At 55.6% G+C, this 450,661-nt stretch carries 457 protein-coding genes, 3 tRNA genes, 4 pseudogenes and 1 riboswitch; of the genes and pseudogenes, 254 read left to right on the top strand and 210 right to left on the bottom strand.

The annotated features are described in order from the left end of the window. The first annotated feature begins 1,013 nt into the window (after window positions 1-1,013). From rplJ to rpoC, 4 genes are all read left to right on the top strand, one after another. Window positions 1,014-1,532 carry a 50S ribosomal protein L10 gene (gene rplJ / locus ACR0KN_RS07135; RefSeq protein ID WP_010441181.1) on the top strand — a complete coding sequence of 173 codons (519 nt, stop codon included), beginning with the start codon at window positions 1,014-1,016 and terminating at the stop codon, window positions 1,530-1,532. 79 nt (window positions 1,533-1,611) lie between these two features. Continuing rightward, window positions 1,612-1,986, top strand: coding sequence for a 50S ribosomal protein L7/L12 (gene rplL, locus ACR0KN_RS07130; RefSeq protein WP_010441182.1), 375 nt, complete (start codon window positions 1,612-1,614; stop codon window positions 1,984-1,986). A gap of 250 nt (window positions 1,987-2,236) precedes the next feature. Next, on the top strand, window positions 2,237-6,373 hold the full coding sequence (gene rpoB / locus ACR0KN_RS07125; RefSeq protein WP_480652409.1) for a DNA-directed RNA polymerase subunit beta: 4,137 nt from the start codon (window positions 2,237-2,239) through the stop codon (window positions 6,371-6,373). A 50-nt stretch (window positions 6,374-6,423) separates the two neighbouring features. Next, window positions 6,424-10,665 (top strand): DNA-directed RNA polymerase subunit beta', encoded by a 4,242-nt coding sequence (rpoC, locus tag ACR0KN_RS07120; RefSeq protein WP_480652408.1) that lies wholly within the window; start codon window positions 6,424-6,426, stop codon window positions 10,663-10,665. A gap of 54 nt (window positions 10,666-10,719) precedes the next feature. On the opposite strand, the gene fosX is transcribed toward rpoC, so the two are convergent. Further along, on the bottom strand, window positions 10,720-11,124 hold the full coding sequence (gene fosX / locus ACR0KN_RS07115) for a FosX/FosE/FosI family fosfomycin resistance hydrolase (RefSeq protein WP_480652406.1): 405 nt from the start codon (window positions 11,122-11,124) through the stop codon (window positions 10,720-10,722). A 171-nt stretch (window positions 11,125-11,295) separates the two neighbouring features. Here fosX and ACR0KN_RS07110 point away from each other — a divergent pair, with 171 nt between their 5' ends. After that, window positions 11,296-12,165, top strand: coding sequence for a DMT family transporter (locus ACR0KN_RS07110; protein ID WP_480652404.1), 870 nt, complete (start codon window positions 11,296-11,298; stop codon window positions 12,163-12,165). Here ACR0KN_RS07110 and ACR0KN_RS07105 read toward each other — a convergent pair. Continuing rightward, window positions 12,150-12,965 carry a putative rhamnosyl transferase gene (locus ACR0KN_RS07105; RefSeq protein WP_480652402.1) on the bottom strand — a complete coding sequence of 272 codons (816 nt, stop codon included), beginning with the start codon at window positions 12,963-12,965 and terminating at the stop codon, window positions 12,150-12,152. The two genes, ACR0KN_RS07110 and ACR0KN_RS07105, sit on opposite strands and share 16 nt — an antisense overlap. Window positions 12,966-13,362: 397 nt before the next feature. On the opposite strand from ACR0KN_RS07105, the gene rpsL reads away from it, so the two are divergent. The 11 genes and pseudogenes from rpsL to ACR0KN_RS07050 all read left to right on the top strand — a co-directional run. Then, window positions 13,363-13,734: a 30S ribosomal protein S12 gene (rpsL, locus tag ACR0KN_RS07100; protein ID WP_005621086.1), complete on the top strand. Its 372-nt coding sequence runs from the start codon at window positions 13,363-13,365 to the stop codon at window positions 13,732-13,734. A gap of 15 nt (window positions 13,735-13,749) precedes the next feature. Then, window positions 13,750-14,220, top strand: a complete 471-nt coding sequence (rpsG, locus tag ACR0KN_RS07095) for a 30S ribosomal protein S7 (RefSeq protein ID WP_010441203.1) — start codon at window positions 13,750-13,752, stop codon at window positions 14,218-14,220. Between the two features lie 18 nt (window positions 14,221-14,238). Continuing rightward, the gene (fusA, locus tag ACR0KN_RS07090) at window positions 14,239-16,356 is read left to right on the top strand and encodes an elongation factor G (protein ID WP_480652400.1); all 2,118 of its coding nucleotides are present in this window, start codon (window positions 14,239-14,241) and stop codon (window positions 16,354-16,356) included. 60 nt (window positions 16,357-16,416) lie between these two features. Next, window positions 16,417-17,592, top strand: coding sequence for an elongation factor Tu (gene tuf / locus ACR0KN_RS07085; protein ID WP_010441214.1), 1,176 nt, complete (start codon window positions 16,417-16,419; stop codon window positions 17,590-17,592). A gap of 240 nt (window positions 17,593-17,832) precedes the next feature. Continuing rightward, window positions 17,833-19,560 (top strand): amidohydrolase, encoded by a 1,728-nt coding sequence (locus tag ACR0KN_RS07080; protein ID WP_480652398.1) that lies wholly within the window; start codon window positions 17,833-17,835, stop codon window positions 19,558-19,560. 175 nt (window positions 19,561-19,735) lie between these two features. After that, window positions 19,736-20,050, top strand: a complete 315-nt coding sequence (gene rpsJ, locus ACR0KN_RS07075) for a 30S ribosomal protein S10 (protein WP_008756422.1) — start codon at window positions 19,736-19,738, stop codon at window positions 20,048-20,050. Between the two features lie 18 nt (window positions 20,051-20,068). Beyond that, window positions 20,069-20,794 carry a 50S ribosomal protein L3 gene (gene rplC, locus ACR0KN_RS07070; protein ID WP_039538255.1) on the top strand — a complete coding sequence of 242 codons (726 nt, stop codon included), beginning with the start codon at window positions 20,069-20,071 and terminating at the stop codon, window positions 20,792-20,794. Then, window positions 20,791-21,408, top strand: coding sequence for a 50S ribosomal protein L4 (rplD, locus tag ACR0KN_RS07065; protein WP_010437039.1), 618 nt, complete (start codon window positions 20,791-20,793; stop codon window positions 21,406-21,408). The genes rplC and rplD overlap by 4 nt, the downstream gene beginning before the upstream one ends. Next, entirely contained in the window at window positions 21,405-21,701 is a 297-nt protein-coding gene (locus ACR0KN_RS07060; protein WP_010437040.1) for a 50S ribosomal protein L23, read from the top strand. The genes rplD and ACR0KN_RS07060 overlap by 4 nt, the downstream gene beginning before the upstream one ends. Window positions 21,702-21,869: 168 nt before the next feature. Beyond that, window positions 21,870-22,904 carry a fatty acid desaturase gene (locus ACR0KN_RS07055; protein WP_170781612.1) on the top strand — a complete coding sequence of 345 codons (1,035 nt, stop codon included), beginning with the start codon at window positions 21,870-21,872 and terminating at the stop codon, window positions 22,902-22,904. A gap of 25 nt (window positions 22,905-22,929) precedes the next feature. After that, window positions 22,930-23,004: pseudogene (locus ACR0KN_RS07050) on the top strand (50S ribosomal protein L23); the annotation flags it as partial. A gap of 97 nt (window positions 23,005-23,101) precedes the next feature. Here ACR0KN_RS07050 and ACR0KN_RS07045 read toward each other — a convergent pair. Continuing rightward, window positions 23,102-23,497 (bottom strand): MarR family winged helix-turn-helix transcriptional regulator, encoded by a 396-nt coding sequence (locus tag ACR0KN_RS07045; protein ID WP_480652395.1) that lies wholly within the window; start codon window positions 23,495-23,497, stop codon window positions 23,102-23,104. 149 nt (window positions 23,498-23,646) lie between these two features. Here ACR0KN_RS07045 and ACR0KN_RS07040 point away from each other — a divergent pair, with 149 nt between their 5' ends. The 41 genes from ACR0KN_RS07040 to ACR0KN_RS06840 all read left to right on the top strand — a co-directional run bounded on the left by ACR0KN_RS07040 (window position 23,647) and on the right by ACR0KN_RS06840 (window position 55,311). Then, a complete protein-coding gene (locus ACR0KN_RS07040) occupies window positions 23,647-24,228 on the top strand; it encodes a YceI family protein (protein WP_480652393.1) in 582 nt (193 codons plus the stop codon). A gap of 84 nt (window positions 24,229-24,312) precedes the next feature. Next, window positions 24,313-24,945: a hypothetical protein gene (locus tag ACR0KN_RS07035; RefSeq protein WP_480652391.1), complete on the top strand. Its 633-nt coding sequence runs from the start codon at window positions 24,313-24,315 to the stop codon at window positions 24,943-24,945. 132 nt (window positions 24,946-25,077) lie between these two features. After that, on the top strand, window positions 25,078-26,169 hold the full coding sequence (locus ACR0KN_RS07030; RefSeq protein WP_480652389.1) for an acyltransferase family protein: 1,092 nt from the start codon (window positions 25,078-25,080) through the stop codon (window positions 26,167-26,169). Window positions 26,170-26,414: 245 nt separating this feature from the next. Further along, entirely contained in the window at window positions 26,415-27,257 is an 843-nt protein-coding gene (gene rplB / locus ACR0KN_RS07025) for a 50S ribosomal protein L2 (RefSeq protein WP_008757664.1), read from the top strand. Between the two features lie 3 nt (window positions 27,258-27,260). Further along, complete coding sequence (gene rpsS / locus ACR0KN_RS07020; RefSeq protein ID WP_010437056.1) at window positions 27,261-27,539, top strand: 30S ribosomal protein S19; 279 nt, start codon at window positions 27,261-27,263, stop codon at window positions 27,537-27,539. A gap of 3 nt (window positions 27,540-27,542) precedes the next feature. Further along, complete coding sequence (gene rplV, locus ACR0KN_RS07015) at window positions 27,543-27,923, top strand: 50S ribosomal protein L22 (protein WP_008756532.1); 381 nt, start codon at window positions 27,543-27,545, stop codon at window positions 27,921-27,923. Beyond that, window positions 27,923-28,633, top strand: a complete 711-nt coding sequence (rpsC, locus tag ACR0KN_RS07010; protein WP_010437060.1) for a 30S ribosomal protein S3 — start codon at window positions 27,923-27,925, stop codon at window positions 28,631-28,633. The genes rplV and rpsC overlap by 1 nt, the downstream gene beginning before the upstream one ends. A gap of 12 nt (window positions 28,634-28,645) precedes the next feature. Then, complete coding sequence (gene rplP, locus ACR0KN_RS07005; RefSeq protein ID WP_010437070.1) at window positions 28,646-29,059, top strand: 50S ribosomal protein L16; 414 nt, start codon at window positions 28,646-28,648, stop codon at window positions 29,057-29,059. A 159-nt stretch (window positions 29,060-29,218) separates the two neighbouring features. Next, complete coding sequence (locus ACR0KN_RS07000) at window positions 29,219-29,767, top strand: amino acid synthesis family protein (protein WP_480652386.1); 549 nt, start codon at window positions 29,219-29,221, stop codon at window positions 29,765-29,767. A 40-nt stretch (window positions 29,768-29,807) separates the two neighbouring features. After that, window positions 29,808-30,428 carry a 2OG-Fe(II) oxygenase family protein gene (locus ACR0KN_RS06995; RefSeq protein WP_480652384.1) on the top strand — a complete coding sequence of 207 codons (621 nt, stop codon included), beginning with the start codon at window positions 29,808-29,810 and terminating at the stop codon, window positions 30,426-30,428. A 430-nt stretch (window positions 30,429-30,858) separates the two neighbouring features. Next, window positions 30,859-31,065: a 50S ribosomal protein L29 gene (gene rpmC / locus ACR0KN_RS06990; RefSeq protein ID WP_010437082.1), complete on the top strand. Its 207-nt coding sequence runs from the start codon at window positions 30,859-30,861 to the stop codon at window positions 31,063-31,065. Between the two features lie 4 nt (window positions 31,066-31,069). Further along, the gene (gene rpsQ / locus ACR0KN_RS06985; RefSeq protein ID WP_170775925.1) at window positions 31,070-31,300 is read left to right on the top strand and encodes a 30S ribosomal protein S17; all 231 of its coding nucleotides are present in this window, start codon (window positions 31,070-31,072) and stop codon (window positions 31,298-31,300) included. A gap of 76 nt (window positions 31,301-31,376) precedes the next feature. Beyond that, on the top strand, window positions 31,377-31,745 hold the full coding sequence (gene rplN, locus ACR0KN_RS06980; RefSeq protein WP_008757934.1) for a 50S ribosomal protein L14: 369 nt from the start codon (window positions 31,377-31,379) through the stop codon (window positions 31,743-31,745). A gap of 2 nt (window positions 31,746-31,747) precedes the next feature. Next, window positions 31,748-32,059 (top strand): 50S ribosomal protein L24, encoded by a 312-nt coding sequence (gene rplX / locus ACR0KN_RS06975; RefSeq protein WP_010437096.1) that lies wholly within the window; start codon window positions 31,748-31,750, stop codon window positions 32,057-32,059. Beyond that, entirely contained in the window at window positions 32,052-32,612 is a 561-nt protein-coding gene (rplE, locus tag ACR0KN_RS06970) for a 50S ribosomal protein L5 (protein WP_170544316.1), read from the top strand. Before rplX ends, rplE begins: the two co-directional genes overlap by 8 nt. A 19-nt stretch (window positions 32,613-32,631) precedes the next feature. Then, the gene (rpsN, locus tag ACR0KN_RS06965) at window positions 32,632-32,937 is read left to right on the top strand and encodes a 30S ribosomal protein S14 (RefSeq protein WP_010437098.1); all 306 of its coding nucleotides are present in this window, start codon (window positions 32,632-32,634) and stop codon (window positions 32,935-32,937) included. 13 nt (window positions 32,938-32,950) lie between these two features. Beyond that, window positions 32,951-33,343, top strand: coding sequence for a 30S ribosomal protein S8 (gene rpsH / locus ACR0KN_RS06960; RefSeq protein ID WP_010437099.1), 393 nt, complete (start codon window positions 32,951-32,953; stop codon window positions 33,341-33,343). Window positions 33,344-33,355: 12 nt separating this feature from the next. Next, a complete protein-coding gene (gene rplF, locus ACR0KN_RS06955) occupies window positions 33,356-33,889 on the top strand; it encodes a 50S ribosomal protein L6 (protein ID WP_010437101.1) in 534 nt (177 codons plus the stop codon). Between the two features lie 11 nt (window positions 33,890-33,900). Continuing rightward, window positions 33,901-34,260: a 50S ribosomal protein L18 gene (gene rplR / locus ACR0KN_RS06950; RefSeq protein WP_010437103.1), complete on the top strand. Its 360-nt coding sequence runs from the start codon at window positions 33,901-33,903 to the stop codon at window positions 34,258-34,260. 117 nt (window positions 34,261-34,377) lie between these two features. Further along, on the top strand, window positions 34,378-34,947 hold the full coding sequence (gene rpsE, locus ACR0KN_RS06945) for a 30S ribosomal protein S5 (RefSeq protein WP_010437107.1): 570 nt from the start codon (window positions 34,378-34,380) through the stop codon (window positions 34,945-34,947). A gap of 12 nt (window positions 34,948-34,959) precedes the next feature. Beyond that, window positions 34,960-35,148 (top strand): 50S ribosomal protein L30, encoded by a 189-nt coding sequence (gene rpmD / locus ACR0KN_RS06940; protein ID WP_008757946.1) that lies wholly within the window; start codon window positions 34,960-34,962, stop codon window positions 35,146-35,148. A 174-nt stretch (window positions 35,149-35,322) separates the two neighbouring features. Beyond that, complete coding sequence (locus tag ACR0KN_RS06935) at window positions 35,323-36,828, top strand: ArnT family glycosyltransferase (RefSeq protein WP_480652381.1); 1,506 nt, start codon at window positions 35,323-35,325, stop codon at window positions 36,826-36,828. 506 nt (window positions 36,829-37,334) lie between these two features. Beyond that, on the top strand, window positions 37,335-37,823 hold the full coding sequence (locus ACR0KN_RS06930) for a hypothetical protein (protein ID WP_170478247.1): 489 nt from the start codon (window positions 37,335-37,337) through the stop codon (window positions 37,821-37,823). 1 nt (window position 37,824) lies between these two features. Beyond that, window positions 37,825-39,156 carry a TadE/TadG family type IV pilus assembly protein gene (locus ACR0KN_RS06925; protein ID WP_480652379.1) on the top strand — a complete coding sequence of 444 codons (1,332 nt, stop codon included), beginning with the start codon at window positions 37,825-37,827 and terminating at the stop codon, window positions 39,154-39,156. Window positions 39,157-39,522: 366 nt separating this feature from the next. Next, a complete protein-coding gene (locus ACR0KN_RS06920; RefSeq protein WP_480652377.1) occupies window positions 39,523-39,738 on the top strand; it encodes a DUF1127 domain-containing protein in 216 nt (71 codons plus the stop codon). Between the two features lie 200 nt (window positions 39,739-39,938). Continuing rightward, complete coding sequence (gene rplO, locus ACR0KN_RS06915; protein ID WP_010437119.1) at window positions 39,939-40,412, top strand: 50S ribosomal protein L15; 474 nt, start codon at window positions 39,939-39,941, stop codon at window positions 40,410-40,412. A 109-nt stretch (window positions 40,413-40,521) separates the two neighbouring features. Beyond that, window positions 40,522-41,886, top strand: a complete 1,365-nt coding sequence (secY, locus tag ACR0KN_RS06910) for a preprotein translocase subunit SecY (RefSeq protein WP_010437121.1) — start codon at window positions 40,522-40,524, stop codon at window positions 41,884-41,886. Continuing rightward, window positions 41,883-42,527 carry an adenylate kinase gene (locus ACR0KN_RS06905; RefSeq protein WP_480652374.1) on the top strand — a complete coding sequence of 215 codons (645 nt, stop codon included), beginning with the start codon at window positions 41,883-41,885 and terminating at the stop codon, window positions 42,525-42,527. The genes secY and ACR0KN_RS06905 overlap by 4 nt, the downstream gene beginning before the upstream one ends. A 200-nt stretch (window positions 42,528-42,727) precedes the next feature. Continuing rightward, a complete protein-coding gene (gene rpsM, locus ACR0KN_RS06900; RefSeq protein WP_008757392.1) occupies window positions 42,728-43,096 on the top strand; it encodes a 30S ribosomal protein S13 in 369 nt (122 codons plus the stop codon). 15 nt (window positions 43,097-43,111) lie between these two features. Further along, window positions 43,112-43,501, top strand: a complete 390-nt coding sequence (rpsK, locus tag ACR0KN_RS06895; RefSeq protein WP_010437126.1) for a 30S ribosomal protein S11 — start codon at window positions 43,112-43,114, stop codon at window positions 43,499-43,501. Window positions 43,502-43,616: 115 nt separating this feature from the next. Then, window positions 43,617-44,633: a DNA-directed RNA polymerase subunit alpha gene (locus ACR0KN_RS06890; RefSeq protein ID WP_010437127.1), complete on the top strand. Its 1,017-nt coding sequence runs from the start codon at window positions 43,617-43,619 to the stop codon at window positions 44,631-44,633. 130 nt (window positions 44,634-44,763) lie between these two features. After that, window positions 44,764-45,183, top strand: coding sequence for a 50S ribosomal protein L17 (rplQ, locus tag ACR0KN_RS06885; protein WP_010437128.1), 420 nt, complete (start codon window positions 44,764-44,766; stop codon window positions 45,181-45,183). A gap of 207 nt (window positions 45,184-45,390) precedes the next feature. Beyond that, on the top strand, window positions 45,391-46,776 hold the full coding sequence (locus ACR0KN_RS06880) for a trypsin-like peptidase domain-containing protein (RefSeq protein WP_480652371.1): 1,386 nt from the start codon (window positions 45,391-45,393) through the stop codon (window positions 46,774-46,776). A 3-nt stretch (window positions 46,777-46,779) separates the two neighbouring features. After that, window positions 46,780-48,093, top strand: coding sequence for a replication-associated recombination protein A (locus ACR0KN_RS06875; protein WP_480652369.1), 1,314 nt, complete (start codon window positions 46,780-46,782; stop codon window positions 48,091-48,093). A gap of 104 nt (window positions 48,094-48,197) precedes the next feature. Then, window positions 48,198-49,241 (top strand): RluA family pseudouridine synthase, encoded by a 1,044-nt coding sequence (locus tag ACR0KN_RS06870; protein WP_170478221.1) that lies wholly within the window; start codon window positions 48,198-48,200, stop codon window positions 49,239-49,241. After that, complete coding sequence (locus ACR0KN_RS06865) at window positions 49,238-49,909, top strand: HAD-IA family hydrolase (RefSeq protein WP_480652367.1); 672 nt, start codon at window positions 49,238-49,240, stop codon at window positions 49,907-49,909. Before ACR0KN_RS06870 ends, ACR0KN_RS06865 begins: the two co-directional genes overlap by 4 nt. A 5-nt stretch (window positions 49,910-49,914) precedes the next feature. Next, a complete protein-coding gene (locus tag ACR0KN_RS06860; RefSeq protein WP_480652365.1) occupies window positions 49,915-50,622 on the top strand; it encodes an ATP12 family chaperone protein in 708 nt (235 codons plus the stop codon). Between the two features lie 207 nt (window positions 50,623-50,829). Further along, complete coding sequence (locus ACR0KN_RS06855; RefSeq protein WP_010437135.1) at window positions 50,830-51,849, top strand: amino acid ABC transporter substrate-binding protein; 1,020 nt, start codon at window positions 50,830-50,832, stop codon at window positions 51,847-51,849. Window positions 51,850-51,972: 123 nt separating this feature from the next. Further along, entirely contained in the window at window positions 51,973-53,205 is a 1,233-nt protein-coding gene (locus tag ACR0KN_RS06850) for an amino acid ABC transporter permease (RefSeq protein WP_170478212.1), read from the top strand. A gap of 3 nt (window positions 53,206-53,208) precedes the next feature. Beyond that, window positions 53,209-54,507, top strand: a complete 1,299-nt coding sequence (locus ACR0KN_RS06845) for an amino acid ABC transporter permease (protein ID WP_170544300.1) — start codon at window positions 53,209-53,211, stop codon at window positions 54,505-54,507. A gap of 12 nt (window positions 54,508-54,519) precedes the next feature. Then, window positions 54,520-55,311, top strand: a complete 792-nt coding sequence (locus ACR0KN_RS06840) for an amino acid ABC transporter ATP-binding protein (protein ID WP_420586084.1) — start codon at window positions 54,520-54,522, stop codon at window positions 55,309-55,311. Between the two features lie 44 nt (window positions 55,312-55,355). Here ACR0KN_RS06840 and ACR0KN_RS06835 read toward each other — a convergent pair whose 3' ends face one another. The 12 genes from ACR0KN_RS06835 to rpmH form a co-directional block, all read right to left on the bottom strand. Then, window positions 55,356-55,853, bottom strand: coding sequence for a SixA phosphatase family protein (locus ACR0KN_RS06835; protein ID WP_480652362.1), 498 nt, complete (start codon window positions 55,851-55,853; stop codon window positions 55,356-55,358). Beyond that, window positions 55,850-56,503: a ferredoxin gene (locus ACR0KN_RS06830; RefSeq protein ID WP_480652360.1), complete on the bottom strand. Its 654-nt coding sequence runs from the start codon at window positions 56,501-56,503 to the stop codon at window positions 55,850-55,852. Before ACR0KN_RS06830 ends, ACR0KN_RS06835 begins: the two co-directional genes overlap by 4 nt. Continuing rightward, window positions 56,500-57,294 (bottom strand): sterol desaturase family protein, encoded by a 795-nt coding sequence (locus ACR0KN_RS06825; protein ID WP_480652358.1) that lies wholly within the window; start codon window positions 57,292-57,294, stop codon window positions 56,500-56,502. The genes ACR0KN_RS06830 and ACR0KN_RS06825 overlap by 4 nt, the downstream gene beginning before the upstream one ends. Before the next feature lie 57 nt (window positions 57,295-57,351). Beyond that, window positions 57,352-58,215 carry an acetylglutamate kinase gene (gene argB / locus ACR0KN_RS06820; protein WP_480652356.1) on the bottom strand — a complete coding sequence of 288 codons (864 nt, stop codon included), beginning with the start codon at window positions 58,213-58,215 and terminating at the stop codon, window positions 57,352-57,354. 60 nt (window positions 58,216-58,275) lie between these two features. Continuing rightward, a complete protein-coding gene (gene yihA / locus ACR0KN_RS06815) occupies window positions 58,276-58,929 on the bottom strand; it encodes a ribosome biogenesis GTP-binding protein YihA/YsxC (RefSeq protein WP_480652354.1) in 654 nt (217 codons plus the stop codon). Then, window positions 58,926-59,663 (bottom strand): MOSC domain-containing protein, encoded by a 738-nt coding sequence (locus ACR0KN_RS06810; RefSeq protein ID WP_319546266.1) that lies wholly within the window; start codon window positions 59,661-59,663, stop codon window positions 58,926-58,928. Before ACR0KN_RS06810 ends, yihA begins: the two co-directional genes overlap by 4 nt. After that, on the bottom strand, window positions 59,660-61,483 hold the full coding sequence (gene yidC, locus ACR0KN_RS06805) for a membrane protein insertase YidC (protein ID WP_480652352.1): 1,824 nt from the start codon (window positions 61,481-61,483) through the stop codon (window positions 59,660-59,662). Before yidC ends, ACR0KN_RS06810 begins: the two co-directional genes overlap by 4 nt. 126 nt (window positions 61,484-61,609) lie before the next feature. Beyond that, window positions 61,610-63,151, bottom strand: a complete 1,542-nt coding sequence (locus tag ACR0KN_RS06800) for an EAL domain-containing protein (RefSeq protein WP_480652350.1) — start codon at window positions 63,149-63,151, stop codon at window positions 61,610-61,612. Window positions 63,152-63,221: 70 nt separating this feature from the next. Continuing rightward, window positions 63,222-64,106 (bottom strand): tRNA 2-thiocytidine(32) synthetase TtcA, encoded by an 885-nt coding sequence (ttcA, locus tag ACR0KN_RS06795; RefSeq protein WP_480652348.1) that lies wholly within the window; start codon window positions 64,104-64,106, stop codon window positions 63,222-63,224. A 44-nt stretch (window positions 64,107-64,150) separates the two neighbouring features. After that, a complete protein-coding gene (gene yidD, locus ACR0KN_RS06790; protein ID WP_010437166.1) occupies window positions 64,151-64,378 on the bottom strand; it encodes a membrane protein insertion efficiency factor YidD in 228 nt (75 codons plus the stop codon). Further along, window positions 64,375-64,797 carry a ribonuclease P protein component gene (gene rnpA, locus ACR0KN_RS06785; RefSeq protein WP_170478182.1) on the bottom strand — a complete coding sequence of 141 codons (423 nt, stop codon included), beginning with the start codon at window positions 64,795-64,797 and terminating at the stop codon, window positions 64,375-64,377. The genes yidD and rnpA overlap by 4 nt, the downstream gene beginning before the upstream one ends. 25 nt (window positions 64,798-64,822) lie before the next feature. Then, complete coding sequence (rpmH, locus tag ACR0KN_RS06780; protein WP_005980833.1) at window positions 64,823-64,957, bottom strand: 50S ribosomal protein L34; 135 nt, start codon at window positions 64,955-64,957, stop codon at window positions 64,823-64,825. 297 nt (window positions 64,958-65,254) lie between these two features. On the opposite strand from rpmH, the gene ACR0KN_RS06775 reads away from it, so the two are divergent. From ACR0KN_RS06775 to ACR0KN_RS06760, 4 genes are all read left to right on the top strand, one after another. Then, entirely contained in the window at window positions 65,255-65,986 is a 732-nt protein-coding gene (locus ACR0KN_RS06775) for a TVP38/TMEM64 family protein (protein ID WP_480652345.1), read from the top strand. A 3-nt stretch (window positions 65,987-65,989) separates the two neighbouring features. Continuing rightward, window positions 65,990-67,408, top strand: a complete 1,419-nt coding sequence (locus tag ACR0KN_RS06770; RefSeq protein ID WP_480652343.1) for a dihydrolipoyl dehydrogenase family protein — start codon at window positions 65,990-65,992, stop codon at window positions 67,406-67,408. A gap of 18 nt (window positions 67,409-67,426) precedes the next feature. Then, entirely contained in the window at window positions 67,427-68,809 is a 1,383-nt protein-coding gene (locus tag ACR0KN_RS06765) for a sensor histidine kinase (RefSeq protein ID WP_260024326.1), read from the top strand. A 64-nt stretch (window positions 68,810-68,873) separates the two neighbouring features. Continuing rightward, window positions 68,874-68,950, top strand: a tRNA-Arg gene (locus tag ACR0KN_RS06760). 143 nt (window positions 68,951-69,093) lie between these two features. Here the strand turns inward: ACR0KN_RS06760 and ACR0KN_RS06755 are convergent. Continuing rightward, complete coding sequence (locus tag ACR0KN_RS06755; RefSeq protein WP_480652341.1) at window positions 69,094-69,381, bottom strand: hypothetical protein; 288 nt, start codon at window positions 69,379-69,381, stop codon at window positions 69,094-69,096. Window positions 69,382-69,665: 284 nt separating this feature from the next. On the opposite strand from ACR0KN_RS06755, the gene ACR0KN_RS06750 reads away from it, so the two are divergent. Further along, window positions 69,666-71,870, top strand: coding sequence for an adenylate/guanylate cyclase domain-containing protein (locus ACR0KN_RS06750; RefSeq protein WP_170773756.1), 2,205 nt, complete (start codon window positions 69,666-69,668; stop codon window positions 71,868-71,870). A 19-nt stretch (window positions 71,871-71,889) separates the two neighbouring features. Here the strand turns inward: ACR0KN_RS06750 and ACR0KN_RS06745 are convergent, their stop codons facing one another. The 9 genes from ACR0KN_RS06745 to ACR0KN_RS06705 all read right to left on the bottom strand — a co-directional run bounded on the left by ACR0KN_RS06745 (window position 71,890) and on the right by ACR0KN_RS06705 (window position 79,261). After that, entirely contained in the window at window positions 71,890-72,369 is a 480-nt protein-coding gene (locus tag ACR0KN_RS06745) for a YHS domain-containing (seleno)protein (RefSeq protein WP_170752043.1), read from the bottom strand. Window positions 72,370-72,383: 14 nt separating this feature from the next. Continuing rightward, window positions 72,384-72,977, bottom strand: coding sequence for an ankyrin repeat domain-containing protein (locus ACR0KN_RS06740; protein WP_480652339.1), 594 nt, complete (start codon window positions 72,975-72,977; stop codon window positions 72,384-72,386). Window positions 72,978-73,457: 480 nt separating this feature from the next. Beyond that, on the bottom strand, window positions 73,458-74,567 hold the full coding sequence (locus tag ACR0KN_RS06735) for an HlyD family secretion protein (RefSeq protein ID WP_480652337.1): 1,110 nt from the start codon (window positions 74,565-74,567) through the stop codon (window positions 73,458-73,460). Window positions 74,568-74,792: 225 nt separating this feature from the next. Then, window positions 74,793-75,278, bottom strand: coding sequence for a RidA family protein (locus ACR0KN_RS06730; RefSeq protein WP_480652335.1), 486 nt, complete (start codon window positions 75,276-75,278; stop codon window positions 74,793-74,795). A 366-nt stretch (window positions 75,279-75,644) separates the two neighbouring features. After that, window positions 75,645-76,163 carry a hypothetical protein gene (locus ACR0KN_RS06725; protein WP_480652333.1) on the bottom strand — a complete coding sequence of 173 codons (519 nt, stop codon included), beginning with the start codon at window positions 76,161-76,163 and terminating at the stop codon, window positions 75,645-75,647. A 37-nt stretch (window positions 76,164-76,200) separates the two neighbouring features. Further along, window positions 76,201-76,545, bottom strand: a complete 345-nt coding sequence (locus ACR0KN_RS06720) for a hypothetical protein (protein ID WP_170478607.1) — start codon at window positions 76,543-76,545, stop codon at window positions 76,201-76,203. 220 nt (window positions 76,546-76,765) lie between these two features. Further along, complete coding sequence (locus ACR0KN_RS06715; RefSeq protein WP_480652331.1) at window positions 76,766-77,905, bottom strand: alpha/beta hydrolase; 1,140 nt, start codon at window positions 77,903-77,905, stop codon at window positions 76,766-76,768. A 422-nt stretch (window positions 77,906-78,327) separates the two neighbouring features. Further along, a complete protein-coding gene (locus ACR0KN_RS06710) occupies window positions 78,328-78,798 on the bottom strand; it encodes a hypothetical protein (protein WP_480652329.1) in 471 nt (156 codons plus the stop codon). After that, window positions 78,791-79,261, bottom strand: a complete 471-nt coding sequence (locus ACR0KN_RS06705) for a DUF5681 domain-containing protein (protein WP_480652327.1) — start codon at window positions 79,259-79,261, stop codon at window positions 78,791-78,793. Before ACR0KN_RS06705 ends, ACR0KN_RS06710 begins: the two co-directional genes overlap by 8 nt. 834 nt (window positions 79,262-80,095) lie before the next feature. Between ACR0KN_RS06705 and ACR0KN_RS06700 the strand changes: the two genes are divergently transcribed. The 5 genes and pseudogenes from ACR0KN_RS06700 to ACR0KN_RS06680 all read left to right on the top strand — a co-directional run. Then, window positions 80,096-81,085 carry an AraC family transcriptional regulator gene (locus tag ACR0KN_RS06700; protein ID WP_480652325.1) on the top strand — a complete coding sequence of 330 codons (990 nt, stop codon included), beginning with the start codon at window positions 80,096-80,098 and terminating at the stop codon, window positions 81,083-81,085. A 93-nt stretch (window positions 81,086-81,178) separates the two neighbouring features. Further along, window positions 81,179-83,041: a cation:proton antiporter domain-containing protein gene (locus ACR0KN_RS06695; protein WP_480652323.1), complete on the top strand. Its 1,863-nt coding sequence runs from the start codon at window positions 81,179-81,181 to the stop codon at window positions 83,039-83,041. A gap of 104 nt (window positions 83,042-83,145) precedes the next feature. Continuing rightward, on the top strand, window positions 83,146-84,741 hold the full coding sequence (locus tag ACR0KN_RS06690) for an aldehyde dehydrogenase family protein (protein WP_480652321.1): 1,596 nt from the start codon (window positions 83,146-83,148) through the stop codon (window positions 84,739-84,741). Between the two features lie 128 nt (window positions 84,742-84,869). Beyond that, window positions 84,870-85,697 carry an SDR family oxidoreductase gene (locus tag ACR0KN_RS06685; protein ID WP_480652319.1) on the top strand — a complete coding sequence of 276 codons (828 nt, stop codon included), beginning with the start codon at window positions 84,870-84,872 and terminating at the stop codon, window positions 85,695-85,697. Between the two features lie 337 nt (window positions 85,698-86,034). Continuing rightward, a pseudogene (locus ACR0KN_RS06680) lies at window positions 86,035-86,448 on the top strand (integrase core domain-containing protein); the annotation flags it as partial. A gap of 93 nt (window positions 86,449-86,541) precedes the next feature. On the opposite strand, the gene ACR0KN_RS06675 reads toward ACR0KN_RS06680, so the two are convergent. After that, entirely contained in the window at window positions 86,542-87,465 is a 924-nt protein-coding gene (locus ACR0KN_RS06675) for a LysR family transcriptional regulator (protein ID WP_480652317.1), read from the bottom strand. A gap of 98 nt (window positions 87,466-87,563) precedes the next feature. Between ACR0KN_RS06675 and ACR0KN_RS06670 the strand changes: the two genes are divergently transcribed. From ACR0KN_RS06670 to ACR0KN_RS06650, 5 genes are read left to right on the top strand one after another with little or no spacing between them, the layout of a single operon-like run. Next, on the top strand, window positions 87,564-88,757 hold the full coding sequence (locus ACR0KN_RS06670; RefSeq protein WP_480652423.1) for a CaiB/BaiF CoA transferase family protein: 1,194 nt from the start codon (window positions 87,564-87,566) through the stop codon (window positions 88,755-88,757). Then, complete coding sequence (locus ACR0KN_RS06665; protein WP_480652315.1) at window positions 88,754-89,698, top strand: hydroxymethylglutaryl-CoA lyase; 945 nt, start codon at window positions 88,754-88,756, stop codon at window positions 89,696-89,698. The genes ACR0KN_RS06670 and ACR0KN_RS06665 overlap by 4 nt, the downstream gene beginning before the upstream one ends. A gap of 28 nt (window positions 89,699-89,726) precedes the next feature. Further along, window positions 89,727-90,725: a TRAP transporter substrate-binding protein DctP gene (gene dctP, locus ACR0KN_RS06660; RefSeq protein ID WP_480652313.1), complete on the top strand. Its 999-nt coding sequence runs from the start codon at window positions 89,727-89,729 to the stop codon at window positions 90,723-90,725. A 1-nt stretch (window position 90,726) separates the two neighbouring features. Next, complete coding sequence (locus ACR0KN_RS06655) at window positions 90,727-91,257, top strand: TRAP transporter small permease (RefSeq protein WP_037320495.1); 531 nt, start codon at window positions 90,727-90,729, stop codon at window positions 91,255-91,257. Beyond that, window positions 91,257-92,540: a TRAP transporter large permease gene (locus ACR0KN_RS06650; protein ID WP_480652311.1), complete on the top strand. Its 1,284-nt coding sequence runs from the start codon at window positions 91,257-91,259 to the stop codon at window positions 92,538-92,540. Before ACR0KN_RS06655 ends, ACR0KN_RS06650 begins: the two co-directional genes overlap by 1 nt. Window positions 92,541-92,795: 255 nt before the next feature. On the opposite strand, the gene ACR0KN_RS06645 is transcribed toward ACR0KN_RS06650, so the two are convergent. The 6 genes from ACR0KN_RS06645 to ACR0KN_RS06620 all read right to left on the bottom strand — a co-directional run bounded on the left by ACR0KN_RS06645 (window position 92,796) and on the right by ACR0KN_RS06620 (window position 98,937). Next, window positions 92,796-93,605, bottom strand: a complete 810-nt coding sequence (locus ACR0KN_RS06645; protein ID WP_480652309.1) for an NAD-dependent epimerase/dehydratase family protein — start codon at window positions 93,603-93,605, stop codon at window positions 92,796-92,798. Then, window positions 93,593-94,495, bottom strand: a complete 903-nt coding sequence (locus ACR0KN_RS06640; RefSeq protein WP_010437234.1) for a hypothetical protein — start codon at window positions 94,493-94,495, stop codon at window positions 93,593-93,595. Before ACR0KN_RS06640 ends, ACR0KN_RS06645 begins: the two co-directional genes overlap by 13 nt. Before the next feature lie 52 nt (window positions 94,496-94,547). Next, window positions 94,548-95,543 carry a substrate-binding domain-containing protein gene (locus ACR0KN_RS06635; protein WP_480652307.1) on the bottom strand — a complete coding sequence of 332 codons (996 nt, stop codon included), beginning with the start codon at window positions 95,541-95,543 and terminating at the stop codon, window positions 94,548-94,550. Window positions 95,544-95,599: 56 nt separating this feature from the next. After that, complete coding sequence (locus ACR0KN_RS06630) at window positions 95,600-96,586, bottom strand: ABC transporter permease (RefSeq protein ID WP_174818509.1); 987 nt, start codon at window positions 96,584-96,586, stop codon at window positions 95,600-95,602. A gap of 2 nt (window positions 96,587-96,588) precedes the next feature. Next, window positions 96,589-98,154: a sugar ABC transporter ATP-binding protein gene (locus tag ACR0KN_RS06625; protein ID WP_170588290.1), complete on the bottom strand. Its 1,566-nt coding sequence runs from the start codon at window positions 98,152-98,154 to the stop codon at window positions 96,589-96,591. A 135-nt stretch (window positions 98,155-98,289) separates the two neighbouring features. Beyond that, window positions 98,290-98,937, bottom strand: coding sequence for a GntR family transcriptional regulator (locus ACR0KN_RS06620; protein ID WP_480566314.1), 648 nt, complete (start codon window positions 98,935-98,937; stop codon window positions 98,290-98,292). A gap of 130 nt (window positions 98,938-99,067) precedes the next feature. Here ACR0KN_RS06620 and ACR0KN_RS06615 point away from each other — a divergent pair, with 130 nt between their 5' ends. The 13 genes from ACR0KN_RS06615 to ACR0KN_RS06555 all read left to right on the top strand — a co-directional run bounded on the left by ACR0KN_RS06615 (window position 99,068) and on the right by ACR0KN_RS06555 (window position 109,781). Beyond that, complete coding sequence (locus tag ACR0KN_RS06615; protein WP_480652305.1) at window positions 99,068-99,937, top strand: SMP-30/gluconolactonase/LRE family protein; 870 nt, start codon at window positions 99,068-99,070, stop codon at window positions 99,935-99,937. A gap of 26 nt (window positions 99,938-99,963) precedes the next feature. Then, on the top strand, window positions 99,964-100,998 hold the full coding sequence (locus ACR0KN_RS06610; protein WP_010437249.1) for a sugar ABC transporter substrate-binding protein: 1,035 nt from the start codon (window positions 99,964-99,966) through the stop codon (window positions 100,996-100,998). Between the two features lie 84 nt (window positions 100,999-101,082). Beyond that, entirely contained in the window at window positions 101,083-102,606 is a 1,524-nt protein-coding gene (locus ACR0KN_RS06605) for a sugar ABC transporter ATP-binding protein (RefSeq protein WP_480652303.1), read from the top strand. After that, window positions 102,603-103,604: an ABC transporter permease gene (locus ACR0KN_RS06600; RefSeq protein WP_480652301.1), complete on the top strand. Its 1,002-nt coding sequence runs from the start codon at window positions 102,603-102,605 to the stop codon at window positions 103,602-103,604. Before ACR0KN_RS06605 ends, ACR0KN_RS06600 begins: the two co-directional genes overlap by 4 nt. A gap of 1 nt (window position 103,605) precedes the next feature. Beyond that, window positions 103,606-104,394, top strand: a complete 789-nt coding sequence (locus tag ACR0KN_RS06595) for an SDR family NAD(P)-dependent oxidoreductase (RefSeq protein WP_010437253.1) — start codon at window positions 103,606-103,608, stop codon at window positions 104,392-104,394. A 22-nt stretch (window positions 104,395-104,416) separates the two neighbouring features. Continuing rightward, entirely contained in the window at window positions 104,417-104,911 is a 495-nt protein-coding gene (locus ACR0KN_RS06590) for a lactoylglutathione lyase family protein (protein ID WP_010437254.1), read from the top strand. Continuing rightward, window positions 104,904-105,935: a C-terminal binding protein gene (locus ACR0KN_RS06585; RefSeq protein WP_480652298.1), complete on the top strand. Its 1,032-nt coding sequence runs from the start codon at window positions 104,904-104,906 to the stop codon at window positions 105,933-105,935. Before ACR0KN_RS06590 ends, ACR0KN_RS06585 begins: the two co-directional genes overlap by 8 nt. Window positions 105,936-105,947: 12 nt before the next feature. Further along, window positions 105,948-106,637: an RraA family protein gene (locus ACR0KN_RS06580; protein WP_108861947.1), complete on the top strand. Its 690-nt coding sequence runs from the start codon at window positions 105,948-105,950 to the stop codon at window positions 106,635-106,637. Beyond that, window positions 106,618-107,538 (top strand): 2-dehydro-3-deoxygalactonokinase, encoded by a 921-nt coding sequence (locus tag ACR0KN_RS06575; protein ID WP_480652296.1) that lies wholly within the window; start codon window positions 106,618-106,620, stop codon window positions 107,536-107,538. The genes ACR0KN_RS06580 and ACR0KN_RS06575 overlap by 20 nt, the downstream gene beginning before the upstream one ends. Next, a complete protein-coding gene (locus tag ACR0KN_RS06570; RefSeq protein ID WP_480652294.1) occupies window positions 107,535-108,161 on the top strand; it encodes a 2-dehydro-3-deoxy-6-phosphogalactonate aldolase in 627 nt (208 codons plus the stop codon). The genes ACR0KN_RS06575 and ACR0KN_RS06570 overlap by 4 nt, the downstream gene beginning before the upstream one ends. Next, window positions 108,158-108,859, top strand: a complete 702-nt coding sequence (locus ACR0KN_RS06565; RefSeq protein WP_170456438.1) for an SDR family oxidoreductase — start codon at window positions 108,158-108,160, stop codon at window positions 108,857-108,859. Before ACR0KN_RS06570 ends, ACR0KN_RS06565 begins: the two co-directional genes overlap by 4 nt. Before the next feature lie 9 nt (window positions 108,860-108,868). Next, complete coding sequence (locus tag ACR0KN_RS06560; RefSeq protein WP_010437260.1) at window positions 108,869-109,387, top strand: 2,4'-dihydroxyacetophenone dioxygenase family protein; 519 nt, start codon at window positions 108,869-108,871, stop codon at window positions 109,385-109,387. Continuing rightward, window positions 109,368-109,781: a methylglyoxal synthase gene (locus tag ACR0KN_RS06555; protein WP_170663087.1), complete on the top strand. Its 414-nt coding sequence runs from the start codon at window positions 109,368-109,370 to the stop codon at window positions 109,779-109,781. The genes ACR0KN_RS06560 and ACR0KN_RS06555 overlap by 20 nt, the downstream gene beginning before the upstream one ends. Window positions 109,782-109,805: 24 nt before the next feature. On the opposite strand, the gene ACR0KN_RS06550 is transcribed toward ACR0KN_RS06555, so the two are convergent. The 3 genes from ACR0KN_RS06550 to ACR0KN_RS06540 all read right to left on the bottom strand — a co-directional run bounded on the left by ACR0KN_RS06550 (window position 109,806) and on the right by ACR0KN_RS06540 (window position 111,777). Beyond that, on the bottom strand, window positions 109,806-110,897 hold the full coding sequence (locus ACR0KN_RS06550) for an alpha-hydroxy acid oxidase (protein ID WP_480652292.1): 1,092 nt from the start codon (window positions 110,895-110,897) through the stop codon (window positions 109,806-109,808). After that, window positions 110,812-111,414: a hypothetical protein gene (locus tag ACR0KN_RS06545; RefSeq protein WP_480652290.1), complete on the bottom strand. Its 603-nt coding sequence runs from the start codon at window positions 111,412-111,414 to the stop codon at window positions 110,812-110,814. The genes ACR0KN_RS06550 and ACR0KN_RS06545 overlap by 86 nt, the downstream gene beginning before the upstream one ends. A gap of 153 nt (window positions 111,415-111,567) precedes the next feature. Beyond that, window positions 111,568-111,777, bottom strand: coding sequence for an adenylate/guanylate cyclase domain-containing protein (locus ACR0KN_RS06540; RefSeq protein WP_480652288.1), 210 nt, complete (start codon window positions 111,775-111,777; stop codon window positions 111,568-111,570). Window positions 111,778-112,437: 660 nt separating this feature from the next. Here ACR0KN_RS06540 and ACR0KN_RS06535 point away from each other — a divergent pair. The 9 genes and pseudogenes from ACR0KN_RS06535 to mgrA all read left to right on the top strand — a co-directional run bounded on the left by ACR0KN_RS06535 (window position 112,438) and on the right by mgrA (window position 123,129). Beyond that, window positions 112,438-112,797, top strand: a complete 360-nt coding sequence (locus tag ACR0KN_RS06535) for a group I truncated hemoglobin (RefSeq protein WP_480652286.1) — start codon at window positions 112,438-112,440, stop codon at window positions 112,795-112,797. Window positions 112,798-113,852: 1,055 nt separating this feature from the next. Next, window positions 113,853-114,638 (top strand): annotated as a pseudogene (locus tag ACR0KN_RS06530) (IS3 family transposase); the annotation flags it as partial. A 343-nt stretch (window positions 114,639-114,981) separates the two neighbouring features. Continuing rightward, the gene (locus ACR0KN_RS06525; RefSeq protein ID WP_480652284.1) at window positions 114,982-116,079 is read left to right on the top strand and encodes an efflux RND transporter periplasmic adaptor subunit; all 1,098 of its coding nucleotides are present in this window, start codon (window positions 114,982-114,984) and stop codon (window positions 116,077-116,079) included. Continuing rightward, the gene (locus tag ACR0KN_RS06520) at window positions 116,079-119,171 is read left to right on the top strand and encodes an efflux RND transporter permease subunit (protein ID WP_480652282.1); all 3,093 of its coding nucleotides are present in this window, start codon (window positions 116,079-116,081) and stop codon (window positions 119,169-119,171) included. Before ACR0KN_RS06525 ends, ACR0KN_RS06520 begins: the two co-directional genes overlap by 1 nt. Before the next feature lie 80 nt (window positions 119,172-119,251). Next, the gene (locus ACR0KN_RS06515; RefSeq protein WP_170425586.1) at window positions 119,252-119,422 is read left to right on the top strand and encodes a hypothetical protein; all 171 of its coding nucleotides are present in this window, start codon (window positions 119,252-119,254) and stop codon (window positions 119,420-119,422) included. 428 nt (window positions 119,423-119,850) lie between these two features. Then, the gene (locus ACR0KN_RS06510) at window positions 119,851-120,654 is read left to right on the top strand and encodes an alpha/beta hydrolase family protein (protein ID WP_480652280.1); all 804 of its coding nucleotides are present in this window, start codon (window positions 119,851-119,853) and stop codon (window positions 120,652-120,654) included. 264 nt (window positions 120,655-120,918) lie between these two features. After that, window positions 120,919-121,188, top strand: coding sequence for an HlyU family transcriptional regulator (locus tag ACR0KN_RS06505; protein ID WP_480652278.1), 270 nt, complete (start codon window positions 120,919-120,921; stop codon window positions 121,186-121,188). A 223-nt stretch (window positions 121,189-121,411) separates the two neighbouring features. Then, complete coding sequence (locus ACR0KN_RS06500) at window positions 121,412-121,936, top strand: cysteine dioxygenase family protein (RefSeq protein ID WP_480652276.1); 525 nt, start codon at window positions 121,412-121,414, stop codon at window positions 121,934-121,936. 125 nt (window positions 121,937-122,061) lie between these two features. After that, window positions 122,062-123,129 (top strand): L-glyceraldehyde 3-phosphate reductase, encoded by a 1,068-nt coding sequence (mgrA, locus tag ACR0KN_RS06495; RefSeq protein ID WP_480652421.1) that lies wholly within the window; start codon window positions 122,062-122,064, stop codon window positions 123,127-123,129. 201 nt (window positions 123,130-123,330) lie between these two features. Here the strand turns inward: mgrA and ACR0KN_RS06490 are convergent, their stop codons facing one another. Continuing rightward, complete coding sequence (locus ACR0KN_RS06490) at window positions 123,331-123,525, bottom strand: DUF1059 domain-containing protein (RefSeq protein ID WP_171621227.1); 195 nt, start codon at window positions 123,523-123,525, stop codon at window positions 123,331-123,333. A gap of 31 nt (window positions 123,526-123,556) precedes the next feature. Then, window positions 123,557-123,967, bottom strand: coding sequence for a GFA family protein (locus ACR0KN_RS06485; protein WP_480652274.1), 411 nt, complete (start codon window positions 123,965-123,967; stop codon window positions 123,557-123,559). A gap of 159 nt (window positions 123,968-124,126) precedes the next feature. On the opposite strand from ACR0KN_RS06485, the gene ACR0KN_RS06480 reads away from it, so the two are divergent. After that, window positions 124,127-125,023: a LysR family transcriptional regulator gene (locus tag ACR0KN_RS06480; protein WP_480652272.1), complete on the top strand. Its 897-nt coding sequence runs from the start codon at window positions 124,127-124,129 to the stop codon at window positions 125,021-125,023. 242 nt (window positions 125,024-125,265) lie between these two features. Here the strand turns inward: ACR0KN_RS06480 and ACR0KN_RS06475 are convergent, their stop codons facing one another. From ACR0KN_RS06475 to ACR0KN_RS06465, 3 genes are read right to left on the bottom strand one after another with little or no spacing between them, the layout of a single operon-like run. Then, the gene (locus ACR0KN_RS06475) at window positions 125,266-125,730 is read right to left on the bottom strand and encodes a CoA-binding protein (protein ID WP_480652270.1); all 465 of its coding nucleotides are present in this window, start codon (window positions 125,728-125,730) and stop codon (window positions 125,266-125,268) included. Window positions 125,731-125,733: 3 nt separating this feature from the next. Next, a complete protein-coding gene (locus ACR0KN_RS06470) occupies window positions 125,734-126,099 on the bottom strand; it encodes a 2Fe-2S iron-sulfur cluster-binding protein (protein ID WP_480652268.1) in 366 nt (121 codons plus the stop codon). Further along, a complete protein-coding gene (locus ACR0KN_RS06465) occupies window positions 126,096-127,451 on the bottom strand; it encodes a selenium-binding family protein (RefSeq protein WP_480652266.1) in 1,356 nt (451 codons plus the stop codon). Before ACR0KN_RS06465 ends, ACR0KN_RS06470 begins: the two co-directional genes overlap by 4 nt. Before the next feature lie 70 nt (window positions 127,452-127,521). On the opposite strand from ACR0KN_RS06465, the gene ACR0KN_RS06460 reads away from it, so the two are divergent. The 3 genes from ACR0KN_RS06460 (at window position 127,522) to ACR0KN_RS06450 (ending at window position 129,452) form a co-directional block, all read left to right on the top strand. Continuing rightward, window positions 127,522-128,283 (top strand): IclR family transcriptional regulator, encoded by a 762-nt coding sequence (locus ACR0KN_RS06460; protein ID WP_480652264.1) that lies wholly within the window; start codon window positions 127,522-127,524, stop codon window positions 128,281-128,283. A 96-nt stretch (window positions 128,284-128,379) separates the two neighbouring features. Beyond that, window positions 128,380-128,733, top strand: a complete 354-nt coding sequence (locus ACR0KN_RS06455) for a putative quinol monooxygenase (RefSeq protein WP_010437910.1) — start codon at window positions 128,380-128,382, stop codon at window positions 128,731-128,733. Window positions 128,734-129,239: 506 nt separating this feature from the next. Next, on the top strand, window positions 129,240-129,452 hold the full coding sequence (locus ACR0KN_RS06450; protein WP_480652262.1) for a hypothetical protein: 213 nt from the start codon (window positions 129,240-129,242) through the stop codon (window positions 129,450-129,452). A 173-nt stretch (window positions 129,453-129,625) separates the two neighbouring features. Here ACR0KN_RS06450 and ACR0KN_RS06445 read toward each other — a convergent pair whose 3' ends face one another. From ACR0KN_RS06445 to ACR0KN_RS06435, 3 genes are all read right to left on the bottom strand, one after another. Then, on the bottom strand, window positions 129,626-130,033 hold the full coding sequence (locus ACR0KN_RS06445) for a (R)-mandelonitrile lyase (RefSeq protein WP_170475476.1): 408 nt from the start codon (window positions 130,031-130,033) through the stop codon (window positions 129,626-129,628). A gap of 251 nt (window positions 130,034-130,284) precedes the next feature. Beyond that, window positions 130,285-131,283, bottom strand: a complete 999-nt coding sequence (locus ACR0KN_RS06440) for a helix-turn-helix domain-containing protein (RefSeq protein ID WP_480652260.1) — start codon at window positions 131,281-131,283, stop codon at window positions 130,285-130,287. Next, a complete protein-coding gene (locus ACR0KN_RS06435; RefSeq protein ID WP_480652258.1) occupies window positions 131,280-131,513 on the bottom strand; it encodes a hypothetical protein in 234 nt (77 codons plus the stop codon). Before ACR0KN_RS06435 ends, ACR0KN_RS06440 begins: the two co-directional genes overlap by 4 nt. A 1-nt stretch (window position 131,514) precedes the next feature. Between ACR0KN_RS06435 and ACR0KN_RS06430 the strand changes: the two genes are divergently transcribed. The 3 genes from ACR0KN_RS06430 (at window position 131,515) to ACR0KN_RS06420 (ending at window position 134,680) form a co-directional block, all read left to right on the top strand. Next, complete coding sequence (locus ACR0KN_RS06430) at window positions 131,515-132,576, top strand: aspartate/glutamate racemase family protein (RefSeq protein ID WP_480652256.1); 1,062 nt, start codon at window positions 131,515-131,517, stop codon at window positions 132,574-132,576. Between the two features lie 61 nt (window positions 132,577-132,637). Continuing rightward, window positions 132,638-133,948, top strand: coding sequence for a carbohydrate porin (locus tag ACR0KN_RS06425; protein ID WP_480652254.1), 1,311 nt, complete (start codon window positions 132,638-132,640; stop codon window positions 133,946-133,948). 459 nt (window positions 133,949-134,407) lie between these two features. Beyond that, a complete protein-coding gene (locus ACR0KN_RS06420) occupies window positions 134,408-134,680 on the top strand; it encodes a YHYH protein (protein WP_480652252.1) in 273 nt (90 codons plus the stop codon). Between the two features lie 541 nt (window positions 134,681-135,221). Here ACR0KN_RS06420 and yghX read toward each other — a convergent pair. From yghX to ACR0KN_RS06395, 5 genes are all read right to left on the bottom strand, one after another. Next, window positions 135,222-136,109 carry a YghX family hydrolase gene (yghX, locus tag ACR0KN_RS06415; protein WP_480652250.1) on the bottom strand — a complete coding sequence of 296 codons (888 nt, stop codon included), beginning with the start codon at window positions 136,107-136,109 and terminating at the stop codon, window positions 135,222-135,224. Between the two features lie 89 nt (window positions 136,110-136,198). Beyond that, window positions 136,199-137,722 carry a malonate--CoA ligase gene (locus ACR0KN_RS06410; protein WP_480652248.1) on the bottom strand — a complete coding sequence of 508 codons (1,524 nt, stop codon included), beginning with the start codon at window positions 137,720-137,722 and terminating at the stop codon, window positions 136,199-136,201. Next, window positions 137,719-139,017, bottom strand: coding sequence for a malonyl-CoA decarboxylase (locus ACR0KN_RS06405; protein WP_480652246.1), 1,299 nt, complete (start codon window positions 139,015-139,017; stop codon window positions 137,719-137,721). The genes ACR0KN_RS06410 and ACR0KN_RS06405 overlap by 4 nt, the downstream gene beginning before the upstream one ends. A 1-nt stretch (window position 139,018) precedes the next feature. Further along, window positions 139,019-139,675 carry a GntR family transcriptional regulator gene (locus tag ACR0KN_RS06400; RefSeq protein ID WP_480652244.1) on the bottom strand — a complete coding sequence of 219 codons (657 nt, stop codon included), beginning with the start codon at window positions 139,673-139,675 and terminating at the stop codon, window positions 139,019-139,021. Between the two features lie 51 nt (window positions 139,676-139,726). After that, window positions 139,727-140,113: a YciI family protein gene (locus tag ACR0KN_RS06395; protein ID WP_170475494.1), complete on the bottom strand. Its 387-nt coding sequence runs from the start codon at window positions 140,111-140,113 to the stop codon at window positions 139,727-139,729. A gap of 84 nt (window positions 140,114-140,197) precedes the next feature. Here ACR0KN_RS06395 and ACR0KN_RS06390 point away from each other — a divergent pair, with 84 nt between their 5' ends. The 10 genes from ACR0KN_RS06390 to ACR0KN_RS06345 are packed head-to-tail and all read left to right on the top strand — an operon-like array spanning window position 140,198 to window position 148,411. Then, window positions 140,198-141,082: a fumarylacetoacetate hydrolase family protein gene (locus tag ACR0KN_RS06390; RefSeq protein WP_480652242.1), complete on the top strand. Its 885-nt coding sequence runs from the start codon at window positions 140,198-140,200 to the stop codon at window positions 141,080-141,082. Then, window positions 141,079-141,744, top strand: a complete 666-nt coding sequence (locus ACR0KN_RS06385) for a malonic semialdehyde reductase (RefSeq protein ID WP_480652240.1) — start codon at window positions 141,079-141,081, stop codon at window positions 141,742-141,744. The genes ACR0KN_RS06390 and ACR0KN_RS06385 overlap by 4 nt, the downstream gene beginning before the upstream one ends. Window positions 141,745-141,762: 18 nt before the next feature. After that, window positions 141,763-142,218, top strand: a complete 456-nt coding sequence (locus ACR0KN_RS06380) for an OsmC family protein (protein ID WP_480610145.1) — start codon at window positions 141,763-141,765, stop codon at window positions 142,216-142,218. Window positions 142,219-142,251: 33 nt separating this feature from the next. Continuing rightward, on the top strand, window positions 142,252-143,325 hold the full coding sequence (locus ACR0KN_RS06375) for a C4-dicarboxylate TRAP transporter substrate-binding protein (RefSeq protein ID WP_170542704.1): 1,074 nt from the start codon (window positions 142,252-142,254) through the stop codon (window positions 143,323-143,325). A 30-nt stretch (window positions 143,326-143,355) separates the two neighbouring features. Continuing rightward, the gene (locus tag ACR0KN_RS06370) at window positions 143,356-143,907 is read left to right on the top strand and encodes a TRAP transporter small permease subunit (protein WP_480610125.1); all 552 of its coding nucleotides are present in this window, start codon (window positions 143,356-143,358) and stop codon (window positions 143,905-143,907) included. Further along, window positions 143,904-145,208 (top strand): TRAP transporter large permease, encoded by a 1,305-nt coding sequence (locus tag ACR0KN_RS06365; RefSeq protein WP_480652237.1) that lies wholly within the window; start codon window positions 143,904-143,906, stop codon window positions 145,206-145,208. The genes ACR0KN_RS06370 and ACR0KN_RS06365 overlap by 4 nt, the downstream gene beginning before the upstream one ends. A 10-nt stretch (window positions 145,209-145,218) precedes the next feature. Then, window positions 145,219-146,085, top strand: a complete 867-nt coding sequence (locus ACR0KN_RS06360; RefSeq protein ID WP_480652235.1) for a dioxygenase family protein — start codon at window positions 145,219-145,221, stop codon at window positions 146,083-146,085. A 21-nt stretch (window positions 146,086-146,106) separates the two neighbouring features. Then, window positions 146,107-146,913: an amidohydrolase family protein gene (locus tag ACR0KN_RS06355; RefSeq protein ID WP_480652233.1), complete on the top strand. Its 807-nt coding sequence runs from the start codon at window positions 146,107-146,109 to the stop codon at window positions 146,911-146,913. After that, the gene (locus tag ACR0KN_RS06350) at window positions 146,910-147,287 is read left to right on the top strand and encodes a hypothetical protein (RefSeq protein ID WP_170475509.1); all 378 of its coding nucleotides are present in this window, start codon (window positions 146,910-146,912) and stop codon (window positions 147,285-147,287) included. Before ACR0KN_RS06355 ends, ACR0KN_RS06350 begins: the two co-directional genes overlap by 4 nt. Then, entirely contained in the window at window positions 147,284-148,411 is a 1,128-nt protein-coding gene (locus tag ACR0KN_RS06345) for a cytochrome-c peroxidase (RefSeq protein ID WP_480652231.1), read from the top strand. The genes ACR0KN_RS06350 and ACR0KN_RS06345 overlap by 4 nt, the downstream gene beginning before the upstream one ends. Before the next feature lie 556 nt (window positions 148,412-148,967). On the opposite strand, the gene ACR0KN_RS06340 is transcribed toward ACR0KN_RS06345, so the two are convergent. The 4 genes from ACR0KN_RS06340 to gntH form a co-directional block, all read right to left on the bottom strand. Then, window positions 148,968-150,227: a HupE/UreJ family protein gene (locus ACR0KN_RS06340; RefSeq protein WP_480652229.1), complete on the bottom strand. Its 1,260-nt coding sequence runs from the start codon at window positions 150,225-150,227 to the stop codon at window positions 148,968-148,970. Window positions 150,228-150,231: 4 nt separating this feature from the next. Further along, window positions 150,232-152,001: a hypothetical protein gene (locus ACR0KN_RS06335; protein WP_480652227.1), complete on the bottom strand. Its 1,770-nt coding sequence runs from the start codon at window positions 151,999-152,001 to the stop codon at window positions 150,232-150,234. Beyond that, window positions 151,952-152,761 carry a hypothetical protein gene (locus ACR0KN_RS06330; RefSeq protein WP_480610116.1) on the bottom strand — a complete coding sequence of 270 codons (810 nt, stop codon included), beginning with the start codon at window positions 152,759-152,761 and terminating at the stop codon, window positions 151,952-151,954. The genes ACR0KN_RS06335 and ACR0KN_RS06330 overlap by 50 nt, the downstream gene beginning before the upstream one ends. 64 nt (window positions 152,762-152,825) lie before the next feature. Further along, window positions 152,826-154,160: a guanitoxin biosynthesis MBL fold metallo-hydrolase GntH gene (gntH, locus tag ACR0KN_RS06325; protein WP_480652225.1), complete on the bottom strand. Its 1,335-nt coding sequence runs from the start codon at window positions 154,158-154,160 to the stop codon at window positions 152,826-152,828. Between the two features lie 164 nt (window positions 154,161-154,324). Between gntH and ACR0KN_RS06320 the strand changes: the two genes are divergently transcribed. Next, complete coding sequence (locus ACR0KN_RS06320; protein ID WP_480652223.1) at window positions 154,325-155,659, top strand: tetratricopeptide repeat protein; 1,335 nt, start codon at window positions 154,325-154,327, stop codon at window positions 155,657-155,659. Between the two features lie 323 nt (window positions 155,660-155,982). On the opposite strand, the gene ACR0KN_RS06315 is transcribed toward ACR0KN_RS06320, so the two are convergent. Then, entirely contained in the window at window positions 155,983-156,930 is a 948-nt protein-coding gene (locus ACR0KN_RS06315) for a DMT family transporter (RefSeq protein WP_480652221.1), read from the bottom strand. Window positions 156,931-157,274: 344 nt separating this feature from the next. On the opposite strand from ACR0KN_RS06315, the gene ACR0KN_RS06310 reads away from it, so the two are divergent. Together ACR0KN_RS06310 and ACR0KN_RS06305 are read left to right on the top strand one after the other, a co-directional pair. After that, window positions 157,275-157,427, top strand: a complete 153-nt coding sequence (locus ACR0KN_RS06310) for a hypothetical protein (RefSeq protein ID WP_480652219.1) — start codon at window positions 157,275-157,277, stop codon at window positions 157,425-157,427. A gap of 96 nt (window positions 157,428-157,523) precedes the next feature. Further along, entirely contained in the window at window positions 157,524-158,492 is a 969-nt protein-coding gene (locus ACR0KN_RS06305; RefSeq protein WP_480652217.1) for a DUF3179 domain-containing protein, read from the top strand. A gap of 183 nt (window positions 158,493-158,675) precedes the next feature. Here the strand turns inward: ACR0KN_RS06305 and ACR0KN_RS06300 are convergent, their stop codons facing one another. Further along, window positions 158,676-159,005, bottom strand: coding sequence for a hypothetical protein (locus ACR0KN_RS06300; RefSeq protein WP_480652215.1), 330 nt, complete (start codon window positions 159,003-159,005; stop codon window positions 158,676-158,678). A 227-nt stretch (window positions 159,006-159,232) separates the two neighbouring features. Here ACR0KN_RS06300 and ACR0KN_RS06295 point away from each other — a divergent pair, with 227 nt between their 5' ends. From ACR0KN_RS06295 to ACR0KN_RS06285, 3 genes are read left to right on the top strand one after another with little or no spacing between them, the layout of a single operon-like run. Further along, window positions 159,233-160,540, top strand: coding sequence for a hypothetical protein (locus ACR0KN_RS06295; RefSeq protein ID WP_319545631.1), 1,308 nt, complete (start codon window positions 159,233-159,235; stop codon window positions 160,538-160,540). Then, complete coding sequence (locus ACR0KN_RS06290; protein WP_480652213.1) at window positions 160,497-161,681, top strand: cytochrome-c peroxidase; 1,185 nt, start codon at window positions 160,497-160,499, stop codon at window positions 161,679-161,681. Before ACR0KN_RS06295 ends, ACR0KN_RS06290 begins: the two co-directional genes overlap by 44 nt. Next, window positions 161,678-162,418, top strand: a complete 741-nt coding sequence (locus ACR0KN_RS06285) for an MbnP family protein (protein ID WP_480652211.1) — start codon at window positions 161,678-161,680, stop codon at window positions 162,416-162,418. The genes ACR0KN_RS06290 and ACR0KN_RS06285 overlap by 4 nt, the downstream gene beginning before the upstream one ends. 203 nt (window positions 162,419-162,621) lie before the next feature. Here ACR0KN_RS06285 and ACR0KN_RS06280 read toward each other — a convergent pair whose 3' ends face one another. After that, the gene (locus ACR0KN_RS06280; protein WP_480652209.1) at window positions 162,622-164,007 is read right to left on the bottom strand and encodes a mechanosensitive ion channel family protein; all 1,386 of its coding nucleotides are present in this window, start codon (window positions 164,005-164,007) and stop codon (window positions 162,622-162,624) included. 119 nt (window positions 164,008-164,126) lie between these two features. Then, on the bottom strand, window positions 164,127-164,408 hold the full coding sequence (locus tag ACR0KN_RS06275) for a glycine zipper domain-containing protein (protein WP_170475532.1): 282 nt from the start codon (window positions 164,406-164,408) through the stop codon (window positions 164,127-164,129). A gap of 285 nt (window positions 164,409-164,693) precedes the next feature. Here ACR0KN_RS06275 and ACR0KN_RS06270 point away from each other — a divergent pair, with 285 nt between their 5' ends. After that, window positions 164,694-165,692, top strand: a complete 999-nt coding sequence (locus ACR0KN_RS06270) for a lipoprotein N-acyltransferase Lnb domain-containing protein (protein WP_480652419.1) — start codon at window positions 164,694-164,696, stop codon at window positions 165,690-165,692. Window positions 165,693-165,753: 61 nt separating this feature from the next. Further along, window positions 165,754-166,872 (top strand): alpha/beta hydrolase, encoded by a 1,119-nt coding sequence (locus ACR0KN_RS06265; protein ID WP_480652206.1) that lies wholly within the window; start codon window positions 165,754-165,756, stop codon window positions 166,870-166,872. 375 nt (window positions 166,873-167,247) lie between these two features. Here the strand turns inward: ACR0KN_RS06265 and ACR0KN_RS06260 are convergent, their stop codons facing one another. Continuing rightward, window positions 167,248-167,370 carry a hypothetical protein gene (locus tag ACR0KN_RS06260; protein WP_480618108.1) on the bottom strand — a complete coding sequence of 41 codons (123 nt, stop codon included), beginning with the start codon at window positions 167,368-167,370 and terminating at the stop codon, window positions 167,248-167,250. A gap of 214 nt (window positions 167,371-167,584) precedes the next feature. Then, complete coding sequence (locus tag ACR0KN_RS06255) at window positions 167,585-167,800, bottom strand: hypothetical protein (RefSeq protein ID WP_480652204.1); 216 nt, start codon at window positions 167,798-167,800, stop codon at window positions 167,585-167,587. 746 nt (window positions 167,801-168,546) lie between these two features. Here ACR0KN_RS06255 and ACR0KN_RS06250 point away from each other — a divergent pair. Continuing rightward, on the top strand, window positions 168,547-169,296 hold the full coding sequence (locus tag ACR0KN_RS06250) for a DUF6629 family protein (protein ID WP_480652202.1): 750 nt from the start codon (window positions 168,547-168,549) through the stop codon (window positions 169,294-169,296). Window positions 169,297-169,601: 305 nt separating this feature from the next. On the opposite strand, the gene ACR0KN_RS06245 is transcribed toward ACR0KN_RS06250, so the two are convergent. Then, the gene (locus ACR0KN_RS06245) at window positions 169,602-170,183 is read right to left on the bottom strand and encodes a TetR/AcrR family transcriptional regulator (protein WP_480652200.1); all 582 of its coding nucleotides are present in this window, start codon (window positions 170,181-170,183) and stop codon (window positions 169,602-169,604) included. Between the two features lie 124 nt (window positions 170,184-170,307). On the opposite strand from ACR0KN_RS06245, the gene ACR0KN_RS06240 reads away from it, so the two are divergent. The 7 genes from ACR0KN_RS06240 (at window position 170,308) to ACR0KN_RS06210 (ending at window position 174,270) form a co-directional block, all read left to right on the top strand. Next, a complete protein-coding gene (locus ACR0KN_RS06240; RefSeq protein WP_480652198.1) occupies window positions 170,308-170,898 on the top strand; it encodes a YceI family protein in 591 nt (196 codons plus the stop codon). Between the two features lie 65 nt (window positions 170,899-170,963). Further along, complete coding sequence (locus ACR0KN_RS06235) at window positions 170,964-171,503, top strand: luciferase domain-containing protein (protein ID WP_480652196.1); 540 nt, start codon at window positions 170,964-170,966, stop codon at window positions 171,501-171,503. 209 nt (window positions 171,504-171,712) lie between these two features. Next, on the top strand, window positions 171,713-172,048 hold the full coding sequence (locus ACR0KN_RS06230) for a hypothetical protein (RefSeq protein ID WP_480652194.1): 336 nt from the start codon (window positions 171,713-171,715) through the stop codon (window positions 172,046-172,048). A gap of 58 nt (window positions 172,049-172,106) precedes the next feature. After that, window positions 172,107-172,574, top strand: a complete 468-nt coding sequence (locus ACR0KN_RS06225) for a DUF411 domain-containing protein (protein ID WP_480652192.1) — start codon at window positions 172,107-172,109, stop codon at window positions 172,572-172,574. Then, a complete protein-coding gene (locus ACR0KN_RS06220; RefSeq protein ID WP_480652191.1) occupies window positions 172,574-173,038 on the top strand; it encodes a c-type cytochrome in 465 nt (154 codons plus the stop codon). The genes ACR0KN_RS06225 and ACR0KN_RS06220 overlap by 1 nt, the downstream gene beginning before the upstream one ends. A 12-nt stretch (window positions 173,039-173,050) precedes the next feature. Next, window positions 173,051-173,395 (top strand): copper resistance CopC family protein, encoded by a 345-nt coding sequence (locus ACR0KN_RS06215; RefSeq protein WP_260023800.1) that lies wholly within the window; start codon window positions 173,051-173,053, stop codon window positions 173,393-173,395. Beyond that, window positions 173,392-174,270: a CopD family protein gene (locus ACR0KN_RS06210; RefSeq protein ID WP_480652189.1), complete on the top strand. Its 879-nt coding sequence runs from the start codon at window positions 173,392-173,394 to the stop codon at window positions 174,268-174,270. The genes ACR0KN_RS06215 and ACR0KN_RS06210 overlap by 4 nt, the downstream gene beginning before the upstream one ends. A gap of 774 nt (window positions 174,271-175,044) precedes the next feature. Here the strand turns inward: ACR0KN_RS06210 and ACR0KN_RS06205 are convergent. Then, window positions 175,045-177,696 (bottom strand): AsmA family protein, encoded by a 2,652-nt coding sequence (locus ACR0KN_RS06205; protein WP_480652187.1) that lies wholly within the window; start codon window positions 177,694-177,696, stop codon window positions 175,045-175,047. Window positions 177,697-178,645: 949 nt separating this feature from the next. Here ACR0KN_RS06205 and ACR0KN_RS06200 point away from each other — a divergent pair. Continuing rightward, window positions 178,646-180,688: an amidohydrolase gene (locus ACR0KN_RS06200; RefSeq protein ID WP_480652185.1), complete on the top strand. Its 2,043-nt coding sequence runs from the start codon at window positions 178,646-178,648 to the stop codon at window positions 180,686-180,688. Between the two features lie 321 nt (window positions 180,689-181,009). Here the strand turns inward: ACR0KN_RS06200 and ACR0KN_RS06195 are convergent, their stop codons facing one another. The 10 genes from ACR0KN_RS06195 to ACR0KN_RS06150 all read right to left on the bottom strand — a co-directional run bounded on the left by ACR0KN_RS06195 (window position 181,010) and on the right by ACR0KN_RS06150 (window position 188,449). Then, window positions 181,010-182,272, bottom strand: a complete 1,263-nt coding sequence (locus tag ACR0KN_RS06195) for an alpha/beta fold hydrolase (protein WP_480652183.1) — start codon at window positions 182,270-182,272, stop codon at window positions 181,010-181,012. A 741-nt stretch (window positions 182,273-183,013) separates the two neighbouring features. Continuing rightward, window positions 183,014-183,643 (bottom strand): urease accessory protein UreG, encoded by a 630-nt coding sequence (ureG, locus tag ACR0KN_RS06190; protein WP_480652181.1) that lies wholly within the window; start codon window positions 183,641-183,643, stop codon window positions 183,014-183,016. Next, window positions 183,640-184,293, bottom strand: a complete 654-nt coding sequence (locus tag ACR0KN_RS06185; protein ID WP_480652179.1) for an urease accessory protein UreF — start codon at window positions 184,291-184,293, stop codon at window positions 183,640-183,642. Before ACR0KN_RS06185 ends, ureG begins: the two co-directional genes overlap by 4 nt. Further along, the gene (ureE, locus tag ACR0KN_RS06180) at window positions 184,277-184,729 is read right to left on the bottom strand and encodes an urease accessory protein UreE (RefSeq protein WP_480652177.1); all 453 of its coding nucleotides are present in this window, start codon (window positions 184,727-184,729) and stop codon (window positions 184,277-184,279) included. The genes ACR0KN_RS06185 and ureE overlap by 17 nt, the downstream gene beginning before the upstream one ends. Window positions 184,730-184,757: 28 nt before the next feature. After that, the gene (locus ACR0KN_RS06175; protein WP_170475573.1) at window positions 184,758-184,982 is read right to left on the bottom strand and encodes a hypothetical protein; all 225 of its coding nucleotides are present in this window, start codon (window positions 184,980-184,982) and stop codon (window positions 184,758-184,760) included. A 121-nt stretch (window positions 184,983-185,103) separates the two neighbouring features. Further along, window positions 185,104-186,864: an urease subunit alpha gene (gene ureC, locus ACR0KN_RS06170; protein WP_480652175.1), complete on the bottom strand. Its 1,761-nt coding sequence runs from the start codon at window positions 186,862-186,864 to the stop codon at window positions 185,104-185,106. Next, complete coding sequence (locus tag ACR0KN_RS06165) at window positions 186,839-187,171, bottom strand: urease subunit beta (RefSeq protein WP_010437454.1); 333 nt, start codon at window positions 187,169-187,171, stop codon at window positions 186,839-186,841. The genes ureC and ACR0KN_RS06165 overlap by 26 nt, the downstream gene beginning before the upstream one ends. Then, window positions 187,168-187,329 carry a hypothetical protein gene (locus ACR0KN_RS06160; RefSeq protein ID WP_010437456.1) on the bottom strand — a complete coding sequence of 54 codons (162 nt, stop codon included), beginning with the start codon at window positions 187,327-187,329 and terminating at the stop codon, window positions 187,168-187,170. The genes ACR0KN_RS06165 and ACR0KN_RS06160 overlap by 4 nt, the downstream gene beginning before the upstream one ends. A gap of 18 nt (window positions 187,330-187,347) precedes the next feature. Further along, window positions 187,348-187,650, bottom strand: coding sequence for an urease subunit gamma (locus tag ACR0KN_RS06155; protein WP_010437457.1), 303 nt, complete (start codon window positions 187,648-187,650; stop codon window positions 187,348-187,350). A 1-nt stretch (window position 187,651) separates the two neighbouring features. Continuing rightward, entirely contained in the window at window positions 187,652-188,449 is a 798-nt protein-coding gene (locus ACR0KN_RS06150) for an urease accessory protein UreD (RefSeq protein ID WP_480652172.1), read from the bottom strand. 414 nt (window positions 188,450-188,863) lie between these two features. On the opposite strand from ACR0KN_RS06150, the gene urtA reads away from it, so the two are divergent. The 6 genes from urtA to ACR0KN_RS06120 all read left to right on the top strand — a co-directional run bounded on the left by urtA (window position 188,864) and on the right by ACR0KN_RS06120 (window position 195,176). Further along, window positions 188,864-190,144, top strand: coding sequence for an urea ABC transporter substrate-binding protein (gene urtA, locus ACR0KN_RS06145; RefSeq protein ID WP_480652170.1), 1,281 nt, complete (start codon window positions 188,864-188,866; stop codon window positions 190,142-190,144). 61 nt (window positions 190,145-190,205) lie between these two features. Then, a complete protein-coding gene (urtB, locus tag ACR0KN_RS06140) occupies window positions 190,206-192,158 on the top strand; it encodes an urea ABC transporter permease subunit UrtB (RefSeq protein ID WP_480652168.1) in 1,953 nt (650 codons plus the stop codon). Window positions 192,159-192,161: 3 nt separating this feature from the next. Then, a complete protein-coding gene (gene urtC, locus ACR0KN_RS06135; protein ID WP_480652166.1) occupies window positions 192,162-193,391 on the top strand; it encodes an urea ABC transporter permease subunit UrtC in 1,230 nt (409 codons plus the stop codon). After that, a complete protein-coding gene (urtD, locus tag ACR0KN_RS06130) occupies window positions 193,388-194,128 on the top strand; it encodes an urea ABC transporter ATP-binding protein UrtD (RefSeq protein ID WP_480652164.1) in 741 nt (246 codons plus the stop codon). Before urtC ends, urtD begins: the two co-directional genes overlap by 4 nt. 3 nt (window positions 194,129-194,131) lie before the next feature. Next, a complete protein-coding gene (urtE, locus tag ACR0KN_RS06125; protein WP_480652162.1) occupies window positions 194,132-194,827 on the top strand; it encodes an urea ABC transporter ATP-binding subunit UrtE in 696 nt (231 codons plus the stop codon). A gap of 211 nt (window positions 194,828-195,038) precedes the next feature. After that, window positions 195,039-195,176 carry a hypothetical protein gene (locus ACR0KN_RS06120; RefSeq protein ID WP_480652160.1) on the top strand — a complete coding sequence of 46 codons (138 nt, stop codon included), beginning with the start codon at window positions 195,039-195,041 and terminating at the stop codon, window positions 195,174-195,176. A 94-nt stretch (window positions 195,177-195,270) separates the two neighbouring features. Here ACR0KN_RS06120 and ACR0KN_RS06115 read toward each other — a convergent pair whose 3' ends face one another. After that, window positions 195,271-196,866, bottom strand: a complete 1,596-nt coding sequence (locus tag ACR0KN_RS06115) for a GMC family oxidoreductase (RefSeq protein WP_480652158.1) — start codon at window positions 196,864-196,866, stop codon at window positions 195,271-195,273. Window positions 196,867-196,975: 109 nt separating this feature from the next. Between ACR0KN_RS06115 and ACR0KN_RS06110 the strand changes: the two genes are divergently transcribed. The 4 genes from ACR0KN_RS06110 to ACR0KN_RS06095 all read left to right on the top strand — a co-directional run bounded on the left by ACR0KN_RS06110 (window position 196,976) and on the right by ACR0KN_RS06095 (window position 201,094). After that, a complete protein-coding gene (locus tag ACR0KN_RS06110; protein ID WP_480652156.1) occupies window positions 196,976-198,214 on the top strand; it encodes a TRAP transporter substrate-binding protein in 1,239 nt (412 codons plus the stop codon). A gap of 65 nt (window positions 198,215-198,279) precedes the next feature. Then, window positions 198,280-198,945 (top strand): TRAP transporter small permease, encoded by a 666-nt coding sequence (locus ACR0KN_RS06105; RefSeq protein ID WP_319546399.1) that lies wholly within the window; start codon window positions 198,280-198,282, stop codon window positions 198,943-198,945. After that, window positions 198,945-200,303, top strand: a complete 1,359-nt coding sequence (locus tag ACR0KN_RS06100; RefSeq protein ID WP_170542806.1) for a TRAP transporter large permease — start codon at window positions 198,945-198,947, stop codon at window positions 200,301-200,303. Before ACR0KN_RS06105 ends, ACR0KN_RS06100 begins: the two co-directional genes overlap by 1 nt. A gap of 11 nt (window positions 200,304-200,314) precedes the next feature. Beyond that, complete coding sequence (locus ACR0KN_RS06095) at window positions 200,315-201,094, top strand: IclR family transcriptional regulator (protein ID WP_480652154.1); 780 nt, start codon at window positions 200,315-200,317, stop codon at window positions 201,092-201,094. A gap of 715 nt (window positions 201,095-201,809) precedes the next feature. Here ACR0KN_RS06095 and ACR0KN_RS06090 read toward each other — a convergent pair. Next, window positions 201,810-203,015, bottom strand: a complete 1,206-nt coding sequence (locus ACR0KN_RS06090; RefSeq protein ID WP_480652152.1) for a hypothetical protein — start codon at window positions 203,013-203,015, stop codon at window positions 201,810-201,812. A gap of 527 nt (window positions 203,016-203,542) precedes the next feature. Between ACR0KN_RS06090 and ACR0KN_RS06085 the strand changes: the two genes are divergently transcribed. The 12 genes from ACR0KN_RS06085 to ACR0KN_RS06030 all read left to right on the top strand — a co-directional run bounded on the left by ACR0KN_RS06085 (window position 203,543) and on the right by ACR0KN_RS06030 (window position 220,690). Beyond that, complete coding sequence (locus ACR0KN_RS06085; RefSeq protein ID WP_480652151.1) at window positions 203,543-204,868, top strand: GTPase-associated system all-helical protein GASH; 1,326 nt, start codon at window positions 203,543-203,545, stop codon at window positions 204,866-204,868. 2 nt (window positions 204,869-204,870) lie between these two features. Next, the gene (locus ACR0KN_RS06080) at window positions 204,871-205,839 is read left to right on the top strand and encodes a TRAFAC clade GTPase domain-containing protein (protein WP_480652149.1); all 969 of its coding nucleotides are present in this window, start codon (window positions 204,871-204,873) and stop codon (window positions 205,837-205,839) included. Continuing rightward, entirely contained in the window at window positions 205,743-206,666 is a 924-nt protein-coding gene (locus ACR0KN_RS06075) for a TRAFAC clade GTPase domain-containing protein (protein WP_480652147.1), read from the top strand. The genes ACR0KN_RS06080 and ACR0KN_RS06075 overlap by 97 nt, the downstream gene beginning before the upstream one ends. Window positions 206,667-206,684: 18 nt before the next feature. Beyond that, window positions 206,685-209,195, top strand: coding sequence for a GAP1-N1 domain-containing protein (locus tag ACR0KN_RS06070; RefSeq protein ID WP_480652145.1), 2,511 nt, complete (start codon window positions 206,685-206,687; stop codon window positions 209,193-209,195). Beyond that, window positions 209,192-210,259 carry a caspase family protein gene (locus tag ACR0KN_RS06065; RefSeq protein WP_480652143.1) on the top strand — a complete coding sequence of 356 codons (1,068 nt, stop codon included), beginning with the start codon at window positions 209,192-209,194 and terminating at the stop codon, window positions 210,257-210,259. Before ACR0KN_RS06070 ends, ACR0KN_RS06065 begins: the two co-directional genes overlap by 4 nt. A 663-nt stretch (window positions 210,260-210,922) precedes the next feature. Continuing rightward, the gene (locus tag ACR0KN_RS06060) at window positions 210,923-211,363 is read left to right on the top strand and encodes a thermonuclease family protein (protein ID WP_480652141.1); all 441 of its coding nucleotides are present in this window, start codon (window positions 210,923-210,925) and stop codon (window positions 211,361-211,363) included. A gap of 294 nt (window positions 211,364-211,657) precedes the next feature. After that, window positions 211,658-213,151: a hypothetical protein gene (locus ACR0KN_RS06055; protein ID WP_480652139.1), complete on the top strand. Its 1,494-nt coding sequence runs from the start codon at window positions 211,658-211,660 to the stop codon at window positions 213,149-213,151. Then, the gene (locus ACR0KN_RS06050; RefSeq protein ID WP_480652137.1) at window positions 213,151-213,984 is read left to right on the top strand and encodes a hypothetical protein; all 834 of its coding nucleotides are present in this window, start codon (window positions 213,151-213,153) and stop codon (window positions 213,982-213,984) included. Before ACR0KN_RS06055 ends, ACR0KN_RS06050 begins: the two co-directional genes overlap by 1 nt. A gap of 67 nt (window positions 213,985-214,051) precedes the next feature. Further along, window positions 214,052-215,101: a hypothetical protein gene (locus ACR0KN_RS06045; protein WP_480652135.1), complete on the top strand. Its 1,050-nt coding sequence runs from the start codon at window positions 214,052-214,054 to the stop codon at window positions 215,099-215,101. Window positions 215,102-215,160: 59 nt separating this feature from the next. Then, window positions 215,161-216,609 (top strand): GmrSD restriction endonuclease domain-containing protein, encoded by a 1,449-nt coding sequence (locus ACR0KN_RS06040; RefSeq protein WP_480652133.1) that lies wholly within the window; start codon window positions 215,161-215,163, stop codon window positions 216,607-216,609. A gap of 295 nt (window positions 216,610-216,904) precedes the next feature. Further along, window positions 216,905-219,172: a hypothetical protein gene (locus ACR0KN_RS06035; protein ID WP_480652131.1), complete on the top strand. Its 2,268-nt coding sequence runs from the start codon at window positions 216,905-216,907 to the stop codon at window positions 219,170-219,172. Between the two features lie 3 nt (window positions 219,173-219,175). After that, entirely contained in the window at window positions 219,176-220,690 is a 1,515-nt protein-coding gene (locus ACR0KN_RS06030; protein WP_480652129.1) for a hypothetical protein, read from the top strand. A gap of 397 nt (window positions 220,691-221,087) precedes the next feature. On the opposite strand, the gene ACR0KN_RS06025 is transcribed toward ACR0KN_RS06030, so the two are convergent. The 20 genes from ACR0KN_RS06025 to ACR0KN_RS05930 form a co-directional block, all read right to left on the bottom strand. Next, window positions 221,088-221,516 carry an EcoRII N-terminal effector-binding domain-containing protein gene (locus ACR0KN_RS06025; RefSeq protein ID WP_480652127.1) on the bottom strand — a complete coding sequence of 143 codons (429 nt, stop codon included), beginning with the start codon at window positions 221,514-221,516 and terminating at the stop codon, window positions 221,088-221,090. Further along, window positions 221,509-223,344, bottom strand: a complete 1,836-nt coding sequence (locus tag ACR0KN_RS06020; protein WP_480652126.1) for a DEAD/DEAH box helicase — start codon at window positions 223,342-223,344, stop codon at window positions 221,509-221,511. The genes ACR0KN_RS06025 and ACR0KN_RS06020 overlap by 8 nt, the downstream gene beginning before the upstream one ends. Next, window positions 223,331-223,936, bottom strand: coding sequence for an HNH endonuclease (locus ACR0KN_RS06015; RefSeq protein WP_480652124.1), 606 nt, complete (start codon window positions 223,934-223,936; stop codon window positions 223,331-223,333). Before ACR0KN_RS06015 ends, ACR0KN_RS06020 begins: the two co-directional genes overlap by 14 nt. 217 nt (window positions 223,937-224,153) lie before the next feature. Then, window positions 224,154-225,797, bottom strand: coding sequence for an ATP-binding protein (locus ACR0KN_RS06010; protein ID WP_480652122.1), 1,644 nt, complete (start codon window positions 225,795-225,797; stop codon window positions 224,154-224,156). A 78-nt stretch (window positions 225,798-225,875) separates the two neighbouring features. Further along, window positions 225,876-226,334 (bottom strand): very short patch repair endonuclease, encoded by a 459-nt coding sequence (locus tag ACR0KN_RS06005; protein WP_480499527.1) that lies wholly within the window; start codon window positions 226,332-226,334, stop codon window positions 225,876-225,878. Then, a complete protein-coding gene (gene dcm, locus ACR0KN_RS06000) occupies window positions 226,327-227,553 on the bottom strand; it encodes a DNA (cytosine-5-)-methyltransferase (RefSeq protein ID WP_480652120.1) in 1,227 nt (408 codons plus the stop codon). Before dcm ends, ACR0KN_RS06005 begins: the two co-directional genes overlap by 8 nt. Before the next feature lie 539 nt (window positions 227,554-228,092). Beyond that, the gene (locus ACR0KN_RS05995) at window positions 228,093-230,096 is read right to left on the bottom strand and encodes an AAA family ATPase (protein ID WP_480652118.1); all 2,004 of its coding nucleotides are present in this window, start codon (window positions 230,094-230,096) and stop codon (window positions 228,093-228,095) included. 148 nt (window positions 230,097-230,244) lie between these two features. Then, complete coding sequence (locus ACR0KN_RS05990; protein ID WP_480652116.1) at window positions 230,245-230,553, bottom strand: hypothetical protein; 309 nt, start codon at window positions 230,551-230,553, stop codon at window positions 230,245-230,247. Next, on the bottom strand, window positions 230,550-230,741 hold the full coding sequence (locus tag ACR0KN_RS05985) for a helix-turn-helix transcriptional regulator (RefSeq protein ID WP_480652417.1): 192 nt from the start codon (window positions 230,739-230,741) through the stop codon (window positions 230,550-230,552). Before ACR0KN_RS05985 ends, ACR0KN_RS05990 begins: the two co-directional genes overlap by 4 nt. A 175-nt stretch (window positions 230,742-230,916) precedes the next feature. Further along, entirely contained in the window at window positions 230,917-231,672 is a 756-nt protein-coding gene (locus tag ACR0KN_RS05980; protein WP_480652114.1) for a hypothetical protein, read from the bottom strand. 1 nt (window position 231,673) lies between these two features. Next, window positions 231,674-232,873 carry a tyrosine-type recombinase/integrase gene (locus ACR0KN_RS05975; protein ID WP_480652112.1) on the bottom strand — a complete coding sequence of 400 codons (1,200 nt, stop codon included), beginning with the start codon at window positions 232,871-232,873 and terminating at the stop codon, window positions 231,674-231,676. 165 nt (window positions 232,874-233,038) lie between these two features. Beyond that, window positions 233,039-233,113 (bottom strand) — tRNA-Phe (locus ACR0KN_RS05970). A 79-nt stretch (window positions 233,114-233,192) separates the two neighbouring features. After that, on the bottom strand, window positions 233,193-233,375 hold the full coding sequence (locus ACR0KN_RS05965; protein ID WP_480652110.1) for a DNA gyrase inhibitor YacG: 183 nt from the start codon (window positions 233,373-233,375) through the stop codon (window positions 233,193-233,195). Then, a complete protein-coding gene (locus ACR0KN_RS05960) occupies window positions 233,372-234,394 on the bottom strand; it encodes a ribonuclease E/G (RefSeq protein WP_480652108.1) in 1,023 nt (340 codons plus the stop codon). The genes ACR0KN_RS05965 and ACR0KN_RS05960 overlap by 4 nt, the downstream gene beginning before the upstream one ends. Beyond that, a complete protein-coding gene (locus ACR0KN_RS05955; RefSeq protein ID WP_480652106.1) occupies window positions 234,391-234,969 on the bottom strand; it encodes a Maf family protein in 579 nt (192 codons plus the stop codon). Before ACR0KN_RS05955 ends, ACR0KN_RS05960 begins: the two co-directional genes overlap by 4 nt. A gap of 10 nt (window positions 234,970-234,979) precedes the next feature. Continuing rightward, complete coding sequence (gene infA, locus ACR0KN_RS05950) at window positions 234,980-235,198, bottom strand: translation initiation factor IF-1 (protein WP_005978431.1); 219 nt, start codon at window positions 235,196-235,198, stop codon at window positions 234,980-234,982. Window positions 235,199-235,288: 90 nt separating this feature from the next. Beyond that, window positions 235,289-236,164 (bottom strand): carbon-nitrogen hydrolase family protein, encoded by an 876-nt coding sequence (locus tag ACR0KN_RS05945; RefSeq protein ID WP_480652104.1) that lies wholly within the window; start codon window positions 236,162-236,164, stop codon window positions 235,289-235,291. Window positions 236,165-236,456: 292 nt separating this feature from the next. Beyond that, complete coding sequence (locus tag ACR0KN_RS05940; protein ID WP_170542909.1) at window positions 236,457-236,801, bottom strand: DUF427 domain-containing protein; 345 nt, start codon at window positions 236,799-236,801, stop codon at window positions 236,457-236,459. Between the two features lie 63 nt (window positions 236,802-236,864). Beyond that, entirely contained in the window at window positions 236,865-238,655 is a 1,791-nt protein-coding gene (locus tag ACR0KN_RS05935; RefSeq protein ID WP_480652102.1) for an aminopeptidase P family protein, read from the bottom strand. 71 nt (window positions 238,656-238,726) lie between these two features. Next, window positions 238,727-239,899 (bottom strand): alpha/beta hydrolase, encoded by a 1,173-nt coding sequence (locus ACR0KN_RS05930; RefSeq protein WP_480652100.1) that lies wholly within the window; start codon window positions 239,897-239,899, stop codon window positions 238,727-238,729. A 139-nt stretch (window positions 239,900-240,038) separates the two neighbouring features. Between ACR0KN_RS05930 and ACR0KN_RS05925 the strand changes: the two genes are divergently transcribed. Then, window positions 240,039-240,200, top strand: a complete 162-nt coding sequence (locus ACR0KN_RS05925; protein WP_480652098.1) for a hypothetical protein — start codon at window positions 240,039-240,041, stop codon at window positions 240,198-240,200. Here the strand turns inward: ACR0KN_RS05925 and cobT are convergent. From cobT to ACR0KN_RS05845, 16 genes are all read right to left on the bottom strand, one after another. Continuing rightward, window positions 240,197-242,074 carry a cobaltochelatase subunit CobT gene (gene cobT, locus ACR0KN_RS05920; protein WP_480652096.1) on the bottom strand — a complete coding sequence of 626 codons (1,878 nt, stop codon included), beginning with the start codon at window positions 242,072-242,074 and terminating at the stop codon, window positions 240,197-240,199. The two genes, ACR0KN_RS05925 and cobT, sit on opposite strands and share 4 nt — an antisense overlap. Beyond that, window positions 242,071-242,772: an aspartate/glutamate racemase family protein gene (locus tag ACR0KN_RS05915; protein ID WP_480652094.1), complete on the bottom strand. Its 702-nt coding sequence runs from the start codon at window positions 242,770-242,772 to the stop codon at window positions 242,071-242,073. The genes cobT and ACR0KN_RS05915 overlap by 4 nt, the downstream gene beginning before the upstream one ends. A gap of 13 nt (window positions 242,773-242,785) precedes the next feature. After that, on the bottom strand, window positions 242,786-243,772 hold the full coding sequence (gene cobS, locus ACR0KN_RS05910; protein WP_010437533.1) for a cobaltochelatase subunit CobS: 987 nt from the start codon (window positions 243,770-243,772) through the stop codon (window positions 242,786-242,788). A 145-nt stretch (window positions 243,773-243,917) separates the two neighbouring features. Beyond that, window positions 243,918-247,265, bottom strand: a complete 3,348-nt coding sequence (locus tag ACR0KN_RS05905) for an error-prone DNA polymerase (protein ID WP_480652092.1) — start codon at window positions 247,263-247,265, stop codon at window positions 243,918-243,920. After that, complete coding sequence (locus ACR0KN_RS05900) at window positions 247,262-248,737, bottom strand: Y-family DNA polymerase (RefSeq protein WP_480652090.1); 1,476 nt, start codon at window positions 248,735-248,737, stop codon at window positions 247,262-247,264. The genes ACR0KN_RS05905 and ACR0KN_RS05900 overlap by 4 nt, the downstream gene beginning before the upstream one ends. Before the next feature lie 101 nt (window positions 248,738-248,838). After that, window positions 248,839-249,570: an amino acid ABC transporter ATP-binding protein gene (locus ACR0KN_RS05895; protein ID WP_480652088.1), complete on the bottom strand. Its 732-nt coding sequence runs from the start codon at window positions 249,568-249,570 to the stop codon at window positions 248,839-248,841. Beyond that, entirely contained in the window at window positions 249,570-250,403 is an 834-nt protein-coding gene (locus tag ACR0KN_RS05890) for an amino acid ABC transporter permease (RefSeq protein ID WP_010437538.1), read from the bottom strand. The genes ACR0KN_RS05895 and ACR0KN_RS05890 overlap by 1 nt, the downstream gene beginning before the upstream one ends. Before the next feature lies 1 nt (window position 250,404). Beyond that, window positions 250,405-251,220, bottom strand: a complete 816-nt coding sequence (locus tag ACR0KN_RS05885) for an ABC transporter substrate-binding protein (protein ID WP_319546412.1) — start codon at window positions 251,218-251,220, stop codon at window positions 250,405-250,407. Window positions 251,221-251,449: 229 nt separating this feature from the next. Then, the gene (thiD, locus tag ACR0KN_RS05880; RefSeq protein WP_480652415.1) at window positions 251,450-252,169 is read right to left on the bottom strand and encodes a bifunctional hydroxymethylpyrimidine kinase/phosphomethylpyrimidine kinase; all 720 of its coding nucleotides are present in this window, start codon (window positions 252,167-252,169) and stop codon (window positions 251,450-251,452) included. Between the two features lie 8 nt (window positions 252,170-252,177). Beyond that, the gene (locus ACR0KN_RS05875) at window positions 252,178-253,143 is read right to left on the bottom strand and encodes a ThiF family adenylyltransferase (RefSeq protein WP_480652085.1); all 966 of its coding nucleotides are present in this window, start codon (window positions 253,141-253,143) and stop codon (window positions 252,178-252,180) included. Continuing rightward, the gene (locus tag ACR0KN_RS05870) at window positions 253,140-253,733 is read right to left on the bottom strand and encodes a thiamine phosphate synthase (protein WP_480652083.1); all 594 of its coding nucleotides are present in this window, start codon (window positions 253,731-253,733) and stop codon (window positions 253,140-253,142) included. The genes ACR0KN_RS05875 and ACR0KN_RS05870 overlap by 4 nt, the downstream gene beginning before the upstream one ends. Further along, complete coding sequence (locus ACR0KN_RS05865) at window positions 253,733-254,500, bottom strand: thiazole synthase (protein ID WP_480652081.1); 768 nt, start codon at window positions 254,498-254,500, stop codon at window positions 253,733-253,735. The genes ACR0KN_RS05870 and ACR0KN_RS05865 overlap by 1 nt, the downstream gene beginning before the upstream one ends. Before the next feature lies 1 nt (window position 254,501). Beyond that, complete coding sequence (gene thiS, locus ACR0KN_RS05860; RefSeq protein ID WP_480652079.1) at window positions 254,502-254,699, bottom strand: sulfur carrier protein ThiS; 198 nt, start codon at window positions 254,697-254,699, stop codon at window positions 254,502-254,504. Then, window positions 254,668-255,636: an FAD-dependent oxidoreductase gene (locus ACR0KN_RS05855; RefSeq protein WP_480652077.1), complete on the bottom strand. Its 969-nt coding sequence runs from the start codon at window positions 255,634-255,636 to the stop codon at window positions 254,668-254,670. Before ACR0KN_RS05855 ends, thiS begins: the two co-directional genes overlap by 32 nt. Continuing rightward, window positions 255,633-257,432: a phosphomethylpyrimidine synthase ThiC gene (gene thiC, locus ACR0KN_RS05850; RefSeq protein WP_480652075.1), complete on the bottom strand. Its 1,800-nt coding sequence runs from the start codon at window positions 257,430-257,432 to the stop codon at window positions 255,633-255,635. The genes ACR0KN_RS05855 and thiC overlap by 4 nt, the downstream gene beginning before the upstream one ends. A gap of 101 nt (window positions 257,433-257,533) precedes the next feature. Further along, a riboswitch (TPP riboswitch) is annotated at window positions 257,534-257,654 on the bottom strand. A 294-nt stretch (window positions 257,655-257,948) separates the two neighbouring features. Then, the gene (locus ACR0KN_RS05845; protein ID WP_480652073.1) at window positions 257,949-259,340 is read right to left on the bottom strand and encodes an aminotransferase family protein; all 1,392 of its coding nucleotides are present in this window, start codon (window positions 259,338-259,340) and stop codon (window positions 257,949-257,951) included. 220 nt (window positions 259,341-259,560) lie between these two features. Between ACR0KN_RS05845 and ACR0KN_RS05840 the strand changes: the two genes are divergently transcribed. Continuing rightward, a complete protein-coding gene (locus ACR0KN_RS05840) occupies window positions 259,561-261,189 on the top strand; it encodes an acyl-CoA synthetase (RefSeq protein ID WP_480652071.1) in 1,629 nt (542 codons plus the stop codon). Here the strand turns inward: ACR0KN_RS05840 and ACR0KN_RS05835 are convergent. The 9 genes from ACR0KN_RS05835 to hmgA form a co-directional block, all read right to left on the bottom strand. Further along, window positions 261,186-261,518: a DOPA 4,5-dioxygenase family protein gene (locus tag ACR0KN_RS05835; RefSeq protein WP_170475707.1), complete on the bottom strand. Its 333-nt coding sequence runs from the start codon at window positions 261,516-261,518 to the stop codon at window positions 261,186-261,188. The two genes, ACR0KN_RS05840 and ACR0KN_RS05835, sit on opposite strands and share 4 nt — an antisense overlap. A gap of 88 nt (window positions 261,519-261,606) precedes the next feature. After that, window positions 261,607-262,245, bottom strand: coding sequence for a maleylacetoacetate isomerase (maiA, locus tag ACR0KN_RS05830; RefSeq protein ID WP_480652069.1), 639 nt, complete (start codon window positions 262,243-262,245; stop codon window positions 261,607-261,609). Between the two features lie 7 nt (window positions 262,246-262,252). Beyond that, window positions 262,253-262,795: a VOC family protein gene (locus ACR0KN_RS05825; RefSeq protein ID WP_010437557.1), complete on the bottom strand. Its 543-nt coding sequence runs from the start codon at window positions 262,793-262,795 to the stop codon at window positions 262,253-262,255. Window positions 262,796-262,800: 5 nt separating this feature from the next. Further along, window positions 262,801-262,998 carry a DUF2783 domain-containing protein gene (locus ACR0KN_RS05820; protein WP_480652067.1) on the bottom strand — a complete coding sequence of 66 codons (198 nt, stop codon included), beginning with the start codon at window positions 262,996-262,998 and terminating at the stop codon, window positions 262,801-262,803. Window positions 262,999-263,003: 5 nt separating this feature from the next. Then, window positions 263,004-264,614 (bottom strand): FAD-dependent oxidoreductase, encoded by a 1,611-nt coding sequence (locus ACR0KN_RS05815; RefSeq protein WP_480652065.1) that lies wholly within the window; start codon window positions 264,612-264,614, stop codon window positions 263,004-263,006. Between the two features lie 134 nt (window positions 264,615-264,748). Then, entirely contained in the window at window positions 264,749-265,699 is a 951-nt protein-coding gene (locus ACR0KN_RS05810; protein ID WP_480652063.1) for an MBL fold metallo-hydrolase, read from the bottom strand. Between the two features lie 3 nt (window positions 265,700-265,702). After that, complete coding sequence (locus tag ACR0KN_RS05805; protein WP_480652061.1) at window positions 265,703-266,059, bottom strand: VOC family protein; 357 nt, start codon at window positions 266,057-266,059, stop codon at window positions 265,703-265,705. A 3-nt stretch (window positions 266,060-266,062) separates the two neighbouring features. Continuing rightward, complete coding sequence (fahA, locus tag ACR0KN_RS05800; RefSeq protein WP_480652059.1) at window positions 266,063-267,319, bottom strand: fumarylacetoacetase; 1,257 nt, start codon at window positions 267,317-267,319, stop codon at window positions 266,063-266,065. A 66-nt stretch (window positions 267,320-267,385) separates the two neighbouring features. Then, window positions 267,386-268,741, bottom strand: coding sequence for a homogentisate 1,2-dioxygenase (hmgA, locus tag ACR0KN_RS05795; RefSeq protein ID WP_170475725.1), 1,356 nt, complete (start codon window positions 268,739-268,741; stop codon window positions 267,386-267,388). 58 nt (window positions 268,742-268,799) lie between these two features. Between hmgA and ACR0KN_RS05790 the strand changes: the two genes are divergently transcribed. The 3 genes from ACR0KN_RS05790 to ACR0KN_RS05780 all read left to right on the top strand — a co-directional run bounded on the left by ACR0KN_RS05790 (window position 268,800) and on the right by ACR0KN_RS05780 (window position 271,458). Then, on the top strand, window positions 268,800-269,252 hold the full coding sequence (locus tag ACR0KN_RS05790; protein WP_170475727.1) for a MarR family winged helix-turn-helix transcriptional regulator: 453 nt from the start codon (window positions 268,800-268,802) through the stop codon (window positions 269,250-269,252). 62 nt (window positions 269,253-269,314) lie between these two features. Further along, window positions 269,315-270,550, top strand: coding sequence for an adenylate/guanylate cyclase domain-containing protein (locus ACR0KN_RS05785; protein ID WP_480652057.1), 1,236 nt, complete (start codon window positions 269,315-269,317; stop codon window positions 270,548-270,550). Window positions 270,551-270,744: 194 nt separating this feature from the next. Beyond that, a complete protein-coding gene (locus ACR0KN_RS05780) occupies window positions 270,745-271,458 on the top strand; it encodes a DNA/RNA non-specific endonuclease (RefSeq protein ID WP_480652055.1) in 714 nt (237 codons plus the stop codon). Here ACR0KN_RS05780 and ACR0KN_RS05775 read toward each other — a convergent pair. After that, a complete protein-coding gene (locus tag ACR0KN_RS05775) occupies window positions 271,455-272,264 on the bottom strand; it encodes a division plane positioning ATPase MipZ (RefSeq protein WP_010437571.1) in 810 nt (269 codons plus the stop codon). The genes ACR0KN_RS05780 and ACR0KN_RS05775 overlap by 4 nt on opposite strands. Before the next feature lie 217 nt (window positions 272,265-272,481). Between ACR0KN_RS05775 and ACR0KN_RS05770 the strand changes: the two genes are divergently transcribed. The 3 genes from ACR0KN_RS05770 to ACR0KN_RS05760 all read left to right on the top strand — a co-directional run bounded on the left by ACR0KN_RS05770 (window position 272,482) and on the right by ACR0KN_RS05760 (window position 277,268). Further along, window positions 272,482-273,369 carry an AEC family transporter gene (locus ACR0KN_RS05770; protein ID WP_480652053.1) on the top strand — a complete coding sequence of 296 codons (888 nt, stop codon included), beginning with the start codon at window positions 272,482-272,484 and terminating at the stop codon, window positions 273,367-273,369. A 129-nt stretch (window positions 273,370-273,498) separates the two neighbouring features. Further along, complete coding sequence (locus ACR0KN_RS05765) at window positions 273,499-275,085, top strand: MFS transporter (protein ID WP_480652051.1); 1,587 nt, start codon at window positions 273,499-273,501, stop codon at window positions 275,083-275,085. 770 nt (window positions 275,086-275,855) lie between these two features. Further along, the gene (locus ACR0KN_RS05760) at window positions 275,856-277,268 is read left to right on the top strand and encodes a cellulase family glycosylhydrolase (protein WP_480652049.1); all 1,413 of its coding nucleotides are present in this window, start codon (window positions 275,856-275,858) and stop codon (window positions 277,266-277,268) included. A gap of 47 nt (window positions 277,269-277,315) precedes the next feature. Here ACR0KN_RS05760 and rpmE read toward each other — a convergent pair whose 3' ends face one another. The 3 genes from rpmE to ACR0KN_RS05745 all read right to left on the bottom strand — a co-directional run bounded on the left by rpmE (window position 277,316) and on the right by ACR0KN_RS05745 (window position 278,268). Beyond that, window positions 277,316-277,537, bottom strand: coding sequence for a 50S ribosomal protein L31 (gene rpmE, locus ACR0KN_RS05755; RefSeq protein WP_039541571.1), 222 nt, complete (start codon window positions 277,535-277,537; stop codon window positions 277,316-277,318). Window positions 277,538-277,548: 11 nt separating this feature from the next. Beyond that, window positions 277,549-277,932, bottom strand: coding sequence for a 50S ribosomal protein L19 (rplS, locus tag ACR0KN_RS05750; RefSeq protein ID WP_010437578.1), 384 nt, complete (start codon window positions 277,930-277,932; stop codon window positions 277,549-277,551). A gap of 162 nt (window positions 277,933-278,094) precedes the next feature. Further along, complete coding sequence (locus ACR0KN_RS05745) at window positions 278,095-278,268, bottom strand: hypothetical protein (protein WP_170475739.1); 174 nt, start codon at window positions 278,266-278,268, stop codon at window positions 278,095-278,097. 45 nt (window positions 278,269-278,313) lie between these two features. Here ACR0KN_RS05745 and ACR0KN_RS05740 point away from each other — a divergent pair, with 45 nt between their 5' ends. Beyond that, a complete protein-coding gene (locus ACR0KN_RS05740; RefSeq protein WP_480652046.1) occupies window positions 278,314-279,114 on the top strand; it encodes a glycoside hydrolase family 25 protein in 801 nt (266 codons plus the stop codon). Between the two features lie 2 nt (window positions 279,115-279,116). On the opposite strand, the gene trmD is transcribed toward ACR0KN_RS05740, so the two are convergent. The 12 genes from trmD to ACR0KN_RS05680 all read right to left on the bottom strand — a co-directional run bounded on the left by trmD (window position 279,117) and on the right by ACR0KN_RS05680 (window position 286,575). Then, on the bottom strand, window positions 279,117-279,920 hold the full coding sequence (trmD, locus tag ACR0KN_RS05735) for a tRNA (guanosine(37)-N1)-methyltransferase TrmD (RefSeq protein WP_480652044.1): 804 nt from the start codon (window positions 279,918-279,920) through the stop codon (window positions 279,117-279,119). Beyond that, on the bottom strand, window positions 279,917-280,732 hold the full coding sequence (locus ACR0KN_RS05730; RefSeq protein ID WP_480652043.1) for a hypothetical protein: 816 nt from the start codon (window positions 280,730-280,732) through the stop codon (window positions 279,917-279,919). The genes trmD and ACR0KN_RS05730 overlap by 4 nt, the downstream gene beginning before the upstream one ends. Continuing rightward, window positions 280,732-281,235, bottom strand: a complete 504-nt coding sequence (rimM, locus tag ACR0KN_RS05725; RefSeq protein WP_480652041.1) for a ribosome maturation factor RimM — start codon at window positions 281,233-281,235, stop codon at window positions 280,732-280,734. The genes ACR0KN_RS05730 and rimM overlap by 1 nt, the downstream gene beginning before the upstream one ends. Beyond that, entirely contained in the window at window positions 281,228-281,374 is a 147-nt protein-coding gene (locus ACR0KN_RS05720) for a hypothetical protein (protein WP_010437588.1), read from the bottom strand. The genes rimM and ACR0KN_RS05720 overlap by 8 nt, the downstream gene beginning before the upstream one ends. A 2-nt stretch (window positions 281,375-281,376) precedes the next feature. Beyond that, window positions 281,377-282,012, bottom strand: a complete 636-nt coding sequence (gene bluB, locus ACR0KN_RS05715) for a 5,6-dimethylbenzimidazole synthase (RefSeq protein ID WP_480652039.1) — start codon at window positions 282,010-282,012, stop codon at window positions 281,377-281,379. A gap of 12 nt (window positions 282,013-282,024) precedes the next feature. Beyond that, the gene (rpsP, locus tag ACR0KN_RS05710) at window positions 282,025-282,414 is read right to left on the bottom strand and encodes a 30S ribosomal protein S16 (protein WP_170694628.1); all 390 of its coding nucleotides are present in this window, start codon (window positions 282,412-282,414) and stop codon (window positions 282,025-282,027) included. A 42-nt stretch (window positions 282,415-282,456) separates the two neighbouring features. After that, complete coding sequence (locus ACR0KN_RS05705; protein ID WP_170392662.1) at window positions 282,457-282,753, bottom strand: chorismate mutase; 297 nt, start codon at window positions 282,751-282,753, stop codon at window positions 282,457-282,459. Next, window positions 282,750-283,289, bottom strand: coding sequence for a GNAT family N-acetyltransferase (locus ACR0KN_RS05700; protein WP_480652037.1), 540 nt, complete (start codon window positions 283,287-283,289; stop codon window positions 282,750-282,752). The genes ACR0KN_RS05705 and ACR0KN_RS05700 overlap by 4 nt, the downstream gene beginning before the upstream one ends. After that, the gene (locus tag ACR0KN_RS05695) at window positions 283,286-283,837 is read right to left on the bottom strand and encodes a GNAT family N-acetyltransferase (protein WP_480652035.1); all 552 of its coding nucleotides are present in this window, start codon (window positions 283,835-283,837) and stop codon (window positions 283,286-283,288) included. The genes ACR0KN_RS05700 and ACR0KN_RS05695 overlap by 4 nt, the downstream gene beginning before the upstream one ends. Then, window positions 283,834-284,346, bottom strand: a complete 513-nt coding sequence (locus ACR0KN_RS05690) for a GNAT family N-acetyltransferase (protein ID WP_480652033.1) — start codon at window positions 284,344-284,346, stop codon at window positions 283,834-283,836. The genes ACR0KN_RS05695 and ACR0KN_RS05690 overlap by 4 nt, the downstream gene beginning before the upstream one ends. Window positions 284,347-284,387: 41 nt before the next feature. Beyond that, entirely contained in the window at window positions 284,388-285,896 is a 1,509-nt protein-coding gene (gene ffh, locus ACR0KN_RS05685; RefSeq protein ID WP_480652031.1) for a signal recognition particle protein, read from the bottom strand. A gap of 160 nt (window positions 285,897-286,056) precedes the next feature. Then, window positions 286,057-286,575 (bottom strand): hypothetical protein, encoded by a 519-nt coding sequence (locus ACR0KN_RS05680; protein ID WP_480457297.1) that lies wholly within the window; start codon window positions 286,573-286,575, stop codon window positions 286,057-286,059. Window positions 286,576-286,664: 89 nt separating this feature from the next. Here ACR0KN_RS05680 and ACR0KN_RS05675 point away from each other — a divergent pair, with 89 nt between their 5' ends. Beyond that, window positions 286,665-287,195, top strand: a complete 531-nt coding sequence (locus tag ACR0KN_RS05675) for a prolyl-tRNA synthetase associated domain-containing protein (RefSeq protein ID WP_480652029.1) — start codon at window positions 286,665-286,667, stop codon at window positions 287,193-287,195. Here the strand turns inward: ACR0KN_RS05675 and ACR0KN_RS05670 are convergent, their stop codons facing one another. Both ACR0KN_RS05670 and ACR0KN_RS05665 read right to left on the bottom strand, forming a co-directional pair. Beyond that, on the bottom strand, window positions 287,196-287,936 hold the full coding sequence (locus ACR0KN_RS05670; RefSeq protein WP_480652027.1) for an aspartate/glutamate racemase family protein: 741 nt from the start codon (window positions 287,934-287,936) through the stop codon (window positions 287,196-287,198). 64 nt (window positions 287,937-288,000) lie between these two features. After that, window positions 288,001-288,582 carry an NAD(P)H-dependent oxidoreductase gene (locus ACR0KN_RS05665; protein ID WP_170542998.1) on the bottom strand — a complete coding sequence of 194 codons (582 nt, stop codon included), beginning with the start codon at window positions 288,580-288,582 and terminating at the stop codon, window positions 288,001-288,003. Between the two features lie 119 nt (window positions 288,583-288,701). Here ACR0KN_RS05665 and ACR0KN_RS05660 point away from each other — a divergent pair, with 119 nt between their 5' ends. From ACR0KN_RS05660 to ACR0KN_RS05645, 4 genes are all read left to right on the top strand, one after another. Next, complete coding sequence (locus tag ACR0KN_RS05660) at window positions 288,702-289,580, top strand: LysR family transcriptional regulator (RefSeq protein WP_260024630.1); 879 nt, start codon at window positions 288,702-288,704, stop codon at window positions 289,578-289,580. Next, window positions 289,577-290,488, top strand: coding sequence for a DMT family transporter (locus tag ACR0KN_RS05655; RefSeq protein WP_480652025.1), 912 nt, complete (start codon window positions 289,577-289,579; stop codon window positions 290,486-290,488). Before ACR0KN_RS05660 ends, ACR0KN_RS05655 begins: the two co-directional genes overlap by 4 nt. A 69-nt stretch (window positions 290,489-290,557) precedes the next feature. Continuing rightward, window positions 290,558-290,836: a hypothetical protein gene (locus ACR0KN_RS05650; protein ID WP_480652023.1), complete on the top strand. Its 279-nt coding sequence runs from the start codon at window positions 290,558-290,560 to the stop codon at window positions 290,834-290,836. Between the two features lie 84 nt (window positions 290,837-290,920). Beyond that, the gene (locus ACR0KN_RS05645) at window positions 290,921-291,334 is read left to right on the top strand and encodes a universal stress protein (RefSeq protein ID WP_480652021.1); all 414 of its coding nucleotides are present in this window, start codon (window positions 290,921-290,923) and stop codon (window positions 291,332-291,334) included. A gap of 3 nt (window positions 291,335-291,337) precedes the next feature. On the opposite strand, the gene ACR0KN_RS05640 is transcribed toward ACR0KN_RS05645, so the two are convergent. After that, complete coding sequence (locus tag ACR0KN_RS05640) at window positions 291,338-291,670, bottom strand: ArsR/SmtB family transcription factor (protein ID WP_010437612.1); 333 nt, start codon at window positions 291,668-291,670, stop codon at window positions 291,338-291,340. Between the two features lie 81 nt (window positions 291,671-291,751). Here ACR0KN_RS05640 and ACR0KN_RS05635 point away from each other — a divergent pair, with 81 nt between their 5' ends. From ACR0KN_RS05635 to ACR0KN_RS05610, 6 genes are all read left to right on the top strand, one after another. Further along, window positions 291,752-292,663, top strand: a complete 912-nt coding sequence (locus tag ACR0KN_RS05635) for a DMT family transporter (RefSeq protein WP_480652019.1) — start codon at window positions 291,752-291,754, stop codon at window positions 292,661-292,663. Between the two features lie 184 nt (window positions 292,664-292,847). Beyond that, window positions 292,848-293,180 carry an AtpZ/AtpI family protein gene (locus ACR0KN_RS05630; protein ID WP_480652017.1) on the top strand — a complete coding sequence of 111 codons (333 nt, stop codon included), beginning with the start codon at window positions 292,848-292,850 and terminating at the stop codon, window positions 293,178-293,180. A gap of 2 nt (window positions 293,181-293,182) precedes the next feature. After that, the gene (locus ACR0KN_RS05625; protein WP_010437618.1) at window positions 293,183-293,941 is read left to right on the top strand and encodes a F0F1 ATP synthase subunit A; all 759 of its coding nucleotides are present in this window, start codon (window positions 293,183-293,185) and stop codon (window positions 293,939-293,941) included. A 48-nt stretch (window positions 293,942-293,989) separates the two neighbouring features. After that, entirely contained in the window at window positions 293,990-294,214 is a 225-nt protein-coding gene (locus ACR0KN_RS05620; RefSeq protein ID WP_005981269.1) for a F0F1 ATP synthase subunit C, read from the top strand. An 86-nt stretch (window positions 294,215-294,300) separates the two neighbouring features. Then, complete coding sequence (locus tag ACR0KN_RS05615; RefSeq protein WP_170475781.1) at window positions 294,301-294,852, top strand: F0F1 ATP synthase subunit B'; 552 nt, start codon at window positions 294,301-294,303, stop codon at window positions 294,850-294,852. A 5-nt stretch (window positions 294,853-294,857) separates the two neighbouring features. Continuing rightward, on the top strand, window positions 294,858-295,418 hold the full coding sequence (locus tag ACR0KN_RS05610) for a F0F1 ATP synthase subunit B (RefSeq protein ID WP_170475783.1): 561 nt from the start codon (window positions 294,858-294,860) through the stop codon (window positions 295,416-295,418). A gap of 18 nt (window positions 295,419-295,436) precedes the next feature. Here the strand turns inward: ACR0KN_RS05610 and ACR0KN_RS05605 are convergent, their stop codons facing one another. After that, complete coding sequence (locus ACR0KN_RS05605) at window positions 295,437-295,973, bottom strand: metal-dependent hydrolase (RefSeq protein WP_480608812.1); 537 nt, start codon at window positions 295,971-295,973, stop codon at window positions 295,437-295,439. Further along, window positions 295,973-296,743 (bottom strand): FadR/GntR family transcriptional regulator, encoded by a 771-nt coding sequence (locus tag ACR0KN_RS05600; protein ID WP_480652014.1) that lies wholly within the window; start codon window positions 296,741-296,743, stop codon window positions 295,973-295,975. Before ACR0KN_RS05600 ends, ACR0KN_RS05605 begins: the two co-directional genes overlap by 1 nt. Before the next feature lie 151 nt (window positions 296,744-296,894). On the opposite strand from ACR0KN_RS05600, the gene ACR0KN_RS05595 reads away from it, so the two are divergent. The 5 genes from ACR0KN_RS05595 to ACR0KN_RS05575 all read left to right on the top strand — a co-directional run bounded on the left by ACR0KN_RS05595 (window position 296,895) and on the right by ACR0KN_RS05575 (window position 303,459). Then, window positions 296,895-298,088 carry an aminotransferase-like domain-containing protein gene (locus ACR0KN_RS05595; RefSeq protein WP_480652012.1) on the top strand — a complete coding sequence of 398 codons (1,194 nt, stop codon included), beginning with the start codon at window positions 296,895-296,897 and terminating at the stop codon, window positions 298,086-298,088. 44 nt (window positions 298,089-298,132) lie between these two features. After that, window positions 298,133-298,528 (top strand): hypothetical protein, encoded by a 396-nt coding sequence (locus ACR0KN_RS05590; RefSeq protein WP_480652011.1) that lies wholly within the window; start codon window positions 298,133-298,135, stop codon window positions 298,526-298,528. A 141-nt stretch (window positions 298,529-298,669) separates the two neighbouring features. Further along, a complete protein-coding gene (locus tag ACR0KN_RS05585; protein ID WP_480652009.1) occupies window positions 298,670-302,125 on the top strand; it encodes a chromosome segregation SMC family protein in 3,456 nt (1,151 codons plus the stop codon). A 54-nt stretch (window positions 302,126-302,179) separates the two neighbouring features. Next, window positions 302,180-302,530, top strand: coding sequence for a hypothetical protein (locus ACR0KN_RS05580; RefSeq protein WP_480652007.1), 351 nt, complete (start codon window positions 302,180-302,182; stop codon window positions 302,528-302,530). A 131-nt stretch (window positions 302,531-302,661) separates the two neighbouring features. Next, window positions 302,662-303,459 carry a class II glutamine amidotransferase gene (locus ACR0KN_RS05575; protein ID WP_480652005.1) on the top strand — a complete coding sequence of 266 codons (798 nt, stop codon included), beginning with the start codon at window positions 302,662-302,664 and terminating at the stop codon, window positions 303,457-303,459. A 10-nt stretch (window positions 303,460-303,469) separates the two neighbouring features. Here the strand turns inward: ACR0KN_RS05575 and ACR0KN_RS05570 are convergent, their stop codons facing one another. From ACR0KN_RS05570 to cobD, 3 genes are read right to left on the bottom strand one after another with little or no spacing between them, the layout of a single operon-like run. Next, a complete protein-coding gene (locus tag ACR0KN_RS05570) occupies window positions 303,470-304,633 on the bottom strand; it encodes a lytic murein transglycosylase (protein ID WP_480652003.1) in 1,164 nt (387 codons plus the stop codon). Between the two features lie 12 nt (window positions 304,634-304,645). After that, a complete protein-coding gene (gene cbiB / locus ACR0KN_RS05565) occupies window positions 304,646-305,566 on the bottom strand; it encodes an adenosylcobinamide-phosphate synthase CbiB (protein WP_480652001.1) in 921 nt (306 codons plus the stop codon). Continuing rightward, entirely contained in the window at window positions 305,563-306,528 is a 966-nt protein-coding gene (gene cobD / locus ACR0KN_RS05560) for a threonine-phosphate decarboxylase CobD (RefSeq protein ID WP_480651999.1), read from the bottom strand. Before cobD ends, cbiB begins: the two co-directional genes overlap by 4 nt. A gap of 181 nt (window positions 306,529-306,709) precedes the next feature. Here cobD and ACR0KN_RS05555 point away from each other — a divergent pair, with 181 nt between their 5' ends. Then, window positions 306,710-307,072, top strand: coding sequence for a response regulator transcription factor (locus tag ACR0KN_RS05555; protein ID WP_008756687.1), 363 nt, complete (start codon window positions 306,710-306,712; stop codon window positions 307,070-307,072). On the opposite strand, the gene ACR0KN_RS05550 is transcribed toward ACR0KN_RS05555, so the two are convergent. Continuing rightward, window positions 307,054-308,043 (bottom strand): glutathione S-transferase family protein, encoded by a 990-nt coding sequence (locus tag ACR0KN_RS05550; RefSeq protein ID WP_480651997.1) that lies wholly within the window; start codon window positions 308,041-308,043, stop codon window positions 307,054-307,056. The two genes, ACR0KN_RS05555 and ACR0KN_RS05550, sit on opposite strands and share 19 nt — an antisense overlap. A 209-nt stretch (window positions 308,044-308,252) precedes the next feature. Between ACR0KN_RS05550 and ACR0KN_RS05545 the strand changes: the two genes are divergently transcribed. Further along, entirely contained in the window at window positions 308,253-308,606 is a 354-nt protein-coding gene (locus ACR0KN_RS05545) for a hypothetical protein (RefSeq protein WP_480651995.1), read from the top strand. 91 nt (window positions 308,607-308,697) lie between these two features. On the opposite strand, the gene ACR0KN_RS05540 is transcribed toward ACR0KN_RS05545, so the two are convergent. Both ACR0KN_RS05540 and ACR0KN_RS05535 read right to left on the bottom strand, forming a co-directional pair. Beyond that, window positions 308,698-309,396, bottom strand: a complete 699-nt coding sequence (locus ACR0KN_RS05540) for a fumarylacetoacetate hydrolase family protein (protein WP_480651993.1) — start codon at window positions 309,394-309,396, stop codon at window positions 308,698-308,700. A gap of 30 nt (window positions 309,397-309,426) precedes the next feature. Continuing rightward, window positions 309,427-310,599, bottom strand: coding sequence for a MalY/PatB family protein (locus ACR0KN_RS05535; RefSeq protein ID WP_480652413.1), 1,173 nt, complete (start codon window positions 310,597-310,599; stop codon window positions 309,427-309,429). 94 nt (window positions 310,600-310,693) lie between these two features. On the opposite strand from ACR0KN_RS05535, the gene def (ACR0KN_RS05530) reads away from it, so the two are divergent. Genes def (ACR0KN_RS05530) through speB (ACR0KN_RS05505) form a run of 6 tightly spaced genes read left to right on the top strand, consistent with a single transcriptional unit; the run spans window position 310,694 to window position 314,025 of the window. Further along, entirely contained in the window at window positions 310,694-311,212 is a 519-nt protein-coding gene (gene def, locus ACR0KN_RS05530; protein ID WP_170392632.1) for a peptide deformylase, read from the top strand. Beyond that, window positions 311,209-311,703, top strand: a complete 495-nt coding sequence (gene def, locus ACR0KN_RS05525; RefSeq protein WP_480651991.1) for a peptide deformylase — start codon at window positions 311,209-311,211, stop codon at window positions 311,701-311,703. The genes def (ACR0KN_RS05530) and def (ACR0KN_RS05525) overlap by 4 nt, the downstream gene beginning before the upstream one ends. 42 nt (window positions 311,704-311,745) lie before the next feature. After that, window positions 311,746-312,660 carry a methionyl-tRNA formyltransferase gene (fmt, locus tag ACR0KN_RS05520; protein ID WP_480651989.1) on the top strand — a complete coding sequence of 305 codons (915 nt, stop codon included), beginning with the start codon at window positions 311,746-311,748 and terminating at the stop codon, window positions 312,658-312,660. 6 nt (window positions 312,661-312,666) lie between these two features. Then, complete coding sequence (locus ACR0KN_RS05515; RefSeq protein ID WP_170475814.1) at window positions 312,667-312,903, top strand: hypothetical protein; 237 nt, start codon at window positions 312,667-312,669, stop codon at window positions 312,901-312,903. Between the two features lies 1 nt (window position 312,904). After that, window positions 312,905-313,141, top strand: coding sequence for a GlsB/YeaQ/YmgE family stress response membrane protein (locus ACR0KN_RS05510; RefSeq protein ID WP_170475816.1), 237 nt, complete (start codon window positions 312,905-312,907; stop codon window positions 313,139-313,141). 29 nt (window positions 313,142-313,170) lie between these two features. Then, complete coding sequence (gene speB / locus ACR0KN_RS05505) at window positions 313,171-314,025, top strand: agmatinase (protein WP_480651987.1); 855 nt, start codon at window positions 313,171-313,173, stop codon at window positions 314,023-314,025. Here the strand turns inward: speB (ACR0KN_RS05505) and ACR0KN_RS05500 are convergent. The 6 genes from ACR0KN_RS05500 to ACR0KN_RS05475 all read right to left on the bottom strand — a co-directional run bounded on the left by ACR0KN_RS05500 (window position 314,022) and on the right by ACR0KN_RS05475 (window position 318,039). Then, window positions 314,022-314,621, bottom strand: a complete 600-nt coding sequence (locus ACR0KN_RS05500; RefSeq protein ID WP_480651985.1) for a COG3904 family protein — start codon at window positions 314,619-314,621, stop codon at window positions 314,022-314,024. The two genes, speB (ACR0KN_RS05505) and ACR0KN_RS05500, sit on opposite strands and share 4 nt — an antisense overlap. Before the next feature lie 24 nt (window positions 314,622-314,645). After that, window positions 314,646-315,269: a trimeric intracellular cation channel family protein gene (locus ACR0KN_RS05495; protein WP_480651983.1), complete on the bottom strand. Its 624-nt coding sequence runs from the start codon at window positions 315,267-315,269 to the stop codon at window positions 314,646-314,648. Then, window positions 315,266-315,733 carry a ribonuclease HI gene (gene rnhA, locus ACR0KN_RS05490; protein WP_480651981.1) on the bottom strand — a complete coding sequence of 156 codons (468 nt, stop codon included), beginning with the start codon at window positions 315,731-315,733 and terminating at the stop codon, window positions 315,266-315,268. Before rnhA ends, ACR0KN_RS05495 begins: the two co-directional genes overlap by 4 nt. Next, window positions 315,726-316,316 carry a class I SAM-dependent methyltransferase gene (locus ACR0KN_RS05485; RefSeq protein ID WP_480651979.1) on the bottom strand — a complete coding sequence of 197 codons (591 nt, stop codon included), beginning with the start codon at window positions 316,314-316,316 and terminating at the stop codon, window positions 315,726-315,728. Before ACR0KN_RS05485 ends, rnhA begins: the two co-directional genes overlap by 8 nt. Continuing rightward, window positions 316,313-317,263 carry a 4-hydroxy-3-methylbut-2-enyl diphosphate reductase gene (gene ispH / locus ACR0KN_RS05480; RefSeq protein WP_480651977.1) on the bottom strand — a complete coding sequence of 317 codons (951 nt, stop codon included), beginning with the start codon at window positions 317,261-317,263 and terminating at the stop codon, window positions 316,313-316,315. Before ispH ends, ACR0KN_RS05485 begins: the two co-directional genes overlap by 4 nt. A gap of 200 nt (window positions 317,264-317,463) precedes the next feature. Then, window positions 317,464-318,039, bottom strand: coding sequence for a LabA-like NYN domain-containing protein (locus ACR0KN_RS05475; protein WP_010437678.1), 576 nt, complete (start codon window positions 318,037-318,039; stop codon window positions 317,464-317,466). Window positions 318,040-318,164: 125 nt separating this feature from the next. Here ACR0KN_RS05475 and folK point away from each other — a divergent pair, with 125 nt between their 5' ends. The 12 genes from folK (at window position 318,165) to ACR0KN_RS05415 (ending at window position 327,290) form a co-directional block, all read left to right on the top strand. Continuing rightward, complete coding sequence (folK, locus tag ACR0KN_RS05470; protein WP_480651975.1) at window positions 318,165-318,746, top strand: 2-amino-4-hydroxy-6-hydroxymethyldihydropteridine diphosphokinase; 582 nt, start codon at window positions 318,165-318,167, stop codon at window positions 318,744-318,746. A 94-nt stretch (window positions 318,747-318,840) separates the two neighbouring features. Next, entirely contained in the window at window positions 318,841-319,194 is a 354-nt protein-coding gene (gene rpoZ / locus ACR0KN_RS05465; protein WP_010437681.1) for a DNA-directed RNA polymerase subunit omega, read from the top strand. A 26-nt stretch (window positions 319,195-319,220) separates the two neighbouring features. Beyond that, window positions 319,221-321,353, top strand: coding sequence for a RelA/SpoT family protein (locus tag ACR0KN_RS05460; RefSeq protein WP_170771022.1), 2,133 nt, complete (start codon window positions 319,221-319,223; stop codon window positions 321,351-321,353). Between the two features lie 16 nt (window positions 321,354-321,369). Beyond that, on the top strand, window positions 321,370-322,068 hold the full coding sequence (locus tag ACR0KN_RS05455; protein WP_010437684.1) for a DUF2062 domain-containing protein: 699 nt from the start codon (window positions 321,370-321,372) through the stop codon (window positions 322,066-322,068). Beyond that, a complete protein-coding gene (locus ACR0KN_RS05450) occupies window positions 322,061-322,807 on the top strand; it encodes a pyridoxine 5'-phosphate synthase (protein WP_170543051.1) in 747 nt (248 codons plus the stop codon). Before ACR0KN_RS05455 ends, ACR0KN_RS05450 begins: the two co-directional genes overlap by 8 nt. Beyond that, the gene (locus ACR0KN_RS05445) at window positions 322,804-323,427 is read left to right on the top strand and encodes a LysE family translocator (RefSeq protein ID WP_480651972.1); all 624 of its coding nucleotides are present in this window, start codon (window positions 322,804-322,806) and stop codon (window positions 323,425-323,427) included. The genes ACR0KN_RS05450 and ACR0KN_RS05445 overlap by 4 nt, the downstream gene beginning before the upstream one ends. Before the next feature lie 16 nt (window positions 323,428-323,443). Continuing rightward, window positions 323,444-323,770: a Dabb family protein gene (locus ACR0KN_RS05440; protein WP_480651970.1), complete on the top strand. Its 327-nt coding sequence runs from the start codon at window positions 323,444-323,446 to the stop codon at window positions 323,768-323,770. 16 nt (window positions 323,771-323,786) lie between these two features. Further along, entirely contained in the window at window positions 323,787-324,764 is a 978-nt protein-coding gene (locus tag ACR0KN_RS05435) for an NADPH:quinone reductase (RefSeq protein WP_480651968.1), read from the top strand. Window position 324,765: 1 nt separating this feature from the next. Next, window positions 324,766-325,185, top strand: coding sequence for a holo-ACP synthase (acpS, locus tag ACR0KN_RS05430; protein WP_480651967.1), 420 nt, complete (start codon window positions 324,766-324,768; stop codon window positions 325,183-325,185). 59 nt (window positions 325,186-325,244) lie between these two features. Continuing rightward, the gene (lepB, locus tag ACR0KN_RS05425; RefSeq protein WP_170543061.1) at window positions 325,245-326,084 is read left to right on the top strand and encodes a signal peptidase I; all 840 of its coding nucleotides are present in this window, start codon (window positions 325,245-325,247) and stop codon (window positions 326,082-326,084) included. Further along, window positions 326,081-326,758, top strand: coding sequence for a ribonuclease III (gene rnc / locus ACR0KN_RS05420; protein ID WP_480651965.1), 678 nt, complete (start codon window positions 326,081-326,083; stop codon window positions 326,756-326,758). Before lepB ends, rnc begins: the two co-directional genes overlap by 4 nt. A 19-nt stretch (window positions 326,759-326,777) precedes the next feature. Further along, the gene (locus ACR0KN_RS05415; RefSeq protein ID WP_480651963.1) at window positions 326,778-327,290 is read left to right on the top strand and encodes a GNAT family N-acetyltransferase; all 513 of its coding nucleotides are present in this window, start codon (window positions 326,778-326,780) and stop codon (window positions 327,288-327,290) included. Between the two features lie 2 nt (window positions 327,291-327,292). Here ACR0KN_RS05415 and ACR0KN_RS05410 read toward each other — a convergent pair whose 3' ends face one another. Continuing rightward, on the bottom strand, window positions 327,293-328,669 hold the full coding sequence (locus ACR0KN_RS05410) for a multicopper oxidase family protein (protein ID WP_480652411.1): 1,377 nt from the start codon (window positions 328,667-328,669) through the stop codon (window positions 327,293-327,295). Window positions 328,670-328,827: 158 nt separating this feature from the next. On the opposite strand from ACR0KN_RS05410, the gene era reads away from it, so the two are divergent. From era to ACR0KN_RS05395, 3 genes are all read left to right on the top strand, one after another. Then, on the top strand, window positions 328,828-329,736 hold the full coding sequence (gene era, locus ACR0KN_RS05405) for a GTPase Era (protein ID WP_480651961.1): 909 nt from the start codon (window positions 328,828-328,830) through the stop codon (window positions 329,734-329,736). Beyond that, entirely contained in the window at window positions 329,733-330,062 is a 330-nt protein-coding gene (locus ACR0KN_RS05400) for a DUF1491 family protein (RefSeq protein WP_480651959.1), read from the top strand. The genes era and ACR0KN_RS05400 overlap by 4 nt, the downstream gene beginning before the upstream one ends. 111 nt (window positions 330,063-330,173) lie before the next feature. Next, window positions 330,174-330,497 (top strand): SemiSWEET transporter, encoded by a 324-nt coding sequence (locus tag ACR0KN_RS05395; protein WP_170475855.1) that lies wholly within the window; start codon window positions 330,174-330,176, stop codon window positions 330,495-330,497. Window positions 330,498-330,528: 31 nt separating this feature from the next. Here ACR0KN_RS05395 and ACR0KN_RS05390 read toward each other — a convergent pair whose 3' ends face one another. Then, window positions 330,529-330,918, bottom strand: a complete 390-nt coding sequence (locus tag ACR0KN_RS05390) for a VOC family protein (RefSeq protein ID WP_010437704.1) — start codon at window positions 330,916-330,918, stop codon at window positions 330,529-330,531. A 163-nt stretch (window positions 330,919-331,081) separates the two neighbouring features. On the opposite strand from ACR0KN_RS05390, the gene recO reads away from it, so the two are divergent. Then, window positions 331,082-331,807: a DNA repair protein RecO gene (recO, locus tag ACR0KN_RS05385; protein WP_480651957.1), complete on the top strand. Its 726-nt coding sequence runs from the start codon at window positions 331,082-331,084 to the stop codon at window positions 331,805-331,807. Here the strand turns inward: recO and ACR0KN_RS05380 are convergent. The 3 genes from ACR0KN_RS05380 to ACR0KN_RS05370 form a co-directional block, all read right to left on the bottom strand. Further along, the gene (locus ACR0KN_RS05380; RefSeq protein WP_480651955.1) at window positions 331,791-332,180 is read right to left on the bottom strand and encodes an META domain-containing protein; all 390 of its coding nucleotides are present in this window, start codon (window positions 332,178-332,180) and stop codon (window positions 331,791-331,793) included. The two genes, recO and ACR0KN_RS05380, sit on opposite strands and share 17 nt — an antisense overlap. Before the next feature lie 12 nt (window positions 332,181-332,192). Beyond that, window positions 332,193-332,738 carry a hypothetical protein gene (locus ACR0KN_RS05375; protein WP_480651953.1) on the bottom strand — a complete coding sequence of 182 codons (546 nt, stop codon included), beginning with the start codon at window positions 332,736-332,738 and terminating at the stop codon, window positions 332,193-332,195. Between the two features lie 215 nt (window positions 332,739-332,953). Beyond that, the gene (locus tag ACR0KN_RS05370) at window positions 332,954-334,645 is read right to left on the bottom strand and encodes an acyl-CoA dehydrogenase family protein (protein WP_480651951.1); all 1,692 of its coding nucleotides are present in this window, start codon (window positions 334,643-334,645) and stop codon (window positions 332,954-332,956) included. 144 nt (window positions 334,646-334,789) lie between these two features. Between ACR0KN_RS05370 and ACR0KN_RS05365 the strand changes: the two genes are divergently transcribed. Next, the gene (locus tag ACR0KN_RS05365) at window positions 334,790-335,554 is read left to right on the top strand and encodes a sulfite exporter TauE/SafE family protein (RefSeq protein ID WP_170475865.1); all 765 of its coding nucleotides are present in this window, start codon (window positions 334,790-334,792) and stop codon (window positions 335,552-335,554) included. Here the strand turns inward: ACR0KN_RS05365 and ACR0KN_RS05360 are convergent. From ACR0KN_RS05360 to ACR0KN_RS05350, 3 genes are all read right to left on the bottom strand, one after another. Then, entirely contained in the window at window positions 335,551-336,093 is a 543-nt protein-coding gene (locus ACR0KN_RS05360; protein ID WP_480651949.1) for a hypothetical protein, read from the bottom strand. The two genes, ACR0KN_RS05365 and ACR0KN_RS05360, sit on opposite strands and share 4 nt — an antisense overlap. Before the next feature lie 32 nt (window positions 336,094-336,125). After that, entirely contained in the window at window positions 336,126-336,416 is a 291-nt protein-coding gene (locus ACR0KN_RS05355; RefSeq protein ID WP_480651947.1) for a hypothetical protein, read from the bottom strand. Between the two features lie 324 nt (window positions 336,417-336,740). Beyond that, window positions 336,741-338,339 (bottom strand): phosphoenolpyruvate carboxykinase, encoded by a 1,599-nt coding sequence (locus ACR0KN_RS05350; protein ID WP_480651945.1) that lies wholly within the window; start codon window positions 338,337-338,339, stop codon window positions 336,741-336,743. Between the two features lie 344 nt (window positions 338,340-338,683). Between ACR0KN_RS05350 and ACR0KN_RS05345 the strand changes: the two genes are divergently transcribed. The 7 genes from ACR0KN_RS05345 to ACR0KN_RS05315 are packed head-to-tail and all read left to right on the top strand — an operon-like array spanning window position 338,684 to window position 344,092. Continuing rightward, window positions 338,684-339,388, top strand: coding sequence for a response regulator (locus ACR0KN_RS05345; protein ID WP_170475869.1), 705 nt, complete (start codon window positions 338,684-338,686; stop codon window positions 339,386-339,388). Between the two features lie 34 nt (window positions 339,389-339,422). Continuing rightward, a complete protein-coding gene (locus ACR0KN_RS05340; RefSeq protein ID WP_480651943.1) occupies window positions 339,423-341,132 on the top strand; it encodes an ATP-binding protein in 1,710 nt (569 codons plus the stop codon). Between the two features lie 3 nt (window positions 341,133-341,135). After that, window positions 341,136-341,606 carry an HPr kinase/phosphorylase gene (locus ACR0KN_RS05335; protein WP_480651941.1) on the top strand — a complete coding sequence of 157 codons (471 nt, stop codon included), beginning with the start codon at window positions 341,136-341,138 and terminating at the stop codon, window positions 341,604-341,606. Further along, window positions 341,603-342,484 (top strand): RNase adapter RapZ, encoded by an 882-nt coding sequence (gene rapZ, locus ACR0KN_RS05330; RefSeq protein WP_480651939.1) that lies wholly within the window; start codon window positions 341,603-341,605, stop codon window positions 342,482-342,484. Before ACR0KN_RS05335 ends, rapZ begins: the two co-directional genes overlap by 4 nt. Then, window positions 342,481-342,873, top strand: coding sequence for a PTS sugar transporter subunit IIA (locus ACR0KN_RS05325; RefSeq protein ID WP_010437720.1), 393 nt, complete (start codon window positions 342,481-342,483; stop codon window positions 342,871-342,873). Before rapZ ends, ACR0KN_RS05325 begins: the two co-directional genes overlap by 4 nt. 16 nt (window positions 342,874-342,889) lie before the next feature. Continuing rightward, entirely contained in the window at window positions 342,890-343,159 is a 270-nt protein-coding gene (locus ACR0KN_RS05320) for an HPr family phosphocarrier protein (protein WP_010437721.1), read from the top strand. Between the two features lie 42 nt (window positions 343,160-343,201). After that, the gene (locus ACR0KN_RS05315) at window positions 343,202-344,092 is read left to right on the top strand and encodes a lysophospholipid acyltransferase family protein (protein WP_170475877.1); all 891 of its coding nucleotides are present in this window, start codon (window positions 343,202-343,204) and stop codon (window positions 344,090-344,092) included. 79 nt (window positions 344,093-344,171) lie between these two features. Here ACR0KN_RS05315 and ACR0KN_RS05310 read toward each other — a convergent pair whose 3' ends face one another. After that, window positions 344,172-345,047, bottom strand: a complete 876-nt coding sequence (locus tag ACR0KN_RS05310) for a 3-hydroxybutyryl-CoA dehydrogenase (protein WP_480651936.1) — start codon at window positions 345,045-345,047, stop codon at window positions 344,172-344,174. A 91-nt stretch (window positions 345,048-345,138) separates the two neighbouring features. Between ACR0KN_RS05310 and ACR0KN_RS05305 the strand changes: the two genes are divergently transcribed. Further along, a complete protein-coding gene (locus ACR0KN_RS05305; RefSeq protein ID WP_480651934.1) occupies window positions 345,139-346,029 on the top strand; it encodes a DUF6473 family protein in 891 nt (296 codons plus the stop codon). Between the two features lie 59 nt (window positions 346,030-346,088). Here the strand turns inward: ACR0KN_RS05305 and ACR0KN_RS05300 are convergent, their stop codons facing one another. The 6 genes from ACR0KN_RS05300 to ACR0KN_RS05275 form a co-directional block, all read right to left on the bottom strand. Then, a complete protein-coding gene (locus tag ACR0KN_RS05300) occupies window positions 346,089-347,018 on the bottom strand; it encodes an electron transfer flavoprotein subunit alpha/FixB family protein (protein WP_170703669.1) in 930 nt (309 codons plus the stop codon). After that, a complete protein-coding gene (locus ACR0KN_RS05295) occupies window positions 347,018-347,776 on the bottom strand; it encodes an electron transfer flavoprotein subunit beta/FixA family protein (protein WP_010437730.1) in 759 nt (252 codons plus the stop codon). Before ACR0KN_RS05295 ends, ACR0KN_RS05300 begins: the two co-directional genes overlap by 1 nt. A 184-nt stretch (window positions 347,777-347,960) precedes the next feature. After that, window positions 347,961-348,533, bottom strand: coding sequence for a cob(I)yrinic acid a,c-diamide adenosyltransferase (locus ACR0KN_RS05290; protein ID WP_010437732.1), 573 nt, complete (start codon window positions 348,531-348,533; stop codon window positions 347,961-347,963). A 3-nt stretch (window positions 348,534-348,536) separates the two neighbouring features. After that, the gene (locus ACR0KN_RS05285) at window positions 348,537-348,737 is read right to left on the bottom strand and encodes a twin transmembrane helix small protein (RefSeq protein ID WP_010437734.1); all 201 of its coding nucleotides are present in this window, start codon (window positions 348,735-348,737) and stop codon (window positions 348,537-348,539) included. An 80-nt stretch (window positions 348,738-348,817) separates the two neighbouring features. Next, window positions 348,818-349,645, bottom strand: a complete 828-nt coding sequence (locus ACR0KN_RS05280) for an SDR family NAD(P)-dependent oxidoreductase (RefSeq protein WP_170475885.1) — start codon at window positions 349,643-349,645, stop codon at window positions 348,818-348,820. 70 nt (window positions 349,646-349,715) lie between these two features. Then, window positions 349,716-350,333: an SH3 domain-containing protein gene (locus ACR0KN_RS05275; protein WP_480651931.1), complete on the bottom strand. Its 618-nt coding sequence runs from the start codon at window positions 350,331-350,333 to the stop codon at window positions 349,716-349,718. Window positions 350,334-350,534: 201 nt separating this feature from the next. Between ACR0KN_RS05275 and parC the strand changes: the two genes are divergently transcribed. The 4 genes from parC (at window position 350,535) to ACR0KN_RS05255 (ending at window position 355,583) form a co-directional block, all read left to right on the top strand. Then, entirely contained in the window at window positions 350,535-352,883 is a 2,349-nt protein-coding gene (parC, locus tag ACR0KN_RS05270; RefSeq protein ID WP_480651929.1) for a DNA topoisomerase IV subunit A, read from the top strand. Window positions 352,884-352,981: 98 nt separating this feature from the next. Then, a complete protein-coding gene (locus tag ACR0KN_RS05265) occupies window positions 352,982-353,575 on the top strand; it encodes a hypothetical protein (RefSeq protein WP_170475890.1) in 594 nt (197 codons plus the stop codon). A gap of 114 nt (window positions 353,576-353,689) precedes the next feature. Next, window positions 353,690-354,865, top strand: coding sequence for an elongation factor Tu (gene tuf / locus ACR0KN_RS05260; RefSeq protein WP_010441214.1), 1,176 nt, complete (start codon window positions 353,690-353,692; stop codon window positions 354,863-354,865). Window positions 354,866-355,235: 370 nt separating this feature from the next. Then, window positions 355,236-355,583, top strand: coding sequence for a hypothetical protein (locus ACR0KN_RS05255; RefSeq protein WP_480651926.1), 348 nt, complete (start codon window positions 355,236-355,238; stop codon window positions 355,581-355,583). Window positions 355,584-355,732: 149 nt separating this feature from the next. Here ACR0KN_RS05255 and ACR0KN_RS05250 read toward each other — a convergent pair whose 3' ends face one another. Beyond that, window positions 355,733-356,074, bottom strand: coding sequence for a RidA family protein (locus ACR0KN_RS05250; protein WP_480651924.1), 342 nt, complete (start codon window positions 356,072-356,074; stop codon window positions 355,733-355,735). Window positions 356,075-356,444: 370 nt separating this feature from the next. On the opposite strand from ACR0KN_RS05250, the gene ACR0KN_RS05245 reads away from it, so the two are divergent. Then, complete coding sequence (locus tag ACR0KN_RS05245; RefSeq protein WP_010443359.1) at window positions 356,445-356,651, top strand: hypothetical protein; 207 nt, start codon at window positions 356,445-356,447, stop codon at window positions 356,649-356,651. Between the two features lie 66 nt (window positions 356,652-356,717). On the opposite strand, the gene ACR0KN_RS05240 is transcribed toward ACR0KN_RS05245, so the two are convergent. Then, window positions 356,718-357,422 (bottom strand): lysophospholipid acyltransferase family protein, encoded by a 705-nt coding sequence (locus ACR0KN_RS05240; protein ID WP_480651922.1) that lies wholly within the window; start codon window positions 357,420-357,422, stop codon window positions 356,718-356,720. A gap of 132 nt (window positions 357,423-357,554) precedes the next feature. On the opposite strand from ACR0KN_RS05240, the gene ACR0KN_RS05235 reads away from it, so the two are divergent. The 9 genes from ACR0KN_RS05235 (at window position 357,555) to ACR0KN_RS05195 (ending at window position 370,927) form a co-directional block, all read left to right on the top strand. After that, window positions 357,555-357,630: transfer RNA gene (locus tag ACR0KN_RS05235), tRNA-Trp, on the top strand. Between the two features lie 227 nt (window positions 357,631-357,857). Continuing rightward, a complete protein-coding gene (locus ACR0KN_RS05230; RefSeq protein WP_480651920.1) occupies window positions 357,858-361,163 on the top strand; it encodes an adenylate/guanylate cyclase domain-containing protein in 3,306 nt (1,101 codons plus the stop codon). 123 nt (window positions 361,164-361,286) lie between these two features. Further along, entirely contained in the window at window positions 361,287-362,852 is a 1,566-nt protein-coding gene (locus ACR0KN_RS05225; RefSeq protein WP_480651918.1) for an FAD-binding oxidoreductase, read from the top strand. Window positions 362,853-362,891: 39 nt separating this feature from the next. Beyond that, the gene (locus tag ACR0KN_RS05220) at window positions 362,892-364,565 is read left to right on the top strand and encodes a hypothetical protein (RefSeq protein WP_480651916.1); all 1,674 of its coding nucleotides are present in this window, start codon (window positions 362,892-362,894) and stop codon (window positions 364,563-364,565) included. Continuing rightward, a complete protein-coding gene (locus ACR0KN_RS05215; RefSeq protein ID WP_480651914.1) occupies window positions 364,558-366,318 on the top strand; it encodes a ferritin-like domain-containing protein in 1,761 nt (586 codons plus the stop codon). Before ACR0KN_RS05220 ends, ACR0KN_RS05215 begins: the two co-directional genes overlap by 8 nt. Further along, window positions 366,315-367,625: a radical SAM protein gene (locus ACR0KN_RS05210; protein WP_480651912.1), complete on the top strand. Its 1,311-nt coding sequence runs from the start codon at window positions 366,315-366,317 to the stop codon at window positions 367,623-367,625. The genes ACR0KN_RS05215 and ACR0KN_RS05210 overlap by 4 nt, the downstream gene beginning before the upstream one ends. Before the next feature lie 4 nt (window positions 367,626-367,629). Beyond that, window positions 367,630-369,045, top strand: a complete 1,416-nt coding sequence (gene qhpG, locus ACR0KN_RS05205; RefSeq protein ID WP_480651910.1) for a flavin-dependent monooxygenase QhpG — start codon at window positions 367,630-367,632, stop codon at window positions 369,043-369,045. A 72-nt stretch (window positions 369,046-369,117) separates the two neighbouring features. After that, window positions 369,118-370,251: an LPS export ABC transporter permease LptF gene (gene lptF / locus ACR0KN_RS05200; protein ID WP_480651908.1), complete on the top strand. Its 1,134-nt coding sequence runs from the start codon at window positions 369,118-369,120 to the stop codon at window positions 370,249-370,251. A gap of 85 nt (window positions 370,252-370,336) precedes the next feature. Beyond that, entirely contained in the window at window positions 370,337-370,927 is a 591-nt protein-coding gene (locus tag ACR0KN_RS05195) for an HD domain-containing protein (protein WP_480651906.1), read from the top strand. Here ACR0KN_RS05195 and speB (ACR0KN_RS05190) read toward each other — a convergent pair. The 10 genes from speB (ACR0KN_RS05190) to ACR0KN_RS05145 form a co-directional block, all read right to left on the bottom strand. After that, window positions 370,924-371,766, bottom strand: a complete 843-nt coding sequence (gene speB / locus ACR0KN_RS05190; protein WP_480651904.1) for an agmatinase — start codon at window positions 371,764-371,766, stop codon at window positions 370,924-370,926. The genes ACR0KN_RS05195 and speB (ACR0KN_RS05190) overlap by 4 nt on opposite strands. Further along, window positions 371,763-372,932, bottom strand: a complete 1,170-nt coding sequence (gene nspC, locus ACR0KN_RS05185) for a carboxynorspermidine decarboxylase (protein ID WP_480651902.1) — start codon at window positions 372,930-372,932, stop codon at window positions 371,763-371,765. Before nspC ends, speB (ACR0KN_RS05190) begins: the two co-directional genes overlap by 4 nt. A 108-nt stretch (window positions 372,933-373,040) precedes the next feature. Then, complete coding sequence (locus ACR0KN_RS05180; protein ID WP_480651900.1) at window positions 373,041-374,252, bottom strand: saccharopine dehydrogenase family protein; 1,212 nt, start codon at window positions 374,250-374,252, stop codon at window positions 373,041-373,043. 14 nt (window positions 374,253-374,266) lie between these two features. Next, window positions 374,267-376,156 (bottom strand): biosynthetic arginine decarboxylase, encoded by a 1,890-nt coding sequence (speA, locus tag ACR0KN_RS05175; protein WP_480651898.1) that lies wholly within the window; start codon window positions 376,154-376,156, stop codon window positions 374,267-374,269. A gap of 102 nt (window positions 376,157-376,258) precedes the next feature. Next, window positions 376,259-377,344, bottom strand: coding sequence for a DUF1513 domain-containing protein (locus tag ACR0KN_RS05170; RefSeq protein WP_480651896.1), 1,086 nt, complete (start codon window positions 377,342-377,344; stop codon window positions 376,259-376,261). A gap of 3 nt (window positions 377,345-377,347) precedes the next feature. Then, window positions 377,348-378,358 (bottom strand): imelysin family protein, encoded by a 1,011-nt coding sequence (locus ACR0KN_RS05165; protein ID WP_480651894.1) that lies wholly within the window; start codon window positions 378,356-378,358, stop codon window positions 377,348-377,350. A gap of 3 nt (window positions 378,359-378,361) precedes the next feature. Then, entirely contained in the window at window positions 378,362-379,852 is a 1,491-nt protein-coding gene (locus tag ACR0KN_RS05160) for a di-heme oxidoreductase family protein (RefSeq protein WP_480651892.1), read from the bottom strand. 16 nt (window positions 379,853-379,868) lie between these two features. After that, window positions 379,869-380,354 carry a bacterioferritin gene (gene bfr / locus ACR0KN_RS05155; RefSeq protein ID WP_480651890.1) on the bottom strand — a complete coding sequence of 162 codons (486 nt, stop codon included), beginning with the start codon at window positions 380,352-380,354 and terminating at the stop codon, window positions 379,869-379,871. Further along, window positions 380,302-380,595 carry a (2Fe-2S)-binding protein gene (locus tag ACR0KN_RS05150; protein WP_480651888.1) on the bottom strand — a complete coding sequence of 98 codons (294 nt, stop codon included), beginning with the start codon at window positions 380,593-380,595 and terminating at the stop codon, window positions 380,302-380,304. Before ACR0KN_RS05150 ends, bfr begins: the two co-directional genes overlap by 53 nt. A gap of 128 nt (window positions 380,596-380,723) precedes the next feature. Next, window positions 380,724-381,992 (bottom strand): imelysin family protein, encoded by a 1,269-nt coding sequence (locus tag ACR0KN_RS05145; RefSeq protein WP_480651886.1) that lies wholly within the window; start codon window positions 381,990-381,992, stop codon window positions 380,724-380,726. Between the two features lie 272 nt (window positions 381,993-382,264). Between ACR0KN_RS05145 and ACR0KN_RS05140 the strand changes: the two genes are divergently transcribed. Continuing rightward, the gene (locus ACR0KN_RS05140) at window positions 382,265-382,759 is read left to right on the top strand and encodes a ZrgA family zinc uptake protein (protein WP_480651884.1); all 495 of its coding nucleotides are present in this window, start codon (window positions 382,265-382,267) and stop codon (window positions 382,757-382,759) included. A 6-nt stretch (window positions 382,760-382,765) separates the two neighbouring features. Here ACR0KN_RS05140 and ACR0KN_RS05135 read toward each other — a convergent pair whose 3' ends face one another. Together ACR0KN_RS05135 and ACR0KN_RS05130 are read right to left on the bottom strand one after the other, a co-directional pair. Continuing rightward, window positions 382,766-384,076, bottom strand: coding sequence for a GH1 family beta-glucosidase (locus tag ACR0KN_RS05135; protein ID WP_480651882.1), 1,311 nt, complete (start codon window positions 384,074-384,076; stop codon window positions 382,766-382,768). Window position 384,077: 1 nt separating this feature from the next. Beyond that, complete coding sequence (locus ACR0KN_RS05130; protein ID WP_170780697.1) at window positions 384,078-385,109, bottom strand: substrate-binding domain-containing protein; 1,032 nt, start codon at window positions 385,107-385,109, stop codon at window positions 384,078-384,080. A 213-nt stretch (window positions 385,110-385,322) separates the two neighbouring features. On the opposite strand from ACR0KN_RS05130, the gene ACR0KN_RS05125 reads away from it, so the two are divergent. From ACR0KN_RS05125 to ACR0KN_RS05105, 5 genes are all read left to right on the top strand, one after another. Continuing rightward, window positions 385,323-386,678 (top strand): ABC transporter substrate-binding protein, encoded by a 1,356-nt coding sequence (locus tag ACR0KN_RS05125; RefSeq protein ID WP_480651880.1) that lies wholly within the window; start codon window positions 385,323-385,325, stop codon window positions 386,676-386,678. Window positions 386,679-386,743: 65 nt separating this feature from the next. Further along, window positions 386,744-387,751 (top strand): carbohydrate ABC transporter permease, encoded by a 1,008-nt coding sequence (locus ACR0KN_RS05120; protein WP_170476810.1) that lies wholly within the window; start codon window positions 386,744-386,746, stop codon window positions 387,749-387,751. A gap of 12 nt (window positions 387,752-387,763) precedes the next feature. Beyond that, complete coding sequence (locus tag ACR0KN_RS05115; protein ID WP_010443334.1) at window positions 387,764-388,912, top strand: carbohydrate ABC transporter permease; 1,149 nt, start codon at window positions 387,764-387,766, stop codon at window positions 388,910-388,912. Between the two features lie 9 nt (window positions 388,913-388,921). Continuing rightward, window positions 388,922-390,577: an alpha-glucosidase gene (locus tag ACR0KN_RS05110; RefSeq protein WP_480651877.1), complete on the top strand. Its 1,656-nt coding sequence runs from the start codon at window positions 388,922-388,924 to the stop codon at window positions 390,575-390,577. Window positions 390,578-390,580: 3 nt separating this feature from the next. Then, on the top strand, window positions 390,581-391,663 hold the full coding sequence (locus ACR0KN_RS05105; RefSeq protein WP_480651875.1) for an ABC transporter ATP-binding protein: 1,083 nt from the start codon (window positions 390,581-390,583) through the stop codon (window positions 391,661-391,663). A 665-nt stretch (window positions 391,664-392,328) separates the two neighbouring features. Here ACR0KN_RS05105 and ACR0KN_RS05100 read toward each other — a convergent pair. From ACR0KN_RS05100 to ACR0KN_RS05070, 7 genes are all read right to left on the bottom strand, one after another. Beyond that, window positions 392,329-393,840: a mannitol dehydrogenase family protein gene (locus ACR0KN_RS05100; RefSeq protein WP_480651873.1), complete on the bottom strand. Its 1,512-nt coding sequence runs from the start codon at window positions 393,838-393,840 to the stop codon at window positions 392,329-392,331. Further along, window positions 393,840-394,613 (bottom strand): L-iditol 2-dehydrogenase, encoded by a 774-nt coding sequence (locus ACR0KN_RS05095; RefSeq protein ID WP_170543170.1) that lies wholly within the window; start codon window positions 394,611-394,613, stop codon window positions 393,840-393,842. The genes ACR0KN_RS05100 and ACR0KN_RS05095 overlap by 1 nt, the downstream gene beginning before the upstream one ends. Beyond that, complete coding sequence (locus ACR0KN_RS05090) at window positions 394,610-395,614, bottom strand: ABC transporter ATP-binding protein (RefSeq protein ID WP_480651871.1); 1,005 nt, start codon at window positions 395,612-395,614, stop codon at window positions 394,610-394,612. The genes ACR0KN_RS05095 and ACR0KN_RS05090 overlap by 4 nt, the downstream gene beginning before the upstream one ends. Before the next feature lie 12 nt (window positions 395,615-395,626). Continuing rightward, window positions 395,627-396,457 carry a carbohydrate ABC transporter permease gene (locus ACR0KN_RS05085; RefSeq protein WP_480651869.1) on the bottom strand — a complete coding sequence of 277 codons (831 nt, stop codon included), beginning with the start codon at window positions 396,455-396,457 and terminating at the stop codon, window positions 395,627-395,629. A 12-nt stretch (window positions 396,458-396,469) separates the two neighbouring features. Beyond that, entirely contained in the window at window positions 396,470-397,336 is an 867-nt protein-coding gene (locus ACR0KN_RS05080; RefSeq protein WP_010443327.1) for a carbohydrate ABC transporter permease, read from the bottom strand. 107 nt (window positions 397,337-397,443) lie between these two features. Continuing rightward, window positions 397,444-398,748, bottom strand: coding sequence for an ABC transporter substrate-binding protein (locus tag ACR0KN_RS05075; RefSeq protein WP_170775169.1), 1,305 nt, complete (start codon window positions 398,746-398,748; stop codon window positions 397,444-397,446). A gap of 94 nt (window positions 398,749-398,842) precedes the next feature. Continuing rightward, complete coding sequence (locus tag ACR0KN_RS05070; RefSeq protein ID WP_480651866.1) at window positions 398,843-399,868, bottom strand: LacI family DNA-binding transcriptional regulator; 1,026 nt, start codon at window positions 399,866-399,868, stop codon at window positions 398,843-398,845. Between the two features lie 282 nt (window positions 399,869-400,150). Here ACR0KN_RS05070 and ACR0KN_RS05065 point away from each other — a divergent pair, with 282 nt between their 5' ends. Next, window positions 400,151-400,831, top strand: coding sequence for an FGGY family carbohydrate kinase (locus ACR0KN_RS05065; protein WP_480651864.1), 681 nt, complete (start codon window positions 400,151-400,153; stop codon window positions 400,829-400,831). A gap of 296 nt (window positions 400,832-401,127) precedes the next feature. Here the strand turns inward: ACR0KN_RS05065 and ACR0KN_RS05060 are convergent, their stop codons facing one another. Both ACR0KN_RS05060 and ACR0KN_RS05055 read right to left on the bottom strand, forming a co-directional pair. Next, window positions 401,128-401,997: an amidohydrolase family protein gene (locus ACR0KN_RS05060; protein WP_480651862.1), complete on the bottom strand. Its 870-nt coding sequence runs from the start codon at window positions 401,995-401,997 to the stop codon at window positions 401,128-401,130. Then, complete coding sequence (locus ACR0KN_RS05055) at window positions 401,994-403,007, bottom strand: nuclear transport factor 2 family protein (RefSeq protein WP_480651860.1); 1,014 nt, start codon at window positions 403,005-403,007, stop codon at window positions 401,994-401,996. Before ACR0KN_RS05055 ends, ACR0KN_RS05060 begins: the two co-directional genes overlap by 4 nt. Window positions 403,008-403,159: 152 nt before the next feature. Here ACR0KN_RS05055 and ACR0KN_RS05050 point away from each other — a divergent pair, with 152 nt between their 5' ends. The 15 genes from ACR0KN_RS05050 (at window position 403,160) to ACR0KN_RS04980 (ending at window position 417,861) form a co-directional block, all read left to right on the top strand. Further along, window positions 403,160-404,236 carry an ABC transporter ATP-binding protein gene (locus ACR0KN_RS05050; RefSeq protein ID WP_480651858.1) on the top strand — a complete coding sequence of 359 codons (1,077 nt, stop codon included), beginning with the start codon at window positions 403,160-403,162 and terminating at the stop codon, window positions 404,234-404,236. Between the two features lie 48 nt (window positions 404,237-404,284). Next, on the top strand, window positions 404,285-405,496 hold the full coding sequence (locus tag ACR0KN_RS05045; RefSeq protein ID WP_480536426.1) for an ABC transporter substrate-binding protein: 1,212 nt from the start codon (window positions 404,285-404,287) through the stop codon (window positions 405,494-405,496). A gap of 66 nt (window positions 405,497-405,562) precedes the next feature. Next, window positions 405,563-406,585 carry a carbohydrate ABC transporter permease gene (locus tag ACR0KN_RS05040; protein WP_480651856.1) on the top strand — a complete coding sequence of 341 codons (1,023 nt, stop codon included), beginning with the start codon at window positions 405,563-405,565 and terminating at the stop codon, window positions 406,583-406,585. Between the two features lies 1 nt (window position 406,586). Next, a complete protein-coding gene (locus ACR0KN_RS05035) occupies window positions 406,587-407,741 on the top strand; it encodes a carbohydrate ABC transporter permease (protein ID WP_480651854.1) in 1,155 nt (384 codons plus the stop codon). Window positions 407,742-407,869: 128 nt separating this feature from the next. After that, a complete protein-coding gene (locus ACR0KN_RS05030; protein ID WP_480651852.1) occupies window positions 407,870-408,400 on the top strand; it encodes an ester cyclase in 531 nt (176 codons plus the stop codon). An 11-nt stretch (window positions 408,401-408,411) separates the two neighbouring features. Further along, a complete protein-coding gene (gene hisD, locus ACR0KN_RS05025; protein WP_480651850.1) occupies window positions 408,412-409,743 on the top strand; it encodes a histidinol dehydrogenase in 1,332 nt (443 codons plus the stop codon). Continuing rightward, window positions 409,740-410,792, top strand: coding sequence for an ester cyclase (locus ACR0KN_RS05020; protein ID WP_480651848.1), 1,053 nt, complete (start codon window positions 409,740-409,742; stop codon window positions 410,790-410,792). Before hisD ends, ACR0KN_RS05020 begins: the two co-directional genes overlap by 4 nt. Further along, window positions 410,792-411,556 carry an SDR family NAD(P)-dependent oxidoreductase gene (locus ACR0KN_RS05015; protein WP_480651846.1) on the top strand — a complete coding sequence of 255 codons (765 nt, stop codon included), beginning with the start codon at window positions 410,792-410,794 and terminating at the stop codon, window positions 411,554-411,556. The genes ACR0KN_RS05020 and ACR0KN_RS05015 overlap by 1 nt, the downstream gene beginning before the upstream one ends. After that, entirely contained in the window at window positions 411,556-412,599 is a 1,044-nt protein-coding gene (locus ACR0KN_RS05010) for a LacI family DNA-binding transcriptional regulator (RefSeq protein WP_480651844.1), read from the top strand. The genes ACR0KN_RS05015 and ACR0KN_RS05010 overlap by 1 nt, the downstream gene beginning before the upstream one ends. Further along, a complete protein-coding gene (locus ACR0KN_RS05005) occupies window positions 412,596-413,585 on the top strand; it encodes a nuclear transport factor 2 family protein (RefSeq protein WP_480651842.1) in 990 nt (329 codons plus the stop codon). Before ACR0KN_RS05010 ends, ACR0KN_RS05005 begins: the two co-directional genes overlap by 4 nt. A 192-nt stretch (window positions 413,586-413,777) precedes the next feature. After that, a complete protein-coding gene (locus ACR0KN_RS05000; protein WP_480651840.1) occupies window positions 413,778-414,743 on the top strand; it encodes a cupin domain-containing protein in 966 nt (321 codons plus the stop codon). Continuing rightward, window positions 414,740-415,342, top strand: a complete 603-nt coding sequence (locus ACR0KN_RS04995; protein WP_480651838.1) for a class I SAM-dependent methyltransferase — start codon at window positions 414,740-414,742, stop codon at window positions 415,340-415,342. The genes ACR0KN_RS05000 and ACR0KN_RS04995 overlap by 4 nt, the downstream gene beginning before the upstream one ends. 10 nt (window positions 415,343-415,352) lie before the next feature. After that, window positions 415,353-416,477: a cobalamin-independent methionine synthase II family protein gene (locus ACR0KN_RS04990; RefSeq protein ID WP_480651836.1), complete on the top strand. Its 1,125-nt coding sequence runs from the start codon at window positions 415,353-415,355 to the stop codon at window positions 416,475-416,477. After that, entirely contained in the window at window positions 416,474-417,169 is a 696-nt protein-coding gene (locus ACR0KN_RS04985) for an alpha/beta fold hydrolase (protein WP_480651834.1), read from the top strand. The genes ACR0KN_RS04990 and ACR0KN_RS04985 overlap by 4 nt, the downstream gene beginning before the upstream one ends. Next, entirely contained in the window at window positions 417,166-417,861 is a 696-nt protein-coding gene (locus ACR0KN_RS04980; protein WP_480651832.1) for an RraA family protein, read from the top strand. The genes ACR0KN_RS04985 and ACR0KN_RS04980 overlap by 4 nt, the downstream gene beginning before the upstream one ends. 1,074 nt (window positions 417,862-418,935) lie before the next feature. On the opposite strand, the gene ACR0KN_RS04975 is transcribed toward ACR0KN_RS04980, so the two are convergent. The 8 genes from ACR0KN_RS04975 to ACR0KN_RS04940 are packed head-to-tail and all read right to left on the bottom strand — an operon-like array spanning window position 418,936 to window position 426,221. Then, window positions 418,936-419,778: a fumarylacetoacetate hydrolase family protein gene (locus ACR0KN_RS04975; RefSeq protein WP_480651830.1), complete on the bottom strand. Its 843-nt coding sequence runs from the start codon at window positions 419,776-419,778 to the stop codon at window positions 418,936-418,938. A gap of 18 nt (window positions 419,779-419,796) precedes the next feature. Then, window positions 419,797-420,552 (bottom strand): SDR family oxidoreductase, encoded by a 756-nt coding sequence (locus tag ACR0KN_RS04970; protein ID WP_480651828.1) that lies wholly within the window; start codon window positions 420,550-420,552, stop codon window positions 419,797-419,799. Window positions 420,553-420,560: 8 nt separating this feature from the next. Next, window positions 420,561-422,063, bottom strand: coding sequence for an aldehyde dehydrogenase (NADP(+)) (locus ACR0KN_RS04965; protein ID WP_480651826.1), 1,503 nt, complete (start codon window positions 422,061-422,063; stop codon window positions 420,561-420,563). A gap of 12 nt (window positions 422,064-422,075) precedes the next feature. Next, a complete protein-coding gene (locus ACR0KN_RS04960; RefSeq protein ID WP_480651824.1) occupies window positions 422,076-423,188 on the bottom strand; it encodes a fumarylacetoacetate hydrolase family protein in 1,113 nt (370 codons plus the stop codon). After that, the gene (locus ACR0KN_RS04955) at window positions 423,163-424,020 is read right to left on the bottom strand and encodes an amidohydrolase family protein (RefSeq protein ID WP_480651822.1); all 858 of its coding nucleotides are present in this window, start codon (window positions 424,018-424,020) and stop codon (window positions 423,163-423,165) included. Before ACR0KN_RS04955 ends, ACR0KN_RS04960 begins: the two co-directional genes overlap by 26 nt. Next, window positions 424,017-424,445, bottom strand: a complete 429-nt coding sequence (locus ACR0KN_RS04950) for an RbsD/FucU family protein (RefSeq protein ID WP_480651820.1) — start codon at window positions 424,443-424,445, stop codon at window positions 424,017-424,019. Before ACR0KN_RS04950 ends, ACR0KN_RS04955 begins: the two co-directional genes overlap by 4 nt. Then, complete coding sequence (locus tag ACR0KN_RS04945; protein ID WP_480651818.1) at window positions 424,435-425,487, bottom strand: aldo/keto reductase; 1,053 nt, start codon at window positions 425,485-425,487, stop codon at window positions 424,435-424,437. The genes ACR0KN_RS04950 and ACR0KN_RS04945 overlap by 11 nt, the downstream gene beginning before the upstream one ends. Then, the gene (locus ACR0KN_RS04940) at window positions 425,484-426,221 is read right to left on the bottom strand and encodes a GntR family transcriptional regulator (protein ID WP_480651817.1); all 738 of its coding nucleotides are present in this window, start codon (window positions 426,219-426,221) and stop codon (window positions 425,484-425,486) included. Before ACR0KN_RS04940 ends, ACR0KN_RS04945 begins: the two co-directional genes overlap by 4 nt. An 84-nt stretch (window positions 426,222-426,305) precedes the next feature. On the opposite strand from ACR0KN_RS04940, the gene ACR0KN_RS04935 reads away from it, so the two are divergent. The 4 genes from ACR0KN_RS04935 to ACR0KN_RS04920 are packed head-to-tail and all read left to right on the top strand — an operon-like array spanning window position 426,306 to window position 431,424. Then, window positions 426,306-427,859, top strand: a complete 1,554-nt coding sequence (locus ACR0KN_RS04935) for a UxaA family hydrolase (RefSeq protein WP_480651815.1) — start codon at window positions 426,306-426,308, stop codon at window positions 427,857-427,859. A gap of 41 nt (window positions 427,860-427,900) precedes the next feature. Beyond that, the gene (locus ACR0KN_RS04930; protein WP_480651813.1) at window positions 427,901-429,427 is read left to right on the top strand and encodes a sugar ABC transporter ATP-binding protein; all 1,527 of its coding nucleotides are present in this window, start codon (window positions 427,901-427,903) and stop codon (window positions 429,425-429,427) included. Beyond that, complete coding sequence (locus ACR0KN_RS04925) at window positions 429,424-430,431, top strand: ABC transporter permease (protein WP_170394139.1); 1,008 nt, start codon at window positions 429,424-429,426, stop codon at window positions 430,429-430,431. The genes ACR0KN_RS04930 and ACR0KN_RS04925 overlap by 4 nt, the downstream gene beginning before the upstream one ends. Window positions 430,432-430,479: 48 nt before the next feature. Further along, window positions 430,480-431,424 carry an ABC transporter substrate-binding protein gene (locus tag ACR0KN_RS04920; RefSeq protein ID WP_170534597.1) on the top strand — a complete coding sequence of 315 codons (945 nt, stop codon included), beginning with the start codon at window positions 430,480-430,482 and terminating at the stop codon, window positions 431,422-431,424. 64 nt (window positions 431,425-431,488) lie between these two features. Here ACR0KN_RS04920 and ACR0KN_RS04915 read toward each other — a convergent pair whose 3' ends face one another. The 3 genes and pseudogenes from ACR0KN_RS04915 to ACR0KN_RS04905 all read right to left on the bottom strand — a co-directional run. After that, window positions 431,489-431,950 carry a hypothetical protein gene (locus tag ACR0KN_RS04915; RefSeq protein ID WP_480651810.1) on the bottom strand — a complete coding sequence of 154 codons (462 nt, stop codon included), beginning with the start codon at window positions 431,948-431,950 and terminating at the stop codon, window positions 431,489-431,491. 11 nt (window positions 431,951-431,961) lie between these two features. Beyond that, window positions 431,962-433,527, bottom strand: coding sequence for a site-specific integrase (locus ACR0KN_RS04910; RefSeq protein ID WP_480652425.1), 1,566 nt, complete (start codon window positions 433,525-433,527; stop codon window positions 431,962-431,964). 345 nt (window positions 433,528-433,872) lie between these two features. Next, window positions 433,873-434,013, bottom strand: a pseudogene (locus ACR0KN_RS04905) (DUF6538 domain-containing protein); the annotation flags it as partial. Window positions 434,014-434,606: 593 nt separating this feature from the next. On the opposite strand from ACR0KN_RS04905, the gene ACR0KN_RS04900 reads away from it, so the two are divergent. The 3 genes from ACR0KN_RS04900 to terL are packed head-to-tail and all read left to right on the top strand — an operon-like array spanning window position 434,607 to window position 437,870. Further along, window positions 434,607-436,031, top strand: a complete 1,425-nt coding sequence (locus ACR0KN_RS04900; RefSeq protein WP_480651808.1) for a site-specific DNA-methyltransferase — start codon at window positions 434,607-434,609, stop codon at window positions 436,029-436,031. Further along, window positions 436,031-436,453 carry a DUF5681 domain-containing protein gene (locus tag ACR0KN_RS04895; RefSeq protein WP_170614896.1) on the top strand — a complete coding sequence of 141 codons (423 nt, stop codon included), beginning with the start codon at window positions 436,031-436,033 and terminating at the stop codon, window positions 436,451-436,453. The genes ACR0KN_RS04900 and ACR0KN_RS04895 overlap by 1 nt, the downstream gene beginning before the upstream one ends. Continuing rightward, the gene (terL, locus tag ACR0KN_RS04890; RefSeq protein WP_170614895.1) at window positions 436,431-437,870 is read left to right on the top strand and encodes a phage terminase large subunit; all 1,440 of its coding nucleotides are present in this window, start codon (window positions 436,431-436,433) and stop codon (window positions 437,868-437,870) included. Before ACR0KN_RS04895 ends, terL begins: the two co-directional genes overlap by 23 nt. Window positions 437,871-438,626: 756 nt before the next feature. Here terL and cueR read toward each other — a convergent pair. Both cueR and ACR0KN_RS04880 read right to left on the bottom strand, forming a co-directional pair. Then, window positions 438,627-439,013 (bottom strand): Cu(I)-responsive transcriptional regulator, encoded by a 387-nt coding sequence (cueR, locus tag ACR0KN_RS04885; RefSeq protein WP_170474413.1) that lies wholly within the window; start codon window positions 439,011-439,013, stop codon window positions 438,627-438,629. Between the two features lie 15 nt (window positions 439,014-439,028). Continuing rightward, window positions 439,029-441,539: a heavy metal translocating P-type ATPase gene (locus tag ACR0KN_RS04880; RefSeq protein WP_480651805.1), complete on the bottom strand. Its 2,511-nt coding sequence runs from the start codon at window positions 441,537-441,539 to the stop codon at window positions 439,029-439,031. Window positions 441,540-441,631: 92 nt separating this feature from the next. Between ACR0KN_RS04880 and ACR0KN_RS04875 the strand changes: the two genes are divergently transcribed. Further along, window positions 441,632-441,829 (top strand): heavy-metal-associated domain-containing protein, encoded by a 198-nt coding sequence (locus ACR0KN_RS04875; RefSeq protein WP_170417905.1) that lies wholly within the window; start codon window positions 441,632-441,634, stop codon window positions 441,827-441,829. Between the two features lie 37 nt (window positions 441,830-441,866). Here the strand turns inward: ACR0KN_RS04875 and ACR0KN_RS04870 are convergent, their stop codons facing one another. The 7 genes from ACR0KN_RS04870 to ACR0KN_RS04840 all read right to left on the bottom strand — a co-directional run bounded on the left by ACR0KN_RS04870 (window position 441,867) and on the right by ACR0KN_RS04840 (window position 447,468). Beyond that, window positions 441,867-442,595: a DsbA family protein gene (locus ACR0KN_RS04870; RefSeq protein WP_480651803.1), complete on the bottom strand. Its 729-nt coding sequence runs from the start codon at window positions 442,593-442,595 to the stop codon at window positions 441,867-441,869. Between the two features lies 1 nt (window position 442,596). Further along, the gene (locus ACR0KN_RS04865) at window positions 442,597-443,070 is read right to left on the bottom strand and encodes a c-type cytochrome (RefSeq protein ID WP_480651801.1); all 474 of its coding nucleotides are present in this window, start codon (window positions 443,068-443,070) and stop codon (window positions 442,597-442,599) included. Further along, window positions 443,070-444,440 carry a multicopper oxidase family protein gene (locus ACR0KN_RS04860; protein ID WP_480651799.1) on the bottom strand — a complete coding sequence of 457 codons (1,371 nt, stop codon included), beginning with the start codon at window positions 444,438-444,440 and terminating at the stop codon, window positions 443,070-443,072. The genes ACR0KN_RS04865 and ACR0KN_RS04860 overlap by 1 nt, the downstream gene beginning before the upstream one ends. Before the next feature lie 39 nt (window positions 444,441-444,479). Next, window positions 444,480-445,379: a c-type cytochrome gene (locus tag ACR0KN_RS04855; RefSeq protein ID WP_480651797.1), complete on the bottom strand. Its 900-nt coding sequence runs from the start codon at window positions 445,377-445,379 to the stop codon at window positions 444,480-444,482. 9 nt (window positions 445,380-445,388) lie between these two features. Further along, window positions 445,389-445,958, bottom strand: coding sequence for a cytochrome c (locus tag ACR0KN_RS04850; RefSeq protein ID WP_170746289.1), 570 nt, complete (start codon window positions 445,956-445,958; stop codon window positions 445,389-445,391). Between the two features lie 396 nt (window positions 445,959-446,354). After that, window positions 446,355-446,804 carry a c-type cytochrome gene (locus tag ACR0KN_RS04845; protein ID WP_260024788.1) on the bottom strand — a complete coding sequence of 150 codons (450 nt, stop codon included), beginning with the start codon at window positions 446,802-446,804 and terminating at the stop codon, window positions 446,355-446,357. 73 nt (window positions 446,805-446,877) lie between these two features. Further along, window positions 446,878-447,468, bottom strand: a complete 591-nt coding sequence (locus tag ACR0KN_RS04840; RefSeq protein WP_480651794.1) for a L,D-transpeptidase — start codon at window positions 447,466-447,468, stop codon at window positions 446,878-446,880. Window positions 447,469-447,821: 353 nt separating this feature from the next. On the opposite strand from ACR0KN_RS04840, the gene ACR0KN_RS04835 reads away from it, so the two are divergent. Continuing rightward, window positions 447,822-448,094 (top strand): hypothetical protein, encoded by a 273-nt coding sequence (locus tag ACR0KN_RS04835; protein ID WP_170746295.1) that lies wholly within the window; start codon window positions 447,822-447,824, stop codon window positions 448,092-448,094. A gap of 10 nt (window positions 448,095-448,104) precedes the next feature. Here ACR0KN_RS04835 and ACR0KN_RS04830 read toward each other — a convergent pair whose 3' ends face one another. Further along, window positions 448,105-448,764, bottom strand: coding sequence for a L,D-transpeptidase (locus ACR0KN_RS04830; protein ID WP_480651792.1), 660 nt, complete (start codon window positions 448,762-448,764; stop codon window positions 448,105-448,107). Window positions 448,765-449,352: 588 nt separating this feature from the next. Here ACR0KN_RS04830 and ACR0KN_RS04825 point away from each other — a divergent pair. Then, the gene (locus ACR0KN_RS04825; RefSeq protein WP_480651790.1) at window positions 449,353-449,802 is read left to right on the top strand and encodes a DUF411 domain-containing protein; all 450 of its coding nucleotides are present in this window, start codon (window positions 449,353-449,355) and stop codon (window positions 449,800-449,802) included. Between the two features lie 72 nt (window positions 449,803-449,874). On the opposite strand, the gene ACR0KN_RS04820 is transcribed toward ACR0KN_RS04825, so the two are convergent. Further along, the gene (locus tag ACR0KN_RS04820; protein WP_480651788.1) at window positions 449,875-450,177 is read right to left on the bottom strand and encodes a hypothetical protein; all 303 of its coding nucleotides are present in this window, start codon (window positions 450,175-450,177) and stop codon (window positions 449,875-449,877) included. Window positions 450,178-450,661: the final 484 nt, after the last annotated feature.

The raw sequence follows: 450,661 nt of genomic DNA, 5'->3' as shown, positions 1-450,661 counted from the left end.
AGCGTCAGAAAATCTCAGTACAGCCCGTTCAGACTACAATTGATCACACGGTTCAATTGCTTAACCTCTTCACCTCGTCAGGCTCATAACCTGAAGGTCAGAGGTTCAAATCCTACTCCCAAAACCAATCTTCTCGTTCGGAAAACAAATACTTAACTTCGCATAATGCGAAGCTTTTTGCGTTAGGGCCAACACAACTGGAAGCACTGTGGAAGCACGCGGGGCGCAAAAAGCGTGTGGCAGAGTCGCAACAGACATATATCCACCAAACATACTTAAACAGTCGCGAGGAACCCTTACGCCCCCCAACACACACAGACCGGACCCCGTGCTACAAGTTTTCGTCAGAGGCTATCTAGCCACAGTTTCAAAGTAGTAATTTGGTATCGGCAGGATTCTGATCAGTGCGCGGGCGTCAATGATAACGTTCACTTGTCCAGCAGTTACGAACAGATTTGGTGAAGACCAAAAAGACAAAAGAGATCACAGCTGCATTACACGCTGGAAAGCGTGCAATACACCAATTCGAAGCGACAATAGGCGCTACAAACGTCGCAATCGCTTTGTACTTGTGTTTGGTGGGCTGATAAAAGGTAGACAATAGCATCCGGTTACCACAATGGCTCAAAGATCTTTCTCTTGTAGTCGCTTTGGCTGTCCTCGTTATCTACCGTGTATGAGACTTGCACTGAAAGTATGCTTATTTCTGAACGTTCGAAACGCACCCATAGGTGCAATTTAGCTCTTGGAAACCCGGCCTATCTGTCCTAAGTAGACCTGCGGAATAAAGCGTGCGATTCGTCGTGCGCTTTATTTTGTTTCGTCCAAGACGGTGGGTGGTGCCATGCGGCCCCTTAATTCCCTGCCTGAGACGGGTAAGACCAAAGAATTCTGAGGGTCACGATCCTCGGGCGAGTTTTGGCCCATCCCGTAACAACGGACCTGAACGCCGGAGCGAAAGCTGCGGCAAATATGAGCCGGGGTGAGATATCGCCCCTAACTTGGAGAGAACTGTGGATAGAGCCCAGAAAGAGAAAGTGGTCGAGGAACTCGGCCAAATCTTCGAAAGCTCTGGCGTCGTAGTGGTTTCGCACTATGCCGGTCTGACAGTTGCCGAGATGCAGGACCTTCGCGCACGTGCTCGTGACGCGGGTGGTGCCGTGCGTGTTGCCAAGAACAGGCTCGCCAAAATCGCCCTTGAGGGTAAGCCGTGTGAAAGCATGGCCGACCTGCTGACAGGGATGACCGTTCTGACCTATTCCGAGGACCCCGTGGCAGCAGCCAAGGTGGCCGAGGACTTCGCCAAGGATAACAAGAATTTTGAGATCCTCGGCGGTGCTATGGGCGAGAACGCTCTGGACCGCAAAGGCGTCGAAACAGTTTCGAAAATGCCGTCTCGTGAAGAGCTTATTGCTTCGATCGTTGGCTGCATTGGCGCACCTGCTTCGAACATCGCCGGCGCGATTGGCGCACCTGCAAGCAACATCGCAAGCATCCTTTCCACCATCGAAGAGAAGGCGGAAGCTGCGTAAGCGGTTGGCACTGAATGATCTGCGTAGGAAAATATCCCTGACGTTGGAACACACACTGTAAACGGAAAGAGCTGATAAAATGGCTGATCTGAAAGCACTCGCAGAAAGCATCGTGGGTCTGACCCTGCTGGAAGCACAAGAACTGAAAACCATCCTCAAAGACGAATACGGCATCGAGCCTGCAGCTGGCGGCGCCGTAATGGTCGCAGCTGGTGGCGACGCCGGTGGCGCAGCTGAGGAAGAAAAAACCGAATTCGACGTCGTTTTGAAGAACGCCGGCGCTTCGAAAATCAACGTGATCAAAGAAGTTCGCGGCATCACCGGTCTGGGCCTGAAAGAAGCCAAGGAACTGGTCGAAGCTGGCGGCAAGATCAAAGAAGGCGTGTCGAAAGACGAAGCCGAAGAAGTCAAAGGCAAGCTGGAAGCAGCTGGCGCCGAAGTCGAGCTGGCCTAAGCCAACCGACAGGTGCATCGCTGATGCACCGCAAATTTTGGCTGGGCCCGGAGAAATCCGGGTCCAGCCGAACCTGTCTTAGAAAGGGGCCCATTATCTGGGGCGTTTTCTAAGACACGGTTTTCGGATCGGGAGGCCACCTTCGGGACGGTGGCCACGAATTGATCCGGACGTGTCGTCTCGAATGTGCAAGATGCCGGGGCCCGACGGTGTCTTTGCCCGCTGAGAACATCGAAAGGTGACATCTGACATGGCTCAAACGTTCCTTGGCCAGAAACGTCTTCGTAAATATTACGGCAAAATCCGCGAAGTGCTGGAGATGCCAAACCTCATTGAGGTCCAGAAATCTTCTTATGATCTTTTCCTGCGCTCCGGCGATGCAGAACAGCCCACAGACGGCGAAGGCATCAAAGGTGTGTTCCAGTCGGTTTTCCCGATCAAGGATTTCAACGAAACCTCCGTTCTGGAGTTCGTGAAATACGATCTGGAAAAACCTAAATACGACGTCGAAGAGTGCATGCAGCGCGATATGACCTACAGCGCGCCGCTGAAGGTCACCCTGCGTCTGATCGTGTTTGATGTCGATGAGGACACCGGCGCCAAATCGGTCAAAGACATCAAAGAACAGGACGTGTTCATGGGCGACATGCCCCTGATGACACCGAACGGGACGTTCATCGTGAACGGCACCGAGCGTGTGATCGTGTCCCAGATGCACCGCTCCCCCGGTGTGTTCTTCGACCACGACAAGGGCAAGACCCATTCCTCGGGCAAGCTGCTGTTTGCCTGCCGCATCATCCCGTATCGCGGCAGCTGGCTGGACTTTGAGTTCGACGCCAAGGACATCGTGTTCGCCCGTATCGACCGCCGCCGTAAGCTGCCTGTGACAACCCTGCTCTATGCGCTGGGTCTGGATCAGGAAGCGATCATGGACGCGTATTACAACACCGTGTCCTACAAACTGGATAAGAAGAAGGGTTGGGTCACACCGTTCTTCCCCGAGCGCGTGCGCGGCACCCGTCCGACTTACGATCTGGTTGACGCCAAATCTGGTGAAGTGATTGCCGAAGCGGGCAAAAAAGTCACTCCGCGCGCGGTCAAGAAACTGATCGACGAAGGCAGCGTCACCGACCTGCTGGTTCCCTTCGATAACATCGTCGGAAAGTACGTCGCCAAGGACATCATCAACGAAGAAAACGGCGCGATCTATGTCGAAGCCGGTGATGAGCTGACGCTGGAGTACGACAAGGACGGCGACCTGATCGGCGGCACCGTCAAGGACCTGATGGATGCAGGTATCACCGACATCCCGGTTTTGGACATCGACAACGTCAATGTCGGCCCCTACATGCGCAACACCATGGCTCAGGATAAGAACCTGAACCGTGAAAGCGCGCTTATGGACATCTACCGCGTTATGCGCCCGGGCGAGCCGCCCACCGTCGAAGCGGCGTCGGCCCTGTTCGACACCCTGTTCTTCGACAGCGAGCGTTATGACCTGTCCGCCGTTGGTCGCGTGAAGATGAACATGCGTCTGGCTCTGGACGCGCCGGACACCCTGCGCACCCTGCGCCGCGAAGACATCGTGGCCTGCATCAAGGCGCTGGTTGAACTGCGTGACGGCAAAGGCGACGTGGACGATATCGACCACCTCGGCAACCGTCGTGTCCGTTCGGTCGGCGAACTGATGGAAAACCAGTACCGCGTCGGTTTGCTGCGCATGGAGCGTGCGATCAAAGAGCGTATGTCGTCTGTCGAGATCGACACCGTCATGCCGCAAGACCTGATCAACGCGAAACCGGCTGCGGCTGCTGTCCGCGAATTCTTCGGCTCGTCGCAGCTGTCGCAGTTCATGGACCAGACCAACCCGCTGTCGGAAGTCACCCACAAACGCCGTCTCTCGGCGCTTGGTCCCGGTGGTCTGACACGTGAGCGTGCGGGCTTTGAGGTGCGCGACGTGCACCCGACCCACTATGGCCGGATGTGCCCGATTGAAACGCCGGAAGGTCCGAACATCGGTCTGATCAACAGCCTTGCTACCTTTGCCCGCGTGAACAAGTATGGCTTCATCGAAACACCGTATCGCGTTGTTAAAAACGCTGAGGTGACCGATGAGGTTCACTACATGTCCGCGACCGAGGAAATGCGTCACACCGTGGCGCAGGCGAACGCGACGTTGGATGCGGATGGCAAGTTCATCAACGATCTGGTTTCGACCCGTCAGGCCGGTGACTACACGCTTGCCCCGCGCGAGAATGTGGATCTGATCGACGTGTCGCCGAAACAGCTGGTATCAGTAGCTGCATCGCTGATCCCGTTCCTGGAAAATGACGACGCCAACCGCGCTCTGATGGGCTCGAACATGCAACGTCAGGCGGTTCCGCTGCTGCGGGCCGAGGCACCGCTGGTCGGCACCGGGATCGAGGAAAAGGTTGCGATCGACTCAGGCGCTGCGATTCAGGCGAAACGCGCCGGTATCATCGACCAGGTTGATGCCCAGCGTATCGTTATCCGCGCCACCGAAGATCTGGAACTGGGCGACGCTGGCGTTGACATCTATCGTCTGCGCAAATTCCAGCGTTCGAACCAGAACACCTGCATCAACCAGCGTCCGCTGATCAAGGTAGGTGACACCGTCCAGAAGGGCGAGGTTATTGCCGATGGTCCGTCGACCGATATGGGTGAACTGGCCCTTGGTAAGAACGTGGTCGTCGCGTTCATGCCGTGGAACGGTTACAACTACGAAGACTCGATCCTGATTTCGGAACGTATCGCGCGCGATGACGTCTTTACCTCGGTCCATATCGAGGAATTTGAAGTCGCCGCCCGTGACACCAAGCTGGGTCCGGAAGAGATCACTCGCGACATCCCGAACGTCGGTGAAGAAGCGCTGCGCAACCTCGACGAGGCGGGCATCGTTTACATCGGTGCGGATGTTGAGCCGGGCGATATTCTGGTCGGCAAGATCACTCCGAAGGGCGAAAGCCCGATGACCCCGGAAGAAAAGCTGCTGCGCGCCATCTTTGGTGAAAAAGCATCTGACGTTCGCGACACCTCGCTGCGCGTGAAGCCGGGCGATTACGGTACGGTCGTTGAGGTCCGCGTCTTCAACCGTCACGGCGTCGAAAAAGACGAGCGTGCGCTGCAGATCGAGCGTGAGGAAGTCGAACGTCTGGCCCGTGACCGGGACGACGAGTTGGCGATCCTCGACCGCAACATCTATGCGCGTCTGCAGGGTCTGATCCTGGGTAAAACCGCTGTCAAAGGCCCGAAAGGCGTCAAGCCCGGCTCGGTTATCACCGAGGAGCTGCTGGAAACCCTGACCCGTGGTCAGTGGTGGCAGTTGGCACTGGAAGGTGAGCAGGACGCACAGATCGTCGAAGCTCTGAACGAGCAGTACGAAGTGCAAAAGCGTGCTCTGGACGCCCGTTTCGAAGACAAAGTCGAGAAGGTCCGCCGTGGCGACGACCTGCCGCCGGGTGTGATGAAGATGGTCAAAGTCTTCATCGCCGTGAAGCGCAAGCTGCAGCCGGGTGACAAGATGGCCGGTCGTCACGGGAACAAGGGTGTGATCTCCAAGGTTGTTCCGATGGAAGACATGCCGTTCCTCGCCGATGGTACGCCGGTAGACTTCTGTCTGAACCCGCTGGGCGTGCCTTCGCGTATGAACGTTGGTCAGATCCTTGAAACCCACATGGGTTGGGCCGCACGCGGTCTGGGTCTGAATATCGACGACGCTCTGGGTGAATACCGCCGTTCCGGCGATCTGACCCCGGTTCGCGAAGCGATGAAGCTGGCCTATGGCGAAAATGTCTACGAAGAAGGCATCACCGGTCTGGACGAGGATGGCCTGATCGAGGCTGCGGGCAACGTAACCCGCGGTGTTCCGATCGCAACCCCGGTCTTCGACGGTGCCAAAGAGGCTGACGTCAACGACGCGCTGGTGCGTGCAGGCTTCTCGGAAAGCGGTCAGTCGGTTCTGTTCGACGGTCGCACGGGTGAGCAATTTGCACGTCCGGTGACCGTGGGCATCAAGTACCTGCTGAAACTGCACCACCTTGTGGACGACAAGATCCACGCGCGTTCGACCGGGCCGTACAGCCTGGTGACCCAGCAGCCGCTGGGTGGTAAGGCGCAGTTCGGTGGTCAGCGCTTTGGTGAGATGGAAGTCTGGGCTCTGGAAGCTTACGGCGCCGCCTACACCCTGCAGGAGATGCTCACCGTGAAATCGGATGACGTCGCCGGCCGGACCAAGGTCTATGAGTCGATCGTCAAGGGCGAGGATAACTTTGAAGCGGGCGTACCGGAATCGTTCAACGTTCTGGTTAAAGAAGTCCGTGGCCTCGGCCTGAATATGGAACTCCTGGATGCGGAGGTTGAGGAGTGAGGGCGCTGCCCTTTCTCCCGTCCCCCCTTCCGCAAGATTTGAGGTAACAAATGAACCAGGAAATCACCAACAACCCGTTCAACCCGCTGACGCCCCCGAAGGTCTTTGACGAGATCAAGGTCTCGCTGGCGTCGCCCGAGCGGATCCTGTCTTGGTCCTATGGCGAGATCAAGAAACCCGAAACCATCAACTACCGGACGTTCAAGCCCGAGCGTGACGGTCTGTTCTGCGCGCGTATCTTTGGCCCGATCAAAGATTACGAATGCCTGTGCGGCAAATATAAGCGGATGAAATATCGCGGCGTTGTCTGCGAGAAATGCGGTGTGGAAGTCACCCTGCAGAAAGTCCGCCGTGAGCGTATGGGCCACATCGAACTGGCCGCGCCCGTCGCGCATATCTGGTTCCTGAAATCGCTGCCGTCCCGCATCGGCCTGATGCTGGACATGACGCTGCGCGATCTGGAACGTGTTCTGTACTTTGAAAACTATGTCGTTATCGAGCCTGGTCTGACCGACCTGACCTATGGCCAGATGCTGACCGAAGAAGAGTACATGGACGCGCAGGATGCCTATGGCATGGACGCGTTCACCGCGAATATCGGTGCCGAAGCCATCCGAGAGATGCTGGCCCAGATCGATCTGGAAGCCGAAGCCGAGCAGCTGCGCGCTGATCTGGCCGAAGCAACCGGCGAACTGAAGCCCAAGAAGATCATCAAGCGTCTGAAGGTTGTTGAATCCTTCCTCGAGTCGGGTAACCGCCCCGAGTGGATGGTGATGACCGTGATCCCGGTCATTCCGCCGGAACTGCGTCCGCTGGTTCCGCTGGATGGTGGCCGTTTCGCTACTTCGGATCTGAACGATCTGTATCGCCGCGTCATCAACCGGAACAACCGTCTGAAGCGTCTGATCGAGCTGCGCGCGCCTGACATCATCGTCCGCAACGAAAAGCGGATGCTGCAGGAATCTGTGGATGCTCTGTTCGACAACGGCCGTCGTGGCCGCGTGATCACCGGCGCCAACAAGCGCCCGCTGAAATCGCTGTCGGACATGCTGAAAGGTAAGCAGGGTCGCTTCCGTCAGAACCTTTTGGGTAAGCGCGTCGACTTCTCGGGCCGTTCGGTCATTGTGACCGGTCCGGAACTCAAGCTGCACCAGTGTGGCTTGCCCAAGAAGATGGCGTTGGAGCTGTTCAAGCCGTTCATCTACTCGCGCCTTGAAGCCAAGGGTCTGTCTTCGACTGTTAAACAGGCGAAGAAACTGGTCGAGAAAGAGCGTCCCGAGGTGTGGGATATCCTCGACGAGGTGATCCGCGAACACCCTGTCATGCTGAACCGTGCGCCGACGCTGCACCGTCTTGGCATCCAGGCGTTCGAGCCGGTTCTCATCGAAGGGAAAGCGATCCAGCTGCACCCGCTGGTATGTTCGGCCTTTAACGCCGACTTCGACGGTGACCAGATGGCCGTTCACGTGCCGCTGAGCCTTGAGGCCCAGCTGGAAGCCCGTGTTCTGATGATGTCGACGAACAACGTTCTGTCGCCTGCAAACGGCGCACCGATCATCGTTCCGTCGCAGGATATGATCCTGGGTCTGTATTATGTGACCCTGGAACGCGAAGGCATGCCCGGCGAAGGCAAGGTCTTTGGGTCGATCGAAGAAGTTCAGCATGCGCTGGACGCGGGTGAAGTGCATCTGCACTCGAAAATCACCGCGCGGATCACGCAGATCGACGACGAAGGCAACGAAGTTCAGAAGCGCTACGAAACCACTCCGGGCCGGCTGCGTCTGGGTGCGTTGCTGCCGATGAACAACAAGGCACCGTTTGAGCTGGTCAACCGCCTGCTGCGGAAGAAAGAAGTGCAGCAGGTGATCGACACCGTCTACCGTTACTGCGGTCAGAAAGAGTCGGTCATCTTCTGTGACCAGATCATGTCGATGGGCTTCAAAGAAGCGTTCAAGGCGGGCATCTCGTTCGGTAAGGACGACATGGTCATCCCCGATGACAAGTGGGGCATCGTTGATGACACTCGCGGTCAGGTGAAGGACTTTGAACAGCAGTACATGGACGGCCTGATCACTCAGGGCGAAAAGTACAACAAAGTTGTCGATGCCTGGTCGAAGTGTAACGACCGCGTCACCGAGGCGATGATGAGCACCATCTCGGACGTCGCCAAGGCTGAAGACGGGTCGGATCAGGAACCGAACTCGGTCTACATGATGGCCCACTCCGGTGCGCGTGGCTCGGTTACTCAGATGAAACAGCTGGGCGGTATGCGCGGCCTGATGGCCAAGCCGAACGGTGACATCATCGAGACGCCGATCATCTCGAACTTTAAGGAAGGTCTGACCGTTCTCGAGTACTTCAACTCGACCCACGGTGCCCGTAAGGGTCTGTCGGATACCGCTCTGAAGACGGCGAACTCGGGTTACCTGACCCGTCGTCTGGTGGATGTCGCTCAGGACTGCATCGTTCGTGAGATCGACTGTGGTACCGAGCGTGCGATCACTGCCGAAGCCGCCGTGAACGACGGCGAGGTTGTTGCCTCGCTGGCCGAACGCGTGCTGGGCCGTGTAGCTGCGGACGATGTTCTGCGTCCGGGCACGGACGAGGTGATCGTTGCCGCTGGTCAGTTGATTGACGAGCGCATGGCCGACACTATCGATGAAGCCGGTGTTGCATCGATGCGTATCCGCTCGCCTCTGACCTGCGAGTCCGAGGAAGGCGTCTGCGCCACCTGCTACGGTCGTGACCTTGCACGTGGTACCATGGTGAACACAGGTGAGGCTGTCGGTATCATCGCCGCGCAGTCCATCGGTGAGCCCGGTACACAGCTTACCATGCGGACCTTCCACATCGGTGGTGTTGCGCAAGGTGGTCAGCAGTCGTTCCAGGAAGCCAGCCAGGAAGGTGTCGTTTCTTTCGAGAACCCGCAGATTCTGGTCAATGCCGCAGGCGAAAGCCTGGTCATGGGCCGGAACATGAAGCTGGTGATCAGCGACGAACACGGCGAAGAGCGTGCCAGCCACAAGCTGGGCTACGGCTCCAAGCTGTTCGTCAAGGACGGCACAAACGTGGCCCGTGGCGACAAGCTGTACGAATGGGACCCCTACACTCTGCCGATCATCGCCGAGAAGGCCGGTACTGCGAAATATGTCGACCTTGTTTCGGGCATCGCTGTCCGCGATGAGACCGACGATGCAACTGGCATGACACAGAAGATTGTGATCGACTGGCGCGCCGCCCCCAAAGGCAGCGACCTCAAGCCCGAGATCATTCTGGTCGGTGAAGATGGCGAGCCGGTCCGCAACGATGCGGGCAACCCGGTTCACTATCCGATGTCGGTGGATGCGATCCTGTCGGTCGAAGACGGTCAGACCATCGAAGCCGGTGACGTTGTTGCGCGTATCCCGCGTGAAGGTGCCAAGACCAAGGACATCACCGGTGGTCTGCCGCGTGTGGCCGAACTGTTCGAAGCCCGCCGTCCGAAAGATCACGCGATCATCGCAGAAGCCGATGGTTACGTGCGCTTTGGCCGCGACTACAAGAACAAGCGCCGCATCAGCATCGAACCGGCTGACGAGTCGATGGAGACCATCGAGTACATGGTGCCCAAGGGCAAGCACATCCCGGTTGCCGAAGGGGACTTCATCCAGAAGGGTGAATACCTGATGGATGGTAACCCGGCTCCTCATGACATCCTGTCCATTATGGGCGTCGAAGCGCTGGCGGATTACATGATCGACGAAGTGCAGGACGTTTATCGTCTGCAGGGCGTGAAGATCAACGACAAGCACATCGAAGTCATCGTGCGCCAGATGCTGCAGAAGTGGGAGATCCTGGATTCAGGCGACACCACCCTGCTAAAAGGCGAGCATGTCGACAAGCAGGAGTTCGACGCAGCCAACGAGAAAACCATCTCGCGCGGCGGTCGTCCGGCGCAGGGCGAGCCGATCCTCCTGGGGATCACCAAAGCCTCGCTGCAGACGCGTTCGTTCATCTCGGCGGCCTCGTTCCAGGAAACCACTCGCGTTCTGACCGAAGCCTCGGTTCAGGGCAAGAAGGACAAACTGGTTGGCCTGAAAGAGAACGTCATCGTTGGTCGCTTGATCCCCGCCGGTACCGGTGGGGCCACGCAGGCCGTCCGCCACATCGCGCAGTCGCGTGACAACGTGGTGATCGAAGCCCGTCGGGAAGAGGCCGAAGCGGCTGCTGCTCTGGCTGCTCCGACCTTCGACGACGACATGGTCGGTGATGAGTTGGACGTTCTGGTGGAAACACCGGAAAGCCGCGAGTAAGCACCGCAGCATAAAACAAATGAGGCCCTGCAAAATTGCGGGGCCTTCTTTAATTCAGCCCGTGGCGTACCGTTTTAATCGTTCCGCTAGCGTACCGCTGTGCAGTTCAAACATATGGTTGTCGTAATCATAAAAATAGATCGATTGACCTTCGCCGGGTACGCGGGATCGACCCTCCCGGATTTCAAGGCCAAGCGACCGGATGCGTTGCAATCTGTCGTCATACTCATCTACACCCATCTTGAACGCGACGTGATTGTAGGTTTTTTCGGACAGTGGATCGCCCTCCATAATCGCGACCCAAACACCCCCGATATCGAAAAACCGTTCTTTTGAAAGCGAGAAAGTCCGATCGCCGCTATCATAGATTTTTCTGGCATCAAGAATTGTTGTCAGCACCTCTTCCATCTTGTCGAGATCTCGGGTGATGAATGTAATATGGCTCAGGCCCTCAATCACAGTGCACCTCTTCAGTTTGACCGGACTTCAAAATAGCAATGTACCGGTCAAAGTCAGCCTCTAGGTCCATCCTGGCTTCACCCGCGATTGCGGATTATCGATTGCAGAGTTGACAATGGGTTTGCCTGATTGGCCAATGGGCACATTGTATTGTGATCGGACGAAACCAGAATGACACCAAATCTAAGGGGCGCCTTGCTGATGATGGGCAGCATGGCTGCCTTTACTGTCAACGATACGCTCGTGAAGGTGGTGGGGCAGGATATGCCGCTGTTCCAGTTGGTCGCCACACGAGGGGCGTTGGCAACGATTCTCGTGTTCTTTCTTGCACGCCATCTTGGGGCGCTTCATTTGAATTTTTCCCGCCACGATAAGTGGTTGGTTGTGTTTCGATGCCTTGCCGAATTGTCGGCGACATTCTTCTTCCTGACTGCGTTAATGCACATGCCGTTGGCCAATGTAACGGCGGTGTTGCAAGCGTTACCCTTGACTGTGACCCTGGGCGCTGCGTTGTTTTTTCAGGAAAAAATCGGGTGGCGGAGGATTGTCGCGATTGCAATGGGATTTGTTGGAATGTTGCTGATCGTTCGACCCGGCCCGGACGGCTTCAGCATTTACGCCATACATGCTCTGATTGCGGTAGCATCAGTTACGGCCCGTGATCTTATCACGCGACACATGTCCGCAGAAGTGCCATCCATGGTTGTGACGTTGGCAACATCGCTTTCTATCACCTCTGTTGCTGCAATCGTGTCAGTTTTTGAGGGGTGGGTGCCGGTTTCGACCGCATCAGGTGTGATGGTCGCCAGTGCCGCGGTCTTTGTTTTGATGGGGTATCTGTTCAGCGTCATGGTGATGCGCGTGGGCGAGGTCGGATTTATTGCTCCATTCCGCTATTCCAGTCTGCTTTGGGCGCTGGGGCTTGGATGGGCGGTATTTGGCGACTGGCCCGATTCGATTACCCTGTTTGGCGCGGCATTGGTCGTCGGGGCAGGGATGTTCACACTGTTCCGCGAACGATCGCGTCAGGCGGAGGATTGAGGCAAACGCAAGAAACCCGGGTCTATCGCAAAACGTCTGACAAATTCGGTCTCGATCTTAGGTGTTATCGGAGCAAGTTGCGCCTTCTGTTTCCCTGCGCGTGGCGAGTCGTTGGAGTTGTTCAGTGACCTGATCCACATTGGTCGGTCCGGATAGCTGATAATCGGCATGAAACGTCCGATCCGGTTATGGGTGAAGCTTATGATTGTGTGAGTGCATTCGCCCGAGACCAACATGCCCAGTCCAACCCCGAGCAAAGACTTGTAGACCTGCGCGGCGTGCGTACCTGCGGGTCTAAAACTGGCCTGATACCCGTTGTTGAAATCTATCCCGATCGCTTGATTTTTCCTGATCAAACCTGCGCCGTCATCTGCTGCTTCTCGGAGTTTTTCCACGAAATCTATGGAAACGCTGTCGTCATCGTCATGACGGAATTGAAGACAAGGCCGGTCTGGATGCGAGCGCGCGATTTGAAGGATTTGTTTCATGACTTGCCGGTGTTTCTGATCCGGATCGACTGCTCTTTGGATGATCTGAACCTGCTTGATGTCAGTGGTTAGATCTTTGAGGCGGTCGAGCGCCGCCTTCGGAAGACACTCTCCGACGGCGATCAGAAGCTGGAAATCCTCATCGGTCTGTGCGCGAAAGCTGGGCAGGGTTAGGGATTCAAACAGGCGAAACCGCTCTTCCAGACGGGTAGGGTGGTATAAATGGCGGCGCCGCTCTTCAACCGTGTCGTGTTCGATTTGGAAATCGCCGAGGGCAGGGAATGAAAATCGGCACAGGCCAATGACTTGCATGGATCATCCGATAGATAGCGGGGCGCGCCCACTATGCACGCGGTAGGTATAAGCCGCAATGCAGGCGAACAGTGGAATTCCCAGCCCAATCCTGATAAATGGCTGATATCTTGATGTGCCACACGCCTTTGTTGCATGGCTGTTGACACTCGGGCCGACTCCCCCTATTACGCGCGACATCTCGGTACCGGGGGCCGCCCCGTAACCGATTTCAGTAATGAACTGGTCAAGGCCCGGACACTTTTATCGTTCGCGCCCTCTGATAACAAACCGCGACGTTCACCTCGGAATGGGAACGCTCGCGGGTTTTGCGCTTGTGGACGCATAAGTGCAGCGAATTTAACCGCACGCAGCCGCGTGCATGTCATGTGTGTTGCAAAACGGGGAAGAAACCGGAATGCCAACTATTCAACAGCTGATCCGCAAGCCGCGGCAGCCCAAAGTAAAACGCTCGAAGTCCATGCACCTGGAGCAGTGCCCGCAGAAACGCGGCGTCTGCACACGTGTTTATACCACCACACCTAAAAAGCCGAACTCGGCGATGCGTAAGGTTGCCAAAGTGCGCCTGACCAACGGGTTCGAGGTCATCTCGTACATCCCCGGTGAAAGCCACAACCTGCAGGAACACTCGGTTGTTCTGATCCGTGGCGGCCGTGTAAAAGACCTTCCCGGTGTGCGTTACCACATCCTGCGCGGTGTTCTGGATACTCAGGGCGTCAAAGACCGTAAGCAACGTCGTTCGAAATACGGCGCGAAGCGTCCCAAGTAAGAAGGAGAGGCTGATATGTCACGTCGTCACGCCGCCGAAAAACGCGAAGTCCTGCCTGACGCCAAATTTGGCGACAAGGTACTGACCAAATTCATGAACAACTTGATGATCGACGGCAAGAAGTCGGTCGCAGAGCGCATCGTTTACAACGCGTTTGACCGCGTTGAGAACAAGGTAAAGCGCGCTCCTGTCGAAGTGTTCCACGAAGCGCTCGACAACATCAAACCGTCGGTTGAGGTTCGCTCGCGCCGGGTTGGTGGTGCAACCTACCAGGTTCCGGTCGAAGTGCGCCCCGAGCGCCGCGAAGCACTGGCCATCCGCTGGCTGATCACTGCTGCGCGCGGCCGCAACGAAAACACCATGGAAGAGCGCCTTGCAGGCGAGCTGTTGGACGCTGTTCAGTCCCGCGGTACTGCCGTCAAGAAACGCGAAGACACCCACAAGATGGCCGAGGCGAACAAAGCCTTCAGCCATTACCGTTGGTAATCCCAGAGGCTTAGACAAATGTCACGCGAATATCCTCTCGAACTGTACCGTAACTTCGGTATCATGGCGCACATCGACGCAGGTAAGACCACCTGCTCGGAGCGTATCCTGTATTACACTGGCAAGTCCCACAACATCGGTGAGGTGCACGATGGTGCAGCCACCATGGACTGGATGGAGCAGGAGCAGGAACGCGGCATCACCATCACTTCGGCTGCGACCACCACTTTCTGGGAGCGCACCGAGGACGGTCAGACCGCAGAAACCCCGAAGCACCGCCTGAACATCATCGACACTCCCGGCCACGTTGACTTCACCATCGAAGTCGAACGTTCGCTGGCGGTCCTCGACGGTGCCGTCTGCGTTCTGGACGCAAACGCTGGTGTTGAGCCCCAGACCGAAACCGTGTGGCGTCAGGCTGACCGCTACAAGGTTCCGCGTATGGTTTTCGTCAACAAAATGGACAAGATCGGCGCTGACTTCTTCAACTGCGTCAACATGATCGAAGACCGTACCGGCGCACGCGCTGTTCCGGTTGGTATCCCGATCGGTGCCGAGTCCGAACTGGAAGGTCTGATCGACCTGGTCACCATGGAAGAGTGGCTGTGGCAGGGTGAAGATCTGGGCGCAAGCTGGATCAAAGCTCCGATCCGCGACAGCCTAAAAGACATGGCTGACGAATGGCGCGGCAAGATGATCGAAGCGGCCGTCGAAATGGACGACGACGCGATGATGGAATACCTGGAAGGCAATGAGCCCGACGTTCCGACCCTGCGCGCCCTGCTGCGCAAAGGCACCCTGGACATCGCGTTCGTTCCGGTTCTGGGTGGTTCGGCGTTCAAGAACAAAGGCGTTCAGCCGCTGCTCAACGCTGTGATCGACTATCTGCCCAGCCCGCTGGACGTTGTCGATTACATGGGCTTCAAACCCGGCGACGAAGAAGAAGTTCGTGACATCGCCCGTCGTGCCGATGACGACATGGCTTTCTCGGGTCTGGCGTTCAAAATCATGAACGACCCCTTCGTTGGCTCGCTGACCTTCACCCGGATCTATTCGGGCACCATGAACAAGGGTGACTCAATCCTGAACTCGACCAAAGGTAAGAAAGAGCGCATCGGTCGTATGATGATGATGCACTCGAACAACCGGGAAGAGATCGAAGAAGCGTTTGCAGGCGACATCATCGCGCTGGCGGGTCTGAAAGACACCACCACCGGTGACACCCTGTGTGACGCGAAGGATCCGGTGGTTCTGGAAACCATGACCTTCCCCGATCCGGTGATCGAGATCGCGGTTGAGCCCAAAACCAAGGGCGACCAAGAGAAGATGTCCCAGGGTCTGGCGCGTCTGGCTGCCGAAGACCCGTCCTTCCGTGTGGAAACCGACCTGGAATCCGGTCAGACCATCATGAAGGGCATGGGCGAACTTCACCTGGACATCCTGGTTGACCGCCTGAAGCGTGAGTTCAAGGTTGAGGCCAACATCGGTGCACCGCAGGTGGCCTATCGTGAGACCATCGGTCACGAAGTCGAACATACCTACACCCACAAGAAACAGTCGGGTGGTTCGGGTCAGTTCGCCGAAGTGAAGATGATCATCTCGCCGACCGAGCCTGCTGAAGGTTACTCGTTCGAAAGCCGCATCGTTGGTGGCGCGGTACCGAAGGAATACATCCCCGGTGTTGAAAAAGGCATCAACTCGGTCATGGACAGCGGCCCGCTGGCTGGCTTCCCCGTGATCGACTTCAAGGTTGCCCTAATCGACGGTAAGTTCCACGATGTTGACTCGAGCGTTCTGGCGTTCGAAATCGCGGCCCGTATGTGTATGCGTGAAGGCATGCGCAAAGCTGGCGCGAAACTGCTGGAACCGATCATGAAGGTCGAAGTGATCACCCCGGAAGAATATACCGGCGGTATCATCGGCGACCTGACCTCGCGTCGTGGCCAGGTTTCTGGTCAGGAGCCACGCGGCAACGCAATCGCGATCGACGCGTTTGTTCCGCTGGCCAACATGTTCGGCTACATCAACACTCTGCGTTCGATGTCGTCGGGCCGTGCCCAGTTCACCATGCAGTTCGACCACTACGATCCGGTTCCGCAGAACATCTCGGACGAGATCCAGGCGAAATACGCATAAGCGAAGATTTGAGGGAGCTCGGTTAACGGGCTCCCTTCATTACCGAAAAAGGAGGCCATCATGGCAAAGGAAAAGTTTGAGCGTAATAAGCCGCACGTCAACATCGGCACGATTGGCCACGTTGACCACGGCAAGACCACGCTGACCGCAGCAATCACCAAGTATTTCGGTGACTTCAAAGCGTATGACCAGATCGACGGCGCGCCGGAAGAAAAAGCACGTGGCATCACCATCTCGACCGCGCACGTGGAATACGAAACCGACAACCGCCACTACGCGCACGTCGACTGCCCCGGCCACGCCGACTACGTCAAGAACATGATCACCGGTGCGGCGCAGATGGACGGCGCGATCCTGGTTGTGAACGCAGCTGACGGCCCGATGCCGCAGACCCGCGAGCACATCCTGCTGGGCCGCCAGGTTGGCATCCCGAAGATGGTCGTGTTCATGAACAAAGTTGACCAGGTTGACGACGAAGAGCTGCTGGAACTGGTTGAGATGGAAGTTCGCGAACTGCTGTCCAGCTATGAATACCCCGGCGACGATATTCCGATCATCGCAGGTTCGGCTCTGGCCGCAATGGAAGGCAACAACCCGGAAATCGGCGAAGAGAAGATCAAAGAACTGATGGCGGCTGTTGATGACTACATCGACACCCCTGAGCGTGAAGTTGACAAGCCGTTCCTGATGCCGGTCGAAGACGTGTTCTCGATCTCGGGCCGTGGTACTGTTGTGACCGGTCGTGTTGAGCGTGGCGTGATCAACGTTGGCGACGAGATCGAAATCGTCGGCATCCGTGACACTCAGAAAACCACCTGTACTGGTGTTGAAATGTTCCGCAAGCTGCTGGATCGCGGTGAAGCGGGCGACAACATCGGCGCCCTGCTGCGCGGTATCGACCGTGACGGCGTTGAGCGTGGCCAGGTTCTGTGTAAGCCGGGTTCGGTGACACCGCACACCAAGTTCGAAGCCGAAGCCTACATCCTGACCAAGGAAGAAGGCGGTCGTCACACCCCGTTCTTCGCGAACTACCGCCCGCAGTTCTACTTCCGGACCACTGACGTGACCGGCACCGTGACCCTGGCGGCTGGCACCGAGATGGTTATGCCTGGCGACAACGTCGGCTTCACCGTCGAGCTGATCGCGCCGATCGCGATGGAAGACGGCCTGCGTTTCGCCATCCGTGAAGGCGGCCGCACCGTCGGCGCTGGCGTCGTGTCGAAAATCATCGAGTAATTCGCGCGAGCGAATGATCAGATGGAAAGGGCGTCCCTCGGGACGCCCTTTTTCGTTTTTGCCTAAGTCAACAGTAATGCTAACTTCTTTCGTATTGAGACATTGCAATTAGAAAGAGGTCATAAGATGCACTTTTCGGCGCGTTCAGTTTGTCTTGTCGCAGCAGTTGCTTTCTCACCTACTTCAGCATCGTCGCAAGGAATTGCGGATAGGATCTATCTCGGAGGGCCCATTGTTACGATGGACGATACGGCTCCGTCTGCCGAAGCTGTCGCAGTCAAAGATGGGCGCATTCTTGCGGTTGGTCCGCTGTCTGACTTGTCGGCGCATCAGGGCGAGGAAACCGAAACCTATGATCTGGAAGGGCGCGCGATGCTTCCTGGTTTCGTTGATAGCCACGGACATGTCGTCATGGGCGGTTTGCAGGCATTGTCCGCTAACCTTCTTGCGCCACCGGACGGGGATGTCATTGATATCGCAAGTCTGCAATCCACACTGACTGACTGGGCCGAGGAGAATGCGCAGGCCGTTGAACAGGTCAAAATGATCGTTGGCTTCGGTTACGATAATGCTCAATTGAAGGAACTCCGTCACCCGACACGACAGGAGCTGGACATGGTGTCCGAGGACTTGCCCGTTGTCATTATTCATCAGTCTGGGCACCTAGGCGTGGCAAACTCGAAAGCGCTGGAGTTGGCAGGTATCACGGCTGCTTCGGAGCCCCCTCCGGGTGGGGTCATTCAACGCGATGAGGCCGGGGAACCAAATGGGGTTCTGGAAGAATACGCGTTCTTTTCGGTTCTCGTGCCGATGTTGGGGAATTTGGGTGAGGAAGGGCTTGCCGAATTTGCCCGAGCTGGGACCGAACTTTGGGCAAAGTTTGGATATACGACCGGACAAGAAGGCAGATCTTCAGGTGAAATCGTAGAAGTTCTTAAGAAAGTTGCCGCCGAAGACGGGCTTCCTATCGACGTTGTAGCGTTTCCGGATGTTCTCGAGTCGAGGGAGTATATTGGAGCGAACACCTCGACGGATTATGGCAACCGGGTTCGGGTAGGGGGCTGCAAATTGACAATTGACGGTTCGCCGCAGGGTTTCACGGCTTTGCGGGATCGACCCTACTATGATCCGGTTGGAAACTATGCCGCGGGGTACGCAGGGTATGCGGCCATAACGATGGAACAACTCCAGGACGCCGTGAACTGGTGTTACGAGAACGATTTCCAAATCCTTGTGCATTCCAACGGTGAAGGGGCATCAGACATGTTGATTGCTGCGCTCGAAGAGGCGCAGATCAAGTATGGCGACCCTGGCAACCGCCCCGTTCTGGTTCACGGTCAGTTCCTACGAGAGGATCAGGTCGCCAGTTTTAAGCGCCTTGGTGTGTTTCCGTCGCTATTCCCGATGCATACGTTTTATTGGGGCGATTGGCACCGAGATCATACCGTCGGACCGGTCAACGCCGATAACATCTCACCCACAGGTTGGTTGCGTGAACGTGACATGATGTTCGGCACGCATCACGATGCGCCGGTGGCCTTTCCAGACAGCATGCGTGTTCTTGCAGCCACGGTCACGCGCCGTACGCGCTCCGGAGATATCTTGGGACCGCATCAGCGGGTAGATGTCATGACCGCCTTAAAAGCCATGACAATTTGGCCCGCATGGCAGCACTTCGAAGAAGAAGAGAAGGGGTCTATCGAAGTTGGAAAGGTTGCGGATTTTGTGATCTTGTCAAACGATCCCACCTCAGTCGATCCAGAGACTCTAGCCGAGCTCAAAGTACTTGTAACCGTGAAGGGCGACGAGGTTGTCTATGAGGCTGAAGAAGGTGTCAGAGAAGGAAGATTGCGTTTTTCGCCATTTTCCAGTGACCCAGTCGTTGCGCATCTCTTTCTGCACGCGGTTTACCAAGGAATGAAGGTCGAAGATCCATGGCTAACCAATGGCATTTCCAGAGGTGAATAAGAGTGCTTTCTTTGCTGCGTTTGCCTCTTGCCAAAATGCTCAGGTACCTATAGTACGCGCGAGTTGTCTATTGGAACATCAAGGCGGGGTGATTCCCGCCTTTTGGGTTCGATGAGGGTTGGCGATGCGCGTCTGTCCTCCTCTCAACCTCAACGCCTGATAAAAGGCTGTATCTATGCAAAGCCAAAATATCCGTATTCGGCTGAAGGCATTTGACTATCGCGTTCTGGATGCCAGCACGCAAGAGATCGTCAACACTGCCAAGCGGACCGGCGCGAACGTGCGCGGCCCGATCCCGCTGCCGAACAAGATCGAGAAGTTCACGGTTCTCCGTGGCCCTCACGTTGACAAGAAATCCCGCGACCAGTTCGAGATCCGCACCCACAAGCGTCTCTTGGACATCGTTGATCCGACCCCCCAGACCGTTGACGCGCTGATGAAGCTCGACCTCGCTGCTGGTGTGGACGTCGAGATCAAGCTGCAGTCGTAAGATCGGAGGGTATAAATTATGCGCTCTGGTATTATCGCAAAAAAAGTTGGCATGACCCGCCTGTTCATGGAAGACGGCAAGCAGATCCCTGTGACCGTTCTTCACCTGGACAACCTGCAGGTTGTTGCACAGCGCACCGCTGACAAAGACGGCTACACCGCCGTTCAGCTGGGCGCCGGTGCTGCCAAGGCAAAACGCACCTCGAAAGCCATGCGCGGTCACTATGCCGCTGCAAAGGTTGAGCCCAAGCGTAAGCTGGCCGAGTTCCGCGTCTCCGAAGATGGCCTGATCGATGTCGGCGCCGAGATCTCGGCGGAACACTTCCTGGAAGGTCAGAAAGTTGACGTTTCGGGTACCTCGATCGGTAAAGGCTTTGCTGGTGCGATGAAGCGTTGGAACTTTGGTGGTCTGCGCGCCTCGCACGGTGTTTCGATCAGCCACCGTTCGCACGGTTCGACCGGTCAGTGTCAGGACCCGGGCAAGGTGTTCAAAGGCAAGAAGATGGCCGGTCACATGGGTGCTGCCCGTGTAACCACCCAGAACCTGGAAGTTGTCAAAACCGACGCCGACCGGAATCTGGTCTTCATCAAAGGCGCCGTTCCCGGACCGAAATCGGGCTGGGTTACCGTCAAGGACGCCGTCAAGAAGAAAGCACCCGAAGGTCTGCCGTTCCCGGCAGCCGTAAAAGGTGCTGCAACTGAAGCACCTGCGGAAGAAGCTCCCGCGGAAGGTGGTGAAGCATGAAACTTGATGTAATCAAACTGGACGGCGGCAAAGCCGGCAACATCGAGCTGGATGCAGACCTGTTCGGCCTCGAGCCGCGTGCGGACATCCTGCACCGTGTGGTCCGTTGGCAGCGCAACAACGCGCAAGCCGGCACCCACAAGGTGAAGACTCGTTCGGAAACCAGCTACTCGACCAAGAAGATCTATCGCCAGAAAGGCACCGGTGGCGCACGCCATGGTGACCGTAACGCGCCGATCTTCCGTGGTGGTGGTATCTACAAAGGCCCCGTGGTTCGTTCGCATGGTCACGACCTGCCCAAGAAATTCCGCAAGCTTGGCCTGCGCCACGCTCTGTCGGCAAAAGCCAAGGCAGGTGAACTGGTCGTAATCGAGAACGCCGAAGCCGAAGGCAAGACCGCTGCTCTGGCCAAACAGGTTGCAAACCTGGGCTGGAAACGCGCTCTGGTCATCGACGGCGCGACCGTGAACGAAGGGTTCCTGAAAGCGTCCAAGAACATCGAAGGTCTGGATATCCTGCCGTCGATGGGCGCAAACGTCTATGACATCCTCAAGCGTGACACCCTGGTGCTCACCAAAGCGGCTGTCGAAGCACTGGAGGCTCGTCTGAAATGAGCGCGAAGGCAGAACACTACGACGTGATCCGCAAGCCGGTCATCACCGAAAAGTCGACCATGGCGTCCGAAAACGGTGCGGTTGTCTTTGAAGTGGCGATCGACAGCAACAAGCCGCAAATCAAAGAGGCCGTTGAGGCTCTGTTTGGTGTGAAGGTCAAAGCGGTGAACACCACCGTGACCAAAGGCAAGGTCAAGCGGTTCCGCGGCCAGCTGGGCCGTCGCAAAGACGTCAAAAAAGCATATGTGACCCTGGAAGAGGGTAACACCATCGACGTGTCCACCGGTCTCTGATCGAACCCGTCTTTGGAGAGATATGAAGGCCCCCGCGAAAGCGGGGGTTTTTTCTTTAGCAGCGACACAGAAAATTGAGCGCGGAACGATCGTGTTTTGAACAAATCGCTTGCTAAGTCGGGCCGGTAGTCTATCCGGTACCCAACAAACAAAAGATATGGCAGGCGTATGGCAAACTTTTCTCACTCGACCCGGGAAAATCCGGATGTGACCGCGGCGCGGGATTGGGTGTCTACACTTGCCAAATACCGCGAACCGAACCAGTGGCGCAGTTCCTTTGAGCTGGGTGTCAGCATCATCCCTTTCTTTGCGCTTTGGACGCTGTCCTGGATGTCACTTTCGCTCAGCTATTGGCTGGCGTTTGCGATTTCGGCCCTCAATGCAGCCTTCCTGCTGCGGCTGTTTGCGATCCAGCATGATTGCGGGCACGGGGCGTTCTTCAAAAACAGGGCGGTCAGCGACTGGGTCGGGCGGGTGATCGGGGTGTTTACGCTGACACCCTATGATGTCTGGCGTCGTACGCATTCCACGCATCACAACAGCTCGGGCAATCTGGACAAACGCGGCATGGGCGATGTCCATACGCTGACGGTGGCCGAGTATAAGGCGAAGACGCCAATGAACCGGTTCTGGTATCGTGTGTATCGCCATCCCATAACCCTGTTCGGTTTTGGCCCTGGCTATTTGTTCCTGTTTCAGAACCGTCTTCCGCTTGGGCTGACCGGCAGCTTCAGGTTCTGGGTCAGCGCGATGGGCACCAATGTGGTCATTCTGGCTGCTTTGCTGGCTGTTTATTATTTTGGCGGCCTGATGCCGGTCTTGTTGATTTTCCTGCCTTCGACCCTGATTGCCGCAACCGCAGGCGTATGGCTGTTCTACGTCCAGCACCAATTCGAGGACACCCACTGGGATCCCGACAAAGACTGGCAACTGCACGAGGCCGCCCTGCACGGAAGTTCCCACTACATCCTGCCCTCGGTGTTGCAGTGGTTCAGCGCCAATATCGGCATCCACCACGTGCACCATCTGTACAGCCGCATCCCGTTCTACCGCCTGACCGAAGTGCTGCGCGATCATGATGAGTTGGCAAACAGCAACCAGATGACCATCCGAGAAAGCCTCGCCAACGCGCGCCTACATCTGTGGGACGAGCAAAGTCGTCGTCTTTTGTCCTTCGCCGAAGCCCGTGCGCTTTATGGGTGAATGGTAGGTTTCGCGGCTAGTTGAGCGTCGGAAAGACGTTGAGAAAGCATATGTGACCTTGGAAGAGGGTAACACCTTCGACGTGTCCACCAGTCTCTGATCGAACCCGCCTTGGGAGAACGATTAAGTCCCCTGGGAAAGCGAGTTTTTTGTGCCCCAATGTGAGGTGCTAGCCCATACACGCTATCAAATATCCTTCAGTCTGGACTGGATTGATCCCGTTCTGCTTCGATGAATGCTTGCCAGCCATCCACATTACCAAACGCGCGCATTCTTTCGTGCAGCATAGGGCCATACATGGACCACATGCGCTTTCGTAAGTCCCGGCCTTTTTCCGTAACTTTCAGAACTTTTCCACGTCTATCACTATCAGATTCGATGAACTCCACCAATCCCTCTGCCAATAGCCGCTTGCTCAGATGGGACAGGTTCGACTGTTCGAATATGGTATCCTGAGCAAGCTCATACGGACGCAACTGACCCCCGTGCCGTTCAAGCGACCAAAGCACATCATACCATTTCAAAGGTGGAAACCCTGCGTCCTTTAGGGCCGCGCCGATGTCAGACTGGATGCGCCGGGTAGCTCGGTTCATAGCGACCCAGATTTCTGTCTCAAACTCTGTTGACAGATCGTTCTTCACAACTTCGTGTTAGCCTTGTTTCTGATTGCAGTCTTGGTTTGACTTAATTAGATGAAAATTCATCTACATTCCAGTGCCCATCGGATAAAAGGAATACGACCATGACTTTTAAACCTATGATTGCCGCCGCTGCCTTGACCGTTGCCGTGACACCGGCCTTTGCGCAGACCTACAAGACCGATCAGGGGCATACCGAAGTCAGGTTCGGTTGGAGCCACGCAGGTGTCTCGAACCAGCATGGCGAGTTCACCAAAGTAGACGGCGTGCTGGACCTGAATGCCGATGATGTGGAGGCCTCGACGTTGAACGTGACGATTGACACCAACAGCCTGGCTTCGGGGTTTGGTCCTTTGGATGATCACCTTAAGTCGGCTGATTTCTTCGAGGTTGAAACCTATCCCGAGATCTCATTCGTCAGCACCGACATCAAACGGACCGGCGATACGACCGCGGACGTGACCGGAGATCTGACCATCCATGGCGTGACCAAGCCCGTAACCCTGCAGGCCACACTGACCCATCAGGGCGAGCATCCTTTAGGTGGCGCCATCGAGTATTATAAAGGCGATTGGGTTGCTTTCTCGGCGACCGGAGAGATTGATCACACAGAGTTTGGTGTCGGCCCGTTCTCGACTGGACCGATATCCATCATGATCGATACCGAGATGAAGGCGGACGGATGAAATCGTAGCTGGGCCATTGGAAAGACTTCGATTCAGCATAGTTACTGTGGAAGAGGGTAACTCAATCGACGTGAGGACAGGCCTTTGATCCGGCGCTTGCTGCAACTATTCACGGCCTCGGAGGTTCAACCCGCCGGGGCCGACTTCGTTTCTGACCCTGCGACTGTGCGTGTGCAGGTGCTGGAACAGATTCGGGCATTCAGCGCCGAGCCGTATTTTCAGATCGCTGATGAACGGTTTGGGCTGTTATCGGTGTTCGATGACCTGAAATACGACCGGGCGGATGTGGACATGATCTCGCCGGCGATGCGCAAGCATGTGATCGGAAAGCTTGGGCCGCTTGGATTTCGTCAGACCTCTGGCACGGTGTTGGAGCTCGCCGAGGCCGATATGCGCGTGCACATCCCCAAATTCCACGCTCTCGGCGCGTCGCCTTTCGACATCGCGCGCTACACCGAGAAACGCCCGCAGGATTACTGCCTACTAACGCCCACGCAGGTGGCCTGTCAGTACGTGGATCATCTTGAGCTGGACAAGGCTGTGCAGCGGATCGAGGCGTTGATTGCGAAGCACCCGATCAACCTGCTCAAACTGGCGGATTATCTGGAAGGCACACCCAAACACCGCGCCTTTCGCGAGGTATTGGGGCATATCAAACTCAAGCAGAGGATCGCGGTGGAGTCTGAGCCGCTGTGCCGCAGGCGGTCCTTGGGGTGATCGGCGGCACCTTATACTCGAAAGACAGCGACACAAAAATGCCTCTCTTGGATGTTAATAGAGGGCTCAAACCAGTTTCAAAAACTGAAGGTTGATCGATAAGAAAAAAGGCTAAGAACTTGTGGCAGAGCTGTGAAGTCTTCTACCGGTGAGTACTACGTCGGATTGGATCATGTGCGCGCTTTCGCGGCGTTCATGGTTTTTTCCTGGCATTTTTCACATGTCAATGGCGGGCATCTGATGCCCCCAACAGTGGTGCCGTTTTCGCTATTTACCGAAGGTCACGTCGGAGTTGCACTGTTTATGTGTCTCAGCGGGTACCTGTTTGCAAAGCTGCTGGACGGTCGAACTATTGTGTTTTCGGCATTTTTTTGGAACCGTATTATCCGGCTTTTTCCGCTTCTTTTCTGTGTATTCGCGTTCGAAGGCGCAATCCGTTGGCTAAGCGGTCAATCCATGCAACCTTTTTTCGCGACTTTGTTGCAAGGCTTCGTATTGCCTGTTTGGCCGAATGGAGGGTGGTCAATAGCAGTTGAACTGCATTTTTATCTGATCCTCCCCCTGCTTCTCTTCATTTCATCAATTCGGCCACAACTCATTCTGCTAGTAGTGTTAGCTTCCGTTTTGGGACGTTACCTTTATTGGAAAGAGATGGGTGAGGTGCAGTCACTCGCCTATTGGACGATAGTTGGCGGTATTGATCAGTTTGTTTTTGGGATATTCGCCTTTCATTTCAGAGACTGGATGCGCGGCAAACATATGCTTGCCGTAGCGATTGCATCCGCGTTTCTATACTTCAATTTTCAATTTGATGCCTTTGGCGGGTTCTACAAAAATGAAGGATACCCGACGCAAAATCCAATATGGATTTTCTATCCCGCAATCGTCGGCGCCGCATTCGCTTTCCTGATTGCATGGTATGACGGGTCGTTTAAGCCCCGGAGCGTCGGGGTGTCCGGGCTTTTTGCCAAGGTCGGAGCATGTTCCTACTCGATCTATCTGCTTCACGCCTTCTTTGTCTTTGATGTTGCAAAGTATATTGACAAAAACTTGGTTGAGCTGACCGACCCTGTGACGACAACGGGAATATCGTTCTTGGTGTTCTTGGCTTTTGTCCCCATTGCGTATGTCAGCTTTCAAAAAATTGAAATTCCACCGATGGTTTGGAAAGTTCCGTATCAAAAAATACCAAGCGCAAAGTTGGTGGAACGTGACCTAATTTAAGGTGCCCAACCCGCGATCTGACAGCAGGATGCGCAGTGTGACAGGCGTAGCAATGAACTTTTCGATTCCTATAGACACCCACCCCCAACCCTGTTAGATGCTCCAAATCTTACGGCCTCGGATTCGTTCCGGGGCCTCTGATATTTGTAACCGGGGACCTTCGGGGCCCTATACCCTTGGCACCTACGGGGGCCTATCACATAGCAGGGAAACCCCCTGCACTTGCTAAACGGAAGACAGAAAGCATGGCACTCAAGTCGTACAAGCCGACGACGCCGGGCCAGCGCGGGCTGGTGCTGATCGACCGTTCGGAGCTTTGGAAAGGACGTCCGGTCAAGTCTCTCACTGAGGGTTTGACCAAATCGGGCGGCCGGAACAACACCGGACGGATCACTTCACGCCGCCGCGGCGGTGGCGCAAAGCGTCTCTACCGGATCGTTGACTTCAAACGGAACAAATTTGATGTCGCGGCAACCGTCGAGCGGATCGAATATGACCCGAACCGGACCGCATTCATCGCACTGGTAAAATACGAAGACGGCGAGCAGGCATATATCCTGGCTCCGCAGCGTCTGGCTGTTGGTGACAAAGTCGTGGCATCCGCCAAGGCCGACATCAAGCCGGGCAACGCAATGCCGTTCTCGGGCATGCCGATCGGTACCATCGTCCACAACATCGAGATGAAGCCTGGTAAAGGCGGTCAGATCGCACGTGCGGCCGGTACTTACGCTCAGTTCGTTGGTCGCGATGGCGGCTACGCTCAGATCCGTCTGAGCTCGGGCGAGCTTCGCATGGTCCGTCAGGAATGCATGGCCACCGTCGGTGCCGTGTCCAACCCCGACAACTCGAACCAGAACCTCGGTAAAGCCGGTCGTATGCGCCACAAGGGCGTTCGTCCGTCGGTTCGTGGTGTTGCAATGAACCCGATCGATCACCCGCACGGTGGTGGTGAAGGTCGTACCTCGGGTGGCCGTACGCCGGTTACTCCGTGGGGTAAGGACACCAAGGGTAAGCGTACCCGCAACAAGAACAAAGCGTCCCAAAAGCTGATCATCCGCTCGCGGCACGCCAAGAAGAAGGGACGTTAATTCATGTCTCGCTCTGTTTGGAAGGGTCCTTTCGTCGATGCTTACGTGCTGAAAAAAGCCGAAGCAGCGCGCGAGTCGGGCCGCAACGAAGTCATCAAGATTTGGTCGCGTCGTTCCACCATTCTGCCTCAGTTCGTGGGTCTGACCTTTGGTGTGTACAACGGCCATAAGCATATCCCCGTCAACGTCTCGGAAGACATGATCGGTCAGAAGTTCGGTGAGTATTCGCCGACTCGTACCTATTACGGTCACGCCGCAGACAAAAAAGCGAAGCGGAAGTAAGTCATGGGCAAGGAAAAGAACCCCCGCCGCGTGGCCGAAAACGAAGCAATGGCGAAAACGCGAATGCTCCGTACCAGCCCGCAGAAACTGAACCTGGTTGCGCAGATGATCCGCGGCAAGAAAGTTGAGAAGGCTCTGACCGATCTGACTTTCTCGAACAAGCGTGTCGCGCAGGACGTCAAGAAGTGCCTGCAGTCTGCAATCGCCAACGCCGAGAACAACCACAACCTGGATGTCGACGAGCTGATCGTCGCCGAAGCCTGGGTTGGCAAGAATTTGGTCATGAAGCGCGGTCGCCCGCGTGCCCGTGGCCGTTTCGGGAAAATCCTGAAGCCGTTCTCGGAGATCACCATCAAGGTGCGTCAAGTTGAGGAGCAAGCCTAATGGGTCATAAAGTCAATCCGATCGGCATGCGCCTGCAGGTCAACCGCACCTGGGACAGCCGTTGGTACGCAGATACCAAGGACTACGGTGATCTTCTGCTGGAAGATCTGAAAATCCGTGAGTTCATCAACAAAGAGTGCAAGCAGGCCGGTGTTGCCCGTGTGATCATCGAACGTCCGCACAAAAAGTGCCGCGTTACGATCCACACCGCACGTCCGGGTGTCATCATCGGCAAGAAAGGCGCGGACATTGAAGTTCTGCGTAAGAAAATCGCACTGATGACCGACAGCGAACTGCACCTGAACATCGTCGAAGTGCGCAAGCCCGAGCTTGACGCGCAGCTGGTTGCCGAGTCCATCGCTCAGCAGCTGGAGCGCCGCGTCTCGTTCCGCCGCGCGATGAAGCGGTCGGTTCAGAACGCCATGCGCATGGGCGCCCTGGGTATCCGGGTGAACGTCGCTGGTCGTCTGGGCGGCGCTGAAATCGCACGGACCGAGTGGTATCGCGAAGGCCGCGTGCCTCTGCACACCCTGCGTGCCGACATCGATTACGCACATGCCGAAGCGATGACTCCCTACGGGATCATCGGGATCAAGGTCTGGATCTTCAAAGGTGAGATCATGGAGCACGATCCACAGGCACGTGACCGTAAAGCACAGGAACTCCAGGACGGCCCTGCACCTCGTGGTGCTGGTGGCGGTCGTCGCTAAGGAGGGAAAGATATGCTTCAACCAAAGCGTACTAAATTCCGCAAGATGCACAAAGGCCGGATCAAGGGTCTCGCCAAAGGCGGCTCTGATCTGAACTTTGGCACCTACGGCCTGAAAGCTCTTGAGCCTGAGCGTGTAACCGCACGCCAGATCGAAGCTGCCCGTCGTGCCATGACGCGTCACATGAAGCGTCAGGGCCGCGTTTGGATCCGCATCTTCCCCGACACTCCGGTCACGGCCAAGCCGATCGAAGTTCGTATGGGTAAAGGTAAAGGTTCGGTCGACCGCTGGGCCTGCAAAGTCAAGCCTGGTCGCGTGATGTTCGAGATCGACGGCGTCAATGACGACATCGCCCGCGAGGCCCTGCGCCTGGCCGCGATGAAGCTGCCGATCAAGACCCGCGTCGTGATCCGCGAAGACTGGTAAGCGATCCGGGGGCAACTCCGCTCGTCACAAGATCGACCCCCGTCGGGACACCGGCGGGGGTTTTCTTTTGGCTCCACCGCTTTTGATGATGCAGGTCGCGAAAAAAGTCGACCTCAACCCGTGAGGCCCATAGGCTGCCCAATAGGAATGAGGGGGCATATGGTGCAGCTACGCAAAAAGATGTTCGTCAAAGAAGTCATAACCACCGACCAGCTGGGCCAGCCATGTGAGCCGATCAGTCGAGTTGCCGCGTTAGCGGTGATACAGAACCCTCTGGCCGGACGCTTCTCGGATGATCTTTCCGAGCTGTTTGAGATCGGAGTCCTTCTGGGCCCTGACCTTGCGGCTGATGCGCTCTCGCAACTGGACGGTGCGCCGGTGTCATATGGCAAGGCAGCGATCATCGGCATGAACGGCGACCTCGAGCAGGGCGGGGCGGTGATCCACCCCAAGCTCGGCACTCCCATGCGCGCGGCGGTCGGCGGTGGTGAGGCGGTGATCCCCTCGAACGCCAAGCTGGGCGCGCCGGGTTGCGCGATTGATCTGCCGCTGGGGCACAAGGACAATCCGTGGTCGTTCGATCATTTCGACACGATGACTCTAAACGTTCCAGACGCGCCGAAACCGGATGAGATCGTGCTGTGCCTCGCCTATGCCGATGGCGGTCGCCCGATCCCGCGCTGTGGCAAAGGGCCCATCAAAAGCTAAGCGTCTGGTCTTGCCGAAAGGGCTGGGGTATTCCCGGCCCATGGCACAGATTGAATCGCTCTTCGTTACCCGTCTATACCGCGCCGCTTTGTCCGAGTTCGATCCCAAGATCGACCCGGAGGAACTGGAAAGCTCTTGCCTTGTCATCGCCGAGGATGATGAGGCCGGGCAGGAATGGTGCGAGGAAAACGGCTATCCCGGCTACACCAGCTATGCCTCTCTGACCGATCTGCCATGGCGGTTCCCGATCTTCGCCGACCTTGTCACGGCGCTGGACCAGCACGTCGCGGCCTTTGCCAAAGATCTGGAGTTTGATCTGGGGGAGGGTGAGCTGAAGCTGGAGGACCTCTGGATCAACATCCTGCCCGAAGGCGGCATGCATTCCAGCCACTTGCACCCGCACAGCGTGATCTCGGGCACGACTTATGTGGCGATGCCCGAAGGGGCGAGTGCGTTGAAGCTCGAAGATCCGCGTTCTGGCCGTATGATGGCCGCACCGACACGGTTGAAAGGTGGGCGGCGAGATCTGCAGCCGTTCATTTACATGAAACCTCAGGTGGGCGACGTTCTGCTATGGGAAAGCTGGCTGCGCCACGAGGTGCCGATGAACATGGCCGAGGAAGAGCGGATCAGTGTTAGCTTTAACTACAAGTGGGACTAACAGCTGTCTTAAAGAGGCTGTGAATGCTGGCACTCCGGTGTTTTGGGGTGGCTTTTTCGTCCTTTACCTTTTGACCCAGCGTCGCTCTGGTTGGGAGCTGAAAGAAAGCCTGCTTGCAGTTCTGTGACGATCAAATTTGCATTATTTGCCCAGATTCAAAGGTGCAATTTGGGTCCTGATATTTGTTGCTACGTTCTTTGTTTCTTGGACTGCGTTAAATGCGTGTTCGGCGTAGTGGAAATTTGCGCGCAGACTGATTTCTGATTGGCTTCTAAACTTCCTCTTGCCACCCACTCCCTAACCCCCTATAGAGCGGCATCTTGCGATCTCCCGGCCTAGTCGGGCGATTCGTATGTCTATCATTCATCCACCAGGTCAAAGGTGACCCGTATACGGGGCCTTCTGGTGTTTTGAGCAAAGGAAAAAGGCGATGAACGCCCAAGAACTGCGTGACAAGACCCCGGACCAGCTCCGCGAGGAACTGGCCAACCTGAAGAAAGAAAGCTTTAACCTGCGCTTTCAACAGGCAACCGGTCAGCTGGAAAACACTGCTGGTATCAAAGCGGCCCGCCGCAACGCTGCCCGCGTCAAAACCATTCTGAACGAAAAGGCCGCTGCTGCGGCATCCGAGGAGTAATCAGATGCCCAAGCGTATCCTGCAAGGCACCGTGACCAGCGACGCCAACGAACAGACCGTAACCGTTCAGGTAGAGCGCCGCTTTACCCACCCGGTTCTGAAGAAAACCATCCGTAAGTCCAAGAAATACCGGGCTCACGATGAAAAGAACGCCTTCAAGGTCGGTGACTCTGTCCGCATCATCGAATGCGCACCGAAATCGAAGACGAAACGTTGGGAAGTTCTGGAAGCGTAAGCTTCCGGGATTTTTCCATTTGTCGAAACCCTGGGGGATTTAACAAGACCAGCCCCCACAGGTCGGGAGAAACCACATGATCCAGATGCAGACCAATCTGGATGTCGCTGACAACTCCGGCGCACGCCGAGTTCAGTGCATCAAGGTCCTGGGTGGTTCCAAGCGTAAATACGCCTCCGTCGGCGACATCATTGTCGTCTCGGTGAAGGAAGCCATCCCACGCGGCCGCGTAAAGAAAGGTGACGTCCGTAAGGCCGTCGTCGTACGCACCGCCAAAGAAGTTCGTCGCGAAGACGGCACCGCGATCCGTTTCGATCGCAACGCCGCCGTCATCCTGAACAACAACAACGAGCCAGTCGGTACCCGTATCTTTGGCCCCGTTGTTCGCGAACTGCGCGGCAAGAACTTCATGAAAATCATCTCGCTGGCTCCGGAGGTGCTGTAATCATGGCTGCTAAACTCCGCAAAGGCGACAAGGTCGTCGTGCTGGCCGGCAAGGACAAGGGCAAAGAGGGGACTATCACCTCGGTTGACCCGAAAGCCGGTAAAGCTGTTGTCGATGGCATCAACATCGCCATCCGCCACACCCGTCAGTCGCAAACCTCGCAAGGTGGTCGCCTGCCTCAGGCAAACCCGATCGAGCTGTCGAACCTGGCACTGCTGGACAAAAACGGCAAAGCAACCCGCGTTGGCTTCCGCATGGAAGGCGACAAGAAGGTGCGCTTCGCCAAGACCACAGGGGACGTGATCGATGCTTGATACCGCAACCTACACCCCGCGTCTGAAGGCTCAGTACGCCGAAACCATCCGCGCCGCTCTGAAAGAAGAGTTCGGCTATAAGAACGACATGCAGCTGCCCAAGCTGGAAAAAATCGTTCTGAACATCGGTTGTGGTGCTGAGGCCGTCAAAGACTCGAAAAAAGCGAAAGCTGCTGTCGAGGATCTGACTGCGATTGCTGGCCAGAAGGCCGTTGCAACCAAGGCGAAGAAGTCGATCGCGGGTTTCCGCGTCCGTGAAGACATGCCGCTGGGTGCGAAAGTGACCCTGCGCGGCGACCGGATGTACGAATTCCTGGATCGTCTGATCACCATCGCGATGCCTCGCGTTCGTGACTTCCGCGGTGTTAAGCCGTCTTTCGATGGTCGTGGCAACTTTGCCATGGGCATGAAAGAGCACATCGTGTTCCCGGAAATCGACTTCGACAAGGTCGACGAGGTCTGGGGCCTGGATATCGTAATTGCCACCACAGCGAAAACCGACGCTGAAGCAAAGGCATTGTTGAAAGCGTTCAACATGCCGTTCAACGCGTAAGCGCCGGGAGGATTGAGACATGGCTAAGAAAGCAATGATCGAACGCGAAAAGAAGCGCGAACGCCTGGTGGCCAAATATGCCGCAAAGCGTGCCGAGCTGAAAGAAATCGCGAATGACGAGAGCAAGCCGATGGAAGAGCGCTTCAAAGCGCGTCTGAAACTGGCGAAACTGCCGCGCAACAGCTCGGCAACCCGTCTGCACAACCGTTGTCAGCTGACCGGTCGTCCTCACGCTTACTACCGTAAGCTGAAGGTCAGCCGTATCGCGCTGCGCGAGCTGGGTTCTGCTGGTCAGATCCCCGGCATGGTGAAATCGAGCTGGTAAGGGAGACATAGATATGAATGATCCTATCGGCGATATGCTCACCCGTATCCGCAACGCGCAAATGCGCGGCAAGTCCACCGTTTCCACCCCGGCTTCCAAGCTGCGCGGTTGGGTTCTGGACGTGCTGGCGGACGAAGGTTACATTCGTGGCTACGAAGCGACGACCGGTGAAAACGGTCATCCGGCCATCGAAATCAGCCTGAAATACTACGAAGGCACCCCTGTTATTCGCGAACTGAAGCGGGTCTCAAAACCCGGTCGTCGCGTATACATGGGCGTCAATGACATCCCGCAGGTCCGTCAGGGTCTGGGCGTGTCGATTGTCAGCACTCCGAAAGGTGTGATGTCGGACGCAAACGCTCGCTCCAACAATGTTGGCGGCGAAGTGCTCTGCACCGTCTTCTAAGGAGGTCTGTCAATGTCTCGTATTGGTAAGAAACCGGTCGAGCTGCCCAGCGGCGTTTCCGCCTCTGTGTCGGGTCAGACCATCGAAGTGAAAGGTCCGAAAGGCACCCGTAGCTTCACCGCAACCGATGACGTAACGCTGTCGGTCGAAGACAACGTTGTGCAGATCAACCCTCGTGGGATGTCCAAGCGCGCGCGCCAGCAGTGGGGCATGAGCCGCACTATGGTTGCCAATCTTGTTGAAGGCGTGACAAACGGCTTCAAAAAAGAGCTGGAGATCCAGGGTGTTGGTTACCGTGCTCAGATGCAGGGCAACACCCTGAAGCTGAACCTGGGTTACAGCCACGATGTTGATTTCACTGCTCCGGAAGGTGTCACCATCACCGCACCGAAGCAGACCGAGATCGTTGTGGAAGGTATCGACCAGCAGCAGGTGGGCGAAGTCGCGGCCAAAATCCGCGAATGGCGCCGTCCCGAGCCGTACAAAGGCAAGGGCATCCGCTACAAGGGCGAGTTCATCTTCCGCAAGGAAGGCAAGAAGAAGTAAGGACGCAAACAATGGCAAACAGCAAAAGAACCCTGTTTCTGAAGCGCCGCCTGCGCGTTCGGAACAAACTTCGCAAGGTCAACGCGGGTCGCCCGCGTTTGTCCGTACACCGTTCGAACAAGAACATCTCTGTTCAGCTGATCGACGACGTACGTGGCGTGACCCTGGCGTCGGCCTCGACTCTGGAAAAAGATCTGGGTGTTGTTGGCAAGAACAACGTCGAAGCGGCCACCAAAGTGGGCGCGGCCATCGCCGAGCGTGCCAAGAAGGCAGGCGTCGAAGAGGCCTATTTCGATCGTGGTGGCTTCCTGTTCCACGGCAAGGTGAAGGCAGTTGCCGACGCCGCGCGTGAAGGTGGTCTGAAGATCTAAGACCTGCGGGCGGGTTTCGATCCGCCCCGATGATCCGGGGGCCTCGGCGACAGTCGGGGCTCACTTGGATTGAAGAAAAACGGCGCCGTAAGCGCCACATGAGAAAAGGGATGCCAAATGGCAGAACGTGAAAACCGTCGGGGCCGTGGCCGCGACCGTGAAGAAGCACCGGAATTTGCAGATCGTCTGGTCGCAATCAACCGCGTGTCGAAAACCGTAAAAGGTGGTAAGCGCTTTGGCTTCGCCGCTCTGGTGGTTGTCGGCGATCAGAAAGGCCGCGTCGGCTTTGGCAAAGGTAAAGCGAAAGAAGTACCTGAAGCTATCCGTAAGGCGACTGAACAAGCCAAGCGTCAGATGATCCGCGTGCAACTGCGCGAAGGTCGTACCCTGCACCACGACATTGAAGGTCGTCACGGCGCTGGTAAAGTGGTTATGCGTACCGCACCTGAAGGTACTGGTATCATCGCCGGTGGTCCGATGCGTGCTGTGTTCGAAATGCTGGGCGTTAAGGACGTTGTGTCCAAGTCGCTGGGCTCGCAGAACCCGTACAACATGATCCGCGCCACCATCAACGGCCTGCAGAAAGAGCAGAGCCCGCGTTCGGTTGCCGCACGTCGTGGCAAAAAGGTTGCTGACATCCTGCCCAAGCGGGAAGAAGCACCAGCTGCTGCTGAAGCAGAAGCATAAGGAGAGCGACCCATGGCAAAAACCATCGTCGTCAAGCAGATCGGCTCCCCGATCCGCCGCCCCGCCGAACAGCGCGCAACCCTGATCGGCTTGGGCCTGAACAAGATGCACAAAACCCGTGAGCTGGAGGACACTCCTTCGGTCCGCGGCATGGTCAACAAGATCCCGCATCTGGTAGAGATCATCGAAGAACGCGGCTGAGCGCGATTTCTTTGTGGAATAAGAACGCCCCTGACCGGATCGGGGGCGTTTTTTATATTCCGGCCACCTAACCATCGAACTGGTTCTGGGTTTTTCGTATCATCAATCCCATGGGTTGTGCTGAACTGGCGCAGAGACCCGTGAATCCCAAAAGTAACATTGATTTTAAAAAAAATGACGCAGATTGAGCTCAAGAGCAGTAAATTTCAAAACGGGTTTGGCTATGCGGTGCTGGCCTGTATCTGCATCGTCATCACCGCGGCATACTGGCACGCGCAGAACCTCGGCGGCGGGGATCTGTGGCGCTATGACGAGTTTTATACCCATGACCGAACCCTGGGTTTTGCGGCGTTTCAGGACTGGTTTACAGTTTACAGCCTTGGCAAACCCTCACTCGAAAAGCCGCCCCTGCAATATTGGATGTCCGCGGGCCTGATCCAGGCAGGTCTGACCGATCTGATCGCGCTGCGCATACCCTCTCTGATCTTTGCAGCCGGAGCGATGATAGCCACCTCAGCGCTCTCCTATGTTATGTTTCCGCGTCAGGTTTGGCTGATGCCGATCTCGGTGTTGCTGTTGTCCACATCCGATCAATTCTGGCAATATTCAACCTCGGCGATGCTGGATGCGGGTGCGGTTTTTTTTGTAACGCTTGGTGTATTGTCGTTGTTCTTGTCGCTCAAGTACCCACGCTATTGGCCGACTTTCCCGATTACTGTTTTACTGGCCGGTTTGCAGAAGGGTCCGACACCGTTGGGGTTTCTGCTGATCGCTCTGATTGGTGTGGCGCTGACCTCGCGGTTCCATGGGGACAAACTGCGAGACATCGCCCGGAATCGACGTTTTCAGTACTCGGTTCTAGCTGCATTTTTCCTTGGGTTCATCTGGCAGATTTTCCAGCATGCAAAATATTGGGGGCAGGATAGGCTCAGCGGGTCGATCGAGGGTGAGATGATCAACCGCTTCATCCCCGAAAACCTGGAGTTCGTGTCTAGAACCATCTCCGGTTTCGACACGCTGATCCTGTATGACGAGCCCGTGATACGGCTGGCTGGTCTGGCAGGTCTACTGATGATTCCGTTCATCTACAGGACATCGGCCTATTTCGCCATGTCCTCGATCGCGGTCCTGTTTGTTTTGATCATGATCCTTGCCCAAGACAGCGTTTATGACCGCTATACACTCACGATTTTGCCTTTGTTGTGCGTCGGCGCGGCGTGGTTGATCTTCTACATCTGCCAACGCCCTGTGATCGGATGCATTGCAGCGGTTCTGGTTGTTGTTGCACTGGGCGGTCCGCTGCGACCGGTCGAGGTTCTGGCGCAATCGAAGTCGCGGGACTACGGCATGCCTATCGCCGAGATCCTTGGGCAATTAAACGACAGCTTTGAATCTGGTGAGACGGCAATCTTCTGCAGGCTCGAAAATCGGAACTTCCCCCGTGGCGCGGTGCACGTTCATGCGCCCAAGGCCGGACCGGGGCAGCATATCTATCTGCGCAGCGTGGACTCGCTTACACGCGACATGCGCAAATACAAGGGTGGGCGGATACGTGGCCTGTGTCTGAAATCTGAGATCGACCTGCTCAGTCCGCATTTCGAGGGTGTAACAACCGAACCTGTGGGCGGCGGATTTCATATTTGGACGGCTTCCCGTTATCGCCAGGCAATCTCCGAATGATAAGGCATAACGGCCAATACATTCGGCACCTGCGCTGTTTGCCTGTGCACCATCTCTTTGCAGGCCGAGATGCCCTCGGATCGTCTGCCCGTGGCGTGAGTACACCTAATCAGCCTACACACCGAAGCACCGCACACGACTAATACCCATGATGATGACGGTTACATTTCATCGGAACGATAGTTTGATTGACACCTATTCTGTGCACGCCTCGGTCAATTCCTGCCAAGTGGATTGAGTGCGCTCCAAGGTCGCCAGACTAATAATTCACTGGGCGAACCGATAAAAAAAGAGATTTCTCGGAACTTCGATAACCTTAGGAAATCAAGCGTTTTTAGCAGAAAACTTTGATGAACACGGTTAATTGTGCACGAAAAACACTCAATGTTAATTGAATATGAACGGTGTGTTCAAATGGTGTTTAATAGCTTTCGGGCAAACTCTCTCTGCAAGTCAGGGTTGAAAACGATTCGACCAAAGAGTCTTTGTTGAGAAAGGACCGAGAAATGGCTGAAACTGCAAACCAAGGTGCAGTTTGTGAAGTAGCTAGTGTAAAAAGTTGTTCAATGTCAAAACTGCACGAAAAAATATTCTCTAACTCGAAGCGGCGCATGTCGGAATTCTGGAACTGCGAGTCTGGCTCTTTCACTGTAGAGGCTATGATCTGGATTCCGATGTTCTTTTTCTTGATGATTTTCGCCTTAAATGTCTCGATGGTTTTTGTGCAGGAATCATTAATTTTGCGCGTTGTCCAAACGGTATCGAGAGAGCACTCACTGGGTCTTTACCGCGACGATGCAGAAGCAGAACTAGATTTATCGAACCAGCTCTCGCACCTAGGTGCCAATGTCACTGTTGATGTGTCAAAATCGTTCAAGATGGCGACTGCATCAGTGCAAGTTCCAGCAGTTGATCTGATGCCAATGCAGTTTTTACGCAATACATTCAGCGGAGTTGAGATCGACGTAACAAGCAACCATCTCGTGGAGTTTTGAGATGAAACTCTCTGAACATCTCGCCAGTTTTTTCCTGAGTGACGAAGACGGATCGGCCACAATTCTGTCTCTGTACTTTTGCATTATATTGGTGGTCTTGGGGGGGTTAGCGATCGATTTCCAAAAGCGCCAAGCCGATAATCAAAGGCTACAGAACGCGGCGGATTCTTCCGCTCATGCGGCGTTGTTGGCGCGTCAGACCAAGAGTGCCACGGACGCAAGGGCAGAGGGCCTTGCTGTACTGACCAAGATGTTGCCCAGAACAAATATGGATACTGCGGTAAGATCAGCCGATTTCACATTTGGAACTTGGGATTTTGATAAGCGCACTTTTGTATCATCGCCCGTCGCGACCGAAGCCGTGCATGTCTATGCGGGAATGACGCAGGACCGAGGCAATCCAACTCTGAACTTCATTTTGTCTATAATTGGTTTTGACAGCTTTGACGTGGCTAGCGAAGCAATCTATGCGATGAAGCTCAAGCCATGTTCGTATCAAGGTCTCTTGGCTCAAGGGCCCCTTACAGTTGATTCCCAGAACTTCTATGGGCCTGGCTTTTGTATGCATTCCAACCAATATGTCAGTCTGAGGTCGAATAACTATTTCACGCCGGACAACTATGATGCAAATATCATGGGTGCCAAAGTCTCGATGCCTCATGCTGAAGATCTTCGCCTTCCTGATTCAGGCTTTGCGACAAACGCAAACCTTGACAATGCACGGACCGAAGGTTGGTACGATTTTTCCTCACTTAGCCAAATTCCTACAATCATCGACGAATTGAAAACAGGCACCAGTGCGTTTACGCCTTCGACCGTCACCGAAGTGGCGGAGGATACGATTTCTGTAATGGAGATACGCCCTGAAGATATCACTTCCGGAAAGGCCTACAAACATGCATGTTCCGGCGGCACTATTACCTTCAAGTCGGGTACTTATGAGAACTTCTCGATGGTAACCGATTGCAAAATCGAGTTTTCCTCGAACGTTGTGTTGGGGGATGCAACGATTGCCACAACCAACACCTCCGCACAATCTGTCTATTCGCATTCAGGATTACAGATGGGCAAGGATGACGACTGCGCGCCGGGCGGCGAAGCCAGCATTATCAGTATGGGCGGGTTTTATGCCAACGCAAACTTTTCTTCCTATGGTGGAACAGTCTGGACAGAGGGTGACATCTATTTTCATGCCAGAGCCAAGAAGATCGAAGGCATTACCATGAAGTCTTTGGGTTCTATTACCGGCACCTCGGAAGCAGAGATGAGAGTGTGTGATACCACCCCCATTTGGGAAGAATATGCCGAGTATGGGCCGCGTCTCGTAAGATAAAGATACAAGCCCAGGAATGGATCGCAATTAGGATATTCAGTCTGGGCTCAATCACATTTCGACGGGTGCGAATTGTGTACAGTATTTTCGTAACCAAGCCCTGACATTAAGGTCGCAGAACAAAGATGGCAGCTCGCATTGTCTGTAGACGACGGCTAATGCGAACCGGTGCTGTGAGCGCAACAAATGGCAGCCAAATTGCGCAATAAGTATCAAACTCACCCCGCCATTCAGTTTTTGCATACCGGCTAGACCAAAACACGCGTTGTTAGCGGTATCGAGCGCGCCTATCTCCCCCTTGTCCAATGAAGGAACAAATCAAGTGACATCGGGGAATACGCCCCGACATTCGAAAGGAATAATGATATGGCACATACAGCTACACTGACACATGGCGGCTTCAACCTGAGCGCCCGAATTGCTAATTTTATCGAGCGCGTAAAAGAAAACCGCGCCCGAGCGATGGAATACAACCGCACCTATACCGAGCTTCAGCGTCTGACCAACCGCGAACTGGATGATATCGGTATTCGTCGCTGCGATATCGCGGATATCGCGCGCGAGCATGCCTACTGCGGGTAACACCCCAACCACTCACCGTTGAAGAGGCGCCAATATGGCGCCTCTTTTGGTATTGGGGATGTGATTGAACAATACTTGCAACTGAGCGTGCAACGCTGTAGAGCGCTCCGGTGGATTTCCATCCACGAGAATCAAAACCAAGAAATGCCGTGGTTGGCCCATCACGCTTCGGGGGTCACATCCGGCTAAGGAGAAGCGATATGAAACTGCACGAATTGCGCGACAACCCAGGCGCCGCACCGAAACGCACCCGCGTTGGCCGTGGTCCCGGTTCCGGCAAAGGTAAGATGGGTGGCCGTGGTATCAAAGGCCAGAAATCCCGTTCGGGTGTGGCCATCAATGGCTACGAAGGCGGCCAGATGCCGCTGTATCAGCGCCTGCCCAAGCGTGGCTTCAACAAGCCGAACCGCAAGGAATTCGCCGTTATCAATCTGGGCCTGATCCAGAAATTCGTCGACGCCGGCAAGCTGGACGCCAAAGCTGCGATCACCGAGGACGCGCTGGTTGCATCCGGTCTGGTCCGTCGCAAGCTGGACGGTGTCCGCGTTCTGGCCAAAGGCGAGATCAGCGCCAAAGTGAACCTGGAAGTAACCGGTGCTTCGAAAGCTGCTGTTGAGGCGGTTGAGAAAGCGGGCGGCTCACTTACGGTCACAAAAGCGGCTGCGGCAGAGTAAGCGCTTGTGAGCGGGTCAAGACCCGCTTACATAGACCACAGAGTTTTCCAAGACGCCGCCCGAGCCGGAAAACGGTTCCGGGCGGTGTTTTCATCAGAGAGACCGATTTATGGTATCAGCAGCAGAACAAATGGCAGCCAACACAAGCTGGGCTGCCCTTGGTAAAGCCACCGATCTGCGCAACCGCATCCTGTTCACGCTTGCATTGCTGATCGTCTATCGTCTGGGCACCTTCATTCCGGTGCCTGGCATTGACGGTGCAGCCCTGCGCGAGTTCATGGAGCAGGCGGGGCAGGGCATCGGCGGCATGATTTCGATGTTCACCGGCGGGGCGCTGGGGCGGATGGGTATCTTTGCCCTCGGCATCATGCCCTACATTTCGGCCTCGATCATCGTACAGCTGCTGACATCGATGGTTCCCGCGCTTGAGCAACTCAAGAAAGAGGGCGAGCAGGGCCGCAAGAAAATCAACCAATACACCCGTTTCGGCACCGTGGCTCTGGCCACCGTTCAGGCTTATGGTCTGGCCGTTTCGCTGGAATCGGGTGATCTGGCCACTGATCCGGGCCTGTTCTTCCGTATGTCGACTATGATCACTCTGGTCGGCGGCACCATGTTCCTGATGTGGCTGGGTGAGCAGATCACTGCACGCGGCATCGGCAATGGTATCTCTCTGATCATCTTCGTCGGCATTATCGCCGAGGTTCCGGCTGCTCTGGCGCAGTTCTTTGCCAGTGGCCGCAGTGGCGCGATCAGCCCTGCCGTGATCGTTGGTGTAATCATCATGGTCATCGCCGTGATCACCTTTGTGGTGTTCATGGAGCGGGCTCTGCGCAAGATCCACATCCAATACCCGCGCCGTCAGGCCGGTATGAAAGTCTATGAAGGCGGCTCCAGCCATCTGCCGGTCAAAGTGAACCCGGCGGGCGTGATCCCGGCGATCTTTGCAAGCTCGCTGCTGCTGCTCCCGGTGACGATCTCGACTTTCTCGTCGGGCGCCACAAATGGCCCGGTCATGTCGTGGCTGCTGGCGAACTTCGGTCCCGGTCAGCCGCTGTACCTGCTGTTTTTCGCTTCGATGATCGTGTTCTTCGCCTATTTCTACACGTTCAACGTGTCGTTCAAACCGGACGATGTGGCGGACAACCTGAAAAAGCAGAACGGTTTTGTACCGGGTATCCGTCCGGGCAAGAAAACCTCTGAGTATCTGGAATACGTGGTCAACCGCGTGCTGGTGCTGGGTTCGGCCTATCTGGCGGCGGTCTGTCTGTTGCCTGAAATTCTGCGGGGCCAGTTTGCCATCCCGTTCTATTTCGGCGGCACCTCGGTTCTGATTATCGTCTCTGTGACCATGGACACCATCCAACAGGTCCAGAGCCACCTGCTGGCGCATCAATACGAAGGGCTGATTGAAAAGTCCCAACTGCGCGGCAAAGGCAAGAAACGCGGCAGAAAGGGAGCTGCTCGTCGATGAACATCATTCTTCTCGGCCCCCCGGGGGCAGGCAAAGGAACGCAGGCGCGTCACCTGGTTGAAACCCGCGGTATGGTGCAGCTGAGCACCGGAGACATGCTGCGCGAGGCCAAAACCTCGGGCACAGAAATGGGCCAGAAGGTTGCTGCGATCATGGACGCGGGCAAGCTGGTCACCGACGAGATCGTGATCGGCCTGATCGAAGAGAAACTGACCACCGAAAAAGGCGCCGGTTTCATCTTTGACGGCTTCCCTCGGACGCTGGCACAGGCCGATGCCCTATCGGCTCTGCTAACCAAGCTGGGCCAGTCACTGCATACGGTGATCGAGATGCGCGTGGACGATGACGCGCTGGTGGACCGGATCACGGCGCGGTCAACCTGTGGCGGATGTGGTGAGGTCTACAACGACAACACCAAGCCGATTCCTGCGGATGGCAAATGCACCAATTGCGGCAAGGAAAATGACTTCGTCCGTCGTGCCGACGACAACGAAGACAGCCTGCGCACGCGCTTGATGGAATACTACAAGAAGACCTCTCCGCTGATTGGCTATTACTACGCCAAAGGCGATCTGCGCCCGGTGAATGGGCTGGCGGATATCAAGGAAGTCACCGCTTCGATTAAGGCGGTTCTTGGCTGATATAAATATGGGCTTGACGGCACCGCCAAAAGCCCATATCGACCCCCATCCCTAAGGGGAATCAAGATCGCATGGGGGATTCGTCCCAAATGCCCCGACCACCTCGAATAATACTGGACCCTCTGGCGTCACTGCCACGGTCAAGTGTTGTGAAAAAAGGTTCCGGAGTTACGGAACCGCAACAAAAAGGAAAGTGACACGTGGCACGTATTGCCGGCGTAAACATCCCGACTGCAAAGCGGGTACCAATCGCCCTCACATATATCACCGGTATCGGAAACACCTCGGCCAAAGCGATCTGCGAAGCCGTAGGCATTGAAGCGCACCGTCGCGTCAACGAACTGTCCGACGCCGAAGTTCTGGCCATCCGCGAGCACATCGATGCGAACTTCACCGTTGAAGGTGACCTGCGTCGTGAAGTTCAGATGAACGTCAAGCGTCTGATGGACCTGGGCTGCTATCGCGGTCTGCGTCACCGCCGCAACCTGCCGGTTCGCGGTCAGCGTACCCACACCAATGCTCGTACTCGCAAAGGCCCCGCAAAGGCCATTGCCGGTAAGAAGAAATAAGGGAGGGTCTGACCGATGGCACGCGATAAGACTCGCATCAAGCGCAAAGAGCGCAAGAACATCGCATCGGGCGTTGCCCATGTGAACTCGACCTTCAACAACACCAAGATCCTGATCTCGGACGTACAGGGCAACGCCATTTCGTGGTCGTCTGCCGGTACCATGGGCTTCAAAGGATCGCGGAAATCGACACCCTACGCCGCTCAGATGGCTGCAGAAGACGCAGGCAAAAAGGCGCAGGACCATGGCGTCAAGACGCTGGAAGTCGAAGTTCAGGGCCCCGGTTCGGGCCGTGAATCGGCTCTGCGCGCGCTGGCTGCAGTGGGCTTCAACATTACGTCGATCCGCGACGTGACACCGATCGCTCACAACGGCTGCCGTCCGCCGAAGCGTCGTCGCGTCTAAGCGATTTTGAATTAGGCTGGGGCCCGTGTTTTTGCACGGCCCCAGCACGTCATTTTGAACCTCGGGCGTCTGCACCTTGTTGGTCATGGGGCGCGGACAGGAATGGAGGGATTACATGATCCATAAGAATTGGGCAGAATTGATCAAGCCGACCCAGCTTGACGGCAAGCCGGGCAACGACCCCGCGCGTCAGGCAACCCTGGTTGCTGAGCCGCTGGAGCGTGGCTTTGGTCTGACTCTGGGCAACGCGCTGCGTCGCGTTCTGATGAGCTCGCTGCAAGGCGCGGCCATCACCAGCGTTCAGATCGACAACGTCCTGCACGAGTTCTCCTCGGTCGCAGGCGTACGTGAAGACGTCACCGACATCATCCTGAACCTCAAAGGCGTGTCGCTGCGCATGGAAGTTGAAGGCCCCAAGCGCCTGTCGATCAATGCCAAAGGCCCTGCCGTTGTCACTGCGGGCGACATCAGCGAAAGCGCCGGCATCGAGGTTCTGAACCGCGATCACGTCATCTGCCACCTCGACGATGGCGCTGACCTGTTCATGGAACTGACCGTCAACACCGGCAAAGGCTACGTCTCGGCTGAGAAGAACAAGCCCGAAGACGCGCCTATCGGTCTGATCCCGATCGACGCGATCTATTCGCCGGTCAAAAAGGTTGCCTATGACGTTCAGCCGACCCGTGAAGGTCAGGTTCTGGACTATGACAAGCTGACCCTGAAGATCGACACCGACGGTTCGATCACGCCGGAAGACGCGCTGGCCTTCGCCGCACGCATCCTGCAGGATCAGCTGTCAATCTTCGTCAACTTCGACGAGCCGGAATCGGCTGGCCGCCAGGACGAAGACGATGGTCTGGAGTTCAACCCGCTGCTGCTTAAGAAAGTGGACGAGCTGGAACTGTCTGTCCGTTCGGCAAACTGCCTAAAGAACGATAACATCGTTTACATCGGCGATCTGATCCAGAAGACCGAAGCCGAGATGCTGCGCACCCCGAACTTCGGCCGCAAGTCGCTGAACGAGATCAAGGAAGTGCTGTCCGGCATGGGTCTGCACCTCGGCATGGATGTCGAGGACTGGCCGCCCGACAACATCGAAGATCTGGCGAAGAAATTCGAAGACGCGTTCTAAGCGCGTCTTCCCAAATGCCCGGCCCGAATTGGGACTATCCGGGGACCAAATGGGCACTTCCGCCCCAAGGAGAGCCGGTGACACGCATCGCCGGCCAGACAAAGCAAAACGCGAAAGAAGGAACTAGAAAATGCGTCACGCACGTGGTTACCGCCGCCTGAACCGTACTCATGAGCACCGCAAGGCTCTGTTTGCGAACATGGCTGGCTCGCTCATCGAGCATGAGCAGATCAAAACAACTCTGCCCAAGGCAAAAGAACTGCGCCCGATCATCGAAAAGCTGGTCACTCTGGGCAAGCGCGGCGACCTGCACGCCCGTCGTCAGGCCGCTTCGCAGCTGAAAGAAGACAAAGACGTCGCAAAGCTGTTCGAAGTTCTGGGCCCCCGCTACGCCGAGCGTCAGGGCGGCTATGTCCGCATCCTGAAAGCTGGCTTCCGCTACGGTGACATGGCTCCGATGGCGATCATCGAATTCGTTGATCGTGACGTCGATGCCAAAGGCGCAGCTGACAAAGCCCGCGTTGCTGCTGAAGAGGCTGCAGACGAATAATAAATTCTGACCATTTGGTCGGAAATAAACCTCCGCTCGGGCAACCGTGCGGAGGTTTTTCTGTTTTGAGGTTCAGATACGGGAATTATCGGCCACGCCTATGCCTGCAGTGTGTCGACTAAGCTAGTCGCGGTCGCACAGTTCATCGGCTCTTGCATTCATGGCGCGGGCTTCGCATATCTTCGATCATTCCTGATTGGAGGTCACATGATCCGCAGTATTCTAGTGATATGCCTGATGGTGGTGGTTGCGACTGCCTCAGCTGAAACGCGAGTGCCCCAATCACAGGCCGAGATTGGACTGGGTTTTGCCCCGGTAGTTCGGAAAGCTGCCCCGGCAGTGGTAAATATCTATGCCAAGATCATAGGGGAAGGTCGAACCAATTCGCTGTTCTCAGACCCGTTCTTTCAGGACTTCTTTGGTCGGGGGTTTGGGGAGCCCCGTCAACGTATTCAGAACTCGCTCGGATCGGGCGTCGTTTTGTCGGAAGACGGCTATGTCGTGTCCAATTATCACGTGGTTGGGACAGCCACAGAGATACGGGTGGTGACCACGGACCGTCGTGAGTATTCGGCCAAGGTTGTGCTGGGCGATAAGGAAAGCGACATTGCCATCCTGCGGCTGGAGGAGGCGGGCGAGCTACCTTTTCTGCATCTGCGCGACTCCGATCATGTAGAAGTAGGTGAACTGGCGCTTGCGATCGGGAACCCGTTTGGGGTCGGGCAAACTGTGTCTTCAGGGATAATCTCGGGATTGGCGCGGACCGGCACGGCGACGGGTAATGCACGTGGATATTTCATCCAAACCGATGCTGCGATCAATCCCGGTAATTCCGGTGGTGCACTGATCGATGTGAATGGGGATTTGATCGGCATCAATACTTCGATCCTGACCCGGTCAGGAGGGTCAAACGGCATCGGATTTGCAATTCCGGCCAATCTGGTGGCGGAATTTCTACGGCAGGCGCGGGCAGGGAATGCAAGCTTCGTCAGCCCTTGGGCCGGTATGGCCGGTCAGCACATGAGCGCGGATATTGCCGAGTCTTTAGGATTGGTCATCCCGATGGGCGTTGTGGTGTCGGACCTTCATGCGCTTAGTCCGCTGGCCGAAGCGGGCTTGCGGGTAGGCGATGTAGTCACGCATGTGGATGGGGATGAGGTGAATTCTCCAGCCGAGATGAAGTTTCGCATGGTGGTTGCCGGGGTGGGTGGCAAATCCGTGCTGACACGGCTACGGGGTGAGGAGCGTGCTGATATCGAAGTTGCATTGATCCGAGCGCCCGAAACGCCTGCCGCGAACGAGACGACTTTGGGCGAAGATACCGCGCTGCCAGGGCTTACAGTGTCCGGGGTCAATCCGGCGGTCATTGTGCGTCTGGGATTGAAGCTGTCTCAAACAGGTGTTGTTGTCGTCGATCCCGGACAATACGGCGCGCGGGCGGGCTTGCGTGCGGGGGATGTGCTTGAGGTTATAAACGGCGGCAAGATTGACGTGCCAGAGGATGTTGTTCAGGTTCTGACCGACCCGGGACGCCGGGTTCAGGTTCAAATTGAACGCGGTGGGCGGACAATCTCATTGCGGTTCCGGATGTGATCCGTGAGTGATCTGTTTGATACAGGGTCGAGCGAACCCACGGCTTCGCCGCACAGACCGCTAGCAGATCGGTTGCGTCCGCAATCCTTATCCGAGGTGATCGGGCAGGAACAAGTGTTGGGCCAGGATGCTCCGTTGGGAGTGATGCTGGCTTCTGGAAGCCTGTCGAGCCTGATCTTTTGGGGACCACCGGGTGTGGGAAAGACGACGATTGCCCGGTTGCTCGCGCAGGAAACTGATCTGCATTTCGTACAGATTAGTGCTATCTTTACCGGTGTTCCGGATCTGAAGAAGGTGTTCGAAGCCGCCAAGATCCGCCGTCAGAACGGGCAGGGCACTTTGCTGTTCGTTGACGAAATCCATCGCTTCAACAAAGCGCAACAGGACGGGTTTCTGCCGCATATGGAAGACGGCACGATCCTTCTGGTCGGCGCGACCACTGAAAACCCGTCCTTCGAATTGAACGCAGCGGTGCTCAGCCGATCTCAGGTGCTGGTGCTGGAACGTCTCAGCCTCGCTGATCTTGAACGCTTGACCCAACGGGCCGAGAAAGAGCTGGACCGTGCCTTGCCCCTAACCCCTGCGGCGCGCGAAGCGCTGCAGGAAATGGCGGATGGCGACGGGCGCGCGCTGTTGAACCTGATCGAACAGGTTGCCGCCTGGACCGTGGAAACCGCACTGGATTCTGATGCGCTGTCGACGCGTCTGATGCGGCGGGCAGCGAAATACGACAAATCGGGGGACGAGCACTACAACCTTATTTCGGCCCTGCACAAATCTGTGCGTGGATCGGATCCGGACGCAGCGCTCTATTGGTTCGCGCGGATGCTGACAGGGGGTGAAGACCCGCGCTATCTGGCACGCCGGATCACGCGAATGGCGGTCGAGGATATCGGACTGGCCGATCCGCAGGCGCAATCAATCTGTCTTCATAGCTGGGAAACCTACGAACGGCTGGGCTCGCCCGAGGGCGAATTGGCACTGGCACAAGCGTTGGTGTATCTGGCGCTCGCTCCAAAATCGAACGGGGCTTATGTGGGGTACAAGGCAGCGATGCGGTTGGCAAAACAATCGGGCAGTGAACCGCCGCCCAAACATATTCTTAACGCACCGACATCGCTGATGAAGGATCAGGGATATGGGGCAGGTTACGCCTATGACCACGATGCCGAAGATGGGTTCTCGGGTCAGAACTATTTCCCGGATGATATGAAGCGCCCGGTTCTCTATCAGCCGGTCGAGCGCGGTTTTGAGCGAGAACTAAAAAAACGGTTGGAGTACTTTGCCAAACTGAGAACGCAGCGCAATCCGGGCTAGGCTTGACTCTGCACCCGATGCGCGCGACAGACGCGCATGATTTCTAAGGCACTGAAACAAGCACAATCCGGGCGGATCAGCCGCGCGGAAAAAGGGGCAATGGCATGAGCGGCGTACAGGTGATCACCGTAGCTGAGGGCGATGGCGAACAGCGGTTGGATCGTTGGCTGCGCCGGCTGTTTCCCCATGTCAGCCAAGGCCGGATCGAGAAGATGTGTCGCAAGGGTGAGCTGCGCGTTGATGGCGGGCGGGTCAAAGCCGCGACTCGATTAGAGGTCGGGCAGTCCGTGCGTGTGCCCCCGCTACCGGATGCGGACCATAAGCCGGCAGTCGTAAAGCACCGTGTCTCGGACGCCGACGCAAAGATGATCCAGTCTTGCGTGATCTATAAGGACGATCACGTGCTGGCGCTGAACAAACCACATGGGCTGCCGGTGCAGGGCGGAAGCGGTCAGACGCGCCATGTGGACAGCCTGTCAGAAGCGTTGCGCTTTGGGTACGATGAGAACCCGCGCCTTGTGCATCGGTTGGATAAGGACACATCTGGGGTGCTATTGATGGCCCGCACGCGCGAAGCCGCCAAGGGGCTGACCGCAGCGTTCCGGCATCGCAACACCCAAAAGATTTATTGGGCGCTCGTTGCAGGGGTGCCGACGCCTTATCTGGGAGAGATCAAGACCGGTCTGGTCAAGGCTCCGGGGCATGGCAAACAGGGCGAAGGCGAGAAGATGATCGCTGTTCATCCGAGCGAAGTGAACGATACGCCCGGCGCAAAACGCGCGCATACGCTCTATGCCACGCTCTACCGTGTGGCGGGCCGGGCCGCATGGGTTGCAATGGAGCCGGTAACCGGCCGGACACATCAACTGCGTGCGCATATGGCAGCGATCGGCCACCCTATCATCGGAGATGGAAAATACGGTGGCTCGGGACAGGAAAACCTCGGCGATGGTTGGGGGGCTCAGCTGGGCGGCATCATCAGCAAGAAACTTCACCTGCACGCCCGCAGTCTGTCATTTGAGCATCCGGAAACACGAAAACCCATCACGATTACAGCCCCATTGCCAGACCACATGAAACACAGTTGGGATACGCTCGGCTGGACCGAGGATCTGGCATCCGACGATCCGTTCGAGCAGCTGCGATGAGTGCGCCCTTACGGCTGGTTTTGTTCGACGTGGATGGCACGCTTGTCGACAGTCAGGGCGCCATCGTGTCGGCGATGACTGCCAGCTTTCAGGCGCAGTCTTTGCCAGTGCCAAGCCGAAACGCAATCCTGTCCATCGTTGGCTTGTCTCTGCCCCATGCGATGGCACGTCTTGCGTCAGATCAGTCAGATCTGGCGCAGAACGCGCTGGTTGATGGCTACAAACAGGCCTATCACGCGCAACGGTTAGAGCAGGGCGCAGCCAGCTCGCCGCTTTATCCGGGCGCTCGGGAAGTAATTCAGGCACTCCATGAAATGCCCGAGGTGCTGCTGGGGGTTGCGACCGGGAAATCAAAGCGCGGACTGGATGCGCTGTTAGAGGCGCATGGGTTGGAGCAATATTTCATCACTCGGCAGGTGGCCGATCATCACCCGTCAAAACCGCATCCATCGATGATCGAAACCGCGCTGGCTGAAACCGGCGTGGGGGCCGCTCATTCGGTCATGGTAGGCGATACCAGTTTTGACATGGAAATGGCTGTTGCCGCGCAGGTCGCAGGTATCGGAGTAAGCTGGGGATACCATGATCGATTAGCCCTGAGCACTGCTCAATACGTGATCGAGAGCTTCGAAGAATTGCCAGTGACACTGGCCAACATCTGGGACTGAAAAATATGAGCGACTGGAAACCAAAACGCTTCTGGACCTCAGGCGCGGTCGTTGAGATCGACAACGGTTACACGGTTGAGTTGGATGGTCGTCGTGTCAAGACACCGGCAAAAGCTGCGCTGGTCCTTCCCACGCATGCCATGGCGCAGGCCATTGCCGATGAATGGGATGCGCAGGAAAAAGAGGTCGATCCGACCACGATGCCTTTCACCCGTTCGGCCAACGCGGCGATCGACAAGGTGCAGCATCAGCATGGTGAGGTCGCTGATATGTTAGCAGATTATGGCGATTCGGATTTGTTGTGCTATCGGGCGACGCACCCCGAGGCTTTGCAGAACCGGCAGGCAAATGATTGGGACCCTGCTTTGGATTGGGCTGCCGACGCGCTGGGCGCACGATTAATTTCGCGCGTGGGCGTGGTGCATCAACCGCAAGACACAGAAACGCTGCAAACGTTGCGCGACCGGGTGCATGCGCTCAATGCCTTTCAGTTGGCGGCGTTTCACGATCTTGTCAGTCTGTCCGGATCATTGATTCTTGGATTTGCTGCGGCTTTGGATTGGCGAGCGGCAGATGAGATCTGGCATATTTCTCGATTGGATGAGCTGTGGCAGATCGAACAGTGGGGTCATGATGACGAGGCACACGCTGCAGCCGAAGTAAAAAAAGCAGCGTTTTTGCATGCCAAGCGTTTCTTCGACATCTCGATCTGAGACTTTTTGAGCTCGAATCGTGATTTTGCGCCCCTTTTTGCCCAAATTGATCAATCGTTTTCCCTGATCCAGCCCTTGACGTTTGTTGATGAATACGCCCAAACTCGGGCCACTAAAGGGGAGACACCTTTTGGGTAACCTTTCTGGCGCGCATAGTGCCGGATCGAACCGTCCCATAAAGGGATGGAAAATCAGGAAGAGGTAAAAATGAAAAAATCCGTAATCTTGGGCATGGCAACCATTGCCGGCCTGGCTGCTGGCGCAGCTGCGGCGGGGACTGTTGACGATGTCAAAGCACGCGGCAAGCTGAACTGCGGTGTGACCACCGGTCTGGTCGGCTTTGCTGCACCCGACGCGAATGGCGAATGGCAGGGCTTTGACGTCTCACTGTGCCGTGCTGTTGCAGCCGCTGTACTGGGCGATGCAAGCGCTGTTGAATTTGTTCCGACCACCGGCAAGACTCGCTTTACCGCGCTGGCTTCGGGTGAGATCGACATGCTGGCTCGTAACACCACTTGGACATTCAGCCGCGACGTAGACCTGAAGTTCGAATTCGTCGGCGTGAACTACTACGACGGTCAGGGCTTTATGGTTCCCAAAGCGCTGGGCGTAAGCTCGGCCAAGGAACTGGACGGCGCAACCGTGTGCATCCAGACCGGCACCACAACCGAGCTGAACCTGGCGGACTTCTTCCGCTCGAACAACATCAGCTATGAGCCGGTTCCGATCGAAACCAACGCCGAAGCACAGCAGCAGTATCTGGCTGGCGCATGTGACGTTTACACCACCGACGCATCGGGCCTGGCTGCTACTCGCGCCACGTTCGAAAACCCTGGTGACCACGTCCTGCTGCCCGAAATCATCTCGAAAGAGCCTCTGGGCCCGCTGGTCCGTCACGGCGATCACGAGTGGGGCGACGTTGTCCGCTGGACTCTGAACGCTCTGGTTTCGGCTGAAGAGCTGGGCGTGACTTCGGCCAATATCGATGAGCTGAGCGCCGGCGCAGGTGACAACCCGGAAGTGAACCGTCTGCTGGGTACCGAAGGTACTCTGGGCGAAATGCTGGGTCTGGACGCTGACTGGGCCGCCAAGGCGATTAAAGCTGGTGGTAACTATGGCGAAGTCTTCGCCAAGAACATCGGTGAAGAAACTCCGATTGGTCTGGCTCGCGGCCTGAACGCACAGTGGACCGAAGGTGGTTTGCTGTATTCGCCGCCGTTCCGCTAAAATCCATTGGAAAGGGCGCAGGGCAACCTGCGCCCTTTTCTCATCAGAATGCTACGAGTTGCTCAAGAGTGGGGAGAACCCCGCCGACAATGAAGCGCTCGAAAAGCACGGGGATTCCTAAATATGTCAACTATGACTGACCCGCCGAAAGCTGACTTTCGGTTGTCTATGCTCATAAACGACACCCGCTATCGCTCACTGACATTTCAGGTGATTGCGGCCGTCGTTATTGCGCTTTCCATCTGGTATCTTGGCAACAACCTGATCCAGAACCTCAGGGCCGCTGGCCTCAACATTTCCTACACATTTCTGGGCGACCCTTCGGGGTACGACATTAACCAGCGTTTGATTGAATATGACAGCCAGTCTTCGCATGGGCGCGCCGCTATTGTTGGAATTCTCAATACGCTGCTTGTCGCTGTTCTGGCCTGTGTTACCGCCACGGTGTTTGGTGTGATAGCGGGCGTATTGCGCCTGTCGAATAACTGGCTGGTGTCAAAGTTGATGGCCGTCTATGTCGAGATCTTCCGGAACATCCCGGTCCTGATCTGGATCATCATCATCTTCACCATCATGACAGCAGTATTGCCAGGGCCCAGAGCCTTCCGCGGCGATAACCCAACATCCAGCATGTTGTTTGACTTGTTCGCTTTCACCAACCGTGGTGTCTATATCCCGCGTCCGGAATTCGCCAATGGCTTGTTCAGCGCCACAATTCTGAATTGGGTTGTGGTGATCGTGTTTTTGGTCGGTTCTTGGTTTGCGTCTCGCGAAATTGAAAAACGCGCCACGCTGAAGCAGGAACAAACTGGTGAGCGTCCGAAAACCGGCCTTGTGAAACTGGCCGTTTGGCTGGTGCCTTTTGCGCTGCTGATGGCGGTGATGGGTCTGACTTGGAACATTCCCGAGCTGAAGGGCTTTAACTTCAGCGGTGGTATCAAAATCGGTGGCCCGCTGATCGCTTTGTGGTTTGCCTTGTCGATTTATACCGGTGCCTTCATCGCGGAAAACGTTCGCGCGGGTATTCAGGCGATCTCGAAAGGTCAAACCGAAGCTGCAGCTGCACTGGGTTTGCGCCCCGGGCGAATCATGAATCTGGTGATCCTGCCGCAAGCGCTGCGGGTGATCATCCCGCCGCTGATTTCGCAGTATCTTAACATTACCAAGAACTCGTCGCTGGCGATTGCCGTGGGCTATGCGGATATTACCGCAACGTTGGGTGGCATCACGCTGAACCAGACCGGTCGTGCGATCGAGTGTGTTCTGTTGCTGATGCTGTTCTATCTGACCGCTTCGCTGCTAATCTCAATGGTGATGAACGTCTACAACGCATCCGTCAAGTTGAAGGAGCGCTGAGCCATGGCTGATCAAACAACAAACCCGATCGCATTTGTGGCCGATGGCACCATTCCTCCGTCACCACCACCAGCGAACCAGACCGGTATTGTGAAGTGGCTGCGAGAGAATCTTTTCTCAGGCGCAACCAATACAATCCTGACTGTCCTGTCGCTGATGTTGATCTATGTGCTTCTGAAGAACACGTTGCCATGGATCCTGAATGGAGTGTGGAACGCGAACTCGCTTGCGGAATGCCGAGAGATTCTCGCCGGTAAAACAGGTGCGTGTTTCGCGGTTCTGACCGAACGCTGGCCTCAGCTTATCTACGGGTTCAAATATCCCACCGATGCGTATTGGCGGCCTAATCTGGCATTCGTACTGATGCTTGCGGCGGTTGCACCGGTCCTGTTCTTTGACCTACCGCGCAAACTCCTGATCTTTACAGCCCTCTATCCCTTTATTGCCTTCTGGCTGATTTGGGGTGGCACGATCTTAGTTCCCTTCGTAGCGCTACTTGGCTGCGTTGCTGCGGGTGCTGTTTTTCAGAAGCTCGGGAAGAACAGTTTTGCCGCTGGATTCTTCGGGGCCATTATCGTTGCCTTGATCGTCTGGAAGCTTGGCGGTGCGTTGATCCCAGAGGATGCGTCCGAGGGGGCATGGCTTTCCGCTGTTCCCAGCCGCGATCTAGGTGGCTTCATGCTCAACATGATGCTGGGCTTGGCCTGCGTATCGTTGTCTGTCCCGTTAGGAATCGCACTTGCGCTGGGCCGTCAGTCGAACATGCCGCTGATCAAGTGGGTCTGCGTCATCTTCATCGAATTCATCCGTGGTGTGCCTTTGATCACACTGCTGTTTGTGGCTTCGGTGATGTTGTCGTATTTCTTCCCGCCTGACAGCACGGTCGACCTGTTCCTGCGCGTTGTGATCATGATCACCATGTTCTCGGCCGCCTATATCGCCGAGGTGATCCGCGGCGGTCTGGCAGCGCTACCGCGCGGACAGTACGAGGCAGCAGACAGTCTGGGTCTGGACTACCCGCAGGCGATGCGTCTGATCATCCTGCCGCAGGCTCTGAAGATCTCGATCCCCGGTATCGTGAACGTGGCCGTGGGCCTGTTCAAGGACACCACACTGGTTTCGGTCATCTCAATGTTCGATCTGGTGGGCATGATCCGGGGTCCCATCCTGGCGTCGACCGAATGGAACGGCGTCTATTGGGAGCTTCTGGGCTTTGCCGCGCTTCTGTTCTTCGTCGTCTGCTACGGCATCTCTCAATATTCCCAGTGGCTCGAGCGTCGCCTTGCCACGGATCATCATTAAGGAGTTCAACATATGTCTGAACTTGCAATTGACCGCGAAATCGACCGCACCAAGATGCAGGTGAGCGACGAGGTCGCCATCGAAATCAACAGCATGAACAAGTGGTACGGATCCTTCCACGTACTGCGCGATATCAATCTGACCGTCAATCAGGGCGAGCGGATCGTGATCGCGGGGCCGTCCGGGTCGGGTAAGTCCACCCTGATCCGCTGCCTGAACGCGCTGGAAGAGCACCAGCAAGGCACGATTGTCGTGGATGGGACGGAACTTTCGAATGACCTCAAGAACATCGACAAGATCCGGTCCGAAGTTGGCATGGTGTTCCAGCACTTCAACCTGTTCCCGCATCTGACCATTCTGGAAAACTGCACGCTGGCCCCGATCTGGGTACGTAAAACGCCCAAGAAAGAGGCCGAAGAGCGTGCGATGCATTTCCTGGAAAAGGTGAAAATCCCGGATCAGGCGCTGAAATATCCCGGCCAGCTTTCGGGTGGTCAGCAGCAGCGTGTGGCGATTGCCCGCTCGCTCTGCATGATGCCGCGGATCATGTTGTTTGATGAACCGACATCGGCGTTGGACCCCGAGATGATCAAAGAAGTGCTCGACACCATGATCGAACTGGCCGAGGAAGGCATGACCATGCTGTGTGTGACCCACGAGATGGGTTTTGCACGTCAGGTTGCCAACCGTGTGATCTTTATGGACGCAGGCCAGATCGTGGAACAGAACGAACCGGAAGAGTTCTTCAACAACCCTCAGAGCGAACGGACCAAACTGTTCCTAAGCCAAATTCTGGGTCATTGAACCGAGACCAGAAGATCAGAAAGGCGGGGTTTACCCCGCCTTTTTTATTCGAGCAATTCGCGTGGGATTGTAAATCCAACGACTTCACCACTTCCCCAACGAACCGAAGTCCAATCTGGTGCTCTAAAGTGGATGACTGTCGTTGCGCCAGTCGGATAATCGTAGAATCGCGGATGGTTCGGGGCTTGGCGTACTAATCGGTGTGCAAACTCTGCGATACCGGGATTATGGCCTAGCATGAGCACGGTCTTTGCCGAAGCCGACGAAAGCGCCTCAAACATTTGATCGGGCCCGGCAAGGTAGAGGCCGGGGGTAAAGGACAGCTTTGATGCGCTTAGCCCCAACCGGTTCCATGTCTCCCGCGTGCGTTGTGCTGTTGAGCTGATGACTTCATCTGGTAACCAACCATTGCTTTGTAACCAGCGGCCGATCTCAGTAGCCGACTTTCGTCCGCGTTTGTTTATTGGCCGGTCGTGATCTTGGACAAATGGATCTTGCCAACTGGATTTCGCATGGCGGGTCAGAATCAGAGTTCGGGTCATGATGAAAAAAAGGCGTTCATGTGATGCGCCGACTGTTCGGGTTGACGCTCGGCACCTGCGCTGACAGGGCAGGCGCGCCGCGCGATACACCCATCGTTCAGGCAGTCTTGTCCAGCTTCAGTACCCAGATATCCTTTGCAGGCGGCCACATCGTAGAAGCTGTGCGTATTCAGCGCTTCTACCGGACAGGTGGTCGCGCAAGGGGCGGGGCATTCAACACATGGAGATTCCTGTAAGTTGTGCGGGATCATAAATTCCCCAGTGAAATGCAAAGCGCCACGGAATGAAATCATCATTCCCACAGTATCGTGCACCAGTGCCCCTACCGGGCTGCTGAACGTGCGCCCGGAGTTTAGTGCCCAATCAATGAATGGCGCGTAAGGTGGGCCGCCAAATGGATAGTGTGCTGCGGCCGACAGGTCCTGTGCCAGTTTGCCAATAACTCGCTTTGACCATCGGTCTACAGGATCGGGTTGACCATCCTTCCACTCAGGCGATGCAGTCAGAGTGGGCCAGAACGCTCCTGCCGTCCCCAGCAGGATCAATGTGCCGCCGTCCAGTTGTTTGGCTCCCGACACGCGCGGATGTTGTGCACCCATAACTATCAGCCCAACCTGAGTGGCTGCTCGTTCGACATTGGTGTAGGTCATCGACGGCGGAAGGGCAGAGCCAGGCTCCAGCCCAGTTTTGTTGGTCGATCGTCCTGCCATTCCAATCCCACGCTCATTTGTTCGTGCCCGTCCCGAGGTTGTGCGATGTAAGTCCCCAGCATCCGATCCCAGATAGACAGTGCAAAGCCATAATTGCTGTCATGCTCTGTTCGGAATACCGAATGATGTACGCGATGCATATCGGGTGTCACAAGAACCCTACGTACCACAGCGTCAACGGCAAGGGGGAGCTTCAAGTTTGAATGATTGAACAACGCTGTGCCATTAAGAAGGATCTCGAACAGGATCACAGCCAGGGCGCTGGCGCCGAGCAGATAGATTAGCCCGATTTTCAGGATCATGGACAACGCGATTTCAACAGGGTGAAAGCGGACTGCAGTAGTGACGTCCATGTCTCGGTCGGCGTGATGCACACGATGTAGCCGCCAAAGGATTGGCACCTTGTGGGTAATCAGATGCTGTAGCCAGATTGCAAAGTCCAGAATCAGCACACAAAAAATAAGCTCAACCCAACCTGGCCAGGCGAGCCAATTAAAAACGCCCAATCCATTTTTCCCGGCATCAATTGCAGCGCCAACTGCCAATAAGGGCAACCCAATCGCCATAGTCCTGAGCATCAGTGTGTTCAAAACAGTGATTGATAGATTGGTTAGCCACCGATTTTTTCGCGGACAGGTTCGTAAGCGTTTTGGCGCAATTGTCTCTGCCGCCGCAAACACAACAAACAGAGCAAGAAACACGCTCAGACGAAATAGGGGCTCGTTCTCCATACATTCACAATCGGGCATGTTAATGCCCGGTGCAAGATGTCGAAGATCACTATGGCGTTAATCCGGGCGGATCAGGGATCCGGCACCGTGTTCCGTAAACAGTTCGAGCAACACCGCATTTGGCGCGCGCCCGTCCAGTATTACCACTGCCCGAACACCGCTATGAAGCGCGTCCAACGCGGTTTCTGTTTTGGGGATCATTCCACCCGCGATTGTGCCTTCCAGCGTCATCTCACGGATCTGACCGGCTTTCAGTTCGGTCACGACCTCTCCGGCGGCATTCTTGACGCCTGAAACATCAGTGAGCAGCAGAAGGCGATCTGCTTTAAGTGCCGAGGCAATCGCGCCAGCCGCGGTATCGCCGTTGACGTTGAACGTTTCACCATTCTGGCCCGCACCAAGCGGGGCAATCACGGGGATCACGTCATGTGAGAACAGGTCATGCAGAACCTTTGGGTTCATCTTGGACGGTGAGCCCACAAATCCCAGCGATGGATCGGTCTGATCGCAAATCATCAGGTTTGCATCCTTGCCCGACAAACCCACAGCCGAGCCGCCCTGACTGTTGATCGCCTGTACGATACGCTTGTTTACAAGGCCGGACAAAACCATCTCGACCACCTCAACAGTGGCTTTGTCGGTCACACGCTTGCCGCCGACAAATTCCGACTGGATGTCCAGCTTGCCCAGCATGGCGTTGATCATAGGACCGCCGCCATGCACTATGACGGGGTTTACACCGACTTGCCGCATCAGAACAACGTCGCGCGCAAAGCTTTCCATCGCCTCGTCGCTGCCCATGGCGTGTCCACCCAGCTTCATAACAACGATGGCCCCGTCATAGCGCTGCAGGTAGGGCAGGGCGCTGTTCAAGGTGGCTGCGGTGGCGATCCAATCCCGATTCATATCTCTTGTCTTCATGGCTGAGGTCCCTTTGGGCACCCGTGTTAGGGTCTTTGAACGGTGCTGCCAAGAGCCAAGCTATTCCAGATGCGCGATGATCGAGCGCAGGGTGGGAATTCCGTCGCCTTTCTCCGATGATGTTAACACGATCTCGGGGAAGGCTGCGGGGTGTTTGGCAAGCGCACTGCGTACCTGCTGCAGCACTTTCTCGCGGTCGTTGGATTTTACCTTGTCGGCTTTGGTCAGAACGCATTGAAACGTGACAGCGCTGGTGTCCAGCAGCTTCATAATCTCTGCGTCGACCGGCTTTACCCCGTGGCGCGAGTCGATCAGCACAAAGGCGCGGCGCAGGGTTTGACGGCCGCTGAGATATTTTTTCAGCAACCGCTGCCACTTTTCGACGACCTTGACTGGCGCATTGGCGTAACCATATCCCGGCAGGTCAACCAAATAGAGCTCAGGTCCTTGAGTGAAAAAGTTGATCTCTTGTGTGCGGCCCGGCGTGTTTGATGCACGCGCCAGCCCTTTGGTCCCAGTCAGCGCGTTGATTAAGCTGGACTTGCCCACGTTTGAGCGCCCTGCGAAGCAGACTTCCAGCCGGTCAGGTGCGGGCAGGCCGTCCATGGCGACCACGCCTTTGACGAACTCGGATGGTCCGGCAAACAGTTTGCGCCCGGTTTCTGTTGCGAATGCGTCAGGGGATTCGGCCAATGGAAAACGAAGAGCGGTCACAGTACCTGTACCTCGTCGCCGGGGCGGATGCTGCCGCCTTGCAGAACCTCAGCGTAGACCCCGAAATCCTGATGATTCCAATTGCCGAGCGCGCCCAGCGTATCGGCATCGCGTTCACCCGTCTCGGGGTTGGCCGTCGTGGCCAAACAACGCGTTATGCGTTCACGGATGTGAAAGATCACCTCGCCAATTCGTATATTGCGGCCCAGCCAGTCGAATTCCTCCCACAGTGGCAGGCCATCGAACCAGATGTTGCCACGCCAACGTGCAATCGAAAGATCACGGCCCAATTTCTGCTCGACCGCACGGTGCGAGGCCATATTGCATAGGCTGATCGATGGGAAATCGCTATCGGTCATCCCGCGACCGGGAACGCGGATGATGCGGGCCGAGGCGGCCCGGTCTGTCGGCATCAGTGGCCTCACCCAGTCCAGAAATTTGTCTTGTTGCGTGTCGGGCTCAAAACTCAGATCGGGGCGGTTGGGATGGCGCAGCGTGACCGTGTCACCCTGTAGATGCGCTGAGATTGCCATCAACTGAGGCGCCTTCGCGCCGCGGCTAAAATTGTTGCAGGGTACCCATTCCGACCCATCCGCTTTGGATGCCTCATGCGCAACCGCCCAAATACGATCCCCGGGCATGGTCTGCCCGGGGGTCATGGTGATGTGATCAAGGCTTTCGCGCCCGTGACTTTTTATCGGGTGCCGCCACAAAGCGGTTACTGTTCCGCTCATTTGTCATCCGTCTTTGGGGTGCGCTTGAAACCAGACTTGATGTTTCCGAATACGTCAGGTTTGTAGCCTTGACTGCGCATGATCAGATATTGCTGGGTGAATGTGATCGTGTTGTTCGCGATCCAGTACACCACCAGCCCGCTGGCAAAGCTGCCCAGCATGAACATGAACACCCAAGGCATCCAGGCAAAGATCATCGCCTGCGTCGCATCGGTTGGTGCCGGATTCAGCTTTTGCTGCAGCCACATCGAGATACCCAGCAACAGCGGCAGGATGCCGATGAAGATCAGCGCCATGAACGTTTCCGGTTGTGGGCCAGCCCAGGGCAACAGGCCGAACAGGTTCATGATCGAGGTCGGATCCGGCGCGCTGAGGTCCTGGAACGGGCCAAACCAGGGGGCTTGGCGCAGTTCGATGGTGACGAAGATCACCTTGTATAGCGAGAAGAAGATCGGAATCTGCATCAGGATTGGTAAACAGCCAGCGGCCGGGTTTACCTTTTCTTTCTTGTAAAGCTCCATCATGCCTTGCTGCATCTTCTGGCGGTCGTCTCCTGCGGCTTCTTTCAACGCCTCCATCTGCGGCTGCAGTTCCTTCATTTTAGCCATCGAGACGTAGGATTTGAAGGCCAGCGGGAAGAGGATTGCCTTGATGATCAAGGTCAGGCCGATGATGGACCAGCCCATATTGCCGATCAGAGCATTGATGTTGTGCAGCAGCCAGAAGATCGGCTTGGTCAGAAAGAAGAACCAGCCCCAGTCGATGCTGTCGATGAATTTCTGCACGCCTTCAGCCTGATATTCACGAATGGCTTCCCATTCCTTGGCACCGGCGAACAGGCGGGTTGTGACCTCGGCGGTTTCACCTGGGGCGACAGTCAGTGTCGGCAGGACCGTCTCGGTCTGATAAATTTTGCGGCGCGAGTCGTATTTGGCGGCTGCTTTGAAAGCTGACCCGGGTTCGGGGATCAGTGTAGTCATCCAGTAATGGTCGGTGAATCCGATCCATCCATCTTCCTTGACCTGATAGACCTCGGCCTGGGCCCTCTCATTCGGGTCGATATCGAAATCGCGGACATCGCCATAATCGACCTCGGACAGTGTGCCATCCGACATGCCAATCACGCCTTCATGCAAGATGAAGAAATTCTTCAGGCCCGGAAGATCGCCATCTTCGCCAATACCGTGCCGGGCGAGAATGCCATAAGGGGCCATGCCCACCTCGGACTGGGTCGCGTTTTCGACCGATTGGGTCACGGTGAACATGTAATCCTGATCGACCGAGATGATCCGGCGGAAGGTCAGGCCATTGCCATTGTCCCAGGCAAGCGTGATGGGGCTGTCTACACCCAGTTTCTCTCCCTGCTCCAATGTCCATAGCGTATTGGGGCCGGGAACGTCCGCACCTGCCAGGCCTGCGCCTGGGGCCCATCCATAAATGGCGTAATATGCTGATTCCGACCCGACCGGAGACAGCAATTCGACAATGGGCGCTCCTTCTTCGATCGAAACCTTGTAGTCTTTCAAGAACAGCTCATCGATCCGCCCGCCCGACAGGGACAGGCTGCCCTCCAGGCGGGGCGTGTCGATTTGCACCCGAGGGGCTTGTTCCTCTGGCAGAGTCTCTTCGGCGGTTGCGGTTGCTTCACCAACAGTGCTGGTGGCACTGGGTGTCTGCACCTCGTCCCCTTCAAGGGCGGTAATTTCAGCCTCTTCCTGTGTCACCGATGGTTCGGGCGGTGGAAACAGGACGAACCAGACAAGGATCACCAAAAAGCTGAGCGCAGTTGCAAGGATGAGGTTCTTATTCTGATCGTCCATCGGGGACAGCCACCTTGAGCAGTGAAACACACCCGGTGGGTTCAACAGAGTGCAGCCCCAAAGGTCAAGCGGAATCGCCTCATAAATCGCCGCAGTAACGGATTTGGCGCAATGAAATGACCGATTTCATCCCATATTGCCGCCGATCCTGGGCGCGCTTTTAAGCTGATTACGATGGGCAGTGATCCATTGCATCGTCTGTTCGAACGGCATCGGTTTGGCAATTCCGAACCCCTGCACGTGATTGCTGCCCAACTGTGCCATCAATGCGTGCTCACCCGGGGTTTCGACACCTTCCGCAAGAGTCTCAAGATTCAACCTTTCAGCCATCGTTAGAATCGCGCTGACAAGCTGCTGCTGACTAGGATCCTGGTCGGATTTTGCCACAAAGGTCCGGTCGATCTTGATACGCGAAACGTTAAATCGTTTGATTGACGCGATCGAGGCATGACCAGTTCCAAAATCATCCAGATCGATACAACACCCAAGAGTCGCCATGCCTGTCACGTTTCTCGTTATCACGTCATCGGGTCGGCGCGAGAACACGGTTTCCAGAATCTCGACCGCCAATCTGTCTGGTGTCAGTTCAAACTGATCCAGTTCCCACTTCAATCGATCAATCAGGTTGGGATTGCGAAGTTCATCAGACGAGAAATTGATACCTATCCGAGGAATGATCGCATCGGCGCTATCCCAAGTGCGCAGGGCCTCGAAGGCGTGGTGGCGCATGACCTGACCCAACCGCCCCATCAGTTCGGCTTGTTCTGCGAAGGGCAAGAATACCTGAGGGCCAAGCACACCTTTGCCAGGATGCTCCCACCGTGCAAGCGCTTCGAACCCGGTAATATTGCCAGTGTCAGTGGACACTTGAGGCTGGAACCAGGGCCGGATTTCCCCATTGTCCAATGCAGCCTCGAACTCTTTGCGCAAGTTGGCTCGAACCAGAGATCGCCGGCGGGTTGCCGTTGAATAGGCGCGGATTGTCGAAGGCCCGCTTCTCTGGGCCTCGGCAAGGGCAGCCGTGGCGGCCCCTATCCATTCATCAGCTTCAGCCTGGCGCAGATCCGACAGTAGACAAAACCCGATCGAGCAGGACTGATACACGCCAACTCCGTTTAATAAGAGCGGTTCTTCGACGGCGCTTTGCAGGCGGCCTGACATTTGAATGCAGGCTTCGAGATCCAGATGCGGTGAGGGATTAAGACCAATCAAAAACCGATTTTGGTCAATCTGGCAAAAGATGTCATGATTGCGAATGATCGAAAGAACGCGATCGCGGAATTGCTGTTTTGCATGATCGGCTGCGGCCTGCCCGTGCAGATCCAGAAGGTCGGCAAAATCGTCCAGAGCTATAGCGATGCATGCGGCATTCTCGCCTTTGCTACGCGCTGTCTCATTCAAAATCTGCAGTTCGGATTGAAAAACATCATGAGTCACCAGGCCGCTGGGGCGCATTCCCGCGCTATGGGCGGTGTAGGACCGGCTGCCCCATATTCCGGTTGCGGCAAACATAAGCGGCAGGCCAAGCGCCGCCATGAAAAGGGCACGTTCACCACCCAACCAGAACGCTGCCAGACAGATGGCTGGCAAAAAGGCCAGGACCTGTGGTCCGGTCAGGATAACTCGCAACAGATCGAGACATTTATCAACAGAGAGAAATTTCCGCATCGGTTTTACGGCCTTTGGCTTGGGCAAGGATCGCGCAGGCCAACCGTAGGAAATCTATCTGAGTCACTCGTTAACGCAACTTGGGAATTTCCGCCGAATTTTCGTCGTTTTGAATCTGTCCGGTCGAAAGGTTCATAAAATCAAAAAGTTTCGGGTCAAGCAGGTGCGACGGTCTGGCATTTGTCAGCGCCCGGAACATCACCTGACGTCGCCCTGGCGCATTTTTTTCCCACTGGTCCAAAATCTGTTTGACCTGTTGACGTTGCAGCCCGTCCTGGCTGCCGCACAAATCACATGGGATGATGGGATAGTTCATCGCCTTTGCAAATTTCTCGCAATCCGCCTCGGCCACATGGGCGAGGGGGCGATAGACAAACAGATCCCCCCCTTCATTGACCAGTTTGGGCGGCATGGTCGCAAGACGGCCCCCGTGGAACAGATTCATGAAAAAGGTCTCAAGAATATCGTCGCGGTGATGGCCCAGCACGACCGCTGTGCACCCTTCTTCGCGCGCGATGCGATAGAGGTTGCCCCGCCGTAAACGCGAGCAAAGTGCGCAATAGGTGCGGCCCTGGGGAACCTTATCCACCACAATCGAATAAGTATCCTGATATTCGATCCGATGCGGCACTCCCATGCGTTCGAGGAACTCGGGAAGAACAGTGGCCGGGAAACCCGGCTGACCCTGGTCCAAATTGCAGGCCAGCAAATCGACAGGCAGCAGCCCGCGCCATTTTAGTTCGTGGAGCACTGTCAGAAGGGTATAGCTGTCCTTGCCTCCCGACAGACAAACCAACCACCGGGGCGTTTTTCCATCATTGGTACGGTCCACCATCCCGTATTGATCAATGGCCTCACGCGTCTGACGCACAATGCGTTTGCGCAGTTTCTTGAACTCGGTGGTCGAGGGCGCCCCGGCAAAGAGCGGATGGATATCGTCAGCTTCGTCGAACATGGGGCGGGCCTATCGCAGTTGAGTGAACCGGGCAAGGGTGAGCGTTATTCGTCGTCGGGAACCGGATCATATCCATCGCTGCCCCATGGATGGCAGCGTCCAATGCGCCGCGCAGCCAGCCATGTGCCCTTGATGGGGCCATGTTTTTCCAGCGCCTCCAGCGCGTAGGCCGAACAGGTTGGTTGGTACCGGCAATTGAAACCAACCCATGGGCTGAAGATTAGCCGATAGGCCCGGATCGGCAGGGCGAGGATATGGGCAAACAGGGTCATTTGCCGCCATGCACTTTGCGCAGGGCAAAGCGCAGATCATCTTTCAGTGCCTCAAAGGGCCGGGCGGCAGTGACCTCGGCACGGCCAATTAGGACGTAATCCCACCCTTCGCGTCCCTGAATGGGAAGAACTGCCCGCGCGGCCTCGCGCAATCGGCGCTTGGCGCGGTTGCGGGCCACGGCGTTGCCGACTTTCTTGGAACAGGTAAATCCGACGCGAATACCCGTCGCTTCATCCGTGCCGCGTTTTCGCGCTTGCACCATCATCGAGGCGGTGCCATGCCGTTTCGCACGCGCTGCTTTAAGAAAATCAGAGCGATTCTGCAGAACAGTCAAAGTTTCGTGCGCGCAAACGGACGCCGCCGGGGGCTTGACCCTCGGCTGGTTTGTACCATCCTCAGGGGCCTCCGGCGGCGTCATGTTCATAACCTGATCAGTGAGCGGTTTACGCGCTCAGCGATTTGCGGCCACGTGCGCGGCGCGCGTTCAGGATTTTGCGGCCGGCTTTGGTAGCCATGCGCGCGCGGAAACCGTGGCGGCGTTTGCGAACCAGGTTCGAAGGCTGATAGGTGCGTTTCATCGCTCCGTCTCCAATCTATAGCGGTCGGGTGCGGCGCGGATTCGCCTGGCCCTAGTGTTCGAAGCCCGTCCTCTACTGGGTCACGGGAGTTAAGTCAAACCCCTAGGTGGGGGTTTCGCCGCCTTTTGCAACAATTCTGTAACCGGCACCAGCAAAAGGTTTCAAGTCGCAGGTATTATTGCCCGAATTCGTCACATTCCGGGCCATAAACATCAACGCCGCGTGAGGTCCCTGTTGTGCGGGCCCAAGGCATCGCATGTTGGTGCCAGAATGAAACGCACCAAACCGGACACTGTAATGAGTGATACAACTCAGACCCCGCGCAGCGGACCTGCGCGTCATATCCCTTTGCTGGTGATTCTCGTCGTCGCTGCGGTGGGTTTCTTTACCTTGGGCGATTACCTGACGTTTGAGACCTTGCGCGACAACCGCGAGGCGCTTTTGGCGTGGCGGGATGCCAACTATTTGGCGATGGTTGCTGCCTTTATTGGCATTTACATCGTGATCGTGGCCTTCTCATTGCCCGGAGCTGCGGTGGCATCGATGACCGGGGGCTTCCTGTTTGGTCTCTTTGCCGGGACCGTGTTCAATGTTGTTGCAGCTACGATCGGGGCCTCAGCCATCTTCCTTGCAGCACGCTGGGGGTTGGGCGAGTCACTCACGGCGCGGCTGGATTCCTCGGAAGGGACGGTCAAGAAACTGAAAGACGGCCTGCGTGAGAATGAGATCTCGGTTCTCTTCCTGTTGCGCCTGGTGCCTGTGGTGCCGTTCTTCGTGGCCAATCTGGTGCCTGCATTGGTTGGCGTGAAATTTCGGAACTTCCTGATCACGACTGCGCTGGGCATTATCCCAGGCGGCATCGTCTATACTTGGATTGGCGTCGGGCTCGGGGGTGTATTTGACCGGGGTGAGACGCCGGATGTTTCGTTGCTGTGGGAGCCGTTTGTCATTGGGCCCATCATCGGCTTGTGTGTTCTGGCGGCGCTGCCGATTGTTATCAAATCCCTCCGTGGCCGAAAGGACACTTGATTCATGCATGAGTTAAAGACCGATATCCTGGTGATCGGCGCCGGGTCGGGCGGATTGTCTGTGGCGGCCGGGGCCAGCCAGATGGGGGCGGATGTCGTCCTGCTGGAGGGGCACAAGATGGGCGGCGACTGCCTGAACTTTGGCTGCGTTCCCTCCAAGGCCCTGATTGCCAGCGGTAAGGCGGCACATGGGCAAGCACACGCTTCGGCCTTTGGGGTCGCGGACGTGGTGCCGCAGGTCGACTATGCCGCTGCAAAGGATCATGTGCATGACGTGATCGCTCAGATCGAACCGATGGACAGTCAGGAGCGTTTCGAGAGTTTTGGTGTCAAAGTAATCCGGGAATACGGTGGCTTTGTCTCACCAACTCAGGTTCAGGCTGGCGGTCACCTGATCACAGCCCGCCGCGTTGTTGTGGCCACCGGGTCTTCGCCGCTGGTGCCACCATTGCCGGGTCTGGATCAGGTAACCTATTTTACCAATGAGACCATCTTCGACCTGCGCGACAAGCCCGAGCATCTGCTGATCATCGGTGGCGGCCCGATCGGCATGGAGATGGCGCAGGCGCATATCCGTCTGGGCTGTAAGGTTACGGTGATCGAAGGCCTGAAGGCGCTCGGCAAGGACGACCCCGAAGCCGCAACCATCGTGCTGGACACCCTGAAGGCGGAAGGCGTCGCGATTCATGAAAACGCCATGGTGGCTCAGATCAGAGACAATGCGGGCGTCATAGAGGTCGTGACCGAGAATGGAGAGATTCACGCTGGTTCACATTTGTTGCTTGCCGTTGGGCGCAAGGCCAACGTTGATCGCCTAAATCTTGAAGCTGCCGGGATTGAGCGTACTCGCACCGGTATCAAGGTCGACGACTCACTGCGAACTACCAACCGCAAGGTCTATGCTATCGGAGATGTCGCAGGTGGTCTGCAATTTACCCATGTGGCAGGCTATCAGGCGGGGGTTATCATTCGCTCAGCCCTGTTCGGGTTACCGTCAAAGGCGAAGACAGCACATATCCCCTGGGCGACATATACCGACCCGGAACTGGCACAGGTCGGTCTCAGCGAAGCGCAAGCGCGTGCCCAACACGGAGACGCGGTGGAAATTGCCCGTTTCGATTATCACCATAATGACCGGGCGATTTCCGATCGGAAAACGAAAGGCTTTATCAAGGTGATGGTAGTTAAAGGTCGCCCCGTCGGTGCAACAATCGTAGGGCACCAAGCCGGTGAACTGATCAACTTGTGGTCGCTGGCGCTCGCAAATAACCTAAAGATGGGGCAGATCGCTGCCATGGTCTCGCCCTATCCGACGATCGGAGAGCTTAACAAACGGGTGGCGGGTGCCTATTTCACGCCAAGGCTGTTTGAGAATCAAACGGTTAAGAAAGTGGTCAGATTCGTCCAGCGCTGGATTCCCTGACCTAAGGAGGAGCGCAAAGTGAACTCGCTGTCGGGCCGATTTCTGATCCTGACGACGGTCTTCGTGATGTTGGCCGAAGTTCTGATCTTTGTGCCATCGATCGCGCGCTTTCGTGAAGATTTCCTACTGAACCGGCTCGAGCGTGCCCAGATCGCTTCGTTGGCGTTGCTGGCTGATGATATGCTGGCCGACGAGCTTGAGGCAGAACTGCTGGTCAATGCGGGTGTTTACAACGTCGTGCTGCGCCGCGACGAAGTGCGCCAACTCATGCTGTCTTCACCCATCCCGGATCGGATCTCCAAAACCTTCGATCTGCGCGATGCCAGCGCCTGGGTGCTGATCCGCGACGCGACTCTGCGGCTGTTTACACCCGAAAACGAGGTCATTCGCGTTCTAGGTGCGCCAGTCAAGGATGCTGGTCTGCTGATAGAAGTAACAATGGATAGCGACCCGTTGCGAATGGCGATGACGGATTACGGGCTTCGCATTTTGGGCCTGTCCTTTGTGATTTCTATCATTACCGCCTCATTCCTGTTTCTTGCCGTGCGCGTGGTTCTGGTACGCCCGATCAAAAGTGTGGTCGGCTATATGCAACGATACGCCAGCGCACCCGAGGACGCGCGCGGAATTATCTCACCCAATTCCAAGGTGACGGAACTGCGCGAAGCCGAAGAGGCCTTGCAGATGCTTCAAACTGATCTGACACAAGCCTTGAAGCAACGCGAACGCCTGGCGCAATTGGGAGGAGCAGTGGCTAAGGTTAGCCATGATTTGCGCAACATTCTGACTTCGGCCCAGCTGTTTACCGACCGGATTGAGGCGAGTAATGACCCGCTGGTGGCTCGTATGGCGCCAAAACTTGTCAATTCGATCACCCGCGCCGTCTCATTATGCGAAAGCACACTGGCCTTTGGTCGCGCGGAGGAGCCCGCCCCGACACTGACCATGTTGCGCCTGCGAGAGATTGCCGAGGATGTTGCCACCAGCGAGAGGCTCGCGCTGGCGAATGCCTGTGTTGAGATCGTAAATGAAGTGCCCGAAGATCTTGTTGTCCGTGCTGACCCCGAGCAGATTTTCAGGGTCATTATGAACCTCGTACGCAATGCACGACAGGCGCTGTCTACTTCTGGAAAACCGGGTCGCATTTCTGTAAACGCCTCCGAGCAGGAAAAGGATTGGTGTATCGAAATCAGCGATACGGGCCCGGGTCTTCCGCCAAAGGCCCAAGAGAATTTGTTTACACCCTTTCAGGGGGGGGTGCGTAAAGGCGGCTCGGGTTTAGGATTGGCCATCTCGCAAGAGTTGGTGCGTGGCCATGGCGGGGAGTTGTTCCTGAAAACCACCGGACCCGAGGGAACAACCTTTGAAATAAGGCTCCCACGTGGTGATATGACTTTTTGAAGTTTTTTTAAAGAATCGGCTTGCACGCCCGTGGCCTCAGGTCTAAATACCGCCTCACCAACGCGGACCGATAGCTCAGCTGGATAGAGTACTTGACTACGAATCAAGGGGTCGGGGGTTCGAATCCTCCTCGGTCCGCCACTTAATCAAATTAACTCCTTGATTTAAAAATATAAATTCACCATTTGCGCAGTGCGTTCCCACTATAATTCCCACTTGGGAAGTCGGAACGCCTAGGTATAATTTGGAATATTCTTAGCTAAAGAGTGTGCAACACCAATTGTTCAAACACACAAAATTTGAATTTTTTGGAATGTAGTTCCGTCATGGTGCGACATGGCTACATGTGCGACACCAGCTTTCAATTCCTGCTGTAGGTTCAGTTTTCTTAAAACAACCGGTGAACTTAAGTTCACTAAAACCGAGCGATAGGTCTGTAACTGCACTCCATCTTCAAAGGCAGCTTTCGCTAAAAGCGGTCGTTCTTCAAAATCATCACTATGTCTGCATCGCGGACAAAGCCGCCCGATGCTGGCGCAGCGAAAATCAAATCGATTGCTCGACAGTGTCACGGTATCGCCCGCGACGGGGCAGCACGATTTCTCGATATCGGACGTTCAAATCATGCATATAGGTCAAAACTTAATCAGGCCGTTCGCTTCGCTCGGATATAATGTTTCAAATGCGGAGCAAGCTGCCTTATGCTGCTCGGAAACAACTGGCTTGTTGCGCCACCGTACCTTTGAAAGACAAGCACCCGCCCAGCCAAATATTTTTAGCGAGCGCAGTTTCCGTCACGTTTTTTTTAGTGTTAACTTCGCAGTACTGCCCGCATTTTGGAGGAGAGGGGCAAACCTTGGAACGCAGGCTTGCCGCCATATTCGCCGCAGACGTAGTCGGTTTCAGCCGTATGATGGCCGAGGATGAGGTGGGCACTTTCGAACGTTTGACCACGGTGCGCCAAGACATCCTCACCCGTTTGATAGATGAAAAGAACGGGCGGATCGTCAAGCTTATCGGCGACGGACTGCTGGCCGAATTTGCAAGCGTTGTTGATGCCGTCGAGGCTGCGATCCAGATACAGGAGGCGGTTAAGGACAGAAACGACACCATTGATCCCCACCAGCGTATCGAATTGCGGATCGGTATCAACCTGGGAGATCTAATCATCGATGGCGACGACATTTACGGAGACGGTGTTAACATTGCGGCGCGCCTGGAACCCCTAGCTACGCCCGGAGGCATCTGCATCTCGCGCGAGGTTTACGAACACACGCGCGGCAAAGTTAGTAAGCCATTTGAATCTGCGGGTGTCCACCGGGTCAAAAACATACCTGAGCCTCTCACGGTATTTCGGATGGCGGACCCGAATGGCTCGAAATACACTTCACTGTCTCGCTTCAAAGTTCGAGGCGCTGTCACGGCGGTGGCCGTAATCGCGGTTCTTTCAGGTGCCGCTTTTATATTGCGTGATGGCATAGTTGCCCTTTTCGGCGGCGCTGAAAGTGAAATCATCGCGGCAGAGGACGGGCTGCCTTCTCTCGTCGTGTTGCCCTTTGAAAACCTCGGGCTGCCAGACGCGGAACGCTACATCGCAGATGGGCTCACGGACGATCTGATTACAGATTTCTCGAAAGTCGCCGGGCTGATGGTGATCGGCAGCAACACCGCGTTTTCCTATCGGGACCGGACAATCGACAGCAGGGCCATAGGTCGCGAGTTAGGGGTGGGCTATGTTCTCGAAGGCAGCGTGCGCAGAGCGGGAACTCGGCTTTTGGTCAACGCGCGGCTGACAGATGTGAGCAGCGGGCAGACAGTATGGGCCGAGCGGTTGGAGCGAGACGAAGCCGATATTTTCTCCATGGAGGCTGGCCTGATAAACGAGATCATTGATCAACTTGGTGTGGATGTGAGTGTGTCCGAAAAGGAGCGGATCGAACGCCTACCTACAACGAATCTGGAAGCATATGACTTCTTTCTCAGAGCCGAAGAAGCCGCTCGCAGCGGCTTTCGGCCCAAGCTGCGCGAAGCTTTGAGCCTCTATTCGGACGCAACCGCAATCGACCCGACTTTTGCAAGGGCATTCGCGGCACGGGCCCGCACCGAGGCACTGATCATGCGCCGTAACTATGACGATGTGCTGCCCTTTCCGGTCGCCCGGAAACGCGCCTACGAACATGCTGGTCGTGCCTTAGAAATTGATCCCGATGCGGCGATGCCTTTTGCCGTATTAAGCGAGTTGCAGACTGTGGATCGAAGGTATGAGGAAGCGATGCGCTCGGCGCAGCTTTCTGTCGAGAAGGCCCCCGGTGAAGCATCTGCCTATCTTGCGCTGAGCTTTGCGCAAACATTCTACGGACGACATGAAGAGGCGATCGAGAATTTCGAAACGGCTCTGCGTCTCAACCCACTATTGCCGGGCTATGCACGTCAGATCGCAAGCTTGTCCTATATTCTGACAGGGCGTCCCCAACGTGCCGTCGAAATCCTTGAGGAGATAAAAGGCAATTCTCAAGGTATTGAGGACTACTTTAACATCCTCGCTGCCGCCTATGGAGAGGCTGGCCAGACGCAAAAGGCGCAAGCAACTGCAGACGAGGTGGCCGAATTTGCTCCGCATACTTCGGCGCAACTCTACAAAGTCTTGTTTGCGCATTTTCGGAAGCAGGAAGAACTCGATCGGATCATTGATGCAATGTTGACTGCGGGCGTGCAGGAATGGCCCTTCGGCTTTCAACCTGGCGCGCGCGAAAAGCTATCTGCCGACGCGGTTACCGCTCTGATCGATGGAAACGTATGGCAGGGAAACTTCGAAGGCCGCGGACCCGGCTTGATGCAGATTTCAGAGAACGGAAGTATGGCCTTGCGCGCATCCACATTGTTTGTCACTGGATCGGCATTTGTGAAAGATGACACATTGTGCTTGCAACAACCCGGTCTTTCGCTTGGTCGCCCGGCTTGTGGCATGGTCTACAAAAATGCCGAAGAAGAGGTCGGGGCGAGCGCGCCTTACAGCTACATCAACCCGCATATTCTGTTTCACTTTAGGCCTGGCGGATGACCATCATCCGAGGTGCGCGTCAGTTGGAGTAATCCTTGGCTGCCAGCGGCTTGGTCTTCTCCCAATTCGCATCCGCCTTGGCGATCACCGCCTCCCCTTCTGGGTGGTCAAGCATTTCTGCTCCGGTCGGGTCCGATATAAAGTAAAGCTTCCCATCGATGATCCGCCAGGAATTTACTGGGTCGATGTTTTCAGACGCGTTGGCCCCAAGGCCGACACCCAATGTGCAATACCCGCCGTATTGCGGAGCGTATTTGGTTGGGTCAGACTTAAACAGTTCGCGGTTCTCCGCGCTGTTGAAGTGCCATGGCGTGCCAAGCCAATCATATGCGAACTCACTTGACCCCTTTACCGCACGGCTTTCGGTGAAATAGGCAACAGTGTCATAACCCTTGATTGCAACATCGCCGAAAGGCCCAGTGTTGATGGGCTCATCCGCCAGCGCACTCGTGGTCATGCCTGCAATAACCAGCCCGCTCATCAGAAGTCGAATGTTCATTTTTTGACCTTACCTTATGTGCCTGCCTCCAAACACAGGCGGTGAAATTCCGGGCCGAAGGCATCTGGCGGGGGGCATGTGGCTCCGTTCTGCTTCAACAGCCCAACGATATCATAGTGTTTACGGAACATCGTTCGGATTAGAACCGAAAAGCCATCGTTATCGAGTGTCACAATATCCGCACCGTTGTCGAGCAGTAGCTCGATCATCTCGATATGACCCTCGTCGGCCGCCATGAAGATGGGTGACTTTTCGGCCCTGTTGATGCGTCCATTCACGTCTGCGCCTTTAGCGAGAAGCAGCTGCGCTGTCTCAATCTTACCGCCGAAGGCAGCCGCGTGAAGTGGAGTGAAACCGCTGTGGTTACGCGCCATCACGTCAGCCCCTGCTTCGATCAGAGCCGCAGCGGTTTCGGTGTTTCCAGCCAACGAAGCAGCGATCAAGGGCGTAGCCTTGTTCGGCCCCCGCTCATCAACCGAGGTACCGCTTTCCAACAGAGCCTTAACGGTCGCTGTATCACCCTGCTTTGCTGCATCGAACAACTGACCTGCTTGAGCGGGCCCATGTATAAAGAATGCCGTAGTAAAGATGGTAATAATCCAACGCATGGATCTACCTCCCCTGTTTGAAGTCTACAGTGAGCCGCTGTTTCGCGCAACGACGGCTTATCCGCTGCGGTATTGAAGACGAATCCGATCGAGTGGGTTTAGTCCATGCAGCGGCCCCAGAGACAACGAGTGTTTTGTCCGCGATGGAGACGTGGTGCCTCCGAATTTCGCCGCAGCCAGCATGAGTGTTTGGTCTTTGATCTGCGCCGCGGCGCTCCGGTTAACGAGAAGTAATACTGCAACGGCGTGGTCTACTGGTCGAGAAGGTCTGCTTCGGGCTCAAGGCAGTCATCTGAGTCTTTCAGTCAGATGACGGCTTAAGAACGTAAAGCGGTCATTGTTGGTGGTCATTCCGAGAAATTTCGCCCGAAGGTCTGCATTGAACGGCAGCGGACGTTCGCTGAAATCTGCTGAACGTCTGCCAAGCGGACGAAGCCGAACATGAAAAAGGGAATGGTGCAGTTGAACTACGTCCAAAGGCTACAAATAATTCAACTGTTTAGTTACCCAGAACAAAACTTCGGCAAGTACGCCAATTGCGCCTGCTTTTTCAGTCATTACCAATGCTGTTCCAGATGTGCCAAAAGGAAGAACTTCCAAATCGGAAACGTCAGATAACTCGATCAGCACTAGGTAGCTAGAGATACCGGCCAGCTCTCGTATTGAAGGAAGCCCCGCGCGCAGATCAAGTGTCCCCTCGGCGGATCCCACCGGTAAAGCAACAATGATGCCAGAGAGCTCTGTGCCAGGCTGTGTCCGCAGTGCCAACCTAATCTCGTCTCCGATGTTTACGTTTTGGCGACTAGATTGTGGAAGGGAGGCTACAATTGCAAAATCCGACGGATCAATAAATGTTATCGCACCTTGAAACGTAGTGGCGCGGTTTCCTGGCCTAAGTGTTACAGCAGAAACAACGCCATTTCCGGGTGAATGAACCTCTGTCTCTTCAAGACTCCATCTGGCCTGCTCGAGCGCCATTTCCGCTTCCACAACTGCGGCGTCCCGGCCATCAATCGTAGCGGAAATTCGACGCTCTATTCCCTTCTTGCGCGCTTCAGCTGCTCGGATGTTCGCGGTCAATTGATCAATCGTAGCAACGGCTTCTTGGAGTTGAAAGGTTGTCGATGCGCCTCGCTCTTCCAATTGGATGATGTCGTCGCGCCTCTGCTGCCCAAAGAGAAGCTGGGCATTCAAAGACTCGATTTCAGCCTCGGCTGCAGCGAGATCAGTCAGTAACTGGTCAGCCGAAGACTTAGCGGTTTCAAGAGAGGCCTCGAGACGTGACACTTCAGCAGCAAAAACCTCAGGATCAATTTTGAAGAGTAGATCACCTTCATTAACGGATTGATTGGCCTCGACAGCCACCTCGACAACAGTTCCGGATACGTTAGGTGCGATGTTTGTCTCAATTCCTTGAACTGAAACTGGCCCTGTCGGTGTTGTGTGGTTGAGAGCCCCCAAGACCACAAGGGCAATTACTGCAGCGCCACCATAGATAACTGTTTTCCAGAAAGCGTTCCACGGAAGCCATTTGAGTTTAGAAAAAACCAACCAAATCAAGCCGAAATAAAGACTTAAGACGATGAGCATCAACCAACCTCCGGAACCAAGCCAATTCACTATAGCATCAAGGAAACGAAAAAAATCTAGGGATAGACCGTAGCCCGCTCGCTAAACTATGCGATTTTCCGATGCCCACAGTCAGCTCGTCGTCCATACGGGTTAAGAATTTTGATAATCCGCTTTGGGCCCGGTGCGGTCATTCGCTGAAATGCCGCGAGCGACCGCAATGCGGACGAAGATGCCTCAAGCCTTTCAGGCAGAGATCATGACTTCGCCCTCAATTTCCATTGCGAAACCCAGCGGCAGTCCAGACACACCGATAGCGGAACGCGCATGGCGACCGATGTCTGGGCCGAACACCTCAATAATCAAATCGCTAAAGCCATTTACCACAACATGTTGATCCGCGTATCCGGGCGCAGATGTCACCATGCCAAAGACGCGGACCCATCCAACAATTCTTGACAGCTCGCCTATTTCTGCTTTCAGGTTAGCCAGCACCGTTAGTGCCACTTCGCGGGCCTCTGCATATGCTTGATCCGTAGTCATTTCGGCTCCGACAACTCCAAAGGGCCCGGCCAGACTACCATCCATTGCGTTTTTTGGGTGACCTGAGAAAAGTGCACGGTCACCTCTGACATTAACAAATTCGAAGGGTATGTGCGGGCCATCCGGTAACTTGGTAGGCGCAGGCAATTTCAAGCCCAATTCTTCAAGCCTGCTTTCTGGCGTAGACATAGTAAACGCTCCAACTAATACATGACCTGCAAGCTAGACCGAAAGAATAACAATGTCATCTTCGGGGCTCGATGCCGCCATTCGGCAAAATTTAATGAATGCCTGCTGTGCGGACATAGTGTGCATTCAGCGCTCGCTTTTGAGCGACTGCAATGTTGCGAAAGCCGATGACTAGTCTAGCTGCTTTGAGCCAATGGTTTTAGCAGTGAAGTAAGCTGTCAGGTGTTGACAGATATTCGTGTTACTAAATGGCGGCTACATATTACTTGAACTTTATTCGCCGGACAAAAGCGTTGCGATTTTGATGTCTTTGGCTCCATGAATGGTTTGTGCGGAAAGCGACGACGCCTGCTCTGCGTTTTGACACTACTGTTTTGGAATCATGCTCTGGATCTGCGCAGAAATCTCCATGACTGGAACCCCCGCAACTTCTGCGTTTTCGGTCAAATCCCACCGATGCAACGTCGCCTCCAATGCCGCTTCAAAGCTGCCATCTTCCCCGACCTTGCCATTAGAGATACTTGCTTCGCCCAGATCCTCACGCATGACCCACAACTCGGGATTGCTGCCCCCTGTCCGGTAAAACTGCACCTCTTGAACAAGAGCCATCGGCCCCATGCTCAGTACATCCACGGAAACACTGGGCCATCCAGGCATTCCGGCGTCAGAGACGACGTGCCCTTCGACGGACAACATGGTTGGTCCCCCGGCATCCATCCAGAACGCATAGGGCTTGCCGTTCGGCTCTTGCAGCACCTGCATATCCAGTGTCTCGCCCCCTACGGTCACTTTGACTGATCCGAGCGCGCTCCACCCTTCTGAAAGTTCACCGGCTTGGCAAAATGCCGGAATGACTAAAGAAACTGCAAATAAAATAGACCGCATTGTTGCTCCTTAAGTTTCCTAGGGCGGTGCAGCTGACTCAGTTTGCGCAGGTCTTAATTGCATCCCGGTGTGCCGAACCGAAGGCGTTTATCTGGTTGAGAGCCTCGGTCGCGCCGACACCCGCTGCAGTCGCGTGGTTCTTGGTGGCGATGTCCCAGGCATCGACAAGACTGCTTCCTTCGCCTTGTTGCTCGAGCGCCGTCGCGCTGGCAGCGGAGTAGTATGCAAAATCCTTATAGCCAATTTCGTCCTTGAGCGTCTCGGTCGCGCATTCGCAAACACCAGCGTCATTGTACGCCAGACAGACTTCCGTAACCGGATCCGCGTTGACCACCTGCGCGCCAACGCAAAAAAGCCCCAAGAAGAAAACGAACCTTTTCATGTCACTACTTTCTCAAGTGGCTCCACGCTGGACCATACTCGGTTTTCGAGTCAAGGGCGCGCTGTTCCACGAACCAAGACCTAAATTGGCTGAAACGTCATGTCTCCTTCGGGCTCGCTGCCGCCATTCGGCAAAATTTTATGAATGCCTGCTGTGCGGACTGAGCCGACGTTGGTGTTTCGGTTTGTTTCAAGTTTTAGTGTTAGTAAATTTGCTTAGTCTAGGGTTCAGCCACAACTTCCACTGAGGCGTCACCAATAAGATCCCTAAGTTCAGCTGTTGATCGTCTGCCGGATCGCTTACTTGACCGGATTGCTTCACCGGAAATACGAACGACTTCTGGCGAAGAAGCAAACTTAGAATGGCTAGTGCTTCTAGAATCTTTTACCCGGCTAAGATCAATAACGGTTACCCCAGACTTTGCGAGCTCGGCAGCATCTGCAGCGCCAACTCGATCCACTCCGCCGGAGATAAATTTGGAGAAGTTTAGGATCCCATCATCCGAAGAAACAAGAACAAAGATCTTTTGATTATCGTGAGTAATCTTAGAAAGTTGGTTTTCGAAGACAGCCAAATCGATGTCGGGCGCTGCCAAGACTATGTTCCGAATTCTTTTTCTAGGATTAAACTCCCCGGCAATCTCCGCTTGCGAGATAGCTTCCATTGTAAGAAACGCGCCCATTGAAAACGCGAGAATGTCGAATTGTTGAGCTTTTGCTCGCGAAACAATTTCGCCAGCTCTCAAAAAGTCCGATCTAGCCGCAAGCGCACTGTTGATATCGTAAACATATTTTAGGGTTTCGGCGGCAGACGCCCAAGACATTAATACTGGGACGCCGTCGTACTCAGTGTCTTCGACAAATTGGGCCAACCTTAGGATCGCATCACTTAGGGTCGTATTGTAGCCGTGAACAAAAAATAGAACGTTTCGATCCGAAGCGTTGAGCTCGAGAAGTTGTTGGTCAATGCCGGAAACAAAAGCGTTTTCCGATGCATAGACCTTCGGCTCTACAATTGTGAAATGCTTGGCAGGGTTAGGGGGGAGAGAGCTGGTTCTTTCGATATTACCCAATTTGTGATTAGGCGGGATGGTCACCACAACAGAAGCTAGGCCAAGTGAGTCACTGCGTTCTCCGGAATAAAAAACACCCTCTGCCCCTGAGGCCTGTCTAGTTGTGGCAATAAAGACCGTCTGGCGCTTAACCCCAACCACATCGGATGCAGGCTTCTGAGGGTTGTCAACGCCGACAAGTTCGGGAGGCCGACCGCACGAAGCTGCACCAAAAATTAAAATTAACAGAAAACAGAGTGACCTAAATGCGAGCGTAAGGTTTAAATTTCCACTCCAAAGTAGGTTCATTTCCGATGCGCATTCAAATCTGTTTGGCATTGATTGATTTCAGTGTGCCACTCGAGAGTCAATGATCTAAGGAGAACAACGCTCTTTTCCATCTAAACGGTGTATTTTGTGAGAGCGTTCTTTCAGGTTTGGCACATTCGTCTGAACGTGAGCAAATGGTCAGTCACTACTCCAACACGATTGATATCCGGTCCGGGCTCGATGCGGTCATCTGAGTGATTTTGTCAGATGTCCGCTTTACAGTCTTCAGCGGTCAAACGCGGCGTGCGACACGGCGACATGTGCGACACCGACGTAACGCAGCCGGTTTTAAACGACGTCCCTTTCAGAGCCGTAATTTCAAGTCTATTGGTGAACTTTGAATAGCGATTGATTCCCCGAAAATTGACAAATTTTGATAATTGGCGGTGGAATGGTGGGCATCAGGCGCCTCCCAACACTTTGGCTTTTGCTTTAATAATGGCTTCAGAAATGTAGCTACCTCGTTGTTGGAAGTAGCGCTGCCCGTCGGTACTGCTCTTCCAGAACTCAAGCAGCTCGACATGAGTTGTGCCCCGCGCCATCGGTTTTTTGCGTTCGGCTGGGTTATCAGTGAGGTAGGTGGCGATGATCATGTCGTCTTTTAGGATTTCTTCTTCGCCGTCAAAAAGAGCCGGATCGGGATCGCGAACGGGAGGAAATTTAGGCCTATCTCCTATGTTAGGAACGCCTTCAGCCGACAGTCGATCATGAATCGCTTGAAGATTTTCTCTGAATTCTAGGTCCTTCGATGGGTCTGTCCATTTTGCCCATGCTCTGGCTTCCTGACGTTTTACCGCCGCGAGGTACAAATCGCGGGGTATGGCCAGATGTTTTCGATATCGTGCTATCCTGCCTTTAGGGGTATCAGCCACCGAGCAATTCCAGTCTTGATTGCAGCTCATCCAATTCAAGATGAAGTTGTTCTGTCTCGATAGCTTTTCGGGCGGCTTCAATGGAACGCAACAGCGCGTCTGCTTCATCGGTCGTGATCTGACCTGAAGCAACTGCTCCTAGAACAGAATTCACGGCATTCAAAATGTCTTCAGGGCCGTTTATCTTTGGCAGGACGACTTTAACCGGGCGACACTTTCGGGGTGGCAGAATGCGCTCAAGGCACAACCGTATTGCGGTCATGTCACCTGCTTTTGCCAACTCTATCGCTTTTTGCGTAATAGCTTTGGCGTCGCAATCCATCATTGCTTCGGCCGCTAATGTCGCTTTGTTGCGCGCACCTTTGGGTCTTCCCTTGGGATTTCCGCTCTTACCCTTGGGAAACTTTCCGGCTTTTGACGTCACAGCCTGTTTTGCCGCTGTATTTTCAGGGATATCTGACAACGCAACCTCACGCGATGCGAATTTTATGTCAGTATATATTACCTAAAATTTTTTGTCTAATGATTGTAGAATCTAGCGTTAAGACAGGAGCCTTTTCTGGTTGAAGCTGCCCGCGTCATAATTAGTGTGCCATACTGTTGACAAACAAGTTCGACAGGAATGCGCCCTGTTGAACAAATTAAAATTAATTGGGGCGACTTTTGGCAATGGCGGCACTCGATGAGATTAAAAATGGTGCGAGAGTTTCAGGAATTGCTCCCGGTGTATCTGTTGAAATAGTCTCAACAGAATGGATCGGCGACCAGGCAATAAATGTAGTCTTTCGGGCCTCGAACGGGTCAGTCGCCGAGACTACGCTTTATCGTAATGACGAACATCGTCTCCATAGCGGTCACTGGCGGAGTTTAGGTTTTATGCGGTGACCAATCTGACTATCGACAACAGTGTGTCCGGCGAGCGCGACTTAGGTTTTACTATATTTGAAGTCGTGGTTCGTTAAGCGTTGCTCAATGTTGTAAGGAACCGGACGCTTTGTGCGCGCAATGCCCAGCGTTCGATTACACTCCAAAAGCCCGATGTTGAACACTCCATAACTCCATAACCCAAATCGTCAGAGCCGTGCGCACGCATAGGACAATCCTTAGTGAAAATTTATTGGGCTACCGGGTCATTTCCCATGGGCAATCAACCGACCAGACAATCACATTGCGCCAAAATACCATCTGAACGTGCCAATTTTCTTTAGGCCTATGGTCCACTTGAAGTGACGCGTACACTAAGGGGTGACCCAAAACCTTGTTATAGGAGGCTAAAACGCCAAACCGCCTTTACCCCATGGCCAAATACATCGCGCAGGTGGCCAAATTACTAAATATTTCACCCGAGCGGATCGCGCGCCGAGCCCGGCTCACCGCAGATTTGACACGCGACGAGCGTGTCGAGTTGACGCCTTCGCAAGTGTTCGATCTTTGGCGAGCTGTTGAAGCTGAAGCCGATCGCCCCGATTTATCGCTCACTTTGGGCAAACTCTTTGCACACGCGCATTTTACACCTGCGATGTTTGCGTTTTCTTGTTCGCCTGATGTTCGGACCGGCCTTCACCGCTTGTCAGTGTTCAAACCACTGATGGCACCGGTAACCCTGAAAGTCTCCGAGGAAGGTGATTACCTGCATGTCGCAATCGGATCAATAGACCCAAAAATTCAAATCCCGCCGCAAATGGTCTGGTTTGAAGCAATCTTTCTGTTGGAATGCATTCGTTGCCACACCATCAAGCATATCGTTCCGGCGCGCATAGAATTACCACTCATTGAACATCCAGGGGATGAAGTGATTTCATACTTAGGATGCGAACCTGAGAGAGGCGCACAGATTTCTCTGCATCGGCAAGATGCTGATCTACTCTTGGTCACCGAGAACGAGGAAACCTGGCCAGAATTCGAGAGGCAACTTCGATACCGAATGGCAGCACAGGAGCCGGAAGCGGTCTTCGTAACTAGGGTTAAGAACGCCCTACGCGAAATGCTGCCATCAGGAGAAGCAAGTATTGAAGCGATCTGCGAAAGGATGGTCATATCCAAACGCACCCTGCAGCGCCAATTGAGTGAAGAAGGCGAAACTTTCAAGAAGGTTCTCGCATCGACGCGCTTGGAACTGGCAATGCACTATCTGAACGAAGAAGATCTAAGCATCGAAGAAATCTCGTTTTTATTGGCATACCGAGAGCCAAACTCATTCTATCGCGCTTTCCAACGCTGGACGGGCAAGACCCCAGCGGAAGCGAGAGGTGTGTCAAAGGTTGAACTGAATTTTCTAAATAAATGAAGTGGCGGGGTTACAACGAGGACAGCACTGTCATCGGGCTGCGCGCGACACATATCAACCTTTTCTGGGAGTTGGAGTTTGTCGGCTGATTTCATGCTCATCACATTTTCATTGTTCTTTGCCGGTGCGATCGCGGTCCCGCTGGCGACGCGGTTTGGCCTGGGGTCCGTCCTTGGCTATTTGATCGCGGGCATTGCGCTCAGCCCCATACTTGGCGCGATCGGAGCAGACGTCATCGCTCTCCAGCATTTCGCCGAGTTCGGCGTTGTAATGATGCTGTTTTTGATCGGCCTGGAAATGAACCCACGCGAGCTTTGGGCGCTTCGCAATCGAATTTTTGTACTTGGAGGCCTGCAGATCGGTCTGACGACCATGGCCTTTGCCTTGATCGCTCTCGTGCTCGGCCAACCCTGGACCGTCTCGCTCGCTATTGGCTTGGTGCTCGCTCTCTCTTCAACGGCGATTGTCAATCAAACCCTGAAGGAGAAAGGCCTGTCACGCTCCGATGGCGGGCAGTCCAGTTTCTCTGTGCTACTCGCACAAGACATCGCTGTGATCCCAATGCTGGCATTGGTACCGCTTCTCGCCCTGCCGGAACTTACCGAAGCGCTTAGCCACGGTTCGGGCCACGCAAACGATCACGGCGGCTCCGGGTTCAACATCTCTCTGGTTGAACATCTCAGCGGTTGGCAGACCGCCATCGTGACGGTCATGGCCATTGGCGGGGTGATTGTGATCGGACAATATCTCGTCACTCCCCTCTTCCGTTTTGTTGCCAGAGCGCGGCTGCGCGAGCTCTTTGTGAGCACAGCCCTCATGGTGGTGCTTGGTATCGCGCTTCTGATGACAATGGTCGGCCTCTCGCCAGCGCTTGGCACGTTCCTCGCCGGTGTTGTTCTCGCAAGCAGCGAATATCGCCACGAGATTGAAAGCGATATTGATCCGTTTCGCGGGCTGTTCCTGGGTGTGTTCTTCATGACGGTTGGCGCCGGCATGGATTTCGATCTGCTCTTTGGCAGTTTCGGATCCATTATGGGTATGACCTTTGGCCTGATAGCGGTCAAAGCCATAATATTGCTTTCTTTAGCACGGATCTTCAAAATCACAGGCAGCGACCGATGGCTCTTTGGGTTGGGGCTCGCGCAGGCTGGTGAGTTCGGCTTTGTTTTGCTCTCCTTCACCGTCGCAAACGCCGTCATCCCTGTCGGTGTTGCTGACACTTTGTTGTTGGTGGTTGCGCTCTCAATGCTCGCGACGCCGCTGATGTTTATCGTCTATGAGCGCTTGATCGTACCGCGCTATATTTCTGATGAGGACACCAACACTGATGAGATCGAAGACCACGCTGGCATTATCATTGCCGGACATGGGCGCGTCGGTGGGATCGTCAATACGGCATTGCGTGCATCCGGCTATGAAACGACTGTTGTTGATTACAGCAGCCAGCAGTTGGAGATGCTGCGCCTTATCGACCTCAAGGTGTACTATGGAGACGCCACGCGCCACGATCTCTTGAAAGCAGCAGGAATTGACGAGGCCAAGCTTTTGATTGTTGCCATTGATGGCAAGGATCAAACCACTGAGCTCGTCCGCTATGTCTGCGAAACGCATCCGAATGTGCATGTGATTGCCCGGGCCTATGACCGCATTCATGTCTTCGATCTTTGGGATGCGGGGTGCCGCGACATTATTCGCGAAACCTATGACGGCTCGATACGCACAGCGCGTTCTGCTTTGGAGGCTCTGGGCCATAGCAAAGAGGTCGCGGAGCGCATGACGGCAGAGTATGACGCGTTCGAAAGAACCCGTATGTTGGAGACGGCCGAGCTCCACAAGCCAGGCGTTGCCATACATGAGAACGAGGAGATGGTCGCCAAGTATCAGGAGACGCAAAGTGAGTGGGAGGCAGAGCTTCGGGACCGTATCCACAGGGCGAAGACAAATCGAGCAGAGTGATCCGTCCTCTTCGGCAAGTCTAATGGCACCAAATGATATTGTTGGCTTTTTGAGCGCTTGTTAAAAATTTCTGCGAATTCAATCTATTACCTAAGGAACTGCTCATGAAAGCGCAGGACGCATTTGACAGCCTCAATCCGACAGCATGGGCCGAAACCTCGGTCGTGGAACGGCTAGCCCTTATTGTGGTGATTCAGGAGAACATCCTGAAATACTGCGATGAATTGGGTGCCGCCGACGCAGCGATGAAGAATGAACAGGTTGGCGCAGTGGGCGTTTCACACTCGGAAGGAATCGTGACGACCGTCAACGCGATGGGCAATACACTGATGGGGATCCGACATCTCTATGAGTCGCTTGTTAACGGAGGACTGCCAGAGCCAATCGCCATCAAGCAATTGCCGGATGATCGCTCTGAGATCGAGGTGTTTCCGCTTTATAAAAAAGACAAGCTGATTGCGGGCAAAGTAAGAGGGTTCCTCCACGTCGCCGGTGAGCCAAAGCAGGTCAACCCGCTCGACAGGCCTGCCGGCATTATCGCTGTCTCAGGAGCAGGCAACTATAGCTCCTCTATCGAGATGGCGATGGCGCTGTTTTTGGAAAACAAAGCCGTAATCCACAAGCCGCACCAGCTCAACGAGGAATCAGATAGAGTGTGGGCGAAGATTTTCGCCCCGCTTATTGAACGCGGCGCGTTGGCCTTCATCGACGGCGATCAAGGACGCGAAATGTCCGCGCTCCAGGGGCTTCACTCGATTTACTTTACCGGATCAACCGGCGTTGCTCATGCGATCCAGAACGCAGCGAGCGCTCCGCTGGTTTCAGAGTGTGGTGGCAATAACCCGTGCCTTATTGTGCCAGGGAAGTGGACTGACAAGGAAATCGAGCATTGGGCGATCCAACTGGCATCAGTGGGTAAGCTCAATGGTGGTGCGGTTTGTGGACGGCCACAAACGATCATCACATCGAGAAACTGGCCACAGCGCGATCAGTTCATCAATGCGCTGCGAAATGCGATCTCTGAGACAACCTTCGGAACCTCTACCTATTATCCGGGCGTTGCAAAGACCAAGGAAGCGTTCCTCGAAAACCAGCCAACCGCAGAGGTGTTAGAACCCGAAGGCGGCAATCACCCGAACAGTGACTTCGTGTTCATTCCGGGCATCGGTGAAGATGATTTTGCGGTCAGCAATGAAGCCTTCTGCCAAATCTTCAGCGAACTTCCATTGGATACAGAAAGCGACGCTGGCGATTTCCTCACCAAAGCCGTGGACTTTTGCAACAATCGTCTGCTCGGCACGCTTGGCTGCATGATGCTGGTGGACAACGACACGTTCAAAGCGAACGAAGCCGCCGTTCACTTGGCCGTTCACGAACTCGACTATGGCGGTATCGCAGTCAACAATGTGCCACCCAATATCTGGCTCAATGCCTATCTGACTTGGGGCGGTTGTGGCGAGTCGACTGAGGACTTCGTTTCCGGGGTTGGCAATTTCGGCAACGGTCTGAACTTTGAGAACGTCGTGAAATCAGTGATTATCGATGATTTTGGGGCGTCTGCCTTCGCATTCACGAACCGAAAGCAAGTGGACCACATGTTGGTGAACGCGTCCAAGTACTCGGTTGATCAAAGCTGGGGCCGGTTCGCCAAGCTCGCAGGACAAATGGCCTTGGACAGCCTGCACGGCAAAGACTTTTGATGACAGCCCATTGATTTAGTCCGGTGGGCATTGCGCCCACCGGGATGACTAAAAATGGCGCGGTCTTTTGTTTGGCACCGCGCCCTATTTCGCCAATCCGGCGAGGCATACATAGACCATGACAGGAGATGAATATGACACAAACAATTCTAATCACAGGGTGCTCCAGCGGCATCGGGCGCATGACCGCCAAGTTCTTTCAGGAGAAGGGCTGGAACGTTGTCGCAACCGTGCGCTCCAACCCAGAAGATGATGACGAGCTGAACGCGTTAGACAATGTGTTGGTGACCGCTCTCGATGTGACCAACGAAGAGACCATCAAAGGAGCGATGGCTGAAGCGATTGAGCGCTTCGGCAAGATCGATGTGCTTTTGAACAATGCTGGTTACGGCGCATATGGCATATTGGAATCCACGCCCGAAAAAGCGATCCGTATGCAGTTCGACGTGAACGTCATCGGTGCGCTGCTGGTCACGAAAAACGTGCTTCCCTACATGCGGGCAGCAGGTGACGGAACCATCATCACCATCTCTTCCATGGGCGGCAAAATCACCTTCCCGCTTGGCACGCTCTATCACGGTTCAAAATTTGCCGTGGAGGGCATGATGGAATCGCTCTCCTACGAGCTTGAGTCTATAGGAATCAAAGTGAAGCTGATCGAGCCAGGAATGATCAATACCAACTTTGCTGAAACAACTGGATCAATGATTAACTATGACCCGGAGCAGGCTGAGTATGGTCCCTTCATGGACAAAGCGCTCGCCGCTATGCAAGCTGCTGGCTCACAAGGATCTGACCCCATTCTGGTGGCAGAAACGATCATGCAGGCCGCCACAGATGGCAGCGATCAATTGCGCTACATCGCAGGCCCGGATGCCGAGCAGGTAATCGCAGCCCGTAAGGCAATGGATGACGCTGAATACCTTGCTATGATGAAAGGACAACTGGGGCTTTAATTTAATCGTGAGCGGCCACTCCAAACCGCTTTTCCCACCTACTTACAGCGCGCGCCCACAGAGTCCACTATCGATGCTGGACACTTAGATCATTCCCCCAGACGACTTTAGCGGACGTTTGGTGACTTTGCAGCATCGGTTAAAGTGGGCTCATCGCAGGCGTTCTCTGCACGTAGGATCAATGACAGCTATCTGAGGGGTTGAAATGATGGTTCGTTTGGTCCGCAGATAGGGCTCGCGCTCAACCAGAGATCGCTTCAGATAACACCCGTTCAGCGACGTTTGCAGTTTGTTATCGAAGTATCAAACATCAATGGTATCCAAATCTGGCGCTCGTTACAGTAGGGAATGCTTGGCAATCAGGGTCGAGCGGAAACTGAACTCGACCGATGTAATCGACGTTCTGACGGATCTGTTCATACTTCGCGGCGCGCCGAGTTTCATACGTTCTGACAATGGGCCGGAATTTGTCGCCCAGGCTGTCCGAGACTGGATTGCTGCCGTCGGCGCCAAGACGGCTTACATCGAACCCGGCAGCCCATGGGAGAACGGATATTGTGAAAGCTTCAATGGCCGGTTCAGGGACGAGCTACTCAACGGCGAAATCTTCTACAGCTTGCGCGAAGCACAAATCCTGATCGAACAATGGAGAAAACACTACAACACAAAACGACCCCACAGTGCTCTGGGTTACCGCCCGCCAGCGCCCGAAACCATCATCCCGATGGATCACAGGCCGATGATGCACTAACAATCAACTTGGACCAGTCAGTTGAGGCTGCTCACGATCATCGGGATAGGACGTCGCGAAGGGCTGCTTGGAACCCATCACGATTTCATGCGACTAACTCGTTAGCGTCGCTTTCCATTGCGGCGCTTCCACCGCTTCAATCGTCAGCTCAATACAAAGCTGACGCACGGCTTCAAAGGCAAAAGTCGCCGGACGATCACTTAATTCTCCAATAAAGAGCGTGCGATTGAGTTTTGGCTTGATAATCGGACGCGTCGTCAATGTGCCCGCGTCAATGTGTTCTTTCATGATAAACTCGGTACCCACGATGCAACCGATGCCAGACAGAAGGGATCCGCTGATTGCGGAGATCGAGTTTATTTGGAACTGCGCGTTCTCTTCGATCCGCCTGAGTAGGGAAGGGTCGTCCATCACAGCTCGGGTGTACAGGCCTTGGCGAAGAATTATCAACGGTAAGTCCAGCAGTGCCTCAAAACTGATTGCATCGGTTCCACCGATAACATCTGGCCGACCCACCAGAACCAACTCCTCTTCCAAGACCGGTTGGAACCTGAAACGCGCGTCAGGAAGTTGGTTGTAGGTTAGGGTCAAATCGACCTCCGAAGACGCAAGCTGTTGGGCGGTAGCCCCGGAAAAGATCTCAGAAAGATGCAGGCGTAGGTTCGGATAGTCTTGTGAAACACGCTGTACCAGGGGCACGCCAATAGCTTTGACAGCCGAATGCGCGAAGCCAACCGAAATCTCACCCGCGACCTCATTCTCAGTTTCTCGGATATCGGTGCTGGCGGCTTGCATGGATCGCAGGATCGCACGCGCGTGTTCATATAATCGAGCACCAGATGCTGTCGGCCGCACGCCCCTTGGCAATCTCTCAAATAGCTGCGTACCAAGTTCGGCTTCGAGATTGGACAGATGCCTGCTTAATGCAGACACAGCGACCCTTTCCCGATCAGCAGCACGAGCCAACGCGCCTTCCTCAAAGATCGCAGCAAAGTATCGGAGTTGCCTGCTGTCCATGCTTTCTCAATATCAGAAAGCAGCCTTATTAACATTGAAATTTTGCAAAGCATACCGATCGGGTAGCTTTGGTTAACGCAAGTCCAACCGGAGCATACATGGTGTCAGACGATTTCAGGCCTTTGCGGGGCATCCGCGTCGTTGAAATGACCCACATGATTATGGGGCCAAGTTGCGGCCAGGTCCTTGCCTATCTTGGTGCTGACGTGATCAAGGTTGAGCCCCCTGCGGGGGACAAAACCCGGCACCTGACCGGAATGGGGCGGGGGTTCTTCCCAAGTTTCAATCGCGGCAAGCGTTCAATTACCTTAGATCTAAAGTCCGAGGCCGGCACGTCGGCGCTGGATCAGCTTCTGGCAACCGCCGATGTTTTCGTTGAGAACTTCCGCGACCAGTCACTTGCCAAGATGGGATTTGCGCCCTCCGCGTTGCGAGGTAAGTACCCCAATTTGATCATCGCATCCTGCAAGGGTTTCCTGCATGGCCCCTATCAGGACCGAACGGCAATGGACGAGGTCGTTCAGATGATGACCGGAATGGCCTATATGACTGGCCCAACGGGTCGTCCCTTGCGCATTGGCTCTTCTGCAAATGACATCATGGGTGGGGTCTTCGGCGCTCTTGCAGTTCTCGGCGCGTTGTTGGAGCGGCAAGAATCCGGAGAGGGTCGGACGATACGCATTGGCCTGTTCGAGAATTGCCTGATGCTTGTCATGCAACACATGGTGCAATTCGATCTGGACGGACACGAACCGGCCCCTATGCCCGAGCGGGAATTTTCCTGGCCGGTCTACGACATCTTCGACACGCGGGACAATCGTCAGATCTTTGTGGGTGCTGTCACTGAGGGCCATTGGCAAATATTGTGCAAAGCAATCAGCTTAGAGCATTTGCTGGAGGATAACCGGCTTCAGACAAAGATGGACCAGATCGAAGCGCGGAACTGGACACTTCCCCTTTTTGCAGAAGCAATCGGCAAACGCGATTTTCCTGAACTGATCGAGATATTTGAAGCTTCGGGCATTCCCTTTTCGCCTATCAATCGTCCTGCCGATATGTATCAGGATCCACATGTCCTGCGCCCCGGCGGTCTGCAACTCTCACACGACGCTGGTGGGCAGGTGTTCCGGGCTCCGGGTTTGCCCATCGAAGTTGATGGCGGGATTCCACATCCGGTTTCACTCGATGTCGCAGATGTCGGCGATGACACTGACACCGTGCTTTCAGAGCTTGGTCTGTCACCTTCGGAAATATCGGCTGCAAGTGGCGCGGCGGATAGGAATTCAACGTGACTCGCCTGTCAGAAATATACCCACCCGATAGGGTCGTATTGCGGGAAGTCGGATTGCGCGACGGTCTGCAGATGGTCCAAAGATATCCCTCAACGGCAGCGAAGGCCGAATGGTTGCGCCGTGAAAGTGACGCGGGTGTTCGGCACTTTGAGATTGGCTCTTTCCTTCCGGCAAGAGCTATGCCGCAATTCGCTGATGTTCGGGACATCATCGACATTTGCCGCAGCCTTAACGTCCATTCGGCAGCGCTTGCCTTGAATGATCGCGGCGCGACGGACGCGGTTCAAACTCCGGTCGGCGAAATCGTCACAGTGGTCTCGGCGACCGAGGAACATAGCCAGGCAAACACACGTCGTACACGTGAGGAAGCAATTGCTCTGGTTGGTAAAACCGTTGAACTGGCAAGAGGCTCAGAAACCTCACCTTTGGTACAGGTCGGCATCGCCATGGCGTTCGGTTGCTCGATTGCTGGCAAAGTCGACCCGGACGATGTGGTGCGCATCGCGGCCGCATGCGCGGAGGCGGGTGTGGACATGATCGGTCTTGCAGACACAGTCGGATTTGCGGGTCCAGATCAGGTGCAAGACCTTGTTGAACGTGTGAAAAACGAACTGGGCGACGTTGCGCTGAGCATTCACCTGCACGACACAAGGGGAATGGGGATCGCCAATGCGTCTGCCGCCCTCGACGCTGGCATCCGGGTGATCGATGGCTCGCTGGCGGGGCTCGGGGGCTGCCCCTTTGCCCCAGGCGCAACAGGGAACGTGGTATTCGAGGACCTTGTATATCTCTGTGAACGCAAAGGTTTTGCAACCGGCATCGACTTGGAAAAGCTGATGTCTGTGCGAGAGGTCGCCGCGTCTGAAATGCCTGACGAACAACTCTTCGGTGCATTGCCACGCTCCGGAACACCGCGCCAGATCAGCTGGCGCGCCGATTAAACAACAAGATAATAAAGTGGAGGAGAACATGAACATTTTCAGAACTGCAGCGGCCGCGCTATTGGCCGCAACTTCGGTAGGCAGCGCGGCCTATGCCGAGGCAACCGAGATGCGCTGCAGCCACCAGTTGCCACCTGCGCACCATATCGCAAAGGTCATCGACCAATGGGCCGAAGAGATTGAGACCCTGTCGAACGGAGAAATCGACGTTCAAATCTTTGGTGCCAACAGCCTTGTAGGCGCGCGTGAGAACATTGCATCGGTGGCCAAAGGCAACATTGAATGCGCGTTCTCGATCAACCCGCAATGGGGTAAAACCCTGCCGATCATGAACGTGACACTGAAGCCTTATGCCGTCACTGATCCGGAGACGCTTGCCGCTTGGCCGGATAGCGAAGCGGCTGCGTTTCTGGATCAGAAGCTGCTTGAAAAAGGTGTGCAGAACGCGGTCTGGCTGTTCACAACACGGATGACAGCGTTGACGTCGAAGGGATCGCCGCTGGTCAATCCGGAAGATTTCGAAGGTGTGAAGATAAGGGGCCTGAACCCGGTGGCGGATGAGGGGCTTGTCGCAATGGGGGCCGCGCCTTCAGCGATGTCTGGCTCGAAAGTGTACGAAGCGCTCTCAACTGGAGTGATCGATGCGGGCATGACTGATATCGCCGCCGCCTATTCGCGCAAATATTTTGAAGTCCAGGACCACGTGACGGTGGTCCCGCTGTTTAGTGTGTTCTTCCACGGCTACCTTAACCCGGCTTGGTATGATGGTCTGACGGATGCACAGAAGGCCGCAATAGCCGAGGCGGGAGCCAAAGCGGCAGAATGGGCAGTTGCCGCGTCCGAAGAAGCATCTGCCGCTGCACCCGAGCAGCTGGCTGACAATGGCATGAAGGTGCATTTCCAGACGCCTGAGGAAGAAGCTGCCTGGAAAGAGTTAATGGTACCGGCTTTCGACAAATCGTTTGGCGATGCAACCGGTGAGGACGGCGTCAAACTGCTTGAGCTGGTCGGTCAAATTTCGAACTGACATGAAGCAGGATCATGAAATTGACACCTCTGAGGCCTTGCCGGTTTCAGGGGTGGAGCGCGCGGTGCGTCTGGTTACGCTATCTGGGGCAGGTATCGCCGCGTTGCTGGTGCTCGTCGTATTCGGGGTCGTGAGCTACAGCGTCTTCATGCGCTATATCCTTGGCACACCGATCACTTTTTCCGATGAACTCAACGGCTTTATCGTCGTGGCAATGGTTGCCCTCGGAGCGGGAGAGGTCCTTTTGCGCGGCGAACATTTCGGGGTCGACCTGCTGACTGAGCGTGCTGGTCCTCGAACTCAATGGTTGGTCGAGATTTGGGGGATGATAGGTGTGATCCTGGTCGCTGCGGCTATTCTCTACAGCGCGGTGATTATGGTGCAGTTCTCATACGATTTCGGCATCTATTCAGATGGATATCTGAGCGTCCAGATGTGGATTCCGCAAGGCTTTCTACTTATCGGCATGATCATTCTGATCCTTGCGGCGCTTGCTCGCATATTTACGCTTCTGACGGTTCGCCGACTATGATGACGTTTTTGATTTTGGCCGGGCTGATTGTCCTCTTGCTCACCGGGATGCCAATCTTTGCCGGGCTTGGGCTGACGTCGCTGATCATAATGATGCTGACAGAAGGCAACGTGAACAGCGCGGCCGATACGGTTTTTGCCAAACTGAACAACGGCCTTTTGACGGCCATACCGATGTTTGCCTTCATGGCGCACGTGATGATCCGTGCTGGCGTGGTTAAGGATCTTTACGATGCAGCAAATGCGATAGTCGGCCATTTGCGTGGTGGTCTTGGAGTCGCCACGATCCTCTCCTGCACCATTTTCGCAGCCATTTCCGGTTCGTCTGTTGCCACGGCGCTTACTATTGGTTCGACGGCCATCCCGCAGATGAAGCGCTTCAACTACAGCCCGAGCTATTCATACGGTGTGATTGCAGCGGGCGGTACGCTCGGGATTTTAATCCCTCCCTCTGGACCTCTTATTCTCTATGCCATCGTAACCGAGGCTTCGATCGGAGCTCTTTTCCTGGCCGGGTTGGTGCCGGGTATCATGATGGCTGTCATTTTCGCGATCTGGGCGATGGTCAGCGCAGGGTTTGGGGGCGCAGTAGTTTCCCAACCATTTGCAGGCATGGGCGTGATCTGGGCACGTATGAGGCAATCGATCTGGGCCTTGTTGATGCCACCGGTGGTATTGGGCGGGATCTACCTCGGAATTTTTACGGCCACTGAAGCCGCTTCTATTGGTTGCCTATATGCTCTGTTCATCAGCGTAGTGGTTTACCGCAATTTCGGTCTGTACGACCTTTGGGTGACCGCGTTTGAGACAGTGCGCACAACGGCGATGCTGTTCATGATCCTCGCTTCTGCGGCGCTGTTTGGTCACGCCGTAACCATCATTCGCCTGCCCATCGAGATCGTCGAACAAGTGACGGCAATCGGCCTCAGCCCCGCCATGTTCGTCGTAGCCGTTATGCTGCTCATTCTGGTGCTGGGCATGTTTTTGGAGACCATATCGATCATCCTGATTACGACGCCAATCGTTTTTCCTGTCATGCTGGCATTGGGGATCGACCCGATATGGTACGGCATCCTGCTAATGATCAATCTCGAACTGGCGCTGATCACACCTCCTGTCGGGATGAACCTCTTCGTTATCAAAGGTATTGCGAAAGCCCCTTTGTCGGAGGTCATTCGCGGAGCCTTGCCCTATGCCGCGCTAATGCTACTGGGCCTGCTCCTGGTCTTTGCAATCCCACCTTTGTCCACGTGGCTTCCCGAGGCGGCGGGGTTCGGCGGCTAAGAAACGCGATTTGGAAGGCCCTTGGGCACTACCCTCCCACGTCTCAACAGGATAGGACCCCGTGGTTGACACCCGTTCAGCGATGTTCGCAGTTTGTCATCGTATTATCAAACATCCAATGGTTGCGGAATCTGACGTTCGTTATGTCGCTCTCCGTCAACCGCAAATCGGACAACGCTGACCATTTCAGTGCTTGCTTCAAAGCTAGGTTTCGGAAATTGAATGCGAGACGCAACAATGTCCGGGCCTTATACTCTACCAATCTGGAAAACGTGTCGTGAAATAGCTCGGGAGCCGGACTGTAAACAGCCGCTGCAGCATGGATCTCAAGGAAATGCCCACTGTTATTTTTGCGGGGCTTCCATCCTCTGGAGAGTAGCCAATCGCTTGTCGTGTTTCGGTGATGTCCCAGCGCATACCTGGGTTATCTGACATTAGGTTCAGGGCTGCGAAGGAAATGTCCTTGGCATCTATTGCGGCGCGCATTCCGCCTAGAAAGTCCCGATCACTCAACCACATCTCCTGACCCCATCGGCCCATCGCCATATGTGTGCCGGGTTGGTTGTCGTGAGTCCATTGTGTCCAGCCGATGCGCAAGCAGATGACCGACAGTCCGTGATGCTCGGCGAAATAGGCCCCTGTCCGTTCACAGAACAGCTTTGACATGCCGTAGGCGTTTACTGGCCCTGGTGGTGCCGCGCTGTTGAGCACCTCATGCGTGAACCTTTTGTCGCCGTGAACCCAGTTGGAGCTGGCAAGAACCACGCGGCTGACGCCCATGGCTACCGCATGGTGATAGAGAAAAAGCGTTGCATCCATATTGTGTTTGATCGCGGACGCCCAAGTGGCGGAGGGCTCTCGGTCTCCGGCAAGATGCACGATAACGTCCACTCCCTTTAGCAAACTGATCCAACTGCTGTCGTCGGACAGGTCTGCTGTGTGAATGTCGGGATGATCAACGGGACGGATGTCGATGCCAGAGACGGTGTAATCGGAGTCGCTTTCTAGCGCGTTGAAGAGTTTGCGGCCGAGATGCCCGCCTGCGCCTGTAATCAAGACATGCATGACAGGAACTCCTTGTTGTTTGTGAGCCCCAATCGCATTTGGGTTGCATCTTCATCCGTCAAGACGCGGAACGTCTGCCGAAAACTCAGCGTTTCATTCGGTGCGAGCTTGCGTGCCGGGGAGTGCCACTCCGCTTCGCAATAGGCGTAATCGGCTGAATTAAAGACCTCAAACGGATAGTCGTGTGCAAATTGATCGCTCTTTTGAGGTTCTGGTACTGAGCACATCAGCAAAGGGGTATCAGAGCCGCACCGTATCAATGTACGACCGTTGGGGTTCGGTAGCCCGACCTTGAATTCCTGCTGTCTGTTGCAATCCACGACAATGCCGTTGCCGTGCGTAGCTATCATCCCTTCGGCAGAGCCAAAAACAGGATAAAATGCAGGGTCTTCCAATTCGACACCGACCTTGGTGGGTGTGTTAAGCATCATGACTGACCAAATGCCGGTCAGGCGCGAGGAGGTCCCATGGTTGACCACGATGTGTTCTATTTCCCAGCTTTCCGCCGAGGTCAGCGTGATGCGGCGCGACACTGACAAGTGCGAGGTCGGGCATACTGCGCTGGTCATGTCGATACGAGTGCTGCTTCTTGAAGTGATCTGGTAAGCGCCGCTGTCCAACACGGGAAACGGAGCGCCGTTTACCCAGGATGCATCTGGGGCGATCCACGTCTTCTCGCCGCCCCAGAGCGGGAAACCAAATTGTGGAGAGCGTGTGGGCAGATAAGTAAGCCGCGTGTCATCGACCTCCAACCCGTCGAGATCTTTGTTTTGAAATAGGAGGGAGCGCCCCTGGAAATTCACATCCCATAAGCGGCCCCCGATGCCGGGCAGGAGTGTCAGCTGCAGATCGTTTTGCTGCAGGTGAAGAACGCTCCATCTGTCCGACATGTACCCCCTCCTATCGGTTTCCCGGAGCGATAGAATGCACCGGGACAATCCCTTAGGTGTGCTTGAACTGGACGACGTTTTCGGCAGTGATCGGCATAACCCCGGTTTCAACACGCTCTGGCAAAGGATTGATGCCAGCCGCCTTCCAATCGGGCAAGACCTTCAGCGCGTCAGTGTTCTGCCAATGCATCATGTGGAAGGCGAGAAAGATCTCCAGATAGGATTTCTGAGCCACAGCGCCGTGAATTGTGCCGTCTTCGATATAGGGAAGCATATCATCATTTCGGTCCATCGCGACGATCTTGATGTCCTTGCGTCCCGCCTCATTGACTGCAATTGCCGCGCCTTTGCCGCTGTCGCCGTCCGTGCCGCCAATGCCAACAATATCCGGGTTCGCCTGAATTGCCTGAAGGTAGGCTGTCGGCGCATAGGACGGGTCGGCCTTATCGTTGACGACGTCGACGACCTCGATATCCGGGTATTTCTCGGCAAAGATTTGTTTGTACCCTTCGACACGCTCCAATGTGGAAGGGGCAGGGAAAGTGCCGAGGATAACTTTGCCTTTCCCGCCAATCGCTTGCGCGAGCATTTCACCGCCGACACGTCCTGCCTGAACGCCGTTGATACCAAGGAATGTGGACCGGGGACTGTCGGGAATATCGCCAATACAACATGTGACCGGAATGCCCGCCTCGACCGCACGTTCGACGCCGGGAGCCAGAGTGGCCGGATCACCGGGGAAGATAAGGATGCCTGCGGGACGTCTTGCGATCAGTTCATCCAATTGGCGTGCTTGCGCGGCCGTGTCGAAATCCAACGGGCCGGTGAATGTGGCCTTGATGCCCATTAACTCTTCAAGGTCTTCCATCGCATTGCGATAGTCCACCCAGAACGGCACCTGCGTTACGATGGACAGGAACACATACTCTTTGCCGGCCGCTTGTGCTATGGCTTCTTTGGACAGCATGGGCAGTCCGAACGCTGCGGCCAATCCAGCGGTGGTACCCGCTGTCAGCAGCCTGCGCCGATTCACATTCAATTCAGTCATCGTAGTCTCCCTGTTTTGGATCTTTGGTTGTTGTTGGGTTTTGGAAAGCCTATGGATTAGCCCCGTTTGCTTCGGATCAGCATGTCCAAGGCCACCGCTGTAACGAGCACACCGCCGATGACGATCATCTGCCAGTAGATCGATACGGCCAGCATCGTCATAGTGTTGTTGATCAACGCGACAAAAACGACGCCGAGGAAAGCACCGAGAATAGTACCTTCGCCGCCGCGTAGGGATGCGCCACCGATGACCGCAGCCGCCAGAACCTGAAGTTCGATACCGTTGCCTGCCGTGGGCGTACCGCTCATCAGGCGGGAGGCCAGCAATACACCCGCCAAAGCAGCCAGAATACCGGTCAGTGCGTACAGAATGATACGCACGCGTGTGACATGGATGCCTGACAACATCGCGGCCTTTTCATTGGCGCCGATGAAATAGACCTGACGGAAAAAGCGTGTATGGCGGACGGCCAGGTCAAACAGGACGACGAGCAGAATGGTGAACAAGACGATTACCGGAAAGCCGCCTATGTCAGCTTTACCGATCCAGGCAAATGATGCCGGCAGGCTTGAGACAGAGAAACCTTCCGTCAGGACAAGAGCGATGCCTCGCGCAATCGACATCGTGCCGAGGGTTGCGATAAGCGGATTGATCCCGAGGCCGGTCACCAGCAAACCGTTCACTACGCCGACAATTCCACCCAGCACCAATCCGCATACAACAGCGAGCGGAATTGGCATGCCGGTCAAAAGCAGCATGGCTACGACGGTAGAAGACAAGGCCATTACCGACCCGACGGAAAGATCGAACCCGCCAGAGGCAAGCAAGATCGCCATACCGATCACGATGATCGCGGTCGGGGCCATGCCCACGGCCACGGCTCGAAAGTTCGAGAAGCTGAGGAAATAGGGATTAACGTTGGACATCACGATGATGATGGCGGCGATCAGAACGATCAGCGTCAGTTCACGAATATCGACAAAAGCTTGTAGAACACGGCGCAGCAGCGGACGCTTCATGGGCAAGTTGGCTTGAGCGGTCATGGTCACGTCGCGACTCCTGATTGATTGGTTTGGGGTGCGTCCACAATTGGAACGGAATTTCCAGCAGCCATTTGAAGAAGCGTGGTTTCGGTTGCCTCAGCGGCTGCGATGTCTCCCATGAGGCGACCGTCGTGGACGACTAGGATACGGGTCGAGAGAGAGACCAGTTCGGGAAAATCGGATGACACGACGAGGATGGCCATTCCCTCGGCTGCTCGACGCAAAAGTTCCGTGTGGATTTGGAATTTGGCTCCGACATCGACCCCTTTTGTGGGCTCCTCAATGATCAGAAGAGCTGGCGCGCGTTTGAGCCACTTGGCCAACATAATCTTTTGCTGATTGCCCCCTGAGAGATCACCAACAAGTTCGTTAATCCCGCTGGTTTTGACACTGAATGCGTCAATGGCTGTTTGGCTGGCTGCTTTGATCGAGCCCGAACGCATGAACCCAGCAGACGCATGATCGGAAAGACTGGCCGCGATCAGGTTGTCGCTGAGTGATTGTTCCAGAAAGAGGCCTTCAGTCTTGCGTTCCTCGGGAACAAACCCGACCCCAGCACGCATTGCCTGCCGCAAGGACGCAAAGTTAACAGGCTTACCGTGCAGTCTGATCTCCCCGGTCGCGCCATGCATTAACCCGACAATCGATCGAACAATCTCGCTGCGGCGAGCGCCCATCAACCCTGCCATCCCTACAATCTCTCCGGCTTTAATGGAGAAAGAAATGTCTTCGAATTCATCTGGATGGGTTAATTCTTGGACATGCAAAACCTCTTCGCCGTTAACCTTACCTGACCGCGTGACATCACCGGGGTGAGCGCCGCCGATCATCTCGGCGACGACTTGTTCCTGAGAAGTTTCCGAAACCGGTAAAGTGCTGATGTGGCGCCCATCTCGCAAAACGGTAATGCGATCCGAGATCTGGAAAATCTCGGCCATATGGTGGCTGACATAGACGATGCCAATCCCTTTCTTTGTCAGGGACTTTAGGACTTCGAATAGTGCGTCTACTTCGTCGGGTGCCAATGCTGATGTCGGTTCATCCAGCAAAAGGACGCGGGAATTCAACGACAGCGCCTTGGCGATTTCAACAATCTGGCGGGAGCTTATTGGCAAGTTTTCCACGGGTGTTGAGACGTCGATATCCAGACCGAATTCCGCCAGTAACGCCTCCGCACGGCGGCGCAGTTCAGGCCAGTCAACTACGCCAAACCGGGTGGGTACGCGCCCCGCGTAGATGTTTTCCGCAACAGAGAGCGCGCCAGCGAGGCTGAGTTCTTGAAAAACACAGCCGATGCCCAGGGATTGCGCGTGTGATGGGCTTTCGACCCGCTGTTCCTTGCCGTCGCACAGGATACGCCCAGCAGAAGGTTGGTGAAGTCCATAAAACAGGCCGAGACAAGTGGATTTTCCGGCGCCGTTTTCCCCGCATAGCGCGTGAACTTCGCCGGGTCTCAATTCAAAGTCAACGCCATCCAAAACAATGTTCGTGCCGAAGCTCTTGCCAACCCGATCCAGCTGGATCAGTGGCTGTAGCCCCGGTGAGTCAGGTTTCATTGCTGGCGTCATACAAGCTTCCTCCCGCCTTTTGATTGGCATCTGATATCTCAGATGTCAACTGAAAAAGAAAAGACCGTGAGGTGCCCAAAAGAAAGGGGCGGCGCCGTTCTGGCCCGCCCCCGTCACAACGAAGCTACGTTTTTGCTAGGATGCGGTCGCTCCTTCGAGGACGATGGCGGCGCTTTTGTAGGCTTGTCTGGTGCGGTCAATATGCGCTGTGAGAAGAGATTTGATTTTGGCCATGTCACCTTCGCGAACGGCAATAGCGATTTTCGAATGCTCATCGAAGGAGAGCTCAGTATGCTGTGGCAGCTTCGCCAAATGGGTCCGCAATGCGGCAATCTTACCGATGTAGCGTGTATAGCTGGCCGTCAGATAATCGTTACCGGCATGTTCAAAAATCAACTGATGAAATGTGGTATCCAGTGAAAGGTAGCCCTTTTCGTTACCTCGCCTGCGTTCCTTCTCCATGTCCTTCACGACCCGCTGCATGTCGTCGGCAAGACCTTCCGGGTTCCGCAACAACGCAAGTTCAAAGGCGGCAGTTTCGATAGCCTGTCTGAAATCGCAGATCTGAGTCACTTCCGGCTCAGACAGCGAAAAAACACGTGCGCCTTTTTGAGGCTCGATACTGACCAACCCTTCGTCACGTAGTTGAGCGAGTGCTTCGCGGACTGGCGATTTCGATACGCCCAGCTCTTCGGAGATTTTTCGCTCCGACAAAACCTGACCCATTTTAAGGGAGCCATCGATAATACTATTCCGCAAATGTTCCAGTGCGAGTTCACGCAAAGACTTAGGTCTCTCAAGCGCCATCTGAGGATATCTCCAAAAAAAGGTGTTGCCAGATGCAAGATATCTGATACACCAGATTAGGCAAGCTGGTATATCAGATATCAGAATGTACTTAGGAGATCAAAAAGTGCGCGCAGAGTTGGTCGTCGATTGTAAGAATCAGCACGGGGAAGGGATTTTCTGGAATCCCACCGATGGCCTTATCTGGTGGACCGACATTGAAGGCTGTGCGCTTTGGTCATTTGATGCTGCAACGTCAGAAACTGCCTCTCATGAGATGCCGGAGCGCGTGTGTTGCTTCGCGCCGCGCGCGTCTGGCGGTCTGATCGTTGCTTATGCGGATCGGGTTGTATTGTTCGATTCGCCCAATAGCGAGGAAACCCTCGTGGCGCGATTCGAGCCGAACAATCCGGAGACACGGCTGAACGACGGGCGAACCGATCGCCAGGGGCGATTGATTGTTGGAGGCATGAACGAAGTTTCTGGCAAGGCCGACTCGTCGGTCATCTGCGTCGATACAGATTTGAGTGTACAGACGATCATCGAAGGAGTGTCTTGCGCCAATTCGACTTGCTTTGCGTCCGACGGTGAGACGATGTTCTTCGCGGATACCCCGGATCGGGAAATCGTCGCATTTGATTACGACACCCGTAGTGGAACCGTTTCGAACCGTCGGCAGCACGCTTCTTTCAATGATGAACCTGGCTTGCCTGATGGGTCCTGTGTTGATGCCGAAGGGGGTGTCTGGAACGCAGAATGGGAAGGCCATCGCGTTGTTCGCGTCGCACCTGACGGCACGATAGATCGCGTGATCGAGGTGCCGGTCTGGAAGCCCACCTGTTGCGCTTTTGGTGGCCCTGATCTCGACACGTTGTTCATCACGACCTCAAGGCTGATGAGTGACGAAGCAGCTTTAACAAAAGAACCGGAATCCGGCGGCCTCTTTGCTGTGAAACCCGGCGTTCGTGGCGTGATCGACGCGCCATTCAAAGGATAACCAACGAAATTCTGGAGGAGAAAACTATGTTGAAAACGCTTATGACCACTACGCTTGCCGCGGGGTTCGCCACGCTGGCAACGGTCGCTCTGGCGGAAAATTATCCAACACCGGTTCCACTTGAGGACGGGGCACAAGCGCCAATCGATGCAATAGAACCCAAGAACGATACGTTCCGGATCGCGTATATGCCGCCGGCGACCGAGTTCAACTACTACATCGCCATCGGTGAAGGTATCAAAGCGGTTGCTGCTGAGGCCGGGGTCGAAGTCTTCATGCTTGCGCCCCAGTCCGGTGCGGACATCAACGGCCAGATGGGTATGATCCAGGATGTGCTGACGCAGGATGTGGATGCGATCATCTTTGGTACACACGATGAATTTGCTGCCGCACCACTGCTTAAGCAGGCCGTCGACAAGGGCATGGCAGTTTTGATGATCAACTCGGACATCCCGAACTTCCCGACACCCATTCATGGCGTTGTCGGGTACTCTCAGCGGAACGGTACGCATGCTATCGCTGATTGGGCCATTGAGACTTATGGTGATCAACCGTTGAAAGTAGGCATCATCGAAGGGCAGCCTGGCTATCACTCGACCGAGCGGGTGGGCGGCTTCCTCGACGGTATCGAGGGCAACGAAAACTTCGACGTTGTGGTGTCGATTGACGGTAAATGGAACGTTGAAGGCGGCAACACAGCTGGCATGGATATCCTGCAGTCGAACCCCGATCTCGACATGATCTTTGCGGCGAACGACTACATGATCATCGGGGCATCTTTTGCGGCGAAAGCGCTTGGCCGCAGTGACATCGTCCTTTTGGGCAATGATGGCGACACGTCCGGCCTTGAAGAAATTGCGGCTGGCAACATCACGGCAACCGTCAACACCTCACCATTCCTGATGGGTAAGGCGGCTATGCACGCAACCATTGATGCGCTCAACGGGTCCTATCCTGGCGGCTGGATCGAAACGCCCACATCAATTGAAGACAAAGATGGTGCGATCAGCGTGCTGCAAGAGCCAGAAAAGCTCTTCCCGCAGCCGTCCAAAGAGTACTGAGTTTTCTCCCCGCTTCCCGGTGGCGCGTGCGCGTGTTGCCGGGTCGCAAACCAACCGAGTTTCACTTTTGTCGAGGCAATCGCGATGACACCCGCAACGCCCCTTTGGGAGTTTGTCGATATTACCAAGGCCTATCCTGGGGTTTTGGCGAATGACAAGGTCTGCATCCGGCTTATGCCCGGTTCCATTCATGGGCTGCTGGGTGAAAACGGCTGTGGCAAGTCGACTATGATCAAGACACTGTCCGGCGTGCAGCAACCCGATAGCGGTCAAATCCTGCACAATGGCAAGCCGGTCACGATCAGCGACCCGCAGGTGGCACGTGAACTGGGCGTCGCAACAGTTTTTCAGGAATTCTCTATCGTGCCCACCTTGTCGGTTGGCGAAAACATCTTCCTTGGCAATATGCCTCGGTCCCGCTTTGGCGTGATCGACTGGGCCAAGGTCCACAACGAAGCCGCGCGCGTTTTGGCGGAAATGGATGTCGATGTTTCTCCCGAAACAATCACCGGCTCGCTATCGGTAGGCGAGCAACAACTGGTCGAGATCGCGAAAGCCGTCGCGATGGACGCTCGCATGATCATCCTGGATGAGCCGACGGCGGCATTGGGTGAAGATGAAATTGAACGCCTGCACCAGTTACTGCGCAATATGCGTGAACGCGGAACCGCTATTCTCTATGTGTCGCACAGGCTGGATGAGGTTGAACGGATCGTTGATGAAGTGACGATCTTGCGCAACGGCTGTGTTGTGCGAGCGAGTGGCGAGACCAAGATCAACGTCTCTGAGATTGTCAGCGCAATGGTCGGTGAGGACATTGGTGAGCACTATCCCAAGGAGCAGAACGCGACCAAGGATGTTGTGCTGGAAGCGGCAGGTCTGAGCACCAATTCGGGCGTGAAAGATGTATCGTTTTCGTTGCACCAGGGTGAAGTTCTGGGCTTGGGTGGCGTATTGGGCAGTGGCCGCACAGAGATTGCCCGCGCCCTGTTCGGGACAGATGAGCTAACCGCCGGGCAGATATCACTGAACGGCAAACCGGTTCGCTTTCGTCGGGAAATTGATGCGATCCGTGCTGGATTGGCCCTTGTTCCAGAGAATCGAAAGTTTGACGGGTTGTTCTTCAATTTCCGCGCAAGCGGGAACGTCACCGCAGCGTCCCTTGGCGGGCTAAGCCGGTTCGGCGTGTTGAATCTTAAGGCGGAAGAGCAAGCCACCCATGACCTGATCCGCGATCTGGAAATATCGACCCAGGCCGAGGAAAAGACGGTCAACTTCTTGTCTGGTGGTAATCAGCAGAAGATCGTGATTGCCCGTTGGCTGTTCTCAGCCTCTGACATCCTGATCCTTGATGAACCGACGCAAGGGATCGATATCGGCGCCAAGATCGCTGTTTATAAGTTGATTAACAGGCTCACGCGGGCGGGAAAATCGATCATTCTAATCAGTTCAGACCATGATGAGTTGCTTGCGATGAGCGATCGGATTGCCGTCGTGCAGCACGGAACAATAGTTCGCACGGTCGATGCATCCGACCTTACTCATGACGACCTTGTGCGCGCGTCCGCCGACACTCCTCAATCCAAGGCTAAGGAGGCTTTCGCATGAAGCGGATTTTTGACACCCAGTTGATCGGACCATTTGCAGCAATGGTGATCGTCGCACTGATCGTGGCACTTACGACGGAACGCTTCCTGAACCCGGGTAACCTTTCAAACCTGTCCCTACAGGTAAGCATCGTGGCCTTGATCGCAATCGGATCTACTATCGTGATCTTCGCTGCGGGTATCGATCTGAGTTCCGGGTCTATGGTGGCTTTGCTGACCATGATCCTTGCGCAGATGTTGAAATTTGATGGCATTCCACTGGTACTGGCATTGCCACTCATTCTTCTCATGGGCGGATTGCTTGGTCTGTTCATTGGGCTGATAACAGCCTACGGGCGTATCCCGTCTTTCATCACAACATTGGCAGCGTTGATTGCCTTCAGGGGCCTTGCCCTGACCTTCAACAATGGATCGCCGATCTTTTCGCTGGATCCGGCGCTGGAGCCAATATTTTACGGCAAGCTGTTCGGCGTTCCGATGCCTTTCTTCTACCTCGTGTTCTTCTACGTCCTTGCCGCGTTCACTATGAACTTCACGAAACTCGGCCGTGAGATCTATGCCGTGGGTGGCAACCCAGCCGCTGCCGTTCTGACGGGTATCAACGTACGTAAAGTTCAGACGACGACATTTGTCATCGCAGGTTTCATGACTGCGGTTGGTGCGATCCTGATGTCAGCGCGCCTCAACTCTGGTTCGCCCAACTATGGCCAGACGCTGGAACTGCAGGCCATTGCCGCTGCTGTTGTCGGCGGAGCCAGCCTTGCAGGCGGTCGTGGCAACATCCTCGCCACGCTGATGGGGGCGATGACAATCGTTATCGTCCAGAATGGTTTGAACCTGAACGCTGCGCCATCTTCGGTTCAGAACATCGTGCTGGGCCTGATCATTCTGTTGGCCGTCGGTATAGACATGTGGCGCGCGGAAATTTCGGGCTTGATGGGTCGAATGTTCGGTCGCCCTTCATCGCAGCAGTCATCTAACGTAAAGAAGGAGGCCTGAGATGGATCTGGGGCTCAAAGATAAGCTGGTTCTGGTGACTGGCTCAGGTTCCGGCATCGGCAAAGCCACTGCCCGGGTCTATCTTGAAGAAGGCGCGCGGGTCATCGTGCATGGCCTGACCCAGACGGAAGTGTCCGACTGCGTCGACGACCTGTCATCTCTGGGCAAGGTCGAAGGCATTGCGGCCGACCTGACCAAGACCTCAGATGCAGAAACACTGGCGGATTTTGCCCGCGCGCGCGGGGCGGTGGATGTTCTTGTGAATAATGTCGGCATCTTCTCGGTCAAACCGTTCGAGGATCTCACGGATGACGACTGGATGCATTACTTCAACATCAATGTCCTGTCCGCCGTTCGGATGAGCCGAATTTTCCTGCCTGACATGCTTGGCCGGGATAAGGGATCTATCATCAACATGGCCAGCGAAGCGGCAGTGAAACCGCTCCCTCAGATGGTGCATTATTCTGTCACTAAAACTGCCATGTTAGGTCTGACACGCGGCATGGCAGAACTGACAAAGGGCACGAAAGTCCGGGTTAACTCGATCCTGCCTGGTCCGACCTGGACCGAAGGTGTCGAAGCCTATTTTGACGGTCTCGCGGATCAAAAGGGTGAGCCGCTCGATACGATCGTCGACAATTACTTCAAATCAGATGAGCCCACATCGCTCATACAACGCTTTGTCCAACCAGACGAAGTCGCCCGCATGATCGTCACGATCTCAGCAAGCACGGCCTCCAATGGTTCTGCGCACCGGATCGAAGGCGGCATCGTTCGCAACATTCTTTAACTTCTAACTGGAGGAGCCCTACATGGCCGCTCTCACTTTCTCTCACATCGGCATCACAGTTCCCGACCTGGAAAAAGCCGTGGAGTTTTATTCCAAGGCATTCGGCCTCTACGTGCTGATGGAACCAACTGAAATCCTGCATGACGAAAGCGCCATCGGTCAGATGTGCGACGATGTATTTGGGGAAGGTTGGGGAAGCTTCCGCATCGCGCATTTGTCGATGGGCGACGGTGTTGGCATCGAATTGTTTGAGTTCCCGAAGACCGTCGAAGAAGAACGCCCGTTTGAATATTGGCGGCGTGGCTTGTTTCATTTCTGCGTACAGGACGAGGATCTGGAAGGCCGCGTCAAGGTTATCGAAGACCTGGGCGGGCGCCAGCGCATGAGCCAAGTGCGCAAGTATTACCCAGGTGAAAAGCCCTATCGCATGGTCTATATGGAAGACCCTTTTGGCAACATTTTCGAGCTCTACAGCCACTCGTACGAATTGACCTATTCGGCGGGTGCTTATGACTGATCGCGCCGCCTATCCCCCCAGAACGGACAAACCCAAGGTCGTGATCACCGATTACGACTTTGGTGATGTTGCCGTTGAGACGGAAATCCTGGAAGCCGCAGGAGCCGAGGTGATCGCGCTTCAGGCCAAGCGTCAGGAAGACCTGTTCGATGTCGCGCCGCATTGCGCAGCGATGATGAACCAATATGCCCGGATCGGGAAAGAAACGATCACGCGGATGCGAAACTGCGAGGTCATCGCGCGCTATGGCGTAGGCGTGGATATCGTGGATGTCGGCACGGCGACGGAAAAAGGTATCCTCGTCACCAATGTGCAAAACTATTGCACCGAGGAGGTCGCCGATCATGCGATTGCCCTTTGGCTGACCCTGGCGCGCAAGTTGCCTGACTATGATCGGGCCACTCATGCAGGGATCTGGAAATGGCAAAGCGGGCAGCCGGTCTACCGTTTGCGCGGGCGGACGATGGGTGTCGTCTCGCTGGGTAAAATCGGGCAAGCCATCGTGGCGCGGGCGCAATCTTTCGGGGTTACGGTCATCGCCTACGACCCGTATTTGCCAAGAGAAGTCGCGGCAAAGATTGGGGTCGAGCTGGTGAGCAAGCCCGAATTGCTGGCAAGGTCCGACTATATCCTGATGCAGGCACCGATGACGCCGAACACGCATCACTTTTTGTCGGATGCCGAATTCTCGGTCATGAAACCCGGTGCGATACTCGTGAACACCGGACGCGGACCAACGGTCGACAACAAAGCCCTATTCCGGGCGCTGACCGAAGGCCATCTGGCCGCTGCAGGGCTCGACGACCCCGAAGAAGAGCCGGCCAAGCGCGCCAACTGGACGCCTGATGACAACCCGTTGTTCACACTGCCCAACGTCCTCGTAACGCCACATGCGGCCTACTATTCCGAGGAATCCATACACGCAGCGCGGGTCACCGCGGCCACTCAGGTGGCCAAGGTCCTGACAGGGCAAAACCCCGACTATACCGTCAATGCCGACGCATTGGCCGTATCTACCGCATAACAGGAGACAAGAATGCCAGACGTCAGCACGGACCTCAGGGTTTTCAATGATTTTGAAAGAAACCCGGAACTTCTCAAAAAATTCGACAAGGTGTTGGAGGCGTACTCTGCCGCTGCCATTTTTGCGGATGTGCAGTACCGAACAGGCGTGATGGACAGCGCCATCAAACCCGCCTTCCGCGCCAAGGTGACAGGCCAGGCCGTGACGGTTCAGCTTTCAAAAGGCGACCTGGTCGACCCATTGCGAGCGCTTGAAATGGGACAACCCGGGGACGTGATCGTTGTGGACGCAGGTGGAGATCGTCAAACGTCGGTCTGCGGCGGTTTGATGGGTGGTCTGGCCAAGAACCGTGGCATTCGCGGTATGATCGTCGATGGCACCGGGCGCGACACAGATGAGTTGGAAGACATCAACTGGCCAATCTGGACGCGCGCGATCACGCCGCGCGGAACGCACACGATGTTCTCGGAACGTAAAGAAGAACTTTCGATTAATGTGCCCATTGCCTGTGGGGGCGTCGTGGTAAACCCCGGAGATTTCATTGTAGCTGATCTTATGGGCGTCGTCGTGGTTCCACAGGAAATTGCCGAAGAAACCGTGCGCCTTGCTCAAGAGCAAGCTGACCGTGAGGAGGAAACCCGTAAATGGGTGGCCCAAGGCAAAACCGTTGAGGATCTGCTAAATGAATTCGGTCGCATCTGAGCCGGCGCTGATCGGCGTAGATTGGGGCACGTCATCGTTCCGTGCATTTCTAATCGGTGCGGAGGGCGAGGTGATCGATGGGGTCTCGTCGCCTGAAGGCATCATGCAGGTTGCGGGGCAAACCTTTGACGCGGTCCTTGATCGTCTCATCGGCCCTTGGGTTGCCAAGGCTAACCTGCCGATCCTGGCATCTGGCATGATCACCAGCCGCAATGGCTGGGTAGAAACGCAATATGCCGAAATACCGCTGGGTGCTGGCGGTCTTGCGCGAGCATTGGTCCCGCACGAAGCGGCCAACGGAGCGCGTATTCATTTTGTGACGGGTGCTTCGACAGAACATTCTGGAGGACCGGACGTAATGCGTGGCGAGGAGACCCAGATCATCGGGGCATCTTCGCTAGGCTTGAGCGAAGGTATGTTCGTGATGCCGGGAACGCACAGCAAATGGGTTCAGGTTGCGGATGGGAAGATCGTGGATTTCTCAACCTACATGACAGGTGAGATCTTTTCGGCGCTGAAAGAACACACGATCCTTGGCACATTGATGAAGGAGGACGCCTTCAGCGAAGACGCATTCGTGATGGGCGTGAAGGCGGGCCTCAGTGGTGAGTCGAACCTGCTGCACAGCCTGTTTCATGTCCGGACGCTTCCTCTCATGGGCAAAATCCCAAAGGTTGCCACGGCCGACTACTTGTCGAGCTTGTTGATCGGGACCGAGGTTGCTGCCGCGACCGGCGAAGTAAAAGACGTCGGCACGATCACTGTTGTTGGACGCAGCGACTTGTCCGACCGATACGAAATAGCGCTTCGAACTGCTGGTTTCGACAGCCGTCGCGCGCCAGATGATATCGTTGCGAAAGGGCATTTTCTGATTGCTCGCGCTGCGGGGTTGGTTGGATGATTGACCTCACCGCAGCTCTTGCCGAGAACCCGCTGATTGCGATTTTGCGGGGGCTAGCACCAGAAAATGCGCGCCCGGTGTCTGACGTACTCTTCGATGCCGGGTTTCGGATAATCGAAGTGCCACTCAACTCACCGGACCCGCTGGAATCGATTACGCAGATCGTTGCGAAACATGGCGCTCAGACCATCGTCGGCGCTGGCACCGTGTTGACTGTGGATCAGGTCGCGGCGGTTGCTGATGCAGGCGGGCGGATCATCGTGTCGCCCAATATGAATCCGGATGTCGGGCGCGCGGCTGTCGCTCGGGATCTTTATTGGTGTCCAGGAGTCATGACCCCCTCCGAGGCCTTTACGGCGTTGGATATCGGAGCATCGGTCCTCAAATTCTTTCCGGCGGAAATGGTGCCGCCAGCTGCCATTTCTGCCATGCGCGCCGTATTGCCTGCAGACGCAGTCGTCGCTGCGGTAGGGGGCATAACGCCGGATACGATGGCGCCGTATCATGCCGCGGGTGTAGATGGATATGGGCTGGGATCCGCACTGTTCAAACCGAGCTATACATTGGATGATATCGGCAGGCGCGCGCGCGCCTTCACCAGTGTATTGGAGGAACTTGGATGAAACAGGCCCTTGTAACGGGCGGAACGCGAGGGATTGGTGCGGGTGTTGCACGGTCGTTGGCAGACGCAGGTTGGTCCGTCATTGCCGCATCCGCCTCCCAATCCGAATTGGATGCATTCGAGCCTCAGGACGGGTTAAAGGTGCAGCTCTTGGATGTCACCGACCAGACGTCCATCAATGATGTATTCGGCGAACTCACGGGTCTCGATGCCTTGGTGAACTGCGCAGGTATTCTTTTGCGTGGCGAAGAATATGACATCGACGTCTTCGCCAAGGTGCTCGATGTGAATCTGACAGGCACCATGCGCTGCTGTCTTGCCGCGCATCCATTGTTGGCTGAAGCGAGTGGGGCCATCGTCAACACCGCCTCTATGCTCAGTACCTTTGGTGGGCCTTTGGTTCCGGCGTATTCCGCTTCTAAGGGCGGCGTGGCACAGTTGACCAAGGCGCTCGCAGGTCGCTGGGCCGAAGACGGTATCCGGGTCAATGCCATCGCGCCGGGTTGGATTGAGACAGAGATGACCCAGGGCCTTCGGGAAGACCCTGAAAGAACAGCGGGGATCATGGCGCGTACGCCTATGAAACGCTGGGGGAAACCCGAAGAAGTCGGTGCGCTTGTGCAATGGCTTTTGAGTGAAAACGCCAGCTTTGTGACCGGATCAATCTATCCGGTCGATGGCGGCTATCTCGCTATGTGAGGAAAATCAATGAATGACGATGACACCGCCCGAATGCCATATCAGTTGCCGTTTCCCAAGGATGCGCAAGACGAGATCGTGATCCCGAATGCCATGAGCGAAGACGACAGGCTATGGGTTCCGCAGGCAGAGAACGTCTGGTTCCGACCGCTCTGCTTGAACCGCTCGCAAGGTTATTGGATGAACCTTCTCAAAGTGCGCAAAGCTGGTGTTCTTTCGCGGCACCGCCATCCACAGCCAGTCCACGGTTTTGTCCTGAAAGGGCGCTGGCATTATCTGGAACATGATTGGGTTGCGGAAGAAGGGGGATATGTCTTTGAGCCGCCGGGTGAGACTCATACTTTGGTCGTTCCCGACGATGTCGAAGAGATGGTCACCTATTTCCAGGTCAATGGCGTGATGTGCTATGTTGATCCGTGGGGCAAGGTCACTGGCTACGAAGATGTCTTTACCAAGATTGATCTGTGCCGAAAACATTTCGGGGAAGTCGGTCTTGGAGAAGATTACGTTGAACAATTCATCAGGTGATGCGCCGCGTTTCGCGCTCGTGGCCCATGATGCGCGAAAGGACGAAATCGTTGATTGGGTGGGTCTGCAATTGGCCCGCCTGTCCAGAGTACAAATCTTTTCGACTGGGACCACCGGCAGTCGCATCAAGCAAACCTATCCAGAACTGGATGTGACCTGCCTGAAAAGTGGACCACTCGGAGGCGACCAACAGATCGGCGCTATGATCTGTGAAGAGAAACTGGATGCACTGATTTTCTTTGTCGACCCTCTGTCGCCCATGCCACATGATGTCGACGTTAAGGCTCTGACCCGTCTCGCAACAGTGTATGATCTGCCAATGGCATGTTCGCGCTCAACCGCGGATCTGATCGTCAAGGGGCTGATTGACGAGGGTGACAACGCGCCTGCGTGATACGCCACGCGCCGCAAGCGCCGATCAGCCAGTTCTCAGAAGGTGCTCTGCCAGACCGCCGAGGTTTTCGCTGCCAAGCTGGCTCATGTTGGCCTCAATGTCAGCCTTCAGGATGTGAACGAGATGATCGACCCCTCGTGCTCCGAACGCTGCAACGGCATATTGAAAGGCGCGTCCGACCATGACGAAATCTGCACCTTTCGCCAGTGCGCGCATGATGTCCAATCCCCAGGCCACGCCAGAGTCGTAGATCAGTGGCACATTTGTTCCGACTGCTTCGCGGATGTTCGGGAGTTGGTCAATCACAGCGGGTCCGGCTTCGAATTGACGCCCGGAGTGGTTTGAGACCCAGATGCAATCCACGCCCTCGGCCACCATTTTTTGCGCGTCCTTCGGCCGCAGAACACCCTTGACGATCAGGTGACCCTCCCATTCCTGCCGTAATTCGCGCAGGTAGTCCCAATCTGGAATCCCACGGATCAGAGCGCCTGCATGGGTAAAACTTTCTCGTCCGCGGGTCGGGACGTAATCGTCAAAGAACCGCATACGTGGCATGATGCCCTCGCGAAGATGTGCAAGGCACCAGGCGGGTCGTGACGCCATTTCTGTCAGCGTGCGCAGGTCAGCTTTTGGAGGCACCGTCAGATTGGCGCGGCGTTGTCGTTCGCGCCGACTCTCTTCTGGAACGTCCACCGTGATAATCAGCGTATGAAATCCCGCTGCCTTAATCCTCGGCAGCATGGCGCGACGCAGATCGCCGGAGTTCACCGGGTAATGCTGAAACCATCCGTTTTTTCCAATGTAAGGTGCCACATCTTCCGGTGAAGCAACCGCCACGCTGGACAACGAAAACGGAATATTGTGAGCAACCGCAGCCTTTGCAAGCATCCGCTCTGCTCCTGCCCACATCAGGCCGGACATACCTACCGGTGCTATCCCGAATGGCAGATCGTAAGTTCTACCCATCAATGCAGTATGTAGGTCGGCCTTTGTTCGGCCGCATAGTACACGCGGCATGAATCCGATGGCATCAAGTGCGTCCCGGTTGACCTTCAACCCCAGCTCCCGGCCGGTCGCGCTGTCGAGGTATTCGAAGGCAAACTTCGGAATGCGCATTGCGAGGGTCAATATCCAGTGCTCGCTGTGCCGTGGTCACAACAGCTTCGTATCCCTCGTTACTCGAAAAACCGCCTTCATGGAAAAGCGCCATTGCTCTAAGCGCAAGATCGTAGGAACTGAACTGAATGTTTCGCTCTCTACTGGCCCGTTCAAGCTCGGCCTGAGTAATTTGCGGTGCAATAGCGCCAACCACGCTGCTGGTGATCTCATCCTGCAATTCAAATATATCTTCAACGCTGCGGTCGTAGCGTTCTGCCCAAATGTGCGTGCATGTCTCGCACTCGATTAACTGAGCTGTGATGCGCACACGGTTCGCAGCACGTCGGAGGCTTCCCTCCAACATGTAGCGGACAGAAAGTTCGCGCGCGATATCGTTATGAGTTATCGTTTTATTCTTAAACGAAAAAGATGAGTTTCGCGCGATCACGAATAGTTCGGGAAACCTGGAAAGCTCAGTAATTATGTCTTCGCTGACACCATCACAAAAATACTCCTGCTCCGAGTCAGCTGACATATTCTGAAATGGCAGCACTGCGATCGAAGGTTTGTCGGAAGAGAACTTCCCCGTTAGTGACAGAGTGGATTCAGCTTTGTCAAACGGACTGATCTTGTAGCAGCGCAAAGCTTCGGGAATGTTCTTTAATTCCAGTTCGCCTAAGTCGACAAATTAAAGATCAGTCTTTCCCCGCGCGTGGCGATAGACGTCGTCAGACGCTATTACGCCACCTGGTTCTGCGAGAGCTTCCAGTCGAGAGGCGACATTAATCCCGTAGCCATAAATATCACCCTCGCCAAGGATCACGTCGCCGACGTGAAGACCAATTCGAACGTCAATTCTACTTTTGTTAGGCTCGTCCGCGAAACTTGTCTGATTCAATCATCGGTTGCTGTTTGGCCATGGTCGCGAATCGTACGGTTGTTGACAAGGAAGATACAACCCTAAGACCATCTGCCGCATGCGCTTTGCAAAAGTCAGCTTCAACGATTTCACAAACAATCGTTACTTGAGTAGCGAACAACCGCTTCCCGCCCTTCGTGGCGAATCCCAGTTCTATTCGCGTGCAAAATTCGTCTTGTGTTACCAAAAATGTCACCCAAAGCCAATTTGGAGTGCATGTGAGTGACGCAGAATTCACGCATCTATCTGATTCATCATGGAAGTTTTGGTAGCGGAGGAGGGACTTGAACCCCCGGCACACGGATTATGATTCAGTCCGGCTTGTCCCGCACCGCGCCACAAGCTGCCCCAGTCAACCACATTAACTATTTGGCTTTGTTAGGATTAAGGTGTGCAGGCGGACACATGCTGCCACAACGCGACACACCCATCCACAGGGTTGTCTGTCACCCATACGCTACCCAGTCCCGAAAGCGGACATTGATGCGCAGCATGGCGAATGACCGCTCCGAGCCCAAAGTGTTCATCGATTTTCAAGGTGAGCTACGATCAATTGCGTAGCCAAAATGCAATAGATTTGGTCCCAATTAGAATACCGTGCTAGCGTCTGAGAAACGCCGATAAAAAAAGGGATAGACAATGTCTGCGACACTTTATGATCGTCTGGGAGGGACGGATGGTATTCGGCGAATAGTTGACACGCTGGTGGACAATCACTCCAAAAACCCAGTTGTCTCTGCTCGATTTGCAGGAAGTGATATTAAGCACCTCAAGCAAATGGCGGGAGACTTCTTTATTACTGGTTCTGGTGGACCTGAGATCTATGCAGGCAAGGATATGGCTAGCGCGCATCGGCACATGAACATCAGCGGAGACGAATTTGTCGCAGTATTGGACGACGCTGTGAACGCACTAAAGGCAAACGACGTTGGTCAACGGGAGCAAGAGGAAGTCTTGTATATTCTATATAGCCTCAAAGGGCATGTCGTTAGGATTTGAGTATTGCGTGAACGGAGTGCACACAGAAAAGTGAAAATTCGGTCATCGGATTATTTTTGTGTGGAGCAGGTATCGCCCGAGTCTTGTTGAACGTCCACAGATGGTACCGATTGACAGTGAGGCTGAGAGCTTTTTCTTGGTCTCATTCTTGCTGTCGTACTGCGTATGATCGCGTTGGAAAAAAGTGGTGTGCTATATGGCAAAACTATCTGCAGGAATTTTCTTACTTGCTGTGGCAGTTTCAGCCACTATCGGTGCGGCAGCCACAGGGGTGGAGTGTAGCAACGCCGGAGGGTTAACCGAAATGATAAATGGAGAAGCGGTATGTTCTTTTCCCAGCAGAACTTGCCCAAGTGAATGGAAAACATATCAGTCGCTCAGACAATGGCGCCCCAAAACTTGTGGAGGCTCGCAATGCACGGGCAAAGATGAATGCACCACGAAGCAGGGTTGGTCAACGAATCCACCAATGTGTGTCTATGAGAGCGGTAGAAATTCTGAAGGCGATTGCACCAAGAGAAACAAATGCGAGGCGGACCGAGTTGTTCGGGTAGCCTGCACCAAATGAGTTTGCGGTGTTGCTCCAGCTACGCCAAGAATTCTTGAAAAATTCATTCGTGCATTGTAGGCAGCACAGATGTTCGCCTTGGGCAAGCGTTGCAAGAGTCAAAAACTTGGCTTCGGGCAAATACTGACGTCAGCTAAGTCCGAAAAGCGCCTCTAATTCGATTAGCTGCCAACCGGTGCTCCAAAGGCAGGGGTGCCGGAATGCTCGGAGAGAAAAAGGTGCATTGTCCGCATTGCTGTCATTCATGATGCCACCAAGCGCAGAGTAACCGACCGAAAGCGTCGGATGTCCGCTTGGAGCCCAAAGCGGCCCTTCATTTAAACGCATCGAACGTTTTGAAAGTGCGTAAGTTCTTTACGTTTGATCCTCCCCCTCTGAAGTGGTCCGCCGTTATGGTTATGAAAACGGAGGAACCACATTGCGAACAAGCGACCGAAGCCGGAAGAGATTGTCTCGAAGTTGCGGCAGGTTGAGATATTGATGGGGCAAGGCATGTCGCGTCCTGAAACAACTCCGATCCACACAGCGAAAGCTGCCGAAAGGTCGAGCTGACGAGAAGCGTCTGGTGGCGGACACGATAGAATTGGCCCGCCAGTATGGCCGCTACGGTTATCGCCGGATCGCGGATTTGTTGAGAGATGCGGGCTGGCAGGTGAATGACAAGCGCGTCGAAAGGCTTTGGCGTCGGGCGGGGCTGAAAGTGCCAATGAAACAACCAAAGAAGGGACGGCTCTGGTTGAATGATGGGTCGTGTGTTCGGCTGCGGCCGGAGCATCGAAACCACGTCTGGAGCTACGACTTCGTGCGTTGTCGAACGGATGACGGAAAGGCGTTCCGCACGCTCAACGTTATCGATGAGTACAGCCGGGAGTGCTTGGCGATCCGCGTGGACCGTAAGCTGAACTCCAGCGATGTCATCGACGTGCTGAGTGACCTGTTCATCATGCGCGGTGTGCCAAGCTACATTCGCTCCGACAATGGCCCTGAGTTCATTGCCGTGGCCGTGCAAGACTGGATCAATTCCGTTGGAGTAAAGACCGCATACATCGAGCCAGGCAGCCCATGGGAGAACGGTTACTGTGAAAGTTTCAATGCGCGGTTCAGGGATGAGTTCCTGAATGGAGAAGTCTTCTACAATCTAAGAGAAGCGCAGATTTTGATTGAAGAGTGGAGGAAACACTACAACACAAAACGCCCGCACAGTGCTCTGGCATATAAACCGCCGGCCCCGGAAACCATCGTTCAAATGGACCAAAGGCCGGTCATGCACTAACAATCAAATTGGAACACACAAGTGGGGCTGATCACTTGGCTTTGCTGAATCACAGTGTAATCTCCGCACGCTTACCTTTTGAGGTAGCTACACTAACTCGAAAAACAGCCTGCTGTGCTCCCGATAGGACAAACAGCAGCATCGTGACGACGTCTTAATGCTAAGTTGCCTTATCAGTTTGACAAGATGTACTAAGGCTTCTCTCCACCACCCCTAAACAAATTCGGATTTTTGACTTTGTTTGATAAGCACGTACAATTGCAACAGCTTTAGGCGCAAAATCCGCAAGTTACGCCACCTTCACAAAGACGAAGAGAGGAACGCGGGCGGCACGGGAGGGGATATGAAGAGATTATTTGTTTGGCTTTTGGCCTTCGTGTTGCTTGCCGGCTGTTGGGAGAAAGAAGAAGAAGCGACCCAAACACTAGTACGTCCTGTCAGAGCCACCGAGATTTCTGACCTATCCAGTTTGCATGACCGCTACTTTGTCGGAACGGCGAGAGCCGCACGCGAAGTGTCGTTGGCGTTTCGCGTGCCGGGCAATGTTGTCGGTGTCGATGTTCAGGTTGGCGACCTTGTGACGAGAGGTGCCGTCATCGCGGCCTTAGACCCAGCCCCGTACCAGGCCGAAGTCGATCGGCTTACTGCTGAACTTGAGAGCGCACAGGCGACGTTTGAAAACGCAAAATTGCAAACAGATCGGCAACGATCACTGGTCGAAAAAGATGTTGCTGCTCAGGCGACACTTGATCGGTTTGTCGCGGGCGAAACATCAGCACAAGCAGCAATCAATTCTGTCCAAGGGGCTTTGGATAGAGCCACTCTGGATTTAACCTACACGAGCTTGGCGGCACCGTTCGATGGACGTGTTGTTGGCAAATACATTGAAGATTTTGAAGAAGTTGCAGCACAGACACCGGTGCTACGCATCCTGGATGCCGAGCACATCGAAGTCGTGATCGATATCCCCGAAAGGTACATTGCCCTGATCCCCCACATTGAAGACATAACCGTTACATTTGACGCTCTGGGGGACGTGGTTCTACCGGCGGAAATCAGCGAGATTGGATCAGAGGCTTCGGCAACGACCCGAACCTTCCCCGTCACGTTGATTATGGAGCAACCAGAAGACGCAAGTGTTCTTCCGGGTATGGCTGGGCGCGTCCGTGGCCAGCCAAAGGAAGGGCACGAACCATTTGATGCGATCATGGTTCCAGCCAGCGCGGTTTTCGTGCCTGAAGGGGAAACAGATCCGCATGTCTGGGTGTTTGACGGCGGCTCAGAAACCGTAACAGCAAGGAAGGTTTCGCTTGGCACACCCCGGTCGCAAGGGGTGGCCGTTAGTGAAGGTCTGGAATTTGGTGACATCGTAGTCACTGCCGGAGCGAACTCTTTGCGAGAGGGCCAGAAAGTTTCGTTACTTTCTGAGGATACAGAGTAATGGGTCTCGCGGCGTTCTCAATTCGCAACGCCAAATTCGTTTGGTTCACGGTTGTCATGCTTACGTTGGGCGGCATTTCGGCTTTCTTTAGTCTGGGGCAGCTAGAAGACCCCGAGTTCACTATCAAAACTGCGGTTGTGACCACCCTTTATCCTGGCGCCAGTCCCGAAGAAGTTGAGCAGGAGGTCACAGAACGGATCGAGCTGAAGCTCCAAGAGATTAAAGAGATTGATTACATCTCGAGCGAAAGCAGGGCGGGTGTGTCGACCATTAAAGTCGAAATCCGCCCAAACTATTGGTCCGACCAGCTGCCACAAATCTGGGACACGCTGCGCCGCAAAGTAAGAGACGTGGAAACAGACCTGCCCCCGGGCGCAGGTCGTCCTGCTATCAACGATGATTTCGGTGATGTCTTTGGTCTGCTTCTGGCTATGACGTCTGATGGGTTCTCCGCTCAGGAGCTTGATAGCTTCGCCGAAGACTTCAAGCGAGAGCTCTCGTTGATCGACGGCGTAGGGCGTGTAGATTTGTGGGGGGAGCGCGACAGGGTCATTTATCTGGAAACACGCGAAGAAGCCTTGGCCGCATTGGGTGTTTCGGCGCAGACTATCCTCGCTACGTTGCAAACCCAAAATGCGATTGTGGATGCAGGTCGCGTGAACATCGGCGACTACCGCATGCGCATTGCGCCAAGCGGTACATTCACCAGCCCAACTGATATCGCGGATTTGGTTGTTCGGCCAAGTGGTCTGGACCAAGCTCAAAGCGGCCAACCTCGAGGGCCAGAGCTGCTAAGGCTGGGCGAAATTGTTGAGGTCAAGGAAGGCTATGCTGACCCACCAACGACCATGATGCGCTATAACGGCCTTCCGTCTATTGGCTTGGCAATATCATTTCAGTCTGGTGTCAACGTTGTCAGTGTTGGGGAGGCTGTCGACGCCAGAGTCGATGAACTAATCGCAGGCCTGCCGGTGGGCATCGAACTTGAACGGGTTCATTGGCAATCTGACGACGTCAACCTGGCAGTCAGCAGTTTCTTAGTAAGCCTTGGCCAAGCCGTCGCGATTGTTCTGATCGTATTGACTTTGGCGATGGGTCTTCGCATGGGGATCATCATCGGCAGCGGATTGATCCTGACGATACTTGCCACTTTCATTCCGTTAGCGATGCTGGGAATAGATCTTCAGCGCATGTCCTTGGGCGCATTGATCATTGCGCTTGGCATGATGGTCGACAACTCGATCGTGGTAGCGGATGGTGCCATGGTTCGCATGTCACAGGGAATGGACCGCGCAAAAGCCGCAATCGATGCCGCAACGCGACCCGCTATGTCTTTGCTAGGGGCAACGTTCGTCGCTGTTATGGCCTTTTATCCAATCTTTGCGTCCGTTGAGAGCGCTGGAGAGTACTGCCGTACGCTCTTCTCCGTTGTTGGGATTGCGCTTCTCGTTAGTTGGTTGCTGTCAATGACCATCACCCCTTTGCAGTGCGTTGCCATGCTGCCGGAACCAAAGGGGGGAACCAGTGAAACCTTTGACACCGGTCTATACGCCGTCTACCGCCGTTTTCTGGCCGCCGCGATCCGCGTTCGCTACCTGACAATCGGAGTGGCTGTTGGTGCTCTTGTTATTGCAGGGGTGGGCTTTGGTTCCGTCACACAGTTGTTCTTTCCAACGTCGTCGATGACCAAGTACATGATCGACTATTACGCACCCGAAGGGACCCGGATAGAAGCCGTATCCGAGGCTATTACCCGCATCGAAGAACAGGTTGGAATGGACGATCGCGTGACGGGTATCGCGAGCTTCATCGGGGCTGGCCCACCGCGTTTCTACCTGCCGGTCGACCCCGAAGGAACAAACCCTTCCTACGCGCAAGTCATTGTGAACGTCGAAGATTACCGCGACATTCCGGAGATGACCAAGGAGATTTCACTTTGGATATCAGCTAATATGCCCGAAGCGACCTCCTTCACACGCCAGTTCGGTGTGGGGCCCAGCAATACTTGGGCTTTCGAAAATCGTATCATTGGTCCAGCAGATGCCGATCCCGAGACATTGCGCGAAATTGGCGACAGAGCAGTTGCGATACTGGATCAGCATCAATGGACGAAAGTGGCGCGCACCGATTGGCGCAACCGTGTCCTGAAAACTGTCCCAGACTATGACCAGGACCGAGCACGGTGGACCGGTATCACCTATGAAGATCTTGGTAATACGACAAAACGTGCATTTGACGGGCGTTCAGTCGGCCTCTACCGCGAAGGTGATGAGTTGTTGCCAATCATCGTCCGGCCTGGCGCGGAAGACGTTGCTGCCGTTGATAACTTTGAACTGCTGCAACTGCAGTCACCGTTTTCTGTTGAGCCTGTCCCATTGGCGCAGGTCGTAAGCGGCGTGAATATCCAGCCCGAAGACCCGACGATCAATCGCCGCGACCGGCGTCGCGTTCTGACTGTGCAAGCCAATCCAATCGATAGTGTAACTCTACCAAGCTATCGCGCCGCAGTTCTTGCCGATTTTGAAGCCTTGGAGGCTGAGTTACCGCCGGGCTACAGCATGGAATGGGGTGGTGAGTACGAGGACACAGTGTCTGCGCAAGCGTCTTTGATTCCGGGTATGATCCCCGCGTTTTCGATCATGGCATTGATTGTAGTTGGGCTGTTTAACTCATACCGCAGACCGCTGGTCATTTTCCTGACTGTACCTTTTGTGCTGATAGGTATTGTTCCGAGCCTGCTCCTCACAAACACACCGTTTGGGTTCGTTGCATTGCTCGGGGGCATGAGCCTGGCGGGCATGATGATCAAAAATGCAATCGTTCTGATCGATCAGATCAACGATAACTTGGCCGAAGGTCAGCAGGGCTACGACGCCGTTTTGAATGCCGGAGCCTCAAGACTGCGCCCCGTCGTACTGGCCGCCGCCACTACAGTCTTGGGCGTGATACCGCTACTGCCAGACGTGTTTTGGGTGGGTCTTGCTATCACGATCATGGGCGGTTTGACGGTGGGTACGATGCTCACAATGATCCTGGTCCCGGTCTTGTTCGCCACGCTGAGTGGCATTCGACAGTCACCGAAAGCCGTTTGACGTCACCTTTTTTAGCGGTCGTTGGATCGTTTTTGTGGAGCATGAAGTGTTGAGTGTAGACAACTCATTCGGGGGTAAAGATGGACAATACAGTACTCTACTTTCTGGTCGGCATCTTCGTGGTTGGCCTAGTCTCATTGGGATATTTTGCCAAAGGTAGCGGAGCACTGCTTGTGATCGTGATATTGGTTGGCGTGTTGTTGGCAATGATCGCATTCTTTGGAGGTTACTTTGGCGAAACACCGAAGTGAGCTTGTAATGGCATGATTAAAGACGCGTCGCTAGTTACAGAAAACGTCAGTTGATCCGAGAACGAGGCTCATTGTATTCGCTTTGTTTTTACTGCTCCGAGGAAAAGGTGGGTTACCCGTTCTAATGGCCGACTTTCATCAGCGAATCCTGAGAATGTTGCCGCTGCGAAACTCTCTCTGCTGAACCGTTGTGGCTTGGCTCGCTGTAAAGCCCTCTCTGGAAAATGCCTGCTTTGGGCTCGAACCAGTCATTGGTTAGAATAGGGCTTAAGTCCAAGTTGCGGATAAAGCTGCCCTTGGCTGCAGACCGGCTCTGAGCGTGTGGAGTGGCCACTAAGCTGACGATGCGGAAACGCGGATGCGCCAAATGACGAGCCCCTAAAACTGTGCCATACATTTGGAACATGCCAATTGGGAGGACTTTCACCATGAAGGAGACAACACGTCGGACGGTGCTCGCGGGAGCGACAGTGATGCTCAGCGCGCCGTTCTATCTTTCGAGCGCGAAAGCCAGCGTAAGCAAAAAACACGTCGTTCTGGTTCACGGAGCATGGCACGGTGCTTGGGCTTGGCAAGAGACGATCCCGCTTCTTACTCAAAGGGGGCTCAACGTGTCAGCCCTCGACCTGTCTGGCATGGGTACAACTGCGCATTTGCAGTCTCTCGAGATAGGATTGCACACCCACGGTGAGGATATTCTGAACCATCTTTTCTTCTTCGACATCCAAGACGCCGTCGTTGTCGCCCACTCATACGGTGGTGGAGCGCTCTCGCAGGCATTGGCAAAAGACACTGAAGAACGGATTTCTCACGGCATCTATCTTGACGCCTTCAGGCTTGGAGAGGGCGAAGCAGTTGCGGATTATCAGAGCCCAGAGGTGCGTGATGGAATGCTTCAATCGTTATCATCTGGCGAATACATTCCAGCTCGGCCACGTGACACCTGGGCAGAGATTTGGGGAATGACCGGCCCGGCAGCAGATCACGCTGAGCCTCGTCTGCGTCCAATGTCTCCAAACTGCTTCCTCGAGAAAGTTGAGGGTGACCCATTTCAGGGTGAGCGTCGCTTGACCTACATGCGCTGTATGCAGAACGGCAATCATGTTTTCAAAGAGTTTCACGAACGGTCCTCCAAAGATAATCGTTTCGATACCGCCGAGGTGGACGGTCATCACAACGTAATGGTCATGAACCCACAGAGCATGGCCGAGGCGATCCTAAAGGCAATCTAAGTCGTCTTCTGATCACGTACTAGACGGCCGCTTTGGGCTCAGTTCGGTAGTTGGCAGCGGGGTGTCAGAATGGTGGTTTTGGACAGTCCGTACAAGGGAGAGTGGTGCGGGGGAATGGACTTTTACCGCGGATCTGGACGTATTAGGCAACGCAAGGAGCGTGCCAACGGATCGAAGACAAATGTTCTGATAGCACGACAGGCTTCACGCCTGTCCTAAGCGGCGCTAGTCTCCCGTCATAACAACGCTGAAAGGAGCCGGCAAATGTCCCTCTTATCTAAACTCTTCGGTGGCGATGAAAAGTCAGAGCCGGATCCGGTCTCTTACAGAGGGTTCGAAATCTTTCCGGACCTGATGCCCGAAGGTGGCAAATACCGCCTTTTAGCCCGTATCGAAAAGACCATCGACGGAGATCGCAAGACCCATACAGTGATCCGCGCGGATGAATTTAAAAACCGGGATCAGGGCGAAAGCTTCAGCATCGCAAAGGCGAAACAGGTGATCGACGAGCAGGGCGAACGCATTTTCGATTAAGCAAACAGACAGCCTAATGTATTCGATGAAATCGACGGGTGTCCCGCAAAGTAGACATCTCCTCGATTTGGCGAAAGAACGCTAAGCAGGCCAAGCGGTCATTGGAAGTCTTAGATACCCGATACATTCAGCTGCAATCTGGGTCCCAATTTCGTCTATTTTACAGCCTGTGCTACCCTGTTGCTTTTATAGTATGCAATTGGGGGCTGAAGATATGTGGAACATGGAACAGTTTGTAGCGGACTGCCGGACCGCAATGGATCAGGATGCGTCTCACAAATCGGTGGCTGAGGTGGTGGACCGGGCGATGCGCGATCCCGCGGGCGTGACGCAAGCCTTGGGAGAGCCGACCGAAAGCGGTATCTTTCCCATTTACAAGTCAGGTGATCTGACAATCGTCAACGTCGTATGGAAGCCAGGAATGACCATAATGCCCCACAATCACGAAATGTGGGCCGTGATCGGTATTTATGGTGGTAGAGAAGATAACATATTTTGGCGGCGTGTAGCAGATGACCCTAACGGACGCATTGAAGCGGCGGGGGCTCGAGCATTGTCGACGGGTGAATATGCTCCGCTTGGTAAGGACCTCATTCACTCAGTTACAAACCCTATCCCCAAGTTGACCGGAGCAATCCACGTATACGGCGGGGATTTTTTTGAAGCTGAGCGAAGCGAATGGGATCCTGAAAACCTGACGGAACATGCGTATGACATGTCAAAGGTTCGCGCATTGTTCGAGGACTAGTTTGCAGTTTGACAATCTGCGCTGACAATGCCTGAGTTATGTTCCGTCTGTACGGCAGGCTTCGGTGATTGCCGATTACTATCTCGTTGAATTGACACGGGGTGATGATCTCGGATTATGGACAGATGAGCAAATTACAACGCCCCCCGAAGCCTCGGCCGCGCCCATTTCTTCCCAATCCGGACCGCTACGACCAAATGGTCTATCGCCGTTGTGGGCAGTCTGGCATAAAGCTACCCGCGATAAGCCTTGGGCTATGGCACAACTTTGGTGGGGATACCCCGCACCAGACAAAGCGCGATCTCTGCTGCACTGCTTTTGACTTGGGTATAACGCACTTTGATTTAGCAAATAACTATGGCCCGCCGCCGGGATCGGCGGAAGAAGCATTCGGTGAAATTTTAAAAACTGATTTCGCAGGCTATCGGGACGAACTCATCATATCTACCAAGGCAGGGTATGATATGTGGCCGGGCCCCTATGGGGAGTGGGGATCACGAAAGTATCTTGTGGCCTCTTGTGATCAATCGCTCAAGCGGATGGGGCTAGAGTACGCAGATATCTTTTATTCCCACCGCTATGATCCAGATACCCCTCTGGAAGAAACTATGGGAGCCTTAGACTATATAGTGCGCTCTGGGCGCGCACTTTACGTCGGAATTTCAAGCTACAACTCGCAACGAACGCGCGAAGCGCTGGCCATCTTGAAAGACCTTGGCACGCCGTGCCTGATTCATCAGCCGTCGTATAACCTACTCAACCGTTGGGTTGAGCGGGACGGGCTGTTGGATACGCTTAACGAATTGAACGTGGGATCGATTGCGTTCACGCCACTTGCCCAGGGTATTTTGACATCGAAGTATCTGAACGGCATTCCCGAAGACAGTCGTGCGACTCAAGGCAAGTCTCTATTGGACGGCATGATCAACGAACGTTCATTGAAGAGTGTCAGGGCTCTAAACGACATAGCCGCGTCACGCGGTCAATCATTAGCTCAGATGGCGCTTGCTTGGGTGCTGAGAGGTGACCGGATTACGACAGCCCTTATTGGCGCTTCGCGACCTGAGCAGATCGTGGATTGCGTAGGTGCGGTCCAAAATTTGGAATTTAACGAAGCGGAACTCGCTAAAATTGACGAGGTCAGCTCGGAAGAGGAAATCAATCTCTGGGCGCGATCCTCGGAAATTGAGTAAGATTGTTGACCACTGATTTTTGGTGCTAGCAGGTTTTTCTACGTAATCGCATGGTGTTTCTGCTTTGTGCTCAGAGCAGTCTTTTCGCTGCGTGGTGCATCAATGACCGCTATGCGGACAAACCAGACCTTCCCAGTTAAGAAACCCAAACAGAGCTTAAAGGTCGAGATTTCGTTGGGCGTCGAAGCTCAACTGATCTTATCAAGCTGGCTTAATCAGTGTTTCCAAGTATGCCCGAGTGTCGGCGTCCCACGAACTGGGGTCCTCTCCATGGGCGACTACCGCGTGCAGTTCCATGAGTTTCCATACTTCGTCCTTAGTCGCTGCAACCACTTTGCCTGGGCAGGCCTCCATGCCCTCGCAATCCTTGCAGGCATATGAATAAACAGTGTTCATCGCTTTCTCCTCCGTTCGCTCGAAAAGTTGGTTAGAACTCAGGAAACGTCGGCAGCCCGTCGTCGAGTTTTATCCATGTCTGCTGATGTGACACGAAGACGTGGGCCTTGGGTTGCGCAATCGATGGGTCGTCCAACGTTACAGCAGAAAACCAAGCGTCAGCACTCCAGTCTTGGCCCTCAACTTCATTTAGTGCGGCATAGGTCAACGTCGTTCCACAGTCCCGACAAAACCCGCGGCGAATACCCGAAGTTTTCTCAATGTGTTGGATTTCGCCTTTGATAACGGCGAAGTCTTCGGCGGCTACCTTAGCCCAAGTTGCAAAGGCGCCACCAAGGGCCATTTGGCATGAACGACAATGGCAATGTCCCGACCAGACAGGTGGTGTCGCGATCTGGTATCGAACAGAACCACAGTAACATCCACCTTGAAGTTTTTCCATCGTATCAAGATCTCCTGGCATGCGGCTAGGTTTACATCGGTACTAAAGCATCCGCTCCAATATTTTATAATGGCAGCGCAGATTTCACTGTGAATAATGTCAACAATGTCGATATCATGCGACTCAAATAGTCTAACCAAACATTAGAAAATCTGCAGTATGGATTGGTTACACCTTCCCCCGATGAACGCTTTGCGTGCCTTCTCAGCGGTTGCGGAAGCAGGGAGTTACACCGTGGCAGCAGAACGCTTGAACGTGACCCAAGCGGCTGTCAGCCAGCAGGTGAAATCGTTGGAAAGGCATTTGGGTGTAGCTCTCGTTGCCAGACGTGGGCGCAGCATCGAATTGACAGAGCTAGGCATCATTCTTTCGCGTGAACTGGGTATCGGCTTTGAAATTATCGGAAGGGGTGTCGAACGACTGGCAGAACACACAGCGCAGCGCCCCGTTCAAGTGACCATGTCACCAGCATTCGCGGTGGAGTGGCTATTGCCGAGAATGGCAGAGTTTCAACGTGAACATCCAGAGATCACTTTGATGCTGAACCCAACCTCGGAACTGGTTCAGATAAGACCAGGTGGTATCGATGTCGCCATTCGGTATCACGACAGACGCATGCCAAGAAAAGAAGAGGATGCTGTCCTTGTTTCCGACATGGTCGTGATCGGGGCACCTTCACTGGTGGAAGGCCAAGATCTGCGTGACCCGGCCTCTTTAACAAAGCTGCCCTGGTTGCAGGAACTGGGCACAAACGAGGCGGCCGACTGGTTCACCTATCATGGGGTCGTACTTCCCGAGCCATTGACCATAAATCACATGCCGGGGAACCTGATCATGACTGCGGTTCGCCGGGGTGACGGTATCACGTATTCTGCCAGAGCTTTTTTCGAGGACGATCTGTCATCTGGTCGGATGATTGAGTTGTTCTCTGAGCCACTCTTCGGCGTCTATTACATCCAGACTCAAGCAGAATTTCAGCGTCCCGAGGCTAAGGTTTTCGTCAACTGGCTAAAATCTCAGTCGCAAGTCGTATCGGCAAACACGTCCGAAGATTGATCTGGTTACAGTTGGAAACCTTCCATCCAGCTAGGCTCGAGGCTGTCGTTCACCTTGTTTGTTCGAAGTAGAAATCTGGTGACAAATAATTTATCCCGCGTCCTCGCCCATGCAGAAAAATAGGCCTGACACTAGACGGTTGTGTAGAGTGACAGGATGACTTGTCTTCTCTTCCGTAAGCTCATTATCTCAATTGGCACCCTCATTGGATGCTGAGGAGGCCGCTACCAATCGAATTTCCATCATATCTTTAGGTCCAGGCGCGGCTTCCAAAAAGGGCGGAAGAGTTCAATCTTGGGGCATCGGTTCATCACGACTTTAAGGCCTGCCGCTTCGGCGAGCTGCGCTGCTTGATCGTCGTACACACCGATTTGACCCCAAAGAACTTTTGCCCCGATTGCGATAGCCTTCTCGGCAAAGCCATACAACTCTTCCTTTGGGCGGAAGACGTCAACCATATCAACATGTTTGTCGATCTCTTCCAGCGAGTGGTAGACCTTGAGTCCTCTAATTTCCGAAACATTCGGGTTAGGATTCACCGGTGCAATATCATAGCCGATTTCACTGAGCTGTCGCAGAACGCCATAACTGAATTTTGTTTTGTCCGCGCTAGCCCCCACCATTGCAATGGTTTTTACCGACTGCAGGATGTCTGCGAGGTATTTGGGGTCGTAATCGTAGATGCGGTCGATATCTGCTTCGGGCATCGGTTAACCTTCCTTCGGCGTCGCAATGTCAGCCTTGAGTTCGTGGGGTTTGAGAGGGTCGAGAAACGGATTGCGGTACAGCTTGTCATGGCTCTCGACCCCGATCTCAAGCGTGATGTCGGATGTCGGACGTGCCACGCAAAGGATCACATAGCCGTTCGCGATTTGCCGATTATTCAGCGCAACCTGTCGGCGTTGATCGATCGCGCCAGTCTTTAGCTTTGCCGCGCATGTAATGCAGCCGCCATACTTGCACCCAAAAGGCAAGTTGACGCCCTGTTCTCTCAGCGTTTCCAGAAGAGGACGCCGCGCATCCACACAGTATTGCGCGCCATCTCTGTTCGCGATCGTCACGGTATACATAGTCATAGCCAGATGTCGCTTGTGCAATCACCGCCCGGATACCGGCTCTCGTGACAGCGCGATGGACCATTCGGTTCTTTGCCGAAGTCCACGATGAAATCCTCGTTGATCTTCATACCACCGTTTTCAGGGTCGCAATCGATCATTACCATAACCCCGCCCTTTTCGCGGATCTCGGGATAGAACTGGTTATCCCAAGTCGAGAACAGCGAGGTCGTGACATAAAGCCTTCGTCCGTCGAGAGAGAGCTGGAACATTTGCGGACCACCCGCGACCTCGACCCCGTTTACGATCGGAGCTTTACCCAAAAGGCCCCCCATAAACACTTGGCCGGTCAGCTTGGGATTATGCGGTTCGGTGATGTCATACTGGCGCATATCTCCATGCAGCCAATTGTTCAGGTACAAGTATTTGTCGTCCATCGAAATCAGGATCGCCGACATAACCCCCGGCAACGGGATCGGCCATTCGGGGTGCATCTCGTTTTCCACGTCGATGATCTTTTCCCACCGCCACTTTTTAGCATCGTCTTGCCACCAATGGATCACATTGGTCGAAAGAGCTGCGCCACAGAACCCATGCGTGCTGTCGGGGTCATGGTGGAACTTGACTTCCAGTGGCAACAGCCCGTCTTCACCCAAATAGAAGCTTTCGACCGGTTTGCGCTTTTCGAAATCCCAAAAATGCAGCTCGCGCCCATATTTCAGATGGCCCACTTCTTCCAGATCGAAGCCCGGCATGAAGGTATTGGGCGCAGCCCATTCGGAACTGACCATCACGTTGTGGCGTGGTTGGTACCAGAAGTCATAGCCGAACTTGATATCGCCCATCGAGGTTTCCCAGCGACCGACGATGTTGAACTCTTTGTCGAGATGCAGATAGCCTCCAGGAGCTTCACCCTTGGCATTTCCAAGGAAGGAAATGATGATTTCCGAGCCCAAACAATGCACCGTATGCGGGCCCGATAAATCTGCCTTGGCCTTGATTTCAGCACCGTCGATGACCTTATGCAACCGCGGCGTACGCGGGTCAGTGGCTGTATCAACGATGTGAAGGTTGTTAGAGCGTACGCCCGGCAGGATCAGGTATTTGCGGGACATCGAGCCGTCGTCGTGACAGGACGAACAGGCGTTCCACCCCATGTGGTGAAGCTCGTCCCCAATCCCCGGCATTTCCAGCCTATGGATTACTTGAGAATAGGTCGAGCTGTCAGGGTCGACATCCACTGTAGCAAGGTAATCAGGTTTCTGGATCCCTGTCCCGGTGTAGATGGCGATCGTGTAGAGTAGCTTTTCTCGGGGGGCTTTGATGGCTTCTTGCGGACTCTTGAAGCCCGGTCCACAGCATTGTCCATCCATCGTATGCTCCTCCCTTGATTCCCTAAATTGTATCGTATATCGAAAACTTGATTATCATAAAGTGAGAAAAATGCATCTCGAACGATTAGCGCTGATTTTGGAAATCGTGGGTCAAAAAGGACGTGCGTCCGTAGCGGATATCTGTGCCCAGTCCGATATACCTAAACCTACGGCCTACAGGCTGGTTCAAGACCTTGTTTTGTCCGGCCTCCTTGAATCACCAACCCGCGGTGAGTTCGCGATTGGGATTAGGCTAAAGCGTATCACGTTGAGCGATCACTCTGACCCCGCTCTTTTGCAAGTGATTGCGCCTGCCCTCTCTGGCGCCGCGAATGACTATGGCGCTGCGTTTTTCTTGTCTCGGCTACGGGGCCATTGGGTTGAGATTATTCATGTGGAGACACCGCAGACGGGCGTGTCTTTTCTTCATCCAGGTATGGGCAAACGACCAATACACGCGTGCTCTTGCGCCAAGGCAATCGCCGCCGTGTCGCCTGAGCTGCTGTCTCAAGACCGATTGGATGGGCAGCTTAAGCGGTACACAGATCGCACGATTACAGACCCTAAGGATCTGGCCGCGGAACTCGATGTCATTCGAGCCAAAGGGTATGCCGTATGTGTTGAAGAGCTCGAGCGCGGGATCAGTTCTGTCGCAACAACGCTGACCAAGACAGGTGTTGGTGCGACGCTTTCAATCGGCGCTACGGCGTCTCTCCGGGTGTTTACACCTTCGAGGCGAGAAAAGATTGGCCATACACTTACCGCAATGTCACACGAACTTGCACGCGCGCTAGGATGGGGTGAAGCAGATAAAGAAAGGATACCCGCTTAGGTTCATGGGTATCGCAGTGCTGTAGGTTAACGCCTTCCAGCAGGACAGGTGTGTTTTGCGACCTTCGCCGCTTTTACGTCACTGAAGGAGACAAATATGGACGATGCAATGTTTGGTGGGTTCTTCGTGATCAACGTAAAACCTGAGTATCGGCAGCCCTTTTTGGACGCCAGCATCTTCCAAGCGCAAAATGTTGTCAGTGAAGAACCAGAAGTTTTCCAGTTTCATATTATGGTTGATGAAACAAACCCAAATCGTTTCTATTTCTACGAAGTGTTCAGGAACGAAGCCGCGGTCCAAGATCATTGGGAATCTGAAACCTTCAATAACTGGTTAAACACTGTCCGAAAGATGCTGGATGGTGAGATCGAACTTGTTGCTAGGATGCGCTCGCTTTTTCCGACGCCAAAAGGTTTCGAGGCGCAAAAAGCAAGCCTGCTACTATGGTAAAATTGACCAACGTTTGAAATTTTCGTCCGTGCGAGAACATTACGGGTTTTGGTGCTGGTCCGCTTTGGACTCGATGCGGTCATGCGATGATATTTCGAGAGCGTCTTCGATGCGCTCGAAGCTGACACTCGACAGATTTGACTGAACAGCTGCCATCCTATTTTAGAGAAAAAGGGAATTTCGTATGAACAGATGGATTTATTTTGGGTTCGCGTTGCTGGTTTCAGCGTGCAGCCCACCTCCTCAGGCTCCATTGGTCACTGACGCGAATGGTCAGACTGCCATCCAAATCAACACAAGCGGGCTTACATGTTACGAGTCAACCTGTCTGGAGATCACAAGGGGCAGCGTTCGCGCGATCGGACACAAGAGAGCGCGGATCCCAAAAGATATCGATGTCAGCAGCGGAACCGTCACCCCAGACGAGTTCAAGCGGATGCGCCAATCAACGATGTTGGCGGGCGGACCCGGTTCTGGCAATCGGTAAAGGAAGGAGAGGTCGCGATATGTTCAACGATGACGTCCAGGCACGATGCCCAGAATGCGGATCGCCGGATACGGTGATTACAGGTGAGAAAGCTGCCTGTAATGCATGTGGGTACGAGGAGCCTTTTCTGCTCGAAGAGGAGGTGCGCGACGGAGCGCATGAGGTTGTGGCCAACGCGCAGAAAATGGCACGGACGAGAGACATTCTCCGGCGATGGGATTTTGCAGGGTAAATGGGTGGCTGAGGGGGCCAGAAATCCCGAAAAGTGAAAACGCGCTGTGCCTGCCTCTCAGGGACGAAACGAGGGCCGCGCCTGTCACGAGATGAAAAAATCCGTTAACCCCTCTATGAATGGGCGTAGAAGGGGTTACTCTGCTGCGACTTGCTCGGTAGGGCTCAAACGCTTCATTCTGCGCGGGCTGCGCTGTAATCCTCGTCTGAGACATGCTCCATCCAATCCGCAGTCTTGCCCTCGACAGAGGTCTGCACAGCCAGATGGGTCATCGCACAGTTTGGCGACGCGCCGTGCCAATGCCGCTCTCCTGGCGAAAACCACACCGTATCACCAGGGCGCAACACCTGCACTGGCTGCCCCTCAGACCCAGCCAGGCCCAAGCCCGACAAAACATGCAGCGTTTGACCGGCAGGGTGCGTGTGCCAAGCTGTCCGTGCGCCGGGCTCAAAAGTCACCGTAAGGATTTTGACCAGCGAGGGATCATTCCCTGTCACAACGGGATCAAAGCGGACCGTACCGGTGAAATACTCATTGCCGGGAAATTGAGAGGGCCGGTCCCCGACGCGGTGAATCTCCATGATGTGCTCCTTCGATGCGCTGCTCTTGGCGACTTAGCAGAGTTCCGATTTCAAACCCAGAGGCGCTCCGGGTCGACGCGGCCATCAGAGCGCCATTGTCGAATGCCCAGAATGCGACTGGAACCGGTCATTATTTTGGAAGACTATTTGGCTAAGTACTGACCTTCATATCCTGAGCCGACTATTCGCCTTTCGGACTTAATGGCCTCTTCCAGTTGAGTTATGCGCTAATTTTCTAAGATTGAAGGCACCTAGTTTTCACGCTGCTTTTTTAGGTCACTCGGTGCCTTACCTGTCCAACCACGAAAGGCATGAGCGAAACTGGTTGCGTCGGAATACCCTAGCACCTCTGCGGCTTCTGCTACGCTGGCCTTATGCTGAGACAGAAGCATTTCTGCATGTTCACATTTCAATTCAGCAATCAACTTGCCCAAGCTTGTGCCTTCCTTGCGAAGTTTGCGTGACAGTTGCTGCTCTGAAAGACCACAGATACCTGCTGCAATTTCATTGTTTAATGGCCGTACGCCAATGTGTGGTTTGAGAGCTTCTCGAACACTGACAATTACTCGCTTCGGAGGTAGCGACGTTCCAGATCGTTCACTTGGTCCTTTGAAAAAGTCATCGGAAGAAAATGGCTCCGTTAGCCAGATTGCTGGGAAAGCAACGCGATGCCCACGTCGATCTCCAGCCAAAACCGAACATCCAAGAAATTCGGACGGAAGTGCGTTTGGGTCGCTTATAGTGACCAACACGTCATCAGGGCTCCATTTTTCGCCGACGGATCGCTTAATAATTTCTCCGAACATCGCCGCAAAGAACCCATCTATCTGGGCTGGTACGAACGGAGTGTCGTAAAATCTGCGACCAAACAGGAAGCCTGATTTGCCGCTTACGTCCAAGTGATGCTCGGTGGAGCTCGAATGGTCTGTTGCCACCACAACCAATTTGGTGAGGAACGATCCCAATGTAACAGCGCAGTCTGCGGCCTCAATCAAAGGGGGCCACTTTGATCCCGCTATCATTTTGCCGATCTTTGCCAAAAAGAATGGGTCTTCAGTCGCGGAGGCTGCCTCCTCAAAGAACTGGTACATGACGATTGCATGAACGAATATTTCCGGATTATCGAAGGACTCTCGGGCCAATCCAATCCGTGTGAGAAATTCGTCAGAGCGATCATAAACGGCATCCAGCGCGGAAAGCGCTGGCTTGCCCGTTGATAGCCGGATCAGGGGTTGCGTTGGGCCGCTCATGCCTGATCCTCGAAATATGCAAGGTCCATGATCCACATAACCATTATGACATCAGAATATGATTTATTGTCGCCGCCCTGATGATTTCCGTCAATAATCGCATTGCCTTGATCGAAATCGTCAGGCTGAGCGCGACCAGAACTGTCATAGTTAACCTTATGATGTGTCTCATTGCGGCTGCTGCCCGCGACCCATCCGGCACCGCGCTTTTCGCTAAACGGAGGAATCACTGTGACCGAGAATCCCACCAATGCAAGCGACAAAAAGGTTCGCTTCCAAGAAATCAACGAGACCCCCGACGCGGATATTCGACCTGACGACGGGGCACCAAGTTCAATTGTTCGTCGCGATATTCTAAAAGCGGGGAGCGCGGCCGCCCTGACAGCCGGATTTGTTGCCGCCACCCGCGACGCTCAAGCCCAGGCGCTGTACACCCCTGACCCACCTGCGGAAGTGCCGGATTGGTACAATACACCCTCGGAACAGCTTACACCTGGAAAACGCACGAGTGATTACTATGTGCCGGACTATACGTCCGGGAAGAACTCAGAAATCGACTGGTGGTTCGGTCGCAATGTTGCTGGAGTAACAATAGGCCTTATCCAGGCCCGAGCTTATCTTCCGATGGCGCCCGGAAATATGGGCAACGCCACAACCTTTGACTTTCCAATGCTCTACCGCGAGGCTGTGCCGCCAAATGTTTACGACATTCTCGCAGATGAGCCTACAGAGTCATTTACTGCCGAAATGGTCAAGGCCGCGAAATGGCTAGAGTTGCAAGGTGTCAGAGCCATCATGGCAAATTGCGGGTTTTACGGAACTTACCAAAAAGCAATCGCTGAGCAGATTGAAACGCCTCTGTACTCCACCAGCCTTTTACAGTTGCCGGCAATGCTTGCGAGTTTGCCAGAGCGGTACAAGATTGGTGTCATTACTGCAAACGGTGAGACCCTGGCTAAGGCACCTGCTATAGAGAACTGTGGAGTTACCCCACAACAGAAGGCTGAGCGCATCGTCATCAGGGGGCTGGAAGACGGCACTGAGATGCAGAAAATTCTCAACCTTACAGGCAATTACAACATGTTGGCCCTAGAGGAAGAGATAGTCGAAGGTGCAAGATCTTTGGTGGCTGAAAACCCGGGCATTCGATCAATTCTCTTGGAATGTACGGAACTTCCGCCTGCCGCCTACAAGGTTCAGGACGCTGTTCGTATGCCTGTCTGGGATTATACAACACTTACAAAGTGGGTTTACGATGGAACGCTTCGCAAGCCTTTCCTCGGTATCATGTAAATACAACAAGATGTGACACTCTCGGCGAGGCTCGTCGCGAGGGGAATCTAGGATTGTGGCAGTGACCAAGCAAAATCCGTTACGCGTATCATTGACGTTGGGGGCAAATCTGAACCGCCGATACACTTACGTTCGCTCTACGTTCATAGCGCTGCTAATAGCGACCGCACCTTGCGTGGCGCACGCCGAACGTACCGACAATCCAGAGGAAGAAGTGACCAACATTCCTATTGGCTCAGCTACGGTTACAGGCACATTGGAAGAAATAGAAACACCTAAGGAAACCGCTTTCGATTTTCCTTCTATCGACCGCGCACTTCAACCTTGGTTCGATTGGAAGGCTGGGCTGGCTGAACGATATGGCTTCAAACTAGGCTTCGACTACAACTTTAACGCCCAGTGGTCCGATAACAGTTTTGATGAAACTGATGCCGTAGGTGGTATTTTCAGAGCCTTCTTTTCTTGGAATTTGTTCAACCGGTCGAATCCATCACGAAAAGGTACTTTGGATTTCAGAATTGAAAACCGCCACAAAATAGGAAGCGAATTACCGCCCGAAGCACTTGCGCTAAATTTCGGATGGGTAGGAACCACTGCGCCGGATTGGTCTGACCAGCAATGGGGTATTACAGTCTTAAAGTGGCGGCAAAGATTAGACGCTGGGGATACTCCGATTGAGGTAAGCGTCGGATACATGAGTGCCTTCTCGCAGTTCGACATTACGCCATACTCCGACAACCTTACGTCGTTTCAGAACAACAGTATTATCTTGAACCCTACTATTGGCTATCCGTCGGCCGGTTCGTTTGGAATCTCGGGGTACATCGGTATTCCACGCACCAACTTCTATGTTTTGGGCATGGTTATGGATGCGAACGGCCAGTACGATAGCTTGAGCTTTGATACTCTTGGTGATGGCGACTACTTCAAAGCTCTTGAGTTTGGGTGGACCGACCAAAGCGTGTCCGATGCTTCGTTTTTGTTCAACAACGTTCACGTAGCTCTTTGGCACACCGACGATGTAAATTACGGTGTGGGCCTAACAGGCAGCTATACGTTCGAAAATTCGCGCATTGGAACTTTTGCCCGACTTGCATGGGCAAACGAAGATGCCAGCACACCGTACCAAAGATACGCAGCCGCGGGTATTACGAAGGGCGTTTTCCGCGCGAGTGAAGTGGGGCTTGGCGCTAGTTGGGGTCGTCCACCGAATTCAGATGAAGACCAAGTCGCAGTCGAAGCTTTCTATCGCTGGAAGGTCGCTCAGAACTTCGCGATTACTCCAAGTATACAGTACTTGGATAATCCAGCATTTAATTCAAGCGACGGTACGGTGACTGTTCTTGGGTTACGAGCGCGGCTGACATTTTGAATTGGTGAAGGCGCCGAAAGCTTTGTCAATTGCGCGCATAAGAGCCGCTTCTCCAAGCGTCACCCAGAGGCGTTGTAGTTCGCCCGTTCCAAATTGTGACTGCCAATTGCTTCACGCCACGATAATGTCGGTCTTCGGGATTGCAGCCCAACATCGCAAAGTCCGGTATGCGCCCATCGCCGCCGCTGATATCAAGTGCAGCATTCGTTGGTATTGGCTCCAAACAGACGTTCTCCGCGCGCAGGATCAATGACTGCTATCCGGCGATTAAATTAATGGTTCGTTTGATCCGCAGGGGAGTTGGCCACTCAACCAGAGATCGCTTCACATAACACCCCTCCAGCGATGTTCGCGGTTCGTTGCGATGTCGACAAACATCCAATGATTGCAAAACTTGCGATTCAACACGAATGTCAACCTTCGCGACCATGCGGAACTAGCCGCAATCCGTTGGGTGCATTGTATAGACTTTTTTCGTTGGATGGTACGATAAGACCTGCGATTTCCGGCTACCAACTCAAAACTACGCCTCGGCCTGCGCCGCCTAACGGGCTGGGTGGCACCCCAGACGGGACATACATTGACGACTACGAGTTTATCGGGACGGGCGATCTGGATGAGTGCAATGGCATGACTGCAGATGGCCAGTACGGATTCTATGTCACGACAAGTTACCCGTGGGTGCTCAACTGTTTGGTCGGAGAGCCTGACAGCTCATTCGACAAAAGGTGATCTTGAGCCCTGACTTCAGAGGCACGGTTTTGACCTGTCCTGGATTGATCCAGACGCTGGGTGCTTCCTCCGGGAAGCAAGCAGTATTGCCAAATTGCTCGCAATTCTGATCTGATTGGGTTTGCCATCTGTTTAAAGCGGTCACGGTGGTTCATTGGATTTGCAATTGCTGCCTTGGCGATCATGTCAGGTGTTCCATACACATGGTCAAAGGTTGAATTCAGGCAGGGCCAGTGATTGCGCTCGCGATACTCTGAAAAAACCAACCACTCAACCAGAGAACGCTTCACATAGCTCCCACAGGACGCTCGTGCTTCGGTGTTATTCAGTAAACAACCAGTGGTTTTGTACCCCGCCAACGAACGCTTCTGTTAAAGGTGATGTCTTTTTTCTATCCAAGCCGTCAACAAGCCAAGGGTTCCTATCGGCCTCTCTGATCATGAGAGTTTGAATACTCGGGTTTCACATGGCTTGGCTCCGGTAAAACTTGAGATGCGACGAAGCGATGAAAACACAATGCTCTCTTCGCCGTACAATATAGTTACTTCAGATAGGTTTTGAACCATTCAATTGTGCGGTCCCAGGCCAGGTTTGCCATCTCCTCGTCATAGCGTGGCGTGCTGTCATTATGAAAACCGTGGTTGGCGTTTTCGTAGATATAGGCCTCGTATACCTTTTCGTTGGCCTGCAGGGCGGCCTCAAAATCTGGCCAGCCCGCATTGATGCGTTCGTCAAGCTCACCCATCTGAACAAGCAACGGCGCCTGAATTTTGGCCACATCCTCAACTGCTGGCTGGCGTCCGTAGAACGGGACACCAGCGGCCAGTTCGGGATAGGCCACAGCAATTGCGCTGACCACACCGCCGCCGTAGCAGAAACCGACAGCGCCGACCTTTCCAGTGCAATCATCTCGGTTCAATAGGTATTCAAATCCATTGAAGAAATCGTTCATCAATTCGACCCGGTCCACTGTCTTTTGCAGCTCGCGCCCATCCGCGTCGTTGCCTGGGTACCCTCCCACTGACGTCAGACCGTCGGGGGCCAGTGCCATAAACCCGGCCTTCGCCAATCGGCGCGCCACATCTTCGATGTAGGGGTTAAGGCCGCGGTTTTCGTGGATTACCAATACCGCGGGCAGGGGCTCTTCAACGCCGGCGGGTCGGACAAGGTAGCCGCGAACATCACCGGTTCCATTCGGTGAAGGGTAGGTGATGTAGTCCGCGTGGATATCGGGATCGTTGAACGACACTTGCTGAGCCATCGCGTAGTTCGGGCTGAGCATGTTCAGCAGCGCGACCGCTGTCACGCCGCCGACCGCGAACTTGCCTGCGCGGTCCAGGAATTGGCGCTTGGTGATCTTGCCGTGCGCGTAAAAGTCATACAGGTCCAGAAGTTCTTGGTCGAAGTCTTTTGCCGTCATGCGAGTCATTGTAGATCTCCTAATGAGTTTGGCAGTCTGAAGGGTGGGTAGTATCCGATCTGAAGGTCTTGATTTGATTGAGCGTCTAGCTGGGCTTCCTAAGATAACGCCGGTGACCGTTCCTTGTTCGCGTACAGTTCGCGCAGCGCGTTCTTTTGAATTTTTCCCATAGTGTTTCGCGGCAACTCCTGGACGAGTTCGTAGCGGCGAGGATGTTTGAATCGCGACAGCTTGTTTCTGATGATTGACTCGATCTGTTCCACCTGAAGCTGTGCTCCAGGCTCGGCAACCAGAGCGGCAATGATTGCTTCACCGAAGTCTTTGTCGGGGACGCCGAAAACCGCCGATTCCTGAACGCCATCGACATCGTTCAAAACGTCTTCAATTTCTTTAGGGTAGACGTTGTAACCACCAGTGATGATCAGGTCTTTTGACCGACCTACAATCGACAGGTAGCCATCCTCGCTGTATTGGCCCAGATCTCCGGTAATGAAAAATCCATTTTCTCGAAGCTCTTCAGCCGTTTTTTCGGGCATTTGCCAATAGCCCTGAAAAACATTGGGGCCACGTACTTCGATCATTCCGATCTCGCACTGGGGCAGCGGTTCTCCAGTTTCAGGGTTGGTTACGATCACCTCAGTGCCGGGTATGGCCATACCAACAGTTCCCGCGCGACGCTCACCGCCATAAGGGTTAGAGGTGTTCATGTTCGTTTCGGTCATACCGTAGCGCTCAAGGATACGGTGGCCCGTGCGCGTTTCGAACGCCACATGGGTCTCTGCCAGCAACGGGGCTGAGCCGGAAACAAACAGACGCATGTTCTCTGTGATCTCATCGGTGAAACCTTCATCGGCCAGCAATCGGGTATAAAAAGTGGGGACTCCCATTAGAAGGGTCGAGTGGGGCAATTCCTCCAAGATCATACCAGTGTCGAATTTTTTCATCAGCCGCACTTTGGAGCCGGCGAGTAGTGATGTGTTCATCGCCACGAAAAGCCCGTGCGTGTGAAAGATGGGTAACGCGTGAATCAAGCGATCAGCGTTGGTGATACCCCACAAATCCACAAGGGCTTGGGCATTGGACAGCAGGTTTCGGTGGCTGAGCATCGCGCCCTTGGACCGGCCCGTGGTACCTGATGTGTAAAGAAGCGCCGCGAGGTCGTCAGGCGCGCGATCCACAGTTTCGAATACACAAGGCTGTGCGTCCGCTTCGCGGCTCAAGCTTGGATTTTCGCCGCCCAAGGTCAGCAGCTTTACACCAGACCGGGTCGCCAATTGTTCGAATTCAACTTTGTCGTGGCTGTCGCAAACGATTAACGCAGGTTGCGCATCAGAGATGAAATAGTCCAACTCCGCCATGGTATAGGCAGTGTTTAGGGGCAGGTAGACAGCACCTGCCTGAACCGAAGCGGCATAGAGCGCAATCGTGTCGGCCTGCTTGGGCGCTTGCACAACGATGCGACTGCCAGGGGAAACTCCGCTGTTCTGCAAGACATGCGCGATTTGCGCGGTGCGCTGCAGAAACTCATCATAAGTGACCACCTGGCCATTATCGAGTTGCAGGAATGGAGCCGTGTTGCCCTCGTGGCGGGCAAACAAACTGTCGTAAAGTGTATTAGTCACGCTGTATTTTCCCTAGGCTTTACCGCAAGCGTCGCAGTTGAAGCCGCGCGAATTGAACGCGAGGCTTGGATCGTGGCACGTGTCGCGAATTCTTCGTGGTAACGTTCTGTTTTGTTCAAATCGTAAAGGTAGTTGACCATCGCGCCTCCGGACTGAGCGCGTCCGTTTGGCGACAGATCTGCTTGAGAATGCAGTTCATGAAGCTCGGCACCATTCCCAAGATGAAACCGCGCTACAGGATCCAGTGGCATTCCATCTTCGCGCTTGGCGAACATCAAGTACCGGGCGGCCATCGCGCGCACGTCCTGCGGTGTCGCTGTTTCTGCAAGCACGGCCTCGGCGGCATGGCCGTGTTCCGGGTTGTCTGTTTCACCAGACAACCACCGGTTTAACCCCGGTATCGGCGACAATGTCACAAAGGTATCAAGCCCGCGAAGCTCCCGCGAAAGCTCGGTCACAACCTGCTTTATCAATAGATTCCCAAAGCTGATGCCCGCCAAACCCTTTTGGCAGTTTGAGATGGAATAGAACGCCGCGACCTTTGCCTGCTCGGTTTCGATCGGTTCTCGTGCTTCGGATAGAAGCGTATCTATTGCATTCGGGATTTCAGCGGTCAGAGCAAACTCAACAAAAATCAGTGGCTCATCTGGCATCGAGGGGTGGAAGAACGCAAAACAACGACGGTCTGGCGGGTAGAGCCTTCGCCGTAAGTCGTCCAGATCGTTGATCTGGTGCACCGCTTCATAGGCGACGATCTTATCCAGAACGCGGGCAGGGGTGTCCCAGCTAATTTGCTTGAGGACCAGAAAGCCTCGGTTGAACCAGCTGCGCAATAGATGGACGAAATCGATATCCGTTCGCTTGAGTTCCGGTTTGGATTTGAGAAAGCGCAGCAGATCAACGCGCATGGCTACAAGTTCCTGCGTCGCACCAGACGGCTGGTTCAGCCGTCGCAATAACTCTTGCCGTCGTGGCTCTGAAGCTTCACTAAGCCTTTGATAAAGTTTGACACTTTTGTCGCTGGCGTAGAGGCGGGCTGCTTCAGAAAGCTGATTTGCGTCCAACTCAAGTTGGTCATTCAAATAGACAAAAAAGTCTAGTTTCTCCGCATCATTCAGAGTGTGGTAGCGCTCAAGGATCGTAGACGCGAGCGTGAATCCTGAAACTTCACCTTCCGCAGATAAAAGCGCCTCACATAGTTCGGAAATGGACCGTTTGTCATCCTTGCCACGCCTTTTGTTGGGACGGTCCAGCAATTGGTTTAGTAGATCACCCAGAAACCAATTCTGCTGCATTTCAGGGCTCCATCTGGCTGCTAAGGTACTCACCTGTTCGGCGGTAGTGATCGATTAGGTGCCGAGTTGCGCCATCTGCGTCGTGATTTAATGCGGCGTCCAAGATTTGCTGATGTTCGGCGGCGATGTCTCGTTTCTTGTAACTCGACCCGCCGGCCGCCAGATAGCGGTAGCGAATGTTCAGGTCGTAAAGCTGCGAGCAATACCGCAGCAGCAACGGCAGTTTCGAATTGTCCAACAAGGCCATATGAAACGCCTTGTGAGCGTCCTCAAAGTCTTGTGCCCCGTTCTGGCTGGCCTTTTTCATATGATGGTGACGCAAGACAAGCCGGTCTTCCCAGGCCGCATCCGCATTGGCGATGGAAGCGCGCAATGCGGTTTCTTCAAGGTTGCATCGAAGCAGAAGGATTTCCTCAAAGTTACACTTGCTGACTGGCGCTGCCCGAAATCCGCGCTGATCAATCCGCTCGACCAACATGTCCGAAGTCAAAAGGCTAAGCGCTTCCCGAACTGGACTAGCGCCAGTGTCCAAAAGCCCGCGAAGCTGTTCGATCTTGAGTTTTTGTCCCGGAGGTAATTCTCCGGTCAGGATCATTTCGCGGAGCCTTCGATACGCTCCATGAGTGGCTGATGTCTCTTTGCCCTCAGTATCAAGCATGGCGTCCATATCCGACTGTTCCTATTTCGCGGCAAATACTCTTGAGTGCACTTAACTGAAGGCACTCGTTCCAGTCGATAGACCAACTGAAAGGTTCAGCGAGCCTTCGTTGATCAACCAGCGCCGAAGTACAAAACTACGTGCCCCACTTTTGTGCATCGGATCGTCTTCGGCCAGCTTCCGGGCGGATTCAAGGCTGTCGGCGCGATAGATGATCAGTCCCATCCCCTGCATATGCTCGCCGGTTTCATCCGACATGGGGCCTGCAAAAGCCAGCTGCCCCAAACGTTCCAGCTGCGTCTGATACGCCAAGTGATCAGGCAGTGACGCCTTTACATCACCCGGCGCTTTGGCTGGCGTGCTCAGCGCGACGTAAAGCTCCAAAGCAAGCGCACCGCGGCTTTTTGCTTCTGATTTGTAGTCTGCCCAAGCAACCATTTGCTGCCTCCAAAAATATCGATATTATTTGACATATGGCAAAATAGTCGGCAAAAATCAAGCGAACTGACATGGATGGTGAAAATGAAATACCTGGTGGGAGAGACTTCGGAAGGCACAGCGGTTTTTGCTGTAGACGGTGAAAACGCAGTGAATCTAACGGCTTTGGACCCTGCCGTCGGTTCGGATTTGATGGGTTTGATAGCCAAGCCTGAACTGGCCGACTCGCTTGCCAGCAAAATTGACGCGGCAGACAGTGTGCCCGTGTCTTCCATCCCTCCGGCATTGCCCGTTGCTGCTCCCGGAACGATCATTTGCATGGGGTTGAACTACACGGACCACATCAAGGAAGGCGGGTATGACATCCCGGAATATCCGACGCTGTTCATGCGCGGGAAGAATTCGATCATGGCGGCAGGGCAACCTATGGTACGGCCTGCCTGTTCCCAGAAGCTCGATTACGAAGCCGAACTTATGCTGATCGTTGGAAAACGCGGCCGCCATATCTCGGAGCAGGACGCACTGGGCTATGTCTTTGGCTACACTGTATTCAACGATGGTTCGCTGCGGGACTATCAGCGCAAAACCGTTCAGTGGACGCCCGGCAAAAACTTTGATGATACGGGCGCGATTGGTCCATTTACCGTAACGCCGGAGGAGTTGCCCGAAGGGGCATCAGGTCTGAAGATCGAAAGCCGTGTGGGTGACGAAATCCTGCAAAGCTCGAACACAGCCAATATGATCTGGGGTGTCCGTCAGGTCATCGCGACGATTTCGGAATATACCACTCTGGAGCCGGGGGATCTGATTGCGCTAGGTACGCCGCCTGGTGTCGGACACGCCAAAAAGCCCAATCCCCGTTGGTTGAAGCCCGGCGAAACCGTTGAGGTCGAGATTGAAGGCATCGGAATCTGCGCCAGCCCAATCATTGACGAAAAGGACGCCAAGTCCAAGGTGGCTGCCGCATGAGCGCACCAACCGGAGCAGAGCTGGAGGCGCTTCGTGCCAAGGCGCAGCAAGATCACCGCGATCTGCGCAAGCGCATTCCACGCTTGTCGGATGACGCGATCGCCTTGATCCTGCGCGAATCCAGATCGCACTACGCGTGGACCAACAAGCCTGTTTCTGACGACATACTTGAAGAGATCTATGACATCACGATCAACGGCGCGACCAGCATGAATACGTTGCCCGCGCGCTTCATTTTCGTGAAAAGTCCCGAAGGGAAAAAGCGGCTTGCAAAGTCTTTGAAGCCGAAGAATGTGCCAAAGATGATGGATGCGCCGGTCACTGCGATCATTGCCTATGACATGGACTTCTGGAAGGAACTGCCCTTTCTTTTCCCGCACGAAGACCGTCGGCCATTGTTCGAAAACAAGCCCGACTACGTGGCAGACACGGCCTTTCGAAATGGCACGCTTCAGGGCGCTTACTTCATGATTGCGGCCCGGGCTGTCGGGTTGGACGTCGGCGCCATGTCAGGTTTTTCGAACAAGATCGTCGATGAGGAGTTCTTCGCCGGCACGACGCTCAAGTCCAATTTTCTTTGCAATCTGGGCTACGCGGACGAGACCGGATTGTTCCAGAAGCTTCCACGTTTTCCATTCGAAAAGGTTTGCTCTTATGCATGAGGAGGTGGCGCTGTGGCTATGAAAGTGAAACCCGTCGTGACTTACCGCACGACAGCTCAATGCCCCACTCATGCGCGGACTGAGATACCAATTCGCGATCTTGATGTTGTTGTCGATGAACCCGTCGAACGCGGTGGGACAAATCTTGGTCCGTCTCCGACCGAAACCGCAATGGCAGCCCTGATCGCCTGTACGAATGTCATCGGGCACAAGAACGCACATCGGTTGGGGGTTGACCTCGGCACTGTGACAATTGACGCGAAATGCAGGTTGGATCGGCGCGGTGTCCTGATGGAAGAGGAGATTGATGTTCCGTTTCCGGAAATCGAACTCACCGTGAATTGTGAGACACCCGCCAGTCAGGAGGAGCTGACACTCGTGGGCGAGGAGACAGCCAAGTATTGCGCCATTGCAAAACTGTTCGAAGCGGCAGGCACTGACCTGACCGTCAACTGGGTCAAAACAAACAAATAAAGACAAAAGACCCAACTTTCTGGGAGGAGAGAAATGAAAAACTGGACCAAACGCAGCCTAGTGGGCGCTGCTCTGGCGGGCGCCATGGCGATGCCCCTCGCGGCAGAAGAGACCATCTCTGCTGTCGTAATTGATGGCTATCCCGACCGCGCGTTGTGGGTGAAAGAATTCACCAACTTCTTCATTCCAGAAGTAGACAAGCGGTTGGCCGATTCCGGCAACTACAAGATGAGCTGGCAAGAGAACTACGGCGGTTCGATCGTCAAGCCCAAGGGTGTTCTGGAAGGTATTCAGCTGGGATTAGGGGACATTGGCATCGTTACCACAATCTTCCATTCTTCGAAGCTTCCCAGCCAAGGAATATCGGGCTCGACACCTTTTGTGGCATCGGATTCCCGCGCCGTCGCCAAGGCTGTTGATGAAATCGCTCGTGAATACCCGGCGATGCAAAACGAGTTCGCCGCACAGAACCAGGTTTATCTTGCTACCGGCGTTGTGCTCGACACCTATCAAATCTTCTGCACGGAACCTGTTTCTTCGGTTGCCGATCTTGAGGGCCGCAAAATCGCGGGAGCAGGCCTGAACCTGCGTTATCTTGAAGGGATCAAGGATGCCGCCGGTGTACGCGGGGGACTAACCGATTTCTACAACATGCTTCAAACCGGCCTCGTCGATTGCGGCATGCTTTGGCCCGAAGCCGCAAAGACGTTCAAGATCGCGGAAGTAGCGCCGTACATGCTCAAGGCTGATCTGGGAGCAGTGAATTCCAAGACCATCACCGTCAATGCCGACTACTGGGCTAGCCTCCCGGACGAAGTCAAAGAAGTGTTAAAGGCCGTCGCCATCGACTACCGTGACCATGTTGCCGGCATCGCGATGGACCGCGCCGCTGCTTCGCGGGATGCGTATGTAGAAGCGGGTGGAACAATCGTTGAGGTTTCGGACGAAGACCGTGCCGCTTGGGCAAACGCCATGCCGAATGTCGCGCAGGAATGGGCCGCGACGCTGAACGATAACGGCGAGCAGGGCACAGAGATGCTGGCCGCTTACCTCGGCAAGCTTCAGGATGCCGGATTCACCGGCGTGCGTGACTGGACGGCTGAATAACTGTCTGGCGATCCACGAAAGGGGCCTTTCATGCTGAAGACCGCAGTTGCTGGCTTGTCTCGGGTCGCCAATTCGCTTGCAATCGCTGCCAACGCTTTGGGTACTATCGTTGTCCTTGCGTTGGTGGTCATTCTGAATATTGACGTCATCGCGCGTGGCCTGTTTTCAGCCCCTCTGCGCGGGACCTACGAGATGGTCCAGTTTTCGGTCGTGATGATCGTTTTCTTGCAGTTGGCCGACGTCGTCAGAGTGGATCGGCTGACGCGCTCAGACGGGTTCCTGAACCTGCTGCACCATCGCCGCCCGGGTCTGACAGCCAGCCTGAGGCGCATCATCAACGCCATATCTGCAATCTTTATGGCTTTGATTGCGTATGTAACCTTCCCAGAATTTCTTCATATGTGGGAGACACAGGACTACTTCGGAGTACCCGGTCTTTTCACATTGCCATGGTGGCCGGTCAAACTGGTCATCGCGTGCGGTACTGCGCTTGCCTGCGTGATCTTCCTGCTTAAGGTCGTCACGGCGCAGGACCGCCCGCAGCTTGTCCGCACCCCTGAACATGACGAGGCCGCAGAATGACGCCGATTGAGATTGGCCTGATCTCGGTCGTTGCCATCGTCTTTTTGATCTACGCAGGCGTCTACATTCCGATTGCTTTGGGCGTGGTCTCCTTCGTGTCGATCTGGCTGATGCGGGATAACTTCACGCTTGCGCTCAATCTGCTGAAGGTTGCGGTGGGCGACAGCGCGATGGAATACAGTTTCGCGACCATCCCGTTGTTTACCTTTATGGGGCTCATCGTTTCAAAAGCGGGACTAGGCAGGGACATTTACGAAGTCATGACCATGCGGTTCCGCAAGGTCAAAGGCGGTATCGGAATGGCGACCGTCGGAGCAAATGCCGTGTTTGCGGCCGTTACCGGGTCGTCCATTGCGTCCGCATCAGTGTTCACAAAGGTCTCGGTCCCGCAGATGATGGCGCAGGCATATAATCCACGTTTTGCGGTTGGGGTTGTGGCCGGGTCGTCGGTTTTGGGGATGATTATTCCGCCCTCAGCGATGCTGATCATCTATTCCTTTGTCGCCGAACAGTCCGTAGGGGACATGTTTTTGGCGGGAGTAATACCCGGTATCATGCTGGCGATAGCCTATGTGGGCGCGATCTGGTTGATGGGCCGCTTCACACCAGCATTTATGGGCGGCCGGGTCGTCGAAGACACCGAATGGATGTCCGGGCGCGAGATCGCATCTAAGACCCTGCCCACATTGTTCATTATCACGGTAGTGCTCGGTGGCATTTACACAGGATGGCTAACCGCTGTCGAGGCGGGGGCCGCCGGGGCACTGGTTGCGCTCGTTATCGCAGTCGTGCGCAAGTCAATGACACCAAGAGCGTTCTGGGACGCGTTGCTGGAAACCGGTCACATTACAGCGGCGATTTTGTTCCTGATTACGGCAGCTTCGATTTACAGCCGCATGCTGGGACTGGCCGGGCTGCCCAATCAGTTGCAGGACTTGCTTGCGGGGAATTCAGCGTCCTTTTGGTCGATCATGCTGCTCTACGTCCTCTTGATGCTTTTTCTGGGAACATTACTCGATACGGCGTCCATCATTCTGATCGTTGTCCCGCTGTTTCTGCCTATGGCCGAAGCACTGGATATGTCGTTGATCTGGTTTGGCATTATCACTGTTGTCGGCGCTGAAATCGGACTTTTGACCCCGCCTTTGGGCATATCTTGCTTCGTCATCAAATCGACGATCAACGATGACCGAATATCGCTCAAGGATGTGTTCATGGGCGCACTTCCCTTTGCGTTCGTGATGCTAATCGTTCTGTTTATTCTGATCGAGTTTCCGATCCTCAGCCTTGCCCTGATTTAAGGAGGCCCAGATGCGCTCTGTCACCAAAGACAATATCACCGACGTGTTCATGGGATACCTGTCCAAGGACACCGATCCGCGGATGAGAGAAATCATGGGGTCTCTGGTCAAACACCTCCACGATTTCGCCCGAGAAACCAAACTGACGCATGACGAATGGCGGGCTGGGATTGCGTTTCTGGAGGGCTGCGCTTCGGTGGAAACTGAGGACAGGCATGAATTCGTGCTCGCCTCGGATGTTCTGGGCCTTTCGTCATTGGTGGACATGTTGCATTCAAGTTCTGATGCAACAAGCTCATCCGTGCTTGGCCCTTTCCATGTCTCTGGCGCGCCGCCTTTGCCATTCGGCGGGGATATGAAGCGCCACTACGGTGGACCTGTGCTGCTTGCTGAAGGCGTGATCCGGGATACAGATGGTAATCCGATTTCCGGTGCAGAGCTGGACATCTGGCAAACCGCACCGAATGGAATGTATGCAAGCCAGGACGAAGAACAGGACACCTATTCTTTTCACGGCCTGATGACTACCGGCGACGACGGTAAGTATGCATTCACGACCGTCAAGCCAGTTGAATACACGGTGCCGTCAGATGGGCCTGTCGGGGATATCCTGCGCGCCTGCGGCCGCCATCCCTGGCGACCTTCGCACCTGCACTATATCGTCAAAGCTCCTGGCTATCGTTCTTTGGTCACTGAGATATTCCCCGACGACGATCCTTATTTGGATCAGGATACAGTGTTTGGTGTTCGGGATGATCTGGTGATGACCTATGTTGAAAGGCCAGTTTCAGAATTTCCTGATGGCATGGAGATTTCTGGTAAGATCACTGAACCTTTCTTGCACGTGAAGTTCGATGTGAAGCTGGCCAAAGTCTGAACGATATTGAGGAGGCTTTAGGTGCTGAAACATATCTTCATATTTGGTGCCGCGCTGATTTGCAGTAGTGCTATCGCAGAAGAGCGCCCGATCTTTGACGCGCATATTCATTACAGCCACGATGCCGTCAAACTGGTTCCTCCCGAACAGGCGGCTAAAATCCTTCGAGATGCGGGCGTTCGTAAAGCCCTGGTCTCCAGCTCTGATGACAACGGTACTCAGCTGTTGTTGGCCGCGGCACCGGACATTGTTGTTCCGGCACTGCGCCCTTACCGGCGTCGCGGTGAAATCAACACCTGGATGCACGATGAAACTGTAATCGACTATCTTGAAGAAAACCTGGCCAGGAACGACTACGAAGCCATCGGTGAGTTTCACGCTTACGGCGAAGATATCAAAACGCCGGTCATCCAACGTATGATTGCACTAGCCAAAGAGCGGAACCTCATCCTGCATCACCATGGTGATCGAGAGGCAGTTGACCTGATCTTCGAAACCTGGCCGGAGGCTCGGGTCTTGTGGGCGCACTCTGGCTTTGATGATCCGGCGAGTGTTGTTGACGCGCTGGACACCTATCCAAGGCTTTGGGCCGACTTGGCATTTCGTTCGGACATGGCCTCGCGAGGCCGTATCGACCCGGATTGGAAGGCGGCTTTCGAAGCCCATCCGGATCGTTTCATGGTCGGTACGGATACATTTGCGCCGGAACGTTGGTATTACGTAGGACCTCATGCCGATTCTTCGCGTGAATGGTTGGATTTGCTGCCGGACCAGATTGCGGACAACATCGCCTATGCCAATGCCGATCGTTTGCTGGCATCAGAATGATCCGCTGCGCTGTCTGGTTTCTGATTTGGTCCAGCGCGGCTTTTGCTTGTGACGTAACTGGGCAACGTATGAATTCGGAAGTTCAAAACGCACCCGAGGTTTATCTGTCTGTTGATGAAATTCCATTGGCTCAACCGTTTTCCTTGCTGGTTTCAGTTTGTAGTGAAACTGCCGTGGGCCAAATGCGCGTGGATGCAATCATGCCCGCTCATCAACATGGTATGAACTATACCCCCAAGGTTACCGCGTTGGACGGTAGAACGTTCCGCGTTGATGATATGCTGTTTCACATGCCGGGTTTGTGGGAGCTGCAGGTTGATGTCGACATCAATGATCAATCAATTTTCTACACGTCAAAAATTGCGTTGAAATGAAGCTGTGGATGACAGCGGCGCTAATGGTCCTGACCGGCGCAGTGCGTGCCGAAGTCTTGCTGTCTGCTGACGAAATTGAACAAACGCTGACTTTTGGACCGTGGCCACCATCCTTCCAGTCGGACCCAAGCAATAGGGTTTCCAAAGACACCCGATCGATCCAGCTCGGACAGGCTATTTTCAACGATCCGGTGTTGTCGGTCGACGGTGCATTTTCGTGCTCCAGTTGTCATGATCCTGAACAGGCCTTTACAACGCCGGAAGCCCGAGCGCACGGCCGTGTTCTGTTAAATCGAAATACACCATCACTACGGAACCTTGCCGGACTCCGTTGGTATGGGTGGGGTGGAAAGAGCGACAATTTTTGGGCGGCAAGCCTGCATCCGATCATCGAAGAGCATGAGATGGCGCATAGTCCCGAAGGTCTGAAAACAGCAATCTCAGAAAGTGCTTACATTGATGACTTTGAAGCAATATTTGGCGATATCCAGGATCAAGGTCCAGAACATGTTCTGGTAAACACTGCAAAAGTCCTTTCGGCTTACTTGGAAACTTTAGTTACCGACCGGACTCAGTTCGACGATTTTCGCGATGCCTTGGAGGATCAAGATTTTGCAGCGGCCGCGTACTACCCCGAAGCAGCCCAGCGAGGTCTTCAGCTGTTTTTAGGGCGCGGGAATTGCGTGTTTTGCCACAACGGCCCGAGGTTTTCCAACAATGAGTTCCACGATGCCGGTGTACCATATTTTCTGAATCAAACCGAGGTTGACGAAGGTCGGTTTGGTGGGTTGAACTTTTTGCTCTCAAGCCCCTATACACTGGACGGCGTCTGGAATGACGATCCAGACAAGCAAGGTGCTTGGGCCGTTCGAAATGTACGCCGGAGCCACGCTGATTTTGGAACCTTCCGCACGCCCAGCCTGCGCGGAGTGGCTGAAACTGCTCCGTACATGCATGACGGCAGCCTAAGTGATCTGAACGCAGTGATCCGGCATTACAGTAAGATTGATACGGAAAGGCTGCACGCCGACGGTGAAGCCATTCTCTCGCAATTGAATTTTTCTGAGCAAGAGATTGCAGACTTAGTTGCGTTTTTGATGACGCTGTCCAAGGCGCCTTACTAAAGCGTTTGTGTTTAAAGCCCGGGAATGGGCTATTTGGCATGCTGGTTCGGCGACTATCGTTAGCAGTGCCGATGAGGGGGTTCTGCTCGCTCTGGGTCAGAAATGGATGACGTGATCGGCCGATTTGTTGAGGTTTTGGATGTCGATTGAGCCAAGTATCACTGACGTTCCACAGTACTTGTTGAACGTCACAAGAACCTGACCCAACCGTCACAGTTGGACCAGAAACGAGGTGAACGATCGACATCGGATGGCACCCCAAGTCAAACATACTTTCCACTATAAAAATCAGATGCCAAGCTGAGATTAGTTGCTGTCAAACATCAGATCGTTTTGATTGCGCGCTACAACTGAACCAAAATCGTTGGAAAGAGCCCATTGCCGCGGTCGGCCAACCTTCGATCTATCGCATGTGCAGTACGTCGCGAACCGCATATTCCAGACATTCAGGTCAAGATTGCGAGAGGCGGATTAGCGGGACAAAACTGACGTTCAACAAATCTAATTGAAGGTCGGCTTGTTTGCGCAAACTAGCACAAATTTCACAGAACAGGTATCAGAGAAAAAACTCTGCCCGTTCAACTACCCAAACCATCGCGACCAGACTTGCGCACGCGGCAACGGCAGCGCGAGAGCTAACCCAGATACGGCCTGGTTGTTTACGCAGCAACAACACCAGGGGCCAGACCAATAGAACGATTATGACTTGTCCAGCCTCTACTCCAACATTGAAGGCCAGCAAGCTGTGCCAAACGTTTGGTGCATCAACTCGTAGAATTTGATGCAACATGAAGGAGAAACCAAACCCGTGCAGCAACCCAATCCCGGACGTGATGGCAAAAGCCTTCAGGTCGCCATGTCCTTTCTCTGGTGGCCAAACCGCCATCGCAGCAGCGTAGATAATTGAAAGTGCTATTGCCAGTTCGACAGTTGGGATGAACCACGCTCCGCTCGGCGCGAAGCCAAAAAACCCCAAAATCAGTGTTATCGTGTGGCCCAATGTAAACCCTGTGACGCGGGCTAATAGGCTGTGTAAGTTCAATGCACCGATGATCATGCAAAGCACAAACAGAACGTGATCGGGACCTTCCAAAATATGCCGAATACCTTCGACAAAGAAGGTCGAAGCGGCTGCGGTTGCAGATCCGGAAACTTCGACCGGGGTATGCATCAGGCCCCGCGCACGAAATGTCCGAACATCCTGCCCGTTATAGTCGAGGATCAGGTTCGCCGTTTCTTCTTGTTCAGGAAGTCCCGGATCAGAAGTGTAGGATAAACTGTATGCTCCAACCTCTCCCGTAAGAAAGCGCAGATGTACGTCAACCATCACCTCGCCAACATAAATCTCCTCGGTTGTTGGAAAAACATCTCTTGGCGCAAGTGCCGAGCGTGCCTCATTGAGCGTAGCAAACCCTGGCTCTTGCCCCAACGGATGTAGTCTTATCGAGACGATTTCTGATGTTTGTCGGTCACCGTCGATAGATAGCTCAAAGCTGTTTTCAGCAATACGAGCCAAGCCGGTTGGGTCTTTGTGAAATGCGGTCTGATCCAAGTAGTGCATAAGCACGCCATCTTCGATCAGATTGTAAGTGTACGGAGCCGGTGCGGGCAAACCGTCCGTACCTTCGGGACCGACGAGTTCTGCAACCAAATAAGGCATCGGAAGGCGCAAATAGACATCTAGGCCATCTTCCGAATGGGCAACATGATGGATGCGGACATTCTGGTTTAGATTGAAATGCGCCTCTGCTCTGCCTGAACACAAAAAGATCATGGCAAACAGGAACGTTGTATAAAACAACCTCACGATAGCCACTGAATTACCCTCCTGTTTTGGCGCTAATAATCGTCAGGTCATCAAGCATCCAATGGTCGCCATGCCGCGAAACATCTAGCAAGCCACGATAAGAAACCGCTTGCCTATGTAGATGCCCCCAATGACCTCCGCTTACACGGGCAGTCCAATTGGCGAGGGCCTGATGCTGATTTCTGTCTTCGCCAGGCGTGAAGCTCTCGACATTCAGGTCTGAAATCGCTTCGACGCGAGCCATAGCACCAGAGGGCAAGGTAACTGACAAGCCACGACGCATTTCTGCTTGAACCTTGTCGCGATTAATTGCTTCGACATATGGCTCCATCGCACCTAAGGCATTATCCTCTCGCGTCTCAAGCATCGTAGTTCCGATGTTGGTCACTAGCCCTTCTATGATTTGACGCGTCACGATCTCATCCGGCTCGGGCGCTGTCGACGGGTTGTTCAGCCAATACGTGACAATCGCAGCGGCACCGAATGCCCCGGTTAGGCCAAGCAAGATCAGACGCTGACTATTTGCACGCTGCAACGAGTAATAGGCGCATATCAAACACAGGAAACCTAAGCCGAACGCAAACGAGGGCACCTGTGTTACACCCGCGACTTTGACGACAACCGGGCTCGTCTTTGGGTTTGTCCAAGTTTTCAAGTGATTATTCCAACTTACAACTGGATCGGATTCATAAATCTGCGAGGGGACTGCCCCTGCCGGATCGGAGATGGTGATCGGAATAATATCCAGACCATCTGGAAAAAGTTCCCATGCCAGATCGACTCGGTTCGGCAAGGTCTCAACCGGATAAGAAAGGACAACGCCCAGTAACAGCGTCTTTCGGTTTGCCTCCGCCTCATCCGGAAGAACACGCAAGCCTTCGGCCCCAACTTCGATACGTGAGACCTGTACCGTTTCCGGTTTCATCGGCTTGCCGTCTACGGCGAGCGGGTTTCTAGTCGCAAGAAAGTCCGATACGCCAGACTTGATCCTGGCGACATCATCTGGAGTTAATCGCTCTGCGCCTCCCAAGCCCAGATCGGCCCAAGATTCGAAATCTTTCAAACGCAATATGATCTCGTGCCGGACGACACGCGGCTCCATGGCCAGGAACGACATCATAGGGGACTTGTGGTGACGGGTGAGATTTGGGTTTTCAAAATTTGTAAACCACGGATCGTTCCAATCTGGACGCATGGTCTCAGCCTGAGAAAGGTAACGATAGTCTGTCACCGGAACACCCATATGCTCGGCCACAACGCCAAGTGAAGCCAAGGGAATCCCGTCTGAATTTAGCGGGGGTATGAACGTGATCCGTTCAGGCTTGCCATTGAACGGAAACTCCATATCCACGTAAACGACATTTTCGCTGCGCGGTCGCGTTCGATACTGAGCGCTCGCTGCTGTTTGCCGGGTAATTCTAGGGCGCACATCAATCGTATTCGTTGTGCTGGTCAGTTCCTCTTCATCTGCCCAGACTTGAAGGTTTTGCCCCGTACGCTCAGCCAGCGACGCACCTGAACCATCATCTGGAATGACGAAAATGGGATAGTCGCCCAAATCGACCTCAAGGATAACGCGAACATGATCAGGCTGTACCGAAAGCTCAACAAAGTTTGGGGCGGTTTCTCCGCCGTAGGGGGACACGAGGTCAGCAATCGATTGGTTGGCGCCAATCGCCCAACTTGCGAGCGCCGCGCCCACCCAAACCCATGTCTTGCTGCAATCGCCGACCTTAGAAATGAAACGCGACGGCAGCATAGATACCATTCTGGTCAACATCATAGGCAAACTCCCCGCCCGAGCGGTCAGTGGAGTAATCAATTCCATAGAACTGATAGCCAAACCGCAGGGACGTGTTCTCCCAGCCTTTCCAGTCGAACCCAGCCAGAAGCAGGTATTGCAGGTCGTCGCCATTCACGCCGAACCCACTCAGTTCGGCACGGCTAGCGAAACTCCATTTGTCGTTGATTTCCATGATGTAGCGAAGTGCAATCATTGGTTCGAACCATTCCTCTGTCCCACCCAACGTCATACCTGGGCCGGGGCCCGAAAGGTCGATCTCTTGTTTAAGGCGGTTCCACTGAACGCCAATTGCAGCGTCAGCTGCATAGCGTCGACCCGAAGCATTGACCCCGTTCGCAAATCGGTAGGCTCCCTGAACATTTACAAAGGTCTGCCGGACATCAACATCGACGTCTACTCGTCCGCCTGGCAGGGTTCCGTCTTCGCCAAGCCTTACATAGTACACTTCCGAGATGATCCCGAAGTCGCCGTTCCAGCCTTCGTAACGTACCGAAGCTGCGCCCTGTAGCACGTCCAGTACTTCGCTCAGACTCAGGTCCAGATCGACGCTTGTTCCATCTATAGTTGATGTGCCCGTAGTGCTGAGCGGAAGGAACAGATAAGGGGTGATCGAGTGCCGCCAACCACCTTCATCATCTTCAGAACGTGCAAGAGACTGGGCGTTGGCGGCATGAGATATCGCGACAAGCAACCAACCAACACAGACCAAATAGCGAGAAATCAATGAGGTATATCGCATAGAGAGCTCCGATCAGAATTGAAAGAACCGGCGCATGTTAAAGTCGCGCCGGTCAAATTTGATATTAGTTGTCAGCCGGATAGGTAAATTCTTTACCCAGTACTTCTGAAGCTTCCTCATAGATTGGGCGCAGTACATCGTCCACGTCCCAAGTCCCTTCCGCAATAAACTCAGAGTAGTTCATTGCTTCTATGGGAACGCCACTAACTTCAGAAAAGGCTGCGCGATCTTCTTCTAGCTTCGGGGCAATTGCGGGCGATGCCAAGGGCGGTGACCAAGTATGGTGATCTACTATGGCGAGCCGCTCCTTGATGTCGTCTTTCGTGACGTTCCAAACCATGTAGTCTTCGGCGAGGCTCAGCGGTCCATCGTAGGTGGATCGAATACGATCATAGACCTCAGCGGTTGTGTCGTGATCCTTGAAGAAATGATAGGCGACCGCATGGCGGGGTTGGATCGAGCTCATGATCTTGCCGAAAGCCTCTGGCGCCGTGTGGATTTGCGTACCTACTTGCAACGCGGCCTCGGGGGTGAAGCCCATTTTTTCAACTAGGCTAGGCACTGCAATAAAGCACTCATGGATCACGAAGTCAGCGTCCCTAGCGTACTCGTCAAACCACTTGTTGGGATAGGTGTCCGAACTGAAGACGAACTTCAGGTCGTTCCATTCAAGAGCATAGCTTACTGGGCCGTCTATCGAGTGAATTGCAGGGAAAGAGCGAATTACGACCCCGTTCTCCTCGTACACAACTTGGTTTTCAGCCATGTAGTCGAACTCATTGACCTCAATCACAATACCTCTGGTGTCGGTCTGGCCAACGCGACCAGTAATATCCCACAACAGCATTTTTTGCATCGCGTCCATCGCCGCCGCAGTTCCAAGTTCTGGGGTAGGCCCGCTGGGCCCCCAAATACGCAGCGGAACATTTCTTCCCATAATCATCCCGCCAACATACAAGTCGATCAAGTCGCCGAAATGGTCGGTGTGCAGATGCCCAATGAACACCTTGTCGAGGTAGTTGTATGGGATCTGCATTGATGAAATCCGCTCTGCCGAGCCGGAGCCAATGTCGAACAAGAACTTGTCTCCGTTGCCCAGTTCCACAAGGAAACACGCAGCAGCCTGAGCAGCTCGCGTTGTAGGCATTCCAGTTCCACACGCGATGACCCGCATCTCGTCTTCGGCGAGATCTTCAGTATTGGGGTAGTACACATCGCGTGGACGATCACGCACCATTGTCGGAGAAACTTCCTCCGTTTCCTGCGCGTATGCTGCCGAAGGAGCGACTACATCTATTAACGCATCAGTAATCGCTTGAGGAGAAACAGCCCAAGCGCCAAATATCACACCAATTGCGAAGTGCTTGCTAAGTCTTCTGTAGTTCATACGTTGGGCCATGTGTAATCCTCCAGTCGCTTAATAGATTGGCAAGCTGGCACTGCGGAGTTTCGCGCTCCGGCTCGCTGTTTTGGTTACAAGGTTATGGTTTAAGAGATATTCACGTAAGTGACTCACGGTGAATACAGGGTGACTCACGGGCCATTAAATGCAAAAATACGAATGTGGTACGACAATTTGAAAACATCTCGGGCGGTCAGAAGCGCGCTGCCCTCGGCAGGTTGCTTGCCGACGCTCATCTGGATGGATCCGATAGGCTTCAGGCGTTCCTGACGTACATCGTCGAGGAAGAGCTCGCTGGTCGGGGAGATCAAATTCGAAGCAAGACTATCGCTCAAGATGTATATGACCGCGATACTTCAGAGGGGACTGATCCGGAAAACATCGTTCGCGTCGATGCACGGCGGCTTCGTCAGTTCTTGGAACTGCATTACGAGGGTATCGGAAAAGATGATCCGGTACGACTGTGTATCGATAGCGGTGGATATAGGCCGCGGTTCGAAACTGTCTCAGAAACCAGTGCGGTATCAATCTCAACAAAAGCCAAACGCTTTGGACTGCCCATAGGGGCGTTCACCATTGGGGCCGTCATTGGTGCGTTGGTCGCAGTCGGTCTTGCCCAAGATGGACAGGAAACTGCTTCTGCCGAAGTGGGTGGCATAGCTGTAAATGACTCGAACGCGTACATGCAGCGCGTGGCAATTTACGAAAAATCCCCAGCTGCATTACAAGCATTCAATTTGGCGGAACAAGCGCGGACAATGATATTTCCGATCTTCGACCGACAACGCCAGCTACTGGTTCTGTCCGTATTCGAAGGCGTGATTGAGATCGATCCAGAATATTTCGGTGGGTATGCTGGTGCTGCGCAGGCACTCGCGTCCCTTGCGGTGATAACTCCGCCGTCTGACGCCAAGACCGAATATGCTGATGCCGCCATGAAGCTGGCGAAACAAGCGGTTAGCCTAGCCCCAGACCAAGCCTGGAGCCAGTCTGCTAAAAGCTGGGCCTTTTTCGCCAATCGCGACTATGACGCCGCGCTGCAACTCAGTAGACGCGCATCAAAACTTGATCCAAATGATGGTGCGGTACTCGACTTTCTTGGTGCTGTGGCGATGTTCTCGGGCGAATTCGAGGAAGCAATTGCAACGGCTGACAGACTCTCTCTGCTAGGTTCCAGTAACCAACGATTTGCTAACAGAAATATCTCGGGCGCGACTTACTTTCATCTTGATGAATATGAAAAGACCGTAGAGCGCTTTGAGGAGGCTAAGCAACTTGGCGATCCACTCAGCGCTCCTTCACTAGCTTATGTAACGGCAGCGTTGTCAGCCATGGGGCAAGATTATGCGGCTAAAGCCAAACTGGCTGAACTTGAGCGTGCGTGGCCGGATGCGCCAATAGGTACAATGCTCAAAAGCATCCACAAAGATGTCGAGAACGCAGAAGCCGTGCTACGCGAGTTACGAAAACAAGGCTGGGTAAGCCCAGCACGATAGGGTGATGCATAACAGCGGGTAGCAGTGCCAAGGTCAAAATAGACTCTGATGGCGCCGGTACTCAGGTCGACACCCAAATCACCAGCGCGGAGTCGAGTTCGATATCAGAAAGTGAGATAAGGGACGTTCGCTCAGTCTTCGCAAAATCCGCTTTCTACGCGTTCCCGACCTTGGGCGATTGACGTCGAACGACGGATTCGTCCGCGGACTGTGAGTTCGCAAAAGCCCCGAGTTTGCAGTCGCTGCGAATGACGGCTTTGGCGGGCCGCACTGCAGCATCGCTAATCCTCGGACAATGGCGGCAATGGGCCGGGCGTGTAGCCTTAGATTGGAGGTACGGCACGTACGGTGGCCAACTGTCTGGCCGCTACCCTTTCGCGATGTATCATATACAGCCCCGCACTGATAATGATCGCAATGCCAAGCAGGCTAAGCGTGTTCGGGAAGTCGTTGAAGACAAGATAGCCGAACAAGGTCGCGACCGGCAGCTCAAAATACTGCAGCGGTGCCAGCGTGACGGAAGGCGCAAAAGACAGCGCATAGGTCATCATCATGTGGCTCACCGTCGCGAAAAAGCCAGCGCCCAATAGCCACAACAACGCGATGTCTGTCGACCAAAAGGTATCAAACAAATCAGAGCCGGAACCTTGCGCAACAATTAGATTTGGAATGCAAAACAGGCTGGCGATCAGGCCAGTGTGGAATTGCAGGGTCACAGGGCGCACCCGACGCGACAACCCCCGGGTCACAAGAATGTAGAAAGCGAAGGCAACCGCCGTGCCAAGCGGAATAGTGGCAACCACGCCGAAAGCTGCGAAACTGGGCTGGATAACGAACAACACCCCAACAAACCCCACAAGCGCCGCGCTAACGCGACGCGGGCCGACGTCTTCACCAAGATAGAACTTGCCGACCAACAAGACGATGAAAGGGGCAACGAACACGATTGCCAGCGCGTCGGCAAGGGGCATCACCCGGATCGCGGCAATGAAGCAAAATGTTGCGAACACCAGCAGCAATGAGCGGAAAACCAGCACCATCAACTGACCTTTCGCCACGCGCAACGACAGTCCCATTATCCAGATGAAAGGCGCCATTAGCGCGCATTGCACCACAAACCGAGCAGCTGTGATTTGCCCAACCGGCACACTGGTCGACGCGAGTTTCGCAGACACATCCAGCAAAGGAGCAGTAAGGCAAAACCCCAGCATCAGCGCAACGCCAACAAGGGTGCGATCCGCAGATTGAGATATGGGTTCAGCAGAGGTCATCTTTTCATTTAGAGATGTCGCCAAATACGTGTCTGTTCTCAATACGACGACAGGCAAAAATCATGCAATCCACGAGTTCGGGTGGGTTAGGATTTGCACTCGCGACAAATGTCTCCTCGGACGGGCCGAAAAGCCGCATCAGGTGGCCGGGTCAAGGGCAGCTAAGGGCTGGCTTTTCCAAGTTTTCTCTCGACGTTGACTTACTTGAGGTCGGTACCGCCATGGGGATTGGAGGGCATCCTTCTTGCTTGTTTCGAAAGCCGCGTCCTAGTCAGGGCTCAAAATCGAATAAATCAGCTACTACGAAGCGGAGGTGGTAATTCCAAACATGGCCCACGGTACGGATGTGCAGCGTAGTTTTTGCGACCTGGTCGGGCCTTGCGTTGCTGGAGCTTTGCCTGTTTCGGGGTACAGTGAACCATGTGGGGCAGGCCATAGCCGGAATCCCGGCCCTCGCCTCCACCTTGGATTACCTAAGCCCCGAGGCAGCAACCTGATACCGGAGGTATGAATTCTATTCACATTCTTGTGTCAGCCCTATGCAGACAGATGTCCAGCCGTCAGGATTGCGCATCCTCCGCCCGGAGATGCCAATGCGCCGTCTTGTCCTGTTCGCCTTTCTCTTCGTCGCCGGTACAGCGCTCGCCAGCCCCGAACGCTGGGAACTTGAGTGGCCGCAGACCAATTTCAGCCGCAGTGCGGTCACGGATTGGTCCGAGATTCAGTCCGGCGGCCCGCCCAAGGACGGAATCCCCGCGATCAATGATCCAAATTTCTTGCGCACCTCTGACGAAACGAGGCTGGGCAAACGCGAGCCGGTGATCACGCTTGAGATCGACGGGGCCGAGCCTCGAGCCTATCCAATACGCTATCTGATATGGCACGAGATTGTGAATGACAGGGTCGGCGGAATCCCGGTGGCCGTCACCTATTGCCCATTGTGCAATTCCGGCATGAGCTTCGATCGGCGCACCGCTTCGGGCACACTCACATTCGGCGTTTCAGGCAAGCTGCGCCATTCCGACATGGTGATGTATGACCGCGAAACTGAAAGCTGGTGGCAGCAGGCCATCGGCCGTGCCATCGTCGGCGATCTGACAGGCACCGAACTGAAGACCCTGCCCACTTGGATGGAAAGTTGGGAGGAGTTCAGCAACCGTAACCCGGATGGGCTGGTGATGAACGAACCGGCCTATAATCGCGACTATGGGCGCAACCCTTATCGCGGCTACGACACCCTGTCGCGGCCTTTTCTCTATTCCGGTGATAACCCGCCCCATGGTATCAGCCCACTGGCGCGCTTGGTCCGCGTCGGCGACAAAGCCTGGACTCTGGAGAGACTGAGCGCAGAGGGCGAGATCTCTGAGGCCGGGATAACGCTCTCCTGGCGCGCGGGGCAGGCCTCGGCGCTCGACACCGGGCGCATCGCCAAGGGGCGCGATGTAGGTTCCGTCCGGGTGCGTAACGCATCGGGACAGGATATCGCCCATGATGTCATGTTCGCCTTTGCATTCCACGCCTTCTGGCCGGAAGGCAGATGGATGCTGGCCGACGGGGGATGAACGTACCGGGCCCTGCATCGCCAGCGACTTCCCGGTCACTCTTCGCTGGGGGATTGTTAGATAAATCCATCTGATACCAACTGGGAGGGTGTTTTAGAACCAGCCGCCTCCATTAGATTGGCAAGAGTAAATAAAACAAAAGAGTTTAGGATCTATATGTAGCAGTCGGGCGAAGTTCAGGAATCAAATCCGCCCTTTTTCGGTGGGTGTCGCCGCCGCAAGAATCGAAAATCCGAGACGTTTCACACTTTGTGCAGCTAAAGCGTCGGGCGATTTCATTGAGCCTTGTCTAGCCGTAGTATTTGGCGATAGAGGTCCATGATGTCCAAGTTCATTGCGACGATCCATCAGCATATTTGGCGTTGCAGTGAACGACAGGAAAGCAGGCTGCAACCTGAGAAACAGAATGAAGTGAGTAACGGTGGGAAAGGGCCGTCCCCACGCTGCAAGGCTAAACAACAGGATGAATTGCTGCGTTGCATCCGAGGTCCGTAGCGAGCCCAAAGTGGTCATAGCCATTTCGTTACAAACACCTATTGCTCAACTTCGGCATCAGGTTCCAATGGTTTTAAGGACTATTCAAAAAAATGGAAATTTGGGCGGTGGGAATCGCTGAGAACTCTGCCCTCAATTTTATAGCCAACACATGCTCGCGTCTCGCTCAAATACGATATTCTCGACTGGAACCGTCTGATCTGCAATGATGCTCGTACTGCTTATGTTTTGCAGAGGGGGGAATTATGTTTGATTTTTCGTTGAAATTCGCCGCCCTGACAGCAAGCAACACTGCGCTTATTGTTGGTGTGTTGACGGCGAGTTCTCAGGCTCAGGTCCGTGAAGAAAGTCGCGCAATGGTGTTGTTGCGCTCACTACCGACGCTCAGCGCAAGCCACAGCGTGGCTATAGTTGAATTGGATCCAGAGTCCGAAGATTTTGGAAAAATTATCAGTGAAGTAGAGCAGCCGGAACTCGAGCATCCGCTTCACCATCTTTACTACAGCCCGAACGGACGGCTTTATTCCACTGGTCTAGATCCCAAATGTAGTCTTGCAGAGATCGGATTGGCGCGTGACTCAACCGGTGCGCCCGAAGTGACCGGCATTCAGTGCCTCGACACTGCCGGCCAGATGGTGGGCGAAGACATCATGTGGACCCGGTCAAACGGAACTGAGTACATGTTTGTCACTTTCATGGGCGGCCTTGGCCAAGCCGATGGCGGTACGGTTGGCGTGTTCGACGCGCAGACCAATGAGGTCATCAAGGTGATAGAGGCGCGGAAAAGTGAAGTTGGGGAAAACGCGCCTTACATCCTGTATCCACATGGCATCTCGGCCTTTGACGACAGGATGGTTGTAACTTCCACTGTTCACCCAGATCTCGCCACCGGTGTTGGCAATACGGTAACGATCATCGACCTCAACGCGCTCGAACCGGTCCAGACGATTGAGGTGCAAGGCGAGATGCCAGTCGGTTTCCCGTCTTCGCCCGTCGAAGTGTTGTTTGCCCGACCGTCGATCCACGAAGACATCGAACCGGCAGTGCTGGTAAATACCATGTTCGGCTTTGAAACATGGTCAATTCCGTATGACGCTGAAGCTAAAACTTTCGGGCCTGCTGAAGTGGTCTACAGCGGTGTCCAAAACGGAACCGCGGTGCCACTCGAATTCTACGGCAACGACACTGAGTTGTTTATCAGTCACGCGCTTCCGGGCGTGGTGAAACGATATGATCTTTCAAAGCTGCCCAAGCTGGTTTCGTCAGGACCAGACATCGTCGCCGATGCAGGTGCGCACCACATGATCTTTTTCACCACGAAGTCAGGACGTGAGGTGATCGCCATCCAAAACAATCTTCTCAATCTTGGCGACGCGAAAGCAAACGACCCGACAGATGTGGACTTTATCGCCGGCCTCAACGCACACACGATAACCGTCCACGACCTTGCCACCGGCGAACGGCTAGCCACGGTGAATTTCCGTGAGCGCTACAAAAAAGGTGTCGACAATGTCGAAGGACTTTTTGGCGCAGGGTTCGTTCACCACCACTAAAAAGCGCCGAAACATCAAAATGAAACTCGGGATCGCCGGGCTTTGCCTGGCGATCTTTATTGCATTACTGTCTGCGTTTTGGAGCTCACGATCTCCTCCTGTGCCGACAGCCATCGCAGATTTCAAAGCACCATTTGTGTTTGGCCGTTTTTCGATCCCGGAAGATAACCCTCTGACAGAAGAAGCTTTTCAGCTTGGCAGGCGGTTGTTTTATGATCCCATGTTATCCGGCGACAACAGCATGTCTTGTGCAACATGCCATCAACAGGAGCGCGCCTTTACGGATGGCCAACCAGTCGCTTTGGGGCATGGCGGAAAGGAGCTTGCCTTCAACAGCATGAGCCTTGCCAATCTTCTTTGGGGACCGCGCCGGTTTTTCTGGGACGGTCGAAGTCCGACGCTGGAACACCAAGCACTGCAGCCATTGATAAATCCGGATGAAATGCAGCAACCGCTGGACGAACTTGTCCGCGAGCTAAAAAGCGCGCCTGAATATCCCGAGATGTTCTGGAAAGCCTACGGCGAGGTGTCGGAAGAGAACGTCGCCCGCGCGCTGGCAACCTTTATGCGAATGTTGATTTCCGCGAATTCCAAATACGATCGATATTTGCGTGGCGAACTGCGTCTTTCGCCGCAAGAAGAGCACGGGCGCAAACTGTTCATGGCGCATCCAGACGTTAAGGTCTCTTTGCGTGGCGGAAACTGCATCGACTGCCACAGTCAGTTCGTGACAGCTGGGTTTTCGGATGGCTGGGATGGCTTTATCAACAACGGCCTTGATGCCGAACAGAACCTGGGCCGCGGACTTGAGGCGGTGACCGGCGACATCTTGGACCGGGGAAAGTTCAAGACGCCGACACTTCGAAACATAGCGGTTACAGGGCCTTACATGCACGATGGCCGGTTCGCGACCCTTAGCGAGGTGCTCACGCATTACAATTCCGGCATTCGGTTTAGCGATACACTTAGCCCTTTGATCCTTGAAGCGGATAATACCGTCGTAGATCCCATTGCTGCACACGGCCTCGGCCTCGCACCCAAAGAAGTCGATGCAATTATCGCGTTTCTCCACACTTTGACGGATGAGGCATTTCTGACGGAGCCAAAGTTTTCAAGCCCATTTGAGGAAGAGACACAATGAAACGCCTAAACAGACTCAGCGTCGTCGCCGTTTCCACTTTAGTCCTAGCAGCCATAATAGTTTTTGCCTTTGATTTTCGAACGAAACCCAGGCCCCTGAAACTGATTTTTGTAGCCGAAGCAAATGGTGAGCCGATTGAATTCGACACCTTCGCTTACACCAATCCCGGCGGAACAGAGATGTTCCGCCTTCGTGATTTCCGTGTCTACATCTCCAACATCATTCTGGCTGACGGTGACAAGGTACACGTCGTAGAAAACAGCTACCATTTGTTGAGGTTTGACCGCAGCACGCCGCAATTCAAGGTGGTACTACCGAAAGTGCCTTTGCGACAGATATCAAGAATTTCGATGTCCATTGGGATTGATGAAGCCGCAAACGGGTCTATCGAGGTACGAGGCGACCTTGATCCCAATAACCGCATGGCTTGGAACTGGAACATCGGCTACAAATTTGTTCTAGTCGAGGGGGCCATCCAAATGGACGGGGCTGTAATGCCATTGGTCTACCATGTCGGCTTTAACGAAAATCGCCGGGATCTCGACTTTGTGGCGCCAACTTCCGTTGAACGGGATGAAAACAGACCGCTGACATTTTCCGTGGACGTCATGAAACTCTTTTCCGGAGAGGAGGTCATCGACATGACCGAGCTACAAACCGTAAAGATGGACAGGTCCGACGCGGCACTCTTGGCAACGAATTACGCCCAGATGATTAATCCCATCTGGGGTGATTAATGGTGAACTTTGAGGAAAACTCACCAACAGGCGTCCGTCGAGTGGCTAGGTGACTCAGTTATTCGTAATTAGCGGGTCCATCCTGTAAAACGACATGCCCTATGATGTCTGCTTTCTCCGCAAAGCAATCCTTGGCGCCTGATTTGACCACGTCAGCTGCATGCACCCGAGGCTAATTCTGGTTCCGTTATGAATGCCTGCACTCAGCCTGCTTCAGGCACATCGCGAAATGCGTGAAATGTTGGCCTATGCATTTTTTGAATCTCCACAGTATGTGGATAGGGAATGGAAACATCGTTTGCATCAAAGGCCAACTTGACGGCTTTAGTGATTGCGAATTTTAGTTCCCAGTAGTCCTCGGATTTACACCAAAGCCGCGCGGTAAGATCCACAGAGCTTTCGCCTAGGTTTGTCACGCGCACCCACGGCTGCTCCGGGTCATCCAAAACGCGTCCGTCTGCCTTTGCTACTTCGAGAATGATCTCAGCTGCCTTATCAGGGTCATCCCCGTAATCGATACCAAAAACCAAATCGACCCGACGTTTATCAGAGGCTGTGGAATTCAATATCACGTCACCCCAAACCATGGAATTCGGTATTACAATGACCTGATTGTCTGGCGTCAGGACAGTGGTTGAAACAATAGAAACGGACTTGACCGTTCCGGAAGTGTTTCCAGCTGTAACGTAGTCACCTTCATCGAACGGATTGTTAATCATTAGCATTACACCAGCTGCAAGGTTCCCAAGCGTTTCTTGCATTGCAAAGGCGAGGACAAACGAGCCACCTCCGACGATTGCGAATAATGCCGTGATGTCGACGCCCCATGAAGAAAGCACCACGAGGAACCCAATCCCCAAGGTAAGCCAATAGATTACCCTTGCTAAAAACGCGGGCATCAGCTTCGGCATGCCCCGCATCCGCCTAAACACACGCAACGAGAAGGTCGACATAGCTTTGGCCACGACAAAAAGTGCAAATAACGACGCGGAAAGCGAGATCATGCTGATCGCAAACTTGCCGCCACCATCAGTTGATCTTACCCATGTGAGAGCTTTTCTACCCAAGTCTTCCCAACTGGAACTCTGCGTTTCATCTGCGATGATGGCACTTCGGTAAGCACGGTATGTGCCCACTTCCATTTCATCACCATTCTTCTTTTCCAGACTCTCAACAACCGCCGAAAATCGCTTGAATGCCTCATTGCGATCTTCAGAAAGATGTAGGATGCGGTCGAAGTCGGCTTCTGACGTGCCATCACCCTCGTTTGCAGCCGCGATAGTCGCCTCGACCACGGCTTTGGTTTTCTCGCGCGCGATTTCTTGCCAGCGCACAGCAAGAGAAGATAGCTCATCTTTGGTCAATGGTATTAGCTGAAGCTCAAACTCCTCCAATTCGACTCGGGGATCGTCGAACCCCGAAGGATACGGCACTTCTGCCTTCTCAATTTCTGAGGTTGGACTTGCTTCCGGTACTGATTGCTCGTTCGCAAAAATAGGCGTTGGCAATCCTACGGCCAGAGTCAGCAGAAGAGGTGCGAGGAAGCACAAGACTAATCTTGACCAAATTGATGTACCGGAAGATTTCATTAGTACTTATCCAGATTCGATTGTTTTTTCTGGCCGCGAAACAAGGGCCTGCAGCGGTGTGACACCAGATACCGCCAGTAAAGCAGTCTTTGGTCCGCCATGACGGCATAAGTTTTTTCCTAGTCGTTGTGACTATTTCGGTCGTCGCGGCGCTCCTCTGCGCGGTCCTGCGCGTCTTCGAAATTGTCCTTCTTGATCGCGCCGCTCACGGCGCCAACTGCCGCGCCGGCAGCAGCCCCGCCAACGACGTTCTCGCCAGCAATGGCAGCGACGGTGGCACCAACGACCGCGCCTTTGACGGCTTGGTCCGCGACGTAGTCAGCCTGAGCCGTCGCTGCCATTGTGATGAGAATTGCCCCTGAGATAGGAGCAATAACGAACTTCTTTGTAGAGTTTTTCATTGGTTACATCCTTGTTCTACCCAAGCAACCACTTCGGTTGCCTTGTGTTATCGAATTAGGTGGGACCACCGTCTGCTGTCTTTTGCCGTCGGGACAAGGTTTTGCGGATACTGGACACTCTCTGCTATTTGGGGATTTTCAGCTGTATCCACTGAAGTGATATTTGCACTTGCGCGCCTTCGTTTCTTAGATCTGCTGTTTCAAGAAACTGAAGATTTGACATCGAATGGTCCGTTGGTCGTGCTAGCTTAAGATTGCTCACATCATTTGGAGGAGCATTCTAGAATGCGAGTTGTCTTTACGGTTCTAAGTGTTTCAGTGCTTCTTCCTGCCCTGGCTTATTCCGTAATTTGGGGAACTCTCGCTCTATGGTTCAAACTTCCCGGACCCGAGTGGCTGAAGTGGGTCGTTTGCGGTGGTTTCGCAGTCTTCGGCATGGGAACGCTAGTCGCAATGTTTACACGGGCGCGGTGGCGCTGGCTCGTTGTTTTCGCAACAGCTCTTGTTGCACTGAATTTGTGGTGGAACACGCTGGTTCCGCCGTCCGCGGGAAATTGGTCTCCGGAGGTCGCGCAACAGGTAACAGGGTCAATCGACGGGGACATCTTAACACTAGAGAATGTACGGAACTTCGATTGGCGAAGCGAAACCGACGTGACGGAGACATGGGAAACGCGCAGTTACAATCTCTCGCAGATTGAGACAGTGGATCTTTTTATGTCGTATTGGGGCGGGCCATCCATGGCGCATATGATTTTGAGCTTTGGCTTCAAAGACGGGCGGTACCTTGCTTGGTCAAATGAAGTCCGTCGAGAGAAGGGGGTTTCTTTCTCGCCAGTTGCTGACTTTTTCAAAGCGCACTCGATTGCAGTTGTGGCGAGCGAAGAAAAAGATGTTGTCGGCTTACGCTCGAACATTCAGGGCGCTCGCGTTCAGATTTTTAGACTCAGAACAGTGCCTGGGAATCGTAGGAAGCTTCTCGAAGGGTATGTTGCAGCGGCGAACGGGGTCGTAGAAAAACCGCACTGGTTTAATTCCGTGTTCACCAATTGCTCACGTACAGTGGTCCAGATCGCACGGCATATTGGCATCAAAATACCGATGGATTGGAGAATCATTGTCAACGGGTATTTCCCATATTTTCTTTATGATCATGGGGGCATGAACACTGATCTATCGATCGAAGAGATATTTCGATTGGGGGATATCACTGAGAAGGCTGAGGCCTTCGGCTTGGTGGACGGCTATTCGGAGGCCATACGAGTAGGTGTCCCCAAACACTAAAAGATGATATTTACTAGATGCACTTACAATCACATTGGATGCGTCAAATAGGGCTGCTCACATGACCAAAAAAAGCGAAGTGTTAAAGCTCACTCTGCTCATTTTGGGGCTAATGGTTCTGGTTAGTGCGTGTTCACGACCTCCTGAACTGGTCGGGATAGAAAATCCTGAGGTTAGCATTGAAGACCAAGCTGGAGTGAAGAAGCAAAAAATCTTTATGGCGACGACTAGGGCGGCAACAGGTGTGCAGGGTGTTTTTTTCTCCGGAGACAGAGCAAAAGAAGTCGGTTTGGCGTCGGTCGATGTGACAATTCCTCCAACGCATGAGATTGGCGAATTGAAACGCCCCAAGAAGTTGCCCCCTGATCCGAGCAAAGAGTTCACAATAATAGACCCTATTGTCTATTCCAGCGATGCAAGGTTTATTTCCGCGGTAAACAAGGAATTGAACTCTCGCCCACCTTCTAAACGCACAATCCTTTTCTTTGTGCACGGCTACAATAACACTACCACTGATGCACTTTTGAGGCTTGCGCAGTTCGTTGAGGACTCTGGATACGAAGGAGTGCCCGTTTTAATGTCTTGGGCGTCCTCTGCTCAGACAACTGGGTATGTCTACGACTTAAACAGCACGCTGATTGCACGCAGTAAACTTCCTGAAGTTGCGAGTGTTCTTCAACAGACCAACGCTACAAGTGTCAATATCTTCGCTCATTCGATGGGTTGCCTTTTAACTATGGAAGGTATTGTCAACTCCGTCGAGACTGGTCGCGCGCGAGGCATCACGAAAGTTGAAAACATCATGCTTGCTTCGCCAGATATCGATATCGACTTATTCAGAAGCCACATGGAGGCGATCCCCCAGTCGATCACCGAGAAAATCTTCATTTTGACGTCAGAAGATGACAGTGCTTTGAAATTCTCACGCCGATTGGCAGGTGGCATCCCTAGGGTTGGGGCATCTGATGCGGAGGAACTTGAAAAAGAATTCGGAGTTCTTGTCATAGACCTATCCGACATTGTGAACTCCGATTCTGGAAGCCACAGCAAGTTCACTGGGTCGCCGGAGGTCGTGCAGTTGATTGGGTTGGGTCTAAATTCAGCGAGCAGATTTGGAACCAGTTCAGCGCCTCCAATCGAACGGATTATGGCGAACTCACCCATTAGAGTGTTTGACTGACGCTAAAATACTATTTGTTCGCCGATCTGGCGACCTGTGATCAGGTATCTATAGACTTCTTGCAAAGTTGCTCGATCGAGTCATCCGTTAGCCTGAAGCAATTTGCGAAGCATGTCGCCTTCGATCAATGAGGCGTTCACGACAAGGCGAACCATCGGGAGCGGTGGCAGTTTGGATACTAGACTGAAACGCCATCGGGCCAATCAAAGCTCCCGCGCCGACGGAAGCTTGCACACTCGCAGCGCGGGAACGCCCGATTTGCAAAGAGGGCTATGCATACCGGGTACTGGGAATACGGATCAATAGATAGCCCAGACCACAAAAAGCCAGCGCTTTTACTGCAAGGAATGGTAAGAGCGGGCGGCCGTAGGGCATTCAATATTTACGTTGTGTGTCGCTGATCTGATCGACGAAGCTGAGCAACTGACTAAGTGAACCTCCTGGAGGTGCAGCGTGGGCCGCCGCAACGGAGGGATAGGCCAAAGGTTGGACGAACATGGAGGCCGTGCCTGTGCCAGATGGCGGCAAGATTCAGCGATCTACGCTTTCGTACGGCGGCTGGCAGGTGGGACGCGACTATGTTCCAGTTCTGCCGCGATTTGCGAATCTTGAACCATCACGGCGTCGAACCGCCAGACCACGCCATACCGACCGAGCAGGAACTCTGTGGACCACCGGGGCACAGGGGAAACCCGTCAGCAACAGAAGCGAATTAGTCGATTTTAGTCGCTTCCGACTTTCTGAACACCAACAGTGTTACAAAGAGACCGCCTATCAGTAGCATATGCGCCGCCGCTGTTACGCCGAACACGAAGTAACTGCCGACCATAAGCGAGAAAATTGCGCTCCACATCCATGCCAACATTTGCATCAGCAAATGGGCCACGGGTAAGGACTGATTTCTTAGTGGGTTTTTGGTTTCATCCATTACCGAAGCCCATGTGGTTTTCACGTCTAAACTATTGGTGATGATTTTCCTCCCAATTCCAATTAATTCGTGATCTCAGTTCCACTGAGCATAACTGGAGTGTTCGCTGCCAGTGGAGCAGCGGGATCAAATTACAAGACAAACCGTTCGTGATTTGTGATATTGCTAATACGTACAATTCAGACGGTTGGACCGAAAAAAACGGCGCCCGAGGGATGGGTGGTACGCGCAGGTTACAGGTTTGGGGTGCATGTGACAGCCTGCAAAGCCCGGATTGGATTCGCAACTCGCGCCATCAACTGGACCGGAGGGACGGATCGTTAGCAGCGCGGCTAATTCCGAGTGATGGATACATTTTAGTTAGGGTGAGCCTCAATACCGCGATTTTTCCTGATAGCTGCAAGCCAGCGTTGAAGTCACTTCCTCAACTGTAAACTCAAGGCCGGAGCGATTTCGTTGGCCAAGACAAACAGCATGGGGAAGAAGGTCAAAAGACGAGCCCGAAAATCCGCGTAGCACAGGCTATCGGCATTCCTTGGTACGTCGGAAGAAAACATAAAGACACTTAACTTTTTAACCAATTTCTTCGCGGACCCTGCCGCTGAGATCGTCGACGCTGAACAACCAACGTTCCGCTGTTTGGTCCGATTTGACTGGTCCGAATTTACCTGACAGCACCGTTTCCTAAATAGTTGGCCAGACAACAGACAATGCCCCCTTTAGGCAGCACAAGCCAGTACTTCGGAATGAAAAGTGTTCTTTGCTTCAACGACTTCAGCTATGTAAAACGGCAGAGGTGTCTAAGCATGTGTTTCTCATCACAAGCCAGTTTTGTAGCCGGTGCAGCAATCATAGCCTGCAGTGGTCTTACGATACGTTTGGCGTTGCAAATGGGCGAACGATTTCTTCCGCTAGCCAGCTTTCCACTTTTCTTTGGGATTCAGCAATTGTCCGAAGGCTTCTTGTGGGTGTCCATTGACAACCCGTCGGCAAACCCTTCTTCGGCAGCTGCGTTGACGTTTCTCTTCTTTGCCTATTTCTTTTGGCCGTTTTGGGTTCCGCTATCCGCGGCTTCGATTGAACGTAACCGGCGTCGCAGGCTCATATTCCAAGGGATTTGCGGAATTGGTTTTTGCTTAGGCTTGTTGCTTTACTTACCAGTGTTGTTGTCACCAGCAAACCTAGATATTGGCCTAGCTCAACACTCCATTCAGTATGAAAACATAGAAACGTTCCCGTCCGAAACTACGAGGAACTTTGCACGTGTTTTCTACGCTTTGGTGATCTGCGTTCCGCTTGTGGGATCGAGCGATAAAGGCTTACGAGGTTTCGGGTATCTAATTGTCGTTTCCGTTGCTTTGGGGTTCTTTTTTGCTTCTCATGCCTTCACGTCAATCTGGTGCTTCGTTGCGGCAGGTTTGTCTGCCTACATCTACTTCGTTCTAAAGTTTCACTATTGGGAGGTAGACCGCTTAGGTGGGGCTGCCAAAGGTTGAGGGACATTTTGAAAAATGCGTATAAGTGCGGGAAGGGGGTTTCGCTGGAAAGCCGTCATCCGACAGTTTTTGTCAGATGACCGCGTTGAGCTCATAGCGAACGACGCTTAGGTTGCCATCAACGTCAGCGATGAGCAGAAAGCGGACTTTTCAAACTTTGAAGAACGATCATTGCGAATCTTTGCCGAGACCTTTTGGAGCAACCGCTATTGGGAACTGGCTGGATATGTTTTTGATCTAATTTGCTGTTCTGCCGAAATCTCGCGCCTGTTGCAGGTTGCTTTGATTGCAAAGTCAGGCGATGGTCACTGTCCTGAATTGATTTCCGCGATACTGCAAAGCAGATCAACATGTCGATCCAACCAATCCTCGTCCAGTGCTTCGTGACGTATGAGCTTGCGGAAATAAGGTGCCGCGACTGCTAGTTCTATAAGCTGTTCAACCGGAACATCCGCGGCGATCTCACCGCGGTCTATTGCGGCTGCAAATACTGCTTCAACACTTGCGAACCTGTCTTTCATGAATTCAGTGATCACCAACCGCGCTTCTTCGTCGGTGGACGCAGCAGCGACCACCTGAGGCGCGATTTGGCCCCATGGTGTGTCATTCAAGGCTCCCATCAGTACGCCGAGTAACCAGCGCAGGTCAGATCGCAGCGGGCCATCGGTTTTGGGCGGTATGTTCGGCGGTGTTGCGATGCGCCTGAACGCTGCATCACGCAGACAACGCGCATCTGGCCAGTGCCTGTAAAGTGTGCTGCGCGAAATGCCAGTTGCCTTCGAAACTGCACCATGAGTTACGTGCAGTACGCCCTCTTCCCTCAGTATCCTTTGCGCCGCATCAAGCGCGGCCTGCCGTGTGGCGATCAGCCTAGGATCTTCTTTCAATCACCCCTCCTATAGAACATTTTGTTGCACAATAGAACATTTTGTTCTATAAGCATGGCCAGCTAAAAGCTAAAGCTCAATACTCGATTTCGCGAACACGTCTTTTCAAAATAGGAGCGTATCAATGTTCAAAGTGGCAGCAACCCCGCTGGCGGTACTCTTAACGATGGGCGCGACAACCGCATTGTCCGAGAGTGGCAACTACGAGCTGGATCCTGGACACAGCCAGGTATTGTTCAGCTACGACCACATCGGTTTCTCAGAAACGTTTGGAATGTTCTCAGGTTTTAGCGGCGAGATAGAGTTCAACGAAGATGATCCGTCTGCGTCATCTGTCACAGTGTCTATGCCTGTAAAATCCATGATCACGGGCTGGGATGCCCGTTTGCAACACTTCATGTCCGATGACTTTTTTAGCGCGAGTGACGGTGACGTGGTCACATTCGCCTCAACCAGCATTGAAGTGACCGGGGAAAACACCGCGGATATTTCTGGCGACCTGACCATGAATGGCGTCACCAAACCTGTTGTTCTGGAAACAACGCTTAACAAGTCAGCGCCATACCCGTTTGGTCCGAAAGAGGGCACGCCGACCTTGGGGCTGGCTGCCACGGCGACTATCGTGCGGTCTGAATTCGGACTTGGGGCATTTGCGCCAGCGGTGAGCGACGAAATAGAGCTCTTGATCAATATCGAAGCATTAAAGGCTGAGTAATGTGTGCAAGGGCGCTGATACTGCGCTGAGCGCTCATTCTCAACTTTTGACGGGCTGGCAACAAAATGAATGTGTTCCTTAGACTACTGGCGGTTGCTGCGATAGCGGTGGCGTTGACGTGCCCGTTGGCATTCGCACAAGAGCGCTCCTTGCCGGAGCGCACCTCACCCCGCCCTGAAACGACAAGCGGAGTACCGCATACTCAGATTGGTGTCGAAATTGATGCCGATTTGGCCAAGCTATTGCTGGAGCGTGTTGCGCAATTACCAGGGGTCACGCTTGGCCCGACACGCATATCGCTTCCTGGCGCGATTGGCTTTCAGCTTGAACCCGACATGTTGTTGTCCCAACCGAACTCTATCGTCGGTGGGTTTGAGTTTGCGCACATGCATCCTGATGGCAGCTTGCACGCCTCGCTCGACCCAGAAATGGCTCGAAGGGCAATTGAGGCTGGCTGGGCCGTAGCTCACCCTTGGGCCAAGCAACGTCCTGGGTGGAGCGGCTTTGTCATGATCTATACTCCAACCACACCCGAAGAGCTGGATGTCGTCATCGATCTGGTTGAAAGCTCGTACACCTTCATCACCGGCATCACTCTGGGCTAAACACCAACCTGCTGACCTTTCCGTTGCTGACTAATGCGCAGGTCAGTCAAAATTCAGTTTTACCGGAATTTCAGATGATTCATGTACCACCGCTCTAGACGGGCCGGATCCAGAGTTGTGGGGCAACTTCAATGGATGCAACTAGGATCGTTTGCTTCGACACATCCTCGTAACTTGTCAAAACTACATACCCCCAGTAGATATTTGGTATGTTTCGCTTGATCCTGTCGATACTTCTTGTTGTTGCATTCTCTGGCGCATCCGCAGCGTCCGTGAAGCATGGCTTGATCCATGGATCGGATCATTCTGGTCATCATGCTCAAATGGCGGACGACGATCCGTTGGCTAATGCCGAGAAAGCTGTTGCGGATTGTTGCGACACCACCAGCGGCATGGGTTCAGCATTCTGTTTTAGTGATCTTGTCGCCACGGCGGGGATTTCGCCGATTGCTCCATTGGTGATCTCAGAGGGTGGTGTGATGCACGCTGATTCCGATTTTTCGGGCCTCGCAATGGGCGTCCCCACCGGTCCTCCGAAAGCCTGAACGGCAACGGGCGCCCGCCCGCAATCCGTTCAAATTTCACATCAAAGGACCGACAGACATGATCACACGTCGTCACTTCACCACACTGTCCGCAACTGCTCTCATCGCGACCGCTCTTCCCGTCCGTGCAGGCACTCCAATGCACGTGCTCAGCTCACCAGGTTGCGGATGTTGTCACGCATGGGCCGACTTGGCTCGCGCACGTGGCTACGCCGTAACCGTTGAGGAACTGACCGCCCCCGAGGCACAGAAGTCAGCGCGGGGTATCCCGTTGAACCTCGCATCCTGTCACACCATTGAAGCCGATGGTTATGTCTTTGAAGGCCATGTGCCGTTCGAAGCACTGGAAACCGTGTTGAAGGATCGGCCTGACATCACAGGGCTAGCTGTTCCTGGCATGCCAATGGGCTCTCCTGGTATGGGCGACGATCCGTCCGCCCGCTACGACATCATCGCATTTGGGGGAGAGGCTGGGACCGGAACGGTGTACTACCGCGCGGGCACAGCTCAGCCGTTCGACACCTGATGGTAGGGCGCACAACACTCTTGGCTACCGGTGGGCTTGCGCTCGCCGGTTTCACAGTAGCGTTCGTTCTGGCCCAAGCCTCTGAAGCGGTCGGTCTTTTGACACCTGATGACGGGGAAGTTGTCGCCAATGGCCAAGATATTTACGCGGACCAATGTGCTGTCTGCCACGGTGAGAACCTTGAAGGACAGCCAAACTGGCGGAAACGCGGCGAGGATGGTTTGCTACCAGCACCGCCGCATGACGCCACAGGGCATACGTGGCACCACGATGATGAAACGCTCTTCACCTTGACCAAATTTGGCCTGGCCGGACTGATGGAAAATGCGCCCCCAACCGGGATGCCGGTCTATGAAGGTGTGCTCAGCGATGACGAAATCATAGCGGTCCTTTCTTATATCAAGTCAACCTGGCCCAATGACCTTCGTGAATACCACGACGAGCTGAATGCCCATTCCGAATAGAGGAAAACTCAGATGATCAAACAAACTCTTATCGGCTTGGTCGTAGCAATGGCTCCAATACTTGCGGCCGCGCATTCCAAGTCCGAAGAAACGACGCCGGCTGACGGCGCGACTGTCACGGACGTGCCGGAGCTTACCATGCGGTTCGATGATCCGATGCGCATCATCTCGGTCACGCTGACCTCACCAGATGGCGACGTCGAAATTGACCGCGAAACGGGTATGGACCCCGCTACAGAATTCCGGGCTGTGCCGTTGGAAGAGCTTGCACCCGGAAGCTACCGCTTCGACTGGCGCGGTATGGCTTCCGACGGTCACCCGATGCAGGGCAGCTTCTCTTTCACAGTCGCTAAATGACTGGACTGGCCCCCATTGACGGTGTTGTTGTCTTGGCCATTTTGGCGAAAGCACTTGGCTACGGTGCGGTGTTGCTAGCGATGGGTGGCGTCCTGTTCACGGCCCTCTTTGCCAAGCGCGCTGAAGAGTCTGTTCTACGCCTTGCGCGGCACCTCGCGGTCGGAGCTGCGATTGTCGGTTTGGCCGTACTTGCTCTACGTTTTGGCATCAGAGCAACGCGGATATCCGGGATGGGCTTTGAGGGCGCGACGGACCCAATGATGCTTGGTTTTGTTTGGGATAGTCCGCTTGGCACCGCCGCGATTTGGCGAGGGGTGGGTGAACTCGCGATATTGGCAATCCTGCTCCCCCGCGTAGGTCAGTGGGTCGCTTTGGTGGGTTGCCTCGCCATTGCGATTTCATTTGCCCAGGTGGGGCACTCGCTCGGAGAGCCTAGAGCGGCTCTCGCGGTCTTGCTGGTTCTTCATCTGCTGGCTGCCGCGTTTTGGGTCGGTGCTCTCCTGCCCTTGCGCAAAGCAGCTCTCACTCCCACTGGGGCCGATCTACTGCACCACTTTGGCAGTGTCGCTGCTTATGGAGTTGCCGTCCTGATTGTTGCGGGCGCAGCGCTCGCGTGGTTGCTTTCGGGCTCCATAGCCGCCTTGTTTGGGACGGCATATGGATTGGGGCTTTTGATCAAGGTCGTGATCGTTTCTGCCCTTCTTGGCCTCGCGGCGCTGAACAAGCTGAGATTTGTTCCGGCTCTCAGGGCTGAGAAGCGCGGCGCGGAAATTGCTCTCCGGAGGTCGATTTCAATGGAGATGTTGGCTGTTGTCCTGATCCTGTTTGCAACGGCGACGCTAACCAGTGTGACGACACCTCCCATCAATCTCTGATGGCTTATAGTCCGAAGCCGGAACTGCAAAGCCTTGTTACGAATGTCCGCTTAGGGCTGGAACAGTCGTCGCCGATTGAAGCAATGAGCGATTGCTTAGAACCTTTCGAGAACATTGCGCCAAAATTGGATCTGCCTTTAGCACGTTTTGTCTGCGGCAGTTTACGAGCTTTGGCATTTGGACCAACTCTACGGCTTAACACCAGCTTTCTTTAGGCCTTCGACTAAAAGCGCGTTGTGTTCGGGTAGGCGCCCAGATCCCAGTAACCGGTATCATCAGAGACAATAAGAATTATGTTAGGCTTCGATCCAAAAGTCGAAAGCGATGACGGATCAAAGTCTTGTGCTTCAGTGGGGGTAGAGATCGTAAAAGTAATTGCGGTAGCAAGTGCTGTCGGCAACATTAACCTCTGCATAAGTTATCCTCCCTAGGCATCGAATCATATTTTCAAATTTAGATGTTTGAAAGGATAGCGCAGAAACACAGACCAGCTGGCATACGGGCATTGGGTTAGGGCGACTACCCGGTCGTATCGTATTGATCTCTGACCAACGCTGACAGTTCAATTCGACAGCTGTCTAATGACAAGTCCAATTGACAATACCAAGCCATTCAGAAATTCCGTTCAACTTGAATGACCGGAATAGTTCGCGTTGCAGACATTCACTGAATTCTGCTGAACATCTCCATCGAGCCCAAAGCAGAAATTGCATTTCGGAAGCAAAGTCTGCCTTTCTGAACGTTAGATTTGACTTTAACTGATCGCCTCCGCCACTACTGCAGTTGTAAAATATCCGGAACGCAAAGTTTTCTTTTTACCGGCATTTTGTCCGCACCATCCGATCGTTTCAGTCTTTTTGGCCCGTCTTTGACCTTAACCTTCGGCTTAGCCAGCGGGCCCTTTAAAGTCACTGGCCAGGGGCTTTTCGAAAGAGGTTCTCCGATTTTGCGGGGTTGTAGATTTAAGTCCAAGGCCTTGCCAGTCAAATCAACAGCGCCAAAGACGACAACCTGGACGTGATCTGTTTCCAATGTGGTTTGTTTCGTCGAGAGGTTTCCATTAGAAATAATAATCGGCGCTCGCAAACATACAATTGGAGCTACCTTTTGTTTGTCCTTGGTAAACACCCAAGGTAGCACCCCAAGCCCCGCCAGATCTAAAAGCTGAGTCTCGATCGAGCCATCACGCAGTGAGACTGTGGCATTGCCGCTCATGCTGTTAGCAAAATGCTTGGGTGAATCGGTTCCGCCTGTAATCGAAAAATCTGCATAGACTGTACCGCTTGCGCCCTTTTTGAAGTTCAGGTTGTGAAGAATATCATCCAGCTGCCAGCCACCTGCATTGCCGGTCAAAGTGAGTAGATGCGCGTCGTTTGATAGATCCATTTGCCCGCTAACGTCGAAGCTTGCGCCTCCGTATTCAAACTTCAAAGGCCCAGCCTTAAGCTCGTTTTTGTTGAGCGTCAGTTCGCTCTGCAAACTGCTGATGCCTTTCGCACCCTCTATGTGACGAAGGTCTACGTCGACATCCATATCTATACCGGACAAGAGAATTGAACGTCCGATAGGTTTAAGCGTTACATCTCTCAACGCACCTTGATCGCCTTCGTCTTCTTGCTTAGACCCTTTCTCCTCTGGCTCTGGACCGCCTATTTTCCGCAACTGTGCAGCGGCCTGTACGATAGTTCGGATCTGATCTATCTTTATCAGGTCACTCTCAATGGAACCCCGCAGCACCGGCTCACTTGTTGCATCATCTAGATCGGCCAATATCTGTAAGACAGAGTCGGCGACCTCAACATTGGCACTAGCGTTCCAATCGGTGCCTTCGCTAACAAGGTCGATTTCAAGGCGTGCCTGTCCGGTTTCGACGCGTTCAAGCGACAGGGCTTCCAAAAGGTCCGCTCCGGATGGGACTGAGACATCAATTCCCAAATCCAGGTCCTCGAATTTGAGTACATTCTTGACAGTGCCATGCACTTCAAGGTTCCAGACGTCCGTATCGCTTGTCTTCCCATCCAAATTCGTCAGCGAAAGCTGATTGATGTCACCGTTCAAGTGGAAGTCACCGGAAAACCTGCCAAGCTGGTCGTCTGGTCCCAACAATTCTGGCGAGATCAAACTGCTTGCCGGTATATCGATTAGGCCTTCTGCTGATATGTCTTGCAACTGAAGCGCGTCATCGACCGAACCGTTCAAAATGATAAACGGATCGGCGGGGTTTCCAATTCTCAGGTTGATGTTTCCGACCTTTAAGGCGCCTTCTGGTGTTTTGGAAAGCTCGGAGAACTTAATCGGTGGCGGGCCTTCGCCGGACGTGTCCAACGTGAAGCCGTTGGTCTTAATGACCATTTGTCGCTGCGGCACCTGCCCGGGTACGCTGTCAATAACCATGTCGACCGCGATAAGTTTAAGATCATATCGCGAGGCGGCTGGCGCTGGTTCCGCATCTTCTGGGTACAACCTAATTCGGGTTGTCAGCGATACGTCTTCCGGGTTGCCCAGTTCCCCGATCTGCCCAGTCAGCGAAAGGCTTTGCCCGCCATCCAACTCAGCCAATACAGATAGGCCGTCAATCCGCGCTACGCCGTCGACTGATTTGAACGTTGCACCTATATTCCCCGTACCGTCCAAGACTTGGTTAAGCTTCAGGATATCGAGAAGCTGGCCAAGTTCTGCAATCTCTATGCTCGTCTTCACTTGTAGGCCGTTTTCTTGAGGGACTTCATCTGCGGCAATCGCAATCTGTTCAAAGTTCAACGCCACTTGAAACGGGTCTTTCGCGGGAAATGTCGCGTTCAGTTCAAACCTCTCTCCGTTTAGCGAACCGGCCCCGACTGCCGTCGCAACATCGGTTTCCGTATCACGCTTTAAGAGCAGCTCAGGAAGCTGCAGATCCAACTCAAGTCCGTTTAAATCGTTCTGATAAAAAATGGCGAGATCAGTCAGATCAATTTTGCGGTCCGTCAGAATTCCGGCTAACGGCGGCGTCGGGGAATTTGCAGGTTTTCCGGCTTCAGCTTCCGTTTGGGAAATGGACTGCCAGTTTCCGAAGCCGTCTTTGTCTGTGATTAGGTTAAGATGAACACCTGAGAGCGAAAGACCACTTAGTGACAGTTTACTGTTCCAAAGGTCGCGCGCGGAAACTTCAAACTCGATCTCATCGATTGCTGCAAGTTTCACATCAGCATTCTGAGAACCGGGTAGTTCCAGCCCTGTCGCTGACACTTGCAATTGCCAACCAAGTCCCAGACGCACTTCATCTTCAATTCTAACGTCCTGACCAAGTTTCTTAGAGATCAGATTTTCGACGAAAGTAGTCCTGATCGAAGAAAACAACGCAGAAGACAGAAAAAGCCAAGCTGCCAACATAGTGACACACGCGACAACGAAACAAATCAATATACCTTTTGCAACGTATCGCACGTACTTCTCCTAAATTTCCGATTCATCTAGTGGGTAGCCTAGACCATTTAATCATTAAGTTAATGGAATATATGGTCAGTAAATGTTCTGAAATCTGAATGATCTTGCCTATATAGCCGTTATTCTCGCCTATTTAGTCGAACCGCTAAGAAGCGAGTAATTGATAGACGTTCGACTAGTGCTTCACGCCCGGTTTCTAAACGGCAGGCTTGAGCGTTGCATGAGTGCTGACTAAATCGGTCCGACTATCCCTCCAACCGAAAGAAAGCAGGATTCTTTCGATACCCTTCATTTATTCAGTAACTGCTACTAATGAATTCATAAAACAATGATGACACGACGAGCTCACTAGCCAGAAAACAAGAGGGTCAGGCTGCGTTTTGTTCCAGAGCAGGGGCCGTTACGAGGCAGATTGTTCACAATGTCCGGCTCCTTAGTCGAGGTCAATGTCGGTCTATTGCATCCCTTGGGTGGGGGCCTTTGGATCAAAGAGCGCTTTATGAGGCCTTGCGTTGGAAATGCTTTCCGTGTTGCTGCAGCTTGGCTTGGTGCCGTGTCATCACTAATGCTGGCACTTGGCTTATCAGATACAAATCTGTCCGCGTGAACAGAATAACTCCCTCCCGCTTAGGATCGGGCGCCCCAGCATGCGAAGAGTTGGCAATTCGCCGCTCGGGGCAGTTTGCGTCAACAAGTGAAGTTCGACTGAATGCTAGCTTTGTCCCGCACTGCCGCCGTTGACCAGTTCGGGACAGCTCATATCCCCAACCAAAACTGTCAGATGACCACTGTGAGCCCAAAGCAGTCGGGGTCAGTCGCTAAATCAGAACATCATTTTGACTTAGAAACTTGGCCCGCAATCCAAGATCGGCATTAATTTTCCTTTCTGCCTTAGATCATCTCGATGCTAGGCTCAGACAAATATCGTCTTACTGAGCATCGAAAAATTATGACCAAATTGAATGTTACCCGCCGCACTGCAATGACCATCCTTGGCAGCGCGTCAATGATCGCTATTTCTCATGCCACGTCTGCTCAAGCGGCTTCGTCATTGCAGGATTTTGGAAGCCAGCTTCAAACACTGCCCGAAATCACTGTTTACACAGCGCAGCGCGTCATCACCATGGAGGACAACGACCCTGCTATCAACGCGGTTGCCGTGGTCGGAGACCGTATTCTGGCCGCCGGTCCGCGCGACACACTCGTTGACCGGATTGGTTCGCAGCCGTTTCGACTGGACGATCAATTCTCCGAGAAAGTCATTATCGCCGGTTTGATAGACCAGCACGTGCATCCTTTCCTCGCCGGATTGACCCTGACCTCCGAGATCATATCCATCGAGGATTGGAACATTCCGACTGGCTTTTCGAAGGCCGCCGAGGATGAGGCGGATTATAAGTCTCGTTTGCAAGCCGCCGAAGCGGTAATGGATGATCCCGACGCTTTGTTGCTGACATGGGGGTATCACCACTTCTTTCATGGCGAGATCAGGCGCGCGCAACTCGACGAGATCAGCAGCACGCGCCCAATCATTATAGTCCACCGATCTGCGCACGAGTTGATCCTTAACACTCCCGCATTGGAGTTGCTGGGCATCACCGAAGACTTTGTTAATGGCTTTGCGGGGCTCGCGCTTGAGCAATCGAGCTTTGAAGACGGGTATTTCTTTGAGGCAGGAATGTTCGCCGTTCTTCCGGCGGTCGCACCCGTATTGGCAACTCCTGAACGCTTGGGCGCGGGCCTTAGACTGGCCCGAGAGTACATGCACCGTTCTGGCGTCACTGTTGCCGCAGAACCGGGAGGTGTGCTGTCTCGACCTCTGCAGGATGCAACCAACGCGGTTTTTTCAGGACCCGATACCCAACTCAGGACCTATTTCATACCTGACGGGAAATCCCTGGCTGCCTTGCACTTTCAAAATGGTTCGATGGTTGAAGAGACCGAAAAACTGCTGGACTGGGGTGTAGGTAAGACGGCGTTCATGCCGAAGCAGGTGAAACTCTTCGCGGATGGCGCGGTCTACAGTTTGGCCATGCAGGTCTCGGAGCCTTATGTGGGTGGCGATTTCCACGGCGAGTGGATCATGCAACCCGACGAGTTCAATCCCGTATTCGATGCATATTGGGACGCGGGTTACCAAATACATGTTCATCAGACCGGCGACCTTGCTGTCGATTTGATTTTGGACGCCGTCGAGCGAAACATGCGCCGGATGCCGCGAGCTGATCACCGCACGACATTGGTTCACTTTGGTTATGCGAGAGAAGATCAAACAAAACGGATCGCTGAGTTGGGCTGCATCGTCAGCGGCAATCCATACTACGTAACCGCGCTGTCAGATCGATATAGCGAGCTTGGACTTGGTCCAGAACGTGCAGATGACATCGTGCCCCTTGGGCCAATTAAGGCCAACGGCATTCCCATCTCATTCCATTCTGATGTACCAATGGCTCCTGGTGAACCGCTATTCCTTGTTTGGGCTGGCGTAAACCGAACGACCTTCTCCGGCCGTGTCGCAGGCCCAGAACACCGCCTGTCGGTCGAAGGCGCTTTGCGGGCTGTGACTATTGATGCAGCCCAGTCCTTGCGATTGGAGGATGAGGTTGGCTCTATCGCTCCCGGCAAGTTGGCAAACTTCACCATCCTTGAAGAAGACCCATTCGAGGTGGAAACCTACAAGATTAAGGACATCGGTATCTGGGGTACCGTACTTGAGGGTGACATTTTTCCAGTGTCAGACGACTTCGATCTCGACCGCGCTTCATTATCGCCAACCCGGGATACAATAAATCCGCCAACAAAGCCGCTGTATGCGCTTGCTGATGTATCGGGCATCGCCCAGAAAGGCATGCTTGCCGGATGCTCGTGTTGCGCTTCACCCGTATCTCAGTCGTGCACGACATCTGCGGCGGGGCAAATCTCTGCAGTTAGCTGTTGCGGGACCAATGCGTTGGGGTGGGCCGTCGTGTCCGAATGGGCCTCCAAAGTTTAGATTAGAGCCAAGTTGAGATCGCGTAATCAAGTGTCCGGAATGTCCGCAACTCTGCCGTTCAGCAGATTTCGGCGAAAGTCCGCTGCCGTTCAAATACAGAACTTCGGGCGAAATTTCTCGGAATGACCACCAATAATGACCGCTATCCTTTCCTAAACCGTCATCTGACTGAAAGACTCAGATGACTGTATTGAGCCCATAGCAGCCGTTGCCAGGGAAACTGGATGCTGCGATTGCATTTTGCAGCTCCGGGCCTTTTAATGACGACCGTATGTCTCGCGGCGACCGGCCGGTTCGTGTAAGGACTGCGATCTTAGCGAGTCATAGTCCATCAAGAAATTTTTCGATTTCCGCTAGGGCTTTGGGCCACGCGGGATCGTATTCCGGCATTGTGTTGTTCGTGGTTTCGATACCAACAAAGCGAGCATTCTCAATGCCTGAGGCCAGCATCCTGCCTTGATCAACACTATGCATCCTGTCTCTTCTGGCGTGAAGAACCAGAGCAGGACAAGAGATTTGTGGCAACATATCGGTGATGTCGACCCCTGCGACCAGAGGGCCAATTCGCTGCCAATCCTGGTGATCCATCGCCAACTTCATGAATTCTGCATAGGACCGCTGATCGTGAGGACTAGCAGCCGGAGAAAATGACTGGGCCATCAAGTCTCTCGCTGACGGGTAATCATCATTCCAACCCTCTAAGCTCATATCCATCATTGCTTGCCCAAGGGCGGCAATGCCCGGTTGGGAGCGCACTTCCAACCCTTGCGCGAAACCACCCAACAACACCAGACCTGAAACACGATCGGGACGTAGCGCAGCAAAGGCTGCGGCCACAGTAGCCCCGAAAGAAATGCCGAACAAAGGCAAGCGTTCAATTTTGGTGTCGTTAAGTACGGCCTCTACATCTTCCACTATCCGGCTCAACGAGACATCCTGCACACCTCTCTCGGACAAACCGTTATTGCGGCCATCAAAACGGTAAAGGCAGTAGCTTTGAGACAGCAATGGTAGCCAGCCGGCAATGGTGTTCATTGTCCAGTCATATTCCAGATGCCTGAGCCAGTTCGGCGCCACCAGCAGCTTTCTTCCTTCGCCGGCTGAGGTCCAGGCCAGAGTCGTTCCATCCTTTGACTTTGCAAACCTGATGTTTTGGGACGCGGCTTGACGCTTTTTCTTCGCTCGTTTGATGTCGCCTTCAAAGTCGATAGAAAAGGCTTCGATGGGATTTGGTACCCCCTTAAATCGCAAAGAACTTTCAGGCCGCAATGCGATGCTAAGCGAGGTCCCTGCGACATCAGCAGTTGTCTTGCTGACAAGACAATTCCCGGGCTGAGCAGTTGCCTGAAGGCGCGAGGCCACATTTACGGCATCCCCAAACAAATCGGTGCCGTTGGGCATGACATCACCAACATGAATACCGGCGCGTAGTGAAAGATCTTCACTTCGCATTTGCTTTAGAATATCGCTTGCCGCATTGATTGCATCGGTGGCTGCATCAAACTTGACCAGAGCTCCGTCACCCAGAAATTTGAAAATTCGTCCAGAGTTGCCTTTCACCGCCGGCTTGATGATTTCGACCAAAATGCGTTGCAATGCAAGGAAGGTAGCATCAGCATCCTCCGACATACGTCGCGTGTAATCGACCACGTCCAGACACAAGACTGCTGAGGTTTTCCTTTTCATCCGTCTGTGCGACCTCACGTTGCTAAAACTAATCCAAACTCTGGTTAATCAAACGTAATCTCCTTTGGTATTATTACTCCGGCTGCCGATGTCGGTCCATCATTCGAATTGGGTAACCAAGGTTGGGCCCAGCTGAATTACCGCTTCGTCGCGGTCTTTATCGAGTGATTGTGGGGAGCGGAGGCTTTGGCGGGCCGGGCCGCGGCATCATCACCAAGTATTCAATGACAAGAAAGGGCTGAGAATTGCCGTTTGCAATGCAGCGATCAACGGCGGTTTACTCTGCGAGGCAGCCTTTCTTACTTGTTCCGCAGAACGGCCATCAGTCAACCAGAGATCGCTTCACATAAAACCGCTTCAGCGATGTTCACGGTTTGCTATGGCGCTTGCAATCATCCGATGGTTTCGAAAACTTGCCATTTGATGCGCTGCTTACTTATAACTGGGATACGCAACACGTGGACCAAGGAAAAGGTTTTGCTTACCAGTTTTTGTTAAAAATGCCGCGGTGAATTTCGTTTGCAGTTTGCCTGCAAACAAAAACAAAAAACATCCAGACAAATACGAAAATGATGATCGTGCTTTCGGTTTCTCCAATCGGCTTTGGGCATCGATAACTTGGCCTCTTCATCCCAGGGACTAACTCGCATTCGAAACCTCTAAACCTCCCCCTTTCACAAGCAGATCCACAATTTCGTCGACCCCGCTTCTGTGGCGAAGTGACGAGAACAAGAAAGGCCGTCCTTTACGCATCATTTTCGCATCACGTTCCATAACCTGCAGCGAAGCGCCAACATGCGGCGCAAGGTCGGTCTTGTTGATTACAAGGATGTCCGATTTCGTAATCGCCGGCCCGCCTTTCCTGGGGATTTCCTCACCTGCGGCGACATCGATCACGTAGATGGTCAGATCCGCCAGTTCCGGGCTGAATGTGGCCGATAGATTGTCGCCTCCGCTTTCGATCAAAACAACGTCGAGATCCGGATGGCGTGTCTGCATTTCCGCGACAGCGGCCAAATTGATCGAGGCGTCTTCGCGAATTGCTGTATGCGGGCAACCACCCGTTTCGACGCCGATGATCCTATCCTGCGGCAGGATCTGCATGCGCATCAGCGCTTCCGCATCCTCCTGTGTATAAATGTCATTGGTAATAACACCCACCGAGCAGACATCGCGCAACGCCTCAGACAAGGCGGCGGTTAAAGTGGTTTTCCCGGCGCCTACCGGACCACCAATACCTACGCGAAGCGGGCCGTTCATACTTGTCATGTGCGGAATATCCTCGAATATTGTGTTTCGTGTTTCATGGACGCGATGTCCGCCAAAAACGTGGTAGAGCTTAACTCGTCCAAACTTGTCTTTTGTGCTCTTTCAGCAATCTGGGAACACAGCGGCGTCAGTTGGCGGATCAGCCTTTGAGCATCAGTCTGTCCCAGTGGCACAAGGCGCGTCGCACATGCGACAAGGTTGCTTGCGAATGCTTGCAGAAACATCTTGGTCGTCAGCAGCAAGGGAAGGTTTTGTAGTCTTGCGGCCCGTCCAATTGAGACAGGGTAGGTGAACTGTCCAAGGTCCAATTCCCAGACACCTTTGGTGATATTTCCGAAGGCCTGTCCCAGCAAATCGGTTTCCATGAGCCTTTCGGATGTCGCGCAAAAGGCCCGTGCCGTGACATCGACGTCGATCAGTTCATCTTTGTCCCGCGCATTGTAGGCCGCCACGACGAACAGAACATCATTCCACCCAGAGCCATGTTCCAGCACATCTGAAATCCAGGCATCGGTGTCCTGAGAATTCGCGACAGCTCCGTGGTCAATCGCTGCCTCAAGCCCGTGAGAGTAGGCAAATCCCCCCACAGGATAGGCGGGTGACAGCCATTGGATCAGTGTCAGGACATCGGCGTCAGTGGGTGTGGCCATGGGTCCTGCCGTGGCCATAGGCTCCGCCTTCGGGGGTAAACGGCTCGTGCACCTCTCGCACGGTAGCCCCTATTCTGAGAAGCATGTCTCGGATAACGTGATCGACCTGGATCAACAGGCGATCCCTTTCGACCTGGCAAGGCGTATGGCGATTGCCGATATGCCATGCGATGCGCGTCAGGTCCGGGGCAGTTACCTCCAGCAAAGCTTCGGGTGCAGCCTGTATTTCCACTTCGCGACCGTCATCCAAGATTAACGCGCCGCCGTGGTTCAATGAGGTTGTTTGCGCCAGATCGATAAGGATCTGCTCGCCACTTTCACAGGTAAGAACCTTGCGGCGCAAAAAGCGGTCATCATAAGTCAAAGACAAGCAGTCTGTCGGATCGCCGTGTGAGTGATCCGAATATTGGCGGGCAGTGCAGAGCAGGGCGGTCATACCATCGCCTCCTCTGCATTGGGAACGATCAGAGCCAGATCGAATCCGCAAAGACCCGGTGCACGATCCGTTCGCGCGTCAGACCACGGTTTTTCAGCTCTTCGTCGCTGAGCGATTGCAGAAATTCGACTTGCCTGACACGCGATTGGGCTTGGGCCAAGCTGATCAAAGCCGAGTAGATGGATGACCCGATGGATGCGATCAGACCGGGCAGCGAAAAGCGTGAGTTTGTCTGTGTTGCTGAGTGTGCCATTTGAACCCTCGTAAACGGTGGTCCTCCCATGGGGTTTAATATTTGTCATGTCGGCCTCACTTAGTAGAGCGTGTTTGGTCATTTCTGCCTTGCATGTGCCGCAACGCAGCACACTTTTTGATCAGAATAAAAAGTATCGCTGTGCCATGGGCAGCGTATCGGCGGGTTGGCAGGTTAGCAGTTCGCCATCTGCCCGGACCTCGTAGGTTTCGGGGTTAACTTCGACATGCGGCGTCGCGTTGTTCAGCAGAAGATCCTGCTTGCCAATTTCTCGTGTGTTTTGGACGGCGACGGTCTGCTTTGCCAATCCCAGTGTATCACCGATCCCATCCGCATGGGCCGCCTGCGAGACAAATGTGGTCGCCGAGTTTTCCACCGACCGTCCGTAAGCGCCAAACATTGGGCGACTATAAACCGGCTGCGGTGTTGGGATCGACGCGTTGGGATCGCCCATCTGCGCGCAGGCTATGGTGCCGCCCAGCAGAACCATCTCGGGCTTCACACCGAAAAAGGCCGGGTTCCAAAGAACGAGGTCGGCGCGTTTGCCTTCTTCGATACTGCCAATCTCGTGGCTCAGGCCATGTGCAATGGCCGGGTTGATGGTGTATTTCGCAATATAGCGGCGGACGCGAAAGTTGTCGTTCTCACCGGTTTCCTCGGGCAGGCGCCCGCGCTGTTTCTTCATCTTGTCCGCGGTTTGCCACGTGCGGATCAAAACCTCTCCGACCCGACCCATGGCCTGACTGTCTGACGCGATAATGCTGAATGCGCCCATGTCATGCAGGATATCCTCGGCCGCAATCGTCTCGCGCCGGATACGGCTTTCGGCAAAGGCCACGTCCTCAGGGATGGATTTATCGAGGTGGTGACAGACCATCAGCATATCCAAATGTTCCTCGACCGTGTTCACGGTGAAGGGCCGCGTCGGGTTCGTCGAAGACGGCAGAACGTGGTTCTCGCCGCAGATCTTGATGATATCCGGGGCGTGGCCACCGCCCGCACCTTCGGTGTGGAAGGCGTGGATTGTGCGACCCTTTATGGCCGCCACGGTGTTTTCGACAAAGCCTGATTCATTGAGTGTGTCGGTGTGGATCATAACCTGTACATCCATCGCGTCTGCCACCGACAGGCAGCAGTCGATGGCGGCAGGGGTGGTGCCCCAATCCTCGTGCAGCTTCAGAGCGCAGGCACCGGCTTTGACCTGCTCTTCAAGAGCTGCGGGCAGCGAGGCATTGCCCTTGCCTGCAAACGCTAGATTCATCGGAAAAGCATCAGCCGCTTGCATCATCCGCCCGATATGCCATGGGCCAGGGGTGCAGGTGGTCGCCAACGTTCCATGCGCCGGACCGGTGCCGCCACCCAGCATAGTGGTCAAGCCGGAATGCAACGCGTCTTCGATCTGTTGCGGGCAAATGAAGTGGATATGACTGTCGAACCCACCTGCGGTCAGAATGCGACCTTCGCCTGCAATGATCTCGGTACCGGGACCGATGATGATGTCCACGCCGGGTTGAGTGTCGGGGTTCCCGGCCTTGCCGATCCTGGCGATACGCCCGTCTTTCAACCCCACATCCGCTTTGTAGATGCCGGAGTGATCGACGATCAGCGCGTTGGTGATCACCGTATCCACCGCCCCTTCGGCTCGCGTGAACTGAGATTGCCCCATCCCATCACGAATGACTTTGCCACCGCCGAACTTGACCTCTTCCCCGTAAACGTCTTCGCGGTGGCCGGTTTCGCTGAAACGGGCTGCCGTTGCGCGCTCAACAATCAGATCTTTCTCGACCTCGATTATCAGATCCGTATCTGCCAATCGTACTTTGTCGCCGACCGTGGGGCCGAACATGGAGGCATAGTCACTCCGGCTGATCTTGCCCGGCATCTTTCAAAGCCCCCATGATGTGCATATTGAAACCGTAGATGTGACGGCGCCCGTCATATGGCACCAGAATAACCTCGCGAGTCTGACCCGGCTCAAATCGCACGGCAGTACCTGCAGGGATGTCTAATCGCATCCCCAAGGCCGCATAGCGATCGAAATCCAAGGCGGAGTTCGCTTCGGCGAAATGGTAATGGCTACCGACCTGCACGGGTCGATCACCGGTATTGGCGACAACAACAAGACGACTGCTGCGTCCTGCGTTGAGCGTCAGTGAACCCTCGGCGGGTATGATCTCACCGGGGGTCATTTTGGCAGCTTCATTATCACCGTGATGGCGATGACCGCTATCAATGCTAGCCCTGCTGCAAGCAGGGCATAGTCACTGCTATGAGCGTGAACATGGGTGTCCGAATGGGCCACGGCCGGACTAGCCAGAATAAGAGCGGGAAACAGCATGCGGTACATGGGAAACTCCTCTGAAGTTTAACGAATAGGGTTATGAACAGTCACAAGCTTGGTGCCGTCCGGGAAAGTGGCTTCGACCTGCACCTCGTGGATCATCTCGGGCACGCCTTCCATGCATTGGTCGCGGGTGATCACTTCAGCCCCGGACTGCATCATGTCGGCGACTGAACGGCCGTCGCGCGCGCCCTCGACCACGGCGTCGGTGATCAGGGCGATAGCCTCGGGGTGGTTCAGTTTGACGCCGCGGTCCAGCCGTTTGCGGGCGACCTCGGCGGCCATGGCGACCAGCAGTTTGTCTTTTTCACGAGGTGTCAGGTTCATGTCAGAGCATCCAGCATCGGGGGAGGGTGTCTTTGTTCAGTTTGCGAAGAACCGGAATTAACGTCCGGCGAAGGGTAAAGCTGTTTTCGGCCAGAACCCGCGTGACGAGCAGGTCACTGCCGAGCAGGGTTGCCCCGGCGTCCTCGGGCAGCAATTGGCGAACAGAATCCAGATGACCCTCGGCTGCCTTCGACGCAAAGACGATCAGCGCCATCGCTCCCGCGCCATTCGCAATATGCGGCCGGGACAAATGCTTATGCCAGTCACCAGAGAACCGGATCGCATCCAAAAAAACCGGCGTCCCTGCGCGCCGAATCTCAATCCGATCGCGCAAACGAATGTCGGTCAGCGTCTCACCCATGGCGGCGCGTCCGAAGATCAGCGGCTCGACCATCAGCATCTCGGCATCCGGTGCAATATCAATCCTGAGGCGTCGATCCAATGCGCTGCCATTGAACAGAATGGTCTCTTGCGGCAACCAGTTCAAACGGGCCCCAACTCCGGCCGTCAAAAGATTGGTAATCTGGCCACATTCGGCGGGTTGGGCCCTATAGGCCCGCTCGCAGGCTTGAGTTGTCAAGGTCAGCGCCGTACCTTCCGCTGCCTTGCCAGAAAATCGGAACGAATCCCCTCCGGTTACGCCGCCTGCAGTATTTAGGAGAACCGCATCAAGATCAGATGTCGTGGTTCTTGGAAACAGGCATTTAAATGACCCGGACTGGTGAAACGTGTCCAGCACCGTCTTTTTGCCCAGTTTCTTGGTGCTCAGGCTGACGGCACCTGCAGCACGTGGCGGCACCGCGCTGTGCGTGGGCAATATGACTGCAGCTTGTGTAATAGGGCACCTTTAGAGCGTCGGATCGTGCCACTTGTTTCTCTGTTGAGGCGTCGGAACTCTAATCTACAGTGTCGAAATCTGAATATTTCCATGTCGTGTGGCTAAATTTTAGACAGTGGTGTCAGCGTGAGATCAAAAAATGGGCACATCTCACTGATTCCCAGAATTGAGGCAAACGTACGTTGCCAAGCATGCTGCAATGCAGAAACCGTATGGGTGCCACCGCGGAAAGAATTCGTAGGGTGTGTGACGGCTGCGCGAATTGGACCTCGATCACAACCGCCACACGGAACGCAACAACAGTTGCGGGGATCAGGTAGATGAAGAATGCGCAATTGCGCAAGCCTTCTCTGCTGGCCTCGCCAGGAGAATTAGATGAAATCGCTCAAATCCACGCTCGCCGGATCAGTAGTATTTGCTGCCATGGCCACCGCTGCGCTGTCGGCCGAAGACACTATTAAGGTCGGAGTACTGCATTCGCTCTCGGGTACGATGGCAATCTCGGAAACGACGCTGAAAGACACAATGCTAATGCTGATCGATCAACAAAATGCCAAGGGCGGTTTGTTGGGCAAGCAGCTTGAGGCCGTTGTAGTGGATCCCGCATCGGACTGGCCTTTGTTCGCGGAAAAAGCGCGTGAGCTTCTCACTGTGCATGAAGTTGATGTGATTTTTGGCAACTGGACTTCGGTCAGTCGTAAGTCAGTCCTGCCGGTGATCGAAGAACTGAACGGCCTTCTATTCTATCCGGTACAGTATGAGGGTGAAGAAAGCTCGAAAAACGTCTTCTACACCGGAGCGGCCCCGAACCAGCAGGCGATCCCTGCGACCGACTATTTCCTGGAGGAACTGGGGGTCGAGAAATTCGCTCTGCTCGGCACAGACTATGTCTACCCCAGGACTACCAACAATATCCTTGAAAGCTATCTGAAGCAGAAGGGTATTGCTGATGACGATATCTTCGTCAACTACACGCCTTTCGGCCATTCCGACTGGTCCAAGATCGTGGCTGACGTGGTCGCGCTGGGCGCGGATGGCAAGAAAGTCGGTGTGATCTCGACCATCAATGGTGACGCCAATATCGGGTTTTACAAGGAACTGGCAGCGGCTGGTGTGTCGGCAGATGACATTCCGGTCGTGGCCTTCTCGGTCGGTGAGGAAGAACTGTCCGGTCTGGATACCACGAACCTCGTCGGTCACCTTGCCGCTTGGAACTACTTCCAATCGGCCGACACTGACGTCAACGCAGAGTTCGTTGAGACATGGAAAGCCACCATGGGTAATGAACGCGTGACCAACGATCCGATGGAAGCGCATTACATCGGCTTCAACATGTGGGTAAACGCCGCGACCGAGGCCGGCACGACCGAAGTCGATGCTGTACGCGCGGCGATGTACGGGCAGGAGTTCCCGAACCTGACCGGTGGCACTGCTGTGATGTTGCCGAACCACCACCTCGCCAAACCGGTTCTGATCGGCGAGATTCAGGAAGACGGCCAGTTCGATATCATCAGTGAGACTGATGTCGTGCCGGGTGACGCGTGGACTGATTTCCTTCCGGAGTCGGCGGTGCTGGTCTCGGATTGGAAAGAGCTGGGCTGCGGTATGTACAACACCGAGACCAAAACCTGCGTTCAGACCCTGTCGAACTACTAACCGACACGCAAGGCGGGTTTGTTCGCCCGCCTTGCCACAAGAGACATTCGGGTTTCACCACATGGTACGACTATTCCTTGCGGGCCTCGCAATTCTGTGCGCCTGCCTGACCGCCAACGCGCAAGAGGCCGGTCTGCAACCGATCCTGCAAGAACATCAGGAGATCATCGCCAAAAGCTCGCGCAAGACGATCAAACCAGCGATCGATGCAATTGCATCGAGCGGCTTGCCTCAGGCGCAAGTGATGCTTGAGACGTGGGCCGCCAAGAATATGTGGATGCGCCAGTCTGACGGTCTGTTCTTTTCTGGCCAGAAAGGTGAGGGGCGGTCGTATGAATTGACCGACTTCGACACCGGAGAAGTCGTCGGCACGTTCGAGAAAACCGAGCTTAAGCAGTTGAAACCCAACAGCGGTATCCGCGCGATGATCGGAACGGCTTTGGTGCAGTTCCAGTTGACCGATCCGGATCGCGCGAAACGTCTGGCGGCCCTGCAATCCATCCAGCGCGATCCCGAAGGTGCTCTGCTAGAACCCCTGCGCGCGTCCATTGAAGCTGAACCAGACGCGGCGTTGAAAGCGCAAAAACAGCGGCTGGAACGGTTGCTGACCATTAGATACGACGCGGATATTTCGGCCCGAGTGGCCGCTATTGAAGAGATGTCCGATGATCTAGGGGTCGATGTCCGCGCGGCGCTGAACCCTCTGGTCGTGACCAAACTGCAAACGGCGGCAGACCTGCCGTCCGACGTGAATATCGCCAATCTCCTGCAACCCGGATCGCATGACCTATCGCGTGATGCGGCCTATGATCTGCTGGTTGCCATCGACCTGGCCGCGCCGCGTGTATCAACCGATGACATTCGCGCGGCATTGGCCGCCAATATCGACGGAGGTCGCGTGGGAGGTATTCCGGTCGTGCAACTGAACACCGACGCCGCCCGCGTGCAGGCGTATGCGGAATTAGCTGAAGCCCGAACCGTTCCGGCGTTGATCACGCAAACTGATGTCGACATCGCGCTGGACTCCCATGTGTTCTTTGAAATCTATGCAGAGCCGTCGTCCGAAGTGACCGCAGCAGCCAAGAAGGCACTGGAGCAGATCGAGCTGAAGGTCGGCCTGAACCAGACGCTCGACCTGACGCTGGACGCGATCTCACTGGCGTCGATCTATTTCCTTGCCGCCATTGGTCTGGCCATCACCTTCGGCGTGATGGGCGTGATCAACATGGCCCATGGCGAGTTCATCATGATGGGCGCATATACCGGCTACGTGGTGCAGCAGTTCATTCCCAACCATACGCTGTCGGTCATCGTCGCCATTCCGATGGCCTTTGCCGTAACCTTCGCCATGGGCGTCGCGATGGAGCGGCTGGTGATCCGCTGGCTTTATGCCCGTCCTCTCGAGACGCTGCTGGCGACGTTCGGTATCTCGATTGCGCTGCAACAACTGGCCAAGAACATCTTTGGAACGCAGGCCCGCCCACTGACCGCACCCGGATGGCTGGATGGGGCGTGGGTGCTGAACGATGTGGTCTCGATCAGCTACATCCGCATCGCGATCTTTGTGCTTGCGATGATCTTTCTGGGACTGTTCCTCTACATTATTAAGCGCACGCGGCTCGGGCTTGAGATGCGCGCGGTGACGCAGAACCCGCGCATGGCGGGGTCGATGGGGATCAATCCGGGGCGCGTGAATATGCTGACCTTCGGGTTGGGCTCGGGTATCGCCGGGATCGCCGGGGTTGCGATTGGTCTGTTCGCTAAGGTCACCTCGGACTTGGGCAGCGACTATATCGTTCAAAGCTTCATGACCGTGGTTGTCGGCGGCGTCGGCAATATTTGGGGTGCGCTGGCGGGTGCCGGAATGATCGGCTTTCTGCAAAAAGGGATCGAGTGGATGAACCCGTCGAACACTCTCGCGGCCCAAACCTACATGATCATCTTCATCATCATTTTCATCCAATTCCGGCCGCGGGGCATCATCGCCCTCAAAGGCCGCGCCGCGGGGGATTGAGCCATGGATCGTAGCTTTGTCGCCAAGAACCCTTCGGTGCTGGTCTTTCTAACGATCCTGTCTATGTTTACCCTGGGCGTGACGATCCTGTCCGAAGGGTTCGGGATCGGCGTAATCTCGACCAGTTTCGTCAAAACGCTAGGCAAGACCCTGTGCCTCTGCCTGATCGCAGTGGCGATGGATCTGGTCTGGGGCTTCACCGGCATCCTGTCGCTAGGTCACTTCGCCTTCTTCGGGCTGGGGGGCTACATGATCGGCATGTGGTTGATGTACGAACGCACCCGCCTGATCGTGGTCGACTCGCTGGCACAGGCCGAAATTCCACCGACTTCAGCCGAGGTGGTGGACGCCATCGGAGCGCAGATTTTTGGCGTGGTCGGATCGTCGGAATTTCCGTTGATCTGGGCGTTTTCCCATAGCCTGACACTGCAACTGATCCTGATTGTGCTAGTCCCCGGTCTTCTGGCGCTGATCTTCGGATGGTTGGCTTTCCGGAGCCGTGTCACCGGTGTGTACCTATCGATCCTGACACAAGCGATGACGTTGGCACTGGCTCTGTATCTGTTTCAGAACGACAGCGGATTACGTGGCAATAACGGCTTGTCCGGCCTGCAGAACCTGCCCGGTGTCTCCGCCTCGCAGGACGTGGTGTCGATCTGGTTCCTCTGGGCTTCGTCACTGGCACTGGGGTTAGGTTATTTGCTCGCTGCGTGGATCGTGTCGGGCAAATTCGGCTCGGTAATTCGCGGCATCCGCGATAACGAGGCGCGGGTGCGGTTCCTTGGATACTCGGTCGAAGTCTACAAGCTGGCCGTCTTCACCCTGACCGCCTGTATCGCGGCCATTGCTGGCGCGCTTTATTACCCGCAAGCGGGCATCATCAACCCCGAGGAGATGGCCCCAATCGCCTCGATATATCTGGCCGTCTGGATCGCCATCGGCGGGCGTGGTCGCCTGTACGGCGCCGTCATCGGCGCGGCGCTCGTCAGCCTGCTCAGCACATGGTTCACGGGCGGGCAGGCACCAGATATCCCGCTGGGGTTCTACACGATCAAATGGGTCGACTGGTGGCAGGTGCTGCTGGGCGTGTCCTTCGTGCTGGTCACGCTGTTTGCTCCGCAAGGGATAGGAGGGCTGTTCGACCTCTGGACCAACCGCCGCGCACCACAGCGCCACGGCGCGGCCCTGGGGCCTGATGAAAGCGCGTTGCGTGAAAAGGAGGCCACGGAATGAGCACTCTGCTAGAGGTCAGCGGCGTGTCGGTTACCTTCGACGGGTTCCGCGCCATCAACAACCTGTCCTTCCAGATCGGCAACGTCGAGCTGCGCGCGGTGATCGGACCGAACGGGGCGGGCAAAACCACCTTTATGGATATCGTCACCGGCAAGACCCGACCCGACGAAGGCCGCGTGATCTGGGGTGAGAAATCCGTTTCCCTGTTGCGAATGAGCGAGGCCAAGATCGCGCAAGCTGGCATCGGGCGTAAGTTCCAAAAACCCACCGTGTTCGAAGATCAAACCGTGCAGGAAAACCTGCTGATGTCGCTCAGGGACAACCGCGGCTGGACAGGCGTCCTATTTTATCGCCCGACTGATAGAGATCTGGCCAAGGTCAATGATCTGGCAGCGGAGATTGGCCTTTATGATGAATTGCTCCGCAAGGCTGGGGAACTGAGTCACGGACAAAAGCAATGGCTTGAGATTGGTATGCTGTTGGCACAGGAGCCGCGGCTTTTGCTGGTGGATGAACCTGCCGCCGGTATGACACCGCAGGAGCGCGAACATACAACAGATTTGCTGGTTCAAGCCGCCAAAACCCGCGCCGTCGTCGTGGTGGAACACGATATGGAGTTTGTCAGGCGTCTGAATTGCAAAGTCACGGTTTTGCACGAAGGGTCTGTCTTGGCTGAAGGCAGTCTTGATCACGTGACTTCCAATCAGGACGTCATCGACGTTTATCTGGGGCGCTAAGCAATGCTGAAACTGACCGATCTTACTTTGCACTATGGGCATTCGCAAATCCTCAACGGGATTTCCATGGAAGCCAGACAAGGTGAAGTGACTTGCATCATGGGGACCAATGGTGTCGGGAAAACCAGCCTGATGAAAGCAATCTCGGGGACGCATCCACGCTCGGGTGGCAATCTGGAGCTGGATGGGGAACCTTTGGGTGTCCTGCTTGCTCATCAAATGGCTTGGAAAGGTGTGGCTTATGTTCCACAAGGTCGGGAAATATTTCCTTTGCTCACAGTTCGCGAAAACCTTGAAACGGGGTACGCCTGTCTGCCAGCCAGCGAGCATTTCATTCCAAATGAAATTTTTGACATGTTCCCGGTTCTCAAGCAGATGCAAAACCGTCGCGGAGGTGACCTTTCTGGCGGTCAGCAGCAACAGCTGGCGATCGCGCGGGCACTGATAACGCGACCACGCCTGCTTCTGTTGGACGAGCCGACCGAAGGTATTCAACCCAACATCATCCAACAGATAGGCGAAGTGATCCGGCACCTCAGAACCACGAGCGGAATGGCAATCATTCTAGTGGAGCAATACTTTGACTTTGCCTATGACCTTGCCGACAGATTTGTCGCGTTGCGACGTGGAGAAGTCTTGATCAACGGCACTAGGGAAGACGTGACACGCGATGAGTTGTTGCAGGCCGTTACAGTCTAGCGCTGATACTTGAAATTAGTTTCAGGATTGAAGAATGAAACGCAAAACTTGGCTTAATTTACGCTCGAGATATGGTCTGATCCTCTGAACACGTTCAATCGAAACTGTATTTTCTTCTGAAATCCCGTCGTTCGATGTCTCCTGCCTTGTCTACCCGTCCCTGTTGGACCGAGAGCTAACTGATACCTGGGAGAAAGCAGGTCGTCAGGACATGTTCGAACGTAGCCGATCCGTTGTGGATGACATTCTGTCCAATCACTACCCGAATTACTTTGGTAGCAAGGCAGATGAAGAGGTTCGGGCTAGGTTCCCGATCAAATTGCCCCGTGAGGTAATGCGCGCTGGGTAAGCGCTGCTAAAGGAAGGGCAGGCTTCGCGGTTGTGCCTAAGATTTGAATACGCCTTCGCAGTTTTAATTGGCGTTCAGACCGCGGCGCAATGTGTCAAGCATCCGAGATTATTAGATCGCTTGCCTTTTCGCCAATCATGATCGCAGGCGCATTGGTGTTGCCACTGACGATTTCCGGCATGATCGAACAATCTGCTACACGTAGGTTTGCTATGCCGTGGACCTTCAGTTTCGCGTCCACTACAGACGTCTCTGATTGTCCCATCACGCAGGTACCGGTGGGGTGATAGATTGAGGTGGTGTTTGATCTGGCCCAATCCAGTGTGCCTTCGTGATCGTCGATGCTAAGATCTGCCGTCGGTCGAAACTCCTCTGAAATCTTCGAGGCGAGAGGATTTTGTTTAGAAATTCTGCGCGCGATGTTCACACCGTCGACGATGGTTCGGCAATCTGTTTCCGTAGAAAGGTAGTTCGGAATGATTTTAACATGTTTGGACGGATCAGGACCGTTCAGGCGCAGCTCGCCTCGACTTTCCGGGCGCAGCTGACAGACCGACATCGTGAAGGCAGAAAACGGATGCACACCTTCACCAGGGCTGTCGGCGGACCAGGGTTGCACGTGGAACTGAATGTCCGGCGTTTCAACATCGGGCCGGGTTTTCATGAATCCTGTGGCTAGGCTTGCAGCCATGGTCATTGGACCTGCGCGGAACAACGCATATTTCAACGCGATGCGGGCTTGATTGAGCAGGCTGCGGACTTCATCATTCAGTGTTGGTTCATTGCATTTGAACACAAGTCGTGCCTGCAAGTGATCCTGCAAACCCTTACCGACGCCACGCAGGACATGAAGCGGTTCTATTCCATTTTCTTTGAGATGGTCCGCGTCTCCAATCCCCGACAACATCAGGATCTGGGGCGAATTGATCGCGCCGCCAGACAGGATGATCTCACGCCGGACCTTCAGAGTTTGCTCAACCCCCGACCTGTCCCGGTAAACCAACCCAGTCGCCTTTTTCCCGTCCAAAACAACGCGTGTCACCAATGCTTTGGTGATGATGTTCAAATTCTGACGATTTCGAATAGGTTTGAGATATGCCACAGCCGCGCTGCAGCGACGGCCGTTGCGGGTGGTTAATTGAAAATAACCCACGCCTTCTTGTTCAGCGCCGTTATAGTCGGGGTTGTACGGGTAGCCTGCGGCCTGTGCTGCCGCTACCCAAGCGTCGCAGATTGGGCGTTGAATGCGCATGTTTGACACCGACAAAGGCCCACCAACGCCGTGAAACTCATCTTCACCGCGTTCTTGATCTTCACAGCGTTTGAACAGGGGCAAGACATCGTCCCACCCCCAACCTTCATTGCCCATTTGCCGCCAGCGGTCGTAATCTTCTTTCTGGCCACGTACATAAAGCAACCCGTTCAGCGAGGAGGAGCCGCCCAGCACTTTACCTCGTGGCCAGTCGATGGACCGGCCATTTAGGCCTGGGTCGGGTTCGGTCCGATAACACCAATCAACCGACGGGTTATGCATCGTTTTGAAATAACCGACGGGGATGTGAATCCACGGGTTCGTGTCGCGGCCGCCGGCTTCAAGAAGCGCGACCGATGTATTGGGATCAGCACTTAGTCGATTAGCAATGACACAGCCCGAAGACCCCGCGCCGACAACCGCATAATCCACCTCCATGACCGCCTCCTTCCAACGTCGCTGAAAAAAACTCTATGCAAGATGCAAGAATTATACTAGCCTTTTTTGATACAAAACGTCTCAATAATTGCGATCAGGGAGGTAAGCAATGGAGATCGGTAAGAAACTAAGTGGCATTTCCCGGCGAGATTTTTTTCGCGTAGCCGGGCGTTATGGCATGAGTTCGACACTGCTGGCGGCAGGCGGGTTTGGTGGCGCGATGAGCCTGGCGAATCTGGCGCAGGCGGCCGAATCGACCTATGAAAAGCGCTTTTCTAAGGAGCCGAAGCACACGTTGAAATTTGGTGCTTCAGGTTTCAACACCCGCAATCTGCTAATCGAGCGCGCCGGCGCGATCGAATTCGCTCGGGATCTGGAAGAACGCACTGATGGTGAGATTCGGATCGAGTTCATCGGCGACAATCAGATCTGTGGTCAGCTGAGCTGCGTGGAAAAAACCCAACAGGGAATCGTCGATATTTACGCGGCCTCGACCCAGAATTCGGCAGGTGGCGCACCCTACCTGAACGTGCTGGACTATGCTTACATGTTCCCTAGCCGGGCAGCGCAATATCACTTCTTTTATAGCCCCGCGAGCCAGCGCATCCTGCGTGATCCGTTGGAGAAACGTCATGGTCTGAAGTTCCTGTTCACGCACTGCGAATTGCGCGGGCTGCAGATGGGTTCGACCTTTGCAGACAAACCAACCGTGACCAAGCTGGAAGAGCTGTTTGGCACCAAGAACCGCGTGACAGGCACACAACTGGGCCGGATTGCGATGCAGTTACTGAACTTGAATCCGGTGCCGGTGGCATGGGAGGAAACGCTGGATGCGCTAAAAACTGGCCTGATCGACGGTGCCGAAACATGGGCGTCGGCCGTTGCATACGCCAATATGGCGCCCGTGGTTTCGCAGTCGGTCAACCTGAAGTTCTTCTGCGGCACAGAACATACCTCAATGTCTGCAAAGGTCTTCGACAGCCTCGGTAGTGAGCTGCAAGACGCTGTGATGGAGTCTTCCTACTTCACTCAGGCGTTGATTCAGGGTGCAAATGAAGCCGCATTGCTGAACACGGTCGGTTTCTCGGAGCCGCAGCTACCTGATACTATCTTTGCCGAAAATGGAGTACGCCCGGCCTTCCTGGCTGACGATCAGATCAAGCTGGCCGAAGAGATGTGCGCCCCGAACTACAACCCAGAACCTTGGGCCCAGTGGCGCGAACGTCTGAACAAATGGGCGGGCGGCATCGATACCTATCAGGAGATCTTCGACATCGCGCGCGAGATCCCGGCAGACACCCTGCCGGAGAACGTTGAACCTCGTCGTTGGTGGAAGGGCGAAGCCTGATACAAAAGACGAACCGGCCCCAAGGGGGCCGGTTCTAATACACACCGACTGGGAGGACGGAGTTCATGTCGTTTTGGGCAGACATCGGCGCGATTTTCAGCGCCTTTCTCAGCCAGGATTCGTTCGAGATTCAATCTGCACTCGAATCCGACGCCACTTGGGTGTTGGGCGCAGTAGTCTCGGCAATTGGCGGGTTCGTGATCATGCTGATTTATCGGGCAGTGCCATTTGTCGAACGCCATCTGGAACGGTCGGTGATGGTGTATTCCTACCTCGCGATTGCGTTGATAATCTTCTGGGGTGTGATCGACCGGTTTGTGTTCAACGACCAAGAGCCGTGGTCAACCACCATTCCCCCCCTTTTGTTCATGGTGATGGCGTGGTTCGGAGCGTCCTACAATGTCCGCCTGCGCACACATCTGAGCTTTAGCGAGTTTCGCACCGCCATGCCGCGCGGCGGGCAACTGGCCTGCCTGATCCTCGATGCGGTGCTGTGGTTCATCTTCGCGGTTATCGTCATCGTGACGACGACGCGACTGGTCGCGCTTTCGGCGTCCAATTTCCAGATCGTACTCGGTACTGACAATATCATGCAGTGGTGGTTCCTTCTGGCCGCGCCGCTGTCTTTCTTTCTGATGGTCGGACGCGTGTTTCAGAACCTCGCTGACGATCTGCACAACTGGAAAACAGGCGAGCCGCTGATCAAGCAGGCCGTGATCGGAGCAGACTGATGGCAGATGGAACTTTGGTTACACTGATCTCGCTTGGGGTCACGTTTCTGTTCATGCTGGGCGTACCTGTTTTTTTGGTCATCGGATATTGGGTGATCGGTTGCTCGTTCGTCCTTGGTTTGACGCTGGATAACATGGGTGCCGAACTGTTGAATGTGTTCAATAAAGGCTTTGCCCTGCTGGCGATGCCGCTCTTTATCCTGACCGGAGATCTGATCAACAAGTCCGGCATTGCCCGGAGGCTCAGCGATTTCGCCTATGCCTGTTTGGGCTGGATACGCGGGGGGTTGGCCATGGCGTCTCTGGGCGCTTGTGGACTTTTCGCCGCGATCTCTGGTTCGAACTCCGCAACGACTGCAACCATCGGGTCGATGCTTCATCCCGAGATGGTCAAAGGTGGTTATGACGAACGCTTCAGCGCGGCGACCGCTGCCGCGGGCGGAACGGTGGGGATTATCATCCCTCCGTCGATTATCTTCATCGTCTATGGCTTCCTGATGAACCTGCCGATTTCCGAGCTGTTCGTCGCGGGTATCCTTCCGGGCGCGCTGATGGTCTTTGGTATGCAATTTGCGTGCTGGATCATCTGCCGCATGAACGGTTGGGGTCATCTGATACCGCTGCAATTGAACCGGGTGCTGAAGACCGCATTTGGAGCATGGCTTGGGTTTTTCGCCATCGGCTTGGTTCTGTGGGGCATCTACACCGGCAAGTTCTCCCCGACCGAGGCAGCAGGCGTGACGGTTGGCTTTTGCGTGATCGCAGGGTTGGTCAGCTATCCGATCAACCGGATCATGGGCGCGCGGAACGACATACTGCCAACCGAAAAGAGCTTTGCTGAGATGTTCGTCGTCGAAGGTTTTACGATACCTGAAATACCCTCCATCGTGATCCGCTCGGCCCAGATCACCGGCATCCTCGCGCCATTGATCGCCATTTCGGTGGTGATGCAGCAGATCCTGTCTCTGCTAGGGGCACAGCAAACCATCGGGGATTTTGTAACCTCGATGGGCGGGTACTACGCGGTGTTGTTCACATCAATGGTGATCGTATTCTTCTCGGGCATGGTACTGGAAAGCCTGCCTGTCACGATAATCCTGGCTCCGATCCTTGCGCCGATTGCGGCCTCTGTTGGGATCGATCCAATCCATTTCTCAGTGATATTCCTTGTGGGGGCGTCCATCGGGTTCATCACGCCGCCCTACGGGCTGAACCTCTATGTGGCCTCGGGAGTGACAGGTGTGCCCTATTTCCGGTTGCTTCGGTATACAGTGCCCTATCTGGTAGCGCTTCTTTCGGTCTGGATATTAGTGTCGCTTGTGCCCGATCTGGCCTTGATCCTGCTGCCAAATAGCTAGACTGTTGCGGGATGGCTGAGACGGAAACACAAGACAAAGAAACTCAAATCCCGACCAACCTGCGCCTCCTTCTGATCCTCGAGGAGGTGGCGCGACGTGGTGTTGCTGTCAAACCCTCAGACTTGGTTGAGGCACTTGGTCTGGCCAAGCCGACCGTCCACCGCCTCCTGCATACCGCAGAAACCGAAGGCTTCCTGCAACGCGATCTTGATGGGCGTTCTTATGGCCCAGGGCGCCGGTTACGACTGCTTTCGGTCAATACCATGTCTTCAGAGCACCTGCGTACGGCCCGATTGGCAATCATACGCAGCGTTGCAGATGAAGTTGGTGAGACCTGCAATCTCGCCATCCCTGACCGAGAAGGTATGATCTATCTAGACCGGGTGGAAACGAAGTGGCCGCTAAGAATTCAGCTGCCTGTCGGTACAAAAGTACCTTTTCACTGCACCGCAAGTGGCAAGATGTACCTGTCCACACTGCGGCAGAAAACGTTGGATGGTGTCCTTTCAGCAGGAAACCTGCAACCAAATACCGAACGTTCTCTGACTGATCCCAAAGTCTTGCGAGCAGAGATCCAAAACATCGCCGTGAATCGTTTTTCCACGGATGATGAGGAATTTATGGCCGGAATGACGGCGCTTGCTGTGCCCGTTCTGGACGGGCAGGGCAGGTTGGTTGGCACACTCTCAGTTCACGCTCCGACCCAACGTCATGACGTCAACAGCCTAATGTCGTTTCTTGGAATTCTGCAAAAAGGGGCGGATGAACTTTCGGCGCTATTAAATGAGTGATTAGGGTCTGAGATGGTACCTAAATCGAGACCAATTCTGAGCAGCAAAAACTTCAATTTTCGGCTGGTTTCGGGGAATTTTGATCGAAAGCCGATGCGTGCGTAATCAAAATCCAGTGTGGACGTTTGCTCAGCTTGAAGAGTTAAATTTCTGAACAACACGATCTACGCAAAGACAAGCCCGCGGCAAAATAATAGATGCGTTCTTGGTGAACGAAAAATACACCGATTTATCCTACGCCATGAATTACGCCCTCACTGTATCCACAAATAAACTTTGATTGAACAATGGGTTACATATAGAAGTGGTGCCGGGGGCGGAATCCCATTTAATCTGCAAGTACTTCAAATTGCTTACTGAAATCATACTAAACATCACTCCACACCCCAAAAAATACCCCCAAGAGGTTTCTCATATCATTTCAAGCATTTGATTTATTTATATGATTCCTCGTTTAGGAATCGCACTAGGCGTCCTTCTGCGTCCATTTTTGTCCTATTCAATGCAGGCTAGTCCAACCGATAAACGTCGTCCAGTTAGCTTAAATCTCTTTCGAAAATACGCCCATCTGTATGGTGAACCCGTTTACGCTTCGCCAACTCCGAGCCGCTGATCCACTTGCAGGTTGAGATCTAAGTTGCCGTTCGCGTCGAGCCCCGTGAACAACTACTTCACTGGCCGAGCTGCCGTTAGTCCATTCTCACTGAAGGACTGCTTACGGACCACCAAGAGAAACCCTAAGCAAAGTGCCGACCCTCTGATACAGACTTGAAAGAATACTCATCTGCTCATTGACAAGGGCAACGCCATCAGACGCATGATTTATGCTGCTACGAAATTCGGATAGTCTGCTAATTCTATTCGAATACACTTCGAGCTGAGACCGTAGGTCCCTGAGCAGTGCCAACTTTTCTTCAAACTTGTTTGATCTTGTGAGCAGCGGAATATCAGAAACCGCCAACTTAGATATCTGGAGGCAGCGCTTAGACATTTCCGTTAAGTTCTTTTGAAGCGCAAGCGTTCTCGAGTCGCGAAATGCTCTTTCAGCCATGCCAGCATCGACAAGGTGAGGAGCAATGTTGGCCGGAAATCTCATTGACTCAATACTGAGCTTTAGGTTCTCAATAATCCCCTCATCCAAGGAGTATTTGGCACGAAGTTCCTCTAGCAGACGAACCGAAGCAGACTTTAGACGGTCTAGATTTGCTTCGTGAGTTTTAAATTGATCAACCCTTCGCTTAAGTTCGACTATTTCGAAATTTGTGTTTGCCACCACCTTAAGTCTAGAAAATAAAAGATCGTCGTATGTCAGCCTAATGTCTGAAATTAACTTTAGAATCTGATCGTTACTTTCGATTGAAGGAATCGGAATCCCTAAGGGTTTCTCTAGTCCTTTGAGATAGAGCACTACCGCGGGTAGTTGACTCCGCGAGAGGCCAGCCCGGTCTCGTACCTCATCCACGTTCTGAATTGTTTTGGAGACGAACGCACTTCGTTGCTCTTCATCGAGTTCGTCCCAAAGCTCTCCGGACCGCAAAAATGGAAAGTCCGCACCAGTCGTTGCTCCTTGCACCGCGATGTGAGGACCGGAAACGCCCAAAACCCAATCTCTGGCATCAGGACTGGGATACTCCTTGGTTTCCAGCGCGTTACTTCTTGCATCAGGTCCGAAAAGCACGAGTGTGATTTCGGCAGACAGCATGGTATCAACCGATGCCCAATTGGTAATGAGGTATTCGATTTTAGATCGAAATTCGGGTGTGTGAGCACAGATAAAAGCAAGAACTGTGCTTTCAGTCTGCTTGTGGTCAAACCATTCCAGCACCGATCCAACGTCGGTCGCGGTTCCTTGCATTTTGGTCCCTTGCTTTGTCCCGGCTACAATTGGCAGAAAAAAGTCTTTTCCTTTGATCCCATCCAATTTGGTTTTTGCTTAGCAAACATACCTGAGTGGAGCAATGTGCCGGATGTTAGATAGCTGCCTTTCGATCCACGTGCAGCGATCAACACCATGGATTTGAAGAAGACATTCGCCACACCAGACGTGATTAACTGCTCTTAAGACAAAGCTCCAATTCGCTACCTAGCAGCATCTCGGCTGTAGAAAGTCAAAAATGCGCTTAGAGCAGGCTTTTGCAAAGTCCTCGGTGTAAGGCGGCTCCGAATAGTGAAAACAGACACGGACAAAACCTTTCTTGCGGCGCGGCCGTCTCTTATCCGGTAGGTGGTACAAAGACACGTGCATCTGGCATAGGAGGGAGGGGACGGCGGCTGCGCCTGACACTTTCCGATAGCTCTCCACCTGGGCGTAAACCGTGCGAAGGCGATTAACAGCCAGAATGGTATCCAATGAGGGCAGACGCGCAGAGGCATCTTATGCCTACTTTTCGACTTGGCTTCTCCGCACTGTCATTTAATGTCCGATTTCAACAACAAGGGGTTGAGTGATTGGACAACTTTATTCTTCATGGTTTTCTCATCAAAGGCTTGATCGACGTCGGTGGAGATGACGCCAAGCTGGAAAAACTATCACAGGCAGCTAAAGACCTCGCGAGCGCTTTGAAAAAGAAGCCGTCGAAAGCACTAAGCTATTCTCTAATCGCTTTCGACCCTGAAGCGCCGGAAAACGATCCTGTAGTCCAAGAGGCTCTTGCCGCGCTCCAAAAGAGGTGGGCGACATATCGCAACACCTTCGCTACTATGCCTATCTCTGTAGTTCGCGCTATTCTTCTCGACGCAATCGTCGAAGCAGCTAGTAATGACGATCGGGTAGGCGTTTGTTTTGTGGCGTCAGCACGCAACGCGCTGCCGCTTCTCCCCGTCGATAACGAGCGTGATATCTGGATTGATATCGTCAAACAGATTGAGAGCCGCGTCGATACTCGGGCTGTGAAAGAATGGGCGACGCCAGAGAGCATCTCGGTCCAGCCTATAAAGTATACAAAACCGGATATTGACGGTCCAAAGATCTCAATGTCCGAGGTATCAGAGGAACACCTGCAGAAATCTATGAAGGCCGCCGCAGGACCGCAAGCATCAGCTGGCCCGACACAAGGTAATCAGTTTTGGCCTAACTCAAATGCGCAATGGAATGAAGAATTCGGAAATCGATCAGGGACTGCGATTGCCGGTGTGATCAATTCCGCATTGTCCAATATCAATGTCAGTCAAGCAGACTTGTCTACTCCCTTTAATGGCATGGCCGAGGCGATTTCCGACTTTGTCGGTGAGACACTAAAATCCTTCAGTGCAGCCACTGCTGGCCTTCAGCGGCGAACTAATCTTCTTTGGTGGCGTGAGGCTTTGTATTCTCCATCTGCCGCAAAGAGCTATCGCGAACTTTCCCCGACAACGGCCGCCGCGCTCATGGCGCTCGACCTTTTCGAAACAGTTCCACTTTTCACGCCAGCTAGTGTGTCAGCTTTTTTAGGGGAGACGGTTCTGAGCCTGAACACACCGGATGTCGGAGCCAAGAAGAATGTTCGCGAACTCGTGGAAGAAGCGCAGGACCATGTTGATCTCGCGGCGCTCCGCGCCGTCGCTGCAAAAATCGCGGAAGCACCGGAAGGACGTGGGCCACTGCTGTCCTTGATTGGCCATCCGGAGCACGCCAATGCACGAAACGCGGATGATTTCCAACGACTGACCGGGTTTTCGCCCAGTTCCGAACTTGATGCGGTGTCGTGGGCGAGCTGGATCTTCCGCGAGCTCCAGGCGTCGCAAGCCGCAAATGACGCGTTGCCTACAAAGCGTCGCTCCCCGGGTAAGTCCTGATCATGGAAAAATGCTCGAACGATACGTGCTTCGCACCTGATACCGGGTGTGCCTTGGGCCATACTGACCTTTCGAAGTGTAATATTTGGAATGGCTCCAAGGTGTCCGAAGAGTCTGAGGAGAGCACTTCAGGAGAGATGCTATTGCCATGGTCAGGTAGTGCATTTGGTCTTACTGACTTGGGCTTTGTTGCCGGGCGCGGGAAACCAATTGTTGTCGGCGTCATCGGACCGCAAAACGCAGGCAAAACTACTTTGCTTGCAGCGTGGTATCTCCTTCTCGGAAGAGGACTGATAGGTACCAGAGACTTGCTATTCGCAGGTTCCTATACCCTTTCGGGGTGGGAGGCGGCCGCAGGCTCACTCCGTTGGGCGCCCGGTCAGCCTCCGCAGTTTCCAGCCCACACAACCAGCCGAAGTGGGCGGGCACCCGGCCTCCTTCACCTCAGATTTCAAAGCGAAAACGGTGATCAACCGATGGACTATTTATTTACGGACGCGCCTGGAGAATGGTTCCAACGGTGGGCAGTAAATACGAAATCCGACCTAGGTGAAGGTGCGCGCTGGGTATCGGATTACGCTGACGCCTTCATCATTGTGGCCGACCGCGAAGCGCTGGCTGGCGAGTCTAAGGGCGCTGCACGTGGGTCGTTGCAGCGACTCGCAATGCGACTGGGTTCTGAACGAGATGGTCGGCCCGTTGCTCTCGCTTGGACCAAGTCTGACGTCGAAATTTCTGAACAAATGGAGGAAGCTGTGCGCGGCGCTGTAACCCGTGCCATGCCCGATACTGTCGAACATTCCGTCAGCGTGATCGGTGCTACTGACGGTGATGCGTCGTCGAACACCGGTACAGGATTGGTTGAACTCCTTGTATGGGCGTTGGGCGTGAAGAGACCTGGCGTTCGGCTGCCGCCACCCACGTCAGTCTCGCTCGACCCCCTGTTTATGTGCGGGAGGGAGAAGTATTGAACGCAACATCGAACTCAATTCTCCTCGTTGGCGAAAGCGGCGTCGGGAAAACCCACTACGGTGCTCAGTTGCTCCGCCGTCTCATGCAGGCCCCAGGAGCATTGCAAATGAACGGCGCCGCCACGAACCTCGAGGCATTTGAGGCAGCTTTGGAGCAGCTTGATGAGGGGCGTGCGGCTGGTCACACCGCCCGCGCCGTTAGCGTCGACAGTGTCTGGCCCGTCATTGATTCTAATGGGTACGAGGCAGACATAGTGTGGCCTGAATACGGTGGCGAGCAAATCAAGTCCATGATCGAAAGCCGACGGCTCACGGAAAACTGGCAAAAGCGTGTCGATCAAGCGGACGCGTGGCTACTGCTTGTTCGACTTCAACAGACCAGAGTTGGCGACGATATCTTCTCTAAACCGCTATCTGATCTGAGAGACCTTCGGATCGACAATCACGCAGTCGAGTTTTCTGACCAAGCGAGGCTAGTTGAGTTGTTACAGATGCTTATCTTCACGCATCGGTCTACGACCAAGGCGCAGCACCTCCCTCGTTTCGGCATACTCCTCACCTGTTGGGACGAAACCCAGATCGTAACTACACCCTCGGAGGCACTGGAAGAGCGACTTCCATTGGTTTCGGCGTTCATTCGTTCGAACTGGAAGCACGCGCTTATCATGGGTCTTTCCTCTCTGGAACGTCCTCTCAGCCCGACGACAGGCGACGGGGATTATGCGAGCTTGGGGCCAGAGCATTTTGGCTATGTGATCAAGCCTGATGGCAAAAAAGATCGAGACCTTACGTTGCCAATCCACCAGCTGCTCACAGCTGGCGCTTGATCAAACGTGGAGATTAGCATGCGCGTCGATCAAGCCTTCTTCGGTAACACAAAGCATGGTTTCGCTCTCAGATGCGCGAGCGGCGACCAAAAGTTTGCGGCCGTACTTGCACAGCGCTTGGATCTTCCCGATACTGAACCGCCTGGCTCCGACTGGTCGCCGGTTACGTCGGGCTTTCCTATCGGTGACCGGTATGTAATCGCGCGGATGTTCAGGGATCTGACGGCTGAACGTGCAGGTATGGCTGTCACTCACGCGTTGGTTTGTGACTTAAATGAGATTGAGGTTGTCGATAACCTTCAACCGCTCCTTGAATACCTCCTCACTTCCTGTGACGCGCTGCCTACAGCGGTTGCACCGTTGGAAGTGAACTTTGGATCTGGAAAACCTATTGTGACTCCTGACTTGGCGGCCACCGCGAGGGCTCTGGTCTCGCGCGGTACCGGTCCTGTGGTGCGCATAGGAACAGAGGGATTTGAGGAGCTAATGGTGGCCCTTTGGGCTCGACTTTGGCCTTCCTTGCGCAGATCATTCTACTTTCGACTGAGCTTCGGTCCCAGGGACGTGGCGGATACTCCGGCACCAGATATTGTCTGCACTCCCGAAGCTCTAAGAGGGCGGTGGCAGCAGAAGCGGCTTGTCGGTCAGTGTGGGGATGATCGGTCTCAAGCCGCATCTATGTTGGCAGGATCCGATGAGGGGGCTGAACTACGCGCATTCGGTGATAGGATCCGTGCAAGTCTTGACAGCTTTCAAGATCTCCAACTGCTCGAGCAGGCGTTCGCTTTGGTGGTCAGGACACCTGATGCTGTTGAAAGCCTTATTTCTGCTGCCCGGCTCATTGAGCGCTTATCGCCGAACCCTAAGTTGGGGAAGGTTGAGAAACGTTCCATAGTTGACCGTCTCGTGAGAGCATTCCCCAACGCCCGACCTTCGGACATTTTGGCACTTCGAAATCTGCCGTTATCAAGTTTCGATACCTGCGATCGTGTCTGGCGGGCCATGGAGAGTTGGCTGGAACGGAACAAGTTCGCCTCAACAGACGATGCAGACTTGGTAACGATCGTCTCCGAAGCATTGGTTGGCGATAGTGCTGTCGCTCCATGGCGTGAAGCAACAAGAAAGGGTTTAGAGCAATCGAGTTCTGCAACTCGCGGTCAGTTTGCTGCCGGATTTTGGCGTTGGGTGAGTTCTGAGCCAAGCTTGGTTCCCCCTTTAATCACTCTTGTCTCAAAGGACAAAAGCCGGTTGGCTGCGCTAGAAGCCGCGGCCCCGAGAAGCCTTGGCACCCAGACAGCGAAACCGATCATGAACGTCGCCGCGAAGCGGCGGCTTTTCCGGCTTCATGCCATCGCAGCGGGCGCGAGCATGGAACCAGTTGAGGCGGCCCGAATTCAATGTGACTTAGAGCCCGGTGAAGACACCGCCGGGATGGAACTCGCTATGCGACGTGCGACGCCCGCTGAGATCCTCGACGTGGTGGAAAGCGTGCCCGATGGTCGTGTACTGGCGATCGCAGGCGAGAAGGTTGCCAAAGATCCGTCGCTATTAGAGATGCGTGATATGGATATCGCTAGCAACCAGATTATATGGTCTGCGGCGTTAAAGATTGACCGGGACGCATGGCGTGGACCCAAAGACCCAAAGAAGATTTTAGAAGGTTTGCTTGAAAAACAGATCAACGGCATTAGGCCGTCTGTAGATATCTTACATCTGCTATCCGAAACGCCGCTAGCGGATCTCTCGAATTATCCGCGGAGGGCCGAGGTTTGGAGAAAATTGCCCCACGCGACACGAGAACGCATGCTAATGGCAACGGCAGATGCCTGGTTTGATAGAGATGGGTCCGTCGAACCAAACGCAATGATCGAAACCGAACTCGCCAAATGCATCGTGATTGACCCGAGGTTCAACCAGCTCATGAAGCGTCTTCAGGTTGGGAGGATTGCAGAGGGTCTGGATATCATTAATTCTCTGGACAGCCTCGACGATGCATGGATCCGCGGCTGGGTTCGTGATGCTGCCAACGCGACCAACCCGATCTTGAGTGCAGATGCGGATCTGCTAGGACGTACCTTGTCATTGAGGAAGCTACGCTACGCTGTCGATGACATGATTTTAATCTATCGATCTGGCCGTAAAGACGTTGAGCCTACTCTTCGCCAATGCGTCGCTCTGATGGGTTTTTTTGATCGTCTTGTGCTGGGGATGTCGCCACCTAGTTCCGAAGAGAAGTGGGAAATGCTTATAGAAGTGGCAGCCGAACTCTTTCCCAACGGCCCAGATCAAGATTCTATGTGGGAACGTGCGGGTGGTCGGACTGCTGATCTGCTAAACCATGGAACTGGCCAAGAGCGATGGCGTCATGCTATCCGCGCCGTAAAGAGTGGGAAGCCTCCACTTGCGCAGAAGCTGATCAAGCAGATGCAGATTGACTATCCTGGAAATCGGAAACTGAGCCTTCTGGCCGCAGATCCGCTGTTTCGGGATTCGGCTGGCTCACAATTTTCTCAATGGAGATGGCAATGAAGTTCATTCAGGGACGTGCGTTGGTCATCGGTGTCGCTAGGTACGAGACTGTTAGCAGCCTTCCGATCGCGGTGCACAACGACGCAGTCGACACTGCTGACATGTTAAAGTCGCCCGCTTACTGCGGTTATCCGGAGGAGAACGTTACTGTCCTTGCCGACCACGAAGCTACACTGGACAACATCCGAAGTGCGCTGGCTGATCTTGCGGCGACGGCGACAAGCGACGACACAGTCGCAGTTTTCTTTTCTGGTCATGGCGCACGACTGGGTAGTGCAGCCGACCTGACAAGCGCGCTGATCCCCTACGATTGCGACCCAGTGGATCTTGCCGGGACGTCACTCGGAGAAACCGAGCTGTCTGCGGCGATCGCCGCAATCAATGCGCCGCGCGTCGTCATAGCGATTGATGCATGTCATGCTGCGGGTTCCACCTCGCTGAAGTCTGGCTTGAGCGAGGCTGGCCTTGATGTTGTAGGCGATGGGTTCGACGAGAAGTCACTGCAGGAATTGGCACAAGGGGCTGGTCGTGTCGTTTTCGCGTCGTCACGCGCAACCGAGACGTCTCTGGTGCTTGGTGGCGAGCGAAACAGCGTTTTTACGACTGCGATGCTATCGGGTCTCAAGGGTGCAGCAGCAGCTTCTAACGACGGAACAGTGCGGGTTTTTGACCTTTTCAACTACGTGGCTGAGCAGGTCAGACGGGCTGTCCCAGGGCAACAGCATCCAGTGTTCAAGGCGAGCGGGCTGGAGGAGAATTTCCCTGTTGCGCTCGCATTTGGCGGTGCCAAAACGATGTCGTCGGCAGCTTTTCAACGTCATCGCGATCTTGAGCAGATCATGCCGGATCTATTTCCGTTTGGGCCGTCGGATCAAGATATTTGGCTGCGGGCTGGTGGCGATATTTCACGACTGAGACTGAACGGCAATGGAAGGGCGCAGTGGTTCGCCGCGCTCCGATTGATTTCCTTGGGTGGTGGCGGTGCGGGCATCTCGCGCGAAAGCTTGATTAAAGCGGCACTGGAAGAATTTCCCTCACACCGTGAACTAGAAGCAATGCGATAGGCATTCTGCACAGGTCCACTAGTGCAGAACGGCGTGTCCGCTGCCTGCTTTCTGCGACGTGGTTAGTACCTAGCGTGGCGAAAATCTGCTGCCGGCCCTCCATCTAGGAAGGTTTCGATGCTGCGATAGCGCAACGCATATCCTGTTCCGACTGCGACCGGAGAATGAACCTATAGTCAATTGATGAGTGCTGAAGTCGTCTTGGTTTTCGGAGCATTTACCTTCAAGCATTATTCGGCTGAAGAGAAGAGTCGGTTTGTGCTGGACGACCTGTGGAGCGAAGGCGCCAAACGGCTCACGTGTTGCTGGAAAATCAATAGTACAAACACATTTGGGCAAGGCTGTAGACACAGGAAGATTGGCAGAAAATCACAAAAGAATGTCCGATCACAAAATGCATAAAGATCTAACGGCCCACAATTAGTTTGTGTAACTGTGTAGATTGTCGGAGCACGTTCATATGAATAACTTATTTGCTTGTTTTAGCGCTGTAGCCATTCTATTTGCGGTTCCGGCTTATGCCAGACAGACGGTTGAACCGAAGTTCTCAACTACAGAAGATATAGAGCATAGCGGCGGGTGCCGTAAAAACAGCCCGCCTGGCCAGTGCTGCCACGCCGGAAAAAAACCCTACCATTGCCACTAAAATAATTGAGTTCATCCATGTTTGAGGTGTTCGACCTGAAGAGTTGGTTTTACGGGATACTTGCGGTAGCGGCTACGGCAGCCAGCATAGCATCAGCAGGCCAGAAAATTGAGGGCAAAGCCCGTGTTATTGATGGTGACACAATCATTGTTGCAGGCATCAAAGTACGTCTAAATGGTGTTGATGCCATGGAGCTTGGTACTGAGGCTGGACAGCAAGCAAAGGCTGAGATGTTGAAGATGGTGCATCGAAAGACTGTGACCTGTGAGCTCAATGGAGAGCGATCATACGATCGAATGATTGGAATCTGCTATGTGAACGGCAATGATGTGGCTGCGGTTTTGATTGCCAACGGATTTGCTTTGGATTGCGCGCGGTATTCAGGTGGTCGATACAAACAATATGAGGTTCGAGCAGCTCGTTCGAAACTCAAACAGGCCGGCTACTGCAGAAACTGAGGCAATTGAGCGAAGTTTGCAATGGAAAGCCGGTTTCTCTTTGCGCTCAGCAGTCAAAGGTCGCGGTGCGCTGTTTTAGCAGGTGGATGAATTTGATTTTGCTGATCAATCTTGCAGCTAAGTATCAGTGTGATAGCGTCCGCCATGGACGATTCATCAGGGCTGATGCGCGGCTATTCCGAGCGTTTCTGTTGTATCAAAATCAGTTACTTCGCGGACGCGGTTTGCCTGGATCAAGCCACTCTTGCGACATTTCGATAAGCCCAATGGCGAGTTAGGTAAGAGGGAACTCCTTTGCTGAAATCATTGTCAGAAATTTTTAAGTCGGACGAGTTTCTACCGACAGCAGCAGTGTTTCCCGACATTGATAAAGATCGGTTGGCGACAGACTTAGATCTAAAGTCTGAGGGAGCATCTAGGGGTTCGGCAAATCAACCCGAACCGAATGCGAAGACACTTGATCATGTTGAACTCAAAGCGATCGCGCGTGTAGAGGATCTCCGGCGGCGAGGACTTGAGAACTACGAAACCAATCGCCGAGTTTACGCTGAACGTCTGAACAAGGCAGTATCTGCCCGAATGCTCGTGGAAACAGAAGCAAGTGACTCAAAGGCAAAATTTGCTGAGGAGGTGACAAAATGGAAATCCATGATGGTCACCCCCAGAGAGCGGGTTCAAGAGACCTTCCGATGGCGCAACAAGTTTAGAGAAATCAACCAACTGGAGAGGCCTGCAAAAAACGCCTCAAGTTGGGTAGCTTTGATCGGATTGTCGCTCGTACTGGTCATTTTAGAATCTGGTGGAAACGCTTACCTTTTTGCTCAGAAGAACACTTTAGGTCTTTTGGGCGGGCTACTCGCGGCTCTTCTCGTTTCAGTGGGCAACGTATCCCTAAGCACCCTTTTTGGAGTGGGTACTAGATACATAAACTGTCAGGGTATCGCTAATCTCGTAAAAAAACTTTGCGGCCTCGTTTTCTTTCTTTCCTGGGTTGTGTTTGCCCTGACATATAACGCGGGCGTCGCACATTTCAGGGATGCCGTGGAACGTATTGGTGATTGGCGCCAAGCTGGTAGTGCAGCCGTGCAGACCATGGTGGCAAACCCAATCGTTTTGCACACCATGGAGTCCTACGTACTATTTACTTTGGGATTGTTCATTTCGATACTGTCATTCCTTAAAGGTTACAATCATTCAGACCCATACCCTGGATATTCGAAAGTCTCTCAGGATGTGATTGACGCTAGGGATGACTATGTCGCTAATCTTGAGGAATCCATTGAGACGCTAGCGGAGCATCGAGACGATGCTGTGAACGGTTTGCGCGCTGCCAATGATGAGGTTCGCAGAAACATCAATGATTCAATCGATGCGCTTTATGGTCAAAAAGCTCTTCAATCAAATCTGAAGCCGTTCTTGGAACAGTGCGACATAGCCGCCAACTACCTTCTTTCGATGTATCGGGACGCGAACAGAGCCGCAAGGAATGAAGGGCCGCCTGAGTACTTCAACGAACCCTACGCCTTTGAGAAATTCGAAACCACTCAAGAAGATTTAACCAGACGCAAGGAGGCAGAAGAGCAGGCGAAAGAAGTCTCAGAAATGGTGACGAAGTCGATCCATGAAATTTTTGCAGTTTTTCATGAAGCCGTGAAATCACACTATGAAATTGACGAATTAGAAGGCACATTTATCGACCGGTCCAAAAAATCTTCATTGGGAAGTTTCGACGTCGACGGAGAGCCCCCTCTCAAGGTGGTTTCTGATGAGAGGCTTGGATCGGCATAATGGCCAAAAAACGTGGTTATTCAAAACGCCGCCGTACACAACGTCGAAAGGGCGCCGAGGCAAACAACCTCGTTTGGGGAATAGTTATCGTTGCCTGTATCGGATTGATGGCGGGCATAGGTTTCGTTTCCCAAAAGCTTATTTCAAAAGCTGAAGTTGACGAGGTAACGCTATGTCACACTGGAGGCGTTCACAATGTAGTCTCAATTCTTCTTGATTTGACTGATCCATTGAGTGAAACGCAGCAAGCTCGACTAAAGACAATTATCGCCCGCGAAGTGCGTGAAGCATCTGTTGATACCATGATTGCTTTAGGTGTGGTGAGTGAATCGAGCGTCAACTGGGGTGCCAAATTCGCAAAATGCAAGCCCGCGACTGGTGTTGATGCCAATGGACTCTATGAGAACCCAACAATAATCGCGGAACGTTACGAGCGCGAGTTCACTGTTCCTATTGAGGCCACCCTGGAATCAATGATGTCTGGTAAGAAAGAGAATCAATCTCCAATCATGGAAGCGCTTCAGTCCCTTGTTTCCGAAACCCCCTACTTTGCAGACACATCTGGCAACCGAAAAATAATCGTAGTGTCCGACATGCTCCAACACAGTGACAATTTGAGCTTTTACCGGAACCAAGGATGGGATTACTTTGTGCAACAAGGTGGTCCGCAAAGGCTAGCTGGAAACCTCTCAGGTGTTTCCATTCAAATCCTGCGCGTTCCAAGGCTGACTTCAAACGCTCCTTCAAATACTGCTGTTGAAGATTTTTGGACGAGGTACTTCGACAAACAAGGCAGTAGCCCTCCCAGTGTTACTTCCTTGGGGGACCTTTAAGATGGGATCAAGAACTTCCAAATTTCATGATGTGGCACCACGTGAAAACCTAGACCGAGTAGCATTTATGCTAGCCTTCGTTCTTGGGGTCTTCGGAGGAGTTATTCTCAAACTCATGGGTGTCCACCCGTTCGTTGCAGCGGGGTATTCTGCCGCAGTTTTGTCAGCTTATGCACTTGTCGCTTGGGCCGGTGGCCGCCTTAAAATTGAGCCCGAAGCGATTGGTGATAACTGCTATTACCTTGGGTTTCTGTTTACCTTGGCTAGCTTGGCGTTCACTCTCTATCAGATGGCTGATCCAGCGGCCAATCAAGGCAAGCCTATAGCGATCCCGGAAGTTATCTCTGGCTTTGGAGTGGCATTGTCATCGACGATTTTTGGCGTATTTTTGCGGGTTCTACTTATGCAAATGCGCCCTGATTTCGTTGCGAAGGATCGAGCGGTTCGTGCAGACCTCAATCGGGCATATGCGGAGTTTCGCAAAGATCTCTCCGGTACGATGTCGCAGATGAAAGCGTTTTCCACAGAGTCGATTCAGATGGCAACGGAACGGGACAATAGGCTCAGAGAAGCAACTGAAGACTTTGTGAAGGATCATCGGGAAGCGTTACAACAATCGGCTAGCACATTGGCGGAAAACATCGAGAAGTCCTTCTCAGAGGCGTCCAAGAGAGCAATAACTGAGATTACGGCGTCAATTCTGCAAGCAAACAAAGAAAACCAAGCGGCACTCGTTGAACTGGTGTCCGAAATACAGAATCTAAAAAACCGTTTGCAAGAGCAAGAAAGCCAGTCCTTCGAAGAAATTCAAAACCGCCGGAAGCGATTAAATGCTGAATTAGAGACCGCTGAAAATCGGCTTAAGGCTCAGGATGAAGCGATGTTGAATTACATCAAAATCACTCGACGAGCCGCAGATGCAATGGAAAAGAGGATTGTCCCAGCGTTGGACCGTTTCAAAGAAAGGTTGGACGAGTTGCCTAAGGACGCAGTTTTTGAGCATGGAGTGCCTGAGCAAAACGCGTCGGCGGAAGATCTTGGGGCGGCTGTAGAAGAGCCATTCACTGTCACTCCCCAAAGGCCTCGTTTTTGGGGTGCCAAGAGGTCTGATACTTAGTGACTAGTGTGCAACAGTCAGATCGAAACTACCGTCGCGGTGCTATCATGGGGCTCACGATGGCGGAAGCGTTTATCCTGATTGCATTTGCGCTTCTTCTCTTATTTGCGTTTTGGCAATGGGAGGAAGAAAAGAAAAACACACCAGATGTAACTGCATTCAGGCAACTCACAGAGGTGCAAAGGCAGACCGTGCTGACCTCTATCAATGATGGATCAATTGAAGCATTCGTAGCGCTCAAAGAAAACGGCATGGATTTTTCTACGCCGGACAGCGTTGAAAATCCTCAAGAAAAGTGGCGCTTCATCGACGAAGACGAATTGAGGCGCCTGACAGATGCTGCAGCAAGCCTGCCTGAAGATATCCAACGAAATCTTGCTGACCTTGTCGAAGCGGGGCAGGCAAAAAAACTTCTGCGCGAAATGGCCGCTCTTGACGACCTGATAAAAGCTGGGCGGACGTTGGAGGGAATATCCGGAAAAATCCAGGATGCTGAAGCCCAAGAAGCTGCTCTCGTTGGCGCGTTGAAGTCGGAGCTTGGCGGTATAGTTGCCACCATTGGTGGCCATATAGATGACGCCGGTGCAATAATCCTGCCTGACAGGGTGCTATTTGATCAAGGGAAAGCAAACATTACTCCTAGCCTCGCTAAGTTCCTAGCGGATGCTTGCCAGCCGTGGCTGTCTACACTTCGCAATTCAGGGGTCGATATCGCTGAGGTAAAAATCGAAGGTCACGCTTCGTCAGAGTGGCGAAGAAATTCATCCCCGCGGGAGGCCTTTTTAGGAAACTTGGACCTTAGTCAACGAAGGTCACAAGCTGTCTTACGTACCTGCCTGGACTTCGTTACAGACACCAAGCTTCTGGAATGGTCGAGGAAGCACCTAATTGCAGTTGGCTACTCGTCCGTTCGCCCCGTACTTAGTGAAGACGGACAAGAGGACCAAATTTCTTCGCGCAGGGTGGTGTTCAGTGCAACACCAAACAGACAATCCTTAATCGAAGAGATCGAGACGGAGGCAAAAATTGCCCGCTACGACCGCTCGCTGTTCGGTGGCTGGTCCGACAATGATGGCGACTGCCAAAACACTCGGCAAGAAGTTTTGCAGGAGATGTCTACAGGAGACGTAACCTTATCGCAGAGCAATTGTACGGTCGTTCGAGGAAGGTGGCTCGATCCTTATACTGGCAATGTCAAGACTATTGCTCAGGATGTAGAGATCGATCATTTGGTTCCGTTAAAGTGGGCGTGGGACCGAGGTGCTCACTCTTGGCCTGCCGAAAAAAGAGCCAGTTTTGCCAATGACCCGACCAACTTGTTTGTAGTATCGAGCAACGTCAATCAAGACAAAGGAGCCAAAGGGCCTCTTGATTGGGTTCCACCATCAGGTGGGTTTCAATGTGAATACGTAACTAGGTTTGTTCGTGTGACACGGAAGTACAACCTAGAGATTTCTGAGATTGAACGAAAAGAAATTGAAGCGATGCGAGCGAGTTTGTGTGAGTAGGCAAAAAAATTTGGCGCGTTGGCAGCCTGGTTTGGAAGCTCAAGCGCCTGTCTAACTCGCTGTATGTATTTTGCTTGTTACTGGGAACAAATAGCCGTTGCTTTTTTGCTTGAGGCCAAAAACAATATCGCGTCCGGTCGAACCTGTTTCATGCAGGATTCTCAGATAGACGCCAATATATTAATAAGGTTAAATTTTTTCCTTGAAACCAGTTGACCTCATTGCCGCCGCTTCTTGGAGCCGCGCAGCGTTCACGACATACGCTCTTAGCCTCTCGTTCTTTGAGGCGGTAATTTTGGACGCTTTGGTACGCGGGCGCAGCTCGACTTCTCTGATACTCTCCGATCCTGAAGGTATTCGCGCCGCGCTGAGCGAGGAAGGCGCGCGGCGTGTTGGCCGTGACTACGAAGTTGCGCCGGTCGTCCGGAAAGGTTCTGGCGTTTTTCACCCCAAAGTTAGTGTTCTATCGCGAGAAGATGACGCACATTTGCTTGTGGGTTCAGGAAACCTAACATTCTCTGGCTGGGGCGGGAACCTTGAGTTTGTGGAACATCTTCACCCGAGCTTCGCCGCTGATGCTTTTGAAGATACCGCAGCATTTTTTGAAGCACTTGGCTCTTCGAACGAAGTCGCAACCTCAGCTGGGGATGCAAGCAACGAGATCGCCGAGGATCTGCGCAAAGCGGCTAAAAGAGGTATTCGTGATGGTCGGGTTCGACTGCTTCACAGTCTGGATGCGCCTATTGCTGAACAAATCGCACTATATGCCGACGACCTCGGCGGCGCGACACAGATCATAATCGTTTCACCCTACTTTGATCTGGACGGAAAGGGGCTGACAAGGTTGGCTGCCGAAACGGGCTGCGACAACATCCAGATCCACGCACACCCGGCAGGAAGCGTTTGGGGTGACTCAACGCCTGACTGGCCAATTGATGCGCTGCAGGCATGGAAAGCGATTGGTGTTCAACACCTTGCCAGTGACGAGCGACGGCTACATGGAAAAGCAATCGAAGTTGTTTGTCGGCGAGGGCGACTTCTCCTTTCAGGCAGTGCAAACGCTACTGAAGCCGGATTGCATGGGCGTAACGTCGAGGCCAACGTGCTTCGCGTACAACGAGACGCAAAATCGTACTGGCAAACCTCTCCTGGCGTACCTCCCGCGATTTTGCCAGCCGACGACAATGAGGCGGATACCGTTTACTCAGATGGAGTTGGTATGCTCTCCGCGAAGCTTGATGGTGATATCATTGTCGGCAATGTGTTGACGCATATTAGAGCGGGGACAACTGAGGCGCATCTCAGAAGCCCTCGGCGAGCTGACGAACTTGGCGAAGTTTATGTAGATAAAAAAGGTCAGTTCTGCATCAATGTGAGCAGTGTCGAATTGGATTCATTCCAAACCGGACGCCATATTCTTCGGTTGCAACAAGGACCACAAATTTGGGAGGGATTTTTATCAGTCACTATCGCGCTGGAGCTGATCCGGCGCTCCGGTGCCCTGGCAACCCAGCTCATCGCAATGCTCACAGGCACCGATACCCCAGAAGATGTTGCCGCAATACTCGCGTGGTTCAACGAGGACCCCACGCGATTACCCAATGCTCCAATGAATGGACTGAGCGGACAATCGACCGAGGGCGCTGTTCGGAAAGCAACTACAATAACAGTTGGCGATCTCAGCTCCGTGTCGGAATCCATGCACGCTTCAATAGCAATGCAGGATGCAGGCCAAAACTATGCATGGCGAAGATCGATGGATCTACTTCGAGCAGCATTCGCGCAAAACCGAGGGCCATGGCCAAGTGGCGATACCATGGACGACGATAGCGAGGAGGAGGATACGGCGGCGCGCTCCAAGCAGGTTTCAAAAGACGATAAGAACAATGACAAGTCGCGGAAGTTTTTTGGTCAACTACTTGAAAAGATGCTCGATCCTGCTTCTGAGGGACGAAATGCTCCGATTGCCTTGTCGCTCGCCCATTTTCTAACAGATCGCATCCGACCTGAATCAACAGAAGTTCAATCTTGGGTCTGGAGGATCCTGAGCCAGATTGTTGCAGTGGAGGGACCGGAGGCCGACATCATCATTGCCACAGCACTTCTCTTTCATAGCTTACCTCATCACCGCTCAGGAGAAATAACTGCGCGACGCTTCTTGCTCAAACGCGGGTTGGACCCCGAGAAACTGACAGTCGATCCATCTTGCATTTCCGCTTTTGTTGACGTGTTAAACCCCAAAGCCGATCTGTTATCGGAACTCTCGAAAGTATGCGCAGCCAAAACGATGGGGGAACAGATTCGCGCTTACATTGCCGCTGCGACCGCATCTGGTCCCGAAAGTGGATTCGACAGCTTAAAGGCCTCTAAGTTTTGGCCAAAACTACGTCGTGCGATCGAGGACCCGGACGAATTCGCCAAGTTCACTATTGTCGAAGCGCCAACAGACTACTGTCCGCTCAAAAGTATCCGTCTCCCCGCGATAGCGCGCTCGGATCTGCGCACAAATGGTGTCACCCGCTGCGATTGCTGCGCGCGCATCATACTCAACAAGGATTGCTAAGGTATGCAGACACTTGAGTTCCTACTGGAAGAGGCCCAACAGCAAAGCGAGCCATGCATCGTGGCACCATCAAAAACCGAGCTCGGCGGCGTTGACCCTCTTGGTTTGAGACAGATTAACTTTGGCCTTATGGATCGAGTATTTCCCGACCTAAATAACGTAGCTAGGCATATCCGCCCCTACGTTGTTATGGCTTGGGCTTGGCGACGCGTCAGGACGATAGTCGAAACTGAAAATGCAATCCGTGCGAGCGACGCTGAGATGCGCGATTTCGTTGATCGCATCGAAGCGATCTATGCATGGTCGCAGTTCCTTAACGACCCCAATGCAGATCTTCCCGGACGGCAAGCTATGCAAACCCTGATATCGGAGAAAAGTTACATTTTCGGCGGTAGCGAGTGGGAAGCCAGAAGGAATATGCGCCGCTATTCAACAGGATTCATTTCCCCTTTGAACTACGGCCCAAGCCTCCGCACTCTCGGATGGCTGATCCCAATTGAAAAAGGATTGGGGGTGTTTCAGCCCGACCCACGGCTAGCTCCTCTCCTTGATGAATTCGAGAACGCAATTCGCGATGAACTGGGGCACGAAGCGTTCAACAAATTTGGTGAGGTGAAAGTCAATCGGAATGACGCCAGCCGATGGGGCGCACTTTGGGGCATGAACGATATTTCAAAAACAGAGAAGAAAACGATGTTTCGCCGGCTCGGCGGCAGGGATGCAAACAACATCCGGCGTGATGGGATTGCACTGCTGGCCGCGGCTTATTCGGATCTCCAGAAGCCCGATCCTTCACCAGAGGCTATTCGTACGCGAATGGCGGATTTGCCGCATTCGTGGAGAAACGCGTCTAGCAGGCCTGCAGCTTCGGATGAATGGCGTACGTTGCAAGTTCGTCAGTTGTTCCGTCTTGCATTGGAAAGTCTGCTTTTCTGGGCCATTGGTTTGCTGTTTCAAGGACCGATGAGAAGCGGTCAAATCGCACGGGCTTTTCTGGATGAGTTGGAGCCGGCAGCGGAAATTCCAAAAACAGCAAACGAATGGATGCGGTCCGTGAATGTGGAAGGAAACCCCGTCGATTTCCTTCGCCAATTACAAGTCGAGTTGCACAGAAAACCTTGCAACGGCAATCGACTTACCAGCGCAATTTTCCGCGCTCTGGTATTCTGTCTCAGTGAAGCCCCTGAACAATCCAATACCTTCGAAAGCGCGGATAGGCTCCCGCTTCGCAGCGCAAAGCAGAACGCCGAAGCATGGAATGCCTTGAGACCAGCTGAATTCCTAACTCGGATCTTTGACGTTTGGATTATGGCCCAGCATGCCTATTGGGCAGTGGGTCGCGGACTCGCGGACGCAAGAACGCGTGGAAAACAAATACTAAGATTGAAGGTCGTAATGGATGAAGGTGGATGGACACTTACCCCGGGCACCACAAAGCAAGGCAATCCGCCCGAACCGACACCGGATCGGTTGGAGACCGCGATTTGTTTGCTGAAAGAGTGTGAGAAGCTCACCTAAGAAATTATCAATATCGGGCCTTAACTGACAGTTGCAGTTATGCACGAGGCTCGACATTCATCGCTCATTGGATGCGGCTCTCTTGTCGTAACTCGAGACCCAACGCGAATGGATGAGATGACGGAATACGTCGCTGTATACCCTTTTGAGAGCTGTATCTGATCGTCCGATCGTGGCAAGCAGCGGTACATCTGTATGAGTGGCAAAGCTCTGGTTTGGACGGTGCGTCACGAGTTTCCTTCGACGGATGACTAGCTGCGGCTTTGGATTGGTATAGCAAGAAGGAGTATCTTGGGCGCAGCGAGAACGAGTCCGTCGCTTTTACCCCAGTGAAACCTAACTCTCACGGTTGTTAGCCATTCTACGCCGAGATTAATTCAAAGAGATTTTGACATGTTTAATGCACCCGGTTCCAACCCGTAAGCTTGATCTTGCCTGACTGGCTAGACGATACTTCTATGGCAGCTGGAATAACACTTATCTGAAATTTGGATTCGCCTTCCCTACTGGAAATCTTGAACAAATCACCTTCACTCGCTCCAAAAGCTTTAAAAAACTTGGTCATGTGCGTAATTCGGTACTCGTCTCTCGTTCCCTTCGGATCGTGAAACTTGTTGTTATAAAATACATACCTGAACGACCATTCCCTACCATCCACGTCAACGCAGCTGAGCCAAGCGTCCGGGTTCTTTACACTCGGGTCTAACTTGGGAAGAAATGCAATCAGTTCCTTTTCTCCTTTAGGAACGTGAATACCCGCCTGATGGGCTCCTGACTCCCCAGTGTCATTAGCTGTAAGTTGTTTGGTGAATGTTGTTTCAGTCATTTGTTCTGTCCGGTGTAATTTCCAGCGCGCGCTTCAGGTCTAATTCGTCCCGTGTTGCTATCGGTATGGCTTCATTCCCCAGTTCCCTCTTCCACCTGGAGCGATCCAACATCACAGCTTCAACTGTGTCCTCATAGTATAACCGGTATACTGTCACCGGTTCGGTTTGCCCTCGTCTATGTGCTCTGGCACTTGCCTGAGCTTCTAAGGCGGGATTCCAAACTTGCGTAAAATGTATAACTACAGTTGCAGCAGTGATGTTTAAGCCTGCGCCGGCAGCTTTCGGATTCAGAATGAGGCATGCAGGGCCATCGTGAGCAGTGTAGTCGTCAACAATAACCTGACGATCCTCTTGCAAGGTTGAGCCATTAATTGCGGACCAGAACACTTCGGATGCGGGTTGGAGAGCTTGCCTGATCAGGTTTCCACATCGGTTGTAAGAAGCGAAAACCAGAACTTTGCGACCGTTGGAGAACGCCTCCTGTATCAGTGCGACAGTTCGCTCTAACTTCGGTGTGATAAGAGCTTCGGAACTGCCCCAGTCGATCTGTGCATTTTCCTCGTATAGCTCTTCAAATGACGTCTGCGACCGCAACCAGGGATGAGCACAAAACATTTGAAGCTGACCTGTGGCAACAAGAGCGCCGGCAGACGGATATTTTTCAAGTGTCTCGGACCTGATACGTTCATACTCGGCAGCAAGTGAATTACCTAATTCTATCGGAAGATCAATGTCGACGCGCTCAGGCAAGTCACCTGCAACGTCGCCTACAAGTCTTCTCAGTATTATTGGCTCAGTTATTTTTTTCAGCTCCTTCGCCGCGGCCACCCCATCCGGAAATTCCACTTCAAATTCTGACTGCGTCCCAAGCAGTCCAGGTATTGCGAAGTCGGCAATCGACCAAAGATCTAAAAGGCTATTCTCAACCGGCGTTCCGGTCATTGGGATACACCGCTTACGCGGAACTGACGCCAGCTCGCTCCTTCGGGCCGATGCCGGATTCTTAAGAGCCTGTGCCTCATCGCAAATCACCCAACCCCACTCAAAGGCGCTGATGATTGAGATGTCGTTGACCGCAGTTTCATAGGTAGTGATCACAACCTGCGCCACCTGAAGATCTCGAAAAATCCCCGCCCGATGAGCCCCCCTGTGGACCATAACGGACAATTCCGGTGCGAATGTATGGATCTCTCTGCGCCAGTTTGCAATGAGGCTCGTTGGACACACGATTAGAGCCGGTGCAGTCTCTGTAGGCGGGTCGAGCAACAGAAGTGAAATAATCTGTATTGTTTTGCCCAAGCCCATTTCGTCTGCAAGGATCAACCCACCAGTGTGAGAAAGCGTTTCCTTCATCCAGGCTACTCCATTGGCCTGGTATCCGAACAACGTCGCATTTAAGCCCGGGATCGAAGCATCTACAGGACGCTCTCCAGCCTGATCACGAGCAGGTTTGAGAACATCATTGTCGAGTTCAACTGAGATGAGTTCCTGAGAAAACCGTCGCAAAGCCAGAACTTCTGGGAACGAAAGATCTTCGAGGTCATAACCGGAAAAAAGGCGCTCAATGGTCTCTGCTACGTCGTGAGGTAGGGGCCGAATTGCACTTCCTTCAACATACCAGTTGTGCTTGAGCGAAGGCGCCAGTCCGGAGACAATTTCTCCTTTCACCTTACGCCGGCCCTCGAGGCTAGCCTTGTAGCCAATGCTCGATTTTTCAATTAGCAACGTCGGGTCTCCGACACGTTCGGACAAAGTGAACCCGGCCGGAGGATTTTCTTTCAGAGCAAAGAAGTCATTCGGAAACGCTGATACGTCAGTCTTCTTCATTGGCCATCATCTCCGAAACCTCACTTGGGGTCCAGGGAACCGGACGACGTGTGTGCACGACGCGATGACATGTCGGACACAATGGGATCAGGTCCGATACCGGATCGTAAGCACTTGGCTTATCCAGGCTCGCCAGTGGCTGAAGGTGGTGCACTTCAATGACCTCACCTGCCTCGCCGTAGGTTTCTCGCGGATCCATGCCACATATTCCGCAACGATGCCCATGAAGACGAATTGCCAGAAGACGGTTTCTTGGATTGCGCTCTCTTCGTTTGACGGTACTCAGAGATACTGCACCTTCGAAGATTTCGGCGTCGCCGCGCTCAAAGTCCCGGGGCACTTCATCATATCCGATTAGTTCAGCTACCGCGGCCAAAATAGGCACAACAATTTCTTCGCAGGTTTGAGATACCTCCGCATCGTCAACGACGGAGTTTATCCCTCGTCTCTCAGCCGTAATTGAAAAGCTGATGTCATCAACCGCCCAGTTCTCTGAGGTCATCCCTTCCGGAAAATAGAGGTCAATTTCTGATCCGATACTTCCCGTCAGGCTGAATGCAAGTTTTTTGGCTTCGTTATCCGCTTGATTCATCTGCAAAATAACTGCCTCACATGCAGATCCGAAGCTCAGCACAACGCGGTGCCGACGCAAGCCAGAGGGCCCCAATGACACAACTGGCCCATTACGCCGACCCAGGTCCGCAAACCAGATCTGAAGAGATGTCTGAAGTCCTGACTTGTCGGACTTTAGGCTGATTTCAGCACCGGTCCCGACGGCCAGTGTTCTTCGGACGAGTTCTGCCTTGTCGTTAAACATCTAGTTCTGATTGCGCGTCGCCCAATTCGTGATCCGCCGGCAATGACACTTCTCTTAGTAACCGCTTCAGATTAAGTGCAACTTCTTCGCGAAAGTCTTCGAAAACAGCTTCGAGCTCTGGGTTTTTGTGATCCAGCTCAGCCGTGGCCAGAGCCCACAACAGCAAGTCCATACCTTCAACGGAGTAGCCGGAGTCTTTAGCCCTGAGATAAATCTTCTGATAAAAGTCGTGGAACTTATTGATCCTGACCGAGACGACGTGGTCTTTGTCCGTTGAACTTCTCAGTGCCGGCTCCCACAACCCGCCAGAGTGCATATCCTCTACTGCTTCAATGTAGACGCTCTCCGCGTTTACATCGTTCTGAACCGGAGCTTTCAACTTGATTGTCGGACCAAACGTGTTGGATACGACTGCGGTACCGCCTTCGACGTTTGCAGAAACCACTGATGGTTTTTTAACATTAGGGGTTTTCTGAACACTCTTGTTTGAACTGGAGTGGTCGATCCCGCGTTTTGCAGTAGCCGCCTTTGAAATCCTGCGGTTTCTGGCATCGGCTTCTCTTCTGACCGGAGTGATCAGTGATTTGACCCGTGTCTCAAGAGCAGGATCAAGCAAAATACGAGACTTTTTCACATCTACTCTGAACGCTTCATCGAGCTCATGGGAGAAGTCGAGCTCTACCCGAAGCAAAGACATGTGTGGCTCCATCGCGCTCCAGCCATGAATTCCAAGCCACCCGCCGGTTTGTATCAGCCGGTTTTCTCTGAAGACGTAAAAACCCTGACCCTTGTTAGAATGCCGGATTTTTCTTTTTTGCTCGTCGGTGCAATCGCTGCTGTGGGGTAGAATCCAGGCTTTCAGTATTGCTGTTTCAACGGAGCCATCTTCCAGAATGCACTCCAGTTTTTGCTGCTTTGGCCCAAGAACCTGCTCTGACCCTTCAGGATAAAACGGGTTCCATCCTTCGAGGTTGTCACCATTTACAAAGATCGACACATTCGGAACCGTTGCATCGTCAGGATCCAGAAAACGATGGTGAACCAGCGACAGATGAGAAGCGAGATTTTCTGTTACACGCTTCACCGCGGCCTTCTCTTTCGCTCCCCCCGGTTCTTCGTAGTTTCTTTGCAGCAGTCGATCGCAATTCGACCAAATCACCAGCGTACCAGTATCGCCGCAATATTCTTCAAATGCTTCATGCTCTTCCGCGGTAATGTCTTCCTTTAACATATCCCAGGAGTTCACTTCAGAAACATGGAGAAGATCCCAGGTCAGCTTCGCCAGCTCGTCTGCAGGACTACGCCTCGATATAACTGTAAACCGCAAGCAGACCGAGCTTGATGCTGTCTTCAGACCCAGCCCGAACTTTCCGAGGCTGGCGAGGTTCGGTCGTGCTTTCGCACCATAACGCATAGCATCATAAAGCTCTTCGAAGTTCATACCATCGCCATCATCCCCGAAGTAAACGAACTTCCTGCCTTCAGGAGTGAGCACCACTTCGATGTTAATGTTCGAAGCGTGCGCTGCGATCGAGTTATCCACGATGTCGGCCGCAGCGGTATTGAAATCATAGCCCGTGTCTCGCAGGCCGTGTATCAGGCGAGGAGCATCAGGTGGGTTTGTCAGATCTATCATCTGTTATTCTAACCTTGCGGAAATAATTGACAATTCGAAGCTACAACTATGAAGGGTATACCCGCAATCGGATCAGCGTCATGTTTCCTCTCCGCTGATGCTTAACATTTCTTTCTCCGATTGCAGCCATTGAACCAGACGATCCATTGTTTCCTCCAGGGGCAGTCGCCGTTTTCCTTTAACCGCACATTCCCAGACCAGCGCAATGCGCCACCCAGCCTCACCTAGTGCTGAATACGTTTTGCGATCTCGCTCCATATTCCCAGAGATTTTTTTTCTCCAGAACTCTTCCCGAGTCCCAGGCCACTTGAAAAGGTTGCATCCATGCCCATGCCAAAAACACCCGTTCACAAAGATGACCGCGCGATGTTTGCGTAAAGTCAGGTCAGGCTTTCCGGAAAGGCTTTTGTTATGCAGCCGGAAACGGAAGCCGCGTGCATGAAGTGCACGGCGGATTATCATTTCCGGTTTTGTATCTGACCCACGTATCGCCGCCATGTTCCGGCTACGGGTTTTGATGTCATGAATATCAACCAACTTGGATAGCCACTTCCGCCCTATAATTTGTCAAACTCAGGATATGTGGCCTCATAAGGCGCGCAACATCTGAGAATACCGGCACAGCCACAGAGTTTCCGAACTGCTTGTAGGCCTGAGTGTCTGATACCGGAATCCGAAAGTCTTCGTCGTATCCCATCAGGCGGGCACATTCCCGCGGCGTCAGGCGCCTCGGATTCCGACCCTTCCCTCGATTGACAAGTATCTCTGAGCCATCCTTGTAGTAGCGAGCGGATAGGGTCCGGGATATGCTGTCTCCCTGCACCAAACCAAACCCAAACCCGTTACCTTTTGCGCGGTGCTTAGCCGCATAATTTTGCAAGTACTGCCAAAGCTTGTCGCTCAGGGTATATTTATCGCTGACGACAGCATTGGAACCCACCGTGTAGTGGCGCTCCGGTACCTCCAGCCCATTCTCCGGATGAAGAATGTCCCCCATTACAAAACGACCCCGTCTTGGCAGATCGATATCATCAAACGAGAATGGCACGTCTTCCCTGAACCCGACCATTACGATCCGCTCGCGATGCTGGGGCACATAGTGTGCCGCATCAATTACCCGTGTCTGAAGCTTGTACCCAAGCTCATCCTCTAACTTGCGCTTGATCACCTCAAACGTCCGGCCCCGATCGTGGCTTCTGAGATTCTTGACGTTTTCCAACAGGAAAGCTGCCGGGCGGTGCGCCATCAGGATTCTTAGAACGTCGAAGAATAACGTGCCCTGTGTCTCGTCATCAAAGCCGTGTCGCCGGCCAAGCGCATTCTTCTTTGAAACACCTGCAATTGAAAAAGGCTGACAGGGGAAACCCGCAACCAGGACGTCATGCTCAGGGATTGCTGCTGCATCCACCTCCCGGATATCGCCCGCGATCGGCCGGTTGTCGGGAAAGTTCGCAAGATAGGTCTGTTGGGCGAATTTATCCCATTCGGAGGTAAACACACATCGCCCACCTGCGCCCTCCATAGCTTTGCGCAAGCCACCAATCCCTGCAAACAGATCGATAAAGGTGAAGCCACCTTTGTTTTTCGGTGGGCTCCGTCGATCGACTTCCAACTCCAGCAAACGAACGACACCGTCCCTGGGTTTTTCTTCACCTCTGACCCAGCGATAAATGTGGCTCTCAGAATAGTCGAGGTGTTCTGCTGCCTGGGGTACCGAATAGCCCGCCTTCCTGAGAAGGATCTCAAAGTCCGTCATCTCTGCTCGCTTCGCTGGGAATTTTTCTGTCATTATGGCTGGGAGCTACCCTAGCCGCAAGAACATTATGAGCACATTTGGTGGATTTCTCGTTATCGCACACCTGATCCAGGCTTTTGCCACCAATTGCCTGTGCTTTGCGACAGCACATTTCTATTGCCGTCGTATGCGAACTTCCCGTCAGAAATAGCACGCTAAAGCAATTCAGAACAGGTCCGGGACGTTACCTACACGGACATCTTATACTGCTGTCAGGCGACACCAGGGAGATGTCAGCGAAACACCTGCAAACGGGTGTCTCTTAGGCCAGAAGAAAAACTCTCAAAAGCCGAGCTCCGCGCTGACCGCGGTGAGCGTAACACGACCGAAGGGACCCGTTTTTTGAGCGATAACTCCGTCGTTAACCTGTTCTGTGGGTGCCCCGCAGACCTGACAACAGGGACACCCCTAAAAGGGGGGTGTCCTGTCTGTCCGTCATGCGAGGGGCCGGCTAACTGCAGACAGACAGGACAATCGGCAGACTTTGTCTTTCTGTCCGCTCAGTCTCCTCCACTATCCTGATCCTCTTCGATGTCATCCCAATCATCGTTTTCCAGTATACGTGGAACGAACATCAAACCGTTCTCGACAGCAATCCTCCCTTTCTTCACAAGCCCTGAAAGAGCCCTGGATACCGCCTTTTGTCTGCTGGCGCGGTTCTCACTGCCTGATACGGTCAAACCATCCGTAGCGGCCTTTCGCCAGTCAGTTATGTTCAGCTCAACCCCGTCCGACATTTCCATGTAAATCGTGAAAGCCGCTGCCTCAGCGGAGGTGAGTATCGGATTGTCCTCTGGATCCCCCGGGCTGCAGGGCAGACAGATCGGTGCATCCACGGGTTCGCGGTCTATGTCGTAGCCAAGGTGACGAGAACCGATTCTGAACACAAAGTCGAGGTCAGGTGATCCGTTTCGGTTCTTCCGGATTTTGCCCCGCACAATTCCGTTCCGGTCGGCAGACCTGACCATTATTGAAAAGTCCAGGGCTCCGTTAAATACAGAGTGCCCCCTGGGTGTATTGCCCTCAGCTTTGGTTCCGTGATGGACAAAGATGACCGCCGTCCCGGTTTGTGCCAGGCGTTTTCCAATCTGCACAACGCGGTTCATACCTGCCGCGTCATTTTCCTCCAGTCCGGGCATCGCCATGGCAAGTGTGTCGATCACAATAAGGGAAGGCCGGGCCAATCTGACCTGTTTCATCAGAACCTCCAGGTCAGGGCTGCCCTTTCCCTCCACCTGACCTTTGGAAAACAGATCTCCGCAACCCTGAACCAGTAGGAAACGATCTGTTACGCCAAGATCACCACAGAGAGCCGCGACGCGTCCGGCCATACCATCTTCATCCTCGCAAGCGATGTAAAACACCTGCCCCTGCTTAGTTCGCAAACCAAAGACATCCTCACCACGAGCAACAGCGTAGCCAAGCCGCGGAGCAAACAGAGACTTGCCGGCCCCTGGCTCGCCAAAAATGCATCCTATCTGCCCGGGTGCGATCAACATCTTGATAACGTAGTCACGGATGGGCAGATCAGCACACTGGTCAGGGGTGAGAAACGTCAGCCCGCCGGTATCAGCTGATTTGGAAGCCTCCTCACCAAGCAGGAAGTCGATGCCTGGCAACTCTTCCGGGTCGTCATCAAAATCGTTTGGCGAAACTGCCAGCCAGCCAAAGTTTCTCGCTTCTGCAAACAGCGTATCAGCAGTCACAGCAGGAGCATCGGCTTTTCCGAAACTACGCCACTTCCTTGCTACTTCCTTACAGTCGTAGCCGGTGTAGTCAGCACTCCAGGCCTGTACGAGACTGAGCCCGGGCCTGGATCCGGCCGTCGCATGATGAACTGCCATCAGAATTCTTACCCACTGAGCATACGGCAAGTCATTCGGGATCCTGAAGAGCGCTTCCGCAAGCTCCGCCAGCTTATAATGATAATGAATGGACTCACTGTTCTGAGGGCTGCTGACAGACCGTTTGAGCGCCTGCGGGAAGGCGGTCAGGAGCAGCTGAGCAACTCTTGGGTCACCTTTTTCCACCGTATAAGAACCGATTTTGCTGACTGCGCCCGGAGCTATGACATAGCCCCCCTCTCCTCGGACATCTATACCGGCGCTGCTCGTCGAGTTTCGGATATCATCCGCGTTTTCGAAATAGAGATGCTTACCGCCGCCGGCGGTCCGAACAACCATTGCTGCGTCTTCGACATCAAGACCAAGATCCAGATATGCTGCGACTCCGTCTTTGTGCTCCCGCACGTCGAGGTCGACGACGGCTACTCCATTGACTGATCCGGTCGGCAGTCCGGGAAGTGCATCAGGCCATTTTGCCCACCAGGCCTCAATCTGCCGCACATCAGAAGTGGCAACCTGTTTCCATTTCACGCCGTATTTCGGCGCCTTATTGTTAGGGTTGCACGGGAATATTTTGTATCCGGACTCAGCAAGCTGTAACGCAGCTTTTTCATTGGCGGATCGTGTTCGGCCTGCAGAACTAACTGTGGATCCCTGCATTTGTCTTTCCTGTCTAATTCTCCGGACATAAACGCGAACCGCAATCGGGTGGCCGAATTCGACCGCCACCATTGTCCAAAAGCACAATTTGAAGAAAAAGCACCGAGAGGCCGAAGCAAGTCGGCCCCGGCCTTTCTATGCCAACGTCTCAGTTTCGAAAACCACCGAACATCTTGCCCCAAAACCCTTCGGGTGGTGGGTCATACCGGACAGAACAGTACCAACTACGCTTTCCTTCAAATTCGTGAACAAGATTTGAGAGCAAGGCTCGCTGAGGGCCAATAATTCTCGAGAGCTGCTTCTTTTTTTCGATTTCCAGTCGCGCGAACAGGTCCGCACTCCGCTCATCTGCGCCGTTGCCGGTCAATTCTACTATCCTCGCCCAGCGAAGGTCTTCGAGGGTATTGAAATACAGTTTTTCCATATCATCGGGATGCATCGGGACTATGCGGCTCATTTCTTGTGCCCCTGCCCGATAGCGTTCCTTGCACAATGTTCCACGAATGCACCCAACCAAGACTCTGGCAACGCGGCCGCACGTTCACTGAGTTTTATAAACGGCGGAAACCGCCCTTCGGAAATCATCTGATAAATCTGGCTCCGGGAAAGCCCAACGCGCGACACAACCTCCTGTGGGCGAAGCATTTTACCGCTTGGCGCAACGTTGCTCCAGGGCTGCTTAGTGTCGGGGGAACTGATCTGCATTATTTGTCTCCTGTCGTTCAGGACCGGGGCACTCCGGTCAGCTGTGGAGATCATTCTGCAGGAACGTGCGAACTAAAAAAAATCACCGGGATCAAAGGTTTTGGAAATTTGGTGTTTATTGACAGCCTTGCCAAAGCAGGGACTCATAGAACTTTGAGTTCTCCTCCCACAGATTCAACTCGCTGGTGCCTGAGACTTTGTTTTTTAGCCAGCTGTTTATCTTGTTGCGGAGTGCTTCCTCGGAATGAAACTGCCACTCTTCCATGTCCAATCCTTCAATCTCAGAGACAAAGAACAGGGTCCCCGCATTCCTCGACAGTTTTACTTCGTATATGATTTCTCTCACAAACACGAAGGCTGCACCGGGCAGCGTGTTAGAATCCCGATTGAACGTCGCCGTAGGTTTTTCCCGAAACAAAGCCGCATACAGACCAAGTATCTCCGGATAAAAACTCGCCTCCCACCACTGACGCGGAAGTCGTCCTGTTGCATCTTCTACACGTTCATGCCTTGCAATCGTCTCTTCGAGTTGCTGTCTGAGTTCGTAATCAGCGGTGTTGTACTCAAAGCCGAGCTTGTTGCACCTGTCGATTACATCGAAGTACCTGAGTGCAGCCGCAGCGTCCGCAACGAATTTACTCTCATCCAGCCCTAATGCTTGTCTGAATTGCCCCTGCAGAGAAATTGCTATGGTTTCGTTTAGGGCCTGACGCGCCCATCCTAGGACATTCGGGTCAAACCAAGCGGGGGAAACTTCTCTTGGCGATCGGCGACGATTCCTGACGACTTGACAGGTCTTTTCCAGAATGCGCTCAAAAGCCTCGCCTGTGATCCAGTTATCGGCCGTAATCAGATCTGCAATCAGAACCACGTCACTGCCCCTCTGCATCAGTTCGAAGCTGATCGAGTTTTTGAGCCCACCAATCCGCCATCCGTATACGCTCTTCCCAGTGTTCTCCCCGAACATAGGCGCGGCGCACGTCGTTGCCCTCAACATGGGCCAGAGCGCGTTCAACCGCGTCTGCAGCCCAAAGACCGCTCTCGTTTGCGAAGGTGCTGAACGTTGCTCTGAACCCATGTGCGGTTATCTGATCGGACGAGTACCCCATCCGTCGGAGTGCAGCGTTCAGAGTGTTTTCCGACATGGGTTTCTTCCAGGAACGCGCGGAGGGAAAAAGATAATCACTTGTTCCCGTATGCCGGTGCAACTCTTTCAGCTGATCCAGCGCCTGCTGCGGCAACGGAACACGGTGTGGGCGGCGCATTTTCATTCGTTCCGCCGGGACACGCCATGTCGCCTCCTGACACTCAAATTCATCCCATGTCGCCAGTCTGAGCTCTCCGGGGCGCGGGGCCAGAAGGGCAAGCAGATGCAGCGCATGTTTTGTCGCAGGCTGACCCGAGAAAGCATCGATCCTGTTCAGAAGCAGGCCAAGTTCTTTCGGATCAAGTATCGCTGATCTGGAACGCACCTGCGGACGGATAAGCGCGCCTTTAAGTGCCTCTGTCGGATCCTTATGCGCGCGCCCGGTCGCAATTGCATAGCGGAACACTGACCCGATCGTGCTCCTGAGCCGGCTGGTTGTTTCATAGGTTCCTTTGCTCTCAACCTGCCGCAGCAGGCGCAGAACATCCGGGGTCTCTATCTGCGCAACGGGGCGTTCTGAAAGCATCGGCTCAGTCTGACTGATGAGCCAGTTCAGCTTCTTCAGAGTAGCAGGCGCCCGCCCTTCTTTTTCGAGCTTTGAAACATACTCCCGGGCCACGACGCCAAAGGTCACTGCACGTTCCCGTTCGGCCTCAATCCGTGCCAGTTTCCGCTCCTCTCCCGGGTCTTTATCTTCCAGCAAAAGCAACTTCGCCGCATCGCGTTTTTCGCGTGCAAGTTTGAGGCTGACGAGCGGGTAAGGACCCAGAGAAAGGAGCTTTTCTCTACCCCCAAACCGGTACTTGAGCCGCCAGAGCCTGGACCCGCCGGGATTGATCAGCAGGTGCAGACCACCCCCATCGAATATTTTGTAAGGTTTTTCGCGGCTTGCGGTGTTTCGGATGGCTGTATCGGTCAACGGCATGGGAACAGGAATCGAATTAATGTGGTTTTGAAAATACCCCCGGAAATACCCCCAGATCGTCTGGCTGCCCCCGGAATCACCTGAACGACGCTGGACTCAGAATGCAGCAAAATCATGGCGTTACCGAAAATATCGGACAGTGCTGGATGCTGCTGAAAGTATAAATGGTGCCCGGGGGCGGAATCGAACCACCGACACGAGGATTTTCAATCCACTGCTCTACCCCTGAGCTACCCGGGCACGGGAATGGCGTTTGCCATTGGGTGGAGGCCTTCTATGACTTGCCACAGGCAGTGTCCAGAGGCTTTTTGACATTTTTTCAATGCGGGCGGGGCGTGGGGCTTTCGGTTGGTTCCGAAGTCGACTCGGCGTCTTCTTCACGTTGTGATGGCACCGCATAGGAGCCGTTCAGCCACTTTGCCAAATCGATATCCGCGCAGCGTTTCGAGCAGAATGGGCGAAAGGCTTGCAGCGTGTTTTCTCCGCAGATCGGGCAGCTCATTTCAGGATCTCCGTCAATGGGATACGACCACGTTTGCGCTGAAGTTCGAAATGGCCCAGCGGTGTCCAACCGGCCAAGATCGTCTCATCTGGATCAGATTTGAACGCCGACCGTAAGGCAGATTCGAAACCTCTTCGGTCTTTCTTGGGCATCGGTGCCAGGTCCAGGGTGATTTGACCTCCCAATCCGCGCACGCGCAGGGCGCGCGGCAGGGTTTTGGCGCAGGCGAAGTTGGCCTTGGTCCCAGCGGCCAGAGACGTGTCGGCGCCGGTGTTTACATCAACCGCAACCAGGGCGCGGGTCGGTTGGATATAGAGGTGTCCCCCACCGGGCAGCGCTTCGGAAATACCCTGTGCGGTGTCAAGCGCGTCCAGCACGCCGTGGTCTTCGAAACCACCAGATGCGGTCACGACCTCAGCCGGATCCGTCCAATCGCGCCAGGCCAGGATATGTGGGCCATCGCCCTCACTGAGCAATTCGGGTTCTGTGCCTGAGTCACTTAGCACCTGCTCGGCCAGCGCAAGCATGGCCGAGATATCCTCGGCGATCTCTTCGGCCTCGGCTCCTTGGCAGCAGGAGCGTAAGATCAGGCCATGCGGGCAGTCGCCCATCTGTTCATGAGCAATTTCGAGCAGTTGGTCGCGCACATCTTCATCCCGAATACGGCGCGAGATGTTCAGGCCGGGCGCGTCGGGCGTCACGATTGCATAGCGGCTTTTGAACAGGATGCGGTTCGTGACGGGGATGGCTTTGCCGGGCTCGGCATATCCAGTCACCTGCACCAAAAGCAGTGCGCTGGGGGGCAACCCTTTGACTTGTCTCAGAAACGCGGGGCCATCGGGAGTGGTCAGAAACATTCCACCCTGACCTTTGACCGGGCGATCCGCACGGGCGCGGTAGATTGTGCCGGGTGCCGGGGCATCTGCGGCGATAAGGAAATCGTCGAGGATGCCATCTACCATCAGGGCTGCAGCTTCGTGTCCCTGAATGTGATCCAGAATGATGGTACGGCCCTTCATGATGCCTCGCGATATAGGGGATAGCCCATGCCCTGCAGCAGTGCGGCAGTTTCGGACAAAGGCAGGCCGACGATACCGGTGAACGAGCCTGAAATCCATGGGATGAAAGCACCAGCAGGGCCCTGAATTGCATAGGCTCCGGCCTTGCCCTGCCAGTCATCCGTCGCAAGATAGGCATTGATTTCGGTATCTGACAGCCGCTTCACCTTGACCTGAGAAACCACGTCGCGCTGGAGAATTTTGTCGCCGCGCCGCACCGCGACCGAGGTGATCACCCGATGGCGTCGGCCGGACAGTGCGTGCAGAAATTCGGCAGCCTGTCCTGCATCTTCGGGTTTGCCAAGAATACGGCGGCCCAGTGCGACCGTTGTGTCGGCGCATAGGGTGATATCATCACTATCTGCCTGGACGGCCTGAACTTTTTGCCGTGTGATGCGGCCGCAATAGGGGGCTGGCAGCTCGCCTTTCAGCGGCGTTTCATCGATATCCGGCGCACGGATCGCATCGGGCTGAACGCCAAGCTGCGCCAGCAGGTCCAGCCGCCTTGGGCTGCCCGATCCGAGGATAAACGCCATGTGCTAGGCGTTACTTGAAGCGATAATTGATCCGACCCTTGGTCAGATCATAAGGGGTCATCTCGACCTGAACTTTGTCGCCGGCCAGAACACGGATGCGGTTCTTGCGCATCTTGCCTGCCGTATGTGCGATGATCTCATGGCCGTTTTCCAGCTCGACCCGAAACGTCGCATTAGGCAGGAGTTCCTTCACGACACCGGGAAATTCGAGCGTATCTTCCTTGGCCATGTTGTCTCCATCATTACGTTGCACCTGCAGAATCTGCAGTTCGTGCGCTTAAATGAGCCTATTCCGGCCTTATTTCAAGGGCGAAGTCACCTAAAGAGGTGATATTGTGACTGAATCGACTCGGGCATCTTGCTCGGCCCAATGTGTGCGGTTCAACACACGACCGTCCGCACGGACGTTTGCGATTGCGGACAGGTCGACCTCGGCATAGGTCCAGCCGGCTGTATTCAGAGTGCCTTCGGCAAGCACACCCGTCGGCGGGAACCCGATATCGGGCGGGCCAAACACGCCGCCCATACCGGTATTCATGTCTACCGCTTCAGACCATTCATTGCCGCCAACCAATGATGACATTACCGTAACGCATTGATTCTCAAGAGCGCGGGACATGGCGCCAATCCGCACGCGCCAATAACCGGACAGGGCTTCGGTACAGGATGGAACGAGGATCAGATCGGCCTCGCTCAGCGCGCGACCCAAGAGCGGGAACTCACTGTCATAGCAGATGAGAACGCCGATTTTACCCAATGCGGTATCGAACAGTTTCAACGGACCACCTGGGGCGATGTCCCAGACCTCGCGCTCAAACCGTGTCATGATCTGCTTGTCCTGATGGTCGCGGCGACCATCAGGAGCGTAGAGGACTGCGCGGTTCACTGGACGGCCTGATCCGTCGATCACCGGGGCTGACGCACCCAGAATGTATGCATTGTACGTCGTCGCCAAGCGGGAATGTATGTCTTGTACATCTTCCATCCGGTCGGAAACGGCGTGAATAGAACGTTCAAGATCACCTGCCACCTTGGGGCCATCGAGTGTCGACAACTCCATCGCACCATACTCGGGGAACACGAGAATATTGGAACCATGACTTACGGCTTCGGAAACCCACGCCTCAACTTTGTCTTCATATTGCGCCCAACTGTCGAGCCAATTCAGGTTGTAAGCAGCAGTTGCGATTTTCATTCATTTTTCCCGTTTTGCAGCGTGTCGGATCTCTGGGCCGCAAATTACGCCGGACCAATACAAGCATTATGTTGCTCGTTACGGATCATCAAATCTCGGGAGCCTCGAGGCCAGACCCGGATCGAAGCATTCCCTACTAGATCGTAGAACCGGCCGCCAACATCCCACGAGCTGGATTATCGATACTCTGGCTATCTTCGAGTAGGCCCGATCTTGGCACCAAGATGGAGTGGACAGTCAGCTTTGGTGGGCATCGAACACATCAATTGTAAAGTAAAGGCAAATTTTGAACCTAAATTCGTTCAACTTTGACCGAGTCTTCGGGATAAAACGCCAGATGGTTCTTAATTTCGGCGATGGTATCGAGTGGGTTCTCATAGCTCCACGCCGCGTTTTTAGTGACTGATGATTTGTTCACGATCGAGAAATGCGTGGCCTCCCCTTTGCCTTCGCATTGGGTCACTTTGTCGGTGCGATCCAGAAAAGCCATAGCGATATCCGTGCGCGGGAAATAGATGACAGGGTCTTTATCACCCTCAAGCAATTCCAGCGCAGCTGTGGTTTCACCTAGAATTGCGCCGCCTGAACGCACGCTCCATTTACCCGGCGCTTTGCGAATTGTGATGGTGTCTGTCATTCCTGTTCCTTCCCTTGCCGGTTCGGGGCTTCTCCTCTGCCCAATCTATGTAACATGCCGGTGTCAAACCGGCGCAGTTGCGGCATCCAACCACAGTTGAGCGTCGTCGCCCAGCCTTGGTCGGATTTTTTCCACCACATCGAAGTGATAGGCGTTTAGCCAAGTACGTTCCTCTCGTGTCAGCATATCTATTACAATCAAACGCCTGTCGATTGGGACATAAGTCAGCGTACGCCAGTTCAGCATGGCGCGTTCGTCGTCACCACCGGGCAGGGCGGGGGCCTCCTCCACGACGACGAGATTTTCCAGACGGATACCAAAGGTGCCCTCGCGATAATATCCCGGCTCGTTCGACAGGATCATTCCCGGCTCAAGCGGGACGTGGCTGACCCGTGACAGGCGCTGAGGACCTTCGTGCACACTGAGATAGGTACCGACCCCATGCCCGACCCCGTGGTTGAAATCCTGCCCGGCCAGCCACAGAGGCAGCCGTGCGACGCATTCGATATCACGCCCGGCCAGACCAACAGGCCAGCGCAGCATCGACATGGCGATCATGCCTTTGAGGACGCGGGTGAAGCATGCTTTTTCCTCATCCCCCACATCACCGATCGCAATCGTGCGGGTGATATCGGTGGTGCCGTCCAGATATTGCCCACCGCTGTCCAGCACCAGCAGGTGACCGTTTTCCAACCGACTGTCTGTTTCTTCAGTCACCCGGTAATGCATGATGGCGCCGTTTGGTCCAGTGCCCGCGATGGTGTCGAATGAGATATCCTGCAGCGCGTTGTCCCGACGGCGGCTCTCTTCCAGCTTTGTCACCACTTCTGTCTCGGTCAGGCTGCCCGGGGTCTGCGCGTCCAGCCAGCATAGCAGTTCCACCACCGCTGCAGCATCGCGTAGATGCGCCTCGGCGGTGCCAGCGATTTCGGCTGGATTCTTGCGGGCTTTGGGCAAGGCGCAGGGATCGCCGCCGTCTACCAAACGGTCCCCCAACGTATCCGCCACGATTTGCGGAACCGTATTTGGATCAACCTGCACCTTGCCTTCTAGCGCCTCGACTGCCGTCAGGAATGTGTCGGGCTCGTGCTGGGTAACCTTGTTGCCCAAATGATCCTTTATCTCGGCCAGCTTGCCAGCGGCCATGAACAGATCAACCCGGCCATCGCCGTGCAGGATGGCGAATCCATGAGCCACCGGATTATACGCGATGTCCGAGCCGCGAATGTTCAGCAGCCACATGATCGAATCCGGCAGAGTGATCACTGCAGCCGCGCGATCCGCTGTTCTTAGCTCATCGGCGAGGCGATGGATCTTGCTCTCGGCGCTTTCGCCGGCAAATTCAATCGGATGCACCCTAACCGGATTCATCGGAGGAGCAGGCTGATCCGCCCAAACACGGTCCACAAGATTGTCGCAGCGCACCAGTTCGATCCCGCTGCCTTCAAGATCTTTCTGTGCTGCAGAAATCTGCCCTGCCGCGTGGAGCCACGGATCAAATCCCACCTTGCCGCCATCTGGCAGTTGCTCTTTCAACCACGTGCTCATGCTGACATCCGGCCACGGGACTGGTGTGTAATCTTCGGCGACCTGCGCCTTTACCTGTGTGCGATAGCGTCCATCGATGAAAACCCCGGCAGTATCCGCGAGTGCCGCGCAGAACCCCGCAGACCCTGTGAATCCGGTGAGCCAGGACAGACGTTCATCCCGAGGGGCCACATATTCCCCTTGATGGGCGTCTGCGCGGGGGACCAGAAAACCTTGCAAACCTTCGCGCGCCAATTCTTCACGCAGGGCGGCCAGTCGCGGGGGGCCTTGTTCCGGGCGGGCGGTCACTTCGAAACTTTGGAACATGGGCGGCCTCTTCGGGTGGATTTGGATGCGGTGAAACCTGAGGGCTGCGCCAAAGAATGTCCAGCGCCAGATCAGCTATCCGAGGGCGCTCCAAGAAATTCGATGAGACTTTGCATGTAGATCTCGTAGGCGGGGTTTCCGGGCAGCGGAATCTGATTGGCGGTTTCAAGGATCACGAGCGAGGCGTTTGTAATGCCTGCAGCCAGATTTCGTGCCTCAGTCAGAGGGTGAACTTCGGTGTGGCGTCCGTGCAGGATCAGGGTTGGGCAAGTGATCTCGGATAGCAAATGCAGGGCGGATGTGCTGTTTCCGATGTCTCGATACAAAAGCTTTTGCTCACGCGAATAAAGCGCCTGCATCTCTTGCACCATGTGCCGAACATCATCGAGCGGACCGTCGGGAAAGTAACTGAGCGTTGAGCCCATTGCGTATCCGCCGCCCGGTGTTTGCCAACCTTCTGCAATGAGTGTTCGGATCGAATCAGGTTGTTTCGTATCACCCCGGTGGTCTCGCCCTTCGGCCCAGCCGCCAGCGATCACCAGCTTATCAACTCGATCCGGATGCCGCGCTGCGAAATGCAGGGCTGGGAAGGTTCCCCCAAACTCGCCGATGATCGAGAAACGCTCGAACCCGGCGGCATTGGTCACGGCCAGAATTTCCTGGATCCTGAGGTCAAAGACGGCTTGATGGTCCGAGTTGGAGCTTACTCCGTGATCCTTGTTGTAGCGCAGCAGGCGGAATTGCTTGGCCATATCCATCAACCGGGTGCGTTCAGAAGACAAGCGCCATTCGGCTTCCAGATCATGAATGACCGAGCCGATGCGAAGAACGGGGTGACCACTGCCCGATAGCGAATAGGGGATTGGCCGGCCATCGCTGCCTTGGGCATAACGCAGTTTCTGGGTCGGGCTGTTCTCGTCCGAGTTTGAACCAGCGTCGCTTTTGACCACGGCTGTCATCTGCAATCCGCGTCGAACGATTGTTCGGATGATCCGTTGTGACTTGCCATCATCACCAACGGCGCGACGGGCTGCCGCAATGCGTGCACTGATCGTTGAATCCGAGACAAACCGGCCGTTCCAGACCCGATCGATGATCTCTTCTCGGACAACCAGTTTACCGGGGCTTTCAGCCAGCAATTCCAGCAGATCAAAGACCTGCGGTTCGACCCGCACGGCCTCGCCGCCCCGCAGCAATACGTGGCGGTCCACATCAAGAACACAGTCTGCAAACTCATATCGCATGGGCTGAATACACTCTGTTTCGGCGCAGGCCTCAAGTTTCAATGATTATCCCAAGGAATTCTCGGGGGTTTCTCAGGATCGCCTTCAAGCGGGCGCGCGGCATAGTGACCACATTGGAAGCAACAGACAGGAGATCAAGATGATGCTTCCCTTCGATACCGTGTTATTGCACCACCCGGCTGCCCGCCATCGGCCAAGCCTATCCCGCCCGCGCGCTGAACCCTCGGGCAGGGCAATATCCATGCCCAATTGGCTGGTAAATCTGGTGCTTCGCCTGACGGCGCAGGAGCGGCGGGCTTAGCTGGCCCGCTTCATCCCCATGACACGCGCCCGTGCGCGGGGATCGCTGTCGAAGAGCGCTGCCAATTGCTCGGTCATGGCTCCGGCCAGTTGTTCTACATCGGTGATGGTCACGGCGCGGTCGTAATACCGCGTCACGTCGTGGCCGATGCCGATGGCCAGCAATTCGACCATCTTGCGTTTTTCGACCATGGCGATCACGTCGCGCAGGTGCTTTTCAAGATAGTTCGCCGGGTTCACGCTGAGCGTGGAATCATCGACCGGAGCGCCGTCCGAGATGACCATCAGGATCTTGCGGGCCTCGCGCCGCGCCAGCATCCGGCGATGGGCCCATTCCAGAGCTTCACCGTCGATGTTTTCCTTGAGCAGGCCTTCTTTCATCATCAGCCCCAGATTGGGCCGCGCACGCCGCCATGGGGCATCGGCACCTTTGTAGATGATGTGGCGCAGATCGTTCAGTCGCCCCGGTTGCTGTGGGCGGCCATCGTTCAGCCATGCCTCACGCGCCTGGCCGCCTTTCCACGCACGGGTGGTGAAGCCTAGAATTTCAACCTTCACGTTGCAACGCTCCAGCGTCCGCGCCAGAACATCGGCGCAGATGGCGGCGATCGAGATTGGACGCCCGCGCATCGAGCCCGAATTGTCCAGCAGCAGCGTCACCACGGTATCGCGGAACTCGGTATCTTTTTCGACTTTGAAGCTCAGCGGAGTGGTCGGGTTGGCCACGACACGCGCCAGACGTCCGGCATCCAGAATGCCTTCCTCGCGGTCGAACTCCCAAGACCGGTTCTGCTGTGCCTGCAAGCGGCGTTGCAACTTGTTGGCTAGACGGCTTACCGCGCCCTTCAGCGGTTCCAGTTGCTGGTCCAGATAGGCGCGCAACCGTTCCAGTTCGGCTGGTTCTGCCAAATCTTCAGCCGCGATTTCTTCATCATGGGTGTTCAGATAGACCTTGTAGTCCGGATCCGCCTCGGACGCAGGCGGCGGGGCAGGGGGCTCCAAAGGGGCCTCGCCTTCGGGCATTTCAGCCTCGTCACCCATCTCATCTTCGGCCATCTCGTCCATCGAGACCTGGGCCTGAGACTGATCTTGCTGTTCTTCCTGAGTTTGCTCAGGCGTCGCGTCGGCGTCCTGTTCGTCCTGATCGTCCTGACCGGTGCTATCGGGATCGGGCTGTTCTTCGGCGTCTTCTTCGGCCTGATCTTCCTGTTCGTCGTCCAGTTCGTCCGGGTCATCGCCCAACTGGTCGCCATAGCCCAGATCCTTGATCATCTGCCGGGCGAACTTGGCAAATTCAGCCTGATCCGAGAGCACCTCATCAAGGTTCTCCAGTACGCCGCCGGCCTGTTCCTCGATAAATCCGCGCCACAGGTTCATGACATTCTCAGCCGCAGGCGGCATGTCGCGCCCGGTGGCCAGATGTCGGATCAGATAACCTGCCGCCACCGCCAGAGGTGCGTCCGCAGGCTGCTTGCATTGGTCATAGCCACGCCGGATCGCCTCATGCCCGATCTTGACGTCGATATTTGACGCGGTTCCGGGCATGTCCCGTGCGCCCATCGCCTCGCAGCGGGCCGTTTCCATCGCCTCATAAAGATCCCGCGCCATATCTCCTGGAGGCGCGTAGCGCGCGTGCGTCGCGTCGTCATGGTACTTGCGCTGCAGGGCCAGAGCATCTGCCGTGCCGCGCGCCAACAACACCTCTTCGCGCGTCATCCGGCGTGAGACCTGCGGCAGCCGCATGGACTCGCCCGACAGACCTGAGGGGTCGACCGTATAGCTTACCGAAAGCTCAGGGTCATCGGCCATGACCTTGGTGGCTTCGGCCAGCGCCTTTTTAAAAGGATCAGCAGGGTTGTCGTTTGGTTTACTCATCTGTCCGCCCCTGCTTCTTCAAGCGTCATTTCATCACTCGCCAGACGCGCCAGCATATCCACATGCACATCCAGCGCATCAACAACTCTATAGCCGGGATCTCGCCCGTCAAAGGCGAGGTTCAGATCTGTCCCGGCCAAAACGATGGCATCGGCATTCAAATCATCCACCATACGGCGACCTGCGTCCAGAAACAGCGCGCGATCCTGATTGGAGCAAACCCCGGCGACCGCCATGTCCTGATAGGTTTGTCCCAACACTTCGATCTCATCTTCCAACGCAACCGCCCGGGTCTGCCCAAGCTGACCATAAATTTTGGTCTGCATCACAACACGCGTTCCCAGCAACCCAACAGTGCCAAACCCCTGTGAGGCGAAATACGCATCCAGAGGCTTTACGGCCGAAACAAGGGATAACGAAGACAATGGCACGGTCTCATCATAGCAGAAATGCCCACCCAGCGACGTGATTGCGGCGCAATCCGCACCTGCCGCCTTCAGGCGATCAATGAGCTCTGCGTAGACCTGCGCCTGTGCATCCCGTTCGCCCGCCAGATTGTTGCGGATCAATTCCTGCACATCCGCATGCACGATGGTCAGTTCCATCGGCTTTCCACGCGCCGCCATCGCCGCACTCAGGCGCTGATAATAAACCACCGTTGCAGCAACACCGATCCCGCCAATCAATCCGATATGCATGGCGGCCCCCCTGTCACCCCAGGCTGGCGCTCGCCGCGCTTTCCGGCAGTTCCTCATCAAAACAACGCTGATAGAACTCAGCTACGGTCTGGCGTTCCAGTTCGTCGCATTTGTTCAGGAAGGACAGGCGGAAGGCATAGCCGATGTTGCGGAAAATCTCGGCGTTTTGCGCCCAGTTGATCACGGTCCGGGGGCTCATGACGGTGGACAGATCGCCGTTCATGAAGGCAGTCCGGGTCAGGTCGGCGACGGTGACCATCTGGCTGACGGTCTTGCGGCCTTCGGCAGTGTTGTAATGGGGGGCTTTGGACAGCACGATCATGGTCTCGGCATCGTGGCTGAGGTAGTTCAGTGTCGAAACCAGCGACCAGCGGTCCATCTGCGCCTGGTTGATCTGTTGCGTGCCATGATAGAGGCCGGTGGTGTCGCCCAGACCCACGGTGTTTGCAGTCGCAAACAGGCGGAAGTTCGGGTTCGGCGTGATGATTTCGTTCTGGTCCAGCAGAGTCAGCTTGCCGTCATGCTCCAGAACGCGTTGGATCACGAACATCACATCCGCACGGCCCGCATCGTATTCGTCGAACACGATGGCAACCGGGTTGCGCAGCGCCCAGGGCAGGATGCCTTCGTGGAACTCGGTGACCTGCTTGCCGTCGCGCAGCTTGATCGCATCCTTACCGATCAGGTCGATCCGGCTGATGTGGCTGTCGAGGTTCACACGCACGGCGGGCCAGTTCAGACGGGCTGCGACCTGTTCGATATGGGTCGATTTCCCGGTGCCGTGATAGCCCTGAATCATCACCCGGCGGTTATGGGTAAAGCCGGCAAGAATCGCCAATGTGGTTTCGGGGTCGAACTTGTAGGTCGGGTCGATGACCGGCACGCGGTCGCTGCGCTCGGCAAAGCCTTTGACTGCCATATCGCTGTCAATGCCAAACACCTCGCGAACCGAAATGTCCTCGGTGGGTTTTGCGTTGATGTCGATTGATCCGTCAGCCATGCGCCTTGTCCTTATCCTTTGGCCCGTTCACCGGGTTTGAACCCGTGTGTGGTGCAACATATTACGGGCAAGGGCAAGGGAAAGAGGCGGTCGGATCACGTTAGCCGGATGTTTCTTTGAAACTGGCCTTATGGCGGTGCGGGTTCTAGTGAAAATCCCGGCTTGGAAACAGCCGTTTGGCCTGTTCACGCGGATGGCGGGCGCTTGGGCCGTTCTGCCGGGGGCGCGGGGTGTCATCAGCTTGCGGTTGGGTGATGCCGATGGCTTCGTCTAGAGGATGCCCAAGCTCGGACAGTTTGTGCGACATATCGGTGATCTCTTGCGCGATCAGATGCACGACGATCCCCTCGCGCTGCAGATACCCGCGGACCTGCAACAGGCGCCCTCCCATCACGATGCGGCGAAACCGTTCATAGACCTTGGGCCAGACAACCACATTGCTGACGCCGGTTTCATCCTCAAGCGTCAGAAAGATCACGCCCGAGGCGGTTCCCGGCCGTTGGCGTGTGATCACCAGCCCGCACACGCTGTAGCGGCCCAGCGGGATGTCCTGCAGCGTGGCATGGGGCACAAGGCCGGGGATGGACGGGCGCAACAGCTCCATCGGGTGTGAACGTAGGGTCAGGCGAGTCGAGACATAGTCTTCGACCACTTCCTCGCCCAGATGCATGACCGGCAGGTTCACCGGTGGCTCGTTGATGCTTTCGCCATCGATGGGGTCATTGAACAGCGGCAGAGCGGTTCGGCTGCGGATGGCTTTGACATGCCACAGGGCGTCGCGCCGGGTCAGGTCCATGCCGGAGAACGCATCCGCCTCGGCCAGACGCGTCAGAACATCGGGGCGCAGCCCGGCCCGCAACCACAGCGTTTCGGGGTCCGGATACCCATTACCCCGCGCGGCCACGATCCAATCCGCATCCTCCTGCTTGAACCCTTTGATCTGGCGAAAACCTAGCCGCAGGGCCAGCGCCCCGTCGGCGCGGCGTTCCAGCAGATTGTCCCAGGTCGAGGTGTTAACGCAGACCGGGCGGATCTCAACCCCGTGCTCGCGCGCGTCTCGCACGATCTGGGCGGGGGCATAAAACCCCATGGGCTGCGAGTTCAGCAACGCACAGGCAAAGATCGCCGGGTGGTGGCATTTCATCCAGGCCGAGACATAGGCCAGCATGGCAAAAGCCGCCGCGTGGCTTTCGGGAAAGCCGTAATCGGCAAAGCCTTCAATCTGGCCAAAGCAGCGGTCGGCGACCTCGGGCGTATAGCCATTGTTCAGCATCCCCGCGATGAACTTGTCACGATATGTGCCAATCGTCCCCATGCGCCGGAACGAGGCCAAGGAGCGGCGCAGATGGTCAGCCTCTTCCGCCGAAAAACCTGCGCCTACCACGGCGATTTGCAGGGCCTGTTCCTGAAACAGCGGCACGCCCAGCGTGCGCCGCGTCACCTCTTCCAAAGCGGGGCCGAAGGGTTCGGATTTTTCCAGCCCGTTGCGTCGCCGGATATAGGGTTGCACCATATCGCCCTGAATGGGGCCGGGGCGGACGATAGCAACCTCGATCACCAGATCGTAGAATTCACGCGGTCGCATCCGGGGCAGGAAATTCATCTGTGCCCGGCTTTCAACCTGAAACACGCCCACCGCATCAGCGGCACACAGCATGTCATAGGTCGCCGTGTCCTCTTGCGGGACGGTGGCGATGCTGAGGGTTTCGCTGTTGTGCTGTTGCATCAGGTCAAACGCCTTGCGGATGCAACTGAGCATCCCCAGCCCCAATATATCCACCTTCAGAATGCCAAGCGCATCGATGTCGTCCTTGTCCCACTCGATCACGGTGCGGTCTTCCATCGCGGCGTTTTCGATCGGGCAGAGCTCATCCAGCCGCCCTTTGGTGATGACGAACCCGCCCACATGTTGCGACAGGTGGCGCGGGAAGCCGATTATCTCGCCAATCAGGCGAACCGTCTGCATCAGGCGTCGGTCCTTGAGGTCGAGGCCCAGTTCCTGCAGCCGCTCGGCATCAACGCCGCCATTGCTCATCCCCCAGATCTGGCCGGACAGGCCTGCGGTGACGTCCTGAGACAGGCCCATCACCTTGCCCACCTCGCGGATTGCCGCGCGGGATCGGAAATGGATGACCGTGGCACAGAGGCCCGCGCGGTGGCGGCCATATTTCTCGTAAATCCACTGGATCACCTCTTCGCGCCGCTCGTGTTCGAAATCCACGTCGATATCCGGCGGCTCGCCCCGGTATTTCGAGACAAAACGCTCGAACACCATGGCGATCATGTCGGGGCTGACATCGGTGATGCCCAGCAGATAACACAGGATCGAATTGGCGGCTGATCCACGCCCCTGGCACAGAATGCCCTGCGAGCGGGCGAATTGCACAATGTCATGCACGGTCAGGAAATAGGCCGGGAAATCCAGATCGGCGACCAGGGCCAGTTCCTTTTTCATCAGGCTGATGGCCCTCTCAGACGGCCCATCGGGATAGCGCCGTTTCAACCCCTCGCGCGCCAGACGTTCCAGCCGCGCCAGAGGGGTTTCAGTGCTGGCGATCTCGTCTGGGTATTCGTAAGACAGCTCGCTCAGGTCAAAGCTGCAGCGGTCGGCGATTTCCAACGTGCGGCGCAGCGCGCCGGGGTGATCCTGAAACAGCCGGGCCATATCCGCATAGCCTTTCAGCCGCCGTTCGGCATTGGGCAGGGCGCGGGTGCCGATCTGGTCAATCGTGATGTGCTCGCGCATACAGGTCAGCACATCGGCCAATTGGCGACGGTTGCCACGGTGCATCAGCACATCGCCCACCGCCACCATCGGGGCCGAGGCCCGCAGAGCTGCCTGCGCACAGGCCGCCAGATAGGCCCGATCACTGCCGTCATAACGGGGCACGGCCCCCAGAAAGACCGAATTGGGGAACTGCCGCCGGACGGTCTGAATATCGGGGATGGCCTGTTTCAACCCGGCCTGAGGCAGCGCGATCAGGATCATCCCCTGACAGGCCGCCAGCATGTCTTTCAGGTCCAGATGGCATTCCCCTTTCTCGGCCCGTCGTTTGCCCAGCGTCAGCAGCCGGGTCAGTCGCTGATAGGCTGCGCGGTCGCGGGGCAGGGCCAGCCAGTGCACCGCGCTGTCGCGCAGAACCAGACGGCAGCCAACGATCAGCTTAGGCAGGGCGGGCACATCCGGTTTATCGATCGGCTGCACATGCCCGACCTCTTGCCGGGACGAGGAATCGAGCCGGTGTTGCGAGCGGATTTGAACCGCGCCTTCCGCCTCGCGCCGCAGTTCTTTCAACGCGCTCCAGCCCCGGACCACCCCGGCCAAGGAGTTCTGGTCGGTGATCGCGATGGCCTTCAGGCCCAGCTCTGCCGCGCGGGTCACCAGCTCTTCGGGGTGCGAGGCTCCGGTCAGGAAGGTGAAATTTGTGGTCACGCCCAGCTCGGCATAGCCGGGGTCCTGCGCGTGTGAGCTGGGCGGGTTCGGTTTGCTCATGCGAATTCCCCATGCACGAACCATCCCGGATTTTGCGGCGTGTAATACAGCCACAACCGCCGCCCCTGCCGGGTTTCGACCTGCCAGTAATCGCGCAAGCCCGTGCGCCAGTTCTCATCTTCCAGCCACCATTCGGGGCAGATGCGTTCGGGGCCGGTTGAGCGGCCTGTGGTCAGTGACATGCGCCGCCAGCGAAAGCGGCGCGGCGGGTGCGGGCCTGATCCGGCGATGGGTTCCGGCGGAAACAGTTGCAGGGGGCGGGGGCGTATTGCGACCCACCCGCCTGCAGGGTCGGAATAGGCGGCGGGCGAGATGATAAAGCTGCGTTCGGGGATATGGCTTTGCGCGGGCAGCAGGCGGTGGACCTGCTCCAACCCGATGCGGGTGCCGATGCGGGTGATCAGGTCGTCCAACTGATCTTTGTCCCGGCTTGCGGCGCGGCTGATCTGGCGCACGGGCAGGGGTTCCACCAGCGTGGCCTCGAGCCGCAGCTGATCGACGCCAAAGCCTGCATCCACCTCGGCCAGCCCGCGTTCGAACAGGGGCAGGATGCGGTACGGGTCACGCAGAGGGCGAGCCAGGCGCAGCTCGACCTGCTGGTGGTCCTGATCCACCCGGCGCAAGGTCATGCACAGCTTGCGCGCGCCCATTTCCTGCGCTTTCAGCTTGTCGCAGAGCCGTTCCAGCAGCCGTTCCGCCCCGGCCATCATGTCGGACAGCAGCCCAATGGGCTCGGGCAGAGTCATGCGCACGCCGTAATGGGGCGGATTGGCCAGCGGTGTGATCTGTTCGGGTTGGTCCCCCAGTGCCTGATCCAGACGCATCAGCACCTCGGGGCCAAACCGGCGCGTCAATGGCGCGCGCGGGGTTTGCGCCAGCTCGCCAATCCGGCGCAGTCCCAGCCGTTGCAGCGCGACCGAGGTATCCTCATCCAGCCGCAGCGCTGCCACCGGCAAGGTGCGGATCGCTTTCAGCGTATCCTGGGTCGCGACCCCTTCGCCGTAATGCGCCAGGGCCCAGGCCGCGCCGCGTGTTGGGGCCAGACCGATCTGAACCGCCAGCCCGGCCCGGGCCAGACGCCTGCGCATATCGGTCAGCATCATCTCTTCCCCGCCCGCAAGATGAGCCGATCCTGTGATGTCCAGAACCAGCCCATCCTCACCCTCGAGCCCGACCCAAGGGCAATAGCGGGTGGCCCAGCGGCGCAGGGCGTGCAGAAACCGTTGATCCCCTTGCGGGTCGGCAGGATGGCTTTGCAGATCGGGGCAAAAGGCGCGGGCATCGGAATAGGGCATGCCGCTGTGCAGGCCTTGCCGCTGGGCCTGCACATTCAGGCAATACACCCGGTTTGCATTATTCTGTTTCAGCGTCAGAACAAACGGGCCATCCACCGGGCGCAGGCGCAAAGCCCGGTCGCTTGCCAGCCGGGGAAACCAGAGTGAAACGATGCGGCGCTGCATCCCGCCGAACATATAAAACCCCCAAATGTTCTATATTTGTTCTTATATGTTCTAGGCCCTCAAAGAGTCGAGTCCTTGAGGGCCAGATCGTCAGGGATTCAGAGCCCGGGCGCTTACTTCAACGCCCGCGCCAAAAAGGCCTGCGTGGTCTGGTGCGAGGGGTGGTCGAACACCGCTTCGGGCGGGCCTTCTTCGATGATCCGACCGCTGTCGAGGAAACAGATCTTATCGGCGGCCTCGCGGGCAAAGCCCATCTCATGCGTGGCCATCATCATCGTCATGCCCTGTTTTTTCAGCATCAGCAGAACATCCAGCACCTCGCCCACCAGTTGCGGGTCGAGGGCCGATGTGATCTCATCAAACAGCATGACCTCGGGCTGCATGGCCAGGGCGCGCACGATGGCGACGCGCTGCTGCTGACCGCCCGACAACTGGTCAGGATAATTATGCATCCGGTCGGCCAGTCCGAACCGGGCGAACAGCGCCTCGACCTCGGGGTGCAATTCGGCGCGCGTCAGCCCGCGCACCCGGCGCGGGGCAAGCATGACATTTTCCAGCGCGGTCATATGCGGAAACAGGTTGAAGCTTTGAAAAACGATCCCGATGCGGGCGCGAACCGATTGCGGGTTCAGACCGGGGATCGAGATATCCTCGCCATCCAGAAAGATTGCGCCGTCTTCGATGGGTTCCAGCAGGTTGATACAACGCAGCAGAGTCGACTTGCCCGACCCGGATGCGCCGATCAGGCAGACCATCTGGCCCTCATCCACGGTCAGATTGATACCATCACAGACTGTGCGGTCGCCAAAGCGTTTCACTACGCCCTGAAGTTCCAGTTTTGGCATCAGCGCCTCTCTCGCATTTGGCGGGCCATCAGGTGATCGGCATAGCGGGTGGCCGGAATGGTGACGATCAGGAAGATAATCGCGGCCCCCACATAAGGGGTGAAATTCGCCAGCAGTGATTTGAACACCCCGGCCTGACGGAAGATTTCGACCGGACCGATGAAGCTGAGCAGCGAGACATCCTTTTGCAGTGCAATCAGCATGTTCATCTGTGATGGCACCACGTTGCGGATGGCCTGCGGCAACACCACGTCGCGCATCACTTGCCGCTCTGACAGGCCCAGCGACAAAGCTGCGGCGCGCTGGCTGTGATGAACGCTGTCGATGCCGGAACGGAAGATTTCGGCCACATAGGCCGAATAGGTCAGGATCAGCGCCAGCGAGCCCCAGATGTAAGGCGAATTCCATGGACGCGGCAGGCCTAGCCCCGGAATACCGAAGCCGATCAGATAGACCGTCAGGATCACTGGCACGCCGCGGAAAATGTCGGTGAACGCCGCGCCAAAGATGCGCAGAGGAAACAGGGCGGGGGATTTGGCATCCCGCGCCAATGCGATCAGCAGCCCAAGCACCGCGATGGCCGGTGCGGACCACAAAAAGATCATCACGTTGATCCGAAATGCCTCAAGCAGTTTTGGGAAGGTTTTGACCAATGTCTCGCCGTTGAAAAAGCTCTGCTGAACCTTCGACCAGCCCGGCGCCAACGGCACCAGAAAGTAAATCGCGGCCACAACTGTGACCGTACTTATCGTGGCGATCACCAACGACCTGCGCCGTTGGTGCGCCTCGTACCGTTCGCGGCGGGTCATCCCCGCCGCCTTGTGATCTGCCATGTTACTTGATCAGAGGGACACCGGTGGTGTCCTGCAGCCATACGGCTTCGATCTCGGCTAATTTGCCGTTTGCTGCGAGTGCTGCCAGCGCCTCGTCCACGCAGGCTTTTAGCGGGTTGCCTTCTTCCATCAGCATGCCGAAATGATCGGGGTTGTCATTTTCATCCGCCGGGAACTGACCGATGACTTTCGAGCCTTCGATCATAACCGCGCTGAGGAACAGGGCGGTGGGCAGGTCGAACAGGGCCGCATCGATTTGGTTGGCCGACATGGCGGCGTTGACATCCGCATTGTCGCCATAAAGCAGCGGATCGCTGTCGGGTTGGATGATGCTGGCCAGTTTTGGAACCGCTGTGGTCGAGCCGACGGCCCCCCATTGCAGGCCTTTCAACGCTTCGAGCGTTGGGGCAGTTTCGGTTGAATTGGGGCTGACCAGAACCGCCATCGGGGCGGTGTAGTAAGGGGCAGAGAAATCAACCACCTGATCCCGTTCGGGCGTGATCGAATATTGCTGCATGTTGACGTCGAATTCCTTGGCGCCAGGCTGGATCGCCTCGTCGAAGGACGAGCGGACCCAAACGACATCATCAGCTGCGAACCCCATTTCTTCAGCCACGGCATAAGCAACGGCTGCCTCGAACCCCTCGCCACTTTCGGGCGCGTCATCAAGTACCCAAGGGTAATAGGCAGGGTTGCCTGTTGCGATGGTGAATTTGCCGTCTGTCAGTGTCTTGCCAGCGGCGCATTGGTCCTGCGCATATGCTGCCGTCGAGAGAAACAGAACTGTACTTGCCGCGATCGTGAGTGTCTTGGACATCCGAGTGAATCCTCCTGTTGGATCATTTTTCCGCTACGGTAGTTCTGCCGGTCGGGCCTGTCCAGCAGATGCGTAGCTATTGGGCTTCGACTGGATTCGATTTCTATCTTATTTCAGATGATCGAAAGCCCGCCTACACAGCAGCAACAAAATTTGGGAATGAGCTCCAAAGTGACTGCTGCAGTGTCGAGGCCGAATGTCAGTTTTGGCAAAACTGGTATCGACGATATCAGATGTTGATTGCCTCGCGGAGGTAGTTATGGACGAAAGATTTTGCCCTCTTGCATGCTAAAATAAGATCGTTCCACTGGATCAGGCCGCAGGCGATCGCCGTGGCCATTGCGCAGCCTGTGCCGCGCATCGTTGCTACTTCTAGCCTCGGTGCCGTCAGTATATTCTGCTCTGTAAGTGTGTACAGATGATCGTCGGAGGTTTCACCCGATGCATGGCCTCCCTTGATCAACACGGCCTGCGCTCCTTGGTACAAAAACCAATCTGCCTGCGCCGCGATCTGATCGTCGGTCTCCGCCACGGGATATCCTGAGAGCGCTGCCGCTTCGAGTAGGTTCGGGGTGACAAGCTGGGCCTGCGACAGCAACGTTCTGGGAAACTGCCCTGACATGAGCTGACGCCCCGAGCTGGATTTTAGCACCGGGTCCAGGACAATGGGGCACGATTGCCTTTGGATGGCGTTGTCAACCGCATCAGCAATTTCTTCATTGCCAAGCATGCCGATCTTGATGGCAGCAGGAGCGGTTGTGGCCAATGCGGCTTTGATCTGGCTGGCGATCATTTCCGTCGATATGAACTGGGTATTGAACACCATATCATCTGATTGAGCGGTCACCGCCGTGACAATGGGAAGGACCTGACATCCAAGTTTTTGGGCCACCCAGGCATCTCGGATCAGGCCTGCGCCCCCGCTACTGTCGGTTCCGCCGATTATCATGATCGGCTTCATTTACTGGCCCTCGCAGCCAACAAAGCGAGGTTGGTTTCACCCTGCGCCTGCAAGCCTTTTGCCGCCCGCCAAGCTCGTAATCCGCTTTGGCAGCACAAGACTACCCTTTGCCTTGAAAACGGAAACTGATTGCGCAATTCGGCTTCGGAAATGCGCTCAGCTTCTGGGCGGATTTTCTTAGGTGCTTCGTGATGGCTCCTCAGTTCAATGATCAGGTCAGAACATTGCAACATCGGTTCTGCGATGAAAGGGATTGCAGTTTCGGGTTCTGGGTTACCCAGAAAGCTGAACCCACCAAAATGCATTCCAGAAAGATCTGCTGTTATCATCTGCCCTAATGCTGGCTGTGCACCCAAAAGGACTTTGATCGCGATCTGTGCCTGCAATGCGCCGATGACGCCTACCACGGGCCCCAGCACACCTGCAGTTGCGCAGGTCGCTCCGGTTGCGGGCAATTCAGGGAACACGGCACGTAGAGACGGTGCGCCCCCGCAAAACCCGCCGACATATCCGGTTTGCCCCAGAACGCTTGCTGAGACGAGCGGCGTATCTTCAGCCAAACAGGCATCTGACAAGATATATGAGGCCGCGAAACTGTCCGCCGCGTCGATCACTAGATCCGCCTTGGCTGCGATCTCTGGTGCTCTAGTTGGGCCGATCGACTCTACATTTGCTGAAACTTCCACCTGTGGATTGAGCGCGCGCAGAGCATCGCGCGCGGCAAGTGCTTTAGGCTTGCCGATATCCGGCATGCCATAAAGTGGTTGGCGGTGCAGGTTGCTTTCTTCGACCTCATCCGGATCAAAGATCGAGATCTTCCCAATGCCTGCGCCCACCAGGTATTGCAGGACAGGGCAGCCTAACCCGCCAGCCCCGACGACCGCGACATGTGCTTTGCCCAATTTGGTCTGACCGGCCTCGCCGATTTCGGGCAACTGCATCTGGCGGGCATACCTGCTCATGTGTTGCACACCCGCAACCATTCGCGCGTGCGGGCTTCGGGGTCGGCGGACCTTTGAATGTCTGTCACCACGGCGGCACTATCCGCACCGGCGGCAAAAACACCGGGCGCACGCTCTGGGGTCAGCCCGCCAATTGCGACTAACGGGACGGTTCCGGCCCTTGTTTTCCATCGGGTCACACGGTCCAATCCCTGCGGCTTCCATTCCATTTTTTTCAGTAGAGTCGAATAGACCGGGCCAAGCGCCACATAGGCTGGATCGGAGGATAAGGCACGTTCAAGTTCGGCTCCGTCATGAGTGGAGATTCCAATACGCACGCCCGCACGACGAAGGGCTGCAAAATCGGCAGTGTCCATATCCTCCTGCCCTAGGTGGACAAAGTTACAATTGAGATCCAACGCCACCTGCCAGTAGTCATTCACCACAAGTTGGGCTTGATGGACGGCACAGATGTCGCGGGCTCGGGCGATCTGACGACGAACTTCGGGCTCTGGCATATCCTTGATGCGCAATTGCACAAGCTTCACACCCTGAGGCACCAACAGTTCCAACCGCCCCACATGGCCGGTGATCAGATAGAACCGTTCCATCACATCAACTCCGCGAGGCCGAGTACGGGAGTGGAAGGCACGGCCGCATCTCTCCGATCAATTGGATCAGAGATAAAACCCGCACGCCCGGCCTCGACCGCCAGGGCCATGGCTCGTGCCATGCCGACGGGATCACCCGCCTTGGCCACCGCGGTATTGAGCAGGATCGCATCCATACCCAATTCCATGGCCTGTACCGCATCAGAGGGCCGTCCGATTCCGGCATCGACGATCAGAGGAACATCCGGAAAATGCGCACGCATCGTCCGCAAAGCATCAGGCGTGCGCAACCCTTGGCCTGAACCGATGGGCGCTCCCCAAGGCATTAGGACTTCGCATCCCGCTTCCAGCAGCTTCTCACCCACAATCAGGTCATCCGTCATGTATGGGAAAACTTTGAAACCATCGGTAGTCAGAATACGTGCGGCTTCGACCAAGGCGAAGACATCCGGCTGAAGATTATCCGCGTGGCCAATCACCTCCAGCTTGATCCAATCGGTTGCAAAAAGTTCACGAGCCATTTGTGCGGTTGTCACGGCCTCTTGCACCGAATGGCACCCGGCAGTGTTGGGCAGGATGTGGGCACCCGTTGCGCGTAGCATGTCCCAGAACCCTGCACCTGTCCCATCCGCTGTTTCGCGACGCAGGCTGACAGTGACCACCTCGCAACCGCTGGCGCGGATCGCTTGGTGCAAAATCGCGGGTGACGGGTATTGCGCTGTGCCTAGAAACAAAGGCACTGAAACATCGACATCGTAGATTTTCATGTCAGCCCCCTTGCATCGGGGCCAGAACTTCCAGCCGGTCGCCTATGTTCAACACGGTTACGCTGCGCGCAGACGCCGGTACAAACTGGCCATTTAGCGCCGTTGCGATGGCGGGACTGATAAAGCCAAGCTCGACAAGCGCCGCGTCCAGCGTTTCGGCAGATACTTCATGCGTTTTGGCATTCACTATGATGTGCATGTTTCGTCTCCGGAATGAGATGTTGGACCACCCTTGCCGCCATTGCCGGGGCCAGAAGGAAGCCGTGACGATAAAGACCGTTCAGATGCAGAGTGTCGCCACACTGAACAAGGCGAGGAAGGTTGTCGGGAAAGGCCGGGCGTAACCCGCTACCGGTCTCTATGACGCTGGCTTCGGCGAAACCAGGGTGGATGGCAAATGCCGCAGCAAGTAGTTCGGAAAGCGAACGCAGGGTTACCGGACGCTCGGACGAGCTTTCGATCATTGTGCCGCCGATCATAAAGTGGTTGTCCCCACGCGGGACGAGGTAGAGCGGAATGCGCGGATGCAATAGGCGGATGGTTCGGCTGATCGTGACCTCCGGGCAATGCAGTATCGCCATCTCACCGCGCACTGGGCGCAGATCGGACAGAGCGGCTTGAATACCTGTGCAATCCAGATCGACATGCCCCGGTGCTTTGGTTCCAAGAAGGATCTCAACACCCAGAGCCTGCGCTGCCTCGGCCAGATCCCGCAGGGCGCGTCGCGGATCCAGGTGGGCCTCGGATTCATAAAACAACCCGTGCGAAAACCGGCCTGCTAAAGACGGTTCCAAGGCGCTGATGTCAGCGACGTCCATCTCACGATACCCGAAGGTGCGCCGGGCAAAGCGCGTCAACTCTGCCCTGTCGCGGGCCGGGGCGACCACCAACGTACCAAGACGGGTGACGGGTGTGATGTCCGCCCACCAATCAGCCGCCCCCGCACCAAGAGTGATTACTTCTTCCTCGGCATTTTCACGCTCGCACCACGGAGCCAACATGCCACCGGCGAACCGGGAAACGCTCCCATCTCCGATCTCAGTGCGGGCTTCGTACACGCGTACCCGGACCCCCGCCCGCGCAAGCTCCAAGGCTGAGGTGAGGCCGGCGAGACCGGCCCCCGCGATGGTAATCATTCGCTCGGTTCCTGGACGGGCATATAAAGATCGCCCCCCTCGCGGTATTTTGCAGCCATGGCCTCCATCCCCTCTCTTTGCGCTTCGGCACGGATGTCATGGGAAATCCGCATCGAGCAGAACTTAGGCCCGCACATGGAGCAGAAATGCGCTACTTTATGGGCCTGTTTGGGCAAGGTCTGGTCATGAAAATCGCGTGCAGTGTCAGGATCAAGCGACAGGTTGAACTGGTCCTCCCAGCGGAATTCGAACCGCGCCCGGCTTAGCGCATCATCGCGTCGCTGTGCGCCAGGCAGCCCTTTGGCCAGATCGGCGGCATGCGCGGCGATTTTGTATGTGATCACTCCAGTTTTGACGTCATCGCGGTCTGGTAGGCCCAGATGCTCTTTGGGCGTGACGTAGCATAGCATGGCGCAACCGAACCAACCGATCATCGCAGCGCCAATACCGCTCGTGATGTGATCATAACCCGGCGCGATATCGGTGGTAAGCGGCCCAAGCGTATAGAAAGGCGCTTCGTGGCAGCATTCCAACTGCTTATCCATGTTCTCCTTGATCTTGTGCATGGCCACATGGCCCGGCCCTTCGATCATCACCTGGCAGTCTTTGGCCCAGGCAATTTTCGTCAGCTCACCCAAGGTCTCTAGCTCAGCAAATTGCGCCTCATCATTGGCGTCGGCGATCGAGCCAGGGCGCAACCCGTCACCCAAGCTGAAGGCCACATCATACCGACTGCAGATGTCGCAAATCTCTTCGAAGTGTTCATAAAGAAACGACTCCTTGTGGTGATGCAGGCACCACTTGGCCATGATCGAGCCGCCGCGCGAGACAATGCCAGTCACACGGTTGACCGTCATGGGGACCATATGCAGGCGTACACCCGCGTGGATGGTGAAATAGTCCACGCCCTGTTCGGCCTGCTCGATCAGAGTATCGCGAAAGACTTCCCAGGTCAGATCCTCGGCAATACCGTTCACCTTTTCCAGCGCCTGATACATCGGGACAGTCCCGATCGGCACTGGGGAATTGCGAATGATCCATTCGCGGGTGTTATGGATGTTGCGCCCGGTTGAGAGATCCATAACCGTATCGGCACCCCAGCGGATGGCCCAGACCATCTTGTCGACCTCTTCCTCCATGCTGGAGGTCACGGCGGACGTTCCCATATTGGCATTCACCTTTACCAAAAAGTTTCGACCGATGATCATCGGTTCGGTTTCTGGGTGGTTGATATTGGCCGGGATGATCGCACGCCCTGCGGCAATTTCAGAGCGGACAAATTCAGGCGTCACATAGTCGGGGATATTGGCCCCAAAGTCGTTCCCGTCCCGATGGCAAGGTGACGTTTCGCGCAGCTGGTTTTCGCGGATCGCCGCAAACTCCATTTCTGGGGTGACGATCCCGGCCCGTGCATAGGCCAATTGAGTCGGAGCCAACCCATCCTTACCACGCAGCGGTCGTGTCTTGACTGGAAATTCAGGTGTCAGCTTGTCCTTGTGAACAAAGCCGTTATCGGCATCAGTGATCTCGCGCCCTTCATATTTTTCGACATCACCGCGCGCCTTGATCCATTCGGCGCGCACTGGTGCCAGACCCTGCCTAATGTCCGTCAGCACTCTCGGATCGGTGTAAGGGCCTGAACTGTCATAGACAGGCAGCGGAGCTTCACCGGCTGTCGGATGAGTCGAAATTTCGCGCATCGGTACGCGGATGTCGGAATGCAACTCGCCAGCGACGTAGATTTTGCGCGATGCGGGCATTTCATCGGTGGTGATTTTTGGGTTTGGTACGTTCACTTTGGCGCTCCTCAAGCTCAGGTCTCAAAAAGACACCAGAAGAGTTTGGGAGGAGGCAAAGGCAAAACGTGCCTTGTGTTCCGGTTGCGCAAGCCAGAATGGGCTGTGCGACCTTAGCTTCCTACGCCAGTGTCAACTGGGTCAGGTTCAAAGGGTCGCATCACCGGGTTCTCACCCAATCAGCCTCTCAGTCCCTTGGGCGGGACTCCCCTGCGTAGGTTTGCGATAGGATGGAACAGCCGGTTTGTAAAGTCTCAAGAAACAACCTTTCGCGCAATCGCGGTGAAAGCACACTTTGTCCGCATAGCGGGCAATCAGGCGGGTTGGTCTGACGACAGTTTCAGTTGGGATTGAAGCGCTCAATCAACACTACCGGAAACCGTATTGGCTAAATCGAGAATAGTGTCGATGCTCTACACCGACCCGAGCGGCCTTTACCCACGGAGATGTCCGAAAAAGAAACCCGCCAAAATTTGGCGGGTTTCGGTGCTCTAGTGGGTAGCTTGTATTGTAGGATCAGCCGAAGACACGCCCCAACGCGCCGTCTACGGCGTCTGTGATCTGGTCGATATCGTCCGCTGTTGCGATCAGCGCTGGCGAGAAGCACAGCGTGTTGTTGCGGCTGGGGATCGAACGGTTGGTAACACCGATGATAACACCCTGCGCCATACAGTCAGCCACGACGGCCTGTGCCTGCTTTTCGTCCACCGGCTCTTTGGAACCGCGATCCGCAACCAGTTCGGCACCCAGGAACAGGCCTTTGCCACGCACGTCGCCGATAACCTTGTGCTTTTCCATCAGTGCCTGCAGGTTGCCCATCATGCGATCACCCATGTCGATGCAGTTCTGCAGCAGGTTTTCGTCCTGAATAATGCGCATGTTCTCAACCGCCGCAGCCGGACCCGCGGTGCAGCCGCCAAAGGTCGAGATATCGCGGAAATAGCTCATCGGGTCTGACGCGTCGTCCTTGAACATGTCAAAGACTTCCTCGGTGGTTACCATGCAGGCAATCGCGGCATAACCCGAGGCAACGCCCTTGGCCATGGTCACGAAGTCAGGTTTGATGCCGTATTGCTGGTATCCGAACCAAGTGCCGGTCCGGCCAACGCCGCAGACAACCTCGTCAATGTGCAGCAGCACGTCGTATTTCTTGCAGATTTCCTGCACGCGGGGCCAATAGCCTTCGGGCGCTTCGATGACGCCACCGCCTGCGGTCACCGGCTCAAGGCACAGGGCGCCAACGGTGTCGGGGCCTTCGCGCAGGATGACCTCTTCGATCTGATCTGCGGCCCATTCGCCGAAGTTCTCGACCGGTGCGCCGTCCAACTCATGCTTGCGGTATTCCATGCAATGGGGAACGCGCACGAAATCGGGCGCGAAGGGGCCGTATTGCGCGGTGCGCTCGTCTTGACCGCCAGCCGACATGGTCGCCAGGGTCGAGCCGTGGTAGTCGCGGTCGCGATACAGGATTTTGGTTTTCTTGCCGCCATATTTCTTGTGCGCGATCTGGCGGATCATCTTGAACGCCTTCTCGTTCGCCTCGGAGCCCGAGTTGGTGTAGTACACGCGGCTCATGCCCGGCATCTTGTCGATCAGCTGTTCAGCAAAGATCGAACCGGGGATCGAACCCGCGGAATTGGCAAAATAGCACAGCTTCATCAGCTGGTTGTAAACCGCCTTGCAGATGGTTTCGCGGCCATAGCCCACGTTCACCGTCCAGACCCCGCCCGAGACGGCATCCAGATGCTCTTTGCCGTTCTGATCCCAGACGCGCATTCCCTTGCCTTCGACAATGATACGGGGATCGTTGGTCTCAAACGGCTTGTGCTGGATCAGGTGATGCCAGATGTGGGCGCGGTCGGCTTCGACTACGCGGGAAAGATCGTTTTCGTTGAACGTGCCGTCCATGACATGTCCTTTCAAAGTAAGGCGCGCGGGAATCAGTGAAAGCCCTGCGGGCGCAAAGTGACGTGATACTGCAGATCAACGCGAATGGTGCGCGTGAAGTAGGGCCAGATTAGCCCAGAGAATATCTCCAGTGTACCAGAATCGCGTATTAATACGGGTTTGTTCTGGCGTAAACTTTGTGCTCAATACGCCAATCTGTCGAGTTTGGGAGGATCGCCGGATGACAGCCACACCAATCTACCAGCAACATCTGGATAAAACCCCTGCGAATTTCGCGCCTTTGTCCCCGCTCAGCTATCTTGAGCGGACGGCGGCAGTGTATCCGGACTACCCATCCGTGGTGTATGGTGAGCGCCGGTATTCCTGGGCTGAAACCTATGCGCGGAGCCGAAGTCTGGCCAGCGCGCTGACTGCGCGTGGCGTGGGCGTGGGCGACACAGTGTCGATCATCGCGGCTAATATCCCTGAGTTGTATGAGGCGCATTTTGGCGTGCCCATGGCTGGTGCGGTGCTGAATGCGATCAACACACGGTTGGATGCACCGATCATCGCCTTCATTCTGAACCATGCCGAAGCCAAGGTTCTCCTGGTCGATCCCGAGTTTTCAGGCGTCGTGAAACAGGCGTTAGGGCAGGTGGATCACAACATTCTGGTGATCGACATCGAAGACGCCAGTTTTGACGGTGGCGAGCGATTGGGCGATTTGACCTATGAGGGGCTGCTGGCCGAGGGCGATCCGGAGTTCGATTGGTCTTTGCCCGCAGATGAATGGGATGCGATCACGCTGAACTATACCTCGGGCACCACAGGCAACCCCAAGGGTGTGGTCTATCACCACCGCGGCGCGGCGCTGAACGCGACGTCGAACATTCTGACTTGGGGCATGCCGCAGCATTCGGTCTATTTGTGGACGCTGCCGATGTTTCACTGCAACGGCTGGTGCTTCCCGTGGACCATGGCGGCCAATGCGGGCACGTCCGTTTGCCTGCGCGCCGTGCGGGATGAACCTATTTATCACGCGTTCCGGGAAGAGGGTGTAACCCATTTCTGCGGCGCGCCGATTGTGCTGAACATGCTGGCCAACGCGCCGGATAACCTCAAGGATTTCACGCAGCAGATTAAGGCGATGACCGCTGGCGCCCCACCGCCTGCCAAGGTGATCGAAGCGATGGAGGGGATGGGCGTTGAGGTTACCCATGTCTATGGCCTGACTGAGACCTATGGCCCGTCTGTTGTCTGCGCTTGGAAGGACGAGTGGAACGAGAAGGGCGCGGAAGAGCGCGCTGCGCTGAAGGTGCGTCAGGGGGTGAAATACGTGGCACTCTCGGGCCTGATGGTTGCTGACCCCGAGACGAGGGAGCCTGTGCCTTCGGATGGCGAAACCATGGGCGAGATCTTCATGCAGGGTAACATCGTGATGAAGGGCTATCTCAAGAACGCCGAGGCGACGGACAAGGCCTTCAAAGGCGGTTGGTTTGCTTCAGGCGATCTGGGCGTGATGCACCCGGACGGATATATCGCGCTGAAGGATCGGTCTAAGGATATCATCATCTCGGGCGGCGAGAATATCTCATCCGTTGAGGTCGAAGACACGCTTTATAAACACCCGGCCGTGATGGAAGCAGCGGTGGTGGCCCGCCCGGATGAGAAATGGGGTGAAACGCCGTGCGCATTTGTTGAATTGAAACCGCAGGCAGAGGCGAATGAGGCGGATATCATCACTTTCTGCCGGGATCATATGGCCCACTTCAAAGCGCCCAAGACGGTTGTTTTCGGGGCGTTGCCGAAAACGTCGACGGGGAAAATTCAGAAGTTCATCTTGCGCGACCGGGCGCGGGAGCTGGGTTAATCGAAGATCGACAGATCAAGTTCCAGCATCTCGCCCATCCAAATGGCGCGATCCCGGTGATCGGCCAAGTGATCGCCGGTTTCTGGATGGGTAAAGATGGTCAGCCCTTTCCGGTTCAGGATCAGCCAGGGAAAGACCTGATCAAAGGCTTCGGCGGGAAAGCCCAGCTGGCAACTCCAACGCGGATGAGGGCCAACGTTGCGCGCATGCATGCGGCCCATCTGCACGGCGGGAAACAGGCGCGCGGCTTCTTCGCACACTTGCTGTGCCGTGTCCTGTGTGTTGGCGTCGAAATAGACATGGGCGTGGTAGCCGGTGATCTCGGGCATGGGGGTCTCCGTCTGACGTTGTACAGAAACCTAAGGGTGGCGCGAGGATTTGTGCACCCACACTGCCAAACAGACCCTGTGCACCGGTTCAGAGCGGAGTGTGCAGATCGGGATGGGCTGCGGCAAAGGCGGAATGCTCTGCGCAAACGTCCTCGACTGCTGTCAGGCGTGGCATGTCGGATAGATCAACTTCCCACCGGCGCGCATTATAAAGCTGTGGGATCAGGCAGATATCGGCCAGACCGGGGGTGTCTCCGGTGCAGAACGGGGATTGATCAAAGCCGCTCAGCAGCGATTCAAACGCCAGCAAACCCGGTCGGATGAAGTGGCGCATCCAGTCGCCGGGCATGTCGCCAGCGCCATTGCTAAGCGCGGTGGCATGTTTGGCAACCGACAGGTTGCAGACCGGATGGATATCCACCGCGATGCTGTGCGCCAATGCCCGCGCCGCGGCTCGCTTGGCCGGATCGGTTGGCAGCAGGCCCAGGTCGCGGGTCTCATCCAGATAATCGATGATCGCCAGCGATTGGGTCAATCGAACCCCATCGATATCCAGCACCGGGACCAGACCCTGCGGGTTGCGTTCCAAATGATCCGAGGCGCGATGCGCCCCGTCCACCAGATCAACGATGACCGGGCGATAGGTGATCCCGGCTAAATTGAGCGCAATCCGCACCCGGTAACTGGCGGACGAGCGCCAGTAGTCAAACAGAACCACTTCGGACATATGTTGGTCAGCCTTTGCTTAGTTCCTTGGCATGCAGCCAGTCGGCATGCTGAGGGGCTCGTTTGGTGCGCGACCATTCTTCGAGCATATCCCATTTCACCGAATCCAGCCGGGCCAGCATGGCCTCTTCCTCGGGGTCGGGGCAAGCCAGTTCAACGCGGTGGCCGTTTGGGTCGAAGAAATAGATCGAGTGAAAGATCGAATGATCCGTGACACCCAGAACTTCGACCCCGTTGGCTTCGAGGTGGTCCTTGAACGCGATCAACTCATCGCGGTCCTTCACCTTGAAGGCGATGTGCTGCACCCAAATCGGCGTGTTGGGATCGCGCCCCATCTCCGGCTTGGTTGGCAGTTCAAAAAACGCCAGCACGTTTCCGTTTCCAGCATCCAGAAACAGGTGCATGTAAGGGTCGGGCTCGTGGGTCGAGGGCACATGGTCTTCGGCAATCGCCAGAATGAAGTCCATGTTCAGCATCTTGCCGTACCATTCCACCGTCTCTTTCGCATCCTTGCAGCGATAGGCGACGTGGTGAATTTGATCGATTTTCATGAGGCTTACTCCTGTTTCAGCGTTGCGGCCTCAAGCGCCTGCTTCAAGATTGCATTGTCGCCAATGTGGTTCGCCAGTACCAGCACGAGGCGTGCGTTGAACGCATCGCTTTCGGATTTCTCAAGCCCTTCATGGGCCGCCACCAAATCGGCATAGAATTCGTCGGCCTGGGTCAGGTTGGGTGAGAGGATCAGATCGGCCATGTCGCTTACTCCTTGCCTGTGGCGCGGCGCACCGCGTGCCGGAATGCGTTTTCTTCGTAAGTGTCGCGGCGGGCGGCCACGTGCTGATCGGGACGGATCAGGTAGACTGCTCCGGTCGCATCGCCCAGATAGCGGCGCTTCAGCGTCAGGGTCGGGTCGTCTTTGACCGAGAGTGCCAGGCGTTTGACGGTGATCCCATCGACCTCGATCTCATCCGGCGCATCGGCGTCGATGGTCAACAGCGTGAACTGTCCAGCCAGTTTAGGCAGCAGAAAGTCATCACCCAAAGGCGCATCGGGACAGGACGCTCCGGGGCGCGTCTGCGATGGTCCGTTCAATGCGTCCGCCGAATTCAGTGGCGAGCCGTCATAGACGCAAGGCACGCTGAGCCGACCTGAATTCACCATCGGTCGGGCAAAATCATAATGTTCACTCAGGTCCAATACCGCATCGCGCAGGATGCGGGACATCTGCGATTTCGGGGTGATGAAATCGGTCGAGCGGGTCGAGTTCAGGATATTCTCGTCCGCGCCGTGAATGCGTTCCTGATCGTAGCTGTCCAGCAGCGACTCTGGCGCTTTGCCGTCAATCACCAGTTTCAGCTTCCAGCACAGGTTGTCGGTGTCCTGAACGCCAGAGTTTGCACCCCGTGCACCAAACGGGCTGACCTGATGCGCGCTGTCGCCTGCAAAGATCACTCGGCCGTGGCGGAATTGCTCCATCCGGCGGCACTGGAAGGTGTAGATGCTGACCCATTCCAGTTGGAAATTGACGTCCTCACCCAGCATGGCCTTGAGGCGCGGGATTACGTTTTCCGGGCGCTTTTCGCGCTCTTTGTCGATATCCCAACCCAGTTGCAGATCAATGCGCCAGACGCCATCGGGTTGCTTGTGCAGCAGCGCCGATTGGCCTTTGTTGAAGGGCGGATCGAACCAGAACCAGCGTTCCGAGGGGAAATCGGCCTCCATGATCACATCGGCGATCAGGAAGTTGTCCTCGAACACGCGGCCCACGAAATCCTTGCCCATCATGGCGCGCATAGGTGAGCCCGCGCCGTCGCAGGCGATCACCCAATCCGCCTCGATGGTGTACGAACCCTCGGGCGTTTCGACCTCAAGCTTGACGTGATCAGGGTGGGTTCCGACTGCTTCAACCTTGTTGCGGCCGCGGATTTCGATCGGAGCGCCCTGCGCCTGCAATTCGCGCACGCGGTCGACCAGAAACTGCTCGAAATAGTATTGCTGCAGGTTGATGAAGGCCGGGCGCTGATCGCCGCTGTCGGGCTGCAGGTCGAACTCATAGACCTGACGTTCGTCGAAGAACACTTTGCCCTTATTCCAAAGAACACCCTTGTCCACCATCGGCTGTCCGCAGCCCAGACGGTCGAGGATTTCCAGCGGGCGTTTGGCAAAGCAAATGGCGCGGCTGCCGAAGCTGACTTTGTCATTGTCGTCCAGCACCAGCACCTCGACGCCTTGCTGGGCCAGATCAATGGCGGCGGCCAGACCCACTGGACCGGCCCCGACAACGATGACCTTGTGGCGCACGGGCGCGGGCGCGGATTGGTCCGGGCTGGCCTCGTAAGCATAAAGTGGAACTTCAAAGATCTTGTTCACTCTCTCTCTCCCATTTCTGGCGCATCGGGCGCACCGCATCTGTTCTCCGGCACAGTTGCGCCGGAGGTCTCGCGTTAGAGTTTCACCGTCAAATCCGGGCTGCCACGATCTGGATCAAATTCGGCCCGGAAATCTTAGCCCTGCAGGGCCTCCCACATCTCCAGATCGCGCTGGGCGGTCCAGATACGGGGTGTGTCGATGCCGCGGGCCTCGTCATAGGCGCGGGCGACATTGAAGGGCAGGCAGTGTTCGTAGATCGCGTAGTCGGCGAATTTGGGATCGCATTCGGCGCGAACTGCGTCCCATGCTTCTTTCAGGCTGCCACCGCGCGCCGCGACCTTGGCCGCCGGGCGATAGGTGCTTTCGACGAAATTGCGGGTGTTTTCGATGGCCGCATTGACCATGTCCTTACCGACCAATGCGTCGCCGCGTCCCGGAGCGATAGCGTCCACGTCAAACCACTTGATCTCATCCAGCGTATCTCCCCAGTCGCTGAAATGCCCGTCGCCGCAATAGCAGGCCGAGTGGTATTCGACGATGTCTCCGGTGAACATGACATTCTGATCGGGCACATGGATGACGATATCGCCTGCCGTATGGGCGCGGCCCAGATGCATCAGGTCGATCCGGCGGTTGCCCAGATAAACGGTCATGGTGTCGCTGAATGTGGTGGTGGGCCATGTGAGGCCCGGGATGCTCTCATGCCCTTCGAACAGGCGGGGGAAGCGTTGGAATTCGCTGTCCCAATCCTCCTGACCCCGTTCAACAACCATGGCGCGAGCCATGTCCGACATCAGGATTTGCTGCGCGCCAAAAGCGCTGGCGCCGAGCACACGAACTGCGTGGTAATGCGTTAGCGCCACATGGGTGATCGGCTTGTCCGTGACCGAGCGCACGCATTCGATCACCTTGTTGGCCAGACGCGGGGTCGCCTGCGCCTCGACAATCATCACGCTGTCATCGCCGATGATCACGCCCGAGTTTGGGTCGCCTTCGGCGGTGAAGGCGTAAAGCCCTTCGCCCACCTCGGTAAAGCTGATTTTCTTTTCCGACATGTCCCCCTGGGACGCGAATGCCTTGGCCATCTCTCAATCCTTTTGCAAAAACTCGAGCCGGTTTCCAAAGGGGTTTTCGGTGAAAAACCGGCGGCGGTCATTTAGTGTTGTGTCCCAGCGCAATTTCTGACCGTAACTTTCGATCTGAGCGGCGATCGCATCCAGATCATCGACGGCGAAACCCGGATGGGCTTTGCGGGCTGGTGAGAAGTCTTTCTCGACACCCAAGTGAAGTTCGCACTGACCCAGCGCCAGCCAGAGGCCACCACGCGCGCGCAGGGCTTCGGGCTTTTGCAATTCGTTCAACCCCAATGCATCACACCAGAAAATCCGCGCGGTGGATTCGCCACCTTCGGGAAGCGCGATCTGGATATGGTCGAGCCCAAACATCAATCAGCGCGCATAAGGGTCGCTTAACGCTGGCAGCACAGTGCCCACGCAATCGCCGAAGCCGATGGTGTAGCCGTCGCCCTTGGCCGCGCCGGTCAGAGTCATGGTGTCACCATCTTCGATAAAACTGCGGGTTTCGCCGGTGTCTAGCGTCAGCGGTTCTTTCCCGCCCCAGCTGAGTTCCAGCAATGAGCCGCGTTCCGGTTTGGTTGGGCCCGAAATGGTGCCGGATCCCAGCAGGTCGCCTGTGTTCATGGGGCAGCCAGACGTTGAGTGATGCGCCAACTGCTGTGCCGCTGAGTAGTACATCTCGCGGTAATTGGTTCGCGCGATGGTCGTGGCGTCTTTGCCTTCGGGTGCCATGGTCACGGCCAGATCAATGTCATACAGCATCGGTCCACAATCTTTCAGGTGATCCAACAGGGCAAACTCACGATCCGACGTGTCGCAGCGAAATGGCTCCAGCGCCGCTTTGGTCACGATCCACGGGCTGATCGAGGTCGCTGTCGCCTTGGCCTGAAACGGCCCCAGCGGTTGGTATTCCCACGCCTGAATATCGCGCGCGGACCAGTCATTCAGCAGGACGTATCCAAAGATGTTGTCATCGGCTTCCTGCACAGAAATCGGGCCGTCAGACGGTGTGCCGACGATCGCACCCATCTCAAGCTCGATATCAAAGCGGCGGCAGGGCAGGAAGGCGGGCAGGTCTTGATCGGGGGATTTCAGTTGACCCCAAGGGCGGCGGATATCGGTGCCCGAAACAACCACCGAAGAGGCGCGCCCGTTATAGCCGATGGGGATGTGCAGCCAGTTCGGTGGCAGCGCATTTTCAGCGCCACGGAACATGGTGCCTACGTTCTGGGCGTGATGGCGTCCCGCGTAGAAATCGGTGTATTCGCTGACGGCAAAGGGCATATGCATCTCGGCCTCGTCCTGCGGGATCAGCAGGCCTTCGATCTTGTGCTGCGCGTCTGAGCCTTCGGCCAGCAGAGCGATCAGGCGGTCGCGCAAGGCGGCCCATACGGCAGGGCCTTCTTCCATCAACGGATTCCAAAACGGCAGATCAAAGAGCGGCTCGTCCGAGAGTGCGATTAGCCCATCGACCTCGGCGGCGGTGACGTCAAAGATCATGTCACCGATAGCCACCCCACAGCGGGGCTCGGTGCTTTCTGTAGAGAATACGCCATAAGGCAGGTTGTTCAGTGGAAATGGGTGATCGGCGGAATTGGCCGATGAGACCCAGGATTTGATTAAAGGCATCTTGTCTCCAAACCTTTGTTCGAGGCCAAGATTTTTCGACGAAAAATCTTAGGACTTGAGCGGTACTTACTTCTTGCCGGGGGTTCCGTCGAATTTCTTTTCGATGTCGCTCCAGCAATCGATGTAATCGTCCTGCAGCGGGGCCTCGGTTGCGGCAAAACCGGTCAGGTGCTGTGGGAAGCGGGTTTCGAACATGAAAGACATGGTGTTTTCCAACTTATCCGGGCCGAGGTTCGAATTCGACGCCTTTTCAAAAGCTTCCTTGTCGGGCCCGTGTGGGATCATCATGTTATGCAGGCTCATGCCGCCCGGGATGAACCCTTGCGGTTTGGCGTCGTACTGACCGTAGATGTTGCCCATCAGTTCGGACATGATGTTTTTGTGATACCAGGGTGGGCGGAACGTGTCTTCCATAACCATCCAGCGCTCGCGGAACAGCACAAAGTCGATATTGGCAGTGCCCGGCTGGCCTGAGGGTGCGGTGAGGACGGTAAAGATCGACGGATCGGGATGGTCGAACAGGATCGCTCCGACCGGGCAATAGGTGCTCAGATCGTATTTGTAAGGCGTGTAATTGCCATGCCATGCAACCACATCCAGCGGGCTGTGACCGATCTTGGTGGTGTGGAACTGCCCGCACCATTTGATCGTCACGGTCGAGGGCACCTCGCGATCCTCAAACGCTGCCACCGGAGCTTTGAAGTCGCGTGGGTTCGCCATGCAGTTGGCCCCAATCGGTCCGCGCCCGGGTAGTTCGAACTTCTGTCCGTAATTCTCGCAAACAAAACCGCGCGCGGGGCCTTCCAGCACCTCGACGCGATAGAGCAGCCCACGTGGGATAATCGCGATCTCCTTCGGTTCCAGATCGATGATACCCATTTCAGTGGCAAATCGAAGCCGACCCTCCTGCGGGACGACTAGCAATTCTGAATCTGCCGAGAAAAAGTACTCGTCCACCATCGATTCTGTGACCAGATAGATGTGGCTGGCCATGCCAACTTGGGTATTCACGTCCCCGGCCGTGGTCATGGTGCGCATGCCGGTCAACCAGGTCAGGCCTTCATCCGAATGTGGCACTGGATCCCAGCGGTATTGGCCCAGAGAGATCACGTCCGGATCAACGCAGGGAGCTGATTTCCAGTAAGGCAGGTCGATTTTCACATACCGATGCGAATGCTTCACCGATGGCCGGATGCGATAGCACCACGTGCGTTCGGGCGGGTTGGCAGTGAAGGCGGTGCCGCTCAGTTGTTCACCATATAACCCATAGTTACATTTCTGCGGGCTGTTCATGCCCTGCGGCAGCGCGCCGGGCAAGGCTTCGGTCTCAAAGTCATTGCCAAAGCCGGGCATATAGCCGGGATGGGTTCCGACAGGGGTGCTAGCCTGGGTCATCTTATGCGGATCGGTGGGGCGATTCATCGGGCGCTCCTTCAAGTTGCTGCTTGTCGGATAATAGTTGATTTTGTAACTAACAAGGATGACACAACAGAATAATGACGAAAAAGATGAGTTTGATTTGCGAAATTTCCTGCCATTCCTGTTGAATCAGGCGGCCGAGGAAAGCTCGCTCGAATTTCAGCGCGTCTACAAGAATCGATATGGGATGTTGCGTACCGAATGGCGGGTGCTGTTTCACCTTGGGAATTATGGTGAGATGACGGCCAAGGAAATCGGCTTGCGCGCGAAGATCCATAAGACCAAAGTCAGCCGCGCTGTGCGCAAGCTTGAACAGCGCCGATATCTGAAACGGACGCGGGACGAAAACGACCGCAGAGTTGAAAGACTGACGCTGACGACCTCTGGCCAGAGTGTGTATCGTGAACTACGCGGAATTGCGCGCGATTATGACGCCAAGCTTGCAGCCCATTTTACGACCGGCGAAGCCGCATTGCTGCGTATGATGCTGCGACGTCTAGCTGGAATGGAATAGCACTCTGGTAATCTGGGATCATGATCCCCAGATCAACGTCATAACAAACACAGGACTGTGAAATGACCAAGCCGGAGTCCCCAACGGCAAAATCCCATAATCTGATCGATTGGCTTGTCGCCCGAGGTTTGGAAGGGGCCGACAAAGAAGAGTTGCTGGACGGTTACTGCAACCGGCTGGTCGATCTTGGCGTGCCTTTGATGCGGTTCCACGCAGCGCAACCGGCATTGCATCCGGTCTACGGTGGCACTGGATACAGCTGGTATCAGGATCGGGGCGGTGATTTCCAAACTTTCGAATACTCCGAGGAGCCCAGCGAGGTTTGGACCAAAAGCCCGCTCTACGTCATTCTCAACGAGGACGTCGACGCGATCCGCGAACGTCTGATCGATCAGAATGAGCCCAGTCGATTTCCATTGCTGAATGAATTGCGGGAAAACGGTGCCACGGACTATTACGCGACTGGTATTAGCTTTGACGTGCCCAGCCAAACCAACCCGCACGATGCAAAGATGTCAATTGATGGCGTGCTGATGTCCTGGGCCAGCAACGCGCCCGAAGGGTTCGGCGACGATGATCTGGAAGTGATCGAAACTGCGCTGCCACATCTGGGTTTAGCCTTGAAGTCGGCTTCGAATGCACGGGTGTCTAAGGACTTGATGCGTGTCTACCTGGGACGTGATGCCGGGCGGCGGGTCTTGTCCGGCGAAATCCGCCGGGGGTCTTTGCAGCAGATCGACGCGGTAATTTGGAATTTTGACCTCGAAGGTTTCACCAGCCTGTCGGAAGAGCTTCCGGGGATTGAAGTCATCGACATGCTGAATGACTACCTCGCTGCGGTGGTGGATGTGGTTCATCAATGTGATGGCAATATCCTGAAATTCATGGGCGACGGGGTTATGGCGATGTTTGATGTGGGCGAAATTGATGCCGACGCCCGTGCTGCTCTGGCTGCCGCGACCATGCTTCAGGAGCGTATGGCCGAGCTGAACACCCTGCGCAAAGAGCGTGGGCAGCCGGTTTCGAACTATACGCTGGCCCTGCATGCGGGCGAGATTCTTTATGGCAATATCGGTGCCGACAGCCGTCTTGATTTTACCGTCATCGGCCCGACCGTGAACCAGACATCCCGTATCGCCGGGATGCATCGCTCGTTGGGGCAGCGAATATTGATCTCGGATGATGTGGCTCGTGCGGCTCAACCTTGCGATCAGGATCTGATTTCAGTTGGGCGCTATATGCTGCGAGGTGTGGCAGAGCCGAAAGAGCTGTTTACGGTCTACCATGCAGCGAACTAGATCGTGATAGGCGATAAAATATCCCGGGTGTAGGCTTCCGATGCAGAGTCGGTTGACGTTGGGGCAACCGAAAATCTATCATTGTACCGGAACTGAGCTTTTCTTCAGTTCTTGATACAACATTGAACTATCGCAATTTAAAAAAATGCAACTCCTTAGTTTTGGTATTGATCAGTTGGGAACCTGTACGAGTGATGGCACTAAAAATTCCAAAATTCTCAGTGGATTATGCCCCGAGCGATAAGGTTTATGGTGGCAGAGCCGCGATCTCTACTCTTACATCGACCTGCCTAAATCGAGGGCAGAGTGCAAGCAAAAGCGATTGTGTGATCGTTGATGAATTCAATACAAACTGGAATGTGCGCGACTTCATCAAAATATCAGATGTTACCGCCGCTGTTTCCAGCCTTGATGTCAAAAAGATCGAACGAATGCGATCAGTCGATTCCATACTCAAAGAGCTCAAGCTCACGGGTATACTTGAACTTGCGGATTACGCGGAACTGAACTCGCAGCGGTGGGTTCGTGGCCACTTATTAGCGCAAAAACTGGGTGGGTCTGGAAAATCCGAAAACTTGGTGCCGCTGGATCGCAACAAAAATGCTGTTATGGAGAAGTTTGAAACCTCTTTATACAATTTTTTCAAAGCCGCAAAAAACGCTGAGAAAATGTCGGCTAGTAAACACTATGTTCGTGTTGAGCTGAAAATCAAAGCCGAAGGCAATATGTCACCCTGGTTCAGCAATTGTTCGGATAGAGTAAAAAGAAAGTTAAGAAAACTCCCAGAAAAAATCACCTACAAGATCAAAACAGAGTACGTTGAGGCGAGCACGGGCAAAGCTCAATCAACCCCACCCAGCAAGAACTACCCTAGACCTTTGAAGGCTCCTCCACCGTTGAGCCTCTAAAAATCGATCTCAACCCCCGGCAGGTTCAATTCTTTCATCATGTCGCGCAATTCCTGCCGCGCGGCGATGTTCGAGATATTGAGCTGTTTGACGCCAATATCCTTGAGGTCGAGCAGGGTCAGCCCGCGCGGAAAAAGTTCGCGAAAGATAACCCGTTCAGAGAAACCAGATGCCACCCGGAAACCGATGCGCTGCGACAGCATCTCGATGGCGCGTTGCATCTTTTCCTTGTTGACCATGCGCTGCGTCCCGACCCGGTTTCGCACCACCACCCAGTCGATCGGTTTCAAGCCGGCCTGAGCACGCAATTGGCGCGCGTTCCAAACCATTTCGGAATAGACCGACGGACCAAGGATTTTCTCACCCTTGGAATCGATCCGCGCCAGCAGGTCGAAATCGATGAAACTGTCGTTCAGCGGCGTAACAAGCGTATCGGCCAGTGAATGGGCCACCTGGCTGAGGCGTGTATGCGATCCGGGGCAATCGATCAGGATAAAATCGCTGTCACTTTCCAGCTCTGCGACGGCAGCCGACAGGCGGTGGTCATATATATTCTCGCCGGGTTTCAGCGCGCTGGCGTCAATCTCGGGCAGGTCGTGATGACGCGGACTGGGCAGAGACAGGTCCGAGCCGTTGAGGAAGTTCAGGCGATTCTCAAAATACCGGCCCAGACTGCGCTGCCGCAAGTCGAGATCAAGCGTGCTGACCTTATGCCCCAGTCGGGCCAGGGCAGTGGCAACATGCATTGACACGGTCGATTTACCTGCGCCGCCTTTTTCGTTCCCGACCACGATGATATGTGCCATGCCTGTATTCCCAAGTCCCGCCGTGTTTATCTACACGTTGTGGCAGCCACTATATGTTGTGTGAGCGTGGAAGGGAAGAACCTCGGGCCGTCCCGAGTAGCTTTATCAGGCTCTATTTTGGAAAAACGCGTGATGGGTTGGGTTTAGGGTAACTCCTTGCCAAACAGACGCCCGTATTTCACTGTCGGGATCGAGGAATTGTGATTAAGGACAGCAATTGGACCATCTGTTTTTGAACGTCCTGAACGTGGTTCTGCCCGTCCTGATTTGTGCTGGAATCGGTTATTTTCTGGCACTAATCCGTGCTCCGTTCGACAATAAGGTCATTGGTGGAATCGTATCGAGGGTCGGGTATCCAACCCTGATCATCTCGCACTTGTCGACCACCAAAATCGCGGTCGGCACGTTTCTTGACGTGATGACAGCAGCCGCTTTGGCGATCGCAGGATTTGGAGTGTTGGGGTCTGTCGCGCTCAAGCTGATGCGGTTGCCAGCGCGGGCGTTTCTAACGCCGCTTATGCACGGCAATGTCGGCAATATCGGTCTTCCCATAACCTTACTGGCGTTGGGGGATGCCGGCATGGCTTATACGATGGGTTTTGTGGTTGTTGTGCTGATCAGTATTTTCACGATCGGTATGTGGATTCCGGCTGGGGAGTTCTCACCCCGAAAACTTGCCACATCTCCGATCATCTACGCGGTAGCGTTGTCTCTGGCGCTGATGGCCACGGGCTATAGCCTTCCACAACCGGTCGCCAAATCCTTTGACATACTGGGTGGTCTCTCGATTCCGCTGATGCTGCTAACGTTGGGGCACACGCTTGCGACGCTGCGGATATCAAGCCTTGGACGCGCTGTATTGCTGACCGCGTTGCACCTGGTGATGGCCATGGTGATTGCAAGCGCGCTGGTCTGGGCTTTCGACTTCACGGGGGCCGAGCGGGGGGCGGTGATCCTGTGCTGCCTGATGCCGTCTTCCGTCGCAACATATCTATTCATTGATCAACATGTACCGGAATACGGGCCCGACGTGGCCGGGTTCATTCTTGTTTCAACCCTGACCACGATTTTGGTGTTGCCGGTGGCACTGTCTTACTGGGTCTGAAGTGGGCAAAGCTCGCCTTGCGGAAAAACTATACGCACCAACGAAAAACCGTTTAATAATAGGAACAACACAGCGCTAAGCTATGCGCCTGGAAGACCAGCAGGCTATTCCTGAACGAGGAGTACACAGATGCCAGCAAGCGTCACTGATGACAATTCAGGCTCCGGTGGGGGGCGCCTGGTTCTCATAATGACGGCGCTGTGCATGATGGTGGTTGGGTTCAATTCGACCGCCGTTGCGACGATCCTGCCCAACCTGAAAACCGAATTTGATCTGTCACCATCCAGCCTGCAATGGGTGATGGCAATCTATACGGTGGTGAGCGCCACACTTGTTTCCATCGTTAGCCGGCTGGGTGATATTACCGGCAAGGTCGGCGTATTCTTTGCCGGGATGATTGTGTTTGCCCTTGGCTCTGCCCTGGTGCTGTTTTCGCAGGATGCTGCCATGTTGTTGATAGGCCGAGGGGCTCAGGGCGCAGGGGCTGCGGCGTTGTTTGGCACCTCTCTGTCATTGTTGACGGCGGCGACGCCAGAAGATCAGCGGGCCAGCGTAACCGGCGCCTGGGGTGCGATCGTTGGGTTGGCGATCGGTGTGGGTCCGATCTTGGGCGGCGCGTTCGCGCATTACCTCAGTTGGCGGGGCGTGTTTGCCACCGATCTCGCGCTGCTGCTGGTTGCATTTTTGGTTGGGTTACGGGTGAGCAAGGAACATTATGTCCCTGACACGCGGCTTGCTGGTGCGAAGTTTGATCTGGCTGGTGCCGTTGCTTTGGTCCTGCTGCTCGGTTCGCTGTCCTTCGCTCTTAGCAATGGCGAAAGCCAGGGCTGGACCTCTAGTTCGACACTTATCCCGCTCTGCGTTTCAGCGATTGCGGTGATTGCGTTGATTATCACCTCGCGCCGAAGCGCAGACCCTCTGATCGAGCTGCGTTATTTCCGTCATCCCCGCTATTTCATGGCAGCGGCGGGGATGTTCATCACCGGCTTCGCGCTGTTTAGCTTCTTTGTCTATTTCAACGTGTTTGTGCAGTCGCCCGATGCATTTGGCTTATCGGCCGTCGGTGCAGGTGTGGCGATCCTGCCGTTGAGCCTCAGCATGTTCGTTGTGTCCGTGATCGCGCCGCGCTTTCTGGCACCCTATAGCTTCCAATGGCCCGTGATACTTGGCATGGGTTTCATGGCGTGTGGTTTTTTGCTGTTGACCATGACGACGAACACGACCGGCATGGGCGGGATCTGGTGGAAGCTGCTGATCATAGGGACCGGGCTTGGCATCGGGTTTTCATTGCTGCCTCGTCTCGGGCTGCGTTTGTTGCCAGAAGAGCATATGGGGCAGGGCTCGGGTGTGGTGAACGCGTTCCTCTATTTTGGTGCGACCCTTGGTGCCGTGGTCGGTGGGCTGGCCGAGGCGATCACCACCCGTCGGGGTCTGTCCGAAGTGATCGCCACATTACCCGCTGGATCAGAGCAACGGGCAGATCTGGCTCATGCGTTGACCCATGGTACAGCCAGTCAGGTACAGCAGCTTATCGCTGGGCTTGATCCGGATACTGGCGCGACACTGGCACGTGCTCTGCGTGATCTTCAGGATGATGCTTTTGACAGTGTGATGCTGATCGCTGCCGGTGTCGCACTGGCTGGGATGCTGCTGGCATTGCTGCTGCTCAGAGGGCCCGTTCCGCCTGTGCATAGCGCGGTGAACCTGACCCGATAGCGCACGGTTTCAAGTGCGATTCTGGGTTTGGGGCTTACTTCATGCTCTGAGTTGAGCATAGCGAAAACACAACTGGTACGTCCGGGAGCACAACTTTTGTGAATAGCGGCTACCGGAACTGAGGTTATGATGTGGTTGTATTGGTATTGGAAAAGTTAATGAGTCTATTTGGTATCACGAAACGGTTTCTGTATGTCCTTTTATCACTGTGTACCTTGCCCGTATGCACTTTGGCACAAGAATCCTCGGCTTCGGACAAATGGCCAATAGATAGGGTGCTGTCCTATGCACCGACTCCTGACCTGAGTTGGCTCAATCATAAACCTGCCGGGTTTCACGGAAAAATTCTAGCGCAAGACGGTGCATTGGTGTTTGAGGATGGGACGCCAGTCCGTTTTTGGGGCGTTAATCTACAGGCATATGCGTTATTTCACACCAACCTGAATTCAGTCGAACTGCATGCCCAAAGGATGGCGCGGTTGGGGGTTAACCTTGTCAGAATTCACCACCACGATTCTCATTGGGTGGGTCCTAACGTCTTCGGATCAGATCCCTCTGATACGCTTAACCTCGACCCAGCGTCGATACAAAAGCTTGACGCTTGGATTGCAGCGCTAAAGCGGTAAGGAATTTACGTATGGCTTGATCTCCATGTAGGTCGAAGGTTTACGCCGCAGGACGGAATTTCCGGGTTCGATGAGATTGCTGGGGATGACGATATCGCCGATGTCAGAGGCTTTAACTACATCTCGCCCAGCATTGAGGCGCGAATGGTCGAATTCCAGAACGCCTATTTGCGTCACGAAAATTCTTTGACGGGTCTTACGTATGCCGAGGACCCGGCAGTCGTCGCTGTGATGTTGACGAACGAAAACGACCTTACACATCACTTCGGCAACGCTCTCCTCCCGAATAAGAATGTACCTATGCATAGTGAACTATTCATCGCTCTGGCAGATGAATTTGCGCGCGGCAACGGGCTTGATCCCAATGAAACCTGGCGGACATGGGAGTACGGCGACTCGAAGATTTTTCTGAACGATCTTGAACGCCGTTTTAACGAACAACTGATCCCCGCTGTTCGCGACACTGGATTTGAAGGTCTGATCTCGACAACGAGCCTTTGGGGCGGGATGACAATCGCGGGTCTGCCATCGCTGACCGTTGGGTCCATAATCGACGCGCATAGTTATGGAGCAGTTGGTGAAATCGGTTTTGACCCGCGCCAACAGAGTGGTTTTTTGGAATGGATCGCGATCGCGCAGGTTGAGGGTATGCCTCTTAGCGTTTCAGAGTGGAATATCGGGGAGTTCCCCGCTGAGGACCGTTTCATCACACCGCTCCGTGTGGCGACAAGTGCGGCGCATCAAGGCTGGGATGCCATGATGATCTATGGCTACTCACAGCAATCTCTGAACCGACCTACATCGCCAACCAATTGGAGTATGGCCGAAGATCCCGGGATGATATGGATGATGCCCGCCGCAGCCCTTCTGTTCCGGGAAGGCCATGTCAAGCAAGCCGAGAATACGTACGCGATTTGCTTGGATGAGGACACGTTCTTTGGCCGTCCTGTGTCTCCGGAAACATCAGTTGCCATACGGACAGTGTTTGAACAAAGCAGGTTGGTAACATGTATGCCCGAGACTCGTGCATTGCCGTGGCTCGCGGCGACCAAATTGAACCGCGACGAATACGGCCCGCTTGATCTCGACAGATCATATTTGGCAGAGGATGCCACTGTTGTTGCCGCAGATACGGGCGAGTTTCAGCGCGACTTTGGCAATGCCCGGTTCACGGTGGACACGGGAAAGAGTCAGATCGCGGCAGGCTTTTTCCATGACGAGGTAATCACGACCAGAAATGTTGTATTCGACATCACGACACCCATGGCGGCGGTAGCAGTTCAAAGTCTGGATGGCAATGACATTGCACAATCGCGTCAGATTTTGATTTCGATTTCAGGGCGAAGTGTTCCTGTCGAACCTCAATCAGCTGCCTTCCGGGTCGAACCGGTTACGGGCATTTTGCAGATTACCGCCTCCGCTGACCTCAAACTGAGGTCCGTTGATCCGGGCCGGGCCCTTCCTCCAATGGCGCATCAATATGAAAATGGCAGGCACATAGTTGACCTGACAGAACTTAATGGTGCGCGCTGGCTTTATCTTGATCTGTTGCAATAAAAAAGACCGCCCCAAGGGACGGTCTTTTGAATTCGAGCGGTTTGGGATTAGAAGCCCAGACCTTCGTATTTCTTCTTGAACTTCGACACGCGGCCGCCAGCGTCCAACAGGCGCGACGAGCCACCGGTCCATGCCGGGTGCACGGAGGGGTCGATTTCCAAGGCCAGCTGGTCGCCTTCGGCACCCCAGGTGGATTTCATCTGAACCACGGTGCCATCGGTCATTTTGACGTCGATGAGGTGATAATCGGGATGGATGTCTTTTTTCATCTTTCCGCTCCTTACGCCTCGGCGCCAGCCTTGGGCTTGTAGTTGGTGACCTCTGCGATACGCGCGGATTTACCACGGCGCGAGCGCAGGTAGTACAGTTTGGCGCGACGAACGCGGCCACGGCGGACAACGGTGATGCTGTCGATGTTGGTCGAATGCAGCGGGAACACACGTTCCACACCTTCGCCAAACGAGATTTTGCGAACGGTGAACGAACCGGCGATGCCGTTGCCACCTTTACGTGCGATGCAGACGCCTTCGTAGTTCTGCACACGGGTACGTGACCCTTCGGTCACTTTAAAGCCGACACGAATGGTGTCACCGGCTTTGAAATCGGGGATGTCTTTCCCCAGGGCGGCAATCTGTTCCGCCTCAAGCTGTGCGATTAGGTCCATCGCAGTTACTCCTATCTGCTCGTGGTTGGTCCACGAAGTTTGGGCACGGGCTGAGAGCTCTTGGTCTTCACCGGGTCCTGCGTACAGCCCGCCAGAGGTCAGATCGAATGTTCCTTTTGGTCCGGTCCGCCCTGTCGCGCCGGGGCCGAAGAAAGCCGGGCGTCACGTCAGGATGCAAACCAAAACACCGGAGTCGCGTAATGCGGCACCGGATTGCGCTGCTTTAAGGGCTTTGTGTGCAGGGATCAAGCCTAAACTGGCACGATTCACTGCGGATGCCGGTGTGTTTTCGCCATCGGTCAAATACATCGTTGCCTTGGCGGCCAGATCAGGCATTCTGGGTTCAATTATCAGAGCAGAAATTTGATACAGGACCAAAAGATGCGCAAAGCACTCCTGCTGGCCGTTATAGCGCTTGCACTCGTCTCATGTGGCCGCCGAGGCCCGCAACCTCAGGCGGTTGAACCACAGGCCTTTGCGGACACGACTCCGCCTTCGATCATCTATCCCGCTTTTGGTGATGCCGACCCGCATGAATGGGAGGGTCGCCACCCCGGCCATTACCCGGTGCACGGGCTTGATGTATCGCGCTGGCAGGGACCGATTGATTGGCGTACCGCCCAGAAATCCGGTGTCAGTTTCGCATTCATCAAAGCCACCGAGGGCGGAGATTTCGCCGACCCGATGTTTGACGAACACCGGCGCGGTGCGCAGGGTGCCGGGGTGCCCTGGGGCGCTTACCACTATTACTATTTCTGCCGCCCGGCCCACGAACAGGCCCGCTGGTTCATCCAGAACGTGCCCAAAGGGGCCGATCTGCCGCACGTGCTGGACATGGAATGGACGCCGCATTCCAAAACCTGCACCTTGCGCCCCGATGGGCGAACCGTCCGGGCCGAGGCAAAAAAATTCCTGGATATTCTAGAACGCCATTATGGGCGCCGCCCGATCGTCTATACCACGGTCGACTTTTACCGCGACACCGACATTGGCCGGCTGCCCAAGACCGAGTTCTGGCTGCGTTCGGTCGCCGGGCATCCTCGCAATGTTTATCCAAGCGCGATCTGGCGGTTCTGGCAATATACCGGCACAGGACTGGTGCCGGGGGTTCAGGGTAAGGTCGACATCAATACCTTTAATGGTACGCCCGAGACCTGGGCGCTCTGGAAAGCGACCCGCTAGTCTTAGTCGTTGTCCTTGGATTTCTGATATGCGTCCCAAAGATCGGGCCGCCGTTCGCGGGTGATCTCTTCCGACATCTCATGACGCCAGTCCGCGATGCGACCGTGGTGGCCCGACATCAGAATGTCCGGGATCGGACGGCCTTTCCAGTCTGCGGGGCGGGTGTATTGCGGATGCTCCAGCAAGCCCGAGGAAAAGCTCTCTTCCTCGGCTGAGGCCTGATTGCCCAACACGCCGGGGATCAGTCGCACCGTGGCATCGATCAGCGCCTGCGCTGCAATCTCGCCCCCGGTCATGACGAAATCACCCAAGCTGACCTCTTGCACGCCGTAATGCTCCAGCACCCGCTCATCGACGCCTTCGAACCGCCCGCACAGCAGGGTCATGCCATCGCAGCGCGCCAGATTCTGCATCATCTGCTGGTCCATCCGACGCCCGCGTGGGCTTAGGTAGATCAGTGGCCAGTTGCCCCGGATGCCTGCCATCGTGTGCTCGATGGCATTGCTCAGCACATCGGCACGCAGGACCATGCCCGCACCGCCACCTGCAGGGGTGTCATCCACATTGCGATGCTTGCCAACCCCGAACTGGCGCAGATCGACGGTTTCCAATTGCCACAGCCCTTCCTGCAGGGCCTTGCCAGTTAGGCTTTCACCCAGCACTCCGGGAAAGGCCGAAGGGAAAAGGGTGATGATCTTGGCCTTCCACACCCCGTGGAGATCGGGCGTCGGCGTCATCAACTCGCTCGGCTTCAGCGTCGGGCGGATGGCTTTGCGGCCATGGGACTTTCCGGGTTTCTCTGTCATTTTGAGCCGATCAGGTCATTTTGGACGCGTTGAACCAGAGCCGCTTTTTGGTCGATCAGCGCCGCGTCGTCCAGAGCCGAGCGGTTCATCTCCAACATCTGCAGCAAGATATCTTCGGGCAGGCGCGGGTTTGATCGGGTTGGGCCTACCAATTCCGCTGTTTTGTCCTTGGGCAGATCGAGAAATTCGGCAAAGATATGTCCAAGCCCATAGCGCAGGCCTTGGAGATCCTCCAACCATTCGGTTCGGACTGATACCGAGGGTAGACGATCACGCACTGCCTCTGCCGCGACCTGCGGTGAGGGCACCGTTTCAAGCCGTGCGCGGAAGGTCTCAAAATCCTGAATCAGGCGCGAGCGTTGCAGATCATGTGCCCACAGGCTGCGCAGCCAGCTTCCACGCTGCCGCAGCGAGTAGTAGAGTGTGATATGCACATCTTCGCCCGCGAACCGGTCGCGGATCAGGCCAACAAGACAAGAGGCAAGCTCGGGCGCGGCTTCATATCCCACCGCGACATTGCGGCTGGGGCGCAGGCCCGAAAAGTTTTCTTCGCTCAAGACCAGCCCGCGTTTCTGGCCGAATTCCAGCGAATTCAGAAAGTGCCGCATCTGATCCTTGAAATCACTCATCGCGCCGGGTGTGCCATAGACAGAATAGCGTGTGGCTGCTTCGGACAGGCCGGTTTTGCGGGTCCGATAGGGCAGAACCAGCGCATGGTGCGGCCAGATCAATGAGCGGTTTTCGAACAGAAAGGACTGCGCCGCCGTCGTCCCGGTTTTGTGAAGACCCAGATGCAGCAGCACACGGCGCATTACAGCAGGCCCTCGGGCGGATCAGCAATGATGCGGCCTTTGTCCAGATCAACTGTAGGTACCGACTCCAGCGTAAAGGGCAGCAGCACGGTGGTTTTCAGACCAGGACCGTGCAGTTCCAACAGGTCCGCAGCGCCGTGGTTCTGAACTGACTTCACCAGGCCCAACAAGGTGCCGCCGGTGTCATAGACCTCAAGCCCGATCAGATCGGTGTGGTAGAACTCATCATCCGGCAGCGACGGCAATTGATCGCGTCGCGCATAGAGGCGCAGTCCGTTCAGCGCATCCGCCTCTTCTTTGGACTCAATCCCACCCAGCCGTGCGGCGAAACCATTCTTGATTGCGCGGGTCAGGACCACCGGATAGCGCTCCTTTCCAGCCTCATCGGTCAGCGGCGAATAGCCCTCGATATCCTCAGGGACGGCGCAGAAGCTTTTCAGCCGCACCTCCCCGCGCACCCCATACGAGCCCGCGATACTGCCCACGCAGATCAGATCACTCATTTTGACCATCCGTCACACATAGCCCGTCCCGCCATTGCCCGATCACCTCGCACGCCTCGCGCTGGTTCGAGCGTTCGAAGAATACGCCCACAATAAAGGCGATCGCCAGCAGTATGGGAAGCCGTAACAATCCGAACATGCCTAGCGCACCTCGATGGGCAAAGTGTCATTGCGGTTTTCCCAGCCGACCTGTTCCAATTCAGGCGTATCCGAAACGCATTCGGGTCGGCCAACACAGAAATAACCGATCAGCCGCCAGTCCGCGGGCACATCCAGATCGCGTGCCATCTGGTCCGGGTCGAGGATCGAGACCCAGCCTAGACCCAACCCTTCTGCCCGCAAGGCAAGCCAGAACAAGGTGATGGCAGAGACCACAGAATAGCGCCGCATCTCGGGCATAGTACCCGCGCCCAGTCCTTGGCCTTTGTCGGTGGCATCGTCGCAAAACACGGCCAGCTGCACCGGGGCTTCTTTCATCCCGGACAGTTTCAACTGGCTATAAAGCTGCGCCTTTTCGCCGGAATACCCGGCCAGCGCCTGTTCGTTTGCGGTTTGGAAATTCTTCAGCGCCGCGTCACGCGCCGCCTGAGTTTCGACGCGGATCACACGCCAGGGTTCGCTCAGCCCCACTGAAGGGGCCAGCCGAAACGCGTCGAGGCAGCGCATAAGCACTGCCTCGTCTACCGCGTCCATGCGGAACCGGCGCACATCGCGCCGGAGCCGCATCAACAGATCGAACTGCGTGCGAAAATCGTCGGTAAAAGCCTGATCCCGCACGCGCCCGCCTGCTTATTCTTCTGCCGCAGCTTCTTCAGCCGGTGCAGCAGCAGCTTCAGTCGCCTCAGCAGCTTTGGCCGCTTTTTCTTCTGCGCGTTCCTGAGCTTTCTTGCCCGGAGTACCTTTGTTGGGGTTGTTGCGCTCGGCCTTGTCGCGTGCGCCAGCAGCTTCCAGCATGCGTGCGATACGGTCGGTGGGCTGTGCGCCCTGATCCAGCCAGTACTGGATGCGCTCCATGTTCATTTTCACGCGCTCTTCGCTGTCTTTCGGCAGCAGCGGGTTGTAGGTGCCCAGCTTTTCGATGAAACGGCCATCGCGAGGCATGCGGCTGTCAGCAGCCACGATGCGGTAGAAGGGACGCTTTTTCGAGCCGCCGCGGGCGAGACGAATTTTCATTGCCATGGTGGTATCTCCTTTGAATGGCGTATCCGGCGTAGGTGCCGGTTAGTTCTGATGTTTCTTGTGGTGTCGGATGACTTCCTGAATGATGAAATTCAGGAAAGCCTTGGCGAAATCGGGGTCCAGATCGGCCTCTTTCGCCAGGTCTTCTAACCGTGCGATCTGCGCAGCCTCGCGCGAAGGATCGGACGGGGGAAGGTCGTGTGCGGCCTTGAGCTTGCCAACAGCCTGCGTGTGCTTGAACCGCTCGCCCAGCGTATAGACAAGGATCGCATCCAACCGGTCGATGCTTTCGCGGTGATCCTTCAACAGCGCGGCAGCTTGTGTCACGGGGTTGTTCATTGGCCGGTCCTCTCGGTGGTCAAATCAATCTGCGGATGGCGCCAGATCTGAGCGTGCCTGCCCAGAAGTTCGGCCCTCTCAATCTCCAGCGTTGCGCCCAGCCGTTCGGCCAGCGCGCGCGAGCGCTCATTGGCATGGGCAATGTATGAAATCACCCCGTTAAGGCCTTGATGCCGGGCGGCGTAGTCGCGTGCAGCGGCTGCGGCCTCAAAGCCCAGGCCTTTGCCTTCGGCCTCTGCCATCAGCGTCCAGCCCAGCTCGGGCTCGGCCCAGCCGGGGACGTAGATCATGCCGGCCCAGCCGACAAATGCGCTGCTGGCCTTTTCGGTCAGATGCCATAGGCCATAACCACGTAGCGCCCAATGACCCAACCGGTTCGACAGAGAGCTCCAGCTTTCCAGCGCGTCCTTGGGACCACCGACCATATGGCTGCGCTCGGTTGCGAAGAATTCGGACATCGCAGGCAGATCGTCCAGATGCGGCGCGCGCAGGATCAGTCGTTCGGTCTCGACGGTGGGGATGGTAAACGTGGTCATGCGTATGCCTCCACGCCGCCATTGACCAGATCACCTGGCGAAGGATGCCGCCAGATTTCCGAAGTACCGTATTTAGGGTGCTCATAATGATATTCGAACTGTGCACCCATCCGCTTGGCCACGGCCTTGCTGGCGGTATTGTCCAGATCGATCAGAGAGATCGCGGTCGCCCACCCCAGAACATCATAGGCATAGGATCGGACGGTCAAAGCGGCCTCGGTCGCATATCCTTTGCCGGTGGCGTGGTTCAGCAGGGTCCAGCCGACCTCGGGCTCGGGCCAGCCTTCGGGGAACCAAAGTCCGATACGGCCAACATAGGTACCGGTATCTTTCTCATCGACGCTCCAATAGCCATAGCCGCGCACGGCCCAATGGCCCAGAAGCGAGGCGAACACCCGCCACACTTCATCCCGGCGCAAAGGTCCGCCGACGAACCGCGCGGCGTCGGTGGCAAAGAACGCCGTATCCGCGTCCAGGTCAGCCTCGGACGGTGCGCGCATGATCAGGCGTTCGGTTTCGAGCGTCGGGATCGGCAGAGCGAAATTCATGCCTGCACCTCGCCGTACCGCCAGACATGCTGTGTTGGACCAATGGCGCTTTCGGCAACAGCGTCGCGAGTCGCACCCAGACGCTGCGCCAATGCGTTCGAACGTGTGTTGGACTGCGAAACATAGCTTACGAACCGGCCCGTCCCCAGCAGATCGAAGCCAAAATCGCGAACAGCGCTGCACGCTTCAGTCGCGTAACCTTGCATGCGGAACTTGCTTCCGAACATATAGCCAAGCTCGGGCTCGTGGTCGTCCCATTCGAGGCCCAGAACGACGAAGCCAATGACCTGATCGTCGTCCTTTAGCGAGACCGTGAACAGGCCATGCCCATGCAAAAGCCAGCCCGATGTGTAGTAGGAAAACTCAGTCCAGGCGTCCTGTTCGGTATCGCCAAAGCTGTCCTTGCAGATCAACGTCCATACCGGCAGGTCGTCCAGAGTAGGCGCGCGCAGAACCAGCCGCCGGGTCCGAATGACCGGCAGGGCTGCGCGATACTGCGCTGCTGCCATCGCCGCCTTTCCGGACGGGGGCTGGGTGCAGCGTGCTGACGTCACTTTTTCTTACCAAAACCACTTAGCCCCGGGGGTAGACCCATGCCGCCACCCAGTCCGGGCAGACCGCCGGGCATTTTGCCGCCCATTGCCTTGGCGGCCTGTTCCAGCGCCTTGGGGTCCATACCTGCAGCCATTTCCTCGGGTGAGGGACCACCTTTGCCGAACATGCCTTTCATGGCCTGTTTCAGCATCTTACCTTTGCCCATCTTACCCATTTTCTTCATCATGTCCGACATTTGCCGGTGCATTTTGAGCAGTTTGTTGAGGTCGCTGACTTCCATCCCCGAACCCGCCGCGATGCGTTTCTTGCGGCTTGCCTGCAGCAGTTGCGGGTTCGCGCGTTCGCGTTTGGTCATGGATTGGATCATGGCGATCTGCTGGCGCAGGATCTTGTCATCCAGACCGGCCTGATCCATCTGCTTGGCCATCTTGTTCATACCCGGCATCATGCCCATCATGCCCTGCATGCCGCCCATCTGGATCATCTGCTCCAGCTGCATTTTCAGGTCGTTCATGTTGAACTGACCTTTGACCATGCGCTTCATCATGCGCTCGGTCTGTTCCATCTCCATCGTTTCCTGGGCTTTTTCGACCAGAGCAACGATGTCGCCCATGCCCAGAATACGACCGGCGATCCGGTCCGGCTCGAAGGTTTCGAGCGCGTCCATCTTCTCGCCCAGACCAACAAAGCGGATCGGCTTGCCAGTGACCGCGCGCATCGACAGAGCAGCACCGCCACGGCCATCACCGTCCATACGGGTCAGGACCACGCCTGAGATGCCGACCTTGGCGTCGAACTCCTCGGCTACCTCAACGGCGACCTGACCGGTCAGACCGTCAACCACCAGCAGGGTCTCGCGCGGGTCAACCGCGTTGCGGACCTGCTCGACCTCGTCCATCAGGACTTCGTCGATATGCAGACGGCCCGCGGTGTCGAGCATGTAGACGTCATAGCCGCCCAGCGTCGCCTGCTGTTTGGCGCGCTTGGCGATGTCGACCGGTTTCTGGCCAGGTACGATCGGCAGCGTATCGACGCCGACCTGCGTGCCCAGAACGGCCAACTGATCCATCGCCGCCGGGCGATAGACATCGAGCGAGGCCATCAGGACCTTCTTGCCCTCTTTCTCTTTCAGGCGTTTCGCCAGCTTACCGGTGGTGGTCGTCTTACCCGAGCCTTGCAGGCCGACCATCAGGATCGGCGCGGGCGGGTTGTCGATTTTCAGCGCGCCGGGGTCTTCTTCGCCACGCAGTGTATCGACCAACGCGTCGTGCACGATCTTGACGACCTGCTGGCCGGGGGTGATCGACTTGGTGACTGCCTGACCGGTCGCTTGCTCCTGTACTTTCTTGACGAATTCGCGGGCCACCGGCAGCGAAACGTCAGCCTCAAGCAGGGCAACGCGGACTTCGCGCAGGGCGGTTTTGACGTCTTCTTCGGACAGGGCACCCTGTTTGGTCAGCCGATCAAAGACGCCGGAAAGGCGTTCGGATAGATTTTCAAACATGCCTTCGGCCTCCTTAGCCGGTTATCTGGTGGCGTGCCCTAGATAGGACGCGTCGGTTAAATGCACAAACGCCCCCACGGGCGAAACTCGCTGGTGGGGGGCGATCCCTGAACGACTCAAGGGACCGGAAGATCAAACGCTTCCGGATGTTGGCGGCGATTTAGGCCGATTGGCTGGCAGAGTCAACCTTGCGTGCCGGAAGCCAGTCATTGACCGCATCCACCAACCGATGCGCACCGCGCCCGCTGGAATAGGCCTCAACAATGGGATGGCGTCCGGCGCTCATGCCTTCATCCAGTATCAGGACAGGGCGATAAAGGGTCGAGGTGCCATTGTCGCTACGTGAGGTCGTGCTTTCGGTTTCCGCGTGCGAAAGGTTTGAAAGAACGTGTTCCACTTGTTCGTACCCAAAGACCGACTGCCTGCGAATAGTGATGCTGTTCTTATCGCGGTCCAGAATGACCTGCACACGCCGGACGAAAGCGCAGAAGGCGCCAAACCCCAGTCCCCCGCCGAATAGTGCGAAGAAAATGCCGAACAAGATACCCTCGCCACCTTCACTGGCCATGAAGACGCCCGCGCCGACAAATGCCAGAATGAATAAAACCAGCGTGATGCCGATGAACCATGGCGTATTCGACAGGATCAGTTGGCTCTGAGTGTTGCGCGTGACTTTCATGGCGGCACGCTAGCACCGAAAACAGCGCCTGTCGTGTCTTGAATTTACCCGTCTGTTGAGCGATGAGCGCGCTATACGAGGAGGTTCCCATGGACGCATCATCCGGATTTCAGGATACATTACCGCTTAGCTCGGATGCGCTTTTGGCGCAGCTAGATGAGTGGGGGCTGTCCTATCGGTTGCATACTCATATCCCACTGCGCACGGTCGAGGACGCCAAAGGGGTCGAGGGCCAGTTCATAGTGCCGGGCGAAAACACGCTGCGGCTTAAGAACCTGTATCTGCGCGACAAGAAAAAGCGGAACTATCTGGTGACGCTGGAACAGAGCCGCGAGATCGACCTTAAGGCGCTGGGCGCGGAGTTGGGGATTGGCAACCTGTCCTTCGGCTCGGCGGATCGACTGTATCAGAACCTCGGTATTCGCCCCGGCGCGGTCAGTCCGCTGGCGATGATCAACGGCGTTGAGAACAACGTTAATTTCTTCATGGACGCCGCGGCGGAACAGGCCGATGTCATCAACATGCACCCTTTGGTCAACGACCGAACCGTCGTTTTGTCGCGCGAAGACCTGATGGTGTTCTTCGATAAAATCGGGTGCGAAGTGACCTGGCTGCCCTGATCACCCCTCAAGCGCTTCTTTCAAAGCGGCAGCGACATGGGCGGCAGACGGGTTGATGAACAAGTGGCCATCCGCCTCGAACACCGGATCGTCCAGATGGTCGGGGAACGCCAGAGGCAACTCAGTGCAGGCCAACAAAATCGCAGTTCCAGGCGCGGCATGCTTGTTGCAGAACGCCAGCAGGCGCGCATGTGCGGTGTCAGACGCACCGCCGTAGAAATCACTGTCGATCATCGCCTGCATCTCGGCAATCTCGGGCTCGGGCAGGCGGGCGTTTGCGGTGATGTTTTCGGCGGCCAGTCGGTCGGCGTAGTTACGGGCTTGCATGGTGACTGTCGTGCCAAGGACCAAAGCTTTGGTCGCGCCGGTCGAGGCGGTCGCGTCGGCAGTTGCGTCAAAAATGCTGAGAATGGGCATCGAGACACCCTCGCGGATCGCATGAAGACGCGCATGGGGAGTATTTGAGGCGATGATGCCGAAATCACAGCCTGCGTTTTGCAACGTCAGCAGGGCCTCACGGAACACCGCGTCGAAGGCGGACCAGCTTTCCTCATCACCGGCCACGCCGCGCAAGGCGCGGGTTTTGGCTTGGGTGACGGATTCGATGGTCATGGGTGGGATGGGCAGCGGCGATCCGTGGCCGCGTTCAGCGAAATATCGACCCGCGCCTTCAGCAATCGCCCGGTAGTAGTCGACGGTTGAGGCCCAGCCAACACCGCCCAATATTCCAATCTTCTTCATGTGAAACACCCAGTCTGCTGAATTGCCTCGGCGCAGACTGGACGGTTCAGGGGGGTCAGGTCAATCAGGCCGCCAGTTCAGTGACAGCTTTCTGCGCATTGGACAGGGTTGTTTCGGGGTCCAGTGCCATGCGATCAGCGGCGATGACCTCCACATCATGGATGCCGATGAAGCCCAGAACATGGCGCGCATAGGTGGTGGCAAAGTCAATCTCGGACCCGACAGCGGTACCACCCGAGGCTACGGCGAGGATGGCGCGTTTGCCTTCCAGCAGGCCTTTCGGCCCTTCCTCGGAATAGGCGAATGTCAGACCCGCGCGGGCCACAAGATCGATCCAGGCTTTGAATGCGGCCGGAACTGAGAAGTTGTAGATCGGTAGGCCGATGACAATGGTGTCTGCCTTTTGCAGTTCCGACACCAGCTCGTCCGACAACGACAGAACGTCCTGCTGGACAACGTCGCGCTGATCGGCGGGGGTGAAATTGGCAGCGATCCAGTCTTCGGTGATAAGGGGCAGGGGAGAGGCGAGATCGCGGCGGATAATACGCCCGGCGTTCAGGTGGCGAACCACGCGTTCGGACAGATCGCGGGTGGCTGAACCGGTGCGGCGGGCTGAGGCGTCGATGTGCAGGATGGTTTTGGTCATTTCGGAGGTCCTAAACTGTGGAATTAGCTTCTGTCGCCCCAATATGGCTGTTGCGAATGTGAACAAAACTCGGATATATCAACAAGCATTGTTAGAATTTGCACAGTGGAACGGATGCAATGGACAATTGGGATGAAGTAAGAACCGCCTATCAGGTGGCGCGCATGGGAACGGTCAGCGGTGCGGCGGATGTATTGGGCGTACACCACGCCACCGTGATCCGCCATATCGACGCGATCGAGGCGCGGCTGGGCGTCAAACTGTTTCAGCGTCATGCGCGCGGCTATACCCCGACCGAAGCAGGTAAGGATCTGTTGCGTGTCGCGCAGGCGACCGAAGATCAGTTCAACCAGTTGGTTGGCCGCATGAAGGGGCGCGGAGATGATGTCTCGGGCGAACTGGTGGTGACCTCGCTGGCCTCGCTTGCGCCTTTGATCGTGCCGACCTTGAGCGAATTTCAGCAAGCCCATCCGGGTCTCATTGTGCGCTATCTGACCGGCGACCGCCTGTTTCGACTGGAATATGGCGAAGCGCATGTGGCTATTCGCGCAGGGGCCGCACCGGATCAGCCGGACAACGTGGTGCAGCCTTTCATCGCGCAAGAAGTCGGACTGTTCGCGAGCAAAGGCTATATCGCACGCCACGGTAAACCTTCGAGCGTCGAGGATTTCGCCAATCACCATTTCGTCGGCAATGACGACGAAAACAGCCGCGCGCCGTTTTCCCGCTGGCTGCGTGCCAATGCACCGGAACAGGCGATCACCTTCCGCTGCACCAACAATTTTTGCATGCGCGAGGCGGTTCTGGCCGGGGCCGGTATCGGTTTCATGGCCCGGTGGGAGGCCATGCGCGACCCCGATCTGGTTGAGGTGATGGAGCCTCTGCCCGAATGGTCGGGCAAGCTGTGGTTGGTGACCCATGTGGATTTGCACCGCACAACTAAAGTCCAGGCGTTTTTGTCCTTCCTGAAAGAACAATCCAAAGGTTGGCTGCCGTGACACCACAAGCGCGCGGCCATCTGGCCATGCTGACATTTTCTGCCCTGGTTGCGGGCAGTTTTTCGCTGGGTTCAATGGCAGCGAATGAAATCGCGCCCTCGGCAATCACTGCGGCACGCTTTGCCATTGCGGCAGTGGTGATCGGCATCGCCGCCCTTGCCACAACAGGCATATCGCGCAGCGCAACACAGGCCCCCTGGCGCTATCTGGTCCTGGGCGGGTTGTTTGGGTCGTATTTCGTCTTGATGTTCTACGGCCTCAAAACCGCGCCACCGGTCAGTGCGGCTGCGGTATTTACCTTGACGCCGGTCATGTCGGCTCTGGCTGGCTGGGTGCTGCTGCGTCAGATCACTACCGCGCGCATGGCGCTGGCCCTGACCGTTGGCGCGGTCGGCGCGCTTTGGGTAATCTTCCGGGCTGATTGGCAGGCCTTTCAAGCCTTCGAAATCGGAGGCGGAGAGATCATCTATTTCTGGGGATGCGCTGCCCACGCCGTCTATACCCCGATGGTGCGTCGCCTGAACCGGGGAGAGCCTGCGGTAGTGTTTACCTTTGGAACACTGGTGGCCGGGTGCCTTATCCTGACGCTGTGGGGCTGGTCCGATATCCGCGCGACCGATTGGGCGAACCTACCCAGGATTGTCTGGGTAACGCTGCTCTACATTTCGCTATTCGCGACGGCGGCCAGCTTTGTACTTGTTCAGTTTGCGGCGCTGTGTCTGCCCGCAGCCAAGGTCATGGCTTATACGTATCTGATTCCCAGCTGGGTCATCTTGTGGGAGATCGGGCTCGGGCGTCCTGCGCCAACAGCCTTGGTATTGGTCGGAGCGGCTTTGACAGCCGTTGCGTTGCTGATGCTGCTGAAGGGAGAAGACACTTCTTCCAAACCTGTTCTGACAATGGATTGAATCTTGCCTTCTGAATCGGGTCTGGCAAGTTGGCCGGTACTAAGAGCTATTTGAGTGCGGAGTTTCGCTATGAAATCACCCCTCCTTGTTCCTGTGTTGTTTGCCTTGTCCGCTTGTGCAACCGGAGGAGCGAACGACGCCGCGCAGGCTGACCTGCAGGCAAGCTGCGAGGCTCTGGTAGGTGCTGAAACCGGGACCGGGCCAAGTGGTGTCAAAGCAATCTCGACGCAATCCGGACCGACTGGCTCGGTCACCAGTGTTTTCGTGGCAGGGGCAGAGGCGCCATGGCTTTGCCGGGCCGATGCGACCGGCGTCGTGACCGGGGTCGAATACAGCCGAGAAGGTTAGGCTAACAGCTCCCAGCGCCTTTGAGGCAGGTCAAAGTGGTTATATGCGAATTTCTCTATGCTTTTTGGCGAGGAGGAAGACGCAATGTTCAAACATATTATGGTCCCAGTCGACCTGCACCTGCCACCCGAGGTCAAGAAGGCGACTGAAGTTGCTGCACAATTGGCCAGTTGGCAAGCCGCCAAAGTGACCGTCGTAAGTGTCACGGGCACCCAGCTCGGGGATGTTAATCTATCGAAAGACGCAATTGAGCAAAAGCTGCAGGACTGCGCTAGTGAGATTGCAGAACAATGCGGCGCTCCGGTTGCCACACGCAACATACACTCGGTCGATGTCGCTGCCGAAGTCGATGGCGATCTGACCCGCGCGGCAGAAGATATTGGTGCTGATCTGATTGTGGTCGGGACTCACGCCCCAAGGATCACAGACTATATCTTTTCCAGTCATGCTGGTTATTTGGCCAAACACGCCAGCATGTCAGTTTTTGTGGTGCGTTGAAACTCAGGCCTCGTCCGAGGGCAGTTCGACCTCGAGGAACCGCTCGAACGCATCCAGATTGACCGGTTCGAACTGTCCGAAACCCTGCATCCAGACCGACGCCGCACGCAGGGCGTCAGGCTCTAGCTTGCACCACTTAACCCGCCCTCGTTTTTCCTGAGAAATCAGCCCGGCCTTGGTCAGGATCACCAAGTGTTTCGAGATCGCAGCCAATGACATGTCGAACGGTTCAGCCACGTCGGTGACGGCCATATCGTCCTCCAGCAGCATCGCAAGGATGGTGCGGCGGGTTGGGTCGCCGAGGGCCGCAAAAACAGTGTCGAGGTCGTTGGACATGGCTCATTCCTAAAGCTCAAGAACCGGTTTGACAATTTTCGCTGCAACGACAAGGTGCCAGCAAACAAAAAAGGTTTGGGAATGGCACTGAAATACTGGTTAGTGATTTGCATACTTGGCATCGGCTGGGGCATGTCATTCATGTTCAATGCCATTCTGCTGCGCGAGCTTGGGCCACTGTCGGTATCGATGGGGAGGGTGGGTTTTGGTGCGTTGGGGTGCTGGGTCTATGTGTTGGGCGCCCGTTTACAAGTCAATCTGACCTTCGGTCGTGCAGCCGGGTTGCTGGGATTTGGCGTGCTCAGCTATGCTGCTCCATTTGCCTTTTATGCCCTGGGTCAACAGCATATTGGCGCGGGTGTCGCAGGGATCGTGAATGCCACGACGCCTGCTTTTGCGGTTGTTGTATCGCATTTCTGGCCCGGAGGAGAGCGGGCGACGCTATTGAAATCCCTGGGCGTGGTCTGTGGTTTTGCGGGTATCGTAGTATTGTCGTTGCCGGTGCTAAACTCAGGCGCAAAATCCGAGTTCTGGGCAATTCTTCTCACCTTGTGCGCCCCTGTCTGCTATGCCTTTTCGGTCAACATCGCGCGCGCCTTCCGGGACATGCCGCCGGTTGTTCTGGTCGCGCTGGCCCTGACGGGCGCGACACTGGCAATAGCTCCACTAGCCTTGTGGAGCGAAGGCGTGCCCCATATCACCCGGATCGAAACCTGGGCTTCGCTGGCCATGATCGGCGTTGTACTGACCTCCGCAGCCTTTATCGCATTCTACTGGCTTCTTCCCAAAGTGGGACCAACGAATATATCGACGGTCACCCTGATCGCTCCGGTCTCTGCGCTGGTGCTGGGAACATGGGTGCTGAATGAGACGCTTCGGCCCGAGCACCTGTTGGGCATGGGGGCAATTCTTGTCGGGCTTTTGCTTATCGACGGGCGGATCGTCAGGCGCAGGCAGCGGGATGCAGTTGGAAAAGATCAACCGAAAGGTTGAATATGCAGAATTCGCCCAATTCGCCCGTTTGGCCTGTTTTAACGAATGGGATGAATTGAGTGAAGTTAGATTAATATTATATAAATCAATTGGTTAACGATGTTCTGGGCGGGCGGTTAACAGCGTTGACTCTGCGCCCTCAGACCCTTAGCACCCTACCCAAGACTGTGCGAGGGAAACGCCCGTGACCGATGATGACCAAAAGCAGCGTATGGCGCAGCTGGAGGCCAAGATCGACGCGGCAAAAAAGGCCAAAGCGCCCAAGCCTCGCGCAGATGCTGACGTGTCCGGGGGTGAGCTTGCCTGGAGGATGGTCATCGAAATGGTATCCGGTCTGGGGATCGGATTTGGCATCGGATACGGGCTTGATAGCCTGCTCGGGACGACCCCGATCTTTCTGGTGCTATTTACATTGCTGGGCCTTGTCGCGGGCGTGAAGGTTATGCTCCGCAGCGCGAAAGAGGTTCAAGAGAAACAAACGGCTGCAAATGCGGCCGAGAAGGACGAGAGGGACTGAACGTGGCGACCGAGACCACCGCAGCAGAAGGCAGCAGCCTGGTATTCCACCCGATGGACCAGTTCATCGTCAAGCCGTTGTTCGGCGACGGTGCGGTTGGCATGTTCACGGTCACCAATGTGACTCTGTGGCTGTTCTTTGCCGTATTGGCCGTGGTGGCTCTGTTGGTTCTGCCAACGTCCAAGCGCGCGATCGTCCCAAGCCGCATGCAGTCGATTGCAGAACTGGCCTATGGCTTCATCTACAAGATGCTTGAAGACATTTGCGGCAAGGAAGGCGTCAAGTTCTTCCCCTATGTCATGACCTTGTTCATGTTCATCGTAACCGCGAACTTCTTGGGCCTGATCCCGACCTCGTTCACCACCACATCGCATTTTGCAGTCACCATCCCGCTGGCTTTGGCCGTGTTCCTGACCGTGACCATTCTGGGTTTTGTCAAGAACGGTGCAGGGTTCCTCGGTCTGTTCTGGGTCTCCAGCGCGCCTTTGGCGCTGCGTCCGATCCTGGCGATCATCGAGCTGATTTCGTACTTTGTACGCCCCGTCAGCCACTCTATTCGTCTTGCTGGTAACGTCATGGCTGGCCACGCGGTTATCAAGGTTTTCGCAGGCTTCGCCGCGATTGCCGTGATCTCGCCCGTGTCGGTTCTTGCGATTACAGCAATGTATGGTCTTGAGGTCCTAGTGGCCTTCATTCAGGCCTACGTATTCACCATTCTGACCTGTGTTTATCTGAAAGATGCACTGCATCCGTCGCACTAAGGTCCGAACACCCAACATCGAAACTTCCAATTCGTAAGGAGACACATCATGGAAGGCGATCTCGCACACATCGGCGCAGGCCTGGCAGCAATCGGTTCCGGCGCAGCCGCAATCGGGGTGGGCAACGTTGCAGGCAACTTCCTGGCCGGCGCCCTGCGCAATCCTTCGGCAGCTGCATCGCAGACTGCAACCCTGTTCATCGGTATCGCGTTCGCAGAAGCCCTGGGGATCTTCGCATTCCTGGTCTCGCTGCTGCTGATGTTCGCCGTATAATCTGCGGAACCTGATCCTTACGCGCAGATGGGCCCAAGCCATAGCGGCCCATCTGTTGTAAAGACTACGTTCCGACGGAGGATATCATGGCGACAGAACCTATTGCCGAAGAAGTAGCCGGCTCGTGCGTCGACTCCTATGGCTCTGCCATCGGGATGCCGCAGCTCTGCTTCGATTGGTTCCCCAACCAGATTTTCTGGCTGGTCATTACGCTGGTCGTCATCTTTCTGGTCCTGTCCCGCGTGGCCCTGCCGCGCATCGCGGCAATCCTGGCGGAGCGTCAGGGGACCATTACAAATGACCTGGCTGCGGCCGAAGATCTGAAGGCCAAAGCGGTCGAGGCCGAAGAGGCCTATAACAAGGCGCTGGCCGATGCCCGTTCTGAGGCACAGCGTATCGCAGCGGAAGCGCGCGCGGAAATCCAGTCTGGTCTGGATGATGCGATTGCCAAGGCGGACGCGGAAATCGCTGCAAAGGCGGCTGAATCGGAAAAGGCGATTGCCGAAATCCGTGCCGGTGCGCTGGAAAGCATTCAAGTGGTTGCCAAGGATACGGCGGCTGAACTGGTCACCGCACTGGGCGGCGAGGCGGATGCCAAAGCCATCAACAGTGCAGTAGACGCGCAGACGAAAGGATAAGTGACATGCGGAACACTCTTGCCCTTATCCTGACCGTTGGTGCCGCCAGCCCTGCGCTGGCTGCAAGCGGACCGTTCTTTTCGCTTGGTAACACCGATTTTGTGGTCCTGCTGGGCTTCATCGTTTTCATCGCGGTCCTGTTCTACTTCAAAGTCCCCGGCATGATCGGTGGTGCATTGGACAAACGTGCCGAAGGCATCCAGTCCGAACTGGACGAAGCACGTGCCCTGCATGAAGAAGCGCGTAGCCTGCTAGCATCGTATGAGCGCAAGCAACGCGAGGTGCAGACACAGGCCGACGCCATCGTCGAAGCGGCGAAGCAGGACGCGGCATTGGCCGCTGAGCAAGCCAAGGTCGATCTGGAGAAATCCATTGCACGCCGTCTGGCGGCTGCACAGGATCAGATCGCATCGGCTGAGGCCTCAGCAGTCAAGGAAGTTCGCGATCAGGCCGTCACCGTTGCAGTTTCCGCAGCGAAAGCCGTTCTAGCCAAGCAAATGACCGCCACGCAGGCGAACAAGCTTATCGACGCATCCATCGCGGATGTCGGTGAAAAGCTGCACTGATCACATTGATCAAGCGACTTAATGAAACCCGGGGCCCTGAGGTTCCCGGGTTTTTCTATCGTGACTTTGTTTAGGTTTCTTTGCTCGGCGCCGGGTCATGACCCAGACGAATATAGCAACCATCGTGATCAAAATCTCGATCTTGAACGTCCAATGATTGAGAAATGACAATATCCAATGAGAATGGGTCGCCTGTACCGTGACTAACGGATATGTCGCGTCCGAAAAGGGCCATATCCATGTGACCTCACCCGTGATCGAATCCAATAACATGTGAACCAACCCGCCCGCGCCCAGGAAGGTCAGAAAGGTTCCGATTTGTAGACGCCATTGTCGGATCAGGAGACCTAAAAGCAGAATGCTCGCCCAGATGATTGGTCGGTGCGTCAGGTAGGAATGATGATGGTGCCCGCGATCATCGATAAGATAAAACCAGAATATGTCTATGTCTGGCGCCACGGCTCCGATCATCGCAGCTGCAAATGCAAGCTTGCCCAGATTCGGCGCAGTCGTTCGGAAGATCAAGTAGGCGCCCGGTAAATGTCCTATAAACATTAGACCTCGCCGGTCTCGTGCTTCAGTCGCTGCTGCGCGATTTCTTCATTGTGCAGGGCCTTCTGCTGATCGGCCATGCAACCTTTGACAAAATTCAGATGGTCCTCGACCGCCCGGCGCGCCCCCTTTGGGTCGCGGTCTTGTAGGGCGACGTTGATGGCGCGGTGCTGATCCAGAATGGCATCGCGGGTGGTGCGCTGCTGGAACATGATCCGGCGGTTGTAGAATACGCCCTGTCGCAGCAGATCGAACATCGACCGCATCATGTGCAGCATCACCACGTTATGGCTGGCTTCGATGATGGCCATGTGAAACTGGGCGTCCAGATGCGCCTCTTCTTCGGCAGCGTTACGCGCGTGGGCAGTTTCCATCTTGTCTAGTATGGTCTGCACCACTTTCAGATCGCTGTCCGATCCCATCCGCGCGGCGCGCTCGGCGGCTAGCCCCTCCATATCGCGCCGGAACGAAAGATAGTCGAACACCGCCTCGTCGTGATTGCCGAACAACCGGATTAAAGCGGGCGAGAAGGCCGAACCCAGAACCTCGGCCACATAGATGCCTGACCCGGCCTTGGCGGCCAGCAATCCCTGATCCTGCAGATCAGCGATTGCCTCGCGCAGCGAGGGGCGCGACACGCCCATCCGCTCGGCCAGTTCCCTTTCCGAGGGTAGGCGCTCGCCGGGGCGCAGGATGCCGCGCAGGATCAACAACTCAATCTGGCGCACCACGGCCAGAGACAGTTTTTCGGTCTGAACTTTTTGAAAAGGCATCCGGCTAACATCTGAAATTGGTCAACTCACTTGACCACGATTGCGGGGCGCGTTCAAGCCGCTCACACAGGTTGAAACATTGGGTCAGTATTATTGACATAAGAGGTGCATTGCCTAGTCTGCGACCTAAGGGCGGAGGAGGCCCGCAACGATGGATCAGCTATACGCCACCCGCGCATCCCGAATGAAAGCATCCGAAATCCGCGAATTACTGAAGCTTCTGGGCGAGCCCGGTATCATTTCGTTCGCAGGCGGTATCCCTGACCCGAACCTGTTCCCGGCTGAGGCCTTTGCCGAGGCGTTCCAGTACGCGCTAGGCCCGGATCGACAGGCGCAGGCCCTGCAATACTCTGTCAGCGAGGGCTATGCGCCCTTGCGCCAATGGCTGGTTGGCTACATGCGCGGGATAGGTGTGGAGTGCGACATCGATAACATCCTGATCACCTCCGGTTCTCAGCAGGCGCTGGATTATCTGGGTAAGCTGTTTCTATCGCCGGGCGATACTGCGCTGGTCGGCTGGCCCACCTATCTGGGCGCGCTGAATGCCTTTGACGCTTATGAGCCGCGCTTCGACCAGCTCAGTGTCAACGGCAATCGTGGCGCGGCTGAGTACCGAGAAGCGGCGGATGGCAGTCCGATCAAGTTCGCTTATCTCTCCGCTGATTTCGCCAACCCGACGGGTGAGACCGTCGACCTGCGGGGCAGGGAAGCGCTGTTGGATCTGGCCGAGGAATTAGACTGTGCTGTGATTGAGGATGGGGCCTATCAGGCGCTGCGCTATGATGGCGACCCGATCCCCCCAATCATGGCGCTGGAACAGGCCCGCAAGGGATCAATCGAAAACTGCCGCACGATCTATTGTGGTAGTTTCTCGAAAACCCTGTCACCCGGTCTGCGTGTTGGCTGGGTGGTAGGTGCGAAACCTGTGATCTCGCAAATGGTGCTGCTCAAGCAGGCTGCCGACCTTCATTCCTCGACCATCAACCAGATGGCTGTGTATCAGGTGGCGCGGGATTGTTTCGAAAGCCACGTTCCGATGTTGCGCCGCACCTATGCCGCCCGCCGCGATGCGATGTTGGAGGCGTTGGCCCAGCATATGCCCGATGGTGTGGAATGGACCCGACCCGAAGGCGGTATGTTCATCTGGGTCACGTTGCCCAAAGAGGTGAACGGGGCCGACCTGCTGGCCCGGGCGCTTGAAACCGTCAAGTTGGCCTTTGTCCCGGGTCAGGCGTTCTACCCTGATGACACCGGTGCCAACACGATCCGGCTGAGCTTTTCCAATTCCGATGAGGATACGATCCGCGAAGGTATTCGCCGGTTGGGAGAGGTGCTGCGCGCCTGATCTGGGAAAGGAATCATTAACCATATTGCCGCAAGAACGGGTGTATGATCCGTCTGCTTGCCTTCCTGCTTCTGGCTGCCTGTTCGGGCGGCACGCCTTATTTTCGCGAGTTGCCCGCGACGCGCATCTCGGTAAATGGCAGCGTGTTTGACGTCCGCGTCCGCAACGAACTGGCCGAAGCCGTCCGCGTGAACCCGCAATACGCCCCGCGCCTTGGTCCGATCCGCGATCGGGCCGCGCTGGCGATGGCGCAGGTCTCGGGCTGTCCGCTTCTGGACGTTCTGGGCGATGCGGCGGTCACTGTGGGCGTTCTGGGCTGCGACCAGGAACTGGGGGAAAAGCTGATTTTCGGAGCGCTCCTTCGCCGTCCTTATGAATGCGTCGATTATGGCTATTACGAAGATTACGGATATCAGGTCTTCGAATGCTCGCCGTATTGAGATACGCGAAACCCTGCGTAGTTTTGCCAAGATATTGTGGATAACTCGGCCAATAATCCCATATCCTGCGCAATCACGTTGACACCTCCCCCATCCGTTGCGCAGACTTCCTAACCATAGGAATCATACCAAGAGCAGCCATTGCGCTTTAGCAAACTCAAACTGACCGGCTTCAAAAGCTTTGTCGACCCGACCGATCTGATCATCGCGGACGGGCTGACCGGAGTTGTGGGTCCCAATGGCTGCGGCAAATCCAACCTTCTGGAGGCTCTGCGCTGGGTGATGGGCGAAAACCGACCCAAATCCATGCGTGGCGGGGCGATGGAGGATGTGATCTTTGCGGGCGCGGCGACCCGACCCGCGCGCAATTTTGCCGAGGTGGTCCTGACCATGGACAACTCGGAACGGCTGGCCCCTTCGGGCTTCAATGAAAGCGACCAGTTGGAGATTGTCCGCCGCATCACCCGCGACGTGGGCAGCGCCTATAAGACCAACGGCAAGGACGTCCGCGCCCGCGATGTGCAGATGCTGTTTGCAGACGCCTCGACCGGGGCGCATTCGCCTGCGCTGGTGGGGCAGAACCGAATTGCTGAGCTGATCAATGCCAAGCCCCGCGCCCGCCGCCGCATTCTGGAAGAAGCTGCGGGCATCTCAGGCCTCTATCAACGCCGCCACGAGGCTGAACTGAAACTCAAAGGCACCGAGGCTAATCTGACTCGCGTCGATGACGTGCTGGAACAGTTGGGCGGCCAGTTGGCGCAACTCGCCCGTCAGGCCCGTCAGGCCGCGCGCTATCGCGAGATTGGCGAACAGCTGCGTCAAGCCGAAGGGATGCTGCTCTATCGTCGCTGGAAAGAGGCCGACATGGCCCGCCAAGCGGCAGAAGAAAAGCTGCGAGACCGGATCACCGAAGCCTCCCGCGCCGAAGCCTCCGCCCGTGAATCCGCTGCCAAACGCGCTGAGATTGAGGAAACCCTGCCGCCCCTGCGCGAGGAAGAGGCCATCGCCGCCGCCGTCCTGCAACGTCAGCAGGTGCAGCGCGATCAGCTCTCGGATCAGGAAACCCGCGCGCGCCAGACGATCGAGACTCTGACCAACCGAATCCAGCAGTTGGGGAACGACATCGAACGCGAATCCGGCCTGAACCGCGATGCGGGCGAGATGATCGAACGGCTGGAATGGGAGGCGCGCGAGCTTGCCAAAGCCGCCGAGGGTTATGACGAGAAGGTCGCCGAGGCTGCGGAAATAGCCCGCGAGGCCGCCTCGGTTCTGCAGGATCGCGAAGATCACCTGTCGCAGGAAACCGAAGACATGGCGCGTCTGGTGGCCCGCCACCAATCGGCGCAGCGTCTGGTCGAGGACAGTCGCAAGACACTTGCCCGTTCCGAGGGTGAAGAGGAAAAGGCCCGCGCCGCCGTGGACGAGGCACGCAATGCGCTGACCCGTGCCAGTGAGGCATTCGAGACGGCGCAGGAGGGCGAAGAAGAAGCCCGCGAAGCTGCTGAGTCCGCCGAAGAAGCGCTCGCCGCTGCCGATGAGCTGCGCAACGACACGCAGGCCCGTGAAGCCGAGGCGCGCGCCAAGCGCTCCGAGGCCGAAGGCGAGTTGGGTGCGATCCGGGCCGAGACCACTGCACTGGCGAAACTGGTCGAACGCGACACGGCTGAAGGTGGGCAGGTGCTCGACCTGCTGCGCGTGGTTTCGGGATATGAAAAAGCGCTGGGGGCAGCACTGGCTGACGATCTGCGTGCTCCGTTGGTCGAAGGTGACGGGCCTTCAGGCTGGGTGCAGGTGGCGGGCTATGACAGCGATCAAACCTTGCCAGACGGAGCAGAGCCTCTGGCCTTGCATGTGTCCGGTCCCGACCGGCTCAGCCGCCGGATCGCGCAGATCGGTCTGGTCGATGCGGATCAGGGCGCACGGTTGCAGGCGTCGCTGAAACCCGGGCAACGGCTGGTCTCGCGCTCGGGCGATTTGTGGCGCTGGGACGGGTTCCGCGCCTGGGCCGAGGATGCGCCAAGCGCTGCGGCCCTGCGGCTGGAACAGCTCAACAAGCTGGAAGCGCTGAAACAGGAACTGACCCGCACCGAGGCGCAAGCCGATGGTGCCCGCGCCGCGCACGAAGCCCTTTCACAGCAACTGGCCGACGTCACCGAAGCTGATCGCCGTGCCCGCGAAGCCCGCCGTGCCGCCGATCAGCGTATGGCCGAAACCGCACGGATGCTCAGCCGAGCCGAGGCAGATCGCAATCTGGCACAGGGCAAGCTGGAAACTCTCACCCTTGCAGTTGATCGCCATAAGGAAGATGCAATGTCTGCCCGCGCGCAACTGCGCGAGGCTGAGGGCGCGCTGACCGGACTGGGCGACCTCGACAGCGCCCGCGCGCAGGTCGAGGACATCAAACAGACGGTCGAGGCGGCACGGATCACCATGCTGACCCACCGCTCGACCCATGACGAGTTGCGTCGTGAAGGTGAGGCTCGGACCCGGCGTTCGCAGGAGGTCACCAAGGACCTTAGCGGTTGGCGGCACCGTTTGGAAACGGCCGAGAAGCGGATTTCCGAACTGGCCGAGCGCAAGGAAAGCTCGGAAGAGGAGCTGTCCGAAGCAATGGCCGCTCCCGGCGAAATCGCCGAGGCGCGGGAAGAATTGAACGAGTTGATCGAAACTGCCGAAGCTCGCCGGGCCGAGGCCGCTGACAAGCTGGCGGAAGCCGAAACAGCGCAGCGCGAGGTGGTTCTTGCTGAGCGCGAGGCCGAACGTCTGGCCTCCGAGGCGCGCGAGACCCGTGCGGCGGCAGAGGCGCGTTGTGATGCGGCCAAGGAGAGCGTGGTCGCAGCGGCGGAGCGGATTGCCGAGGATCAGCAACTGACGCCAAACCAGTTGCTCAACCAACTGGACGTGAACCCCGACCAGATGCCCGCCGCCGACGCGCTCGAGGCCGAGGTCAATCGCCACAAACGCCAGCGCGACGCCCTGGGCGCTGTGAACCTGCGTGCCGAAGAGGATAGCAAGGAAGTTCAGGAAGAGTTTGACACGCTGAACGGTGAAAAGGCTGATCTGGAAGAGGCGATCAAAGCCCTGCGCAGCGGTATCGCCAGTCTCAACCGCGAAGGCCGCGAACGTCTGCTGACCGCGTTTGAACAGGTGAACTCGAACTTTGCCATGCTGTTCAAGCACCTATTTGGCGGCGGTGAGGCCAATCTGGTCATGGTCGAAAGCGACGATCCGCTGGATGCGGGTCTTGAGATCATGTGCCAGCCACCGGGCAAGAAACTCTCGACCCTCAGCCTGCTGTCAGGTGGTGAGCAGACCCTGACGGCGACCGCGCTGATTTTTGGCGTCTTCCTCGCAAACCCGGCCCCAATCTGTGTGCTCGACGAGGTCGACGCGCCGCTGGATGACGCCAACGTCACCCGCTTCTGCGATCTCCTGGATGAAATGTGTCGACAGACCGACACGCGGTTCCTGATCATCACTCACCATGCGGTGACGATGGCGCGGATGGATCGGCTATTCGGTGTTACCATGCAGGAGCAAGGCGTCAGCCAGCTCGTCTCGGTTGATCTGAAGAAGGCCGAGCAGATGGTCGCCTGAACGATCACCGCAACGTTATGAGCCATCGCCTGCGTATCAGGTTAGGCTGGCATCATGATCCGATACTTCATTCTCGCATTGCTGGCGGCCAATCCCCTCTGGGCTGCCGACTGGCCCACCAAGCCCGGCGACATCCCATTGTCGCCTCAGGAACTTGAGGCGCTGGCAGGTCGTACACTAACTTTCTACGACGACGGCCAATCCAAATTTTCGGCCGGAGGGGCCTATTCCTACACCTACGCCAGCGGGGATTCCGCCTTTGGCACGTATTCCATCGCCCAGGATGGCAGCGTCTGCATCGCCTATCGCAACGGATTCAGCAGGTGCGATCTGTATGTTCGCAGTGGGGAACGGTTGGTCCTGATCGACGAGAAAGGTGACCGCTATCCGATCAAGAGCGAGTAATTGATCTGTTTTTGCCAGCTAAAGCGACATATCGATAGAATTTGTGATCGCTTAGGGTGAAGAACGGGATAATTTTTAGCTGTTGAAGTTGTAGAATGCTCCAGATCAATAGGTTTCATGGGGTTCACAAAATGTGCCGTTTTTTAGCTTGGGTTGGGGAACAGCGATATCTGGATGAGTTGATTCAAGAGCAGGAGCAATCGCTGGTCATTCAAAGCCGCAACGCATTGATAGGGAAGACACCGATCAATGCCGACGGGTTTGGCTTGGCCTGGTATTCTGATCGCGAAACGCCTTGTTTCTACAAGGACACTCATCCCGCGTGGTCCGATGCAAATCTCAAGCAACTGGCACATCACACACGATCACGACTGTTTCTGGCCCATGTGCGAGCGTCGACTGGCACTGCGACTTCGCGTAACAATTGCCACCCGTTCGGTGTTGGCAAATGGAGCTTCATGCATAATGGCCAAGCTGGTGGGCATGACCAAATCCGGCAAGAGCTCGACTCAATGATCCCGGCACATTTGTACGGTCACCGAATGGGTGCCACGGAAAGCGAGGCGATCTTTCTGATTGCTCATGGTGAAGGTCTGGATTCAAACCCGATCGGCGCAATGGCACGAGCCGTAGGGCGGGTGGAAGCGCTGTCACGACAATGCGGGTCGTTGCCCTATATGCGGTTTGCGGCGTGCTGGTCAGATGGCAAGCGTGTATTTGCGGCGCGCTATGCGTCTGATCGTTATGCACCCAGTCTGCACTACCGGACCTCCGAAGACGGGATAGTGATATCGTCCGAACCGCTTGATGCAGACAGTGACGGCTGGGTTGAAGTACAACCCAATACCGCCATCGTCACAGAAGGCTCTGTGGTATCGATCCATGCGTTTGATCCGTCAGTGAAACGTGAACCGGCAAAGGTCGCCTAGGCGCTGATCCTCATAGCCGGTTCAACAGCTGTGTCGTTGGCCAGGCATCGGCCGGTAGACCTAGTCGTACCTGTTCGGCCTGCACCGCTGCGCGTGTTCCGGCCCCAAGGATGCCGTCGATCTTGCCCACGTCGTGCCCCCGTGCCTGCAGTTTTGTCTGCAACTGCTTCATCTGCGCGCCCGTCAGCGCCGGTACGGGGTTGCCTGCGTCGTAGATCTGCGCGCCTTCCAGTCTTGTGCCGAAGTAGGCGGCGGTCAGGACGTAAACGAAGCTCTGGTTCCATTCGAAATAGACATCGAAATTCGGATAAGCGAGGAACGCAGGGCCCTTGTGTCCCTGTGGCAGGATCAGCGAGGCAGGCAGATTTGCCAACGACCCCATGCGCGCCTGCACGCCCATCGCCTGCCATTCGGACACCGAGCGGGGCTTGCCGGGGCCGGAGAGAGACCAGTCCATCTGCGCGGGCACGGTGACCTGCTGCAGCCATGGCTGACCCGGTTGCCAACCCAGGTGTGACAGCATCTTGGCCCCGGACATCAGTGCATCCGGTGCCGAGGTTTTTAGCGAAACCTTGCCATCTCCGTCCCCATCCACGCCGTTTTCCAAAATGTCGCGCGGCAGCATCTGCACCATGCCAATCTCGCCCGCCCATGCGCCGGTGGTGCGGGTCGGGTCGAAATTGCCTTGTTGATACAGCTTGATGGCAGCGAAGATTTGCGGCCGGAACAGCTCGGGGCGGCGGCAGTCATGGGCAAGCGTCACCAGCGCGTTTCGGGTGTTGAAATCACCCTGAAACGCGCCGTAGTCGGTCTCAAAAGCCCAGAACGCTAGCAGCACACCTCGCGAAATGCCGTATTCACGCTCAATCCGGTCAAATACGGCATCGTACTTCTCTGACATAGCCTTGCCCCGGTCGATTCGGTTTTGCGAGATCAGGCGGCGCGAGAAGTCGATGAAGGGTTTTTGGAATACGCCCTGCGCGCGGTCGGCTTTCAGAACGGCTCCGTCCTGCCGCACGCCGTTGAAGAAGCTGTCAACGGTGGACTTGTCGAAACCCTGCTGAATGGCTTCGGCTTTCAGCCCTTTGACGAAGGTATTGAACCCACCGCCGCACTGGGCAAGGGCGGGTGAGGCGAAGAAGGCGGCGGCAATAAGGCCGGAAAGGAAACGCATAAGGCTGATCCGTCAGAATATGAAGTTGAACCCAACCCACACCGACACGAGCCCAAGCGCAAGCCCCCAAACCTGCCAGAGCATGTTGGATGCGCGAAAAACCTCTGCCGCGTCGATATCTTGCCGGGCATTCCCGTTCACCCAGGCGAGATCCCGCATCTGCCCGTCATAGCTGCGCGGCCCGGCCAACGCGATATCCAGCGCGCGCGCCATCGCGGCCTCGGGCCAGCCTGCGTTGGGTGAGATATGGCGGCTTGCATCCTCTACCATTTCTCCCCAGCGCGACAATTGGCCGGACAGCGCCACGATCAATACAAACGTCAGGCGTGCCGGGACAAGGTTCAGCAGATCGTCCAGCCGCGCCGCTGCCCAACCGAAGGCGCGGTACTTGTCGTTGCGATAGCCGATCATACTGTCGGCGGTGTTGACGACCTTGTAGACCAGCAGCCCCGGCAGACCCCCGACTAGAAACCAGAAGGCGGGGGCAATCACCCCGTCGCTCAGGTTTTCGGCTGCGCTTTCGATGGCCGAGCGCGCCACCTGCGCCTCGGTCATGTCCCGCGTATCGCGCGAGACGATCATGGCGACCTGAGCGCGCCCTTCGGCAAGCGAGGTCAACAGGCCTTCGCCAACTGCGCGAACATGGGTGATCAGGGATTTCTGTGCCAGAAGGATGGCGCAGACCACGATCTCGACGATCGGACCAAGCAGTGCCAGCAACCGGCCAAGGATGAGTGCCGCCACAACCAGGATGAGTACTGTCGCAACCCCTTTGAGGCGGCGATACGCCCCATGGTTCAGCCGGTTGTCTAGCCAGCCAATCGCGTTGCCCATCAACACGGCAGGGTGGCGAATCCGCGACCACAGCCAATCCGGCTCACCAAGTGCTGCGTCCAGACACATGGCGCAGACCAATAGAAACGCGGTGCTCACAGCGCTGCTTCCAAACGGGCCCAGCCGTCTGCTGGCGGTAATCCAAGGCGCAGGAAGGTTCTGGAATAGGGGAATATACGGCTCCAGATATGCGCCCGGGCCAATCGGTCTTGCCATGCGGTCGCGTTATCAACGTCGTAGAGGCGGAACAGGCTGGTGCCGCCAATCAGCCGCGCACCTTTGGCCGTTACAAGCTGATCCAACCGTGTTGCGTCATTTGCCAGACGCATGCGCGTTTCATCAGCCCATTTTACATCGCGCAGCGCTTGCGTTCCGATCCGCTGCGCCGGGCCGGAAACCGCCCAAGGTCCGGTCAGGTCGTTCAGCCGTGCGATCAGATCGGGATGGCCGATCGCAAAACCCAGCCGCAACCCGGCCAACCCCCAAAACTTGCCGAAACTCTTCAACACCACGATGCCGGGCCGTTCAGCCAGATGGATCAGCGAAGCGTCGGGGGTGACGTCACAGAAGCTTTCGTCAATCACAGTCAGCAGGGCGTCGACATCCGTCTCTTGCCAGATGCGCCCATCGGGATTGTTGGGGTGCACGATGACGCGCGCCTCGGCGGGGCCGGTCTCGTGCACCGTCCAGCCCTGCGCGGTGAACGCGGCGGCATGTTCGTTATAGGTTGGCATCGTGATCTGCACGCGGCCCGCTTTGGCCAGCGCGGGCAAGCGGGCAATCACCGCTGAAGCGCCGGGAGAGGGCAGAATCTCGGCCCCATCCGGCACGTTCCAAAACTCCCGCGCCGCGTCCGACAGGCGTTCGAACGCGCCATGATCGGGCAGTTCCATCCAGTCCGACTGCTGCAGGCCCGAGACCAGATAAGCGTGCGGGTTGATCCCCGTTGACAGGTCGATCCAGTCCGTGCGAACGCCCCCGAACCGGGCCATCGCGCCATCCAGACCCCCGCCATGATCGCGCGCGGCCCGAGGGTTCAATCTGTCATTCTGTCCAACCATCAGCCCCAGCCGGAATCGCCTATTTCGTATGCTTCAAGCGGATTTTTGCCGCTCATACAAGCGAATCCGCCAGTTCATGGCCCTGTGCGGGCGCTGTTAACACTTTGTTAAGGAAATCGCGTGATCACGGACAACAGGGGTCGGCACCACTCACCCTTATCACGTGCCGAGGTTGTTGCAAATGAAAGTACTGATTGTTGAGAGTAACCCCGATCTAGGTCGGGTCTGGCAACGGCATCTGCAAAGGCAGGAGGCCGAGGTCACTTTGGTTGAGACGCAAGAGGCTGCAATATTGGCGCTCTATGGCACAGCCTTCGATATCATCGTGTTGGATCTGGTTTTGGAAACCGGCAGCGCCTTGGCGGTTGCCGATTTTGCAAGCTATCGCAGGCCCGAGGCGCGGGTGATCTTTGTCACCAACACCACATTCTTCTCGGACGGGTCCATCTTTGCCCATAGTGCGAATGCCTGCGCCTATGTGCAAAGCTCGACCCCGCCCGAGGATCTGGCAGCAATGGTCGAGCACTACGCCGCCGGGCGCTGATCCCGTCCATGGGGTTCTAAATAATCCAGCTCTGGGTTCACCGGAATGATCCGATGCGGATTGATGCTATCGTGGCTGTAGTGATAGTGGCGCACAATGTGGTTCATGTTCACCGTCTCGGCCACGCCGGGCCACTGATAAAGCTCGCGGGTAAAGGCCCAGAGGTTCGGGTAATCCACCAGCCGCCGTTTGTTGCATTTGAAATGCAGGTGATAAACCGGGTCGAACCGGATCAGCGTGGTGAACAAGCGCCAGTCGGCCTCGGTCACGCGGTCACCCATCAGATAGCGGTTGCGTGACAGACGATCCTCAAGCCAATCCAGCGTGTCGAACAGAGGGTCAATGGCCGCGTCATACGCCTCTTGCGAGGTGGCGAAGCCGCATTTGTACACCCCATTATTTACATCGGAATAGATGCGCGCGTTGACCTCTTCAATCTCGTCCCGCATCGCCTCGGGCCAGTAGTCGTCCGTGTTGCCGGTGATCCCGTTGAAAGCCGAATTGAACATGCGGATTATTTCCGAGCTTTCGTTCGAGACGATGGTCTTTTCCACTTTGTCCCACAGGATCGGCACCGTCACTCGGCCTGAATAGTTGGGGTCGGCACGGGTATAGATCTGATGGACAAAGTCATGTCCGAACAGTTTGTCTCCTGTCGCTCCATGGTCGTCTGTCTCAAAGTTCCATCCTTTATCCAGCATATCCGGATGTACCACCGAGACTGAGATGTGTTCTCGCAACCCCTTCAACTCGCGAAAGATCAGCGTGCGATGCGCCCAGGGGCAGGCGTGAGAGACATACATATGATATCGCCCGCTCTCCGCCTCGAAACCGCCACGCCCCGAGGGACCAGGTGCCCCATCGGCGGTGATCCAGTTGCGAAACTGTGCGGCCGAACGTTTGAACGCCCCGCCAGTGGATTTGGTGTCATACCAGGTGTCATGCCAAACGCCGTCGACAAGCAGGCCCATCGTCATTCCTCCGCATTGCGTTTGAGACAAAGATAGGCTGTTGCGGCTCAGGTTCCTATTTCACCGCGCGCGCAACTGACCTGCATCCGCGCACAGTGTCATCAGGACACCTGCGCAACAGATCGTAAATCTCGGGTCCAAGTGAGACAGTTCACTGGATTTTTACACAAGCTGGTCCACAATAAAGAAAGTTCTGGGGGAAGTTTATTATGAGTACCTATGTTTCTAAGGAAATTCGCGCTGAATTGGATGCCGCCCGAATCGCTACATTGAAGAAATCCAGCCGTTTGCGGGTGGAGTTTGGCGACAATAGCTTCAAGATTCTCACATTGTGGAAGGATGGTTTCACCGTCGAGGCCGAAACCACGCCACGCCTGCGTGGGCTCGTCGATATCTATGACGGTGTCAATCACATGTATCAGTGCCTGATCATCGCAGATGAAGAAGCGGTGGGTGAGATGCGCTATGAGTTCAAGCGCAGCACTGTGGCAGCCGACAAGGCCCCGCTGGATTTCTACCGCGCGCCGGATGCACCTATCGCACTGCTTGAAAACCGCGACTGACACGCTCACCGATTGACCTGTGGCACCGAAGCGTCGTCGGCGCTCGGAGCTGCAATGGTGTCACAAGATTTTCAGGTATCGGGCCGGACGATTAGTCGTGGGCCGTCAGGGTTAGGTGCACAGGGTCCAAACCATCGATGCCGCCTTCGATTCGGTCTCCGGCGACCACGGGCCCGACCCCAGCGGGTGTGCCGGTCAGGATCAGATCGCCGGGGCGCAAATGATAGAAACCGGATAGATGGCAGATCAGTTCATCAATCTTCCAAACCAGCTCGGACAAGGTGGCGTCCTGTTTCACCTGCCCATTGACGCTGAGATAGATGCGCTTGTCATCCGATGGACTCCAATGATCGGCTCGGGTCAGCGGCGCAAAGACCGCGCCGTTTTCCACATCCTTGCCCAGATCCCAGGGGCGTTGTTCGTTGCGCTCGCGGATCTGCAGGTCGCGGCGCGTCATGTCCAAAGCACACCCGTAGCCAAAGATCGCCGCATGGGCCTGTGCAGCCGTGGCCTGGAAGACCGGTTTGCCGATTGCAACGGCCAGTTCCATTTCGTGATGATAATTCTCGGTTCCCGCAGGATAAGGCTCATGTGCACCTGTCAAAACCGCGTTGGGCGCGGATTTGGTGAAATAGAATGGCGCCTGACGATCCACCTCATGCCCCATTTCAGCGGCGTGGGCGGCATAATTGCGGCCCACGCAGAAAATCCGCCCGATCGGATAGGTCGCCTGCTCCCCCTGTGCCGGGATGCTCGGGATGTCCGGAAGCGCAAAAAGTTGGTTGGGCATGATGTGGCTCCGTTCGTTCTCGGACGGGGATTATTGCAAATCGCCAAAGGCGCGTTTGAGGCGGGCGCAAGCCTCTTCCACCCGCGCGCGTTGCGTGGCCAGATTGAACCGCTCGAAGGTTTCTCCTCCGGTGCCGAAGCCGGGACCTGAAGATGTCGCGATCCGCGCATCGTCGCGCAGGCGGAGGACAAATTCATCATGGCTCATCCCGGTGCCCGAGAAATTAACCCAGGCCAGATAGGTCGCCTGTAGCGGCATCGACCACAGGCCCGGAATCTCGGCGATGGTGGCGTCGAACAGTTTTCTGTTGGCATCCAGATGGGCGACCTGTTCATCGACCCATTTCGCCCCTTCCGGAGAATAAGCGGCGGTGATCATCGCCACCCCCAGCGCACTTGGATCATAGTCCAGAGTGGTGATCCGGTGTCGCATCTCGGCCCGCAGCTTGGCGTCGGGAATGATCATGTTACCGGTGCGCTGGCCCGCGATATTGAATGTCTTCGACGCCGCGGTCAGAGTCACGGTCCAGGGACGCGCATTCGGGGCGGCCACATCCATCGGCACGAAAGTATTGCCCGGATAAACCAGATCGTGGTGAATCTCATCCGATACCAGGATCAGTCCATTACGTTCTGCAAACGCCGCCACCGCGCGCAGTTCTTCTGGCGTCCAGACCCGGCCCGACGGGTTCTGCGGCGAGCACCACAACAGCAGCTTTTCCGAACCGTCCAGCCGCGACTGCGCATCGTCCAGATCAAGCGCATAGCTGTCGCCGTCACGTACTAGAGGGCATTCCACCACGCGACGGCCCGATTTGTTCACCTTATGGGCAAACTCATGGTAAACGGGCGTGAATATAACGACGCCATCACCCGGCTCGCTCCAGACATCCAGACACAGGGCAATCGCATTGCCCAGACCCTGTGAGGTCAGCACCCAATCGGTATCGATCTCCCAGTTGTGGCGGGTCTTCATCCACCACTGGATTGCGTTCAGATACTCCGGGTGCATCCACGAATAACCAAACGCGCCATGATCGGCGGCCTTGCGCACGGCCTCGATCACACATGGGGCGGTGGCATAGTCGGAATCAGCCGTCCACATGGCCAGCCCGTCCTCGGGCGAGACGCCAAAGAGCCGCTCCATCTTGTCCCATTTTGAAGAGTTGGTGCCCCGGCGGTCGATCAGGTCGTTGAAAGTCATGTCATCTCCATCTGTCGAGGCGAAAGCTAACCACAAATCCATCAGGTGCAAGGGGGCCGTTGCGGAGGCGGGCGCGATGGCCTAAATCAGCCCCATGAAACGCAATATCCTGATCCATCCCGATCCCCGCCTGAAAAAGGTCTGCGCGCCGGTGGCCGACATCACCGACGATCTGCGCAAACTGGCTGATGACATGCTGGAGACGATGTATGACGCGCCCGGCATTGGCCTTGCGGCACCGCAGATCGGCGTGCTGGATCGCCTGATCGTGGTGGATTGCGTCAAGGAAGAAGGCGAAGCGCCGCGCCCGCTGGTGATGTTCAACCCCGAGGTTATCGCGTCCTCGGACGAGACAAACGTTTACGAAGAAGGCTGCCTGTCGATCCCCGAGCAATATGCCGAAGTGACCCGCCCGAAGACGGTTGATGTCACCTGGCTGGACCGCGACGGCAATCTGCAACAGGAAACCTTTGATGATCTCTGGGCGACCTGTGTCCAGCACGAGATCGACCATCTGAACGGCAAGCTGTTCATCGATTATCTCAAGCCGCTCAAACGCCAGATGATCACGCGCAAGATGCAGAAGCTCAAGCGCGAAAAGGCCCGCACATGACGGTGCGAACCTGCCTGCCATGGCCCGACAAGCGCCTGCGCACCAAGGCCGAGGACGTCCCCGAGATCACCGATGACATCCGCGCCATCTGGGACGACATGATCGACACGATGGAGGCGATGCCGGGTGTTGGCCTCGCCGCGCCCCAGATCGGGGTGATGCTGCGTCTGGCCGTCGTGGATGGCTCGACCCAGCGGGGCAAAGCCGTGCGGCTGGCCAATCCCGAGATCCTGCACAGCTCGGTGGAACTGCGCGAACATGACGAGGCCAGCCCGAACCTACCCGGCGTGTCCGCCAAGGTGAAGCGACCGCGCGCAGTGACAGTGAAATTTCTCAACGAACAGGGCCAGATCGACCGCCGCGATTTCGTCGGGATCGAGGCCACCAGCGTGCAGCATCAGATCGACCACCTGAACGGGCGGATGTATTTCGACCGGCTCAGCAAGGTCAAACGCGACATGCTGCTGCGCAAGGCGCGAAAATCAACGTAGGCCGGGCTTCAGCCCGGCAACCCAACACCTTCGGAGCCGACGATGCGCATAATCTTCATGGGAACCCCCGATTTTTCGGTCCCTGTTCTGGATGCGCTGGTGGGCGCGGGTCACGAAATCGCCGCCGTCTACTGCCAACCTCCGCGCCCCGCTGGCCGGGGCAAAAAGGACCGTCCAACACCGGTCCACGCCCGCGCTGAGGCGCTGGGTCTCGAGGTGCGCCACCCCACCTCGCTGAAATCGCCCGAAGAACAGGCCAGCTTTGCCGCGCTGAACGCCGATATCGCCGTTGTTGTGGCCTATGGCCTGATCCTGCCGCAAGTCATTCTGGACGCGCCCACCCATGGCTGCCTGAACATACACGCCAGCCTGCTGCCGCGCTGGCGCGGGGCCGCCCCGATCCATCGCGCAATCATGGCGGGCGATGCGCAGACCGGCATCTGCATCATGCAGATGGAGGCCGGGCTGGACACCGGCCCCGTCCTGCTGCGCGAAGCCACCGATATCGGCATCGAGGAAACCACCGCGCAACTCCATGACCGCCTGTCGGATATGGGCGCGGCGCTGATCGTTGAGGCTCTGGCCGAACTGCCCAGCCTTACACCTGACCCGCAGCCCGAAGAGGGTGTGACCTACGCCGCCAAGATCGACAAAGCCGAGGCGCGGATCGATTGGTCGGCCCCCGCATCCGATGTCGACAGAAAAATCCGCGGTCTCTCTCCATTCCCCGGCGCATGGACCGAGGTCGAGGGCGATCGGATCAAACTGCTGGCTTCGCGGCTGGCCGAAGGGCAGGGCACGCCCGGCGAGGTGCTGGATGACCACCTGTGCGTGGCCTGTGGTGAAGGCTCGGTTGAGCTGCTGCGCTTGCAAAGGGCGGGCAAAGGCGCGCAGGATAGGGAAACCTTTCTGCGGGGCTGGCCCATCCCGGTCGGCACCCACCTATCATCGGAGTAAAGCCAGATGTTCATGATCCTGATGGGCACCGTCGTGATCGCCGGGATCGTGGGCTATCTGTCTGAACAGACCGGCTTTACCCACAACGGCTATCTGCAATCGATCATCATCTGCGTGGGTGGTGCCTTCCTGTTCTATTTCGTCCGCATCATGTTCGGCATCAGCTTTGGTCCGCCCGGGCTGGACGCGGTGCTGTCCTCCATCGGAGCTCTAATCATCGTGCCCACCCATTGGAGGAAATGACATGCCGATCATCGCCCTGATCATCGTCGGAGCTGCTGCAGGGTTCCTTGCCACCCGCCTGATGCGGATCGAGGCGGATATTCCAACCACCATGCTGATCGGCATAGTCGGCGCTTTGGTGGGCGGGCTGATCCTGCGCACGCTCATCACCGTGATGGGATGGCTCTCAGGGTTTATCGGGGCCGTTCTGGGGGCGCTTTTGGTGATCTGGATCTGGCAGACATATATCCGCCGCTGACCGCTTGACCCGACCGCAATCTGCGACCAATGTCCCGTCAATTTTTTGTCGAAAGGCCTCTCATGTCGCATGATCTGACTAAAGGTGACGTCGCCCTGATGGGGGTGCCGCTGGACCTGCATTCCTCGTTCCTGCAAGGCCCCGCCTTTGCCCCGGGCCGTATTCGCGAGGCGTTGCATTCCGGTGCGGCGAATCTAACGGCTGAGGATGGCACCGATCTTGGCGCAACCGACCGATTCAAGGACACCGGCGATCTGGATGTGTTCGAGATGATGGGGCAGGAGCCCATCAACCGGATCGAGGCCGGCGCGGCTGCCCGGATCGAAACCGGTGCACGGCTGCTCTCGCTGGGCGGTGATCACTCGGTGGCCTATCCGCTGATCAAGGCGCATGCGGACCGGTATAAGGGGCTGAATATCCTGCATATCGACTCACATCCCGACCTTTATGACAGCCAGCAGATCGGCCCGCTGGGCCATGGCTGTCCCTTCGCCCGCGTGATGGAGACCGGCAAGATCAATCGCCTCGTTCAGGTCGGCATCCGCACCATGAACAAGCACCAACAGGAACAGGCCGATAAGTTCGGGGTTGAGGTGATCGACATGCGCAACTGGCGCGCAGATCTGGAGATCAGTTTTGACGGCCCGGTTTACTTGTCACTGGACCTCGACGCGCTGGACCCGGCCTTTGCTCCGGGTGTTTCGCATCACGAACCCGGCGGGCTGAGCACGCGTGAGGTGATCGACCTGATCCATCGGTTCAAGGGTCAACTGGTCGGCGCGGATATTGTCGAGTTAAACCCGCATCGCGACCCCTATGGAATGACGGCCATGGTGGCGGCGAAATTCGTAAAAGAGATCGGCGCAAGGCTGCTGACGCGCTAGCGCTCATCGCAGATTGCGGCGGTCCCAAGTCTTGGGGCCGCGCGCGTTGTCATGTCGTACCGGTTCGCCTCGGATGCGGTCATCCAGTGCATTTCATCCTCGGATGCAGCAACCAGCGTGAACCAGTAGAAGTCCGGGTCGACGCCGATATCTGCGAAATAGTCAAGATACCGGTCATGTTCAGGATGACCTTCGGGCAGTTCCGCGGCCACGTAACCTCCACCACCCCAACTGTGAACCCCCACACAGGCGCCGGGTTCCAGCACCCGCCGGTTACCGGCCAGAAACAGGTCAGTTCCGCCAGAGGCGACCAAACCGTTTGATGGAACGACCGTATCGAACCCTTCCTCGCGCACCACGCGGCTGAACACCACATTAGCATCATCATCGACTGAGCCACCGATATTCTGTAGCACCAGCGTTTTGATCCCGGGGTTCTCGTCTATCACCTCTTCAAACGCGCTGAGCGTTGTATGGTCGATCGTGCCGGACGCCACGATCTGATCCCCTTCGGTCCTGAAGCTGACCGGGGTGTAGTGATCTGCACAAGCCGCCAGCAGCAGCGTTGCCGCAAGAAATGAAAGTCGGGGGGTCATAGCGTTCTCGTGTCTGTTTGTATCCTATCGCCGAGGCGGTCGGGCCTTGTAAACCGGCAACTGCCAACCGAACAGCAGCGATCCGGCCCGCAGCGACCAGCAGACCAAGGCGCATAGCCCCAATGCCGGCAGGCCGGTTAACCCAAGCTGAGCCGCCAATACCGCTGTCAGGGCACCGGCAAAGGCGCAGGAAACATAAAGCTGACCCTGTTTCAGCACCAGCGGCACCTCATTGCAGACCACATCGCGCATCAGCCCGCCGAGGCAACCGGTGGTCACACCCATCAGCACCACAATGACGCCGGCCTGTCCCAGCGACAGGGCCGCGCCCGTGCCTGCAGCCACCGCGATGGACAGGGCAAAGCTGTCCAGCCAAATCAGCCAATTATACCGGCTTTCAACCAGATGTGCGGTAAAGAACACCAGCACTGCGGCGCCGCAGGCAATCAGGATATAGTCGGGTTGCCCGACCCAAAACACGGGATGTCGATCCAGCAGCAGGTCGCGCACCGTGCCGCCGCCCACCGCTGTCAGGCAGGCGATGAAGGCAAACCCCACCAGATCCAGCTGCGCCCGGCTGGCGACCAAGGCCCCGGTCAGCGCAAAGACCAGCACCGAGGCATAATCCAGCAGGGCAAGCCCGCTCACGCCTGCGCCTTTTTGGGTTTAAACGGTGCCATGCCCGCACGCGCCAGTTCATCCGCGCGCTCATTCTCGGGGTGGCCTGCGTGGCCCTTGACCCATTCCCAAGTCACCTGATGCCGCTCTTGCGCCTCATCCAGCCGCTGCCACAGATCAACATTCTTGACTGGCTTCTTGTTCGAGGTCTTCCAGCCGTTTCGCTTCCAACCGAAAATCCAGCCGGTGACGCCATTTTTTACATAGGCGCTGTCGGTGACGATGGTGATCACAGATGCTCGCTCTAGCGTTTCCAGCGCGCTGATCGCAGCCAACAGTTCCATCCGGTTGTTGGTGGTCTCGGCCTCTCCGCCATTCAATTCGCGCTCTTTCAGAACGTTATCACCATCCATCGCGCGTAGCAGCACGCCCCAGCCACCGGGGCCGGGATTGCCGGAACAGGCACCATCGGTATAGGCAAACAAATCAGGCATGGGCAAACACCAGAATGAACCCGTCATAGGACCCGGCGAGACCTTTGCCGATCCCCTGCACGGTGCGGTCGATGGTGAAGCCGGCCGTGGTCAGAGCCTCTTCTATCTCGGGCTGAGTATAATATGTATAATAGCGGTTAATATCGTCGCGATGCTCACCCGTTCCAAGCTTCATGCCCAGAAACAACTGACCGCTGGATTTCAGTGCTTTGTGGATTGCGCTTAGATGACGCGGGAAATCGGAACGGGGCGCGTGCAGTAGCGAAAAGCTGGCATAAACGCCGTCATATTCCTCGGCCTCGGTGACGTCATCGAAAGTGCCCAGATAGGCATCGACGCCATTGTCGAGTGCGTGTTCGACAAAGGCCGGCGTGGCATCCAGCGCCCGCACCTTTAGCCCTTGGCGCATCAAAAACGCGCTGTCCGATCCGGGCCCCGAGCCCAGATCCAATACATATCCGCCCGCCTCGACCGCATCCGCAAAGGCCTGCCGGGCCTCAAGCTGTTCGGGGGGCAGGGGGATTTTCAGATAATCGGCGACCCGCGCAGTGTAGGCGTCAATCGTGCGTTTGTCCTGAGTCATGCAGGCACCCGCAGAACACGCGGCACTTTGAACTCTACGTTTTCTGTCGCGGTTTCGACTAGCTCGACCGTCACGTCATAATGGTCGCGGAAGGCTTCGATAACCTCGTTCACTAATACTTCGGGGGCCGAGGCCCCTGCAGTAACCGCAACGCTCGCGATACCCTCCAGCGCCCGCCAATCGATCTCAGTCGCGCGTTGGACAAGCTGTGCATAGTTGCAGCCCGCACGTGAGGCGACCTCGACCAGACGGCGCGAGTTTGACGAATTCGGCGCTCCGACCACCAGCAGCGCATCGGATTTCGGCGCAACCGCTTTTACCGCTTCCTGCCGGTTGGTGGTTGCATAGCAGATATCTTCTTTATGCGGCCCAACGATGGCGGGGAACCGGGCTTCTAACGCTGCAATGATATCCTTTGTGTCATCCACCGACAGAGTGGTTTGGGTGACAAAAGCCAGTTTATCGGGATCCCGCACAGCAACCTGCGACACGTCCTCAACCGTTTCAACCAGCAGCACCTCGCCTTCAGGCAGTTGTCCCATGGTGCCGATGGTTTCGGGGTGGCCTTTGTGACCGATCATGATCATCTGAAGCCCGGCATCGGCGTGGCGCTGCGCCTCGACATGCACCTTAGACACTAGCGGACAGGTGGCGTCGACATAGATCATCTCGCGCTGGGCGGCAGTGGCAGGTATGGATTTTGGTACACCGTGGGCGGAAAAGATCACCGGGCGGTCGTTTGGACATTCGTCCAGTTCTTCGACGAACACCGCGCCCTTGGCGCGCAGCCCATCTACAACGAATTTGTTATGCACGATCTCGTGACGCACATAGACCGGCGCGCCCCATTTCTGCAGAGCCATTTCAACGATCTTGATTGCCCGATCCACTCCGGCGCAAAACCCGCGTGGGGCGGCAAGATACAATATCAGTGGTGGCTTGGTCATGGGCGGTCTCCTTGCCTGAGACAACTAGGTCTTTTCATTGCCATGGTCCAGACAGCAGCACGTCATTTACCTGACATGAATCGCTGTTAGCAAAGGGGTGTTTTTAGCACCTATCCCTTTAAAAGTAGCGCGGCCAGGGCTTTTAGCCCTGGCCGTACATGTCATCGCCCCACATGGAGAGTGGGTAATCGGGCTTGGTGTTACTGACCGCCCGCAGCGGCGACGCTGCGCGGTTCGAGCGGCATCTCGCGCGGAGGTCTTCCGATCACGTCGCGCAGGTCCTCCAGCTCGATAAAGTTGTCGGCCTGACGGCGCAGCTCGTCCGAAATCATCGGTGGCTGGCTGCGAATGGTCGAGACAACCGAAACGCGCACGCCCTGACGCTGCAGGCTGGCAATCAGCGGGCGGAAATCCCCATCGCCCGAGAACAGCACGATATGATCTACACGTGGTGCCAGTTCCATAGCATCGACGGTCAACTCGATGTCCATGTTTCCTTTGACTTTCCGACGCCCCATGCTGTCGGTGTATTCTTTGGCCGGCTTGGTGACCATGGTGAAGCCGTTGTAATGCAGCCAGTCCACCAAAGGTCTAATCGGCGAATACTCGTCATTTTCCAGTAGCGCTGTGTAGTAGAAAGCTCTAAGCAGTTTGCCTCTGCGCATGAATTCTTGGCGCAGCAACTTGTAGTCGATGTCAAACCCCAGTGCTTTGGCGGCTGCATAAAGATTCGAGCCGTCGATGAACAGCGCTAGCCGTTCGTCCTTGTAAAACATAAAATGGTCCTTCCGGTATAAGCCACCGCACCGTGAGCTCCGTGAGTGAAAATGAATTGGTCAGTGCAATGGTGCCTCTAAAATAGGCCTTTTTGCCTACATCGCAAGCATTCTCTGTTCCGAATATGGGGTTAGAAGTGGACAAATCTTTGTCAAAAGCGGTCATTGCCCTTGGTGCAAATCTCAGCCTGAGAGGTAATGGGCCCAAGGTGACACTTGAGCAATCATTGGCCGCAATGGCCGAGGCTGGCTTGGTGATTCGCGCAAAAAGTCGGTTTTTTGCCACACCCTGCTTTCCTGCGGGGGCTGGGCCAGACTACGTTAATGCGGCGGTTTCGATTGAAACGGATCAGAGCCCGCACGAGGTTCTGGCGCTGCTGCACCGTATCGAACATGATTTCGAGCGCGCCCGCGAACAGCGTTGGGGGATGCGCACGTTGGACCTTGATCTGGTCTGTTGGGGCGATTTGGTGCTACCGGATGATCTGGAATATCACCGCTGGCTGACCCTTCCGCATGAAGAACATGCCATATCCGCTCCGGAACACTTGATCCTGCCGCATCCACGTCTGCAGGACCGCGCATTTGTGTTGGTGCCGATGGCAGATGTTGCCTACGATTGGCGCCATCCAGTACTGGACAGGACAGTCACACAGATGGTTGCCGCACTGCCACGCGAGGACGTGGCAGAGGTTAAGCCTCTGTGATCCTCGCATTTGCGGCATTTCCTGCTTGTCAAGGCGGGGATTCGCGCTTAGATAAACCCCTTCCTGCCACGGATTCATTTACGGAGAGCGCCCCATGGCCCGCGTTACGGTCGAAGATTGTGTAGACAAGGTCCCGAACCGGTTCGAACTGGTGATGCTTGCAGCCCACCGGGCGCGCGAGATTTCCGCCGGTGGCCCGATCACTGTTGATCGCGACAACGACAAGAACCCCGTTGTCTCGCTGCGCGAAATTGCCGATGAAACTCAAAGCGCTGATGAGCTGCGCGAGCGTCTGATCGAGGCCAACCAGACCCAGATCGAAGTTGATGAGCCCGAAGAAGATCAGATGGCTCTGCTGATGGGTGCGGAATCCGACAAGCCTGCGGATGACGACATGTCGGAAGAAAAGCTCCTGCGCGCTCTGATGGAGGCTCAGGGCCAGGGGTAATTCCCAGCGACAAAGGTGCGGACCGGATGATTTCAGCAGAAGACCTGATTGCGCTGGTCCGCAATTACAACCCCAAGACAAATGCCGAGCGCATCGAACGGGCCTATGAATTTGGCCTTCAGATGCATGAAGGGCAGTTCCGCCACTCTGGCGAGCCCTATTTCTCGCACCCTGTTGCCGTTGCCGCCATCCTGACCGAACAGCGTCTGGATGATGCGACCATCATAACGGCCCTGCTGCACGACACGATCGAAGACACCAAGGCCAGCTATGGCAAGGTTTCCGAACTGTTCGGCGATGAGGTCGCCAAGCTGGTCGATGGCGTCACCAAGCTGACCAACCTGCAGCTTTCCAGCCGCGAGACCAAGCAGGCCGAAAACTTCCGCAAACTGTTCATGGCCATGTCCAAGGACCTGAGGGTCATTCTGGTCAAGCTCGCCGACCGACTGCACAATATGCGCACCATCAAGGCGATGCGCCCCGAAAAGCAGGTGCAAAAAGCGCGCGAGACGATGGATATCTATGCGCCGCTTGCGGGTCGCATGGGGATGCAATGGATGCGCGAGGAACTTGAGGACCTCGCCTTCCGTGTCCTAAACCCCGAAGGCCGCCAGTCAATCATCCGCCGCTTCATCACCTTGCAGCGTGAAACTGGCGACGTGATCCACCGCATCACCGGCGACATGCGGCACGAACTGGAAAAAGCCGGGATCGAGGCCGAAGTCTTTGGCCGAGCCAAGAAACCCTATTCTATCTGGCGCAAGATGCAGGAGAAAGACCAAGGCTTCTCGCGCCTGTCCGACATCTATGGGTTCCGTATCATTACCGGGTCTGAGGAAGACTGCTATCGCACCCTCGGCGCGATCCACCAGCGTTGGCGCGCGGTGCCGGGACGATTCAAGGACTATATCAGCCAGCCGAAATCGAACGGTTATCGCTCGATCCACACGACTGTGTCCGGGCGCGACGGTAAACGGGTCGAGGTTCAGATCCGCACCCGCCAGATGCACGACGTTGCCGAAACCGGCGTGGCAGCGCACTGGTCCTATCGCGATGGTGTCCGGTCCGAAAACCCTTTTGCCGTGGACCCGGCAAAATGGATCGCAAACCTGACGGAACAGTTCGACAGCGAGGATGATCACGAAGACTTCCTCGAAGCGGTCAAGCTCGAAATGTATTCGGACCAGGTGTTCTGTTTCACCCCTAAGGGCGACGTGGTGAAACTGCCGCGCGGGGCAACACCGATCGATTTTGCTTATGCGATCCACACCCGTATCGGCCATGCATGTGTTGGGGCCAAGGTGGATGGAATTCGTGTGCCGCTTTGGACCCGGCTCAAGAACGGACAATCGGTGGATATCATCACCGCTGATGGCCAGAGCCCACAGGTCACATGGCTTGAGATCGCCGTCACCGGCAAGGCCCGCACCTCGATCCGCCGCGCCTTGCGTGAGGTTGACCGGGAACGCTTTATCAAGCTGGGCAAAGAACTGGCTCGCGCAGGGTTTGAAAACGTCGGCCGTAAGGCCACCGACAAGGCACTGGATACGGCTGCAAAACACCTGCGATTGAAAGACCGACACGAATTGTTGGCCCGTTTGGGCAGCGCAGAACTGACCGCCCATGAGGTGGTCGAGGCTGTGTATCCCGAGCTCACCAAGGACGATGGCGACGCGATTTCGCCCCGCCGCGCTGTGATCGGGCTTGAACCCGGCCAGAAATTCGACCGTGCGCCTTGTTGCCAACCATTGCCGGGTGAACGCATCGTTGGCATCACATATCGCGGCAGGGGCGTTGAGGTGCACGCCATCGACTGCGACCGTCTGACCGAGTTCGAAAATGAACCCGAGCGCTGGGTCGATCTGCACTGGCATGCGGGCACGCACCCGGCTGTCTATGGAGCGACACTTGATCTGACTATCGGTAACGATGCCGGGGTACTGGGGCGTATTTGCACATTGATCGGAGAGAAAAAGGCCAATATTTCGAACCTCGAATTCGTCGACCGCAAACCTGATTTTTACCGCCTGATGATCAACGTCGAACTGCGCGATCTTGAACAACTGCACTCGCTGATGCTGATGCTTGAGGCGGAAAGCGATGTTGCCGCGGTCGAACGGTATCGGGAAAGCAAGAAAACCGCCGTCGCGGCTGGCTGAGAAGGGGTGATCACGAGTGGTTTTCAAGCGCCGAGATCGCCGCTCGCCTGTCCAAGTCGCGTCAGAGTTTGTTTATCCGCGCGGCGGATGGACCCGTGCCTTTCACTATGTCAAACATCGGGTGCGCCGCCTGCCTGACACCCCTGAACGCATCGCGCGTGGCATCGGGGCAGGGGTTTTTGCCTCGTTTACACCATTTTATGGCTTGCATTTTCTCGTCGCCGCCGTGCTGGCTCGATTGCTCAATGGCAACATATTGGCTGCCCTCAGCGGAACATTCTTCGGCAATCCTCTGACCTATGTGCCGATCGGGGTGGTGAGCTTGCAAACCGGGCATTTCCTGTTGGGTACCCGATATCGTGAGCACGACACGCACGGGTTGATGGGGAAGTTCGCCGATGCAATGGGTGATCTCAAAGACAATTGCATTGCGATGTTCACCGGTCGCGAAGCTGACTGGCATGGGCTCAGCCGCTTCTATGACGATGTGTTCTTTCCTTACATGGTTGGCGGTGTCATTCCGGGCATTGTGGCCGGTGTTGTCTGCGGCTATCTCAGCCTGCCGCTGATCCGCACATACCAGCAGCGCCGCCGCTCCCGGATCAAAGCAAAGTTTGAACAAATCAAACGTTTGGCACAGGCAGAGGCTGACGTTTCAGTGACAAACCCACTAGGCTCGTCTTCAGGGACAATGAAGGATTCGAAAGATGTCTGACAACCGTTTGCGTCTGGGCGTGAATATCGACCACGTAGCCACCGTGCGGAATGCGCGCGGCGGGGCCTATCCCGACCCACTACGCGCCGCCCGGATCGCGGAAGAGGCCGGGGCCGATGGCATCACAGCACATCTGCGAGAAGATCGCCGCCACATCTCGGATGCCGATATCGACGGGTTGATGGACATCTTGTCGGTACCGCTGAACTTCGAGATGGCCGCGACGGACGAGATGCAGAAAATCGCCCTGCGCCATAAGCCACACGCTGTCTGCATCGTTCCAGAAAAGCGCGAGGAACGCACAACCGAAGGCGGGCTCGAAGTTGCGCGCGAAGAAAACAAGCTGGCCCATTTCATTGCGCCGCTGCGCGATGCCGGTTGCCGCGTGTCGATTTTCATCGCCGCAGATCAGCGCCAGATCGACGCCGCCCATCGCATCGGGGCCGAGGTGATCGAGCTGCACACCGGCGCCTATTGCGATTTCCATGCCGAGGGCAAACCGGACGAATCCGCGCGCGAGCTCGAAGCCCTGCGCGAAATGTCCGCCTATGCCCATTCACTAGGCCTTGAGGTTCACGCAGGCCACGGCCTGACCTATGAAACCGTGCAACCCGTCGCCGCCTTCCCCGAAGTGCGCGAGCTGAATATAGGCCACTTCCTGATCGGCGAGTCCATCTTCCGCGGCCTTACACCAGCGGTCCACGAAATGCGCCGCCTGATGGACGAGGCGCGGGCATGATCACCCCTGGTTTTGTGGCGATCTGGATTGCCGGGCTGATGGCTGGGGGCTCTCCGGGCACTGCCACGATGGGCATCGCGGGTACTGCGATGAATGAGGGCCGCACCGCCGGTCTGACCTTTGCGCTGGGTATCTGTGCGGGTTCTGCTGCGTGGGGGATTGCCGCAGCTTTGGGGTTGTCTGCGATCATGCAGGCCAATGTCTGGGTGTTTGAGGTGATCCGCTATATCGGCGTCGCTTATCTGGGCTGGCTGGCGTTCAAGGCCCTGCGCCGCGCGCTGTCCTCGGATGAGGTTGCTTTGGGCAACCCGGTCACCGGCACTCTGTCCACCATCTTCGCCAAAGGGGCGGCGATCCACTTGACCAATCCAAAGGCGATCCTGAGCTGGGGCTCGATCTACGCCATCGTCGCGCCCAACGATGCGAGCCTTGCTATGCTGCTGGGCTATTTCGCCATGCTCTATGCAGGGTCGCAGCTGATCTTCATCGGCTACGCTTTCCTGTTCTCCTCTGCACGCATGGTCAACGCCTATCGCCGCGCCCGCCGTTGGTTTGATTTCGCCTTCGCGGGCTTCTTTGGCGTTGCCAGCTACAAGATCCTCACGGTGCGCTTGTCATGACCTCTGGGGTGCAAGGATGATCCGACATTGCGTGATGCTGCGCCTCAGGCCCGATCATGACGCGGTAGAGCTTGCCGCAGTGATGGATGGGCTGAGCGCGGTCGCAGACCGCTTGCCGGGCTGCGGTGGCTTCATCCACGGCGCAAATCGCGACTTTGAGGCAAAATCCCCGGACTATCCCTACGGCTTCACGCTGGATTTCGCGGCTGAGGTCGACCTGCGGCGTTATGCCAGTGACGAAACTCATAAGCGGCTGGGCGCACGGCTTGTCGCTCTGTGTAAGAACGGGGCCGAGGGCGTCCTGGTGTTCGATCTGGAAATGCCCGACGCGGCGGGCCAATAGGAGACGAGGAACTGTCATGAAAGCAATCACCTATCGCGGATTTGGTGCGGCGGCGGATGTCCTTGAGTTGGTCGAGCTGCCCACGCCTGAGCCTGGCGCAGGCGATGTTCTGGTCCGTGTCCACGCCAGCGGCATCAACCCCTCAGATGTCAAGCTGCGCAGTGGCGCGCGCCCGGGTGCGGTGATGCAATACCCGATGATTGTTCCCCATTCGGACGGGGCCGGGGTGATTGAGGCCGTAGGCGAAGGGGTTGATCCCGCGCGCGTCGGCGAACGTGTCTGGATCTGGAACGGCCAATGGCAACGCGCCTTGGGCACCGGGGCCGAATACATCGCGCTGCCTGCCGATCAGGCTGTGTTTCTGCCCGACACCACCAGCTTTGCCGAAGGCGCGTGTTTTGGCATCCCTGCCATGACTGCGTGGTACGCGCTCTATTGCGACGGCTCCATCACCGACAAAACCGTGCTTGTCACCGGCGGAGCTGGCACGGTCGGGCGCTACGCCTGCCAGATGGCAGCGCTGGGCGGCGCGCGCGTTATCACCACCGTCAGTTCAGATGAAAAAGCCGCCCATTCTGGCGCGACAGAGTGGGTCAACTACCGCACGCAAGACGTGGCCGAGGCGGTGATGGGCATGACCAACGGCGCAGGTGTAGACCGCATCGTCGAGGTCGATTTCGCCGCCAACCAGCCCGCTTCCCTTTCGATGATCCGCCCCGGCGGCACCATCGCCAGTTATGCCTCGGCCTCACAAATGAAGCCGGAACTGGATTTCTACGGCTTCATGTTCAAGAACATCCGCCTGCATATGCTGATCGTCTACCAACTCGACGCCGCGGCCCGCCGTCGCGGCGAGGCGCAGTTGGGTGTGTGGCTGGAACAGGGCGCATTGTCTCACGCCGTTGTTCCCGGTGGAAACCTCAACGATGCGGCCATCGCCCACCAGATGGTCGAGGCCGGACAAAAGCTGGGCACCGTGGTGTTGGAGGTCTGACATGATCCTCGGCATCGGCACCGACCTCGCCAATATCGAACGCATTCAAGGCACGCTCGACCGGTTCGGCGACCGGTTCCGCAACCGCGTTTTCACCGAAACCGAGCAGCGCAAGGCCGAACGCCGCGCTGACACCGCTGGAACCTATGCCAAGCGCTGGGCCGCGAAAGAGGCGTGCTCGAAAGCCTTGGGCACCGGTCTACGCATGGGCATCGCCTGGAAGGACATGGCGGTGACCAACCTGCGCACAGGCCAACCCGTTATGCATGTCACCGGCTGGGCCGCTGAGCGCCTGAAAGAACTGACCCCCGAAGGGCATGAGGCCATCATCCACGTCACCCTGACCGATGATCACCCCTGGGCGCAGGCCTTTGTGGTGATAGAGGCCCGACCGCTTCAAGAAGCGCCCGCGCAGCCTTGACTTGCCCCCACCTGACACGCATGTAGCACCCCAACCACGCATAGACTGGAGAGAGCAGTATGGCCGAGGAAGCCAAATCCGGAAACGCCGTTTGGGAGACGATCAAAACCATCGTCTACGCCCTGCTGATCGCGGGCGTTTTCCGCACGCTTTTCTTTCAGCCGTTCTGGATTCCCTCCGGTTCGATGAAGCAGACGTTACTGATCGGAGACTTCCTCTTCGTCAACAAGATGGCTTACGGATACTCCTACGCTTCCTGCCCCAGCCTGATCATCCCCAGCGTCGGTCTGAACATCGATGCCGAAGATATCTGTGGCTGGATGCAGGGCGATGAAAACACTCGCATTCTGGGCGGTGAGCCTGAGCGGGGTGATGTCATCGTCTTCCGCCATCCCATCACTGGCCGTGACTATATCAAACGCCTGATCGGCTTGCCGGGCGACCGCATCCAAATTCGTCAGGGCCAGATCATTCTGAATGACACACCGGTGCCTCAGCAACCTGACGGCGTGTTCACCGAGATCGCCGAACCGCAGGGCCCGCAAGGTCTGCGCCCGCGCTGTGAAAACGGCCCCGTGGGTATCGGTGGTTTGTGCGAAAAGTCTCGCCTGATCGAAACCCTGCCGAACGGCGTCTCCTATGATGTGCTGAATATCGGTAGTCAGGGTTCGGACAACACTGGCATCTACATTGTGCCTGAAGGCCACTATTTCTTCATGGGCGACAACCGCGACAACTCGGCTGACAGCCGCCTACCACAATCCGCAGGCGGCGTGGGTTTTGTACCTTTCGAAAACCTGATCGGACGCGCCGACCGGATCATGTTCTCGTCTGCAGGTCGCTCGATGCTGTTCTTCTGGACATGGCGCGGTGATCGCTTCTTCAAGGCGGTCAATTGAAGCTATCGGCCGAGATAAAGGCGTTCCAGAAACGCTTGGGGTATGAGTTTTCCGACCCCGAACTGTTGGTGCGCGCGCTGACCCATGGCTCAGTGTCTTCCGCCACACGTCCCGACAATCAGCGCCTCGAATTTCTTGGCGACCGTGTGTTGGGCCTAGCCATGGCCACAGCACTGCTTGAAGCGGACAGAAAAGCCTCCGAAGGCCAGCTGGCCCCCCGGTTCAATGCACTCGTGCGCAAAGAGGCCTGTGCTGATGTGGCCCGCCAGATCGATCTGGGGGCAGTCCTGAAATTGGGCCGGTCCGAGATGCTCTCCGGGGGCCGTCGGAAACAGGCCCTTCTGGGCGACGCGATGGAGGCGGTCATCGCTGCCATCTATCGCGACGCAGGGTTCGAGGCCGCCCGAAACGTGATCCTCGCCCTCTGGGGCGACCGCATCCACAAGGTCGAGGCTGACGCGCGCGACGCCAAAACCTCGTTGCAGGAATGGGCGCAGGCCCGCGGTCAGAAGCCGCCAGCTTACGTCGAAGTCAAACGCACTGGCCCCGATCACGCCCCGATCTTCACCATCGCCGCGCGGCTGCAGGACGGGACCGAGGCACAAGCTACCGCTGGCTCCAAACGTCAGGCAGAACAGGCAGCGGCAAAGGCTCTGTTGGAACAATTGTCTTGATCCTCTGCGCGGCCAGATCATGAAGATCAGACCCGCCCAGAAAGCCGATGCCGCCAGCCTCGCGGCCCTGTCGATTGAGGTCTGGGTCGGAACCTACCTAAAGCGCGGCGTGAATTCCTTCTTTGCCGAATTCGCACTGTCCGAGTTCACGACCGCCCGGTTCGAAGCCTTGTTGCAGGACGGCCAAGACCTTTTGATGGTCTCTGAAAACGAAGAGGGGATCGACGGATACATTCGGTTGGCGGAAAATCGCATTGCACCTGTGGACGGGCTTTCCGATTTTGAGATCGTGACGTTTTATGTGCAGCCCCGCCATCATGGTAAAGGCATCGGATCATCGCTGCTGGACATCGCGATCGACTACACCCGTGAAAAAGGGCGCCAGTCAATTTGGCTGACGACCAATTCTGAGAACACGACCGCAATCGATATCTATCTAGCCAAAGGGTTTGAGCAAGTCGGTGTCACAGATTTCCGGATCGGGGGCCAAGCCTACCCGAACCATGTACTGGTATTGAACACTTCGCCGTAAGATCAAACCACGCGAATGAACCCGGTCAATCCGGTTTTCTGATGTTCGATCACATGGCAATGAAACGCCCAATCGCCGGGATTATCCGCAACCAGCGCGATCTCGACCACCTCATCTTTCAGCAATAGCATCGTGTCGGTCATCAGCGGTGGCAGTTTGCGAAGGTTTGACTTAAGCGGCATAAAGACCAATCCGTGCAGATGGATCGGATGCAGGTTGGGGGATTCATTGCGCAGCCGCAGAACATAGCTTTTGCCCATCTGCAAAGTGGCCAGAGGTCCCACATCCTGCGCGGTATCTCCCGGCCAAGGCTTACGATTGATCGACCAGAAATTGTACCCCAGCGAGCCACAAAAGCCATTATTGGGTTCTCCGCCTTCTGGCGTCCAACCAAAGACAAACTCGTGCAGCTCGGCCTTGTTCAGATCGGGCCGTGCAACAGGGTTTTTGGCCAGAGGTTTAAGCTCTCGCATATCCCGCACCACAGACGCGCCTACCGCCTGCAACCCGACCATGGACCGCAGCGGCTGACCGGGCAGCTTCGCCATCAGGTTCACGGTCTTCCCTTCATCCTCGGGCATCTTCACCGCGAAATCGACACGCTGGCCGGGGCCAAGCTGCAACGGCTCCTCAACGCTGGGCAGCGGCACGTCTACATCCACCGGATGCCCGTCCCATGCGATGATCTGCGCCTCAGCATGATCAAGGTTCAGTTTGTAAATCCGGGTCGTATCGGTGTTGACCAAGCGCAACCGAACCAGACCTCCGGCGGGGTGATCATAAACCGGCGCCTGAAACCAATTTGCAGTATGCACATTGCCAAATGTCCCCGCTCGTGCAGCCCCGCGCGGCGTAAAGGCGGGCAGAAACGCGCCCGTCTCATCCAGCCGAAAATCGCGCAGGTTGACCACCTGCTCGCTGTCGAATCCCGGGTCCTCGGTCTCGGCAATCACCATGACCCCGGTCAGACCATGGGCCATTTGCTCCATCGTCATACAATGAGGATGGTACCAGTACGTGCCCGCGTCCGGGGGTGTGAATTCATAGTCGAAAAGTTCACCCTCACCCATCGGCATCTGGGTCAAATAGGGCACCCCGTCCATCCCGTTGGGAATACGCAAGCCATGCCAGTGCATCGCCGTGTAGTCGGGCAGGGTATTGCGTACCGGCAACCGCATCACCTCGCCCTGATTTCCATACAGAATGGGGGGAGGTGCGTCCGGCGACAGGCTGACCATCCCGTCCGTCACCTGATCACGTAGCGCAAAACTTGCGGGTTGGATCACCAACTCTTGCGGGTTTGACGCCAACGCGAACCCACCCAGTCCCAATGCACCTGCAGCAGCCCCGCTGCCCAATAGAAACTCCCGACGTTTCACATCTCGCCTCTCCGAAAGGATGATCGCCTGGCTGGGATTGGCGTGGCGCATTGCTTTGGTGCCACCCCTGTCGCATGACCGCAATGCGACAAATGCCTCTGGCCCGTCCGCACATTCTGCTATAGGGGTGCGCACTTGCAAATAGGATCGCAGGACACATGAGCACACGCGCCGGATTTATCGCCCTGATCGGAGAGCCCAACGCAGGCAAATCCACCCTTCTGAATCGCATGGTCGGGGCCAAGGTCTCGATCGTGACGCACAAGGTGCAGACCACCCGCGCACGCATTCGCGGCGTGGCGATGGAGGGTGATGCGCAACTGGTTTTTGTCGACACGCCGGGTTTGTTCAAGCCCCGCCGCCGCCTGGACCGCGCCATGGTCGCCGCCGCTTGGGGCGGCGCCGCCGACGCGGATGTGGTCGTCCTGATGGTCGAGGCGCATCGTGGCATCACTGAAGGGGTTGAACGCATCCTCGAAGGTCTGGAAGAGATCGGCCAAGGCCGCACCATCGCTCTCGCGATCAACAAGATCGACAAAGTACCCTCCGAGAAATTGCTGGCGCTCACCAGTGATCTGAACGCCCGCTATCCCTTTGCCGAGACTTTCATGATCTCGGCTGAGAAAGGCCACGGTGTTGACGATCTGCGCAAATGGCTGGCCTCGAAACTGCCCGAAGGCCCGTGGCTCTACCCCGAAGACCAGATCGCTGATTTGCCCTTGCGCATGATCGCCGCTGAGATGACGCGCGAGAAGCTGACCCTGCGCCTGCATCAGGAACTTCCCTATCAGCTGACCGTCGAGACCGAGAACTGGGAAGAGCGTAAGGACGGCTCGGCCAAGATTGATCAGGTCATCTATGTCATGCGCGACGGTCACAAAGGCATTGTGCTGGGCAAACGCGGTGAGACGATCAAGGCTGTCAGTCAGGCCGCACGGGCGGAACTGGAAGAATTCCTCGACCGAAAGATCCACCTGTTCCTACAGGTGAAGGTCCGGCCCAACTGGTTGGAAGAATCCGAGCGTTATTCGGAAATGGGTCTGGATTTCAAAGACGGTAACGGATGACCCGACTTACGGCGGAATTCTGGGTGCATGCCTATCTGGCGCGGCTGCGGTTTCAGGAAATACCAGCCTTTGTCGTGGCCCATGGTGACGACACCGCCGGCGCGGTGCTGATCAAGCTGAATACGCTTGACGGGCAGGCCACCGCATTTCAGCGCAGTTTTGATCTGATGAGCGGTGAGCGTAAATGGGTGGCACTCTCTTCCGGCCCCGAGGGCGAGGTGGACAACGCCATCACCCGCCAACGCAGTTTTGACCCTGATCTCTGGGTAATCGAGGTTGAAGACCGGCAAGGCAGGCACTTACTGGGTGAAGAAGGTTTGGACTAGCGCGCCCAGCAATTGATCTTGGATGCCCGGCACAAAGCGACTATTTTGCTCTGAAACAGGCTGAACGAACGACCCGCCTATCGGGTGCCGCAGGAACAGGAGGGGAATTGAGTGGCTGAAACACTTGCCCAGAAACTGGAAAAGTCAAATCTCGGCCATTGGATGCAGCGGTTCGAAGGCTTTATGGTCTTCATCGGAGTGGTCGGCCCCTTCGCTACGTTGCCGCAACTGATCAAGCTTTACTTTACCCATTCCGAACACGCCACCGGCCAGTCGCTGCTCTCGTGGTCGCTTTATGCGGGGCTGTCGTTTTTGTGGTTCGCTTACGGGCTGGTGGTCGGCAAGCTGCCCATCTATGTGGGCAACGGCCTTTCCATGATCTTGAACCTGATGATGGTCATCGGCATCTTAATCCATGCTGGGGTCACATTCTAGCAACCCCGCTACGCAGTGGGCGACAATGCGATCAGTCTGCTTCACTAAAATAGACGAAGCTCATTTTGTTTCCATCCGGGTCGCGGGCATAGGCACCGTAGAAGTTCGGTCCATATTGCGGGCGTTCACCCGGATCGCCCTCGTTAGTACCGCCATTGGCAATAGCGGCGGCGTGCACCTCACGTACTTCCGCTTCGCTTTGACATAGCAGGCCAACCATGTTGCCGTTTCCGACAGTTGCAACCTCTTTGTCGAAGGGCGTTGCGACCCACATGCTGCCGCCACCGCGCAGCTCATAGCAAACTGCATGTGGCATGTATTCGGCGATTACTTTCCCACCTAACTGAGGGACAACCGCGTCGTAGTAGCTGCGTGCTTTGGCAACATCATTTGAGCCGATCATGACATAGTTCAGAGACATTTCTTAAATCCCAGCAATAAGAACATATGGCGAACATTAGTCTCTGAACCCACCTCACGCAACCGGTTTTTCCTACTGATCCGACCAGACTTATTTGTACCTTGAACCTGCAACGGCCATAAGATTTCCTGCAGGCATATCTGGTGACCTAACGAGGCCGAAATTGGACTGGCGTGATCACGGCATACTTCTGACCTCTCGCCGCCATGGTGAGACGGCGGCCATTATCGAGGTTTTTACCGAAACTCATGGCCGCCATGCAGGTATTGTGCGCGGGGGCACTAGCCGCAAGATCGCGCCGATCTTGCAACCGGGGGCGCAGTTGGACGTACTTTGGCGTGCGCGGCTTGAAGAGCATCTGGGCACTTTTCAGGTCGAACCCCTGCGTTCCCGTGCCGCTGCTGCATTTTCAGGTCGGTTGGCACTGGCCGGACTGAACGCGGTGGTGGCGTTATTGTCCTTCTGCCTTCCCGAGCGCGAGCCACACCCCTCGATTTATAAGCAAACCGAACAGTTGATGGATTTGTTGGGACAGGATGAGGTTTGGCCACTTGCTTATCTGCGCTGGGAACTGGCGCTGCTGGAAGAGCTGGGCTTTGGCCTCAATCTGTCGGCCTGTGCGGTGACCGGCGTGCGTGAGGGGCTGATTTATGTCTCGCCCAAAACCGGTCGCGCGGTCAGTGCAGCGGGGGCTGGGGAGTGGGCCGACAAACTGTTGCCACTGCCCCCCTGTCTGCGTGGCGAAGGGGCTGCGCCGGATGCCGAGATCGCGCAGGCTCTGCGCACAACAGGGTATTTTCTGGAAAACCACCTGGCCCCGGCTTTGGGCCATACGCCGCTGCCTGATGCCCGTGCACGCTTTGTGGCGCAGTTTACTCGACGGCTTTGAATACCATCTCGTGCCCGTCCTCGTTGCGCAGGATCAGCACATCGCCGGATACTTCGGATTGTGTCATCGCCATCAGTGCAGCGAAGTAAAAACCTTCGGCCTCAAGCCCGGCACAGGCTGCGCGAGTGGCAGCCAGATCGGCGATCTCGAACCAAGGGTAGGGGGCATTCAGCTTGCCCGAATAAGTGTTGCAGGGGGCATTGCCTTCTATACGCCCCTCTTCGGGAAAGCGCAGCAATGCGCTGGCTTCGAACGGCTCTCCGTCAATTTCCTGCAGTGCCCATGTCTGATCCGCCGCGCCATAGGCGGCAACGGTTTCATCCTCGTCGCATTGAAACAAGGTCAGAGGCAGAAGCAGGGCCAGACGTAACATCGCAATATCCTATCAGTAGGGGTTCACGCCGCTGATCAATTCTTCGCGCACTTCAAGACGGGGCCGCCAGTTGTACTTGGTATCCTCGTGCACGGGTGCCCAGAACAATACCCCGCTGTTGCGCCACGGGTCCAGGATGATGCCCTCGTTCATAGGAGCACCCTTGGCGCTGATCAGGGCCGAATGATGAATGATCCGAAACGCCGTCGGCGGGGAGGTAACCCAGTGCAAATCCAGCGTACGGAAACTTTCTTGTTTCAGTCGCGTGGTCATGGCTTGCGCCCAGTCATTACATAGGCCCTTCTCACGAAACCCATTTATGACCTTTGCGTTGTGGATGATCGCCGGATCGGTGACGTTCCAGTCCTTCTTCAATTGGCTGGAATAGGCATAGGATATCTCGGCGGCGCGGCGGGCTTCGCGTGGATCAACCTCGGGACCAAGCTGCTGAATGGCCTGCGCCAGTTTGTCGGCGTCATTCGAGCCCGTCGTCGTCGGGGCCGAGGCGCACCCGGCAAGGGTCAGGCAGGTGGCCAAAATTGAAATGATGATCTTCACGCTCGAGTCTCCTCTGGCCGACATAGGTGCCGGTTCCGTTCACCGCCCTTTAACTGATTCCGGCCCCCGATCCGAGGGGGAAGTTTTGCCCAGACGATCACAAAGCCAGGTAGTACAACTCGGAACATTGCGCCTTGGTGCCTGTACAACACGGAAGAAAAAGAAAACCCGGCACAAGGCCGGGTTCAGTTGGGGAAACCGCAACGGTTCGGGATTTATCCCAGCAACCGCCGCGCGATGACTTGCGCCTGAATCTCAGCCGCACCTTCAAAGATGTTCAGAATACGTGCATCACACAGCACGCGACTGATCTTGTATTCCAAAGCGAATCCATTGCCGCCATGAATCTGCAATCCATTATCCGCTGCGGCCCAAGCAACCCGAGCCCCCAGCAGCTTGGCCATTCCGGCCTCTAGATCGCAGCGCTGGCCGTGGTCTTTTTCCCATGCAGAGAAATAAGTGAGCTGCCGTGCGATCATGATCTCAACCGCCATCATCGCCAGCTTGCCCGAGACGCGGGGGAAGTTGATCAGCGCCTTGCCGAACTGCTTTCTATCTTGTGCGTATTGCATGGCGATGTCCAAAGCGCTCTGCGCGACGCCGATGGCGCGGGCGGCGGTCTGGATGCGGGCGCTCTCGAAGGTCTCCATCAACTGTTTGAAACCTTTGCCTTCTTCGCCACCTAACAGGTTCTCCCCCTTCACTTCAAAGCCGTCGAAGCCCAGCTCGTATTCTTTCATGCCACGATAGCCCAGCACTTCGATCTCGCCGCCTGTCATACCGGGTGTGGGGAAGGGGTTCTCATCGGTTCCGGGGGTCTTTTCAGCCAGAAACATGGACAGACCACGGTGATCGGAGCTATCAGGGTTGGTACGCGCCAGTAGGGTCATCACATGCGTGCGGGCGGCGTGGGTGATCCATGTTTTATTGCCTGTTATCTTATAGTTGCCATCTTCACATTTAACGGCACGCGTGCGCAGGCCGCCCAGATCCGATCCTGTGTTGGGCTCAGTGAAAACGGCGGTCGGCAGGATCTCAGCACTGGCAAGTTTCGGCAGCCAGTTAGCTTTTTGCTCATCTGTGCCGCCCGCGATGATCAGTTCAGCCGCTATCTCGGACCGCGTGCCCAATGAGCCCACGCCGATATAACCGCGCGAAAGCTCTTCCGAGACCACGCACATCGACGCTTTGGACAGGCCGAAGCCGCCGAATTCCTCGGGGATGGTCAGGCCGAACACGCCCATTTCGGCCAGTTCTTCGATGATCTCAATTGGGATCAATTCGTCTTTCAGGTGCCATTCATGGGCGTTGGGCTCGACCTTTTCCTGCGCATAACGGCGGAACTGATCACGGATCATCTCCAACTCTTCGTCCAGACCCGAAGCGCCAAACATGGTTGCACCGGATTGATCCTGCATAAGCTCAACCAGACGCGTGCGCGCGGCCTGAGAATTGGCCTGCGCCATCAGGGTTTGCACTTCATGGCACTGGAACCCGGACAAGGCTTCCCAGCCAAGACCAAGGTCCTGCAAACGAACTACCTCACCCTGATTCATCGGAATGCCACCCGCGATCTGATGCAGGTATTCGCCAAAGGCGATCTGGTGCAGCAACTGCTCCATCTCGCTGAACTTACCTTCAGCTTGAAGTGCCTCGGCCCAGCGTTGCATCTGCTGCAAAGATTGCCGGTAAGTTGCCAGCCATGCCAAACCATGAGCGGCTGTCTGGTTTGCTTCGATCAACGCGCCCGAGATGCGGTCATCGCTAGTGACCATGGCACGCACCGATGCACGGGCCTCGTCGAACACAGTTTCGACCGCCGGTAAGGCCGCTGCAGTCAATGTCAGAAGATCAGGTAATACCGCTTGCTGCATCATGTTCGTCAAGTCCTGTCCATCATGGGCCATGAATCACGTCCTTTACTGGGTCGTCTGGTCATATCATGCTGCACGTGCAGCGCAACAAAAATACACAAATAGCACATAAAAAGTTCAATTATTACCATATCACTTTTGCAATGCAGAAAAATCTCGGCCTGATATGAAGGGCAGATGGATCTGTTTTCGCTCATTTCACAGCAGGAAATGTACCTAGCGTTGATCGTCGCTTTTGTGGCGGGGTGGGTCAAAGGCATGGTGGGGTTTGCTATGCCAATGGTGCTGATATCCGGGCTGAGTATGATGCTGCCCCCCGAATTTGCGTTGGCAGGCCTGATCCTACCGACCCTTGTTACTAATGGTGTACAGGCCTTGCGAGAAGGCGTGGCCGCCGCAGCGGTATCGGTTCGGAATTTCCGTGTATTTCTGGCAGTTGGGTTAATCTGCCTGCTGGCGAGTGCTCAATTGATTAATATTTTGACACCTCAGGATTTCCTACTGGTGCTCGGCGTGCCGATAACCTTCTTTGCCCTGATTCAGATACTTGGGCTCAGACTTACATTGAAGGCACCCTCTGTCGGGGTCGAGGCGATGGTGGGCGCTGTAGCAGGCGCGGTCGGGGGTATCTCTGGCGTATGGGGGCCACCAACTGTGGCCTATCTGACGGCGTTGAATACACCCAAGAAAGATCAGATGCGTGTTCAGGGCGTGATTTATGGCCTAGGGGCAGTAGCCCTGGTGGCGGCGCATTTGGGTTCAGGTGTTCTGAGGGGTGAAACGGCATTGTTCTCTGCCATGCTGGTTGTTCCGGCCCTTGTAGGCATGCGAGGAGGTCTGTTCCTTCAGGACCGGATTGATCAGACCCAGTTTCGCAAACTTACACTGTTGGTTCTGTTGATCGCCGGATTGAATTTGCTCAGGCGCGGACTGTTGGGTTAACCACGCCTTTCAGCAAAACGGAACGCGAAATAGAGACCCAACATCAAAAAGAACAGACCTGAGATGTCGCCAATCAGAAACGCGACATATTCGGCAGTTGTACTGCCAAAGGCCGTGTTGGTCAGGATTGAAACCAAAACCGAAGTGACAATCCCAACTCCCATCACGCAGGGCCAGCAGGGATTGCGATCAGCGCGTGGAAAAAGATCCCATCCCGCCGCTTTGCACGCGTAAAACACGGCGGGCACGATTGTTACAGCTATGGCAATTGCCAGCAATCTGCTGGGCAGGAAAACGTCCCACCCGCCCACCATTGCAAAGACAACAAAGACGCCGGGCAAAAGTGCGAAAATTGCCCGCCACCCCAGTAACCATGCGGCCAGAACCCGCACGCCATGCGGCAGGAATAACAGGCTGGCGTGGCTGGGGTATGCGGGAAAAAATTCGTTCTGAAGCGGCATCAGAACCTCGAATGTAACGAGTGATGCCGCAACATAGGCCAAAGAGGCAAAGAAGGTGTCAGAGGCCCATCTGTTCACGGGATCAGCCGTTTTCAGATTTCAGGCAGCAATCACCTGGGTGCATGAACCAAATACCGCCCACGATTGGCGCTTCCGCTTTGCGAAAGATAGCCCTTTTTAACCAAAGACTTGAGGGCGCGGAAAAAGGTCGGACGAGAAACGCTTTTGACCAGCGTATGCTCGATCAGGCCGAAGGTGCGCACTTCGGTATTGCTTTTCGACAACTCTTCCGCGGCGTAATAGATGTCCCGCTCGACCGGGGACAATTCTTCTAGCCCCAAGGTGCGTTCCATGCTCTGCATCAGTTTGCGCAGTTCGGTGAGTTTTGAAATTTCAGTCATAACTTGCCTATTATCTACTACCGTGTCAGACCGAGGCACGTCGAAAGGCTAGGACCTTTGAAACACATCTATCCAACACCATCCCCATGTGGAAGTAATCGCCACTTTCAAGTGCGGCCCGAAGCGTGTTGAGAGTGGAATCGCCCGGGTCGCCCAACTGTCCAATTTCAATGGAAGCCGCCGCAGAAAACATCGGTACCATCTCTTCATCGGTATTTTGCGATAGCGCAAATGACGCGTTCTCGCAATGAACTTGTTTGTTAGATTGGGCTGCCGCTGCGTAATCCTAAGTGAAATGGGGGCGGCTAGGGCCCCCATTTCTAATCAGCCGATTGCAACGGCTTTGATATCTTCATCAATGAAGGGCAGATATTGTTCGAAATTTTCTGCAAACATCTGCACCAGCTTTTCCGCTTGCTTGTCGAACGCTTTCTGATCGTCCCAGGTGCGACGCGGGTCCAGTAGCACTTCGGGCACTCCCGGTACTGAGACAGGTACGTCAAATCCGAAATTGGCGTCTTTGCGGAACTCGGCGTCAGTCAGTGATCCTTCAAGTGCCGCCGTCAGCAGGGCGCGAGTGGCCTTGATCGGCATCCGACTGCCAACGCCATAGGCGCCGCCGGTCCAGCCGGTGTTGACCAACCAGCAGGTTGCACCGTGCTGGGCAATCTTGTCGCGCAGCAGGTTGCCATAGGCTTCGGGGCGGCGCGGCATGAAGGGCGCACCAAAGCAGGTAGAGAAGGTCGGCTGAGGCTCGGTGACGCCACGCTCTGTCCCGGCCACCTTGGAGGTAAAGCCAGAAAGGAAGTGGTACATTGCCTGTGCAGGGGTCAGCCGAGCGATCGGCGGCAGAACACCGAATGCATCGCAGGTCAGCATGATGATGTTTTTGGGATGTCCACCTAGGGCGTTGCTGGAGGCGTTTGAAATGTACTCCAACGGATAAGCGCAGCGCATGTTTGCGGTCAAAGAATCGTCGTTGAAATCGAGCTCTTTGGTCTCAGCGTCGAAGACCATATTCTCGATCACGGTGCCGAATTTCGAGGTGGTCGCGTAAATCTCGGGCTCGGCCTCGGCGTTCAGGTTGATCGTCTTGGCATAGCAACCGCCTTCGAAGTTGAAGGTGCCTCGATCCGACCAGCCGTGTTCGTCATCGCCGATCAATGTGCGGGACGGGTCGGCGGAGAGGGTGGTCTTGCCGGTGCCGGACAGGCCGAAGAACACGGCGGTGTCGACCGGGTTGCCGACCGCATGGTTGGCCGAGCAGTGCATCGGCATCACGCCTTTTTCGGGCAGCATGTAGTTCAGTAGGGTGAAGACCGACTTCTTGTTCTCGCCAGCATATTCGGTGCCGCCGATCAGGATCAGCTTGCGATCGAAGTTCATCGCAATCACCGTCTCGCTGCGGCAGTTGTGCTTGGCCGGGTCGGCCTGAAAGCTGGGGCAATTGATGACGGTGAAATCCGCAGTGAACTCATCCAGATCCTCACGATCCGGGCGGCGCAGCAGGTGGCGGATGAACAGATTGTGCCAAGCCAACTCAGTGACCATACGCACATTGATCGAATAGCTGGGATCAGCTCCGCCCACGAGGTCCTGCACAAAGTAATCGCGGCCTTTCATATGGGCCAGCATATCATCGTACAGCGCATCAAAGCCTTCGGGGCTCATCGCGGCATTGTTTTCCCACCAGATGCTGTCGGCGACGCTGTCGGTCTTGACGACGTGCTTGTCCTTTGGCGAGCGGCCAGTGAACTTGCCGGTGGTGACCAGAAATGCGCCGCCATTGCCAAGGGTGCCTTCGCCGCGCTTGAGCGCTTCTTCGATCAGCGCCGGTTCCATGAAGTTGTAATAGACATTGCCCAGACCCTCGATGCCCTGATCTTCGAGGCGGAATTGCGGGTTAACCCGTCCAGATGTCATGTGTGTCTTCTCCTGTGGCGGCGCGAGGGCCTGTGGCCGGGTGCGCCATTGGGGCGGATACCGGAAAAAGCCGGCGGTCAAGCGCCTCTTATCACGGTATTTTGGGACATGAACAGGAGGGTTGGTAGGAGTTAGCGCAACCAAGCTGAGGTTTAGCGCCATCACGATTTGTCTGCTGTAAATCAAGGCAGCTATTTGGGCGCAGCAAGGCAAATTTGCCGCATACCTGCCGCAAGAATGGCATGATTCGAGGTTACGAGTTGATTCGGTTGCTCAAAACCGCCAACAATGTCTTACAAAAAAGCGTATTATTGCGCGAGTGAGCAGGAATAGGGGTGAACCCGATGTCAAAGATTGCACTTGTGGATGACGACAGAAATATCCTGACGTCAGTATCCATGACCCTCGAAGCCGAAGGCTTTGAGGTCGAAACATATAATGACGGGCAGGCCGCGCTGGATGCGTTCAATAAGAAACTTCCGGATATGGCCGTTCTGGATATCAAGATGCCGCGGATGGACGGCATGGATCTGCTGCAGAGGCTCAGGCAGAAAACGCAGATGCCGGTTATCTTCCTGACCTCAAAAGATGATGAAATCGACGAGGTTCTGGGCCTTCGGATGGGCGCAGATGACTATGTTAAGAAACCGTTCTCGCAACGCCTTCTGGTCGAGCGCATCCGAGCGCTGCTGCGTCGTCAGGAAGCGGTAGAAGGGGATGCAACCAGCGCTGCGACCGGGGACACAAAGGTAATGGAACGCGGTGAGCTGCGGATGGACCCGCTGCGTCATGCGGTAAGCTGGAAAGGCAATGATGTCTCTCTGACTGTAACCGAATTCCTGTTGCTGCAGGCACTGGCACAGCGACCGGGATTTGTAAAAAGCCGTGATCAGTTGATGGATGTCGCTTATGATGATCAGGTCTATGTGGATGACAGGACCATCGACAGCCATATCAAACGCCTGCGCAAGAAGATGCGGGCCGCTGATCCGGATTTTTCGGCGATCGAAACGCTGTATGGTATCGGATATCGTTACAACGAAGAATAGGCGCGGCCGTTTGTGAAGAAGGCGAAGGGGTCTCGTGCGCGATACTGAACAAGCCAACCAAGAACGCGACGCGGATGTCGTATTGGGGGATGACTGGGTCATTCCCCAAGATTCCGAGTCTGCGGAACTGCAAGCCAAGCGATCGCGACGAAACCTTCTTACGTTGCGCTATTCGCCTCTGGCACGCAGGATCATTACGTTCAACCTGATCGCCCTGGTCATTCTGGTGGCGGGTTTGCTGTATCTGGACGACACGCGCAAAGAGCGTGTTCAGCAGACAGCGGTCGATTTGGTTGGGGATGCACAGCTCGTCAGCAACGTATTTGAAACTCAACTTCGACAACCTTCGGGAAATCGTTCCGCAACGCTGGACGTGCGAGATACCCTGTCCGGGCTTAGCCTTCCCGAGGGTGGTGAAGTTTTTGTATATGATAATACAGGAACTCTGATTGGTTGGACACGCGGGGTGTCGCCAGTTTCAGAACTGCCAAGCCTGCTGCAACAGGAAGCTGACACAGTCTCGGGCAACACTTTGATCAGCGATGCGCTTAATGTGGTTTGGAATGGTTTGTCCGCCATTTTTAGCAGCAGAACAGATGTTGAAGCGCCGACACTGGCGCAACGTGTGCAACAATTGATCCCGCAGGCGTTGGATGGTCGCCTGCAAGTACAGGCCGTTCAGGACGACATGGGCAAGACGGTTATTGTGGCCGTGGCGCCAATTCTTGTCGAAGACGTACCGGTTGGTGCTGTCGCCATGGCAGGCCCTGCAGGTGAGATCGATGCGCTGGCCCGAAAAGAGCAAGAGCGCATCCTTCAGATGTTTGTCGTTGCATTGCTGGTCTCAATCGGTCTGAGCCTTGTTCTGGCCTCGACCATTGCGAACCCGCTGGCAGATCTGGCCGCCGCTGCCGAGATGGGCAAGGATCGGGGCGCGGGGGTAAATCCGGGCCGTATCCGTATCCCCGATCTCAGCGCCCGACCGGATGAGATCGGTCGCCTAAGCAAAGCTTTGCGCGGGATGGTCTCCGCGCTTTACAACCGCATCGACGCAAATGAACAGTTTGCGGCAGATGTTGCGCATGAAATCAAAAACCCTCTCGCCAGTTTGCAATCTGCCGTCGGAACCATGCGCATGGTTAAACGTGATGACCAGCGCGAAAAATTGCTGGGTGTTATCGAACATGACGTGCGGCGACTGGACCGTCTTGTCAGTGACATCTCGAACGCGTCCCGGCTGGATGCGGAGCTTGTAAAAGAAGAAGAGCAGCCCTTTGATCTGCTCAATCTACTTGGGAATATCAGCCAATTTCTGGGTGAAGACGCCCGTTCGAAGGGGATCGACTACATCACTGATTTTCCGGCAGGGCCTATCGTGGTCAACGGGCTCGAGGCGCGATTGGCACAGGTTTTTGTCAATCTGATTACCAACGCGATTTCCTTCTGCGAAGACAATGACGCCATTCGCGTCTGGGTCCGCCGTCGCGACAATCGTGTGCTGGTTGTCGTTGAAGATACCGGCCCGGGCATCCCTGATCAGGCTCTGACCAAGATATTCAAACGCTTTTATTCACAACGCCCCGAAGAGCATTTCGGCAACAACTCGGGCCTCGGCTTGGCAATTTCGAAGCAGATCGTCGAGGCGCATGGTGGAGTAATCTGGGCCGAAAACATTCGCCCGACCGAAGCCGATATCACTTCGGACCCGCTGGGCGCACGGTTTGTGGTCGGGCTTCCTGTCTAGACCATGAACGCGATCCCGCTCCAGGATATCGCAGATCAAAGGACGGCTTGCATTCACGCCACTTGCGTGGCGGTGCAAGGTGCTGGGGTGTTGATCGTTGGTGCTTCGGGTGCAGGAAAATCTGGGTTGGCATTGCAGATGATGGCGCTGGGTGCTCAGCTGGTTGGAGATGACCAGGTCGATATGTTTGTGCAGAACGATCAGGTTGTGGCAAATGCAGTCGCGCCAATCAAAGGTTTGATTGAGGCGCGTGGTATTGGGTTGTTACGGGCCGCTAGCGTGGGCCCCGTCCCGTTGGCTTATATCGTGGATCTGGATCAAACAGCTTCGGCGCGTTTGCCCGAGCCTTCTGACGTTTGCGTGCTGAAGCGAACTGTTCCCTTGCTTCGGGGCGCTGGGGTGCCCAATTTGGCCGCAGGACTAATTCAACTTGTGAAAATGGGGCGCGTGGCCCCGGAATGGCCGAATTCATGACAGCACAAACGCGCGTCGTATTGGTTACGGGCCCCTCAGGGGCCGGGCGTTCGACCGCGATCCACGTACTGGAAGATCTTGGATTTGAGGCGATTGATAATTTACCAATGGAATTGCTGGTTCGTCTGGTGGACAGCTCAGAGCCGACGCGCCCAATGGCCTTGGGTATCGATACGCGCAATCGTGATTTTTCGACCATCGGGTTCATCGAACTTGCCGCCAAACTGGGCAGGATGGAAGATGTCGACCTCACGATTCTCTATCTGGATTGCAGCGACGAAGTGCTGCTGCGCCGGTTCTCGGAAACACGCCGCCGCCACCCGGTCGCTGCGGATGCCAGTCCGGAAACGGGCATCCGGCAGGAAAAAGAACTGCTGGCCCCCATTCGCGAGGTTGCCGATACGCTGATCGATACCCGAACGCTGAATGTTCACCAGTTGCGCGAGGAAGTCGAGCGCTGGTTCGCCCCTAAGGGGGGGCGTCATCTGGCGGTTTCGATCGAATCCTTCTCGTACAAACGGGGTTTGCCGCGTGGTTTGGATATGGTGTTTGATTGCAGGTTTTTGACCAATCCCTATTGGCGGCCTGAACTGCGTGATGCCGATGGGCGAAATTCGGATGTGGCAGCCTATGTTCGGTCAGATCCGAACTTTGAGGCATTCTTTGATCGGGTTGTTGATCTGTTGATCGAATTGCTTCCCGCGTTCCGTGAAGAAGGTAAGGCGCACCTCTCGATCGCCTTCGGGTGCACCGGAGGGCAACATCGCTCGGTCACTGTGGCCGAAGCGGTTGCAAAGACCCTTGCGGAAGGGGGCCAGCAGGTGGCAATTAGGCACCGCGAAATGGAACGACGCGCATTGAATGTGAGGCCGAAGTGATCGGGATCGTAATTGTTGCACATGGCGGTTTGGCGCGCGAATATCTTGCGGCCACACAACATGTAGTTGGAAAACAGCCCGGGTTGGTGGCTATCCCGATCGAAGCTGATCATGATCGCGAGGCAAAACAAGCTGAGATATGTCGTGCTGCTGACAAGGTCGATATGGGCGATGGCGTTGTCGTTGTGACCGACCTGTATGGCGGCAGCCCCTCGAATCTCAGCTTACGTGCGTGTGCACCGCAGGATCGGCGAATCCTTTACGGAGCTAACCTACCGATGCTCATTAAACTGGCCAAAAGTCGCCATCTGCCGCTGGCCGAAGCCGTGCGTTTAGCACTGGAAGCTGGTCGAAAATACATCAATGCGCAAAATGTGACGCTGGATTGATACCGGATACAATCATATGACGACCAAGAGTTTGAAAATAATAAATGAAAAAGGCCTACATGCCCGCGCCTCAGCCAAGCTGGTTGAGGTGGTCGAAGGCTTTGACGCACGTGCCGAGGTGTCGCGCGACGGGCTTTCTGCCTCGGGTGACAGTATCATGGGCCTTTTGATGTTGGCAGCGTCGCGCGGAACTACTATTGACGTCGAGACGTCCGGCCCGGATGCTGAGGCGTTGGCAGAAGCGTTGGAAACCCTGGTGAACGACAAGTTCGGCGAAGGGTTCTGATAGCGTAACTGCGACGATATCAAGGACGGAAAGACCAGGCAATTGGCGGAAACCACGCACGAAACAAAGACCGGCCCAGTCGCAGATCAAGACACCGACCAGGGTGAAATCTACGACCGCAGAACGCTGACCTACGCCAACTCGTTTGACGATGCCTGGACGTCCACCGCCATTCGCGCGATCGAATGGTGTACCGGCAAGCTGACCATTCTGCGTATGGTCAACAAGTTCGAAAAGCAGAACGAACATTACCGGGGCCAGAAATTCTGGGGCGGTGCGCTCAAAATTATGGGCATCAACCTTACCACCCCCGCCGAACAGATCGCTCGTATCCCAAAAGAGGGTCCGGTTGTGGTTGTCGCCAACCACCCGCACGGCATGGTTGATGGCATGATCCTTGCCGAACTCATAGGTCAGGTTCGTAGTGATTATCGTATTCTGACCCGTTCGGTTCTGACCGGTTTGGATGAGGCAGCAACCTCGTTCATGATCCCGGTGCCGTTTCCGCACGACCCCGAAGCGCAGGCCAAGATGCTTGAAATGCGCAGCAAGACGATGAAGCACCTGGCCGATGGCGGCGTGGTCGCTCTGTTCCCTTCAGGTGTTGTGATGTCATCGGATGATTGGTTCGGCCCTGCGATCGAGCGGGAGTGGAACGTCTTTACTGCCAAGATGATCCGCCGCTCGGGCGCAAAAGTGGTGCCGATCTTCTTCCCCGGCAGCAACTCGCGTTGGTACCAGATCGCCAATCGGCTTTCGCCTATACTTCGCCAAGGTCTTTTGCTGCACGAAATTGTCCGCTCCTGCAACAAGCCGCAGTCTCCGGTTATAGGCGACCCGGTTTCAGATGAAGATATGGCGCTTTTGGAACGCGACCCACGTGGTTTCATGGCTTGGCTCCGCGATCACACGCTTGCTCTGGGCAAACACTGATCCGTCTCTTCATCTGGCCATAAAAATCTCGGGAGTGAATTGAGCCGCGGGCTCAAGAGAGGGCTGGCCCTCTTATGCACTATCGCGTCGGAACCGGAACTTCACCGCGGTAATCGTAGAACCCTCGTTCGGTCTTGCGCCCCAGCCAACCAGCCTCGACATATTTCGTCAGCAGCGGGCATGGACGATACTTGGTATCAGCCAGACCATCGTGCAGCACATTCATGATCGCAAGACACGTATCTAGGCCAATGAAATCCGCCAGCTCCAACGGCCCCATAGGGTGATTGGCGCCCAGCTTCATGGATTGGTCGATGGACTGAACGCTGCCGACGCCTTCATAAAGCGTGTAGACCGCCTCATTGATCATCGGCATCAGGATCCGATTGACGATAAAGGCCGGAAAATCCTCGGCGCTGGCTGAGGTCTTTCCCAATCGGTCCACAACAGCCTTGCAGGCGTTGAACGTTGCCTCATCCGTGGCAATACCCCGGATCAATTCGACCAATTGCATCACTGGCACCGGGTTCATGAAATGAAACCCCATGAAGCGTTCAGGCCGATCCGTACGGCTGGCCAACCGGGTGATGGAAATCGAAGATGTATTCGAGGTCAGTATTGTGTGAGGTTGCAAATGAGGCAGCAGATCCTCAAAGATCGCCTGCTTCACCGTTTCCCGCTCGGTTGCAGCTTCGATCACAAGGTCGGTCTGCCCCAGATCCGGTAGGTTTAGGGTCGTGGTGATCCGCCCCAAGGCGGCTTTTACCGCCCCGTCTGATATCTTGCCGCGCGACGCTTGCCGCACCAGATTAGTTTCGATTGTCGAGATTGCACCATCTAAGGCATCCTGGCTGATATCGTTCAGAAGAACATCATACTCTGCCAGCGCCATCACATGAGCGATCCCGTTGCCCATTTGTCCAGCGCCGATCACTCCGACTGATTTTACGTCCATATTCTGATGTCCTTGTTCGCAGGATACGGGCGACATTATCGGCACTTCGGCGCGGGCGGCAAGGGGATCGGCCCGATCAAATTCGCTTCAAATGCGCGCATTAGGATTTTCGCAAGACTTGCGGCGGCAAAATGGCAACTGGGTGAAAATTTGGGTGAGTGTGATGAGCTATCAATCAATCAACGCGGATGGTTCCGTTGAAACAACGTGCACCTATGGGACCTCGAAATTGCGATATAGAGGTCCGCAAAGAGCTTTGGAGAGGCCTTACGTGGCGTGCTTCGGGGGCGAGGAGACATTTGGTCGTTTTGTTGAGGCACCGTATCCCTCAATACTCGAGCACCGCCTACAGCGCCGGTGTCTCAACTTTGGTAGTCTGTTTTGTGGCCTCGATTCGTTGACACGAGATGCCGGGCTGCTCGAACTCGCGAACCGGTCAGAGCTTTGTGTTTTGCAGTTGCCTGGTTTGCTGGGCCAGACCAACCGGTTCTATCGAGTTCATCCTCGTCGTAATGACCGTTTCGTTGCACCAACGTCGGAATTGGTGGGGTTGTATCCCGAGATGGACTTCACCAATGTCCACTTTGTTCGTCATCTGTTGAGCCGTTTGAAGGCGCATACAGATGCGCGCTTTGAGATGGTTGAGCAAGAGCTGCGCAAAGGTTGGGTTGAAAGGCTCGGTACTTTTCTGCGCAAAGTTAAGCCTCCGGTTATGTTGCTCGAATTGAGAGCAGATCATCACGCGCTGGGCTCGGTATCGGATGATCCCGTCGCGTTGGATATATCAAGTGTCGAAGCGTTGGTGCCTCAAAGCGCTGGCCTCATTACTCTGCATGTGCAGGTATCAGGCGCATCTGATGAGCTTGAGGATATGTTACTTGGCACTCTGCAGCAGCCAATTGCTGAACATATGATCGGCCCTGCCACACATCGCAGAATCGCAGACGCTTTGACCCGTGCGATCAGAGACTTGGGTATTTAGAGAAAAGGCCCGCCAATGGCGGGCCTCATATAAATTTTGAAGAAAATCCTCGCCTGGTATCAGCCGAGTTTCTCGGTCAGCTCTGGCACGGCCTGGAACAGGTCGGCAACCAGTCCGAAATCGGCGACCTGGAAGATTGGCGCCTCTTCGTCCTTGTTGATCGCAACAATGACCTTGGAGTCCTTCATGCCAGCCAGGTGCTGAATCGCACCAGAAATACCGACGGCGACGTAAAGATCGGGAGCAACAACCTTACCGGTTTGACCCACCTGCCAGTCGTTCGGCGCATAGCCCGAGTCGACTGCTGCGCGCGACGCGCCAACAGCAGCGCCCAGCTTGTCCGCTAGCGCCTCGATCAGCTTGAAATCTTCTTCCGAGCCAACACCACGGCCGCCCGAAACTACGACGCCTGCCGAGGTCAGTTCCGGACGGTCGCTTTCAGCAACCTTATCCTCAACCCATTCGGACAGGCCGGGGTTATCACCAACCGAGATGGTCTCAACTGCCGCAGATCCACCTTCGCCAGCCGCGTCGAAAGACGCGGTACGGATGGTGACAACTTTCTTGGCGTCGTTCGATTTCACGGTCTGGATCGCGTTGCCTGCGTAGATCGGGCGCTCGAAAGTCGAACCGTCAACCACACCAGAGGCATCCGAGATCACCATCACGTCCAGCAGCGCAGCAACGCGCGGCATGACGTTTTTGGCATCGGTGGTGGCAGGTGCAACGATGTGCTCATAGCCATCAGCCAGCGACACGATCAGCGCTGCGGTTGATTCCGCGAGGCGGTGGCCCAGCGAGGCATTCTCGGCGACCAGAACCTTGGACACACCATCGATCTTGGCAGCAGCCTCACCAGCGGCAGCGGCCGAGCCACCTGCGGCCAGAACGGTGATTTCGCCCAGCGACTTGGTGGCTGCGACGGTTTTGGCGGTCGCGTCAAAGCTCAGTTCGCCGTTGTTGACTTCGGCAAGCAGAAGTACAGCCATTACACAGCCCCCGCTTCTTTGAGTTTCTCAACCAGTTCGTCGACCGAGCCCACGACGATACCAGCGGCGCGCGCCGGCGGCTCGTCGGTTTTGACGATTTCAAGACGCGGAGTGACATCGACGCCGTAGTCGGCGGCGGTTTTCTCATCCAGCGGCTTTTTCTTCGCCTTCATGATGTTCGGCAGCGACGCATAGCGCGGCTCGTTCAGACGCAGGTCAACGGTGACGATGGTTGGCATCTTGACGCTGATAGTCTGCAGACCACCATCCACTTCGCGGGTGATCTTGGCGCTGTCGCCTTCGATATCCAGCTCGGATGCGAAAGTGCCTTGCGACCAGCCCAGCAGGGCCGACAGCATTTGGCCGGTGGCGTTCATGTCGTTGTCGATCGCCTGCTTGCCCGCCAGAACGATGCCCGGCTGCTCTTCCTCGACCACTTTGGCGAGTATTTTCGCCACGGCCAGAGGCTCGATGTCGGTGTGTACGTCATCAGCTGCAACAACCAGGATCGCACGGTCTGCACCCATGGCCAAGGCGGTCCGCAGAGTTTCCTGCGACTGTTTCACACCGATTGAAACGGCAACAACTTCGTCAGCCTTGCCCGCTTCTTTTAGGCGAATTGCCTCTTCCACTGCGATTTCGTCGAAGGGGTTCATCGACATTTTTACATTGGCGAGATCAACTCCGCTCCCGTCCGCCTTAACACGAACTTTCACGTTGTAGTCGATCACGCGCTTGACAGGCACAAGTACCTTCATTTTTGCGTATGCTCCTTACAAAAACGGCAAGCCGCGCAGCGACTCCACCAATGCTCTCGCGGTTTAGATAGCGGGTCGTGATGCGCTGCAACAGAGCAAAATCGTCACGTCATGCTTTCGAGACGTCGCGTTTTGTCATTTTTTCGACAAGAAACGAATTTTTATTTCTCCATGACGCTCGCGATCAGCGGTTCGCACCCGGAACCCAGAGCACATCATTGCGTCCGCCATTATTGGCGCAGCGCGCGGCGACAAAGAACCAGTCGCTAAGACGGTTGAGATATTTCACCGCCGTTTCATTGACCGGTTCCATATTTGTCAGCTCAACCGCCAGACGCTCTGCCCGACGCGAGACCGTCCGACAGACATGCAGATGCGCCGCTAGACGTGAACCGCCCGGCAGGATGAAGCTGCGCAGCGGCTCGAGCGTTTCGTTCATCGCGTCGATCTCTGCCTCCAGCCGATCAATCTGGGCGGGGACGATGCGGAGAGGCGGGTAGTCGGCTTCGGCATCCTTGTCCATATCGGGGCGGCAGAAATCAGCCCCCAGATCAAACAGGTCGTTCTGGATGCGGGACAGGGCGGCTTCGACCTCTCCTTCAGCTTCGGTTCGGGCGACGCCGACAAAGGAATTCAATTCGTCCACTGTGCCATAGGCCGCGACACGCCCGGAGTATTTCGCGACGCGCTCACCATTGCCCAAGGCGGTTTTGCCGTCATCGCCTGTGCGTGTGTAAATCTTGTTGAGAACAACCATGCCTTAAACTCCCTGTCCGCGCAGGTAGACGTAGAGCACGATTAGCACCACTGCAATGAACTGAAACAGGATGCGCAGGCGCATCATCTTGTTGCTTTTCATGGCTGCGTCTTTGCCGGGTTTTCCAAAGTTGGCAATTCCCATCACCAGCACGGCGACCACCGCCGCCATGGCCAGAAGTAATACGACCATCAACAGGTCCATAAGATCACCATCCTTGTTTGTTCTCGCGATGAACCCTCACCTAGCGTTGATAGAGGCAAAAGCGAACGGGTAATTTCGCCTCAGATGTCCGAGAGAATGCGGTCGATGGTTCGGGTCGGCAGGATGCGGCGCAAATATCCAGCGATGTAAGTCGGCGTCGTCACATAGTAGCGTGCGCGTGGGCGTTTGGATTCGACTGCATGAGCCAGTTTGGCCGTAACGGCAGAAGCAGGCAGTTCGAACCTGTCGTTTCCAGATGATTCGTAGAGGCGTTTCAGCAACGAATCCTCGTACTTCTGGCGCAGGGCGGAGTTTTTCCAATCTATGAAGCGTTCGAACACCGGGATTGAGTTCACTCGGATTTTCGAGGTCACCGGACCCGGTTCGATCAGGATGACCTTGATATCAGTATCCCGAAGCTCCAGCCGTAAAGTGTCGGTCAGGCCTTCTATGGCATATTTGGTGGCAACATATGCGCCACGCCATGGAAACGCGACCAACCCCAGTACCGATGAATTCTGCACGATCCGTCCATGGCCCTGTGCCCGCATCACCGGAATCACCTGTCGGGTCAACTCGTGCCAGCCGAATACGTTGGTCTCGAAAATCAGGCGCATACCTTCGATCGGGACATCTTCGACTGCTCCGGGAAGGCCGTGCGCGCCATTATTGAACAGTGCATCCAGGGTGCCACCGGTTGTTTCAAGCACCTGGTTCAGACCGGATGTTATGCTGTCGGTGTCGGTATAGTCGATCAGCGGGCTGTCGAAACCTTGCGCCCGCAACCGATCACAGTCGCGCTGCTGCCGACAGGATGCAAAGACACGCCAGCCACGTGCGCGCATGCCGTGCGCCGCATCCAGTCCGATGCCCGAAGAGCACCCAGTAATAAGAATGGTCTTTTGCATGTCACTTCCGAAACTGAACCTCGCCCCCTTGGTATTGCGAGCTTCAGGTCAGGACAATGACACAGTTGCGTCAGTTTGTTGGCTTCCGAACCAGTGATGCAGAAATCCAACCCACACTTTGCCCGGGAAGCAGTCTCAGCCGCAGCCATCCCGTGCCTGAATCGCTTAGCACTTCAACCCGTTGGCCAATATTTGCCTTTGCTATGATGGGGTAGATCGTACCAGGCCCGTCGCGCATGTTTACGCGTGTGCCTGATATCTCCCGAATGTCCTTTTCGGGTTCGATAATCTGAGAGGTAGGCGTGATATCGTCCTGAACCTCGGTTTCAACCTGCACCAGCCCGGCGGCACCGTCCTCAAGCGAAGCGAGCGTGAAGCTGGCACCATCTCCGTCAAATGCGGAAAACCGAGGCAATGTATTGGCCGCGACTTGTGAAAGAACAACAGCTGTACCCTCCTCGGCCAAGGGTTCAGGTTCGGCTCGCGCGGCAACAGGGCGGGTTGCGACATTGGTCACAAGTTCTTCCGCAGGCGGCGTTGGCGCAGAAGTGGGTTTGGGCTCAGGGGCCGAGGCAATAGGCACAGGTTGTTCGGCCCGTGTCCCGCGCGGCTCGAAATCAGGGCCTCCACTCATGACGTAGAAGCTCCAACCGAGCATGGCGAAAGTGATAACAATAACGCGCGTCATAGCGCACCCCCTGGCAATCGTAACATCAATATGAAGGCAGCAATCTTAATATTCGAAAGCATACCATAGAACCGGGTTTGAGTCGAAAGATGGGGGAAATCCGGGACTTGTCTCCCCCTGTTGCAAAAAGCGCGACTTGTCCCCAGCAAAATATGCGCCGATTGCTTTACCCGCGCGCGCTTGCGTCGTATCACATCATGTATGAACGATACGATTGACGACCCCAATATGGAGGCCCCTGACAACGGGGGCGAGGTAGCCGAGCCGCTGCGCCGCGCAATTGGTGAGCGCTATCTGACCTATGCGCTGTCCACTATCATGCACCGCGCTTTGCCGGATGCGCGCGATGGTCTGAAGCCGGTTCACCGGCGAATCCTCTACGCGATGCGCGAGCTGAGACTCAGCGCGACGGGTGGTTTCCGTAAGTCTGCGAAAATCTCGGGCGACGTGATGGGTAACTATCACCCACACGGGGATGCTGCGATTTACGACGCGATGGCGCGTTTGGCGCAGGATTTCAACGTCCGTTATCCGCTGGTCGACGGGCAGGGGAATTTCGGCAATATCGACGGCGATAATCCGGCGGCCTCGCGATACACCGAGGCGCGGATGACCATAGTCGCGGAGGCATTACTTGAGGGTCTGAACGAGGACGCTGTTGATTTCCGCGACAACTATGATGGCACGCTGACCGAGCCGGTCGTGTTGCCCGCGCAGTTCCCGAACTTGCTGGCCAATGGCGCAAGCGGTATCGCGGTTGGGATGGCGACGAATATCCCGCCGCATAATATCTCGGAGTTGTGCGACGCCTGTCTGCATCTGATCAAAACACCGGATGCGCGCGACGACACGTTGTTGAATTACGTCCCCGGTCCGGATTTCCCGACTGGTGGTGTCATCGTCGAGCCTCCCGAGAACATCGCGCAGGCCTATCGCACCGGGCGCGGGTCCTTCCGTCTTCGTTGTAAGTTCGAAGTCGAAGATCTGGGCCGCGGTCAGTGGCAGATCGTTGTCACCGAGATCCCGTATCAGGTTCAGAAGTCCAAACTGATCGAAAAGATCGCCGAGCTGATCCAGACCAAGAAAATCCCGATCCTCGCCGATGTTCGTGACGAATCCGCCGATGACATCCGTCTGATCATCGAACCACGTTCCAAGAATGTGGACCCCGAGGTGCTGATGGGCATGCTCTATCGCAACTCGGATCTAGAGGTGCGGTTCAGCCTGAACATGAACGTGCTGATCGACGGCGTTACGCCTAAGGTCTGCTCGATGAAGGAAGTGCTGCGCGCATTCCTCGATCACCGGCAAGAGGTGCTGCTGCGCCGGTCACGTCACCGTCTGGGCAAGATCGACCACCGTTTGGAAGTGTTGGAAGGCTTTATTGTCGCCTTCCTGAACCTAGACCGCGTGATCGACATCATTCGTTACGACGACGACCCCAAGGCCGCGCTGATGCGCGAAGATTGGGGCATTGATCATGTTCGCGCGACTGATGAGACCGATTATGTCTCGCCCAAACCGGGCGAGGGCGAGTTGTCCGAAGTTCAGGTCGACGCAATCCTCAACATGCGCTTGCGCAGCTTGCGCCGTTTGGAAGAGATGGAGTTGGTCCGCGAACGCGATGAGCTGATGTTGGAACGCGCCAGCCTCGAAGACTTGCTTGCCGATCCCGCCTTGCAATGGGCCAAGATCGCCGAGCAGCTCAAAGAGACCAAGAAGACCTTTGGCAAAGACTATGAAGGCGGTGCGCGTCGAACGCAATTTGCTGAGGCCGGGCAGGTTGAAGAGGTGCCGCTTGAGGCGATGATCGACAAGGAACCGATCACGGTCGTCTGTTCGCAGATGGGCTGGATACGCGCCATGACCGGTCACATCGATCTGAAGCGCGAATTGAAATTCAAGGACGGTGACGGCCCGCGGTTCATCTTCCACGCGGAAACGACGGACCGGTTGTTGGTCTTTGCCTCTAACGGCCGTTTCTACACTGTCAGCGCTGCCAACCTGCCCGGCGGGCGGGGCATGGGCGAACCCCTGCGATTGATGGTCGACCTGCCTAACGAGGCGCAAATCATCGACATCCTGATCCACAAGCCGGGGCGCAAACTGCTGGTGGCCTCGGATGCGGGTAACGGCTTTATGGTGCCCGAAGATGATGTGCTGGCGCAGACACGTAACGGCAAACAGGTGCTAAACGTCAAAGGCGACGAAACCGCCATGATCTGTAAGCCGGTCGCTGGCGATCACGTCGCCGTGGTGTCTCAGAACGGCAAGTTCCTGGTGTTCCCGACGGAAGAACTGCCCGAGATGACCCGGGGCAAAGGTGTGCGCCTGCAAAAGTACAATATGGCCCGTGGGCGACAGGGGACCCTGGAACTGGACGGCGGCTTGTCCGACGTGACGACTTTCAACTGGGACAACGGCTTAAAATGGTCCATGGGTGGCGACAAGACCCGGCATGAGGCGGATATGTCCCAATGGCTGGCTAAGCGCGCAGGCGTTGGGAAAAAAGCGCCCTACGGCTTCCCGCGCGACTATAAATTCTCGTGACCAGACTAACAGTTTGGTGAATTTCTGCCGATACCGCTTGGCACAAGCGGTATCGGTGCGCTACATCCAATAAAAACAGGCCTATCGAGACGAGAGACATGCTGCGCATCCTGACACTGATCACCGGGTTGGCCCTGATGGGCGCCTGCACCCAGACACAAGTTTACGAGGAGCCCGAGTCGCTGGGTGAATTCAAAATGCGCGTTAACTATGCCTTTGCCGACAAAGCGGTGCAGGGGCCGGTTTCGCGGGATGCAACACCCGATGAATGGACTGCTGCAATTCAGAATGCAGTAGATATTCGATTGGGCCGCTACGAAGGCGCTCAGGAATACGACATTGGCATCAGCCTTGAAGGCTACATGCTTGCCCCGCCCGGTATCCCGGTGATCTACAACCCCAAGAGCACGGCTATCGTTCTGGTGAATGTGTATGACGTAAAAAACAAAGAGTTTCTGGCCAAAGGCAAGCAGTTTCAGGTTTTGGAAGACACGACCGGAGGTAGTGCCCTCAAAGGGTCCGGTCACGAACGCACAAAAGAAGAGCAAATGAGCGGGCTTTCCCTGAAGGTTGCCGACCGGGTCGAAGAGTGGCTGGCCGAAGAACATAAAGACAATGGCTGGTTTGATCGCCGCCCCGACCTTATCCAGCCGCTGGAGACCGAGGTTGTGACGCAAAATCCGGCGTCCTGAGCGGCTTTTCCATCAGGATGTGCTTGATTTTCCCCCCTGAACCAAATATCTCGCGCGCGCAGATGTAACCGCGGGACCACGGGTCCCCCAAAATTGCAAAAGGGCGCCTGAGGAATGGCAAAGGAAAAGTTTGAGCGTAATAAGCCGCACGTCAACATTGGTACGATTGGCCACGTTGACCACGGCAAGACCACGCTGACCGCAGCAATCACCAAGTATTTCGGTGACTTCAAAGCGTATGACCAGATTGACGGCGCGCCGGAAGAAAAAGCACGTGGCATCACCATCTCGACCGCGCACGTGGAATACGAAACCGACAACCGCCACTACGCGCACGTCGACTGCCCCGGCCACGCCGACTACGTCAAGAACATGATCACCGGTGCGGCGCAGATGGACGGCGCGATCCTGGTTGTGAACGCAGCTGACGGCCCGATGCCGCAGACCCGCGAGCACATCCTGCTGGGCCGCCAGGTTGGCATCCCGAAGATGGTCGTGTTCATGAACAAAGTTGACCAGGTTGACGACGAAGAGCTGCTGGAACTGGTTGAGATGGAAGTTCGCGAACTGCTGTCCAGCTATGAATACCCCGGCGACGATATTCCGATCATCGCAGGTTCGGCTCTGGCCGCAATGGAAGGCAACAACCCGGAAATCGGCGAAGAGAAGATCAAAGAACTGATGGCGGCTGTTGATGACTACATCGACACCCCTGAGCGTGAAGTTGACAAGCCGTTCCTGATGCCGGTCGAAGACGTGTTCTCGATCTCGGGCCGTGGTACTGTTGTGACCGGTCGTGTTGAGCGTGGCGTGATCAACGTTGGCGACGAGATCGAAATCGTCGGCATCCGTGACACTCAGAAAACCACCTGTACTGGTGTTGAAATGTTCCGCAAGCTGCTGGATCGCGGTGAAGCGGGCGACAACATCGGCGCTCTGCTGCGCGGTATCGACCGTGACGGCGTTGAGCGTGGCCAGGTTCTGTGTAAGCCGGGTTCGGTTACACCGCACACCAAGTTCGAAGCCGAAGCCTACATCCTGACCAAGGAAGAAGGCGGTCGTCACACCCCGTTCTTCGCGAACTACCGCCCGCAGTTCTACTTCCGGACCACTGACGTGACCGGCACCGTGACCCTGGCGGCTGGCACCGAGATGGTTATGCCTGGCGACAACGTCGGTTTCACCGTCGAGCTGATCGCCCCGATCGCGATGGAAGACGGCCTGCGTTTCGCCATCCGTGAAGGCGGCCGCACCGTCGGCGCCGGCGTCGTGTCGAAAATCATCGAGTAAGGCTGTTAATGCCTGAGAAAACCACAAAAAAATTGCGGTTTTCTTTAATGTCGAGCCTGGACCTCTTGAGGTCCAGGCTCATTTGTTAGTCAATTCCCTCAAGCTTTTCTGCGAAGACTATCATTCGCTGCACGCACATTGCCGGTCTGATCGAATTGATGAGTTGCAGCCGGAAACGCGAAATGCTTGGACAAACCGCCCGCGTGTTTGGCGTCAGGTCTATGCGTTATTTTGACTGCCCAAACCTGAAGCAAAGGTTCAGTTGCTACTAGGACAGGTTTCACATCCATTCTTCAATGCCGGGATGGTACTGTTTCCAACTGGTTCATTCGGTGACTTTTGGTTGGATACTGCACAACAGATTGATAAGATGACAGGATTGAGGGGACGCAGACCCTGGCTCGATCAGATTTCATTGCCAGTAGCAATTGCCCGTTATGGTCAGGACGCGTTGAATTCAGTTAGTCGAATCTGGAACGACACCCCGGATCTACCTGATGAGGGTACTCGGTTGCTGCACCACCATCGTCCCAGACGCTTGCGTGTGCGGGGGAGGATGCATCTGGCGGATCACGTCTTTCAATCCAGCGGTTCAGAATTCGAAAGCTACGGCGATCTCATTCGGTATTATTCGGCCAAAGGCGTTGTCTCTGATGCGAAAGCGCTCTCGCACGTAAATCTCTCCACACCAATTCCAAAGCCGCGACCAAATTCCTGACTAAAGAAAAAAGGTGACCGCATTCTCGGCACCGACGCTGTTTTGGAAATCATCGGGTCATGGGTGTAGGTCGGGCTCAAGTCCGGCACATCGTCGAAACTTAGAAGGCCACCCAAGAACAAGGGCGGCCCCTTTTGATTGCAGCGAACTTAGTCGCAGGCAGCGTCCACGATGAATTCTACTTTCAGTTCTGGGCGGGCCAGTTTGGCTTCACCACAAGCGCGTGCAGGGGCGTGGCCTGTTGGAACCCAAGCGTTCCAAACCTCGTTCAAACCAGCGAAATCCTTCATATCAGCCAGCCATATCGTGACGCGCAGCATTTTTTCTCGTGACGATCCCGCCCGTACGAGCAGGGCATCTATTTTGTTGAGGCAAATCTGAACCTGCTCCTGAATCGTCTCACCCTCGGCGACTTGTCCAGTCAGATAGGCCACGCCGTTGTGCTTCACGATTTTCGAGGACCGTTCGCCGGTATCAATGCGTTCAATCATGGGCATTCTCGTTGTATTAGATTTGGTATGGTTGTTCTTGGTCACAAGATGCCTTGCTTGGCAAACAGAATTCTATTGAGTGGGTTTCAGCGAAATTGAATTAGGGGTGATCGAGTTTGGCGTGAACATATGTTCTGAAGAAGGACTCTGGATCATTGAAGATACACCAAACTCCTCGAATACATCGGGGATGATGAGGAGATTCTTCATCAAATAATTTTAGGCCCACAATGCCGAGATTAAAAGAAACACGAATGGGGCTTTTCTTAATCAGACGTTCACCCCAATCAAAGACTAAAAACCCACCTGTGAAATGCAGCGAGTGACGTGGAACGCGGAAGCGGCGAACCGCTGAGATCAGGGGGAAATCATGTTTAGTTTTGAATTCATCAACTATGGAACTCAAATCCTTCACAGCAAGGATCTGGAGGATATGCGAGACGCGGTTCTAGGCGGAAATGATCACGAAGTTGATTGCAATGTCAGTGATTTTTGTCGTGAGCGAAAACGGTTCGACATCAAGCTTGCTGACGTATCAGAAAGCGCACAACGGGTCAGTGCCAGATACAAATCATGATCCGCATGTATTAGGAATAATCGGGTGCGGGCGGATCCAGTCGGGCATTTTTGCGTTGGAGAGCTATCAAGCACCTTTAGTCCAAGGCTTCCGCCCCATCATGCGGTCGGCCTCGGCAGTGATGTCGTTCATATGCTGCTCGAGACTTAACCGCAGTGTTTCTATTTGTTCTTCGGTTGCCTTTCGCGGAACTGGGTCGGTCCACTCGCGGCACAGGAACACGCCTTCGTTGCGCCAGGGGCGGGGCATCAGAAGATGATCCCAGGTTCCTGCTTCGCGCCCGTGCCTGGCGGAATAGGTGATCCCAAAGACACGTTTGCCCGACGTGCGCGCCCACACCAGCGGTACGGTTGAAGACACCCGTTCAGGACCTCGGGGGCCATCGGCGGCGATTCCGATTGAGATGCCCTGTTTCATTTTTCCGAGCACCTCGCGGGACAAGGCGACGTGGCGTTTGCGGCTGGACATCGCGATCGTGTCCATACCAAACAATTTCTGCACACGGCCCACCATACTGCCTGCGCGGGCAGCAGAGGTGATCGAGCAGATGCGGCCCTTGTCCAAGGGAAAGAAGTAAGGCGACTGAGCCAGACGCTGGTGCCAGAGAACCACGATGACGGGTTCGCCCTGTTCGGCCAGTTGATCTAGTTCTTCGTATCCTATGCGCCGCCAGTTTGTGTTGCGATTGACCATCCTGATATAGCTGGCAATTCGCCGCGCGACCCAGTTCAGAACGGCTTCGCTGTCGGCGATTTTCTTGCGGATGCTCAAGGCTGCGCTCCTTTTGCTAGCCGAACCTTGTCTTAAAGAACTGTGCGCGGGGTGCAACTTTTTTGTCGGAGGCAAAAACTCAAAAATCCTCTTGAGTCCGCTGCGCCTCTGGCATATCTGATGGCCCAGCCTAGGGGTATAGCTCAGTTGGTAGAGCGACGGTCTCCAAAACCGTAGGTCGCGGGTTCGAACCCTGCTGCCCCTGCCACTCTCTCAAATCGATGATTTCGCTGGGGCAGACGCGTGCATTTGGCGCGTACGTCAGTCTCAATTCTCTTGACGTTTAGGACAAGAAAGAAAAAGCTTGAACTAGGCTTGCGGAGAGGCCATCAGGGTTGTCCGCCTAACGTGCTAAGGTCGCTCGACTTTTGTGCTGCTGGCAATAAGCCTGACCGGGTAGGGGAGCCCGGAGCCAATCTGGGGCAAATGGGGATAATGGCAGAGATCGACGTATTTCTTGAAGGGCTCGGGCTGACCAAATACGCCCCTGTGTTTGCTGCCAACGAGGTCTCTCTGGCTGATCTTGTACATCTCTCTGAACACGACCTGATAGATATGGGGCTACCGTTGGGTCCGAGGCGCCGACTGACGGCAGCTTTGGGTCAGGCGCGCGAGGCGAATCCGGCACCTATTCATGGCCATGGGAAGATTGTGGCTGAGCGACGGCAACTGACTGTCATGTTTGTTGACCTCGTTGGATCGACTGCCCTGTCAGAACGTCTGGACCCGGAAGATCTGGGTGAGCTGCTGCGACGGTTCAAAGAAATCTGTTCAACCTCAGTAGCTCGGTTTGGTGGCCATGTTGCAAGCTTCATGGGCGATGGGGCGATGATCTATTTCGGTTATCCTCATGCGCTTGAAGATGCAGCGTCACGGGCTGTTCATGCCGGATTGGATATTCTGGGCGAGCTGGCCCGCATCGAAGGTCAGGAAAAACTGAGCGCGCGGATCGGGGTGTCGACGGGTCTTGTAGTTGTGGGCGAGATACACGGCGAAGGGCTGAAAGAACATGACGTGGTTATGGGGCGCACGCCCAATCTGGCCGCTCGATTGCAGGCGTTGGCCGAGCCAAATACCCTGATCATCAGCCCTTCGACCCGACGATTGATTGGCAATGCATTTGAGTTGGAGGATCGGGGCTCATTCGCACTGAAAGGATTTTCGGAGCAGGTCCAGGCCTGGACAGTTACAGGTCAGGCTCGGATCGAGCGTAGATTTGACATTATGCCGGATGCCGGGGCCGGGAGACTTGTCGGGCGACAGGTCGAGTTTCGTAAACTGATCGAAAAGTGGCAAGAGGCCTGTCAGGGTGCCGGTCAGTCTGTGTTGGTTTCTGGTGAGGCCGGAATTGGCAAATCACGTTTGATCGAAGGGTTAAGCCAAGAGCTGGAGGATCAAGGCGCACTTCGGCTCAACTTTCAGTGCTCACCATTTCACGCCAACTCGGCGCTTTATCCGATCATTCAGCATTTGGAGCGCGCGGCGGGGTTCACGCCAACCGACAGCGACGACGAGAAGCTCGGGAAACTCTCGTACCTCCTGCGACATCATCCGCGCGAGCATATGCGCCTGATCGCCGATTTGTTGAGTGTCGAAGCGGACGCTTCACTAGGTCCGCTTGATTTGCCGCCACAGACAAAACTTGAACAGACGCTCGATGCGGTGACCGAGCAACTAGCAGCGTTGGCCCGTGAGAAACCTGTCTTACTGTTGTTTGAGGATGCCCATTGGGTCGATCCGACCACATTGTCGCTGACCGACCGGGTGATCGAGCGCATTCGAGATTTGCCGGTTTTGATTGTTATTACCGCTCGCCCCGGATTTGATCCAAGTTGGGGGCATCATAACAATACGTTGCACTTGCCGCTGAAGCGTCTGGAAAACCGGGACATTGCCGAGATCGTGGCGGAGGTGGCAGGAGGAAATTCTATTCCAGCCGAAGTCTGCGATCTGATCGCGGCCAAAACCGATGGCATTCCGCTTTTTGTTCAGGAAGTAACGCGCGGCTTGTTGGAATCCGGACAACTGAGACTGACCGACCAGGGATATGCCTTGCGCGGTCCGTTGCCAGCGCTTTCGGTGCCGAATACGCTCAAGGATTCTTTAATGGAGCGCTTGGACAGGCTGGGAACCGCTAAAGAGGTTGCACAAACTGGTGCTGTCTTTGGTCGACAGTTTTCAATCGCGTTGCTGGCCTCGGTCTCAATTTTGTCACCGACGGTCTTGGAGGCTGGGCTGGAACAGCTTTTCTCTGCCGGTATCATTTTGCAGGCCCCGGATGAGGCAGAAGATGAGTTCATCTTCCGCCACGCCTTAATACGTGACATGGCTTATGACAGCTTGCTGCGCACGGAACGGCAGGTGCTGCACGACCGGGCGGCAGGTGCGCTGCTTGAAAACAAGCCACAGCTTGCCCAGACTCAACCCGAGCTACTGGCGCAGCACTACACGTTAGCGCACCGTGCGGATGAGGCGGTGACGCATTGGCAAAGCGCCGGGCGGCGGGCGATTGAACGTTCGGCCCAAACCGAAGCGTTGACGCATCTGTCAAAAGCACTGGATCAACTGGCAGATCTTCCCAAAAGCAAAGATCGAGATCTGCAAGAGATTGATATTCAAATCCTGCGCGCCGGAGTGCTGCGGTCAACCAGCGGTATCTCAGGGGATGCCACAGGCGAAGCGTATGGGCGGTTGCGAGACCTCTGCCATCGAGCGGATGAGACCGAAAGGCTGTTTCCGGTTCTCAACGGGCTGTATGCCTTCCATCTGGTGCGGGCCGAATATCGGTTGGCGCAAGATGTATCGGCGCAAATTCTTGATCTGGCGGCGGAAAGCGGCAGGACTGAACACCGAATGGTGGGCCATCGCGCGATGGGTGCTGTGCAGTTGCATTTAGGTAATCTGCCTAAGGCAAAAACCCATCTCGAACAGGCCTGGTCGCTATATGATTTTGATCAACACAGTCAGTTGGCTTATGTCTATGGGACTGATCATGCCGCCATTACTTCGGCGTTCCTGGGTACGTGTTATTGCCTCATGGGGCGGCACCAAGAAGCCTTGCAGATTCAACGCACGGCTTTGGGCTGGGCGAAGGAATTAAAGCACGCCCACAGTGTAGCGCAGATTTTGGTCTATATGTGCAAGGTTCATCTTCTCGCACGCGACATACCCGCTTTGCAGCAGGATGTCGAAGCGTTGTCCAAAGTTGCTGAAGAGCATTCGCTGCCATTCATGGCCACCATCGCGCGATTGTGGAAAAGCTGGGCCAACGCGACCGAATCCTCGGATATTGCGCATATCGATGATCTGCGCCAAGCATCAGAGGACTGGTGGGCAGTCGGGGCCGGGAACTACAAATGTTTCTTCCCCTCTCTGATTGCCGAGCTTCTTATAAACGCGGGTGATCATAAAGCGGCTAAGCAGACATTGTCGCACGCGGCGCAAATGCTGGCTGAAACCGAAGAGAAATGGGCCGAAGCTGAACAGCTGCGAATCGAAGCCAGTTTTGTTGCCGGCACCGGGGGCGGCCCAGAGCCTTTGCTGTTGCGGTCGATCGAAACGGCGCGACGGCAAGGGGCACACTTGTACGAACTGCGTGCAGCGGTTGCGCTGACACGTTGGCGGCTCGACCATGGAAAGCCTGCGGGCGATGCACTTAACACCGCTTTGTCTCATTTCGAATCGAACGCTTATCTGGCGGATCTGGAAGAGGCACGAGGGTTATTGAAAACGACCACTTGACCGACAGGGGCCATTGCTGCCAGCTTGGACAGCGGCAGATATGGGATGATACCGAAAATTCATAGTTGTGGCGTGGGGATATGCGTTTCCACGCTACCAATTCATTTGGTGTGAGGAGACCCTATGAAGAAGATCAGCAAAACGCTTCTGGCCAAGGATATTGTGGCGCAAAGCCGCACTGATCTGGCGCTGCAGCAATATCACTCGATCACGCCCGAGCAGATACGCGCGTTTGAAAAGAAACTGATCGGAACGGTCACTCTGCCCACCGACCCCGACTACAACAATGACCGGCAGGTTTGGAATCCGGCCTTTCAGGATTACCCTGAGATCATCGTCTATTGCGAGACCATTCAGGATGTGCGCGCCAGTCTTGCTTTCGCACGTGAGCACGACTTGTGGGTTGTGGCACGGTCTGGTCGCCACAGCACGGCGGGGTATTCGGTCAACAACCAGATGGTGCTGGACACCAGCAAAATGCGGTATGTCACCGTCGATCCTGAGGTGCCGATGGCTTATGTCGGTCCGGGTACGCCGTTCAAGATGCTGAACTCTGAGTTGAATTCCTATCACCTGCATGTGCCGGGCGGGGCCTGTCAGGATGTCTGCGTCGCAGGCTTCATGATGGGTGGCGGTTATGGCTTTACCTCTCGCCGCTACGGGATGGCTTGCGACAATGTCCTGGGCGTAACCGTGATGCTGTGGGATGGCAGCATAGTGATCGCGGACAAAAACACGAACCCCGACCTGTTCTGGGCCATCCGGGGCGGGACGGGCAACAATTTTGGGGTGTTGTTGGAGATCCGTTACCAGCTGCACCCGCTGTATATGGTCTGGGGCTGCCATATCACATGGCCGCTGGACAAAGCCGCAAAGGCGTTGGAGTTCCTTCAGGCCAATTATATGAGCACCTGCGATGATGATCGGTTCGGAGCTTATATTTTCCTTGCTTTTCAGGGCGATAAGAAAGTGCTGCTGGTGTCGGCGCTTTATGATGGGACGGCCGAAGAGGGCAACGCATTTATCCAGCCCTTGCTCAGCGAAGAAATCGGCGGCGAGATGGGGCCTGATGACCGGAATTATGGCACCTATCAGGAAATCAACTCGTGGCTTTACGACGACAAGTACGACATCCCTGTCGTGCCCGATCAGGCGCGCGAAGATAAGCAGGCCGGGTATATCAAACGCCAGCTCAACGCGGGCGAATGGCAGCGCGTCGTGGACTACCTCGACAGCACGCCCAACGCCTATGGCGCGGTTGCGATCGAACCCTATGGCGGCGCGATCAACCGGATGCCACTGGGCAAAGAGGGTAACGCCTTCATCCACCGTGATGTGTCGCTGAACTTCTACGTTGATGTGTTCTGGGTGTCGGAAGAAGAAAAAGAGATCGTCGTGCCCTGGCTCGACGGGTTCATGGAACTGATGACCGAGGAAGGATATTTCATCGACCGGGTCTATCAGAACTACCCTCGTCGGACGCAAAAGAACTATCGCTGGCAGTATTGGGGCGAATATTTCAGCTCGTTGCTGTTCGTGAAGCGGAAATTCGATCCGGACAATTTCTTCCACTATCAGCAGAGCATTTCGCCGGTGCCCGACGATGCGCCGTCCGACATCGTCCGCGACACATCGAAACCTATCTTTGATGATCCGAAGATCACATACCAAGACTATTCGAACCCCTGAAAGAGGGGGCAGCCAAGGCCAAACGGGGGAGGGCCCAGCATGGACGCGATCCGAGAGATTTTCTTTCTGCCACCCATGGCGGTTGCTCGCCTGGGACCGGGTGAAACACCGCTGGAAAGCTATGAGTGGCAGCAGGACATGGATGCCCATGGCAACAACAAGACGGTCATCCGCTCGAACATAACCCTGCGCGAAGCCGAAGATGGCAGCGTTTCGGCCTATCTTCCCGACCCCGATATGATCCGCTTTCGCGACGAAGGCGGCGCGCTGCGCCCTGTTGCTCCGTTCTTTGAACTGTGGGCGCGGATGCATGACGCCGAGACGGGCGAGGAATATGAGACGCCGTTGACGCTGGATCTGCTCGACGATCAGGGGCTGTCGCTGCAGAATGTGCGTTATTCGGTCACCGTCGGAAATACCAAGGCCGAGCGTCGGACCGGGGATGCGGCCTGCGGATTTCGCGCTCGGGTCGAGATTGCGGGGCAGGATTTCGCCCCGAAACCCCTACTGGCTTTTAGCCCCTACACCTCGGAGCAGCAGCCGATGGTCTACGAGCACAACCCGATCCCGCTGGGCTCGATCCGTGCGATCCATCCGGTGCAGGGTCACGATGAGCCGGTTGAAGGTGAGTTCATCGACCGCAGTATTCTGCGTCTGCGGTTCATGCCCCCCAAGGGCGAGGTTTATGGCCCGCCCGATGCAGCCTACGGCCCGGCGACGCTAGCGGTTCCGGGATACCAGAACGACCCGCCGAAATCGGAATATGGCCGTATCCATGAAATCGTGCCCGAACAGAACCGTATCCTGAACCCCGACACCCCTTGGTCGAAATGGATCATGATGTCCGGCACCTCGGACGATCCCGAGCCGCATGACAGCTATGATGGCGCCCGCGTCGGCAATGACCAGTCCTGGGGTGTGGCCGATGACACCAGCGATGGTGTAATTGAGGCGACGCTGGCCGTACGCGGCGAGCGTCTGACCGCGCGCGCGACGATCATGACCGGACCACCCGATTTTGCGCCGGACGCTAGGCCGTTCTACAGCCTTGAAGATGATCTGGCAGACCGCGATCTGTCGTTGATTTCGGTCACAGAAGACAACTACACGCAGGCTAAGGATGAGGTGGTTGATATCTTCCGCCGCGCGTTTGAGACTAATAGCCTGATCAACCTCGATGATATCCGGGCGCAGGGCTTGAAAGATAATGCCAAGCTGCAGGCCAAGACCGGGATTTCCCCGACGCCGGGCCTGCCATCAACCGATGCGAAATCCATGACGGAAGAGGATGCAAGGCCACCTGACAAGATCGACGAACTGATCCGTCCGCAGCCGATCTCGGTCTTCTCGAACTCGGTGCCCAATGACCGGCTACCTTACACCGTGGCCACGAAATTCGTGCATGAGCAGCTGATTGATGAGGCCAACCTGCTGGACTTCCTGCGCCGCCGCACGGATTTTGTGAAAACGCTGCTGCGCCCGCCTTACGGCATCCTGACCGAACTTGAGACCGACCCGAACCCCGATCAGGCCCCGAACCCGGAATTCCGCGATCCGCGGATCATTCGAGATTCGATGCACGATGCGCGGATGCCGCCCTATATGCGCGATTCCAATTATTACCCGCTGTCCTTGTCGCGCAGGCAGTATCATCTGGTGATATCGTTCATCGACTATCTGGTTGCACAAGAATCGGAGGCTCAGAATGTCTGATCAACCCGGCCAAATCCGCGTCAAACCCCGCAACCTGACCGCCCGCGCGGCCTATAAGGTACCGGGCAACCCTGACAACACGCGACTGGATGGATCGGTGGGCAATTGCTTTCCCGGTCTGGAAATGGATGTACGCAACCTTGATCGGCGCTTTTTCCCCGGTCTGGTGTTCAACGCCGCGCGCGTGCCGCTGAACCCCGTGCCCGAGGCGCCGAAGAATTCACAAGGCTTCCATCTGGTCTTTGTCGATTATTTCTACGACCCGATGCTGCCTGACAACAGCCCCGAAGAATGGGTGCAGACCTTGCTGGAGGCCTACAGCGGCGACGTAGGCGCAAAGCTCAGCCAAGGGCGCTGGTTCCTGTCATGGGTCGAACAAAGCGGCAAGCGCATCACTTTCAAGGAGGAAGACGGCACGCCCTATGACGGGCTGATGATCTGGCGGTTTATCCGCAGTCTGGAACATGGCGATGACAAACCGGTCAGTATTGCTCTGGAGCGGCGCAATCACGAAGGCAGCGTGGATACTGAGCAGGTGGTCCTGCACGGATTCCGTCGCCAGTACCGGACCGAGGCGGGTGTCTTCAACGAAGCCTATGATCCCGGAGAATTGACGCAGAGTCTGTGCAACCCGTGGTCCCATGACTTCCGCGATTGCGGCTGCCACTACTGGCCCTCGAACCATCCCGATGTGGTGATGGCCGAGGTGGCGCATGACGATCAGCTGCCTTCGGGCCAGTCGAAGAACCCGATTGAGGCCGAAACCTATCTGGATTGGCTGCGCTCGGACAAATCTCCATCCGGCAATGTTGCGGCGCTGAATACGGTGGAACAGAACCGCCCCTATCAGATCGACCATTATCAGGTGAACCAGATCTGGAGCGAACTGCCCATCGTCGTGGAAGGCCGCGAAATCGATGAGGTCTATGTGGCTGATCCCGAGTTACCGGGTGTTTGTCCCTACGAGACGCCTGAGGACATGATCAATGACCTCAAGACCCGTTTGGCCGCGATGGAGATGACACTGAGCCTGCAATATCTCTATGCCTATTTCTCGTTGGCGGATCCCGAAACGGCGGACACCCAGAAATGGCCGACGCTGAAGGACGACCTGATCTTTGCTCGGCGTTCGGTTCTGGAGGTTGCGATTGGCGAGATGACCCATATGCGCTGGGCGAACCAACTGCTGTGGGAGCTTGAGCCAGAAGGGTATGAACCGATCCTGACCCCGTCTGAAACTCTGCCAGCCGGCAAGGGCAAGACGCAGCCGCGCGCGCTGCGTCCTTTGACGGCTGAGGCGCTTGCGGATTTCATCGAGATCGAGCGCCCCGGCGGCTTTATCGACCGCGCTTATGCGCAATGTGTTGCAACGCTGGAGCAGGAGGACTTATTCCCCGAACGCCGCCTCTATGCGCTGGCGGTGCGGATCGACACCGACGGGGACGAGCATTTCCTGCGCTTTAGCCAGATGAAGGATGTTCTGGCCAAGTACGATACCGGCGAAGGTACTCCTGCTTACTTGCGCCCGATTAAGGTCGGGACCGAAGAGCAGGCCAAAACAGCGTTGGAACTCTACGCTAAGGTCAAGGATGGGTTGGCCAATGCCTATACGCTTGAAGCGGGTGGCAAATTCGAAGAGTCTCAGACCTTTATCCAGCAGGTGCGCGATGACATGAAGCTGTTCCGGGTCGAGGGCGAAGCGCTGGCGGCCCAAGGGATCGGCATTCCCTTCTGGACGGAGGGCAAGGCGTGATCGCACCCGCCACACAGGTGCATTTCTTCGAAACAGGGAATGGAGATCACATGCTCGCCATCGATGGCTCGCGCGTCTTCGACGTCCCCGAGGGCACGGCGGGCCGGTTTGCGGCGATGAACACCGCGGGCCAAAGTGCTTTCCTCAGGTCCATGGGGTTGGATGGTACTCCATTCATCGACGATACACTGCCACAGGACCTGCCCGTGCGCTCGCTGTCACTGGCCGTGGCGCAGAAATGCAACCTGGCCTGCACCTATTGCTATGCGGCGGGTGGCGAATTTGGCGGTCCCGCGCGGAATATGGAGTGGGAGGTCGCCAAGGCCTCGGTTGATCGGTTGGTGGCCGAAGCCGAACCCGGTGTGCGGATCAACCTCGCCTATCTGGGTGGAGAACCTCTAATCAACCGTGATCTTGTGCATCGAACCACGGAATATGCTGTAAAACAGGCGCAGGCAAACGGATTGAGCGTTGGCTTTTCGATCACCACCAATGGAACCTTACTGCGACCCGAGGATGCCGCGTTTTTTGAGGCACATGGATTTGCGGTCACCATTAGTCTGGATGGCGTGGGCAAGATTCACGACAAACTGCGCCCAAATCGAGGAGGGCGGGGCAGTTTCGACATGATCCTGAAACGGGTCGAGCCGCTTCTGGCCGCACAGCACCGGATGCAGGTCGGTGCCCGGGTGACGGTCACGCCGCAGAATATGAACCTGCCAGAGACGCTGGAGCAGTTCGTGGGGATGGGTTTCCACTCGATCGGCTTCTCGCCAATGCTCGCGTCGCCCAATGGTCAACATGAGCTGGAACGCAACGATCTGGACGAGATGCTGACCCAGATGATCCACTGTGGTGAAGTGTTCGAGGCGGCGGTGATCAAAGGACGGCGGTATCCGTTTTCAAACATGGCGGCGGCGATGCAGGAAATCCATCGCGGCACCCATCGGCCCTATGCCTGCGGGGCAGGGGGCGGATATTTCGGCGTGTCCGCCGATGGTGGCCTGTTTGCCTGCCATCGCTTTGTCGAGGACGAAGCCGGAGCCATGGGCGATGTCTATGATGGCCCCGACTTGCGACGCGAAAACTGGTTGGCGGACCGTCACGTGCACACCCAGTCACCCTGCAATACGTGCTGGGCGCGGTATCTATGTGGCGGTGGGTGTCATCACGAGGTCATCCACCGCGGACGCCCAGCCTGCGACTACATTCGCGGCTGGCTGCACTATTGCCTTCAGGCCTATGTCCGCTTGTCCGAAGCGAGGCCCGATTATTTTGGCGTGCCTACGCAGGCGGCCTCTGCCTGATCGGATGGTCATCGAGACTGAAATCTGCGTAATCGGTGGCGGCCCAGCAGGCAGCGCGGCGGCGCTGAGGCTAGCTCAACTGGGTCGTCGCGTCTGCCTGATCGAAAGACAAACCTTTCCGCGCCAGCATGTCGGAGAATCTCTGCCACCAACAATCTGGCCGATCCTAAACCTTCTGGGCGTCGAAGAAACCGTGGCGCAAGCCGGGTTTCTGCGCGCAAGCGGATCGATCCTGCATTGGGCCGGAACGTTTGAGCGTCGCGGTGCTGACGGCGATTACCCTGGTCTATTAGTGGATCGAGGCCAGTTTGATGCGGTACTGCTGCGGGCCGCGCGGGCGGCGGGAGTTGAGATCATCCAGCCCGCACGGGCATACCGCCCGATGCGCGATAGATCAGGCTGGGAAATACCAGTACGTACCGATACGGAAGCATTCCAGGTTCAGGCTCGGATCCTTCTGGATGCCGCAGGCCGGCAAGCCGGGCTGGGCCGCAGGTTTCGCCCGGCTTCTCAGCCTCTATTGGCGCTCTATGCTTATTGGCAGGTTCCGCCAGGCTTCGGCCCACAAGCGCGGGTCGAAGCAGGCAAGTCGCACTGGTACTGGGGTGCGCTGTTGCCGGGTGGGGTGGTCAATGCAATGGTTTTTGTTGAACCCGAGAGCTGCAAAGGGCTTTCACCTGCGGACCGGCGCGATCTTTACCTGAACCTGCTGGCGCAATCGACCTTGTTATCCCCTTGTCTGGAACAGCGCCGGATCGGGCCAATCCGGAGGGTGGATGCAAGCAGTCGAACCGAGGTCACACCTCCGGCGCGAGATCTACTGCGGGTCGGGGAAGCCGGTTTCTCGGTCGACGCTTTGTCATCGCAAGGGGTGCAATTGGCCATGGGGCAGGCAGTGCAGGCCGCAGCAGTGATAAACACGCTGCTGGATACGCCCAAACACAGCGAACTGGCTTTGACCTTCTACACAGACCGCCAGTTTGAGCGTGTACAGACCCACGCCGCGCTGTCGGCGGATTTCTATGCGAGGCAGCATGCGGTCAGTCCTTCGCCGTTCTGGGCCGAGCGGGCACATCCGTTGGAATGGCTCAAATCGCCTCGAACCGACCCGAACCCAGAGAAGTTGCGCAACGATTTGTCCCTGACCCTGTCTTCGAAAACACGGCTGATTACGTCTGGGGTTCAGGTCGCCGCGCATATTGAGCCGGGACTTGTTTTGAAGCACCCTAATCTTCAGCGGCCTGTCGCAAATCTCGAGGGTGCTTCGCTTGGCCTTCTGTTGCAGCGCTTACATTGGCCACAAAACGCGAGCACGATCGTTGCATGTTGGTCAGATATACTCGATGCCGAACGAGCGGCTCGCATTCTGGACTGGCTTTGGCACCATCGCATACTGATCCCGGCAACTGATCGGGCTTAATCACGGTTCCCTCTGCCATCCGAATGGCATAAGCTTCGCCGCAACGCCAACCGCCAAGTAACAAGAGGTCGCATGTCGCGTTTTGATGGGTATTTCCTGCGGCAACTGCTGGTGCTGTTTGGCTTTTTCACTCTGGTCCTTGTCGGTGTCTTCTGGATCACACGTTCGGTCAGCCTGTTTGACCGCGTGATCAGCGGCGGCCAGTCTGCAATGGTGTTTCTGGAATTCACCGCGCTGACCCTACCGACACTGATCCGGACGGTTATGCCGATGGCGGTGTTTGCCGCCGCTGTTTATGCGACCAACCGCTTGAGCCGGGAAAGTGAGATGACGGTGATGCTGGCGACCGGATCGAGCCCTTGGCGTCTGGCGCGCGCTGTTTTGATGTTCGGGCTGAGCGCTGGGTTGATAATGGCGGTCATCAGTGTGTTTCTTCGGCCTGCATCGGTTGATCAGCTGGAGAAAAGACAGGATGAAGTCGCTGGTGATGTGACCGCTCAGCTGCTGAATGAAGGCGAATTCCTGCACCCGGCAGACGGTGTAACCGTCTATATTGGCAGCATCGATCTGGACGGTACGCTGCGTGAGGTCTTTGTTTCGGACCGGCGAGAAGCGATAAATCCCGTCAGCTATTCCAGCTCCACAGCTTATCTGGTCAACCAGACCTCAGGCATTCATCTGGTTATGCTAGACGGGGTTGCGCTGCGATTTGATGAGGCTGGCAACACGTTGTCATCAACGTTGTTCGAAGATGCATCCTACGACATTTCAGAGCTGACACTGAACTCGGAAATGGGCCACCGGAGCCTTGAGGCGATACCTACGATCGAGCTGATCTGGGATCGGGAAGCTGTTGCCATGAAAGATTACCACAGCGTCGGTCATCTGGTTGATGAACTGCATCAGCGATTCTCATGGATCGCCATTTGTATTGCGGTTGCCTTGGTCGGCTATTCGGCGCTCATGCTCGGCAGTTTTTCGCGTTTTGGCTTGTGGCCCCAGATACTCGGAGCCTTCACGATTCTTGTATTGTTGGAAGGCGTAAGGGGGTTTGTTTCACCTGTAGTGATCGGAGATCCACGTTTGTGGATTTTGCTTTACCTTCCGGCGATACTGGGCGTCGCATTGTCAGGCCTGTTCCTGGCTATTGCCGGACGCCCCTTGTTCCGTAAGTCATCCGGCAACGGCGCCATTACCTCTGCATGATACTTGGCGTTTGTCGCGTCGAATTCTTTTGCGTTGTTGATCGGTCTGTCTAATCTAGGCGCGAAAGCAGCCACAGGAGCGCGCGATGCTGGACAAAACCCACAAACCCACCTGGACCAGTTTTGAAGAGGCAACGAAGGCCGATTGGGATGCGGTCATGGAGTATGAAGAGGCCTATAACGCGGCTCTGCCAGATCGTATACTCGATGCCATCCGATCGCTCAACGAAGACTGGACGCCTTATCCGGTGAATCGTTACCAACACAGCCTGCAAGCCGCGACACGCGCTTATGAGGATGGTGCCGATGAAGAGTTGGTTGTAGCAGCTTTGATCCATGACACGGGTGATATTCTGTCGCCTTATAATCACGGTGAATTATCAGCTGCGATGATGAAGCCATATGTAAGCGAGAGAACCCATTGGATCCTCAAGCACCACTGTGTGTTTCAGGGATATTATTATAATCACCATCTCGGCGGTGACCGGAATGCGCGCGACAAGTATCGCGACAGCCCGTATTGGGAGGACTGCCGATATTTCTGCCACGAATACGATCAGAAAGCGTTTGACCCTGATTATCCAACAAAGCCGCTGGAGTTCTTTGAACCCATGCTACGCCGCGTCTTAAACAAGGGCGAGGGGCATATGGAGTTGAACGAGACGTCTGAAGGTTAACAGGCGGCTATCAGTCGATAGACGATCTGAGCTGCGGTAAAGTCCCAGGCGGCATTGCCGTCTGGGGCCAACTCGACCACATCGAAGCCCACACATTTCCGGCCCTTCAGGGCGTGCTCGACCAGGTGCAACGCCTGATAGTATCCCAGCCCTCCGGGTACGGGCGTGCCGGTCGCAGGCATTTGTGATGGATCCAGCCCGTCCACGTCAAAGCTGACATAAATCAGTTCGGGAAAATCCTCGGGCAGGTCGACCGAATGGATATTACCAGTCACCAATTCTTCGGCGTCCACATGGAAAACGCGGTTCTTCAGACGGCTCTGTGCTTCTTCGGTCGAGAAGGCACGAACGCCGAATTGCGCCAGCCGGATGCCTTCTTCGGCCAAAAGGTGCATGACCGAGGCATGGGAGTGCTTTTCCCCCTGATACGCGTTGCGCAGATCGGCATGGGCGTCGACCTGGACGATGCCGATGGGTTTGTTGAGCGCACGGGCGACACCCATCACTGCGCCAAAACTGAGCGAATGTTCTCCACCTAAGGTCACGGGCACTTTGCCCGCACGGATGGCAGCTTCGGTGCGTTGGGCGAGGCGTTCCATTATGTCAGGCAGGGCGGCGTCGCAATCGATGGGTTTTTCGGTGAAAATGCCGTCTACGCAAGGTTCTGCGTGGCCCGTGATGCGCTCCAACTCGTTGCTGGCCTCAATGATCGCCTCAGGCCCTTTTGCGGTGCCGGATCCGTAAGAGACCGTGCGCTCCAGAGGCACCGGGATCACGCGGAAGCGGGCGTCCTCGGTGCGCTCGGATGTGGTCAGTTCACTATCAAGAAAAATGCTCATGAAAGGCGGTCCTTAAAGTCGTCAAAGCCGAACTGTTTGATGATATTCAGTTCGTCTGTTTCGCTGTTCCATAAGGCGATGGTGGGCAGGGGAACACCGTTGAAGGTGTTGGTCTTGACCATCGAGTAATGCGCCTGATCGAGGAAAGCAAAGCGCTGGCCGATCTCCAGCGGCTTGTCCCATGTGTAATCGCCAATCACGTCGCCGGCCAGACAGGACGGACCGCCCAGACGGTAGGTATGGCCTGACGCGGCCTCGTCCATCAGGGCGGGGCGATACGGCGCTTCGATCACGTCGGGCATGTGGCAGGTGGCCGAAATATCGGTGATTGCGAGGTTCATGCCATTTGTTGGTAGGTCTAGGATTTCTCCGATCAGAATGCCCGCGTCCAACGCCACCGCCTCCCCGGGTTCGAGATAGACGTCGACGTTGTGTTTTGCGCGGATGGCTTTGATGAAGGCCACCAGCCCGTCGCGGTCATAGTCATCGCGGGTGATATGATGGCCGCCGCCGAAGTTCAGCCACTTGAGCTGGTCCGTGAAGGGGGCGAGTTTGGGTTCCACATCGTCCCAAGTTCGTTGCAGCGGCTCGAACCCCTGTTCGCAGAGTGTGTGCATGTGTAACCCATCGACGCCGGTCAGGGCGTCTGCGGTCAATTGGCTGACAGGCGTGCCGAGACGTGAGCAAGGCGCGCAGGGGTCGTATTTGGGAATCTCACCCTCGGAGTGCTCGGGGTTGATACGCAGGCCAACCTGTACGCCTGCTGCCTGGGCTTTGAAGAGGAAGCGATCCTTCTGAGCCGGAGAGTTAAAGATGATATGGTCGGACAGAGTGAGAATTTCATCTATGTCTGCGTCTTTGTACCCGGCGCAGAAGGTCGCGACCTCGCCGCCATATTCTTCACGACCCAAACGCGCCTCATAGATACCGCTCGCGCAGGTGCCGCCGAGGTATTTACGGACCAATGGGGAGAGCGAGAACATTGAAAACGCCTTGAGCGCGCTCAGGACATGCGCGCCTGAGCGGTTGCCGAGCTCGGAGAGGATGGTCAGGTTCCGTTCGACGGCTATTTCGTCGACCACAAAGCACGGCGAGGGAACCCGGCTGAGATCGAAGTTGCGGAAGGCTCCGGCGTCGCCGGCCTGTGTGGTCATCATATCGGACATAACAGGCGTCTCCGTTGGGTGGAGAGGTCCGGGGGACCAACCCCCCGGATCCCCGGGATATTTTTGGCCAGATGAAGCAGGACCGTCGCTCAGACCGATCCTGAGGGATCAGAACTCGACCGGGCCGTCGAGTTCGTGGACCTGCCATGGCAGGCCGTGGGTGTTCAGCATGTCCATGAAGTTGTCCGGATCCAGCTGTTCCATGTTCCAGACGCCGGGCTGCACCCAGTTGCCTTTCAGCACTTGTGCGGCACCGATCATCGCGGGTACGCCGGTGGTGTAGCTGACGGCTTGGCTGCCGACCTCGGCATAGCATTCCTCGTGGTCGCAGATGTTGTAGATGTAATAGGTTTTCTCACCCGAGCCGTCTTTGGCCTGGCCCGTGGCGATGTCACCGATGCAGGCTTTGCCTTTGGTTTCTGCACCCAGGTCACCGGGATCAGGCAGCAGAGTTTTCAGGAATTGGATCGGGATGATTTCCTTGCCGTCATGCATCACCGGATCAATGCGGGTCATGCCGACATTCTCCAGCACTTTGGCGTGTGTAATGTAGGCATCGCCGAAGGTCATCCAGAAGCGGGCGCGTTCGATTTCGGGGAAGTGGGTCGAGAGTGATTCCAGTTCCTCGTGATACATTAGATACATGTTCTTGGGGCCGATGGCGGGGAAGTCGAACTCGACCTTATGGGTCATGGCAGGGGAATGTTTCCATTCGCCGTTTTCCCAGTGACGAACTTCGGCCAGCACTTCGCGCAGGTTGATTTCGGGGTTGAAGTTAGTGGCGAATTCCTGATCGTTCGAGCCGCCATTAGCGTCCAGCACATCGATCTGACGAATGGTGTCCAGCTTATGTTTCTTCAGCCAAGTGGCGAATACGCTGGTCACGCCCGGATCGAAGCCAGAGCCGAGGATCGCTGTCAGACCGGCCTCTTTGAACTTATCCTGATAGGCCCACTGCCAATGGTATTCGAACTTGGCCTCATCCTCGGGCTCATAATTTGCGGTGTCGAGATAATGGATGCCCGCCTCAAGGCACGCGTCCATCAGCACCAGATCCTGATAGGGCAGGGCGAGGTTCACAAGGATTTCTGCGCCGGTTTCCTTGATCAGCTTGACCGTGTCTTCGACCTTGTAAGCGTCCAGTTCGGCGGTCTTGATATCGACGCCCACACGCTCTTTCACCGCCTTGGCGATGGCGTCGCATTTCGATTTTGTGCGGCTGGCCAAGGTGATTTCGGTAAAAATGTCCGAATTCATCGCCATCTTGTGCACTGCAGCGTGAGATACGCCGCCCGCGCCGACAACCAGTGTTTTGCCCATGGTCTGTCTCCTTTTTATTCGTAATAGGTGTAGCCGTTGATCGAGTCGCGATAGGCGCTCATCAGGGTTTTGCGGTCCTTGGCTTTCAGAGTACCGGTCGAGATCGCCTCGTCCACCATTTTGCGGAAGGCGGCGACGCAATCCTGTGGGTCGAATTCCACGTAAGACAGGACTTGGCTGATCGTGTCGCCCTCTTGTTCGTGCAGCAGATCAAAGCCTCCGTCAGCACGCAGGTCGATGGTGACGACGTTGGTATCGCCGAATAAGTTGTGCAGATCGCCCAAGGTTTCCTGATAAGCGCCAACGAAGAATACACCCATGAAGTACTCATCATCTTCGGGCAGGGAATGCACCGGCAGACTGGGTGAGACACCGTCGGCCAGAATGAACCGGTCGATCTTGCCGTCGCTGTCGCAGGTGATGTCTGATAGAACGGCGCGGCGGTCAGGCGTTTGGTTCAGGCCTTGTAGTGGGACGATGGGGTGAAGTTGATCGATGGCCCAAACGTCAGGAAGGGATTGGAACAGTGAGAAGTTGCAGTGGTAGATATCGGCCACTTTCTCTAATTGGTCGTCCACATCCGACTCCAGATCATCATTTGCAGCCAGAGACTTGAGGCGTGCCATAAGCGACAGGTAGATCCGTTCAGCACGGGCCATCTGGCGCAGGTCGACATAGCCTCGCCGGAAGAGCGCGCGCAGCTCGTTGCGGTAGAAGGTGGCGTCGTTCCAGCATTCCTGCAGCCGATCGCTGCTTAGATAGCCATGAACTGCAGCGAGATCCGAGACCATATGATGATCATCAGCTTCGACTTCGGGACCGGTCGGGGCGTCGTAAAGCGTACTCTCCAGAACATTAAAGACCAGCATCGAAGATGTGGCCACGACTGCCCGCCCGCTTTCAGTGATAAGCGTAGGATGATCGATTTCAGCTTCGTCCATGGCATAGGCCACAGTTTCGACCACGTTTGCGCAGTATTCTTCAACCGTGTAATTGATTGAATTTTCTGCGGCTTTCTTTTCGCCGGTATAGTCCACACCCATACCGCCGCCCAGGTCCAAATGAGTGAGCGGTACGCCTTCGCGCGTGAGTTCGGTATAGTAGCGGCACGCCTCGCCTACAGCGCGGCGCACGTCGTTGACGTCCTGTACCTGTGAGCCCAGATGTGAGTGCTGCAGCTTCAGGCAATGCAGCAGGCCGGCGTCGCGCAGTTTATCCACTGTGGCAACCAATTGGCCGGTGTTCATCCCAAAGGCGGATCGGTCGCCCGAACTTTCTTCCCATTTACCGCTGATCTGATTGGTCAGCTTGACCCGTACGCCGATCAAGGGCTCGATGCCAAGCTCGTTATAGACCTCGATAACCGTGTCAGCCTCTTTTGGGCTTTCCAGAACTATGACCGTATTGAAACCGATCTTGCGGCTGAGGATCGCAAGCTGGATGAACTCGGCGTCCTTGACGCCGTTGCAGACAATGAGCGCCTCGGAGGCCAAGCGGTGGGCCAGCGCGACGACCAGTTCGGGTTTGGAACCGGCCTCAAGCCCATAATTGTATTTCTTGCCGAACTCGACGATACGATCGACGACCTGAGCCTGCTGGTTCACCTTGATCGGGAAAACGCCGCGATATTGGCCTTTGTAGTCAACGCGCTTGATTGCGTCGCGGAAACTTTCATTCAAATGCGCGATCTCATGTTCCAGATAAGACGCCACACGTAGTACCATCGGCGCCTTGATACCCCGATCATCCAAATCACTGAGGATACCCGGCAGGCTAATCGCAGTGGCATCGGGAGCCATCGGATTACGTAGACCGATCTCGCCCTGATCTGTCACCTCAATGAGGCCTTTGCCCCATTTCTCAACCCCGTAGATGGAATGCGGTGCGATGGGCGGTTGTTTCAATCAGGTTTATCCTTGGAATCAGGGTGCAGGTTTCGCGCCTGCCAATACGGTAGCGGTTCGATTCGTCCAAGCATTATCTGCGAATCCGATTCTCGCGGCGTATTAATCGGTTGTTTGGATTGGGATCAAATGGTTGTCCCATTGGCAATCCTGCCGAGACGAGATTTTGGCGTGCGCGGCATTCAGAGACCCAAAGGCACCGGTACCGGTGGTGAATACCAAATCTTCTGCGCCAGCGCCTAATCCGCAGACGTCCTCAAGCGTGTAGGCATTCATTAAAGCACCGCTCGTCACATCGAAGCGATGTAGCGCGTTGCCTCTGGGGCAGGTTATTGCAACTGAATGTCCATTGGTGGAAAACGCGATGCTACCGGCATACCCTTGCAACACGCTTTGCTGTGTTTCAGGGGCGGAAAGCAGGCGAGGGTTTTCGCCAAGTTTGTGCAAGCCCAACAAGGGTGGGTGCTTGGTCTGATTGCCCTGCCATTGCATCGCGAAACCCACAAGACCATCGCCACGCACAGCAAGATGACGGATTGAGTTTTTGTGCTGCACGCCGGTTAGCTCCACTTTTGCCAATACCGAACCCGATAGGTCGACATAGGCGAGATTGGGCAACATTGTAGGCAAGTTAAGCTTCGTTCGGCCAGTATCGGGGTGGGTTTCGATACCGCCATTGGCGATAACAAGCATGTCACCGCCGGGCATCAGTCTTATGTCGTGGGGACCAACGCCGCCCGCGGCGAACTCTCCGAGCCGAACAAAGCTGTTGGCGTCCCAAACGCCTATAACACCTTCTGCGGCTTCATATTTGTTCTCGGCCGTGAAGAACCGTGTACCATCGGTCGAGAATGTGCCGTGCCCGTAGAAGTGGCGGCCCTTTGGGGCTGTCAGTCGTTTGATGACTTCACCACTTTTGCAATCTACCACAATGGCGAATGTGCCCGGACGGCGTGCAAAGGCGACGGCTTGCGCCTTAGACGGATGGGCGGCTGCAGCATGGCCCCTCGCAGGCAAAGGGATCGAGAAGAGTATGGCGCCCGCGTTATCCAGCCCGGAAAGCCGATAGCTGCCATCGGCGAATAGCCCGGCGGCAAGATAAACAGGCGCGCCCACTGATGACCAGCCGGATGCGGGCGTCAGGCTGGCAGCGGCGAGACCTGCAAGGAAATTGCGCCGGTTGGTCAAAGCTCAGTCTCCGTCCAGTGAGTTGAACCCAACACTGATGCCGAGCGTTGGACCAAGCTCGGTTGAGGCGATCTCGCGAATCTTGTGGATCGATTGTTGCAATGCTTCGACCCGGATGCGGCCCTGCGGTGTGTCGACCTTGGCAAAGGCGGGGTCATCCAGCGACTGCGCCCGATCAATTGCCTGTGCAAAGGCTGTATCAAGATCAGCTGCGATTTCGGGGTGGTCAAAGGACAGGCGGGTGGCCAGATCGCGTAGCGCGATCAATGATAGCTCCACATGGCGCAATGATCGCTTTGACCGGCGCGCTTCGGCACGGTTTGGACGAGGACGTTCGAATGTACCCAAGGGGCGACCGAGCCGCGTATCAGCGGTGAATTCTAGGCCCGTTGACAGCGCCCGGTACAGTTCCTGCATCGCCTCATCGCCCGAGCGATAGGGGCTGTCGTCGCCCGGCTGGGTCAGATTTGGTGCGAAACTCTGCCAATCGGCGTTCATTGCATCTGCATTCCGATCAATGTCGGTAGCGATGGCGCGGATCAGCGCGCAGCGATAGGCGACGTTACCTTGTTCGGCCATGGCTGGATCGTACAGCATTCGTTCAAGCGCCAGAAATCCGCGCCCGGCAATCGACGTTTCGGCATATGCGGCAGGCGACTCGACAGCTGTGTCTTCGTCTTTGATGTGCCGGGACAGGGTTTTTGGTGTGAAACCTTTGGTGTCGGGCCAGAAGGCCATGGCAAAGGCCCGATCATCCGTCTCGGTTGGACCGAACCGCAAATGACTGGCTGAGATCCAGCTATCGAATGCTGCAGAATAGGCTGCACGCAGGGTATCCGATTGTGGCTCACAATCGGCCTGCACGGTGGTGGCCAAGGTGTCAGTCGAATCCGCCAATTGCGCAAAGCGCGGCAGGATATGTGTTTCAGTCACATCCATCAGAATCGGCGCGCGATCCTGCGCATAAGCGCAGAATGGGATCAACAAAGCGGTAAATAGGATAAGGCTTCGCATCAACTATAGGCTCTCTAGAAATTGGATCAGCGCATCACGGTCAGACTTGGGCATTGATACCACCGTGTCGTGAGCGGCTTGGGCCTCTCCGCCATGCCATAAGACAGCCTCGAGCAGAGAGCGTGCCCGACCGTCGTGCAGGAATTGGGTGTGGCCCGAGACACGTTCTGTCAATCCAATCCCCCACAGCGGCGGAGTACGCCATTCACGGCCCGTGGCGCGGGCCTCGGGGCGGTTATCGGCCAGTCCTTCGCCCATGTCGTGCAGCAGCAGGTCAGTGTAGGGCCAGATCAATTGAAAACTGTGTTCGGGTCGATCGGGCATTCGATGGGTGACATAAGCAGGTGTGTGACAGGAGGCACAGCCAGATGTGTGGAACACTTCTTTGCCGCGCAATACCTGTGGATCATCAGTCTCACGCCGGGCGGGGACACCCAAATTGCGGCTGTAAAAAGCGACGAGATCCATGCCGATTTGGTCAATCTCAAACCCGCGCACATCAGTGTCACCGTGCGGGGCATCTATGCAGTTGGTCTGCAGCTCGGTGCAATCGCCGAAGGGGGCAGGGTAAAGCGGGCTAGAAATGCCGATATCACCCGCAAAGGCCGCCGATGATTGCTCCATCACCGTAGGCATTCCGGCTTTGTGGCCAAAGCGGCCCATCATCGGTTCGCCAAATTCTAACGACCACACGATGTTCGGTCGTCCCGAAATCCCATCGCCATCTTCATCATCAGGATCGGCCCGTGCCAACAGGTCCTCAACCGGGATGGATTCGAGCAATCCCAAGCCGATCATCTGTGGCGCGACTCGGGGGCTGAGCATGGCGTCGGGATGCAATGGGCCATACCCCAAGTCGGCCGCATGGTAGGTCGGGCGGCGAAGCGAAGCAAATTCACCTTCGGACAGCTCGATTGGGACTTCTTCGTATGTGATGCTCAACCGATATTCTGCCGGATGGCCGGCCAGAGCGAAATCCTGCATCTGCCCGCCATAATTCGGGTCGGGCAAGGTGGCGATATAGTCATCAATCTCGGCAGGAGCATCCTCTGGGTTGCCGGGAATCGAGACCCGTAGAAACATCGAGACGGCGTTGTCATCCGGTCCATTAGGTGTATGGCCGCGCCCATCCTTGATGTGGCACCGCTGGCACGAGCGGGCGTTATTAAGCGGGCCCAACCCATCTGAAGCCAGTGTTGAGGAGGGCGATGAGACCCAGATTTTCTTGAACAATCCATTGCCTACTTTGAAATCCAGTTCCTGTTCGAAACTGATGTTGGCGGAGGGCTGAGAAAACGCATCGGCATCGGTACGAACGCGTACAGTCGCCGCGCCAGCGGATAATTCTTCGAACCGCTGGGGTGCACTGAACTTTTCGGGTGAGGCTGTCACCGCAGCAATCCGCGCACGCTCTTCGTCTGTTCTGGGAATGAAGTTTAGATGTGGGTCCCGTAGCTCGGTCGCGAGGGAGGGGGTGGCCGACAGTGCGGCCACCGATGCCAGGGCGAGCCTACTCGCCCTCGTCCATGGTTGATGCGTTGAGTTGCGCATAGTTGGCTTCGCCAATCCTTTCATAGAGGTCGAGCTGCGTTTCGAGAAAGTCGATATGGTCCTCTTCATCGGACATCAATTTCTCAAACAGAGACATCGACACGTAGTCGCCGGCATCCCGGCAATACTCGCGCGCTTCCTTATAGAGAGCTCTTGCATCAATTTCGGCTGCCAGATCGCATTCAAGAGTTTCCTTGGGTGTCTGGCCGATCCGCAAGGGATCAAGTTTTTGCAGGTTGGGGTGACCTTCGAGAAAAATAATACGTTCAATCAGCTTGTCCGCGTGCTCCATCTCTTCGATGGATTCTTCGCGACTTTTCTTAGCCATATGGCCAAGCCCCCAATCTTCCTGCAGGCGATAGTGCAACCAGTACTGGCTAACAGCCGTCAGTTCATGCCGCAGTGATTTGTTGAGATAATCGATAACCTTGGGATCGCCTTTCATGTGACTTCTCCTGTGATGCTCCGGACCGCAATGTTCGAAGCTGCATGGGGACTTCCAGATTATCGTCAGAACGCATTGTGTCTAGGAAAAGAGGCATGCATCCGCCGCAATCCGCTGATTTACCAAGGGCATGATAGATCTTGCCAGGCGTGATTATGGTCTGCGGGTCTGCGGTGCGCATCCAGCTGATCGCCGCGCGGATGTCGTGGTCTGAGATATTGGTACAGTGGCATACAATCATGGCGACTCAGCCTGATTTCGTTATTCTTAGTGAAATAGTAGGTTTTTTGTTTTGCGTCCAGTGTCAAGACGCCACACCCATTTCGTAGAAAGGGCCGAGCGCAATTCAATCGCGCCCGGCCATAGCGTTTAGTGGAATACCGCGTCAGGATTATCCAGGCTGCCCGAGCCTTCGAACTCGATCTGGTCAAGTTCCAGCAGGGTCACGATACGTTCGATGGTTTTGGTTTGGTCGATCAGTCCATTCACGCCACCCATGATCAGAGCTTCACCGCCTTCGTTGCCGCGCTCCAGCATCTGGTCATAAGCAAAACCAGCCTCGGCGGTCGACTTGATGTTGCCCAAAGCTTTCATGGTGCTCGCGAGCTTGGCTTTCATCTCTGCATCCAACGACGGATCGGTTGCGACAATCAGATCGGACAACGATGCACCCGATACTGGAGTGCCATCGATACGGGTGTAGCTTCCCAGATACACGTTCTGGATGCCCAGACCATCGTAATAGTGGCTGTTATGGGTGTTGTCGGCAAAGCAATCATGCTCTTCTTCGGGATCGTTCAGCATCAGGCCCAAGCGCATGCGTTCACCCGCCTGTTCACCATAGGATAGTGAGCCCATGCCGGTCAGGATCGCGCTGACACCGGCAGTCTCGTCCGAGGCAAGAGCGGCGCGCGCTTCGCCACCTTCGGCCCACTGGGCGGTTATCCATTCCAGATCGTTGATCAGCAGATCGGTTGCGGCGCTCAGATACTGGGCCCGACGATCGCAATTACCGCCAGTGCAGCCGTCACCGTCTACATAGTCGGTATAAGGACGATTTCCTGCGCCAGCGCCATGGCCATTCAGGTCCTGACCCCACAGCAGGAATTCGATGGCGTGATAGCCGGTGGCGACGTTGGCCTCGATCCCGTCAGCCTCGTGCAGCGTATCCGACAAAAGAGCAGGGGTGATTTCGCTGGCGTCGATGGTTTCACCAGACAGTTCAAAGCTGGGGTTGGCGATGACGTTCAGCACGGCGAACTCGTTCTCATCGCTCGGGCCTCCGTACGACGCGTCGACATAGTCGATCAGGCCTTCGTCCAATGGCCAAGCATTCACTTTGCCTTCCCAGTCGTCGACGATAGCGTTGCCAAAGCGATAAACCTCGGTCTGCTGATAAGGCACACGCGCGGCGACCCATGCAGCGCGTGCTGCGGTCAGCGTTGCGTCCGACGGATCGGCAAGCAGCGCATTAACGGCAGTCTGCAGCGTCTTTGCCGCAATCAGGCTGTCGTCATATTTTGCTTCCGCGATGTTGGCATAGGTGCTCAGAATATCCGCTTTAGACGGGGCGTCGGCGACAGCTGCACTTGCGATGCTCAACGTAAGTGCGCTGGTCGCAGTGAATAATTTGGTCATTTGGAATTCATTCCTTCTCAACGGGTTCGGTTCCCGCACAGTTACGGGGTGGACGCGGAAATATCTGAGTTAATTAGTCAAGAAAGTCAACCTGACTTTTATTGTCAGATATAAAGTCTGAATTTGCCTCCTCATATCTGGTGGGGTTGAAATTCATGTAAGCCAATTGCGCAGGAGGGTAATTAGACTAAAATATTATGAGATTTGTTTGTTTAATGGTGATTGAGATGAAATGCGCGGCAGTACTGTTAATGCTCTTGCCAGCCATACCAATGGCTCAAAAGTTGGCTGCGGTTGAAGCGCATATCCACGGTGTTGGGCGAGTGGCAGTATCAATGGATAGTAATCAGTTCACCGTGATTCTTGCGGCCCCGGGCATGGATGTTGTGGGCTTCGAGCACTCAGCAGAAAACGACGAAGAACGGGCAGAAGTTGCGGCCGCGATCTCGGATCTCTCAGAACCGTTGAGGTTGTTCAATTTGCCATCAGAAGCTGGATGCGAAACCGCGTCTGCGAATGTAGCCTTTGTTGGGGTTGGTTTTGGGCAAGTGGATGACAAAACCGAAAATCACACCAGGGAACACGCCGAATTTCAAGCGGACTATGTGTTGGAATGCGAGGAAATAGATTTGGTGACGTCGATCCGGTTCACCTATTTTGAATTATTTCCCGACGCTCAGAAACTGGACGTCAGTTTGATTTCGGTCGAAGGCGCCTTCAGCTATACGGTGTATCGCGATCAGTCGGTGCTGACCCTGCAGGACTAGTGTGCGTTAGTTTTGCGTCAGTGCGTTTTTCAAGGCAAAATATGATGCTTTGGGTGTTCGCTCCAACGTTTTGAAATCTACATCGACCAGTCCAAAGCGTTTTTCATACCCCAGCGCCCATTCGTAATTGTCCAGCAACGACCAGACAAAATATCCTTTGATCGGCACACCGTGATCCAAAGCCCGGCGTACTTCAGCCAGATGTTGATCCAGATAATCAATTCGGTCTTCATCCTTTTGGCGCTCAGCGCTCGCCATACCGTTTTCAGTGACATATATCGATAGATCGCCCGTGTAATCGCGTGCAGTTCGGATCAGAAATCGCGAAAGCGCCGCAGGATCAATTTCCCACCCCATCTGCGTTTTGGGCAGCGGGCCTGGAACCTCTTTTAAAGCGGGCCAGGCCGAGTCGGAGTGTGTAATTAGCTTGCGCGTATAGAAATTCAGCCCACACCAATCGACCGGACTGCCGATGGTCTCAAAATCACCCTGCCAACCTTTGGGTAGGTGCGGTGCTAAACCCTCCAGAACATTCTCGGGGTAGGATTTGTTAAAGACCCCGCTCAAGAAGAACCGGTTGTAGATCCCGTCATATAGGGCCGCCGCAGAATGTGCTTCGGTGCTATCATCGGCAGGTTCCGACCATTCCAGATTGAACACCGCACCCAGATTGGACATGCCCAATCCACGCATAACCTCGATTGCGCGACCATGGGCAAGCAAGACATGATGCATGGCACGGGCGGTGGCGCGGATATCACGCAAGCCAGGGGCATGTTGGCCCTCGAAATGACTGAGCCAGCTTACGCACCACGGCTCGTTGATCGATGCCACGCTGAACATGCGATCGCCGATACGGCCCATGATGATTTCTGTAAAATCAGCGAACCAATTTGCGATATCTCGGTTTCGCCAGCCGCCTAAGTCAGCAAGCGGCGAGGGGAGTTCCCAGTGATACAGCGTTGCGCAGGGTTTGATTCCGCGTTCAAGTAGGGCGTCAACTAAACGATCATAGAAATCAAGGCCTTGTTGATTGACTGGCCCGCGTCCCTCGGGCAAGATTCGAGCCCAGCTGGTCGAGAAACGATAGCAGTCGAACCCAGCGTCCTGGATCAGATCCAAATCCTGTTCATATCGATTGTAGTGGTCGCAGGCCAAATCGCCGTTTTCAGCGTTTACGACGTTTCCCGGAGTGGCCGCGAAACTGTCCCAATGGGTCTTTCCTGCGCCACCCTGAGCATGACCCTCAATCTGGTAGGCCGACGTTGCGACGCCAAACTGAAAATCGACCGGAAAATCCGAGCGTTTGTGTTTCATTTCACATCCTTTGTGGTGCTGGACCGGTTGAGCTGCCAACAACAAGCTCGGCCTCTAACAGGCGCGTTTTGGGTGGGTCGTTGGGGGCGTTGATCCGTCCAATCAGCATTTCAGCAGCCAACTCTCCGGCATGTCTGACCGAGGACCGTGTGGCGGTGAATATCGGTACATCTATGCCGTTGCGCATGTAGGACAGTTCGTCATCGTGCGCGATGACTGAAATATCTCGCCCCATTTTCAGGCCGCGATTTTCCAGGGCCCTCCGGACACCAACGGCTGAGATGATGGACGAGGCAAGAATGGCCGTCGGCGGATCGTCCAGATCCAGCATGTCGCAGGCGGTTTGATGCCCGTAAATTTCTGTCATCTCGGCGCTGCGCAACAGCTCCGGCGCAATCTCAATTCCTGAGTGTTTTAACGCTGAGACGTATCCATTCCGACGGCGCTGAGCAAAGTCCATCTCTTCCAGCCCGTTGATCAGTGCAATGCGCCGGTGGCCGAGATCGATTAAAAATTGTGTCGCCCTCTCGAATGATCGCTGATTGTTCACGTCGATCCAGTCGTAAGGAACGTCGGCACCCGTAGAACGACCATGTACAATGAACGGCACTCCCATTTGCGACAGGACGGATATCCGCGGCTCGTTGACTTTGGGGCCTTGAAGCACGACGCCGTCCACAACCCCTCGGTTGAACAGGCTTCGATAGGAGTCTTCGACTGAGGTGTCAGGCGCGTGAGTGAACATCATATCATAGTTATTCTGTGCGTAAGTGCGCGCAGCACCTGCAACAAAATCACCAAATATCGGATTGACCATCTCGTGCTGAGAAGAGAACGGGATCACGTGCCCTATTACCATGGATCGCCCTGTCGCCAGTCCTTTAGCGCGGCTATTTGGGCGGTATCCGTGTTTTGTAGCGGCAGCCTGAACCCGGATACGCGTTTTCTCATTCACTTCGGGATAACCGTTCAGCGCTCGGCTGACGGTTGTCTGTGAAAGACCAAGAATCTCCGAGAGTTTCTTTAGGTTCATAGTATTCAAAGCGCTTTCAAGTTGCGGTCCTATTGTTTTGTTGGGAATTTCAGGTTCCGTCAACCCGTTTTGATATTTGAGTCTAATAACTCAATATTACAGCAACTATTTGCGAGATGTTGACAGACTCGGAATGTTAGCGGATAAAGTGATCTATCCAAAGCGCTTTGAAAACGAATCTCGTTTGCGCCGTAAAGTCTGGGAGGAAAATTCATGAAACGCTCGCTTTATGCAGGTGCGGCAGTGACCGCTCTGCTGGCAGGGACCGCGTATGCCGAAGACTTGGCCTTCACACCTGGTGAAGGGCCGTTCAACTGGGATAGCTATAATGCCTGGGCTGAAAGTGCGCCTGATCTGAGCGGTCAGACCGTCACTATCGCTGGTCCTTGGTTGACGCCGGAAGATGGTTATTTCAACAACATGACCGCCTATTTCGAGGCGGCGACCGGCGCGGATGTGATCTACACTGGCTCTGACAGTTTCGAGCAGCAGATCGTTATCGATGCCGAAGCGGGTTCCGCCCCGAACATCGCCGTATTCCCTCAGCCCGGACTGGCGGCGATCATGGCCTCCAAAGGACAACTAACGCCTTTGGGTGAAGACATGGCCAGTTGGGTTGGCGACAACTATGCGGCCGGAAATTCATGGGTTGACCTAGGCACCTATAAAGATGCCGATGGCAATGACCAGATGTACGGCTTCTTCTACAACGTGAACGTCAAGTCTCTGGTTTGGTACAACCCGGAGAACTTCGAGGATGCTGGGTACGAAGTGCCAACGACCATGGAGGAACTGAAAGCACTGACCGAACAGATCGTCGCTGACGGTGAGACACCTTGGTGCATTGGTCTAGGATCGGGTGCCGCCACGGGCTGGCCAGCGACTGACTGGGTGGAAGACATGATGCTGCGGACGCAGCCGCCCGAAGTTTATGACCAGTGGGTGACAAATGAGATACCGTTTGATGATCCACGCGTGATCGCCGCAATCGAAGAATTCGGCTGGTTTGCACGCGATGATGCGAAGGTTTCTGGTGGAGCAGGAGCCGTAGCCTCGACTGACTTCCGCGACAGCCCCAAAGGCATGTTCTCATCGCCGCCGCAATGCTACATGCACCGTCAGGCCTCGTTCGTTCCGGCCTTTTTCCCTGAAGATGTTGAGTTTGGTCTCGATGCAGACTTCTTCTACATGCCGTCTTTCGCCGACAAAGACTTGGGCAACCCGGTTTTAGGCGGTGGTACGCTGATGGCCGTCAGTAATCCCTCGGATGCGACTAGCGCGTTCATGGAGTTCCTGAAACAGCCAATCGCGCATGAGGTGATGATGGCGCAAACCGGTTTCCTGACCCCGCATAAAGGCGTGAACACCGAAGCCTACAAGGACGATACTCTGCGTGGTCTGGGTGACATTCTGTTGGGTGCGACGACCTTCCGCTTTGATGGATCTGACCTGATGCCGGGCGCCGTGGGCGCGGGTACATTCTGGACCGGGATGGTCGACTACACCGGAGGTAAATCCGCCGAAGATGTCACCAGCGAAATCCAGTCGTCCTGGGACGCACTCAAGTAAACCACTGAACCTTTGGGCAACCTATCATTCAGGTTGCCCGGAACCCTAGCAAGGGAGAGGACGCCATGAATCCGGCAATTCAGGGCCTGCTAACAATCGTAATCGGTGTGTCGGGATGCGTGGGCTATTTCTATCTGTCCAACCAGTTCTTGGATAAGGTCCTGTTTCCTGCGCGTGGTCCTAATGCGGGGCGTAATATCAACCGCGCGAACATGATCCGGCCCTGGTTGTTCCTGCTTCCCGCGATCCTCGCGCTTGGGGTCTATCTTGCCTATCCGGTATTCGAAACACTGCGCCTTTCGCTGACCGATCGCGTAGCCGGTGGCGGATACGAATGGGCGGGTTTCGATAACTACTCCCAAATGCTCGCCGAGCCCAAATTCTGGGAGGCAATGCGCAACAACATGCTTTGGCTGATTGTTGTGCCTGCGATGTCCACTGCCTTTGGCCTGTTAGTCGCGCAGCTCACGGATCGCATTCGTTGGGGCAATGTCGCTAAGTCGCTGATCTTTATGCCGATGGCGATTTCCTTCGTGGGTGCCTCGGTGATCTGGAAATTGGTCTATGACGCGCGCCCACCCGATCAGGATCAGATCGGCGTGCTGAACGCGATCTATATCTTCTTTGGGGGAACCGAGACGCATACTTGGCTGACGCTTCCATTCTGGAACAATTTTTTCCTGATGATTGTGCTGGTCTGGATTCAAACCGGCTTTGCCATGGTCATCTTGTCTGCTGCCTTGCGCGGTATCCCGGAAGAGACCATTGAGGCCGCCATTTTGGACGGGGCCAACCCGTTTCAGATATTCTTTAAGATCAAAGTGCCACAGATCAAGACCACGATCATGGTGGTTTGGACCACCATTACAATCGTTGTGCTCAAGGTCTTTGACATCGTCTTTGCCATGACCAATGGCCAGTGGGAGACGCAGGTTCTGGCCAATTACATGTACGACAAGATGTTCCGCGCCAATGACTGGGGCGTGGGGTCGGCATCCGCCATGGTGATCATGTTGCTGGTGACACCGATCCTGATCTGGAACGTGCGCAATGCGCGCAAAGAAATGCAGTAGGAGGTTGGGGATATGAGCGATATTGCAGGAACCCGTCCGGCCCTCAGATGGGTCGTACACGCCTCGGTTGTATTGCTGGTCGTACTTTGGGTATTCCCTACGCTGGGTTTGTTGATTTCGTCCTTCAGAACAGGGGATCAAATTGCCAGTAGCGGTTGGTGGCGGGCACTGTTCCCGTCTGAACAAAACCTGACTCTGCGTGCTGCTGCACCTGAAACGCAAGTTTTGCAGGATGGTCTCTATGTGATCGAAGGCAATATCTTCGATGGTGAACGGGCCTCAGACATTTCGCGATGGGGTGTGAATTCGCGCGCGATTGATGCCTTTGCTCCGGGTGAAAAAGCCGAGCTGCGTCGCGGCGGGACGATCACGGTTCAGGCCAATGGCGACTATCGCATGGAAAACACCGAAGAGTTTTCGGGTAAGCGCGGCCCCCGGGTCTTTGTGACCACAACTCTGCCACCAGAATTCACCTTCGAGAACTATGCCCATGTTCTGTTCAACGCAAATAGTTCAGACAGTATGGGCAAGGCCTTCTTTAATACTCTGACGGTGACGATCCCGGCGACGATCATCCCGATCCTTGTTGCGGCTTTTGCGGCCTATGCGCTGGCCTGGATGGATTTCCCTGGGCGGGCGCTTCTGATTGCTGCGGTGGTTGGCCTGTTGGTGGTGCCATTGCAATTGGCACTGATCCCTTTGCTGAAGCTGCATCTCAATATCGGCATAGGCAAAGGATATCTGGGTGTCTGGATGGCCCATACCGGGTTCGGGATGCCGCTGGCGATCTATCTGTTGCGGAACTACATGGCCGGGCTGCCGCGTGATCTGATCGAGAACGCGCGGGTCGATGGTGCGACTGAGTTTCAGATATTCACCAAGCTTATCCTGCCGCTCAGCTTCCCGGCACTGGCATCCTTTGCGATCTTCCAGTTCCTGTGGACATGGAACGATCTGCTGGTCGCCAAAGTGTTCCTGATCGATGCCAGTGGCCAGACCACGGTAATGACCAACCGTATCGTCGAGCTGTTGGGCACGCGGGGTGGTAACTGGGAAATCCTGGCCACGGCGGCGTTTGTCTCAATCGCGGTGCCGTTGGCCGTCTTCTTTGCAATGCAGAAATATCTGGTTCGCGGCTTGCTGGCCGGTTCCGTAAAATAAGGGCGTGTGATGAACGTGCAGACCAACGCGACAGCATTTGAAGCAACCAAAGCGGCGTCAGACTGGTGGCGGGGCGGGGTGATCTATCAGATCTATCCGCGCAGCTTTCAGGACAGCAATGGCGACGGGATCGGAGACCTCAAGGGCATCACACAGCGGCTTGGCTATATCGCCTCGCTGGGGGTTGATGCGATCTGGATATCGCCGTTCTTCAAATCTCCGATGAAGGATTTCGGTTATGACGTCAGCGACTACCGCGATGTCGATCCGATGTTCGGCACCATGGCGGATTTCAAAGAACTTTTGGATCAGGCTCATGCGCATGGGCTGAAGGTGATGATCGACCTCGTGCTTTCGCATACGTCGGATCAGCATCTATGGTTCAGTGAAAGCCGCGCCAGCCGCGAGAACCCGAAATCCGATTGGTATGTCTGGGCTGATCCCAAACCGGACGGGACACCTCCGAATAACTGGCTTTCGATCTTTGGCGGCTCGGCCTGGCAGTGGGATGCGCGACGTCTGCAGTATTATCTGCACAACTTCCTCACGTCACAGCCCGATCTGAATTTCCATTGCAAAGATGTTCAGGATGCCCTGCTGGATGTCGCTCGGTTCTGGTTGGATTTGGGAGTCGATGGGTTTCGTCTGGACACGATCAACTTCTATTTCCACGACGCTCAGTTGCGCGACAATCCCGGCCTGCCGATGGATCAACGCAACGCGTCAATTGCCCCGATGGTGAACCCGTATAACCATCAGGACCACCTCTATTCCAAAAGCCAGCCCGAGAATATCGCCTTCCTAGAACGGCTGCGCGCCCTGACTGACGAATATGAAGGCCGCGCCTGTCTGGGTGAGGTCGGTGACGCACAGCGCGGGTTGGAGATCATGGGGGAATACACCAGTGGTGATAAGCGGATGCACATGTGCTATGCCTTCGAATTCCTTGAAAAGCGGGCTTTGACGGCAGCTTACGCAAAGCAGGTTTTTGACCAGCTTGAGGACAAGGCGGGTGATGCATGGCCCTGTTGGGCCTTCTCGAACCACGACGTGCAACGCCATGCTTCGCGTTGGGGTTTGGACGATGCAGCTGTCCGGCAGCACGCTGTTCTCATGATGTGCCTGCGTGGCTCGGCCTGCCTGTATCAGGGAGAGGAACTGGGTCTTCCCGAGGCGGATGTTGCGTTCGAGGATTTGCAAGACCCCTATGGCATCGAATTCTGGCCTGAATTCAAAGGCCGTGACGGATGTCGCACACCAATGGTCTGGGCCGCGCAGGACGAACAATCCGGGTTCAGCGCGGGTCGCCCCTGGTTGCCGGTCAGTGCCACTCAAGCTGAGCGGGCGGTGGACCGGTTGGAACAAGACCCGGCGTCGATGCTGCACCACTACCGCCATGCGATTGCTTTGCGCCATTCGCACTCGGCACTGATGTCCGGCAAGCAGACAGGGATGTCACAAATCGGTTCGGTCTTGACCTTCACCCGCGAGGATGAAGCAGAGCAGGTTTTCTGCGCCTTCAATCTGGGTGACGATCCGGTGGACGTGACACTGCCAGAAGGCGACTGGAAAGTAATCGGGGAGATGTTGGGCGGCGTTCGCGGGGAAGGCACGTTGATGCTGAACGCCGCTCGATTCTGTCTATTGGCTCGGGAAAAGAGGTAAACCATGTCGGAACTCAAGCTTACAGATGTGGCCAAATCCTATGGGCCGGTCGATGTTCTGAAACATATCGATCTCGAGATCGAGCAAGGCGAATTGATTGTCTTCGTCGGCCCATCAGGTTGCGGCAAGTCTACTCTGCTGCGGATGATCGCGGGCCTTGAAAAGATCACGGGCGGAACGCTTGAGATCGAAGGGCAGGTGGTCAATGACGTACCGCCCGCACAGCGAGGCATCGCGATGGTGTTCCAGTCCTATGCGCTTTATCCGCATATGACGGTGCGCGAAAACATGGCCTTCGCGCTCAAGATCGCCAAGTTGCCCAGTGCCGAGGTTGATGCCGCAGTGGAGCGTGCGGCGCAGATCTTGCAGCTTGAGCCCTTGCTAGATCGCCTGCCCAAGGCGTTGTCCGGCGGTCAGCGCCAACGCGTAGCTATCGGTCGTGCCATTGTTCGCGATCCGAAGGTCTATCTGTTCGACGAGCCGCTTTCGAACTTGGATGCCGCCCTGCGCGTAGCGACGCGGATCGAGATCGCTCGTCTGAAAGAAGCGATGCCTGACAGCACGATGATCTACGTCACCCACGATCAGGTTGAGGCGATGACGCTCGCCAGCCGCATCGTCGTTCTGGCCAACAAAGGAATTGCGCAGGTTGGTACTCCGCTGGAATTGTATGAGACGCCTGACAATGAATTCGTCGCGCAGTTCATTGGCTCGCCTGCTATGAATCTGTTGCCGGGTACTATCACCTCGACCGGAGAGACGACGACCGTAATACTGGACGACGGCGGTGTTGCGGTCTCATCCATCCAGACAGAGGCAGCGGATGAAGGCAAACAGGTCAATATCGGCGTTCGGCCCGAAGATCTGGAGATGACTGAGGCCGGCGCGATCTACTCAGGTGTTGTGGATTTCACCGAAGCTCTGGGTGAGGTTACATTGCTTTACTTTGCAGCGCCCAAGGGACGAGAGGCAGTGATCGCTAAACTGCCGGGAGTTCAGCGCAATCTGCGAGGGCAAAGCGTATCCGTCACTGCCCCTCCGGAAAAGGTGCACCTGTTCCACAACGGACAATCGATGCGTCGCTAACTGCACGCGGTCGGATGGGGCTTGGCCCAGTCAGGTAAGATTCAATTCGCCTGGCGTGATCGCGACTTAAGATTTGAGTTTGTCTGGTGCTTGAAACCTCGGTTCTCAGCGGCGCATCAAGTTGCCAATTCAACTCCGCGTCCTCACATGCTGGACCGAACGAGCACGATTTCTCTCTCCGGTGCCATTTCGACCGGCCGCTCGACGGATTCAAAGATCAGAGCTGTGATTAGATATTGACCGGACGTGTCAGCGCGCTTTCGCGCATTGGGGTGCGTTGCACTCTAATCTACAGTGACTGAGGACTGTTACACACTGCGTGTCAGGCACAGATTTTGCCCCTAGGTTTCATTGGTTTTCGTGAATTCGTGGCTGGAGTGGCAGGGTCTATTGTCAACATATTGAAATTTAACAATATAAAGGAATTTTGCTCAATTGCAGTGCTCGTAAGTCGGTTTGAGTCGAGTTTTGTGTCGCACATTTCTGCTTTTGATCACTTTGGTATTTGGTGCCTTGTCGGTCATTCGATGTTTTGCGGGATCGGAGGGAAGCAGGCGGTGGCTGTAACAGTATTTTTCGAAGGCCGAGTGTCTGAGGCGGACATTGCCGTTCCATCCTAAAACAACGATGTGTGTCCGCGACCCATTGATCGAAGTAACGCGAAGTTAGTGCGACAATGAATTGGTCGCGACATACTCAGCTAATACTGCTCGGCTACCACGCTGCCAGATCTTGGTTAGCCACGAGGCAAAGGCGTTGGAAAATTGTGTGCCGCGGTCAAAGTCACCGCTGTACAGACTTTGTTCGAGCCACAGTCCTGGATCGGTTCTGGCAGCCAACGCGGTTTCACATAGATTTTCCCAAAGGGGATCATTCGGGGCGATTTCGGAACCGTCTTCACGAACCCCCGCACACATCCGGCACCAGAATGCTTCAGCTAGCGCAAGCCCGATTCCTGAAGAGCCCGATGCAAGTGCATCGCGTAGCGATGGCAGTAGAAATCCCGGATGCCGCGCCGATCCGTCGAACGCGACCCTGCGCGTTGTGTCATGAATCGCTGTGTTTGCAAATCGCCTCTCAACCAACTCAAGGTACTCTTTCGCTGTCGTTTCGGGGACAGCTTCGACATGAGGCAGAATCTCTTCGATCTGAACCGTTCTGAAGAATGCCAGGATGTCCGGATCCTGCATGCAGGATGAAATCGTCGGGACATTCAAAATTTCCCCAACGTTTGCGAGAAGCTGGTGGCCTCCGTTTAAAATGCGGAGTTTCATTGACTCATAGCTGTGAACATTCTGGGTCAGCGTTACCCCGACCTGCTCGAGGGGTGGTCGCCCGGCGCAGAATTCATCCTCGATCACCCATTGACGAAAGTTCTCGTGCGAGACAGGAGCGCGGTCATCCACACCAAGGATTTGGCATTGCGATACCAACTCGTCAGTCGTTGCTGGCACGATGCAATCTACCATCGAGTTGGGAAACGCGCTGTTTTGATCAATCCAGTTGGCCAGATCAGGATCAGACATGCGCGCCAAGCCAACTACGCAGTTTCGCAGGATTGTGCCGTTGCCCTGAAGGTTGTCGCAGCTTAGCGCGGTGAAGGGTTTGAGGCCATTTGCTCGGCGCTGTTTGAGTGCCGCGACTATGGAGCCAAAGGCCGTTCGGGGCAGGTTGGGGTTTGCGGCATCGTAGCGGATATCTTGGTGATCGGTGTTAAGCGCACCGGTATTGGAGATTAGATAGTACCCGCCTTCGGTAACTGTGAGAGAAACAATACGAATGGCAGGGTCGGCCATCTTCCGGATTAAGGCAACATTACCTGCTTCAATCGGTAAATAGTCAACCATTGGACCAATGACCTCGGCGGATGTCCTTGTGGGGTCTAGTTCAATCAACGTGGTCAGACAGTCCTGTGCCAGCAGACGCTCTCTCATCTCCGCGTCGTAGTTTCGCATGCCGGCCCCGATGATCGCCCAATCATGGGCTTGGCCTTGCTGCATTAACTGGTGAATGTACCACGCTTGATGCGCACGGTGAAAATTGCCAAGCCCGATATGGACGATGCCCGGCGTCAGATCCGACCGCCGATAGGCAGGGTGCCTGACGGTAGCGGGCAGGTCTGCAAGGCTGTCGAGTCGCAGTGGCACCGGAGTTTTTGCATTCGCTGCAGGATTCATCAGCTCATCCAGTTTCCGCCGTCTACATTGTAGGTTTGTGCGACGATGTAATTGGCATCGTCAGAAGCCAGAAATACAGCCATCCCGGTCAGGTCATCGGCCCGGCCCATGCGACCATAAGGGACGGTTGCGGCGACTTCGCGTTTCTTTTGGCCGGGGGGTTTGCCTTCGTGTTTTGCGAAGAACGCATCTACGCCGTCCCAGTGTTCGCCATCGACGACACCGGGGGCAATCGCGTTCACGTTGATACCATGAGAAATCAGGTTCAGCCCCGCCGATTGAGTCAGAGAAATGATTGCCGCCTTACTGGCGCAGTAGATAGCGACCAAAGGTTCACCCCTTCGCCCGGCCTGTGACGCCATATTGATGATCCGGCCTCTGGTCCCTTTTTCAATCATATGGCGCGCGACGGCTTGCATGGTGAACAAGGTGCCAGCAACGTTGATGTCAAAAACGCGGTCATAATCCATGCGCTCGATCTCAACGATTGGTGCGGCGGTGAAAATGGCTGCGTTGTTTATCAAGATATCAATGAGACCGAAATGGGCAGCTGTTTTTGCCACCGCCTCATCTATGCTCTGCTGGTTGGTCACATCCATCTCGATAGCCAAAGCAGCCTCACCGATTTCAGAAGCTGCGTCTCTCGCGCGCTGGATGTCGATGTCTGCGATGGCAACACGCGCGCCCTCGGTGACGTAAGCTTTGGCAAAGGCCAATCCGATGCCTCGCGCAGCCCCGGTGATCAGGGCGGTTTTGCCAGCCAAGCGTGTCATTCGATCCGCAAGCCTTTCGCGTCGAACCGGTGGATTACGTCAGCCCGCGGTGTCATATGAATGCGATCCCCGTGGCGGAAGCCCACTTCGCCATCTGCACGGACTGTGATTGTCTCAGCCAGGCCGGTCTCGTGGACGTGAAAGAAGGTGTCCGAGCCAAGGTGCTCAGAGACGCTGACCACTCCTGACCATTCACCATCGGTCTCGGAAACGGTGATGTGTTCAGGACGGATGCCGATGGTTTGAGCGCCGTGCTTTGCCGCCTCCGGGCCTTCGATGAAGTTCATTTTAGGCGAGCCGATGAACCCTGCAACAAACAGGTTGCGCGGCGTCCGGTATAGCTCAAGCGGGCTGCCGACCTGTTCGATCACACCGGCCTGAAGAACGACGATCTTGTCGGCCATTGTCATCGCCTCAACCTGATCGTGGGTCACGTAGATCATCGTTGTCGCGAGGCGTTCGTGAAGTTCGCTGATCTCCAACCGCATGCCAACGCGCAAGGCTGCGTCGAGGTTCGAGAGAGGTTCATCGAACAGGAACGCGGCGGGTTCGCGTACGATAGCCCGGCCTATAGCAACGCGCTGACGCTGCCCACCCGACAATTGCCCCGGGCGCCGGTCCAGATAATCACTCAGATTCAGGACGCTTGCCGCGCCCTCGACACGTTTGTCGATTTCGGCCTGATCCAGCTTGGCCATGCGCAGGGGAAAGGCTATGTTTTTGCGCACCGTCATATGCGGGTACAGAGCATAAGACTGGAACACCATGGCCAGGCCACGTTTGGCGGGCGGCACGTCTGTTGCATCCGCGCCATCAATGTCGATGGAGCCCGACGTGATATCCTCCAGCCCTGCAATGAGCCGCAGCAGGGTGGATTTGCCGCAACCCGAGGGGCCGACGAAGACGGTGAATTCTCCGTCTCCTATGGTCAAGTCCAGCGGTGGAATGACCTCAACGTCGCCGAAGCTTTTGGTCACTGACTTGAGTTGAATACGTCCCATAAGTCGTCTTCCTTATTTCACAGCGCCGAAAGTCAGGCCGCGGACAAGTTGTTTCTGGCTGAACCAGCCAAGGATGAGGATTGGTGCAATCGCCATGGTCGATGCCGCGCTGAGCTTGGCGAAGAACAGGCCTTCGGGGCTGGAATAGCTGGCGATGAAGGCGGTCAGCGGGGCCGCGTCAACGGCCGTCAGGTTGAGCGTCCAAAACGCCTCATTCCATGCAAGGATAAAGTTCAGCAAAACCGTCGAGGCGATGCCGGGCACGGCCATCGGCGTCAGCACATAGAGGATTTCCTCTTTCAGCGTGGCACCATCCATCCGGGCGGCCTCCAGAATCTCACCGGGAATTTCGCGGAAATAGGTGTAAAGCATCCAGACGATGATCGGCAGGTTGATCAGCATCAGCACCACGACCAGCCCCCCGCGCGTGTCCAGTAGACCCAACCGGATGAACAGCAGATAGATCGGGTACAGCACGCCCACTGCAGGTAGCATCTTGGTGGACAGCATCCACAGCAGGATGTCCTTGGTCCGCTTGGACGGGACGAAAGCCATCGCCCAGGCTGCAGGGACCGCGATGATCACGCCAAGAATGGTTGATCCACCTGCGATGATCACCGAATTCCACAGGAACCGCATGTAGTCGGAACGTTCCTGTACGATGGCATAGTTCTCTAGCGTCCAATCGAAGTTCAGAAACAGCGGCGGGCTTGCGATGGCCTGCGCTTCGGTTTTGAAGCTGGTCAGGATCGTCCAGAGGATCGGGAAAAAGATCAGCAGACCAACGGCCCAGGCAAGGGCGGTGTTCAGCGATTTACGACGGGATGTGACGGTGCGGGCCATGGTCGTTCCTCCTCACGCGTCCAGGTTTTTGCCGACGATGCGCATCAGAAAGATGGCGACGATGTTGGCAAGGATGATGGCGTAGACACCTCCGGCTGATCCAAGGCCGACATTCTGGCTTTCCAACACGCGCTGGAAGATCAGGTAGGTGAGGGTGCGGGTGCCGAATGCACCGCCGGTGGTCACGAAGATCTCGGCGAAGATCGACAGAAGAAAGATCGTCTGGATCAGGATCACGATGGTTATCGCGCGGCTGAGGTGCGGCAGAACGATGTGATAGAACCGCTTCAGCACCGGGGCACCATCCATTTCGGCTGCTTCCAGTTGCTCACTGTCCAGCGACTGAATTGCGGTCAGCAGGATCAGCGTCGCGAAGGGCAGCCACTGCCATGAGACGATCATGATGATCGACGTCATCGACGCCTCGGAGAGCCATGAGATTGGCTCGGCCCCGAAAAAGCGCCATAGATGGGCCAGCAAGCCATTGACTGGGTCCATGAACATATTCTTCCAGACCAGCGCAGAAACCGTCGGCATGACGAAGAAGGGTGCGATCACGAGGATGCGGACAACACCCTGACCCCACATGGGCTGGTCCAGCAGCATCGCCAGAAGGATGCCCAGCACCACTGTGATCACCAGCACACCGCCTACGATCACCAGCGTCGCCTGCACAGCGGGCCAGAAGGAGCTGGACGAGACGAACCGGACATAGTTGTCGAACCCGACCCAGCCCAGATCCCCACCGCGCAGCGGTAGGTATTTCTTGAAGGAAAAATACAGCGTCATCGTCAGCGGCACGAGCATCCAGCCAAGTAGCAGGACCACTGCAGGTGCCATCATCAGGCGAGCAACGGATCGGGAATGTTGAGTAGCCATAACGCAAACCCTCTCTGTTCAGGCGTATCCCAGCCTGCGAGAAAAACGCGAGTTGTGGAAGGGCGGAGCGGGGGGCAGAACTCTGCCCGCCCGCGGGGAGGGATGCCTCAGTAACCTGCGGCTTCCATTTCTTCTGCGGTGAAGGCCTGCGCTTTGGCCAGCGCTTCATCCACGGATTGCTGTCCGGCATAGACTGCCGAGAACTCCTGGCTTACCTGCGTGGCGATACCTGCAAATTCCGGGATCGCGACGAACTGGATGCCAACATAGGGTGTTGGTTGCGCGCAGCAGTTATCCGGGTCGGCTGCAAGGATCGAATCCAGCGTTTTCTGGGCGAACGGAACCTTCTGGTATTCGGGGTTCTCATACAGCGAAGTTCGCGCGCCCGGAGGCACATTGGCCCAGCCTTCGTTCTCGGCTACCAGTTCGATGTAATCCTTGGATGTGGCCCATTCGATGAACTGCTTGGCTGCATCTTCTTGCTGCGTGCCCGCAGGGATGGCTAGAGCCCAAGCCCAGAGCCAATTGGCGCGTTTGTCGACACCTTCAGAGTTCGGTGCCAGCGCAAAGCCAACCTGATCGGCCACGGTCGAGTCGTCCGGGTTCGTCACGAAGGACGCCGCAACGGTGGCGTCAATCCACATGCCGCACTTGCCCTGCTGGAACAGCGACAGGTTTTCGTTGAAGCCGTTGGTTGCATACCCAGCAGGGCCTGACTCGTTCATCATATCGACAAAGAAGGTCAGAGCCTCTTTCCACTGAGGCTGATCGAACTGCGGCTTCCAATCTTCGTCGAACCAACGGGCGCCAAAGGAATTCCCGGTCACCGTGATGAAGGCACCACCTTCGCCCCAACCAGCTTTACCGCGCAGGCAGATACCGTTGATGTCGTTGTCCCGGTCAGTCATCGCCGCAGCGGCTTCGCGGATGAACTGCCATGTAGGCGCGTCGGGCATCTCAAGCCCGGCCTTTTCCATCAGGTCGGTACGATACATTACCATCGAGCTTTCGCCATAGAACGGGGCGGCATAGAGCGTGCCGTCATTGCTGAGTCCGTTGCGCATGGCAGGCAAGATGTCGTCCACATCATATTCAGCAGACATACCATCCAGCGGCACCAACCAACCATTCGCCCCCCAGATCGGTGTCTCGTACATACCAATGGTCATGATATCGAACTGACCGCCTTTGGTGGTGATGTCGGTGGTGACGCGCTGACGCAGCACGTTTTCCTCCAGTGTCACCCACTCAACATCAATGCCGGTCGCTTCAGTAAATTTGTCGGTGTAGCCCTGCATCCGGATCATGTCACCATTATTCACTGTGGCGATCGTGATGGATTGCGCGTGGGCTGCTGCCGTGGCGACGAATGTCAATGCAGTCGCCGCGCGAAGTGCGTGCTTCAGATACATCCCTGTCCTCCCTGAGCTTGGATGTCGTGCAGGGAGCGTAGAGTGAAAGTTGTCGCGCAGTCAATAAAAACTTTACGCGCGTTAAGATTATAACCTACGCAGAGTCCCTTAAAACAAGTCGAGCGGGGAAAAGTGTCTCAGTTCGTGTTTCAAATTTCCCACCGTTTTCAATAAGTTCGAACAAAGTCTCGACGCTTCGGCTGGCCACGTTGTCATAGTCGTGTGCGGCTGTTGTGAGAGAAGGGCAGGTAAACTTTGCGAACGGATGATCGTCATTTGAGGCCACGCGCAGCGTGCAGCCATCCTTCCGACCGACCCGAATCCCCTGTTCATAGCAGGCCGCAAGAAAGCCAATAGCCAGCCGGTCATTGCTGCACAGAACGGAGTTCGTTCTCAATTCACGCTCTTCAAGAACTTTCAGCGCGCCTCTGTGCCCAATCTCTTCGAAAGCCCATCCTTTCCCGTCGACTTTGATGATATGCGGCTCGAACCTGAGGCGCTCCATCATGGCGACATAAGCCTTCCTTCGTTTGTTGGCGTTTGGGTTCGCAGGTGTGCGCATTTCAAAGAATGATGGAGGCTCGCCCGTCCGGGTCATGTATTCAACGGTCTGAGACACAAAGCTGAAATTGTCCGATCCGATAAACGCGGCACCCAGCCCATCAAGGTTACTGTCAAACAGAACAGTCGGTACGTTGGCGCAGAACTTCTCGATCGCCGATCGGTCTGAAATCCGGCCCAGGGGTGCCAACAAAACTCCGGCGGGCTTCATGGATTGCAGCCCATCCAGAATTTCGTTTTCCAGCTTTTGTTCTCCGTGGGCGCTAAAGAGGGAAGGGCGATAGCCTGCCGCAATACAGCTTTGCTCCAGATAGCGCGCGATTTCGGCAAAGAACGGATCGGCCAGATAGGGCACGACGATGCCGATATTCTTGGTCAGCTTCCGATTCTGGTTCACAGCATAGATATTCGGGCGATAGTCAAACCGTTCGAGCGCCTCTTCGATACGCGCCCTTGTCGTTGGGCGAACGCTGTCGGGATCGTGGAAGTATTTGGATACCGTGGGCCGCGAGATGCCGCTGAGGGCCGCGAACTCTTCCATATTCTTAATCTTGGTCATGCCAGTCTGCCTGCGGATCATAGCCGTCTTGATCTTATCCTATTTTTACATATTCTTTACGCGCGATAAAAAATCAAGGGTCAGACAAGTTCCGGACGTTTGTGCAGGTCGAGGTTTAAAATGCATCTCGGGATTGATATCAGAACGTCGGCGGTCAAGTTTGTCTGCGCGGATACTGATCGTATTCTTGCGATATATTCTGCAGGGATCGAGACGTCCTCGCCACAACCCGGTTGGTCAAAGCAGCACCCAGACCTTTGGTAGCAGGAGACGCGTGACGCGTTGAAGCAGCTTGCAGAGCAAATCCCACTGTCAGAGACGAAGGCCATCGGTTTGTCCGGACAGATGCACGGGGCCGTTTTGCTGGACCGTAAGCTGTGCCCAATCCGCCCGGCAATGCTGTGGAATGGCAGCTGGGCCGCTATCAAATGCGATGAACTGCGTGTAGCGCTGCCGCAGATTGGTCATATCACGGGTGTTCTTCCGTTGCCCAGTTTTACCGCCCCCAAAATTGCATGGCTGAAACGGTATGAACCCAGTCACTATGCTCAGCTTGCCCATATCCCGCTACCCAAGGAGTACATCGGTCTACGCCTGCATGGTGAGCTGGCAACTGATACGTCCGATGCCGCGGCAACAATGTGGCTCGATCAGGCATCGCGCAAATGGCATAACGGGATCGCGGTAGCCACTGGTGTGGCGCTCGACTGGCTGCCGCAAGTGTTTGACGGCCACAGTGTTGTTGGGACTGTGACGTCACAAGCTGCAGAAGCGACCGGGTTGAAGCCTGGCGTGCCCGTTATAGCCGGAGGAGGGGATGCGGCGATTGGGGCGATATCTCTTGTGCGACGGAACCGGGACGGGGCTTCATCTCCCTTGGGACGCCGGGCCAGTTGTTCGTGGCGGATCGTAAGTACAAGCCCAACCCCGAACGCTATGTGCACGCTTTTCCAACTGGACTAGTCGCGATTCATACCGGACAACACATATAGGGAAAATCATGGCTGGGGTGGTAGGATTTTTTGTCAACATATTGAAAGTTAACAAAATAAAGGAAATGGGGTCAATGGGTAGTGTTCGGAAATTGGTTTGAGTCCAGTATTGTGCCTCACTTTTCTACTTTTGACTTTTTGGACGTTAGGGAGCTCGCCGGACATACGACTTGCGCGGGATTGGGCGGGAAGCTGCCTTTCGCCGCGACTGCAAAGCAGTTATTTGAAATGGAGCCAAAGACCGTTGGCTTGTGTGCTTCTTCGCTATCAAATGCGATAGAAGCGTTTTGATGTGCCATGGAACACGTCTTCTTGGATTGAGCTCGGAATGAGTTCCTGGTGCCGGGAAACAACCTCCTTGTAAGTTGAAGCGAGGCTATCGACCGGGAAGTTTGATCCGAACATGCAGCGATCGGCGCCAAACTGGGACAAGCAGTTTGAAACGATAGGCGCGACACTTTCAGCGCTCCAGTTGTGATCGAACATTCCGAGGCCGGAGAGTTTGCAATAAACCTGCGGCAGGCTCGACAATGCTGTCAATTCATCTGCCCACTTTCGTAAACCTTGTGGTGTCCGGTCGTGTGGTGAACCTGCGTGGCATAGGGCTATCCGGGTTTCCGGAGCTTGCGCAAGAACATCTGCAGCTTGACCCATTAGTTCGGGCAGGAGTTGAAGGTCAAAGGAAAGGCCGCGAGTACCCAGTTGTTTCAGACCTGCCAAGAACATTGGGTCTTTAAGCAGTGAGTTCGTGCCAGTTGAGGTATCTTCGCCTGGGGCACGGCCAATAATCTGACGAACGCCGCGCACCGAAGGCAGGGTTTGAAGACGGTCGAGGTGTTCTTCCAGATCATTAGAGGTCAGATCGCAGAAAGCCACTTGCGCCAACGGCCAGTCAGGGAACTGATCCGCCACGGATTGCACCCATTGAGCTTCGGCCCAGGGGTCAGCAGCACCGACCTGAATGTGTACCGAAGCGGCGAAGCCCATGGCCTCGGCATCTGCGCGAAATTCCGGCAGCAAATAGTCCCGCTGGATGGAAGTCGGGTCGCCAAAAAAACGAACGATGCCTTTCTCCATGAGCCAGGGGTAGTTCACTGCAGAGAGATCCCACAGGTGGTGATGCGCATCTATCTTCATGGTGTTTCGATCCCTGTGGTGCGTGCCAGAATATCAACTTCTTGCCTATTCCAGAAGTGGAGCAAGTCGATGAAGATCCAGTTTTCGGCCAGTTTGTCACCAGCGCGGCGATAGATGTCGATTACCCTAAACTCGCCGGGTTTATCAGTGGCAGGCATACCCATAAACCCTCCCGACGGAGTAGCCGTGAAGTTGGGCCAGCCGAAGAAGCCGCCATAATGCCCTTCGGCCAGTCGGCAGACATGTTCGGTCTTTGATCGATCTTTGAAAGCCGCACGGAACGGTCCAGAATGTTGCTTGGCATAGCGTTCTATCGTGTAGGTCGCGCCGATCCCCTCGGGTCCCCACCAGATCATGTCCTGATGCCAGGTTCGGGCTAATTCATCCTCAAGCGACACCCCACTGTCCCATTGGCCAAGATCCGAGATCATCGCATTGATGACCGCCAGCGTCTTCTTGCCTTCTTGCACGGGTTGTTCGTTCAATAGCAGGCCGTCATGGGGCATTGGTCCAGGTTGCACCAAATGCGCCGCTGTTTGTGGCGGAAACGGGTTCTGTCCGGCTTGCACCATAAGGTGAGGTATATCGAAGTACATTGCTGTTTCGACAATCCTGTCACCGGCGACTTTGTGGAACGCGCAATATCGTAGGAATGCCAATTTACCGGTTGGGCGAATACCCAACCACGGTCGGTCGAACAGCCCAATCAAATGCCCCATGGACACGACCCAGACGCCAACCTCGTCACGCAACGAGTTTTGCCCCGCAAACAAGATATCCACACGGTTTTGCATGTGGGTAAGGCTGAACTTTAGCGGCTGCCAGAATTGTAGGGCAACCTGTTCGGCGCCGTTGACTTCGTTGAATGGATGAAAGCCGCGCCACTTCAGTTCTTGGGCGCAGAATTGGCTCATCACCTTGGGGGATTCTTGTTCTGTCGCGGAATCCAGGGCGGTGTGAAACGCGGAGACCAGTTTTTTTTCTGTCTGAAAGTTCACGGTGTTTACCATTGTAATCAGGGTTTTACGAGAGGCGCGAGGCCAGAGTGAGTCGGATATCAACGGCAGTTTTGCATACGTATGCAAAAAAGTCTTGCCTGATTTGATATATGCGAATTACAGTTTTGCAAACGTATGCAAAATGATTCCTTGCAGGGGGCACCATGGCGGAAATTCAATTGCGGAACGTCGGCAAACGATGGGGCTCATTCGTTGGGGTTCACAATTTCGACCTGACGATTGCGGATCGCGAGTTTCTGGTGCTGCTCGGCCCCTCAGGCTGCGGCAAGACCACCACGATGCGCATGATTGCCGGTCTCGAGGACGTGACCGAGGGTGAAATCCTGGTCGACGGCAAGGTGGTCAACGACCTTGAACCCAAAGACCGCGACGTGGCGATGGTGTTCCAGAGTTACGCGCTCTATCCGAACATGAACGTCTATGAAAACATCCGTTTCCCGCTAAAAGTGCGCGGCATCGACCCCTCGACGCATGACGACAAGGTGCGCCGTGCCAGCGCGATGGTCGAACTGGACGATTTCTTGCACCGGAAGCCTGCCGAATTGTCGGGTGGTCAGAGGCAACGTGTGGCACTCGCCCGTGCCATCGTGCGCGAGCCGAACGTGTTCTTGATGGATGAGCCGCTATCGAACCTGGATGCCAAGCTTCGGGTTTCGACGCGGGCGCAGATTAAGAACCTCAGCCACGAGCTGGCGGTGACCACCATCTACGTGACCCATGACCAGATCGAAGCCATGACGCTGGCCGACCGTGTCGTGGTGATGAAGCAGGGTGTGGTGCAGCAGGTCGGCAGCCCGACCGAAATCTATGACCGTCCAGCGAATACTTTCGTGGCCAGTTTCATCGGTTCACCTGCGATGAATTTGATGGATGGCGAGGTTTCGGGTGGCGTGTTCCGCGCCGAACATGTCGAAATTCCTGTCGATGCACCGGACGGGCCTATGACTCTGGGCTTCCGAGCAGAGGATGCCAGCCTTGCAACAGGGCAGGGCCAGATCACCGCACCGATCTACACGCTGGAATTGCTGGGCGACGCCACCATGATCTCAGTCCGAGTCGGGGGCGCTCTGGTGTCGGTCAAAGCAGACAAAGCTTTTCGCGCCGAGATTGGCGAGCCGGTCTCGTTCTCGGTGCCGACAGAAATCTGTCACCTCTTTGAAGCTGAAAGCGGTGCGCGGATCGGGGAGCAACAACCCCACGAACAGCCCAAACGGGCTTAACACCGGTCCGGACGTCGACGACGGACCGATCCTGACAGGGAGAAACGCATGAAACTCAAGACGATCCTTATGGCAGGTGCCATGTCCATCGCCGCAGCTGGCGCGTGGGCTGATTGTGCCTTTGAAAACGAAGTACCGCTGAAATCGTTGTCCGCCGGGTTTGAAGCCTGGAAAGCGGTCACCGATGCGATGGCTGAATGCGGCAATTTCAGCGCCTCGCTTGACCAGGAATTCCGCGAGAAACAACCGGAAGCTTTTGCTGCCGATCCCGCGCTGTATCAAATCGGTGGGGTGTCCAATGCGACACTGGTACCATTGCTAAACGCGGGCACGATCCGCCCACTGGACGATCTGGTCGAGAAGTACGGCCAGGATTTGCTGCCCAACCAGTTGATCAAGGTGGACGGCAAAACCATGGCCATTGCGATGATGGTAAATGCTCAGCACCTGATGTATCGCGACGATGTTCTGGCGGAGCTGGGCATCGAAGAGCCCAAAACATATGGTGACGTTCTGGCTGCCGCCGCCAAGATCAAAGAAGCCGGAGTGATGGATTATCCGATCGGTGGGACTTTCAAGACCGGTTGGAACCTCGGACAGGAATTCGTCAACATGTATCTCGGTGAGGGCGGGGCGTTCTTTGGCGATGGCAACATGCCCGCGATCAACAATGAGCAGGGCGTTGCGGCGCTTGAGACCCTTAAAGCCATGACCGAGTACATGGATCCAGAATATCTGGTCTCAGACTCGACCTATGTTCAGCAGCAGTTCCAGCAAGGCAAGATCGCCATGGCGAACCTGTGGGCCAGCCGTGCAGCCGCGATGAACGATGAGGCCGAAAGCCAGGTCGTTGGCAAGGTTACCATGGCCGCAGCACCGATGGGTTCGGCTGTTCCCGCAACCACCGTCTGGTGGGACGGTATCGTTTTGGCCTCGAACATGAGCGACGAAGAGGCGGATGCGGCCTTCCGCGTAGCACTCGAGGGCATGGACAGCGACATGGTCAGCGCCAACAATGATGTCGCCGTTTGGTTGAGCCCGGCCTATTCAGCAGGTGCTTTGGCAGCGGGTGCTGCAGCTTCCGCTGAAGGGGGTGCAAAGGCCTACCCGGCATCTGGCCCGATGGGCATCATGCATACCGCTCTGGGTAACGGTCTGGCCGATTACCTGACTGGCGCCAAGGATGCGCAGACCACGCTGGCCGATATCGAGGCAGATTACATCACCGCAGCGAAAGAAGCTGGTCTGATCAGCAACTAAACCTTCCTGCGGGAGGGCTGCGGCCCTCCCGCCATTTTCCTTGAGAACCATGAGAAAGGCAGAGCCATGAATTTCCGGACATTTGCCGCCTTTGTTGGCCCCTCTGTCCTTATGATGCTTCTCTTCATCGCGTTTCCGCTGGTCAGCGTGTTTAAGCAAAGCTTCTACGTTACCCAACCGATCTATGAGACAGTTGAAAAGGAAACTTGCACGCCTGGTTTCCTGACGCAGACTTGTGTGACCGAGCAAGTGTCGCAGCCAATGCTGGATGAGCATGGTGAGATTATTACGCAAACCCAATATGTCGGACTGCAAAGCTACCGTAACGTTCTGGAGCCCGAACGGGCATGGCGCGCCATAAGCGATGGCAGTTGGCATGTGCTTTCGACGATCAACTTCTGGAAGGCCCTGCGGTTCACGCTGACGTTCACTTTGATCACTCTACCGCTGGTCGTTGGGTGTGGCCTTGGAATTGCAATTCTGATCAACAATGCGGCGCGGTCGATCCGGGGGCCGGTGATCTTTATCTCGTTGCTGCCGTTCATCATCACACCGGTGATTGGTGTGCTGTCGATCAATTGGCTGTTCCGCGGCGACGGCATCCTGACCGCAATGATGGAATGGTGGCTGAACCGCGATATCGCCCTATTCGCGCAGGCGTGGACCATCGAGGTTCTGATGATGCTGTACCGTGTCTGGCACGTGGCCCCCTTCGCGGCGATCATCTTCTATGCCGGTCTGCAAACGGTCAATCAGGACAGCCTGGAAAGTGCTGTAATAGACGGGGCAACCCGTTGGCAGCGGCTGAAGTACATCGTCATTCCGCATCTGATGCCCTTGATCATCTTTGTGGCGATGATCCACTTGATGGACAGCTACCGCGTCTTCGAAGAGATCGTTGGTTTCTCAAGTCAGGGCTACGTCATCTCATTGCAATGGCTGACATTCGACTATCTGACCCCGGATCAGGCGGGCAACCGGTCGATCAGCCGGGCCTCGGCCAACTCGATGCTGACCATGATCGGTGTTGTCATCCTTCTTATCTTGCCTCTGCGCCGCACGTGGCGCGATCACAAAGGAGGTCATTAATATGTCCTCGCGCGCGCTTCGCCAGCCCCTTAGCCTGCGGCTGACCTCGAACGTTTTTCTGGCAATCTGGTGCCTGATCGCAGCCTTCCCGATCTTCTGGATCGTTGTGATGAGCTTCAAGTCACCGGTCGATGCCTTCGACAGCAATGCGTTGAACGTGATCTTTGGTCCTGCGACGCTGGGGGGCGGCAAAGGCCTTTCGCTGCTGGATATCATTCTGGGAATTGGTTTGATCTGGGGTACGATCCTCGCGGCTACCAGGACACTACCTTCAATGGTGAAGTCTTACACCAAACCCGGGCAAGAGTGGTTTGGTTGGCTGATCGGCGTGCTGGCCTTGTTGGTGGGCTTCCTGTTGGCCTTCTTCGTCATCCTGCCTGCCATCCTGAACGTGTTGAATCCGCTCTTTGGCCCTTTCGGACGGGATGTACTTGGCCTAACGACGGAACATTACAAGACCGTCTGGATCGACCGGGGCTTTTCGAGCAACTTCAAAAACTCGCTGATTGTGACGACTGGCGTAGTGACGGTGTCTCTGACCGTAGGCACGCTCGCAGGATACGGTTTGGCGCGCTCGGGCTCGACCCTGGCGTTCTGGATACTGATTGTCGCACTGGTCTTTCGCGCATTGCCACATTCGGTGCTTGTGGCAGGCTATCTGCCGGTCTTCATCAATTCGGCTGAATGGTTGGCCCCTATCTTGGGGGAGAATGCCCCGACGCTCTACGGCAAACCCTTTGCGGTGATTGCTGTGCTCGTCGCCATCAACCAGCCATTCACCATCTGGATGCTGCGTTCGTTCTTTCAAAACATCCCGGCCGAACTGGACGAGGCAGCCCGCGTGGATGGGTGCAGCCACTTCCAGGCCTTTCGCCGTGTCATCATGCCGGTGATGTGGCCCGGGGTTATCACCACTGGTCTGTTCAGCTTCCTGCTGGCGTATAACGATTTTCTGGTCACAGCGCTGTTGTTGGACGCACAGAACCAGACCATGGTTCCCGCCATCGTCGGCATGTTCAACCGCGAGACGACAACGACCGACCAGGTCGTCGCCGTGGCTGCCGCCGTGTCCATCACCGCGCCGCTGATCTTCCTTGTTCTGATCTTCCAGCGCCAGATCGTCAGCGGTCTGACAGCAGGGGCGGTGAAAGGCTGATGAGCAAAAACGCCCGACATAGCGCCATGTCGCGACACCCGGCGCTGAACAGGATGCCCAGGGATTTTCTGAGCCTTGGGGGACCTTTCCCCAAACTCTTCCCCAAGCAATCTGAAAGGACATGAGACATGAAAGGTTCTCGCCCCGAACAAGCGGTTCTGACCCGCGACACGGATCTCAGCAAAACAGATGAGACACGCCGTGTGATTGAAACCATGGTGGATGGACTGAACGACCACCGCATTGATGATATTGGTGAATTCTTCGCCCCGGGCTTTCGCTGGATGGGCAATCAGGGCTGCGGCACCAAAACTGGTTTGAAAGAGTTTCAGGATAACTGGCAGCGCCCATTTCAGGCTGCGTTCTCGGACAAGACCTGCATTGATGAGGCGCGCCTTTACATGGGCGAATGGGCAGCCGCCTTTGGCCGTCAGGAGGCCACGCATTCCGGTGAGTTTCTGGGCATCGCGCCCACCGGCAAACGGGTCGAGATTCGCTACATGGATTTCTGGAAAGTGGTCGAAGGTAAAATTGTCGACAACTGGGTGAATGTCGACTTCGCGCATGTCGCGGCGCAGTTGGGCGTGGACCTGTTCAACGGCGAAGGCTGGGAAGCATTTGACCGGGGTGAAAAAGTCGCGCCCCGGCCCGAGAGTTGAGGATCGGAAACATGACAATCGAGTATCTTAAACGCGGTAAGTCTGACGCTGACCGGGCCGAAGATGACGCCAAAACCCGCGCCGTGGTTGAGGCGACCCTGAAAGATATCGAAACCCGTGGTGATGCTGCGGTACGCGATCTGAGTGAGAAGTTCGACAACTACTCACCGCCGTCGTTCCGTCTGTCTCAGCAGGAAATCGATGATCTGATCGGTCAGCTGACGGGCAGGGAACTGGCCGATATCAAGTTCGCGCAGGAACAGGTGCGCAACTTCGCACAGGCGCAGCGCGACTCGATGCTGGATATCGAAGTGGAAACCCTGCCGGGCGTAATTCTGGGCCACAAGAATATCCCGGTTCAATCAGTGGGCTGCTATGTACCCGGCGGCAAGTTTCCGATGGTGGCGTCGGCGCATATGTCGGTGGCTACGGCTTCGGTCGCCGGTGTTCCGCGCATCATCGCCTGTACACCTCCGTTCAAAGGCAAGCCCAACCCGGCAGTGATTGCAGCGATGCATTTGGGTGGTGCACATGAGATCTATGTCATGGGCGGGATTCAGGCGATCGGTGCGATGGCGCTGGGGACCGAGTCCATCGACCCCGTGCATATGCTGGTCGGTCCCGGTAACGCCTACGTGGCCGAGGCCAAGCGGCAACTGTTCGGCCGTGTCGGTATCGATCTTTTCGCCGGCCCGACCGAGACGATGGTTATCGCTGACGAGTCCGCCGCAGACGCAGAGCTTTGCGCCACTGACCTGCTGGGGCAGGCCGAGCACGGCTATAACAGCCCCTGCGTGCTGCTGACCAACTCGCGCAAATTGGCTGAGGACACCTTGGCCGAGGTGGACCGCCTGCTGGGAATCCTACCGACCGCAGGAACCGCGAAAGTGTCGTGGGAAGAATATGGCGAGGTGATCGTCTGTGACACTTATGGCGAGATGCTGCAGGTTGCCGATGACATCGCCTCGGAGCATGTTCAGGTGATGACAGATCGCGACGATTGGTTCCTCGAGAACATGACTTGCTACGGCGCGTTGTTCCTTGGTCCGCGAACAAATGTTTCGAATGGCGATAAGGTGATTGGTACCAACCACACACTGCCGACCAAGAAAGCCGGACGTTACACAGGTGGGCTCTGGGTGGGTAAGTATATGAAAACTCATAGCTATCAAAAAGTTCTGACCGACGAGGCGGCGACGCTGATCGGCGAATACGGCTCGCGTCTGTGCATGCTGGAAGGCTTCGTTGGTCATGCCGAACAATGCAACGTCCGAGTGCGTCGATATGGCGGCATCAATGTGCCCTATGGCGAACCCGCACCGTATCGGGATGCTGCTGAATGAGTGACCCGCACACCCGGCACAAGGCCCTGATAGCTGCGCTCAGGGCCGCGATGTATGACTTTTCCGAGGCCGGTGTCCGCAAGGCGCTGGCCGAGGCTACGTCTCCAGACACGGTGTTCCACCTGTGCCATCCCTTTGGCGACAGCATCGGCAGCGATGCTTTCTATGATTGCGCCCTCAAAGACCTGTTGGCCGCCTGGCCCGACCTGGAGCGTCGCGATTACATCGTCATGGCCGGGCCAGACGAAGACGGTGCGGACTGGGTCGGATGCGGGGGCTATTACACGGGTACCTTCATAGGTCCGTGGCTCGATATCCCGCCTACCGGGCATCAGGTTTCCATGAGGTTCCACGAATTCTATCGCTTCGAGGACGGTAAGGTCGTTGAAATGCAGGCGCTTTGGGATATCCCCGAGGTGATGATGCAGGCGGGTGCCTGGCCGATGGCCCCCAGCTTGGGGCGCGAATGGCATGTGCCCGGACCGGCCACGCAGGACGGTTTCGTGCCCGGCCCCTATGACTCGGTCAAGGGTAAGGCGACCTGTCAGCACATCATCGACATGCTGGAGCACCTCAAGAAACACCCGTCGCAAGGCGGCCCCGAGGTGATGGAGATGGAGCGGTTCTGGCATCCCCGGATGAACTGGTACGGTCCTTCGGGCATCGGTACCGGGCGCGGGTATGCGGGGTTCCGCAACTGGCACCAGATCCCGTTTCTTAGCGGGATGCCTGACCGGGGGCAGTACGTGGACGAGATCACCTATCATTTCTTTGGTGACGGCGAATACGCGGCCGTGACTGGCTGGCCCAATATGATACAGACGGTGACCCACGACGGTTGGCTGGGAATCGCCCCTTCAGGCAAGAAAATCACTATGCGCAGCCTCGATTTTTGGCGGCTGGAAAACGGGCGCATCCGGGAAAACTGGGTGTTGGTCGATTTGCTGGACGCCTACCGGCAGCTTGGCGTTGACGTCTTTGCCCGTCTGCGGGAATTCAACAAGGCCCGCAACATGGGCCGCATTGAAATACCGGATGGAATGAACTGATGACCGACTTGCCGCGCACCCCTTCGTTTTCCCTGAACGGAAAAACCGCCCTTGTTACCGGAGCCTCCTCAGGCATCGGGCAGGGTTGTGCGGTGGCTTTGGCCGAGGCAGGCGCGCATGTCGTCTGCGCGGCCCGAGGTGCGGACCGTTTGAACGACACCGTCGCTGCTCTGCAAGCGCAGGGTTGGTCAGCTGAGACTCTTGTGTTGGATCAGGTCGATTTGGGGGCGCTAAGACAGCTCATTGAAACGAGCGCCTTTGATATCGTGGTGAACTCCGCCGGGGTCGCACGACACAGCCCCGCAATTGAAACCACACCCGAAGATTTCGATGTCGTGACAGGTGTTAATCTACGTTCGGCCTATTTCCTTTCGGCCTACGCGGCCCGCGCATTGATCGACGCCGGTAAGCCTGGTTCGATCATCCATATCTCCAGCCAGATGGGACATGTCGGCGGGGTCGAGCGAGCGCTCTATTGTGCGACCAAACACGGGTTGGAAGGAATGGTCAAATCAATGGCCATCGAATGGGGAAAACAGGGCATCCGGATCAATACGATTTGCCCGACGTTCATAAGAACGCCTCTGACCCAATCCACCTTTGACAACCCCGAACGCGCCGCCTGGATCATGGAGAAGATCAAGTTGGACCGGGTGGGTGAGGTCGAGGACATAATGGGCGCAGTCCGCTACCTTGCATCGGATGCCTCGGCGCTGGTCACGGGCACTTCGATGTTGATTGACGGGGGTTGGACGGCAGACTGATGGCTGAGAAAGTAACATCACTTCAGGTCGCCCAGCTTGCAGGGGTCAGCCAATCCGCGGTTAGCCGAGTCTTCACGCCCGGGGCTTCGGTCAGCAAGAAGACTGAAGAGAAAGTACGAAAGGCCGCTACTGAATTGGGCTATCGCCCCAATGTGTTGGCACGCGCAATGGTATCCGGCAAAAGCCGCATCATCGGGTTGGTGGTCGCCTATCTGGACAATTATTTCTATCCCGAAGCACTCGAGAAGTTGTCGAACGAGTTGCAGGAGCAGGGCTATCATGTCCTAATCTTCATGGCCTCCAGAACAGCGGGAAACATTGACGACGTGATGGAGGAAATCCTCGATTACCAGGTTGATGGCGTCATTCTGGCGTCGGTCGCGATGTCGTCCGATATCGCAACGCGGTGCCAACAGGCCGGTGTGCCGGTGGTGCTGTTCAACCGTAGTCAGGACATCGACGGGATCACATCGGTCACGTCTGATAACTATGCGGGCGGTCGTAAGGTGGCCGAGTTCCTTATCGCGGCAGGTCACAGCCGCATCGCTTACATCGCCGGGTGGCAAGGCGCATCAACCCAGCGAGACCGCGAAGCTGGCTTCCGGGCAGCTCTGAGCGATGCGGGCCAGGACCTCTACGCTCATGAAATCGGAGAGTTTCACACCGAGAACGCGCGCTTGGTGGCACGTCGTATGTTCGATGTCGAGCCGCAGAAACGGCCCGACGCGGTTTTCGTCGCCAATGACCACATGGCTCTTGCCGTCATGGACGTTATCCGGTTCGAGCTGGGATTGCGTGTACCCGAAGACGTATCAGTCGTTGGATATGATGACGTCCCACAGGCAGCTTGGCTTGCCTACAACCTCACCACCATTCGTCAGCGGGCCAACCTGATGGTTGCCGAGACCGTTGACGCCCTTTTGGACCATATTGAAAACCCGACAGCCACCACGGCACGCAAGGTCGCGATTGACGGGCCGCTGATCGTGCGTACATCGGCACGGCTGCCCAAAGGCTGGACGCCGCAAAGGATGGAAACATGAAAGGCTTTGATCCCAAGTTCCGGGACTTCCCCGACTATATCATCGGTATCACCAAAGAGATTTGGGAAGACCGGGGTATCGCGACGCTGCACGACTATTACAGCGAAGATATTGTCGTGCGCTCGCCCGGTTCGGTGGTGTTGGGCAATCAGAATGTGATCGGCGCGACCATGGCGACGCTGGCCGAATTTCCGGATCGGCAGTTGTTAGGCGAGGATGTGATCTGGTCCGGTACCCCCGAAGAAGGGATGCTGAGTTCTCACCGTATCATCTCAACGGCCACGCATCTGGCCGAGGGTGTTTACGGCAAGCCAACGGGAACAAAACTGCGCTATCGGATTCTGGCCGATTGCCACGCCATCAACAATCAGATCAACGACGAATGGCTCATCCGCGATCAGGGTGCCATCGTCCGCCAGATGGGATGGGATCCAAAGGAATATGCCGCCGATCTGATTACCCGCGAGGGTGGTTCGGATAATTGCGTCAAACCCCTGACCCCCGAAGTCGATCAGCCGGGGCCGTACAAGAGCCGCGGAAACGACAATGAATGGGGGCAGCGCTATGCCGACATTCTGACCCGGATCATGAACGCCGATATGGGTGCGATTGAGTCCGAATATGACCGGGCAGTTCAATCGGAATATGTGGGCGGCGTGACCGGTCATGGCAGGGATGCTGTCGATCGTTTCTGGATGGGTCTGCGGGCAAGTTTCCCGAACGCTGAATTCAAGATCGAGCACCAGATCGGGCGCGATGATCCGGATATGCCACCCCGCGCCGCAATCCGTTGGAGCCTGTGGGGCAAACATGACGGCTGGGGCGTGTTTGGCGCACCGACGGGTGCACAGGTGTATGTCCTCGGCATCAGCCATGCCGAGTTTGGCGCCTTGATTGGTGGACAGCCGCAGTTGCGCCGCGAATATACTCTGTTCGATGAAACCTCGGTCTGGAAGCAAATCCTATTGCAGAGCGGCGAGGTCTGAGTGGTGCGCCCGGTCGCATATCGCATCCTTGTGGATGGTCTGAGTGAGACCGGGACCCTTCGGCGTTTTCATTTGCACCGTCAAAGCCTGCGTGCACGGCGTTTGAACCTGCGTCCGCCAGGTGAGTGAGGGGGCGTGCAGCACACGCACGCAAACCACCATTCCTGAAAACGTAGAATCGGAACTTACAAAATGTCGAAATCAACCATCTCTTCCCGCATTGTTCGCTACGGTGAACTCCAGCCGTGCAAAACTGCATTTATCGACGCCCATACCCCGGGCAGCGATCAGAAAGAGAATTTTACAATCATCGGCGGCGGCGTCTCGGAATCCCCGGATCAGCACGTGCATATCACTGACAAGATTGGCTTCAACATCGGCGCTGCGGGCCAGCCGCCGAAGTGCCGGAACTCTCTGCACAGCCACACGACGGCCGAAGTCTTCTTTGTCGCCAAAGGCCGTTGGCGGTTTTTCTGGGGTCGTTATGGCACCGCTGGCGAGTTCATCGCCGAGGAGGGCGATATCTTCAACATCCCGACCGGCATCTTCCGCGGTTTCGAAAACGTCGGTCAGGACTACGGCATGATCATGTCGATCCTGGGCGGTGACGACGCGGGCGGCGGAGTGACATGGGCACCTCAAGTCATCGAAGATGCGCAGGCACATGGGCTGATGCTGGGCGATAATGGCGTGCTTTACGACTCCAAAAAGGGGCAGGAACTGCCTCACAACGTCCGACCAATGCCTTTGCTGACCGAAGAGCAATTGAAAGGCTACCCCGAGGTTCCGGTCGAGGATGTCGTCGGTAAATACGTCGCGCGGTATTGGGACCTGATGGCGTCGTCGGCCAACAAGCCCGCGCAGGTGATTGGCGAAAACGGAATGATCAAGGATAAACCCGGTTTCGAGGTTGATTTCCTTGGGCGAGGGTCCGCTGTGACCGAGTCGATCGCGGCAGAAAAACCTGTGGTTCTTATGCCGGCCAGCGGCCACTGGCGTGTTTCGATCGACGATCATGAAACCACTTTGTCGACCGGCGACACGGCTTTGGTTCTGACTGGTGAATCCTATACCGTGCAACCTTCGATGACCGGGCAGGCGGGCCTGTACCGTATCACCGCAACCGATGACCCGGCAGGAGCGACCTGGACAGGATGAACGCTGACCCAAACGACACCCATGCCGTTTATGAGCGGCAAGCCACGGAATATGACAAGCGCCGCTCTAAGGCTCTGTTCGAAGCGCGCTGGCTGGCGCGCTTCACGGCCAGCCTCAAGCCAGGTGACCATGTACTGGATCTGGGCTGCGGCACAGGCGACCCGATTGCACGCTGGTTCATGGCTGAGGGGTTCGCTGTAACAGGTGTCGATTTTGCCGAGGCGATGCTGGCCATTGCCCGTGACCGCTGGCCTGATGGGGATTGGCGGCATGCTGATATGCGAAACTTTGAGTTAGACCAGCAATTCGATGGCATCATCGCCTGGAACAGCTTTTTTCACCTGACAGCGGATGAGCAAAAAGATTGTATCGCCCGCATGGCGCGTCATTTGCGACTCGGCGGAATGCTCATGCTGACCGTCGGACCTCGCGCCGGAGAAGTCAGCGGCACGGTGGGATCAGAGCTTGTCTATCACGCCTCGTTGTCCCCGGCCGGTTACGCGACGTGTCTTGAGGAAAACGGATTGCAAATGACCGGGTATCTGGCCGAAGACCCTGAAACCCAAAGCCACACGATCCTGATGGCGCGCAAAATTTAAGGAGGCTCTGATGACTATCAAAACCACACATGTTGGGTCTCTGCCCCGAACACAAGACGTTGTGGATTTCATTTTCGCCCGCGAAAACGGTGAAACCTACGATACCGCTGCTTTTGATGCCTGCATGACCGATGCGGTTTCAGAGACAATGCGCAAACAGGTCGAGGCCGGTGTCGACATTGTCAGCGATGGCGAAACCTCGAAGATTTCTTACGCGACCTATGTCAAAGATCGCTACACTGGATTTTCCGGTGACAGCCCTCGCAACGCGCCGGCAGACCTCAAGATGTTCCCCGGTTTCCTGCAGCGACTGGCCAATGAAGGTGGGACACCGCAATACGCACGTCCGATGTGCACCGGCGAGGTGCGATCAAAAGGGCAAGGCGAGTTGGAGAAGGACATAGCCAACCTAAAAGCGGCTATGGCGCAGCATGGGGCCGAGCGCGGTTTCATGAATGCTGCGTCCCCGGGGGTGATATCGTTGTTTTTGCAGAATGACTTCTATCCCACGCGCGAGGCCTATCTGGCGGCGCTGGCCGATGCCATGCAAGAGGAATACGAAACCATCGTGGCTGCTGGTTTGGATCTGCAACTGGATTGCCCCGATCTGGCCTTGTCGCGCCATATGCTGTTCACCGACCAATCAGATGATGAGTTCGTCAAGATTGCCAACATGCATGTGGAGGCCCTGAATCACGCGCTTCAAAACGTCCCACAGGATCGTGTGCGGGTGCATATCTGCTGGGGCAACTACGAAGGCCCGCATTGCTGTGACATCGCAATGGACAAGGTGTTCAACACCCTGATGGCGACCAAGTCGCGTTATATCCTGTTCGAGACCTCGAACCCGCGACACGCCCACGAGTGGACGGTGTTTCGCGACCGCAGCGCGGAGATACCCGATGACAAGATTTTGGTGCCCGGCGTGGTCGATACCACCACCAATTTCGTCGAGCATCCCGAACTCGTGGCCCAGCGGATCGAGCGTTTTACAGAAATTGTTGGCACAGACCGTGTGATAGCGGGCAGCGATTGCGGCTTTGGCACTTTTGCGGGCTTTGGCGCTGTCGACCCTCAGATTGCCTACGCCAAGTTGTCGGCGCTGTCTGATGGGGCAAAGCTGGCCACGGCATGACACCTTTGATCTTCTTGCCGGGCATGATGTGCGATGCCCGCCTCTTTGGCCCGCAAATCAATGCTCTGTCGGGCAGCAGGCCTGTGATGACATTCCCTTTGTCACGGCACAACAACGTGCAGGCCATGGCTCATGATATCCTGCAAAATGCGCCGCCCGATTTCGCTCTGGCAGGTTTGTCGATGGGAGGGATCGTGGCAATGGAAGTATTGCGTCAGGCCCCTGAACGTGTCTTGCGACTGGCTTTGCTCGACACTAACCCGCTGGTCGAAAAACCAGAGGTAAAAGCCCGTCGCGAACCTCAGATGGCCGCCGTTCGTAACGGCAAACTGAGGACGGTGATGCATGACGAGATGAAGCCCAGTTACTTGGCGGACGGGCCAAACCAGGGGGCTATCTTGGATATGTGCATGGCAATGGCCACCGAATTAGGCCCAGACGTTTTCTTGCGCCAATCGCAGGCTCTGATAGACCGCCCGGACCAAAGTGCGACCCTGAAGGCTTATACCGGAAAGGCTCTGGTTCTGTGTGGGCGAGAAGACAAGTTGTGCCCTGTTGAGCGCCACCAGATGATGCATGATCTGCTGCCGCACAGCTCGCTGGAGATCATTGAGGGCGCAGGGCATCTCCCGACATTGGAACAACCACAAAATACCACAGCGGCATTGATCCGCTGGTTGGAGGACACATGACACCATCCCTTCTGTGCCTACTTCGCAAGGTCGACACCCCCACTGTTTGCAACGCCATTGAAGTGGCACAGGGCAAGCGAGGGTTCGACAGGTTTACGCGCGACACCATGTTGTGCTCCGCCCCCGATGAGCCAGCGATCGTCGGCTATGCTCGTACTGCAAAGATTGCAGCAGTCAATCCACCGACTGAACCGTCTGACGTCATCAAAACCCGACGGATGGCTTATTACAAATACATGGCTGAAGCGCCCAGCCCCTGTGTTGCTGTGATCGAAGATTTGGATTTTCCTGATTGCATCGGAGCGTATTGGGGTGAAATCAATACCTCTGTCCACAAGGGGTTCGGTATTTCCGGTGTCGTAACCAATGGTGTCATGCGCGATCTCGGGGACTTACCTGTGGGGTTTCCGGTTGTTGCCGGTTCCGTCGGGCCGAGCCACGGTTTCGTCCACATTCGCAAGATTGATACGCCGGTTTCAGTTTTTGGCCTGACCGTTAATCCGGGCGAATTGGTCCATGCCGACCGTCATGGCGCGCTGGTCGTGCCCGAGGATGTCGTCGATCGATTAGAAGCTGCAATACAAAAGCTTTTGTCGACAGAACGTATTGTCTTGGACGCAGCCCGCCATCCGGAGTTTAATTTCGAAGCATTCGAAACCGCTTGGACAGCCTTTGAAAAAGCCAGGATCTGATTGCGGGAAGCAATCAATATGAATGCCGGTTGAGTGGATAGAAAATGTACACCTAAGGTGTGACGGTCTGCTTTTTGTGCACAATGAGAAACTCTGAAAATGGCAGGTCGGAACAATCCGCGTTGCAGAAACAAACTCAACTTCGAAAGTCCGGTTTGGGCCGTCCGCGATCGGGCGCTGACACGATCCTGAGCAGATGCTGCACTGCCTCCGATGTCCACAACGAGCTCTTTCTTCTTGATGCCGCAGCACGCGCGAAAGGTTACCCGTTTTATTGTTGCAAAAATTGCCATGGCAAACCGAAGATTAGTCGCGGCCTGACATCAAGTGGCGTTGGCTGAAAGAAAGACAGAAAGAAAACCTGAGGCGAACCTCTTCATTAAGCATGCCTATCCAAATTTTGCGGAAAAACATCCTATGTTTGCTGATCCAGCGCACATGCAATGGATCACCACATGTACTGTTATGCCAGTTGGGCTTTTCTGGAAAAGGTGGCTGGGGTGGTAGGGTTTTTTGTCAACATATTGAAAATTAACAAAATAAATGAAATGTGGTCAATGGGCAGTGTTCGGAAATTGGTTTGTGCCCAGTATTGTGCTTCACTTTTCCGCTTCTGACTATTTGGACGTTAGCGAGTTCGCCGGTCATACGACTTGCGCGGGATTGGGCGAAAAGCTGACTTTCACTGCGTCTGCGACAAGTAGGAGCCGTCGATGCGAATCAGAAATTTAGCCTGTGCCATGGCAGCCAAATTAGTTGGACTAACAGAAGGACATGCATGGTCGAGATTTCGTGACATCCGTTAGACTGCAAGCAGGCGGGTCCTGTGCATCGTCGACTCGCCGCTATTATGGCTGCCGATGTCGTTGGGTATTCGTCGTTGATGGGCAGCGACGAAGCAAAGGTATTGTCCGCTCTCTAAACTCTGCGTTCAGAGATTTTGATCCCGCAATTGCAAGACATCAAGAGCGACTCGTCAAGTTGATGCGGGATGGTGCTCTTGTCGAAATTACTGCGGTTGTCGCTTCCGTAACCAGTGGCGTCGAGATACAGCGGGCAAAGGCTGAGTTTCCACTATCCAGCGATGACATCCTGTCGCTGGACGCCCAGCCCCTCAATCCCCAGTTCCATTGTATCGCCTGGCTTCAGATAAGTCTGAGGTTCTTGCCCCATACCCACGCCAGGCGGTGTTCCTGTCGAAATCACGTCCCCGGGTTGCAGCGACATAAACTGCGACAGATGCGAAATGACGGTTGCCACACCAAAATGCATCGTTTTGGTTGAACCATCCTGATACCGTTGCCCGTTCACCTCAAGATACATCGGCAGGTTTTGCGGGTCTGGCACCTCGTCTCTTGTCACCAGCCAGGGGCCGATTGGGCCAAACGTATCGGCGGACTTTCCCTTGACCCATTGACCCGAGCGATGGAGCTGAAAATCTCGTTCTGACAAGTCGTTGACCACGCAATACCCGGCTACGTGATCCATGGCTTCGGCCTCGGATACGTATTTGGCCTCTTTGCCGATGACCACGCCCAGCTCCACTTCCCAGTCGGTTTTGACCGAGCCGCGCGGGATTTCGACCGTATCGTTGGGGCCGATGATGGCCGAGGTGGCCTTGAAGAAAATTACTGGTTCAGCAGGGAGTTCCATGCCGCTTTCTGCCGCGTGATCGGCATAGTTCAGACCTATGCAGATGAATTTGCCGACATTGCCAACGCAAGGACCAATGCGTGGATCTCCATCTACCACCGGTAGGCTGTCCGCATCTGTTGCCCGCAATTTCTCAAGAACTGTGTCGCCAAGTGTGTCGCCCGAGATCTCATCGATAACGCCGGAAAGGTCACGCACTGAGCCGTCCGACGCCAAAATACCGGGTTTTTCAACGCCCTTGGCGCCATAACGTAGCAGTTTCATTGTAAGGTTCCTTCCTGCTCAGATCGTCCAGCCGCCATCAATGGCAAAAGGCTGACCCGACGTGTATTTGCTTGCATCACTGGCCAAATACAGAGCCAGTTCTGCGATTTCTTCCGCTGTACCAATACGACCCATCGGTTGACGGGCAATGAAATCCGTCATTGCTTGTTCATAGTCACCGGTGGCGCGCAACCTGTCATGCAGGCTGGGGCTGTCGACGGTTCCGGGACAAATCGCGTTGCATCGGATGCCTTGAGTTACGAAATCGGCGGCCACGGATTTGGTCAGGCCTATGACCGCTGCCTTTGATGCACAATAGGCAAATCGGTTAGGTACGCCCTTTATGGATGATGCGACTGAAGACATATTGATGATTGACCCACCGCCGACTTCCAGCATTCCCGGAAGGGTCAGGCGGATCAGTCTGAACATGGCTTTGACGTTGAGGTCAAAGCTGAAGTCCCAATCCTGTTCTTCACACTCAAGAATAGAGCCTCCCGCAACATAGCCTGCGCAGTTAAACAGAATGTCCAGATTCGGCAGGTCGGCCGTAGCGGCTGTAACAGCTTCATTGTCTGTTACGTCCAGTCTGAGCGGTTCGATACCCGCGATGCCGCCCAATTCGGTTAGAGAAGCATCGTTGATGTCGCTGGCGATCACGCGCGCGCCTTCGGCCGCAAACAATTCGGCGGTTGCGCGGCCAATGCCTTGCCCGGCAGCTGTGATCAGGGCGGTTTTGCCTGCAAGCCGGTTCGATGGTTCGAATGTCGTCATTGGGTGCCTCACAGGTTCTCGGGCAGTAGGTCCGTTGGGATGTCCTGATAACAAACCGGCCGCAAGAAACGGCGGATCGACAATGTTCCCACGGAGGTCGCGCCAAAGTTGGTTGAGGCGGGGTAGGGGCCGCCGTGAACCATGCTGTCGCACACTTCGACGCCAGTTGGGAAGCTGTTGGCCAGCAGCCGCCCCGCTTTTCGTTCAAGCAGCGGAAGCAGCGCCAGAGCGTCGGGTTTGTCGCCTGCGTCCAGATGCAGTGTGCAGGTCAGTTGCCCTTCGATGGCCTGCGCGATCAGTTGCATCTGAGAGGTGTCTTTCACGCGCACGATAATGCCCAATGGTCCGAAAACCTCTTCCTGCAGTTTGTGATCGGCCAGCCAGTCATCGCCGGAAACTGCGAACAGGTAAGGCGCGGCATCGCGTGTCTCGCAACTGGTGCCCATGATCTTGGATACACCTGTTCCGGCGGCGACGCGCGAAACGCCGTCGCGATAGGCTGCCGCAATTCCATCGGTCAGCATTGTCTGGTCAGCCACCGAAGACAACCCGGTCTCAGCTGCGGACTGAAACGCCTCAGCATCAGGCCCATCAATGATCACGGTAATGCCGGGATTGGTGCAGAACTGACCGGCGCCCATCGTTAGCGAAGCCGCCCAGCCCGCGCCGATCTCGGCCCCTCGCGCGGCTGCTGCTTGAGGCAAGATAAACATTGGATTGACCGAGCCCAGCTCGCCAAAGAACGGAATGGGTTCGTCCCGTTGCGCGCACAGGTCAAACAATGCCCGTCCACCACCAAGGCTACCAGTGAAACCTACGGCCCGGATCAGAGGATGTTGCACCAGACGCGTGCCCACATCCCGTTTGCCGCCTTGAACCAGTGAAAACACTCCGGGGTGAACCCCGGTCGCCTTAATGGCGGCGTCGATGGCTTGCGCAACGACCTCACCTGTACCCGGATGGGCGGAATGGCCTTTGACAACAACCGGGCATCCTGCGGCCAGTGCCGCGGCGGCATCGCCCCCCGCAACCGAGAAGGCCAGCGGAAAGTTCGACGCACCAAACACTGCGACAGGACCCAGCGGGCGCTGGATCATGCGCAGGTCGGGGCGGGGCAGGGGCGCGCGTTCCGGCATGGCCGGGTCATGGCGCATGTCCAGATAATCACCCGCTTCGATGTGATCGGCGAAGAGGCGCAGTTGACCCACGGTGCGGCCACGTTCCCCCTGCAGGCGCGCCTCGGGCAGGCCGGTTTCCTGCGTTCCGATCTCGGTGATGGCATCGCCGCGTGCGTCAATCTCCTCCGAGATTTTGCGCAGAAGTGCGGCGCGCTCGGTGCGCGAGGACCACCCGAAAGTGGCAAACGCTGCCTCGGCCGCTTTTACTGCGTTATCGACCAATGTCGCTGTCCCCACAGAAAAGTCATGGCTTGGTCCATGCGCAGGTTCGGATGCAAAAGTCGTATCTGCGCCGACCCATTCGCCGGCGATCAGGTGTTTTCCAGTCAACATATTCGTTCTCACTTACAGCAGGCCGCGATGGGCGAGGTTTCGCATCAGGTGTGACGCCCCGAAGGTCCATTCGGCGCATTCGGTCGACAGGCGCACGGTGTTTGTCAGTGCCCCAAGTTGTGCATTGGCAATGGTGACGACGTCGCCAAGTTTGTGTGTGAACCCACCGCCTGGGGTATCCCGGTCCTGGGTGGGGGCGAAGAGCGTGCCAAGAAACAGCATCAGGCCGTCAGGATATTGGTGGTGGCGTCCGATTGTCTGCTTCACAAGATCGGCAGGATCACGACTGATCTGAGACATCGATGAGCTGCCGTTCAGGACAAACCCATCCGGTCCGGTGACGGTCAGCTTCAGCTCAGTCTGACGTACATCGTTCAGTGTGAACCCATCATCGAACAACCGGATCATCGGTCCGATCGCGCAGGAGGCGTTGTTGTCCTTGGCTTTGCTCAACAACAGAGCTGAACGTCCTTCGACATCGCGCAGGTTCACATCATTGCCCAGCGTTGCGCCTTTGATCTCGCCTTTTGAGGTAACGGCCAGTACAACTTCGGGTTCGGGATTGTTCCAGGTTGAAACGGGGTGCAGTCCAATATCTGCACCGAAGCCGACTGACGAAAGGACTTGCGCCTTTGAAAACACCTCGGCATCGGGTCCGATCCCGACTTCCAGATACTGGCTCCAGAGACCTTCCGCGATCAGTGCTTCTTTGACCTCTGCGGCGGCGTCCGATCCCGGTACGATGTTCGAGAGGCTGTCTCCGATCCGGTCCCCGACGCGCGCGCGGATCGCATCGGCTTTGGCAGGATCGCCTGCGGCCTGTTCTTCGATCACGCGCTCGACCATTGAGCCCGCAAATGTGACACCGCAGGCCTTAACCGCCTGCAGATCGCACGGCGCGAGCCATTGGTGGTTGGCGTCAAAAGGACCGATTTCTTCACCTTGTGCATTGCGCAGATAATCCGCTGGGTCTTCGCGTTCCAGAATGTCTCGGACGGTGGGTGCAGTTTTCGATGTAATATCGACAACCCGCCCACTGCGCAGTGTTACCACGCTGGGTCCGACCCCAGCACGCTCAAGACGGCCGAGCCACAGCCCATTAGATTCCAATGTAGGTATGGTCATTTAAATCCCTGAGGTTATAGGCCCGGGCGGCGTTACCACCCATGATCGCCTGGCGTTCTGCGTTGCTCAGCTGGTTCAGCAGCGCGTCGGTGCTTTCACACCAGCGTTCGTAGCTGGTGGCCAAAGTGCAAACCGGCCAATCGCTGCCCCAGATCAAACGCGACGGGCCGAAAGTGTTCAGCAGGTGATCCACATAGGGGCGCAGGTCTTCGATCGTCCAATCTGCGGCAGCTTCCGTCACAAGACCGGACAGCTTGCACCATGCACTGGTATCTCGGGCCAATGTCGACATGTCTTCGGACCAGCCGTCCAAGATCGCGTCTTTGATCAACGGTTTCGATCCATGGTCGATGACCACACGCATATCGGGGTGGCGCCCCAGAAGTTGTCTGAGCGGGCCCAAGTGTTGGGGCAAGGTCAATGCGTCGAATGTCAGGTCATGCCGTTGAACAGCCTCGAAAGCTGGAGGCAGCGTGTCGCCGAGCATCCACAGAGGGTCAGCGATGTCCTGTATCATCGGGCGAAGACCGACCAGTGCCGGATGGGCAGTTAGCGCAGCAATCTGCACGCCAACATCATCGGCTTCAAGATCAACCCAGCCGACAACACCTTTGATGAACGTATTCTGGTCGGCCAGCGAGAGCATATATTCCGTCTCAGCCACAGTGGGCGCCGCCTGGACAAGGACTGTGCCGTCGATCCCGGCAGCCTTAAGCAGGGGCATTAGATCGTCCGGTGTGAAATCTCGGTAGATCGTACTCAGATCGGGCGTCAGCCAGCCATAATCGCCACGCGCCAAAGCCCAGAAATGCTGATGTGCGTCGATCCTCATTCGATCACACCCTTTTTCAGGATGATGTTGCCATAAAGCCTGCGTTCGCCGGTCTGAACGATAGCAAAAGCGTTGGCAGCACGGTCGTAGAATGCAAACCGTTCTAAGCCCTGCGCCTTGGCGGGGTTGTCGGCGGTGGAGTTAATGATGCGCTGAAAGTCCGCGACGGCGTCTGGAACTGCCTCTGGGTCGCCGACAACCTGCATGGTCAACGCCGGATCAGAAACGAATGTGTCCAACGGCATCACCGACAACACAGCTTGCAACACTTCACTGGCTGAAGATCCATCCGCCCGGATGCAGCCCGGCCCGCTGCTGGTGCCTGGGAAGTTTGCATCTGCGATGACGATTTCATCCCCGTGGCCCATGGCCCTGAGGGTATACAGAAGCTCCGGCGACAGGATCGGGTTGATGTTACGCAGCATCTGCAGCCTCACTTGGCAGAGGCGCGTCGAGTCGGATCAGGCCTTCGGATCGCAGGTCCGACCACAGACCCAGAGGAATGTCGCGCTCCATCAATGCTACATTGGACTGCACCTCGGATGCGTTGACGGCCCCGGGCACCACTGTTTTGACGCAGGGATGACCCAGAACAAATTGCAGCGCCGCCGCAATCAGCGGAGTGTTGTGGGCCGCGCAAACCGCTTCGATCTTACGGACCCGTTCCAAAATGTCTTCTGGTGCGTCTGCATAATTGTACTTGGCGCCGGGTACAGCTCCGGTGGCGAGAATGCCTGAATTGTAAGGCCCCCCAAGGATGATCCCGACATCGCGCTGCTCACAAAGTGGCAGGAAACTGTCGAGCGCTTCCTGCTCCAGCAGCGTATAGCGTCCGGCCAGCAGGAACCCGTCGAAATCCCCCAGCCCAAGAAGCCTTTCGCAAACCTGCCATTCGTTTACGCCCGCCCCAATTGCAGCGATTTCACCCGCATCGCGCAATTCGGTCAGAGCCTTGTAACCCCCGCCATCAAAAAGCTCGCGTACCTTGGCGTCCGAAACCTCTTGACTGCCTTGACTGAAGACACAGACATCATGGACCAGAAGAATGTCAGAGTTCGCCACACCGATCCTGTCGCGGCTGGCCTCGTAAGATCGCATCACCCCGTCATAGGTATAGTCGAAGACGATTCTTTTCTGCGGTACATCGACGAAGGCTTCAGGGGTCACCTCATGCGGTTCGCAATCCAGCAACAGGCGACCAATCTTGGTCGAAAGCTGAATGTTCTCGCGACCGAACCGACCGATCGCCTGCCCAAACCGATGCTCTGACCGGCCAAGCCCGTATTGCGGCGCGGTGTCGAAAAAACGGATGCCTGCGTCATAGGCGGCTTGCAATGCAGCCTGCGCATCCTCGTCCGAGACTTTGCGGTACAGATTGCCCAACGGCGCCCCGCCGAACCCCATGCGGGTCAGGGGAACGGGCCGTTTGGTCCGGTTGTTCAGTAGTTCTGTCTGGGAAACGGTCATCCTGCCTCGCTATTCAGCTGTGGGGTGAGGTTGAACAATTCGGGGTTTTGCTTTTCAAGTTGTTCGATGCGCGGCATCAACTGCCCAAGGTGAGTACGCATAGCGTCCTGCGCTGCCTGTTCGTTTCGATTGCTGATCGCTTCGAAAATGGCCCTGTGCTCCGCCAATGTTTCAGCGATCCGGCCAGGGGTGGGCAGCAACAGCATTCGGGCGCGGCTGACTTGCAATGAAACGGTCTGGGCGACGTCCGCGAGGCGGCGGAAGCCGGTAAACTCCATCAGCAGACCGTGGAATTCTTCGTCTGCCTGATAAAAGCCGGGGATATCTTCATCCTCGATCAGCAGTTCTTGCAGGCGCATGTTGCGGCTTAATCGCTTGCGCTGGTCGTCGGTCAAATCGCGCGCGACCTTGGCGACGGTTGCAAGCTCAAGCGCCTCGCGCAGGAAAACGCCTTCGCGAATTTCATCCATCGAGAAATAGGACACGCGGGTGCCGGATTGCGGCACCACATCGACCAGCCCTTCAGAGGCCAAACGCGCGATCGCGTCCGCAACAGGCGCGCGTGATACGCCTAATCGTTCGCACACAGGAGCCTTCCGGAGATTCGCTCCGGGTGGGAAATCAAGCGAGAGAATCGCCTGCTTCAATGAGTGGTGAACCCGTTGAGTCAGCGGCCCTTCGATCGTCGAGATCTCAGGCAGCAGCGCGGCATCAATATCTTGGTGTTTGTTCATGCTTTGCAATTTAGCATTCTAACATGTTAGTTGACAAGTGGTGATTTTGGATTTAGCAACATTGGCCAAGCAAGCGGGGAAGAGATGCAAGCACACGGCGGCATAAATGTTTCGGAAGAGGCGACGCGCGACGTCGTGAAGCTTAATCCGCAGGACAATATCGTCATTGCATTGCGCGACCTGCAGGCGGGTGAACAACCGGCGTATGTTCCGGTGCCCTTGGCTGCGCCTGTTTCCCGTGGTCACAAAATTGCGGTGTCATCAATCCAGGCTGGCGAAAACGTTGTTCGTTATGGCCAGATCATCGGGCAGGCCAAATGCGATATCGCGCCGGGCGAACATATCCACGTGCACAACCTCGGGATGGGGGCGCATCATCAGGACTATGCACATGCCAGCGCGAACGCGCCACTACCCACTCTGACTGAAGAACGGACATTCGATGGATACCATCGCACCGACGGCAAAGTCGGTACCCGAAACTACATTGGTATTCTCACCACTGTGAATTGTTCGGGCTCTGTCGCGCGTTTCATCGCGGAGGCGGCGGAAAAATCCGGGCTGCTGGACAGCTTCCCAAATGTGGACGGTGTGGTGCCGATTGTGCATGGGACCGGCTGTGGAATGTCCGGCAAGGATGAAGGTTATGCCACCCTGTTCCGAACCCTGTCCGGGTACGCACAACATTCGAACTTCGGGGGTATCCTGCTGATTGGTCTGGGGTGCGAGGTCATGCAGGTCGCAGACCTTGTCGGCGGTCGTCCCATCCGCGCTGACGGTGCCCTGCGCTATATGACCATTCAGAACGAGGGCGGAACGCGGCGTACCATCGAACGAGGGTTGGAAGAGCTGCGCGGCATCGCCGAGCTGGCCAATCAGGCTGAACGCGCCCCCGCTCCGATCAGTGCCATTACGGTCGGCATGCAATGCGGTGGCTCGGATGGGTATTCGGGGATTACTGCGAACCCCGCGCTGGGGTATGCCTCGGATCTACTGGTGCGCCACGGGGGCACGACGATCCTGTCGGAGACCTCGGAAATTTATGGGGCGGAGCATCTGCTGACGCGGCGGGCCGAAACGGTCGAAGTTGGTGAAAAGCTGATCGAACGTATCCACTGGTGGGAGGACTACACTGCGCGCAACGGCGGTGAGATGGACAACAACCCGAGCCCCGGCAACAAGCGAGGTGGCCTAACGACCATTCTGGAAAAATCGCTTGGCGCTGTTGCCAAAGGAGGGTCCGCGCCTCTGCGCGACGTCTACAAATTCGGTGAGATGGTCGACAAGCACGGGTTCGTCTTTATGGACAGCCCGGGGTTCGATCCGTGTTCTGTCACCGGACAAGTGGCGTCGGGTTCAAACCTGATCGTGTTCACTACCGGGCGTGGCTCGGTGTCAGGCTATCAGCCCACGCCCTGTATCAAGCTGGCCACAAATTCCGAGATGTATGCCCGCATGGCCGACGACATGGACCTGAACTGCGGTGACATCGTGACTGACGGGATCAGCATCGAGGCAAAGGGCGAAGAGCTGTTTGAAATGCTCATCCGCGTTGCGTCGGGCCAAAAAACCAAAAGCGAAGAACTTGGCTTTGGGGGCGTTGAATTTGTCCCCTGGCAAATCGGCGCGGTGATGTAAACCGCGTTGGGCCCAAGGGAGAGGGGCACATGGGAGGGAAAATGAATAAATTGGTCGAAATGACGGGGATTGATAAGTTCTTCCCCGGCGTGCACGCGCTGAAATCCGTGCAGTTCGATCTTGAACCGGGCGAAGTTCACGCGCTGATGGGGGAGAACGGGGCCGGGAAAAGTACGCTGATGAAGATCCTGTCGGGTATCTATCAGCGCGATGGTGGGACGCTGAAGATCGAAGGGCGCGAAGTCAGTCCGACAACCCCGCGTGAAGCACAGGATCTGGGCATCGGGATCATCCATCAGGAACTGAGCCTGATGAACGACCTGACTGTCGCTCAGAACATTTTCATCGGGCGTGAACCGCGCAAGAGTTTTGGTCGTTTGGATGAGGCTGCGCTGAATGCGCAGACAGCCGAAATTTTTGCTTCGATGAATCTCAGCCTCGATCCCAGGGCGCCGGTGGGCAGCCTGACCATCGCAAAACAGCAGATGGTCGAGATCGCCAAGGCACTGTCCTTTCGGTCCAAAGTGCTCATCATGGACGAGCCTACGGCGGCCCTGAATGACGCCGAAATTGCCGAGCTGTTCGTCATCATTCGCCGCCTCAAGGCCGAGGGCGTTGGTATCGTTTACATCAGCCACAAGATGGACGAGCTCAAGCAGATCTCGGATCGCGTGACGGTCATGCGTGATGGGGAATATGTCGGAACAGTTGATGCTGCCGAAACCCCCATCAGCCAGATCATTGCCATGATGGTTGGCCGAGAGGTCAAGGAAGAACCGCTGGACGTGCCCGATCTGGGTGATGCCGAGATGTCTCTGCAGGTCACCGGGTTGAACCGGAGCAACGAAATTCAGGACGTGAGTTTCTCGGTCCAGAAGGGCGAAATACTGGGCTTTGCCGGTCTGATGGGCGCAGGTCGTACAGAGGTTGCACGGGCTATCTTCGGGGCCGATCCCAAGGATAGCGGCGAAATCCGGGTACATGGTCAGGTGGTGTCGATCAAATCACCCACCGACGCCGTCAAAGCGGGGATCGGATATCTTTCTGAGGACCGAAAGCACTTTGGCCTCGCCACCGGCATGAATGTACGCGACAACATCGCGCTTGCCTCGATGGACTTGTTCACGGGCGCTGGCGGCGTTTTGCACGATAGTGAAATCAGCGACACCGCCAAAAGCTACATCCAGCAGCTGGGCATTCGAACACCATCGGATGTGCAAGAGGTTCGCCTTTTGTCAGGCGGCAATCAGCAGAAGGTTGTCATCGCCAAATGGCTGCTGCGTGACTGCGATATTCTGATTTTCGATGAGCCCACCCGCGGCATCGACGTCGGCGCAAAATCCGAGATCTACAAGCTGTTGGAAGAACTGGCGGGGCAGGGCAAGACGATCATCGTGATCTCTTCCGAACTGCCCGAAATCATGCGCCTCAGCCATCGCATCGCCGTGATGTGCGAAGGGCGACTGACCGGCATTCTGCCCGGCGGCAAAGACACCACTCAAGAAGACATCATGCATCTGGCCACGCAACGTGCGGCGGCGATGCAGGTAACAGGGACAGTCCAATGACAACAGCAACCGATATTGAAAAGAAAAAGCCACTCTCGGGCCTTGCGGACAGCGGCGCGTATCAAAAGCTGTTGGCCTTCGCCAGTTTGATCGTTCTGTTGATCGGCTTTTCAATCGCCTCACCGAACTTCATGCAGACCTCGAACATGATCGCCATTCTGCAGGCAACATCGGTGAATGGCGTTCTGGCCGTCGCAGCCACGCTGGTCATTATCACGGGTGGGATTGATCTGTCCGTTGGTACGCTGATGACCTTCTGCGCCGTGATCGCGGGTGTGGTCCTGACGTATCTGGGTATGCCATTGCTTTTGGGGGTTGCCGCAGCGATTGCGGCTGGTGCGTTCTGTGGGCTTTGCTCGGGCACCTTCGTCGCCAAGATGAAAATCCCGCCCTTCATCGCCACGCTTGGAATGATGTTGATCCTCAAAGGCCTGTCGCTGGTGATCTCAGGGACGCGGCCGATTTACTTCAATGATACGCCGGGCTTTGACCAGATCTCACGCGGGTCGCTGATCGGAGAGGTCTTCCCATCGCTGCCCATTCCCAATGGTGTCTTGATCCTGTTCCTGGTTGCCATCGCGGCCTCTTACATTCTGGGGCGCACGGTTCTGGGCCGATATACCTTCGCGCTTGGCTCCAACGAGGAAGCGGTGCGTCTGTCAGGTGTGAACACCGACATGTGGAAGATGCGCATTTATGCGCTGGCCGGAGCGATTTGCGGTATCGCAGGTATCCTGATCGCCTCGCGTCTGAATTCCGCACAACCGGCATTGGGACTGGGTTACGAGCTGGAGGCGATCGCCGCCGTGGTGATCGGTGGCACCTCCTTGTCCGGTGGGCGCGGCACTATCCTCGGCACACTGATCGGAGCATTGATCATGGCGGTCCTGACTAATGGCCTACGCGTGCTGTCCGTCGCGCAGGAATGGCAGACCGTTGTGACCGGCGCAATCATCATCCTGGCCGTCTATGCCGATATGGCACGGCGCAAGAAATCGGGATGACCAAGCAGCTAAATCAAAGACCAAAACGACCAACTGGAGGAGAAAAACATGTTTTCACGTCGTTTCATACTGGGTGCGCTGAGTGCAGCCACCTTGGCAGGGCCCGCCTCAATGGCGGCAGCCGAAGAAATTTATATCCCGCTGGTATCCAAAGGCTTCCAGCATCAGTTCTGGCAGGCCGTGAAGTCGGGTGCGGAGCAGGCGGCTGACGAGTTTGATGTCACCATCACATTTGAAGGTCCGGATAATGAGACAATGGTCGACCGTCAGATTGACATGCTGGCTGCCGCTCTGGCCAACAACCCCAAAGCCATTGGTTTTGCCGCTCTGGATAGCCAAGCTGCAATTCCGCTTTTGAAGCAGGCCAATGAAAAGGGCATTCCGATCATCGCTTTCGACAGCGGCGTTGACAGTGACATTCCGCTTTCAACCGCGACAACGGATAACTTGGCAGCAGCCGGGCTCGCAGCCGATAAAATGGCAGAGAAAATTGGTGGCAAGGGTAAAGTTGCGGTTGTCGCGCATGACCAGACCAGCCGCACCGGCATCGACCGCCGCGATGGCTTCGTCAATCGCATGGCCGAGAAGTACCCGGATATCGAAGTTGTCACGGTTCAGTACGGCCAGGGCGACCACCTGAAATCAACCGAAGTCACCAAGGCGATCCTGACGGCTAACCCTGATCTAAATGGTATCTTTGGCACCAACGAAGGCTCAGCCATCGGTGTTGTGAATGGGGTTCAGGAGCTGGGCACCGAGGGTTTGGTGATCATCGGTTATGACAGTGGCAAGGCCCAGAAAGACGCAATCAAGAGCGGTCTGATGGCGGGTGCGATCACGCAAAACCCTGTGGGTATCGGCTATGAGACTGTGAAAGCCGCGGTTGCGGCTCTGAATGGGGAAGAGGTTCCAGGTCTGATCGACACAGGCTTCTACTACTACGATGCCTCGAACATTGACGACCCGAAGATCTCGGCCGTTCTGTACGACTAAGTATAACCATTCAAACTGTCCGGCCTGCCTTTTGGGCGGGCCGGATGGTTTCATCTGCAGATTGTCAGGTGAATTGATACCAAGGCGTGCGGGGCAATGGCATTCGGGTCGCAACGCTGGCTTGCAACTGAGCCGCCGTCGTTTTGAGCGCGTCAATGACGAATTCGCGCCGGTTGTCGATCAGAGCGGAAGCGAAATGCGGAATCGTCAGCGATGCGATCACGGATTGACCCATGCCATGACGGATAGGTGTCGAAATCTCGCTTATGGCGTTGCTCTCGGGGCTGCCGAGAGAGATGTAGTTCTGTTCGGCGCAAACTGCCGCCTGATCTGAAAACTCTTGCAGCGACTCCGGATTTTCACCTGATGCTATTTTGCGAAGATAGGCCAAGCGATCTTCGCGTGAGGCAATTTCCGAAAGTCTTTTCTGCTCCTTTTTTGGGGCCTCGATGAACGGTGCAGCGAAGGTCTGCTTACCGCCCAAGTAGCACCTGGCGCGAGTATTCGCACCAGGACTGAAAGCCACTCTCATAACTGCTAAGCGAGTGCCAGCAAGTGTTCAAATGCTGCTCGCTTCAGTTTGTATTTCGGCAATTTCAGGGGCCGTAGGTCAGTCACCTCACGAAGCTTAGTGGCCGCTTTCTTGAGTGCGGCGTCAGAGAGGCTCCCGATCCCTTGCATATGGAAAAGCGGCTTCTCCAATTGTGGATCTATTACACTGACGCTTTCGGCTTGACTGCATTCATCAAGAGTTACTTCTATTTCCAGTGTAGAGCTTTGAGCGAGGTTGCAGGCCAGGATAACCGGGAAGCCATAACGGTATTTTTTGCCGATGATCAGCTTGAAATCCGCCTTGTCGACCGCTTTCTTAAGATCTTGGACATGGTGCGCCGTATAGAAGACGTTCAGAACATTGCCATTCTTGTGCCCAGCGATTGCCTGCCGTTCGCCGTCAACCACCATCTCGCGTTTCAACATACTCGAGAAGGTCTTGCGAAGCGCGTAGAAATCCTCGTCGAAATCACCGATACCAAGATGGTCGAAAATGCGACGTAGATGCTTGCCGCAGGCACTGGTCACATCTCCCTTTGACGAACGGCGCACGGCCTCGGGAAAGAGAAGCGGACCATGATCGTCCCGAAGAGCCTGAAACCATTCGACGAACCCCAAGTCCAACAAAATCTGTGGTATGGGGATAAGCCGCTTGCTGTCCTCTGTCTTACCCGTGGCTTCTGGTCCAGACGCGATTGCCAAGAGATAGGTCCCGTCGCGATACCTGACATCGCTGCGTTTCAGCAACAGAACTTCCTCAATGCGAGAACCGATGGAGAGAACGATCAGGGGCACCCAATAATCCGCATCCCGTACGATTACTTTGCCTCGTTGCCATCGGCGATGCTCAGACGCCGCTCCCGAATAAATCGGTGACGTCAAGAGTCGCGCAATCCGCTCCGTGGTCCAGGGCATCCGGTTTTTCGGTTTCGTGACACGAACATACAGCTCATCCTCGGGTGCAAGTGACTGGATGTGCCGTTGCATTTCTTTGTAGGAAATAGCTTTAGGTATTTCCGGACCGAGTTCCGAGGCCGATTTGAACTTTCTGTTCATCGCATCGCGGTACTTTTTGAGTGTACGCAGGGTCACGCGCGGTACCAGGCGTTCAGCAAGCAAGGCACGCTTTTCGGGGTTGGATAGTCCCTCAATGGCGCGGACTTCCTCCATAACTTGGAAATCGGCGGCGTCCGCCTGAGAAATCTCAAATTCCTTGGTTATGCTTTTCCCTTCGCTCTCGAAGCGCTTTCGACCGTGCGACTTGCCCTGAGTGCGGGGCAGTCGGGATGCCCATCCTAAAAATTCTTTCTGTCTTTCTTTCGTGATGGAAGAAACCGGGATGTCGCCGAAAAACTCTTTCATCAGCCGATACACGGAACCTGTGAGCTTTTTCATGTCTTTCGAAGGGAAGTTTTCGTCGGTCCTTGCCCGTGCCTGGGAAAGCAGAACCGGTGCCTGAACGAACTTGTCGAAGTCATCCAGCCCGTGTTCAGCCAAGAGTTCCGAACTGGCATAGCGCACGTCGTCGCCTTCTTGCGCGGCAATTTCCACGTCATTTAGCCGACGTTGCAAAGCCGTCGCACGTTTGCCCAGATCGCTTGAAATCGGCGTTGATATATTTAGGGCAACGCGGTCTCCGGCGGCGCGCAGCAACGGCTCGACGCCGGTCCACTGTCTGTTCCTTGCGGCCTGCCGGAGACGTCGGTTTTCTTCCTGCAGTGCTTCGATCCTCTGGTCGACCTCGCCCGCACTCAAGGCAGTGTCCTGGTTTTGCTCTTGTAGCATGCCCTCAAGTGCTGAGCGTAGCATCTCAGTCAAGACGGCTTTGGCGGTCTCGGGGTTAAGCGATTCTTTAGTCAGTGCGTCCACGTGTGTTTTCTCCATCTGCTCGAGGACGGTGAGCAACGCGGCTGCGCGCTTCACGGCGTCGAGCGGGAGGTCGGTTCGCAGCGACAGGCAGAGAAACTGGTTTGGAACCTGGTTTGACAGTTTTTTTGGCAGGCGTTTTCGGAAATAGAAAATACGGCCACGGCGCATGAGGTAAGGGCCGGCATGGTAACGGGGTTTGCGCGGCCGACCGCTGGGTCGATTTCTGGCTGGCTGTGTCACAGCATGTGTCACAGTTTCCGAATGCTGTGACACATCGGATTTATCGGAGGGCCTGTGGCCCCTTATTTTCCTGGCTTTTCTGGAAAAGGTGGCTGTGCTCGCAGTCTCCAGCTATCCAGTCTCGCGATTTCCCTGAGAACAGGGAAATTAACAGGGAAATTTCGAAAGCACATTCCTACGTCGGGGCAGGGGGTATTCTCTTGTACCAGAGCACTGTGTTCCGAATTGCGACCTCACCGCTTCATCGGCCGAATTCCTGTCTACTAGAACGCTCAAGGCACCGCTTTAGTCAACTCGAAAGAGAACGAGACTTGAGGACCTTCGCTGCGTTTGTCAACCAAATCGGGTTTCAAAATTGACTTGCGCCACCACATTTAGTATCGAACCTACGTGGCGGGATGCCCGGCCGAGGATTCGGTGTCTCGTTAAAACTGTGATGGACGACCTTTTTGGTATTCCCGTCTCGGCCTGGTCGACGCCCCATCGCGACTTTCCTGAAACTGGATTTCAAGGAGGGCGTGATGACGACCTATCCAAAGCCGGCGAGTCCGGAGCATTCAATCGCTAAAAAAAACGATCTGCTGCCCGAGTTGAGTATTGAAACCGTTGCGATCAACGATTTGCAGCAGGCAAAACGCAACGTTCGAAAACAGAGTAATCGGCAGATAGCCAAGTGCCGAGCGTCGATCAAGCGATATGGCTTGAATCGACCGATTTTGATTACAGCGGACAACGAAATCATCGACGGTCACGCGATCGTCGAAGCGGCCCGTCAACTGGGGCTGACGGACCTCCCGTGTATTCGAGTGGCGGATCTCACCGACTTAGAAGTTCGAGGCCTGAGAATTGCCCTGAACCAGATACAAACAACCGGCGAGTTTGACCTGCCCAAGCTGACTCTCGAACTGGCCTGCCAGCTCGAGTTCAACACGGATCTGACGGACCTTGGATTTGAACCGCCAGAACTTGATGGGCTGTTTGAGACGCTGCCTGAAGAGGGGAGCGATCCAGACCTCGCTGATCAGATCGCTTCCTCGATTCATTCTGCGTCCTCTGTCACTCAGGTCAATGATGTATGGCGGGCCGGAACGCACCTCATTGCGTGCGCCGATATGCGAAACACTGAACTTTTGTCGGAGCTGCTTGATGGAAAGGTGACCGACATCGTCTTTGCGGACCCTCCTTACAACACGAAGGTCAACGGTCACATCCGCGTCGGCAACTCAGGATTTGATGAATTTGCCGAAGCGTCAGGAGAGATGTCGATCGAAGAATTCATCCTGTTTCTGATTGCCTTTCTGAAGAGCGTGTTGTCCAGGCTGAAACCCGGTGGCTTGATATACTGTTGCATGGACTGGCGGCACGAGTGGGAACTCCACCAGGCGATCCAGGCGACGGGTCTCGAGCTGCTGAACAAATGCATTTGGGTGAAGCCAAATGGCGGGATGGGTTCGTTCTATCGCTCACGTTACGAAACGGTGTTTGTACTGAAGCAGCTTGGCGCTCCGCACACCAACAACGTTCAATTAGGTTCAAACGGTCGATATCGAACAAATGTCTGGGAATATGCTGGCGCCACAGGCGGTGGGGCGGATGAAGCAGACGACTTCACGTTGCATCCCACCGTCAAACCGGTTCGCCTCGTACAGGATGCCATCCTCGACGCGTCGGCCGTTGGGCAAATTGTTCTGGATCCATTTTTGGGGAGCGGGACAACGCTTCTGGCCGCAGAACGAACCAAACGTGTCTGTATTGGGTTGGAGATCTCGGCTGCTTACGTGGACGTAGCGATCCGCCGTTGGCAAGGGCTGACCGGCAACCAGGCAACTCTTCTAAAAACCGGCCAAACCTTTGCTGAGAGGGCCGCAGAACTTGCGGCCGAGACCGATAAGAGCGCCGAACCAATACCTCTGGAAAACGATACTGGAACGGAGGAACAGTTCTGATGACCAACGACAAGAACCGTTCCAACATTGGGTATGGCAACCCTCCAGATGCCCATAAGTTCAAGCCCGGTCAGAGTGGCAATCCTGGCGGGCGACCAAAGGGCTCAAAATCATGGAAAACCGTCATTGAGGCTGAGCTCAGCACGGAGATTGGCCTGAAGGAACAGGGCGTCGAATTGAAAGTTACCAAAATGGAGGCTTTCGCTAAACGCCTCGTGTCGGACGCCCTGGCAGGAAATCCCAAGGCTTTGGGCGAATTGCTCCGGCAGCTCAATAAGTACTTTGGCGATGTGACACCAGTCGAAGCAAAGGATTTGCCCGCCAGTGAAGCAGATGTGCGTCTGCTTCTCAAATACGCTGAGAAAGCAATAAAGACCAAGGTTCAAAACGGAGAGTCCGATGACCAATCCAACAAATTCTGAAGTCTACGCTCTTCTACGGTTAAGTTTTGTGGCCTTCGTAGAGAAGGTTTTTAGGACCTTGCTTAACGGACGGGAGATGCAAGACAACTGGCACATCCAAGCGATTTGTCATGCGCTCGGGCAAGTCCAAAAGGGAACCGAAAAACGTGTTATGATCAACATTCCTCCGCGGAGTCTGAAGTCGATCATCGTTTCCGTGGCATGGCCCGCCTTCTTGCTTGGGCACAATCCAGGACTGCAAATCTTTGTTGTTTCGCACAATCTCGATCTGGCGATCGGTCTTTCCAACAAATTCCGACAGATCGTGAATGCCGACTGGTACAAGGCCGCGTTCCCGACAATGTCTGGGGCACCACAAAAAGACAACGAGCGGATCTTCTTGACTGACGCTGGAGGCTTCAGAGAAGCCATTTCAGTCAACGGGGCTGTTATTGGGAAAGGAGCAGATATTTGCATTATGGACGACTTACTGGACGCATCGGAGGTTGCGACCGAAAACGGCTGTGCAAAGGTCAATAATTGGATCGATACTTCACTGTCCACGCGACTGAATGATCCGGCAAGCAGCGCAATGGTTCTTGTGATGCAGCGGCTGGCTATAAATGATCCGGCCGCACACCTACAAACCCAGGAAGATTGGAACTGTGTCACCCTGCCGGCAATCGCCGAGGAGGACCAAATTGTTCCCATCAGCGATGTCGAAGAATATCACTTCAACAAGGGCGAGCTTCTGGATGCGGCGCGGTTGCCAATGGATACCCTTGACGTTCAGAGGGCTAAGCTGGGTACGGCAAATTTCCTTGCTCAGTATCAACAACGCCCTGTTCCCCCGGGTGGCGGCGAGATCGATATAAGCCTCTTCCAGCGCTACAAAACCCTGCCAAAACTATATGATGTTCGGTTCCTGAGTGTTGACGCAGCTTCAAGCTGCCGGTCAGGGTCATACAGTGTCATTCAGGTCTGGCAAATGACGAACGGAAACGTCTATCTGGCGGACAATCAACGTGGATATTGGACCTTTCCGCAATTGACGAAACGTGTGGTTGATACTCAGACCCTTTGGAAAGCTAACTTCGTAGCGATAGAGCGTGCCAGCTCTGGTCTGGCCCTTATTGATGTCCTTTGGGAGCATTACCCTGACAATATTCGGCGTACTTTAGTGCAGGGGCTCAAACATAAAGGTTTGTCGAAGGAAGACCGGGCTGGCAAAGCCATGGTCCTCGTGGAACAAGGCTTGGTTCACATACCCCTTGAAACGCTCTGGCTAAATGATCTTTTAGCCGAGTTTAGCGCATTTCCTGCAGGGTCAAAAGATGATCAGGTGGACGCTTTCTCACACGCCATTGAATTTTTTCGCAAGCTGCTCGTGAGCCGCTTCAACCCGGAATACAGGGGGCGAGGGCGTGTTTTGAAATAGTGGTGATCTGTTCTGTGACACAGCCACCTAAAATGAGGCATGGCCGGCGTCTGAGAATCGCCCATGATCCAAAGGGCTTGTGAGAGCAATGACTCCTGAGGCGGATAAGGTGTTTGCCTAGCGCCTTATCATGACCAAGCGCTACGAAACCGCTTGGTCGGCCTCAAGACGATCTGCTCAGACAAAACCATTTCTGCAAACGCCGGGTAGCACTGATCGTGTTAACAATGGGCTCTGTTTTACCGTGAATGTGCACCCATCTTACCCTTTAGGCAGCAATATCTCTGAAAATTGCAACAAAGTTATGCGGTCAGGACTACGCGCGTTAATTTTCACCCGTTGTTATTTAACGAGTCGAACATGGTAAACCAAATCAAATGGAAGCTATTCCTGACGGAATGCGACCTCTCGAGGCACTTCTCGATTGGGAATAGCTTCCCAACATTTCCCAGGGCATTTGTGGAAATAGTAGGGCCAATATGTGTTTTGGTGGTATTACTTGCCTACAGCCTTCACAGGGCGTCTGCTGCCAGCTACGCGTCGATCCTTATGTGAATGATTTCAGCTTCGTCGGGAACTCCAAGTCATTGGGGTCAGAGAAAATATAACTCTGGTGAAGGATCAAATCGCGCGACCCGTCTACGGACAGAGCCGACAAAACTATATTTGGTGTTGCGACACACTTTAAAAATGGCGGATCGCCGCGACTGAAAAAAAGATTGCCCAATTTGGAGGCAGAGCAAACAACGAAGGCAACTATGCTTGGCCCAGGTTTTTTAGAATTGGACAGTCGGGACGGTGGTCTCCGGCACATTCATCGATTAAGTGAGACAACGTTTCATGCATGGCCTTCAGATCGGCAATCTTATCGTCGATCTCTTTCAAGTTCTGTTTGGCTATTTCTTTGACGTCTGCGCTCGCGCGTTCTTTGTCCTCGTACAACGCCAGCAGTGAACGGCAATCCTCAATGGTAAAGCCCAATGAACGGGCCCGTCCGATGAAGGCCAGTTTGTGCAGTTCCTTTTCGTCGAAATGGCGATACCCGTTCAGGCCGCGCCTGGGTTTGATGAAACCGATATCCTCGTAATAGCGGATGGTTTTGGCAGGCAGACCCGAACGTTCTGCTACATCTCCGATATTCACAGCGGCTCTCCTATACTATTCAGCAGGCGCTGATTGCAGCGCCCGCTCTTCATTCTGCGAAATCTGCTCTCGCCCAACTTTGATCGCCTTCACCCAGCGCAACCGCAGCGCGTTGGTCAGGACAAATACACTGGACAGCGCCATGGCACCTGCAGCCAAAACCGGCGACAGCAACGGGCCGCCAAACGGATAGAGCACCCCCGCTGCAACCGGTATGAGCAGCGTGTTGTAGCTGAAAGCCCAGAACAGGTTTTGGCGGATGTTACGCATGGTGCGCTGACTAATATCGAAGGCGTTGACCACGCCTGTCAGGTCGCCTGACATCAGAACGACATCAGCCGCTTCGATGGCGATGTCAGTTCCTGTCCCGATCGCAATTCCTACGTCAGACGCCGCAAGCGCGGGTGCATCGTTGATGCCATCACCCACAAACGCCAGTTTTCCGCCATTTGAACGCAAATCCTGCAACGCGGATACTTTACCTTCGGGCAGAACCTCGGCCACGACATGATCGATGCCAAGCTGCGCCGCAATGAATTTGGCAGTAGCGGCATTGTCGCCTGTGATCATCGCTACATTCAGGCCCAGCCCGTGCAATGCCTCAATTGCGTCTGGCGTGGTGGTTTTGATTGGGTCAGCCACAGCGATTACGGCCGCGATAATCCCGTCTACGGCAGCATAAAGCGGAGTCTTTCCGTTGATTGCCAGTTCAGCGCCCCGATCAGACAGCGCGCCCATTTCTACCCCTTCGCGACTCATCAGGCGGTCGGCCCCGATCAGGATTGTATGGCCTTCGACTGAGGCGCTAACCCCGTAGCCGGTGATCGACGTGAAGTCTTCTGGCTTGGGAAGCTCCAGACCATGGGTTTCAGCCGCGCGCACGATGGCCGTGGCGATCGGATGTTCGGATGTGACCTCAACGGCAGCAACAAGGCGCAGAACTTCAGCCTCGGTCATTCCTTCGGCCACAATCAGGTCGGTCAGCTCCGGACGCCCTTCGGTCAAGGTTCCTGTCTTGTCCACCGCAACAACGGTGGTTTCCTGCAGCATTTGCAAGGCGTCGCCCTTACGGAACAGGACACCCATCTCAGCCGCGCGTCCGGTGCCAACCATGATCGAGGTTGGAGTAGCCAACCCCATGGCGCATGGGCATGCAATGATCAGCACCGCAACCCCGGCCACCAACGCCAGGCTGAGCGCGGGATCGGGCCCGAACAACAGCCAAACCAGAACCGTCATCACGGCCACAATGATCACTACCGGCACAAACCAAAGCGTGATGCGATCGACCAGGCCTTGAATAGGCAGTTTGGCCCCCTGGGCTTGTTCGACCATCTGGATTATCTGGGCCAACATAGTGTCGGAACCGATCTTTTCGGCCTGGTAGGTCAACGCACCAGTGCCATTTACGGTTCCTCCAACCACAGTAGCGCCTTCGGTCTTTTCGACCGGAACCGGCTCACCAGTAATCATGCTTTCATCGACATATGACGCGCCAGTCACTACGGCACCATCCACCGCGATCTTTTCGCCCGGTCGGACGTGAACAATATCCCCTACAGTGATCTGCTCAATCGGAAGCTCAACAACCGATCCGTCGCGTTCAACTCGTGCTGTTTTTGCCTGCAGACCGACCAGTTTTCGGATCGCTTCACCAGTTCGACCCTTGGCGCGCGCCTCAAGGAACCGCCCAAGCAATATGAGAACCACGATCACCGCTGCGGCCTCGTAGTAGACATTTGCGGTTCCGGCCGGAAGAACACCCGGTGCAAAGGTCGAGATAAGCGAGAACCCATAGGCCGCCGAAGTGCCCAGAGCCACCAGAGAATTCATGTCCGGCGCGCCTTTGAACAAGGAAGGGAATCCCTTGGTATAGAACTGCAAACCCGGCCCAAAAAGAACGATCGTGGTCAGAAGGAATTGCAGGTAATAGCTGTTCTGGATGCCGATCGTGCTCGCTATCAGGTGGTGCATGCCCGGAATAACATGCGAGCCCATTTCAAGAATGAATACCGGCAAAGCGAGCAAAGCGGCAAAGCTTGTTCGCCGCGCCAAATGGCTGATCTCTGCCGCCTTGCGGTCTTGTGGTTCGGTCTGCGTCGCGGATCGCAGGCTTGCCGGATAGCCAGCAGATGTTGCTAGCGCCGCGATGGCTTCAGGCGTGGTGACATCCTCAGCATAGCGCACTGTTGCACTTTCAGCGGCCAGATTGACCGACGCGGACAATACGCCGTCGTCGGCCTCCAAGGCCCGTTCAACGCGTCCTACACAAGATGCGCAGGACATGTTTTGAATATCCAGCGTGACCTCTACGGTCCGAGCTGGATATCCAGCGCTGCTTAGCGCATCAGCAATGGCAGCTTTATCAGCCGGATTGCGAAAATCGACTTGAACGCTTTCGCTGGCGAGATTAACCGAAGCGGCATCTACCCCTGGCACAGATTTCAGAGCGCGCTCGACCCGCCCTACGCAGGAAGCACAGCTCATACCCTGAACCTGGAACCGCGCATGTGAATTTTCAGTCATATTGTCACCACAAGTAGTCTGCTGACCGGCAACATAAGGGTTCCAGCAAGTGGAAGGTCAAGTGATGAGGCTGACTTTCTTTCTCACCATCCATGACGACCCTAAATATCCCGGATATGAGCTGCGGGCACTGCAAGTCAGCTATCGAAAAAGCCGTTGCCACGGTGGATTCCTCCGCACAGTTGGACTTTGACATGGAAAACCGCAGGGTACGTGTCTTAAGCACCAATTCACTTGATCATATCCTTGCAGCGCTGAAGTCCGAGGGATACGAAGCCACGATCGCATGATAAACTTAGGAGCGCACATGCTGTCGCCCCCTTGGTTCTATCTTGCGTCTCTGACTGCCACGATTAACCGGGTCATTTCATCTTCGGTGATCAGACCCGGGGCAAGCGCATCTCCAATCACAAACGAAGGAGTGCCACTGAAGCCAAGCTGTCGGGCCAATTCCATGGACACCTGAATATGCGCGTCGACTTCCGGCGCCTCCATGTCTGCGCGCAATTGATCCTCGTCGAGGCCAAGTTCCCGAACAACTTTCAGGACACTGGCCTCAGTGGCACGACCGTTCAGAGCCATAAGCGCCCAATGAAATTCTTCATATTTTCCCTGATTACGTGAGGCAAGCGCGGCGCGTGCTGCGAAGTCGGAACCTTCTCCGAGTATGGGCCATTCTCGATAAACAACTCGTACATCGGGATCCCCTGCGATTACATTTTTCACGACCGGGGCCGCGCGTTTGCAATATGGGCAGTTATAGTCAAAAAACTCGACCACGGTTACATCGCCTTCCGGGTTTCCGATGACAGGCGCATTCGAATCCTGTTCAAGCAATTCACGCTGATTTTCTAAGACGTTTCCTATTGCTTCGGCTTTTGCCTGATCCTCGCGCTGTTGAAGCAATTGAATCGCCTGCATGATGATCTCAGGGTTTTCCAAAATGGCTTCGAGAGCCAGCCGTTTTACATCGGAGTCAGACAACTCGTCGGCGCGTGCCATAGGAATGCCAATCGACATGGCGATAGCGACTAAGCCTGCAAGTATTCGTTTCACATCAGTTTCCTTCCGTTTGTTCTGCTTCGGTGCGTTGCTCTTGCAGCTTGCGTTCCCGATCCGGCCAACTCTCTTTGATGAAGGCGAGGATGTCCCAGATATTCTGATCCGACCGAGTTTCTCCGAATCCCGGCATGCCGCTTTTGACGTCAGCAACACCCATCTGTTTCAAGGTTTGATCCCCGCCAAGCTTGGTATAGTCAAACAACAGCTTGTCGCCGTGACGCCAAGTGTGCCCTGTTCGGTCATGCGGGGGTGCCCGCAAGACGCCATCCGGATCAGGTGTTTGCCAATCCGGCTGACCCTCCAAATTTGCCCCGTGGCATGATGCACAGTTTTCGGCGTACAAAACTGCACCACGTGCCGAATCCGCCGACGCAATGTTCTGCGCACGCCCACTCAGGCCCCAGCCAGTGACCGCGACAATGATCATCACAGCAGCCAGTGACGCCCATTTCGCCGAACTCTTGTTCATCATGCCACGCTCAGCCAGGTCTTCATACCAGCGGCCTGATGCGACAGCATATGGCAATGAAACAGCCAATCCCCCGGGTTATCCGCAACGAACGCAATCTCCCGCTTTTCTATCCGGCCAACCAGGATTGTGTCCCGCAGCGGCCCTAGGTGGCCGTTTGGCAGAACTTCCTGGAAGTGCGTCCCATGCAAGTGCATTGCGTGCGGAAAGACGGTGTCGTTCTGCATCTGAATCCGGACGATGTCGCCACGCGAAACGGAAGCAAGCGGGTTTTCAGGTAACCCGGCGACACCGTTGAATGTCCAGATCTGCCCTTCCTGAACCAATTCATTGGTGCTCATGACCTGGCCGTTAAAAGTGCCTTGACGCAGTCCGCCCATCGCCCCGCCTTCCATCACTAATGGGATTGTCAAAGCGTCAGAAACATCCTCGAGAAAGGAAACAGGGTTGGGTGGCAGGGCTTCTATTGCACCGCGGTTTGCGGATGCACCGCTTCCCGAAACCGGGATTTCAGCAATGACAAACGATTCATCGCGTTCGTGAAGAGTTATTTGAACGGCTTCGTTCGATTCCGCTGTGACATCAACAATTAAGTCTGCTCGCTGTGCAGGCCCAAAAACAAGGGTTTCAAAATCCTCTGGCTGCCTTACAGGCATGCCATCATAAGCGACCAGTTTCCCGTTTGCGCCACCTACTGAGACATACATGATCCGATCAGTTGCCACGTTGACCATTCGAAGTCGCAAACGCTGGTTTGTCAGAACTTCTGTCATGGGCGATATGTGTGCGTGAACGTAGTTTCCCATTCGGCCTGCATGCGTCCAGTCATGCATCGCGCCGAAATCATCGACGATTTGGGCGTCCTGACCCAACCTCCAGTCATCCAGCAGGATCGTAATGTCATGATCCGTGTCCGGCGGGTCCATTTCGTCGACGATGAACGCGCCGTAAAGGCCCCTGGCCACTTGTTCCGTTGACTGGTTATGAGAGTGGTACCAGAAGGTTCCTGCATCCTTCAGAGGCAAGTCATACTGAAACTCGCCGCTTGTTGGTACAGCCTCCTGTGTAAGACCCGGCACCCCATCCATGTTGTTTGGAACCCGCAGTCCATGCCAATGGATTGCCGTAGGCTGAGGCAGTGAGTTCAGGAGTGTCCGGCGAACCGTTTCGCCCTGCCGGGCACGAATTTCGGGGCCCGGAACACCGCCATCATATCCCCATATCTCGGTTTCAGGATAGCTGTCGGGAGCAACACGTGCCAATCCTGAACGCGCCTCGATAATTTGGGGGGCGGTAGCCGCCCTCCCGATAACCGGCACTGCGAACAGTGCCGACGTGCCTGCAACGAATTGCCTGCGATTGAGCTTCATGAGGATTTCCCTCCAAAGAAAATTTGATCTCTCACTCGATTACCCCCCGTCGTGCACATCCAGCAAATAGGTCGCCATTGCCTTCCGGTCTTCGTCTGTCAGAAAGCTGGTGCCATAGTTTACGACCTCTCCCATGGCGCCGCCGAAGACATCGCCATCAGGCATGACGCCGGTGCGCAACGCGTAGGCCAAATCATCTACCGTCCAACCACGCTTTTGCAGGGTCTCAAAGTCGATGGCCGGTGCCTTGTCACCGCCCGGCAGGGAGGCACTTCCTTTGAAGTGTTCCGTGTCCGAATTTCTTGCGCCAGCCAGGTTCCTGCCGGTGTGGCAGGCCGCACAATGCGTGGCACCTTCGACCAGTAGCCGGCCCCGGTTCCACACTTCGTCATTGCCCGGCACAGGATCAGTGCGGGGTGGTTCCAGAAAAGCCGCGCGCCACAGCTTCAGGCCCCATCTCTGATTGAAGGGGAACGCCATTTCCTGTTCTTTTGACGGTTCCGCTACCGGTGGAACTGTTTGCCATGCGGCCCAGAGATCGGCGATGTCCTGATCTGTGAAGTTGGCATAGAACGGATAAGGAAAGGCTGGGTAATAGGGTTCTCCTTCAGGCGACACACCCTGACGCACCGCGCGGGCAAATTCCTCGGCCGTCCAATCACCGATCCCGTGGTCAGGATCTGTGGTCAGGTTCGGTGAATAGAGCGTGCCGAACGGGGTATCTAATTCCACCCCACCGGCCAAGGGTGCCCCCCCTTTTGCAAAATCTGTATGGCAAGCGATACAGCCACTTGCCCTTGCCAGATACGCCCCGCGGTTAACGTCACCTTGAATGTCGAGAGCTTGTAAGGGCTGGCCAATAGGCCAAGCCATCACGGCAACAAGTCCCGCTGACGCCGTTACGGCGGCAGCAAGGCCCAATCGGAATATCGGTCTCATGACGCATTCCTATTCCGACCGAAATTGCGTGTGACATGCCGAGCATGTCTGGCTCAGCATCATGAACACACCATCCGCCGGCATTTCAGACAGTTGTGCCTGATTTGGACTGCTGCCCATCATCCCGGCACCCATCATAGAACCGCCACCCATCATGGATGCGCCGCCCATCATGCCCGAACCATGGCCCAATCCGGACTCCATCAACCCGTTGTCCGCCGCAAGCGCAAGGCCTTCAGAGTAGGTTGCCAATTGGCTGGCCAATTCTGCAAAGGATCCCCAATCCTGCCAGATCTCCGATTTCGCCTCCGAGGGTTTACCATCAGATCCCTCTGGAAACAGTTTTGTCATGCTCTCACCAGCGTGACGCCCGATCTTCTCGGCTTCGCTTCGCACGGTTTCCGCATTGTAAGGCGTTTTCCCCTGCATCATCGGCGTAAGGATCTTCATGCTGTCCTTCATCGCGGACATACCGTCCATGCGTTCTTTGACGATGCCGGTTGCGCCACCATGCGCCAGGGCGGCTGCCGCAATCAGAGAAACCAGGGCAACGCTAGTGGTCATTTTTAGAATTTTCATTGTTTTGTCCTTGTGGTCTGCTTCGACGCGCCCGCGTTGGGCGCAATTCGACTGGTCAGATCAGGACACGCGGTGGCGGTGGGTCAAACGCCGTGATACCAAGAACCCGGTATTGGGCTCGCGGAATTGAAAGTCTTTTTTTCGCGCTAAGTGGAGAAGGCGGAGTCGGGCCGGACAAGAATAGTCCGACAGCACCGCAAATCATTCCGCCATGGCAATGCCCGGGATGACCCTGCTTGATATGCTCTACATCGATAGAGTCAGTTTGAGCACTCACATGATGAGAGCTGCCACCGTGCGCATGAGCAGAATCGGCCGTCACAAGCAGCCCGCCAATGGTCAGCACCAATGACAGGATGATGTAACGAATTGCACTGCCCATTCGGCTCGTCACCTTCAGAAAATCCCGTTTTCCTGCTGCAGCTCTCTGATATACGCCACGATGCCTTTCACATCTTCACGGGTCAAGCCATCGACCGGCGGCATATTGCCGAACTTCCAATGGTGTGCCCGAACTCCATTCTGGACCGCGACAAAAAATGACTCGTCCGAATGGTGGCTTGGTTCATAGATTTTATGCACCAAAGGCGGTGCAAGACCTTCCAGACCAGTTGCATTAACGCCATGGCACGCCGCACATTTGGCGTCGAATGCCACTTTGCCAACGGCCGCAAATTCGCTCAGCTTGTCCGGCAGATTAACGTTTTCGATTGGGTCTCCTGGCTCCAGTGCTGACGTATCGGACGGCGTCATCGAGTGACCTGTTGGTCGCTGATTAAAGTTGAAGACGAACGCGGCGGCGCCTGCGATCACTACTCCGCATATCAAGAGTGTAAGTTTATCCATCTCTGTTCTTCATATGTCATATGATTGCCAGTTTTTAGGTTCAACGCGCGCAAAAAAATCGGCCTGACCAAGGTCAGATCAGTTTTACCTGAGTGCCCACAGTGGCCAGTTCGAACAATTCCGCAATCTGCTCGTTGTACAAGCCGATACAGCCGTTGGAGGACCTTCTCCCGATCTTGCGCGTGTCGTTGGTGCCGTGGATGCGGTAGTATTGCCAGCTTAAATAGAGCGCATGTGTCCCCAGAGGATTCTTAGGACCCGGGCCTACGTAATCAGGCCAAGCTGGGTTGCGCTTTTTCATTGATGGCGTCGGTCGCCAGGATGGCCCTTCGACCTTTCGAATAACTTTGGTGTAGCCCAGCCTTGTCAGGTCTCCTGTAAGAGGCACACTGGTTGGATACATCCGATAGACGCTTTCGTCCTCCGACCAATATTGCAGCACTTTTGACTGTGTATCAGAGAGGATCACCCCGTTCTTGAGTGTATCGAAGTGGTCTTGCCATTTAGCAACACGGAAAGACGACACGTTACGGCGCGTCCCCTCAGTTGCCGTTGATTGGGCCCAAACGGCCGGTGCTGGAAAAAGCGTCGTCGCAGCAAACGCGGCAATCACTCCGCGTCGCGTAACAACCTGTCTTTCCTTGGTCTGCTTCATGCCTGCCATCCCAAACGATCTTTTTGTGTTTCGCGACTCAAAGTGCTCGTATGCCCGGTTCCCGCGCTGGAAGGTCAACAAGCAACAGGCTTTGCGTAAGGGATATTTCGTCTTGATTGTCGTTGCCGTCGGCACAGAAACTTTGTTTTCTAAGGTGGCTTCACATCATCAAGTCATTGTGAAAAATAACTTTTCTTCGGCATAACCCCGTGTTGCTTTGAGAAAAACTTGGCTTTTTTTGTATCGGCCGATCACAAAAAAGCAACGCTAACAATCGCTTAGATCTTGGTGAATTGATGTGATAGCCCGTCGATGCGATGGTAATCAGTACTACAAATAATAGTCACAATGGGCCAAGCAACATGTCGTCCAAGAAAGCTGTACAAACACTAGCCGCACTTTGGTTCGTCGGCGCCTGCACCGAAACGACGGCGATTTCTTCAGATAGCAAGGCCGGAACGCTTTCCCGAGTTCCGGAGGCGGTTGCCCAGATCGCGGCACCGGGTCAGGACTTGAATGCCGTTAAAATTATGCCTGAGGACGGTTGCTATTGGTATCGCTACGTTGGGCCAGTTGAAACGACCTTCCTGCCACTCAGAACGATCGAGGGGCGCCCAATCTGTACACGTGCCTGACAATCGCCTGTCAGTTGGTTGAGGTCAGAAGCCGCTCGGGAGGGTAGAGATGAGCCGTGGACCCTGGCCTTACACGATCATAAAGCCCGATGATATGCGGCATGGCCATCCTTACGCAGCCGGAACTTGCGCGACCTCCGATAGATCTTGGGTAAGGTGTTCCGTGTATTCGCAAATACGTATCGCGACCACCTTCGTACAAATAAAACGCCCTTGATCCCAATGGGTTTGTCGGCCCGCCGGGTACACCATTCGCGAATTGTGCGTATTCATAAGGGTCGCGTTCAATCATTTCGGCGGTAGGTGTCCAACGCGGCCATTTGGCCTTTCGCTTGATTGTATAGACTCCTGGCTCGTAAAGATTACCTCGGGCAATGGCTACGCCGTAACGCATTGCCGTGCCGCCGTCTTCGATGAAGTACAAGTACCGCGCCACAGCATCCACATGTATGTCACCCGGAACCAGCGCTCGGTTGGTTTGTACACGCTGAGGCAGGAAACGCTGGTTTAGACCCCAAGGATTGGATGTTGCGGGATCAAAATTGGGCGGCGTTACCCTTGCGTCCCATTCCGACCATTGCGAAGAAGTGGATGCGGCTACAGAGGAAGAAAGTGCAGGCTGCGCAAGCATCGCCAAAGAAGTTGCAAGTAAGTGTCTTCTGTTCAACATTTATCTCGTCAACCCCTAATACAAAGACTCATTGCTGAGTGCGGCGGTCTCTGAGGTTTTCAAGTTCTAAGAAAATTGTCCAATCATTTATCTTATTTGAAAAAAATTACCGACCAACTGGTACTTTTTATCAACGGTAGGCGTGAATCCACCAACGGCGAATGTTGCAACGCCTGCGCGAGCTTTGACCTGCGTCAAAGCAAAGGTATCCGGATTGCTACTAGGTTGGTTTGCACATGGAACAGAACTGTTGGATCAAGCACCCGCGCAGAGCGGCATTCTTGGCCATAGTGATTGCATTGTCAGGGTGCACGGGCAGGCACCACCAAGGCAATTGGCATGGCCATGGCTTAGAAGGTTGCTATGGACCTCACCACGACGTTGATCGCGAGGTCCATTGCCGAACGCTCGAGTGAACTTGAGCCATACGCGACGCAACTCACAAAACGTTTGGCGACCAGTGTTATTTGGATTGAGATTCAGATCTTGTATCGAAACTGCCCGTTTGATGCTTAGTCCGGCAACATTGAAAACTTTGGCCCTGGCACAATATCTTTGTAGTCCCATGAGGAAGCGGAGAAGAGACCAATGAAACGACGCGAATTTTTACTAGCGGGTACAGCAGCAGTGTTGGCCACTCCTTCCGTCGGACAAGAAGCCCCACTCATCAAAGTCTACAAGACGCCAACCTGCGGCTGTTGTTCCGCGTGGGTAGATCACCTGATTTCCGTAGGATTTCGCGCCGATACGCTAGACATGGAACAGGAGCAGCTGTGGTCGCTTAAAGAACAAATGAAAATCTCAGATGAGCTTTCCAGTTGCCACACTGCAATTATTGGGGACTATTTTGTCGAAGGGCATGTCCCGGCAGAAGACATCTATCGACTTTTGTCCGAACATCCTGAAGGCCTCGGCCTGACAGTTCCAGGCATGCCAATGGGTTCACCCGGCATGGATTTTTCAGACGAACGAGAACCCTATGAAACCTTGCTCGTTGGTCTGGATGGGACGACGAGGGTGTTTGCTCGACACAGCTGAGAGATTGGATAAAGGGCAATCAGACTTCCTAGATCCGTGCTCAGCATCGGATTGCGCTGATTTCAAAAGGATTCAGCGGCAACCGTTGTGTTTTTTCCACATGGCTGGGTCGTGGCCTTCGGGCACATTGGAGCATGGGTCGTTCGCATACCCTCTTAGAATGCTGTATTGCTGGATTTGATCTGCGCTCAACAGCGGTGTTGTTTGCTGGTGCCGGGACAGATGAACCAGTCGTAATTCGGCCCTGGCCGTTTCTGCCGCTTTAACAAGTTTGTTTAACTCGGCTAAGTCAAGCTGGTCACCGGCAAACGCTTCGCTCAACGCCGCTTCGGCCTCAATAAACCGCTCGCCTGCGACGATTGCCTGTTTGCGCATTTCTGAATAGATCGCGCCAATTCTTTCCACCTGATCCTTCGAAAGTCCAAGTTCATCTTGCAATTCGAGCAAGTGTGCTGGGCCTGGTCTGCCATTTAGCTCCGCAGGTAAGGCAAAACCCCAACCTCCGCCGCGCCGCAGCTCTTCTCAATCGGTCTCAGATAAGCTCTTGATGATCCTTGATTGCAGACCGGCGTAGGGCGTGGCTTCTGCGTCGTGGGTGTGGCTTTGAGCATATGCTACTTGAGAGCACTGGATCGTACAAAGCGTCGCTACGATTAGAAACTTAGGTAAAAACTTAATCATGAAATCTCCTTGCCGCTCATCAAAAAATGTCTTCTTTCACACAGTATTTTAGCCCGAATACTAGTAATTGCATCGTGCTCGTTTGGTTGCCGATTCAACCGATCGCCGCAACACACTCTTCGAACTTCTCTGCCGGTGAGAAGTAATTCAAGGTCATTCTCGGCCTTTCATTGAGTTC

It is taken from the genome of Ruegeria sp. AP7, from assembly GCF_056539905.1.
Note: the sequence above shows the minus strand (reverse complement) of the source record. Positions and strands in the feature narration are given on the sequence as shown.

What these genes read in the sequence shown, in the direction of transcription:
- rplL (WP_010441182.1), top strand. Translation starts at nt 1,612, where the DNA reads ATGGCTGATCTGAAAGCACTCGCAGAAAGCATCGTGGGTCTGACCCTG.
- rpoB (WP_480652409.1), top strand. Translation starts at nt 2,237, where the DNA reads ATGGCTCAAACGTTCCTTGGCCAGAAACGTCTTCGTAAATATTACGGC.
- rpoC (WP_480652408.1), top strand. Translation starts at nt 6,424, where the DNA reads ATGAACCAGGAAATCACCAACAACCCGTTCAACCCGCTGACGCCCCCG.
- ACR0KN_RS07110 (WP_480652404.1), top strand. Translation starts at nt 11,296, where the DNA reads ATGACACCAAATCTAAGGGGCGCCTTGCTGATGATGGGCAGCATGGCT.
- ACR0KN_RS07105 (WP_480652402.1), bottom strand. Translation starts at nt 12,965, where the DNA reads ATGCAAGTCATTGGCCTGTGCCGATTTTCATTCCCTGCCCTCGGCGAT.
- rpsL (WP_005621086.1), top strand. Translation starts at nt 13,363, where the DNA reads ATGCCAACTATTCAACAGCTGATCCGCAAGCCGCGGCAGCCCAAAGTA.
- rpsG (WP_010441203.1), top strand. Translation starts at nt 13,750, where the DNA reads ATGTCACGTCGTCACGCCGCCGAAAAACGCGAAGTCCTGCCTGACGCC.
- fusA (WP_480652400.1), top strand. Translation starts at nt 14,239, where the DNA reads ATGTCACGCGAATATCCTCTCGAACTGTACCGTAACTTCGGTATCATG.
- tuf (WP_010441214.1), top strand. Translation starts at nt 16,417, where the DNA reads ATGGCAAAGGAAAAGTTTGAGCGTAATAAGCCGCACGTCAACATCGGC.
- ACR0KN_RS07080 (WP_480652398.1), top strand. Translation starts at nt 17,833, where the DNA reads ATGGACGATACGGCTCCGTCTGCCGAAGCTGTCGCAGTCAAAGATGGG.
- rpsJ (WP_008756422.1), top strand. Translation starts at nt 19,736, where the DNA reads ATGCAAAGCCAAAATATCCGTATTCGGCTGAAGGCATTTGACTATCGC.
- rplC (WP_039538255.1), top strand. Translation starts at nt 20,069, where the DNA reads ATGCGCTCTGGTATTATCGCAAAAAAAGTTGGCATGACCCGCCTGTTC.
- rplD (WP_010437039.1), top strand. Translation starts at nt 20,791, where the DNA reads ATGAAACTTGATGTAATCAAACTGGACGGCGGCAAAGCCGGCAACATC.
- ACR0KN_RS07060 (WP_010437040.1), top strand. Translation starts at nt 21,405, where the DNA reads ATGAGCGCGAAGGCAGAACACTACGACGTGATCCGCAAGCCGGTCATC.
- ACR0KN_RS07055 (WP_170781612.1), top strand. Translation starts at nt 21,870, where the DNA reads ATGGCAAACTTTTCTCACTCGACCCGGGAAAATCCGGATGTGACCGCG.
- ACR0KN_RS07045 (WP_480652395.1), bottom strand. Translation starts at nt 23,497, where the DNA reads ATGAACCGAGCTACCCGGCGCATCCAGTCTGACATCGGCGCGGCCCTA.
- ACR0KN_RS07040 (WP_480652393.1), top strand. Translation starts at nt 23,647, where the DNA reads ATGACTTTTAAACCTATGATTGCCGCCGCTGCCTTGACCGTTGCCGTG.
- rplB (WP_008757664.1), top strand. Translation starts at nt 26,415, where the DNA reads ATGGCACTCAAGTCGTACAAGCCGACGACGCCGGGCCAGCGCGGGCTG.
- rpsS (WP_010437056.1), top strand. Translation starts at nt 27,261, where the DNA reads ATGTCTCGCTCTGTTTGGAAGGGTCCTTTCGTCGATGCTTACGTGCTG.
- rplV (WP_008756532.1), top strand. Translation starts at nt 27,543, where the DNA reads ATGGGCAAGGAAAAGAACCCCCGCCGCGTGGCCGAAAACGAAGCAATG.
- rpsC (WP_010437060.1), top strand. Translation starts at nt 27,923, where the DNA reads ATGGGTCATAAAGTCAATCCGATCGGCATGCGCCTGCAGGTCAACCGC.
- rplP (WP_010437070.1), top strand. Translation starts at nt 28,646, where the DNA reads ATGCTTCAACCAAAGCGTACTAAATTCCGCAAGATGCACAAAGGCCGG.
- ACR0KN_RS07000 (WP_480652386.1), top strand. Translation starts at nt 29,219, where the DNA reads ATGGTGCAGCTACGCAAAAAGATGTTCGTCAAAGAAGTCATAACCACC.
- ACR0KN_RS06995 (WP_480652384.1), top strand. Translation starts at nt 29,808, where the DNA reads ATGGCACAGATTGAATCGCTCTTCGTTACCCGTCTATACCGCGCCGCT.
- rpmC (WP_010437082.1), top strand. Translation starts at nt 30,859, where the DNA reads ATGAACGCCCAAGAACTGCGTGACAAGACCCCGGACCAGCTCCGCGAG.
- rpsQ (WP_170775925.1), top strand. Translation starts at nt 31,070, where the DNA reads ATGCCCAAGCGTATCCTGCAAGGCACCGTGACCAGCGACGCCAACGAA.
- rplN (WP_008757934.1), top strand. Translation starts at nt 31,377, where the DNA reads ATGATCCAGATGCAGACCAATCTGGATGTCGCTGACAACTCCGGCGCA.
- rplX (WP_010437096.1), top strand. Translation starts at nt 31,748, where the DNA reads ATGGCTGCTAAACTCCGCAAAGGCGACAAGGTCGTCGTGCTGGCCGGC.
- rplE (WP_170544316.1), top strand. Translation starts at nt 32,052, where the DNA reads ATGCTTGATACCGCAACCTACACCCCGCGTCTGAAGGCTCAGTACGCC.
- rpsN (WP_010437098.1), top strand. Translation starts at nt 32,632, where the DNA reads ATGGCTAAGAAAGCAATGATCGAACGCGAAAAGAAGCGCGAACGCCTG.
- rpsH (WP_010437099.1), top strand. Translation starts at nt 32,951, where the DNA reads ATGAATGATCCTATCGGCGATATGCTCACCCGTATCCGCAACGCGCAA.
- rplF (WP_010437101.1), top strand. Translation starts at nt 33,356, where the DNA reads ATGTCTCGTATTGGTAAGAAACCGGTCGAGCTGCCCAGCGGCGTTTCC.
- rplR (WP_010437103.1), top strand. Translation starts at nt 33,901, where the DNA reads ATGGCAAACAGCAAAAGAACCCTGTTTCTGAAGCGCCGCCTGCGCGTT.
- rpsE (WP_010437107.1), top strand. Translation starts at nt 34,378, where the DNA reads ATGGCAGAACGTGAAAACCGTCGGGGCCGTGGCCGCGACCGTGAAGAA.
- rpmD (WP_008757946.1), top strand. Translation starts at nt 34,960, where the DNA reads ATGGCAAAAACCATCGTCGTCAAGCAGATCGGCTCCCCGATCCGCCGC.
- ACR0KN_RS06935 (WP_480652381.1), top strand. Translation starts at nt 35,323, where the DNA reads ATGACGCAGATTGAGCTCAAGAGCAGTAAATTTCAAAACGGGTTTGGC.
- ACR0KN_RS06930 (WP_170478247.1), top strand. Translation starts at nt 37,335, where the DNA reads ATGGCTGAAACTGCAAACCAAGGTGCAGTTTGTGAAGTAGCTAGTGTA.
- ACR0KN_RS06925 (WP_480652379.1), top strand. Translation starts at nt 37,825, where the DNA reads ATGAAACTCTCTGAACATCTCGCCAGTTTTTTCCTGAGTGACGAAGAC.
- ACR0KN_RS06920 (WP_480652377.1), top strand. Translation starts at nt 39,523, where the DNA reads ATGGCACATACAGCTACACTGACACATGGCGGCTTCAACCTGAGCGCC.
- rplO (WP_010437119.1), top strand. Translation starts at nt 39,939, where the DNA reads ATGAAACTGCACGAATTGCGCGACAACCCAGGCGCCGCACCGAAACGC.
- secY (WP_010437121.1), top strand. Translation starts at nt 40,522, where the DNA reads ATGGTATCAGCAGCAGAACAAATGGCAGCCAACACAAGCTGGGCTGCC.
- ACR0KN_RS06905 (WP_480652374.1), top strand. Translation starts at nt 41,883, where the DNA reads ATGAACATCATTCTTCTCGGCCCCCCGGGGGCAGGCAAAGGAACGCAG.
- rpsK (WP_010437126.1), top strand. Translation starts at nt 43,112, where the DNA reads ATGGCACGCGATAAGACTCGCATCAAGCGCAAAGAGCGCAAGAACATC.
- ACR0KN_RS06890 (WP_010437127.1), top strand. Translation starts at nt 43,617, where the DNA reads ATGATCCATAAGAATTGGGCAGAATTGATCAAGCCGACCCAGCTTGAC.
- rplQ (WP_010437128.1), top strand. Translation starts at nt 44,764, where the DNA reads ATGCGTCACGCACGTGGTTACCGCCGCCTGAACCGTACTCATGAGCAC.
- ACR0KN_RS06880 (WP_480652371.1), top strand. Translation starts at nt 45,391, where the DNA reads ATGATCCGCAGTATTCTAGTGATATGCCTGATGGTGGTGGTTGCGACT.
- ACR0KN_RS06870 (WP_170478221.1), top strand. Translation starts at nt 48,198, where the DNA reads ATGAGCGGCGTACAGGTGATCACCGTAGCTGAGGGCGATGGCGAACAG.
- ACR0KN_RS06865 (WP_480652367.1), top strand. Translation starts at nt 49,238, where the DNA reads ATGAGTGCGCCCTTACGGCTGGTTTTGTTCGACGTGGATGGCACGCTT.
- ACR0KN_RS06860 (WP_480652365.1), top strand. Translation starts at nt 49,915, where the DNA reads ATGAGCGACTGGAAACCAAAACGCTTCTGGACCTCAGGCGCGGTCGTT.
- ACR0KN_RS06855 (WP_010437135.1), top strand. Translation starts at nt 50,830, where the DNA reads ATGAAAAAATCCGTAATCTTGGGCATGGCAACCATTGCCGGCCTGGCT.
- ACR0KN_RS06850 (WP_170478212.1), top strand. Translation starts at nt 51,973, where the DNA reads ATGTCAACTATGACTGACCCGCCGAAAGCTGACTTTCGGTTGTCTATG.
- ACR0KN_RS06845 (WP_170544300.1), top strand. Translation starts at nt 53,209, where the DNA reads ATGGCTGATCAAACAACAAACCCGATCGCATTTGTGGCCGATGGCACC.
- ACR0KN_RS06840 (WP_420586084.1), top strand. Translation starts at nt 54,520, where the DNA reads ATGTCTGAACTTGCAATTGACCGCGAAATCGACCGCACCAAGATGCAG.
- ACR0KN_RS06835 (WP_480652362.1), bottom strand. Translation starts at nt 55,853, where the DNA reads ATGACCCGAACTCTGATTCTGACCCGCCATGCGAAATCCAGTTGGCAA.
- ACR0KN_RS06830 (WP_480652360.1), bottom strand. Translation starts at nt 56,503, where the DNA reads ATGACCTACACCAATGTCGAACGAGCAGCCACTCAGGTTGGGCTGATA.
- ACR0KN_RS06825 (WP_480652358.1), bottom strand. Translation starts at nt 57,294, where the DNA reads ATGGAGAACGAGCCCCTATTTCGTCTGAGCGTGTTTCTTGCTCTGTTT.
- argB (WP_480652356.1), bottom strand. Translation starts at nt 58,215, where the DNA reads ATGAAGACAAGAGATATGAATCGGGATTGGATCGCCACCGCAGCCACC.
- ACR0KN_RS06810 (WP_319546266.1), bottom strand. Translation starts at nt 59,663, where the DNA reads ATGAGCGGAACAGTAACCGCTTTGTGGCGGCACCCGATAAAAAGTCAC.
- yidC (WP_480652352.1), bottom strand. Translation starts at nt 61,483, where the DNA reads ATGGACGATCAGAATAAGAACCTCATCCTTGCAACTGCGCTCAGCTTT.
- ACR0KN_RS06800 (WP_480652350.1), bottom strand. Translation starts at nt 63,151, where the DNA reads ATGCGGAAATTTCTCTCTGTTGATAAATGTCTCGATCTGTTGCGAGTT.
- ttcA (WP_480652348.1), bottom strand. Translation starts at nt 64,106, where the DNA reads ATGTTCGACGAAGCTGACGATATCCATCCGCTCTTTGCCGGGGCGCCC.
- yidD (WP_010437166.1), bottom strand. Translation starts at nt 64,378, where the DNA reads ATGACCCTGTTTGCCCATATCCTCGCCCTGCCGATCCGGGCCTATCGG.
- rnpA (WP_170478182.1), bottom strand. Translation starts at nt 64,797, where the DNA reads ATGACGCCGCCGGAGGCCCCTGAGGATGGTACAAACCAGCCGAGGGTC.
- rpmH (WP_005980833.1), bottom strand. Translation starts at nt 64,957, where the DNA reads ATGAAACGCACCTATCAGCCTTCGAACCTGGTTCGCAAACGCCGCCAC.
- ACR0KN_RS06775 (WP_480652345.1), top strand. Translation starts at nt 65,255, where the DNA reads ATGAGTGATACAACTCAGACCCCGCGCAGCGGACCTGCGCGTCATATC.
- ACR0KN_RS06770 (WP_480652343.1), top strand. Translation starts at nt 65,990, where the DNA reads ATGCATGAGTTAAAGACCGATATCCTGGTGATCGGCGCCGGGTCGGGC.
- ACR0KN_RS06745 (WP_170752043.1), bottom strand. Translation starts at nt 72,369, where the DNA reads ATGAACATTCGACTTCTGATGAGCGGGCTGGTTATTGCAGGCATGACC.
- ACR0KN_RS06740 (WP_480652339.1), bottom strand. Translation starts at nt 72,977, where the DNA reads ATGCGTTGGATTATTACCATCTTTACTACGGCATTCTTTATACATGGG.
- ACR0KN_RS06735 (WP_480652337.1), bottom strand. Translation starts at nt 74,567, where the DNA reads ATGCTCATCGTCTTAAGTCTTTATTTCGGCTTGATTTGGTTGGTTTTT.
- ACR0KN_RS06730 (WP_480652335.1), bottom strand. Translation starts at nt 75,278, where the DNA reads ATGTCTACGCCAGAAAGCAGGCTTGAAGAATTGGGCTTGAAATTGCCT.
- ACR0KN_RS06725 (WP_480652333.1), bottom strand. Translation starts at nt 76,163, where the DNA reads ATGCGGTCTATTTTATTTGCAGTTTCTTTAGTCATTCCGGCATTTTGC.
- ACR0KN_RS06720 (WP_170478607.1), bottom strand. Translation starts at nt 76,545, where the DNA reads ATGAAAAGGTTCGTTTTCTTCTTGGGGCTTTTTTGCGTTGGCGCGCAG.
- ACR0KN_RS06715 (WP_480652331.1), bottom strand. Translation starts at nt 77,905, where the DNA reads ATGAACCTACTTTGGAGTGGAAATTTAAACCTTACGCTCGCATTTAGG.
- ACR0KN_RS06700 (WP_480652325.1), top strand. Translation starts at nt 80,096, where the DNA reads ATGGCCAAATACATCGCGCAGGTGGCCAAATTACTAAATATTTCACCC.
- ACR0KN_RS06695 (WP_480652323.1), top strand. Translation starts at nt 81,179, where the DNA reads ATGCTCATCACATTTTCATTGTTCTTTGCCGGTGCGATCGCGGTCCCG.
- ACR0KN_RS06690 (WP_480652321.1), top strand. Translation starts at nt 83,146, where the DNA reads ATGAAAGCGCAGGACGCATTTGACAGCCTCAATCCGACAGCATGGGCC.
- ACR0KN_RS06685 (WP_480652319.1), top strand. Translation starts at nt 84,870, where the DNA reads ATGAATATGACACAAACAATTCTAATCACAGGGTGCTCCAGCGGCATC.
- ACR0KN_RS06675 (WP_480652317.1), bottom strand. Translation starts at nt 87,465, where the DNA reads ATGGACAGCAGGCAACTCCGATACTTTGCTGCGATCTTTGAGGAAGGC.
- ACR0KN_RS06670 (WP_480652423.1), top strand. Translation starts at nt 87,564, where the DNA reads ATGGTGTCAGACGATTTCAGGCCTTTGCGGGGCATCCGCGTCGTTGAA.
- dctP (WP_480652313.1), top strand. Translation starts at nt 89,727, where the DNA reads ATGAACATTTTCAGAACTGCAGCGGCCGCGCTATTGGCCGCAACTTCG.
- ACR0KN_RS06655 (WP_037320495.1), top strand. Translation starts at nt 90,727, where the DNA reads ATGAAGCAGGATCATGAAATTGACACCTCTGAGGCCTTGCCGGTTTCA.
- ACR0KN_RS06650 (WP_480652311.1), top strand. Translation starts at nt 91,257, where the DNA reads ATGACGTTTTTGATTTTGGCCGGGCTGATTGTCCTCTTGCTCACCGGG.
- ACR0KN_RS06645 (WP_480652309.1), bottom strand. Translation starts at nt 93,605, where the DNA reads ATGCATGTCTTGATTACAGGCGCAGGCGGGCATCTCGGCCGCAAACTC.
- ACR0KN_RS06640 (WP_010437234.1), bottom strand. Translation starts at nt 94,495, where the DNA reads ATGTCGGACAGATGGAGCGTTCTTCACCTGCAGCAAAACGATCTGCAG.
- ACR0KN_RS06635 (WP_480652307.1), bottom strand. Translation starts at nt 95,543, where the DNA reads ATGACTGAATTGAATGTGAATCGGCGCAGGCTGCTGACAGCGGGTACC.
- ACR0KN_RS06630 (WP_174818509.1), bottom strand. Translation starts at nt 96,586, where the DNA reads ATGACCGCTCAAGCCAACTTGCCCATGAAGCGTCCGCTGCTGCGCCGT.
- ACR0KN_RS06625 (WP_170588290.1), bottom strand. Translation starts at nt 98,154, where the DNA reads ATGACGCCAGCAATGAAACCTGACTCACCGGGGCTACAGCCACTGATC.
- ACR0KN_RS06610 (WP_010437249.1), top strand. Translation starts at nt 99,964, where the DNA reads ATGTTGAAAACGCTTATGACCACTACGCTTGCCGCGGGGTTCGCCACG.
- ACR0KN_RS06605 (WP_480652303.1), top strand. Translation starts at nt 101,083, where the DNA reads ATGACACCCGCAACGCCCCTTTGGGAGTTTGTCGATATTACCAAGGCC.
- ACR0KN_RS06600 (WP_480652301.1), top strand. Translation starts at nt 102,603, where the DNA reads ATGAAGCGGATTTTTGACACCCAGTTGATCGGACCATTTGCAGCAATG.
- ACR0KN_RS06595 (WP_010437253.1), top strand. Translation starts at nt 103,606, where the DNA reads ATGGATCTGGGGCTCAAAGATAAGCTGGTTCTGGTGACTGGCTCAGGT.
- ACR0KN_RS06590 (WP_010437254.1), top strand. Translation starts at nt 104,417, where the DNA reads ATGGCCGCTCTCACTTTCTCTCACATCGGCATCACAGTTCCCGACCTG.
- ACR0KN_RS06585 (WP_480652298.1), top strand. Translation starts at nt 104,904, where the DNA reads ATGACTGATCGCGCCGCCTATCCCCCCAGAACGGACAAACCCAAGGTC.
- ACR0KN_RS06580 (WP_108861947.1), top strand. Translation starts at nt 105,948, where the DNA reads ATGCCAGACGTCAGCACGGACCTCAGGGTTTTCAATGATTTTGAAAGA.
- ACR0KN_RS06575 (WP_480652296.1), top strand. Translation starts at nt 106,618, where the DNA reads ATGAATTCGGTCGCATCTGAGCCGGCGCTGATCGGCGTAGATTGGGGC.
- ACR0KN_RS06570 (WP_480652294.1), top strand. Translation starts at nt 107,535, where the DNA reads ATGATTGACCTCACCGCAGCTCTTGCCGAGAACCCGCTGATTGCGATT.
- ACR0KN_RS06565 (WP_170456438.1), top strand. Translation starts at nt 108,158, where the DNA reads ATGAAACAGGCCCTTGTAACGGGCGGAACGCGAGGGATTGGTGCGGGT.
- ACR0KN_RS06560 (WP_010437260.1), top strand. Translation starts at nt 108,869, where the DNA reads ATGAATGACGATGACACCGCCCGAATGCCATATCAGTTGCCGTTTCCC.
- ACR0KN_RS06550 (WP_480652292.1), bottom strand. Translation starts at nt 110,897, where the DNA reads ATGCGCATTCCGAAGTTTGCCTTCGAATACCTCGACAGCGCGACCGGC.
- ACR0KN_RS06545 (WP_480652290.1), bottom strand. Translation starts at nt 111,414, where the DNA reads ATGTCAGCTGACTCGGAGCAGGAGTATTTTTGTGATGGTGTCAGCGAA.
- ACR0KN_RS06535 (WP_480652286.1), top strand. Translation starts at nt 112,438, where the DNA reads ATGTCTGCGACACTTTATGATCGTCTGGGAGGGACGGATGGTATTCGG.
- ACR0KN_RS06525 (WP_480652284.1), top strand. Translation starts at nt 114,982, where the DNA reads ATGAAGAGATTATTTGTTTGGCTTTTGGCCTTCGTGTTGCTTGCCGGC.
- ACR0KN_RS06520 (WP_480652282.1), top strand. Translation starts at nt 116,079, where the DNA reads ATGGGTCTCGCGGCGTTCTCAATTCGCAACGCCAAATTCGTTTGGTTC.
- ACR0KN_RS06515 (WP_170425586.1), top strand. Translation starts at nt 119,252, where the DNA reads ATGGACAATACAGTACTCTACTTTCTGGTCGGCATCTTCGTGGTTGGC.
- ACR0KN_RS06510 (WP_480652280.1), top strand. Translation starts at nt 119,851, where the DNA reads ATGAAGGAGACAACACGTCGGACGGTGCTCGCGGGAGCGACAGTGATG.
- ACR0KN_RS06505 (WP_480652278.1), top strand. Translation starts at nt 120,919, where the DNA reads ATGTCCCTCTTATCTAAACTCTTCGGTGGCGATGAAAAGTCAGAGCCG.
- ACR0KN_RS06500 (WP_480652276.1), top strand. Translation starts at nt 121,412, where the DNA reads ATGGAACAGTTTGTAGCGGACTGCCGGACCGCAATGGATCAGGATGCG.
- mgrA (WP_480652421.1), top strand. Translation starts at nt 122,062, where the DNA reads ATGAGCAAATTACAACGCCCCCCGAAGCCTCGGCCGCGCCCATTTCTT.
- ACR0KN_RS06490 (WP_171621227.1), bottom strand. Translation starts at nt 123,525, where the DNA reads ATGAACACTGTTTATTCATATGCCTGCAAGGATTGCGAGGGCATGGAG.
- ACR0KN_RS06485 (WP_480652274.1), bottom strand. Translation starts at nt 123,967, where the DNA reads ATGGAAAAACTTCAAGGTGGATGTTACTGTGGTTCTGTTCGATACCAG.
- ACR0KN_RS06480 (WP_480652272.1), top strand. Translation starts at nt 124,127, where the DNA reads ATGGATTGGTTACACCTTCCCCCGATGAACGCTTTGCGTGCCTTCTCA.
- ACR0KN_RS06475 (WP_480652270.1), bottom strand. Translation starts at nt 125,730, where the DNA reads ATGCCCGAAGCAGATATCGACCGCATCTACGATTACGACCCCAAATAC.
- ACR0KN_RS06470 (WP_480652268.1), bottom strand. Translation starts at nt 126,099, where the DNA reads ATGACTATGTATACCGTGACGATCGCGAACAGAGATGGCGCGCAATAC.
- ACR0KN_RS06465 (WP_480652266.1), bottom strand. Translation starts at nt 127,451, where the DNA reads ATGGATGGACAATGCTGTGGACCGGGCTTCAAGAGTCCGCAAGAAGCC.
- ACR0KN_RS06460 (WP_480652264.1), top strand. Translation starts at nt 127,522, where the DNA reads ATGCATCTCGAACGATTAGCGCTGATTTTGGAAATCGTGGGTCAAAAA.
- ACR0KN_RS06455 (WP_010437910.1), top strand. Translation starts at nt 128,380, where the DNA reads ATGGACGATGCAATGTTTGGTGGGTTCTTCGTGATCAACGTAAAACCT.
- ACR0KN_RS06450 (WP_480652262.1), top strand. Translation starts at nt 129,240, where the DNA reads ATGTTCAACGATGACGTCCAGGCACGATGCCCAGAATGCGGATCGCCG.
- ACR0KN_RS06445 (WP_170475476.1), bottom strand. Translation starts at nt 130,033, where the DNA reads ATGGAGATTCACCGCGTCGGGGACCGGCCCTCTCAATTTCCCGGCAAT.
- ACR0KN_RS06440 (WP_480652260.1), bottom strand. Translation starts at nt 131,283, where the DNA reads ATGAGCGGCCCAACGCAACCCCTGATCCGGCTATCAACGGGCAAGCCA.
- yghX (WP_480652250.1), bottom strand. Translation starts at nt 136,109, where the DNA reads ATGACTCGCATGACGGCAAAAGACTTCGACCAAGAACTTCTGGACCTG.
- ACR0KN_RS06405 (WP_480652246.1), bottom strand. Translation starts at nt 139,017, where the DNA reads ATGCAGCAGAATTGGTTTCTGGGTGATCTACTAAACCAATTGCTGGAC.
- ACR0KN_RS06400 (WP_480652244.1), bottom strand. Translation starts at nt 139,675, where the DNA reads ATGCTTGATACTGAGGGCAAAGAGACATCAGCCACTCATGGAGCGTAT.
- ACR0KN_RS06395 (WP_170475494.1), bottom strand. Translation starts at nt 140,113, where the DNA reads ATGGTTGCTTGGGCAGACTACAAATCAGAAGCAAAAAGCCGCGGTGCG.
- ACR0KN_RS06390 (WP_480652242.1), top strand. Translation starts at nt 140,198, where the DNA reads ATGAAATACCTGGTGGGAGAGACTTCGGAAGGCACAGCGGTTTTTGCT.
- ACR0KN_RS06385 (WP_480652240.1), top strand. Translation starts at nt 141,079, where the DNA reads ATGAGCGCACCAACCGGAGCAGAGCTGGAGGCGCTTCGTGCCAAGGCG.
- ACR0KN_RS06380 (WP_480610145.1), top strand. Translation starts at nt 141,763, where the DNA reads ATGAAAGTGAAACCCGTCGTGACTTACCGCACGACAGCTCAATGCCCC.
- ACR0KN_RS06375 (WP_170542704.1), top strand. Translation starts at nt 142,252, where the DNA reads ATGAAAAACTGGACCAAACGCAGCCTAGTGGGCGCTGCTCTGGCGGGC.
- ACR0KN_RS06370 (WP_480610125.1), top strand. Translation starts at nt 143,356, where the DNA reads ATGCTGAAGACCGCAGTTGCTGGCTTGTCTCGGGTCGCCAATTCGCTT.
- ACR0KN_RS06365 (WP_480652237.1), top strand. Translation starts at nt 143,904, where the DNA reads ATGACGCCGATTGAGATTGGCCTGATCTCGGTCGTTGCCATCGTCTTT.
- ACR0KN_RS06360 (WP_480652235.1), top strand. Translation starts at nt 145,219, where the DNA reads ATGCGCTCTGTCACCAAAGACAATATCACCGACGTGTTCATGGGATAC.
- ACR0KN_RS06350 (WP_170475509.1), top strand. Translation starts at nt 146,910, where the DNA reads ATGATCCGCTGCGCTGTCTGGTTTCTGATTTGGTCCAGCGCGGCTTTT.
- ACR0KN_RS06345 (WP_480652231.1), top strand. Translation starts at nt 147,284, where the DNA reads ATGAAGCTGTGGATGACAGCGGCGCTAATGGTCCTGACCGGCGCAGTG.
- ACR0KN_RS06335 (WP_480652227.1), bottom strand. Translation starts at nt 152,001, where the DNA reads ATGATGTTGACCAGAATGGTATCTATGCTGCCGTCGCGTTTCATTTCT.
- ACR0KN_RS06330 (WP_480610116.1), bottom strand. Translation starts at nt 152,761, where the DNA reads ATGCGATATACCTCATTGATTTCTCGCTATTTGGTCTGTGTTGGTTGG.
- gntH (WP_480652225.1), bottom strand. Translation starts at nt 154,160, where the DNA reads ATGGCCCAACGTATGAACTACAGAAGACTTAGCAAGCACTTCGCAATT.
- ACR0KN_RS06315 (WP_480652221.1), bottom strand. Translation starts at nt 156,930, where the DNA reads ATGACCTCTGCTGAACCCATATCTCAATCTGCGGATCGCACCCTTGTT.
- ACR0KN_RS06310 (WP_480652219.1), top strand. Translation starts at nt 157,275, where the DNA reads ATGTGCAGCGTAGTTTTTGCGACCTGGTCGGGCCTTGCGTTGCTGGAG.
- ACR0KN_RS06305 (WP_480652217.1), top strand. Translation starts at nt 157,524, where the DNA reads ATGCGCCGTCTTGTCCTGTTCGCCTTTCTCTTCGTCGCCGGTACAGCG.
- ACR0KN_RS06300 (WP_480652215.1), bottom strand. Translation starts at nt 159,005, where the DNA reads ATGACCACTTTGGGCTCGCTACGGACCTCGGATGCAACGCAGCAATTC.
- ACR0KN_RS06295 (WP_319545631.1), top strand. Translation starts at nt 159,233, where the DNA reads ATGTTTGATTTTTCGTTGAAATTCGCCGCCCTGACAGCAAGCAACACT.
- ACR0KN_RS06290 (WP_480652213.1), top strand. Translation starts at nt 160,497, where the DNA reads ATGTCGAAGGACTTTTTGGCGCAGGGTTCGTTCACCACCACTAAAAAG.
- ACR0KN_RS06285 (WP_480652211.1), top strand. Translation starts at nt 161,678, where the DNA reads ATGAAACGCCTAAACAGACTCAGCGTCGTCGCCGTTTCCACTTTAGTC.
- ACR0KN_RS06280 (WP_480652209.1), bottom strand. Translation starts at nt 164,007, where the DNA reads ATGAAATCTTCCGGTACATCAATTTGGTCAAGATTAGTCTTGTGCTTC.
- ACR0KN_RS06275 (WP_170475532.1), bottom strand. Translation starts at nt 164,408, where the DNA reads ATGAAAAACTCTACAAAGAAGTTCGTTATTGCTCCTATCTCAGGGGCA.
- ACR0KN_RS06270 (WP_480652419.1), top strand. Translation starts at nt 164,694, where the DNA reads ATGCGAGTTGTCTTTACGGTTCTAAGTGTTTCAGTGCTTCTTCCTGCC.
- ACR0KN_RS06265 (WP_480652206.1), top strand. Translation starts at nt 165,754, where the DNA reads ATGACCAAAAAAAGCGAAGTGTTAAAGCTCACTCTGCTCATTTTGGGG.
- ACR0KN_RS06260 (WP_480618108.1), bottom strand. Translation starts at nt 167,370, where the DNA reads ATGTTCGTCCAACCTTTGGCCTATCCCTCCGTTGCGGCGGCCCACGCT.
- ACR0KN_RS06255 (WP_480652204.1), bottom strand. Translation starts at nt 167,800, where the DNA reads ATGGATGAAACCAAAAACCCACTAAGAAATCAGTCCTTACCCGTGGCC.
- ACR0KN_RS06250 (WP_480652202.1), top strand. Translation starts at nt 168,547, where the DNA reads ATGAAAAGTGTTCTTTGCTTCAACGACTTCAGCTATGTAAAACGGCAG.
- ACR0KN_RS06240 (WP_480652198.1), top strand. Translation starts at nt 170,308, where the DNA reads ATGTTCAAAGTGGCAGCAACCCCGCTGGCGGTACTCTTAACGATGGGC.
- ACR0KN_RS06235 (WP_480652196.1), top strand. Translation starts at nt 170,964, where the DNA reads ATGAATGTGTTCCTTAGACTACTGGCGGTTGCTGCGATAGCGGTGGCG.
- ACR0KN_RS06230 (WP_480652194.1), top strand. Translation starts at nt 171,713, where the DNA reads ATGTTTCGCTTGATCCTGTCGATACTTCTTGTTGTTGCATTCTCTGGC.
- ACR0KN_RS06225 (WP_480652192.1), top strand. Translation starts at nt 172,107, where the DNA reads ATGATCACACGTCGTCACTTCACCACACTGTCCGCAACTGCTCTCATC.
- ACR0KN_RS06220 (WP_480652191.1), top strand. Translation starts at nt 172,574, where the DNA reads ATGGTAGGGCGCACAACACTCTTGGCTACCGGTGGGCTTGCGCTCGCC.
- ACR0KN_RS06215 (WP_260023800.1), top strand. Translation starts at nt 173,051, where the DNA reads ATGATCAAACAAACTCTTATCGGCTTGGTCGTAGCAATGGCTCCAATA.
- ACR0KN_RS06210 (WP_480652189.1), top strand. Translation starts at nt 173,392, where the DNA reads ATGACTGGACTGGCCCCCATTGACGGTGTTGTTGTCTTGGCCATTTTG.
- ACR0KN_RS06200 (WP_480652185.1), top strand. Translation starts at nt 178,646, where the DNA reads ATGACCAAATTGAATGTTACCCGCCGCACTGCAATGACCATCCTTGGC.
- ureG (WP_480652181.1), bottom strand. Translation starts at nt 183,643, where the DNA reads ATGACAAGTATGAACGGCCCGCTTCGCGTAGGTATTGGTGGTCCGGTA.
- ACR0KN_RS06185 (WP_480652179.1), bottom strand. Translation starts at nt 184,293, where the DNA reads ATGGCCACACCCACTGACGCCGATGTCCTGACACTGATCCAATGGCTG.
- ureE (WP_480652177.1), bottom strand. Translation starts at nt 184,729, where the DNA reads ATGACCGCCCTGCTCTGCACTGCCCGCCAATATTCGGATCACTCACAC.
- ACR0KN_RS06175 (WP_170475573.1), bottom strand. Translation starts at nt 184,982, where the DNA reads ATGGCACACTCAGCAACACAGACAAACTCACGCTTTTCGCTGCCCGGT.
- ureC (WP_480652175.1), bottom strand. Translation starts at nt 186,864, where the DNA reads ATGCCGGGCAAGATCAGCCGGAGTGACTATGCCTCCATGTTCGGCCCC.
- ACR0KN_RS06165 (WP_010437454.1), bottom strand. Translation starts at nt 187,171, where the DNA reads ATGACCCCCGGTGAGATCATACCCGCCGAGGGTTCACTGACGCTCAAC.
- ACR0KN_RS06160 (WP_010437456.1), bottom strand. Translation starts at nt 187,329, where the DNA reads ATGTACCGCATGCTGTTTCCCGCTCTTATTCTGGCTAGTCCGGCCGTG.
- ACR0KN_RS06155 (WP_010437457.1), bottom strand. Translation starts at nt 187,650, where the DNA reads ATGAACCTGACACCTCGTGAAAAAGACAAACTGCTGGTCGCCATGGCC.
- urtA (WP_480652170.1), top strand. Translation starts at nt 188,864, where the DNA reads ATGAAATCGCTCAAATCCACGCTCGCCGGATCAGTAGTATTTGCTGCC.
- urtB (WP_480652168.1), top strand. Translation starts at nt 190,206, where the DNA reads ATGGTACGACTATTCCTTGCGGGCCTCGCAATTCTGTGCGCCTGCCTG.
- urtC (WP_480652166.1), top strand. Translation starts at nt 192,162, where the DNA reads ATGGATCGTAGCTTTGTCGCCAAGAACCCTTCGGTGCTGGTCTTTCTA.
- urtD (WP_480652164.1), top strand. Translation starts at nt 193,388, where the DNA reads ATGAGCACTCTGCTAGAGGTCAGCGGCGTGTCGGTTACCTTCGACGGG.
- urtE (WP_480652162.1), top strand. Translation starts at nt 194,132, where the DNA reads ATGCTGAAACTGACCGATCTTACTTTGCACTATGGGCATTCGCAAATC.
- ACR0KN_RS06120 (WP_480652160.1), top strand. Translation starts at nt 195,039, where the DNA reads ATGTTCGAACGTAGCCGATCCGTTGTGGATGACATTCTGTCCAATCAC.
- ACR0KN_RS06115 (WP_480652158.1), bottom strand. Translation starts at nt 196,866, where the DNA reads ATGGAGGTGGATTATGCGGTTGTCGGCGCGGGGTCTTCGGGCTGTGTC.
- ACR0KN_RS06110 (WP_480652156.1), top strand. Translation starts at nt 196,976, where the DNA reads ATGGAGATCGGTAAGAAACTAAGTGGCATTTCCCGGCGAGATTTTTTT.
- ACR0KN_RS06105 (WP_319546399.1), top strand. Translation starts at nt 198,280, where the DNA reads ATGTCGTTTTGGGCAGACATCGGCGCGATTTTCAGCGCCTTTCTCAGC.
- ACR0KN_RS06100 (WP_170542806.1), top strand. Translation starts at nt 198,945, where the DNA reads ATGGCAGATGGAACTTTGGTTACACTGATCTCGCTTGGGGTCACGTTT.
- ACR0KN_RS06095 (WP_480652154.1), top strand. Translation starts at nt 200,315, where the DNA reads ATGGCTGAGACGGAAACACAAGACAAAGAAACTCAAATCCCGACCAAC.
- ACR0KN_RS06080 (WP_480652149.1), top strand. Translation starts at nt 204,871, where the DNA reads ATGGAAAAATGCTCGAACGATACGTGCTTCGCACCTGATACCGGGTGT.
- ACR0KN_RS06075 (WP_480652147.1), top strand. Translation starts at nt 205,743, where the DNA reads ATGGGCGTTGGGCGTGAAGAGACCTGGCGTTCGGCTGCCGCCACCCAC.
- ACR0KN_RS06070 (WP_480652145.1), top strand. Translation starts at nt 206,685, where the DNA reads ATGCGCGTCGATCAAGCCTTCTTCGGTAACACAAAGCATGGTTTCGCT.
- ACR0KN_RS06065 (WP_480652143.1), top strand. Translation starts at nt 209,192, where the DNA reads ATGAAGTTCATTCAGGGACGTGCGTTGGTCATCGGTGTCGCTAGGTAC.
- ACR0KN_RS06060 (WP_480652141.1), top strand. Translation starts at nt 210,923, where the DNA reads ATGTTTGAGGTGTTCGACCTGAAGAGTTGGTTTTACGGGATACTTGCG.
- ACR0KN_RS06050 (WP_480652137.1), top strand. Translation starts at nt 213,151, where the DNA reads ATGGCCAAAAAACGTGGTTATTCAAAACGCCGCCGTACACAACGTCGA.
- ACR0KN_RS06045 (WP_480652135.1), top strand. Translation starts at nt 214,052, where the DNA reads ATGCTAGCCTTCGTTCTTGGGGTCTTCGGAGGAGTTATTCTCAAACTC.
- ACR0KN_RS06040 (WP_480652133.1), top strand. Translation starts at nt 215,161, where the DNA reads ATGGCGGAAGCGTTTATCCTGATTGCATTTGCGCTTCTTCTCTTATTT.
- ACR0KN_RS06030 (WP_480652129.1), top strand. Translation starts at nt 219,176, where the DNA reads ATGCAGACACTTGAGTTCCTACTGGAAGAGGCCCAACAGCAAAGCGAG.
- ACR0KN_RS06025 (WP_480652127.1), bottom strand. Translation starts at nt 221,516, where the DNA reads ATGACTGAAACAACATTCACCAAACAACTTACAGCTAATGACACTGGG.
- ACR0KN_RS06020 (WP_480652126.1), bottom strand. Translation starts at nt 223,344, where the DNA reads ATGAAGAAGACTGACGTATCAGCGTTTCCGAATGACTTCTTTGCTCTG.
- ACR0KN_RS06015 (WP_480652124.1), bottom strand. Translation starts at nt 223,936, where the DNA reads ATGAATCAAGCGGATAACGAAGCCAAAAAACTTGCATTCAGCCTGACG.
- ACR0KN_RS06010 (WP_480652122.1), bottom strand. Translation starts at nt 225,797, where the DNA reads ATGATAGATCTGACAAACCCACCTGATGCTCCTCGCCTGATACACGGC.
- dcm (WP_480652120.1), bottom strand. Translation starts at nt 227,553, where the DNA reads ATGACGGACTTTGAGATCCTTCTCAGGAAGGCGGGCTATTCGGTACCC.
- ACR0KN_RS05995 (WP_480652118.1), bottom strand. Translation starts at nt 230,096, where the DNA reads ATGCAGGGATCCACAGTTAGTTCTGCAGGCCGAACACGATCCGCCAAT.
- ACR0KN_RS05990 (WP_480652116.1), bottom strand. Translation starts at nt 230,553, where the DNA reads ATGAGCCGCATAGTCCCGATGCATCCCGATGATATGGAAAAACTGTAT.
- ACR0KN_RS05985 (WP_480652417.1), bottom strand. Translation starts at nt 230,741, where the DNA reads ATGCTTCGCCCACAGGAGGTTGTGTCGCGCGTTGGGCTTTCCCGGAGC.
- ACR0KN_RS05975 (WP_480652112.1), bottom strand. Translation starts at nt 232,873, where the DNA reads ATGCCGTTGACCGATACAGCCATCCGAAACACCGCAAGCCGCGAAAAA.
- ACR0KN_RS05965 (WP_480652110.1), bottom strand. Translation starts at nt 233,375, where the DNA reads ATGAGCTGCCCGATCTGCGGAGAAAACACGCTGCAAGCCTTTCGCCCA.
- ACR0KN_RS05960 (WP_480652108.1), bottom strand. Translation starts at nt 234,394, where the DNA reads ATGAAGGGCCGTACCATCATTCTGGATCACATTCAGGGACACGAAGCT.
- ACR0KN_RS05955 (WP_480652106.1), bottom strand. Translation starts at nt 234,969, where the DNA reads ATGGCGTTTATCCTCGGATCGGGCAGCCCAAGGCGGCTGGACCTGCTG.
- infA (WP_005978431.1), bottom strand. Translation starts at nt 235,198, where the DNA reads ATGGCCAAGGAAGATACGCTCGAATTTCCCGGTGTCGTGAAGGAACTC.
- ACR0KN_RS05945 (WP_480652104.1), bottom strand. Translation starts at nt 236,164, where the DNA reads ATGAAAATCGCAACTGCTGCTTACAACCTGAATTGGCTCGACAGTTGG.
- ACR0KN_RS05940 (WP_170542909.1), bottom strand. Translation starts at nt 236,801, where the DNA reads ATGACAGACACCATCACAATTCGCAAAGCGCCGGGTAAATGGAGCGTG.
- ACR0KN_RS05935 (WP_480652102.1), bottom strand. Translation starts at nt 238,655, where the DNA reads ATGTTCCAAAGTTTCGAAGTGACCGCCCGCCCGGAACAAGGCCCCCCG.
- ACR0KN_RS05930 (WP_480652100.1), bottom strand. Translation starts at nt 239,899, where the DNA reads ATGCGATATGAGTTTGCAGACTGTGTTCTTGATGTGGACCGCCACGTA.
- ACR0KN_RS05925 (WP_480652098.1), top strand. Translation starts at nt 240,039, where the DNA reads ATGATGCTTCCCTTCGATACCGTGTTATTGCACCACCCGGCTGCCCGC.
- cobT (WP_480652096.1), bottom strand. Translation starts at nt 242,074, where the DNA reads ATGAGTAAACCAAACGACAACCCTGCTGATCCTTTTAAAAAGGCGCTG.
- ACR0KN_RS05915 (WP_480652094.1), bottom strand. Translation starts at nt 242,772, where the DNA reads ATGCATATCGGATTGATTGGCGGGATCGGTGTTGCTGCAACGGTGGTT.
- cobS (WP_010437533.1), bottom strand. Translation starts at nt 243,772, where the DNA reads ATGGCTGACGGATCAATCGACATCAACGCAAAACCCACCGAGGACATT.
- ACR0KN_RS05905 (WP_480652092.1), bottom strand. Translation starts at nt 247,265, where the DNA reads ATGAGCAAACCGAACCCGCCCAGCTCACACGCGCAGGACCCCGGCTAT.
- ACR0KN_RS05900 (WP_480652090.1), bottom strand. Translation starts at nt 248,737, where the DNA reads ATGTTCGGCGGGATGCAGCGCCGCATCGTTTCACTCTGGTTTCCCCGG.
- ACR0KN_RS05895 (WP_480652088.1), bottom strand. Translation starts at nt 249,570, where the DNA reads ATGCCAAAACTGGAACTTCAGGGCGTAGTGAAACGCTTTGGCGACCGC.
- ACR0KN_RS05890 (WP_010437538.1), bottom strand. Translation starts at nt 250,403, where the DNA reads ATGGCAGATCACAAGGCGGCGGGGATGACCCGCCGCGAACGGTACGAG.
- ACR0KN_RS05885 (WP_319546412.1), bottom strand. Translation starts at nt 251,220, where the DNA reads ATGTCCAAGACACTCACGATCGCGGCAAGTACAGTTCTGTTTCTCTCG.
- thiD (WP_480652415.1), bottom strand. Translation starts at nt 252,169, where the DNA reads ATGATAATCGGCGGAACCGACAGTAGCGGGGGCGCAGGCCTGATCCGA.
- ACR0KN_RS05875 (WP_480652085.1), bottom strand. Translation starts at nt 253,143, where the DNA reads ATGAGCAGGTATGCCCGCCAGATGCAGTTGCCCGAAATCGGCGAGGCC.
- ACR0KN_RS05870 (WP_480652083.1), bottom strand. Translation starts at nt 253,733, where the DNA reads ATGGAACGGTTCTATCTGATCACCGGCCATGTGGGGCGGTTGGAACTG.
- ACR0KN_RS05865 (WP_480652081.1), bottom strand. Translation starts at nt 254,500, where the DNA reads ATGAAAATCTACGATGTCGATGTTTCAGTGCCTTTGTTTCTAGGCACA.
- thiS (WP_480652079.1), bottom strand. Translation starts at nt 254,699, where the DNA reads ATGCACATCATAGTGAATGCCAAAACGCATGAAGTATCTGCCGAAACG.
- ACR0KN_RS05855 (WP_480652077.1), bottom strand. Translation starts at nt 255,636, where the DNA reads ATGATTACCATCGCGGGGGCCGGTCTCGCCGGCCTCACCTCAGCCTTG.
- ACR0KN_RS05845 (WP_480652073.1), bottom strand. Translation starts at nt 259,340, where the DNA reads ATGGACGGCACGTTCAACGAAAACGATCTTTCCCGCGTAGTCGAAGCC.
- ACR0KN_RS05840 (WP_480652071.1), top strand. Translation starts at nt 259,561, where the DNA reads ATGACAGCCACACCAATCTACCAGCAACATCTGGATAAAACCCCTGCG.
- ACR0KN_RS05835 (WP_170475707.1), bottom strand. Translation starts at nt 261,518, where the DNA reads ATGCCCGAGATCACCGGCTACCACGCCCATGTCTATTTCGACGCCAAC.
- maiA (WP_480652069.1), bottom strand. Translation starts at nt 262,245, where the DNA reads ATGTCCGAAGTGGTTCTGTTTGACTACTGGCGCTCGTCCGCCAGTTAC.
- ACR0KN_RS05825 (WP_010437557.1), bottom strand. Translation starts at nt 262,795, where the DNA reads ATGAAAATCGATCAAATTCACCACGTCGCCTATCGCTGCAAGGATGCG.
- ACR0KN_RS05820 (WP_480652067.1), bottom strand. Translation starts at nt 262,998, where the DNA reads ATGGCCGATCTGATCCTCTCACCCAACCTGACCCAGGCCGACGAATTC.
- ACR0KN_RS05810 (WP_480652063.1), bottom strand. Translation starts at nt 265,699, where the DNA reads ATGGCCAAGGCATTCGCGTCCCAGGGGGACATGTCGGAAAAGAAAATC.
- ACR0KN_RS05805 (WP_480652061.1), bottom strand. Translation starts at nt 266,059, where the DNA reads ATGTTTGGGCTCGACCATATCCAGATCGCGCTTCCCGAAGGTGGCGAA.
- fahA (WP_480652059.1), bottom strand. Translation starts at nt 267,319, where the DNA reads ATGCCTTTAATCAAATCCTGGGTCTCATCGGCCAATTCCGCCGATCAC.
- hmgA (WP_170475725.1), bottom strand. Translation starts at nt 268,741, where the DNA reads ATGAATCGCCCCACCGATCCGCATAAGATGACCCAGGCTAGCACCCCT.
- ACR0KN_RS05790 (WP_170475727.1), top strand. Translation starts at nt 268,800, where the DNA reads ATGACACAACAGAATAATGACGAAAAAGATGAGTTTGATTTGCGAAAT.
- ACR0KN_RS05785 (WP_480652057.1), top strand. Translation starts at nt 269,315, where the DNA reads ATGACCAAGCCGGAGTCCCCAACGGCAAAATCCCATAATCTGATCGAT.
- ACR0KN_RS05780 (WP_480652055.1), top strand. Translation starts at nt 270,745, where the DNA reads ATGGCACTAAAAATTCCAAAATTCTCAGTGGATTATGCCCCGAGCGAT.
- ACR0KN_RS05775 (WP_010437571.1), bottom strand. Translation starts at nt 272,264, where the DNA reads ATGGCACATATCATCGTGGTCGGGAACGAAAAAGGCGGCGCAGGTAAA.
- ACR0KN_RS05765 (WP_480652051.1), top strand. Translation starts at nt 273,499, where the DNA reads ATGCCAGCAAGCGTCACTGATGACAATTCAGGCTCCGGTGGGGGGCGC.
- ACR0KN_RS05760 (WP_480652049.1), top strand. Translation starts at nt 275,856, where the DNA reads ATGGTCGAATTCCAGAACGCCTATTTGCGTCACGAAAATTCTTTGACG.
- rpmE (WP_039541571.1), bottom strand. Translation starts at nt 277,537, where the DNA reads ATGAAAAAAGACATCCATCCCGATTATCACCTCATCGACGTCAAAATG.
- rplS (WP_010437578.1), bottom strand. Translation starts at nt 277,932, where the DNA reads ATGGACCTAATCGCACAGCTTGAGGCGGAACAGATTGCCGCCCTGGGG.
- ACR0KN_RS05745 (WP_170475739.1), bottom strand. Translation starts at nt 278,268, where the DNA reads ATGCCTGATCTGGCCGCCAAGGCAACGATGTATTTGACCGATGGCGAA.
- ACR0KN_RS05740 (WP_480652046.1), top strand. Translation starts at nt 278,314, where the DNA reads ATGCGCAAAGCACTCCTGCTGGCCGTTATAGCGCTTGCACTCGTCTCA.
- trmD (WP_480652044.1), bottom strand. Translation starts at nt 279,920, where the DNA reads ATGACAGAGAAACCCGGAAAGTCCCATGGCCGCAAAGCCATCCGCCCG.
- ACR0KN_RS05730 (WP_480652043.1), bottom strand. Translation starts at nt 280,732, where the DNA reads ATGCGCCGTGTGCTGCTGCATCTGGGTCTTCACAAAACCGGGACGACG.
- rimM (WP_480652041.1), bottom strand. Translation starts at nt 281,235, where the DNA reads ATGAGTGATCTGATCTGCGTGGGCAGTATCGCGGGCTCGTATGGGGTG.
- ACR0KN_RS05720 (WP_010437588.1), bottom strand. Translation starts at nt 281,374, where the DNA reads ATGTTCGGATTGTTACGGCTTCCCATACTGCTGGCGATCGCCTTTATT.
- rpsP (WP_170694628.1), bottom strand. Translation starts at nt 282,414, where the DNA reads ATGGCAATGAAAATTCGTCTCGCCCGCGGCGGCTCGAAAAAGCGTCCC.
- ACR0KN_RS05705 (WP_170392662.1), bottom strand. Translation starts at nt 282,753, where the DNA reads ATGAACAACCCCGTGACACAAGCTGCCGCGCTGTTGAAGGATCACCGC.
- ACR0KN_RS05700 (WP_480652037.1), bottom strand. Translation starts at nt 283,289, where the DNA reads ATGACCACGTTTACCATCCCCACCGTCGAGACCGAACGACTGATCCTG.
- ACR0KN_RS05695 (WP_480652035.1), bottom strand. Translation starts at nt 283,837, where the DNA reads ATGAATTTCGCTCTGCCGATCCCGACGCTCGAAACCGAACGCCTGATC.
- ACR0KN_RS05690 (WP_480652033.1), bottom strand. Translation starts at nt 284,346, where the DNA reads ATGGCAGCAGCGCAGTATCGCGCAGCCCTGCCGGTCATTCGGACCCGG.
- ffh (WP_480652031.1), bottom strand. Translation starts at nt 285,896, where the DNA reads ATGTTTGAAAATCTATCCGAACGCCTTTCCGGCGTCTTTGATCGGCTG.
- ACR0KN_RS05680 (WP_480457297.1), bottom strand. Translation starts at nt 286,575, where the DNA reads ATGAAAGTCACGCGCAACACTCAGAGCCAACTGATCCTGTCGAATACG.
- ACR0KN_RS05675 (WP_480652029.1), top strand. Translation starts at nt 286,665, where the DNA reads ATGGACGCATCATCCGGATTTCAGGATACATTACCGCTTAGCTCGGAT.
- ACR0KN_RS05670 (WP_480652027.1), bottom strand. Translation starts at nt 287,936, where the DNA reads ATGAAGAAGATTGGAATATTGGGCGGTGTTGGCTGGGCCTCAACCGTC.
- ACR0KN_RS05665 (WP_170542998.1), bottom strand. Translation starts at nt 288,582, where the DNA reads ATGACCAAAACCATCCTGCACATCGACGCCTCAGCCCGCCGCACCGGT.
- ACR0KN_RS05660 (WP_260024630.1), top strand. Translation starts at nt 288,702, where the DNA reads ATGGACAATTGGGATGAAGTAAGAACCGCCTATCAGGTGGCGCGCATG.
- ACR0KN_RS05650 (WP_480652023.1), top strand. Translation starts at nt 290,558, where the DNA reads ATGAAATCACCCCTCCTTGTTCCTGTGTTGTTTGCCTTGTCCGCTTGT.
- ACR0KN_RS05645 (WP_480652021.1), top strand. Translation starts at nt 290,921, where the DNA reads ATGTTCAAACATATTATGGTCCCAGTCGACCTGCACCTGCCACCCGAG.
- ACR0KN_RS05640 (WP_010437612.1), bottom strand. Translation starts at nt 291,670, where the DNA reads ATGTCCAACGACCTCGACACTGTTTTTGCGGCCCTCGGCGACCCAACC.
- ACR0KN_RS05635 (WP_480652019.1), top strand. Translation starts at nt 291,752, where the DNA reads ATGGCACTGAAATACTGGTTAGTGATTTGCATACTTGGCATCGGCTGG.
- ACR0KN_RS05620 (WP_005981269.1), top strand. Translation starts at nt 293,990, where the DNA reads ATGGAAGGCGATCTCGCACACATCGGCGCAGGCCTGGCAGCAATCGGT.
- ACR0KN_RS05615 (WP_170475781.1), top strand. Translation starts at nt 294,301, where the DNA reads ATGGCGACAGAACCTATTGCCGAAGAAGTAGCCGGCTCGTGCGTCGAC.
- ACR0KN_RS05610 (WP_170475783.1), top strand. Translation starts at nt 294,858, where the DNA reads ATGCGGAACACTCTTGCCCTTATCCTGACCGTTGGTGCCGCCAGCCCT.
- ACR0KN_RS05605 (WP_480608812.1), bottom strand. Translation starts at nt 295,973, where the DNA reads ATGTTTATAGGACATTTACCGGGCGCCTACTTGATCTTCCGAACGACT.
- ACR0KN_RS05600 (WP_480652014.1), bottom strand. Translation starts at nt 296,743, where the DNA reads ATGCCTTTTCAAAAAGTTCAGACCGAAAAACTGTCTCTGGCCGTGGTG.
- ACR0KN_RS05595 (WP_480652012.1), top strand. Translation starts at nt 296,895, where the DNA reads ATGGATCAGCTATACGCCACCCGCGCATCCCGAATGAAAGCATCCGAA.
- ACR0KN_RS05590 (WP_480652011.1), top strand. Translation starts at nt 298,133, where the DNA reads ATGATCCGTCTGCTTGCCTTCCTGCTTCTGGCTGCCTGTTCGGGCGGC.
- ACR0KN_RS05580 (WP_480652007.1), top strand. Translation starts at nt 302,180, where the DNA reads ATGATCCGATACTTCATTCTCGCATTGCTGGCGGCCAATCCCCTCTGG.
- ACR0KN_RS05575 (WP_480652005.1), top strand. Translation starts at nt 302,662, where the DNA reads ATGTGCCGTTTTTTAGCTTGGGTTGGGGAACAGCGATATCTGGATGAG.
- ACR0KN_RS05570 (WP_480652003.1), bottom strand. Translation starts at nt 304,633, where the DNA reads ATGCGTTTCCTTTCCGGCCTTATTGCCGCCGCCTTCTTCGCCTCACCC.
- cobD (WP_480651999.1), bottom strand. Translation starts at nt 306,528, where the DNA reads ATGGTTGGACAGAATGACAGATTGAACCCTCGGGCCGCGCGCGATCAT.
- ACR0KN_RS05555 (WP_008756687.1), top strand. Translation starts at nt 306,710, where the DNA reads ATGAAAGTACTGATTGTTGAGAGTAACCCCGATCTAGGTCGGGTCTGG.
- ACR0KN_RS05550 (WP_480651997.1), bottom strand. Translation starts at nt 308,043, where the DNA reads ATGGGCCTGCTTGTCGACGGCGTTTGGCATGACACCTGGTATGACACC.
- ACR0KN_RS05545 (WP_480651995.1), top strand. Translation starts at nt 308,253, where the DNA reads ATGAGTACCTATGTTTCTAAGGAAATTCGCGCTGAATTGGATGCCGCC.
- ACR0KN_RS05540 (WP_480651993.1), bottom strand. Translation starts at nt 309,396, where the DNA reads ATGCCCAACCAACTTTTTGCGCTTCCGGACATCCCGAGCATCCCGGCA.
- ACR0KN_RS05535 (WP_480652413.1), bottom strand. Translation starts at nt 310,599, where the DNA reads ATGACTTTCAACGACCTGATCGACCGCCGGGGCACCAACTCTTCAAAA.
- def (WP_170392632.1), top strand. Translation starts at nt 310,694, where the DNA reads ATGAAACGCAATATCCTGATCCATCCCGATCCCCGCCTGAAAAAGGTC.
- def (WP_480651991.1), top strand. Translation starts at nt 311,209, where the DNA reads ATGACGGTGCGAACCTGCCTGCCATGGCCCGACAAGCGCCTGCGCACC.
- fmt (WP_480651989.1), top strand. Translation starts at nt 311,746, where the DNA reads ATGCGCATAATCTTCATGGGAACCCCCGATTTTTCGGTCCCTGTTCTG.
- ACR0KN_RS05515 (WP_170475814.1), top strand. Translation starts at nt 312,667, where the DNA reads ATGTTCATGATCCTGATGGGCACCGTCGTGATCGCCGGGATCGTGGGC.
- ACR0KN_RS05510 (WP_170475816.1), top strand. Translation starts at nt 312,905, where the DNA reads ATGCCGATCATCGCCCTGATCATCGTCGGAGCTGCTGCAGGGTTCCTT.
- speB (WP_480651987.1), top strand. Translation starts at nt 313,171, where the DNA reads ATGTCCCGTCAATTTTTTGTCGAAAGGCCTCTCATGTCGCATGATCTG.
- ACR0KN_RS05500 (WP_480651985.1), bottom strand. Translation starts at nt 314,621, where the DNA reads ATGACCCCCCGACTTTCATTTCTTGCGGCAACGCTGCTGCTGGCGGCT.
- rnhA (WP_480651981.1), bottom strand. Translation starts at nt 315,733, where the DNA reads ATGCCTGATTTGTTTGCCTATACCGATGGTGCCTGTTCCGGCAATCCC.
- ACR0KN_RS05485 (WP_480651979.1), bottom strand. Translation starts at nt 316,316, where the DNA reads ATGACTCAGGACAAACGCACGATTGACGCCTACACTGCGCGGGTCGCC.
- ispH (WP_480651977.1), bottom strand. Translation starts at nt 317,263, where the DNA reads ATGACCAAGCCACCACTGATATTGTATCTTGCCGCCCCACGCGGGTTT.
- ACR0KN_RS05475 (WP_010437678.1), bottom strand. Translation starts at nt 318,039, where the DNA reads ATGTTTTACAAGGACGAACGGCTAGCGCTGTTCATCGACGGCTCGAAT.
- folK (WP_480651975.1), top strand. Translation starts at nt 318,165, where the DNA reads ATGGGGTTAGAAGTGGACAAATCTTTGTCAAAAGCGGTCATTGCCCTT.
- rpoZ (WP_010437681.1), top strand. Translation starts at nt 318,841, where the DNA reads ATGGCCCGCGTTACGGTCGAAGATTGTGTAGACAAGGTCCCGAACCGG.
- ACR0KN_RS05460 (WP_170771022.1), top strand. Translation starts at nt 319,221, where the DNA reads ATGATTTCAGCAGAAGACCTGATTGCGCTGGTCCGCAATTACAACCCC.
- ACR0KN_RS05450 (WP_170543051.1), top strand. Translation starts at nt 322,061, where the DNA reads ATGTCTGACAACCGTTTGCGTCTGGGCGTGAATATCGACCACGTAGCC.
- ACR0KN_RS05445 (WP_480651972.1), top strand. Translation starts at nt 322,804, where the DNA reads ATGATCACCCCTGGTTTTGTGGCGATCTGGATTGCCGGGCTGATGGCT.
- ACR0KN_RS05440 (WP_480651970.1), top strand. Translation starts at nt 323,444, where the DNA reads ATGATCCGACATTGCGTGATGCTGCGCCTCAGGCCCGATCATGACGCG.
- ACR0KN_RS05435 (WP_480651968.1), top strand. Translation starts at nt 323,787, where the DNA reads ATGAAAGCAATCACCTATCGCGGATTTGGTGCGGCGGCGGATGTCCTT.
- acpS (WP_480651967.1), top strand. Translation starts at nt 324,766, where the DNA reads ATGATCCTCGGCATCGGCACCGACCTCGCCAATATCGAACGCATTCAA.
- lepB (WP_170543061.1), top strand. Translation starts at nt 325,245, where the DNA reads ATGGCCGAGGAAGCCAAATCCGGAAACGCCGTTTGGGAGACGATCAAA.
- ACR0KN_RS05415 (WP_480651963.1), top strand. Translation starts at nt 326,778, where the DNA reads ATGAAGATCAGACCCGCCCAGAAAGCCGATGCCGCCAGCCTCGCGGCC.
- era (WP_480651961.1), top strand. Translation starts at nt 328,828, where the DNA reads ATGAGCACACGCGCCGGATTTATCGCCCTGATCGGAGAGCCCAACGCA.
- ACR0KN_RS05400 (WP_480651959.1), top strand. Translation starts at nt 329,733, where the DNA reads ATGACCCGACTTACGGCGGAATTCTGGGTGCATGCCTATCTGGCGCGG.
- ACR0KN_RS05390 (WP_010437704.1), bottom strand. Translation starts at nt 330,918, where the DNA reads ATGTCTCTGAACTATGTCATGATCGGCTCAAATGATGTTGCCAAAGCA.
- ACR0KN_RS05380 (WP_480651955.1), bottom strand. Translation starts at nt 332,180, where the DNA reads ATGTTACGTCTGGCCCTGCTTCTGCCTCTGACCTTGTTTCAATGCGAC.
- ACR0KN_RS05370 (WP_480651951.1), bottom strand. Translation starts at nt 334,645, where the DNA reads ATGGCCCATGATGGACAGGACTTGACGAACATGATGCAGCAAGCGGTA.
- ACR0KN_RS05365 (WP_170475865.1), top strand. Translation starts at nt 334,790, where the DNA reads ATGGATCTGTTTTCGCTCATTTCACAGCAGGAAATGTACCTAGCGTTG.
- ACR0KN_RS05355 (WP_480651947.1), bottom strand. Translation starts at nt 336,416, where the DNA reads ATGACTGAAATTTCAAAACTCACCGAACTGCGCAAACTGATGCAGAGC.
- ACR0KN_RS05350 (WP_480651945.1), bottom strand. Translation starts at nt 338,339, where the DNA reads ATGACATCTGGACGGGTTAACCCGCAATTCCGCCTCGAAGATCAGGGC.
- ACR0KN_RS05345 (WP_170475869.1), top strand. Translation starts at nt 338,684, where the DNA reads ATGTCAAAGATTGCACTTGTGGATGACGACAGAAATATCCTGACGTCA.
- ACR0KN_RS05335 (WP_480651941.1), top strand. Translation starts at nt 341,136, where the DNA reads ATGAACGCGATCCCGCTCCAGGATATCGCAGATCAAAGGACGGCTTGC.
- rapZ (WP_480651939.1), top strand. Translation starts at nt 341,603, where the DNA reads ATGACAGCACAAACGCGCGTCGTATTGGTTACGGGCCCCTCAGGGGCC.
- ACR0KN_RS05320 (WP_010437721.1), top strand. Translation starts at nt 342,890, where the DNA reads ATGACGACCAAGAGTTTGAAAATAATAAATGAAAAAGGCCTACATGCC.
- ACR0KN_RS05310 (WP_480651936.1), bottom strand. Translation starts at nt 345,047, where the DNA reads ATGGACGTAAAATCAGTCGGAGTGATCGGCGCTGGACAAATGGGCAAC.
- ACR0KN_RS05305 (WP_480651934.1), top strand. Translation starts at nt 345,139, where the DNA reads ATGCGCGCATTAGGATTTTCGCAAGACTTGCGGCGGCAAAATGGCAAC.
- ACR0KN_RS05300 (WP_170703669.1), bottom strand. Translation starts at nt 347,018, where the DNA reads ATGGCTGTACTTCTGCTTGCCGAAGTCAACAACGGCGAACTGAGCTTT.
- ACR0KN_RS05295 (WP_010437730.1), bottom strand. Translation starts at nt 347,776, where the DNA reads ATGAAGGTACTTGTGCCTGTCAAGCGCGTGATCGACTACAACGTGAAA.
- ACR0KN_RS05290 (WP_010437732.1), bottom strand. Translation starts at nt 348,533, where the DNA reads ATGGTTGTTCTCAACAAGATTTACACACGCACAGGCGATGACGGCAAA.
- ACR0KN_RS05285 (WP_010437734.1), bottom strand. Translation starts at nt 348,737, where the DNA reads ATGGACCTGTTGATGGTCGTATTACTTCTGGCCATGGCGGCGGTGGTC.
- ACR0KN_RS05280 (WP_170475885.1), bottom strand. Translation starts at nt 349,645, where the DNA reads ATGCAAAAGACCATTCTTATTACTGGGTGCTCTTCGGGCATCGGACTG.
- ACR0KN_RS05275 (WP_480651931.1), bottom strand. Translation starts at nt 350,333, where the DNA reads ATGACGCGCGTTATTGTTATCACTTTCGCCATGCTCGGTTGGAGCTTC.
- parC (WP_480651929.1), top strand. Translation starts at nt 350,535, where the DNA reads ATGAACGATACGATTGACGACCCCAATATGGAGGCCCCTGACAACGGG.
- ACR0KN_RS05265 (WP_170475890.1), top strand. Translation starts at nt 352,982, where the DNA reads ATGCTGCGCATCCTGACACTGATCACCGGGTTGGCCCTGATGGGCGCC.
- tuf (WP_010441214.1), top strand. Translation starts at nt 353,690, where the DNA reads ATGGCAAAGGAAAAGTTTGAGCGTAATAAGCCGCACGTCAACATTGGT.
- ACR0KN_RS05255 (WP_480651926.1), top strand. Translation starts at nt 355,236, where the DNA reads ATGACAGGATTGAGGGGACGCAGACCCTGGCTCGATCAGATTTCATTG.
- ACR0KN_RS05250 (WP_480651924.1), bottom strand. Translation starts at nt 356,074, where the DNA reads ATGATTGAACGCATTGATACCGGCGAACGGTCCTCGAAAATCGTGAAG.
- ACR0KN_RS05245 (WP_010443359.1), top strand. Translation starts at nt 356,445, where the DNA reads ATGTTTAGTTTTGAATTCATCAACTATGGAACTCAAATCCTTCACAGC.
- ACR0KN_RS05230 (WP_480651920.1), top strand. Translation starts at nt 357,858, where the DNA reads ATGGCAGAGATCGACGTATTTCTTGAAGGGCTCGGGCTGACCAAATAC.
- ACR0KN_RS05225 (WP_480651918.1), top strand. Translation starts at nt 361,287, where the DNA reads ATGAAGAAGATCAGCAAAACGCTTCTGGCCAAGGATATTGTGGCGCAA.
- ACR0KN_RS05220 (WP_480651916.1), top strand. Translation starts at nt 362,892, where the DNA reads ATGGACGCGATCCGAGAGATTTTCTTTCTGCCACCCATGGCGGTTGCT.
- ACR0KN_RS05215 (WP_480651914.1), top strand. Translation starts at nt 364,558, where the DNA reads ATGTCTGATCAACCCGGCCAAATCCGCGTCAAACCCCGCAACCTGACC.
- qhpG (WP_480651910.1), top strand. Translation starts at nt 367,630, where the DNA reads ATGGTCATCGAGACTGAAATCTGCGTAATCGGTGGCGGCCCAGCAGGC.
- lptF (WP_480651908.1), top strand. Translation starts at nt 369,118, where the DNA reads ATGTCGCGTTTTGATGGGTATTTCCTGCGGCAACTGCTGGTGCTGTTT.
- ACR0KN_RS05195 (WP_480651906.1), top strand. Translation starts at nt 370,337, where the DNA reads ATGCTGGACAAAACCCACAAACCCACCTGGACCAGTTTTGAAGAGGCA.
- speB (WP_480651904.1), bottom strand. Translation starts at nt 371,766, where the DNA reads ATGAGCATTTTTCTTGATAGTGAACTGACCACATCCGAGCGCACCGAG.
- nspC (WP_480651902.1), bottom strand. Translation starts at nt 372,932, where the DNA reads ATGTCCGATATGATGACCACACAGGCCGGCGACGCCGGAGCCTTCCGC.
- ACR0KN_RS05180 (WP_480651900.1), bottom strand. Translation starts at nt 374,252, where the DNA reads ATGGGCAAAACACTGGTTGTCGGCGCGGGCGGCGTATCTCACGCTGCA.
- ACR0KN_RS05165 (WP_480651894.1), bottom strand. Translation starts at nt 378,358, where the DNA reads ATGCGAAGCCTTATCCTATTTACCGCTTTGTTGATCCCATTCTGCGCT.
- bfr (WP_480651890.1), bottom strand. Translation starts at nt 380,354, where the DNA reads ATGAAAGGCGATCCCAAGGTTATCGATTATCTCAACAAATCACTGCGG.
- ACR0KN_RS05150 (WP_480651888.1), bottom strand. Translation starts at nt 380,595, where the DNA reads ATGATTGTATGCCACTGTACCAATATCTCAGACCACGACATCCGCGCG.
- ACR0KN_RS05145 (WP_480651886.1), bottom strand. Translation starts at nt 381,992, where the DNA reads ATGACCAAATTATTCACTGCGACCAGCGCACTTACGTTGAGCATCGCA.
- ACR0KN_RS05140 (WP_480651884.1), top strand. Translation starts at nt 382,265, where the DNA reads ATGGCTCAAAAGTTGGCTGCGGTTGAAGCGCATATCCACGGTGTTGGG.
- ACR0KN_RS05135 (WP_480651882.1), bottom strand. Translation starts at nt 384,076, where the DNA reads ATGAAACACAAACGCTCGGATTTTCCGGTCGATTTTCAGTTTGGCGTC.
- ACR0KN_RS05130 (WP_170780697.1), bottom strand. Translation starts at nt 385,109, where the DNA reads ATGAACCTAAAGAAACTCTCGGAGATTCTTGGTCTTTCACAGACAACC.
- ACR0KN_RS05125 (WP_480651880.1), top strand. Translation starts at nt 385,323, where the DNA reads ATGAAACGCTCGCTTTATGCAGGTGCGGCAGTGACCGCTCTGCTGGCA.
- ACR0KN_RS05120 (WP_170476810.1), top strand. Translation starts at nt 386,744, where the DNA reads ATGAATCCGGCAATTCAGGGCCTGCTAACAATCGTAATCGGTGTGTCG.
- ACR0KN_RS05115 (WP_010443334.1), top strand. Translation starts at nt 387,764, where the DNA reads ATGAGCGATATTGCAGGAACCCGTCCGGCCCTCAGATGGGTCGTACAC.
- ACR0KN_RS05110 (WP_480651877.1), top strand. Translation starts at nt 388,922, where the DNA reads ATGAACGTGCAGACCAACGCGACAGCATTTGAAGCAACCAAAGCGGCG.
- ACR0KN_RS05105 (WP_480651875.1), top strand. Translation starts at nt 390,581, where the DNA reads ATGTCGGAACTCAAGCTTACAGATGTGGCCAAATCCTATGGGCCGGTC.
- ACR0KN_RS05100 (WP_480651873.1), bottom strand. Translation starts at nt 393,840, where the DNA reads ATGAATCCTGCAGCGAATGCAAAAACTCCGGTGCCACTGCGACTCGAC.
- ACR0KN_RS05095 (WP_170543170.1), bottom strand. Translation starts at nt 394,613, where the DNA reads ATGACACGCTTGGCTGGCAAAACCGCCCTGATCACCGGGGCTGCGCGA.
- ACR0KN_RS05090 (WP_480651871.1), bottom strand. Translation starts at nt 395,614, where the DNA reads ATGGGACGTATTCAACTCAAGTCAGTGACCAAAAGCTTCGGCGACGTT.
- ACR0KN_RS05085 (WP_480651869.1), bottom strand. Translation starts at nt 396,457, where the DNA reads ATGGCCCGCACCGTCACATCCCGTCGTAAATCGCTGAACACCGCCCTT.
- ACR0KN_RS05080 (WP_010443327.1), bottom strand. Translation starts at nt 397,336, where the DNA reads ATGGCTACTCAACATTCCCGATCCGTTGCTCGCCTGATGATGGCACCT.
- ACR0KN_RS05075 (WP_170775169.1), bottom strand. Translation starts at nt 398,748, where the DNA reads ATGTATCTGAAGCACGCACTTCGCGCGGCGACTGCATTGACATTCGTC.
- ACR0KN_RS05070 (WP_480651866.1), bottom strand. Translation starts at nt 399,868, where the DNA reads ATGACCAAGATTAAGAATATGGAAGAGTTCGCGGCCCTCAGCGGCATC.
- ACR0KN_RS05060 (WP_480651862.1), bottom strand. Translation starts at nt 401,997, where the DNA reads ATGAAGATAGATGCGCATCACCACCTGTGGGATCTCTCTGCAGTGAAC.
- ACR0KN_RS05055 (WP_480651860.1), bottom strand. Translation starts at nt 403,007, where the DNA reads ATGGTAAACACCGTGAACTTTCAGACAGAAAAAAAACTGGTCTCCGCG.
- ACR0KN_RS05050 (WP_480651858.1), top strand. Translation starts at nt 403,160, where the DNA reads ATGGCGGAAATTCAATTGCGGAACGTCGGCAAACGATGGGGCTCATTC.
- ACR0KN_RS05045 (WP_480536426.1), top strand. Translation starts at nt 404,285, where the DNA reads ATGAAACTCAAGACGATCCTTATGGCAGGTGCCATGTCCATCGCCGCA.
- ACR0KN_RS05040 (WP_480651856.1), top strand. Translation starts at nt 405,563, where the DNA reads ATGAATTTCCGGACATTTGCCGCCTTTGTTGGCCCCTCTGTCCTTATG.
- ACR0KN_RS05035 (WP_480651854.1), top strand. Translation starts at nt 406,587, where the DNA reads ATGTCCTCGCGCGCGCTTCGCCAGCCCCTTAGCCTGCGGCTGACCTCG.
- ACR0KN_RS05030 (WP_480651852.1), top strand. Translation starts at nt 407,870, where the DNA reads ATGAAAGGTTCTCGCCCCGAACAAGCGGTTCTGACCCGCGACACGGAT.
- hisD (WP_480651850.1), top strand. Translation starts at nt 408,412, where the DNA reads ATGACAATCGAGTATCTTAAACGCGGTAAGTCTGACGCTGACCGGGCC.
- ACR0KN_RS05020 (WP_480651848.1), top strand. Translation starts at nt 409,740, where the DNA reads ATGAGTGACCCGCACACCCGGCACAAGGCCCTGATAGCTGCGCTCAGG.
- ACR0KN_RS05015 (WP_480651846.1), top strand. Translation starts at nt 410,792, where the DNA reads ATGACCGACTTGCCGCGCACCCCTTCGTTTTCCCTGAACGGAAAAACC.
- ACR0KN_RS05010 (WP_480651844.1), top strand. Translation starts at nt 411,556, where the DNA reads ATGGCTGAGAAAGTAACATCACTTCAGGTCGCCCAGCTTGCAGGGGTC.
- ACR0KN_RS05005 (WP_480651842.1), top strand. Translation starts at nt 412,596, where the DNA reads ATGAAAGGCTTTGATCCCAAGTTCCGGGACTTCCCCGACTATATCATC.
- ACR0KN_RS05000 (WP_480651840.1), top strand. Translation starts at nt 413,778, where the DNA reads ATGTCGAAATCAACCATCTCTTCCCGCATTGTTCGCTACGGTGAACTC.
- ACR0KN_RS04995 (WP_480651838.1), top strand. Translation starts at nt 414,740, where the DNA reads ATGAACGCTGACCCAAACGACACCCATGCCGTTTATGAGCGGCAAGCC.
- ACR0KN_RS04990 (WP_480651836.1), top strand. Translation starts at nt 415,353, where the DNA reads ATGACTATCAAAACCACACATGTTGGGTCTCTGCCCCGAACACAAGAC.
- ACR0KN_RS04985 (WP_480651834.1), top strand. Translation starts at nt 416,474, where the DNA reads ATGACACCTTTGATCTTCTTGCCGGGCATGATGTGCGATGCCCGCCTC.
- ACR0KN_RS04980 (WP_480651832.1), top strand. Translation starts at nt 417,166, where the DNA reads ATGACACCATCCCTTCTGTGCCTACTTCGCAAGGTCGACACCCCCACT.
- ACR0KN_RS04975 (WP_480651830.1), bottom strand. Translation starts at nt 419,778, where the DNA reads ATGAAACTGCTACGTTATGGCGCCAAGGGCGTTGAAAAACCCGGTATT.
- ACR0KN_RS04970 (WP_480651828.1), bottom strand. Translation starts at nt 420,552, where the DNA reads ATGACGACATTCGAACCATCGAACCGGCTTGCAGGCAAAACCGCCCTG.
- ACR0KN_RS04965 (WP_480651826.1), bottom strand. Translation starts at nt 422,063, where the DNA reads ATGTTGACTGGAAAACACCTGATCGCCGGCGAATGGGTCGGCGCAGAT.
- ACR0KN_RS04960 (WP_480651824.1), bottom strand. Translation starts at nt 423,188, where the DNA reads ATGACCATACCTACATTGGAATCTAATGGGCTGTGGCTCGGCCGTCTT.
- ACR0KN_RS04955 (WP_480651822.1), bottom strand. Translation starts at nt 424,020, where the DNA reads ATGAGGATCGACGCACATCAGCATTTCTGGGCTTTGGCGCGTGGCGAT.
- ACR0KN_RS04950 (WP_480651820.1), bottom strand. Translation starts at nt 424,445, where the DNA reads ATGCTGCGTAACATCAACCCGATCCTGTCGCCGGAGCTTCTGTATACC.
- ACR0KN_RS04945 (WP_480651818.1), bottom strand. Translation starts at nt 425,487, where the DNA reads ATGACCGTTTCCCAGACAGAACTACTGAACAACCGGACCAAACGGCCC.
- ACR0KN_RS04940 (WP_480651817.1), bottom strand. Translation starts at nt 426,221, where the DNA reads ATGAACAAACACCAAGATATTGATGCCGCGCTGCTGCCTGAGATCTCG.
- ACR0KN_RS04935 (WP_480651815.1), top strand. Translation starts at nt 426,306, where the DNA reads ATGCAAGCACACGGCGGCATAAATGTTTCGGAAGAGGCGACGCGCGAC.
- ACR0KN_RS04930 (WP_480651813.1), top strand. Translation starts at nt 427,901, where the DNA reads ATGAATAAATTGGTCGAAATGACGGGGATTGATAAGTTCTTCCCCGGC.
- ACR0KN_RS04925 (WP_170394139.1), top strand. Translation starts at nt 429,424, where the DNA reads ATGACAACAGCAACCGATATTGAAAAGAAAAAGCCACTCTCGGGCCTT.
- ACR0KN_RS04920 (WP_170534597.1), top strand. Translation starts at nt 430,480, where the DNA reads ATGTTTTCACGTCGTTTCATACTGGGTGCGCTGAGTGCAGCCACCTTG.
- ACR0KN_RS04900 (WP_480651808.1), top strand. Translation starts at nt 434,607, where the DNA reads ATGACGACCTATCCAAAGCCGGCGAGTCCGGAGCATTCAATCGCTAAA.
- ACR0KN_RS04895 (WP_170614896.1), top strand. Translation starts at nt 436,031, where the DNA reads ATGACCAACGACAAGAACCGTTCCAACATTGGGTATGGCAACCCTCCA.
- terL (WP_170614895.1), top strand. Translation starts at nt 436,431, where the DNA reads ATGACCAATCCAACAAATTCTGAAGTCTACGCTCTTCTACGGTTAAGT.
- ACR0KN_RS04880 (WP_480651805.1), bottom strand. Translation starts at nt 441,539, where the DNA reads ATGACTGAAAATTCACATGCGCGGTTCCAGGTTCAGGGTATGAGCTGT.
- ACR0KN_RS04875 (WP_170417905.1), top strand. Translation starts at nt 441,632, where the DNA reads ATGACGACCCTAAATATCCCGGATATGAGCTGCGGGCACTGCAAGTCA.
- ACR0KN_RS04865 (WP_480651801.1), bottom strand. Translation starts at nt 443,070, where the DNA reads ATGAACAAGAGTTCGGCGAAATGGGCGTCACTGGCTGCTGTGATGATC.
- ACR0KN_RS04860 (WP_480651799.1), bottom strand. Translation starts at nt 444,440, where the DNA reads ATGAAGCTCAATCGCAGGCAATTCGTTGCAGGCACGTCGGCACTGTTC.
- ACR0KN_RS04855 (WP_480651797.1), bottom strand. Translation starts at nt 445,379, where the DNA reads ATGAGACCGATATTCCGATTGGGCCTTGCTGCCGCCGTAACGGCGTCA.
- ACR0KN_RS04850 (WP_170746289.1), bottom strand. Translation starts at nt 445,958, where the DNA reads ATGAAAATTCTAAAAATGACCACTAGCGTTGCCCTGGTTTCTCTGATT.
- ACR0KN_RS04845 (WP_260024788.1), bottom strand. Translation starts at nt 446,804, where the DNA reads ATGGATAAACTTACACTCTTGATATGCGGAGTAGTGATCGCAGGCGCC.
- ACR0KN_RS04840 (WP_480651794.1), bottom strand. Translation starts at nt 447,468, where the DNA reads ATGGCAGGCATGAAGCAGACCAAGGAAAGACAGGTTGTTACGCGACGC.
- ACR0KN_RS04835 (WP_170746295.1), top strand. Translation starts at nt 447,822, where the DNA reads ATGTCGTCCAAGAAAGCTGTACAAACACTAGCCGCACTTTGGTTCGTC.
- ACR0KN_RS04830 (WP_480651792.1), bottom strand. Translation starts at nt 448,764, where the DNA reads ATGTTGAACAGAAGACACTTACTTGCAACTTCTTTGGCGATGCTTGCG.
- ACR0KN_RS04825 (WP_480651790.1), top strand. Translation starts at nt 449,353, where the DNA reads ATGAAACGACGCGAATTTTTACTAGCGGGTACAGCAGCAGTGTTGGCC.
- ACR0KN_RS04820 (WP_480651788.1), bottom strand. Translation starts at nt 450,177, where the DNA reads ATGCGCAAACAGGCAATCGTCGCAGGCGAGCGGTTTATTGAGGCCGAA.